Origin of the sequence: Rhodococcus sp. WS3 (assembly GCF_003797085.1) — a bacterium.
Taxonomy (GTDB): Bacteria; Actinomycetota; Actinomycetes; order Mycobacteriales; family Mycobacteriaceae; genus Rhodococcus_F; species Rhodococcus_F globerula.
The window spans coordinates 287,616-748,988 of sequence record NZ_RKMA01000002.1 but is presented as its reverse complement, the minus strand read 5'-3'; the positions used below and the strand labels follow the sequence as shown (position 1 = coordinate 748,988).

General features: G+C 61.5%; 421 protein-coding genes, 7 tRNA genes, 6 pseudogenes and 1 riboswitch (2 of these 435 running past the window's edge). Of the genes and pseudogenes, 262 read left to right on the top strand and 172 right to left on the bottom strand.

What is annotated here, in order from left to right:
• Positions 1-704, top strand: the 3' portion of a protein-coding gene (locus tag EEB13_RS17560; RefSeq protein WP_033234738.1) for an NtaA/DmoA family FMN-dependent monooxygenase. Its footprint begins 658 nt before the window's first position; only the last 704 of its 1,362 coding nucleotides appear in the window; its start codon lies beyond the left edge, outside the window; the stop codon is at positions 702-704.
• Between the two features lie 93 nt (positions 705-797).
• Here the strand turns inward: EEB13_RS17560 and EEB13_RS17555 are convergent.
• Positions 798-871 (bottom strand) — tRNA-Cys (locus EEB13_RS17555).
• Positions 872-1,105: 234 nt separating this feature from the next.
• Between EEB13_RS17555 and EEB13_RS17550 the strand changes: the two genes are divergently transcribed.
• The 13 genes from EEB13_RS17550 to EEB13_RS17490 all read left to right on the top strand — a co-directional run bounded on the left by EEB13_RS17550 (position 1,106) and on the right by EEB13_RS17490 (position 17,935).
• Complete coding sequence (locus EEB13_RS17550; protein WP_033234737.1) at positions 1,106-1,477, top strand: rhodanese-like domain-containing protein; 372 nt, start codon at positions 1,106-1,108, stop codon at positions 1,475-1,477.
• 11 nt (positions 1,478-1,488) lie between these two features.
• On the top strand, positions 1,489-3,357 hold the full coding sequence (locus EEB13_RS17545; protein ID WP_051730540.1) for an ABC transporter ATP-binding protein: 1,869 nt from the start codon (positions 1,489-1,491) through the stop codon (positions 3,355-3,357).
• On the top strand, positions 3,354-5,126 hold the full coding sequence (locus EEB13_RS17540; RefSeq protein WP_179300711.1) for an ABC transporter ATP-binding protein: 1,773 nt from the start codon (positions 3,354-3,356) through the stop codon (positions 5,124-5,126). Before EEB13_RS17545 ends, EEB13_RS17540 begins: the two co-directional genes overlap by 4 nt.
• A gap of 403 nt (positions 5,127-5,529) precedes the next feature.
• Positions 5,530-7,173: an ABC transporter substrate-binding protein gene (locus tag EEB13_RS17535; RefSeq protein WP_033234736.1), complete on the top strand. Its 1,644-nt coding sequence runs from the start codon at positions 5,530-5,532 to the stop codon at positions 7,171-7,173.
• Between the two features lie 3 nt (positions 7,174-7,176).
• Positions 7,177-8,193 carry an ABC transporter permease gene (locus EEB13_RS17530; protein WP_095886108.1) on the top strand — a complete coding sequence of 339 codons (1,017 nt, stop codon included), beginning with the start codon at positions 7,177-7,179 and terminating at the stop codon, positions 8,191-8,193.
• Entirely contained in the window at positions 8,190-9,071 is an 882-nt protein-coding gene (locus EEB13_RS17525; RefSeq protein ID WP_095886109.1) for an ABC transporter permease, read from the top strand. The genes EEB13_RS17530 and EEB13_RS17525 overlap by 4 nt, the downstream gene beginning before the upstream one ends.
• Positions 9,068-10,813, top strand: a complete 1,746-nt coding sequence (locus EEB13_RS17520) for a dipeptide ABC transporter ATP-binding protein (protein ID WP_095886110.1) — start codon at positions 9,068-9,070, stop codon at positions 10,811-10,813. The genes EEB13_RS17525 and EEB13_RS17520 overlap by 4 nt, the downstream gene beginning before the upstream one ends.
• The gene (locus EEB13_RS17515; protein WP_095886111.1) at positions 10,810-12,048 is read left to right on the top strand and encodes an acyl-CoA dehydrogenase family protein; all 1,239 of its coding nucleotides are present in this window, start codon (positions 10,810-10,812) and stop codon (positions 12,046-12,048) included. The genes EEB13_RS17520 and EEB13_RS17515 overlap by 4 nt, the downstream gene beginning before the upstream one ends.
• Positions 12,049-12,216: 168 nt before the next feature.
• Positions 12,217-13,122, top strand: a complete 906-nt coding sequence (locus EEB13_RS17510; protein WP_033234734.1) for a LysR family transcriptional regulator — start codon at positions 12,217-12,219, stop codon at positions 13,120-13,122.
• Positions 13,123-13,197: 75 nt separating this feature from the next.
• Positions 13,198-14,544: an LLM class flavin-dependent oxidoreductase gene (locus EEB13_RS17505; protein WP_141485934.1), complete on the top strand. Its 1,347-nt coding sequence runs from the start codon at positions 13,198-13,200 to the stop codon at positions 14,542-14,544.
• Positions 14,544-15,869 (top strand): NtaA/DmoA family FMN-dependent monooxygenase, encoded by a 1,326-nt coding sequence (locus tag EEB13_RS17500; RefSeq protein ID WP_116104049.1) that lies wholly within the window; start codon positions 14,544-14,546, stop codon positions 15,867-15,869. The genes EEB13_RS17505 and EEB13_RS17500 overlap by 1 nt, the downstream gene beginning before the upstream one ends.
• Positions 15,870-16,025: 156 nt before the next feature.
• A complete protein-coding gene (locus tag EEB13_RS17495) occupies positions 16,026-17,615 on the top strand; it encodes an FAD-dependent oxidoreductase (RefSeq protein WP_141485933.1) in 1,590 nt (529 codons plus the stop codon).
• Entirely contained in the window at positions 17,612-17,935 is a 324-nt protein-coding gene (locus EEB13_RS17490) for a ferredoxin family protein (RefSeq protein ID WP_095886115.1), read from the top strand. The genes EEB13_RS17495 and EEB13_RS17490 overlap by 4 nt, the downstream gene beginning before the upstream one ends.
• A 118-nt stretch (positions 17,936-18,053) precedes the next feature.
• Here EEB13_RS17490 and EEB13_RS17485 read toward each other — a convergent pair whose 3' ends face one another.
• Both EEB13_RS17485 and EEB13_RS17480 read right to left on the bottom strand, forming a co-directional pair.
• Complete coding sequence (locus EEB13_RS17485; RefSeq protein WP_141485932.1) at positions 18,054-18,569, bottom strand: GNAT family N-acetyltransferase; 516 nt, start codon at positions 18,567-18,569, stop codon at positions 18,054-18,056.
• Positions 18,570-19,058: 489 nt separating this feature from the next.
• Positions 19,059-19,739: a TetR/AcrR family transcriptional regulator gene (locus EEB13_RS17480; protein WP_141485931.1), complete on the bottom strand. Its 681-nt coding sequence runs from the start codon at positions 19,737-19,739 to the stop codon at positions 19,059-19,061.
• Positions 19,740-19,972: 233 nt separating this feature from the next.
• Between EEB13_RS17480 and EEB13_RS17475 the strand changes: the two genes are divergently transcribed.
• The 8 genes from EEB13_RS17475 to EEB13_RS17440 all read left to right on the top strand — a co-directional run bounded on the left by EEB13_RS17475 (position 19,973) and on the right by EEB13_RS17440 (position 27,913).
• Complete coding sequence (locus EEB13_RS17475) at positions 19,973-20,782, top strand: TauD/TfdA dioxygenase family protein (RefSeq protein ID WP_095886129.1); 810 nt, start codon at positions 19,973-19,975, stop codon at positions 20,780-20,782.
• 120 nt (positions 20,783-20,902) lie between these two features.
• Positions 20,903-22,468 (top strand): ABC transporter substrate-binding protein, encoded by a 1,566-nt coding sequence (locus EEB13_RS17470; RefSeq protein ID WP_141485930.1) that lies wholly within the window; start codon positions 20,903-20,905, stop codon positions 22,466-22,468.
• Positions 22,469-22,474: 6 nt separating this feature from the next.
• Positions 22,475-23,434 (top strand): ABC transporter permease, encoded by a 960-nt coding sequence (locus EEB13_RS17465; protein WP_033234725.1) that lies wholly within the window; start codon positions 22,475-22,477, stop codon positions 23,432-23,434.
• Complete coding sequence (locus tag EEB13_RS17460) at positions 23,431-24,291, top strand: ABC transporter permease (protein ID WP_033234724.1); 861 nt, start codon at positions 23,431-23,433, stop codon at positions 24,289-24,291. The genes EEB13_RS17465 and EEB13_RS17460 overlap by 4 nt, the downstream gene beginning before the upstream one ends.
• 30 nt (positions 24,292-24,321) lie before the next feature.
• Positions 24,322-25,959 (top strand): ABC transporter ATP-binding protein, encoded by a 1,638-nt coding sequence (locus EEB13_RS17455; protein ID WP_141485929.1) that lies wholly within the window; start codon positions 24,322-24,324, stop codon positions 25,957-25,959.
• A 194-nt stretch (positions 25,960-26,153) separates the two neighbouring features.
• A complete protein-coding gene (locus EEB13_RS17450) occupies positions 26,154-26,633 on the top strand; it encodes a phage major capsid protein (protein ID WP_187328579.1) in 480 nt (159 codons plus the stop codon).
• Positions 26,634-27,171: 538 nt separating this feature from the next.
• Complete coding sequence (locus EEB13_RS17445) at positions 27,172-27,498, top strand: hypothetical protein (RefSeq protein ID WP_141485927.1); 327 nt, start codon at positions 27,172-27,174, stop codon at positions 27,496-27,498.
• A gap of 109 nt (positions 27,499-27,607) precedes the next feature.
• On the top strand, positions 27,608-27,913 hold the full coding sequence (locus tag EEB13_RS17440; protein ID WP_141485926.1) for a hypothetical protein: 306 nt from the start codon (positions 27,608-27,610) through the stop codon (positions 27,911-27,913).
• 153 nt (positions 27,914-28,066) lie between these two features.
• Here EEB13_RS17440 and EEB13_RS17435 read toward each other — a convergent pair whose 3' ends face one another.
• The 5 genes from EEB13_RS17435 to EEB13_RS17415 all read right to left on the bottom strand — a co-directional run bounded on the left by EEB13_RS17435 (position 28,067) and on the right by EEB13_RS17415 (position 33,674).
• Complete coding sequence (locus EEB13_RS17435) at positions 28,067-28,690, bottom strand: hypothetical protein (protein ID WP_141485925.1); 624 nt, start codon at positions 28,688-28,690, stop codon at positions 28,067-28,069.
• A gap of 875 nt (positions 28,691-29,565) precedes the next feature.
• Positions 29,566-29,985: a peptide-methionine (R)-S-oxide reductase MsrB gene (msrB, locus tag EEB13_RS17430; protein ID WP_141485924.1), complete on the bottom strand. Its 420-nt coding sequence runs from the start codon at positions 29,983-29,985 to the stop codon at positions 29,566-29,568.
• 9 nt (positions 29,986-29,994) lie between these two features.
• A complete protein-coding gene (locus EEB13_RS17425; RefSeq protein ID WP_141485923.1) occupies positions 29,995-31,278 on the bottom strand; it encodes a glycosyltransferase family 87 protein in 1,284 nt (427 codons plus the stop codon).
• A gap of 61 nt (positions 31,279-31,339) precedes the next feature.
• Positions 31,340-32,896 carry an alpha/beta fold hydrolase gene (locus EEB13_RS17420; protein WP_033234720.1) on the bottom strand — a complete coding sequence of 519 codons (1,557 nt, stop codon included), beginning with the start codon at positions 32,894-32,896 and terminating at the stop codon, positions 31,340-31,342.
• A 19-nt stretch (positions 32,897-32,915) separates the two neighbouring features.
• On the bottom strand, positions 32,916-33,674 hold the full coding sequence (locus EEB13_RS17415) for a pyrimidine reductase family protein (protein ID WP_092808382.1): 759 nt from the start codon (positions 33,672-33,674) through the stop codon (positions 32,916-32,918).
• Positions 33,675-33,708: 34 nt separating this feature from the next.
• On the opposite strand from EEB13_RS17415, the gene zapE reads away from it, so the two are divergent.
• Positions 33,709-34,725, top strand: coding sequence for a cell division protein ZapE (gene zapE, locus EEB13_RS17410; protein ID WP_033234718.1), 1,017 nt, complete (start codon positions 33,709-33,711; stop codon positions 34,723-34,725).
• On the opposite strand, the gene EEB13_RS17405 is transcribed toward zapE, so the two are convergent.
• Together EEB13_RS17405 and EEB13_RS17400 are read right to left on the bottom strand one after the other, a co-directional pair.
• Positions 34,722-35,255 carry a GNAT family N-acetyltransferase gene (locus EEB13_RS17405; RefSeq protein ID WP_092808381.1) on the bottom strand — a complete coding sequence of 178 codons (534 nt, stop codon included), beginning with the start codon at positions 35,253-35,255 and terminating at the stop codon, positions 34,722-34,724. The two genes, zapE and EEB13_RS17405, sit on opposite strands and share 4 nt — an antisense overlap.
• 66 nt (positions 35,256-35,321) lie before the next feature.
• Entirely contained in the window at positions 35,322-36,518 is a 1,197-nt protein-coding gene (locus EEB13_RS17400; protein ID WP_141485922.1) for an MFS transporter, read from the bottom strand.
• A gap of 118 nt (positions 36,519-36,636) precedes the next feature.
• Here EEB13_RS17400 and EEB13_RS17395 point away from each other — a divergent pair, with 118 nt between their 5' ends.
• Together EEB13_RS17395 and EEB13_RS17390 are read left to right on the top strand one after the other, a co-directional pair.
• On the top strand, positions 36,637-38,022 hold the full coding sequence (locus tag EEB13_RS17395; protein ID WP_141485921.1) for a GH1 family beta-glucosidase: 1,386 nt from the start codon (positions 36,637-36,639) through the stop codon (positions 38,020-38,022).
• A gap of 161 nt (positions 38,023-38,183) precedes the next feature.
• Positions 38,184-38,666 (top strand): alpha-isopropylmalate synthase regulatory domain-containing protein, encoded by a 483-nt coding sequence (locus EEB13_RS17390; RefSeq protein WP_092808378.1) that lies wholly within the window; start codon positions 38,184-38,186, stop codon positions 38,664-38,666.
• Positions 38,667-38,807: 141 nt separating this feature from the next.
• On the opposite strand, the gene EEB13_RS17385 is transcribed toward EEB13_RS17390, so the two are convergent.
• From EEB13_RS17385 to EEB13_RS17365, 5 genes are all read right to left on the bottom strand, one after another.
• Positions 38,808-38,882: transfer RNA gene (locus EEB13_RS17385), tRNA-Val, on the bottom strand.
• Between the two features lie 17 nt (positions 38,883-38,899).
• A tRNA-Gly gene (locus EEB13_RS17380) sits at positions 38,900-38,975 on the bottom strand.
• Positions 38,976-39,067: 92 nt separating this feature from the next.
• Positions 39,068-39,142, bottom strand: a tRNA-Val gene (locus tag EEB13_RS17375).
• A gap of 1 nt (position 39,143) precedes the next feature.
• A tRNA-Cys gene (locus EEB13_RS17370) sits at positions 39,144-39,214 on the bottom strand.
• Between the two features lie 25 nt (positions 39,215-39,239).
• Positions 39,240-39,312, bottom strand: a tRNA-Gly gene (locus tag EEB13_RS17365).
• A 285-nt stretch (positions 39,313-39,597) separates the two neighbouring features.
• On the opposite strand from EEB13_RS17365, the gene EEB13_RS17360 reads away from it, so the two are divergent.
• The 11 genes from EEB13_RS17360 (at position 39,598) to EEB13_RS17310 (ending at position 48,794) form a co-directional block, all read left to right on the top strand.
• Positions 39,598-39,669: transfer RNA gene (locus EEB13_RS17360), tRNA-Val, on the top strand.
• Between the two features lie 214 nt (positions 39,670-39,883).
• On the top strand, positions 39,884-40,285 hold the full coding sequence (locus EEB13_RS17355) for a TIGR02611 family protein (protein WP_165826376.1): 402 nt from the start codon (positions 39,884-39,886) through the stop codon (positions 40,283-40,285).
• A 131-nt stretch (positions 40,286-40,416) separates the two neighbouring features.
• Positions 40,417-42,474 (top strand): threonine--tRNA ligase, encoded by a 2,058-nt coding sequence (gene thrS / locus EEB13_RS17350; protein WP_141485920.1) that lies wholly within the window; start codon positions 40,417-40,419, stop codon positions 42,472-42,474.
• Positions 42,471-43,025, top strand: coding sequence for an HIT family protein (locus EEB13_RS17345; RefSeq protein ID WP_080711748.1), 555 nt, complete (start codon positions 42,471-42,473; stop codon positions 43,023-43,025). The genes thrS and EEB13_RS17345 overlap by 4 nt, the downstream gene beginning before the upstream one ends.
• Before the next feature lie 60 nt (positions 43,026-43,085).
• The gene (pgsA, locus tag EEB13_RS17340; RefSeq protein WP_141485919.1) at positions 43,086-43,745 is read left to right on the top strand and encodes a phosphatidylinositol phosphate synthase; all 660 of its coding nucleotides are present in this window, start codon (positions 43,086-43,088) and stop codon (positions 43,743-43,745) included.
• Positions 43,742-44,644: a phosphatidylinositol mannoside acyltransferase gene (locus EEB13_RS17335; protein WP_141485918.1), complete on the top strand. Its 903-nt coding sequence runs from the start codon at positions 43,742-43,744 to the stop codon at positions 44,642-44,644. The genes pgsA and EEB13_RS17335 overlap by 4 nt, the downstream gene beginning before the upstream one ends.
• Positions 44,641-45,768, top strand: coding sequence for a glycosyltransferase family 4 protein (locus tag EEB13_RS17330; protein WP_045067477.1), 1,128 nt, complete (start codon positions 44,641-44,643; stop codon positions 45,766-45,768). The genes EEB13_RS17335 and EEB13_RS17330 overlap by 4 nt, the downstream gene beginning before the upstream one ends.
• Positions 45,765-46,787 carry an NUDIX hydrolase gene (locus EEB13_RS17325; protein WP_141485917.1) on the top strand — a complete coding sequence of 341 codons (1,023 nt, stop codon included), beginning with the start codon at positions 45,765-45,767 and terminating at the stop codon, positions 46,785-46,787. The genes EEB13_RS17330 and EEB13_RS17325 overlap by 4 nt, the downstream gene beginning before the upstream one ends.
• A 103-nt stretch (positions 46,788-46,890) precedes the next feature.
• Positions 46,891-47,799 carry a pyridoxal 5'-phosphate synthase lyase subunit PdxS gene (gene pdxS / locus EEB13_RS17320; RefSeq protein ID WP_033234706.1) on the top strand — a complete coding sequence of 303 codons (909 nt, stop codon included), beginning with the start codon at positions 46,891-46,893 and terminating at the stop codon, positions 47,797-47,799.
• Between the two features lie 27 nt (positions 47,800-47,826).
• Positions 47,827-48,489, top strand: coding sequence for an AzlC family ABC transporter permease (locus EEB13_RS17315; protein WP_261984581.1), 663 nt, complete (start codon positions 47,827-47,829; stop codon positions 48,487-48,489).
• Positions 48,486-48,794, top strand: coding sequence for an AzlD domain-containing protein (locus EEB13_RS17310; protein WP_141485916.1), 309 nt, complete (start codon positions 48,486-48,488; stop codon positions 48,792-48,794). The genes EEB13_RS17315 and EEB13_RS17310 overlap by 4 nt, the downstream gene beginning before the upstream one ends.
• Positions 48,795-48,830: 36 nt before the next feature.
• On the opposite strand, the gene EEB13_RS17305 is transcribed toward EEB13_RS17310, so the two are convergent.
• From EEB13_RS17305 to EEB13_RS17300, 3 genes are all read right to left on the bottom strand, one after another.
• Positions 48,831-49,019, bottom strand: a complete 189-nt coding sequence (locus tag EEB13_RS17305) for a hypothetical protein (protein WP_045067969.1) — start codon at positions 49,017-49,019, stop codon at positions 48,831-48,833.
• A gap of 124 nt (positions 49,020-49,143) precedes the next feature.
• The gene (locus EEB13_RS31575; protein ID WP_172935384.1) at positions 49,144-49,284 is read right to left on the bottom strand and encodes a hypothetical protein; all 141 of its coding nucleotides are present in this window, start codon (positions 49,282-49,284) and stop codon (positions 49,144-49,146) included.
• Positions 49,285-49,344: 60 nt separating this feature from the next.
• Positions 49,345-49,614 (bottom strand): Rho termination factor N-terminal domain-containing protein, encoded by a 270-nt coding sequence (locus EEB13_RS17300; protein WP_045067483.1) that lies wholly within the window; start codon positions 49,612-49,614, stop codon positions 49,345-49,347.
• A gap of 244 nt (positions 49,615-49,858) precedes the next feature.
• Between EEB13_RS17300 and EEB13_RS17295 the strand changes: the two genes are divergently transcribed.
• Positions 49,859-50,224 carry a uracil-DNA glycosylase family protein gene (locus EEB13_RS17295; RefSeq protein WP_261984580.1) on the top strand — a complete coding sequence of 122 codons (366 nt, stop codon included), beginning with the start codon at positions 49,859-49,861 and terminating at the stop codon, positions 50,222-50,224.
• 8 nt (positions 50,225-50,232) lie between these two features.
• Here the strand turns inward: EEB13_RS17295 and EEB13_RS17290 are convergent, their stop codons facing one another.
• Positions 50,233-51,171, bottom strand: a complete 939-nt coding sequence (locus tag EEB13_RS17290; RefSeq protein WP_141485915.1) for a LysR family transcriptional regulator — start codon at positions 51,169-51,171, stop codon at positions 50,233-50,235.
• A gap of 119 nt (positions 51,172-51,290) precedes the next feature.
• On the opposite strand from EEB13_RS17290, the gene EEB13_RS17285 reads away from it, so the two are divergent.
• The 5 genes from EEB13_RS17285 to EEB13_RS17260 all read left to right on the top strand — a co-directional run bounded on the left by EEB13_RS17285 (position 51,291) and on the right by EEB13_RS17260 (position 56,613).
• Positions 51,291-52,667, top strand: a complete 1,377-nt coding sequence (locus EEB13_RS17285) for an MFS transporter (RefSeq protein WP_141485914.1) — start codon at positions 51,291-51,293, stop codon at positions 52,665-52,667.
• Between the two features lie 121 nt (positions 52,668-52,788).
• Complete coding sequence (locus EEB13_RS17280; protein WP_033234701.1) at positions 52,789-53,655, top strand: amidohydrolase family protein; 867 nt, start codon at positions 52,789-52,791, stop codon at positions 53,653-53,655.
• A gap of 49 nt (positions 53,656-53,704) precedes the next feature.
• Positions 53,705-54,289 (top strand): TetR family transcriptional regulator, encoded by a 585-nt coding sequence (locus EEB13_RS17275; protein ID WP_141486191.1) that lies wholly within the window; start codon positions 53,705-53,707, stop codon positions 54,287-54,289.
• A 323-nt stretch (positions 54,290-54,612) separates the two neighbouring features.
• Positions 54,613-55,461, top strand: coding sequence for an SDR family oxidoreductase (locus EEB13_RS17265; RefSeq protein ID WP_141485913.1), 849 nt, complete (start codon positions 54,613-54,615; stop codon positions 55,459-55,461).
• Between the two features lie 63 nt (positions 55,462-55,524).
• Positions 55,525-56,613: an alpha/beta fold hydrolase gene (locus EEB13_RS17260; protein WP_230590163.1), complete on the top strand. Its 1,089-nt coding sequence runs from the start codon at positions 55,525-55,527 to the stop codon at positions 56,611-56,613.
• A 38-nt stretch (positions 56,614-56,651) separates the two neighbouring features.
• Here the strand turns inward: EEB13_RS17260 and EEB13_RS17255 are convergent, their stop codons facing one another.
• A complete protein-coding gene (locus EEB13_RS17255) occupies positions 56,652-58,274 on the bottom strand; it encodes a flavin-containing monooxygenase (RefSeq protein WP_141485912.1) in 1,623 nt (540 codons plus the stop codon).
• A gap of 113 nt (positions 58,275-58,387) precedes the next feature.
• Between EEB13_RS17255 and EEB13_RS17250 the strand changes: the two genes are divergently transcribed.
• From EEB13_RS17250 to EEB13_RS17200, 11 genes are all read left to right on the top strand, one after another.
• The gene (locus EEB13_RS17250) at positions 58,388-59,005 is read left to right on the top strand and encodes a TetR/AcrR family transcriptional regulator (protein ID WP_033234697.1); all 618 of its coding nucleotides are present in this window, start codon (positions 58,388-58,390) and stop codon (positions 59,003-59,005) included.
• Positions 59,006-59,105: 100 nt separating this feature from the next.
• The gene (locus EEB13_RS17245; RefSeq protein WP_261984579.1) at positions 59,106-60,083 is read left to right on the top strand and encodes an alpha/beta hydrolase; all 978 of its coding nucleotides are present in this window, start codon (positions 59,106-59,108) and stop codon (positions 60,081-60,083) included.
• A complete protein-coding gene (locus tag EEB13_RS17240) occupies positions 60,076-61,809 on the top strand; it encodes an N-acyl-D-amino-acid deacylase family protein (RefSeq protein ID WP_141485911.1) in 1,734 nt (577 codons plus the stop codon). The genes EEB13_RS17245 and EEB13_RS17240 overlap by 8 nt, the downstream gene beginning before the upstream one ends.
• Before the next feature lie 40 nt (positions 61,810-61,849).
• Positions 61,850-63,463 carry an ABC transporter substrate-binding protein gene (locus EEB13_RS17235; RefSeq protein ID WP_141485910.1) on the top strand — a complete coding sequence of 538 codons (1,614 nt, stop codon included), beginning with the start codon at positions 61,850-61,852 and terminating at the stop codon, positions 63,461-63,463.
• Positions 63,464-63,575: 112 nt separating this feature from the next.
• On the top strand, positions 63,576-64,559 hold the full coding sequence (locus tag EEB13_RS17230) for a DUF2332 domain-containing protein (RefSeq protein WP_141485909.1): 984 nt from the start codon (positions 63,576-63,578) through the stop codon (positions 64,557-64,559).
• Positions 64,560-64,627: 68 nt separating this feature from the next.
• Entirely contained in the window at positions 64,628-65,869 is a 1,242-nt protein-coding gene (locus tag EEB13_RS17225; protein ID WP_141485908.1) for an MFS transporter, read from the top strand.
• A complete protein-coding gene (locus EEB13_RS17220; RefSeq protein ID WP_052683520.1) occupies positions 65,866-67,077 on the top strand; it encodes an LLM class flavin-dependent oxidoreductase in 1,212 nt (403 codons plus the stop codon). The genes EEB13_RS17225 and EEB13_RS17220 overlap by 4 nt, the downstream gene beginning before the upstream one ends.
• Complete coding sequence (locus EEB13_RS17215) at positions 67,074-67,454, top strand: MerR family transcriptional regulator (protein WP_033234693.1); 381 nt, start codon at positions 67,074-67,076, stop codon at positions 67,452-67,454. The genes EEB13_RS17220 and EEB13_RS17215 overlap by 4 nt, the downstream gene beginning before the upstream one ends.
• 87 nt (positions 67,455-67,541) lie before the next feature.
• Positions 67,542-67,967: a hypothetical protein gene (locus EEB13_RS17210; protein WP_033234969.1), complete on the top strand. Its 426-nt coding sequence runs from the start codon at positions 67,542-67,544 to the stop codon at positions 67,965-67,967.
• Between the two features lie 134 nt (positions 67,968-68,101).
• Complete coding sequence (locus EEB13_RS17205; RefSeq protein ID WP_052683521.1) at positions 68,102-69,307, top strand: DUF2254 family protein; 1,206 nt, start codon at positions 68,102-68,104, stop codon at positions 69,305-69,307.
• A 342-nt stretch (positions 69,308-69,649) separates the two neighbouring features.
• Positions 69,650-71,020 carry a cytochrome P450 gene (locus EEB13_RS17200; RefSeq protein ID WP_181317496.1) on the top strand — a complete coding sequence of 457 codons (1,371 nt, stop codon included), beginning with the start codon at positions 69,650-69,652 and terminating at the stop codon, positions 71,018-71,020.
• A gap of 6 nt (positions 71,021-71,026) precedes the next feature.
• Here the strand turns inward: EEB13_RS17200 and adhP are convergent, their stop codons facing one another.
• Complete coding sequence (adhP, locus tag EEB13_RS17195; RefSeq protein ID WP_179300713.1) at positions 71,027-72,067, bottom strand: alcohol dehydrogenase AdhP; 1,041 nt, start codon at positions 72,065-72,067, stop codon at positions 71,027-71,029.
• Between the two features lie 329 nt (positions 72,068-72,396).
• Here adhP and EEB13_RS17190 point away from each other — a divergent pair, with 329 nt between their 5' ends.
• The 7 genes from EEB13_RS17190 to EEB13_RS17160 all read left to right on the top strand — a co-directional run bounded on the left by EEB13_RS17190 (position 72,397) and on the right by EEB13_RS17160 (position 79,571).
• Positions 72,397-73,191 (top strand): SDR family NAD(P)-dependent oxidoreductase, encoded by a 795-nt coding sequence (locus tag EEB13_RS17190; protein WP_095886152.1) that lies wholly within the window; start codon positions 72,397-72,399, stop codon positions 73,189-73,191.
• Positions 73,192-73,243: 52 nt separating this feature from the next.
• Positions 73,244-74,161: a tyrosine-protein phosphatase gene (locus EEB13_RS17185; RefSeq protein WP_141485907.1), complete on the top strand. Its 918-nt coding sequence runs from the start codon at positions 73,244-73,246 to the stop codon at positions 74,159-74,161.
• A 146-nt stretch (positions 74,162-74,307) separates the two neighbouring features.
• Positions 74,308-74,892, top strand: coding sequence for a biotin transporter BioY (locus EEB13_RS17180; protein WP_172935402.1), 585 nt, complete (start codon positions 74,308-74,310; stop codon positions 74,890-74,892).
• Entirely contained in the window at positions 74,889-75,995 is a 1,107-nt protein-coding gene (locus EEB13_RS17175; RefSeq protein WP_141485906.1) for an AMP-binding enzyme, read from the top strand. The genes EEB13_RS17180 and EEB13_RS17175 overlap by 4 nt, the downstream gene beginning before the upstream one ends.
• The gene (locus EEB13_RS17170) at positions 75,992-77,119 is read left to right on the top strand and encodes a thiolase family protein (RefSeq protein ID WP_141485905.1); all 1,128 of its coding nucleotides are present in this window, start codon (positions 75,992-75,994) and stop codon (positions 77,117-77,119) included. Before EEB13_RS17175 ends, EEB13_RS17170 begins: the two co-directional genes overlap by 4 nt.
• A 10-nt stretch (positions 77,120-77,129) precedes the next feature.
• On the top strand, positions 77,130-78,512 hold the full coding sequence (locus tag EEB13_RS17165; RefSeq protein ID WP_141485904.1) for an AMP-binding protein: 1,383 nt from the start codon (positions 77,130-77,132) through the stop codon (positions 78,510-78,512).
• Between the two features lie 237 nt (positions 78,513-78,749).
• Positions 78,750-79,571 (top strand): alpha/beta fold hydrolase, encoded by an 822-nt coding sequence (locus EEB13_RS17160; protein ID WP_141485903.1) that lies wholly within the window; start codon positions 78,750-78,752, stop codon positions 79,569-79,571.
• 121 nt (positions 79,572-79,692) lie between these two features.
• Here the strand turns inward: EEB13_RS17160 and murJ are convergent, their stop codons facing one another.
• On the bottom strand, positions 79,693-81,279 hold the full coding sequence (gene murJ, locus EEB13_RS17155; RefSeq protein ID WP_141485902.1) for a murein biosynthesis integral membrane protein MurJ: 1,587 nt from the start codon (positions 81,277-81,279) through the stop codon (positions 79,693-79,695).
• Between the two features lie 82 nt (positions 81,280-81,361).
• On the opposite strand from murJ, the gene EEB13_RS17150 reads away from it, so the two are divergent.
• Positions 81,362-81,733: a hypothetical protein gene (locus EEB13_RS17150; protein ID WP_261984578.1), complete on the top strand. Its 372-nt coding sequence runs from the start codon at positions 81,362-81,364 to the stop codon at positions 81,731-81,733.
• A gap of 93 nt (positions 81,734-81,826) precedes the next feature.
• Here EEB13_RS17150 and EEB13_RS17145 read toward each other — a convergent pair whose 3' ends face one another.
• Genes EEB13_RS17145 through EEB13_RS17135 form a run of 3 tightly spaced genes read right to left on the bottom strand, consistent with a single transcriptional unit; the run spans position 81,827 to position 84,722 of the window.
• On the bottom strand, positions 81,827-82,516 hold the full coding sequence (locus EEB13_RS17145) for a TetR/AcrR family transcriptional regulator (protein ID WP_033234686.1): 690 nt from the start codon (positions 82,514-82,516) through the stop codon (positions 81,827-81,829).
• Positions 82,516-83,331, bottom strand: a complete 816-nt coding sequence (locus EEB13_RS17140) for a Fic family protein (protein WP_141485901.1) — start codon at positions 83,329-83,331, stop codon at positions 82,516-82,518. The genes EEB13_RS17145 and EEB13_RS17140 overlap by 1 nt, the downstream gene beginning before the upstream one ends.
• A complete protein-coding gene (locus tag EEB13_RS17135; protein WP_141485900.1) occupies positions 83,328-84,722 on the bottom strand; it encodes a putative nucleotidyltransferase substrate binding domain-containing protein in 1,395 nt (464 codons plus the stop codon). The genes EEB13_RS17140 and EEB13_RS17135 overlap by 4 nt, the downstream gene beginning before the upstream one ends.
• Before the next feature lie 199 nt (positions 84,723-84,921).
• Here EEB13_RS17135 and EEB13_RS17130 point away from each other — a divergent pair, with 199 nt between their 5' ends.
• Genes EEB13_RS17130 through atzF form a run of 5 tightly spaced genes read left to right on the top strand, consistent with a single transcriptional unit; the run spans position 84,922 to position 91,661 of the window.
• Positions 84,922-86,445, top strand: coding sequence for an amino acid permease (locus tag EEB13_RS17130; RefSeq protein WP_141485899.1), 1,524 nt, complete (start codon positions 84,922-84,924; stop codon positions 86,443-86,445).
• On the top strand, positions 86,442-87,329 hold the full coding sequence (locus tag EEB13_RS17125; protein WP_261984577.1) for an urea amidolyase associated protein UAAP1: 888 nt from the start codon (positions 86,442-86,444) through the stop codon (positions 87,327-87,329). Before EEB13_RS17130 ends, EEB13_RS17125 begins: the two co-directional genes overlap by 4 nt.
• The gene (locus EEB13_RS17120; RefSeq protein ID WP_141485897.1) at positions 87,326-87,979 is read left to right on the top strand and encodes an urea amidolyase associated protein UAAP2; all 654 of its coding nucleotides are present in this window, start codon (positions 87,326-87,328) and stop codon (positions 87,977-87,979) included. Before EEB13_RS17125 ends, EEB13_RS17120 begins: the two co-directional genes overlap by 4 nt.
• Positions 87,976-89,988: a 5-oxoprolinase/urea amidolyase family protein gene (locus EEB13_RS17115; protein WP_141485896.1), complete on the top strand. Its 2,013-nt coding sequence runs from the start codon at positions 87,976-87,978 to the stop codon at positions 89,986-89,988. The genes EEB13_RS17120 and EEB13_RS17115 overlap by 4 nt, the downstream gene beginning before the upstream one ends.
• Entirely contained in the window at positions 89,985-91,661 is a 1,677-nt protein-coding gene (gene atzF, locus EEB13_RS17110; RefSeq protein WP_141485895.1) for an allophanate hydrolase, read from the top strand. The genes EEB13_RS17115 and atzF overlap by 4 nt, the downstream gene beginning before the upstream one ends.
• A gap of 28 nt (positions 91,662-91,689) precedes the next feature.
• On the opposite strand, the gene EEB13_RS17105 is transcribed toward atzF, so the two are convergent.
• Together EEB13_RS17105 and EEB13_RS17100 are read right to left on the bottom strand one after the other, a co-directional pair.
• Positions 91,690-92,118: a pyridoxamine 5'-phosphate oxidase family protein gene (locus tag EEB13_RS17105; protein ID WP_141485894.1), complete on the bottom strand. Its 429-nt coding sequence runs from the start codon at positions 92,116-92,118 to the stop codon at positions 91,690-91,692.
• A 57-nt stretch (positions 92,119-92,175) separates the two neighbouring features.
• Positions 92,176-93,474, bottom strand: a complete 1,299-nt coding sequence (locus tag EEB13_RS17100) for a serine hydrolase domain-containing protein (protein WP_141485893.1) — start codon at positions 93,472-93,474, stop codon at positions 92,176-92,178.
• 174 nt (positions 93,475-93,648) lie between these two features.
• On the opposite strand from EEB13_RS17100, the gene EEB13_RS17095 reads away from it, so the two are divergent.
• The gene (locus tag EEB13_RS17095) at positions 93,649-94,470 is read left to right on the top strand and encodes an acyl-CoA thioesterase (RefSeq protein ID WP_033234679.1); all 822 of its coding nucleotides are present in this window, start codon (positions 93,649-93,651) and stop codon (positions 94,468-94,470) included.
• Here the strand turns inward: EEB13_RS17095 and EEB13_RS17090 are convergent.
• Positions 94,464-95,075 (bottom strand): hypothetical protein, encoded by a 612-nt coding sequence (locus EEB13_RS17090; RefSeq protein WP_261984576.1) that lies wholly within the window; start codon positions 95,073-95,075, stop codon positions 94,464-94,466. The two genes, EEB13_RS17095 and EEB13_RS17090, sit on opposite strands and share 7 nt — an antisense overlap.
• A gap of 89 nt (positions 95,076-95,164) precedes the next feature.
• Between EEB13_RS17090 and EEB13_RS17085 the strand changes: the two genes are divergently transcribed.
• Positions 95,165-96,037, top strand: coding sequence for an acyl-CoA thioesterase (locus EEB13_RS17085; RefSeq protein WP_033234959.1), 873 nt, complete (start codon positions 95,165-95,167; stop codon positions 96,035-96,037).
• The gene (pdxT, locus tag EEB13_RS17080; RefSeq protein WP_033234677.1) at positions 96,034-96,639 is read left to right on the top strand and encodes a pyridoxal 5'-phosphate synthase glutaminase subunit PdxT; all 606 of its coding nucleotides are present in this window, start codon (positions 96,034-96,036) and stop codon (positions 96,637-96,639) included. The genes EEB13_RS17085 and pdxT overlap by 4 nt, the downstream gene beginning before the upstream one ends.
• On the opposite strand, the gene EEB13_RS17075 is transcribed toward pdxT, so the two are convergent.
• Together EEB13_RS17075 and EEB13_RS17070 are read right to left on the bottom strand one after the other, a co-directional pair.
• Positions 96,636-97,571 carry a hypothetical protein gene (locus EEB13_RS17075; protein ID WP_141485892.1) on the bottom strand — a complete coding sequence of 312 codons (936 nt, stop codon included), beginning with the start codon at positions 97,569-97,571 and terminating at the stop codon, positions 96,636-96,638. The genes pdxT and EEB13_RS17075 overlap by 4 nt on opposite strands.
• Complete coding sequence (locus tag EEB13_RS17070) at positions 97,568-97,924, bottom strand: GntR family transcriptional regulator (protein ID WP_033234675.1); 357 nt, start codon at positions 97,922-97,924, stop codon at positions 97,568-97,570. Before EEB13_RS17070 ends, EEB13_RS17075 begins: the two co-directional genes overlap by 4 nt.
• 146 nt (positions 97,925-98,070) lie before the next feature.
• Here EEB13_RS17070 and EEB13_RS17065 point away from each other — a divergent pair, with 146 nt between their 5' ends.
• The 10 genes from EEB13_RS17065 to EEB13_RS17020 all read left to right on the top strand — a co-directional run bounded on the left by EEB13_RS17065 (position 98,071) and on the right by EEB13_RS17020 (position 109,628).
• The gene (locus tag EEB13_RS17065) at positions 98,071-98,826 is read left to right on the top strand and encodes a YebC/PmpR family DNA-binding transcriptional regulator (protein ID WP_045067518.1); all 756 of its coding nucleotides are present in this window, start codon (positions 98,071-98,073) and stop codon (positions 98,824-98,826) included.
• A gap of 146 nt (positions 98,827-98,972) precedes the next feature.
• A complete protein-coding gene (gene ruvC, locus EEB13_RS17060; RefSeq protein ID WP_033234673.1) occupies positions 98,973-99,545 on the top strand; it encodes a crossover junction endodeoxyribonuclease RuvC in 573 nt (190 codons plus the stop codon).
• Positions 99,542-100,138: a Holliday junction branch migration protein RuvA gene (gene ruvA, locus EEB13_RS17055; RefSeq protein ID WP_141485891.1), complete on the top strand. Its 597-nt coding sequence runs from the start codon at positions 99,542-99,544 to the stop codon at positions 100,136-100,138. The genes ruvC and ruvA overlap by 4 nt, the downstream gene beginning before the upstream one ends.
• Positions 100,135-101,232 (top strand): Holliday junction branch migration DNA helicase RuvB, encoded by a 1,098-nt coding sequence (gene ruvB, locus EEB13_RS17050; RefSeq protein WP_033234671.1) that lies wholly within the window; start codon positions 100,135-100,137, stop codon positions 101,230-101,232. The genes ruvA and ruvB overlap by 4 nt, the downstream gene beginning before the upstream one ends.
• Positions 101,233-101,370: 138 nt before the next feature.
• Entirely contained in the window at positions 101,371-101,718 is a 348-nt protein-coding gene (gene yajC, locus EEB13_RS17045) for a preprotein translocase subunit YajC (protein ID WP_045067521.1), read from the top strand.
• A gap of 128 nt (positions 101,719-101,846) precedes the next feature.
• Entirely contained in the window at positions 101,847-103,577 is a 1,731-nt protein-coding gene (gene secD / locus EEB13_RS17040; protein ID WP_141485890.1) for a protein translocase subunit SecD, read from the top strand.
• Entirely contained in the window at positions 103,574-104,794 is a 1,221-nt protein-coding gene (secF, locus tag EEB13_RS17035; RefSeq protein WP_033234668.1) for a protein translocase subunit SecF, read from the top strand. Before secD ends, secF begins: the two co-directional genes overlap by 4 nt.
• Positions 104,795-104,796: 2 nt before the next feature.
• Positions 104,797-106,530 (top strand): ABC transporter substrate-binding protein, encoded by a 1,734-nt coding sequence (locus tag EEB13_RS17030; protein ID WP_141485889.1) that lies wholly within the window; start codon positions 104,797-104,799, stop codon positions 106,528-106,530.
• A 35-nt stretch (positions 106,531-106,565) separates the two neighbouring features.
• Positions 106,566-107,117, top strand: a complete 552-nt coding sequence (locus tag EEB13_RS17025) for an adenine phosphoribosyltransferase (RefSeq protein ID WP_045067526.1) — start codon at positions 106,566-106,568, stop codon at positions 107,115-107,117.
• Positions 107,118-107,213: 96 nt separating this feature from the next.
• Positions 107,214-109,628, top strand: coding sequence for a RelA/SpoT family protein (locus EEB13_RS17020; RefSeq protein ID WP_033234665.1), 2,415 nt, complete (start codon positions 107,214-107,216; stop codon positions 109,626-109,628).
• Between the two features lie 51 nt (positions 109,629-109,679).
• Here EEB13_RS17020 and EEB13_RS17015 read toward each other — a convergent pair whose 3' ends face one another.
• The 4 genes from EEB13_RS17015 to EEB13_RS17000 form a co-directional block, all read right to left on the bottom strand.
• Complete coding sequence (locus tag EEB13_RS17015; protein WP_141485888.1) at positions 109,680-110,255, bottom strand: hypothetical protein; 576 nt, start codon at positions 110,253-110,255, stop codon at positions 109,680-109,682.
• Positions 110,256-110,271: 16 nt separating this feature from the next.
• The gene (locus EEB13_RS17010) at positions 110,272-110,775 is read right to left on the bottom strand and encodes a flavodoxin domain-containing protein (RefSeq protein ID WP_092808190.1); all 504 of its coding nucleotides are present in this window, start codon (positions 110,773-110,775) and stop codon (positions 110,272-110,274) included.
• Positions 110,776-110,865: 90 nt separating this feature from the next.
• The gene (locus EEB13_RS17005; protein ID WP_033234663.1) at positions 110,866-111,666 is read right to left on the bottom strand and encodes a peptidylprolyl isomerase; all 801 of its coding nucleotides are present in this window, start codon (positions 111,664-111,666) and stop codon (positions 110,866-110,868) included.
• Complete coding sequence (locus EEB13_RS17000) at positions 111,666-112,538, bottom strand: peptidylprolyl isomerase (protein ID WP_141485886.1); 873 nt, start codon at positions 112,536-112,538, stop codon at positions 111,666-111,668. Before EEB13_RS17000 ends, EEB13_RS17005 begins: the two co-directional genes overlap by 1 nt.
• Positions 112,539-112,704: 166 nt before the next feature.
• On the opposite strand from EEB13_RS17000, the gene EEB13_RS16995 reads away from it, so the two are divergent.
• The 7 genes from EEB13_RS16995 (at position 112,705) to EEB13_RS16965 (ending at position 119,984) form a co-directional block, all read left to right on the top strand.
• Positions 112,705-113,385, top strand: a complete 681-nt coding sequence (locus EEB13_RS16995; RefSeq protein WP_141485884.1) for an MBL fold metallo-hydrolase — start codon at positions 112,705-112,707, stop codon at positions 113,383-113,385.
• 16 nt (positions 113,386-113,401) lie between these two features.
• Entirely contained in the window at positions 113,402-114,673 is a 1,272-nt protein-coding gene (gene hisS / locus EEB13_RS16990) for a histidine--tRNA ligase (protein WP_033234660.1), read from the top strand.
• Complete coding sequence (locus EEB13_RS16985) at positions 114,633-115,292, top strand: hypothetical protein (RefSeq protein WP_372472392.1); 660 nt, start codon at positions 114,633-114,635, stop codon at positions 115,290-115,292. The genes hisS and EEB13_RS16985 overlap by 41 nt, the downstream gene beginning before the upstream one ends.
• Positions 115,293-115,345: 53 nt before the next feature.
• Positions 115,346-116,335, top strand: a complete 990-nt coding sequence (locus EEB13_RS16980; RefSeq protein ID WP_045067993.1) for a malate dehydrogenase — start codon at positions 115,346-115,348, stop codon at positions 116,333-116,335.
• A gap of 230 nt (positions 116,336-116,565) precedes the next feature.
• Complete coding sequence (locus tag EEB13_RS16975; RefSeq protein WP_141485882.1) at positions 116,566-117,270, top strand: TetR/AcrR family transcriptional regulator; 705 nt, start codon at positions 116,566-116,568, stop codon at positions 117,268-117,270.
• 25 nt (positions 117,271-117,295) lie between these two features.
• Positions 117,296-118,462 (top strand): FAD-dependent oxidoreductase, encoded by a 1,167-nt coding sequence (locus EEB13_RS16970; protein ID WP_033234657.1) that lies wholly within the window; start codon positions 117,296-117,298, stop codon positions 118,460-118,462.
• 181 nt (positions 118,463-118,643) lie between these two features.
• Positions 118,644-119,984 (top strand): HNH endonuclease signature motif containing protein, encoded by a 1,341-nt coding sequence (locus tag EEB13_RS16965; RefSeq protein ID WP_141485881.1) that lies wholly within the window; start codon positions 118,644-118,646, stop codon positions 119,982-119,984.
• An 88-nt stretch (positions 119,985-120,072) separates the two neighbouring features.
• Here the strand turns inward: EEB13_RS16965 and EEB13_RS16960 are convergent, their stop codons facing one another.
• The 3 genes from EEB13_RS16960 to EEB13_RS16950 form a co-directional block, all read right to left on the bottom strand.
• The gene (locus tag EEB13_RS16960; RefSeq protein ID WP_261984575.1) at positions 120,073-121,536 is read right to left on the bottom strand and encodes an APC family permease; all 1,464 of its coding nucleotides are present in this window, start codon (positions 121,534-121,536) and stop codon (positions 120,073-120,075) included.
• Between the two features lie 172 nt (positions 121,537-121,708).
• Positions 121,709-122,722, bottom strand: a complete 1,014-nt coding sequence (locus tag EEB13_RS16955) for a MerR family transcriptional regulator (RefSeq protein ID WP_141485879.1) — start codon at positions 122,720-122,722, stop codon at positions 121,709-121,711.
• A gap of 15 nt (positions 122,723-122,737) precedes the next feature.
• Positions 122,738-123,403: a HEAT repeat domain-containing protein gene (locus tag EEB13_RS16950; RefSeq protein WP_141485877.1), complete on the bottom strand. Its 666-nt coding sequence runs from the start codon at positions 123,401-123,403 to the stop codon at positions 122,738-122,740.
• 235 nt (positions 123,404-123,638) lie between these two features.
• Here EEB13_RS16950 and EEB13_RS16945 point away from each other — a divergent pair, with 235 nt between their 5' ends.
• On the top strand, positions 123,639-123,845 hold the full coding sequence (locus EEB13_RS16945; protein WP_141485875.1) for a hypothetical protein: 207 nt from the start codon (positions 123,639-123,641) through the stop codon (positions 123,843-123,845).
• Positions 123,846-124,520: 675 nt separating this feature from the next.
• Positions 124,521-124,832, top strand: a complete 312-nt coding sequence (locus tag EEB13_RS16940; RefSeq protein WP_141485873.1) for a MerR family transcriptional regulator — start codon at positions 124,521-124,523, stop codon at positions 124,830-124,832.
• Positions 124,833-125,160: 328 nt separating this feature from the next.
• On the opposite strand, the gene EEB13_RS16935 is transcribed toward EEB13_RS16940, so the two are convergent.
• The 5 genes and pseudogenes from EEB13_RS16935 to EEB13_RS31570 form a co-directional block, all read right to left on the bottom strand.
• On the bottom strand, positions 125,161-126,348 hold the full coding sequence (locus EEB13_RS16935) for a zinc-dependent alcohol dehydrogenase (protein WP_141485872.1): 1,188 nt from the start codon (positions 126,346-126,348) through the stop codon (positions 125,161-125,163).
• 263 nt (positions 126,349-126,611) lie between these two features.
• A pseudogene (locus EEB13_RS16930) lies at positions 126,612-128,728 on the bottom strand (catalase).
• A 360-nt stretch (positions 128,729-129,088) separates the two neighbouring features.
• Positions 129,089-129,271 carry a hypothetical protein gene (locus tag EEB13_RS16925; RefSeq protein ID WP_141485870.1) on the bottom strand — a complete coding sequence of 61 codons (183 nt, stop codon included), beginning with the start codon at positions 129,269-129,271 and terminating at the stop codon, positions 129,089-129,091.
• Between the two features lie 138 nt (positions 129,272-129,409).
• Positions 129,410-129,679, bottom strand: a complete 270-nt coding sequence (locus EEB13_RS16920; RefSeq protein WP_033236141.1) for a DUF4235 domain-containing protein — start codon at positions 129,677-129,679, stop codon at positions 129,410-129,412.
• A 437-nt stretch (positions 129,680-130,116) separates the two neighbouring features.
• Positions 130,117-130,260, bottom strand: a complete 144-nt coding sequence (locus tag EEB13_RS31570; RefSeq protein WP_155276694.1) for a hypothetical protein — start codon at positions 130,258-130,260, stop codon at positions 130,117-130,119.
• Positions 130,261-131,227: 967 nt separating this feature from the next.
• Between EEB13_RS31570 and EEB13_RS16915 the strand changes: the two genes are divergently transcribed.
• Complete coding sequence (locus tag EEB13_RS16915; RefSeq protein ID WP_095887827.1) at positions 131,228-131,974, top strand: GAF and ANTAR domain-containing protein; 747 nt, start codon at positions 131,228-131,230, stop codon at positions 131,972-131,974.
• Positions 131,975-132,317: 343 nt separating this feature from the next.
• Here the strand turns inward: EEB13_RS16915 and EEB13_RS16910 are convergent, their stop codons facing one another.
• Complete coding sequence (locus EEB13_RS16910) at positions 132,318-132,608, bottom strand: MerR family transcriptional regulator (RefSeq protein WP_045067544.1); 291 nt, start codon at positions 132,606-132,608, stop codon at positions 132,318-132,320.
• Between the two features lie 291 nt (positions 132,609-132,899).
• On the opposite strand from EEB13_RS16910, the gene EEB13_RS31565 reads away from it, so the two are divergent.
• Positions 132,900-133,046, top strand: coding sequence for a hypothetical protein (locus tag EEB13_RS31565; protein WP_155276695.1), 147 nt, complete (start codon positions 132,900-132,902; stop codon positions 133,044-133,046).
• Between the two features lie 451 nt (positions 133,047-133,497).
• On the opposite strand, the gene EEB13_RS16905 is transcribed toward EEB13_RS31565, so the two are convergent.
• Positions 133,498-133,938: a hypothetical protein gene (locus EEB13_RS16905; protein WP_261984574.1), complete on the bottom strand. Its 441-nt coding sequence runs from the start codon at positions 133,936-133,938 to the stop codon at positions 133,498-133,500.
• Positions 133,939-134,204: 266 nt separating this feature from the next.
• Between EEB13_RS16905 and EEB13_RS16900 the strand changes: the two genes are divergently transcribed.
• On the top strand, positions 134,205-134,429 hold the full coding sequence (locus tag EEB13_RS16900) for a hypothetical protein (protein ID WP_141485868.1): 225 nt from the start codon (positions 134,205-134,207) through the stop codon (positions 134,427-134,429).
• A gap of 196 nt (positions 134,430-134,625) precedes the next feature.
• Here EEB13_RS16900 and EEB13_RS16895 read toward each other — a convergent pair whose 3' ends face one another.
• Complete coding sequence (locus EEB13_RS16895) at positions 134,626-135,045, bottom strand: hypothetical protein (protein ID WP_116104379.1); 420 nt, start codon at positions 135,043-135,045, stop codon at positions 134,626-134,628.
• Between the two features lie 246 nt (positions 135,046-135,291).
• On the opposite strand from EEB13_RS16895, the gene EEB13_RS16890 reads away from it, so the two are divergent.
• Entirely contained in the window at positions 135,292-135,507 is a 216-nt protein-coding gene (locus EEB13_RS16890; RefSeq protein WP_141485867.1) for a hypothetical protein, read from the top strand.
• Between the two features lie 53 nt (positions 135,508-135,560).
• Here EEB13_RS16890 and EEB13_RS16885 read toward each other — a convergent pair whose 3' ends face one another.
• From EEB13_RS16885 to EEB13_RS16875, 4 genes are all read right to left on the bottom strand, one after another.
• Positions 135,561-136,301, bottom strand: coding sequence for a thioesterase family protein (locus tag EEB13_RS16885; protein ID WP_141485866.1), 741 nt, complete (start codon positions 136,299-136,301; stop codon positions 135,561-135,563).
• Between the two features lie 522 nt (positions 136,302-136,823).
• Positions 136,824-136,958, bottom strand: a complete 135-nt coding sequence (locus EEB13_RS32070; RefSeq protein ID WP_255285223.1) for a hypothetical protein — start codon at positions 136,956-136,958, stop codon at positions 136,824-136,826.
• A 158-nt stretch (positions 136,959-137,116) separates the two neighbouring features.
• Positions 137,117-138,463 carry a hypothetical protein gene (locus tag EEB13_RS16880; protein ID WP_261984573.1) on the bottom strand — a complete coding sequence of 449 codons (1,347 nt, stop codon included), beginning with the start codon at positions 138,461-138,463 and terminating at the stop codon, positions 137,117-137,119.
• On the bottom strand, positions 138,460-138,789 hold the full coding sequence (locus tag EEB13_RS16875; protein ID WP_261984572.1) for a type VII secretion target: 330 nt from the start codon (positions 138,787-138,789) through the stop codon (positions 138,460-138,462). Before EEB13_RS16875 ends, EEB13_RS16880 begins: the two co-directional genes overlap by 4 nt.
• A gap of 100 nt (positions 138,790-138,889) precedes the next feature.
• Between EEB13_RS16875 and otsB (EEB13_RS16870) the strand changes: the two genes are divergently transcribed.
• Positions 138,890-139,684, top strand: coding sequence for a trehalose-phosphatase (otsB, locus tag EEB13_RS16870; RefSeq protein WP_141485862.1), 795 nt, complete (start codon positions 138,890-138,892; stop codon positions 139,682-139,684).
• 371 nt (positions 139,685-140,055) lie between these two features.
• Positions 140,056-140,607: a transglycosylase family protein gene (locus EEB13_RS16865; RefSeq protein ID WP_092808225.1), complete on the top strand. Its 552-nt coding sequence runs from the start codon at positions 140,056-140,058 to the stop codon at positions 140,605-140,607.
• An 84-nt stretch (positions 140,608-140,691) separates the two neighbouring features.
• Here EEB13_RS16865 and EEB13_RS16860 read toward each other — a convergent pair whose 3' ends face one another.
• The 3 genes from EEB13_RS16860 to EEB13_RS16850 all read right to left on the bottom strand — a co-directional run bounded on the left by EEB13_RS16860 (position 140,692) and on the right by EEB13_RS16850 (position 143,513).
• The gene (locus EEB13_RS16860; protein ID WP_261984571.1) at positions 140,692-142,125 is read right to left on the bottom strand and encodes a putative nucleotidyltransferase substrate binding domain-containing protein; all 1,434 of its coding nucleotides are present in this window, start codon (positions 142,123-142,125) and stop codon (positions 140,692-140,694) included.
• A 50-nt stretch (positions 142,126-142,175) separates the two neighbouring features.
• The gene (locus tag EEB13_RS16855) at positions 142,176-143,069 is read right to left on the bottom strand and encodes a DUF5995 family protein (protein ID WP_187328578.1); all 894 of its coding nucleotides are present in this window, start codon (positions 143,067-143,069) and stop codon (positions 142,176-142,178) included.
• A gap of 78 nt (positions 143,070-143,147) precedes the next feature.
• A complete protein-coding gene (locus EEB13_RS16850) occupies positions 143,148-143,513 on the bottom strand; it encodes a RidA family protein (RefSeq protein ID WP_033236255.1) in 366 nt (121 codons plus the stop codon).
• A 99-nt stretch (positions 143,514-143,612) separates the two neighbouring features.
• On the opposite strand from EEB13_RS16850, the gene EEB13_RS16845 reads away from it, so the two are divergent.
• The 13 genes and pseudogenes from EEB13_RS16845 (at position 143,613) to EEB13_RS16790 (ending at position 155,261) form a co-directional block, all read left to right on the top strand.
• Positions 143,613-144,635 (top strand): Rv2578c family radical SAM protein, encoded by a 1,023-nt coding sequence (locus EEB13_RS16845; protein WP_141485860.1) that lies wholly within the window; start codon positions 143,613-143,615, stop codon positions 144,633-144,635.
• 24 nt (positions 144,636-144,659) lie between these two features.
• On the top strand, positions 144,660-145,277 hold the full coding sequence (locus EEB13_RS16840) for a hypothetical protein (protein ID WP_116104381.1): 618 nt from the start codon (positions 144,660-144,662) through the stop codon (positions 145,275-145,277).
• 90 nt (positions 145,278-145,367) lie between these two features.
• Positions 145,368-145,853, top strand: coding sequence for an FBP domain-containing protein (locus EEB13_RS16835; RefSeq protein WP_045067557.1), 486 nt, complete (start codon positions 145,368-145,370; stop codon positions 145,851-145,853).
• A 142-nt stretch (positions 145,854-145,995) separates the two neighbouring features.
• Positions 145,996-146,439: a helix-turn-helix transcriptional regulator gene (locus EEB13_RS16830; RefSeq protein WP_187328577.1), complete on the top strand. Its 444-nt coding sequence runs from the start codon at positions 145,996-145,998 to the stop codon at positions 146,437-146,439.
• 10 nt (positions 146,440-146,449) lie between these two features.
• Positions 146,450-146,860: a VOC family protein gene (locus tag EEB13_RS16825; RefSeq protein ID WP_033236256.1), complete on the top strand. Its 411-nt coding sequence runs from the start codon at positions 146,450-146,452 to the stop codon at positions 146,858-146,860.
• A gap of 77 nt (positions 146,861-146,937) precedes the next feature.
• Positions 146,938-149,319 carry an ATP-binding cassette domain-containing protein gene (locus EEB13_RS16820; RefSeq protein ID WP_141485856.1) on the top strand — a complete coding sequence of 794 codons (2,382 nt, stop codon included), beginning with the start codon at positions 146,938-146,940 and terminating at the stop codon, positions 149,317-149,319.
• A gap of 119 nt (positions 149,320-149,438) precedes the next feature.
• Complete coding sequence (locus tag EEB13_RS16815) at positions 149,439-150,713, top strand: M23 family metallopeptidase (protein WP_261984570.1); 1,275 nt, start codon at positions 149,439-149,441, stop codon at positions 150,711-150,713.
• Between the two features lie 89 nt (positions 150,714-150,802).
• Positions 150,803-151,225 carry a hypothetical protein gene (locus EEB13_RS16810; RefSeq protein ID WP_261984569.1) on the top strand — a complete coding sequence of 141 codons (423 nt, stop codon included), beginning with the start codon at positions 150,803-150,805 and terminating at the stop codon, positions 151,223-151,225.
• 68 nt (positions 151,226-151,293) lie between these two features.
• Positions 151,294-151,839 (top strand): hypothetical protein, encoded by a 546-nt coding sequence (locus EEB13_RS16805; RefSeq protein ID WP_141485853.1) that lies wholly within the window; start codon positions 151,294-151,296, stop codon positions 151,837-151,839.
• Positions 151,840-152,273: 434 nt separating this feature from the next.
• Positions 152,274-152,762, top strand: coding sequence for a DinB family protein (locus EEB13_RS16800; protein ID WP_033236159.1), 489 nt, complete (start codon positions 152,274-152,276; stop codon positions 152,760-152,762).
• A gap of 246 nt (positions 152,763-153,008) precedes the next feature.
• Positions 153,009-153,278 (top strand): annotated as a pseudogene (locus EEB13_RS32065) (hypothetical protein); the annotation flags it as partial.
• A 115-nt stretch (positions 153,279-153,393) separates the two neighbouring features.
• Positions 153,394-154,203 carry a hypothetical protein gene (locus tag EEB13_RS16795; RefSeq protein ID WP_095886195.1) on the top strand — a complete coding sequence of 270 codons (810 nt, stop codon included), beginning with the start codon at positions 153,394-153,396 and terminating at the stop codon, positions 154,201-154,203.
• A complete protein-coding gene (locus EEB13_RS16790) occupies positions 154,200-155,261 on the top strand; it encodes an ABC transporter substrate-binding protein (RefSeq protein ID WP_141485851.1) in 1,062 nt (353 codons plus the stop codon). Before EEB13_RS16795 ends, EEB13_RS16790 begins: the two co-directional genes overlap by 4 nt.
• A gap of 335 nt (positions 155,262-155,596) precedes the next feature.
• On the opposite strand, the gene EEB13_RS16785 is transcribed toward EEB13_RS16790, so the two are convergent.
• From EEB13_RS16785 to EEB13_RS16775, 3 genes are read right to left on the bottom strand one after another with little or no spacing between them, the layout of a single operon-like run.
• On the bottom strand, positions 155,597-156,193 hold the full coding sequence (locus tag EEB13_RS16785) for a CHAP domain-containing protein (protein WP_116104388.1): 597 nt from the start codon (positions 156,191-156,193) through the stop codon (positions 155,597-155,599).
• A 27-nt stretch (positions 156,194-156,220) separates the two neighbouring features.
• A complete protein-coding gene (locus EEB13_RS16780; protein ID WP_033236163.1) occupies positions 156,221-157,780 on the bottom strand; it encodes an MDR family MFS transporter in 1,560 nt (519 codons plus the stop codon).
• 32 nt (positions 157,781-157,812) lie between these two features.
• Complete coding sequence (locus EEB13_RS16775) at positions 157,813-158,445, bottom strand: TetR/AcrR family transcriptional regulator (protein WP_033236164.1); 633 nt, start codon at positions 158,443-158,445, stop codon at positions 157,813-157,815.
• A gap of 111 nt (positions 158,446-158,556) precedes the next feature.
• On the opposite strand from EEB13_RS16775, the gene EEB13_RS16770 reads away from it, so the two are divergent.
• Positions 158,557-158,901 carry a zinc ribbon domain-containing protein YjdM gene (locus EEB13_RS16770; RefSeq protein ID WP_033236165.1) on the top strand — a complete coding sequence of 115 codons (345 nt, stop codon included), beginning with the start codon at positions 158,557-158,559 and terminating at the stop codon, positions 158,899-158,901.
• A gap of 9 nt (positions 158,902-158,910) precedes the next feature.
• On the opposite strand, the gene EEB13_RS16765 is transcribed toward EEB13_RS16770, so the two are convergent.
• From EEB13_RS16765 to ppk2, 4 genes are all read right to left on the bottom strand, one after another.
• Positions 158,911-159,156, bottom strand: a complete 246-nt coding sequence (locus tag EEB13_RS16765; RefSeq protein ID WP_033236166.1) for a PLDc N-terminal domain-containing protein — start codon at positions 159,154-159,156, stop codon at positions 158,911-158,913.
• Between the two features lie 17 nt (positions 159,157-159,173).
• Positions 159,174-160,889, bottom strand: coding sequence for a SulP family inorganic anion transporter (locus EEB13_RS16760; protein WP_033236167.1), 1,716 nt, complete (start codon positions 160,887-160,889; stop codon positions 159,174-159,176).
• A gap of 81 nt (positions 160,890-160,970) precedes the next feature.
• Complete coding sequence (locus EEB13_RS16755) at positions 160,971-163,757, bottom strand: cation-translocating P-type ATPase (protein WP_033236168.1); 2,787 nt, start codon at positions 163,755-163,757, stop codon at positions 160,971-160,973.
• Between the two features lie 31 nt (positions 163,758-163,788).
• Positions 163,789-164,655 carry a polyphosphate kinase 2 gene (gene ppk2, locus EEB13_RS16750; RefSeq protein WP_141485850.1) on the bottom strand — a complete coding sequence of 289 codons (867 nt, stop codon included), beginning with the start codon at positions 164,653-164,655 and terminating at the stop codon, positions 163,789-163,791.
• 190 nt (positions 164,656-164,845) lie between these two features.
• Here ppk2 and EEB13_RS16745 point away from each other — a divergent pair, with 190 nt between their 5' ends.
• A complete protein-coding gene (locus EEB13_RS16745; RefSeq protein ID WP_141485848.1) occupies positions 164,846-165,058 on the top strand; it encodes a three-helix bundle dimerization domain-containing protein in 213 nt (70 codons plus the stop codon).
• A gap of 224 nt (positions 165,059-165,282) precedes the next feature.
• Positions 165,283-165,663: an SHOCT domain-containing protein gene (locus EEB13_RS16740; protein WP_033236171.1), complete on the top strand. Its 381-nt coding sequence runs from the start codon at positions 165,283-165,285 to the stop codon at positions 165,661-165,663.
• Positions 165,664-165,988: 325 nt separating this feature from the next.
• Here EEB13_RS16740 and EEB13_RS16735 read toward each other — a convergent pair whose 3' ends face one another.
• Positions 165,989-166,825, bottom strand: a complete 837-nt coding sequence (locus EEB13_RS16735; RefSeq protein ID WP_141485846.1) for a CPBP family intramembrane glutamic endopeptidase — start codon at positions 166,823-166,825, stop codon at positions 165,989-165,991.
• A 112-nt stretch (positions 166,826-166,937) separates the two neighbouring features.
• Positions 166,938-167,648 carry a methyltransferase domain-containing protein gene (locus EEB13_RS16730; protein ID WP_141485844.1) on the bottom strand — a complete coding sequence of 237 codons (711 nt, stop codon included), beginning with the start codon at positions 167,646-167,648 and terminating at the stop codon, positions 166,938-166,940.
• A 241-nt stretch (positions 167,649-167,889) separates the two neighbouring features.
• Between EEB13_RS16730 and EEB13_RS16725 the strand changes: the two genes are divergently transcribed.
• Both EEB13_RS16725 and EEB13_RS16720 read left to right on the top strand, forming a co-directional pair.
• Positions 167,890-168,309 (top strand): DUF1622 domain-containing protein, encoded by a 420-nt coding sequence (locus tag EEB13_RS16725; RefSeq protein WP_033236173.1) that lies wholly within the window; start codon positions 167,890-167,892, stop codon positions 168,307-168,309.
• Positions 168,310-168,358: 49 nt separating this feature from the next.
• The gene (locus tag EEB13_RS16720) at positions 168,359-169,795 is read left to right on the top strand and encodes a DUF2252 domain-containing protein (protein ID WP_095886200.1); all 1,437 of its coding nucleotides are present in this window, start codon (positions 168,359-168,361) and stop codon (positions 169,793-169,795) included.
• A 26-nt stretch (positions 169,796-169,821) separates the two neighbouring features.
• On the opposite strand, the gene EEB13_RS16715 is transcribed toward EEB13_RS16720, so the two are convergent.
• From EEB13_RS16715 to EEB13_RS16700, 4 genes are all read right to left on the bottom strand, one after another.
• Positions 169,822-170,469, bottom strand: coding sequence for a maleylpyruvate isomerase family mycothiol-dependent enzyme (locus EEB13_RS16715; protein WP_141485842.1), 648 nt, complete (start codon positions 170,467-170,469; stop codon positions 169,822-169,824).
• Positions 170,462-171,178: an ATPase gene (locus EEB13_RS16710; protein ID WP_095886202.1), complete on the bottom strand. Its 717-nt coding sequence runs from the start codon at positions 171,176-171,178 to the stop codon at positions 170,462-170,464. The genes EEB13_RS16715 and EEB13_RS16710 overlap by 8 nt, the downstream gene beginning before the upstream one ends.
• Before the next feature lie 2 nt (positions 171,179-171,180).
• Positions 171,181-171,789 (bottom strand): winged helix-turn-helix domain-containing protein, encoded by a 609-nt coding sequence (locus EEB13_RS16705; RefSeq protein WP_095886203.1) that lies wholly within the window; start codon positions 171,787-171,789, stop codon positions 171,181-171,183.
• A 75-nt stretch (positions 171,790-171,864) separates the two neighbouring features.
• Complete coding sequence (locus EEB13_RS16700) at positions 171,865-172,785, bottom strand: neutral zinc metallopeptidase (RefSeq protein WP_141485841.1); 921 nt, start codon at positions 172,783-172,785, stop codon at positions 171,865-171,867.
• Positions 172,786-172,948: 163 nt separating this feature from the next.
• Between EEB13_RS16700 and aspS the strand changes: the two genes are divergently transcribed.
• From aspS to EEB13_RS16685, 3 genes are read left to right on the top strand one after another with little or no spacing between them, the layout of a single operon-like run.
• Positions 172,949-174,751 (top strand): aspartate--tRNA ligase, encoded by a 1,803-nt coding sequence (gene aspS / locus EEB13_RS16695; protein WP_033236178.1) that lies wholly within the window; start codon positions 172,949-172,951, stop codon positions 174,749-174,751.
• 17 nt (positions 174,752-174,768) lie between these two features.
• On the top strand, positions 174,769-175,734 hold the full coding sequence (locus tag EEB13_RS16690) for a DUF389 domain-containing protein (protein WP_033236179.1): 966 nt from the start codon (positions 174,769-174,771) through the stop codon (positions 175,732-175,734).
• 54 nt (positions 175,735-175,788) lie between these two features.
• A complete protein-coding gene (locus tag EEB13_RS16685; protein ID WP_033236180.1) occupies positions 175,789-176,967 on the top strand; it encodes a kinase in 1,179 nt (392 codons plus the stop codon).
• Between the two features lie 60 nt (positions 176,968-177,027).
• Here EEB13_RS16685 and EEB13_RS16680 read toward each other — a convergent pair whose 3' ends face one another.
• Positions 177,028-177,408, bottom strand: coding sequence for a nuclear transport factor 2 family protein (locus tag EEB13_RS16680; protein ID WP_033236181.1), 381 nt, complete (start codon positions 177,406-177,408; stop codon positions 177,028-177,030).
• A 160-nt stretch (positions 177,409-177,568) separates the two neighbouring features.
• Between EEB13_RS16680 and EEB13_RS16675 the strand changes: the two genes are divergently transcribed.
• From EEB13_RS16675 to EEB13_RS16655, 5 genes are all read left to right on the top strand, one after another.
• Entirely contained in the window at positions 177,569-178,912 is a 1,344-nt protein-coding gene (locus EEB13_RS16675; protein ID WP_233363897.1) for a replication-associated recombination protein A, read from the top strand.
• A gap of 91 nt (positions 178,913-179,003) precedes the next feature.
• The gene (alaS, locus tag EEB13_RS16670; protein WP_033236183.1) at positions 179,004-181,676 is read left to right on the top strand and encodes an alanine--tRNA ligase; all 2,673 of its coding nucleotides are present in this window, start codon (positions 179,004-179,006) and stop codon (positions 181,674-181,676) included.
• A gap of 2 nt (positions 181,677-181,678) precedes the next feature.
• Positions 181,679-182,215 (top strand): Holliday junction resolvase RuvX, encoded by a 537-nt coding sequence (ruvX, locus tag EEB13_RS16665; RefSeq protein WP_033236184.1) that lies wholly within the window; start codon positions 181,679-181,681, stop codon positions 182,213-182,215.
• Positions 182,212-183,522 (top strand): endolytic transglycosylase MltG, encoded by a 1,311-nt coding sequence (gene mltG, locus EEB13_RS16660; protein WP_141485839.1) that lies wholly within the window; start codon positions 182,212-182,214, stop codon positions 183,520-183,522. The genes ruvX and mltG overlap by 4 nt, the downstream gene beginning before the upstream one ends.
• The gene (locus EEB13_RS16655) at positions 183,512-184,339 is read left to right on the top strand and encodes a shikimate dehydrogenase (protein ID WP_141485838.1); all 828 of its coding nucleotides are present in this window, start codon (positions 183,512-183,514) and stop codon (positions 184,337-184,339) included. The genes mltG and EEB13_RS16655 overlap by 11 nt, the downstream gene beginning before the upstream one ends.
• 381 nt (positions 184,340-184,720) lie before the next feature.
• Here the strand turns inward: EEB13_RS16655 and EEB13_RS16645 are convergent, their stop codons facing one another.
• Positions 184,721-185,770: a TY-Chap domain-containing protein gene (locus tag EEB13_RS16645; protein WP_141485836.1), complete on the bottom strand. Its 1,050-nt coding sequence runs from the start codon at positions 185,768-185,770 to the stop codon at positions 184,721-184,723.
• A gap of 401 nt (positions 185,771-186,171) precedes the next feature.
• Between EEB13_RS16645 and EEB13_RS16635 the strand changes: the two genes are divergently transcribed.
• Positions 186,172-186,774: a prepilin peptidase gene (locus EEB13_RS16635; protein WP_045067580.1), complete on the top strand. Its 603-nt coding sequence runs from the start codon at positions 186,172-186,174 to the stop codon at positions 186,772-186,774.
• Between the two features lie 6 nt (positions 186,775-186,780).
• On the opposite strand, the pseudogene EEB13_RS16630 reads toward EEB13_RS16635, so the two are convergent.
• Positions 186,781-186,933: pseudogene (locus tag EEB13_RS16630) on the bottom strand (Txe/YoeB family addiction module toxin); the annotation flags it as partial.
• A 39-nt stretch (positions 186,934-186,972) separates the two neighbouring features.
• On the opposite strand from EEB13_RS16630, the gene EEB13_RS16625 reads away from it, so the two are divergent.
• Entirely contained in the window at positions 186,973-187,287 is a 315-nt protein-coding gene (locus tag EEB13_RS16625; protein ID WP_033236189.1) for a hypothetical protein, read from the top strand.
• Between the two features lie 285 nt (positions 187,288-187,572).
• On the opposite strand, the gene EEB13_RS16620 is transcribed toward EEB13_RS16625, so the two are convergent.
• Together EEB13_RS16620 and EEB13_RS32055 are read right to left on the bottom strand one after the other, a co-directional pair.
• Positions 187,573-187,995 (bottom strand): hypothetical protein, encoded by a 423-nt coding sequence (locus EEB13_RS16620; RefSeq protein WP_033236190.1) that lies wholly within the window; start codon positions 187,993-187,995, stop codon positions 187,573-187,575.
• Positions 187,996-188,327: 332 nt separating this feature from the next.
• A complete protein-coding gene (locus EEB13_RS32055) occupies positions 188,328-188,624 on the bottom strand; it encodes a hypothetical protein (protein ID WP_072782512.1) in 297 nt (98 codons plus the stop codon).
• Between the two features lie 394 nt (positions 188,625-189,018).
• Between EEB13_RS32055 and EEB13_RS16610 the strand changes: the two genes are divergently transcribed.
• The 3 genes from EEB13_RS16610 to EEB13_RS16600 are packed head-to-tail and all read left to right on the top strand — an operon-like array spanning position 189,019 to position 190,281.
• Entirely contained in the window at positions 189,019-189,486 is a 468-nt protein-coding gene (locus EEB13_RS16610) for an SRPBCC domain-containing protein (protein WP_033236193.1), read from the top strand.
• Complete coding sequence (locus tag EEB13_RS16605; protein WP_033236194.1) at positions 189,483-189,818, top strand: ArsR/SmtB family transcription factor; 336 nt, start codon at positions 189,483-189,485, stop codon at positions 189,816-189,818. The genes EEB13_RS16610 and EEB13_RS16605 overlap by 4 nt, the downstream gene beginning before the upstream one ends.
• A 19-nt stretch (positions 189,819-189,837) precedes the next feature.
• Positions 189,838-190,281 (top strand): SRPBCC family protein, encoded by a 444-nt coding sequence (locus EEB13_RS16600; RefSeq protein WP_141485833.1) that lies wholly within the window; start codon positions 189,838-189,840, stop codon positions 190,279-190,281.
• Here EEB13_RS16600 and EEB13_RS16595 read toward each other — a convergent pair.
• The 3 genes from EEB13_RS16595 to EEB13_RS16585 all read right to left on the bottom strand — a co-directional run bounded on the left by EEB13_RS16595 (position 190,278) and on the right by EEB13_RS16585 (position 191,994).
• The gene (locus EEB13_RS16595; protein ID WP_033236196.1) at positions 190,278-190,751 is read right to left on the bottom strand and encodes a nucleoside deaminase; all 474 of its coding nucleotides are present in this window, start codon (positions 190,749-190,751) and stop codon (positions 190,278-190,280) included. The two genes, EEB13_RS16600 and EEB13_RS16595, sit on opposite strands and share 4 nt — an antisense overlap.
• Before the next feature lie 81 nt (positions 190,752-190,832).
• Positions 190,833-191,303: a cyanase gene (cynS, locus tag EEB13_RS16590; RefSeq protein ID WP_092808134.1), complete on the bottom strand. Its 471-nt coding sequence runs from the start codon at positions 191,301-191,303 to the stop codon at positions 190,833-190,835.
• Positions 191,304-191,334: 31 nt separating this feature from the next.
• Entirely contained in the window at positions 191,335-191,994 is a 660-nt protein-coding gene (locus EEB13_RS16585) for a carbonic anhydrase (protein WP_141485832.1), read from the bottom strand.
• A gap of 104 nt (positions 191,995-192,098) precedes the next feature.
• Here EEB13_RS16585 and cynR point away from each other — a divergent pair, with 104 nt between their 5' ends.
• Positions 192,099-192,995, top strand: a complete 897-nt coding sequence (gene cynR / locus EEB13_RS16580; RefSeq protein ID WP_141485831.1) for a transcriptional regulator CynR — start codon at positions 192,099-192,101, stop codon at positions 192,993-192,995.
• A gap of 314 nt (positions 192,996-193,309) precedes the next feature.
• Positions 193,310-193,666 (top strand): RlpA-like double-psi beta-barrel domain-containing protein, encoded by a 357-nt coding sequence (locus EEB13_RS32470; RefSeq protein WP_353805934.1) that lies wholly within the window; start codon positions 193,310-193,312, stop codon positions 193,664-193,666.
• A gap of 55 nt (positions 193,667-193,721) precedes the next feature.
• Here the strand turns inward: EEB13_RS32470 and EEB13_RS16570 are convergent, their stop codons facing one another.
• On the bottom strand, positions 193,722-195,002 hold the full coding sequence (locus EEB13_RS16570; RefSeq protein ID WP_141485829.1) for a DUF3500 domain-containing protein: 1,281 nt from the start codon (positions 195,000-195,002) through the stop codon (positions 193,722-193,724).
• A gap of 143 nt (positions 195,003-195,145) precedes the next feature.
• Here EEB13_RS16570 and EEB13_RS16565 point away from each other — a divergent pair, with 143 nt between their 5' ends.
• Positions 195,146-196,132 (top strand): tellurite resistance/C4-dicarboxylate transporter family protein, encoded by a 987-nt coding sequence (locus tag EEB13_RS16565; RefSeq protein WP_233363757.1) that lies wholly within the window; start codon positions 195,146-195,148, stop codon positions 196,130-196,132.
• Here EEB13_RS16565 and narI read toward each other — a convergent pair.
• The 6 genes from narI to EEB13_RS16535 form a co-directional block, all read right to left on the bottom strand.
• Positions 196,106-196,837, bottom strand: coding sequence for a respiratory nitrate reductase subunit gamma (narI, locus tag EEB13_RS16560; protein WP_141485827.1), 732 nt, complete (start codon positions 196,835-196,837; stop codon positions 196,106-196,108). The two genes, EEB13_RS16565 and narI, sit on opposite strands and share 27 nt — an antisense overlap.
• 1 nt (position 196,838) lies before the next feature.
• Positions 196,839-197,492 (bottom strand): nitrate reductase molybdenum cofactor assembly chaperone, encoded by a 654-nt coding sequence (gene narJ, locus EEB13_RS16555; RefSeq protein WP_141485826.1) that lies wholly within the window; start codon positions 197,490-197,492, stop codon positions 196,839-196,841.
• Positions 197,489-199,147, bottom strand: a complete 1,659-nt coding sequence (gene narH / locus EEB13_RS16550) for a nitrate reductase subunit beta (protein ID WP_141485824.1) — start codon at positions 199,145-199,147, stop codon at positions 197,489-197,491. Before narH ends, narJ begins: the two co-directional genes overlap by 4 nt.
• The gene (locus tag EEB13_RS16545) at positions 199,147-202,824 is read right to left on the bottom strand and encodes a nitrate reductase subunit alpha (RefSeq protein WP_141485823.1); all 3,678 of its coding nucleotides are present in this window, start codon (positions 202,822-202,824) and stop codon (positions 199,147-199,149) included. Before EEB13_RS16545 ends, narH begins: the two co-directional genes overlap by 1 nt.
• A gap of 126 nt (positions 202,825-202,950) precedes the next feature.
• Positions 202,951-203,349, bottom strand: a complete 399-nt coding sequence (locus EEB13_RS16540; RefSeq protein WP_033236203.1) for a low affinity iron permease family protein — start codon at positions 203,347-203,349, stop codon at positions 202,951-202,953.
• 40 nt (positions 203,350-203,389) lie between these two features.
• A complete protein-coding gene (locus EEB13_RS16535; RefSeq protein ID WP_175393658.1) occupies positions 203,390-204,103 on the bottom strand; it encodes a GntR family transcriptional regulator in 714 nt (237 codons plus the stop codon).
• Positions 204,104-204,212: 109 nt separating this feature from the next.
• On the opposite strand from EEB13_RS16535, the gene EEB13_RS16530 reads away from it, so the two are divergent.
• The 5 genes from EEB13_RS16530 (at position 204,213) to EEB13_RS16510 (ending at position 209,402) form a co-directional block, all read left to right on the top strand.
• Positions 204,213-204,932: a phosphonatase-like hydrolase gene (locus tag EEB13_RS16530; protein ID WP_141485822.1), complete on the top strand. Its 720-nt coding sequence runs from the start codon at positions 204,213-204,215 to the stop codon at positions 204,930-204,932.
• Positions 204,933-205,016: 84 nt separating this feature from the next.
• The gene (locus EEB13_RS16525; protein WP_141485821.1) at positions 205,017-205,985 is read left to right on the top strand and encodes a phosphate/phosphite/phosphonate ABC transporter substrate-binding protein; all 969 of its coding nucleotides are present in this window, start codon (positions 205,017-205,019) and stop codon (positions 205,983-205,985) included.
• Between the two features lie 2 nt (positions 205,986-205,987).
• Positions 205,988-206,785: a phosphonate ABC transporter ATP-binding protein gene (phnC, locus tag EEB13_RS16520; RefSeq protein WP_033236206.1), complete on the top strand. Its 798-nt coding sequence runs from the start codon at positions 205,988-205,990 to the stop codon at positions 206,783-206,785.
• Positions 206,782-208,377, top strand: a complete 1,596-nt coding sequence (phnE, locus tag EEB13_RS16515; RefSeq protein ID WP_033236207.1) for a phosphonate ABC transporter, permease protein PhnE — start codon at positions 206,782-206,784, stop codon at positions 208,375-208,377. Before phnC ends, phnE begins: the two co-directional genes overlap by 4 nt.
• Positions 208,353-209,402: a zinc-binding dehydrogenase gene (locus tag EEB13_RS16510; protein ID WP_141485820.1), complete on the top strand. Its 1,050-nt coding sequence runs from the start codon at positions 208,353-208,355 to the stop codon at positions 209,400-209,402. Before phnE ends, EEB13_RS16510 begins: the two co-directional genes overlap by 25 nt.
• A 131-nt stretch (positions 209,403-209,533) precedes the next feature.
• Here EEB13_RS16510 and EEB13_RS16505 read toward each other — a convergent pair whose 3' ends face one another.
• Complete coding sequence (locus EEB13_RS16505; protein ID WP_261984606.1) at positions 209,534-210,715, bottom strand: serine hydrolase domain-containing protein; 1,182 nt, start codon at positions 210,713-210,715, stop codon at positions 209,534-209,536.
• Positions 210,716-211,744: 1,029 nt separating this feature from the next.
• On the opposite strand from EEB13_RS16505, the gene EEB13_RS16495 reads away from it, so the two are divergent.
• Positions 211,745-212,848, top strand: coding sequence for a 3-oxoacyl-ACP synthase III family protein (locus tag EEB13_RS16495; protein ID WP_033236211.1), 1,104 nt, complete (start codon positions 211,745-211,747; stop codon positions 212,846-212,848).
• Positions 212,832-213,758: a 3-oxoacyl-ACP synthase gene (locus EEB13_RS16490; RefSeq protein WP_051730684.1), complete on the top strand. Its 927-nt coding sequence runs from the start codon at positions 212,832-212,834 to the stop codon at positions 213,756-213,758. The genes EEB13_RS16495 and EEB13_RS16490 overlap by 17 nt, the downstream gene beginning before the upstream one ends.
• A 780-nt stretch (positions 213,759-214,538) precedes the next feature.
• On the opposite strand, the gene EEB13_RS16485 is transcribed toward EEB13_RS16490, so the two are convergent.
• From EEB13_RS16485 to EEB13_RS16475, 3 genes are read right to left on the bottom strand one after another with little or no spacing between them, the layout of a single operon-like run.
• Positions 214,539-215,288: an SDR family oxidoreductase gene (locus tag EEB13_RS16485; protein ID WP_033236212.1), complete on the bottom strand. Its 750-nt coding sequence runs from the start codon at positions 215,286-215,288 to the stop codon at positions 214,539-214,541.
• A 9-nt stretch (positions 215,289-215,297) separates the two neighbouring features.
• Complete coding sequence (locus EEB13_RS16480) at positions 215,298-215,546, bottom strand: hypothetical protein (protein ID WP_033236213.1); 249 nt, start codon at positions 215,544-215,546, stop codon at positions 215,298-215,300.
• 47 nt (positions 215,547-215,593) lie between these two features.
• Positions 215,594-216,502, bottom strand: coding sequence for a universal stress protein (locus EEB13_RS16475; protein ID WP_033236266.1), 909 nt, complete (start codon positions 216,500-216,502; stop codon positions 215,594-215,596).
• Between the two features lie 327 nt (positions 216,503-216,829).
• Between EEB13_RS16475 and EEB13_RS16470 the strand changes: the two genes are divergently transcribed.
• Positions 216,830-217,225 (top strand): hypothetical protein, encoded by a 396-nt coding sequence (locus EEB13_RS16470; RefSeq protein WP_141485818.1) that lies wholly within the window; start codon positions 216,830-216,832, stop codon positions 217,223-217,225.
• A 78-nt stretch (positions 217,226-217,303) separates the two neighbouring features.
• Complete coding sequence (gene otsB / locus EEB13_RS16465; protein ID WP_141485817.1) at positions 217,304-220,540, top strand: trehalose-phosphatase; 3,237 nt, start codon at positions 217,304-217,306, stop codon at positions 220,538-220,540.
• A 60-nt stretch (positions 220,541-220,600) separates the two neighbouring features.
• On the opposite strand, the gene EEB13_RS16460 is transcribed toward otsB (EEB13_RS16465), so the two are convergent.
• Together EEB13_RS16460 and EEB13_RS16455 are read right to left on the bottom strand one after the other, a co-directional pair.
• Positions 220,601-221,599, bottom strand: coding sequence for a zinc-binding alcohol dehydrogenase family protein (locus tag EEB13_RS16460; RefSeq protein WP_033236215.1), 999 nt, complete (start codon positions 221,597-221,599; stop codon positions 220,601-220,603).
• Between the two features lie 35 nt (positions 221,600-221,634).
• The gene (locus EEB13_RS16455; protein WP_261984568.1) at positions 221,635-222,525 is read right to left on the bottom strand and encodes a universal stress protein; all 891 of its coding nucleotides are present in this window, start codon (positions 222,523-222,525) and stop codon (positions 221,635-221,637) included.
• 243 nt (positions 222,526-222,768) lie between these two features.
• Between EEB13_RS16455 and EEB13_RS16450 the strand changes: the two genes are divergently transcribed.
• The 5 genes from EEB13_RS16450 to EEB13_RS16430 all read left to right on the top strand — a co-directional run bounded on the left by EEB13_RS16450 (position 222,769) and on the right by EEB13_RS16430 (position 227,838).
• Positions 222,769-223,740, top strand: coding sequence for an Acg family FMN-binding oxidoreductase (locus EEB13_RS16450; protein ID WP_033236217.1), 972 nt, complete (start codon positions 222,769-222,771; stop codon positions 223,738-223,740).
• 74 nt (positions 223,741-223,814) lie between these two features.
• The gene (locus EEB13_RS16445) at positions 223,815-224,462 is read left to right on the top strand and encodes a response regulator transcription factor (RefSeq protein WP_033236218.1); all 648 of its coding nucleotides are present in this window, start codon (positions 223,815-223,817) and stop codon (positions 224,460-224,462) included.
• Complete coding sequence (locus EEB13_RS16440) at positions 224,459-226,150, top strand: GAF domain-containing sensor histidine kinase (protein ID WP_080711823.1); 1,692 nt, start codon at positions 224,459-224,461, stop codon at positions 226,148-226,150. The genes EEB13_RS16445 and EEB13_RS16440 overlap by 4 nt, the downstream gene beginning before the upstream one ends.
• 2 nt (positions 226,151-226,152) lie before the next feature.
• Positions 226,153-226,698, top strand: coding sequence for a flavodoxin domain-containing protein (locus tag EEB13_RS16435; RefSeq protein WP_033236219.1), 546 nt, complete (start codon positions 226,153-226,155; stop codon positions 226,696-226,698).
• Between the two features lie 120 nt (positions 226,699-226,818).
• Positions 226,819-227,838 (top strand): Acg family FMN-binding oxidoreductase, encoded by a 1,020-nt coding sequence (locus EEB13_RS16430; protein ID WP_033236220.1) that lies wholly within the window; start codon positions 226,819-226,821, stop codon positions 227,836-227,838.
• Here EEB13_RS16430 and EEB13_RS16425 read toward each other — a convergent pair whose 3' ends face one another.
• Positions 227,839-229,317 carry an AAA family ATPase gene (locus EEB13_RS16425; protein WP_051730686.1) on the bottom strand — a complete coding sequence of 493 codons (1,479 nt, stop codon included), beginning with the start codon at positions 229,315-229,317 and terminating at the stop codon, positions 227,839-227,841. It abuts the gene before it with no gap.
• Positions 229,318-229,477: 160 nt separating this feature from the next.
• Here EEB13_RS16425 and EEB13_RS16420 point away from each other — a divergent pair, with 160 nt between their 5' ends.
• On the top strand, positions 229,478-231,820 hold the full coding sequence (locus EEB13_RS16420) for a heavy metal translocating P-type ATPase (protein ID WP_033236222.1): 2,343 nt from the start codon (positions 229,478-229,480) through the stop codon (positions 231,818-231,820).
• A gap of 24 nt (positions 231,821-231,844) precedes the next feature.
• Here EEB13_RS16420 and EEB13_RS16415 read toward each other — a convergent pair whose 3' ends face one another.
• Both EEB13_RS16415 and EEB13_RS16410 read right to left on the bottom strand, forming a co-directional pair.
• Entirely contained in the window at positions 231,845-232,471 is a 627-nt protein-coding gene (locus tag EEB13_RS16415; RefSeq protein ID WP_033236223.1) for a hypothetical protein, read from the bottom strand.
• A gap of 40 nt (positions 232,472-232,511) precedes the next feature.
• Entirely contained in the window at positions 232,512-233,372 is an 861-nt protein-coding gene (locus EEB13_RS16410; RefSeq protein ID WP_051730695.1) for a slipin family protein, read from the bottom strand.
• Between the two features lie 279 nt (positions 233,373-233,651).
• Between EEB13_RS16410 and EEB13_RS16405 the strand changes: the two genes are divergently transcribed.
• Positions 233,652-236,390 carry a cation-translocating P-type ATPase gene (locus EEB13_RS16405; protein ID WP_307718107.1) on the top strand — a complete coding sequence of 913 codons (2,739 nt, stop codon included), beginning with the start codon at positions 233,652-233,654 and terminating at the stop codon, positions 236,388-236,390.
• Positions 236,391-236,396: 6 nt separating this feature from the next.
• On the opposite strand, the gene EEB13_RS16400 is transcribed toward EEB13_RS16405, so the two are convergent.
• The 8 genes from EEB13_RS16400 to EEB13_RS16365 all read right to left on the bottom strand — a co-directional run bounded on the left by EEB13_RS16400 (position 236,397) and on the right by EEB13_RS16365 (position 243,305).
• Entirely contained in the window at positions 236,397-237,800 is a 1,404-nt protein-coding gene (locus EEB13_RS16400; protein ID WP_141485815.1) for a wax ester/triacylglycerol synthase family O-acyltransferase, read from the bottom strand.
• A gap of 38 nt (positions 237,801-237,838) precedes the next feature.
• Positions 237,839-238,117, bottom strand: a complete 279-nt coding sequence (locus EEB13_RS16395) for a DUF1876 domain-containing protein (protein WP_033236225.1) — start codon at positions 238,115-238,117, stop codon at positions 237,839-237,841.
• 143 nt (positions 238,118-238,260) lie between these two features.
• Positions 238,261-238,815 carry a hydrogenase maturation protease gene (locus tag EEB13_RS16390; protein WP_051730687.1) on the bottom strand — a complete coding sequence of 185 codons (555 nt, stop codon included), beginning with the start codon at positions 238,813-238,815 and terminating at the stop codon, positions 238,261-238,263.
• The gene (locus EEB13_RS16385; protein WP_033236226.1) at positions 238,812-240,116 is read right to left on the bottom strand and encodes a Ni/Fe hydrogenase subunit alpha; all 1,305 of its coding nucleotides are present in this window, start codon (positions 240,114-240,116) and stop codon (positions 238,812-238,814) included. The genes EEB13_RS16390 and EEB13_RS16385 overlap by 4 nt, the downstream gene beginning before the upstream one ends.
• Entirely contained in the window at positions 240,106-240,873 is a 768-nt protein-coding gene (locus EEB13_RS16380) for an oxidoreductase (RefSeq protein WP_141485814.1), read from the bottom strand. Before EEB13_RS16380 ends, EEB13_RS16385 begins: the two co-directional genes overlap by 11 nt.
• The gene (locus EEB13_RS16375; RefSeq protein ID WP_165826293.1) at positions 240,873-241,697 is read right to left on the bottom strand and encodes an FAD/NAD(P)-binding protein; all 825 of its coding nucleotides are present in this window, start codon (positions 241,695-241,697) and stop codon (positions 240,873-240,875) included. The genes EEB13_RS16380 and EEB13_RS16375 overlap by 1 nt, the downstream gene beginning before the upstream one ends.
• Complete coding sequence (locus EEB13_RS16370) at positions 241,687-242,151, bottom strand: Crp/Fnr family transcriptional regulator (protein ID WP_051730688.1); 465 nt, start codon at positions 242,149-242,151, stop codon at positions 241,687-241,689. The genes EEB13_RS16375 and EEB13_RS16370 overlap by 11 nt, the downstream gene beginning before the upstream one ends.
• The gene (locus tag EEB13_RS16365; protein WP_033236229.1) at positions 242,148-243,305 is read right to left on the bottom strand and encodes a 4Fe-4S dicluster domain-containing protein; all 1,158 of its coding nucleotides are present in this window, start codon (positions 243,303-243,305) and stop codon (positions 242,148-242,150) included. Before EEB13_RS16365 ends, EEB13_RS16370 begins: the two co-directional genes overlap by 4 nt.
• Before the next feature lie 172 nt (positions 243,306-243,477).
• Between EEB13_RS16365 and EEB13_RS16360 the strand changes: the two genes are divergently transcribed.
• Both EEB13_RS16360 and EEB13_RS16355 read left to right on the top strand, forming a co-directional pair.
• Positions 243,478-243,978 (top strand): GNAT family N-acetyltransferase, encoded by a 501-nt coding sequence (locus tag EEB13_RS16360; protein WP_141485813.1) that lies wholly within the window; start codon positions 243,478-243,480, stop codon positions 243,976-243,978.
• Entirely contained in the window at positions 243,965-244,930 is a 966-nt protein-coding gene (locus EEB13_RS16355; RefSeq protein WP_033236231.1) for a 1-phosphofructokinase family hexose kinase, read from the top strand. Before EEB13_RS16360 ends, EEB13_RS16355 begins: the two co-directional genes overlap by 14 nt.
• A 1-nt stretch (position 244,931) precedes the next feature.
• Here the strand turns inward: EEB13_RS16355 and ppsA are convergent, their stop codons facing one another.
• On the bottom strand, positions 244,932-247,238 hold the full coding sequence (gene ppsA / locus EEB13_RS16350; RefSeq protein WP_033236232.1) for a phosphoenolpyruvate synthase: 2,307 nt from the start codon (positions 247,236-247,238) through the stop codon (positions 244,932-244,934).
• A gap of 227 nt (positions 247,239-247,465) precedes the next feature.
• Between ppsA and EEB13_RS16345 the strand changes: the two genes are divergently transcribed.
• Positions 247,466-248,044 carry an HPP family protein gene (locus EEB13_RS16345; protein WP_033236233.1) on the top strand — a complete coding sequence of 193 codons (579 nt, stop codon included), beginning with the start codon at positions 247,466-247,468 and terminating at the stop codon, positions 248,042-248,044.
• Between the two features lie 71 nt (positions 248,045-248,115).
• Positions 248,116-249,474, top strand: a complete 1,359-nt coding sequence (locus EEB13_RS16340) for a wax ester/triacylglycerol synthase domain-containing protein (protein WP_174557356.1) — start codon at positions 248,116-248,118, stop codon at positions 249,472-249,474.
• Positions 249,475-249,962: 488 nt separating this feature from the next.
• On the opposite strand, the gene EEB13_RS31805 is transcribed toward EEB13_RS16340, so the two are convergent.
• Positions 249,963-250,481, bottom strand: coding sequence for a YdhR family protein (locus tag EEB13_RS31805; protein ID WP_230590340.1), 519 nt, complete (start codon positions 250,479-250,481; stop codon positions 249,963-249,965).
• A gap of 877 nt (positions 250,482-251,358) precedes the next feature.
• Positions 251,359-251,526, bottom strand: a pseudogene (locus EEB13_RS16330) (carboxymuconolactone decarboxylase family protein); the annotation flags it as partial.
• A gap of 901 nt (positions 251,527-252,427) precedes the next feature.
• Between EEB13_RS16330 and EEB13_RS16320 the strand changes: the two are divergent.
• The 6 genes and pseudogenes from EEB13_RS16320 to EEB13_RS16295 all read left to right on the top strand — a co-directional run bounded on the left by EEB13_RS16320 (position 252,428) and on the right by EEB13_RS16295 (position 258,055).
• Entirely contained in the window at positions 252,428-253,804 is a 1,377-nt protein-coding gene (locus EEB13_RS16320; RefSeq protein ID WP_033236237.1) for an MBL fold metallo-hydrolase, read from the top strand.
• A 288-nt stretch (positions 253,805-254,092) separates the two neighbouring features.
• Positions 254,093-256,246: an MMPL family transporter gene (locus EEB13_RS16315; RefSeq protein WP_141485812.1), complete on the top strand. Its 2,154-nt coding sequence runs from the start codon at positions 254,093-254,095 to the stop codon at positions 256,244-256,246.
• 124 nt (positions 256,247-256,370) lie between these two features.
• Entirely contained in the window at positions 256,371-256,640 is a 270-nt protein-coding gene (locus EEB13_RS16310; protein WP_033236239.1) for a metal-sensitive transcriptional regulator, read from the top strand.
• Positions 256,641-256,686: 46 nt separating this feature from the next.
• A complete protein-coding gene (locus EEB13_RS16305; RefSeq protein WP_033236240.1) occupies positions 256,687-256,914 on the top strand; it encodes a DUF2892 domain-containing protein in 228 nt (75 codons plus the stop codon).
• Positions 256,915-256,953: 39 nt separating this feature from the next.
• Positions 256,954-257,223 (top strand): annotated as a pseudogene (locus EEB13_RS16300) (DUF302 domain-containing protein); the annotation flags it as partial.
• Between the two features lie 52 nt (positions 257,224-257,275).
• Positions 257,276-258,055: a sulfite exporter TauE/SafE family protein gene (locus EEB13_RS16295; RefSeq protein WP_033236241.1), complete on the top strand. Its 780-nt coding sequence runs from the start codon at positions 257,276-257,278 to the stop codon at positions 258,053-258,055.
• A gap of 244 nt (positions 258,056-258,299) precedes the next feature.
• On the opposite strand, the gene EEB13_RS16290 is transcribed toward EEB13_RS16295, so the two are convergent.
• The 7 genes and pseudogenes from EEB13_RS16290 to EEB13_RS16260 all read right to left on the bottom strand — a co-directional run.
• The gene (locus EEB13_RS16290; protein ID WP_187328575.1) at positions 258,300-258,596 is read right to left on the bottom strand and encodes an aldehyde dehydrogenase family protein; all 297 of its coding nucleotides are present in this window, start codon (positions 258,594-258,596) and stop codon (positions 258,300-258,302) included.
• Between the two features lie 32 nt (positions 258,597-258,628).
• Positions 258,629-259,378, bottom strand: a complete 750-nt coding sequence (locus EEB13_RS16285) for an enoyl-CoA hydratase-related protein (protein WP_141485810.1) — start codon at positions 259,376-259,378, stop codon at positions 258,629-258,631.
• Positions 259,375-260,976: an acyl-CoA synthetase gene (locus tag EEB13_RS16280; RefSeq protein WP_033236244.1), complete on the bottom strand. Its 1,602-nt coding sequence runs from the start codon at positions 260,974-260,976 to the stop codon at positions 259,375-259,377. The genes EEB13_RS16285 and EEB13_RS16280 overlap by 4 nt, the downstream gene beginning before the upstream one ends.
• A gap of 54 nt (positions 260,977-261,030) precedes the next feature.
• Positions 261,031-261,720 carry a nitroreductase gene (locus EEB13_RS16275; RefSeq protein ID WP_033236245.1) on the bottom strand — a complete coding sequence of 230 codons (690 nt, stop codon included), beginning with the start codon at positions 261,718-261,720 and terminating at the stop codon, positions 261,031-261,033.
• A gap of 308 nt (positions 261,721-262,028) precedes the next feature.
• Positions 262,029-262,976 (bottom strand): TauD/TfdA dioxygenase family protein, encoded by a 948-nt coding sequence (locus tag EEB13_RS16270; RefSeq protein WP_033236246.1) that lies wholly within the window; start codon positions 262,974-262,976, stop codon positions 262,029-262,031.
• On the bottom strand, positions 262,973-263,605 hold the full coding sequence (locus EEB13_RS16265) for a TetR family transcriptional regulator (protein WP_230590342.1): 633 nt from the start codon (positions 263,603-263,605) through the stop codon (positions 262,973-262,975). Before EEB13_RS16265 ends, EEB13_RS16270 begins: the two co-directional genes overlap by 4 nt.
• A gap of 1,780 nt (positions 263,606-265,385) precedes the next feature.
• Positions 265,386-265,962: pseudogene (locus tag EEB13_RS16260) on the bottom strand (transposase); the annotation flags it as partial.
• Positions 265,963-266,375: 413 nt separating this feature from the next.
• Here EEB13_RS16260 and EEB13_RS16250 point away from each other — a divergent pair.
• Positions 266,376-266,717, top strand: a complete 342-nt coding sequence (locus EEB13_RS16250; protein ID WP_033236247.1) for an ArsR/SmtB family transcription factor — start codon at positions 266,376-266,378, stop codon at positions 266,715-266,717.
• A 3-nt stretch (positions 266,718-266,720) separates the two neighbouring features.
• A complete protein-coding gene (locus tag EEB13_RS16245; RefSeq protein ID WP_033236248.1) occupies positions 266,721-267,206 on the top strand; it encodes an SRPBCC domain-containing protein in 486 nt (161 codons plus the stop codon).
• A 12-nt stretch (positions 267,207-267,218) separates the two neighbouring features.
• Here EEB13_RS16245 and EEB13_RS16240 read toward each other — a convergent pair whose 3' ends face one another.
• From EEB13_RS16240 to EEB13_RS16230, 3 genes are all read right to left on the bottom strand, one after another.
• Complete coding sequence (locus EEB13_RS16240; protein WP_045067671.1) at positions 267,219-268,640, bottom strand: DUF1214 domain-containing protein; 1,422 nt, start codon at positions 268,638-268,640, stop codon at positions 267,219-267,221.
• 176 nt (positions 268,641-268,816) lie between these two features.
• The gene (locus EEB13_RS16235; RefSeq protein ID WP_045068037.1) at positions 268,817-270,241 is read right to left on the bottom strand and encodes an ABC transporter substrate-binding protein; all 1,425 of its coding nucleotides are present in this window, start codon (positions 270,239-270,241) and stop codon (positions 268,817-268,819) included.
• 526 nt (positions 270,242-270,767) lie between these two features.
• Entirely contained in the window at positions 270,768-271,175 is a 408-nt protein-coding gene (locus EEB13_RS16230; protein WP_033232169.1) for an SRPBCC family protein, read from the bottom strand.
• A gap of 455 nt (positions 271,176-271,630) precedes the next feature.
• Here EEB13_RS16230 and aroC point away from each other — a divergent pair, with 455 nt between their 5' ends.
• Genes aroC through aroQ form a run of 4 tightly spaced genes read left to right on the top strand, consistent with a single transcriptional unit; the run spans position 271,631 to position 274,916 of the window.
• On the top strand, positions 271,631-272,818 hold the full coding sequence (gene aroC / locus EEB13_RS16225) for a chorismate synthase (protein WP_033232168.1): 1,188 nt from the start codon (positions 271,631-271,633) through the stop codon (positions 272,816-272,818).
• Between the two features lie 28 nt (positions 272,819-272,846).
• A complete protein-coding gene (locus EEB13_RS16220; RefSeq protein ID WP_033232167.1) occupies positions 272,847-273,356 on the top strand; it encodes a shikimate kinase in 510 nt (169 codons plus the stop codon).
• Between the two features lie 25 nt (positions 273,357-273,381).
• Entirely contained in the window at positions 273,382-274,491 is a 1,110-nt protein-coding gene (gene aroB, locus EEB13_RS16215) for a 3-dehydroquinate synthase (RefSeq protein WP_033232166.1), read from the top strand.
• Positions 274,488-274,916 carry a type II 3-dehydroquinate dehydratase gene (gene aroQ, locus EEB13_RS16210; protein ID WP_138868466.1) on the top strand — a complete coding sequence of 143 codons (429 nt, stop codon included), beginning with the start codon at positions 274,488-274,490 and terminating at the stop codon, positions 274,914-274,916. Before aroB ends, aroQ begins: the two co-directional genes overlap by 4 nt.
• Before the next feature lie 76 nt (positions 274,917-274,992).
• Here aroQ and EEB13_RS16205 read toward each other — a convergent pair whose 3' ends face one another.
• Positions 274,993-275,601, bottom strand: coding sequence for a B-4DMT family transporter (locus EEB13_RS16205; protein WP_033232164.1), 609 nt, complete (start codon positions 275,599-275,601; stop codon positions 274,993-274,995).
• Between the two features lie 111 nt (positions 275,602-275,712).
• Here EEB13_RS16205 and EEB13_RS16200 point away from each other — a divergent pair, with 111 nt between their 5' ends.
• The 20 genes from EEB13_RS16200 to EEB13_RS16105 all read left to right on the top strand — a co-directional run bounded on the left by EEB13_RS16200 (position 275,713) and on the right by EEB13_RS16105 (position 297,201).
• Positions 275,713-276,807, top strand: coding sequence for a M24 family metallopeptidase (locus EEB13_RS16200; protein ID WP_141485808.1), 1,095 nt, complete (start codon positions 275,713-275,715; stop codon positions 276,805-276,807).
• 35 nt (positions 276,808-276,842) lie between these two features.
• On the top strand, positions 276,843-277,406 hold the full coding sequence (efp, locus tag EEB13_RS16195; protein WP_033232162.1) for an elongation factor P: 564 nt from the start codon (positions 276,843-276,845) through the stop codon (positions 277,404-277,406).
• Position 277,407: 1 nt separating this feature from the next.
• Complete coding sequence (gene nusB, locus EEB13_RS16190; RefSeq protein ID WP_045067672.1) at positions 277,408-277,905, top strand: transcription antitermination factor NusB; 498 nt, start codon at positions 277,408-277,410, stop codon at positions 277,903-277,905.
• A 182-nt stretch (positions 277,906-278,087) separates the two neighbouring features.
• The gene (gene pyrR / locus EEB13_RS16185) at positions 278,088-278,714 is read left to right on the top strand and encodes a bifunctional pyr operon transcriptional regulator/uracil phosphoribosyltransferase PyrR (protein WP_033232160.1); all 627 of its coding nucleotides are present in this window, start codon (positions 278,088-278,090) and stop codon (positions 278,712-278,714) included.
• Positions 278,711-279,655 carry an aspartate carbamoyltransferase catalytic subunit gene (locus tag EEB13_RS16180; protein ID WP_033232159.1) on the top strand — a complete coding sequence of 315 codons (945 nt, stop codon included), beginning with the start codon at positions 278,711-278,713 and terminating at the stop codon, positions 279,653-279,655. The genes pyrR and EEB13_RS16180 overlap by 4 nt, the downstream gene beginning before the upstream one ends.
• Positions 279,652-280,989 carry a dihydroorotase gene (locus EEB13_RS16175; RefSeq protein WP_033232158.1) on the top strand — a complete coding sequence of 446 codons (1,338 nt, stop codon included), beginning with the start codon at positions 279,652-279,654 and terminating at the stop codon, positions 280,987-280,989. Before EEB13_RS16180 ends, EEB13_RS16175 begins: the two co-directional genes overlap by 4 nt.
• 11 nt (positions 280,990-281,000) lie before the next feature.
• Positions 281,001-281,552, top strand: coding sequence for a hypothetical protein (locus EEB13_RS16170; RefSeq protein WP_033232258.1), 552 nt, complete (start codon positions 281,001-281,003; stop codon positions 281,550-281,552).
• Complete coding sequence (gene carA / locus EEB13_RS16165) at positions 281,549-282,727, top strand: glutamine-hydrolyzing carbamoyl-phosphate synthase small subunit (protein WP_141485807.1); 1,179 nt, start codon at positions 281,549-281,551, stop codon at positions 282,725-282,727. The genes EEB13_RS16170 and carA overlap by 4 nt, the downstream gene beginning before the upstream one ends.
• A complete protein-coding gene (carB, locus tag EEB13_RS16160; protein ID WP_033232156.1) occupies positions 282,727-286,068 on the top strand; it encodes a carbamoyl-phosphate synthase large subunit in 3,342 nt (1,113 codons plus the stop codon). The genes carA and carB overlap by 1 nt, the downstream gene beginning before the upstream one ends.
• Positions 286,065-286,886, top strand: a complete 822-nt coding sequence (gene pyrF / locus EEB13_RS16155) for an orotidine-5'-phosphate decarboxylase (protein WP_141485805.1) — start codon at positions 286,065-286,067, stop codon at positions 286,884-286,886. The genes carB and pyrF overlap by 4 nt, the downstream gene beginning before the upstream one ends.
• A gap of 57 nt (positions 286,887-286,943) precedes the next feature.
• On the top strand, positions 286,944-288,152 hold the full coding sequence (locus EEB13_RS16150; protein WP_261984567.1) for a glycosyltransferase 87 family protein: 1,209 nt from the start codon (positions 286,944-286,946) through the stop codon (positions 288,150-288,152).
• Positions 288,153-288,522: 370 nt separating this feature from the next.
• Complete coding sequence (gene mihF / locus EEB13_RS16145) at positions 288,523-288,843, top strand: integration host factor, actinobacterial type (RefSeq protein ID WP_033232153.1); 321 nt, start codon at positions 288,523-288,525, stop codon at positions 288,841-288,843.
• A gap of 60 nt (positions 288,844-288,903) precedes the next feature.
• Complete coding sequence (gmk, locus tag EEB13_RS16140; protein WP_033232152.1) at positions 288,904-289,500, top strand: guanylate kinase; 597 nt, start codon at positions 288,904-288,906, stop codon at positions 289,498-289,500.
• A 73-nt stretch (positions 289,501-289,573) separates the two neighbouring features.
• Positions 289,574-289,873 carry a DNA-directed RNA polymerase subunit omega gene (rpoZ, locus tag EEB13_RS16135; protein WP_033232151.1) on the top strand — a complete coding sequence of 100 codons (300 nt, stop codon included), beginning with the start codon at positions 289,574-289,576 and terminating at the stop codon, positions 289,871-289,873.
• Entirely contained in the window at positions 289,870-291,165 is a 1,296-nt protein-coding gene (gene coaBC / locus EEB13_RS16130) for a bifunctional phosphopantothenoylcysteine decarboxylase/phosphopantothenate--cysteine ligase CoaBC (protein WP_141485802.1), read from the top strand. Before rpoZ ends, coaBC begins: the two co-directional genes overlap by 4 nt.
• Before the next feature lie 175 nt (positions 291,166-291,340).
• Complete coding sequence (metK, locus tag EEB13_RS16125; RefSeq protein WP_033232149.1) at positions 291,341-292,555, top strand: methionine adenosyltransferase; 1,215 nt, start codon at positions 291,341-291,343, stop codon at positions 292,553-292,555.
• Positions 292,556-292,580: 25 nt separating this feature from the next.
• Positions 292,581-294,599, top strand: coding sequence for a primosomal protein N' (locus tag EEB13_RS16120; RefSeq protein WP_187328574.1), 2,019 nt, complete (start codon positions 292,581-292,583; stop codon positions 294,597-294,599).
• 19 nt (positions 294,600-294,618) lie between these two features.
• Positions 294,619-294,760, top strand: a riboswitch (cobalamin riboswitch).
• Positions 294,761-294,772: 12 nt separating this feature from the next.
• On the top strand, positions 294,773-295,876 hold the full coding sequence (locus EEB13_RS16115) for an ABC transporter substrate-binding protein (protein WP_141485800.1): 1,104 nt from the start codon (positions 294,773-294,775) through the stop codon (positions 295,874-295,876).
• Between the two features lie 101 nt (positions 295,877-295,977).
• On the top strand, positions 295,978-296,571 hold the full coding sequence (locus EEB13_RS16110; RefSeq protein WP_141485799.1) for a PadR family transcriptional regulator: 594 nt from the start codon (positions 295,978-295,980) through the stop codon (positions 296,569-296,571).
• A 96-nt stretch (positions 296,572-296,667) separates the two neighbouring features.
• Entirely contained in the window at positions 296,668-297,201 is a 534-nt protein-coding gene (locus tag EEB13_RS16105; protein ID WP_033232146.1) for a glutathione peroxidase, read from the top strand.
• An 86-nt stretch (positions 297,202-297,287) separates the two neighbouring features.
• Here the strand turns inward: EEB13_RS16105 and EEB13_RS16100 are convergent, their stop codons facing one another.
• The gene (locus EEB13_RS16100) at positions 297,288-297,941 is read right to left on the bottom strand and encodes a hypothetical protein (RefSeq protein WP_410055772.1); all 654 of its coding nucleotides are present in this window, start codon (positions 297,939-297,941) and stop codon (positions 297,288-297,290) included.
• Between the two features lie 496 nt (positions 297,942-298,437).
• Between EEB13_RS16100 and EEB13_RS16095 the strand changes: the two genes are divergently transcribed.
• Together EEB13_RS16095 and EEB13_RS16090 are read left to right on the top strand one after the other, a co-directional pair.
• Positions 298,438-298,893: a MarR family winged helix-turn-helix transcriptional regulator gene (locus EEB13_RS16095; RefSeq protein WP_033232145.1), complete on the top strand. Its 456-nt coding sequence runs from the start codon at positions 298,438-298,440 to the stop codon at positions 298,891-298,893.
• Positions 298,890-300,311, top strand: a complete 1,422-nt coding sequence (locus EEB13_RS16090) for an MFS transporter (protein ID WP_045067679.1) — start codon at positions 298,890-298,892, stop codon at positions 300,309-300,311. The genes EEB13_RS16095 and EEB13_RS16090 overlap by 4 nt, the downstream gene beginning before the upstream one ends.
• A gap of 12 nt (positions 300,312-300,323) precedes the next feature.
• On the opposite strand, the gene EEB13_RS16085 is transcribed toward EEB13_RS16090, so the two are convergent.
• The gene (locus EEB13_RS16085; protein WP_051730342.1) at positions 300,324-300,968 is read right to left on the bottom strand and encodes a TetR/AcrR family transcriptional regulator; all 645 of its coding nucleotides are present in this window, start codon (positions 300,966-300,968) and stop codon (positions 300,324-300,326) included.
• A 125-nt stretch (positions 300,969-301,093) separates the two neighbouring features.
• On the opposite strand from EEB13_RS16085, the gene EEB13_RS16080 reads away from it, so the two are divergent.
• The 18 genes from EEB13_RS16080 (at position 301,094) to tpiA (ending at position 319,759) form a co-directional block, all read left to right on the top strand.
• The gene (locus tag EEB13_RS16080) at positions 301,094-302,533 is read left to right on the top strand and encodes an MDR family MFS transporter (RefSeq protein WP_141485796.1); all 1,440 of its coding nucleotides are present in this window, start codon (positions 301,094-301,096) and stop codon (positions 302,531-302,533) included.
• A gap of 69 nt (positions 302,534-302,602) precedes the next feature.
• Complete coding sequence (locus tag EEB13_RS16075; protein ID WP_141485794.1) at positions 302,603-303,568, top strand: esterase/lipase family protein; 966 nt, start codon at positions 302,603-302,605, stop codon at positions 303,566-303,568.
• A 204-nt stretch (positions 303,569-303,772) separates the two neighbouring features.
• The gene (gene fmt, locus EEB13_RS16070) at positions 303,773-304,696 is read left to right on the top strand and encodes a methionyl-tRNA formyltransferase (protein WP_141485793.1); all 924 of its coding nucleotides are present in this window, start codon (positions 303,773-303,775) and stop codon (positions 304,694-304,696) included.
• Positions 304,693-306,135 (top strand): RsmB/NOP family class I SAM-dependent RNA methyltransferase, encoded by a 1,443-nt coding sequence (locus EEB13_RS16065; protein ID WP_033232140.1) that lies wholly within the window; start codon positions 304,693-304,695, stop codon positions 306,133-306,135. The genes fmt and EEB13_RS16065 overlap by 4 nt, the downstream gene beginning before the upstream one ends.
• A gap of 94 nt (positions 306,136-306,229) precedes the next feature.
• Positions 306,230-306,577: an MmcQ/YjbR family DNA-binding protein gene (locus EEB13_RS16060; protein WP_033232253.1), complete on the top strand. Its 348-nt coding sequence runs from the start codon at positions 306,230-306,232 to the stop codon at positions 306,575-306,577.
• A gap of 64 nt (positions 306,578-306,641) precedes the next feature.
• Positions 306,642-307,325 (top strand): ribulose-phosphate 3-epimerase, encoded by a 684-nt coding sequence (rpe, locus tag EEB13_RS16055; RefSeq protein ID WP_033232252.1) that lies wholly within the window; start codon positions 306,642-306,644, stop codon positions 307,323-307,325.
• A 10-nt stretch (positions 307,326-307,335) separates the two neighbouring features.
• Positions 307,336-308,388 (top strand): bifunctional diaminohydroxyphosphoribosylaminopyrimidine deaminase/5-amino-6-(5-phosphoribosylamino)uracil reductase RibD, encoded by a 1,053-nt coding sequence (gene ribD, locus EEB13_RS16050; protein ID WP_092808070.1) that lies wholly within the window; start codon positions 307,336-307,338, stop codon positions 308,386-308,388.
• Positions 308,389-308,394: 6 nt separating this feature from the next.
• Entirely contained in the window at positions 308,395-309,003 is a 609-nt protein-coding gene (locus EEB13_RS16045) for a riboflavin synthase (RefSeq protein WP_033232138.1), read from the top strand.
• Between the two features lie 151 nt (positions 309,004-309,154).
• Positions 309,155-310,429, top strand: a complete 1,275-nt coding sequence (locus tag EEB13_RS16040) for a bifunctional 3,4-dihydroxy-2-butanone-4-phosphate synthase/GTP cyclohydrolase II (protein ID WP_141485791.1) — start codon at positions 309,155-309,157, stop codon at positions 310,427-310,429.
• The gene (ribH, locus tag EEB13_RS16035) at positions 310,426-310,923 is read left to right on the top strand and encodes a 6,7-dimethyl-8-ribityllumazine synthase (RefSeq protein ID WP_033232136.1); all 498 of its coding nucleotides are present in this window, start codon (positions 310,426-310,428) and stop codon (positions 310,921-310,923) included. Before EEB13_RS16040 ends, ribH begins: the two co-directional genes overlap by 4 nt.
• A complete protein-coding gene (locus tag EEB13_RS16030; RefSeq protein ID WP_033232135.1) occupies positions 310,920-311,387 on the top strand; it encodes a PH domain-containing protein in 468 nt (155 codons plus the stop codon). Before ribH ends, EEB13_RS16030 begins: the two co-directional genes overlap by 4 nt.
• Before the next feature lie 75 nt (positions 311,388-311,462).
• Positions 311,463-313,625 carry an excinuclease ABC subunit UvrC gene (gene uvrC, locus EEB13_RS16025; protein WP_141485789.1) on the top strand — a complete coding sequence of 721 codons (2,163 nt, stop codon included), beginning with the start codon at positions 311,463-311,465 and terminating at the stop codon, positions 313,623-313,625.
• On the top strand, positions 313,622-314,521 hold the full coding sequence (rapZ, locus tag EEB13_RS16020) for an RNase adapter RapZ (RefSeq protein WP_033232134.1): 900 nt from the start codon (positions 313,622-313,624) through the stop codon (positions 314,519-314,521). The genes uvrC and rapZ overlap by 4 nt, the downstream gene beginning before the upstream one ends.
• Entirely contained in the window at positions 314,518-315,573 is a 1,056-nt protein-coding gene (yvcK, locus tag EEB13_RS16015) for a uridine diphosphate-N-acetylglucosamine-binding protein YvcK (RefSeq protein WP_033232133.1), read from the top strand. Before rapZ ends, yvcK begins: the two co-directional genes overlap by 4 nt.
• Positions 315,570-316,547 carry a DNA-binding protein WhiA gene (whiA, locus tag EEB13_RS16010; protein WP_172935629.1) on the top strand — a complete coding sequence of 326 codons (978 nt, stop codon included), beginning with the start codon at positions 315,570-315,572 and terminating at the stop codon, positions 316,545-316,547. Before yvcK ends, whiA begins: the two co-directional genes overlap by 4 nt.
• Before the next feature lie 168 nt (positions 316,548-316,715).
• Entirely contained in the window at positions 316,716-317,735 is a 1,020-nt protein-coding gene (gap, locus tag EEB13_RS16005; RefSeq protein WP_033232131.1) for a type I glyceraldehyde-3-phosphate dehydrogenase, read from the top strand.
• A 17-nt stretch (positions 317,736-317,752) separates the two neighbouring features.
• Entirely contained in the window at positions 317,753-318,964 is a 1,212-nt protein-coding gene (locus EEB13_RS16000; RefSeq protein ID WP_033232130.1) for a phosphoglycerate kinase, read from the top strand.
• Positions 318,965-318,970: 6 nt separating this feature from the next.
• Positions 318,971-319,759 carry a triose-phosphate isomerase gene (gene tpiA, locus EEB13_RS15995; protein ID WP_033232129.1) on the top strand — a complete coding sequence of 263 codons (789 nt, stop codon included), beginning with the start codon at positions 318,971-318,973 and terminating at the stop codon, positions 319,757-319,759.
• A 66-nt stretch (positions 319,760-319,825) separates the two neighbouring features.
• Here the strand turns inward: tpiA and EEB13_RS15990 are convergent, their stop codons facing one another.
• The gene (locus EEB13_RS15990; RefSeq protein WP_033232128.1) at positions 319,826-320,608 is read right to left on the bottom strand and encodes a tyrosine-protein phosphatase; all 783 of its coding nucleotides are present in this window, start codon (positions 320,606-320,608) and stop codon (positions 319,826-319,828) included.
• Between the two features lie 186 nt (positions 320,609-320,794).
• Here EEB13_RS15990 and secG point away from each other — a divergent pair, with 186 nt between their 5' ends.
• From secG to EEB13_RS31545, 6 genes are all read left to right on the top strand, one after another.
• Positions 320,795-321,028 carry a preprotein translocase subunit SecG gene (gene secG, locus EEB13_RS15985; protein WP_033232127.1) on the top strand — a complete coding sequence of 78 codons (234 nt, stop codon included), beginning with the start codon at positions 320,795-320,797 and terminating at the stop codon, positions 321,026-321,028.
• A gap of 74 nt (positions 321,029-321,102) precedes the next feature.
• Positions 321,103-323,883 carry a phosphoenolpyruvate carboxylase gene (gene ppc / locus EEB13_RS15980; RefSeq protein WP_141485788.1) on the top strand — a complete coding sequence of 927 codons (2,781 nt, stop codon included), beginning with the start codon at positions 321,103-321,105 and terminating at the stop codon, positions 323,881-323,883.
• 274 nt (positions 323,884-324,157) lie between these two features.
• Positions 324,158-325,417, top strand: coding sequence for a PucR family transcriptional regulator (locus EEB13_RS15975; protein ID WP_033232125.1), 1,260 nt, complete (start codon positions 324,158-324,160; stop codon positions 325,415-325,417).
• A 350-nt stretch (positions 325,418-325,767) separates the two neighbouring features.
• Positions 325,768-325,911 (top strand): hypothetical protein, encoded by a 144-nt coding sequence (locus EEB13_RS31555; protein WP_165826291.1) that lies wholly within the window; start codon positions 325,768-325,770, stop codon positions 325,909-325,911.
• 44 nt (positions 325,912-325,955) lie between these two features.
• Positions 325,956-326,099, top strand: coding sequence for a hypothetical protein (locus tag EEB13_RS31550; RefSeq protein WP_187328573.1), 144 nt, complete (start codon positions 325,956-325,958; stop codon positions 326,097-326,099).
• 62 nt (positions 326,100-326,161) lie between these two features.
• Complete coding sequence (locus tag EEB13_RS31545; protein WP_165826287.1) at positions 326,162-326,329, top strand: hypothetical protein; 168 nt, start codon at positions 326,162-326,164, stop codon at positions 326,327-326,329.
• Between the two features lie 73 nt (positions 326,330-326,402).
• On the opposite strand, the gene EEB13_RS15970 is transcribed toward EEB13_RS31545, so the two are convergent.
• The 3 genes from EEB13_RS15970 to EEB13_RS15960 are packed head-to-tail and all read right to left on the bottom strand — an operon-like array spanning position 326,403 to position 327,732.
• Positions 326,403-326,603 carry a hypothetical protein gene (locus EEB13_RS15970; protein ID WP_033232250.1) on the bottom strand — a complete coding sequence of 67 codons (201 nt, stop codon included), beginning with the start codon at positions 326,601-326,603 and terminating at the stop codon, positions 326,403-326,405.
• A gap of 51 nt (positions 326,604-326,654) precedes the next feature.
• Positions 326,655-327,332, bottom strand: coding sequence for a hypothetical protein (locus EEB13_RS15965; RefSeq protein WP_141485786.1), 678 nt, complete (start codon positions 327,330-327,332; stop codon positions 326,655-326,657).
• 43 nt (positions 327,333-327,375) lie between these two features.
• Positions 327,376-327,732, bottom strand: coding sequence for a hypothetical protein (locus EEB13_RS15960; RefSeq protein ID WP_141485785.1), 357 nt, complete (start codon positions 327,730-327,732; stop codon positions 327,376-327,378).
• 288 nt (positions 327,733-328,020) lie between these two features.
• Between EEB13_RS15960 and EEB13_RS15955 the strand changes: the two genes are divergently transcribed.
• Positions 328,021-328,596, top strand: coding sequence for a Chromate resistance protein ChrB (locus EEB13_RS15955; protein WP_141485783.1), 576 nt, complete (start codon positions 328,021-328,023; stop codon positions 328,594-328,596).
• Positions 328,593-329,768 (top strand): MFS transporter, encoded by a 1,176-nt coding sequence (locus tag EEB13_RS15950; RefSeq protein ID WP_261984566.1) that lies wholly within the window; start codon positions 328,593-328,595, stop codon positions 329,766-329,768. Before EEB13_RS15955 ends, EEB13_RS15950 begins: the two co-directional genes overlap by 4 nt.
• A 69-nt stretch (positions 329,769-329,837) precedes the next feature.
• Here the strand turns inward: EEB13_RS15950 and EEB13_RS15945 are convergent, their stop codons facing one another.
• The 5 genes from EEB13_RS15945 to EEB13_RS15925 form a co-directional block, all read right to left on the bottom strand.
• Complete coding sequence (locus EEB13_RS15945) at positions 329,838-330,257, bottom strand: hypothetical protein (RefSeq protein WP_230590037.1); 420 nt, start codon at positions 330,255-330,257, stop codon at positions 329,838-329,840.
• A gap of 203 nt (positions 330,258-330,460) precedes the next feature.
• Positions 330,461-331,390 (bottom strand): TIGR01777 family oxidoreductase, encoded by a 930-nt coding sequence (locus EEB13_RS15940; protein ID WP_261984565.1) that lies wholly within the window; start codon positions 331,388-331,390, stop codon positions 330,461-330,463.
• Positions 331,387-332,064: a TetR family transcriptional regulator gene (locus EEB13_RS15935; protein WP_141485781.1), complete on the bottom strand. Its 678-nt coding sequence runs from the start codon at positions 332,062-332,064 to the stop codon at positions 331,387-331,389. Before EEB13_RS15935 ends, EEB13_RS15940 begins: the two co-directional genes overlap by 4 nt.
• 77 nt (positions 332,065-332,141) lie before the next feature.
• Positions 332,142-332,468: a TfoX/Sxy family protein gene (locus EEB13_RS15930; protein ID WP_116103202.1), complete on the bottom strand. Its 327-nt coding sequence runs from the start codon at positions 332,466-332,468 to the stop codon at positions 332,142-332,144.
• A gap of 79 nt (positions 332,469-332,547) precedes the next feature.
• Complete coding sequence (locus tag EEB13_RS15925; protein ID WP_116103204.1) at positions 332,548-333,684, bottom strand: FAD-dependent oxidoreductase; 1,137 nt, start codon at positions 333,682-333,684, stop codon at positions 332,548-332,550.
• A gap of 83 nt (positions 333,685-333,767) precedes the next feature.
• Between EEB13_RS15925 and EEB13_RS15920 the strand changes: the two genes are divergently transcribed.
• Positions 333,768-334,439, top strand: coding sequence for a TetR/AcrR family transcriptional regulator (locus EEB13_RS15920; RefSeq protein ID WP_141485780.1), 672 nt, complete (start codon positions 333,768-333,770; stop codon positions 334,437-334,439).
• A 151-nt stretch (positions 334,440-334,590) separates the two neighbouring features.
• Here the strand turns inward: EEB13_RS15920 and EEB13_RS15915 are convergent, their stop codons facing one another.
• Complete coding sequence (locus tag EEB13_RS15915; RefSeq protein WP_033232119.1) at positions 334,591-334,941, bottom strand: iron chaperone; 351 nt, start codon at positions 334,939-334,941, stop codon at positions 334,591-334,593.
• Between the two features lie 70 nt (positions 334,942-335,011).
• Here EEB13_RS15915 and EEB13_RS15910 point away from each other — a divergent pair, with 70 nt between their 5' ends.
• Together EEB13_RS15910 and EEB13_RS31540 are read left to right on the top strand one after the other, a co-directional pair.
• Positions 335,012-335,596: a hypothetical protein gene (locus EEB13_RS15910; RefSeq protein WP_116103207.1), complete on the top strand. Its 585-nt coding sequence runs from the start codon at positions 335,012-335,014 to the stop codon at positions 335,594-335,596.
• Positions 335,597-335,646: 50 nt separating this feature from the next.
• Positions 335,647-335,787, top strand: coding sequence for a hypothetical protein (locus EEB13_RS31540; protein ID WP_155276677.1), 141 nt, complete (start codon positions 335,647-335,649; stop codon positions 335,785-335,787).
• Here the strand turns inward: EEB13_RS31540 and EEB13_RS15905 are convergent.
• From EEB13_RS15905 to tkt, 6 genes are all read right to left on the bottom strand, one after another.
• Complete coding sequence (locus tag EEB13_RS15905) at positions 335,784-336,710, bottom strand: SDR family oxidoreductase (protein ID WP_116103208.1); 927 nt, start codon at positions 336,708-336,710, stop codon at positions 335,784-335,786. The genes EEB13_RS31540 and EEB13_RS15905 overlap by 4 nt on opposite strands.
• A gap of 306 nt (positions 336,711-337,016) precedes the next feature.
• Complete coding sequence (gene pgl, locus EEB13_RS15900) at positions 337,017-337,757, bottom strand: 6-phosphogluconolactonase (protein WP_095886271.1); 741 nt, start codon at positions 337,755-337,757, stop codon at positions 337,017-337,019.
• A complete protein-coding gene (gene opcA / locus EEB13_RS15895) occupies positions 337,750-338,658 on the bottom strand; it encodes a glucose-6-phosphate dehydrogenase assembly protein OpcA (protein ID WP_092808104.1) in 909 nt (302 codons plus the stop codon). The genes pgl and opcA overlap by 8 nt, the downstream gene beginning before the upstream one ends.
• On the bottom strand, positions 338,658-340,202 hold the full coding sequence (zwf, locus tag EEB13_RS15890; RefSeq protein ID WP_033232114.1) for a glucose-6-phosphate dehydrogenase: 1,545 nt from the start codon (positions 340,200-340,202) through the stop codon (positions 338,658-338,660). The genes opcA and zwf overlap by 1 nt, the downstream gene beginning before the upstream one ends.
• A gap of 4 nt (positions 340,203-340,206) precedes the next feature.
• Positions 340,207-341,331, bottom strand: coding sequence for a transaldolase (gene tal / locus EEB13_RS15885; protein WP_045068064.1), 1,125 nt, complete (start codon positions 341,329-341,331; stop codon positions 340,207-340,209).
• A 5-nt stretch (positions 341,332-341,336) separates the two neighbouring features.
• Positions 341,337-343,439, bottom strand: a complete 2,103-nt coding sequence (tkt, locus tag EEB13_RS15880) for a transketolase (protein WP_033232113.1) — start codon at positions 343,437-343,439, stop codon at positions 341,337-341,339.
• A gap of 216 nt (positions 343,440-343,655) precedes the next feature.
• Between tkt and EEB13_RS15875 the strand changes: the two genes are divergently transcribed.
• Positions 343,656-344,639 (top strand): heme o synthase, encoded by a 984-nt coding sequence (locus tag EEB13_RS15875; RefSeq protein ID WP_045068066.1) that lies wholly within the window; start codon positions 343,656-343,658, stop codon positions 344,637-344,639.
• Positions 344,640-344,657: 18 nt separating this feature from the next.
• On the opposite strand, the gene EEB13_RS15870 is transcribed toward EEB13_RS15875, so the two are convergent.
• Entirely contained in the window at positions 344,658-345,623 is a 966-nt protein-coding gene (locus EEB13_RS15870) for a quinone oxidoreductase family protein (RefSeq protein ID WP_141485778.1), read from the bottom strand.
• Between the two features lie 83 nt (positions 345,624-345,706).
• Here EEB13_RS15870 and EEB13_RS15865 point away from each other — a divergent pair, with 83 nt between their 5' ends.
• Positions 345,707-346,075 carry a hypothetical protein gene (locus tag EEB13_RS15865; RefSeq protein ID WP_033232110.1) on the top strand — a complete coding sequence of 123 codons (369 nt, stop codon included), beginning with the start codon at positions 345,707-345,709 and terminating at the stop codon, positions 346,073-346,075.
• Positions 346,076-346,136: 61 nt separating this feature from the next.
• On the opposite strand, the gene EEB13_RS15860 is transcribed toward EEB13_RS15865, so the two are convergent.
• On the bottom strand, positions 346,137-346,766 hold the full coding sequence (locus tag EEB13_RS15860) for a MerR family transcriptional regulator (protein ID WP_095886274.1): 630 nt from the start codon (positions 346,764-346,766) through the stop codon (positions 346,137-346,139).
• 100 nt (positions 346,767-346,866) lie between these two features.
• On the opposite strand from EEB13_RS15860, the gene EEB13_RS15855 reads away from it, so the two are divergent.
• The gene (locus EEB13_RS15855; RefSeq protein ID WP_141485776.1) at positions 346,867-347,346 is read left to right on the top strand and encodes a DUF4188 domain-containing protein; all 480 of its coding nucleotides are present in this window, start codon (positions 346,867-346,869) and stop codon (positions 347,344-347,346) included.
• A 13-nt stretch (positions 347,347-347,359) separates the two neighbouring features.
• On the opposite strand, the gene EEB13_RS15850 is transcribed toward EEB13_RS15855, so the two are convergent.
• Positions 347,360-348,331, bottom strand: a complete 972-nt coding sequence (locus EEB13_RS15850; RefSeq protein ID WP_172935494.1) for a COX15/CtaA family protein — start codon at positions 348,329-348,331, stop codon at positions 347,360-347,362.
• Positions 348,332-348,494: 163 nt separating this feature from the next.
• Here EEB13_RS15850 and lexA point away from each other — a divergent pair, with 163 nt between their 5' ends.
• Positions 348,495-349,154, top strand: a complete 660-nt coding sequence (gene lexA / locus EEB13_RS15845) for a transcriptional repressor LexA (protein ID WP_141485774.1) — start codon at positions 348,495-348,497, stop codon at positions 349,152-349,154.
• 64 nt (positions 349,155-349,218) lie between these two features.
• Here the strand turns inward: lexA and EEB13_RS15840 are convergent, their stop codons facing one another.
• The 5 genes from EEB13_RS15840 to mptB all read right to left on the bottom strand — a co-directional run bounded on the left by EEB13_RS15840 (position 349,219) and on the right by mptB (position 354,877).
• The gene (locus EEB13_RS15840; RefSeq protein WP_141485772.1) at positions 349,219-349,785 is read right to left on the bottom strand and encodes a hypothetical protein; all 567 of its coding nucleotides are present in this window, start codon (positions 349,783-349,785) and stop codon (positions 349,219-349,221) included.
• A 97-nt stretch (positions 349,786-349,882) separates the two neighbouring features.
• Positions 349,883-351,280 (bottom strand): hypothetical protein, encoded by a 1,398-nt coding sequence (locus EEB13_RS15835; protein WP_410055771.1) that lies wholly within the window; start codon positions 351,278-351,280, stop codon positions 349,883-349,885.
• Positions 351,281-351,327: 47 nt separating this feature from the next.
• Positions 351,328-352,185: an ABC transporter permease gene (locus EEB13_RS15830; protein ID WP_092808030.1), complete on the bottom strand. Its 858-nt coding sequence runs from the start codon at positions 352,183-352,185 to the stop codon at positions 351,328-351,330.
• On the bottom strand, positions 352,182-353,126 hold the full coding sequence (locus EEB13_RS15825; protein ID WP_141485768.1) for an ABC transporter ATP-binding protein: 945 nt from the start codon (positions 353,124-353,126) through the stop codon (positions 352,182-352,184). Before EEB13_RS15825 ends, EEB13_RS15830 begins: the two co-directional genes overlap by 4 nt.
• Positions 353,123-354,877, bottom strand: a complete 1,755-nt coding sequence (gene mptB / locus EEB13_RS15820; RefSeq protein ID WP_033232104.1) for a polyprenol phosphomannose-dependent alpha 1,6 mannosyltransferase MptB — start codon at positions 354,875-354,877, stop codon at positions 353,123-353,125. The genes EEB13_RS15825 and mptB overlap by 4 nt, the downstream gene beginning before the upstream one ends.
• 210 nt (positions 354,878-355,087) lie before the next feature.
• Between mptB and EEB13_RS15815 the strand changes: the two genes are divergently transcribed.
• The 9 genes from EEB13_RS15815 to EEB13_RS15775 all read left to right on the top strand — a co-directional run bounded on the left by EEB13_RS15815 (position 355,088) and on the right by EEB13_RS15775 (position 378,335).
• Positions 355,088-355,753: a helix-turn-helix transcriptional regulator gene (locus EEB13_RS15815; RefSeq protein ID WP_080711642.1), complete on the top strand. Its 666-nt coding sequence runs from the start codon at positions 355,088-355,090 to the stop codon at positions 355,751-355,753.
• Between the two features lie 129 nt (positions 355,754-355,882).
• Positions 355,883-357,343 carry a Fe-S cluster assembly protein SufB gene (gene sufB / locus EEB13_RS15810; protein ID WP_033232102.1) on the top strand — a complete coding sequence of 487 codons (1,461 nt, stop codon included), beginning with the start codon at positions 355,883-355,885 and terminating at the stop codon, positions 357,341-357,343.
• Positions 357,343-358,563, top strand: coding sequence for a Fe-S cluster assembly protein SufD (gene sufD, locus EEB13_RS15805; protein ID WP_141485766.1), 1,221 nt, complete (start codon positions 357,343-357,345; stop codon positions 358,561-358,563). The genes sufB and sufD overlap by 1 nt, the downstream gene beginning before the upstream one ends.
• Positions 358,564-358,596: 33 nt before the next feature.
• Entirely contained in the window at positions 358,597-359,412 is an 816-nt protein-coding gene (gene sufC, locus EEB13_RS15800) for a Fe-S cluster assembly ATPase SufC (RefSeq protein ID WP_033232100.1), read from the top strand.
• A 5-nt stretch (positions 359,413-359,417) separates the two neighbouring features.
• Complete coding sequence (locus EEB13_RS15795; RefSeq protein WP_033232099.1) at positions 359,418-360,683, top strand: cysteine desulfurase; 1,266 nt, start codon at positions 359,418-359,420, stop codon at positions 360,681-360,683.
• Positions 360,684-360,686: 3 nt separating this feature from the next.
• The gene (gene sufU / locus EEB13_RS15790; protein WP_033232098.1) at positions 360,687-361,190 is read left to right on the top strand and encodes a Fe-S cluster assembly sulfur transfer protein SufU; all 504 of its coding nucleotides are present in this window, start codon (positions 360,687-360,689) and stop codon (positions 361,188-361,190) included.
• Positions 361,187-361,609, top strand: a complete 423-nt coding sequence (locus EEB13_RS15785; protein ID WP_033232097.1) for a metal-sulfur cluster assembly factor — start codon at positions 361,187-361,189, stop codon at positions 361,607-361,609. Before sufU ends, EEB13_RS15785 begins: the two co-directional genes overlap by 4 nt.
• 150 nt (positions 361,610-361,759) lie before the next feature.
• On the top strand, positions 361,760-363,844 hold the full coding sequence (locus EEB13_RS15780; RefSeq protein WP_187328572.1) for a condensation domain-containing protein: 2,085 nt from the start codon (positions 361,760-361,762) through the stop codon (positions 363,842-363,844).
• Between the two features lie 295 nt (positions 363,845-364,139).
• Positions 364,140-378,335: a non-ribosomal peptide synthetase gene (locus EEB13_RS15775; RefSeq protein WP_261984564.1), complete on the top strand. Its 14,196-nt coding sequence runs from the start codon at positions 364,140-364,142 to the stop codon at positions 378,333-378,335.
• A gap of 4 nt (positions 378,336-378,339) precedes the next feature.
• Here the strand turns inward: EEB13_RS15775 and EEB13_RS15770 are convergent, their stop codons facing one another.
• From EEB13_RS15770 to EEB13_RS15760, 3 genes are all read right to left on the bottom strand, one after another.
• A complete protein-coding gene (locus tag EEB13_RS15770) occupies positions 378,340-379,167 on the bottom strand; it encodes a Ku protein (RefSeq protein ID WP_045067708.1) in 828 nt (275 codons plus the stop codon).
• Positions 379,168-379,249: 82 nt separating this feature from the next.
• On the bottom strand, positions 379,250-379,597 hold the full coding sequence (locus EEB13_RS15765; protein WP_141485761.1) for a DoxX family protein: 348 nt from the start codon (positions 379,595-379,597) through the stop codon (positions 379,250-379,252).
• A 66-nt stretch (positions 379,598-379,663) separates the two neighbouring features.
• Positions 379,664-380,803 carry a lycopene cyclase family protein gene (locus EEB13_RS15760; protein WP_141485759.1) on the bottom strand — a complete coding sequence of 380 codons (1,140 nt, stop codon included), beginning with the start codon at positions 380,801-380,803 and terminating at the stop codon, positions 379,664-379,666.
• 158 nt (positions 380,804-380,961) lie between these two features.
• Here EEB13_RS15760 and EEB13_RS15755 point away from each other — a divergent pair, with 158 nt between their 5' ends.
• A complete protein-coding gene (locus tag EEB13_RS15755) occupies positions 380,962-382,593 on the top strand; it encodes an ABC-F family ATP-binding cassette domain-containing protein (protein ID WP_033232091.1) in 1,632 nt (543 codons plus the stop codon).
• Between the two features lie 60 nt (positions 382,594-382,653).
• Here EEB13_RS15755 and EEB13_RS15750 read toward each other — a convergent pair whose 3' ends face one another.
• Positions 382,654-383,220 (bottom strand): TetR/AcrR family transcriptional regulator, encoded by a 567-nt coding sequence (locus tag EEB13_RS15750; RefSeq protein WP_141485757.1) that lies wholly within the window; start codon positions 383,218-383,220, stop codon positions 382,654-382,656.
• Between the two features lie 140 nt (positions 383,221-383,360).
• Positions 383,361-386,162: an aconitate hydratase AcnA gene (gene acnA / locus EEB13_RS15745; RefSeq protein ID WP_033232089.1), complete on the bottom strand. Its 2,802-nt coding sequence runs from the start codon at positions 386,160-386,162 to the stop codon at positions 383,361-383,363.
• A gap of 444 nt (positions 386,163-386,606) precedes the next feature.
• On the opposite strand from acnA, the gene EEB13_RS15740 reads away from it, so the two are divergent.
• The 13 genes from EEB13_RS15740 to EEB13_RS15680 all read left to right on the top strand — a co-directional run bounded on the left by EEB13_RS15740 (position 386,607) and on the right by EEB13_RS15680 (position 401,391).
• Positions 386,607-387,206, top strand: coding sequence for a DUF6676 family protein (locus tag EEB13_RS15740; RefSeq protein ID WP_045067711.1), 600 nt, complete (start codon positions 386,607-386,609; stop codon positions 387,204-387,206).
• Between the two features lie 406 nt (positions 387,207-387,612).
• Positions 387,613-389,178 (top strand): NlpC/P60 family protein, encoded by a 1,566-nt coding sequence (locus EEB13_RS15735; RefSeq protein WP_141485756.1) that lies wholly within the window; start codon positions 387,613-387,615, stop codon positions 389,176-389,178.
• Positions 389,179-389,351: 173 nt separating this feature from the next.
• A complete protein-coding gene (locus tag EEB13_RS15730; RefSeq protein WP_261984605.1) occupies positions 389,352-390,524 on the top strand; it encodes an AAA family ATPase in 1,173 nt (390 codons plus the stop codon).
• Entirely contained in the window at positions 390,521-391,495 is a 975-nt protein-coding gene (locus tag EEB13_RS15725) for a DUF58 domain-containing protein (RefSeq protein WP_092808006.1), read from the top strand. The genes EEB13_RS15730 and EEB13_RS15725 overlap by 4 nt, the downstream gene beginning before the upstream one ends.
• Positions 391,492-392,472 (top strand): VWA domain-containing protein, encoded by a 981-nt coding sequence (locus EEB13_RS15720; protein ID WP_033232085.1) that lies wholly within the window; start codon positions 391,492-391,494, stop codon positions 392,470-392,472. The genes EEB13_RS15725 and EEB13_RS15720 overlap by 4 nt, the downstream gene beginning before the upstream one ends.
• A gap of 67 nt (positions 392,473-392,539) precedes the next feature.
• Positions 392,540-393,289 carry a 3-oxoacyl-ACP reductase FabG1 gene (fabG1, locus tag EEB13_RS15715; protein ID WP_045067715.1) on the top strand — a complete coding sequence of 250 codons (750 nt, stop codon included), beginning with the start codon at positions 392,540-392,542 and terminating at the stop codon, positions 393,287-393,289.
• Between the two features lie 56 nt (positions 393,290-393,345).
• Positions 393,346-394,143: an NADH-dependent enoyl-ACP reductase InhA gene (gene inhA, locus EEB13_RS15710; protein WP_045067716.1), complete on the top strand. Its 798-nt coding sequence runs from the start codon at positions 393,346-393,348 to the stop codon at positions 394,141-394,143.
• An 87-nt stretch (positions 394,144-394,230) separates the two neighbouring features.
• Positions 394,231-394,989, top strand: a complete 759-nt coding sequence (locus EEB13_RS15705; RefSeq protein ID WP_141485752.1) for a hypothetical protein — start codon at positions 394,231-394,233, stop codon at positions 394,987-394,989.
• 160 nt (positions 394,990-395,149) lie between these two features.
• Positions 395,150-396,718 carry an LVIVD repeat-containing protein gene (locus tag EEB13_RS15700; RefSeq protein ID WP_116103234.1) on the top strand — a complete coding sequence of 523 codons (1,569 nt, stop codon included), beginning with the start codon at positions 395,150-395,152 and terminating at the stop codon, positions 396,716-396,718.
• On the top strand, positions 396,715-397,380 hold the full coding sequence (locus EEB13_RS15695) for a DUF305 domain-containing protein (RefSeq protein ID WP_116103236.1): 666 nt from the start codon (positions 396,715-396,717) through the stop codon (positions 397,378-397,380). Before EEB13_RS15700 ends, EEB13_RS15695 begins: the two co-directional genes overlap by 4 nt.
• Before the next feature lie 107 nt (positions 397,381-397,487).
• A complete protein-coding gene (locus EEB13_RS15690) occupies positions 397,488-398,363 on the top strand; it encodes an LLM class F420-dependent oxidoreductase (protein WP_116103237.1) in 876 nt (291 codons plus the stop codon).
• Between the two features lie 139 nt (positions 398,364-398,502).
• The gene (locus EEB13_RS15685; RefSeq protein WP_095886288.1) at positions 398,503-400,200 is read left to right on the top strand and encodes a SulP family inorganic anion transporter; all 1,698 of its coding nucleotides are present in this window, start codon (positions 398,503-398,505) and stop codon (positions 400,198-400,200) included.
• A 123-nt stretch (positions 400,201-400,323) separates the two neighbouring features.
• Entirely contained in the window at positions 400,324-401,391 is a 1,068-nt protein-coding gene (locus EEB13_RS15680) for a ferrochelatase (RefSeq protein ID WP_141485751.1), read from the top strand.
• 10 nt (positions 401,392-401,401) lie between these two features.
• Here the strand turns inward: EEB13_RS15680 and EEB13_RS15675 are convergent, their stop codons facing one another.
• Together EEB13_RS15675 and EEB13_RS15670 are read right to left on the bottom strand one after the other, a co-directional pair.
• Positions 401,402-402,010, bottom strand: coding sequence for a hypothetical protein (locus tag EEB13_RS15675; RefSeq protein ID WP_033232077.1), 609 nt, complete (start codon positions 402,008-402,010; stop codon positions 401,402-401,404).
• 108 nt (positions 402,011-402,118) lie between these two features.
• The gene (locus EEB13_RS15670) at positions 402,119-402,460 is read right to left on the bottom strand and encodes a metallopeptidase family protein (RefSeq protein WP_033232076.1); all 342 of its coding nucleotides are present in this window, start codon (positions 402,458-402,460) and stop codon (positions 402,119-402,121) included.
• Between the two features lie 77 nt (positions 402,461-402,537).
• Here EEB13_RS15670 and EEB13_RS15665 point away from each other — a divergent pair, with 77 nt between their 5' ends.
• Positions 402,538-403,026, top strand: coding sequence for a transcriptional regulator (locus tag EEB13_RS15665; RefSeq protein WP_033232075.1), 489 nt, complete (start codon positions 402,538-402,540; stop codon positions 403,024-403,026).
• 224 nt (positions 403,027-403,250) lie between these two features.
• Positions 403,251-404,978 carry an enoyl-CoA hydratase-related protein gene (locus EEB13_RS15660; RefSeq protein WP_261984563.1) on the top strand — a complete coding sequence of 576 codons (1,728 nt, stop codon included), beginning with the start codon at positions 403,251-403,253 and terminating at the stop codon, positions 404,976-404,978.
• Between the two features lie 17 nt (positions 404,979-404,995).
• On the opposite strand, the gene EEB13_RS15655 is transcribed toward EEB13_RS15660, so the two are convergent.
• Complete coding sequence (locus EEB13_RS15655) at positions 404,996-405,814, bottom strand: hypothetical protein (RefSeq protein ID WP_045067725.1); 819 nt, start codon at positions 405,812-405,814, stop codon at positions 404,996-404,998.
• Positions 405,815-405,881: 67 nt separating this feature from the next.
• Between EEB13_RS15655 and EEB13_RS15650 the strand changes: the two genes are divergently transcribed.
• From EEB13_RS15650 to EEB13_RS15640, 3 genes are read left to right on the top strand one after another with little or no spacing between them, the layout of a single operon-like run.
• On the top strand, positions 405,882-406,715 hold the full coding sequence (locus tag EEB13_RS15650) for a DUF3097 domain-containing protein (protein WP_033232072.1): 834 nt from the start codon (positions 405,882-405,884) through the stop codon (positions 406,713-406,715).
• Positions 406,716-406,752: 37 nt separating this feature from the next.
• Positions 406,753-407,184, top strand: coding sequence for an NfeD family protein (locus tag EEB13_RS15645; RefSeq protein ID WP_141485749.1), 432 nt, complete (start codon positions 406,753-406,755; stop codon positions 407,182-407,184).
• Between the two features lie 4 nt (positions 407,185-407,188).
• Positions 407,189-408,463 carry an SPFH domain-containing protein gene (locus EEB13_RS15640; RefSeq protein ID WP_045067726.1) on the top strand — a complete coding sequence of 425 codons (1,275 nt, stop codon included), beginning with the start codon at positions 407,189-407,191 and terminating at the stop codon, positions 408,461-408,463.
• A 64-nt stretch (positions 408,464-408,527) separates the two neighbouring features.
• On the opposite strand, the gene EEB13_RS15635 is transcribed toward EEB13_RS15640, so the two are convergent.
• From EEB13_RS15635 to EEB13_RS15625, 3 genes are read right to left on the bottom strand one after another with little or no spacing between them, the layout of a single operon-like run.
• Positions 408,528-409,061 carry a hypothetical protein gene (locus EEB13_RS15635; RefSeq protein ID WP_045067727.1) on the bottom strand — a complete coding sequence of 178 codons (534 nt, stop codon included), beginning with the start codon at positions 409,059-409,061 and terminating at the stop codon, positions 408,528-408,530.
• A gap of 14 nt (positions 409,062-409,075) precedes the next feature.
• Complete coding sequence (locus tag EEB13_RS15630) at positions 409,076-409,693, bottom strand: hypothetical protein (protein ID WP_141485747.1); 618 nt, start codon at positions 409,691-409,693, stop codon at positions 409,076-409,078.
• A gap of 31 nt (positions 409,694-409,724) precedes the next feature.
• Entirely contained in the window at positions 409,725-410,444 is a 720-nt protein-coding gene (locus EEB13_RS15625; RefSeq protein ID WP_141486182.1) for a TVP38/TMEM64 family protein, read from the bottom strand.
• 400 nt (positions 410,445-410,844) lie between these two features.
• Here EEB13_RS15625 and mutA point away from each other — a divergent pair, with 400 nt between their 5' ends.
• Genes mutA through meaB form a run of 3 tightly spaced genes read left to right on the top strand, consistent with a single transcriptional unit; the run spans position 410,845 to position 416,026 of the window.
• Positions 410,845-412,740, top strand: a complete 1,896-nt coding sequence (mutA, locus tag EEB13_RS15620) for a methylmalonyl-CoA mutase small subunit (protein WP_141485745.1) — start codon at positions 410,845-410,847, stop codon at positions 412,738-412,740.
• Positions 412,737-414,989: a methylmalonyl-CoA mutase gene (gene scpA, locus EEB13_RS15615; RefSeq protein ID WP_033232065.1), complete on the top strand. Its 2,253-nt coding sequence runs from the start codon at positions 412,737-412,739 to the stop codon at positions 414,987-414,989. The genes mutA and scpA overlap by 4 nt, the downstream gene beginning before the upstream one ends.
• 17 nt (positions 414,990-415,006) lie before the next feature.
• On the top strand, positions 415,007-416,026 hold the full coding sequence (gene meaB, locus EEB13_RS15610; RefSeq protein ID WP_141485743.1) for a methylmalonyl Co-A mutase-associated GTPase MeaB: 1,020 nt from the start codon (positions 415,007-415,009) through the stop codon (positions 416,024-416,026).
• 115 nt (positions 416,027-416,141) lie between these two features.
• Here the strand turns inward: meaB and EEB13_RS15605 are convergent, their stop codons facing one another.
• The 15 genes from EEB13_RS15605 to EEB13_RS15535 form a co-directional block, all read right to left on the bottom strand.
• Positions 416,142-418,766: a LuxR C-terminal-related transcriptional regulator gene (locus tag EEB13_RS15605; RefSeq protein WP_141485742.1), complete on the bottom strand. Its 2,625-nt coding sequence runs from the start codon at positions 418,764-418,766 to the stop codon at positions 416,142-416,144.
• Positions 418,767-418,944: 178 nt separating this feature from the next.
• Positions 418,945-419,895 carry a sulfite exporter TauE/SafE family protein gene (locus tag EEB13_RS15600; protein ID WP_033232063.1) on the bottom strand — a complete coding sequence of 317 codons (951 nt, stop codon included), beginning with the start codon at positions 419,893-419,895 and terminating at the stop codon, positions 418,945-418,947.
• Between the two features lie 231 nt (positions 419,896-420,126).
• Entirely contained in the window at positions 420,127-421,161 is a 1,035-nt protein-coding gene (locus EEB13_RS15595; RefSeq protein ID WP_141485741.1) for a nucleoside hydrolase, read from the bottom strand.
• The gene (locus EEB13_RS15590; RefSeq protein ID WP_033232061.1) at positions 421,154-421,630 is read right to left on the bottom strand and encodes an OsmC family protein; all 477 of its coding nucleotides are present in this window, start codon (positions 421,628-421,630) and stop codon (positions 421,154-421,156) included. The genes EEB13_RS15595 and EEB13_RS15590 overlap by 8 nt, the downstream gene beginning before the upstream one ends.
• A 31-nt stretch (positions 421,631-421,661) precedes the next feature.
• Positions 421,662-422,966, bottom strand: coding sequence for a CoA transferase (locus EEB13_RS15585; protein ID WP_141485740.1), 1,305 nt, complete (start codon positions 422,964-422,966; stop codon positions 421,662-421,664).
• An 18-nt stretch (positions 422,967-422,984) separates the two neighbouring features.
• Positions 422,985-423,863 (bottom strand): 3-methyladenine DNA glycosylase, encoded by an 879-nt coding sequence (locus EEB13_RS15580; protein WP_141485739.1) that lies wholly within the window; start codon positions 423,861-423,863, stop codon positions 422,985-422,987.
• Between the two features lie 3 nt (positions 423,864-423,866).
• Positions 423,867-424,955 (bottom strand): hemolysin family protein, encoded by a 1,089-nt coding sequence (locus EEB13_RS15575; protein ID WP_033232058.1) that lies wholly within the window; start codon positions 424,953-424,955, stop codon positions 423,867-423,869.
• Entirely contained in the window at positions 424,948-426,330 is a 1,383-nt protein-coding gene (locus tag EEB13_RS15570) for a hemolysin family protein (protein WP_116103255.1), read from the bottom strand. The genes EEB13_RS15575 and EEB13_RS15570 overlap by 8 nt, the downstream gene beginning before the upstream one ends.
• Before the next feature lie 310 nt (positions 426,331-426,640).
• On the bottom strand, positions 426,641-428,077 hold the full coding sequence (locus EEB13_RS15565; protein WP_033232056.1) for a GuaB1 family IMP dehydrogenase-related protein: 1,437 nt from the start codon (positions 428,075-428,077) through the stop codon (positions 426,641-426,643).
• 3 nt (positions 428,078-428,080) lie between these two features.
• Complete coding sequence (locus tag EEB13_RS15560; protein ID WP_033232055.1) at positions 428,081-428,962, bottom strand: DMT family transporter; 882 nt, start codon at positions 428,960-428,962, stop codon at positions 428,081-428,083.
• Between the two features lie 5 nt (positions 428,963-428,967).
• On the bottom strand, positions 428,968-430,476 hold the full coding sequence (locus tag EEB13_RS15555; protein WP_141485738.1) for a DEAD/DEAH box helicase: 1,509 nt from the start codon (positions 430,474-430,476) through the stop codon (positions 428,968-428,970).
• A 62-nt stretch (positions 430,477-430,538) separates the two neighbouring features.
• The gene (gndA, locus tag EEB13_RS15550) at positions 430,539-431,996 is read right to left on the bottom strand and encodes an NADP-dependent phosphogluconate dehydrogenase (RefSeq protein WP_033232053.1); all 1,458 of its coding nucleotides are present in this window, start codon (positions 431,994-431,996) and stop codon (positions 430,539-430,541) included.
• 217 nt (positions 431,997-432,213) lie between these two features.
• Entirely contained in the window at positions 432,214-434,196 is a 1,983-nt protein-coding gene (locus EEB13_RS15545; RefSeq protein ID WP_202025593.1) for a DEAD/DEAH box helicase, read from the bottom strand.
• A gap of 280 nt (positions 434,197-434,476) precedes the next feature.
• A complete protein-coding gene (locus tag EEB13_RS15540; RefSeq protein ID WP_033232051.1) occupies positions 434,477-435,430 on the bottom strand; it encodes a M56 family metallopeptidase in 954 nt (317 codons plus the stop codon).
• A gap of 44 nt (positions 435,431-435,474) precedes the next feature.
• Positions 435,475-435,870, bottom strand: a complete 396-nt coding sequence (locus tag EEB13_RS15535; RefSeq protein WP_033232050.1) for a BlaI/MecI/CopY family transcriptional regulator — start codon at positions 435,868-435,870, stop codon at positions 435,475-435,477.
• A 165-nt stretch (positions 435,871-436,035) separates the two neighbouring features.
• On the opposite strand from EEB13_RS15535, the gene EEB13_RS15530 reads away from it, so the two are divergent.
• A complete protein-coding gene (locus tag EEB13_RS15530; protein WP_141485736.1) occupies positions 436,036-438,609 on the top strand; it encodes a rhomboid family intramembrane serine protease in 2,574 nt (857 codons plus the stop codon).
• Positions 438,610-438,619: 10 nt separating this feature from the next.
• On the opposite strand, the gene EEB13_RS15525 is transcribed toward EEB13_RS15530, so the two are convergent.
• The 3 genes from EEB13_RS15525 to EEB13_RS15515 are packed head-to-tail and all read right to left on the bottom strand — an operon-like array spanning position 438,620 to position 442,037.
• The gene (locus tag EEB13_RS15525) at positions 438,620-439,474 is read right to left on the bottom strand and encodes an ABC transporter ATP-binding protein (RefSeq protein ID WP_045067741.1); all 855 of its coding nucleotides are present in this window, start codon (positions 439,472-439,474) and stop codon (positions 438,620-438,622) included.
• The gene (locus tag EEB13_RS15520; RefSeq protein ID WP_141486181.1) at positions 439,471-440,574 is read right to left on the bottom strand and encodes a FecCD family ABC transporter permease; all 1,104 of its coding nucleotides are present in this window, start codon (positions 440,572-440,574) and stop codon (positions 439,471-439,473) included. Before EEB13_RS15520 ends, EEB13_RS15525 begins: the two co-directional genes overlap by 4 nt.
• 2 nt (positions 440,575-440,576) lie before the next feature.
• Positions 440,577-442,037, bottom strand: coding sequence for an iron chelate uptake ABC transporter family permease subunit (locus EEB13_RS15515; RefSeq protein WP_072782575.1), 1,461 nt, complete (start codon positions 442,035-442,037; stop codon positions 440,577-440,579).
• 208 nt (positions 442,038-442,245) lie between these two features.
• On the opposite strand from EEB13_RS15515, the gene EEB13_RS15510 reads away from it, so the two are divergent.
• Positions 442,246-443,001 carry a hypothetical protein gene (locus EEB13_RS15510; RefSeq protein WP_242484429.1) on the top strand — a complete coding sequence of 252 codons (756 nt, stop codon included), beginning with the start codon at positions 442,246-442,248 and terminating at the stop codon, positions 442,999-443,001.
• 259 nt (positions 443,002-443,260) lie between these two features.
• Complete coding sequence (locus tag EEB13_RS15505; protein WP_033232047.1) at positions 443,261-443,689, top strand: PaaI family thioesterase; 429 nt, start codon at positions 443,261-443,263, stop codon at positions 443,687-443,689.
• A gap of 76 nt (positions 443,690-443,765) precedes the next feature.
• On the opposite strand, the gene EEB13_RS15500 is transcribed toward EEB13_RS15505, so the two are convergent.
• Positions 443,766-445,157, bottom strand: a complete 1,392-nt coding sequence (locus EEB13_RS15500; protein WP_141485735.1) for an NAD(P)/FAD-dependent oxidoreductase — start codon at positions 445,155-445,157, stop codon at positions 443,766-443,768.
• Between the two features lie 1,164 nt (positions 445,158-446,321).
• The gene (locus EEB13_RS15495) at positions 446,322-446,522 is read right to left on the bottom strand and encodes a hypothetical protein (RefSeq protein ID WP_204368989.1); all 201 of its coding nucleotides are present in this window, start codon (positions 446,520-446,522) and stop codon (positions 446,322-446,324) included.
• Between the two features lie 116 nt (positions 446,523-446,638).
• Here EEB13_RS15495 and EEB13_RS15490 point away from each other — a divergent pair, with 116 nt between their 5' ends.
• The 10 genes from EEB13_RS15490 to EEB13_RS15445 all read left to right on the top strand — a co-directional run bounded on the left by EEB13_RS15490 (position 446,639) and on the right by EEB13_RS15445 (position 454,985).
• Complete coding sequence (locus EEB13_RS15490; protein WP_141485734.1) at positions 446,639-448,705, top strand: glycosyltransferase family 2 protein; 2,067 nt, start codon at positions 446,639-446,641, stop codon at positions 448,703-448,705.
• 28 nt (positions 448,706-448,733) lie between these two features.
• Complete coding sequence (locus tag EEB13_RS15485) at positions 448,734-449,006, top strand: PqqD family protein (protein WP_033232043.1); 273 nt, start codon at positions 448,734-448,736, stop codon at positions 449,004-449,006.
• Positions 449,007-449,014: 8 nt separating this feature from the next.
• Positions 449,015-449,890 (top strand): hypothetical protein, encoded by an 876-nt coding sequence (locus EEB13_RS15480; protein ID WP_261984562.1) that lies wholly within the window; start codon positions 449,015-449,017, stop codon positions 449,888-449,890.
• The gene (locus EEB13_RS15475; protein ID WP_141485733.1) at positions 449,869-451,005 is read left to right on the top strand and encodes a nucleotidyltransferase family protein; all 1,137 of its coding nucleotides are present in this window, start codon (positions 449,869-449,871) and stop codon (positions 451,003-451,005) included. Before EEB13_RS15480 ends, EEB13_RS15475 begins: the two co-directional genes overlap by 22 nt.
• A 152-nt stretch (positions 451,006-451,157) precedes the next feature.
• Positions 451,158-451,358 carry a hypothetical protein gene (locus EEB13_RS15470; RefSeq protein ID WP_045067746.1) on the top strand — a complete coding sequence of 67 codons (201 nt, stop codon included), beginning with the start codon at positions 451,158-451,160 and terminating at the stop codon, positions 451,356-451,358.
• Between the two features lie 184 nt (positions 451,359-451,542).
• On the top strand, positions 451,543-451,944 hold the full coding sequence (locus tag EEB13_RS15465) for a hypothetical protein (RefSeq protein ID WP_141485732.1): 402 nt from the start codon (positions 451,543-451,545) through the stop codon (positions 451,942-451,944).
• 153 nt (positions 451,945-452,097) lie between these two features.
• Complete coding sequence (locus EEB13_RS15460; protein WP_261984561.1) at positions 452,098-452,475, top strand: helix-turn-helix domain-containing protein; 378 nt, start codon at positions 452,098-452,100, stop codon at positions 452,473-452,475.
• Position 452,476: 1 nt separating this feature from the next.
• Positions 452,477-453,028, top strand: coding sequence for a PIN domain-containing protein (locus EEB13_RS15455; protein ID WP_141485730.1), 552 nt, complete (start codon positions 452,477-452,479; stop codon positions 453,026-453,028).
• A gap of 165 nt (positions 453,029-453,193) precedes the next feature.
• Positions 453,194-453,952, top strand: coding sequence for an ArsR/SmtB family transcription factor (locus EEB13_RS15450; protein WP_222839814.1), 759 nt, complete (start codon positions 453,194-453,196; stop codon positions 453,950-453,952).
• A 496-nt stretch (positions 453,953-454,448) separates the two neighbouring features.
• A complete protein-coding gene (locus EEB13_RS15445) occupies positions 454,449-454,985 on the top strand; it encodes a nitroreductase family deazaflavin-dependent oxidoreductase (RefSeq protein WP_141485728.1) in 537 nt (178 codons plus the stop codon).
• A 21-nt stretch (positions 454,986-455,006) separates the two neighbouring features.
• Here EEB13_RS15445 and EEB13_RS15440 read toward each other — a convergent pair whose 3' ends face one another.
• Entirely contained in the window at positions 455,007-455,885 is an 879-nt protein-coding gene (locus tag EEB13_RS15440) for an alpha/beta fold hydrolase (RefSeq protein WP_141485727.1), read from the bottom strand.
• Positions 455,886-456,002: 117 nt separating this feature from the next.
• On the opposite strand from EEB13_RS15440, the gene EEB13_RS15435 reads away from it, so the two are divergent.
• Positions 456,003-456,446 carry a MarR family winged helix-turn-helix transcriptional regulator gene (locus EEB13_RS15435; protein WP_033232226.1) on the top strand — a complete coding sequence of 148 codons (444 nt, stop codon included), beginning with the start codon at positions 456,003-456,005 and terminating at the stop codon, positions 456,444-456,446.
• On the opposite strand, the gene EEB13_RS15430 is transcribed toward EEB13_RS15435, so the two are convergent.
• A complete protein-coding gene (locus tag EEB13_RS15430) occupies positions 456,443-457,465 on the bottom strand; it encodes a hypothetical protein (RefSeq protein ID WP_141485726.1) in 1,023 nt (340 codons plus the stop codon). The two genes, EEB13_RS15435 and EEB13_RS15430, sit on opposite strands and share 4 nt — an antisense overlap.
• A 310-nt stretch (positions 457,466-457,775) precedes the next feature.
• Between EEB13_RS15430 and EEB13_RS15425 the strand changes: the two genes are divergently transcribed.
• Together EEB13_RS15425 and EEB13_RS15420 are read left to right on the top strand one after the other, a co-directional pair.
• Positions 457,776-458,144 (top strand): hypothetical protein, encoded by a 369-nt coding sequence (locus tag EEB13_RS15425; RefSeq protein ID WP_181317501.1) that lies wholly within the window; start codon positions 457,776-457,778, stop codon positions 458,142-458,144.
• A gap of 468 nt (positions 458,145-458,612) precedes the next feature.
• Positions 458,613-459,674, top strand: coding sequence for a sensor domain-containing diguanylate cyclase (locus EEB13_RS15420; RefSeq protein ID WP_141485725.1), 1,062 nt, complete (start codon positions 458,613-458,615; stop codon positions 459,672-459,674).
• Between the two features lie 19 nt (positions 459,675-459,693).
• Here EEB13_RS15420 and EEB13_RS15415 read toward each other — a convergent pair whose 3' ends face one another.
• Together EEB13_RS15415 and EEB13_RS15410 are read right to left on the bottom strand one after the other, a co-directional pair.
• Positions 459,694-460,137, bottom strand: a complete 444-nt coding sequence (locus EEB13_RS15415) for a DUF5709 domain-containing protein (protein ID WP_033232036.1) — start codon at positions 460,135-460,137, stop codon at positions 459,694-459,696.
• A gap of 48 nt (positions 460,138-460,185) precedes the next feature.
• Positions 460,186-461,373 carry the 3' portion of a lipase family protein gene (locus tag EEB13_RS15410; RefSeq protein WP_051730332.1) on the bottom strand. It continues 3 nt past the right edge of the window, so only the last 1,188 of its 1,191 coding nucleotides appear in the window; the start codon falls outside the window, past its right edge; the stop codon is at positions 460,186-460,188.

Sequence of the window (461,373 nt, the reverse complement as noted above, 5' to 3'; positions counted from 1 at the left end):
GGTTGAAACTGGCCGGAGATTTTGCCGACGTCGTATTCACGGTGGCACAGACGCAGTCGAAAGCGGTTGCCTTTCGAGATGACATCCGGCGTCGGGCCGTCGCTGCCGGTCGCGGGCCCGATGACGTGAAAATATCACTCGGAGTTGTTGTGCTGGTTGCGGCGACCGAGGAGCAGGCCCGAGCTCGAGAAAAGGAACTGTATGCGACATTGCCGATCGAACGATTGACTGCAGTTCTGCTTGCGAATCTGGGCTTACCCGAAGGCTCGTTCGGTCCCGACGACGTGATTTCCGAAGCCGACCTGCCGGGAACGATTCCGACAGGTGCGTTCTCGACCGGGTTCAGTGTGTCGACGCGCGCCTTGATTCACGAGGGTCCGCTCACGCCGCGTGAACTGGTGACGCGTGGCGCAGGCGGTTCGGGGCATCGCCTTGTGGTGGGTTCGGCTGAGCAGGTTGCCGACGATCTGCAGGAGTGGTTCGAGGCCGGAACAGCGGATGGTTTCACCATCATGCCTGCGGATACTGCCGTCGACCTCGAGAACTTCGCAAACCTGGTTGTACCGATCCTGCAATCACGCGGTCTGTTCCAGCGTGAGTACACAGCACCAACTCTGCGAGAGAGATTTGGCCTGTCCTTCGGGGACCGTCGACGCCCGCAGTCGCATCGGTCCGGAACCGAGTTGGTTGCAGTCCCGGTGTAGACGGCGGACATCGCAACGAGCGCGTGATCTGTTGTTATCGCGGCAAATCTCAACCCGATGGGCACCGACTTCGAGGTCGGTGCCCATCGGTGATGGAGCGGATGGCAGGATTCGAACCCACGTGGACGGTTTTGCAGACCGCTGCCTCGCCTCTCGGCCACACCCGCGCTGGCAATCAATTATGTTTGTAGAAAACAGCATTCGCCAGAGTTGTGATCACGAAGAGTTGATCGGACTGAAGTGTCGAGTATCTTTGAGCCGCAACGAGTTAAAGCAAATCTAAACAATCCTCGTAGATCAGCTTGCTTGTTCTTCGGGCAACCGCTGTGCAGACTCAATTGCGTGCACGTGCATCTAACTGTGCATCTATTTTCCGTACCCGAGAACCATGAAGGACCACTATGTCGCCGCAGAACGAACCAGCGTTGGTCACTCCGGTAATCGCCGCAGCAGCAGTGGCCGGAGGGGCGTTGCTCATCGATGTGCGCAGCGCGAAGGGCCGCAACGAGAATGGCGCAATTCCAGGAGCCGTGGTCGTCGACCGCAATGACCTCGATGCCGAGTTCGGACTCGACTCGCCCGCCAAGCACTCGGAGGTGAACTCGCTCGATCAACCGATCGTCGTGGTGTGTGGCTCGATTGCCGGTTCCGCGCCGGTTGCCGAGGGGCTTCTTCAGCGCGGGTTCGTGAACGTGGTCCACGTCGACGGCGGTTTCCCGGCGTGGAAGGCGGCGGGTCTGACCGTTGCCGAACCTGTTTCGCCGCAGTCGTAATTCGTTTCTCGATGTCGATGCGTGGAGGTTCGGCCATTTCGTTGCCTGGCGACGATCTCGATTCGATGGAAACCGGTACCGTGCTGCGTGCCGGCGTGCGGGTCATGGCCAAGGGGAGCCTGGGGTATCGGATAGCGACTCCACTGTCGATCATCGCCGGACTGATCAACGGTTCCACGATGGTTTTCAGTGCTGTCGCCATCGGCTGGGCCACCGATCATCTGATCATCCCGGCCTTCACGGATGCCGAGGTTTCGGCGCGGTCGTGGTGGATCGCTTTGGGCGCCATCGCCGGAGTGTCACTTCTTCGAGTGATCACCATCGTCACTCGAGCGGTCGCGGCCGCATACGTGCAGTACGGCAACCAAGCGTCGACCAGGCGTGCGTTGATACGGCAGTATGCCAAGCTCGGCGTTCCCTGGCATCGGCGGCACTCCACCGGGCAGTTGCTTTCCAACGTGGTCTCCGACGTCGAAGTTCAGTGGGCGCCCATGCAATTCTTCGCTTTTGCGATGGGCAGTGTGTTCATGCTCCTGGTGGCGCTGGCGAACATCGCGCGCTCGGACCGGTACCTCGCGGTGGTCGCGCTGATGCTGGTGTTCGTCGTGCTTCTGGCTAATTTCGTGTACCAGCGGGTGATGTCACCGCGTGCTCGTGACGCGCAACGAGCCAGAGCCGCGGTCAGTAGCGTCGCGCACGAGGCCATCGAGGGCGAGCAGGTTATCCGCACGCTGGGGATCGTGGACAGTGAGTCGGCACGATTCGTGCGCGCCGCCGAGAACACCCGCGTTGCGAATACTCGGATGTCCTTTGTCAGTGCGGCCTTCGATCCCTTCGTCGAACTTGCCCCGACGGCAACGGTATTGGTGGTGCTGCTCATCGGTTCTGGCCGAGTGTCCGCGGGCGAGCTGACTGTTGGCACGCTGGTCGAGACCATCTATCTGTTCCTGACGATGGCCTTGCCGCTGGGCATGATCGGCCGGTTCCTCAGCATTCTGCCGCTGGCCGTGGTGGGGAACAAACGCACTGCTTCGGTACTCGATTCCGTCGACTACACGCAGTTCGGAACCGAAACGCTGGCCGGTGAGAAGGCTTTGGGGGTGCACGTAGAGGCGGTGCGTTTCACGTACGACGGGGCACTTGGTGAAGCCATCGGCCCGGTGGAGTTGCGTTTCGACGCCGGTGATGTCGTTGCCGTCGTCGGTGCCACCGGATCCGGGAAAACGACGCTCGTCCGCATCCTGGCCAGGCTTGCCGATCCTGATACGGGCATTGTGCGCTACGACGGTATCGACGTGAGAAGCCTCGCGGACGGAGAAATCGAAACCCGGGTAGCAGTGGTGAGCCAGACGTCCTTCTTGTTCGACGACACGATTCGAGGGAATGTCACGTTGGGTCGCGATATCGACGATCTCCAGGTTTGGCGGGCTCTCGACGTGGCCGAGGCCGCAGAGTTCGTCCGAGGCATTCCCGGTGGGCTGGACGCCGCGGTCGGGAAACGAGGTGCCTCACTCAGCGGTGGCCAACGTCAACGGATCGCGCTGGCCCGCGGTCTGGCCGGCTCGCCGTCCTTGCTGATCCTCGACGACGCGACCAGCGCACTCGATCCCACAGTCGAGCGCGACGTGCTCGACAACATTCGTCGCGAATTCGTGAGCGAACGCGGCGGCGACCGTCGATGTACCGTCGTGATGACAGCGGCGCGCAAGAGCACGGTTACTCTGGCCGATCGCGTCTTGTGGATGAACGGCGGTGTGATCACCGCTTCCGGCACTCACACAGACCTTCTCGCGCAGTACGACGGCTACCGGCAAATAGTCGACGCCTACGCCGACGGAATGGACATCGACGAGTTGGACGCGGCCGGCGGCCGGTCATGAGTGAGTCCCTGGCGTCGAAAGTCCGAGCGACTCGAGTGCTGTACCCCGGTCTCCTCCGCGGAATGTGGTTGACCGTTCTACTGGCGTTTGTCGCTGCCAGCGGACGAATCGTGGTTCCGCTGACGGTGCAGTACGCCCTCGATCACGCACTGCTGCACGGCAATGCCGACAATGACAATTCGACTGTGCTCCTCGGCGCGGTGGGGGTGGGTGCACTCGGCGTCGCGGCAGCGGGAACGGCGTCGTGGTTGCTCAACCGCCGGTTGATCCGCACCAGCGAAAACGCGTTGGCGGCACTGCGCACAGCTGCATTCACTCACATCTTCAGGTTGCCGCCCGCGAGATTCGACGACACAGCCCGCGGATCGCTGGTCGCCCGCGTCACCAGCGACGTCGACACGGTGTCGCAGTTCGTCCAGACCGGTGGTGTCACACTGGTTGCGAACTGCGCACAGATGTTGGTCGCATCGTCGATCATGCTGGTGTACAGCTGGCAGTTGGCACTGTTGGTGATCGGTGTCTCCGTGATCGCGGTGGTGACCATGCGATTGATCCAACGAGTGATCGCCCGCCGATTCGGCGAAGTCCGAGTAGCCGTCGCGAATCTGTACGACGGTGTGTCCGACATGGTGAACGGCGCCGAGGTGACTCGTTCGTACGGAGCCGACGCACGTATCCAGGCGCGAGTGGACGGACTGATCGACACGACGAGGAAATCGCTGTTGCACACCCAATTGCCGTTGGGCGTCAACATGTCTCTGGGTGAAGCCGCCAGCGGAACCATCACAGCTGCGGTCGTGCTCTTCGGCGCCGCCGTGGGTACCGGTCACATCGAGTGGATGGATCTGACTGCGGGTCAGTTGGTCGCATTCCTGTTCCTCATCACGTTCTTCGTGCGCCCGCTGCAGTTCTCCGTGTCGATTCTGGGGGAGTCGCAGAGTGCGGTAGCAGGATTGCGCAGAGTGTTCCACTTGCTTTCCGAGCCTTCGGTCACCGTGGGAGCTGGTGCGGGTACGCCGCTCCCCGTCGGCGGCGTCGGCGTCCGGATGCGCGCGGTCGATTTCTCGTACAACCCGAGCAAACATGCGATCCGCAGCCTGGACCTCGACATCGAGCCACATGAGCACGTGGCTGTGGTCGGCGAAACCGGCTCGGGAAAAACAACTTTCGCGAAACTGTTGACCCGTCAACTCCTGTCGACCAGCGGATCGATCGAACTCGGCGGAGTCGACATCCGCAGGATCACCGACAGTTCGTTCGCCCGTCGTGTCGCCATCGTCCCGCAGGAAGGGTTCCTGTTCGACCGCTCGGTGTTCGAGAACATCGCAATGGGGAGTCCCGGCGCCACCCGTACCGACGTCATGGACGTGTTGTGCGATCTGGGCCTCTCCGAATGGGTGCAGGGTCTCGGTTCCGGGCTCGATACGCTCGTGGGAACGCGAGGCGATGCGTTGTCCGCAGGCGAGAGACAACTCGTGGCCCTGGCGCGGACCGCTGTGGTGGATCCCGATCTGCTGGTACTCGACGAAGCAACCAGCGGGGTGGATCCCGCCATCGATGTCACCGTGCAGCGCGCACTGGCCCAGCTGACCAAGGGACGCACGACGGTCACGATTGCTCACCGCATGATCACCGCGGAGACCGCAGACAGCATTCTGCTCTTCCACGACGGTCTATTGGTGGAACGAGGATCGCACGCCGAATTGACTGCAGCAGGTGGGCGGTACGCTGCCCTCCATCAGGCATGGAAGACCATGAACAGTCTCTGACCCGCTATCCCGGCCCCGGCCGTCGTCGGTGAAGTACTTCTTAAATGATTGCGTAGCCCCGATGGGTTGTTGTGACGCGGAATTACTTCGATAGTGGACGTGACAGCAGTGCATGCGTTCGGCATCGCACATGATCGGCTCGGTTATCAGGAGTTAGACGTGTCCAACAACAACGACGGCGATCTCGGTCGCCACAGCAGCAGCGACGGCGTGGTCCACGCACGTCCGCTGCTGTGTTGTCTCAGTTGTTGACCCACTCCTGATCGAGATTCACCTCGTTGCGCCCCGACTCCGGGCGCACTTCGTCCACTCACATGATGCCCACGGCAGTCAGTCCCCTTGGGTGTCGTCTGCCGTTTCGCGCATCGGTGTATTTGAAAAACCGCACAATAGGAGCACTTTCGTGAAATCTATCCGCCATTGGCGCGCTGTCGGCGCACTTCTTCTTGCAGTCGGTATCGCGGCCACCGGATGCTCTGCGCAGGCGAAGGTCGCTTCGGCGCAGGGAGGTGATCCGGTCTCCGGTGGAACACTGCGATTCGCGGTTCTCGATGCCCCGGCCAACCTCGATCCACATTCCGGGAGTAGCTATCCGGAGTCGTTGATCACCAGCAACACCAGCGACAAACTGACCTACCAGAACCCCGAGACAGGAGAGATCGAACCGTGGCTCGCGACGTCGTGGGAGTACAACGACGATCTGACCGCGTTCACGTTCCACCTGCGTGACGATGTCACGTTCAACGACGGAAGCAAACTGGACGCTGCGGTGGTGAAGGAGAACTTCGATATTCTCGGGCTCGGCAACGAGGCACTCGGCGTTCCCGCGGTGACCGCGTACTGGGTCGGGTTCGTCAGCAGCGAAGTGATCGATCCACTGACGGTGAAGGCCACCTTCAATCGGCCGAATGCCGGTTTCCTGCATGCACTTTCGCACTATTTCTCCGGAATAGTCGGACACTCGACGCTCCAGCTGAGCAAAGCGGACCGCGCGCTCCCGCAGAACATCGTCACCACCGGTCCGTACACCGTGACCGAGCAGATCTACCAGGAGAAGACGGTGCTCACCAAGAGGGCAGGGTACGACTGGGCACCGGCGAGTCGAGCGCACAGCGGCGAGGCGTACCTCGACACGGTGGAGATTGCGGTGATTCCCGAGGCAAGCGTTCGGACGGGTGCGCTGAAGTCGGGTGAGGTCGACGCGATCCTCGATGTCAATTCGACGGACGAGGCGCCGCTGAAGGCGCAGGGGTATCAGATTGTTTCCCAACTGATTCCCGGACGCGACATCGCCTTCGACTTCAAGACCGACGTCTTTCCGACCGACGACATCGCTGTGCGCAAGGCAGTCAATCTGGGCTGGAGTCGTGACGCCCTGAAGAAGACCGTGCTCACGGACAGCTACGCGGTGTCGACCTCGGCGATCTCCTCGCGGGTTCCCGGATGGAAGGACTTCAGTGCCGATCTGACCGAGAACCAGGACGAGGCGGCGAAGATCCTCGATGCGGCTGGCTGGAAGTCGGGTGCCGACGGTATCCGTGAGCGTGACGGAAAGCGGCTCACTCTCGAGCTTCTCGGCATCGACAATCTGGTGGTCAACAAGCCCGCGTACGAGCTGATTCAGCAGGACCTGGCCAAGATCGGTATCGAGCTCGATCTGGCGGTTCTCCCGATCCCCGACTTCAGTGCGGAATCGAAGAAGTCCGGCGTCTACAACATTCAGGTCGCCAACACGAGTCGCGCCGATGTCGCAGTCCTCGAACAGACGTACTCTCCGCTGTTCTCCAACGCCGGCAAGCTTGCGAAGGACAATCCGCTGTATCAGCAGGCAGTCGACGTTCTGCTCGGAGTGAGCGCCACGCTCGATCCGACGGCGCGCGCGCAGGCGGCGGCAGATGCGCAGGAGTTCATCCTCGACACCGCAGCCTTGACCTCGCCGGTGTACAACCCGGCTCAGGTCACGGCGGCAGATCCGAAGGTACACGGGATCAGCTACGAAGCGCAGTCGCGGAATGTCTTCTACGACACGTGGATCGAGAAGAGCTGAGCCATGACCCGTTACGTGCTGGCCAAACTGGGCCAATCGCTTTTCGTCATCTGGGCTGCTTACACTTTCACGTTCGTGCTTCTCTACGTACTGCCTTACGACGCTGTCGATGTCATGTTCAGTCCAAGTGACGGTGACCTGGTCAGTGATGCGCAGAAGGATGTGGTCCGCGATCAGCTGGGAATGAGCGGGTCGGTATTCGAGCAGTACTTCACTCGTCTGCTGCGCGCCGTGCAGGGTGACTTCGGACAGTCGACGCGGACGGGTGAACCTGTCTTGTCGATGATCGCCCAGGTCCTGCCGCAGACGGTGATACTGGCCGCAGTTGCACTGACCATGGCGGTGGTCTTTGCTTTTGCACTGGCACTCGGTGCGGCCTACACGCGCAATCGATGGTTGGCCAACACCCTCGCAAGCATCCCGGCACTTGGAGTATCCGTCCCGGTCTTCCTGGTGGGATTGGTCATCTTGCAGGTGTTCTCGTTTCAGCTCGGCTGGTTTCCGTCGATCGGCAATGACGGCGTCGCTTCGCTGATTCTGCCGGCGGTGACCTTGGCGATCCCCGTCAGTGCTCCCATCGCCCAGCTGCTGGTGAAGAACTTCACCATCGGATTGGGATCACCGTACGTCGCGGTGTCGACGGCAAAGGGCGGAACGCGGCTCTGGGTTCTGGTCAACGACGTGGTGAAGAACGCCGCGCTTCCGGCTCTGACAATTGCCGGCATCACCCTCGGCAACCTACTGGCGGGAGCGGTGATCGTGGAGACGATCTATTCACGATCCGGTCTGGGCAGGTTGACGGAGACCGCGGTGCGGACCCAGGACGTGCCCTTGGTCCAGGCGGCAGTCGTGTTCGCAGCCTTGGTATTCGTGACGGTGAACTTCCTGGTCGACATCGTCTATCCGTTGCTCGATCCGAGATTGCGCACTGCCGTGCTCAATTCGAGGTCGGGTGTGTCAGCCAAGGATGTCGACTCCGCGCAGAAGAAGCCCGTCGAGCAGGAGTTGGTGCTCTCATGACCGCAGTAGTCGACATCCCCCGCACGGTGGTCACGGAGGAGCCATCGCCGGGGTACTCGGCCGGGCTGCGCCGCCGAGCACGCGAGATCGTGTCTGCGCCTGGCCTGGCCTTGTCCTGGATTGTCATCGTCGTGGTGATCTTGTGGGCGCTCGTACCCGGTCTCTTCACGAGCAAGAGCCCCTATGACGGTGACGTCGACGCGAGCTTTGCGCCGCCGAGTTTCGAGCACCCGTTCGGCGCCGACCGGCTCGGACGTGACCTGTTGGCACGCACCATCTACGGAACGTCGACGACGTTGACGGCGACGTTGGTCGCAGTAGCTGTCGGTTTTGTCATCGGCTCCGCGACAGGTCTTCTCAGTGGCTTCATCGGTGGGCGTGCGGACGGTGTCGTGATGCGTTTTGTCGACGTGCTGCTTGCCATTCCCGGCCTGCTCCTGGCGATGACCGTCGTGACTGCGCTTGGCTACGGAACACTGAACGTGGCGGTCGCCGTCGGAATCACCGCCATCGCAGCCTTCGCTCGTGTCATGCGCTCCGAGGTTCTCAAAGTGGCGCACACCGAATTCGTCGAAGCCTCTTACGGATCCGGGGCGAAGTTCGGACGGGTTGTTCTGCAGCATGTTCTTCCCAATTCACTCGCCGCGGTCCTTTCTCTGGCTGCGCTCGAATTCGGTGCGGCGATCCTTGCTGTCGCAGCGCTCGGCTTCCTCGGCTACGGCGCGCCGCCGCCGCAGCCCGAATGGGGGCTGGCGGTATCCGAAGGCCGCGACTATCTGGCCGTGTATCCGTGGATCGCGATCTTTCCGGGAATCGTGATCGCGGTAGTAGTCCTGTCCACCAATCGAATCAGCAAGTCGTTAGGAGAGTCGCGATGACCGAGCTTCTCGAATCACCTGTCGGTACCGAGCCGGCCCCGACGTCGACGCCGCTGTTGGCGATCGACAGATTGAGCGTCAGCTATGTCAGAGGTAGAGGTCGCTCCGTCGCGGCCGTGCGTGATGTGAGCCTGAACGTCGAGGCCGGCGAGTTCGTGGCGGTGGTGGGTGAGTCCGGTTCGGGAAAGAGCACCACCATTCATTCTGCGCTGCAGTTACTTCCGTCGTCGGCGCGGGTCGACAGCGGCACCATTCGCTTCCGCGGGGAGGACACCACCGGCTGGAACGACAAGCGACTGGCCAAGGTTCGGGGTCCGTTCGTCGGATTCGTTCCGCAAGATCCGGGTAACTCGCTCAATCCTGTCAAACGCGTTGGCACCCAGGTACTCGATGCTGTCGGTCTGCACCGACGTATAGGCAAGTCAGCAGCCAAGGCCGTGGCGTTGGAAAAGCTTCGTCTGGCCGGACTTTCGGACGTGGAGCGGTTGTACTCGCAGTTTCCCCACGAGCTCTCGGGAGGTATGAAGCAACGTGTTCTGATCGCCATCGCACTCGCGAACGATCCGGAGTTGCTGATTGCGGACGAGCCCACATCGGCGTTGGACGTGACAGTGCAGAAGGTGATCCTCGATCACCTCGAGCACCTGCGCTCCACACTCGGCTTGGGCATTCTGCTCATCACTCACGATCTGGGGGTCGCCGCGGAGCGAGCCGACCGTCTGATCGTCATGCAGGGCGGAACGATCGTCGAGCAGGGCACTACCGAATCGGTGGTCGGCGATCCGGCGAGCCCGTACACGCGGCAACTGCTCGAGGCCGCACCGTCGTTCCAACTCGGCCGATTGGCGCCAGACGTCGGCGTCGAACCGGCGAACGGCGACACGGTGAATGGCGACAGCGGGGAGGTGGTACTCCGAGCAGACGGGATCACCAAGTACTTCTCAGTGGTCGACGCGACCGGCGCGCGTGATGTCTTCACCGCGCTCGACGACGTCTCGATACGGCTACGCCGCGGAACGACGCACGCGGTGGTGGGGGAATCCGGCGCCGGGAAGTCGACGCTGGCCCGCGCCGTGGTGGGGTTGACGACTCCGGATCTCGGAAAGGTGTACTTGCACGACGACCCGATCTCGGGATTGTCGAATCGGGCACTGCACCCTGTTCGTCGACGGATCCAGCTGGTGTATCAGAATCCGATGTCCTCGCTCGACCCCAGATTCACGATCGAGCGCACCATCGCAGAGCCGTTGCGAACCTTCGGGATCGCCAAGGACCGCAAGGAGATCCGCGCGCGGGTGACCGACCTGCTGACAGCCGTTGCACTCGGCCCTGAGTATCTGCTTCGCAAACCGGCGGAACTGTCGGGTGGTCAGCGTCAGCGAGTTGCCATCGCTCGCGCACTCGCCGCCGACCCGGAAGTGCTCGTCCTCGACGAGGCGGTCTCCGCGCTCGACGTGTCGGTGCAGGCCCAGATCCTACGACTGCTCGTCGATCTTCAAGCCGAACGTGGGCTGACCTACCTGTTCGTCACACACGATCTGGGAGTCGTGCGTCTGGTGGCCGACGATGTCACGGTTATGCGGGCCGGTCGCACCGTGGAGTCGGGAGCCGTCGAGCAGGTACTGGGGAATCCGAGCAGCGACTACACCCGTGCACTTGTCGCCGCCGTACCGCATGTTCACCGGCAGGAACTGCTCGACGATCACAGGACCCACAGCCGTACGATCGGAGTTGCGTCATGACGTCCACGCTCGAAACGCCCACCAATCCGCTTCCACCTGGTCCGATCGATCCAGGTCCGGTAACACGCAGACTCGGGTTGGCCGAACTCTTCTCGAAGATACGTGTCGGAGCATCCGACCGAGATCGTCACCACGACATCCCCTACGGTTTGGTGGACGAACTTAAACAGGCAGGAATAGGCGCGTTGCGTCTACCTGTCGAGGCGGGCGGCCACGGCATCAGTCTCGTCGAATTGTTCGATGTGGTAGCTGATCTGGCCTCCGCGGACCCGTCCATCGCGCATGCGCTGCGCAACCACTTCGGCTTCGTCGAGAATGCACTCTCCCTGCCGGTCGTCGGAATCCGAGGACGACTCCTCGAAGAGACAGCGCGCGGTACGTTGGTGTTCGGATCGTACGGTGAACGGACCACGCCCACGTCAGGCGACGCCCAGGCGGACTTCACAACCACCGTGCGTAAGCAGGACGGCCAACTTCTTCTGCGTGGTGAAAAGTTCTACTCCACTGGCAACCTGTACGCGGACTATCTGGTTGTGAAGGGGAATTGGGAGACCGGAAAACCGGTGACCGTGGCGATTCCCGCCACGCGGGTGGGTATCGATCGGACAGATGACTGGGACGGAATCGGCCAGCGACTCACCGGAAGTGGCTCGACCAGATACTTCGACGTGATCGTGCGCGACGACGAGGTCCTTCCTGAAGACGGTCCGTCCGTCGACAAATACGAGGCATCGTTTGCGCAGTTGTATCTCACGACGGTCATCGCCGGAATCGTTCGCAGCATCGTCGCGGATTCCGTGGAGGCAGTCAACGCCCGTAGTCGCAACTATTTTCACGGTCAAGCCGACCATCCATCGGGGGAGGCGGTGGTGCACCATACGATCGGGCAGATATCGGCGTACTCGTTTGCCGTGACATCGGCAGTGCGCGCCGCAGCCCAGGTGCTGGACGCGGCGGTGCGGGCAACCGATCCGGACGAGCGCGCCGAACTGAGACTGGCTGCTGCTCTTGATGTCTCGAAGGCGAAGGTGATCGCCGACGAACTCGCCGGCAAGGCCGGATGGTTGTTGTTCGAAACTGGCGGTGCATCCACCACCAGCCAGTCGAAGAATCTCGACAGACATTGGCGAAATGCCCGGACGCTGTCCTCGCACAATCCCGGAAGCTACAAACTGCGCTATCTCGGAGCTTACGAGGTCAACGGGGAGTTGCCGCCACCGATCAGCTACTTCTGAAATCTCAACTGCAGCTGTAGCAATCTGAAACTTCGGTCTGTTGTTTCCGAGTGTTTCGCGCTGAGGTTGCTCGAATCCCGGTGATCCCAACTCTGTGGAGGCGCCGGGATTTCCAGCACAATGTGTTATCGGGCGCTCCGCTCAATTGCCTGGCCGCGAGGACACATCATGTATGACATACGACGATTGATTCTGCTCCACGACCTCGCGGAACTGACGACGATGACCTCGGTCTCCGAACGTCACGGAATCACGACATCTGCAGTTTCCCAGCAGATGCGTCTCCTCGAAGAGGAGGTCGGCACAGTTCTCACGCGTCGGGAGGGACGAGTCCTGCGCCTCACCCATGCCGGCCGGGTTCTGGTCGACCACACCGCACGCATCATCGCTGCGCTCGAGGAGGCTGAAAGCGCTGTCGCGGCCACCGGTGAATCGGTCACGGGTGTCCTCACCCTCGCGACGTTTACCACCGCTCTCACCCGACTCGCGATTCCCGCAGCAACCCGTCTTCATCGGGAACATCAGGGTCTGCGAGTCCGATTGGTGGACGCGGTACCGGTCGATTCCGTACCGGCAGTGAGGCAACAAGAAGTCGACCTTGCGATCACCTACACGTATTCGTTTCGTACGAGCGAACTCCCCGTCGGATTGAGCTCGGAGTTCCTGTTCACCGATCCGCTCGTGCTGTTGGCGCCGGCACCGCTGCGTGAGCGGGCTCAGCTGTACGGTCTCGAAGCAGTTGCCGATGCCGACTGGATTGCGGCCAAGGACGGTGCTCCGTCGATTGCGTCGATCATGTTCTCCTGCAGGCAATCCGGGTTCACCCCACGAATCGAGCATCGTTCGGCAAGCTTCAGTGCCATGGCGGAGATGGTCGATCACGGTTTCGGTGTGACGGTGCTGCCGGAGATGGCTGTGCCGGAGTCGGCCAAGCACCTCGTTGCCTGCCCTGTCGCCAACGGAGCCCGCGAGATCGGTGTGACGTATCGTCAGGCCTCGCTCGAGCGACCGGCGGTGGCTGCGGCGATCCGCGCGCTGAGGATGGCTGCGGTACCGCTGCGTCTCGCGTCGTGAAGTCTGCCGCGATCGGTACCCATGTCCTTCAGGTCGCGGATTTCATGTATTCAGTTACGAAGGAGGCGAACATCGATGACCCGTCAGGTCCATCTCAACGTCAACATCCTCAACGCCGGTGTGTTCGGTGGTTCCTGGCGACTTCCGGGAACCGATCCGCTGGCGAGTTTCGGCCTCGCACACTATGTGGACATCGCGCGCAAGGCCGAGGCCGCTAAGTTCGACGCAGTATTTCTCGCCGACGGTCCGGCGATCCGGGAAGATTTGCGCTATCGGCCGTTCAACAGTCTCGAACCGTCGGTGGTGCTCGCTGCGGTGGCCGCGTCGACGTCCAGGATCGGATTGATCGGCACCCTGTCTTCGAGTTACAACGATCCGTATGACGTGGCAAGACGCTTTGCGACGCTCGATCAACTCAGCGGCGGACGGTCAGGGTGGAATGTCGTCACCACGGCGGGCCGGGAATCAGCGCGCAATTTCGGTTTCGACGACGAGCCCGATCACGGCCGGCGGTACGAACGTGCGGCAGAGTTCGTCGAAGTGGTACGAAAGCTTTGGAACAGTTGGGAACCCGACGCGTTGGTGGGGGATAAATCTGGCCAGGTGTTCGCCGACACCACACGGATTCACCGCACCGACCATCACGGCGAACACTTCGACGTGGCAGGCCCGCTCAACGTTCCGCGGTCACCACAGGGTGAGCCGGTGGTTGTGCAGGCGGGTGCCTCGCGAGACGGACGGGCACTGGCGGCCAGGGTCGGCGAGGTGATCTTCACAGCGGCGCAGACCGAGGACGAGGCTCGGGAGTATTACCACGATGTGAAGGCGAGGGCGCGCGGATACGGCCGAGGGCCCGAGGACGTCATCGTCCTGCCTGGACTGTCGACCGTGATCGGCAGTACGGAAGCCGAGGCTCATGAGCGTCGTGAGCTGTTGGCTGAATTGGTGCCTCCCGAGTACGCGCTCGACCGCCTGGCGGGTCAGTTGGGAGTTCCTCGCGAGAGCTTGGTTCTCGACGGTTCGTTGCCGTGGGAGCTCTTGGCCGATCCGGACGACGCGGGTGGATCGCAGACGTTCTACAAGATCGCGGTCAGTCTCGCCCGGCGCGAGAGCTTGACCGTTCGGCAGCTGTTGAGGCGACTGGGCGGAGGTGCCGGACACCGGATCGTCACCGGCACTCCGGAACAGATAGCCGATGCCATCGTAGATTGGGTGGACAAAGGCGTTGCCGACGGATTCAACCTGATGCCGGACGTGCTCCCGAGCGGATTCGACGATTTCGTCGATCACGTCGTGCCGGAGTTGCAGCGCCGCGGTGTTTTCCGCACCGACTACGACAGCACCACGCTTCGTGGACATCTCGGGTTGGCCGCTCCTCACCATGCGATTCCGTCGTCGCACGTCGAACAGGTGGTGGCGTGATGAGTCGTTCGCTGCACTTCTTCGTCAACGTCGGTAGCGCGGGCTACCACTCGGCGGCCTGGCTCGACCCGGAACTCGATCCCAGCGCCTTTGTCACTCTCGACCACTACCGCCGCGCCGCCGAGACCGCCGAGCGCGGCAAACTCGATGCGTTGCTGTTCCCGGATATCCCGGTCCAGCACCCGGGCATCGGCCGTGGACCGGCGGCCTCCCTCGACCCGGTGCTACTGACCAGTGCGCTCGCGGTGTCCACCACCCGGATCGGTCTGATTCCCACTGTGTCATCCACCCTGAATCTGCCGTACAACCTTGCTCGTCGAATTCTCTCGCTGGATCACGTGAGCGGTGGTCGTGCCGGATGGAACGTGGTGACGACGTTCGAGCCGAATGCGGCCAAGAACTTCGGAATCGACCACCTTCCGGAACGCGACGAGAGATATCGCCGTGCAGCGGAATACGTAGAACTTCTCGAAAGATTGTGGGACAGTTGGGAGTACGGCGCTCTGATCGGTGATCAAGAGAACGCGCGCTTTGCAGATCCGGATCTGGTACACGCTGTCGAGCACCGAGGCGAGTTCTACTCCGTTGCCGGCCCGCTCAACGTCACGAGGTCGCCACAGGGACGACCGGTTCTGGTCCAAGCAGGATCCTCCTCTCGAGGGCGGGAATTCGCCGCAGCCCATGCCGAGGCGATCTATGCCACCCAGTTCGGACTCGACGCTTCAGGAGAGTTCTCCACGGAGATCAGGTCGAAAGCTGCTGCACTCGGCCGCGATCCGGATCAGATCAGGATTCTGCCCGGACTGGTGCCGATCGTTGCAGAGACCGAACACGCGGCGCGAGAGAAGTTCGACGAACTTCAAGCGCGCCTTCGTCCAGAGAGTGCACCCGTTCGCCGGCTCGCATCGTGGTTGGGATTCCCGGACGAAGAGTTCGACCTGGATTCGCCGCTCCCCGCGCATGTGCTGGACCTGCCGTCCGGTCGTGTCGGCCCCCAAGGATTCTTCACGTCGCTCGCCGATTATGCAGCATTGACCGGCCACACTGTTCGTCATCTGTTGACCGAATTCTTGGGCGGTCATCGTGTGGTAATCGGTGATCCTGTACAGGTGGCTGATCATATCGAAACCTGGTGGCGGAGCGGCTCTGTGGACGGATTCACGATTATCCCCGCTGTCCTGCCTCGATCGCTGGAGGACTTCGTCGACCTTGTCGTTCCGGTTCTTCAGGAGCGGGGCATTTTCCGGTCCGAATACAGCGGAGTCACGTTGCGCGATCACCTCGATCTGCGTGAACCTGCGAATTCCTTTGCGTCCCAAAGGTGACTCCGTCCGTGCGTACGCGTTTTCGTCCACACTTCGTCGACGTAAGGGCAGAGCCGGTTGCATTCACGATGATCCTGATTGTGGCACTGCAGCGTTCGCTGGAGAAACATAGCGGTATCAGGTTCAGTCGTGTAGACCTTTGACAGGAGCAGACCAGTGACGGACGTCCTCGAAGTTTCCACCGATGTGCTGGTAATAGGTGGTGGTCCCGCCGGCGCCTGGGCAGCGTTGCGTGCCGCCGAGGCCGGTGCGGACGTCGTCCTGGTCGACAAAGGGTATTGCGGGACGAGCGGGGCGACTGCGCCGTCGGGCACAGGTGTCTGGTACGTCGAACCCGAACCTGCGGCGCGCGCAAAGGCCAAAGCAGGGCGTGAGGCACTCGGCGGATTCCTCGCCGATCACCATTGGATGGACCGCGTCCTCGAGCAGACGTATACCAACATGGACCTCCTGGCGGTAGAAGGCAGATACCCGTTCCCCGTCGACGCGCGTACCGGTGAGCAGATTCGCACCGGCCTGCAGGGGCCGGAATACATGCGCAGAATGCGCGCCTGGATCCGCCGCGCCGGAGTGCGAATTCTCGACCATTCGCCCGCGCTGGAGTTGTTGGTGGACAAACAAGGTTGTGTGCGGGGCGCCAGCGGATATCGGCGTCACGAGCATCACGACTATCGAGTGTCCGCAGGTGCTGTCGTGGTCGCGAGCGGCGGATGTGCCTTTCTCTCAGGCGCATTGGGTACCAACGTCGATACCGGTGACGGCGCACTGATGGCAGCTGAGGTGGGGGCCGAGTTCTCCGGAATGGAGTTCTCCAACGCATACGGAATTGCTGCGGCCGGATCCACCATCACGAAGACGGCGTACTACGCCTACGCAACCTTTTTCCATGCTGACGGGAGCGTACTCGAAGGGGCCGGCTCGGCGAAGGGGCGATCTGTCATCGCGAGAACCTTGAAGTCCGAACCCGTCTTCGCGCAGATCGACCGTGCGGACGTCGAGGTGCAGCGTCGAATGAGGATGGGGCAGCCCAATTTCTTCCTGCAATTCGATCGCCGCGGAATCGACCCCTTCACCGAAAGGTTCGAGGTCGGGATGCTCGCAGAGGGGACCGTGCGCGGTACTGGTGGAATCAACGTCGTCGACGACGATTGCGCCACGACTGTCCCCGGACTGTTCGCTGCTGGGGACGCTGCAACTCGCGAACGTATATGCGGAGGGTTCACCGGCGGTGGCAGCCACAACGCGGCCTGGGCGATGTCGTCCGGTTCATGGGCAGGATCGGGTGCCGCGAGGTACGCGCGGTCGGTGGGGCGTGGATCAAGGATCGGTCTCCGCGGAGCGGGGACGGTAGGGCTAGGTCCCTCGTCCAACTCTCGCCTGACTGCTGTCGACGTGGTGAAAGCTGCTCAGGAGCAATTGCTTCCCTTCGACAAGAACTACTTGCGGAGCGGAGATCGAGTGTCGGCGGCGCTCGACGAACTCGAATTGCTCTGGAGTGCAGCGAGTGTGGGTCTGGGTGGCGCGCCCGCTGAACGGATGGCAGCTCGTCAGGCGGCGGCGATCACCGCTGTGGGTCGCTGGATGTACCACTCGACCTTGGCACGGACCGAAACTCGGGGGATGAGCAAGAGAGACGACTTCCCGGAACTCGACGTCGCGCAGCATCATCATATCTTGACCGGAGGACTTGACGCGGTGTGGACCACTACGGCCGATCCCGCCGGTGCAAGTTTGGTGGCGTCGTGATCGAACTGGTGTCAGCACAGGACTGCATCGGGTGCGACAAGTGTGTAGAAGTCTGTCCGACAGATGTTTTCGATCGCACGCCATCAGGTGTTCCCGTGATCGCGCGCCAATCGGACTGCCAGACGTGCTTCATGTGCGAGGCATACTGCCCGACCGATGCCTTGTACGTGCATCCGCAATCGGCACCAGTGGGAAGTGCCGATGTGATCGAGCGCGATCACATCGGACGCTACCGGGAGAAGATCGGGTGGGGAAAGGGGAGGACACCTGGGGCGCTTACCGCAGTGGGACCCGAGGTGCCCCGCCCGATCACAACCTGACGACAATCGTTGCAGCCGTTCCGAGATCGTCTCTTCGAGCGGGAGCCGGCCGGTGATGAACGGCGCCAGGTCTACAACCAGCTCGTGATCGCGGACGTGATCGTCAGCGAAGCCGAGCTCAGTCGCGGGGTTGTACGAAGGCCTTCTCGAAACAGTTCGAAAACGGCATTACTTCATAGGGCGAGAAGATCGGGATCCGCGAGTATCCGCTCTTTTCGTACAACCTGACTGCATCGGGTTGACGGTCCCCGGTCTGGAGAATCAGCCGTGGCCGACCAGCCTGCTTGGCCGCATCCTCGACTGCGTCCAACAGGAGCGTGGATACGCCGGAGCCGCGATGCGAGGGCCTGACGTACATCCGCTTCAACTCCAGATCGGCGCCGTTCCAGCGAAGCGTGGCATGACCTACTGCTTGTGGTTCTTCGGCTTCGCTGCCGTCGGCGTACGCCACCACAGTCAGGTGAACTGATTGTGGGTCAACCGAATTTGCGGCGGCACGGTCCGTGGTGGATATGCGATCGGAGTAGCGTGGCCCCACTTCGGCAGCCATTTCGCCGCGTAATGCCTCGGCATCAGGATGGGACCACGACACCTCACGAACATGAAGGGATGAAGTCTTGATGTCGTGTGCCATGTGTAGTGTCCATCCTGACGCAGACGATGAGATCAATTCGACACGAATAGTATCGGCAAGCGCATGCCGCGGGGTGTGGAGTGCGACAACAGGAAGTCAGGATTCGGGGTCTATCCCGAGTTTCGTATGAAGGGCGTTGGAGTAGTCTCCCGCATCGAACGCCGCGATCCACTGGCTTACGGGACCAGGCCCGTTAATGCGGTAAATATCGCTTGAATATATTGTGGCAGTGTTGGATTCGATTTCATATGTGCTCGGCGAGTGGCCGTCGCTGCGCACGGTAATGGAATGCGGGATCGACGAAAGTGACCGCCCAGTGACGGTCGAATCACGGCATATGGATCGGAATGGATCCGTTTCGATCCGAGTGATTTCAACTGGCCGCCGACAAGCGTGGAGTGAGTGTCACGAGAAGGCGGCACTGTTAGTGGGCCTGCAAGAGACTTCGGGGTGCAGCGTTTGACGCTGCGCACCGAAGCATCAACGCCTTCAGTGACTCGATGAAGTCGGGTTCAGCTGGGCTTCCTTCTGGGCGTCGAGAGTTTCCTGGGAAACCGGAGCTCGCAGTAGTGCTTCCCATCCGTCGATCAGAGCGGACAGTTCAGCATGGGTGGGTCGGGTGCCGCGTCTGTCGTAACCCGCCAATACCCGGAGATAGCTGGTGTAAACGATCTGAATGCGCTGCAGTCGAACATCTTCCGCAAGTTCGACAAGGCTGTCGTTGAGGCTCTGGTTGACGGCGGATCCGCTTGTTGTCACAGTCGGATCTGCGGTGGTGAAGACGCGGCCGAGGATTTCCGTCTCCATCAACCGATCGAGTAGTGCGACGTAGTGGTTGTCGGGGCTGATGCTGTTGGCCAAGGGTTGCACAATTGCCCATAATGCCTCGCGCGTAGTCATATTCGCGCCCTGTGAGCTTGTTCGGAGCATCATTGCTTGTCTGTCTGCGTTGATGTCGGGCAGGCGGTACGCGAATATCGCGTGCAGCAGATTTTCCTTCGAACCGAAGTAGTAGGCGATTACCGATGCATTCTGCTGGCCTGCCGCGATGCGGATTTCAGAGATGGAGACGCCGTCATAACCGCTGAGTGCAAAAAGCCGCTCCGCGGTTTCGATGAGTTGTACGCGTGTCTGTTCTCCCGCGCGGTATCGGCCACGTTTTGAGGTCACACTGGTCGACCCTACCGGCGACAGTGTTGTGGCTGGACTCGTCGGGTCGAATATAGCCGGACTGCAAGAGCATTGGTGAATTCTCTGCGTGAGTTGCTGGCAGAATATCGACCAAGCTGACGTCTGTCAATGCTTAAATCATCGAAATTTTAACGATGCTCAAAATAAGAAACATTGATTACTTTGAACGCAGTCCGATGTGCACACCCACGTCTATGTTTCGAGGAAGATTGATGACCGCAATCGCAGAACCCACGACAACTACAATCGTGCCCCTCGCCGGCAAGATCGGCGCCGAAGTCCGGGGCCTGCGAGTGGACTCACTGACGGACGCCGATGTTCAACTGGTCAAGGACGCGCTGTACCGCTACAGCGTGCTCTTTTTTCCGGAACAGGGCCTCGATCCGGCGATCCACCGCGCGTTTGCGCAGCACTTCGGTGAGGTTGTTCTCCCACACGAGCACTTGTTGAACCTTGGCGACGAGGGTTACCGCGAGATCAGCGTGATCGGCACAGAGAACGGAAGCGCGTACCAGGCCAACCGTTGGCACTGCGACGTGTCCTGGCGTGACGCGCCGTCCAGGTTCAGCGTTCTGCACATGCAGGTCCTTCCGGAATTCGGCGGTGACACCATGTGGTCCAACCAGTCCGACGCACTCGACGCTTTGTCGGAGCCGCTGCGTGAACTCCTCTACGGCCTGACCGCAAAACACCGCATCGCACCGAGGGAGAATGTCCCCGAAGCCGACCACCCGTTGGTGATCCGGCATCCCGAGACCGGACGCGAAGCGCTTTTCGTCAACGACCTGTTCACCAGCTACATCAACGAACTCGACGCACAAGAGAGCGCCGCGATCCTGGGTGTACTCAAGGCAGTGTCGATCCGACCGGAATTCACCGTCCGTCGCCGCTGGACTGTTGGCGAAATCGCTATCTGGGACAACCACTTCGTCCAGCACAACGCGATCTACGACTACGCGGATCAGCCGCGCCGAATTCATCGCATCGAGGTTGCTCCGGAAGCTCCCATCCCGGCTCGCTGACTCTGACGTCACCTCGCGCTTCTCCAAGCTGCTCACGAACCACTGTCCGCGAGCAGCACGATCTTTCATCCCGATCAACAGCAGCACCTGCCCGTGCAGGGCCCCTCGAAAGGTTTCTCCGTGAACAGCCGCTCCGTCCTCAGACGTCCCTCCCTGCGGGGGATAGTCGCCGTTGCTCTCTTCGGTGCACTCACCGTGACGGGATGTAGCTCGGCAGTGGATCGGGCGGCCGCCGGCACGGAGGTCGTAGATGGCGGTGTGCTGCGGATCGGCGACAGTGGGGATCTGACCCCGGCGTCGTTCTTTTCAGGCGTACCGGTAAATGCTGCGCTCTCCGGGCTTGTCTACGACACGCTGATTACCTACCCGGCAGGAAGCCTCGACCCCCAGCCCGCGCTTGCCGAATCGTGGCAGGTGTCTGATGACGGGTTGACGATCACGCTTACGCTGCGGCCCGATGTCACGTTCCACGACGGACGCCCGATGACGTCCGACGATGTGCAGTTCAGCCTCGAAACCTATGCGGACCCAGCGCGTTCCGGACAGCTCGCGCGAACTGCGCAGCTGATCACCAACTACGCCAGGCCTGATGATCACACGATTGTGCTTACTCTCGCGCATCCGGCGGGTAACTTCTTCGATCTGCTCGACGTCGTGCCCGTCATCGACCGCAACACCATGGCCGACTTCGATTCGGGGAAGGGCTACAACGGAACCGGAGCTTTCACCTTCGCAAACTGGCAACCCGGAAGCGGAATGACCTTCGAGGCCAATGAGCAGTACTGGGGTGGTGCGCCCAACCTCGACGGCGTCGAGTACGTCATTGTTCCCGACTCGCAGACACGGGTGTCGCAACTTCGGTCAGGACAGCTGGATTTGCTGCTCAACGCAGCTCCGCGTGACGCCGATATGCTCGCCGCCGACTCCAATTTCGAGGTCGTGGACCAGACCGGCGTGTTGCGCACGTGGTACATCGGCGCGAACGTGCAGGCTCCGGGCCTGGGTGATGTTCGCGTCCGCCAGGCAATCGCGAATGCCGTGGATCGCGAACGCCTACTCGAAGACGTCTATCAAGGGCATGGCAATTCCGACAACCTGCCGTGGCCGGAATACTCGCCGGCGTTCGATGCGAGCCTCAACTCCACGTACAACCATGACGTCGACAAGGCAAAGGCCCTCGTCGCCGAGGTCGGCGCCATCCCGGTCATTCCGATCAGCTACACCGCGGGATCGAGTGAGTCGGAATCCATCGCGCAAATCATTCAAGCGGACCTTGCCGCAGTCGGTATCACGACGGTTATCGAACCGATCGATGCTGCGACATCGGTCAAGAACCTGATCGGTGGCACGTACGGCGGACTCTGGATCACCTCGCACGTATTTGCGCAGTACACACCCTCAACCTTGCCAACCAGTGCCTACCCGTTCAACGCCTACAAGAACACGTCCAATTTCATCGATGCGGATTACCAGGCTGCCACCGAAGCGGTGTGGCGGATCACGGATCCGAAAAGCCCGGAAGCGTCTGCGGCATACCAGGTTCTGAACCACGAACTGCTCGACAACGCCGTCGTGATCGGACTGCTCAACGCAGACAACACCCTCGCAATGTCCGCCGCGGTCCACGATGTGGACTGGTCGAAGAGGGCGGAACTCGACCTGAGTAATGCCTATCTGAGTGAGTGATCGGTCATGCTCTCGTATGCACTTCGGCGCCTGCCCTCGGCCCTGCTGGTTCTGGCAGTGGGTTCGGTGCTGATCTTCACCCTTTTGCGGCTGGTACCTGGTGACCCGGCCAGTGTGTTGGCCGGTGCAGATGCCACTCCGGAAGCTCTGGAAGCCCTGCGTGAAGAGCTGGGGCTGAACGGTTCTCCACTCGGTCAGTACTTTTCGTGGCTTGGCGGAATCCTCACCTTCGATCTCGGTCGGTCGTTGATTCTCGGCGGTGAGATCTCCACGCTGATGCTCGACGCACTTGGCAATACGTTGCTCCTCTCGGTCACCGCCCTGGCGATTGCGATTGCTGTAGCGCTCACCTCGAGCACGGTGTCGGTCATCATCGATCGGCGGTGGCTCAACAGCATTGTGACCACATTCGGCACGGTCGCCGTCGCGATCCCGAACTTCGTGACGGGCGCGCTCCTGGTGGTGTTGTTCGGTGTGGTCTGGGCGGTATTGCCGGCCGGCGGGATTCCCCGCAAAGGCTTCCTGGACGACCCGGGCATCACGGTGCAGTATCTGATTCTCCCCGCGGTATGTCTCGGGCTTCCGATTGCGGCCGCGCTGACCCGGTTTCTCACCGAGTCGCTTCGCAGTCAACTTGCGGAGCCGTACGTCACAACGGCTCGTGCCCTTGGTATTTCGCGTCGACGGATCATTCTGACTCAGGTGCTGCCCAACGCTCTGCCGTCGACCGTGACGGTATTGGGGATGCAAATCGGTCATCTACTCGGTGGAGCCGTACTCGTCGAGGCCATCTTTGCCTGGCCAGGCCTCGGAAACCTCATCGAACGCGCGATCTCGAGCCGGGATTACCCGGTGGTTCAAGTGATGCTGCTGTTCTCCGTGGTTCTTTTTGTCATCGTTCAGCTCGCCACGGATCTCGTCAACGCGTGGCTCGACCCTCGAATTCGATTGGGGAGTCAGTCATGACCATATCGCTCGAGAAGTCCACCGACGGAACCGGCGCAGATCGCGACGACCGCTGGGCAGCACTGCGAAGCGGTCGCGGACTGATCGGCGCCGCGTTGGTCGGGGCTGTAGTCCTTGCCGGACTGCTAGCCCCGTGGCTCGCTCCGTTCGCGCCGGACGAACAGATACGTGGAGCGACTCTGCTCGGCCCGAGCAGTGATCATTGGTTCGGTACGGATTCGGTTGGCCGCGACGTATTTTCGCGGACGCTGTACGGCATACGAATCGATTTGCTGGTGATCTTCGTTGCTGTCCCGTTAGGAGCTCTGATCGGCTCGTTTCTCGGCCTTGCCGCATCGCGCGCCGTCTGGCTTGATACCGTGCTGCAACGCTCGTTCGACCTGATTCTGGCATTCCCGACCATCGTTCTCGCTATTGCATTGACGATGGTCATCGGCCCGGGAATCATGACGATCTCGGTTGTCATCGTGCTCGCCGAAATCCCGGTGTTCGGCAGGCTCATGCGCACGTCAGTGCTGACGGTGCGCGAGCTGCCGTACGTCGAATCCGCCCGAACCCTGGGTGCGAGCGAAGGCTGGATACTGCGACGCCACGTACTGCCCAACTGCCTCGAACCCCTCACCGTTCAACTTGCGTTGGCAATGTCGGTCGGCGTGTTCATCGAAGGCGCGATGAGCTTTCTGGGACTCGGAGTTATCCCGCCGATGCCGTCGCTCGGATCACTCATCAAGGAGGGAACCCAGAATGCCTATCACTCGCCGTATTTTGTCTTCGGTCCTCTCCTGGTCGTTGTTGTTCTGGTCCTCGGACTGCTCCTGATTTCGCAAGCGCTGGCTGCCCGGTCCCGGCGCCGGTAACCACTCTTCTCCCGAACAAGGACACCTCTCGTGCGCACTGCTCTCCTCTCCGTCCGCGACCTGCATATTGCCTTCGAGCAGCAGCCGCCCGTCGTCAACGATGTCACTCTCGAGGTGTGTCGGGGGGAGGTCGTAGCTCTCGTGGGGGAGTCCGGTTCGGGTAAGTCGATGACAGCCCGTGCGATCCTCGGCCTTCTCCCTGATGGAGCCGCGGCGGGCGGTTCGATCGATGTTGACGGCACATCCGTACTCGACGCGACCGAGGACGAATTGAATCGGCTGCGTGGCTCTACGGTCGCGCTGATCTTCCAGGAACCGCAGAGCGCGCTCAATCCAGTCCGTCGTGTCGGATGGCAGATCCGAGAGGCGATTCGCGCCCATCGCACGGTCTCTTCCCGTGATGCTCGCGTCCGCGCAATCGAACTTCTCGAGCAGGTGGAGATTCCAGATCCGCAGCGCCGCGTCGATTACTTTCCGCACCAACTCTCGGGTGGCCAGAAGCAGCGCGTTGCGATCGCGCTGGCCCTGGCCAACGACCCCGATCTACTGATCGCCGATGAACCGACCACCGCGCTCGACGTCACCGTGCAAGCCGAGATCCTGGCGCTGCTCGACCGGATCCGTCAGCGGACCGGAATGGGAATCCTGCTCATCACCCACAACATGGGAGTTGTTGCGCAGCATGCTGATCGGGTGATCGTCCTCCGAGATGGCGAAGTTGCCGAAACTGGTGACACGCACACACTGTTTGCCGCGCCGACCCACCCGTACACCCGTCGACTGCTGGACGCAGTGCCGCGTCTTCCCGAGGGTGCCGCAGCGGCTGCGGTTACTCCTGAGTCGACCGAGGACACTGTGCTCGAATTCGACAGCGCCACAGTGCAGTTCCCGGCCAGGCGCGGTAGTCCCGCCTTTCTGGCAGTCGACGGCGTGAACTTGACGGTCCGCAGGGGAGAGGTCCTCGGTCTTGTCGGTGAGTCGGGTTCCGGGAAGACCACGATCGGCCGCGTTGCTGCCGGCCTGGTGCCGTTGGCGGCGGGACGTGTTCTGTTCGGTGGCCACGATCTTGCTGAAACGCCGTCCCGTCAGCTGCAAGAACTACGCCGTGATCTGGCATTTGTTCACCAGGACCCCGCTGCGTCTCTCGACCCGAGACTGACGATCGCAGCAACGATCCGTGAGCCGTTCGACGTCCACAAGATCGGTACGGCGGGGGAAAGGCGCGCTCGCGTACTCGAACTGCTCGACGCCGTTCGGTTGCCCAGTACGTTGGCCGACCGTTTCCCACATCAGCTCTCCGGTGGGCAGAGGCAGCGCGTTGCACTCGCCCGCGCACTGGCGCTGACGCCCAAGCTGGTGATTGCGGACGAGCCGACCAGCGCACTCGACGTCTCGGTGCAGGCCGAGGTGCTGGAGCTGTTCACCGAGGTGCAGCGTGATCTCGGGTTTGCTTGCCTGTTCATCAGCCACGACCTCGCCGTTGTCCACCAGGTCGCGGACCGGGTTGCAGTGCTGCGATCCGGCTCCGTTGTCGAGATCGGCAGCGTCGACGCGGTCTTCACCGCACCGCGTGATGCCTACACGAGGGCCTTGATCGACGCCGTTCCGGTGCCTGACCCCGCGCACGCCCGCGATCGCTCGACTGACTTGGCCTCGCTCGCTGTGTAACCGTGCGCAGTGGTGCGTGCACACGGGTCACAGCTAGGCGCTTGCCGGGGCACTGGTGTGAAGGCAACGCAGAAATTCCGTGACGATGACGGAATCTTCACCTGCACGCGTGAAAGACATTGGACAACGCTTGTCTAGGAACAACAGCAGCAGGAAACGGTACAACCGTACCTTTTACTTCTGTTTATAGAGAAGTGAGCCAAGGTGCAGCAGCTCATAAAATCGCAGCAGCCGGAGCGGTAACCTATGACAAGATCTGCCAAGTATTCGGCAAGGTTGAGCAGGGTGGTTTCTGGTCTGACAGCGATATTATTGTTATTGCTCATACAGGAATCAAGGAAAGATTGCGCGGTCTTGTTGACAGCACTGGTAGGCCGTTGTTTGTTGAAGAGGTATCGGCAACGCAGTCAGCGACATTGTTCGGCTACAAGTTGCAGTTCTCTGACGGAGCAGAGACAAGTACAACCAACTTGCAGAACCCAACAGGAAATCCATTACTCATCGTTGGCAACCGTCAGCATTTGATTCTAGCTGTTAGAAGTCCTATCGAGACGATGATCAGCACTGAAGCTGGTTGGAGCACTGACGAAGCTCATTTGAAGATGCGTTCTCGTAGAGCAATTGCTGTTGGACGAGCAAAAGCTTTCGGCATCTTGGAAGTTGCAGGAGCGTAAGCAATTCGGGACAGCTCAGCGTTCATTCGAATGTTGAGCTGTCCCGTTTTCCTATGACAAATTACGAATACGAGTTCACGATGACGTGGCCGACTATCGGCGACTATTTTCAAACACGTCAGTTTCAGCTTGGCTTCTCAGTTTCCGAGCAGAATTTGACGCTTGGCCGATTGTTCGCTGTTGCAATGATCAGTGATGCACCATGAGAAATTTCTACGTAGGTCAGAATCCGCACGGTTCAGTGTTGTTCAAAATTGATGACGAACGTAAGCAGCCTGTCGATGTGATGATGTATTACACGGCAAGCGTGTTCATTCGTAGACCTGATGGTTCAGTGTTTTCGGATGGTTATGCAGTTCCAATTGCGAATCCTTATCACGCTGTTGACTACACGTTCGGTTCAACGGGTCCGTTCACAATTGCTAATGAGTATCAGATGCAGATCAGATTGAATCGCAATAGCGGAGGACCAGGGGATAAGTTCGACTACACGGACAATATAGCAATAGATGCTATACAAAGTTTGGAGGGAAGTTAAATGTTAGCAACAGATGCAGATGTCCTGGATATGACTGTATGCACGGTCAATGATCAGCAGATCAGAGAAGCTCAGGCAATCGTTGAAGTGATTGCGGGGAGGCCGGAAAGTCTTGTCACGAATGATGCAGACGAGCACTGGCTTAGATATGCCGTGTGTTGGCAGTCTGCCTATATGGATAACTCAGATGTGTTCGCACAAGCGAACGTGGAAGAAGTGAAGCAAGATAATACAACCGTTAAATACGGAGGCAAGACGTACACCCTTAGTCCGTTGGTTGTGCTTGCAGTGAGCAGTTCAGTTGGAACAAGTCACGTTCGATCATGACCGGACCTAATGCGGTCAGAGCGAATAGAATGCCTGATTGGTGGTACCGGTGATGCCTAGATTCATTGTACGAACCTGGCCTAGCCTGGTGGATATTTACACTCAGCGAGTGACGTTTGATCCTGAAACGGGCTCAGCCGAACGAAAGTGGAACTATCTCGAACCTGAGACAGTGCCTTGCGCTGTCGTAGCGCTGAATCCTGAAGACAGCCTTGAGCAGTTCGGTAAGGAATACACAAAGAAGAAGTTCGTCAAGCTTGAGAATTCAGCAGGTCAGTTCGAACTCAGCCAGCAAGCCGGAAATCTGCGCAGCAAAGACGGCAAACTACGATCACCTGATCGACAACGAGTTCTACCCAGAAGTGTTCAATATCGGCAACATTGGCACTCCTATCGACTTGAATGGTCAGATTGACCGCTATGAGCTGTATCTAGAACTGTTCGATGACAGTATCACTCAGATTGCAAGATGACAGAAAAAGGGCTACAAGCAATTTGCTTGTAGCCCTTTTTCTACCGTAATGCCACTTATATGCGAAGGAAGATCATGCGTAATAACCATATTATATCATTCTTTGTTTACTTTCGCTCTGTTTATCTGACTGCTTGCCGTTAGGTCGGGATCAACGTTTTCCGGTTCGCCGTGATTTGACTTTCCGAATCTTCTCTTTTTGGCTGAAATGATTCTCTTCAATTCTGTAATTAGATCTTCGTGTTTTCCTTGCAATTCCCATTCATCCATGCGGTAAATAGAAATGAAGTGCATCCTTTGTTGGTGCATTGCTTCGGACTCTATGCTGGTAGGTATGCGTGAGATTGCGTTGGCGCTGTAAATATGTCCATCGAATATAGTTCTTGCGGCATCGCCCAGGTCATCGTCCGCGATCAACCGGATCGTCTCGTATTGCCTTGTAATCTTCCGCATGAGGTCATTTGTAGTGGTCTTGTCTGTTGACGGAGTGTTGACTGCTTCAAATCTTTCGTTGCTTGCCTCAAGAAGCTCCATTGCAGACTGAACCAGCGTCGTTCGGCGCCAACTGAGTAGGTCCCTGCTCTGGCTGGTGCGATGTACAACAAACCAGCCACCGATTGCGATTGCTCCGGCGATGAGAGCAGCAATGTAGATGTGCCACGGTGTGCTGCTCTGGATGATGACTTCGTGAACTACTGGTTCGGCTTGGGCTAGAAACATGCGCTGATCGTAGATGTTGAGTGCGTTTGAGTGCGTTTGAGTGCGTTTGAGTGCATTATCAGGGACGCTAACGGTGTGTCAACGTGATGCAGTGTGGCTCAGGCCTCTGCAGCGTGCGCCATTTCTGTCGTAGCTCTGTGCTATGCACTGTTTCCGTGCTGATTTCGATTTTGAGAGCCTTTGTGGCGCATTTCGGCCAATTGGGAGCAAAGCTAGGTATAAGCCAACCAGGGAAGTGTTAGGCACCCTTACGGGCATTATTGAGATTTAATAACGAAAAAAGAGGCCGTTATCAAATCGTTATAATAAAAGATTTTGTGTTCTTGACCTGGGGCAATGTCGAGAATGCTCCCTTTGTCAGGGTTCTTTTGCGCAGTCCCAAGCCCGGATTGCTTGTGCTGGAGCGATTTGAGGGGGAAAGTTGTCCCTGTCAAGCCGGTTGGTTTGATACCCGAAATGAGAATGAGGCCCCAAAAAGGCCGCTTGACCGACTTGGAACCTCGAACCCAACATTTGGCGATGTGGACTAGAGGCTACACATTCTTCTTTGGCTTGCCAAGATGAAGGTCGGTTGAGTTTTCTCCAGAGTGTCCAGGAGGACACATGGCGACACGCCGCGTTACAACTGTTCGTGTTACCCGGACTGTACGAGTGCCTGTCACGGTAACTCGTACGATCACCGTTAAGCCGGTGAAGCGATGACGGCGCGCAAGGTTCCGCAGGTTCCCGCACCCGGCGGTGGCACGCAGGATCGTGACCGCAACAAGGATGGAAGCTGGCGCGAAAAGCGCAGCGATGCAGGGAAGAAGCGCAAGTAGCTTCTGAATGCCGAAAGAGGTCCAGGTCGAAAGACCTGGACCTCTTTGGTTTCTAACTCACGCGGACGTGTGTAAAACTAAAGCTATCGAGTTGATGCAGTACCGCTGATCCGTCGGAGTGGGGTAGCCCTCACCCTCGAAGACATGGCCGAGGTGGCTGTGGCACTTCTTGCAGATAACTTCGACGCGTCGCATTCCCAGGCTCACGTCTTCCTTCAGGATGACGGCGTCGGAGTTGGCCGGATCGAAGAACGACGGCCACCCGCAATGCGATTCGAACTTCTCGGTGCTGCGGAAAAGTTCGGCGCCGCACGCTCGGCAGGAGTACACACCTTCGGTGGTGGTGTCGGTGTACTCGCCCACGCCGGGCCGTTCGGTACCGGCCTGACGCAGGACCGCGTACTCGGCCGGGGTCAGTTTTTCGCGCCACTGCTCGTCGGTGAAGGTGACTTCGGGGGCGTTATCTGTAGAACTCATGCCTACACGCTAATCCTTTACTGCAGGTTCGGCTTTGCTTGCAGGTGGGACGGCATCCACAGGAGGATCGAGGAGGTAGGCGGGATCGATTCCGCGGTCCAGGCGTCCTTCGCGTCGGGCAACCAGATACCGGTAACCGAGGACGCAGAAGATCACGATCAGCAGCAGGCTCCACCCGAGAGTGCTCTTCATGTACTCCGCTGCCCGGCCGAAGGCGGGCCAACGGAAGGACCACCAGTCGTCGAATGTCATGCACCCGTACACGGCAAGCCAGGCCGGCCAGTTCCGCATGACGGAGTTCTTGAGAATCACCGACATCAGGAGCGGGAACAGCATCATCGAGTAGTACATCTGCCCGAGCGACGGCAGCAGGAACGACGCGGTCATGATCACGCCGGTTGTGGTGGTGAGGAAGAACAGATCGTCATTGCGGTAGTACCGGTAGAGCAGCCACAGCGAGATCAGGACCATGGCGGCGAAGACCACGCGCAGGGTGAGGACCAACCAATCGGGCAGGCCGAAGTAGGCGCCGTTACCGACAATCGAGCTGTTGAAGTAGTCGCGTGATTCCAGCAGGTACGGAACCGTGCGTTCGACAAATGCCATCGGATCCGCCGAGAGAGGCACCGCGACGACGGTGAGGATGAACGGGATGCCGAGTGCTGTGACAAAAACCTTCCACTGACCACGAACCAAGGGGAGCAGCAGCAGCGGCGCAAGAGTGGGTTTGACGGCCAGAGTGATGCCGATCGATGCGCCTGCCCATAGATCTTTACGGCGCATCAGGAGCAGCAGGAACGCCATCTCGCTGAGCAGCACGATGCCGTTGATGTTGGTGAACACCAGAGTGTTGGTGACGGTCTCCGACGAGAACGCGGCCAGTACGAGAATTGGCGCGGCGATGGAGCTGATTGTCAGATCGAACAGCCGTAGCAGCAGATAGAGCGCGACCAGGATCGCAATCGCGTTGGCGCCGATGAACAGCCAGCGCGAGCGCTCGGGATCGAGGATGGCCAGTGGTGCCATCAGCAAGGATCCCGATGGGGGATACAAGTAGTGCGGATCTACCGTGTTGAAGTCCGCGGTGTAGACCTCGCGGCCGTTCCAGAATGCCAGCGCGGCGTTGTAGACCGGCCGGAAATCATCGGTGATCGACCCGTTGACGGCTTTGACGACAACGCGATTGATCACGGTCATCACGGCGATCGGCCACAAAACGTAGTTGACGACTTGTTGGGTTGTCCGCCCGGTGCGAGGCTCGATTTGTCTAAGGAACACTTCGGAACGGTACACCGAGACGCAAACAGATCTGGGGATGCACCCTGCAATGGTGGGTGACGGCCGTCATATTCGGCTAGGCCGGGCACACATTGCCGTTGGCCGGCAGGCTCTGATTGTCCAGGTAGGACACCGCGGCCTGTTGCACGCAGGCAGATTGCATCGCGGGGTGTCCGGAGCCTTGCCAATCGAGGCTGGCGAACCGGGCGCCGGCGTTGGTGACAACTCCGGTGACGGTGGCCAGCCCGGTGTTGCCGACGGCGGGGTCGGCTTGACCGCTGAGGACCAGAACAGTCGGTTTCAACGCGGTGGGCAAGGGTGTCGGAGCGGTTGTCGGCCAACTTGCGCAGGCCGACAATCCGAGTGCGGCTTCGTTCCCGAACACGGGGTAGGACTTACCCCACGTTTGTTGCAGTTCGCGGATGCGCCCCACTCCCGGCCACTGAACGCCGTCGGTGCAGCGTCCGACAAACTGACCGTCACTGGCGAGGGCTTTCTCTGCGGCTGCGGCACGTTCGCGCATGGGTACGGGGTTTCCGGTTCCGAGCGCACTGAGAGCGTCGGCCAGAGACGTTGTGTCCAGTTGACGATTCTGGCTCGCGATGGCAAGACTTGCCGAGATTGCGCGGGTGATGGACGCCGCGGACAAGGGCCGGAACTCACCGGCTCGCGCGCGTTCGGTCAATGCAACGACGGCCGCGCGGGGGTCGGGTCCGAGTGAGCAGGACAGCGCCGCGCAGCGAGTGGCAAACGCCGTCAACGCTGCTTCCTGGCCTTGGACTCGGCTTTCCTCCTCGGTGGTGGCATCGGTGGCGATCGGTGCGGGTGAGTCGAGGATCAATCGTGCGATGTTGTCGGGATATGTTGCGGCGTAACTCAATGCGATGTCCGAACCGGAGCCTGCAGCCCACAGTGCGATGGTGTCGACGCCCCATCTCGTGCGCAGTGCGTTGATGTCGTCGGCCGCGGCGTCGGCTCCGAATTCGAGTTCCTGCGGATCGAGATAGTCGGTGCAGGAGATTGTGGCGTCGTGCCCGAGGGTGGCGACGGCGTCGGCTGCGTCTCCGCTGAAACTCGGCTCGAATTGGCCGAGATCGGCGAGTCCGCGCCGAGTATCGGGTTCCATGCATTCGATCGGCGTCGAGCGGTCGATACCGCGGCGATCGAGGGCCACAACCGGGTGGGCTGCGAGGACGGCCGTCAGTCCGGTGGCAGAGAGCATGGCCAAGGTGCTTCCCGACGACCGATCGGTCCCGGATGTGAAGACAATCGGGTAGGCGTCAGCAGGAGTAGCCGAGGTTCGGGCCCGGGTCGCCGCAGCCGTGAATGTTCCGTCGATGCGGCCGCTGGTGTCGATGGGAGCGCTGAATTCGGCGCATTCGACGATGACGCCCGTGCTGGCGGCCGCCAACGCGGCGTCGGCAAGAGATGTCCCGCTACAGTCGCGCCACGGGAGATCGCTGGTCGGGACGGCCGGAGCGGGAACCGGGGGAGGTGTCGCCTGTGACGTATCGGAACTCCCGGGGGTGCCACCGGTGTGACCTTCGACGGCGACGTCCGGGCGAATGGAGGGCCCTGCGCCACAGGCACAACAGGTCGCCAGGACAACTGCAATCAAAGCCGCTCTGCGCATGCCGACCAGAGTGCCAGGTTCAGTGCCGAGGACGTTGACGAACCCACCGCGACAGCACCGTGCCGTCGGAGTCCGTGAGGATATGTGCAGGCATCATCGGGGTGGGAAGGGACTGCGCGGAGAGGGAAATCCGCCCCGCGTTGCCGCCGACCAGTTGCGGAGACGTCGTCACGCATAGTTCGTCGACGGCGTTGTCCGTGATCAGTTGGCCGAACAGGGACGGTCCGCCTTCGCACAGAATTCGCGGCAAATTCAGAGTGGATGCTGTGTTCTCGACGTCGACACTGCGCACCGCCGCGCCGACACTTCGGTGAACGTCGGCACCGGCATCGCTCAACCTCGATACGGCAGCGGCGTCTGCGTCGGAGCCGACCAGCAGAATCGGTGGGACCTCGGCGTCGCAGAACAGCCGGCTTTCGGGGTCGATCGACGCGCGTGACGAGACAACCAAGATCGGGGGCACAGGGGCGAGCCCCGACGCGACCCGGCGTGCCCGAGCGTCGTCGTTCATCACGGCGCCGCCGTAGTTCTCCGCGCGCGCGGTTCCGGCTCCGACGACAACCACGTCGCAGAGTTCGCGCAGCGTGTCGAACACCGTCTTGTCCGCCGGGGTGCCCAGACCGCCGCTGAGCCCACTGACGGAGACGGCACCGTCGATGCTGGACACGAAGTTCACCCGAACCCACGGATGCTGCAAGTTTTCCGGATATGAATAGAGCTCTCGGAGCCGCTGCGGCTGATCGGGTGTGAAGTAGGTCGCAAAATCCAGATGGTGCATATGAGAGATCACACCACGTAGATACCCTTGATGGATGCCTCAACGTCTTGTCGATCGCAGTCCGGTGGTACCCGCCGATCAATTGGTCGCTCAAATGGTTCCACCCGCAATGTTCGACGACGTGAGCTTCGCGTCCTACATCCCGGATCCCAACGAGCCGAGTCAGGCAGCTGCCGTTGCCAAGACCGAGGAATTCTCCAAGCGTGTAGCCAAGATTCGGGCCGGCGGTCGTCGCGGATTGTTCGGCAAGAAGACTCAGGCCACGGGCGCCGGTCTGTACCTCGACGGCGGCTTCGGTGTCGGTAAGACGCACCTTCTCGCGTCGATCTTCCACAGCGTTCCGTCGCCCAAGGCTTTCGGCACGTTCGTCGAACTGACGCACGTGGTCGGCGCACTCGGCTTCAACAAGGCCGTCGAGGCATTTTCCGAGCACAGCGTTCTGTGCATCGACGAATTCGAGCTCGATGATCCGGGCGACACCATGCTGGTCTCTCGCCTGTTGTCCGAGCTGTCGACGCGCGGTGTGTCCATCGTTGCGACGTCCAACACACTCCCGGGTCAGCTCGGTGAGGGCCGCTTTGCTGCGCAGGACTTCATGCGCGAGATCAAGAAGCTCGGCTCGATCTTCGAGACCATTCGCGTCGACGGTCCTGACTACCGTCACCGCGATCTGCCGCCCGCTCCCGAGCCGATTTCCTCCGAAGAGTTGGTTGCGCGCGCCGAGTCCGTCGACGGCGCAACGCTCGACAACTTCGACGAGCTGTGCAAGCACCTCAGCACGTTGCACCCGTCGCGATACAACAAGTTGGTCGAGGGTGTTCGTGCTGTCTACATCGACGGCGTCCACCCCGCGACAGACCAGTCGGTTGCGCTTCGGTTCGTGGTTCTTGCCGACCGCCTGTACGACGCGAGCATTCCGGTGACAGTGTCCGGCGCTCGCCTGGACGAGATCTTCACCCCGGAGATGCTTGCCGGCGGTTACAAGAAGAAGTACCTGCGCGCCATGTCGCGTCTGCTTGCGTTGTCTCGTTTCGAGGTTGCCGCGACCTAGTTCACCGGTCGCTCCATCACAAAATCGTGATGGAGCTGGGTGCCCACGACAAAGGTCTTGGTCCCTACCCGTGTGAAGCCATGCTTTGCGTAGAACTTTTGCGCTCGCGCATTTTCCTGGTTCACTCCGAGCCAGATTCCCGCGCTGCCACTTTCGTGGGCGTGAGCGACCACCGCGGCCATCAATGATGCTGCGGCGCCGCTTCCGTGATTGCCGGGAAGCACGTACAGCTTGCTCAATTCTGTTGTCGGGCGGAGCGTGAGTGCTGCCCGCACGTCGGGATCGGACGGTTCGGCGTCGATGAGCATCGCGTAGCCGACTATGGCGTCGCTCGAGATCACTTTGAGAACCGTGCGCGTCGGGTCGGTCAGGTATTCGGAGAACTTGTCGACCGAGAGCACGTTGTCGATGAAGGCATTGATGTCGTCGTCGGATGCATCGGGCGGGCAGGCGAGCGGAAACGTCACCGCGGCCACGTCGGCGATTGCTTCGGAATCCCAGATTCCGGCCCGGTCAACGGTGATGCTCACGTCACTTCGTCCTTCCCTGCACGTGCAATGGTCGCTCAAGTACACCACTTGCCGTGTCAGTGACGGCTATCCGGCTTTCTCAGCCGCCAGGCTCTCGGCGCGTTTCGGGGCAAACGCTGGTGCAAGCGCAATCAGAATCACGCAGAACGCCAGCGGTATGAGGAACCCGATCCGCAGGTCGCTGAATGCGGCAACAGCTCCGACGATTCCGCCGCCGACAACGGTGCCTACATAGTTGAAGAGGTTGATGCGAGCGATGACGGTATCCACCTGATCGGGTGGCGCCATCCGACCGGCAGCGCTGAAGCAGATCGGGGCGATCACCGGAAGGCCAAGACCGACGATCAGGAACCCGGCGATCGCAATCGCAGGAGATTGCGCCGTCACGACAATCGTCATGCCGATCACGCCGATCACTGATCCCATGCGGACGACGGTAGTTTCACCGAACTTGCCCACCCAATAATCGCCGGTCAATCGCGCAACCAAAGCCGCGATTTGGTAGGCAGCCATCGACAGAGCGGCAGTGCTCGCGTCGGCAAACAGGACGTCTTCGAGGTACAGGGTCGACCAGTTGCCGATGCTGAAATCGACTGCGTAGAACAGTGCCATCGCGATGCCGAGCAGGACAAACGCTCGCATCGGGACCGTGAGCGTGACGGAGCCACCGGTATTCGTATCCGCGATGGTTGTTGCGCTTCGATCGAGCAATGACGGTCCGAATACCAGAAGCAGCAGGGCCACAATCACTCCCGCGACCACCTGGGTAACCCGCACCGAGATGTCGAGTCCTGCGGTTGCCGAGATGTAGAGCGCGCCGGCGATGGCCCCGACGCTCCAGGCTGCGTGGAACGAGCTGAGAATGAAGCGTCCCTTGGCGTGTTGGATCGAGACGGCCTGCATGTTTGCTGCCGCATCAACGATGCCGAGGCCGATTCCGTAGACAGCGAGGCAGACAAAAAAGAGTGCAGAGTTGGGGGCCAGTCCGGTGGCGCCGCCGAAGACCGCGATGACGGCCAGTCCTGTGCGGAGCGTGGTCTTGCTCGATGTTCGAACTGCGAGTCGCTCGGCGAGAACGCTGCCGAGGCCGGCGATCACTGACACCGACACAACCGCAACGACCAGCAACGACTCGCTGAGCGCAAACAAGTCCCGGTACGCGGGCAGTTGCGTCAGAATCGACGCGAGAAGAAAACCCTGGAGTCCGAAAGCCACGGAGGTGGCGATCCGAGCCTTCGTCAGGCTGCGGGTGTGATCCGTCATCGAATGTGGCCTTGTCTGTGGTTGGGCACTGCCCGCCGAACGCTACTTGATACTTGGTACTGGTCGAGTGTCCAACAAAGTCGCGTGTCGCGCAGCATTCTTTGATTAACTGACGGCTATGAGTGCACATCCAACAGCAATGTTTCCCCCCGAATTTGTGTGGGGAACCGCGACGGCTGCGTATCAAATCGAAGGCGCAGTGACCGAAGACGGTCGGGGGCCGTCGATTTGGGACGATTTCTGCACTCAACCCGGTGCTGTGGTGCGTGGCGAGACCGGTGAAGTTGCTGCTGATCACTACCACCGCTGGGAATCCGACGTCGCTCTCATGGCGCAGCTGGGACTTGACGCGTATCGCCTGTCGCTGTCGTGGTCGCGAATCCTCCCTACCGGATCAGGCGACGTGAACCAGAAGGGGCTCGATTTTTACGACCGCGTGATCGACAGGCTCTGCGAGTCCGGAATTACGCCCGCCGTCACGCTCTTTCACTGGGATCTGCCGTCAGCTCTGCAAGAGCAAGGGGGCTGGATGAATCGCGACACCGCGTATCGGTTGGGGGAGTACGCGCAGATTGTGGGCGAACGGTTTGCCGATCGTGTCGGCCTGTGGATGCCACTCAACGAGCCTGTTGTCCACACTCTGTACGGCCACGCCCTAGGAGTTCATGCCCCGGGACTTGCCTTGGGATTCGCCGCCTTCCAGGCCGCACATCACCAGCTCCTCGGGCATGGTCTGGCAGTCGACGCGCTGCGGTCGGCGGGCTGCTCGGGCATTGGCATCGCGTCCAATCACGCTCCGGTGCGCGCCGCAACGGATTCGGCGGAAGACGTGATGGCGGCAGACATCTACGACCACGTCGTCAACTGGATGTTCGCAGACCCGATACTGCTCGGAAAGTATCCGGCCGACGAATTTGCGCAGATCCTCACCGGACCGGTCGACGAGGATCTGACGATCATCAATGCGCCCCTCGACTGGTACGGCATCAACTACTACGAGCCGACGATGATCGCTGCCCCTGTCGAGGGACAGGGCACCGACGGTGTTCTCGAGATCGATCTACCGCCGGGACTTCCCTTTGCTCCGGTGGCGATAACCGGTTACCCCACAACCGATTTCGGATGGCCGATCGTTCCCGAAGGGCTTGGCGAGATCCTGCGAACATTCCAGTCGCGGTTCGGTGAGTCCCTGCCGCCGATCTACATCACCGAGAGCGGATGTTCGTTTCACGACACCTTGAACAGTTCGGGCGAGGTCAGTGACACTGCTCGAATCGAGTACCACGACGCACATCTACGGGCCCTGCGATCGGCCATGGACGACGGTGTCGACGTGCGCGGCTATTTTGTGTGGTCGCTGCTGGACAACTTCGAGTGGGCAGCCGGCTACCAGGAACGATTCGGCCTGGTCCACGTCGATTTCGACACCCAGAAACGCACCCCGAAGGCTTCGTTCGAGTGGTATCGCAGCTTGATTGCGGCTCAGAAGGCAGCGCGGGTTTAGCGTCCAGGTTTGCGTTCTGGCGCCTGGCCGCCTAGCCTCACTCACATGAAGCGCATTCTCGTAGTACACCGCCGTAGCGGGGTCTGAATCGGACCGACCCCCCGCTGCGGGTCGTCGTGCTACCAGTTGGTCCTCCACTTCATTCCAGGAAGACCACGACAATGACTTACAACTTCGCCTTCGCTTCTGATTCTTCTTATTCCTTTGCCGGCGATCCTTTTGCTGCGCGTCATGGAAAATCCCTGCCTGCCGGCCTGCGTGCCGAATGCGCTGAGATGTCGTGGAACGAATTCGAATCCACCTACGCGGCAATGAGTGGCCCGATCCGTCTCGGTGCATGGTCGAGCGAGAAGATCGCCCCCGGTCGTTGGACGTACGAAGCAACTCTCGGTCTGGGGGAGCGCATCGCGACGGCCTCCGCCACCGCAACCGGAGCAATTTCTGCAATGACGTCGATGCTGCACGACGCAGGAATCGCGCTGGAGATCCTGTCATTTCACCAGCACCAGATCGGCCACCGCACAGCCACCTTCATTTTCACGGAGTGCAATGGTCGTCGGAATTGGGCTATGGGCATCGGTGAGTCGGCAACAGAGTCATCACTTCGCGCGATGACGTCAGCAGCAAACCGTTTCTCGAACTGAAGCGTCGCCTTTACTGCTCGCTCACGCTGATACGGGAACCCTTGTCGGGATTCTGTATCAGCGCGAGTGGTGCAGCAAGTCTTAGTGCACAACGCAGAAAGCCGGAATCCCGTAAGGATTCCGGCTTTCTGCGTATTTCCGTGGTGCGCGATACTGGGATTGAACCAGTGACCTCTTCCGTGTCAGGGAAGCGCTCTCCCGCTGAGCTAATCGCGCGGGTCTGGAGATGAAAATGGAGCGGACGACGGGATTCGAACCCGCGACCCCAACCTTGGCAAGGTTGTGCGCTACCAGCTGCGCCACGTCCGCATGTGCATTGAACTCCATTGCCGGCGCTCAGTGCGTGTCTAACCTATCAGACCCGCAAGCGGGTCTTGACCATCAGGCCCGAGGGCCTGACGTGGTGCGCGATACTGGGATTGAACCAGTGACCTCTTCCGTGTCAGGGAAGCGCTCTCCCGCTGAGCTAATCGCGCGAGGTGGAGACGGGAATCGAACCCGTGTGCACGGCTTTGCAGGCCGTTGCCTCACCACTCGGCCACTCCACCGTAAAAGGTTGAGTTACACCTCTCGAGCGGACGACGGGATTCGAACCCGCGACCCCAACCTTGGCAAGGTTGTGCGCTACCAGCTGCGCCACGTCCGCATCGCACCGTGTTGCTTGGGGAGTTGGTTGCTCTCCTCGGTGCGTTGAAAACATTAGCCGACGGTGTCGGATTCATACAAATCACCAGCTCAGTAGGCGTTTCGGTAGTGGAATCGCTCAAAATTGCGATGTTATGGGCCGGTCGAGTGCGTTCGTGAAGTTCTTAAATGGGTGAAATTGGGCGTTCGGGGAGGAGAATGAATGCCAACCTGGTGATTCGTGTTCGGCGGGCGAGCGTGTTAATGTTCCAACTCGTTCGAGCGCATGCGTTCGAATAGTTCGTAAGGTCCCGTGGCTCAGTGGGAGAGCGTCCGCTTCACACGCGGAAGGTCGCTGGTTCGATCCCAGCCGGGACCACAAGTACAGACTGAAGGCGTTCCCGAGAGATCGGGGACGCCTTCAGTCGTTTCTGCGCCCGACGTGCCAATCCGGGCGCACTCGAGATTTCGGTAACCTGGGTCGCAAAGACGTGCTCTTCTATGGAAACAGGTGAGGGAAGTTGACTACCAAAAAGGTCGACCCTCCCGTCGACGACTCCGACCTGACGCTCTTTCGCGAAGCCGAGTCTCGTATCCACGAAGCTGAGTCCCGCTGGTCGAGGTGGCGCGCGCACATTGCCGCCCGCCCGAGCTTGAATCTCGCGTATCGAATCGCGGTTGGTTTTGTCGGTCTCGTCGTATTGGCGGCCGGTGTACTGGCCATCCCTTATCCCGGACCTGGCTGGCTTATCGTCTTTGCCGGCCTCGGAATCCTGGCGTCGGAGTTTGCCTGGGCGCATCGACTGCTGCATTTTGCCAAGGCACGGTACGACCGTTTCATGACGTGGTTCGGCAAACAGTCCCTGTTCGTCAAGGGAATCGGCGTTCTGTTCACCACAGTGGTCGTTGTTGCAACATTGTGGCTTCTGGGCACCTTCGGCCTGATCGGGACTTGGGTTGGCCTCGACTACTCCTGGCTCGAGTCGCCACTCTGAGGTGAAAGTGGCTTGTTAACTTCAGTCGGTTGACTCGTCGGGTCGGCAGGGTAGATAACATGATCGTGCACGTGCTCGCTGTGGGTGCGATGCACGTCTTACTTGCCGCAATACATTAGGAGCACATCGCCGTGACCAGTCCCGCGCCAGAGCACTCAGCCGCCCCACTTCGGGTGCCCGCGGGGACGACCGCCGGGACTGCAGTGCGTGAGGCCGGATATCCCTCGAAGGGACCGGACGTCATTGTCGTCGTTCGTGACAGCGAGGGAACGCTCAAGGATCTGTCGTGGACCCCGGAGGTCGACGTCGAGGTTGAGCCTGTAGCCGCGTCCACCGAGGACGGCCGCAGCGTGATCCGCCACTCGGCCGCGCACGTCTTGGCGCAGGCAGTGCAGAAGGAATTCCCCGACGCGAAGCTGGGTATCGGCCCGCCGATCACCGACGGTTTCTACTACGACTTTGCTGTCGATCGTCCTTTCACCCCGGAGGATCTGGCCAAGCTCGAAAAGCGGATGAAGCAGATCATCAAGGGATCGCAGCGATTCTCCCGCCGCCTGGTCGATTCCATCGAAGACGCTCGCGTCGAATTGGCAGACGAGCCGTTCAAGCTCGAGCTCATCAACGACAAGTCGGGCATCGACGATCCGGAGATCATGGAGGTCGGTGGCAACGAACTGACCATCTACGACAACCTTGATCCGCGGACCGGCGACACCATCTGGTCCGACCTGTGCCGTGGTCCCCACATCCCGACCACCAAGCACATCCCGGCCTTCAAGTTGACCCGAAGCTCCGCTGCCTACTGGCGAGGCAACCAGGACAATGCCGACCTGCAGCGCGTCTACGGCACCGCATGGGAATCCACCGAGGCTCAGGATGAGTACTTGGAGCTCTTGGCCGAGGCCGAGCGTCGCGATCACCGCAAGCTCGGTAGTGAACTCGACCTCTTCAGCTTCCCGGACGAGTTGGGCTCCGGTCTGCCGGTCTTCCATCCCAAGGGCGGAATCATCCGCACCGAGATGGAGAACTACTCGCGCAGCCGCCACATCGAGGCCGGCTACGAGTTCGTCAACACCCCGCACATCACCAAGGGGCATCTGTACGAGGTTTCGGGTCACCTCGACTGGTACCGCGACGGCATGTTCCCCGCGATGCACATCGACGCGGAACTGAACGAGGACGGCACCGTGCGCAAGCCGGGCCAGGATTACTACCTCAAGCCGATGAACTGCCCGATGCACAACCTGATCTTCCGTGCACGTGGTCGCTCGTACCGCGAATTGCCGTTGCGGCTCTTCGAATTCGGCTCCGTGTACCGCTACGAGAAGTCCGGCGTCGTCCACGGTCTGACACGCGTGCGCGGCATGACTCAGGATGATGCGCATATCTACTGCACCCGCGAGCAGATGCGCGACGAGCTCACCACCACGCTGCAGTTCGTGCTGAATTTGCTCAAGGATTACGGTCTCGACGATTTCTATCTGGAGCTCTCCACCAAGAACCCGGACAAGTTCGTCGGTAACGACGACGTCTGGGAAGAGGCGACCGCAACACTCGCCGAGGTCGGCGAAGCATCCGGTCTGACTTTGGTGCCGGACCCGGGTGGAGCCGCGTTCTACGGCCCCAAGATTTCCGTTCAGGTCAAGGACGCGCTCGGCCGCACGTGGCAGATGTCGACCATTCAGCTCGACTTCAACCTGCCTGAGCGCTTCGACCTCGAATACACCGGCAGTGACGGCGTCAAGACCCGGCCGGTCATGATCCACCGTGCGCTCTTCGGTTCGATCGAACGCTTCTTCGGTGTACTGACCGAGCATTACGCGGGTGCGTTCCCGGCGTGGCTCGCGCCGGTGCAGGTTGTCGGCATCCCGGTCGCCGAGGCGTTCGTCGATCATCTCTTCGACGTCACCAAGAAGCTCAAGGCGGCCGGCGTTCGAGCCGAGGTCGATTTCAGCGACGACCGGATGCAGAAGAAGATCCGCAACCACACCACGCAGAAGGTTCCGTTCATGTTGCTCGCCGGTGAGCGCGACGTCGAGGCAGGCGCCGTCAGCTTCCGCTTCCGTGATGGAACTCAGATCAACGGCATTCCCACCGACGACGCGGTTCGGATCATCACGGAGTGGATCGCTCGGCGCGAAAATGCCTCTCCGACTGCGGAACTGGTTCAGCCAAGCGTGGCGCCATGAGTATGCCCGGTAGCGACGGTCCAGGTTCGTTGATCGATCAGGGTGTCGGTGATCCAGACCATCTTCAGCGGATCTGGTCGCCCCACCGCATGTCGTACATCACGGAGGCGCCCAACACGCCCGGCACGACCGGTGAACCGTTCATCGACATTCCCAAGATGTCGGACGAAGAAGGGTTGATCGTCGCCCGCGGTGAGCATGTGTACGCGGTCCTGAACCTGTACCCGTACAACCCCGGCCATCTAATGGTGGTGCCGTACCGCAAGGTCGCGGCACTCGAGGACCTGACGCCCGAGGAAAGCGCCGAGTTGATGGCGTTCACGCAACGCGCGCTGCGGGTCATCAAGAGTGTGTCCAACCCGCACGGTTTCAACGTGGGTCTCAACCTCGGCGCTGCCGCGGGTGGATCGCTGTCCGAGCACCTTCACCAGCACGTGGTTCCACGTTGGGGTGGCGACGCCAACTTCATCACTGTCTTGGGTGGTGTGAAGGTGATGCCGCAGTTGTTGCGCGAGACCAGGGGATTACTCGCTCGTGCTTGGCAAGAGTGAGCGAACCGAGTTGATTCGACGGGTCCCGCTTCGGGACTCACGAGGTGGAGGTTTCCAGAGGTGTTGAGCTTCTTCGGACGCGCATCGGTGTCCAAGGTGACGGCACCGATGGGCCAAGCTCTGATCAAGACCGGATTGACGCCCGATGCGGTCACGATCATCGGCACGGTCGCGAGCATCGCCGGCGCCGTGACACTGTTCCCGTCCGGTCATCTGTTCTGGGGAACCATCCTCATCTGGTTCTTTGTCATGTTCGACATGCTGGACGGTGCGATGGCTCGCGCCCGTGGCGGCGGAACCCGCTATGGCGCGGTTCTCGACGCCACGTGTGACCGTGTTGCCGACGGTGCGATTTTTGCGGGCCTGGCCTGGTGGGCCGTCTACCACGAGAACAACAAGTGGCTCCTGGTGGCAACACTGATCTGTTTGGTTACCAGCCAGGTCATTTCTTACGCGAAGGCCAGAGCCGAGGCGAGCGGTCTGACGGCTGATGGCGGTTGGATCGAGCGTCCGGATCGTCTGGTCATCGTCTTGGTCGGTTCCGGCCTCACCGGCCTCGGATTGCCGTGGGCGATCCACATCGCCATGTGGGTTCTTGCCGCGGGCAGTATCGTGACTGTTTTCCAGCGTGTGCTTGCGGTGCGGAATTCGCCTGGTGCACGGGAGCTTCTACCGATCGCACCGGCTGCATCCGACACCGAAGGTGAGTCCGACAAGTGAGTGTTGCCGAGCGCGCTACCGATTTGGGTTACGCCGCCGGGTGGAGACTGGTTCGCAGTCTGCCGGAGTCCGTCGCGGTCAAGCTTTTTGACGCCGGCGCGGATTTTGCAGTGCGCAAAGGTGGTCCAGAACAACTGCGCAAGAACCTGGCCAGAGTTCTCGTAACGACGCCGGCTGAGGTTCCGGATCAGCTGATCAAGGAGTCGATGCGCTCGTACGCGAGGTATTGGCGTGAGGCGTTCCGATTGCCGTCGATGGATTTGGCGGTGACGGGCAAGGCACTGAGCGATCTGGTCGAGGGTCAGGAGTACCTCGAGAAGGCAATGGCAGACGGCAAGGGCGCTGTGTTGGCCTTGCCGCACAGCGGCAATTGGGACATGGCCGGCGTGTGGTGTGTTCAGCAGTGGGGTGGCTTGACCTCGGTTGCGGAGCGGCTGAAGCCGGAATCGCTGTACGAGCGTTTTGTGGAGTATCGCGAGAGCCTCGGCTTCGAGATCTTCCCGCTGAGCGGCGGGGAGCATCCACCGTTCGTTGAACTGTCGAAAGATCTGCACGAGAACAAAATTGTGTGCCTGCTAGGGGAGCGCGACCTAGCGAAAAAGGGCGTGCCGGTGACGTTCTTCGGCGAACCCACTCGCATGCCCGCCGGCCCCGCAAAGCTTGCCATCGACACCGGAGCGGCCTTGTTACCGGTGCACTGCTGGTTCACCGACGACGGTTGGGGATTCAAGATCGATCCGCCGATCGACGTGTCCGAAGGCGTCGGCCCGGCCACTCAGGCGCTAGCCGACCAGTTTGCGATCAACATCGCAGCGCACCCGGCGGATTGGCACATGCTTCAACCACTCTGGCGTTCCGACCTTTCCGAATCGCGGCTCGCCCGCATGGAGGGTGAATGAAAATCGGCATGATCTGCCCGTATTCGTTCGACGTACCCGGTGGGGTGCAAGCGCATGTGGTGGATCTGGCCGAGGTGTTGATCGAGCGCGGGCACAAGGTCAGTGTGTTGGCGCCGTCGTCGGATGACGACGAACTGCCCGAGTTCGTCGTCTCGGCAGGCAAAGCCGTCGCGATTCCGTACAACGGTTCCGTCGCGCGGTTGTCCTTCGGGCCTACCGCGAATGCGCGTTTGCGTAAGTTCATCGCCGAAGGTGACTTCGACGTTCTGCACATTCACGAGCCGAACGCGCCCAGTCTGTCGATGCTTGCGTTGCGCATTGCGGAGGGGCCGATTGTCGCGACGTTCCATACGTCGACCACGAAGTCGTTGGTACTGAGCACTTTCCAAGGCGTATTAGCTCCCTACCTCGAAAAGATCAGTGGCCGCATCGCTGTCTCGGAGTTGGCCCGTCGGTGGCAGGTCGAGTCCCTGGGATCCGACGCCGTCGAGATCCCGAACGGCGTCGACGTTGCTGCGTTTGCGGGGGCGGAACTTCTACCCGGCTATCCGCGCGAAGGTGGAACCATTTTGTTCCTCGGTCGCTACGACGAACCGCGCAAGGGGATGGCGGTGCTGTTGGGTGCATTGCCCGCGCTGGTCGAGCGTCATCCGAACCTCGAGGTCATTGTCGTCGGGCGCGGCGACGAGGACAAGCTTCGTAAGGAAGCCGGTCGGTACTCCCGCCACTTGCGTCTGCTCGGTCAGGTCAGTGACGAGGAGAAAGCGTCGGCGTTGCGGAGTGCCGACGTGTACTGCGCACCCAACCTCGGTGGGGAGAGCTTCGGGATCGTGCTGGTGGAGGCGATGGCAGCGGGGACCGCAGTCGTGGCCAGTGAACTCGACGCCTTCCGCCGGGTGCTTCGCGACGGACAGGCCGGATTGTTGGTTCCGATCGGGGATTCCGACGCACTTGCCGTGGCTATCGATTCGGTTCTCGGTGATCCTGACCGTCGTAGAGCTTTGGTCAATACTGCGACCGCGGTGGTTGCCGAATACGACTGGCCTGTTGTGGCCGAACAGATCCTGCGGGTCTACGAGACCGTGACCGTGGGCGGCGCCGGCGTGCATGTGGTGGGATCGTGACTTTTTCTGCACTGACAATTTTTGTCCTCGGGCTCATCGCTGCGGTTGTTCTGGTCATCGGGCTCTGGGCGTACGCAACGGCAAACCGGTTGGACCGCTTGCACGTCCGGTCCGATCAGTCGTGGCTGGCGCTCGATGCGGCGTTGTCGCGTCGGGCCGCTGTGGTTCGCGCTGCGGCGGTCGACATGAGTGCCGAGGACGCTCGACGGTTCGTGAAGCTGGCGGATGCTGCCGAACGTGCCGATCGGCAGGACCGTGAGCTGGCGGAGAACCGACTCTCCAATGCGCTTGCCGCATATGGAACGACGTCGCTGCGGCCGCAGTTGGTTGCGGAGCTGGCTGACGCGGAGGCTCGGGTACTGATCGCTCGGCGGTTCCACAACGACGCTGTCCGTGACACCCTCGCGTTGCGAACCCGTAGGTTGGTCCGCTGGCTTCACCTGGGTGGAACCGCGCCGCTGCCACAGTATTTCGAGATCACCGAACGGACCACCGCGGCCGCAGTTCCCGAGGGCATCACCGTGGATACGGCTCGGACGTCCGCACGAGTGGTGCTGCTCGATCGACAAAACCGCGTGCTGCTTCTGCGCGGACATGATCCGAAGATCCCGGACCGTCAGTTCTGGTTCACCGTCGGCGGGGGAATCGAGCGTGGCGAACAAATTCGGGCCGCTGCAGTTCGTGAGGTCGCCGAGGAAACAGGGTTGACGATCGCGCCGGAAGACCTCCGTGGACCGCTGTGGCGCCGCGTCGCGATCTTCCCGTTCGACGGCGAATTGATCCGCTCGGAGGAATTGTTCTTCACCACTCGTACCTCTGGCTTCACTCCGGTGTTCAAGGGCCACACCGAATTGGAACAACGTGCGATTTCCGGCTACCGGTGGTGCAGCGCTGACGTCATTCGTGAACTGACAAGGGCTGGGGAGCCGGTGTATCCGCTCGATTTGGCAAACCTGCTGGCAGAAGCTGCCACCGTCGCTGATGGCACCGAAGATCCGGAAGTACGCTCGATCCGCTGATCGTATTTAAGGCCAGCAATGGCAAATTGGCTACGGAATCAAAGGCCGGTTCGTTCTACAGTTCTGGGGTTCGATCATCACGCCACTATTGCAGGAGTTTGCTGTGAGCACCCCCGATTCCGCCCCCACCACTGCCGTTGGCACCGCACGCGTCAAGCGCGGTATGGCCGAGATGCTCAAGGGTGGTGTGATCATGGACGTGGTCACCGCCGAGCAGGCCAAGATCGCCGAAGACGCCGGCGCTGTAGCTGTCATGGCACTCGAGCGCGTCCCCGCAGACATTCGCGCCCAGGGCGGCGTCTCGCGTATGAGCGATCCGGACATGATCGACAGCATCATCTCCACCGTCAGCATCCCCGTCATGGCGAAGGCGCGTATCGGCCACTTCGTCGAAGCGCAGATCCTGCAGAGCCTCGGCGTCGACTACATCGACGAGTCCGAAGTTCTCACCCCGGCCGACTACGCCAACCACATCGACAAGTGGAAGTTCACGGCTCCTTTCGTTTGTGGTGCTACCAACCTCGGTGAAGCACTGCGTCGTATCAACGAAGGTGCGGCCATGATCCGCTCCAAGGGTGAAGCCGGCACCGGAGACGTCTCCAACGCCACCACCCACATGCGCACCATCCGCGCGGAGATCCGTCGTCTCACCTCGCTCAGCGAGGACGAGCTGTACGTCGCGGCAAAGGAATTGCAGGCTCCGTACGAGCTCGTCGTCGAGGTTGCCAAGGCCGGCAAGCTTCCCGTCACCATGTTCACCGCCGGTGGCATCGCCACGCCGGCCGACGCCGCGATGATGATGCAGCTCGGCGCCGAGGGCGTGTTTGTCGGATCGGGCATCTTCAAGTCCGGTAACCCGCAGCAGCGTGCCGAGGCCATCGTCAAGGCCACGACGTTCTTCGACGACCCGGACGTGCTGGCCAAGGTTTCTCGCGGTCTGGGCGAAGCAATGGTCGGCATCAACGTCGACGACCTGCCCGTCGGACATCGTCTCGCCGAGCGCGGTTGGTGATTTTTTCCAGGGCGGTAATCTGACTTGGTGCCTGATCGTCAATCCCTTGCGGCTCTACTCCCGTTGGGATTGGCGATGGCGTTGGTCGGTGCCTCGTTCGGAGCGGTTGCGGTAGCGGCGGGGGTGTCGTTGCCGCAGGTTATTGCTCTGTCGGGCATCGTCTACGCGGGCGGAGCTCAGTTTCTCGTGGTGGCGGCGGTGGTTGCAGGTGCAGCCCCCGCCGCTGTCGTTTTTGGTGGGCTGCTTCTCAACGCGCGTCACCTGCCGTACGGATTGGTGCTTGCCGACGTTCTGCGGGGGAATTGGCGCTCACGCATCTTCGGCGCGCACCTGATGACCGACGAAGCCACGGCTTTCACCACAGCGGAGCTTGCGTCGCACGGTGACGTGGCTCGTGCCCGCAAGACGTTCTTCGCTGCGGGAATCACGCTGTTTCTTGCGTGGAATATCGGTACCGCGATAGGCGCAGTCGGCGGCAATCTTCTGGGCGATCCCAACGCGCTCGGTATCGACGCGGCATTTCCGGCAGCACTGCTGGCGCTCACCGCCGGAGCGTGGCGAGACCGGCTCGACCGCCGGGTTGCGTTGCTGGGGGCGGCCATTGCGGTGGTTCTGACGCCTGTGTTGCCTGCCGGTCTCGGCGTCATCGCCGGCTTGCTCGGTTTGATCGCTGCGGGCCGTAACCGATGAGTTGGTGGATCATCGGCCTGATTGCCTTGGGAACCTTTGGCTTTCGTATTTCCGGGCCAGTGTTGCGGGATCGAATTCATCTCAGTCCGCGGGCGGTACGCATGCTCGGGTTGGGCGCAACCGCACTGTTGGTATCGCTGGCCGCTACGCAGACCGTGTACTCCGGTGACGGTTTTGCCGGGTGGGCGCGGGTGCTCGGTGTTGCTGTCGCAGGCGTACTGATTTGGCGCCGTGCACCATTCGTGGTGATTGTGGTGGGCGCAGCTGCGACGACGGCGGTGCTGAGGGTAGTGGGGGTGGCCTGAATCAGAGGTCGGCTGTCGGGCTATTTTCAGGCCGGCTTACTCGGACGCTGAATCGGAGTCGTCGGTGTCCGAGGTAGAGATGGTCTCCTCGTGATCGAACGATCCTTCCGGCCGGTCGACGGGTCCGCCGCCAGGCTCGTTCGAACCGGTATCGCGAGAGCCAGGTTCGCCTCGCTCGGATTGAGGTTCCTCGGAGAGATGCTCACCGGGTGCATTATTTGTCATGACCGTCCTCTCGACTTCGTGATCGAACTCCGGAACGATCACATCGGAGTGCATATAAGGCGACAAGTCCTCGCTATCCAGTCAACGCGGGCACAATATCGAAGTCAACGCCTCGAAGTCTGGATCACTGCAGGACCTTCTCGCGAAGTTCATCGTCGAGAGATGCCCGGATCAACGCTGCTGCGAGGCGTGCGGTCTCGTTGTTGCCGACTAGAGAGGCAAGTTTGTCGGCGCCGACCGGTCCGATGCCACTGAATTTTTCCAACAGCGATTTGGGACTCCCGCGATGTCGTAGTTGCCATGGGATTGGGTACCGTTCGCACTGTCAGTGGTTGCGGAGCGAATCGATCAGTTCGCTCTTCTTCATCGAGGAGTAGCCGGACAGCCCGATTTCCTTGGCGCGCTTTTTCAGTTCCGTCACCGTGCGGTCCTCGTAGTTCTCTGCCTCACCGCCCTTTCTGCCGACGTTTCCACGCCCGCGACTGGCAGCGGCGTTCGATATTCGTGCGGCTTTCTCCTTGGATTCGCCCTTGTCGCGCAGGTCCTCGTACAGTTCCTGGTCTTTGAGATGGGGATCGGATCCCTTGCGAGGCATGGCGGTGCTCCTCCTACCGAGTTGGGATGTGTTCGCTTTCGGTGTACCCGTCGCCAGGTGTGAAAAACCACCGATTGGTGCCATTACGACACGCTTTCGGAGTGATGATTGTTGTTGCTGTTCAGGGGAATACGAAACCATGGTCGCCGACAATCGAGCACCGAGAGCAATCGGGGCACAGGAGTTTGTACCGGACAGTCGTAGTATTTTCTACGCTGAGAGCGGCGTCAGCCGACTGTCGTGGGTGTCAGTTTTCCATGCGGCGCAGCAGACTGTCCTCGGACAAGGAAGGCGTTCTGCGACGGTCATGCTGGTCGGTGAACAGCCCGGGGGCCAGGAGGACCGTGCGGGCAAGCCCTTTGTCGGTGCGGCAGGCAAAATCTTGCACCAGGCGCTCGATTCCGCGCAGATCGAGATGGATACGGTCTACATCACCAACGCCGCACATCGCCAGGAGGAACTGCATCTTGGTGATGACATTCCGGTTTCGTGCGACCCGACCGTGTTTGCGACGATTCATCCCTCCGCGATACTTCGTGGACCGCGGGAGCAACGTCGCAGTGTTTTCGACGCCTTCGTGCGTGACTGCGAGGTAGCCGTGGCGCCCTAGGATCGCAGTCATTGCGGCGCCGACGTTGCCCAGGATGGACGCCATACCGCTTCCGGGAGCGGTGTCAGGTTTCCGAAGTGCTTGATGATTGCCGCTAGTGAAGGGTGTGGATTCGCGGTGCGGAGAATGAGCGAAAGCGGATATGCGAGAGTTGGATTCACGATCGGAATGCGGCGCAGGTCGTAGTTAGTCGGCCAGATGTAGCGGTCGCGCGCACCGACGAGAGTGGCCACGTCCGCGGAGTCCGCGAGGGTCTCGAGAAGGACTTCGTCGCCGAAGTGCGGGCCGGTGGCGTCGATGCGTAAGTCGAATTCGGTGGCGAGCTGATCGTAGAACTCTCCCCATTCGGCGCGGGGCGCGATACCCGGTACCCAGATCCGGTGCCTGCGCAGCTGAGGTGGCGTCAGTGTTCGCGAGGAGGCAAGTGGATGTCGTGGTCCGACAAGGAGTTCCAATGGGGAATCGAAAGCGTGAATCGTGCGCACGTCGCGCGGCAACATCGTCGGATCTGTCACGGTGCGAAACGTGGCGTCGATCTCGCCCGCTTCGACGGCGGCGACGGCTACGCGCGGGTCGTTGACTCTGAGAGTCACTACGTCGAGATTGATTTCGGGATGTGACCGCCAATAGTCGTGCAGAATAACGGCCTGCGCGCTACGCAGGCCGAGAACGTCGATTCGAAGTGCCCGCGAACCTGGTCGGACCGCAGTGATGGCACGCTCGACTCCCGTGACGATGTTCCGCGCATGCGGGAGAAATGCTTGTCCGTCGAGTGTCAGCTCGACTCCGCGGGCGGTACGGGTGAACAACCGAACTTCCAGCTCGCGTTCCAGGGCGGCGATACGCTTCGAGACGGCTTGTTGTGTCACACCCAGCTCGTTGGCTGCATGTTGCAGCTGTCCGAGCTCTGCTGCCCGTACGAATGATCGCACTGCTTCGGTATCCATTCACCCAGCCTATTCATGCACAACTGATCGTTGTGGCTCGCCGACTGTCGGTTGTTTGATCGTGCGTCGGTACAGCTGGTGTGATTCATGCCGACGTCGGCGTTGCAAAGGGGAGTTGTATGCGGGTGGACTTGGGGCGCAGTTTCGGCTGGCTGTGGACGGCCTACGCCATCAGCACCTACGGCACGTGGCTTGCCTTCGGAGCGTTCGCCCTCATTGCTGTGCAAGTGCTGCACTCATCGGCATTTGCAGTCGCGCTCCTGGGATCGGCGGGACTTGCCGTTGCCGCGATCGTTGCGTTCCCGCTCGGGCCGTGGGTCGAGCGCAGGGCAAAACGGCCGGTGATGATCGCGACGGACCTGGCCCGATTCTTCGCAATGGCGAGTATTCCGATCGCGTATTTCTTCGACATCCTGACCTATGGGCAACTGCTGGTTGTCTCGGTTGTCTCCGGAACCGCAGGTATCGTCTTCTCTGCCGCTTCCGGCGCATATCTGAAACATGTCGTCCGCAGCGATCACCTCCTTGTCGCAAACGGAAGATTTGAAAGCACGAGTTGGGTGGCAACCGCGGCGGGTCCGCCCCTTGGCGGCGCGCTCATCGGACTGCTCGGTCCAGTCGTCACAGTCGCGGCCGACGCCTTCAGCTTTCTGCTGTCCGCTCTCGGGGTTCTCCGCATTCGTGGCGACGACATCGAGGCGCCTAGTGGCGCGCCCACCAGAGCGCGCGCCACCGAGCTGATGAACGGCTGGCGGTACATTCACGCCGACCGCGTCCTACAACGTCTGTTTCTCAATTCCGTGATAGTCAGTGGCCTGATCATGGCAACCAGCCCCCTCCTGGCCGTCCTCCTTCTCGGTCAATACCATTTCCCCGCTTGGCAATACGGTCTTGCGTTCGGCATCCCAGCACTCGGGGGTTTCGCGGGTGCCCGCCTTTCCGCGCCACTCGTCGCTCGGTACGGGCGCCACCGCGTTATGATCGTCTCCGGTTGGCTGCGCTCGATCTTCCCGCTCGGCCTCGCGTTCACCCAACCCGGCGTCGCCGGACTTATCACGGTGATTGTCGTTGAGGGCCTGTTGATCACGTGTATGGGCATCTTCAATCCCATTAATGCGACCGAACGCTTGCAGCGCACTTCTGCCGATCACGCCGCGCAGGTCCTCACCACATGGAGCGTCAGCAGCAAACTCGCCCAGGCGACGCTCATGTTGGTGTGGGGCGTGCTCGCGACACTCACCAGTCCGCTGGCCGGGATCACGACGGCAGGCGTTCTCCTACTTGCCACCCCGCTCCTGCTGCCCACACGGGCGCATATGACCGCGCCCGAGGCTGGAGTGTCGGATAAAAGGCGTCCGGGCAGGATGACTCACGCAAACGTGGCGTCCAGATCTAGAACAATATTTCAGGTCTATGCAAATGCGCGATGCGCTGGTCGGTCAGAACATGATGTATCACCGGCATCCGAATCAGCATATTATCTGTATATTTCGTGATCCGGCGGCGATGGACATCTACGCGACCAAGCTCTACTCTGAGGCTCACCAATAAATAGAACACAGTTTCATTTCTTGAATTCGATTCGGTAGGTGAACCGACGGTGGAGGAGTTGCAAGTATGGCGTCGTACGAGGACATTCCGATCATCGACACTCTCATTGGCTTCCGTGAAGCCTGTGGGCACGAGTACGACTTCATCACTGAGCAGACCAAGGACCGGGAAAGTCGGGAGTCGTTCGAGTTTCCGGCCGAGTACATGTTCAAAGGTGTGCCCAAGGAATTGCCCACCGACGACCCGGTGTCGGTGACGTTGCGTGAGATGGACAAGCACGGTATTGAGATCGGTATGGTTACCGTGGCGACAGAGTCGGGTAGGACTGCAGTGCAACGGTTCCCCGACCGTTTTGTGCCACAAGGCTCCGCTGTGGACCCCAACGACATCATGGGCACCCTGTCGACAATGACGCGTGAGTACGAGGAATTTGGCATCAGATCAGTGAGTTCCTTTGCCGCGGGCACTTTTCCGCAGGTAGCACTCAACGCGCCCCAGATGTACCCCATCTACGCGAAGTGCGTCGAACTCGATATCCCGATCTTTGCGTGCGCCGGTATCGCGGGGCCGCGCTTGAAATCTGCTGTACAGCATGTGGAACTCATCGACGACGTGATGTTCGATTTCCCCGATCTGGTGTTCGTCACCAGGCACGGCTGTGAACCGTGGGAGGAATTGGCAGTCAAGCTGATGCTGAAGTGGCCGAACTTGTACTACTCGACGTCGGCTTTCGCGCCGAAGCACTACCCCAAGGCGATAGTCGATTACGCAAATTCGCGTGGCGCCGACAAGATCATGTATGCGGGCTACTTTCCGGCCGGATTGACGTTGGACCGCATCTTCACGGACATGCCGCACGTGCCGTTCAACGACGACGTGTGGCCGAAATTCCTGCATTTGAACGCCCGCAAGGTTCTGAAGTTGAAGGAGTGATCGCGCAGTGACCGATGCATCTGTCGCCTTTCCGCTGAACCCAGACGACATGACGGCATCCCAGCTCGAACGTCGTAAGGCACTCACCGACACTGTCATCGAGATGCTCGCCGATATGAGCCCGGACAAGGTCCAGATGCGCGAGGTTTCCGAACGGTCGGGCGTCGCGCTCGGAACGGTGTACCGCTATTTCCCGGCCAAACAGCAACTCTTGGCGGCGTCGATAGTTGCGTGGAACGACATCCTCGCTGATCGGCTTGCACGTGAGCAAGCGAGTGGACGTGCGCGGTATGGCGGCCACGACTCAGTCCTTGATCGAGTCCTCGACCTGTACCGCCGCCAGATGAAGGCATTCCACCGCAGGCCCCACTTTGCGCGGCTCGAGGTCGACATGCAGACGTCGGACGACCCTTACGTTCGGGACACGATGGACGAGCGAGCCGCCGCCAACCGCTCGGTGATCTTCAGTCTGATGGACGGAGTCCCGGCTGAGTTGGCTCGTCTGTCCTCGCTTTCCATTGGCAGTGTGATGCTTAATTCGTTGATCTTGTGGACCACTGGTCGTATCGGCTATCCAGAGGCGCTGCGCAATGTGGAGGAGACCTGTCGACTGGTCTTGCGCGACTACTCCTAGAAGTGAGTCGTTTACGGGATCTGGGGAATCGGGTCCGGTGGATAGGGGTTGGGCGGCGTAGGAGTCGGGGGTACCGGCGGTGGCGTCGGCGGTACGGGTTCCGGCGCTGGCGGGATTGGTTCAGGCACGGGGTTCGGCGGAACCGGATCGGGCCCGGTACCCGACGGGGTGTTGTACGCCAACGCAAAAGGATCGATCATGCCGGTCGTGTTCCCCAATACTCCGTTCGCCAACCCTGAGGTGGGTTTCGGGTTTCAGTGTTGGACTCGCCGGGTAGCTGATCGCTGGCAGCGCGAACAGCGGCACAACGAGAGAGGCTTGTGATGAGTGAGCATCCGCGCGAGCGAATCGAATACCCCGGGCACACCAGCGACATGAGTGAAAAACCCCACGACGAGATGAACGGTTACGTCGGGCGGGGACTGCTCGACGGCAAGCGTGCGTTGATCACAGGTGGCGATTCCGGTATCGGAAGGGCTGTGGCTGTTGCATTTGCCAAGGAAGGAGCCGATGTCGCGATTGCCTATCTCGAGGAAGACGCCGACGCACATCACACCGCCGCACTTGTTGCGCATCACGGCAGAAAGTGTCATCTGATGCGGGGCGACCTCGCGGATCCGTACCACTGCAATGATGTGGTCGGGCAGACGGTGGACGTGCTGGGAGGCTTGAATATCCTCGTCAACAATGTTGCCTACCAACAACCTGTCGATGACTTCGTCGAGCTGTCGGACGAGCAGTGGCGTCGGACCTTCGCGGTGAACATCGACAGCTATTTCCACGTCAGTAAGGCAGCGGTTCCCCATCTGAGAGGCGGTGGGTCGATCATCAACACGGCGTCGATCAACGGCCTGCGCGGAAATAAGAGCTTGATCGACTACTCGGCGACCAAGGGGGCCGTCATTGCGCTGACGTACTCACTGTCCCAGTCGTTGCGTGAGCGATCGATTCGCGTCAATTGTGTTGCCCCTGGCCCGGTATGGACGCCGCTGATACCGGCGACATTGGACAAGGACAAGGTGGAGTCTTTTGGTCAACAGGCACCGTACGGGCGGGCAGCCCAGCCGGACGAGATCGCACCCTCGTACGTGTTCTTTGCCTCGGAAACTATGTCGTCTTATTACTCCGGGGAGGTGCTTGCGCCGATCGGCGGAGAAACGCTGCCCGGTTGACGGCAAATTCCGACAATTGCCTTCTGCCTGATCTCCAGAAGCGGCGTCGGCTAGGTTAGTCGTGTGGGGGACACCAGGGGAACTGATCCAATTGTCGTCGAGCCGCAATCGCAGGAGCAGGTCGGTGATTCGACGGGCCGCAAGCCGCGGCGGCGATTCCTTCGCGTGGTGCGATGGATCTGCGTCTCCGTGCTCGCGATAGTTGTTGGTGCTGTTGCGATCTCGACCATCAATCATCGGTGGCAAACTCCACGGGACAAGCAAGCCATCGAGGCGCTGATCGGTCCCTCGCACCGTTACGTCGAGGTGGACGGACATCGGATGAGCGTTGCGATTCAAGGCTCCGGCCCACGCACCATCGTCCTCATGCCAGGTTTGGGTACACCTGAGCCGATCCTCGATTTTGCACCCCTCGCGCGACGCCTCGCTGAGGCGAACACGGTGGTTACCGTCGAAAACTTCGGGTTGGGACTCAGTGACGGCACAGACGCACCGCGAACCAGCGAAGCAATCGTCGACGAGACCCGTTCTGCGCTGAGTGCCCTGGGGTTGAACGGACCCTATGTTCTTATGCCGCATTCCCTTTCCGGTCTGTACGCGATGTGGTGGGTTACCAACCATCCTGACGAGGTGGCCGCGGTAGTAGGAGTCGACGACGAGCGATATACGTCCGAACTTGCCGAAGGTGCGCCGGAGTGGCCGGGCTGGATGTCTACGGTCACGGCGCTCGGCGGGGTACGGGACTTGATCTACTTGGATATGAATACCGATTACCTGGGGCTCGCGGCCGACTACCGAGAAAGTCTCGGCGACGCCGCCGAATATACCCCTGAGCAGCAAGAACTCTATTTGCGTTCCTACTCGTGGGTATTGAATTCAACGATGCTCGCCGAGACCGCGCACGAAGCTGAGAATGTACGAGGCGTCGAGGGCGCTACCTTGCCTCCGACTATGCCGGCCATGTCTATTCTCGCGTCGTCGTCACTCACAGCCGACCCGGAATGGGAGTCGTCGCACCGCGCGGCAATTACCAACCCGTCGATTCAACGGGTCGAAATATTGGACGGCCACCACTACCTGTTTCACGCGAACGCGTCCGAGATTGCCGACATGACCCAGCAGTTTCTGGACGAACACGTCCAGCCTCGGTGAGCAAGCAATTCAGGACGTAGCGCCGTCGCTATACACAGCTACGCGAGTTCGGGGGTCGTTGTGAACCCGCGGTAATTGTCGGCGGCGATTTGAGTACAGAGGTTTCGATAGTTTCCGACGCCGCCGATATATGGCATGAAAATTCTCGGTTTACCGGGAACATTGGCGCCGAGATACCACGAATCCGCTTGCATATAGAGACTATCCGCGGCAATGGAGGTCACGTGGTCTACCCACTGCTCTTGAGCGGCATGGGTAGCTTCGGCGAACTGCGTGCCGACGCGGCGCATATGGTCGATGTAGTCCACTACCCACTCGACGTGCTGTTCGATCGAGACCACGACGTTGGACAAGACCGAGGGGCTGCCTGGTCCGGTGAGGACAAACATGTTGGGGAAGCCCGCAACCGCAACGCCGAGATACGTGCGTGGCCCAGCCGCCCAGGTCTCGCGTAGTGCTATGCCATCTCGCCCGCGGATGTCGATGGCGTTCAACGCGCCGGTCATGGCGTCGAATCCCGTGGCGTAGACGATCATGTCGAGTTCGTGCAGTCCCGCTGAGGTCTGGATTCCCTCGGGCACAATGTGCTCGATCGGTGCGGCGCGGAGGTCCGCCAGCGTGACGTTGTCGCGGTTGAAAGTTTCGTAATAGTCGGTTCCGATGCACAACCGCTTCGAACCCAATGGATACCCCTTGGGGCACAGTGCCTCTGCCGTAGTGGGATCTTCGACTGTATCGCGGATCTTCGATCGTACGAATTCAGCGGCGGTCTCGTTGGCGTCGACGCTGATCATGATGTCGCCGAAGGTGTTCTGGAAGGCGATTCCGCCGCCGGCCCAGCGGCTCTCGTATTCCTTGTCACGGACTTCCGGCGCGGTTTCGAGTGCCAGTCCGACGGGCGGCGGGAGAATCCAGCCACCGTGGGATTCACGCAGGTTCTGGCGGCGGGTGGGGTAGTCGGCCTTGATCTCGTCGAGTTCGTCGGGTCCGAGTGGCCGGTTGCGCGCTGGGATGACAAATCCCGGGGTCCGCTGGAACACGGTGAGGTGTTCGGCCTGCTCGGCGATGAGCGGGATCGCCTGTACCCCGGACGATCCGGTACCGATGACGCCCACGCGCTTACCCGTGAACTCGACGCCCTGAGACGGCCAGTGTCCGGTGTGATGGACCTCGCCGCGGAAATCCTGCTGGCCGGCTAATTCTGGCATTCGCGCGGATGAGAGTGCACCGGTTGCCATGACGACCCACCGACCGGTGACAGAATCTCCGTCGTCGGTCGTGATCGTCCACAATCCCGCCGTTTCGTCGAAATCGGCTGATGTCACACGAATTCCGAATGTGATCTCCTTGCGCAGGTCGAATCGATCGGCGACGTGCTCGAGATACGAGAGAATCTCAGGCTGCGCGGGGAAGCGTTCTGTCCAGATCCATTCCTGCTGAAGGTCGTCGTCAAATGAATACGAGTAGTCGGCGCTGTCGACATCGCACCGGGCGCCGGGGTAGCGGTTCCAGAACCAGGTTCCGCCGACGCTGCTACCTGCTTCGAACCCTCGAACGGAGAGGCCTCGTTGCCGAAGGCTGTGCAGCGCATAGAGGCCGGCGAATCCGGCGCCCACGACAATTGCGTCGCAATCTGGAGTCTGCGGAGGGTTGTTCAGCATGGGGACTGCCTCGATTCACGGTGAGGGGCGGGGACGACGGGATGTGCCAGTAGCATCAGTGCAGGCTGTGAGTACGCCGCACGCTGTTCGGATGTAACGGGAGGAATGCAAACGTGGACGCAGGGCCCAACGACAGGCCGGCGCAATTGGATCCCGCGTCGTTGCCCAAAGGTCAACAGGCGCGGCGCCAACACATCATCGATGTCGCCGGCGAGTTGTTGGTTGCGGACGAGTTCGAGCGCATCCAAATCCGTGATGTTGCAGAGGGTTCCGGCGTTGCGCTCGGAACTGTATATCGGTATTTCACGTCCAAGGAGCACCTGTATGCGGCGGTGTTGCGAGACTGGTCGGCGACGGATCCGATCAAGCACGGAAACCCGGTTGATACGTCGCGCTCGCCCGCCGAGCGGATACGGGTGCGCTTGCACCACTCGGTCCGTCGGTTCGAGGAGTATCCGAGTTTTCTTCGTCTGCAAAGCACACTCAGACAGTCGACGGATCCGATCGTGTCCGAGATCTTTGCCGAATTCTCCGACCAGGTGCTGATCTCGTATCGCGCGCAACTTGCCGATCTGCCCGCGGGCGACGCTGCGGACATCGTGTCGATTGTGACCGCTGTGTTGACTCATCAGTTGGTACTTTTCGGATTGGGACGTCAGGAAGCCGCCGAGGTTCATCGACTGCTCGATCGCACTGTCGACATGATCTTTTCGTTGAACGGCACGGTCTGAGCGAAGGCGGCGTTCGACGCTCGTAAACACAGCCGCACGCCGACTCGCGATTTTGATGTGACCGTTGTCATATTCACAGACTAGAGTTAGATTCTAGTTCATGACAAGCGGTGTGCAGGAGCGAAGTGCGTTGGATCCGGCATTTCAGGCCGTCGCGGACGCGGCGTCGGGGGCAGGGCTTCCGCCGATGGTTGAGCTGTCTCCAGCGGATGCGCGTGAGCGGATACGAGGTGCGCTGCAGGCCTGCGCACCTGGGCCCGAGGTGGCGTCGATCGAAACGCATGCAGTAGGTGACGGGCTTTCGGTGCGGATCTACCGGCCGGTGGACGAGACACACGCCGGTACCGTCGTGCATTTCCATGGCGGCGGTTGGGTCACCGGGGATTTCGATTACGCGGACCCGATGTGCCGGCTGCTCGCCGAGACTGCTGGCGTCCCGGTAGTGAGCGTGGATTACCGGCTGGCACCGGAACACCCGTTCCCGGCCGCCGTGGATGATGCGTTGACGGTGCTGCGCTGGGTCGCTTCAGAATCCGAAGGGCTGGATCCACGGATTGTCGTCACGGGTGACAGCGCCGGCGGCAATCTCGCAGCGGTGAGCGCGCAATTGATGCGGTCCGATGACGCCGTCAACCTTTTGGGGCAGGTGCTCATCTATCCGGTGGTGGACGCCGATCTGACGCGGGATTCCTACGTCGCCAACTCAGGAGTGTTCCTCGGTGCACGGGAGATGGGATGGTTTCTCGATCATTACTGCCCCGACGTGGACGCCCGGACCTCGCCCGATCTTGCACCGATTCGCGCTGCGGACCTGTCCGGGCTGCCGCCGGCCGTCGTAGTTGTCGGTGGACACGATCCGTTGCTGGACGAGGGCCTCGAATATGCCGAGCGGCTGCGCGGTTCCGGGGTGCCCGTCGAGGTGCAGCACCTCCCAAGCCTGCCGCACGGATTTCTCCAGTTCACGGCTGTATCGGCGGCTGCGGCAGCGGCCGCTGCCGCAGCCGCAGCAGCAACAGCGCGTTTGTTCGAAGGCGTTGCCCAGCAGTCCGATTCGACGGAGGCAGTAGACCATGCATGATCTGGTGATTCGCGGTGGGACCGTTGTGGACGGAACGGGCAGCGTGCCGCGGCGGGCAGACGTGGCTGTCGACGGCGGCACGATCACCGTCGTCGGTGTGGTACCCGAGGCAGGGCGTCGTGAGATCGACGCGTCCGGAAAGCTTGTCGCCCCCGGTTTTGTCGACATCCACACGCATTACGACGGACAGGTCACGTGGGACACGTTGTTGACACCGTCGTCGTTGCACGGCGTCACCACCGTGGTGATGGGTAACTGTGGAGTTGGCTTTGCACCCGTCAAACCCGAGCAGCGCGACTGGCTGATCAGCTTGATGGAAGGCGTTGAGGACATTCCCGGAAGTGTTCTTGCTGAAGGGATGAGCTGGAACTGGGAGTCTTTTCCCGACTATCTCGACGCGATCGATACGCCGCATGCCATCGACTTTGCCGCGCAACTGCCACACGGCGCACTTCGCACGTATGTAATGGGGGAGCGCGGAGGTGACCATCTGGCCCGGCCGACCGACGCTGAAATGGACCGGATGCGTGACCTTGTTGCCGAGGCAGTCGAGGCTGGTGCGCTCGGTTGGTCGACGTCGCGGTCTGCGGTGCACAAGACGTCTGCCGGCGAGCCGACGCCCAGTCTGACGGCGTCTCGGGAGGAGTTGACCGGGCTGGCACATGGTCTGGCGAAGGCAGGGGCCGGCGTCATCGACTTCATCTCCGATTTCATGGACGAACCGGAGGAGATGGAGTTTGTCAGCGCCATAGTCGAGGCAGCGCAGCGGCCGATGTCCGTGTCCATCGTCCAGAGTGACCGGGCGCCGGACAAGTGGCGGTCACTACTGGATGGGCTGGCGGAAGTCTCTGCGCAACAGAATATTCCGATCACCGGCCAGGTGGCACCGAGAGCTGTCGGAGTCATGCTCGGCTGGGAGCTGAGCTGGCATCCGTTCATGGCGTATCCCAGCTATGCGGCACTCGCGGATCTTGCTCGCGAGGAGAGAGTGGTGCAGCTGTCTCGCCCCGAGGTCAAAGCGGCCCTTCTGGCGGAGAATCCGGTATCGGACAGTGAGTTCGTGCAGAGACTCTCGACCAAGTTCGAGAGCGTCTACCTTCTCGGCGACCCGCCCAACTACGAACCGGGACCGAATGATTCGGTCGCTGCGCTTGCTGAGCGTTCCGGTGTGTCGCCGGTCGAGGTTGCCTACGATGCGATGATGGCGCAAGACGGTCGTGGTCTGCTGTATTTCCCGATGCTCAACTACGCGGGTGGGAATCTGGATGCCGTCCGCGAGATGCTCGCTCGGCCGGATACCGTGCCGGCGCTCGGTGACGGTGGTGCGCATTGCGGCGCTATCTGCGACGCAAGCTTTCCGACAACACTGCTCACGCACTGGGGTCGTGACCACCGGAACCCCGAATTATTGTTTCCCATCGAGTGGTTGATCAAGCGGCACACCGTAGACACAGCCGCGGTGGTTGGTCTACTTGACCGCGGGCAGGTACTGCCGGGGTACCGGGCGGACCTGAACGTGATCGATTTCGACCGGCTACAGGCTGACCAACCGGAAGTGCTGTACGACTTGCCAACCGGTGGTCGTCGGTTGATGCAAACCGCGACCGGCTATGTCGCAACTGTTGTCGCGGGTGAAGTTGTCTTCGAGGAGGGCGAGCACACCGGCGCCCTACCAGGACGACTGGTGCGTGGCGCTCGGCCGATTCCCGAATCAATCACGTGCTGAACGGTATATCCTCCCGAACACCCTAGGAAAGAAGGTCTACATGCGTCGTAGTTCATTCGCTCGTGCCGCGACCACGTTCACTGCTCTGGCGGCGGCGACTGTGCTTGTTGCAGGCTGCGCCGGGGGCGGATCGGGTTCGGAGACCGATACGTCGGACGTGACGACCGGACTGGTCGGCGATCAGGGGGACGGAGGTGAACCGACGTCTGGTGGAACGCTGTCCTTTGCGACGTACAACGGCGTCAGCAGCCTCGATCCAGCCGACCGGCAGGATGGCGGTGCGACCGGCGGCAACGAAATGGCCGCGATCTACGACCTCCTCGTGCGGTACGACCCCGAAACGAAGGCGTTCGAACCGCAACTCGCACAATCGCTCCAAGCCAACGGAGACAACAGCGTCTGGACGTTGACGCTTCGCGACGGAGCGAAGTTCAGCGACGGGACACCGGTTGACGGCGCCGCGGTGCTGTGGAGCATCAACCACTATCTGGAGAAGAAGGGGACCCACACGCAGGTGTGGAAGGCAACCGTTGCCGACGTACAGTCGCCCGAATCGGCTACCGTCGTCTTCACGTTGAAGCAGCCGTGGAACGAGTTCCCGATCATGTTCACCACCGGTCCCGGGATGATCGTGGCACCGTCGTCGATGACAACAGGAGCATTCGCGCCGATCGGAGCGGGCCCCTTCGTCGTCGAGAAGTTCGCCTCTCAGGATGAACTGGTGCTCGCGGCCAACCCCGCGTACTGGAACGGCAAGCCGAATCTCGACACATTGCGCTTCCCGGCGATCGTCAGTGAGCAGGCCAAACTCGACGCCCTGCACACCGGTGGTGTCCAGGCCGCATACCTACGAGGCGCAGAGGTTGTTCATAACGCTCTGAGCGCGGGAGACGTGGGATACGTCTACACCGTGAATATGGGCGGTGTCGGCAACATCAATCAGCGTGAGGGGCGAGCGGCGTCCGACGTCCGGGTTCGTAAGGCGATCGTGGCGGCATTCAACCCCGATACGTTCAACGAGCGGGTCGAAGCCGGCTACGGAATGCCCGGCAGCGATATGTTCCAGTCGTGGTCGCGGTGGCACGGATCCGTCGCCGGAAACGGGTACGACCCCGAGGCTGCAAAGAAGTTCCTGGGCGAAGCAAAGGCGGACGGATACGACGGCAAGCTCACCTATGTGGGCTTGAACGACCCGGCCACCCAGCGCAGTGCGCTGGCGTTCCAGGCAATGCTGCAGGCCGTCGGATTCACGGTCGAGATCGTGTACACGACCAGCATCAACGACCTCGTGAAAACCATGTACGCCCAACATGATTACGACATCGGGTATGCAGGCTTCAACGTGCTCGACGAATCGCCGTTCGTCCGGATGTACGGCAATCTGTACAGCGAATCGTCGTCGAATGTGATCGGGTACAAGAACGCGACCATGGATTCCCTTCTGATCGAGATGCAATCGGCGCCGACCGACGAAGATCGCACGAAAGTGATCGAGAAAATCCAGACCCTTGTCAACGAGACGGCTCCCATGCTGGTCGTCAACACGGGTAAGTACTTCATTCCGTGGAGCAAGAACGTCTACGGAATCACGCCGAGCGCCGACGGCATCATGTTGTTCGGAAACGCTTGGATCACACCTGATTCGACGTCGTAGGAAAGCGAGATGCGGGGCCGCTCAGTGGGGAATCCACTCGGCGGCCCCGTCGTTCTTGTTCAGCGTGATCGAAAACCTTCCCGAACCCCACCACGTTCGGTAGACATCGATGGTGGACACTTCGCTCTGGTACCGATCATTCGCGGAAGTGGAAGCGCGAGGAAATTCGGCGATCTACGAGGACTGGGGTTTCGGGGTCTCACAGGACCCAGCGGTCCTCGCCCTCATCGATCGACTTCCAGAACCCCGACGGCAACCGAACCTGGTCTTCGGCGCCAGCCGTCATCTCGGTGCCCCGATAGCTCCGTACGAGTCGTTTCGTCGGTGGGTGAGTGCGCACTGGTTCGAGGTCGAACAACTCGCACGCACCCGGACTACCCAGACCAACGAAACGGGTCGCGACGCCGTGCTGCTTCCCGTCCTCGGACTGTTGAAGGGTCCGTTCGCCCTGATAGAGGTCGGCGCGTCCGCTGGCCTGTGTCTGTATCCGGATCGGTACAGCTACCTCTACGACGGCAACCGGTGTCTGCATCCGGTAGACGGTCCGTCCACGGTGCTGCTCGAATGTGCGACGACCGGAAATCCGCCGATTCCGCAAAAGGTCCCAGAAGTGGTGTACCGGGCGGGTATCGACCTCAATCCACTTGATGTGGCCAACGTTGACGACATGAGTTGGTTGGAGAGTCTCGTGTGGCCCGAGCAGGAGCATCGCAGACAGCGATTGCGAGACGCTGCCGCCCTCGCTCGAGAGGATCCGCCACATCTGATTCGCGGTGATCTCAATTCCACCATTGCGGACCTCGTCGAGCAGACACCTCGAGGCACAACTGTGGTGGTCTTTCACAGTGCTGTTCTCAGCTACCTCGCCCCGTCGGATCGAGCGGCGTTCGTGGACACTGTGGGTTCGCTTCCATGTCACTGGATTGCCAATGAAGGGGTCGGAGTCCTTCCGGCCATCGACAACCGGTTGACGACGTCAACGCAGACGCGTCGCGGTAAGTTTGTCGTCTCTCTCGACGGTGTACCTCATGGGTTAGCCGGTGCCCATGGCCAGTTTCTCGACTGGACGAACGAAACTCACACGGCATCACATTGATTGGCTCGCGATCCGATACGCGTGGAATGCTTGACCCTCACATTGATGTGAGGGTTGACAATCGGTCCATGGCAGATGACATCGCTTCACAGCAACAAGTTCTCGGCACCAACCAACGTCTTCCGGACAAGCTTCCGAGAGTCCCGCTACTGGCCTTGTTCGCGTGCGTCTTCATCACCAGCCTGACGGAGACTCTCCCGGCTGGAGTGCTACCCGCAATCAGTGACAGTCTCGATGTCAGTGAATCCGCTGCCGGGCAGACGATCATGGTCTACGCGCTGGGAACGGCGCTGACGACGGTTCCTCTGGTTGCAGCGACGGCGTCATGGTCCCGGAAAGTGCTACTGCTGAGTGCGATTCTCGGGTTTGCGGTCGCCAACACCGTCACCGCATTTTCTTCCGACTATGTTCTGACGATGACCGCTCGCTTTGTCGCGGGAGTTGCTGCGGGGATTGCGTGGGCGTTGCTTGCCGGGTACGCCAGAAGTCTTGCCCCGAAACATCTCGAGGGCCGCGCCATCGCGGTGGCTATGGCAGGAATTCCGCTGGCTCTGGCGTTCGGCGTTCCGTTCGGAACATTCTTGGGAAACGCCGCCGGGTGGCGTGCGCCGTTCTATCTCATGTCGGGTCTGGCTGTTGCGTTACTCGTTGCGATCGGGTTGACAGTTCCGGATCGTCCTGGCCGGCCGCGAAACCGGAAACAGCGGAGCATGTTCGGGGCCGCACGAATCCCCGGTGTCGACGCGGTTCTGATCGTGACCATCACTGTGGTGTTGGGGCACACGATCATGTACGCGTACATTGCCCCGTTCCTCGAGGCGATCGGTATGGGAGGCGATACCGACCTCATTCTATTGGCGTTCGGAGTGGCATGCCTGATCAGCATTGTTGTTGTAGGTCAACATATTCACACGAAGCTTCGGACCTTCTCCGTGGTCAGTGCCGTCTCGATTGCAGTTGCCGCAACCGTTCTGGCCGTCACTACCGAGGATTCACTGCTCGTCTATGTCGCTGCCGCAATATGGGGCCTGGGGTGGGGAGGAATTCCGACTCTGCTGCAAACGTCGGCAGCGGTTGCCGCAGGCTCGCATGCAGACGACGCTCAGGCACTTCTTACAACGCTGTGGAATGGTGCTATGGCTGCAGGAGCGGTGTTGGGCGGAGTTCTACTGACCCTCAACGGCGCTCGATCTCTGCCGTGGTGGACGGTGACCCTCGCCCTACTCTCCGTAGTGATCATATTGACCGCTCGCGGTGGCGGGTTCCGATCTCCCGCACACATCCATCAGGAAGATCAGGTTCACATATGAACGCACCACAGTCCCACCGCTTACCCATAATCGGCATCGCTTTGGAACCTGCCGGATGGCATCCAGCGGCGTGGCGACTACAGGGTCACACGCCGACCGAACTGTTCACTGCTCCGTATTGGTTGGCGTTGTTGCGTGACATCGATGCATCCGTCGTAGATTTCGTGACCTTCGAGGAATCGATCGGGCTTCAGTCGTCGGACTTCCGGACAATGGACGGCAAAGAAGACCAGGTGCGCGGCCGACTGTCGCCGGTCGCACTGACCGCGCTGGCCGTATTCGGAACGCAGCAACTCGGCGTGATTGCCGCGAGAAACCTCACTCACAGTGAGCCATACAGTATCGCCACCGAAATAGCATCGCTCAACGTCCTGAGCGGAGGCAGAGTCGGGCTTCGTGCCCAGATCACTTCGCGAAGCATCGACACACATCATTTCGTTCGCCCACAGCCCGTTCCGGAACTGAAAGAGTCCGACATCTACTTTCCCGAGAAGATCGGAACCCGACTGGCACCAGTTTTCTCGAAAGCTACCGAGTCGATTGAGATACTCCGAGCACTGTGGTCGACATGGACGGAAGACGCACTCTTGGACGGGACGGACGGACGATTCGTCGATGTCAACAAGATCTCGGCCCAGCCAATCACGACCGCGACCTACGACATCGCAGGCCCACTCGGCGTCCCGGTCACCACGGCTATGCAACCCGTCGTTCTCGCGTTGGCACATCACGCCAACGTCCCCTACAAGTTGGCGACCGCGGCAGCCGACGTGATTCTGGTGACGCCGACTCCGAGCGCGAACGGGGTCTCCATCGGCGACGTATTGAACGCTGTGGAAACTGAATGCACTGCAGTGCAACGAGACTTGATCGCTAGACCGCTGACTATCCTGGTGGATCTTGTCGTCTTCCTCGGTGCGACTCGCCACGAGGCAGTGACCATGAAGAGGGCACTCGACGAACTGTCAGGCGCACCGTATTCGTCGGACACCGAAATATTTGTCGGTTCGGTGGGTGAACTCGTCCGTCGGATCGAAGAGCTTGTGGCAGCTGGTGCAGACGGTGCGCGACTACGGCCGGCGGTGAACGGCTCGGATATCCCACTCGTCCTTCAGCAACTCGGCTTAGTGTTCGGATCGAATCGCCTGACCGGCACGCTGCGTGAGCGCCTGCACCTCGGTTCGCTCGAAACATCCTCAACTACATGAAGATAGGCGAGCTTTCGACGGCCACGCGGGTATCTCGGCGGCTGTTGCGCTACTACGAGGAACAAAGCCTGATCGCTCCGAGACGATCCGAAAACAGCTACCGGGACTACGACGAACGTATGGTCGATCGGGTTTTCCAGATACGAGGGCTGTTGGAGATGGGATTTCCGACGCGAGTGATTCGGCAGATCCTTCCGTGTCTGGATCAAGAACGCGTCATCCATATGAATGATGTAACACCGGAGATGCTGGCGATGCTCGAGGCGGAAGCGTCCGGGCTGGACGAGAAGATTCACTTTCTCGTCAAGAATCGCGACGCGATCCGTGAGTACATTGCGGACGTGCGGCAGCGACATACCGTTCCAACCAATACATGAGTGTGGGTTCACCCGTTCGGGGTGATGTTCGCCCTACTGAATCTCGGGAAACTGTTCACACGCTATTCTGCCGATGAAGGGGACGTCATGACTGCTCCGAACCAAGCTCCCGCGAACCATCCTGTCCGACAGGGCTTTGCGATTGGTACTACGGTAGCGGCGGCTGCCCTGCTGTTTGTCGCAGGTGTCGTTGCTCTCCTGCAAGGTATCGCTGCTCTCGCCGACAACAATATCGTAGTGGTCGGAACCAACTACGCGTTCAAATTCGACGTCACGACGTGGGGTTGGATACATATCATCCTCGGAATCATCGGCATTGCGGTGTCGTTGGGGCTGTTCGTGGGACAGACATGGGCCCGCGGGATGGCCTTTGTCATCGCAGCGCTCTCGATCGTGGCCAATTTCCTGTGGCTGCCGTACTACCCACTGTGGTCGATCGTGATCATTGCGCTCGATGTCGTGGTGATCTGGGCAGTTGCGACCTGGCGGCCCGACGCTACAAAAACGATCTGATCAGCTCACCGGTGTACCCCAGATCCGCCTCATCGGCTCGTCGGGCATCTCGAGGGTTGCGGTATCACGCCAACAGCACCAGGGGGCGGGCAATGCTCGAGAGTGAGCTTCGATGACTTCGAGCGGATAGGGCGATGAGCAAGCCGGTCGAGCATGGATTTATTCGCGGACGCCGTCGGTGGCGAGCGGGGTTGAGCCAGCTTGTTTCGATCTTTGCCGGTGTGAGTTTGGGTCTTTTGATGCCACTCGTCGAATTCGGGCCAACAGTCCCAGCCCGCCAGGTGACCGATATGTTGGTTGCGGTAGGGCTGGGATTGCTGGGTTCCATCGCGGTTATATTCTCGTTGCTGTTTCTTGTTGTACAGTGGGCAGCAACAACTTTCACACCCCGGCTGACGCTGTTCCGCGACGATCCGATCGTGTGGCGAACCTTCGCTTTCGCGGTGGGGCAGGCCGTATTCTCCATCACCGCAGCACTCGCCATCGGCAACCGCGCCCGAGTTTCCGTGGTCGTTCCCATTATCGCGGTACTACTCCTGCTCGCCATGCTGGCATTTCTGCGAGCGCTTCAGATTCACTCTTTTGCCGCTATCCAGCTGGCACCGGTTCTGAAATCGATAGGCAGTCGGGGCCGCGCAGTCCTTGGCGCGTACTACAGCACGAGGGGTTCGGAATCACCGTCACCGCCATTGGCGCTGCCTGCCGATCACACAACCATCATATGGCCCAACCCGCCAGCCGTGCTGCATGAGATCATCATCGACGATTTGCTCGAGGCAGCGACAGTTGCTCAGGTAGTCGTCGTTCTTCAGGTCATGCAAGGCGATACACTGCTGTACGGTGCGTCCGTTGCCGACGTACATCGTGGGTCACTCTCGGCACCAACATTTCTCGATGCTCTGGTCACTGGCCACGAACGCACATTCGACGGTGACCCGTTACTCGCGCTCCGGCTCTTGGCAGACATCGCTCTGAGAGCCCTGTCTCCGGCCGTCAACGATCCGGCCACCGCGGTGCAAGCTCTAGACGAAATCGAAGATCTGCTTACCCGCGTGGCGTCTGTCGACACCGCGCCGACATACATCACCGACTCTTCCGGGCACGTCCGAGTAGTGCTGTCTCGCCCAACTCTGGACGACTATGTCCAGATCGGGCTCGATGACGTGATCGCCAGCGCCACTACGTCACCCATGACCGTCGATCGGCTCCGCGCACTGTTGATGCGGCTTACGACCCACTGCCGACCCGAACATGCCGCGATGCTCGAAGCCCGACTCAACCGGATCAACGGTCTTGACGGTCCTCTGTCGCCCTTCGATACCGTCGGAAAATCTCAGTGAGGTCGGTCGAACGGTGGATACGTGAATTCGACGTAGTGCGATGCAGGGGATTGAGGGGTTCGCGATGATCGCAGGTGGTTGGATCTGGTTCCTTCCGTTGCCATGGGAATGGCGAATTGCGCTGTCGATTGCCATCCCATGCGAACTCGGTGGTACACAGTGCTATTGATGCACTGAAATGTCGATACCTGACTGACTCTTCGCACGAGAGGGCCGTCGGCACCCGACGGAATCCAGCGGCTTCATGATGTCGGTAGCAGTCTTGGGTCTCGCGAAGTGGGTGTCACCGAGCTGCCCCGTAGACTTCCGGCGGATGTCAGTGCCAACAGCCAGGAGTCGTCAGTGAGCATCGAAGTTCCGCCCCACCCTCCGCGGCGAGTGCCGATTCTCGGCGACATCATCGGGCTGGACCCAGTCAAGCCGATGCAGAACACGGCACGGATTCTGGCGTCGCTCGGTCCGATCTACCAGCGTCGAATTCTGACAATGCGATTGAGCTTCATCGGCGGGGTCGACCTGGCCGAGGATGTGAATGACGAAAAGCGCTGGCAAAAGAACCTTGCCCGGCCGCTACGTCAGCTGCGGCCGATTTCGGGTGACGGATTGTTCACAGCCGAAAATGACGAACCGAACTGGTCCAAAGCTCACGCGATCTTGATGCCCGGCTTCACACAAGCGGCGATGCGCAGTTATCACGACACCATGCTCGATGTCGTCAGGGAGATGGTCGGGGCCTGGGACCATGCCGATGCTCCCGTCGACGTGTCCGAGGAGATGAGCAAACTGACCCTCGAGACAATTGGCAGAGCAGGATTCGGCTATCGATTCAATTCCTACGATCGCGAGGATATCGATCCGTTTGTGACGGCGATGCTCGGAGCTCTGGAATACATTCAGCAGAAGGGCCTCCCGATTCCGGGCCGGGCATTATTCGACCGCCGACGCCGTCGCCGCCACACCACGGACGTCGAATATCTGAACGCGGTGGTCGATCGAGTTGTCGAAGATCGGCAAGTGAACAGTGCCGATCGACCTGACCTCCTGACCTTGATGCTGGAGTCGGTCGACCCGGCCACCGGGGAAAGGCTTGATCCGGTCAACATCCGCTACCAGATCTTGACCTTCCTGGTTGCCGGCCACGAGACCTCGGCCGGCGCTTTGTCTTTTGCCCTGTGGCTGTTGTCCCAGCATCCCGAGGAAGCCGTAAAGGCTCGGGCGGAGGTTGACGCGTTGTGGCCGTCCCGGGAGATTCCGGCAGTCGAGTTCGATCAGGTGGGAAAGTTGCGCGCGGTACGGCGAGTGCTCGACGAAACACTTCGGCTGTGGCCGACGGCTCCGGGATATTTCCGCGAAGCCAAGGAAGACACTCTCCTCGGAGGGAAATACGCCTTCAAGAAGGGCGACTGGGTCATGGTTGTCCTGCAGCGCGTGCACTGCGACAAAGCCGTGTGGGGCGCGGACGCAGACGAATTCCGTCCGGATCGCTTTCTCCCCGAACAGGTCAGGGCGCGGTCCGGTGCCGCATACAAACCATTCGGCACCGGACCGCGGGCATGTATCGGACGCCAGTTCGCATATCACGAAATGCTCATGGCGCTCGCAGTGATCCTGCATCGCTACGAGTTCACAGCGGACCCGTCCTACGAACTCGAGGTTCAGGAGCAACTCACGATGCGTCCGCGAGGCTTTGCCCTGACGGTTACTCGTCGCTAGTTCAGTTCAGGACTTGCCTGCGGTGTAATCGAGGACGATACGGCCGTCGATCTGACCGGCCTCCATGTCGGTGAAAATGCTGTTGATGTCCTCGAGCTTCCGAAGAGAATAGGTGGGTTTGATCAGCCCCCTGGCGAAAAAGTCCACAGCTTCGGTCATGTCCTTACGGGTACCGACAATCGAGCCACGCACAGTCAATCCCAAGAGCACTGTGGTGAAGATGTCGAGGGGGAATTTCTCGGGTGGGAGCCCGACCAGGGAGACGGTGCCGCCGCGGCGCAAACTGCCGACCGCTTGGGGGAAGGCGTGTGCGTTGACAGCTGTGACCAGTGCTCCGTGAACTCCGCCGCCGGTGAGGGCGCTGATGGTTGCGGCAGGATCATCCACCGTGCTTGCGTTGACGGTGTGTTCGGCGCCGTGTTTGGCGGCGAGTTCCAGTTTGGCGTCGTCGATATCAACGGCAACCACGCGGAGCCCCATCGCGACGGCATACTGCACCGCGATGTGTCCGAGGCCACCGATTCCGGAGATCAGTACCCATTGCCCTGGTCGCGTGTCGGTGACTTTCAGTCCTTTGTAGACCGTGACGCCGGCACACAGGATCGGACCCACCGCGGAGAGATCAACCCCGGCGGGAATGATCGGCGCGTAGCGGGAGTCGACGAGCATGTACTCACCGAATGATCCGTCAACCGAGTAGCCACCGTTCTTCTGGTTGGGGCACAAGGTTTCCCACCCGGTTTCGCAGTACTCACATTCTCCGCACGCACTCCACAGCCAGGCGTTTCCGACAGTGTCTCCGACGCTGATCCGGGTAACCGACTCGCCAACCGAGATGACCGTCCCGACGCCTTCGTGGCCAGGAACAAACGGTGGCGACGGCTTGACCGGCCAATCGCCGTGCGCTGCATGTAAATCGGTGTGGCAGACACCGGAATACTCGACGCGAACCAAAGCTTCGAAGGGCCCTGGTTCCGGGACTTCGATATCGTCGATCGTCAACGGTTCGGTGAACGAATGTACAACCGCAGCTTTCATGGTGCCCATTTCTGCACTACTCCTCGCATCAGTCGACTACTTCACGGGACGCAGAGTTATGGCTGGCGTGCGTCCGTCTTCATCATGGTCCCTTTCGCTCTGATGCGCGAAGGTTCGGGGAGAATCCCTGTGCGCCACGGTGTGGAGTGCCTACGAAACGCGCCTGCTTGGCCCGTTGGCGGTGTACGGCTATGCCTTACAACAGTTTCAAGTATCGCTGGGGGATCAGTTGCCGGCAAACGTCGTTCCGTCCCGGTCAGCGGGCTGGGCGCTCTCGCTCCCCGAGCGGGCTCTGCACTATGACAGGCAGCCATTACACATGATGAGGTAGGAGAGCAATGGACATCGCGAAGTACGGGCCGTGGGCAGTAATTGCAGGTGGATCGGAAGGCGTGGGAGCGGAATTCGCCACCCAGTTGGCCGATCAAGGTTTCAACTTGGTGCTGTTGGCGCGCAAGGAAGGGCCACTCGCGGAAGCAGCTGATGCCAGCCGCGCTCGGGGCATCGAGGTTCGCACGCTGTCGGTCGATCTCTTGGCCCCGGATGCGCTTGATCGCATTCGGGATATAACAGATGACATCGACGTCGGCTTGTTCATCTACAACGCGGGAGCCAACACCTACGGTCACGAATTTGCCACCGGCGATCTCACTCGGTTTCAGTCCGTCATCGATTTGAACATCACCAGTCAACTGCTGCTCGTCCACCACTTCGGAGGTCGGCTGAGGGAACGCGGACGTGGTGGAATCTTGTTGGTGGGCTCGCTGAGCGGCTATTTGGGCTCGGCCCAGATCAGCGTCTATTCGGCGGTGAAATCTTTCTGCAGAACTTTCGCCGAAGGGCTGTGGCTCGAGATGCAAGACCATGGCGTGGATGTGCTCGAATTGGTTCTCGGCCTCACTCGAACCCCGGCTATGGCCCGCGCAGGTTTGAACATGGACACGCCGGGCCTTCGCATCTCGGACCCTCGCGATGTTGCCGCCCAAGGGCTTGCGAATATCGCCAACGGTCCCGTCGTGGTGGTGAAAGAGCACGAAACGGCGGCAATCAGAAATAGCGGCCACAATCGGGCCGAGTTGCTTCTGGCATCCCAGGCTGCGGCACGAAAGCTGCTTCCCCCGCCAACGGTCTAACCGCGGTTCATATCCGAAACTTCTTGTGCTCCTTGTGGAAAGGATTGATCAGATGTCATATCGCCCTACAGGCTTGCGTCGAGCGGCCCGAACGTGTGTTGCGCTCGCATCGGCTGGTTCGTTCGTGCTAGCCGGCGCAAGCGCTGCGACCGCGGCGCCGATTGATCTACCGTTCTCAGGATCGTCGGAACTCGGCTCGAGTGCGCCGACTGCCGTCGTGGCACCCCGACTTGCATCGGTGGACAATTTTCGCGATGTGGCAGGCCGGGAATCCGGTTACGTCGGAGCCGGTGCCCTGCACGTGCGCCAGGGAGTGTTCTACCGCGCCAACGCGATAACCCCGAGCGCCGAAGACCTTGCGACACTCGATTCGCTCCATCTGACTGCGGTGTATGACCTGCGGACCGAGGCCGAGATCGCGGCGAACCCGAACACTCTGCCCAGCGGCGTTCGATACGAGAAAATACAGGTCCTTGCGGCTGATCCGAGCGGTGACGTCGCGTCCATTACTACGAAAGAGCAAGCGCTGGCGTATGTCCAGTCCGGTTACCGGTCGACCGTCAGTGATTCCGTCTCCCGTGCCGGATTCGGTGAGCTGTTGACCCAGCTCGCAGATACCCCCGGTGCGCAGATTTTCCACTGCACCGCAGGCAAGGATCGCACCGGCTGGGCATCGGCGCTGCTACTGAGCATTGCAGGTGTATCTCGAGAGACGATCATGGAGGACTATCTGCTCACCAACGAGTACTCCGCGGCGTCGATCGACGCAAAGGTGGCTCGTATTGCCGCCGCAAAGGGTCAGGAGTACGCCGAGGTTTATCGGTTGCTCCTCGGGGTCGATGCCAGTTATCTGCAGGCGGCATTCGACGAACTGGACAACAACTACGAATCCTTCGACAGCTATCTCGTCGACGGACTCGGCTTGGACGTGGAAACGATCATCAAGCTGAAACTCAAGCTTCTGGTCTGAGTTCGCGTGAGAGGAAATGAAACCGCTGGGCGCGTGACCGATGTGATTGGTCATGCGTCCAGCAGTTTTATGTCGAATGCCGGGACTACTGGTGTAGTCGCAGACCTGCTATCTTGAACGTCGTTCAAGTATCTGAAGGAGTGGGCATGTCAAGTCTCGAGGGCGCCCAGGCGTCGCCGGTCGGCATTCAAGCAAGGGAAATGGCTCAGATCGCGGTCTTCGCGGCGCTGATCGCTGCATTGGGTCTTCCCGGCGCTATCTCGATCGGTATCAGCGGCGTGCCTATCACGCTGCAGACGCTCGGAGTTATTCTCGCCGGTGCGATCCTCGGTGCACGGAAAGGTGTTGCGGCAGTTGCCGTCTTCATGGCACTGACACTGATGGGATTGCCACTGCTGTCAGGCGGACGCACCGGACTCACTGCCCTCGCTGGGCCTAGCGCCGGCTACCTGATCGGCTGGATTCCCGCGGTACTGTGCATCGGCTGGCTCACTGCCAGGATCTTGCCGAAGTACCCGCTTGTGCTGGGTATTTTGATCAACGCGTTTGGCGGAATTGTTGTCGTGTATCTGTTCGGCACGGCAGGGCTCATCCTGCGGACCGACATGGGTATCGGTGCGGCACTGAGTACCAACGTGGCATTTATCCCCGGCGATGCGTTGAAGGTGGTTGTCGCGAGTGTTGTCGCCAAGGGGGTACACCGAGCATATCCAGGACTGATTCGTCGGTGATCGGAGCACTCGGGGGACACGGCGACCAGCGGGCGCTCGATCTCGGCGGCACAGCTCTCACCTATGCGGAACTTGACGCCGCCGTCGAGCGATCGCCTCAGGTCGCCGTGTGTGACGCGTCGGCGCTGCCGGTGCTGGAAGCGCTGATCTGCATCTTTGCTGCCGCGCGTCGTGGAACCGCGGTGATCGTGGAGGATCCGGCGACGCGACCCGAGCGCGGCGAAATCGATCCGTCGTCGTTCCTGCTTGTTGCCACGTCGGGTTCCAGCGGCCGGCCACGTCCGCTGGCCAGGACAGCGGCGTCGTGGTTCGACAGCTTCCCCGAGTTCACTACCGTCACCGGCATCGAGGCGCACGATCGAGTGCTGATCACCGGGCCACTTCACGCAACAATGCACCTGTTCGGCGCTGTTCATGCACTGTGGCGAGGCGCGTGTGTCACCGATGACCCGGCGGAGGCGACGGTTGTGCATGCGGTTCCCGCCGTGTTGCGCCGCGTTGTGCTCGAGGCGCCGCGGTTGCGGACTGCTGTTGTTGCCGGGACCATGTTGGACGACGGTGCCCGGGCCGCAGCGTCGGGGATCGAGATAGTCGAATACTACGGCGCTGCAGAGCTTTCCATTGTCGCTGTTCGGCGGGTGCCTGAGCCGATGCGTCTACTCGACAGCGTCGACGCCGAGATTCGCGACGGACTCTTGTTTGTCCGTTCGCCGTATCGAGTGCTGGGCGCAGCGGAGTGGTTCGGTGTCGGGGACAGAGCGATCCTCGGATCGAACGGGGAGTTGACGATTCTCGGACGCGGGGAGTTTGCGATCAACGTCGGCGGAACCACCGTCATGGCCGAGGACGTCGAGCGAACCCTGGAGTCAATGGACGGCGTCAGAGGCGCCGCCGTAATCGGTTCGCCGCATTCGGTTCTCGGAGAGACGATCACAGCTGTGATCGAGCACGACGACGCCGTCACTCTCCAGGCAATTCGTGCGCAGGCGCGGGCGTTGTTGGCACGAGAAGCCATGCCGAGTCGCTGGATCACCGTCGACGAACTGCCACGTACCGGTAGTGGCAAAGTCGCTCGAGGACGCGTGAAAGAGTTGCACTCATGAATTCCGCTCCTGTTCTGGTGGCCGCACGGCGAAGCCCGATCGGTAATGCAGGCCATGGATTTGCAGACCTCACAACGACGGACCTCGCCGCCCCGGTACTCGGCGAAGTAGATGCTGTGCTGCGTCGATCCGGTATCGAGGCCGACGTGGACGACGTTATTCTCGGAAACTGCATGGGCCCCGGCGGCAATCCTGCTCGTATCGCAGCGCTTGCGGCCGGGCTGGGATTCTCTATCCCGGGCGTCACCGTTGACCGACAATGCGGTTCGGGCCTCGATGCGGTCATGCAGGCCGCGCTGCGCGTACGCAGTGGAAACGACACGCTGATCCTGGCGGGTGGCGTCGAATCCGCCAGTACTGCTCCGTGGCGATACTGGCCGCCCACTTCGGGCGGTGAACTGACGCGATACACCCGGGCGCCGTTTGCTCCGCAGGGCTTTGCCGATCCCGATATGGGTTGTGCGGCAGATGATCTCGCGCGATTGCGTGGCATCTGCCGCGAGCGCCAGGATGCGTATGCAACGCGTTCGCACACGCTCGCGGCAGCGTCGGATTTCTCGTCCGAAATTGTGCCGATCGGCGCCGTCGCCGCTGACCAGCGGATTCGTCGCGGCATGACCGAAGCACGGTTGGCGAGGCTTCGTCCAAGTTTTGGGGTCGACGGCACCGCAACGGCCGGTAACTCGTGTGGCATCTCGGACGGCAGCGCAGTGCTGGCAGTGACGACAGAGTCACTCGCGCAGGGAATGCCGGCGCTCCGAATTCTCGGCACAGCTGTTGCCGGGTCCGATCCGGCATTGCCGGGACTCGGGCCGGTTCCCGCCATTCGCTCGCTGTTCGCAAAAACCGGAATCGGTGCGTCCGACCTGGGTATTGTCGAAATCACCGAGGCGTTTGCCTCCGTAGTCCTGGCAGTATCGGACGAACTCGGACTCGACGAATCCATCATCTGCCCGCAAGGCGGGGCAATTGCGATGGGCCATCCGTGGGGTGCTTCGGGAGCTGTTCTGTTGGTGCGCTTGGCAAGTCAGATGCTCGCCGACGGCGGCCCGGAACTGGGGCTTGCAGCATGCGCAATCGGCGGCGGTCAGGGCATTGCGATGCTGGTCGAGCGCGTTTCGTGAGGCTGCAACGATGAGCGAACTTCTGGCGGAACGAATTGCTCGACGAGTTCGCATCAATCCGTCGACGGTCGCAGTTGTCTCGTCGCGCGACGAGATCAGCTACGCCGATTTCTGGACGCGGGTGTGCCGGGTCACCGCGGGACTGGCGTCGATGAACCGAGTCGCGGTACTGCCGACCTCGGACGTCGAATCATTGGTGGTTGTCGCGGCTGCGATGCGGACGGGTACCAGTGTGGTCCTGCTTCATCGCCATCTGCTCGGGCCGCAGTTGGCGCGGGTGCTCGAGCTGTCTGTTCCCGGAGCCGTTGTCGCGGAATCGAAGCAGCACAGGCGGTTGCGCAGGCTGGGGTTCTCGGGTGAACTTGTCACCGCGGTTGATCTCGAAAGTGACGGGGCGTCGAATCAGGCTTCGGCCGAGTCCGAACTGTTGATCGGTGTCACGTCGGGCACTACCGGCGAGCCGAAGCTCTTCGTCCGAAATCAGTTGTCCTGGGCGCGAACTCTTGATCGGTCGGATGCCGTGTTCGACGTGGGTGTCGGAGATCGAGTGTCCGTACCGGGCGTCCTCGACCACACCCACTTTCTGTACGGAGCGCTCCATGCGCTCACCCGCGGTGCCACTGTCGATCTCCGTGGCGCGGAAACAGCGGTGAAAACGGGTGCAACCCATCTGTATTCGGTTCCCACGATCGCCTGGGACCTCGTGCGATCAGGCATCGGCCCGGTCGACTGTGTCCGTGAAGTGATCTCGTCGGCCGCTCGGTGGCCGCGTGCCGGGCGTCATGCGCTGCAGGCGATATTGCCGAATGCTTCGTTGGTGCACTTCTACGGCGCATCGGAATTGAGTTTTGTGTCCTTCGATCGAGGGCTCGGTGACCTCGACGAGTTTTCGGCCGGCGAGCTGTTCGACGGCGTCGACGCCGAGATTCGCGACGGACTTGTGCATGTGAAGAGCGACATGCTGTTCGACGGTTACCTCACCGAAACCGGGGTGGTAAACGGCCCGGTCGACGGGTGGATGACTGTCGGCGACAGAGGGCACGTGGAGGCCAGGCGTCTGCAATTGCTCGGTCGTGAGAGCGAGATGCTGATCCGTGCGGGCCTCAAAGTGGAACCAGCGGCCGTCGAAGCGGCATTGACCTCACTGCCTGGGATTGCCGAGGCCGCGTGCATCGGTGTTCCTGACGCACGCATGGGGGAGGCCCCGGCGGTCGCGATTGTTGTCAGCGATCAAGGTTTGCACACCGACACGATCTGGCGGCATTTGAGAACAACCCTTCCCAGTCCGAGTATGCCGGTGCGAATTCTCCGAGTCGATCAGTTGCCGCGCACTCCGCGGGGAAAGCTCGATCGCTCCGCTCTTGCGATTACTCTCACGGAGTCAGAACGGTAGATCACACCGGGCTTCGGCGGTTTCGCGTGGCTGTGGATTGGGATGTGGCAGACAATTTAGTCGTGCACATGAAGACTGGACGCTTGTAGATCACGTGGCGTTCGACATTTGTAGGAAAAGTTGTCGATCTTTGTCTCTAGTGTCGCCGGTGTGGGCATCCGTAGCGTCAGGGAGGTCGGACAGTCGGCACGTGCACGCTTTCAGATCTCCTTCCATCACACGAGAAAAGAGCCAAGGATGCCGTACATCACCACCTCTGACGGAACCGAGACCTACTACACGGAGCAGGGCGCCGGCCAACCCGTACTACTGAGCCACGGGTGGCCACTGAGTTCCGACGCGTGGCAAGTCGAGCTCAAGTTGTTCGCGGACGCCGGGTACCGGGTCATTGCGCATGATCGTCGTGGCCACGGCCGCTCGTCGAAGACCTACACCGGCAACGACATGGACACGTACGCTCGCGACCTCGCCGAGCTCGTTGAAACCTTGGACCTGAAAGAGCTTGTAGTCGTGGGTCATTCGACGGGTGGCGGTGAAGTTGTACGGTACGCGGCGCAGCACGGAAAAGGCCGTGTGACAAAGGTGATCACCGCCGGTGCCGTCCCGCCGATCATGGTCAAATCGGACGAGAATCCCGAAGGCACGCCCATCGAGGCGTTCGACGGAATCCGCGCTGGTGTGCTGAAAGACCGGTCGCAGTTCTACAAGGATCTGAGCGAGTCGTTCTACGGCGCGAATCGTGACGGCGCTGAGGTCTCGCAGGGTGCAAAGGATGACTTCTGGCGACAGGGAATGTTGGCGAACCTTGCGGCAGCATACGACTGCGTCAAGGCATTCTCGGAGACGGATCAGACGGCGGACCTCCAGGCGATCGACGTTCCGATGTTGATCGCGCACGGCGACGACGATCAGATCGTTCCCATCGCCGCTGCTGCCGAAAAGTCCGTCAAGCTCGTCAAGAACGGCACCCTCAAGGTGTATCCGGGAGCCCCGCACGGCATTTACGGCGCATATCAGGATGCCCTCGACCAGGACATTCTCGCGTTCATCAAGGGCTAGCGTCGTGCAACGGTGGTCCCGCACAGTCAGACCCGAGCGGGACTACCTTTGCACTAGCCGTCCGAATCCCCGGCGGGTAGCGCCGTACCACGTCAGTTCGGTGGGTGCGGTGCCTGCTTTCTCAACGATTGAGCAGGGCCTTGGCGGTGCGGACTTCGGGGATGCCGATCTTTGTGGCTGTGACGAGGAATGTCGGTGCTCCGAGGACGAGTACGGCGACCAGTGATGCTCCTGCGGCCGTGCGAGGGTTGTCGATCAGTTGGTGTGAGGCCCAGACTGTCATGACGCAGACCCCGCCGGCGGCTATCGACGCCCATAGCACCTTCGAGAATGTTGCAAGCACTGTGTGGAAGCCGAGCAAGCCGTAGCGGTGGCGCAACACGAAGTGCCCGCTGATGGCACCGACGACGTAGGACAGTGAACTTGCGACCGGCAGCATCACCACGATCACCTGGTTTGGTAGACATGCGAGAGCGAGTGTAACGACGGAGACCTTTGTGACCACCATTGCGGCGTTGATCAAGGCTGGCGTGCGCATGTCATTGCCGGCGTAGAAGACCCGCAGTTGCAGCATGACCAACGCGAACGGCGGAAGCCCGAATGCCGACAGTGCCAGCGCCACACCGATAGTGCGAGCGGCATCGACATCGACGCGTCCGACGAACATTACCGTGGTCAGTATCGGCCCGAGAAGGGTCATCGCGACTGCGGCGGGGACGAGCGCAACAACCGAGTACCGGGCAGCGCGGCCCATGTCGGTGACCAGAGCGTCACGGTCCCCGAGCGCCACCGCGCGGGAGATACGCGGCATGAGCACGGTCAGTAGGGACACCCCGAGGATGCCGTACGGCACCTGGAACAGCAGGTCGGCGTACGTATAGGTCGAGACTCCGCCATGGCTGAATGCAACTCTGAGCACGAACGTGACGCCTGCCTGACTGATCGCGACATACAGCAGCACCCAGCCGAGCAGCCTTGCCCCGACGCGGACCGGGCGCCACGTGTACGGCACCGGGCGTACCCGCCAACTCCACCGGAATCCGGTACGACGCAACGCGGTCACCGTCCACACAGCCTGTCCCACGATGCCGATCGTTGTCCCGATACCTAAGACGAGAACCTGTGCGGTGGTCATCGTCGACGGCAGCAGCGTCACAGGTCCCGGTATCGCAGCGAACACCACGACCATCGCGAGCACGATCACGTTGTTGACCACCGACGCCCAGGCCGCCGACGCATAGCTTTCGCGGATATTCAGCACGGCTGTCGCGGTCGCTGCGATCGCGTAGAAGAAGATCTCGGGCAACAGCAAGTACGCCAGCGCGGTTGTCAGCTGTGTCTGTTCCGTATCCGACACCAAGCCGGCGACGAGGAACGGGGCGCACGCCACCGCTATGGCGGTGATGACAGCGGCGCCGAGAATCGTCGCCAGCAGCAGGCGTTGGGTGAAAACCCGCGAATAAGTTCTCCCGCGGAGTCGTGCCCTCGCCAGAACAGGGATCAGGACGCTGCTCATCACGCCGCCGAGGAGCAGTTCGTACACCATGTTCGGCATGCTGTTCGCGCCGTTGTAGGCGTCACCGACCACAGCAGTGCCTAGCACCGCGGCCAATGCAAGGGTGCGGATAAAGCCGGTTGCGCGACTTGCTGCGGTCGCCACCGCGACCGCACCGGTTGCACGCGCGAATCCGTTTTGAGAAACCGCCATTCGACCATCGTGCCCTAACGTCGCTCATCGAGGAGGCTGTGCAAGCACGGCACTGTCGACGAGCCGTAGGTAGGGTGTGCCGGTGATCATCGCCGTCGAAGGGCCTAGTGCCGCAGGTAAGACCACGTGGTGCCGAGCCAGTCGCAGGCGGTTCGTCGCTGAATACAGCCCGACGGGTCAGGAACCGGACGGATCCGACGCTATGGAACAGACGGCATACTGGGCGCGGGTGAATGCACACCATTGGATGCAAGCATTAGCGCTCGAGGATGCGAGTGGTGACGCGATATGCGACAGCAATCCGCTGAAACTGCACTACAGCTGGTGTCTGGCCGCTGTGGGGGTGGAACCGATTACCCGATTCGAGCACGGGTTCGCCGCAGTTCGGCAGATGTTTGCACAGCGTCGACTCGGATTCGCAAATTGGCCGGGTCATTCACGGTTTCCCCACTGAGGGTGACATCGCCACGCCGGCACAACCGCGCCCGAATCGTTACGACCTGAACTTGCTCGACAGATTGCTCGACGAACTTCCCACACTGGCGCACTAACGTTGTCCGCCGGAGTACTCGTCAAGAAGTGCCGTTGTACGAGAAGCAAGTTCAGTGGTCGATCCTGTCCATCCCAGGATCCGGATCGAGGCATCAGCGATCACCTCCGGCGAAGGTGAGGCACTGGAACCTTCCGCTTCAGCGTCCGACCTTGTGTTGATCACGGTCTCGACGAGACGGAACGGTAGTTGCGCGATCTGGAGATCGACTTCGCGGTCAGGATTGATCTGGACCAGCGCGTCACGGGCGAATGCGGTGTACAGATCCATGAGTGTGCCGCGTTGAGCTCGGAACGGTTCGAATCGTTCGGTCCGTAGCTCCGGTAGCAGGTAGAGGGCACCAAGGTTCCACCGCGAGTTCGCGAGTTGCTGCGCGTCGAACCAGGTCAGGGCGTACATACGCACTGCGGCGGATTCCGGGCTCTCGCGCATGTCTTCCGCAAAAGCCAAGGGGGAGGTGACTGTCCCGACAAGCAGCGCGGTCAGCAGGTCGTCCTTGTTTGCGAAGTGGTGGTAAAGCGACGCCTGCCGGATGCCCACCGCATCGGCGATCATTCGGGTCGACGTACTGGTGAAGCCTCCGGTAGTGAACAACTCGGCCGCGGCATCGAGAATCTCATCGCGTGCCGTTGCTCCGGGACGCTTGCGTGTCGACAGCCGTGGGCGGCCGGCTCCGGTTGTGGTCATCACACCATCCTTCCATCACTGCGGTCTACGAGTGCGCGCCGCAACACGGGAATCATGGGTCGCGGCGACGGTGCGCCGGTGCGGCGAAAGGGAGACGAATCACGAGAGGCGGCAACCCATTCCGCCGCATCGATACCCGACAGGTCGAGGAGGAACCCGGTCGAGCTTACGAGTTGGTGCAGGAGCAGGGTGCCGGTACGGCCGTTTCCTTCGCGAAACGGGTGCGCGTGGTTGTAGGTGACATAAACAGTGGCCAGTGCGTAGGCCAGGCGTCCGCGGTCCGCGCGGTGCCAGTCCGTCGCGGCAACCGCGATCTCGACTTCACGCAGATAACGGCCGATCGTCCCGACCGGCGCGAAACCGTCCCCGTTCTTGGTGATGTCGACGATGCGTTGCTGCCCCGCCCATCCGAACACGTCACCGAACACACGCCCGTGCAACCCGAAGATGTACTCGGCGTCCACCTGGCGCGGAGTCGGCGCTTGTTGCAGATGCGCTTGGAGCAGGCGGGCTGCGGTCGCGGCGTACTCGACGTCCCGAAGCTGGGTCTGGTCTCTGAATCCGAAGTTGTTGCGCAGCACAGAAGTCCCGGTGACCAGGTACGGACGTGGTAACGCGAGCCGTCGACGACGCGGGACCGCGCGCATGGACGCGGCACTACGGTGGCGTTCGATGTAGTCCTCGTACGTGAACGTGCCGACGGCCAGCGCGTCCAGATCGGTGAGGTCGTCGCCAGTAGGCTGCCATCCCTCGAGTCGCTCAGCAGCCACAGTCTGACGAACCGCGTGCTGCTGAGCGGCAGTCAATTCCGTCATGCCGGCGGCCCCGTGTATGCGAGTTTCCGTTGTATCCCTGCGATCTCGCGGACGGCGCTCGCGAGCAGACTCCGGTACAGGGGCGTCAGCGAGTCCAGCGGTAGGACATCGGTCGGGGTCGCGCCTCGCTCGATCTGCTCGCACTGATGCCGTAGCCGGATCTGAGCCAGCACGTCGAACGACTCGGCGAGCATCGTCGCGTCGTCGTCGGGCAGGATTCCCGAGTTCGCTGCCGTTCGCAGTCGCACGGTGGTTGACGGGTCCGCGCAGCCTGCGGCGAGCCCAGCCCACCGCGCGATGTTCACGATCGGCATCACGCCTTGTGCCTTGATGTCGACGGAATCGGTGCGGCGGGTGAGACGCTCGCGCAGTGAATGCATCCGCGCCTTACCTTCGACTGCTTCCTTGAGCAGCAGTCGTAGTGCATCGGGATCGAGTCGCTGGGATACGACGGGGGACAGAGCAAGTTGGTGGTCGCCGAGCGCGACGCGACTGTCGGCGAGCAGTGACACCATGACGATGCCCTGATCGGCATAAGGATCGGCGAGCCAGCCGTCGAGCCCACGCAGCCAGTCGGATTCGGAACGCGCGAACCGCGGGCTCGACGCTACCGCCCCGTTGGCGTCCGAGGGGAGTCCGCAGCGTTCCAGTAGTTCGTGCACCCGCTTTCCGTACGCGGTTTCGCGGGCCTGCTGTTCGGGACTGTCGTCGTTCGCCCAGATCAGGGCACTGTCCACATCGGAGCTTGGCATGGCCTCGCGGCGGGCGATGCTGCCGAATGAGAGCCAGGTTGAACCGGGATGGCCGTCGGCGAGCAAGCTCGCGGCTCGGGTGACGGCGGCGTCCATGAGTACCGACGCGATGGCGCTGACGTCGAGCGCCGCTACGCGCGCTCGCCAGAGTCCCACTGCAAGCTCCGGTATCCGTGCTGTCGCAGCTACGAGTTCGTCGGCGTCGGCGGACTGAGAAATTGTGCTGCGCACCAGAAATCCGCTCCGAGTTGCGGTGGCGAACAGATCCGCGTCCTCGACCACACCAAGAACGTCGCCGCGAGCGGACAGTACCGGCAGGTGCCGCACGCCGCGTTCGAGCATATCGAGCAGCACGTCCGCGCCGAGCCGGTCAGCGTTGGCCGTGTGTACGGGAGTGGTCATCACCTCGGAAACGGGGGTGGTGGTGCCCAGTCCGGCCGCGACAATCCTCCGACGGAGGTCTCCGTCGGTGAAGATGCCCAGCGCGTTCTCACGCAGGGGGATGAGTACGTACCGTCGGCCGGCTGCAGTCATGGCGCGGGCAGCGTCTGCGGCGGTTGTCTCAGGCGCGCAGGTCAACGCAGGACCACGCAACAACTCGCCTACCGGGAGCATCGATGGATCGCGGACGACATTCATGGCCCTTATCTAATGCTGTACCGCCCCGTCGGGTGTCACCGACTACCCGCGTGAGGGTTCGGAAACGTTCCGGTAACCGATGTCATCGACTCGCAACGCAATCGCTACACAGCGAAACATGAGAGACACCAGTAGGGAACGGGAGCGCAGAAAACTGTCAACTGACAGGAATACAGCCCCCAGGCCCCCAGGAGAATCAATGACGATCGCGGCATCCAAGCCCAGCGACGACAACGACCTCGCCGAGTTCGGCTACGAGCAGCAACTGCACCGCTCGCTCGGCAAGTTCGCGTCGTTCGCGGCGGGCTTCTCGTTCGTCTCCATCCTGACCACGATCTTCCAGTTGTTCGGACTCGGCTTCAGCTTTGCCGGACCGGCATTCTTCTGGACGTGGCCCTGTGTGTTCCTGGGCCAGTTCATGGTGGCGCTGAGCTTCGCCGAACTTGCTGCGCGGTATCCGATCTCAGGCGCCATCTACCAGTGGTCCCGGCGGATGGGCGGCGAGATCATCGGGTGGTTTGCCGGATGGTTCATGATCATCGCGCAGATCGTTACCGCCGCTGCGGCGGCGATCGCCCTGCAGGTGGTGTTGCCAAACGTGTGGAGCGGATTCCAGATCGTCGGCGAGGACAGCTCGCTGACGTCCTCGAGTGGCGCGACCAACGCCGTACTGCTCGGTTCGGTGCTGTTGGTGCTCACGACCACGATCAACTGTGTTGGTGTGAACTGGATGTCGCGTATCAACAACATCGGCGTGACCTGCGAGATCATCGGTGTTATCGCGGTGATCGGCATGTTCTTCACCCACGCCCAGCGTGGCCCGCAGGTGGTATTCGACACCGGCGCCGCAGGCAGCGAGCCCGGCTACATCTGGGCCTGGATCGTCTCGGGATTGATGGCCGCGTACGTCATGGTCGGCTTCGGCTCGGCAGGCGAGCTCGCCGAGGAGACCCGAAATCCGCGTCGCGTCGCACCGCGCACCATTCGGTTGGCACTGTCGGTGTCTGCTCTTGGTGGTGGCCTGATGATCGTCGGCGCGCTGATGGCAGCGCCGAGCCTCACCGACGGTCGGCTCGCAACCGAAGGCCTGCCGTACGTGCTCGGCGCAATCCTGAGCTCCCCGTGGGGCACCCTGCTGCTGATCGACGTCGCTATCGCGGTATTCGTGTGCACCCTCGCAATTCAGACCGCCGCGTCCCGGTTGATGTTCTCCATGGCCCGCGACGGCCGCCTGCCCGCATCGAAGACCCTCTCGAAGGTCAACGCCCGCACCGGAACTCCCATCGCGCCATCCGTCCTGATCGGTATCGCTTGCATCCTGGTGCTCGCGGTCAACGTCGGGAACTCGGCAATCTTCACGACACTGTCGAGTGTGTGCATCGTGCTGATCTACCTCGCCTACCTGATGGTCACCGTTCCGCTGCTGCGTCGACGGCTGCAAGGCTGGCCGCACGGAGATGTCCAGTACGACTCCGAAGGCCGAAAGCTGTTCTCACTGGGCATCTTCGGAGTCCCGGTCAACATCGCGGCGGTGCTGTACGGAGCCGCAATGGTGATCAACCTGTCCTGGCCGCGCGCCGAAATCTTCAACCCGTCCGGTGACATGCCGATCCTGCAATGGGCCGCCCCGATCACCGTGATTGCCGTCGTCCTGGTTGGCGCTCTCTGCTACCCGCGCGGCAAAACCGTTCCGAACCCCGTCACGATTGGAGCTTCGAAGTGACCACGACCGACACAGCCACCGACACCACAGCAGCCGCCCGCGAGCACGCCCGCTCGCAGGCCGGTGCGATCACCGACTCGATGCCCGTCCTTCCCGCCTCCGATTGGCCCACGCCTCCGGCCGGTATCGACGCTGACCGGCTCACCTGGGCGGAGACCGTGCCCGGCGGCCGCTACACCTCGAAGGTGCTGGCCCGCGGCACGCGGCTCCGATTGCGTGACATCGCCGGCAGTGCCTGCGCGAACCTGCTGCTCTACCGGGCTGACGCTCCGCACGAGCGGCTCAACATCGCCGATACCGTCAAGGTTCCGTGGCAGGCGTACCTGAGGGTGGGGCATCCGCTGCTCTCCGACCAGGGACGGGTGCTGGCCACCGTTGTGGCCGATACCTCCGGTCACCACGACGCGTTCTGCGGAACCACTTCACTGGCTACGAACACAGCCAAGTACGGCGAAGGATCCGTCCATTCGGGTGCGCCCGCGGGCCGGGAACTGCTGACACTCGCTGCGGCCAAACATGGTCTGACCGCGCGTGATCTGCCGCCGGTGCTGTCCCTATTCCACGGAGTGCGCGTCGAGTCCGACGGCGGACTCACCAGCACCGGAAATGCCGGCGCCGGAACGGAGTTGGAGCTGCTGATTCATCTCCCGGTGATCGTGCTGATCGCCAATACCGCACACCCGCTTGACCCGGCCACCACGTTCGGCACCACATCCCTCGAGGTAGTGGCATGGACGGCACCCGAGGATCTGGAGGCTCTGCCGAACAACGATCCCGAGTACCGCCGCGCAGTCCTCAACACCGAGGACGCCTGGAACGCCGCCAAGCCCGTCAATGAAGCACAGCCCGTCAATGCAGCACAGCTCGGAAGGGACGCCAAATGACCACCGCCGTAGACACTCCCGCTCTTGTCCCCGGAGCCGTGATCCTCGATGACACTGTCGGCGCCCGCGGACCCTGGTCCGCGATCGTGCGGGCCGGTGACGTCCTGACCATCGTCGACCTGCACGGCAATCAAGCCGTCGACTCCCTCCTCTATGCTGCCGATGATCACGCTGTTCGGTACTCGGCCGCCGCAACTGTTGCAGCTCAGCGCAATCTGTTTCTCACTACAGGGTCCGTGCTTCGCGCCGACGATGGAACAGCTTTGATGACGCTTGTCGGTGACGAGGTCGGCAACCATGACACCGTCGGTGGCGCGTGCTCGCAGGAGTCGAACACCCTGCGCTACGGCCACCACACCAAGCATCAGCACGCGTGTGTCGAGAACTTCCTGATCGAGGGAGCCAAGTGGGGCCTTGGTAAACGAGACTTGGTCTCCAACATCAATTTCTTCATGAACGTTCCGGTCGACGCGGACGGCACACTCGGCATTGTCGACGGGCTCTCCGCGCCGGGTAAGCGCCTCGCCCTGCGCGCTGAGATCGACACGCTTGTACTCGTATCGAACTGCCCGCAGATCAACAACCCCTGCAACGGTTTCGACCCCACAGAGGTACGGATGATCGTGACCCGTCCGGAGGAAGAGCGATGACCGAGATCACCGTTCAGCGCCCCGGTATGTTGAGCACCGTCCAGGACTGGCCAGGCCGCGTCGGCTACTGGCAGATCGGTGTTCCCCCGTCAGGCCCGATGGACGACCTGTCTTTCAGGCTCGGCAACGAAGCACTCGGGAACGAACCGGGAGCCGCCGGGCTCGAATGCACGATGGCCGGACCAGCACTGCGATTCGCCGAGGCCACCGTCGTGTGTGTCACGGGCGCACCTGTCATTGTCCGAGTGAACGGACTGCAGGTCCGGGCCTGGGCGCCGGTGCAGGTTCCCGCCGGCGGTGTCCTCGACGTCGGGGCGACAACAGGTCCGGGACTACGGATCTACGTGCTGGTCCGCGGCGGGATCGACGTGCCCGACTACCTGGGCAGTGGAGCGACGTTCACTCTCGGCAAGTTCGGCGGTCACGAGGGGCGGACGCTACGCGAGGGTGACGTGTTGAGCTGCGGAGCGGGGCAATGCAACCCCGATGCCGCCCAACCAGTTCCGATGGAACACGTACCGGTGATCGGTGGCCGCTGGGAGATCGCCGTTACCGAGGGTCCACACGGCGCACCGGAGTTCTTCACCCGCAACGATATCGACACGCTGTACGCCACCGACTACGAGGTGCACTTCAACTCCGATCGCACGGGCGTCCGGTTGATCGGTCCGCAGCCTGACTGGGCGCGCAACGACGGCGGCGAGGCCGGACTACACCCCTCGAACATTCACGACAACGCCTATTCGGTTGGCGCACTGGACTTCACCGGTGACACCCCCATCCTGCTCGGGCCGGACGGTCCGAGTCTCGGTGGATTTGTCTGCCCGGTCACCGTCGTATCCGCGGAACGGTGGAAGCTCGGCCAACTGAGCCCCGGCGATACGGTTCGATTTGTGCCGATCCGCGCCGATCGCGCCGCATCGAAAGGTCAACTGGGCCTGAGTCGGCGCGCGAGCCTGCCGGCAGTGTTCAGCGACGGCGGCGACGGGGACGACGGAGTGATCGCCCGCCGCGACGGCAAGACTGCGGTGACGTATCGCCGCTCGGGCGACGACAACGTTCTTGTCGAATACGGGGACATGACGCTCGACCTCGCGCTCCGGGCGCGGGCGCACGCGCTGCATCAGCGACTCGAGGCAGAGAAGCCGGCTGGGCTACTCGATCTCACCCCCGGCATCCGGTCGCTGCAGGTGCGCGTCGACCCTGATGTGCTTCCGGTGTCGAAGCTGATGGGTTTGCTCGCCGAAGCTGAGGAACAGATCCCGGATTCGTCCGAACTCGTGGTCCCCAGCCGATCGGTGCGGATGCCCTTGTCCTGGGACGACCCGTCCACCCGCGAGGCGATCAAGCGCTACATGCACGGTGTTCGTGCCGATGCGCCGTGGTGCCCGTGGAACATCGAGTTCATTCGGCGCATGAACGGGCTGGATTCGGTCGCTGACGTCTTCGACACGGTCTTCGACGCCGAGTACCTCGTCCTCGGACTGGGCGACGTCTATCTCGGTGCGCCGGTTGCCACTCCGCTCGACCCGCGACACAGGTTGGTCACCACCAAGTACAACCCGGCACGTACCTGGACGCCGGAGAACGCGGTCGGTATCGGCGGAGCGTACCTGTGCATTTACGGCATGGAGGGGCCGGGCGGCTACCAGTTCGTGGGACGCACCACCCAGGTGTGGAATCACCGTTATCCCGAGAAGTCCGGACCGTTCGAGGACGGTACGCCCTGGTTGCTACGGTTCTTCGACCGGATCTCCTGGTATCCCGTCGAGCCGGACGAGTTGCTCGAACTGCGCGCCGAGACGGCGGCAGGTGGGCCCGGCGGCGTGCAGATCACCGACGGCAGTTTCTCCCTCGCCGAACACGAGCAGTTCCTGACCGACAATGCGGACTCCATTTCGGCATTCCGTGCAACCCAGGCAGTCGCGTTCGGCGCCGAGCGGGACGCCTGGTCAGCTGCGGGTGAGTTTGCCCGCACCACAACAACAGTCAAGGAGGTAGCCGCGTGAGCGCGACCGAGCGGGTATCGGCGGCATATCGGTCGATCGAGCGCGTCGACCGGCCGGAGATCTGGATACACCTGCGCCCCGAGGTCGACGCGATGGCCGAGGCCGCGCGCGTCGATGCCTCCACCGCTGACCTGCCGCTACGAGGTCTGGTGCTCGCAGTCAAGGACAACGTCGACGTGGCAGGCTTACCCACCACCGCCGGATGTCCCGAGTTCGCCTACACACCCGCGGTCGACGCGGCCGCCGTTTCGGCTCTGCGGGCGGCGGGCGCAGTAGTGCTGGGTAAGACGAACCTCGACCAGTTCGCCACCGGACTGGTCGGCACGCGCAGCCCCCACGGCGCTGTACGCGACTCGCGTCGGCCGGAGTACATCTCGGGTGGCTCGAGTTCTGGATCCGCGGTAGCTGTTGCGCTCGGGCTGGTCGACATCGCGATCGGTACCGACACCGCAGGGTCCGGCCGTGTTCCAGCAGGTCTGCAGGGCATTGTCGGCATCAAGCCGACCGTCGGGGTCGTCTCGACCGAGGGAGTGGTCCCGGCGTGCAGTTCCTACGATTGCGTGACCATTTTCGCCGCGGATCTGGCCGGCGCCGAGTCTGCGATGGCCGTGATGGCATCAGGCGCACCGGGCCGCCAGTGGCCGAGCGACGTCCGGTTGGCCGCGCCGCCGCGGCCACGCGTCGCAGTTCCAGCTGTGTTGACCGGACTCGACGAGCAGTGGGCGGCAGCGTTCGGAGCAGCTGTCGAACAGCTGCGGGCTGCGGGTGCCGAGGTAGTCGAGATTGACCTGACGCTTTTCCTCGACGCCGCGAAGCTGCTGTACGACGGTGCGCTTGTCGCTGAAAGATATGCGGCGGTAGGCGAATTCGTCGACGCGCACGCCGATGCGGTGGACCCGACGGTACGTTCGATCATTGCGCCGGCCGGAGTCATACCGGCACATCGACTACTCGCGGACCGGGAATTGTTGGCGCAGTTGCGGAACCGGGCGATGAAGGAGCTCGACGGACTCGATGCCCTCATGGTGCCGACGGCCCCGGAACATCCGACGATCGCCGACGTTGCGGGCGATCCGATCGGCGTGAACTCCCGTATGGGCACGTACACCAACTTCTGCAATCTCTTCGACCTGTCAGCTGTCGCGGTTCCTGCCGGTAGGGCAGGCGATGCGCATTTCGGTGTGACGGTGCTGGCGCGTGCGTTCGAGGACGGCGTCGCTGCTGACATCGCGGCGATGGTGAATGGCGACCAGGCAACCGGATGGACTTCAGCGCCCGCGGACACGGTCGAGCTGGCAGTATTCGGCGCTCACCTGCGCGGTCAGCCGCTCGAGCATCAGCTGACCGGACTCGGTGCCCGCTGGTGTGGGCCGGCTGCCACCGCTCCGCGCTACCGACTCAGTGCGCTGGACACCGCGCCACCTAAACCAGGATTGATCCGGGTGAGAGAGGGCGGCGTGTCGATTGTGGGGGAGCGCTGGCAACTCACTCCCGCCGCGCTCGGCACATTTCTCGCGGCACTGCCGACGCCGATGATGCTCGGATCGGTCGAATTCGACGACGGCAGTTGGGGAACCGGGTTCGGCTGTGACCAGGAGGCAGCGTCCACGGGCAAAGACATCAGCGAGTACGGAGGCTGGCAGGCTGCGCTGTCGGCCGGGGCGGTGGGCTGACCTGGCTAGTGGTGCGTTTCGATTGCGCTCAGCTCTGGTTGTGATCGAATTTCACGGCGCGGCCGGTAATTTCGGATGCGGTGATCTCGACAACGTTGTACTTGGGCGTCGGAATCCAGGACCGCAACCCCAATTCGTCGATCTTGGCGGTTTCGGTGAACGACGTGATGACATGCGCGGTTCCGCGTACTACGACGCTCCATCCCTGTTCTGGGCCAACGTGATCGGCTTCGAACAGAACGCGATCGTTGATGGTCAGTTCGACGAGTTTGGCTCCCTCCGCGGTGCGGAAGTAGATGTGGTTGTCATCGACCACGTAATTGACCGGAAAAATGTCCACGTGTCCGGAAGCTCCGACCACAATCCGGCCCAATGTGGCTTGGCTCAGCAGCTTCCAGCTTTCTTCGGCTGCGAGTACGGCGACTGGTGAGTTCGAGGAGAGATCGTTGGCGGTCATGTCTTATTTTCTCACGCGAGAGGGGACTAATCGGGCGAGTTGGACGAAGATCACTAGTCAGCGGGTCGGTGTTGGCGCCGCGGGTACCGCCGCGGGGTCACCGCCGGGTACGCCGCCCCCGCCGTAGAAGGTGGGAATGATGCCCTTGGCCAGAACCAGCGCCGATCCCTCACCGCTCGGTACCGTCGCCAGGTTGGTGGCGATCACAATGGTGAGGTCGGTGTTCGGGTCGTGGGCCATGAATGACATGAATCCGGGAATCTGGCCGTCGTGGCCGATCAGGGCAGGTCCGAAGCGTGCGATGCCCAAACCGTAGCCGGCGGCCGAGGGATTGCTCGGATCAGTGGGTTGAATGCTGTCGAGGCGAATCTTCTGCATGTCGTCATTCAGCAACCCGCCGCCGACAAGGGCTTTGACGTAGGTAGCCAGATCTCCGACCGTCGAAATTGCGCCGCCCGCCGTCCACGTCCAGGACGGGTTGGCATCGGTCTCGTTGTTCGGCTTCAAGGTGCCGGCCAGCGCTGCGCTCAGTTCTGGTTCAGGGAGGGCGAAGGTGTCGATCGTGGAGACATTGGTGCCGAAGGAATAGCCCTGTGGATGGGGGTCGGGGATCGAGGAATCGGTTGCGTCCGGCAAGGAGGTGTGTGTCAACCCGAGGGGTTCGTAGATGCGCTCCTGGAATGCTTGTGCCGCAGTCATATCGGTGAGTTTTTCGATGAGCAGGCCGAGCAACACGATGTTGGTATTGCTGTACTCGAACTTCTCGCCCGGAGCAAAATCGACGGGGTGGGAGAACGCGATGGCCAGCAATTCCTCCGGTGTCCACGCCTTCTGCGGGTCGTTGTCGAGCGTCGCGTTGAATTGTGGGTCGAAGGAATAGCTGTACAGCCCACTGTGCATGTCGGATAGCTGCGCAATGGTGATCGTGTCGCCGTTGGGCACCCCGTCGATGTACTTACCGATGGGATCGTCCAGGCTGAGTTTTCCTTCCTGCACCAACTGGAGAATGACCGTCGACGTCATGGTCTTGGTATTGCTTCCGACGCGGAAATAGTCGTTCAGTGACATCGGTTTGTCCTCGCCGATGACCTGTGTGCCGAATGTCGCGGTCCAGTCGCCTTGTGTCGGTGACGAGATCAGCACCACTGCGCCGGGAATGACGTTGTCTTTCATCAGTTTCTCGATGGTCGGCTGCAAGGTTGCCGCGTACGCCGGTGCCGGGGCATTGTTTGACGACGTGACCAGAGTCTGCGACACGTCAGTGGAATCGCTCTCCTCCGGCGAGGTGCCACACCCGGTCAGGGCGACGAGACTCATCGTCAAAGCGATGGCTGCTGTTGTGCTGTGACGGCGCATGGGTTCTCCCGGTCTGCGATCGCGAATTCAGCTTAATTTGAATCGTAAAGAACTACCCGGCCCGTTTTGGGTGTTTCGCGTGTCTGCTGTGGTTGAATTCGCTGAATTTGTCCACCGTCAGGCATTGTGTGACTCTCGGTGAGAATTGAGCAGATGCGGAGAACGGGAGTAGCGATGGCGACGATCGAAGAAATTCTGGAACTGGAACGCCTCGAACGCGACATTTTCCGAGGGATAATTGCGGAGACCACGCTGCCCCGAACATTCGGTGGGCAAGTGGCAGGTCAGGCACTTGTCTCGGCCGTGCGTACCGTTGATCCGGAATTCTTAGTTCATTCCCTGCACGGATATTTTCTCCGACCCGGAAACCCGAAGGAGCCCACTGTCTTTCTGGTCGACCGCGTGCGCGACGGCAGATCTTTTGCCACACGACGGGTGACAGGAATCCAAGACGGGCAGGCGATCTTCACGATGTCGGCGTCGTTCCACGTTCAAGACGAGGGCATCGAGCACCAGGACGAGATGCCGCCTGTGCCCGACCCTGAGACGCTGGGCCTGGCCACCGACTCCGACGACGGCGAGACCGCGTGGCTGGCTCGCGAATGGGCAGACTGGGACCTACGGCTCGTCCCACAAGCTGATATCAGCAAGCGTCCAGGCGCCGCGGCTCAGCAGCAAGTGTGGTTCCGCTCGCGGGAGGCACTACCGGATGACCCGGTCTTCCACGTGTGCGCCCTCGCGTACATGAGCGACATGACCTTGCTGGGATCCTCTCGTATCCCGCACAAGGACACACCAATGCAGGCCGCATCGCTCGATCACGCAATGTGGTTCCTGCGCCCGTTTCGGGCGGACGAGTGGTTGTTGTACGACCAGACCTCGCCGTCGGCCGGGTTCGGTCGCGCCCTGACTCAGGGACGGATTTTCGACCGGCGCGGAAACATGGTCGCCGCGGTGGTTCAGGAAGGTTTGACGCGTCACCTTCGTACTCAGTAGACGCGAACGGCAGGTCGAGCGGGGTGGTCGTAACGCACGTCCAGATCGATCCGGTCGGTCACACCACCCTGATGCTCGAGTAGCGGGTCGACGGTCCACAGCTGTGCAGGCGGTGTGTGCCGCCGGATCGCCGCCTCGGACATGTTCAATCGGACGGTGACGTCGAAGTCGAGACCGCGGCCAAGCAGCATCGGTCCGGCGACAATGATCACCGTTCGCTCGTGAACGGTTCGGCGGGATGAGCGTGCCGACCGGTCTGCTGTCTCGTCCCACAGTTGGGGAAGCCACGTACGACGCGCCCGCGCCGCCGTCACGACTTCACGGTCCAGAGCGTCGTAGTCGAACCACATCGTTCGATAGCTCAGCGGATCTTCGTGCCCGAACTCGAGCCGCAACGACGCCGGCCGCACGTAGTCGTGAAGAGAGACAACAGCACTCGGACGTTGCCGCGCCTGCGCGGCAACACCGATCAACTCGGCTAGTTCGACCGGCCGAGCGCAATCAGCACCGTCCAGCGCCACCACCGCAACTGTCGGGTGTGATTCACACAGCGATACAACCTGTTCGGCCAGTGCCTGCGGGGTCGAGGGGATGAAGGCGTTCACACCACCATGGTGCCGTGTGCGGGCGGCGAACCGATAATGTGAACCCGTTGCCCGCCGGCGCTGTCGGCCTCTACTCTGCCGGAGGACACATGATTGGTATCGAGGAGATCCTCGAGCTCGAAACGCTGGAAAAGGATATTTTCAGAGGGGCAGTTCACCCCACTGTCATGCAGCGCACCTTCGGTGGACAGGTAGCCGGCCAGTCTCTGGTATCCGCAGTCAGCACCGTTGACGAGCGCTTCCACGTGCATTCGTTGCACGGATATTTTCTGCGGCCGGGTAATCCCAAGATTCCCACGGTGTATCTCGTGGACCGGATCCGTGACGGGCGCTCGTTCTGTACACGCCGGGTGAACGCCGTCCAGGACGGGAAGACGATCTTCTCGATGTCGGCGTCGTTCCACGTCGAAGACCAGGGCATCGAGCATCAGGACCGGATGCCGAATGTCCCGATGCCGGAGGAACTGCCGGACCCGTTGACCATTCCCGATTTTGCCGGAACACCGCTTCACGAGGAGTGGCGGAACTGGGATCTGCGAATCGTGCCTGCAGACGTTGCGAACTCGGCACCGGATATGCCTGCGCAGCAGCGGGTTTGGATCCGTTACCGCAACACCTTGCCGGATCGCCCACTTCTGCACATCTGCACCTTGGCCTATCTGAGTGACATGACGCTGCTCAACACCTCGAATGTGCCGCACAAGGACGTGAAGACGCAGAATGCCTCACTCGATCATGCGATGTGGTTCCTGCGTCCGTTCCGGGCCGACGAATGGTTGATGTACGACCAGACGTCGCCGTCGGCCGGGTTCGGGCGAGCGCTGACGCAGGGGCGCATTTACGATCGAAGCGGCAATATGGTGGCAGCGGTAGTCCAGGAAGGCTTGTCGCGGATCGAACGCGAGCCCTCGGTTAGTGAAGACCCCTCGGGTAGTGAAGACAAGGTAGGAACACAGGCATGACTCGTCCGTTGATCGGCGTACTCGCACTCCAGGGTGACGTGCGGGAGCACCTTGCTGCCTTGGCGGATTCGGGGGCGGACGCCGTGGGTGTGCGCCGTCCCGAGGAACTCGACAAGGTTGACGGCATCGTGATTCCCGGCGGTGAATCGACAACGATGAGCCGGCTTCTGCAGGTTTTCGAACTGCTCGAACCGCTTCGCGAACGGCTTCGCGGTGGACTGCCTGCCTACGGTTCGTGCGCCGGCATGATCTTGCTGGCCAGCGAGGTGCTCGACACCCGGCCCGATGCCGAGCACCTCAATGCTATTGATATGACCGTGCGCCGCAACGCTTTCGGACGTCAGGTCGATTCGTTCGAATCGGACCTCGAATTCGAGGGCATTGTCGGAGATCCTGTCCGGGCCGTGTTCATTCGCGCGCCGTGGGTGGAACGGGTAGGCCCGGGCGTCGAGGTTCTTGCCCAGGTGCCGGCGGCAGCAGGCGAAGCTGCCGGCCGGATCGTGGCTGTTCGGCAAGGTTCGGTGATTGCGACGTCGTTCCATCCGGAGGTGACGGGGGACCGTCGTGTGCACGAGCTCTTCGTCGACCTGGTTCGGGGCTAGATTTCGCGAGCGCCAGCCTGTTGGACGAGTGAATTGAGGAGTCGGACACCATCTTCCGGGTGGTCGACGGTGACGGCGAAAACGCGCCCGGTCTCGAGCGTGAGCACGATTGCCTCGCCGGAGCGCAGTGTCACCGCCGTGCCGCGTGGAGTGATGCGATAGCCGTATCCACCCCACTCAAGCGGCCGGATGGCGTCGGCCGACGCGGACTTCACTCTCGAGATGGCAATCTTCTTCCACCGGATGCCCCACGAGCTGATGCTCAGTCCGGAATTATCCACGCGGACCGTGACGGACGCGAAAGCTGCTGTCATGACGGTGGCGGCGAGCAGGATGACAGCTACCCACCAGTCGGAATATGCGGCGGTGCCGACCGTGAGTGCTGTCAGACCGGCGGAGAGGACCCACGGCCAGACGCTGTGTGCGCGGCCGATCCACGCTGCGCGTTCGGTGGCAGTGAGCGGTGTGTCCAGCGTCGGGGTGGGGAGCAGCGGTTCGACATTGGCTCCGCCCCGTGAGGTGAGCGCCCAAGCGGCGATTCCCGTCATTGCCGCAGCGATGGGAAGAGCTATCCACCACCCGATACGTGCGTTCTCCGGGGCGCCGGCGTCGAGGGTCAAGGCAACGCTGAGGATCCAGATCGTCGCTGACGTCGCGGCTGCGGTGGCTGTGACGGACAACAGCAGGGGAGCGGAGTCGCCCGCACGAATCGCCGTGACCGCGGCAACGACGGAGGCGATCAACGACACTGCCAGTGTGATGGCGAAGAACGTTGTGGTTGTGGCGAATCCGTCCGGCGTCGATCCGGACCAGTGACTGGCGACAGTGTGCGGAAGCTGATCGCCCCACAGTAGGCGTGCCACGATCAACACCGCCGTGGGGATGAAGGTCAACGAGGCTGCGGTCCAGAGCCGGACCTTGCTGGTCGTCATTGTGTGCTGGTCTCCTTGATGAGGTCGAGCATGTGGGCTGTGTCGAGACCCAGATTGCGGGCCTGGCGGACAAACTCTCGTGCTGATTCGTGGAGAGCTGTTGCGCCGGAATCGAACTCGGCGCGGATGACGGCGCCGCGCCCGCGTCGTAGATCGATGAGGCCCTCGTCGCGCAGCGCCGCGTACGCACGCAGAACGGTGTGCAGATTGACGTCAACCGACTCGGCGAGTGCGCGAGCGGACGGAAGTCGATCGCCGGGGCCGACCTCGCCGCGGATGACGGCCCCGCGCACTCCGGCCGCAATCTGATCGGCGAGTGGCGTCGCCGAGGCGTGATCGATGCGAATCAACATGTTTGCATTCTATGCAAACAATCTCGTGTTTGACGAATTAGTGTGCGGGGGATGCAGCATGTGGCGACGTGGGACGGGTAACATCGTCAGAGCTGAAAGAAGCGCATTCGGCGTGCGCAACACAGCAGGAAAGGGGCTTGAATCGCATGAGCGGCCACTCAAAATGGGCCACCACCAAGCACAAGAAGGCTGTGATCGACGCACGTCGTGGCAAATCCTTCGCGAAGCTGATCAAGAACATCGAGGTGGCGGCACGAACCGGCGGTGGCGATCCCACGGGCAACCCCACGTTGTTCGATGCCATTCAGAAGGCTAAGAAGACGTCTGTCCCCAACGACAACATCGAGCGTGCGCGCAAGCGCGGCGCAGGTGAAGAAGCTGGCGGCGCGGACTGGCAGACCATCATGTACGAGGGCTACGGGCCCAACGGTGTTGCTGTGCTGATCGAGTGCCTGACCGACAACCGCAACCGCGCAGCTGGTGAAGTTCGTACCGCGATGACGCGCAACGGCGGCAACCTTGCCGATCCGGGTTCGGTCTCATACCTGTTCGCTCGCAAGGGCGTCGTGACGCTCGAGAAGAACGGGCAGTCCGAGGACGACGTGTTGATGGCAGTTCTCGATGCCGGCGCAGAAGAGGTCACCGATCTCGGCGAGACCTTCGAAATCGTCTGTGAGCCACAAGATCTTGTCGCGGTTCGCAGTGCTCTGCAGGAAGCCGAGATCGACTACGACTCCGCCGAAGCCGATTTCCGTGCATCCGTAGAGGTTCCGCTGGACGTCGACGGCGCCCGCAAGATCTTCAAGCTCGTCGACGCGCTCGAGGATTCCGACGACGTGCAGAACGTCTACACGAATATCGATCTGTCCGACGAGGTGCTTGCAGCACTCGACGCCGACTAGGTCGACGCTGAACTAGTTCGACGCAGCCATGCTCAACCCGGCCGTGACGGTAATCGTCGCGGCCGGGTTGCGTGTTGATGTCGGCAGTTCGCCCGTACACCGCTAAGCTATCGAACAGCTGTTCGGTGTGGAGAGGTGTGACAAAAGTGCGCGTGCTCGGAGTGGACCCTGGCTTGACCCGTTGCGGGTTGGGTGTGGTCGATGGGAGTAACGGCAGAGTTGTGCGTCCCATTGCCGTCGACGTGGTGCGCACGCCTGCTGACATGGACCTCGGACCTCGCCTGCTCCGAATCTCGGATGCGGCGGAACTGTGGATCGAGCAGTACAAACCTGACGTCGTTGCCATCGAGCGGGTATTCGCGCAACACAACGTCAGTACGGCAATGGGGACGGCGCAAGCCGGTGGTGTTGTTGCGGTTGCGGCCACGCGCCGTGGCATTCCCGTGTTCTTTCACACGCCCAGCGAGGTGAAAGCGGCTGTCACCGGGAGCGGAACTGCAGACAAGGCGCAGGTCACCGCGATGGTGACTCGAATCCTCAATCTCAAAACCGCTCCGAAACCCGCCGACGCGGCGGACGCACTCGCGCTGGCGATCTGCCACTGTTGGCGGGCACCTATGATCGAACGAATGGCGCGCGCCGAGGCAATGGCTGCGGAACAGATGCGTAAGTATCAGGCAAAATTGGCCGAGACCACGAAGAAGGCAGGTTCACGATGATCGCGTCGGTTCGCGGCGAGGTACTCGACATAGCTCTCGATCATGCGGTTATCGAGGCTGCGGGTGTCGGTTACCGCGTCAACGCAACGCCGGTGACGCTGGGTGCGTTGCACCGGGGGAGCGAGGCGAGGCTTTTCACCACGATGATCGTGCGTGAGGATTCGATGACGCTCTACGGTTTCTCCGATCTCGAGTCCAAGGATCTGTTCAGCCTTCTCCAGACGGTGTCGGGCGTCGGCCCTCGCCTGGCGATGGCCACGCTGGCGGTACTCGAGCCGGATGCGCTGCGGCGAGCGCTCTCGGAGGGCAATCTCACCGCGTTGACGAGAGTGCCTGGCATCGGAAAACGTGGTGCCGAACGCATGGTTGTGGAACTGCGAGACAAGGTCGACGCAGTACCGACGACCGCCGGGGTGTCGGGGGCAGTCGCAGCAAATGCGATCCGTGATCAGATTGTCGAGGCCTTGGAAGGGCTCGGGTTCCCGCTCAAGCAAGCCGAACAAGCCACGGATTCCGTGCTCGCGGAAACACCCGGCGCAACTACGTCCGTCGCACTTCGATCCGCTCTCTCCCTGCTCGGTAAAACTCGATGAATTTCGACCCGATCGACGACTTCGACGACGAATCCCAGGTCAGCGCCGAATTGGTGGCGGGGGACGGTGAGGTCGAGGCAAGTCTCCGGCCCAAGAGCCTGGACGATTTCATCGGTCAACCGCGCGTGCGCGAGCAATTGCAACTGGTACTCACCGGGGCAAAGATGCGCGGCGGAACACCCGACCACATTCTGATGTCCGGTCCGCCCGGACTCGGCAAGACGTCGATGGCGATGATCATCGCGGGTGAGCTGGGTTCTTCACTGCGGTTGACGTCAGGCCCGGCTCTCGAGCGGGCCGGTGATCTTGCGGCGATGTTGAGCAATCTGGTGGAGGGTGACGTTCTCTTCATCGACGAGATTCATCGGATCGCCCGTCCCGCCGAGGAAATGCTGTACCTCGCGATGGAGGACTTCCGAGTCGACGTCGTGGTCGGCAAGGGTCCAGGTGCTACGTCGATTCCGCTGGAAGTTGCGCCCTTCACCCTCGTAGGGGCGACCACCCGATCCGGCGCCCTTACCGGTCCGCTGCGAGATCGGTTCGGGTTCACCGCGCACATGGATTTCTACGAACCCGATGAGCTGCAACAGATTCTGATGCGATCGGCGGGCATCCTCGGCGTGAATCTCGAAGTTGATGCCAGTGCCGAAATTGCTCGACGCTCGCGAGGGACGCCGCGTATCGCCAACCGGTTGCTGCGGCGAGTGCGAGATTTTGCCGAAGTGAGGGCAGATGGGATCGTGACGATGGAGGTCGCCCGCGCCGCTCTCGCCGTTTACGACGTCGACCAACTCGGACTGGATCGTCTCGACAGATCTGTGTTGAGTGCGCTCGTGCGTTCATTCGGCGGCGGCCCGGTGGGAGTGTCCACCTTGGCGGTTGCGGTCGGTGAGGAACCGTCGACTGTCGAAGAGGTGTGCGAGCCGTTCCTGGTTCGCGCCGGCATGATCGCCAGGACCCCGCGCGGTCGTGTTGCCACTGCTGCAGCCTGGAAACAGCTCGGCATGACGCCGCCACCGGACGCCGCTGCGGGTGGTATCGAGGTTCGCGCAAGGGAGCCACAAGCGTCGTTGTTCGACCCGGACGCGGAGTGATTTCGCGTTGTCGGAGCCTCCCGTTAGTGGCGAACTGTCGGGTTTCCTAAGGAACTAGTGGCACACTGGTGTCTTGCGTAGGTCCATCCGGGGCCCGCGTGGCGAAAAACATGCTACAAAACCGAGGTTGATCAACACATGTCGAGTTTGCTTTTCCCCCTCCTGATCCTCGCACTGCTGGTGCCGATGTTCCTGGGCATGCGCAAGCAGAAGAAGGCCATGGCCGCGACTTCCGAGATGCAGGATTCGTTGCAGGTGGGCGACCGTGTGCAGACCACGGCCGGCCTGTACGCGACCATCACGTCGTTGGACGACGACACCGTGGAACTGGAGATTGCGCCCGGCGTCGTCACCACCTGGTCGCGTCTGGTTATCCGCGAGCGTGTCAGTGATGTCGTCGAGGATTACAGTGACGACGAAGACGCGTCTTCCGAGTTCGAAGAATCGGCGACTGACACCGAAATCCGACTCACCAAGGATTCCTGAACGCAGTCACGTCGTGACCCTGCTCTAGAGTTACTGTGTAGTTAACGCATCGCCGCACGTTCGAACGGCGCAACTCGAGCGGTCGTGGACCGCTCACGTCCGGCACCTAATGAGGAGACTTAAAGATCGTGGCACCTTCCACCGGAACGGTGCATCCAGCCCGCTACCTGGCCCTGTTCGGGGTCCTGGTCGTGGCGCTGTATGCGCTGGTGTTCTTTACTGGCGATAAATCGGCCACACCGAAGCTCGGTATCGACTTGCAGGGTGGAACGCGTGTCACGCTGACCGCGCGCACGCCGGACGGCAGCGCGCCCAGTCAGGACAGTCTGAAGCAGGCTCAGGAAATCATCGAGACCCGTGTCAACGGGCTCGGCGTATCCGGGTCCGAGGTTGTCATCGACGGTGACAATCTGGTCATCACGGTGCCAGGCGACGACAGCGCGCAGGCGCGGTCGTTGGGTCAGACGGCTCGTTTGTACATCCGTCCGGTTACCGGATCGATCGATGTAGCTACCCGCGACGCCAATCGAATGGCTGTTACTCCCGGCGCCGAAACACCGGCGGCGGAAACACCGGCAGCAGAGGCGCCCGCAACGGAGGCACCGGCCACACAGGCTCCGCAGAACCGCCCGTTCCCAGCGCAAGAACCGGCAACCAGCGAACCCGCTCCCACATCGGAAGCAGCGCCAACAACAGAGCCGGCGGCACCGGCCGCTCCGAGTGACTCCGCCGACGCCAGTGACGCCGCCGCAGCCGAGATCGCCGCTGCGCGAGCGCTGCGTCAGAGCACCGATCCCACGGTTCAAGAGCAGGCCGTCGCCAATCTCGATTGCTCCGTGGCCGATCCGCTGCGTGGTAACGACGATCCGACGCTTCCGCTCGTCGCGTGCTCTCAGGACGGTGCGTACATCTACCTTCTGGGCCCGTCGATCATCGACGGCCAGGAAATCGCGGACGCGTCGTCGGTGTTCAATTCACAGCAGTCACGTCATGAGATCAGCCTGTCGTTCAAGACCACAGGTAGTAACACCTGGGCACAGTTCACCTCGGCAAACATCGGCAAGCAGGCAGCCTTCGTCCTCGACTCGAAGGTTGTCAGTGCGCCCACGATTCAGGGCGCAACGCCCGCCGGTAGCGCCACCTCGATCACCGGTAGCTTTACCGCGGAAAGCGCCAAGGAACTGGCGAACACCCTGAAGTACGGTTCGCTGCCGCTGTCGTTCGCAGCCTCGGAAGCCGAGACTGTATCGGCGACACTCGGACTGGCATCGTTGGAAGCAGCGTTGATCGCGGGTGCGGTGGGCCTCGTTCTCGTACTCGTGTACTGCCTCGTCTATTACCGAATGCTTGGCGTGCTGACGGCGCTGTCCCTCGTCCTCTCGGGTGTCATGGTGTACGCCATCATGGTGCTGCTGGGCAGGTACATCGGGTTTACCCTCGACCTCGCCGGCATGGCAGGTCTGATCATCGGTATCGGTATGACTGCCGACTCGTTTGTCGTGTTCTTCGAACGCATCAAGGACGAGATGCGTGAGGGCCGCAGTTTCCGTTCCGCAGTACCCCGTGGTTGGGCCCGTGCCCGCCGCACCATCCTCTCGGGTAACGCGGTGAGCTTCATCGCAGCCGCCGTTCTGTACGCACTGGCGGTGGGCCAGGTGCGCGGATTTGCGTTCACCCTCGGCTTGACCACCATCCTCGACGTCGTCGTGGTCTTCCTCGTGACGTGGCCTCTGGTTCATCTGGCTTCCCGTTCGGCGTTCTGGTCCAAGCCCAGCGTCAACGGATTGGGAGCAGTCCAAGAGGTAGCCCGCGAACGTAAGGTTGCCGCCGCTGCGTCGGCTAAGGAGACACGAGCATGAGTGAGTCCAACAACAACTCTGCCGGAGATTCCTCGGCGGACCGGGAAGCACGTTCCGTAACAGCCGATTCCGGGGTCGACCAGGCGTCGATGCCGAAACACAGTCTGCTGTCGCGTCTGTACACCGGTACCGGCGCATTCGAGGTAGTCGGCAAGCGTCGGTTCTACTACGGCCTGACCGGCGCACTCGTGGCAATCGCACTGCTGGCAATGTTGATCCGCGGTTTCACGTTCGGTATCGACTTCGAGGGCGGATCGCGCATCCAGTTCCCGGCCGGAGACGGCGTCGAGACGTCGCAGGTCGAAACCGTCTACTCCGAAGCTCTCGGTTTCGAACCGGAGAGTGTTCAGACGGTGGGTTCGGGTTCGAGTGCCACAGTGCAGATTCGGTCGGAAACGCTCGATGCGCAGCAGATCGTGACGCTCCAGAATGCACTCTTCGACGAATTCCAGCCCGAGGACAGAAACGGTAATCCGTCCCGCGATGCCATCAGCTTTGCCGATGTGAGCGAGACGTGGGGTGGTCAGATCACCAAGAAGGCTCTGCTCGCGCTGATCGTCTTCCTGGTCATCGTAAGTATCTATATCGCGGTTCGGTTCGAACGAGACATGGCGATAGCCGCGATCATCGCGTTGTTCTTCGACATCATCGTGACCGCGGGTATCTACGCGCTCGTCGGATTCGAAGTCACACCTGCGACGGTGATCGGTCTGCTCACCATTCTCGGTTTCTCGCTGTACGACACCGTCGTCGTGTTCGACAAGGTGGAGGAGAATACGAGAGGCATCCTGCATCTGACGCGTCGCACGTACGGTGAACAGGCGAACCTCGCCGTCAACCAGACGCTCATGCGTTCGATCAACACAACCGTCATCAGTGTGTTGCCCGTGATCGCCCTGATGGTGGTCGCGGTGTGGATGCTCGGCGTCGGAACCCTCAAGGACCTGGCCCTCGTCCAGTTGGTCGGCATCGTCGTTGGCGCCTACTCGTCGATCTTCTTTGCGACCCCGCTCCTCGTGTCGATGAAGGAACGATGGGGACCTGTGGCCGTTCACACCCGCAAGGTTCTCGCTCGCCGGGCTACGCTTGCCGAAAAGGGTCTCGGTGCCAAGACCGCAGAGTCTGTCGGTGCCGGAGCATCGGTAACGCAACGTGCCGCAGTTGCTCCCGCGCCTGGCGCTCGGCCGACCGGAAAGCGGAAAAAGAAGGCTCACTGATCATGCTCCAAGCGAGGCGAGCAGTAGTTCGCTCACTGTCGTTTGTTGCTGCCACCGCGGTGGTCACAGGTTCGTTGGCGGCCTGCTCGGAGGACGACACCGAGCAGGCTCCGTCCATCGGATACGCAATCGACAACACGATCACCACGTACAACGGCAACACGACGGCCGGGGCCGTCTCGGGAACGATGGCGGCGCTCAGTCGGGTGCTGCCTGGCTTCACCTTCACCGGGCCGGTCGGCGCTCCGGTATCGGACACAGACATCGGTACCGCGGCGCAGTTGCCGGGTGAGGCGCTGACGGTGTCGTACACGCTCAATCCCTCGTCCGTGTACTCCGATGGTGTTCCGCTGACCTGCGAGGACCTGGTTCTCACGTGGGCCGCATCGAGTGGCCGATTCACGAAAACCGTCGACGGCGCGGACGTGCCGATGTTCGATGTAGCCAACACGTTGGGGTACTCCGATATCGACCAGGTGCAGTGCCAGCCCGGTGCGAAAGACGCGACCGTCGTGTTCAAACCCGGCCGCGCGTTCACCGAGTGGCGTTCCCTGTTCGGGGCGACGGCACTGATGCCGTCGCACATCGCGATGCAACGCGCCGGCGTGCCAGACCTGGTGTCGGCCGTGAACTCGGATGACACCGAGGCACTGACGAAGATCGCCGAATTCTGGAACACCGGGTGGAACATGACGCCCGGTCAGTTGGATACGTCGGTATTGCCGTCCTCGGGCCCGTACCGAGTCGAGGACTACACCGAAGACGGAGGGCTGGTGCTGGTCGCCAACGAGCGGTGGTGGGGCAATGCACCGGCCACTGACCGCATCGTGGTGTGGCCCCGTGGAGTGGACCTCACCAAGGATGCTGTCGACCAATCGATCGAAGTGATCGACGTCGGTTCCGGTTCGGCCGGGGACCTCAGCGCGCTCTCCGGTTTCACCAGCGAGCAGATCCCGTCGAGGTCCATCGAGCAATTCATCTTGTCGACGTCGGGGGTTCTCGGCGACGAAGCAGCCCGGCGGGCATTCGGGCATTGTGTGCCTCGGTCGACGCTGTTCGATCAGTACGGAAGCACGCCCGACGCGCCGGCGGTCGGCGTCGGATCCGGAACGGTGGATTCGCGTCTCGTAGTCCCCGATTCGTTGGTGTACAGCGATGCCGCGGCGACCGACGGTAATCGATACAGCGCAGCGGACGTCGCAGCCACCAAGGTCTCGTTGTCCGAGGCCGGATTGGATGCGTTGACCGTGCGTGTCGGGTACCTGGCTCCGGATCCGGTGCGGTCCCAGATCGTGGCCGACGTGAAGGCGGCGTGCGAACCTGCCGGAGTCACGATCGAGGACGTCAGCTCCCCGGATTTCACACCGGACGCACTGCGCACGGGTGGCGTCGACGCGGTGCTGGCCGGAACCGCCGGTCAAGCGGGTGCAGCGGGCATGGCGGACATGATCGACGCGCGCGGCGCACTGCGGTCGGGTAACTCCTCGAATTTCGGTGGATACGGAAATGCGCGGGTCGATCAGATCATCGACCAGTTGGACACCGATCCTGCAATAGCTGCGCAATTGGGACTGTCGGTGGAGGCGGAGAACATCCTCTGGACGCAGGTGCCTACTATTCCTCTGTTCAATCAGGTGCGAACTGTTGCCGTCGCTCAAGGAATGAGTGCCGTGGTTGCCAATCCGACTCGATCGGCCAGTGGCTGGAACATGGACAGATGGGTATTGCGTAGATGACGATTTCGAATGAAATCAGTGTGGGTGGGACAAGGATGACGTCAGACGAATTGAAGGCAGTGCATCTGGCCGCGTCGGATGCCGTAGTCCGGTTGACACGGTGGGCCGACAATTTCCCAGGTCCGGGTGTGCGTTTTGCAGACCTGACGCCGGTGTTCGCGGACGCCGAAGGTTTCAGTGCTGTTCTCGACGGTTTGATTGCATGTGCACCCGATGTGGACACGATTGCGGCCGTCGACGCGCGTGGTTTCCTGCTCGGAGCCGGTGCTGCCGCTCGAATGGGCGCCGGTGTGGTTGCGGTGCGCAAGGTGGGCAAACTGCCGCCACCTGTTCTCTCACGTTCGTACAGCCTCGAATACGGGTCGTCGACGCTCGAGATTCCGGCAAACGGGTTCGATCTCACCGGACGGAATGTTCTGGTCATCGACGACGTTCTGGCTACCGGAGGGACATTGGAAGCAGCCGTGCAGTTGGTGGAACTGGCCGGCGCCACCGTCGTCGCGGTGGCCGTGGTGCTCGAGATCGAAGAACTCAGGGGCCGTGATCGGTTCGTAAAGTACCCGCTGACGTCCCTGGTCAAGGTCTGAGTACTAAAGTTGGCTCCTGGGGGTCTGGTAGACCTCCAGGGCAATTTCCCGTTACGGGGCGGTTGTCTAACCAACTCGGTGGTAGGAGGTGGCGACATGACGTCGAATCTTGATCGATCACAGAACTCGGGTGCAGTGTCGCAGGAATCGGGTACCAACCCGGCTCCGGATACGACACCATCGAAGTCCGGTGCTCCGGACGACAGTTCCGCTTCGTCGCAAACAGCAGGCAATCGGATCGGTCAGAGTGCAGCCGTACCGGCGTCGGCGTCTCGCCGCGTTCGAGCTCGCCTTGCTCGGCGCATCACGGGGCAGCGTAATGCCACCATCCGCCCGGTTCTCGAGCCGCTGGTCAGTTTGCATCGTGAGCTGTACCCGAAGGCCGATCTGGCGCTTCTCCAGCGCGCGTACGACGTCGCGGAGGAACGACACTCCAGTCAGCGTCGTAAGTCCGGCGATCCCTACATCACTCACCCGCTGGCTGTCGCGAGCATCCTCGCCGAGTTGGGGATGGACACCACCACACTGGTGGCCGCATTGCTTCACGATACGGTTGAGGACACCGGTTACTCGCTCGAAGAATTGACGCGCGATTTCGGCGACGAAGTTGCGCACTTGGTCGACGGCGTCACCAAACTCGACAAGGTTGTCCTGGGCACCGCCGCCGAGGGCGAGACCATCCGCAAGATGATCATCGCGATGGCGCGTGATCCCCGGGTGCTGGTCATCAAGGTTGCCGACCGCCTGCACAACATGCGGACCATGCGCTTCCTGCCGCCGGAGAAGCAGGCACGCAAGGCTCGCGAAACTCTCGAAGTTATTGCACCCCTTGCTCATCGGCTTGGAATGGCGACAGTCAAGTGGGAACTCGAAGACTTGTCGTTCGCGATCCTGCACCCCAAGAAGTACGACGAGATCGTGCGTCTGGTTGCCGATCGCGCGCCGTCGCGGGACACCTACCTGGCGAAGGTGCGGGCCGAGATCAACTCCACGCTGTCCGCGTCGCGGATCAATGCGGTGGTTGAAGGACGACCAAAGCACTACTGGTCGATCTATCAGAAGATGATCGTCAAGGGCCGCGACTTCGACGACATCCATGACCTTGTCGGCGTCCGCATTCTGTGTGACGAGGTCCGTGACTGTTACGCGGCAGTCGGTGTTGTGCATTCACTGTGGCAGCCGATGGCGGGGCGGTTCAAGGACTACATCGCACAGCCGCGGTACGGCGTGTATCAGTCGCTGCACACCACGGTCGTGGGTCCGGAGGGCAAGCCCCTCGAGGTCCAGATTCGTACGCAGGACATGCACCGGACGGCCGAGTTCGGTATCGCCGCGCACTGGCGGTACAAGGAGACCAAGGGCAAGCACGCCGGCGACATCGCCGAGGTCGACGACATGGCGTGGATGCGCCAGCTACTCGACTGGCAGCGTGAAGCGGCCGACCCGGGGGAGTTCCTCGAGTCGCTGCGCTACGACCTTGCCGTCAAGGAGATCTTCGTCTTCACCCCCAAGGGTGACGTGGTGACCTTGCCTGCAGGTTCGACGCCGGTCGACTTTGCCTATGCCGTGCACACCGAGGTGGGCCACCGCTGTATCGGTGCCCGCGTCAACGGACGTCTGGTCGCCCTCGAGCGCAAGCTCGACAACGGCGAGGTGGTGGAAGTCTTCACGTCGAAGGCGGCCACCGCAGGCCCCAGCCGTGACTGGCAGTCGTTTGTCGTCTCCCCGCGGGCCAAGGCAAAGATTCGTCAGTGGTTCGCGAAGGAACGACGCGAGGAAGCTCTCGAATCCGGTAAGGATCAAATCGCCAAGGAAGTACGACGCGTCGGACTTCCGTTGCAGCGCTTGATGAATGCCGAGTCGATGAGCACGATCGCGAACGAGCTTCGGTACCCGGACGTCTCGGCGTTGTACACCGCGGTGGGTGAGAGCCAGGTCAGTGCGCACCACGTCGTACAGCGTCTGGTGGCTCATCTCGGCGGCGTCGGCGCAGTCGAGGAGGAACTGGCCGAACGGTCGACACCGTCGAACATGCCGGTGCGTACTCGCAGTACCGGCGACTCCGGCATCCTGGTTCCCGGTGCTCCGGGCACGGTGGCAAAGCTTGCCAAGTGCTGCACACCGGTGCCTGGCGATTCCATTCTGGGCTTCGTCACGCGCGGCGGCGCGGTCAGTGTTCACCGCACGGATTGCACCAACGCCAATTCGCTGCACGACCAGTCCGAACGGATCATCGACGTCGAGTGGGCACCGTCCGCGTCGTCGGTGTTCCTGGTCGCGATCCAGATCGAGGCGCTCGATCGTCACCGCTTGCTTTCCGATGTGACCAAGGCGTTGGCAGACGAGAAGGTCAACATCTTGTCTGCGTCGGTCAACACGTCCGGTGATCGAGTTGCCATCAGCAAGTTCACCTTCGAGATGGGTGACCCGAAGCATCTGGGCCACGTTCTCAACGTGGTCCGCAATGTGGAAGGCGTGTACGACGTGTATCGAGTGACGTCGGCGTCGTAGTTCTCTCACGCCGACTGGCGCCGAGCAGATTCCCTGCTCGGCGCCAGTCGCTTACGTGCGCCTGGAAGGTCTTGCCGCTGCAGCGATTCCGGCGTGCCAGCCGGGAGCCCGCCCGCCGCGCGGTGGCTCGATTCCGGAAAGATCGACGCCGCATCGGGTCAAGACCCAGGCCACAACGGAATTCGAGTTCCACATGTCACCTACGCCGACGGCATCCCGTCCCCAGACGAAGGTGGGAACCGTTCGAATCTCGTCGAGGATCTGCTCGGCAACTGCCGAATCCGCCGATAGACGCAGCGGACTCTCGACAGCTTCCTCGATATCGTCGACCGTTCCGTTCCGCCAACAGTGCACTTCGTACCGGAAGTACTTCGATCTACCGGCCCAGTGCGCGCCGACCGGACCTTCCGCGACAACACCGCGATCGGGTTCCTTGTGCTGCCACACCGGAGTCATCTCGATCGAATAGACGTTGGGCGGCACTGTGATTCGCAGCGCGCAATGGTAAAGCGGCACCGGTGTTCGATGAGTGAACCAGGCGCTCAACCGTTCGTAGACAATGCCGTTGAAGCGCACCACATGTCCGCCGGCGCCGAGCGGAAGCCAGTACAGATCTACGGCGGTCACGTGTGTCCTTCGACCTTCACCGATCCGGGTGGGCTGCGAGGGTCGAGCAGATGCTGTCGGCCCAAGCGGCGATGTCGTCCGGCGATCGGAAATCGCCTTCGGTCGCTTTTGCCGCTCTGGTCGCAATGCGCTCGGTGAACGAGAGCACCGACGGATCGAGTTTGCCGCCGAACATGTGGTGCTCAACAGCCCACGGTGTGTTGATCCACTTGAGATTGTCGGCATTGTCACCAGGGGTGATCGGGCCGCTGGAGAACAACCACACCGGACGTTTCTGCAGGGCATCGAGATCGCGATCCACCAGACGGGTCGCATCCTTGAGCCATTTCCCGAGGTAGATCGCGCTGCCGAGAACGACGGCGTCATAGCCTTCGACTGTGTCGACGTCATGGGCTTTCATGACATCGACCTGAGGCTCGATATTCCGTGCCCGTAACCCCGAAGTGATCGCGCGGCCTAACTGCTCACCGATTTCGGCAGTCGATCCGTGCTTGCTCGCTGTTGCGATCAGAATCCTCATGCAGTGATGATCCCGCTTTGTCGGTGATACAAGACAGAAAAGGGCGATACGAGAGGAATCTCTCGTATCGCCCCTTCTTGTGCTGTCAGATCAGGCGACTACTGCTGTTTCGATGGTGATCGGGGTGTTCGGGGCACCGCCGCCGGTGGCTCCCATGCTTCCGTCGTCACCGTCGGCGGCGATCTTCTCGATGGTTGCAAGACCGGCCTCGTCGATGGTCCCGAAAACGGTGTAGTCGGGCGGGAGGAGTGAATCGTCGTAGACGAGGAAGAACTGGCTACCGTTGCTGTCCGGCTGTGATGAATGAGCCATGGCCAGAGTGCCGCGCGGGTAGACGACCGGCAACGACAGCGCCGGATCGTTCTCGGCGTACACGGTGGTCGGGTACTCGTTGGCAAAGCCGAATCCCGGTCCGCCCGTGCCCTGGCCCGAAGGATCTCCGCACTGGAGGATCTGCAAGCCCGGGCTGGTGACGAGGCGATGGCACGGGGTGTCGTCGAAGTACTTCTGCTCGACCAGGCTGACCATGCTGTTGACGGTGCACGGGGCGGCTGTGCGGTTGAGTTCCATACCGATCGGTCCGGCGGTGGTGGTCAACTGGACGTTTACGGTGCCCTCGGCGGGGACGCCGGTGGAAGTCGGAGTGTCAACCGTCTTGGCTGCACCCGCCGCCGGGGCATAGGTGCAGTCGACCGTGGCACCAGCAGGCGCCGGAACGGCGGGCAACTGTTCGAACTGCGACATGTCGAGTGGTGCTGACTTCGTGGTCGACTTCGCGCTCGCCTGAGTGCTCGACGACGCGGAATCGGACTCGGAGTCGTTACTGGAACACCCAGCGAGGACGAGGGCGGTGACGCCGACGGCCGCGATCAGAAGGGACGTGCGTTTCATCAGTCGATCCTTACAGTCCTGATATCGGTGGTGAGGTTCGGCGTGCCGTCGCCCTCGGGCGTGCTGCCACCCGCCGCGATCTTGTCGAGCGTCGCAAGCCCGGTCTCGTCGATCGTGCCGAATACGGTGTAGTCAGGCGGGAGCTGTGAATCGCCGTAGACGAGGAAGAACTGGCTACCGTTTGTGCCGGCCCCGGCGTTGGCCATCGCGATCATTCCGCGGCTGTACGTCACCGGCATCTGAGCGGCCGGGTCTGCGGCGTCGAAAGCAGTGGTCGGGTACTCGTTGTCGAAGCGGTAACCGGGTCCGCCGCTACCGGTGCCCGACGGGTCGCCGCACTGCAAGACCTGCAATGAGGGGCTCGTCGTCAGGCGATGGCATGTCGTGGCGTCGAAGTAGTTCTGACCCGCGAGGCTCACAAAGTTGTTGACCGTGCACGGCGACTTCGTTCCGTCGAGGACGAGGCCGATATTGCCCTGCGACGTCTCCATGCTGATGCTCGGCGTCGCGTCCGGCGCCGTGGTGGGGATGCCGTCCGCGCGTGGCGGGTTGTTCGGCTTGGATGCCGGCGCAGCGTCAGTCGGGTAAGCGCACGAGACGGTCTCTGCCAAGGGCGTGAGCAAACCGGCAGGCATGGCGGCGGCCGTCTGCTCAGACGTCGATGTGGCGTCGTCAGCGGTGTTCTCGGTGCTGCTGTCGTCACCTCGGGTGAGCAGGACGATCCCGGCGACGACGGCAACAGCCACGACGACACCAGCAGCCGTGTAGACGATTGTCATTTGCTTGCGCTTGCGCGCCCGCTCGGCGCGGCGTTCGAGCTGGCGCTCGAGCTTGCGTTTTGCCGCCTGGCGGCGCTGCTCGTTACTCGGCACTGCTGGAGTCCTCCATATTCACGGGTGGAACTGCGTCTGGTCGGTATAACTTCAGTTGTCGGAAAGTCTCCCACTGCAACCTGAGAACTTACTGGCGGGGCAGCAGCTTTAGGCTGTACGTGACACCGTGTTGCCTGATTCGCCCTTCGAAGAGGAGTTACCTCAAGTGCTCGTGACTGGTTTTCCGGCCGGGATGTTCCAGACCAACTGCTACATACTCGCTCAGGACGATGCCTGCGAGTGTGTGGTGATCGATCCGGGTCAGGACGCTGCTGAGCCGCTGTTCGAGTTTCTCGACTCCAAGGACATGTCGGTGACGGCCGTGTTGCTGACGCACGGGCATCTCGATCACATGTGGTCTGCGCGTGAGGTCTGCGAGCGGTACTCGGCGCCGGCCTACATTCACCCGGATGATCGCTACATGCTCACCGACCCTGCCCGGGGAATCGGTCCGACGATGAAGGACTTCATCAAGGACATGTCCTTCGTCGAACCGGACGAGGTCATCGAACTATCCGACGGGGACTCGTTCGAGCTCGCCGGAATGTCCTTTGCGGTCGATCACACGCCGGGCCATACGCAGGGATCTGTTGTCTTCCGCACCCAGGCGGGTACTGCAGAAGGTCCGGTCGATCTGGCTTTCACAGGCGACACCCTGTTCCAGGGCTCGATCGGGCGAAGTGACCTTCCCGGTGGCAACCATGAACAATTGCTCGATTCCGTCACGAAGAAACTTCTGATTCTCGACGACGCGACAGTCATCCTCCCCGGGCACGGCGACAACAGTTCCATCGGCGCCGAAAGAAGCTCCAATCCGTTTCTCGTTGGACTCAGCGGACAGAAATAAGGAAAAGTAACCACTCGTGAGTAAAGCCAGCACCTTCTCTGCACCCAAGGGCGTCCCGGATTACGTTCCGCCGCAATCCGCCGAATTTGTCGCCGTCCGTGACGGATTGACGCGCGCCGCACGTCTGGCCGGATACGGCCACATCGAATTGCCGATCTTCGAGGACACCGCACTGTTCGCCCGCGGCGTTGGCGAGTCGACCGACGTCGTCAGCAAAGAGATGTACACGTTCGCCGATCGCGGTGATCGTTCCGTGACTCTGCGCCCTGAGGGTACGGCCGGAGTCATGCGCGCCGTGATCGAGCACAACCTCGACCGTGGCACGCTTCCCGTCAAGGTCAGCTACGCGGGCCCGTTCTTCCGCTACGAGCGTCCGCAGGCGGGTCGCTATCGTCAGCTGCAGCAGGTGGGCGTCGAGGCCATCGGCATCGACGATCCGGCGCTCGACGCCGAGGTCATCGCTATTGCCGACGCCGGGTTCCGTTCGTTGGGACTCGACGGCTTCCGTCTCGAGATCACCTCGCTCGGTGACGACACCTGCCGCCCGCAGTACCGTGAACTGCTGCAGAAGTTCCTCTTTGCACTTCCTCTCGACGAAGAAACCCGTCGCCGCGCCGAGATCAATCCGCTGCGCGTCCTCGATGACAAGCGCCCCGATGTCCGGGCGATGACGGCAGATGCGCCGCTCATGCTCGATCACCTGTCGGACAGCTGCAAGGCGCACTTCGACGAGGTCCTGAGCCACCTCGACGCGTTGGGTGTTCCGTATGTCGTCAATCCGCGCATGGTCCGTGGCCTCGACTACTACACGAAGACGACGTTCGAGTTCGTCCACGACGGTCTGGGCGCGCAGTCCGGTATCGGCGGCGGCGGTCGATACGACGGTCTGATGGAGCAGTTGGGTGGACAGCCGTTGTCCGGCATCGGTTTTGGTATCGGTGTCGACCGCACGGTGCTGGCACTCGAAGCTGAGGGCAAGTCCGTCGCTCCGCCGGCGCGCGTCGATGTGTTCGGCGTGCCGATGGGATCCGAAGCGAAGGGTAAGTTGGTTGCCATTGCACATCAGTTGCGTGGCAATGGCATTCGTGTCGATCTGGCCTACGGAAACCGTGGCGTCAAGGGGTCGATGAAGGCTGCCGACAAGTCCGGTGCGGCCTTTGCGCTTGTCCTGGGTGAGCGTGAACTCGAAGAAGGTGTTGTTGTCCTCAAGCACCTCGCGACGGGTGAGCAGGAGTCGGTTTCGCTCGATGAAATCGTCGACAGGCTCGGGACTCTCGTTGTCTCGTGACGTAGAACCGGTTTCGCTTGATCTTGTCCCGATCGCGCTGATTGCGCCGAGACTCAAGCGGATTGCCGTCGCGGTGATTGTGCTCGGTGTTGTGGTCGGCCTGGTCGTGAGCGTCTTTGCCTCGACGACGGTGGCGCTGCTGGTCGGCTTCATCATCGCCGTTCCGACGTCGCTTGCGATCTTGATGACCTTGCGTCGACACATCACGTTGTACGGCAAGAAGATTCGGGCGCAGGCGGGTTTCCGCACCGGTGAGGTCGACGCGGCGGAGGTGGTCACCGCCGAGCTCATGGTGCGCACGGGGCGGATCAGCGAAGTCAGTATGAAGTTGACCGACGCGCGATCCAGCGTGCGAATTCCCCTTGCTCTCTACACCGCAGGGGGAGGGCGCGAGCTGGAAATCCTTGCGCTCCGCAAGCTGGCCGACGCCTTGGCGTCGAGTGAGTTGGTGCCCGCGGCAGCTTTGTCGTCGGTGCTGATCGAGCAACTGCGCGCGGAAGCGCGTGGTGCCGGTTTGGCGGAGCGGCCACTGTACCGGGCAGTGGAGCTGGTGAGCGCAACGGGAAGAGTGCCGAGAACCACACTCACGGACCACGAAGTGGCGGGTTTGCTGGACTAGCGTGGAAGTCGTTCGCAGAAGTGAAAGCAGAACGGCAAGTGGAGGAGTCGGCAATGAGTGTTTCGCCAGTAACCGTCACGGTGACCGGAGCGTCGGGTCAGATCGCCTACGGATTACTTTTCCGGATCGCTGCAGGTGACATGCTCGGACCCGATGTTCCGGTTCGCTTGCGACTGCTCGAAATTCCTTCTGCCGTGTCCTCTGCCGAGGGGGTGGCGATGGAACTCGAAGACGGCGCATTCCCGTTGCTGGACTCTATCGACATCACCGACAATCCCGACGTTGCGTTCTCCGGCGCAAACGTCGGGATGTTGGTGGGCGCTCGGCCGCGCAGCAAGGGCATGGAGCGCGCCGATCTGCTCAGTGCCAACGGCGCGATCTTCACTGCACACGGCAAAGCGATCAACAACAATGCGGCCTCCGACGTGAAGCTGCTGGTAGTGGGCAACCCCGCCAACACCAATGCGCTGATCGCGATGAACAACGCTCCTGATGTTCCGAACGTACGCTTCACAGCTTTGACCAGGCTCGATCACAATCGCGCCATTGCGCAGGTGGTCAAGAAGACCGGTGCGGCGGCAGCGTCGGTTCGTAGGGTATCGATCTGGGGTAATCACTCCGCGAGCCAGTACCCGGACCTGTCTCACGCGACGGTCGAGGGCAAGCCGGCGCTCGACGTGATCAATGACCGCGAGTGGGTGGAGAACGATTTCATCCCGACGGTCCAGGTGCGGGGTACGGCGATTATCGCGGCCCGTGGATCGTCGTCAGCGGCGAGTGCGGCAAGTGCGTCGATCGATCACGTCCGCGACTGGGTCGGCGGAACGGCCGAGGGGGACTGGGTGTCGATGGCGGTTCCGTCGGATGGTTCGTACGGCGTTCCCGAGGGCTTGATCTCGTCGTTCCCCGTCACGTGTGCCGGTGGCGAGTACAGCATCGTTCAGGGGCTGTCGATCGACGAATTCTCGCGCGCTCGCATCGATATTTCGGTGAACGAGCTGGAACAAGAACGAAACGCGGTGCGCGAACTCGGGTTTGCCTGAACCGGACTCGGGCCCAAATTTGCGGAGCCGTTTGCTGTTGCAGCGCTTGGTGTGGTTCCGCCGCGTCGCGCGCTGATTGCGCCCCCGCGCGCCTGATCAATGCTGCGGGGGCTCATTTGTGCTGCGGGAGTGAACTGGTTCGTCTTGCGTGGTGGCGAAACCGCGACGCTTTCCTAAAAAGAGACCCGACGAACATGTTCGTAACGAACATGTTCGTGTAGAGTTTCGGTATGTCAACCCCCAACCGCAGTCGCCGTGAACGGCCGGCAAAACCCGCGCTTTCTCGCGAGGGGATCATCGCCGCAACTATCGAGATCGTGCGCGCCGAGGGGCTCGAGAAGGCAACCATGCGTCGTGTCGCGCAAGCGCTCGACACAGGTCCTTCCGCGTTGTACGTCTATGTCGCGAACACTGCCGAACTGCATGGCGGCGTCCTCGACGAACTCGTTCGGACGCTGGATGTGGCACCGGACGGAGACTGGCAAGATCGGCTGGTGGCGCTACTGCGCGACTATGCGGACGTTCTGTTCGCATTTCCTGGTTTGGCGAGATCGGCACTCGTGCTTCGTCCGTCTGGCCCGAATTCGCTCCGGATATTCGATCGGGTGCTCGGGCTGTTGATCGACGGCGGGGTTGATCCTGCGCGTGCGGCTTGGGGTGCTGATCTGCTTCTCCAGAATGCCACCGCGGCCGCCGCCGAGCACAGCACTCCCAGTCCGAGCGACATCGACGCATCCGTTGATGACGAGGCCGCGTGGGAAGGCCTTGTGCGCGCGGTTCGAACTGCCGACCCCAAGGAACTTCCCAGCATCGCCGAGCACGCCGATGCGATTCTCGCCGGCGCGCCCACCGAGCGCATGACGTGGTCGATACGAGCGCTCATTGCCGGTATCGCGGCCACTCCGACATCACTCACACACCACGAATCGCCCTGACTGAAACTACTTTTCGAGGAGAACCATGACTACTCACTACCCCATCGCGATCATCGGTGGGGGGCTCGGTGGCCTCATCGCTGCCCGCGTCCTCCATGTTCACGGCATCACGTCGGCTGTGTTCGAACTCGAGCCCAGCCGCAGCACCCGAGTGCAAGGCGGCATGCTCGATATCCACGACCACAACGGCCAGAAGGCCATACGCGCCGCCGGTTTGTGGGAACCCTTCTGCGCGTTGATTCACCCTGGTGGCGAAGCAATGCGCATACTCGATCACGCCGGAACAATCCTTCGGGAAGAGGCTGATGGCGGTACTCTCTCGCGACCCGAGGTAGACCGCGGCCACCTCCGCGACATGCTCATAGATTCTCTACCCGACGAGGCTATTCATTGGGGGCACAAAGTCACCCGAATCAGTCAGGTCGAGGGCGTTGCCGGTCGCCACGAGGTTTCCTTTGCGGACGGTGGGAGCATCACTACCGACCTCCTCATCGGTGCCGACGGCGCCTGGTCGAAAGTCCGGCCGCTCGTCTCCGACGCCTGGCCGACGTACAGCGGGATCTCCTTCATCGAAGCGGACCTGCTCGACGCCGATGAACGTCACCCCTCGGCGGCTGCGGTCATGGGCGGCGGCATGCTTTTTGCATTCCGCGGAAACATCGGAATCCTGGGCCACCGCGAAAGTGATGGGAGTCTGCACAGTTACTTGGGTGTCCGTGCCGATGAGAACTGGATTGACACTATCGATTTCACTGATGTTCCCGCGGCAACGAGTGCGATTCTCCGATTGCTCGACGGATGGGACAACTCCCTTCGTGACTTGATTGCCCGTGCCGACACCGGCTTGACTCCGCGCCGCATCGTCGCCCTCCCTATAGATCATTCCTGGAAGCGCGTCCCCGGCGTCACCCTCCTTGGCGACGCCGCGCACGTGATGTCCCCATTCGCAGGAGAAGGCGCGAATCTTGCGATGTACGACGGTGCGTTGCTCGCCCTGGCAGTCAGCGAACACTCCGGTGACGTCGAATCTGCGCTCGCTGCCTATGAAGCAGAGCTATTTCCGCGAGCAGCCAAGGCTGCTGCCGAATCTGCCGAGAGCCTCGAAATTCTCTTCAGTGAGAATTCGCCGCAGGGGTTGGTAGACATGTTCGCCGGCTTCGACGAGCAGGATGCTGCGGCGGCGACAACGTGACAGAATCTCAATTGCTTTCGGTCATTTCGGGGTAACAAGCCAAGTCGCAGTAGCAGCCTCCTTGTCGAATATTGCTGTGCATCAATGACTCTCGAGTGAATATTTTTGGAACCTGTCCGAAATGCCTCTTGAATCGAATGGTTGTTCGAGTATAATTGGGGTCACGGGTGGGGAGGCCTTGATGACTACGGTGAGCGATTTTGTTTCGGTGGGGGATGTTGTTGCCGGTTCGGCTGTGGGTGTGCGGGGCAGGTTGTGGCGATTGCGACCGGCTGAGGTTCGGGACGTTGCCGTCTGTGCGTCTGCGGAAATTCTTCGGCTGGAAGCGATTCGGGTTGCCGCAGTCGACGAGTTGGCACTCAACCCGGATGAACAGGTGCTCTGTTACCGGGGTGTTGGTCGCTGGTTGGCGGCGAATACGATGCTGCAGAACGCGGCCGGTAACAAGATCGCTGCCCTCGGTGCTGCACTGCGGGTATTCCCGGATATTGCTGCCCAATTCGAGGCCGGCGACCTCTCGCTCGATCATGCGGCAATAATCGTCGCGTTCTGCGAATCCCCACCAAAAGGAATGCCGGACAGGGCGTTACCGTCCTGTATGAAGACTCTTCTTGCTGCCGCATCCGGCGTGGAGGCGACCACTATCAAGCTGCGGTATGCGATTGCGGTTTTGGAGCGGATCTTCGAATCCGATGAGATCCCGCCCGGTGAGGATGATGATCTCAATGTGTTGCGGATTTCGCCGACGCTCAACGGGCGCGTGGCGATCAAGGGTGATTTCGACGCGTTGACCAGTGAGATGTTGTTGTCGGCCCTCTCGGGGTTGTCGATGCCGAAACCGGCCGCGGACGGGACCCCGGATCAGCGATCGGCAGCCAAACGAACCGCGGATGCGTTCACGGAGCTTATTCGCCGCTATCTCGACAATGCCGTCACCGGTGTTGATGGTGGTCAGCGTCCGCACGTGAATGTGCACATCACTGCGAAAGATCTTGCGGAGCATCGGGAATGTGCCACCCTGCGCAGCGATGTCGCGGCGGATTTCGATGAGCCTGATGTCGAAGATCTTGATGTCGGATACATGCCCTGGATGGGACCACTGAGTGTGAGCCTGACCCGGATGCTTGCGTGTGATTGCATGCTCTCCACCGTGTTGATGGACGGCAACGGTGCACCGCTCGATGCGACGCCGCACAAACGCCTCGTCACACCGGAACAGCGGACTGCGTTGATTGCTCGGGACAAAGGCTGCACCTTCCCTAACTGCGATGCGGTTCCGGCTTGGTGCGACGCCCACCACATAAAACCCTGGTCAGTGGGCGGTCTGACGGTGATGGACAATCTCACCCTCCTCTGCCGTAGCCACCACCGATTGATCCACAGCACCAGTGGGTTCCGCGGGATCTGGGAAATCAAGATGGGCGATGATCACAAACCTTGGTTCATCCCACCAGCTGCGATCGACCAGAAACAAGGACGCCGACGCTCCACCACCCGTCAAGGCCCGGTGCACCGAGACTGAATCCGGCTGCGCCGGAAATAGATACCGCGCCCAAGCTTCGCATCACCAACAAAGACGATGCGAAGCCCACACGCATGCGCCGGTTCAACTAGATTTCGAAAGCATCCTCGAGTCCAGGCTCGTTGTTCAGTGTCTCGGGTTTGAATTTGAGCAGATAGCAGAAGTACATCGCTCCTGCTGTGATCAAGCCGGCCACCACCAATACCGGGGTCAACGTTCCCGACGCAATCAGTACGAACAAGCTGAACAGTATCCACACGAGCGCGGCAATCGCGATCGGCAACTCGAAGCGGCCGAGTTCGAACGCGCCCGGCTTGTGATCGAGTCGCCTGCGTACGGCCAGATAGAGGACGATCGTCATGCCGTAGAGGAGGAACGGAATGATCGTTGATGCCAGGATCAATTCGAGCAATGCGGCACCTGGTAGTGCGATCATCAAGACGACGCCGATGACAAGAACCAGTATGGTCGCCGGGATCGGTGTCTTGGTACGAGGGTTGACTCGCCGCATCAGTCGGTGCGCAGGGAAGCGTGCATCGCGGGACATCGCAAAAATTATTCGTGACACTCCAGTCATCACGACCAGTCCGGCGGCAAAGAACGCTAATGATATCGCTACCAACAATATTCGCTCCACCACGGGACCAAGTTGATCTCGCATGATCGCCGCAACCGGTGAGCCGCTTTCGGTTATCTGGGGGATGTCGTCGATGGCGACGGTCAGCGCGATCAGGAAGAACATTCCCAGAATCCCGGCTGCCACTACCGATCCGACGATTGCGCGGGGGACACTCCGAAACGGGTCTCTGGCCTCTTCAGCCATGTTCGCTGCGGCGTCGAATCCCTGGAGCGTGGCAAAACCCAGAATCATCGCAGCCATCACCCCGCCGCCGACGGCAAAGTAATCGGGAGCGCCTTCGGTGATACCACGCGATGTGAGGTTGTCGGTTGTGCCGTTTCCCGTCACCACCACAGCAACGATCAGCGCAATGCCGAGCACCACAACAATCGCCAATTCGACACCTACAGCGGCTGAGTTAACCAGTGCGACAATCCGTGTCGAGGCAATGGCGAGCACAGTCTGAATCAGCAGAGTGACTACGGTGATTACTCGTGCCGTGTCCTCGTTCGGTTCCATGTTGAGCAGGGGCATGAGGCACTGACTGGCAAGCGCATTGTCGATTGCGCTCACACCGATCGCCAACGCCCAGACTGCCAGCCAGCCGAATACCCAGCCCACTTTGGGGTTCGCCAGCCGCGACGCCCATTGGTAGGAAGACCCGCTGAGCGGAATGCGGGCTGCGAATTGCGCGTAAACCAACGCCACCAGGATTTGCCCGCATACTGCCACGACCCACAACCAGATTCCGACTGGTCCTGCGTTGGCAAGGACGGAATCGAAGGTTCCGAAGATGCCGATTACCACGGAGATGAACGCAAACGAGATCGCGAACATCTGGAATGAGTTCAGAGTTCGCTTCAGTTCGGGTTCGTAGCCGGCGCGTCGTGAGACATTGTCCGCGGTTGGGTCATCTGCCAGCGACTTTGTCACCGTGGTGACCTCGTATCTCTGAAGAGGTGTCTCGAAGACGTTCTTCGCAGTCCCACGCTAACGCAGGTGGCACGCGGGAGCCGGCCGGTTCCCCGGAATAACCTGGATAAACGTGATTGGGCCAGGAATATGTTGTGGGGCTTTGTTTTAACCGCATCTCGGCAACTAGCGGTTAACGCTGTCTATGCCTGCGCTCGTGGGTGGATAAAATCGAAGCCGCAGTGGCCGCGATCGTTCGATCGTTGTCCTGGGTCAGCCGGGCGAGAGCTCCGTGTGCCGATGGACCGGGAATCTCCGCAAGCGCCTGAGTAATTCGCAACCGAGTCGGTGCGTCGGCGATGCTGTCGAGTGTGGTCTGCATCTGATCGACGATCGTGTCGGGTGATGGCGAGACGTCCGTCAAGACGCCGAGAACTTCGGCAGCCTCGACGTCGAGCTGGCCTGTCAAGACCATTTCGAGGAGGGCAGGGATCGCGTCGACGCTTCCCCGAGCGCCGAGAGCGAGAGCCGCGCGTGAGCGGACGGTGGCGTCGGAATCCTCGAGTGCTTGTCTCAGATGTGTGGTTGCCTCCGAGGTGTGTACGGCTGCAATTGCGGCAACGGCGCGGCGTCGGACGTCGACCTCCTGAGACTGGAGGCCGACGGCGAGATTTGTGACTCCCTGACCGGCGGCCCTGTCCAACGACCACTGGAGCGCGCCGGCGACATTGAGATCGTCTTCCGTCAATGCTGCCTCGACCAATGCGTCGATGGGCAACGACGCATTGCCCTCCTGATTCAGGATTGCTTGTTGACGGCGGGCAGCAAACTCCGACTCGAGCGCACGCAACAGGGTGACCATTCGTAAAACGTCCTCCCACTCCGACGGTGCCGTGGCGTCGACGCGTTCGAGATTCGTGAGCAGTTCCTGTTCGGCAGCGATGCGCTGGCGCGTGTGTTTGATGAGATCACCCACCAGATCGGCGGGAGCAAAATCGGGGTCGTCCAGGGCGCGTCTGGTTTCGTCCAACGAGAGCCCGAGCGTCCTCAGGCTCTCGACATGGAAGAGCCGGCGGATGTCGTCGGCTGAGTACTCGCGGTAGCCGCCGGACGTGCGGCCGGTGGGCTCCACCAGGCCCAAGGCGTCGTAGTGACGCAACATTCGCGTACTGACACCGGACTGCCGCGAGACTTCGCCGATTAACATCTTTACTCCTGTTCTCTACGTGTGCGGCCCGACGATAGCTACACGCTGCGCCAATTCCACTGCGAGGGTGAAGCCACTGTCGGGATCCAAGTAAAGCCGCTTAGTTGCAACTGCATGTGAGCGAATCTTTGGATCAGGACTCGACGCAGCCGCGTCGAGGATCGGTAGAGCGGACTCCCCGAGACTCACCAGCGCCCGGCTGAGGCTGAGGTGAAGGTCCGTGTCGCCTCGTCCGAGTTCAGTGGCCAGATCAGCCGCAAGCGCGGCCTCGTCGCCTGGTCGTACGAGTGCCACAGCCGCCCGCCAGGCGCTGCACGCGACCTCGTCGTGGTCGTCATGCAGCAGTGCTATCACGGCAGGCCAGGAAATGGGATCCCCGATCTTGGACAGGGTGTGAAGCGCCTGGCTGCGAGCCTGGACGGAGTCGGATTCGAGTTCGTCGGTCAGTCTCGGCACTGTCACTTCGGCGGGGAGTCGGCACAACGCCCAGGTAAGCATGTCGCGGACAAAGAAATCCGGTTCAACAGCGCATCGATCGACAAGGGCTTCCATCAAGCCCGGATCACCCCGGGTACCTACAGCGAGTGCAGCCCGAAGCCGGTCCGACGAGTCGGTCGCAGCTAGCGCGTCGACGAGGTGAGTATTCGACCCACCGTTGTTGGTTGTGTTCACGACAACCACCTCCTTCGTCGACCATCTGAGTCCTTGTCACTGTGTGAAGGTCAAGCCCGGTTGTCAGCAGTCGTTGATCACCGTGATGGCAAACCTGTACGTCGGCCGTCTAGCTCCAGTTAGAGTTGTTCGACGGCCGGCTTTCTCGGCGCGAAATGCGTCCAGAGGTCGCGTACGCACTTGCGGCAAGGAATGCACTCGCGTAGTCCTGCAACGGAGCGATGGAATACTGCGCGAGCCGGTAGTGACAGTTATCGAAGCGCCGAACGGCCAATCTGCATTGATCGTCTCTCATGTGGTGGACCACAGCAGGAGCGAAGAATTGGTTGTCACGGACCAGGCGGTTCTGGTGGATCTCTTGGCGGATGGCGACGCAAACGAACTCGAGTTCACAATCGTTGGATGCTCTGTTTTTGCCGCGACGGCAATCGAGCACTACAGCGCGGGTTGACTACAGACGCTGATGGCCTCGTGCCTGGCACTCTCAACGTCGCGTGGACATTGGGGGTTATTGTCGCGAGATGGTCGCGCGGTCGCCGGTTCGCGTCGAGCACCTCGTCGACCGACGACATAGACGCTCGGAGTTCCGCTTCGAGGCAGGTTTTGGCTTTGGTCGAGGTTGGAGATGATCGCTTGCGTGTCTGCCGCGCCGCTCGGTCAGTTGGGTCGACCGTTTAGTTGGGTGATTGCCGGCAAGGGGTTGCGGAGTCTAGGTTCTGCTGTCTCACTGTTCTGCTGTCTCACTACTGAAAATTTCAGCGGTACTCGACTTGTGAGTTGCCCCGAATTTACAGTTAATCATTAGCTCCGGCCGCGGAATTTGATTTGTGACGGAAATTGAGCGTCCAGGGCGAATCACCGATCAGAGACAGTCTCTTGCAGTGCAAATTGCCCTGATCTGTTGGGAAACGAGAGGTGCGTCCATCAACAATGGCGTGATGTCGGTTACGATTTCTCGATGTTAGTTCTCCCTCTGGTAGCCGAATCTGCTTGCCGAGGTGGATAAGGCGGAAGCGTGGATGATTTGTCTCTCTGGCTGCAAGGAATCTGTATCTGCTGGTCGAGATTCTTTAATGTCGGATGCTAAAATCGGCGTAGTGCCCAGGTATCCGTGAGGAGGTGTGCAGTGGCGTTGGAGTCTCAGTCGCATTCACTGCGCGGTGTTTACGGGATCTCGGTGATGTCGGAGCTATCCGGAGTCGGGCCTCAGACGTTGCGTTTGTACGAGCGGCGGGGGTTGTTGACGCCTACTCGCACTGGTGGTGGAACGCGTCGGTACAGCGAGTCAGATTTGGAGACTTTGCGTCGTATTACCGGGTTGGTCGATGACGGGGTCAATTTGGTTGGTGTGCGGTTGATTCTTTCGCTCGAGGCGGAGAATTCGGTGCTTGCGGCGCGGATTGCTCAGTTGAGTGAATCTGCCGACAGCCTTACTTGATTGAACACGCGATTTGCTGGAAGTCTGCGTCTGCAACGATCTTGTTTTCCTCGGACACAAGGATTTTCGTCGTTATGTCGACCGCGTCCGTGAGCGGTGGTTGTGCGGTTCGGTAAGAAGCTCCGTCGATACGCGGTCGGTGCGGGATTGAGAGAACCGCGGACCGCCCGTGTTCGGGTGAAATTCTGGCGTCGGATGCCGGTGGGGGAGCTTTTGATTGATTGTGGCCGGAAACGCCCCACCGCGTGAGTCTGCGAGGTGGGGCGTTTCCAGACTGTGCGACCACCTACTGCGTGACATGCGAAGCCGAGCAGGTGCTCGCAGGTTGCTACAGGTGAGGCTTCAGTTGAATCTTGACTGCTCCATCCTGCTTTTTCTGAAAGATCTCGTACGCGTGCGGTGCCTGTTCCAATGGCAGTTGGTGGGTTGCGAAGGTGTCGACTCCGAGGGGGTCGTCGTCCGTCAGGAGCGGAATGATGTCGTTGACCCACTTCTTGACGTTGGCTTGGCCCATTCGCAGTTGAATCTGCTTGTCGAACAAAGTCATCAGAGGAAGTGGGTCGATCTTTCCGCCGTACACGCCGATCACCGAGATCGTTCCGCCGCGTCGGACGATGTCAATTGCCGAATACAACGCGCCTAAACGGTCGAGACCGGCGGTGCGCATTGCCGGTGCGGCAATCGCGTCGGGAAGTAGCCCGATGAATTGCTGCGCGAGCTTCGCGATTGGCGACCCGTGAGCCTCCATGCCGACAGCGTCGATCACGGAATCCGTTCCGCGGCCGTCGGTGAGAGCGCGGACGGCGTCGCCGATCTTGTCGCCGTAGTCGTCGAGGTTGAGTGTTTCAACGCCGCGCTTTTCCAGGCGTGCGAGGCGTTCGGGTACCCGGTCGATGCCGATGACTCGAAACCCTTTGTGTTGAGCAATGCGAGCGGCCATATCTCCGATCGGTCCGAGGCCGAGGATCGTCACGGAACCACCCGGTGGCACTGCGGCGTACTCAACCGATTGCCAGGCCGTCGGCAGCACGTCGGAAAGGTAGACGAAGCGTGAATCGTCAGGTCCTTCAGGTACTTTGATGTGAGTGAACTGCGCTTGTGGGACCCGCAAGTACTCAGCTTGTCCGCCTGGTACCGAGCCGTAAAGTTCGGAGAATCCGAACAATGCCGCGCCGGTGCCTTGGTCACGGACCTGCGTCGTTTCGCACTGCGTGTACAAGCTGGAGTTGCACATGAAGCAGTTGCCGCATGAAATTTGGAAGGGGATGACGACACGGTCACCGACTTCGAGATCAGTGATGTCGGATCCGATCTCCTCGACAATCCCGATGGGCTCGTGACCGAGGATGTCCCCCGGGGTCATGAACGCGCCCAAGGTCTCGTACAGGTGTAGGTCGGATCCACAGATGTTTGTGGTGGTGACTTTGATGATGGCGTCGGTGGGTTCGACGATGGTGGGATCGGGAACTGTTTCGACGCTGATCTTCCGCTTACCTTGCCATGTAACTGCGCGCACGTTGATCGACCTCTTCTCGCTGGAATGTTGTCGCCGTTCGCCTGCCCTAAACGACTGAAGTGCAAACAAAATCGGCCGGGCCATCAGTGGCTCGTCACGTGCCCTGGAGTCTCCAGGGCTATGGGTTTACGTGGGGAACCATCCCCATGTACGAAGAAGAACGACAGAGAATGACTCCTCTGCAGTTACAGAACTGATCTTCCTCGGCGGTGCAGCGTGACTGCCGATTTCGGCCGCACCGGGAGCCGCTCACTGACAACTTGTCAGAGTCGGCTCCATACTCGATGCGACTTGAGCAGTGTGACCACTTGTTCAAGTACCGATACGCTGTCCTCGCCGGTCACGACGCCGTCCGCCGCAGTGAGTTCTGCGGTTTCGAGAAGTTCCGTCGCGTCATTCCATGCGCCGATGGCCTTGCCGTGCCGGAACATTTCCGACAGGAGGATATTCACTCGTGGGTCTGCAGGTGCCCCTGCGAGCAGGAGAGCGTCGAATTCGATCGATCGTGCGGTATCGAAGGTGCGCGAGACGGGAACAGTGACCGAGTCCGAGACCAATGTGCCGCCGTGCGGGGCGATCACCAGCGGCACTATCCCGCTTTCTGCGAGGCCTGACACTATCGCTTCGACGGCGGGAAGGTCGGAGTTCTCATCGGCGACGATGCCGATCACCCGGCCGGTGACCGGCCATTGCGCGCCGATCTGGGACAGGGCAGAGCTAGGCATCGGTGCGTCGTCGAACGGAATTGACGGCTTCGGGGCCGGGAGGCCAAGGCCGGCGGCGACCTTCGCGCACAGGTCGGGATCGATGTTGGCGATCACACCGAGGGCTCGTTCTTTGATCGTTTGTTCGTAGCACTTTCCTAGTTCGAAGGTGTACGCCTGTGCCACATGGTCTTGTTCGATGACAGTGAGACTGCTGTAAAACAGGCGCGCCTGCGAGTAATGGTCGTCGAATGTTGCTGGCGCGCCGCGAAGTTTTGTACCGGCCTTGAGCGCTACCGGTACTTCGACGAACGCCCCGACTTCTGCGCCGGCCATGAAGGGGCAACCCCCGTCGAGGGAGTTCGGCTTGTAGGGGGCGACACCGGAATGTACTGCGCTCTGGTGCATTCCGTCGCGGAACATGTCGTTGACCGGTGCATGTGGGCGGTTGATCGGGATCTGACCGAAGTTGGGTCCACCCAGCCGGCTGATCTGGGTGTCCAGGTAAGAGAACAGGCGGGCCTGTAGTAGCGGGTCGTCGGTGACGTCGATACCGGGCACGAGGTGCCCCGGGTGGAAGGCGATCTGTTCGGTTTCGGCGAAGAAATTGGTCGGGTTCGCGTTGAGCGTCATCACCCCGATCGGTTGAACCGGGGCCAGTTCTTCAGGAACGAATTTGGTGGGATCGAGGAGGTCGATGCCCTCGAACATCTGCTCGGGGGTGTCGGGGAAGATCTGGATGCCCAGTTCCCATTCCGGGTACGCACCCGCTTCGATGGCGTCGGCGAGATCGCGGCGGTGGAAGTCGGGATCGAACCCGTTGATCAGTTGCGCTTCTTCCCATACCACCGAGTGCACACCCAGGCGCGGCTTCCAGTGGAACTTCACGAGCGAGGTTTCTCCGTCGTCGTTGAGAAGACGGAAGGTGTGAACGCCGAATCCTTCCATCATTCGATACGACCGGGGGATACCGCGGTCGGACATGTTCCAGAGGGTGTGCGCGGTGGCTTCGGTGTGGAGGGAGACGAAATCCCAGAATGTGTCGTGTGCGCTTTGTGCTTGCGGGATCTCGCGGCATGGATGATGTCGGGGAATTTGATTCCGTCTTGGATGAAGAAGACCGGGATGTTGTTGCCGACCAGGTCGAATGTTCCTTCGGCTGTGTAGAACTTGGTGGCGAAGCCGCGAGTGTCTCGGACTGCGTCTGCCGAGCCGCGTGAGCCGAGCACTGTGGAGAAGCGGACGAATACGGGGGTTTCGACTCCTCTGCGGAGGAAGCCTGCCTTGGTGACCTTTTCAGCGGCACCGAAGGCGCGGAACACTCCGTGGGCGCCGGCGCCGCGGGCGTGAACGACGCGCTCGGGGATCCGCTCGTGATCGAAGTGGGTGATCTTTTCCCGTAAGTGGTGGTCCTGGAGCAGAGTTGGGCCGCGTTCTCCGGCTTTGAGAGAGTGGTCTGTGTCGTAAAGGCGGGCGCCCTGTGCGGTGGTCAGATATTCGCCCTGCTGCGAGCGCGCCGACGGTGGTCCTTCGACGACTTCGGCTGTCGCCGTGCGCAGTTGAGGGGAGCGTTGATCGGCCTTCGGGGGCAACGGAATGCGTGGCTTGACCGGTTCCTCCAGCGGCGGAGTCGCCTGGCCGGGCGCTCCGGAGATCGGAGGGCTCTTTTTAGAGATTTTTTTGGACACGATGACTCCTCGATTCTCTGTCAGAAACTTGTCAGAAATATGTGTCGTGGAGAGAGCGCGGGAGCGCACTTTGCGGTAGGGCTTGTTCCGTTCCCGATGAAGTGTCGGTACGGGTGAACCTCGACGAATGGATCAATCGCGGAGATTTTGGCTCGCCCGTATTTCACTCCGTCAGCGATGCGTGTTGCTGTTCAACCCAGTGGTACGGGCCAGTGATGTTTTGTGGATCAGCGAATATCGTTGGAATCCCCGAACGCTGCCTATTTCTGATCATCACGCACGTCGGGTACGGTGCGGTAGCTTGCCAAGAAAACCTTCCTGCGGTGCGGGTATCGCCTCTGGTCCGCTCTATCGCGAGTGTGGATCGGTTGCAGGTCCTTGTGTGGTGGCGCCGCCCTCGTCGGACCAGGTTTCGCCGCCGGAAGGATCCGATTGCACGTCCCCGGCTGCGTTTTCGCTGCTGGGATCTGTGTGGACAGTCTCGATGTCGTCGGGTGGACCCTCGCCTGTACGTGCTTGCTTGTCGGTCAAAGTACCTCCGGGGTTCATCTCGGCTCGTCGGCCGAGGGGAATCGACTATCGTTGCTGCCGTCCATGTTTCGCGCCTGGCATTCAGTTATTCGAGATGCGACGATGCTCGACGTGTCTCATGCGCGAAGTGGCTGAAGTTCACATCGGGTCCTCGTGAGTGAGAGCCCGGTAGCTTTTTGCGCCAGCTCGGTCCACTGCTGCTTTCACGACGGCGAAAACTGCTCCCTGGAGCGCCGCCGCGATCAGGACTTCTTTGCTCGATCTGTTGAGATCTTGCGGGTCGGGGGCTTTTTCGTCATGCCCGACGCGCTTCCAGATCTGTTGAAACACCGCTCCAGCGGCGATTCCACCAATCACGCTCGTTGCGAGGGAAAGCGGTTTGTACATTGCTTTGGTTATTGCGCTCATTGTGTGAATTCCTCCATTGATGTCGTTCTGTTAGAAGGAAGCGATCGCTGCGGCGCCGAGCGATGTTCTGCCATGATCGAACCCGGCAACAAGCGTTGCTGCCGTTGGAAGATGCGATGTTCGCGTTGCGTCACGGTTCCGGAGTTCTCCTCACTTATCGCCGGTAGCTATCCGGCTGAACGCCGTACAACGGCGGGTTCAGTCTTGGCGCGCTTTGTCGGCTGACTCTTGGCTGATGAGTAAGTCTTCGGTGAGGTGTGGATGGTTGTATGCGCTCAGTCGTTTCTGCGGCACTGCAGCCACGTTCGCGCCGTCGTCAGTGCTCAGTCCCGGTATCGTGAATCGGACATACGTCTTCCTCTCTTGAGATGTCGAACTGTTCGCGCGAATGTGTGCGTGCAGTTGCGGCATCATCGCCAAAGATCGTCTCTGTCTGTTCAGCCGATGCTTGCGGCCAATTCCTTCCTCATGGGGTCCCCGAACATCGGGGCGATCCGGAACTCGAGCTCCCGGTGTTCACAGTTGAACTTCCGGGGTTTGATCGCGCCGGGCCGAGCGGACTGGATGTCGATCGCTGTCATCGTCCTCCTGAAGCCAAGTGTGCAGTAGCGGCAGTATGTGCAGTTTCAGGCGCTCTAAATCTATACCAGGAGAAGTAGATAATTGGCAAGCCTGGACGGGCGAAACTGGAGGCGAAAACATGGTTTGCATCACCAGTTTTTGGGCCGTTGCCAGATGAAATGCTTGTTTATGTCGCATTTGGGGGGCGAAACCTCCCCTTCCCCTTCCGTGAAATCTGTGTCTTACGGGATAGATTTATTGCTGTCGATTGATGAGCTCCGGGTCGCAGATTGTGCCTGAAACGTCTGCAGTGACATTGGAGCGGTGCTGCTTGATGCCCTGCCGGTCGTGCAGTGCACATCGAGATTGGGGCGAGAAACGTGTTGCGCAATGGATTATCCGACAGTTTCACTGAGTAGGAAGAGTCTGCTGCGGAGCTGGCGGTGGACCCCAATTTCCACGGCGGGTCAGATGTTTCCGGCTCACCGATACAGCCGAACGTTATCTGGTGAAAAACACTCGCAATTGGGAACGTAGTCGCTGCGTAATCGCTTGCGCAGTCATAGGTTCGGCACTGATTGTCGGCGGTAGCCGAATGTCGACGCCACTCGCTGTAGTTGACACATCGACTGTGAGAGGTGAGCGGTGCCAGGGGCCGGGTCTCCTCTGCGGCGAGTTAGTGCAGTCGGATGTGCGGTCCTTCGGAGTCGATATGGGCGATCGACAAGGCTGCGGGATCCGGCGCGGCCGATACTGGGTGAGACGCTCGACTGTGCGGTAAGACTCGCGGCGGTGTGTTCTCGGGTGCCCGGCACCGGTGGCATTCGTCGATCGCCATATGTGGCGGGCCCACTATGTGCCGGCAGTTCGTCGGACCGGATGATGGAGTGGGCTGGGAGTTCGAGTATTCTTCGATCCCGGTCGGGAGTCGGCGCTCCGACCTGCGCGTAGATGATTTTTATGGTGACACTGCGGGTGGAAGGAAGAATGGCAGTGGAGACATCGGAGAAGTCGGTTCTGGATGTTTATGGGCGGATTTCGCAGGTGGCGCGGACGGTGCACGGAACGCTTACCGGTGGTGTTATGGCACCGTCGGAGGTGCTCGAGGAGGTCGCCGAGGCTGCGGTGAAACTGCTCCATGGTGTCGATCATGCGGGGATCACCTTGGTGCGCCGCCATCGTCCTGGACATCGTCCTGAGCATTTCGAGTCGGCTGCAGCGACCGGTAGAGTGCCGACGCGGTTCGACGAATTGCAGCACGAGCACGGTGAGGGGCCGTGTTTCGATGCGATCTGGTCTCGTCAGACGGTGCGGATAGTCGACGTAATTTCGGATCCGCGGTGGCCCGCGTTTATGACTGCGGTGCGGGAGCAGACTCCGGTTCGGTCTGTGTTGTCGATCCAGCTTTATACCGATGGCGACGAACTCGGCGCATTGAACCTGTTCTCGGACAATGCCGGCGGGTTCGACGCCGAAACGGAGGAGCAGGCGATCAATCTGGCTACCCATGCGGCCATTGCGCTTTCGAGTGCACGTCGCGGTGAGCAGTTTCGCAGTGCGCTGGCCTCACGTGATCTGATCGGCCAAGCCAAGGGCATGCTCATGGAACGTTTCGACGTCGATGCCATAGCGGCGTTTCAGATGCTTCGAACGCTCTCGCAAGAGATGAACGTGTCCGTGCTCGAGTTGGCGGAAAGGGTGGTCCTCCGCGAGGTTCCGGTTGGTAACGAGTAACGCCGAATATGGGAAGTGCTTCGCTGGGAAATGTTGTGGCAGAGCAGTTTCGCTGCTCTCTGCCTGATGGATGCGTGGCCGGCGCCCCATCAGGCAGGGAGTGCGCCTAGTTCGGCCCCGTTGGTTCGATTCTTTCAGGCCGAAATCGACGGCGTATCGGATCAACGTCTCGCCGAAGCGACACACCAAAGGCTCGTCGACGCTTTCGATTCTGCCCTCCATCACCTTGAGGCTCTCGGCAACAAGTTGTTGCCGATGTTGACTTCGGGAGTATCAGCAGCCCCGCGACGTCACTCCCAGCTGATGTCGCCGGTCCCGACAATCAAAGCTGCGCGTCGGCCGATTAGTGCATCTGATTGATCCGCGTCGCAAGAGTTGCGTTCTCGGCCTCGAGTGAGAGGATCAATCCGATTCCGACTAAGTTCACTCCGTTGGCGATCAATTCGCTAATGCGACGTAGCGTGGTCAGATCCGCTTCGCTGTAGCGGCGGGTTCCGCCATCGGTGCGCGTCGGGGTCAACAACCCTCTTCGGTCGTAGAGCCTTAAGGTCTGCGGTCCGATGCCGGATAACTCCGACATCACCGAGATCCCGTACACGCCGCGCAGTGAGGGCGGTTGACGTTCGAAAGTCACGGTGAACCTCCTCATCGTAATCGGCTGATCGTAATGGGTTGTCACGCGACCTTAACATCTGTGACCATAAAATCTATATCTACGGGTTTAGATTTGGTCCAGTCGGCACTGGCTGACCTCCAGAGTTTCCTGCATTTCAGCTGTTCGGGGCGTGCATCAGTCTTTGCGGGAAACGTCTCGCCTAAGTTGTTGCTCTTTCGGGCATGCGAATTATCTGTGTTGGCCGATGTAGATTTAAAGAACGTGGATGCTTAGACGGGCGCTCGTTCATCCCTTCACCTCGCGAACGCGATGACGGCGATCGACATCCCGTTCGCTCATAGCGGCGACATTGCCTCGGGCAGTTCCACCGTGAACACGCCGGAACCCGCGCTAGGAATCGCCGCCAAGATATTCGGGCATCCCGTATCAGAAGAGTTGACCGTGGATATCGGCTGAGCGGGTGGCCGAAACAACACGCTGGCCGGTTTTTGCGGCTAACGCCATATCTCGCTGATCCTAGGCCGGGTTCGCAGGTCCAAATCTTCGCAGGTCCAAATCTCTGAGGGGTTATCGCTCGAACGTTGTTCGATGGCTTCGAGAGCGGATCGACCGTCGGGGTCTCCATAGCGTGTCCGGGCGGGTGTGTTTCCCGATTTCGCCCGACCGGACGGCAGTCTCACGGAGAAGTGCCCGTTGAATGGCAAGTGCCCGTTGAATGGCAAAGTGCCGCCTATCGGTTCAGTCCTGCCCAATGCTCCTCCGCAACAGAAGTTTTGGAACCATGAAGGCAACTCGATGCCCACACCGACATGGGCCCAGCACTGAGGTGATCGACGACGGAATCACGCTCGTTGGAATCGAACGATTACTTGCTGGAAGCCGAGAATTCGATTCTGGCCGCGATCTCTCAGCTGAGCGACACGACTGACGACCCGGCTTGAGCTGGTGCCATGACATCGGTTGATGCGGTTGATGCGGTTGCATCAGGTCGTGCCATGTCACCGAAGTCTGCGTCCGCGACGATCTTGTTACCGTCGGCTTCGAGGCGGGTGAGTGCGGAATCGAACGCGTCTACGAGCCATGGGTCGGCAGCCTCGCCGAGCAGTGTGTCCGGTATCGACTCGATGTTGGTCTGAAAGACACGAATCGTCCAGGATCCACTTGTATCGGGCTCGTCCGAGAGGCCCCGGCCGGTGTTGGTGGCCAAGACGTAGCGGTTGTATTCGAGGTCGACGCGGATGGCGTAGTCACCGGCAAGGTTGACCACGTTGGCGGGGCGATGGGTAGCGGTGGCCAATGCGATCAGTGCGTCGTTGTACTTTTCCGAGAATTTCTTCGTAAGGGGCATGGCTGTCCTACCTGTCTAGGCGTGGCCGTTGCAATATTGCAATGGCTGATGAAGACAGTTCGTTGCCGCGGCTTGACGAGGAACTATGAGTGATCCTATCTCAGGTAGACCGGATACACCCATGCTGCCAATCTTTGGGTGGTCAGAGATGCAGGTGTTCAGAGATGTGCTGTGGCGCTCAACCATGCATTCGTAGACCTACTCGAAGATGACGGCTACGCCCGTGGCGACGAGTTCCTCTCTGTTGCCTGTGCATTGTGGACACCATGACCACACCGTTTACCGTCACCTACGTCGAGCATCCCGGCCCGACCGCTGACAGCGGCTTGTGGAACCACGCGAACTTCGAGCGGGAACTGTTAAGGACGCTCATGGAAAGGCCTGGCGATCCGGCCGGTCTCGCACGACGTGGAATAGACGCGGTCTGCGCCCGGCTCGGACGACAAGCAACGGGCCCGCAAAGCGCCCGAGTCCGTCCATCGGTCCTGTGAATTGCGATAACGATCTGAATTGAAGAGTTTGCCGAGCAGACTAGCGTCCAGCGCTCGAAAAGCGCTGGACCGCAACCCGCGGGGGACATCACTATTTCAGGCCGCGAGACCCGTCTGCGGAATCGTTGAGGTGCATGGCTGTAAATCTGCGCCCGTTGGATATCGGGGGTCCGGCGGCTCAGAGTGTGGCGATCACTTACGGAACGAAAAAGGTTGCGACGCCAGGGGTAATCGTTCCGGCCGCAGATAGAACCGCGACTGCGATTTGCCCGGTGCCGGTCTGCAGGGTCGCCTCGGCCGGGTATCCGTGCAGTCCGTCAGACAGTCGGGCGGTTCCGGACGTCCCGGTCGACAAGTTCAACCAGCGCACTTCCGACGAGAGCAGGCACCCCCACCGGCCTTCTTTACCTCCGGTGATCCTCAGCGTGCCCGCTTGTTCGCCGACCACGGCCACACAGCGGACCGCGGGTGCGTCGAAGCTGCCATTCGGGTTCCCGTACGGAGCCGGATCGATCTGGAACGGAACGGTGACTGCAGCGGAGGCCGCGGCTACCGGCGCCAGAGCCGAACCGATCACTACGGACGAGCAGATGGCCAGTCGGCGAACAAGATTCATTACGGTGCCCTCCAGCAGGCGGGAAATTAGTGTCGCGCCCATCCTTCACCCGGACTGCAGTCGTGGCAAGGCGAGGCCGAGCTCTCGGATTGGAGAAGTTGGGTCGCTGGGTTACTGATCTGCCAGGCTCCCGAATTGGTTTCCATCGCTTCCGAGTGTCGCGTAGGTTAGGTGATTTCCGTTGTTTACCCAGCACTACACCTTTCGTGACGAGACCCTCACCGATACGTCGTTCCAGTGGGCGCCGTGGTTGCAATGTTTGTTCTGCTCGGCCCGTACTTCGCATGGTGGCCTTTCCGTACCTGGCGTACGACACGAATCGTTGTTGTCGCCGCACCGGATTTGTTGGTTATCGTCGCGGCCAAGCTGGCATGGCTGGTGAAGCTACCCGGTGGCACGCGATTTTTGCTCTCGCTCATCAATGTCGGCGGCCCGTGGTACCAGTTCGAGGACGGCTCGTAGCAAAACCAGGTCAATCAGAGCAGTGTTGCGCCGAAGTCGGTCAGGTCCGGCTCTCAGTTCAGTATCCGACGCAGCTGTCTCGCCTGGGCCGCGAGTTCGCCTGTTGCGGTGAATAATTCGGTCTCGTCGACGCACAGCGTGTCTGTTGCCCACACGGTGCGATGGCGCAGGCGGTGCCACGGTGAATCCGACGGTGTGGTGGGAGCAAAATGTGCGCTGAACTCGACGGTGGGAATTGCAACAGGCATCGTCAGGGTCGCAAAAAGCCCGGGCGGCAATGCGTCGAGTAGGACTGCAGAGCGCTCTGTCGTCGTGAAATCGAGATTGTCGAGCAAGCGAATCCAGACATCGAACTCGGGGGAGTCGCCACCTGCAAACGGTCGGGCGGCGTTGATCGGGCGAATGTCGAGATGCTGTGAGAACGGTACGAAGTCGATCGGTATCTCGAGGCGTGGCAGAGTCGACGGGTCGTCAGAGGCCGGTTCCACTGATGAGGTCGTCCGGACTGTGTGGCTGATATCGCGCGCGAGACGAACGAGCGCGGTAGCGGAATCGGCAAGTGCGACTCGGCAACTGACGGTACGGCCGCCATGCACGTCATCGACTGTCAGGGCGGCTACGCCGGGTGGGACCGGCCGATCGAGGTGCGCGCTGACCGCGGCAGGCGAGGCGCCGGTGGCGTCGACTGCTGCTCGGATCATGCTCGCGACGACGAGGCCACCATGGATTCCGTCGAAACTCTTCCAGCTCGCCTCGAAAGTGGCGCTGTGCGATGTCGTGGTGGTGACAGTCATATCGAGGGCTCCCGTAGTTCGGCTGACATCTGACTTGTGCTTTCTATAGTCAGAACCTTAGGGTCTGACTATGGTAATTACAAGCCAGGCACAGGTGGATATGAACCTACTGATCCACGGATCGGGCGCGCTCTCGAGGATGTGATCGGTCTCGTTGATACTGAAACTGACGGATATTGCTGATGGCGCAGTATCTTCGCTTTCGCGTTGGCTTCGTACGTGTCGGTCGCACCGCGAACTCGGCTCGGCGTCGGCAGTTGCGGATTCGAAGCAGACACTTCGCTTTACGTATCTCTCGACTGTCCTGCTGGTAGGCCTTGTGCTCAACAGCCTGTTCGGCTGGTCCCAGATCAGATTGCGGCGTTGGCGATCGCCGTCTTCGCTGCGAAGGAATGCGTCAGGGGGAGGTCTATCAGTCGAGTACGTCGAAGGCTGACTGATACAAGGCTGACCGTGTGGACCTCGACCCCCGACGCTCGTGACCCCAAATTTCTCACACCGACGATCAACTGCCAGGTACGCCTAGATCACGGCTCCGCCGCTCAGTACGCTGACCAGTCCGATCGCGATGAACGCCACTACGTAAAGCGGACCCCTGATGGGGTCTCCGGCACTTGCTCCCTCGTGAAGCCAATTGAGAATGTCGATGGAACCCATATGCACACTCCTGCTCTCGTTTGGACGACCATTCACGGATTCAATCGCCCACACATTCGCCAGTGTTACTCATATCGGACAAAATCGACTCCAGTCACCCGCTGGCTCAACGTCTCTCGAACGTAGTGTGCACGTACCCGTCGAGTGTGTGGGTTGTCTCAGAGCCCGGTGAACAATGCCTGGTCGGGATCTTCTGATCCGATCACCGCGGGAGTGACCATGGGGAGATCCCCGATGACAGCGTTGTTGTCCGATACCTCGATCAGGTAACCCGGTGTGGTCCTCGAACTGTCCTGTTGCCCCCGGGCACCACCCATCGCGCCTGCTCCACCACCCATCATGGCGCCTCCTGGGCTCGTGCCGGTCACTGCACCACCAGCAGTTCCCGACGGCGCAAAGGGGGTAGGGGATTGGCTGGTCGACGAAAGGGGTTGTAGCGCTGCAATTCCTGAAGGTCCGACGATGCCACCGCCACCTGAGGAGGCTCCGAACGTTCCGCTGCCCGCGCGCGTGGTGGCTGCGGGCCCGATTGCACCACCCGCACTTCCGAGTTGGTGTGAGACGCCTGCGCCCGAAGCGGCGAACGGATTTCCAGTGCCCCAGAGTTTGTCGACGCCCGAGTTCAATGCCGCTGCGGCGTGCGCTGCGCTGGTCTGCGCCGGTCCGGATGGTGTGGCGCCGGCTGCTGAACCACCGGTGGCGGACTGTAATTGTGTAGCTCCAGCGGTAGCGCCTTCAAGCAGCTGTGACGCTTGTTGGGCGAGCGGTCCAGCTGCAGCGAGTGCGTCGCTGACTGGTGGTGCCGGAACCGGGATCGAACCGGAAAGGGAGTTCATCGTGGCAGTGTGTGCGAGCATTTCCGAGCGGGTCGTATTTACTGCTGCGATGGCCGCCTGCATGTGTTCTGCCGCCGCCGCGAGCAGCATGGCCTGCCCGGGCGGGGTCAACGCTATCGGCGCTGCCGCTACCACTGCCGAGGCAAATGATTGTGCGATGGTCGCCAATTGAGCGTTGCCACGCTGCACGGATTCCGCCGCTGCAGCAGTGGTTTGGGAGATTGCATTCCCACGATCGCTGAGCTCTGATCCGCTGCGTTGAGCTACCTCGTTGATCTGTGTAGCGGCCTGGTTACCTGCGCCGCTCCATGTTTGGCTCACTGAGGAAAGCCCCTGTGTGGACAGTCCGGCTGCCTTGTCGATGAGTGCACTGGCCGAACTGAGGACGTTGACCGGATCAACACCACTGAAGACCCCCGAACCGAGGCTCTGCGCAAGCTGGATCAGCGGTGTGAACAGTTGGTCCACGCCGGGCAGGGACGGCAGTGAAATTCCTTGCATGATCAGATCGGCGGCGCCCTGCGGGAGTTCCGGCGTGGGCGGCGCCATGAGGTATTCAGGAATCGCCGAGTTCTCGACGGGCTCGGGCAGTTCCAGGCCGAGAACGGGTGCAAGCGCACTGCCCTGGAGAAACTCGAGAACCGTCGTAGGCTCGTCAGGAGTGCTCATGCAAGGTCCCCGTTGGTGGCAGCGTTACGTCGGAGGTCGGCGGCGCCCGCCTTGTCGGTGCCGTCGTATGTGCTCGCGGCCGCACCGGCCGTCGCAGAAGTTCCGGCATAGTACGCGGCAAGTGCCGCAACGTCTTTGGTGTGCGTCGCCTGTGCACGTGCGAAGGCTTCGAGGAACTCGAGTCCGACGGGCCCGACTGCCGGTGCTACGGCTGCGAGGTTGGCGTTCAGATCCATTACCGCGGCGTGGGCAACCTGACCGGCAGATTCTGCTGCTGTAGTGCCATACGTGCGGATGTCGTCGGTGACGACAGAAAGCTCGCTCATCATTACCCCCGTAGTTGGTAAGCGTCTTCTCAGGACTCTAACGGAATGAATTGGTCGAGTGCATGTTCGTGTGCCCCGACGCCTTTGAGAGACTGAACCCATGAAAACTGCTTCGGACGTTATTGCCCGACTTGCGTCCGATCCCACCCGTTCCGGATTGGTGATGGACTTCGACGGGGTTCTCGCTCCGATAGTCGACGATCCGGCCGCGAGCGCTCTCTTGCCGGGCGCCGCCGACGTACTCGACGTGTTATCACGTCATCTCGCAATGGTGGGCTTGCTTTCCGGTCGTCCCGTCTCTTTCCTTCGTGAGCGGGTGCCCGGCGAGAATGTTGTCCTCATGGGCTCGTACGGAGTCGAGACGTGGGTTGACGGGGAAATTCGAGTATTACCGGCCGTGGCGAAGTGGAAGCCGGCGGTTGCCGAGGCCGAGGCCGAACTACGGCGATTGTTTGATGCCGCAGACGTCCCGGGGATTCATGTCGAGGGGAAGGGGCTTGCCGTCGCTGTGCATTGGCGGCAGGCACGCGAGAGAGTTGCCGCTGCGGCGTTCGTGGAGCATGTGGTGCGTGAGGTCGCAGCGAAGACCGGGCTGCGCCGCGAGCCGGGCAAGCTCGTCGAGGAGTTGCGCGCTCCTGTAGACGAGGACAAGGGGACGGGATTGCAGCGGGCGATCCGGGCCGCTGGCGTCGATGCGGTGGCATACGCGGGTGACGACCGGGGTGACTTGCCGGCATTTGCGGCCGTGTTGGCGCTCGGCGGCGACGCATTGGTAGTCGGCGGCGTCGACATCGCGCCGGAAGTTGCCGCAGTCGACGGCGTTGCGTTCAGTGATCCGGAAGAGTTCTTGGTGTGGATGAAGGACCTGGCGACGGTTCTCGATGCACAAATTTGATAACAAGGCCGTGATTTCCGTGCGGCGAGTCACAAAAAGTCTGTGATGGTCGTCACGTAACGGATGGATAACGATCGGTATGGTTGAAGCTCGAATCAAACTTCCGACCTGCAATTTTCTGCCGATTTCGGGCGGGCTAATGATACGGGCGTGCCAAAAAATTGCCCCGTGACCTTTCCGTGACCATCGCCTAGCGTCGTTGGCAGTCCGAAACAGCCGGACAAACACCGGCCCGCAACTGCGTGCTTCTGCCCCGCGGGTCCGGTACTCCCCAAACCTTCGCGGGGCAGGAGTGAAACAGGCGAGTCGTTCGATACGGCACACATGTGCCAGGTCCGATGTCGTCCGCGGTAGCGGAGAGGATTTACCTGATGACCAGCATTACTTTCAAGCGCGCCCTCGGCGCAGTTGCAACAGCCGGCGCAGTAGTAGCCATCCCGCTCGCGATGAGCACCGGCACCGCCTCCGCAGCCGGCCACGACTGGTCCGGAGTCGCGAACTGCGAGTCTTCCGGAAACTGGGCAGCCAACACCGGAAACGGCTTCTACGGCGGCTTGCAGTTCACGCAGAGCACGTGGGAGGCATACGGCGGATCGGGCAACGCTGCCAACGCAAGCCAGTCCGAGCAGGTCCGCGTCGCCGAGAACGTTCTCGAAGGCCAGGGCGTCGGCGCATGGCCCGTGTGCGGCCAGTACCTGACCGGCGGAACCACCGCAGCCACCTACCAGGAGGCTTCTGCCCCCGTCACGGCTGAGGCCAGCGTCGAATCTGCTCCTGTTGCCACTACCGGCGGTAACTACGTGGTCCAGATCGGCGACACCTTGTCTTCGATCGCTTCAGCTCACGGCATCTCGCTGGACGCTCTTGCAGGTCAGGTCGCAAACATCAACCTGATCTTCCCGGGACAGAGCCTGTCCGTCTAACCACCCTTGTGGTTGAACACTTCTGAATGTGTCCGGAGCGATTGCGCTCCGGACACATTCGGCGTTTGTGCAGTTCGACTGTATTTAGGGTTCGATATCCGGTAGCGCGGACGCTGATGCCTCGTACTCGAGTCGGCGTTGCACACCGGCTACTTCTCTCACCGCATTGCCGAGCAGGCTGCGCGAGAGGGGAGTGAGGTCCGCGACCACGATCTCGTCGGTGGGCATCATGCCGGCGGCAAACTGATCCGTCTGGTGACGGACTCGGATCTGCTGGAGAACCTCGAAAGACTCGATGAGCACCCGCGTGTCGTCGGCGGGGAGGAAACCGGTGTCGGAAGCAACCTTCAGGCGTTCGACGGTGGTGCTCGTACGTGCGCCTACGGACGTGCCGGCCCAGCGTGCGATATTCACGATCGGTTGCACAGCTGTGGATTTCAGGTTGACGGTACCGGTACGGCGTGTCACCACGTCCCGCAACGAATGTAGTTTTGCCTTCTCGCCCACGGCTTCTCGAAGTAGTAGTCGCATGACGGCCGGGTTGAGGCGTAACTGATCCAAGGCTTCGGGCCTCGGATCGAGGGCAGGATCTCCCGCAACAACGCGGGCGTCTGCCAGCATCGACAGCATGACGAGGGCCTGGTCCTGGTAGGGATTGGCTACCCACTTGCGTAAGGCGCGGCGCCACTGCGGGAGCGTACGTGCGAATCGTGCCTGAGTTGCGACTGCGTTCTGCGCGTCGCGAGGGAATCCACACCGGTCGAGAATCTCGTGGATCCGCTGCGCCGCATCCGCACCTTCGCGGTGCGACTCTCCGCCCCACACCAACGCGCTGTCGATGTCCGACGACGGCAGAGCCTCGCGCCGGGCCGCGCTGCCGAGTGACAGCCAGGCAAAGTCCGGGCGTTCGTCGCCGCCCACCACCAGTTCGATTGCGCGCCGCACCGTCACGTCGATCAAGACCGATAGCGTGCCACTGATATCGATGGGTGAGACCCGTGCGTCGACCAGGCCGGTGACCAGCTCAGGTACAGCTCGGGCCGTGGCAATGAGTTCGACGTCGGTCTTGGCAGTCGCAAGGGCGGCGCGAAGTTCGAAGCCCTGATTTGTTGCCGACGTCAGAAGGTCGCTCAGTTCGAGCACCCCCAGAAGTTCGCCGGACGCCGTGACGACGGGAAGGTGGCGCAATCCGTGTTCGAGCATGTCCGTGACAGCGTCGGCTCCGAGTCGATCCGGATCCACCGTCACGGCAGACGGCGTCATCACCGTGGAGACCGGGCGAGCGCTGTCGATTCCTCCGACAACAACTCGGCTGCGCAGATCGCCCTCCGTGAAGATTCCGTAAGTGCTTGCATCTGTGGGAATTACGACGGCTCGACGCCCGGCTTCGGTCATCAGTACAGCGGCATCGCGGATGGAGGATTCCCCGGAACATACAATTGCCGGTCCCCGCAACAGATCTCGTACCGCACGCATGGCTGGGTTCGGTACCGAGATTCGCGCGGTGTAGCCCGTCATGGCTCCATTGTCGCAGGCATGTCCGATTGATCGTCATGTCGGTCGCGGCGTCACAGGCCGCCAAGGCGTGCGAGCGCGTCGAGCGCGACGTCGGTAGTGCGCCACAGTGCGTCGATCTCCTGTTCGGTGCCGGCCTTCGTATACGGGTTCTGTAGTGCAAAACCGTTGGTCAACGTGATCGTGTTGTATCCACTGTCGGCGGCCCTGAGCAGAAGCTGGGACGGTTCGGAGTTTCCGGTCAGCCGATCGAGCCCCTCACCGACGAAGTAGAACCGCCACAGTGGGCCCAAGTCGGCGCCGTATTCGGCTTTGGTGTCGGAAACTATCGAACCGCCTTTTGTCGCGATGGAATCGACGATCTTGTAGAAATCGGGGATATCGACAGGCTGGGTGGTAGCGGTGGCCACGGTGTAGGCGAGATCGACTGTGAGGTGTGCGTTGTAGCCAGCCATGGCGACGCGTGCGGGACTGATATCGCATTGGCGCGTCAACGAGAAATAGTTGGACCATGCGGGATCGGTAGGGGCGCCGGTGAATTCGGCGTGGATATTCGCTAGATAACGGCGTAGTAGTTCGAAACTGACCGAACGTGCCCAGGATCTGTTGGCGAATACTCCCGGATCGCGCTGTAGAGGCATGACCGCCTCATGCTCGACGGCATCGAGACCGATCGAGAAGAGTCCGCGCCAATCATGATGTGATACAAGGATTGTGGTGATTTGGTGATGCCGCTCGACTGCGGACTCCAAGCGTTCGAGGCCTTCTCCGTGCAGCGTCGATACGTCGCTGAGGTACGCAATTCTTTCGACCTCGCCGGCAGTCAGTGGAGTTCCGCAGGCTATGGATAGATTCTTGCCCGGATCCGCAGCTACGGATCCGGGCAAGAGTAGAGCGAATGTGAAACTCAGTGCGATCGCTGTGGTCACGATTCGGCTCGATTTCATCGGCTCACAGTAGTTGAACCGATTCATGATTGCCGGGTTGGCAATCAGCTCGGAACTGCAGTCAGCTCAGAACTGCAGTCAGCTCAGAACTGCGTCGGCTTCGATCTCGATGAGTAGAGCGGGGTCGATCAACGAGCTGACCTCGAGGATTGTCGTAGCCGGGCGGATGTCGCCGAATACTTCACCGTGAGCGAGTGCGGCCTGCTCCCACTGCGACATGTCGCGCAGGTACATGCGGGTGCGGATGACATCGCCGAGCGAAGCGCCGGCTTCTTCGAGTGCGGCCTTGATGGTGTCGAGGGCGGCACGGGTCTGATCGTTCAGGGTTTCGCCGGGGGCGGTGGTGCCTGAAACCGCAACCTGATTGCCGATGCGGACGGCGCGGGAGTAACCGATCTTCGGTTCCCATTCGGAACCGGACGAGATGTTGATTCTGTTGGACATGGCGTTGATTCTGCCAACAACTGATCGACCGTAGTGAAGCACGGGTCGCTTCCACGGTTCATCTTGACATAGCATAGAACAAGTGTTCGACTTGGGGCTATGAGGTGGTCGGGTCAGGCATTGGATGCAGACGACGGAGCGTTGCCCGGGCTCGAGCGAGCCGGGTTGGTCCGCTCGGTGCAGACGCCTGAGTTCGAGGGAATCACGTTCCACGAAGTGCTGTGTAAGAGTGCGCTCAACAAGATGCCGGAAGCATCGACGTTGCCGTTCAACTTCACGGTCAATGCTTTTCGTGGTTGTTCCCATGCCTGCCGGTACTGCTTCGCTCGGCCGAGCCATGAGTACCTCGACCTCGACGCCGGCCGGGATTTTGATTCGCAAGTTGTCGTGAAGACCAACGTTGCGGCGGTTCTGCGTAAGGAATTGGCCCGAAAGTCCTGGAAGCGTGAACCTGTAGCGCTTGGCACCAACACCGATCCGTATCAGCGGGCCGAGGGTCGATACCGATTGATGCCCGGCATCATTCGAGCGTTGACGGAATCCGGTACACCGTTTTCGATCCTCACCAAGGGGACCTTGCTGCGGCGAGATTTGCCATTGCTCAAAATGGCTGCGACCCAGGTCGATGTCGGCATCGGAGTGTCGCTGGCGATCAACGATCCTGTTCTGCAGAAGCAGATCGAGCCTGGCACACCGTCTCCGCGCGCTCGACTGGAGATGATCCGGGCAATCACCGACGCCGGATTCTCGTGCAACGTGATGGTCGCGCCGGTCATCCCGTTCCTCACAGATTCGAGCCAGCACCTCGACGAACTGTTTGCCGCACTCGCCGACGCCGGTGCCACCGGCGTGACGGTCTTTCCGATGCACCTTCGCGGCAGTACGCGCGGATGGTTCCTGAACTGGCTGGCCCAAGAGCATCCCGCGCTGATCCGCCGGTATCGCGAACTTTACGGACGCGGTGCCTACGTCACGCCGGAGTACAAGAGTTGGCTCAAGAAGCGCGTCGAACCGCTGGTGGAGCGTCATGGATTGGCGGGACCGTCGCAGCATCGTGAGCTCGAGGGTCCACGGGTTGAACGCGAATTGGTCGGTGCCGGAGCGGCATTGACGCTTTTCTGAGAACGCTGCTTGGTACGGTCAGGCATGAACACTCCGGTGGTGATCGACTGGTTACGGTTTCGGTGGTTTGTGCCGCCGAAGCTGGGAGAAACCATCCGTTGGGGATTGTCGTGGAACCCTGACAGTCCGCGGAGGTGGGCTGCGTTGGAGCCGACCTGGTCGTGTGTCGTGGACGTTCGCCGAAGTTCGAATCCGATAGTGCGGCGGTTGACTGCAGACCCGGATATTGATGTGGTACAACAACCTTCGATCGGCGGTGTGGGCAATCTGCAGTTCACGTTCAACGCTGATCTACCGATTCCGTCGCAGATCGAGGTGTCCGGTGCGCTGCATCTACGTGCGGGCACGATGCGGAAGAATTCGAATGCGTCGCAGGCCTGGCGGGATTTCGACGCGGACGCCGTTACTTCAGGAGTTGTTCGTGGACTTCGACTAGTGTCCATCGTTTCGGATATGCAGCCTGATCTGCGGCAACCGCACGGTTCGCGCTGGGGGTGGGAATCGATGCAGTTCGTTTCCGGGACCGAACAGTTCTACGAGTTGGCGCACCCGCCGCAGGGATTGCGTTCCTATCAACTAACCGACCGGGAGTGGGGGCCACGCCGGGAGGATTTCTTGGTGGTCGACCTCGAGACGGATTAGATCGCGTAGCCCGGAAAATACGTTGCGCGAGGTAACGATCGTGAGTAGCGTCGGTTCGGCCTGATTCAACTGTCGAAATGGAGTTCCACCGTGCTGCCGCTCACCGAACGCGAAATTCGCGCGTCGTTCGTGAATTGTTCGAAAGGTGACGCAAAACGGTTGCCGGTGCCACGGGATCTCGAGAAGCGGCCATGGGAAGACCTGGATTTCTTCGGGTGGAATGATCCGACCATGCCCGGGCGGGGATATCTGGTGATCCCGCAGGGCGACGAGTTAGTCGGTATCGCCCTCCGATACCAAACCGGCAAATCAGGACGCGCACAAATGTGCACCATTTGCCTTACGACGCATGGCAGCGGGGGAGTGTCACTGCTGACCGCCGCCAAGATCGGTGAGGCCGGCCGACGCGGCGACACCATTGGCACCTATATGTGTACTGACCTGGCCTGTCCGCTGTATGCGCGCAACAAGCGTCGGCCGTCGGCAGGCAACCGGTATCAGGAAAATCTCACCGAGCAGGAGAAGGCTGACCGCGTGGTTACGAACATCGCGGCGTTTGTGGCCATGTTGCGGTAGTAGATGCGTCGGAGCTAACACGGCTTGCAAACAGTGAGCACACATTTCAGCGTGCTGGAAGCCGTGTCAGCTTGACCAAATCATTGTTCGCTTCCCCGCGGAAATCGGCGAGAACGTGCGCGGACATGGCACGATCGAACCTGTGACAAGTAGACCCGCGACTTCGCAACAACTGCGCGACCTCGCGCTTCTTCGGCGTGTTCGTGACCGGATCGATCGGGAGTACGCGCAACCCCTGGACGTGGAGGCGCTTGCCCGCGGAGTGAACATGTCGGCCGGGCACCTCAGTCGCCAGTTCAGGCTGGCGTACGGCGAGCCGCCGTATTCCTATCTGATGACGCGGCGCATCGAGCGCGCCATGGCGCTGCTGCGTCGCGGTGATCTCAGTGTCACCGAGGTGTGTTTTGCCGTTGGCTGTTCATCGCTCGGTACCTTCAGCACTCGTTTCACCGAGTTGGTCGGCGTCCCACCGAGCGTCTATCGAGACGAGGCTGCCGGCGTGACCGAGGGCATGCCGTCCTGCGTGTCGAAACAGGTGACAAGACCGATCAGGAATCGAGAAGCGCCGGCCCCCAGCCGCAGATAGCGTGACACTCATGGACATCACCATTGCATCGAGTTTCCTTCCGCAGGACGACCCGGAGGCCGCCCTTTCCTTCTACCGCGACTTGCTCGGTTTCGAGGTCCGCCTCGACGTCGGCTACGACGGGATGCGCTGGATAACCGTCGGCCCGCCCGACCAGCCCAACACGTCGATCGTGTTGCATCCCCCGGCCGTCGATCCGGGTATCACCGACGAGGAGCGTCGCACCATCGTCGAAATGATGGCCAAGGGCACCTATGCCGGTATTCTGTTGGCCACCAAGGATCTCGACGGTACTTTCGAGCGGCTGCAGGCCGGCGACATCGACGTCGTCCAGGAGCCGACCGAGCAACCGTACGGTGTTCGGGACTGCGCCGTCCGCGACCCAGCAGGCAACTTGATCCGCATCCAAGAGCTCCGCTGAGTCAACTGAAGAGAACCGCGGCCACCCACACAGGGCGACACTGTGTGGGTGGCCCTCACCTGAGAGATGGAGACATGATGAGCACGGCTGAAATGGCGGAGCGAGAGCTACATGTTGCGGACACCCACGACCTGATCCGCGTGCAGGGCACGCGCGTGAACAACCTCCAGGACATCAGCGTCGAAATCCCCAAGCGCAGGCTGACGGTCTTTACCGGTGTCTCGGGTTCGGGCAAGAGCTCATTGGTGTTCAGCACCATCGCCGCGGAGTCGCAGCGGATGATCAACGAGACGTACAGCGCCTTCGTTCAGGGGTTCATGCCGACTCTGGCGCGGCCGGACGTCGACGTGCTCGACGGTTTGACCACGGCGATCATCGTCGATCAGCAACGGATGGGCGTCGACCCTCGCTCGACGGTAGGTACTGCCACCGATGCCAACGCGATGCTTCGCATTCTCTTCAGTCGTCTCGGTAAGCCGCATATCGGTTCGCCCCAGGCATTTTCGTTCAATGTCGCATCAGCCTCCGGTGCGGGTGCGCTCACCGTGGAGCGCGGTGGCCGTCAGACGAAGGAACGGCGGACCTTCAGCATCACCGGTGGAATGTGTCCGCGTTGTGAGGGGCGCGGCTCGGTCAACGATTTCGACCTGACAGCGCTGTACGACGACACCAAGTCGCTCAACGATAGTGCGATCACTGTTCCCGGCTACAGCATGGACGGTTGGTACGGCCGGATTTACCGGGGATGCGGCTACTTCGATCCCGACAAGCCGATCAAGAAGTACACCAAGAAGGAACTGAACGACCTGCTCTACAAAGAACCGACGAAGATCAAGGTCGAAGGAATCAACCTGACGTACACAGGACTGATTCCGCAGATCCAGAAGTCGTTCCTGTCCAAGGATGTCGACGCGATGCAGCCGCACATTCGGGCGTTCGTTGAGCGGGCAATCACGTTCACCACATGCCCCGAGTGCGATGGCACACGGCTGAGTGAGGGTGCGCGATCGTCGAAGATCAAAGGCATCAACATCGCTGATGCGTGTGCGATGCAGATCAGCGATCTCGCGGAGTGGGTCGGCGGTTTGAAAGAACCGTCAGTGGCGCCCTTGTTGACGACGCTCGGTGAAACGCTCGACTCGTTCGTGGAGATCGGACTGGGCTATCTGAGCCTTGACCGGCCGTCCGGGACACTGTCCGGTGGTGAAGCTCAGCGCACCAAGATGATTCGCCATCTAGGGTCCTCGCTCACCGACATCACGTACGTGTTCGACGAACCCACGACGGGCCTTCATCCCCACGACATCGCGCGCATGAACGACCTTCTGCTGCAGTTGCGTGACAAGGGAAATACGGTGCTTGTCGTCGAGCACAAGCCGGAGACGATCGTTATCGGCGATCACATCGTCGATCTCGGCCCCGGCGCAGGCGCCGCGGGCGGAACTGTCTGCTTCGAGGGCACCGTTGACGGCTTGCGGGCCAGTGACACGGTCACGGGACGTCATTTCGACGACCGAGCTGCACTCAAAGCGAGCGTGCGAAAGTCAACGGGCGCAATGGAAATCCGTGGCGCAATCTCCCACAACTTGCAGAACGTCGACGTTGATGTGCCACTCGGTGTGCTGGTTGTGGTGACCGGCGTGGCCGGGTCCGGAAAGAGTTCGTTGATCCATGGCTCGCTCGCGAAGCGGGAGGGCGTGGTGTCGATCGATCAGGGCGCGATCCGCGGTTCGCGTCGGAGTAACCCGGCAACGTACACCGGTCTGCTCGATCCCATCCGCAAGGCATTTGCGAAGGCCAACGGTGTGAAGCCGGCGCTGTTCAGCGCCAACTCTGAAGGTGCCTGCCCTACATGCAACGGCAACGGCGTCATCTACAGCGATCTGGCGATGATGGCCGGCGTTGCGACGGTGTGCGAGGAGTGCGAGGGAAAGCGGTTCCAGGCCGATGTCCTGGAGTACAAATTCGGAGGGAAGGACATCAGCGAGGTTCTAGCGATGTCGGCCGCCGAGGCTGAAGAGTTCTTCGGTGACGGTGAGGCTAAAACCTTGGCCGCACACAAGATTCTGGTGCGACTCGTGGATGTGGGGCTCGGCTACCTCACCATCGGCCAGCCCCTCACGACGCTGTCGGGCGGTGAACGTCAGCGCATCAAGCTTGCTACGCACCTGGCCGAAAAGGGCGGCGTGTACGTCCTCGACGAGCCGACCACAGGCCTTCACTTGGCTGACGTCGAGCAGCTGCTCGGACTACTGGATCGACTCGTCGACTCCGGGAAGTCGGTTATCGTCATCGAGCATCACCAAGCGGTCATGGCACATGCAGACTGGATTATCGATCTTGGTCCCGGTGCCGGTCACGACGGTGGACGGATCGTGTTCGAGGGCACGCCGAGCGATCTTGTCGCCGATCGCTCAACCCTGACCGGCCAGCATCTCTCGTCGTACGTAGGCGCCTGATCACGAGGATTTGACCCTCTTTATCCTGATCCACAAAATCAGGACAAAGAGGGTCTTTCGTGCCTAGGCTCGAAACAACTGGGCCGACGCACTGGGCAGGGGCCTGCTCTGGAGTTCGCATGACGACTTCACACAGCCCTTTGGCAGGGTGGGCAATCGCCGCCGCAGTAATGACCCTCGTCATCGCCGGGTGTTCATCGTCGATCGACACCACCGGACCGACCGTGCTCACGACGTCGACCATCGACAGTCGAGGGGGGATCCCGCGCGGCTATCCGACCGAAACCGACGTCACGTCGCCGTTGGTGATCTCGGCGCTCGGGCCGAATCCGATCCCTGTCACCGGGACTGACGGAATGCTGCACGTGGCCTACGAGATCGAAGTGCTGAACTTCTCACCGCGGCCCGCGACCATCACAAAGATCGAAACGCTGGCCGGGGGACCGGACGGGACCGTCGTATCGACCCTCGATCAGGGCCAAGTATCTGCGCGTTCGATTCTGGTAGGGAACTTTTCCTGGACGCCGTTCACCGAGATCCCGGTGGGGCGCACTGTGCTGATGGTGCTCGACGACGAGTACGAGAGCCCTGACGATGTTCCATCCGTAGTGACCCATCGACTGACTGCGACGTTCGGCCAAGCAACGCCGGAGGACGCTGCCAGTGCTGCGCGATATCCCGATAACGTCACGCAGTTCGGTGGAACAGTCATGACCAGCACAGACTTGCCGGTGGTTATCGGTCCTCCATTAGCCGGCGACAGTTGGGTGGTCGGGGACGGTTGCTGCGGGCTCTCGCAGCATCGCGCCGGGATGATGGCGGTCGGTGGCAGGATCAACGGCACCGAGCGATTTGCCGTCGACTGGCTGAGGATCGACCCGGATGCAGTCCCGCTCAGCAGGTCTCGTGGTGACGGATCGAAAAATGAGGACTACTTCGCCTACGGCGCGCCTCTGCTGGCGGTGGCCGACGGCACCGTCGTGGCTGTCGTGTCGGGCGAGCAGGATCAAATGCCGCAACAAGTTCCGAAGGACATGCCGTTCGATCAATTGGGTGGCAACTACGTCATCATCGACATCGGCAACGGAAACTATGCGTTCTATGCCCACCTGAAACCGATGTCGGCGACTGTGAATGTAGGGGATCTGGTGACCACGGGTCAGGTGATCGGGAACCTCGGCAACTCGGGCAACACCTCAGAAGCGCATCTGCACTTCCATGTGTCACGGGCGGCGGTGCCGCTGTCCGGCGACAATGTGCCCTACGAGATCGACAGCTTCACGTTTGTCGGATCGGCAGATACCGGCGCTCTCGTCAAGGGACCGAACGAGGGCGACCGCACCGACCAGTTGCCGCTCGACGGGGCAGTCGTTAATTTTCCGCCTGTGCCCTGATTTTCAGACTTTCTCGGACATCAATCTTCCATCCGCTCGTGTCGGTCTACTGTGAGTCCATGGGGCGAAGGGGCAGACACGCTGCAGTATTGCTGTCAATCGGGACGTTGGCGCTGACCGGTTGTGTGTCCAATACAGATGATCCGAAGACCTTTGCTGCCGTGGTGACCGTCATCGGGGACGCTGAACGAGTCGATCCGGATTCCGGACAGTGCATCGTCGGAACAATCCCGGTCGCGCCGAACGACACGATATTCGTTGATGGAGGAAGCGGCGCCGCATCGACAAGGTCTGTGCTGGAAGTCGACTCCGTGGAACAGAATCCCGATGGCACCGGTACCTGCACGTATGTGGCGCGCTTCGATGCCATCCCCGCGAATCAACGCAATTACTCACTCACGGTGAGCAGTTCAGCGCCCTACGCGGGGAGTTTCACGTCACCGGAGTTCACCACGGACGAACTCGAGAAGGGCGCGACATTCCATCTTCATGCGTCGGCTCCTGAACCATGATCAGACCCGCGAGTCGGTGGCACCCGTGATGTCAGTCTGGCCACTGCCGCGGTGGGATACTGCGGATCATGAATTGGAAGAGTCCCACCGAGACAGGATGGTCTGTGCGTATCGCGGCGGACCTCTCGTCCGTCGCGATATTCGACCCTGCCGGAATAGTGCGCGCCGAACTCTTTCCAGCGCAAGGCGACGAATTCAACGCGCATTTCGGCAGGTTGAAGCGGGAGACAATCGCCGAACGGATTGATCGCTTCGGTCCCGCACTGATCAAGGGCAAGCCAGCTACCTTGCGATTCCCGGACGGTACCGCTGTGAGCGTTATGGACGAGAAGCGTCATGGGATGCGGCGCAGGAACAAACTCTGCGAAGTTGCGGTCGCTGGGCGTCACTATCGGTTCGAACATTCCTCAGGTCGTAAGGCAGCAGCGCGGCGCGACGGAAACGAGTTGGCTCGGTACGTGCGTGCGCGTGGACTTCGTGCGATCGAGGTGTCACGCAAAGGTTCGTCCGCGACGGACGACATCGACGAGTGCGTGTTGACGCTGTTTCAGAAGGTCATCTTGCCGGGGCGTGAAGGTGCATTCGGCGAGATCATGTCCGCCCTCAGTATCTGAACATCTGGCGCATCGTCGGACAGTTGAGACAACTCGACGAAGCGCTTGCCTGTCCAGGCTCCGAATCCCTTCCCTGCGATAGATTTTCGGCAGCCCCGCCAGTGCTACCTTCGCTGCACCTGTTCGAGGTTGTTTCACGGAACAGGCTGTCAAGACATCCTTAGCCTAGGTGGGTGCGCACACGGAAGGCGTCCGATCAGATCCCGGCAGCGTTCGGGTCAATTTCCTTTCCCGAATCGCACCTGTGCGATAAGCTGCGCTTTGGCAGCAGTTCACAAGCATCCTGGGCTGCGGTACTGGCGCTGGCCATTCTGGCGGAACTCTCGAGCGCGTACTCCCTGACAGCGAGCGGATCGCTGCGTTCCATTACTCACTTTGACTGGCACAGGGTGTCTTGGCTTGACCAACCCTACAACAGAATCGAGTGAAATCTTATGTCCATCAACACAAGTACTATCGGCACGGAGCGTTCGATCATCGAGAACATGCTCGACCAAAGCCGTGAGGCATTGATCGAGGCCGTACGAGGCCTGTCTGAAGCTGACTCCCGCCGACGGCTCGTCGCCTCGCTGACGACACCGATCTCGTTGATCAAGCATGCCGCTGCCGCGGAACGGATCTGGTTTCAACGGATTTGGGCAGGACTCGATGAATCCGAATGTGATGGATACTCGCGTCGCGACGAGGGCACCTTCGCTGTCGCCGACGACGAGTCGCTGGCAGATGTCATTGCGGAATTCGAGCGCGCCAGCCAACGATCACGGGTGATCGTGTCCCGTTTCGACCTTGACGACAACGTGGACAACCCGCGCGAGGGAAAAGTCAGCATGCGATGGACACTGCTTGCCATGACCCAAGAGTTCGCCCGGCACGCAGGTCACGCCGATATCCTTCGTGAACAGATCGAAAAACCCATTCAGTGACAGCCGAATTCGTGATTGAGTACCGCTGCGCAACTTGCGCAGTCATCGGAGCTACTGACGGAAGTTCCGTTCTTCGCCAACCGTGCGAAGTCTGCGGCCTTACGCGCTGCAGACATACGCGTCGAGCGGTCGAAGTTCGTTATCCGAGTGTTCGTTCGAACAATGTGACGCTCAACGAGTCTGCGTCGAAATCGCGTCGACCAACCTCGCGGAACCCGCACCGCCCGTAGTAGTTACGCAGCGCGAGATTTCGCTAATCAGCAGGGATCGGCCGGCGCTGACGTCGCGGGATACACAACCTCGGGTTGGGGTCACATCCACACCATCTACCGAGACCCCACCAATGAATATGCCAACAGTGTTACGCAGCAGGATGCTTCCGGCATGGGCGGCGGGGGAGCGTCGGCCAGGTCGTTGGGCACCTCGCCGAGGCGGCTGACTCTGGGAATTGAGCGTTCGCAGGGGATCGCTCAACCCCTCGCTTCCCGGGCCTGTGTACCGCCGACCGTTATGTGAGTGTTAGCCTACGCTAACCTAAATCCTGACGTGATGGTGAGAACCCACTCACCACGCAACGGCCTCAACGAATTGGGCCATCAGGAAGACCCGAGCGCCTAACGGAGACGACGCGATGAGCATTCAGACGGACTACGACCTCGATGAGTCGAGAGACGAGGACGTCGGTCGCCATCCACAAACCGCCGCGCCGCGCCGCGGCGTTCATTGGCCGACAGTCGCGGTGTCCACGTGTGCGGCAATGGTTGTCGGGATTGCGATTCCCGGACTCGTTCTGTTTGGTATGAACCTCGGCGACCAGGAACGTCAAGTGGTCGTGACCATGGCTTCTCCGGCGGGGGCCGGCACCGCGGGCTCGACCGCCGCTGCGGCCAACGACGGCGTCACGGTGCTCGAACCTCAGGTTCCGGCTCCGGTGGCCGCCCCCGCACCTGCAGCGTCGGCCGCGGTCAGCGCCCCGGCAGCGGGCGCAGCACCTGCCTCGCCCAGCGCTCCGGCGGCGAGTGCCGCGCCGGCGGTTGCATCGGCACCCGAGGGGCCGTCGACGCCGGACGTCGCCGAACTGAACAGTCAACTCCAGCGCGGACTCAACTCGGCGACAAGTGACGCGGAGGTCGCTTCCGCGCTCGAAGGCGGCGCAGCCGGCGTACCCACCGTGCGCGCTGTGGGAAGCGCCCTGAACATCGCGGCCGGAATCTATCGCTGGGATCTCACGGACCCGGTCACGGTGACCGACGAGGTGGCGCGCGCCCAGCTCGTGACCTCGTTGCCCGGCTCTGCGCCGGGACAAGCGACCCTCAAATGGTATTGGATCGACGGGCAGTGGAAATTGAGTAACGACAGTCTTTGTTTCCTGGCGCATCGCGCTATGGCCACGTGCACCGTCCCGGGTAATCCCGGCGGACCGAATGGACACCCGCTGTGAAGCGCGCACTCTCCGCCGCATTTGTTGCCCTCGCACTTCTCCTGACCTCGTGCGGCGGGAACTCCCTCGACACTGCCGAGGGGGAAACAGTCACCGTCACCGGCAAATTCGGTGAAGCCCAGGTACCACTCGGCGCCGAGCGGGTGCTCCCGTTGTCGCCGCAGGACGCGGACATGGTGATCTCGATGGGTGTCGCACCCATTGCACTGCCCACCGATACGAACATTCTCGTCTCGACAAACGGCGTCGGGGCGTGGCCTTGGCAGGTCGATGCATTGGCCGGCATGGGGTATCAGGTGTTGCCGCCGAACCCCGGTGGTGGCGTCGACGCGCTGTTGTCCGCCGGTGACAAGGAGATTCCGACACTGCTGTTCGAGGGTGACCCGCAGTCGTACGTCGAACAGATTGTGGCCCTTGATCCTGACGTCATCGTTGCCACGGGGCAATGGAGTCTCAATGAGCGTGCCTATGAGCAGCTTTCGAGCATTGCCCCGGTCGTGCATTTCGACGAACAGGCAAACGTGGAACCGTGGCAGGACTCGACGCGCAAGATCGGCAAGGCGCTCGGTAGGGAGGACGAAGCGCAGGCCGCCGTCGGATCGGCCGAAGCCGACCTGGCTGCCGTCCGCGCAGCGCACCCAGAATTCGAGGGCGTGAATTTCAACGCGGTGATCGGAGATCTGAACGGGCAGCTGTACATCCTCGCCGGTGAGGATCGCGGTATCGGAATGCTCATGAATGACTTGGGTTTCCAACTGACCGACTGGGCGCAGACAGTGCCGACCGATGCTGACGGGCGAGGAGTGATCAGCTACGAGTATGTCGCCCAACTCGACACCGACATCGCGGTTGTCATCTCACCAGCGGGGGACATCGACTACATGCGCGACAACGAGCAGTGGCGCAATCTGTCTGCAGTCCAGCGCGGATCGGTTGTGTCGATTGCCCGCAACTCCGGAGTGCCGAATGCCCTTGGATTTCCGTCCCCGATTTCGCTGCCGTGGGGAGCGGACCGAATCACCAACGCGCTGAGTACCGCAGTATCACGCACTTCGTGAGCTGAGCGGACGTGAATCTCCAGGTGTGTAGACAGCGCGTCGTAGCCCCGAGTCAGGGGAGTCGTCTCGCTTGCAGTCACATCGTCGGAAGGGTTGGCAGAGCATCTGCCAGCCCTTCCGTTTTGTGGGAAGAGCGGCCAGGTTCAGCTAGATCAGATTGGCGAATTCCCTTTGGCGGAACGTTTCATTCGCAAAGACAAATAGTCAGTGGGTGACGGAAACACATAATTTACCGAATATATTTACGAAGTTCGATCGACCCAACGCACACCAGAAACCGACCACGTCGCCAACCGTTCACTCACCTCGCAACATCTACGAGTAGGGGTTGGCCGTCAGAACGACCCGAACCCCACGATGCCGGCGACATCATCAGGGTTGAACCGGTGAAGCATCACCGAATTGTTCTCGTTGCCGCCGACGGTGGTGACAATGCCGGCGTCATTGCGGAGCACGATGTTGACGTGCTGCCCGAAGGGGCTGGAATCGTCGTACAGAATCGTGTCGCCGGTCTTCAGCCGATAGTCCTGGCCGAGCGGCACAAATGTTCCGACGGATTCGTAGTACTCCTGCAACGTGTAGACGCCGGGGATTCGCCACGAACCGGAATTGGGGTTCGAATACGGCATGCCGATTTTGTTCATATTCCAGCTGACGAAGTCAGCGCACCAGGATTCTTCGACACCTTCGGCATACGTGGTGCCGGGTGCACCGGATTCCCATTCCTTCTCGAGTGTCGCCAGTAGTTCACCCTGTGACTGACTGAGTGTGCTGCGGTCGAGGGTGGGGAAGGCGTCGAGTGTCTCGCCGGCAAGCGCGTCGTTGCTACGCGTGACCCACCAGAATCCGCCGGCGATGACAATTGCCAGCACAGCGCAGAATCCGACCAGAACCACAAACGTGGATCTGGTCGGATTCTTGTCTGCTGACATCACGCCACAATAGCGAACAATCGGTTTCTACTCGATCGGCGCTGCCGAGCGGTCGATAGTGGTGGCCAGCGGCTTCTCCTTGACGAAGAGCAGGAGGATCACCGCTGCGACTACCAGCGGAACGAGGTACATGAAGATCGGGGCGAGCGCGTCGTTGTAGGCGCCTACGATGATTTCGCGGATTTGATCCGGCAATTTCCAGAGGATTCCCGGAGTCAACGAGTTCTCTTCACCGCCGACACCGCCGCCGCCGGCTGGCAACCGCTCCGCGAGCAGATTCGACAACCGGGATGCGAAGAGGCTGCCGACGATCGCGCTACCCAATGAGGCGCCGATCTGGCGAAAGAAGTTGTTCGACGCTGTTGCGGTGCCGACTTCGGCTGCGGGGAAGGTGTTTTGAACGATCAGGATCAGGATTTGCATGACCAGACCGAGACCGACACCCATGATCGCGATATAGATTCCGAACACGACAAGTGAGGTCGACGGAGTCAGCCTGGAAAGTAAGACCAAAGAGACGGCGACGATGGACGTGCCGACGATCGGAAAGGCCTTGTAGCGCCCGGTCTTGCTGACGATCTGCCCGGAACCGATCGAGGACACCAGCAGTCCCGCCATCATCGGAATCATCATCAGGCCGGCTTCGGTGGCGTTCTTGCCGGTCACCATCTGAATGTAGGTAGGAAGGTAGGCGAGAGCGCCGAACATCGCGATGCCGATGATCAGTCCGGCGGTGGTGGTCAGTACGAAGTTGCGCTCCGAGAACAGATGCATGGGAATGACAGGTTCGGTTGCTCGTCGCTCGACCATGACAAAGGCAATTGCGCTGACGATGCTGCCGATGATCAGCCCGATGATGACGGCCGAATCCCAGTCGTAGGTGTTGCCGCCCCACGTCGTGAACAGGATCAAGCAGGTTGCCGAGGTTGCAACCAGGATCATGCCGGGGTAGTCGATGGACGGCTTGCCAAGCTTGGGCTTGGGTAGATGCAGGAATGCCGACGCACTGGCTATCGCGAGCAGACCCAACGGGACGTTGATCCAGAACGCCCACCGCCAACCGATGCCTTCGGTGAACCAACCGCCCAGGAGTGGGCCCGCGACCGACGCGAGGGCAAAAACGCCGCCCATCGCGCCCATGTAGCGGCCGCGCTGCCGGGCCGGAACAACGTCGGCGATGATGGCCTGCGACAGCAGAATAAGACCGCCGCCGCCGAGTCCCTGAACTGCCCGGCCGGCGATGAGCGTGGTCATGTCGTGGGACAAACCGCCGATCACAGAACCGACGATGAAAATGCTGATCGCACCGATGAACAGCCCTTTGCGGCCGATCAGATCGCCCATTTTTCCGTAGACCGGCATCATGATCGTCGACGCCAGGATGTATGCCGTTGTCACCCACACCATGTGGTTGACGCCGTTCAGTTCGCCGACGATGGTGGGCAACGCCGTGCTGAAGATCATCTGGTCGAGGGATGCCAGAAGCATCGTGATCATCAGGCCGACGAACACCAGGATGATGGATCTTTTGTCCGACGTGGTGTCGGGTTCGTCTGCGCTTGTGGGTGCAGCTTCTCGAGTGGACATAGGGCTCCTTGGTGACGAGAGCGGTAGACGAGCTAGTGGGCGGACCGCAGGATGTGGGCCATCAACGTCAATGCGGGATCCACGAGTTCGGCTCGCGGACGATCTCTTTCGCTTTTCTGCCAGGCACGAAACACGTATCGCATCGAGGCTCCGGCAATGATCACGGTGGCGGTGGCCTCATCGGCCGCCGCCATATCGGCGGGTAGTCGACCATGGGTTGGTCGTTCGAGTAGTTCCTCCGTGAGCATCCGGGTGAGCGTGTCCTCGAGTTCGTGGAACGTGGCCAGATGCTGTTGGAGCAAGGTCGGGTGTCGCTCGAACAATTGGCGTCGGTGGACGAGGAGATCGGGTCGTTCGTCCATGATCTTCATCGCTTCGGCGAAGACGGCCAGCGCTCCGTGGAGCGGGTCGTTCGGGTGGGCGTCGAGTAGTTCCGAGATCACCTCTGTGGGCGGGACGACTATCGCGATTCCGCCGATCGCTGCGTCCTTGGTAGGGAAGTAGTTGAAGAATGTGCGCGTGGACAGATCGCAGGCTTCGCAGATTCGTTCCACAGTCACTTCGTCGTAACCCAGTTCCAGCACGAGTTCGACGGCGGTGCGTTCGATCAGTTCGCGTGTCGCAATTCGCTTACGTTCTCGAAGGCCTAGTGTTTCGCTACCCATGCCTTCAATAATTGCACAGAGTGCAAACTTTCATCGAGTGCAAAATATTTACCAATCACTGGTTATGAAGTGCAAAAGTCGAGCCGAGGGGGCGGCGGATAGGCTGATCGCGTGGAAGACACCTTGCCGCCGTGCCCTGAATGTTCCAGTGAGTTCACCTACGAGATGGGTGCGCTCATGGTGTGCCCCGAATGTGCACTCGAGTGGTCGACGGAAGACTCGGCCGCCGAAGAAGATGGCGTCATCAAGGACGCCGTCGGAAACGTACTCACCGACGGTGACACCGTGACGGTCATCAAGACACTCAAGGTCAAGGGCAGCCCCACCGGCATCAAATCCGGCACGAAGGTGCGAAACATCCGTCTGGTCAAGGGGATCGGTGATCACGACATCGACTGCAAGGTTGACGGTATCGGCCCGATGCAGCTGAAGTCGAGCGTCGTCAAGAAGGTCTGACGAACCCCGTCAACTCCGGGGTGCTCCGCTCGCGATTCGGGATCGCTCGGCCATGCCGTCACTTTTCACGATCACGTACACCAGCCCCGACACGAAGGGCACGAGGAGCAGGAAACACACCCAGAGTGCGCGCATCCACCCCGATGTCTGACGGTCACGGAACAGATCGGCGCTGATCTCGAACAGCAGTACCAGGTAAGACAGCAGCGCGAGAGAGATGACGCCGAGCCAGAAGACCGTCCAGAAAGAATCCATGTCTCGCGCTCCCGGGATCAGTGGTCGGTCGAGTGGTTGGAGTTCCCACTTCGGCTGCGGAATTCGTTGACGGCAGCTTCGATGGTCGGGAAGAAATGCGTCGCGTCGAATCGGTCGCCGACGCCGAATCTGATGAGTTTGTCTTTGATCGGCCCCTTCATCTCGGCAAACGCCAGCCGGATACCTTTGCCTTCGAGGTAGGTGTCGAGATCGACCAACTCGTCGACTGCGGTGGTATCGAGGCCGGTAATCGGCTCTGCTGCAATGACTACCCATTCGACGGGCGCCGGCGCATCGGCGACTACGGAGCGTACGTACTCGTCGAAGATCTCACCGTTTGCGAAGAAGAGGGGAGCGTCGAAGCGCACCAGCACCAGGCCGGGAATGCGCTGTCCATCTGGATGTCGTTCGACGTCGTGAAATCCCGGTAGGTGTGCGATCTCCACGAGTTCGGTGCGATGTGGCTGCCAGACTTGCGCTACCACCGCGACAAACGACAGGCCGATCGCCACGAGAATGCCCTGGAGTACTCCGACAAGCGCAACGCCGAGGAAGGCTGCGACAGCGAGGCCGAACTCCACGGTGCTCATGCGCCACATCCGGACCATTCCACCCACGTCGATCAGCGCGCAGGCCGCGACGATGACCACGGCTGCGAGTGTTGCATCGGGTAGGTACGCGGTGAGGCCTGGGGCGACGAGGACAAAGACCAGCACGGCGAGCGCGCCGACAACACCTGCCAATTGTGTATGGGCGCCGCTTTGTTCGGCTACAGGTGTTCGTGAGCCGCTCGCCGAGATGGGGAACCCGCCGAACAGTCCACCTGCCACATTGGCGACGCCGATTGCCTTCATTTCGGTGCTGCCGTTCACGTCTTCACCGTGCCGGGCGGCAAAGGTCCGGGAGAGAACGCCGGTGTCGGCAAATGCGATCAGAGCGATACCGGCCGCAGGTCCGATCAGGTGTCCTACGTCCTGCCAGCTGACGCCTCCCACGGAGGGCAGAGGGAGACCTTCAGGGAGAGCACCGACCATTCCGATGTCATCCGTGAGACCGGCCGCGGCGGACAAAATGATTGCGCCGACGACGGCCACCAGGACTCCGGGGACAACGGGGACCCAGAGTCGGAACGCGACGATGACAGCAAGCGACCCGATTCCGACCGCGGCAGCAACGGGGTCGATGTCCCCGCCTGCCACGGACTTTCCGATCTCACCTATTTCGCCGAGCAGACCGGACGCGTCAACGGAGAACCCCAGCAGTTTGGGAATCTGACCGATAACAACGACTAGCGCAATGGCATTGAGGTAGCCGAGTCGGATGGGTTTCGAGAGCAGTTCGGTGACAAAACCGAGGCGCAGGAACCCCCCGATCAGGAGGATGAGCCCGACGAGGATGGCCAGGACGCCGGCCAGGGCAAGTGCGTTGTCTTCATCGCCGACGATCGCCAGTGGCAGGATCGCGGCGGCGATAAGTGGCGCGAGCGACGAGTCTGGCCCCAGGACAAGGATTTTCGACGGCCCGACGAGTGCGTACGCGAGGAGCGGCACGATGGTGGCGTACAGGCCGGCGTATGCCGGGAGGCCTGCAGCTTCGGCATACCCCATGCCCGCGGGTATCAGCAGGGCTGTGAGGACAAGTCCGGCGGTGATGTCCGTACGCAGCCATTCGCGGTGATACCCCCGGGCCGTTGCGATCCCAGGCAGCCGACCCAGCCCCTTTGTCCACGACATATCGCGAATCCTTCCCGTCGCAGCCACAAAGCTCAGAAATCCGTTGAATCGGTCGCCCGGAGTGGGTACGACGAGTGTGCATCATTGCGCGTGAGCGCGCTGTGGGGCTACCGCAGCGGTGGGGGAGACAATGGTGTGCGACTTCAGGAGGCGTCGGCGTCGGAATGCCTTGTCCAACTCCACGACGATCGGAATGATCAGCGACCACCCGAGGCAGGCGAGCCACTGGCTACCCGTCAATGAGGTGGTCATGAGGAGATCCTGGAGTACTCCGGCCTCGACGGCGAAGACCGTGACGACGGTCGGGATAGCCAAGATCTTGAGCGCGCCGAGCACCGGTGGAATGAGGCCGGATTCCGGATCGCGGCGCATGGTCAGGCCGGCGAAGATGGAGCCCAACGACAGCACCACAAACGCCATGGTCATGGGAATATTTGCCTCGGTGGTACTCATCTCGCCTGGGGCTAGCAGCATTGCGGCAAGTGTGACGGCAAACTGCAGGATGCCGTAAGCCAGCCACTGTATGACCGCCCGTCGGTTGGCTATCGGCGTCTTGGGGTCACGGGGTGGTTTCTTCATCAGGTCCGGCGGCGGCGGGTCGAGCATGATGACCGCAACGGGGAACAGGGTGATGAAGAAGTGCTGGAACAGCACCATCAGCGGGGTGAGCGCAACACCTTCGTTGATATTGAAGATGCTCGCGGCCAGGAAGAGCAGAACCAGCGAGAACAATTTCGACATCTGGTAGCGAATGTAGGACACGATCTTGCCGTAGATATTGCGTCCCAAGCTGATTGCGGTGATGAGGGTCCCGAAGTTGTCGTCGGTGAGCACCATCTTGCCCGCCTGTTTTGTCACTTCGCTGCCTGACCCCATGGCGACGCCGATGTCGGATTTCTTCAGTGCGGCGGCGTCGTTGACGGCATCACCCGTCATCGCGACAACCGCACCGTTTTTCTGCATGATGTCGACCAGACGCAGTTTGTCCTGCGGGGTGACGCGGCCGAAGACATGCAGGTTCGGCATTGCGTCCGACAGCTCCTCGTCGGTCATGGCCTGAAGTTCGCCGCCGCCGATCGCCCCTGGTCCCAGTCCGAGTTCGGCTCCGATCGCCGACGCGGTGATCGCGTGATCGCCGGTGATCATGCGGACATGGATGCCCGCCGTGTGGGCAGTGCGCACCGACTCGATCGCTTCCGCGCGAAGGGGATCGATGATGCCGGCCATGCCGACAAACGTGAGGTCCTCGACAAACGACATGGGGTCAGCCCCAACGGCTGATTCCTGCCCGTCGAGTCGTCGAACGGCAAACGCCAGCACCCGGAGACCCTTCTCGGACATAGCCCGGTTCGCGGCAGTCAGTTCTTCGCGGACCTCGTCGATCGGTACAGGTCGGCGGCCGGGCAGGAACGCTGCCCCGCACCGAGCCAGGACCACGTCCGGACCGCCCTTGACCAGTTCCACGAATTGGTTGCCGCCGTCCACCTGGAGATGATGGAACGTCGCCATGAACTTGTATGCCGAGTCGAAGGGAACCGTCGCGACCCGCGGGTACGTCTTTCTGGTGAGTGGGGCGTCGACGCCGATCTTTGCCGCGAGAACAACAAGCGCTGCCTCGGTGGGGTCGCCCACAACTTCGCCGGCATCGGAGACTGTGGCGTCGCTGTCCAGGCACAGACCGTAGGCAAGCAGCGTGAAGTCCGGCGGCGCCTCACCCGCGACCTGCGTGATTCTGCCGCTCTTGGCGTAACCCTCGCCCTCGACGATGTACCACCGGCCGTGGACGTACAACGACCGTACGGTCATCTGATTCATCGTCAGTGTGCCGGTCTTATCCGAGTTGATGGCGCTCGTCGCGCCGAGTGTCTCGACGTCGGTGAGGTTTTTCACGACGGCCTTCGCGTCGGCCAGTTGACGAGCTCCATACGCCAACATGGCCTGGACGAAAGTGGGAAGGCCGGTCGGGATTGCGGAAACTCCCATGGCAATACCCAGCAGGAGAAGCGTTGTCAGATCTTGGCCACGGATCACGCCGATAACCACGATGATTGTCACTGCGCCCCACGCGATGATCCCGAGCAGTTTGGTGAGCGAGTCGAGTTCGCGTTGCAACGGCGATTTGCCGGGTGCAACTGCCGACAACATCGACGCGATCTGCCCTATCTGGGTGTGCATCCCGGTTTCGGTGACCACCATGGTGGCGGTACCGCGGGTGACCGAGGTGTTCTGGAACACCAGGTTGCTTCGGTCACCCAGGGGAATGTCTGTGCTGCCCAGCGTCTTCGGATCCTTCGGGATGGGTGCGCTTTCACCGGTCAACGCTGCTTCTTGAGTTTCCAAGGTGGTGGAGGTGAGAAGGCGTCCGTCGGCGGCGACGATATCGCCCGCTTCGAGTTCGACGATATCGCCAGGCACCAACTCAGTAGCGTCGAGCTGGATCAGAGTCCCATCGCGGATCACCCGTGCTTGGGGCGTCTGCATCTTCGCCAGTGCGTCCACGCTGGCGCGGGCCTTCACCTCCTGCCGGGTGCCGAGCACGATGTTGAGTACGACGAGTACCGCAACGACGATGGCCGTAGGGATTTCGCCGATGACGATGCTGACCACAGCTACCGCGACAAGCATCAGATTCATCGGGTCCCTCAACTGCGCCAGCGCTATCGACCACATCGACGGTGGTGGCGTCGACGCAATTTCGTTGGGCCCGTGCTGACGTCGACGGTCCACCACGTCCTCGGCACTCAGTCCCGACTCCTGATCAGAAGTCAGTGCTGCGAGGACGGATTCGGCACTCTGGGCATGCCAGGGCGTGTTCTCGGCCGGGTCTGTGTGCGCTCGATTCTGCGGCGCGGCTTCCGTGGGGCTCATGTGCCGCACGTCCTTTCCCTGGGCAGGATTTTCAGTAGGGGGTAGGAATCCAGTGCAGCGGTTGCTGGGGTGTCTTGTATCCGTCGGGGCGTTGTCGGTGTGGCAGTTTGATATCGGGATGTTCCAAAGGTTCGTACGGAATCTGACTCAGGATGTGGCTGATGATGTTGAGCCGGCCGCGCTTCTTGTCGTCGTTGACCGCGACATACCAAGGCGCCCATCCTGTGTCGGTATAGCGGAACATCTCGTCGCGGGCCCGTGAATAGTCGTACCAATGGCTGTACGACTTCAGATCGAGGCCCGACAACTTCCAGATTTTCCGAGGGTCGTCGATCCGGCTCTGCAGGCGCAGCATTTGCTGTTCCTCACTCACCTCTAGCCAATACTTCAACAGAATGACCCCGGATTCGACAATTGCACGTTCGACTGTCGGGATGAGCTGGAGGAATTCGTGTGCTTGCTCGTTGGTGCAGTAGCCCATGACCCGTTCGACTCCGGCACGGTTGTACCAACTGCGATCGAAGATGACTATCTCGCCGGCTGCGGGTAGATGCGGCACATACCGTTGGATGTACATCTGGGATTTTTCCCGTTCAGTCGGGGCCGGGAGGGCAACAACGCGGAAGACACGAGGGCTCACTCGCTCGGTGATGGCTTTGATCACCCCACCTTTTCCTGCAGTGTCACGGCCCTCGAACACGATGCAGACCTTGGCGCCGGAGGATTTGACCCACTCCTGCAATGCAACGAGTTCTGCGTGAACAGGCTTGAGATCACGGCGGTATTCCTTGTACTTCATCGGCTTTTCTGTCAAGGCTGAGGAGGGTTCCACGCCGGTAACTCGGGGAGCTTCGAGCTCAGAGTTCTTGTGTTTCTTGTGCTTCGACTTCTTTCCCACGCTCGCTCCTCGACACCCATATTCCGGACAGTGCTTCCACGCAGGACGTTCTTGATCAAACACACCCTTTGCTTGTGTATGCCCCGTGATTGGCAAAGTTATTCCTGGCTTGATCGAATCCCGAATCGTGATGCTTTCGAATCTATTTCGAGTCTTGACGGCAGCTGGCTACCGGACAGACGATTAGCCGATGACCGGCGACGAAGAGTTGCTCCAGGTCGAACAGGTGATTGCACGGCTGATCACCCGCTATCCGACCGTCTCACCCTCAGATATCGAACGAAGCGTGCGGATGATTCACGCACGATTCAAAAGTGGACGGATACGAGCATTCGTCCCGCTCCTCGTTGAAAAGGCGGCGCGAAGTGACATTGCCCGCGCTGCGTCCGAGATCGCTATGTAGTACCCGCTATGTCGTACCTCTGTCATTCATCTGTGGTACGTATTATCGGTACGAATGCTCGGTACGTATTACCAACGGAGATAATGCATTTCGGGAGATGTCGAGTTCCGGTCGGCTAACGGCCGGTTACCGGCGCAGTGGCAACAGTTGATTCACAAGTAGGACGTCATAGGTCGTGACCTGACTTCCTATCCGGAAACACCGACAGTACGGAGTTGGCGAAAATGGAAGGCTTCTGGGAGTTTTTCTGGTTCATGTTTGTCTGTCTCGCATTTGTTGCCTACTTGAGCGTGTTGTTCTCGATCATCACGGATCTGTTCCGAGATCATGAGATGTCAGGCTGGTTCAAGGCGATCTGGATCGTTTTCCTCTTTGTCGTGCCCTTCCTGTCGGCGATGATCTATGTGATCGTCCGGAATGACGGTATGACGCAGCGGTCGATTGCCGCAGCGCAAAAGCAGATGCAGGCACAGGGCGCGTACGTGCGCGAGGTCGCTGGACAATCTTCGGCTGATCAGATCACAGCCGCCAAGGGCCTTCTCGATGCCGGCGCGATCAACGAGGACGAGTTCCGGGCGCTGAAGGCAAAAACCATCATGCAGTGAAGACGTGCTGCAACAGAATCAGAATACGACGACGACGTGTGTTGTGGATGACGTGTGTTGTATTCGCAACAGAATTCGGCCTGGTTCGCTGTCCTCATTCGTCCAGGCGTCAGGTGACAACCTCTGGGGTTCTGGTTACTCTCCGCGCGCGTTCAGTTACGCCTCGATGACATCGAGCGAATCTTCGGCTGAGGGAGGTAGTTTCACCGCTACGAGTACGGGTGGCGCCGAATGGTCGCCTTCCTTCCCGAATATGACGAAGCCGCCGGCACCTTACGGTGTCCGGCGGCTTCACCACATTCAGGATCGGCGAAACGAGGAGCTGTCAGCTTGTCGCGTTCGCGGGCTGTTCTTGGCTGACTCGCCCTCGGACGAAGAAGATAGCGACGACGGCGAAGAGGACCAGCAGGATTGTGATGAACGTGGCGACGACGGTGGCGCCGCTGGCTCCAGTCACGGAGGTGTCGAGTCCGCCCGTCGAGAGGATCGTTGTGGGGTCGGTGAGGCCATGCAACACGATCGCGGCCCAGATTGTGCCCGTCACGCGCATAGTCAGATACATGCACATCCCGAAACCGAACGTGTAGACAACGGTCGCCAGAACGGTTGACGCTTCCATCCCGGAGATGAAGTTGACCGTGTGCATCAGCGCGAACAGCAGCGACGACACGACCGCGACGAAGCGTTCGCCATGGCCGGCGTCACGCAACATTTTCACCGCAATACCGCGGGTGAGGAGTTCCTCGGCAATGCCAACGCACACCCCGAGGGCAAGTAGCGAGATGATCTCGCCGGCTGACCACGCGCTCCAGTCGGTTCCGGTCAGGTGCGCTGCAATGGCGGCGGCTACGAGAATCGGGCCGATCCACATCCAGCCGCGGCCACGTATAGGTTGCGGGCCGAAAATACTGCGTAGCCAGCCCAGCTTCGCTATGAATATCAGCAGCGCGACAGCACCGATCGCGATAGGCAATGCGAGGCCGAAAATGATGCTCGAGGCGCTTGCGACTACGTTGTCGCTATCGATCTGATCGGAGAAAACGCGGGAGATCACCTGCCCAACGGCGAGGTAGAAAGCTAGATAGACGACGACTATCAACAGCAGCTTCCACAGGGTGGGGCGGCTCCAGAAACCCGACTTTTCGGGAGTTGTATTGGTCACTGACAGATCGTACGGGATCTCCAGGAATTCGCGCGTCAATCGAAATTCGCGCTGAAGCCTCTGTCGACCAGGCCGAGAAAATTGATGTAAGTACCAGATTTATTGTGCCGGATCACGATTCGTGATGGCATACCAGCATGTGGTTGGCGCCTTTCTGGAATTCGTAGTCGACCTCGACGTTACGGCCGCCGATGCCGCGAGCTCGCAGGTCGGACAGCAGCTCGACAAGTTGTGAGTACGGCTCCGCCGATCCAATCGCCACCAACGGAAAGATGCGCAGCTCACCTGAGGTGACGCGCATCAATTCGGTAATTGCGTCGAGGTGGAAGGCGTGGTCGAGGCTGTCGGCGTAGCTGAACAACAGATGGGAGCTGAGCACCAGATCGAAGCTGTCGTCAGGGAATGGCAGTGCGGGCAACCGACCTGGGATGTAGTGACTGGGGTGTTGCCGAATATGAGCTGCGAACTGTTGGGCGGCGTGCTGCCTGACATGTTGGTGTTCATCGGGATCAGCGAAGAAAGTCCACTCGTACTTTTCTGCGTGTGCGCGGACATATCGATTGCCTCGCTCCGACTCCGATGTGGCAATAGTAGCGAGATTGTCGGGGCTGTTTCCGAAATAGGCTGCATCGCATGCAGTTACGTTGCCGCCGAGGTTGCTCACCGCACTGGTGAAATCCGCGGAACCGCTGGGGCAGTCGAGGATTCGCACGGACAGATCATCGTCGGTGAGGGCGAACATCGCCCGGTATTCGGCAAGCGAACGAGAACTGATCAGCATCTTGCCGATCCCGTCGACGCGGTTGTCATTTTCAAAGGTCATGCGTGGTCCTCACAGTAGGGGGCACCTCACTGCGTCAACCGGGATAGATGTAGGCAACGATCGTCGGCCGCGCGCGAGGCGGCCGGAAATTGCACAGTTCAAGGCCGCAGTGAATGCGGCCACCAGAGCTGTACGAAAGTCGTCACCGGCCAATTACAGCACACGATCTGGTGGTGGGTTGGTTGGAGAGAACCGGCGCGCTTGCTCGACTTCTGAGCGATATACCTCGAGAATCAACACCATGGACACCGTGAAGTTCTTCGAGTGGGTCACCGAATTGTTCGAAGTACTCGGTGTTGTCGCGATGGTTTTCGGGTTTGTATTCGCCTTTGGCATTGCCGGCCGGTCGTGGTTTCGTACTCGCAACGGTAGTGCCGCGTTCAAGACTCTCCGCGAAACCCTCGGTGCCGTCATTCTTCTCGGGCTGGAGATTCTGGTTGCTGCGGATCTCGTCAAAACCGTGACATCGTCGCCGTCCCTGACGGATGCGGCAGTGCTGGGAATGATCGTCTTGATTCGAACTGTTTTGAGCCTGTCGATTCAGATTGAGATCGACGGGGTACTTCCATGGCGCAAGGCGTTGGTGTCGAGTCCCCAATTGCTGGCCCGCGCAGCACGCGGATCAGGTGGGGACGCGACGTCCGACGCCTCGCAGCCGTAGCAAGGGCCGTCGACTCCGCAGGCCCACCGAGGACTGAAAGGTCGGGCAGATGACTGCAGTACCGGTTGACAAGGTTGCGCCAGCTGACAAGGCAGTTCCTGCGCAGCACCCCACCGTTGACGAGCGGAGGGAGGATGGTCGGCAGGCTCGCCGAGATACGCCGCTTGCGATGCTGGCCGAACTTGCCGACAGCGACCGCGACCCGATTTCACTCCTGGAATCTCAGGCCGAAGCGCGGGTGCCTGAATTGGTGCCGATTCGTTACGGCCGCATGTCTGCGTCGCGTTTCTCGTTCTTTCGTGGCGCGGCCCTGGTTATGTGCGACGACCTTTCACGCAATCGCAATTCCGACATGAATACCCAACTGTGCGGAGATGCGCATCTGAGTAATTTCGGGGTCTACGCCACGCCGGAGCGCAAACTTGCATTCGATATCAACGATTTCGACGAGACCTACCCAGGTCCATTCGAATGGGACGTCAAACGCTTGGCTGCGAGTTTGGCGATAGCGGGTAAGGACAACGGCTATTCGGGTAAGGAACGAAGGAAGATAACTGTTGGTTGTGCGGCCGAATATCGGGAAACGATGCTTCGCCAGGCGGAACTGGGAAACCTCGCGGTGTGGTATTCGCACATCGAACCAGAGGACGGCCTCGAAGAACTGAGTATTCAGATCAAGAAACGAATGCTTGAACGGGCGCGTTCCACTCTCGATAAGGCACGCCGACGGGACAGCGTTCAAGCCGCGTCGAAATTCACCGAGATTGTCGATGGCAGAAGGCGATTCATCAGTGATCCACCGTTGATCGTGCCGGTCGAGGAGCTATACGACGGGCGGGATCTCGAGGATGTCGAGGAGGTGCTCCACGGACGAATTCGTTCGTACCGCAGCACCCTTCAGTGGGATCGCCGCGTGCTGCTACAGAGCTTCGAGATGATGCACATCGCGCGCAAGGTGGTCGGCGTCGGCAGTGTCGGCACGAGAGCCTGGATGATCTTGATGAAGGGACGCGACGCCGATGATCCACTGATCCTGCAGGTGAAGCAGGCGTTGCCGTCGGTGTTGTCCGGCTATGTGAACGGCCCGATATTCCGCAATGAGGGGGAGCGGGTGGTGAATGGTCAGCGGCTGATGCAGGCCAGCAGCGATATCTTTCTCGGTTGGGAGCGAGGGCCAGGTCCGGACGAGCTCGAGCATGACTTCTACATCCGTCAACTTCGCGACGGCAAGGGCTCAGCGGTGATCGAAGGCATGAAACCCGAAGGCATGGAAGCGTACGGCCGCTTATGCGCGCGGGTTCTGGCCTATGCACACGCTCGTTCGGGCGACCGCATTGCGATTGCCGAATATCTTGGCGAGGGAACGGAATTCGATCTCGCGATCAGTGAGTTTGCAGCGGCGTACACCAAACGAAATGCTCGTGATCATGCCGCACTTATGACAGCGATCGACACGGGACGGGTGACCGCACAGACCGGAATCTGACCCGCCCAGGAATTGCTGGAGGGCCGTCAGGTTGTGCAACGCTCTCGCATCGTCGCAGCACCGGGCCCGGTGAGATCGTCGCAGTACACGCGCCGACCAGCCATGGCCATGGTGAGAGCCAAGGTCGTGCCGCTGACGAGTGGACCGTCTCCAGTCGAGAATGGCCCGTCGGTCGCTTCGACGCGAAGACCTTTGATCGTGCTGCGACTGGGCACAGTGAAGTCCCGTCGAGCGTAGAAACGAGCAACTTCGGTGAGCGTCTCGACGGCTGGAATGTACGAGAGACCGAGCGGACGCCGGATGTCCTGGGCGTGGACTACCACCTCGCCGAGCCACGCCACAGTGGGCCCTGGCGCCGAGGTTCTGCTGGTGATCACCCGTCGGAACCGATCGAGGGTCTCGTCCGGGGTCGCGCCTCGGTACTCGGCGAGGCGCCGGTCGTTGTGTAGGTCGAAGTCGAACCGTGTGCCCAGGACACTGACAAGCCAACGAAGTGCACCGACGCTCGCAGCCGCTGTGAGATGCGCGACGACGTCCTCGACAGTCCACCGCCCGCACAACGACTGCTGATTCCACTGTGCCTGATTCAGACCGACAAGCTCACCGACCAGAGCGGTGCGCTCGGTTTCGACAGCAGACCACAGGGCGCTTCTCTGCATATCGCGCTTAGGCATAGACGCCGTCCAACCAGCCTTTCCAGCCTGCGCTGGCTGCTTCGCCGTCAGCGCCTGCTGCAAACAGGTGGTGTGCCACATCGACATTGCCGCCGAAGGCATTTCGGCCGTAGAACCGAAGTAGCGCGTCGTCGGTACGCAGTCCGACAAACCAGTCGTTGAGGTAGTCGACCACAGCAGTGATCGTGCCGAAGCCGGGAACGTCGAAAGTCACGGTGTCGTCGACGGCGGTGTCGGATCCGATTCCGAGTGCGCTGCGCAGAGTTGCCATCGCTGCGGGTGTGCCGGATGCTTCCGGACCTTCGGCGCTCACGTAGGTGGCGCTCTGCCCGGCGAAGTAGCGCACGTACTGGCCAAGGCTGTGGAGGTAGAAGTCTGTGTGCTTGCTTGCCCCGTCGTACTGGTTGTCCCAGTCGTCGGCAAAGACGCCGGCATGGACGTAGCGCACGACGGCCGTGCTGTTGTCGCGGGCTTCCACGAGGTATTCGAGGTGATTGAACCAGCCATCGGGGCCGTCCATGTGGATGCCGAGTTCGGTGGGCGGTTCCCAGGTAGCGATGACGGAACTGTCGGGGCGCGAGCCGTCGGCCGGAATCTCGAGAGGCGATGGGAACATCCATCCGGCAGTCTCGGCGGAGATGGCGGCCCAGATCTGCTCCGGGGTTCCGGGTACAACAACTTCGCGGCGGATTTCGAACTTCTTCGACATGGCTAGTTCTCCGATTCGGGTGAGTGTGTGGACGGTTTCAGGCTTGGGTGAAGCGCTACGACGAGGCGGTGCGGGCGGCCGTTCGCGGTGTTGCCGTCGTGGTATTTGGCAACCAGTCCGTTGACTGCCTCGCCGAGTTCGCGGGCGAAGTCCGCTCGGTCGGAGGCTGTCGCGAATGTGATGTCACTGTCGATGGCATAGGAAGCGAGGGGCTTTCCGGCGGCGGTTGCTCCGGCGATCAACTCGCCGACCTCTCGGACGACCCGCGCTGCCACCGCGACGAGCCATCGCGCCGAGAGTTGGTCTGGGAACTTCCGTGGATCCGGAGCCAGCGCGGACATCGCGGCGGGGGAGATGACGTACGACGCGGCACTTGCCTGCATGACTCGTTCGGTCATGTTTCCGCGTTTGCGTTCTTCGACGAGATGAACGAGCCCGTGTTCTTCCAGGGTTCGCAGGTGGTAGTTGACCTTTTGGCGGGTCAGTCCGACGAGGGGTGCCAGCGCAGCAGCCGACGACGGGTTCACAAGCGCGGCGAGGATTTGCTGCCGAACCGGGTCGAGTGACGCTTCCGCGGCAGCAGGTTTGTCGATGACTGCGACTTCCAACATGAGAAAACCATCCCACCGACAGAATTACTTGTCAAGACAAAATAATTTGTCGGTGGGATGGTTGTTGGGCAAGCTCTACTTGCTCAGCGCCGCGGGATTGTTCAAATCACGCGCCGAGTAGGTGTCGCAGGCAGCTACCTGGCCGGTCTTGTATCCGGCTGCAAACCACAACTGCCGCTGTTGGGATGAACCGTGAGTCCAGCCTTCGGGGTTGACCCGCCCGCTGGTCGACTGTTGGATCCGGTCATCGCCGACCGACGATGCGGCCGACAGTGCATCGCGGATATCGTTCTGCGACAGCGACTTCAGGAATGGTTGGCCGGTCGCTTCGTCGGGGATGGTGTCGGCGTAATGTGCCCACACGCCGGCGTAGCAGTCTGCCTGCAGTTCGGTGCGCACCGCGCCTGACTCTGCGCCCTGCGGGTCGGCCTGCGCGCGGCTGATATCCCCGAGTTGATTCTGGATGTGGTGACCGAATTCATGGGCAACGACGTACTCCTGCGCCAAGGGGCCGGCGCTTGATCCGAATCGGTCGACCAGCAATTGGAAGAAGCTTGTGTCGAAGTACGCGGTCTGATCGGCGGGGCAGTAGAACGGACCGACTTCGCTGGTTGCCTGACCGCAGCCCGTACTGACCGATCCACTGAACAGGACGACCTCGGGGCGGACGTACGCCGTCCCGGTTTGTTTGATCAGTTGCGCTTCCCAGACGTCGTCGAGGCTACCGACGGTAAGTGTGACGCGGCAGTTCACGTCGTTGTTGGCATCGGTACCGGTGCAGTCGTCGACCGAACTGAGTTCGCTCGAGGAACTCGATGTTTCGGTGGACGTTCCCAGTAGCGAACCGGGATCTCCGCCGAACAGAAGGGCAAGAATGAGCACGATGATGCCACCGGCGCCGCCGCCGATTGCCACCTTGCTGCCCCGGCTACCGCCCCCGCCGCCTTGAACCTGAACGCGTCCCGCTTCACCGCGGGCCCCCTCGTTGAAGGTCATCTATGTCCGCTTTCTGCTGTCGTGAACAAGTGCTTGCCGTCACTTCTGGTGGATAGCTTCGCATGCGAGGCGGGTGCGCGTTTCCGGTCTGGGCTGTTCGCTCCGTAGGATCGCAGGCAAAGTAGTCGGTCGTCGGTTATTGAAGTTGTTCGAAAGGAATCCCGTGCTGCGCACACATCTCGCCGGTTCATTGCGACCCGAGCAGGCAGGGCAGACCGTAACGCTCACCGGTTGGGTAGCCAGGCGTCGTGATCACGGCGGAGTGATCTTCATCGATCTCCGTGATGCATCCGGTGTTTCGCAGGTAGTTTTCCGGGCAGGTGACGTCGCCGAGCAGGCGCACCGTCTGCGCGCGGAATACTGCGTTCGCGTGACCGGTGTCGTCGAGGTCCGCCCCGAGGGAAACCAGAACTTCGAGATCCCCACCGGCGCAATCGAGGTCAACGCCACCGAGCTCGAGGTGCTCAACGAGAGTGCTCCGCTGCCGTTCCAGCTCGACGATCAGGTCGGCGAGGAAGCGCGTCTGAAGTACCGCTACCTCGACCTGCGTCGTGAAGGACCCGGACACGCAATTCGCTTGCGCTCCAAGGTGAATGCCGCTGCGCGTGGCGTCCTCGCGCACCACCAGTTCGTCGAGGTCGAGACCCCGACACTCACGCGTTCCACCCCTGAAGGTGCCCGCGACTTCCTGGTTCCGGCGCGTTTGCAGCCCGGTAGCTTCTACGCTCTGCCGCAGAGCCCCCAGCTCTTCAAGCAGCTCCTCATGGTGGGTGGCATCGAGCGCTACTACCAGATCGCGCGCTGCTACCGCGATGAGGATTTCCGCGCCGATCGCCAGCCGGAGTTCACTCAGCTCGACATCGAGATGGCGTTCGTCAACCAGGACGACGTCATGCTGTTGGCCGAGGAAGTCCTGACCGCGTTGTGGAAGCTCGTCGGCCACGAGATCAAGACGCCGATCGCGCGCATGACCTACAACGAGTCGATGCGTCGTTACGGCAGCGACAAGCCCGACCTGCGTTTCGACATCGAACTCGTCGAGTGCATGAAGTTCTTCAAGGACACCACGTTCCGCGTGTTCCAGGCCGAGTACGTCGGCGCTGTTGTCATGCCGGGTGGCGCAAGCCAGCCGCGTAAGCAGCTCGACGCGTGGCAGGAATGGGCCAAGCAGCGTGGCGCCAAGGGACTTGCCTACGTGCTGGTCGGCGAAGACGGAACGCTCGGCGGACCGGTTGCCAAGAACCTCACCGACGCCGAGCGCGAGGGTCTGGCCGCTCACGTCGGCGCACAGCCAGGTGACTGCATCTTCTTCGCGGCGGGTGCAACCAAGCCGATGCGCGCGCTTCTCGGTGCTGCCCGCGGCGAGATCGCCCGCAAGAAGGATCTTATCGACCCCAAGGCCTGGGCCTTCGTCTGGATCGTCGACGCTCCGATGTTCGAGCCGGCCGCCGACGCCACCGCGTCCGGTGACGTTGCTCTCGGCCATTCGGCGTGGACCGCGGTGCACCACGCGTTCACCTCGCCCAAGCCCGAGTTCTTCGACACGTTCGACACCGATCCCGGAACCGCTCTCGCCTACGCCTACGACATCGTCTGCAACGGCAACGAAATCGGCGGCGGCAGTATCCGTATCCACCGCAAGGACATTCAGGAACGAGTGTTCAAGGTGATGGGTATTTCCGAGGAAGAGGCGCAGGACAAGTTCGGCTTCCTGCTCGACGCCTTTGCCTTCGGCGCACCCCCGCACGGCGGAATCGCCTTCGGTTGGGACCGCATCACCGCGCTCCTCGCCGGCATGGATTCCATTCGTGAGGTCATCGCGTTCCCGAAGTCGGGTGGCGGTGTCGATCCGCTGACGGACGCACCTACCCCGATCACGGCGCAGCAGCGTAAGGAATCCGGCGTCGATGCGAAGCCGGAGAAGAAGGCTGACGCTGCCGGTGGCGACACCGCAGACGGCAAGTAGACCGACCCCAGATCGCCATGCTGCACCTGAGGGTGATCTGCCCGCCCGAGCGCACCGAGGAAGTTCTCGGTGCGCTCGAGGCGGAATGCGGGGCTACCCACATTGTGGTGTCGCGTGGCATTGCCATCGATCCGCGCGGCGATGTCGTGCAGGCAGATGTTGCCCGCGAGTCTGCGAACGACGTCATAGTCGCGATGCAGGATCTCGGAATCCCCGAGCACGGCGCGGTGACGCTGGTTCCGGTGGAAACAGTGTTGTCGGCCGCGGCACGCAAAGCAGAACACGATGCACCTGGTGACGGCGCCGAGACTGTGGTCTGGGAAGAACTGTTGTCCCGGACTCGCGAGGAATCGACTCTCAATGGATTGTTTGTCGCTTTCCTGACTATCGCCTGCCTCCTGGCCGCAATCGGTGTAGTCACGGATTCACCGGTCACCATCGTCGGAGCGATGGTTGTGGGGCCGGAATTCGGCCCGCTGGCCGCGCTCTCGGTTGCCCTGGTTCGACGTGATCGAAAGCTACGTAGACGTTCGATTCTTGCGTTGGTCGTCGCGTTCCCGGTGGCGATGGGTATCACTCTGCTCGCCACCTTTGTGGTGAAGTTCTTCGACTGGATGGACGTCACCACCCTCGAATCACTGCATCAAGTCGACTTCATCTACAAAGTGGGACCGATCTCGTTTGTTGTCGCCCTCCTGGCCGGTTCTGCGGGCATGTTGGCCTTGATATCGGCGAAATCCGCCGCACTGGTCGGCGTGTTCATATCGGTGACCACAGTCCCGGCGGCCGGTTTCGCGGTAGTTGCTGCGGCTAACGGTGAATGGCGTATCGCCGGGCTGTCGTCGCTTCAGCTCGCCGTCAACATGCTGGGAATTGTCACCGCTTGCACACTCGTATTGTGGTTCAAAACCCGAGCCGATGAAGAGTTTGCTGCAGCGCTGAAAGGCATTTCAGGTTTGATCGGCGACGAGAAAGCGCGCTGACAGTAGAGAGCGAAGACGCATGATTCCAGTAACTTACGGGTAAGTTGATCAGTGATGACCGTATTACTGGCAGACCCCGTATCCGAAGTCGTGGCAGCTGCCGAGCAGTTGCTCACGCGCCGCACCGGAGCACCCGTTACCCTCGTGGATCCCACGGATCTGGGTGGCAGTGGACGCACCATCGTGCTGCGCGTTCGAGTTGCCGAAAACCCGTTTTCCCTACCTCGCACATTGGTGATCAAGCAGGTCCGTGATCCCTATCTGGGTGTCAAGAACGGCGTTACCCCGCCCGCTGAGGCAATCCACGTGTTCGATCCTGATACCGCGTTCCTGCGTGAAGCCGTGTCGTACCAATTCGCCAACGCATTGGCCAAGGACGCCCGTCCCGGCGCGGAACTGCTGGCATACGACTTGGACGCCAGGCTCCTCGTGCTCAGCGACCTCGGTGACGCCACCGCGATCAGCGTTCTTTTCCAGGACAGCGACGCAGACACCGTCACGAATACCCTGATGGCAATGGCCCAGGCAATGGGTCGCATGCACGCCGCCACCGTAGGACGTGAAGAAGATTTCACAGCCCTGCTTCGACGTGCCGAGGTTGTCCACAGTTCCGACGAAGTGGCTGATCAGGTGGCGCGCGTCATCACCGACGTGCCGTCGATGTTGGCGGACACACTGGGTGTTGTTGTCGATCCGAATATTCTCGAACAGGTTCACCACGCGCAGAATCTGTTCAGCGGTGGGCGATTCCGCGCCTTCAGTCCGTCCGATCTGTGTCCGGACAACATCATCGTCAACGGCGAAGGTGTTCGATTCCTCGACTACGAGTGGGGTGGATACCGAGACGCGCTTCTCGACATCACGTACGCACTCGTGTCGTTCCCGGGATGCCTGTGCAACGTCGACCTGACCGAGGAACGCGCGTCGGCGATGGTCGACGCGTGGCGTTCGGAAGTGGTGGGCTTGTGGCCGGCGCTTGCCGACGAAGCCGAATTGGGTCGAGGACTGGTCGAGGCTCAGCTCATCTGGGTATGGCTGAGCACCTACATGTTCCTGCCCAATGATCATTCGCGGATAGCCGCAGTGCGCGAGCACCATCTGTCGATTCCGCGTTCGGATGCGTTGCTGCGCCGTTGGGCACGGTTGGCGCGATCAGCCGAACTCGCAGGCAACGTCGCTGTGCATGACCACGCGAACGAGGTTGTCGCTGCACTCCGCGCACACGCTGAGTAACGCACACACGAACCGATAAAGCGCCCGTGCCGGAGCACGGGCGCTTTTGCATGTCGAAGCTCAGTTGTCGGCGAGAGCGTCCGCCTCGGACAGATCCGTTGCCGCCAGCGCCGTCGCGAGATCGGGATGCCGGAAGGTAGACGTGACCTGGTCCTCGACCACCCGGAACGCCGACGCAATGGTGGCGGTCTTGCCGGGTTCTGCGGCCCACGTCGCAGTCTGCTCGACAACGACAACTCCGTGGTGGACGTACATCTTGCCGGGAACAAGCGTCAAACCGGCGTTCGACGCCCACTCGCTCAGTGCTGCTAATCCTTGCGTTGCCCCGTCGGCTCCACCCACCTCGATATCGTCGCTCGACAACTGCAGGAGCGTGTCGATGTCTTGGCTGTTGAGTGCGTCATGCCACGCGAGAACGGTGGCGATCTCAGAAGTGCTCATGGCGACACGCTATCCAATTCGGCCCGACCGTGCTTTCCAGTTGGGACTTCGACGCGTCGGTACCTTCTAGTAGCGTCGTTTTGTGAGCGATTGGCAAGCTGAAGACAGCGTGGTGGCGGATGACGGCCTGTTCGAGGCAACTCCGGAAGAATCCGAGATCGTGGATGAACCAGATGTCGTCTCGGTAGCCGAGCGCGCCTTGTCCTCGTTGCCGCCCGGTGCTCCGCTGGCTGTCCGCATGCGCCCGCGCACTCTTGGTGAGGTTGTCGGCCAGCAGCACCTACTCGGGCCCGGTGCGCCGCTGCGGCGAATGGTCGAGGGATCCGGTGCCGCATCGGTACTTCTGTACGGGCCTCCTGGTACCGGCAAGACCACACTGGCGTCGTTGATTTCCGGCGCGACCGGTCGGCGTTTCGAGGCGCTGTCTGCACTGTCGGCCGGTGTCAAAGAGGTTCGCGGTGTGATCGAACTGGCTAGGCGACGGCTCCTGAACGGCGAGCAGACCGTCCTGTTCATCGACGAGGTACACCGATTCTCGAAAACCCAGCAGGATGCGTTGTTGGCCGCTGTCGAGAATCGGATCGTCCTGTTGGTGGGCGCTACCACCGAGAATCCGTCGTTCTCCGTGGTGTCGGCGTTGCTGTCCCGTTCGCTGGTTCTGCAATTGCAGGCGCTCACCGCAGCCGATGTTCAGGAGCTTCTCGAGCGGGCAGTGATCGACGAGCGTGGGTTCGGTGGCTCAGTCACCATTGCCGACGACGCGATGGAACATCTGGTGCGGCTGGCGTCCGGTGACGCCCGCCGTGCGCTCACTGCTCTCGAGGCAGCAGCAGGCGCTGCGCTCGATACCGCTGGCGGCCAACCCGGACCCGTCGAAGTCGATCTCGCGACCGTGGAGGCCAGTGTCGACAAAGCCGCCGTTCGGTACGACCGTGACGGCGACCAGCACTACGACGTCATCAGCGCATTCATCAAGAGCATTCGAGGTTCCGACGTAGACGCGGCGCTGCATTACCTTGCGCGCATGCTGACTGCGGGGGAGGACCCGCGATTCATTGCGAGGCGACTGGTGGTTCACGCCAGCGAAGACATCGGGATGGCCGATCCGATGGCACTACAGACCGCGATGGCCGCTGCTCAAGCTGTGCAATTGATCGGAATGCCGGAGGCACGTCTCGCGCTTGCCCAGGCCACGATCCATCTCGCGACCGCGCCGAAATCGGGTGCCGTCATCGAAGCGCTGGGTGCGGCCATGGCCGATGTGGCTGCCGGAAAGTCAGGTCTCGTGCCGCCGCATCTACGTGACGGTCATTACAAGGGGGCTGAGAAATTGGGAAACGCGGTCGGATACAAGTACCCACACGACACCCGCGACGGCGTTCTACGGCAGCAATATCCACCGGACGAACTGGTCGGTGTCGACTATTACAAGCCGACTGGCCACGGAAATGAGCGGGAGATCGCCGATCGAGTGGGAAAATTGCGTCGAATCGTGCGGGGTTGAAGCTGTAATCGTGCGGGGTTAAAGCTGTAAGGTCCCTGCACGCTAGGCTGGACAACGACAGTTCGACGCTCATGAAGGTAAGGACCGGTTAGTGCAAACCCACGAGATCCGCAGGCGATTCCTCGACCACTTCGTCAAGGCCGGCCACACTGAGGTGCCCAGCGCGTCGCTGATTCTCGACGATCCGAACCTTCTGTTCGTCAACGCCGGCATGGTTCCCTTCGTGCCGTTCTTCCTCGGCCAGCAGACGCCGCCATACTCGCGTGCGACGTCTGTGCAGAAGTGTGTTCGCACCTTGGACATCGAAGAGGTGGGCATCACCACCCGCCACAACACGTTCTTCCAGATGGCCGGCAATTTCTCCTTCGGTGACTACTTCAAGAAGGAAGCCATCTCGCACGCCTGGGCGCTGCTGACCGGTTCGGTTGACGACGGCGGCTACGGCATCGACCCGACGCGCCTGTGGGCCACTGTCTTTCACGATGACGACGAAGCATTTGCGATCTGGCGCGACGAGGTCGGCGTGCCGGAAGAGCGCATTCAGCGCCGCGGCATGAAAGACAACTACTGGTCGATGGGCATCCCCGGACCGTGTGGGCCCTGCTCGGAAATCTTCTACGACCGCGGCGCCGAGTATGGCGTAGAGGGCGGCCCGGAAGCCGACGAGGATCGCTACATCGAGATCTGGAACCTCGTGTTCATGCAGAACGAGCGCGGCGAAGGCACCACGAAGGGTGACTACCCGATCCTCGGACCCCTGCCGAAGAAGAACATCGATACCGGCATGGGCGTCGAGCGTGTTGCCTTCCTCTTGCAGGGCGTCGAAAACGTCTACGAGACAGACCTTCTCCGTCCCGTCATCGAGAAGGCCGCTGAGCTGACCGGCAGCGTGTACGGCACCGATCACACGTCCGATGTTCGTTTCCGCGTCATCGCCGACCACGCCCGCACCGCCGCGATGCTGATTGCGGACGGCGTCAATCCCGGCAACTACGGCCGCGGCTACGTGCTACGCCGGTTGCTTCGCCGCATCGTGCGCTCGGCCAAACTGCTCGGCAGCGAGCAGCCCACCATGCGCGAGTTCATGATCGTCGTCCGCGACACCATGGCTCCGTCGTACCCGGTTCTCGAAACCGACTTCACGCGCATCGAGAATGTTGCCGTCGGTGAGGAAACAGCGTTCCTCAAGACTCTGGCATCAGGATCGGCCTTGTTCGAGAACGCTGCCGAGACGGTCAAGTCGTCCGGAAAGTCGGTCATTGCCGGCGACCAGGCATTTGCCTTGCACGACACCTACGGCTTCCCGATCGACCTGACACTCGAGATGGCGTCCGAGGCCGGTCTCACCGTCGACGAAGACGGCTTCCGCACCCTCATGGCCGAGCAGCGCAAGCGCGCCAAGGACGACGCTCAGGCTCGTAAGCACGCGCATGCCGACCTCACGGTCTACAAGGAACTGCTCGATCGCGGTCCCACCGAGTTCACCGGCTTCAACGAACTGGTCTCCGAAGCTCATGTCCTCGCGCTCATCGTCGACGGCGTTCGTGTGCCGGTCGCCAAGGCGGGGCAGTCGGTTGAGGTCATCCTTGACCGCAGCCCGCTCTACGCAGAGTCCGGTGGACAGATCGCCGACATCGGATCGCTCACGGCGCCGGGACTCGAAGCCAAGGTCAACGACGTTCAGAAGATCGCCAAGAAGGTCTGGACGCACAAGGTCACCGTCCAGAAGGGCGAGATCACCGAAGGCGACATCGTTCTCGCACATGTCGACGCCGAATGGCGTAAGGGTGCAACCCAGGGACACTCCGGTACCCACATGGTGCACGCAGCGCTGCGTCAGGTGCTCGGCCCCAACGCCGTTCAGGCCGGCTCACTCAACAAGCCCGGCTACCTCCGCTTCGACTTCTCTTGGCAGGGTGCGCTTTCCGAGTCCCAGAAGCAGGACATCGAAGTTGTCACCAACGAGGCTGTCGCGTCCAACTTCGCGGTCAACACGTTTGTGACGGATCTCGACAAGGCCAAGTCGATGGGTGCCATGGCACTTTTCGGTGAGAACTACGGCGACGAGGTTCGCGTCGTCGAAATCGGCGGCCCGTTCTCGATGGAACTCTGCGGCGGCACGCACGTCGGAAGTTCCGCTCAGATCGGTCAGGTCACTCTGCTCGGTGAGCAGTCCGTCGGCTCCGGCATCCGCCGTGTCGAGGCGTACGTCGGTTTGGATTCCTACCGTTATCTGGCCAAGGAGCGCGCGCTTCTGGCCGGACTGTCCGCATCGCTCAAGGTTCCGTCCGAAGAGGTTCCGGCTCGCGTCGAAGCGCTTGTCGAGCGTCTCAAGGTGGCCGAGAAGGAACTGGAGCAGACCAAGGCCAAGGCTGTTCTGGCTGCAGCCGGTGAGTTCGTCGACAAGGCCAAGCGCATCGGCAGTGTGCTCGTGATCGCAGAACCTGCACCCGCCGGTGTCGGAGCCAACGACCTGCGCACGCTCGTCACCGACATCAAGGGTCGCCTGGGCTCGGAGCCCGCAGTGGTCGCATTGCTCGGCGACACCGACGGCAAGGTGCCCTTCGTGGTTGCCACCAGTAAGGCTGCGCAGGCGCTCGGCGTGAAGGCAGGCGACCTCGTCGGCTCGTTCGGACCGAAGATCGGTGGTCGAGGCGGCGGAAAGCCCGACATGGCTCAGGGGTCGGGTTCCGACGCCTCCGGAATCCCGGCGGCGCTCGATGCGATCCGGGACCGGGTCGCAGAACTGGCGGGCGGCAGCTAACGGTGGCAGCGGCTGTGCAGGGTCCCGATCGCCCCGGCGTCGACGACCCTGGCCGCGGACGCCGCGTCGCGATCGATGTTGGCAGTGTCCGGATCGGGGTTGCGTCCAGCGACCCCGACGGGATTCTTGCGACACCGGTCGAGACTGTGCCTCGCTCGAAGGAACGTGGACCCGACGCGCCGGATATCCGGCGGATTATCGACATCGTGTCCGAATACGAGGCCGTGGAGGTTATCGTCGGACTGCCACAGACGCTGCGCGGCGAGCAAGGCAAAGCCGCCGGCATCGCCACTGCATTCGCAAAACGACTGCAGCGGGCCGTCGAACCGATCCCGGTGAGACTGTCCGACGAGCGACTGACGACGGTCACGGCTGCGCGCAACCTCCGCGAAAGTGGAGTCAAAGCTCGCGGTCAGCGTCCGATGATCGATCAGGCTGCGGCAGTGGAGATCCTGCAAGGCTGGCTGGACGAGCGGAGTAGAGCAGTGAAACCAGGGGAGTCGTCGGGGGACACGCCTGTGTCGGAGTCCGATCGGTGAGCGGGCGGTGGGATGAGGGCGGCTCCGGCCGGCCCACCGGTTCATTCGATTTCGACAACGACGAGACCATGGTCATGCGTGCGCTGCCACAGACCATCGAGCCGCCGCACATGTCCAGGGCTGAGGCGCGCAAACAACGCGAAGCGCAGTCCAAGCGAGCCAAACGGGGCAAGAAGGTCGGTGTCCTCGCGCTCCTCGTCTTGGTGATCGCGGTTCTGGGCGTGGGTGCCTACGGTGCGACGTGGTACATGAACCGCACTCAAGCGGCGGCCGACTACGCAGGGCCGGGCGGGGCGCCCGTCGTGATCCAGATCCTTCCGGGTGAAACTGCCTCGGAGATCGGTGCCACGCTTGCCGAGAAGGACGTGGTTGCCAGTTCGGCGGCGTTCTACAACGCGGCCGTGAGTAACTCGGCGGAGATCCAGAAAGTTCAGCCCGGTTTCTACCAGGTACCTGTACAAAGCAGTGCAGCAGACGCTCTGGACACCCTGGTCGCTCCTGAATCTCGTGTCGGCCTGGTCGTCGTTGCCGCAGGGCGTCAACTCCACGACAGCAGTGACGCGCAGACCGGTGCTCTCAAGAAGGGCATCTACAACCTCATCGAGGAAGCCAGCTGCGTCGGATCAGCCAGTGCACAGACTTGTGTGACGGCCGACGAATTGAATACTGCGGGAGCGTCTTCCGATCTCGCTGCGTTGGGCGTTCCCTCGTGGGCGATGTCGTCCGTGCAGGGTGTGCCGGACAAAGACCGTCAACTCGAAGGCCTCATTGCGGCCAGTAGTTGGGATTTCGATCCCACCGCAACGCCGACGGAAATCCTGCGGACACTAGTCCAAGGCAGCGCCGAGAAGTACGAAAGCACCGGCATTCTGACAGCCGGATCCGGCGTCGGACTCTCGCCGTACCAACTGTTGGTCGCGGCGTCGCTGGTCGAGCGTGAGGCACTACCCGACGACATGTCGAAGGTCGCCCGCGTGATCGTCAACCGCTTGGCCGTCGATCAGCCGTTGCAGTTCGACTCCACTGTCAACTACTCGCTCGACACCACCGAAGTTGCAACGACCGATGATGATCGCGCACGGGTGACGCCGTGGAACACCTACGCAATGCCGGGATTGCCCGCGACCCCGATTGCGTCCCCGAGCATCGAAGCGCTTCAGGCAGTCGAATCCCCGGCCCCCGGTGACTGGCTGTATTTCGTCACCATCAACATGCAAGGCGAAACGCTCTTCACCCACAGTTACGACGAGCACCTCGCCAACATCGTTCTAGCGCAGGAAAGCGGGATTCTCGACAGTGGTCGGTAGCACCTCAACCGCACGCAAGGCAGCAGTACTCGGCAGCCCCATTCAGCATTCGAAGTCCCCGTTGCTGCATCTCGCGGCGTACGAGGCCTTGGGTCTGACCGACTGGACCTACGAGCGGATCGAATGCACAGGGGAGCAGTTGCCCGCGCTTGTCGACGGGCTCGGGCCCGAATGGGTTGGGCTGTCGGTCACGATGCCGGGCAAGATCGCAGCCCTCGAATACGCGTCGGAGCGCACCGCGCGCGCCGTTGTCATCGGGTCGGCAAACACGTTGGTGCGCATCGACGGTGGATGGCGGGCTGACTGCACCGATGTGGACGGTGTCAGCGGTGCGTTGATCGCCGGCGGTGTCGGTGATCTCACCGGTGCCCCCGCCGTGGTGGTCGGGGCCGGCGGAACGGCTCGGCCGTCGCTGGTTGCCTTGGCGGATATGGGTGTTCGCAACGTGACTGTCGTCGCCCGCGATCCGGGTCGTGCATCGGGCGCCATCGAATGCGGCGCTGCGGTTGGCTTGGACATTGATCTTGTTGCCTTCGATGATTCTCGTCTCGGCGGAATCTGTGCCGATTCGGCAGTTCTGGTCAGCACCGTTCCCGCTGATGCGGCAGCACCCTTTGCCGCGGAACTGGGTAAGGCACCTTTTGTCCTCGACGCGATTTACAACCCCTGGCCGACGCCGCTGGCCTCGGCCGTCGAGGCCGCCGGTGGCACCGTGATCGGTGGCCTGGCGATGTTGCTCAATCAGGCCTTCGGGCAGGTTGAGCAGTTCACGGGTAAGCCCGCACCACGTGAGGCGATGGCTGCCGCTATCGCTTAGTGGTCCTGGTCAGAAGTTTGTCGGGGGTGGTTTCCAGGCGGTGGGGTCGGCGAGGTAGAGCACTCTTTGAGTCCGTCGAGGACGAATTTCGGTACCGCGACCTCACCGGACCGTCTTGCCCTTGGTGGTCCCGCTGTAGTGCTTGCTGCCCAACTGAACCTCGGTGTCGGAGACCGTCAGTCGCGCCCGGGTGAAGTTCATATCGCGGACTCGCAGTGCGATGGCCTCACTCCAGCGGCAGCCACAGTAGGCGAGCACCAGCACAAGGAGCCCGTGCCCGTGACGGTCTGCCTCGGTCGATAGTCGGTCTACGTCTTCGGCCGTCAGGTAGATGTGCCGATTGCAGTCCCGCGGTTATCGGTGAAGGTGGGTACCTGGTCCTCAGGCCGGGGCGATACCGAGTTCCGCACCCACGTACGACATGTCGTCGACGCCCTGGGCATTCGAGAATGCCGTGAAAGCAAGCTCGTTGGGATGTGCCACTCCAGCGACGTCGCGCAAGGTCACCATTGTCCGAACGGCCAGTTCGTGCATGGTGGGATGCGTCGTGTCCCTTCCGGTCGGCGGGCCCAGCCAGATCGGCGCGTCGACAGCCCCGTGGTGATCGGGCGTCCACTGCCACCCGAGAACGCTCATCAGCCGGTTGATTTCCTTCAGGTCCGATCTTGCAGCATCCCCGAAACCGCACGCGCTGTCGATGTCACCACCACCGGAGTTGTAGAACTGTACGTCAACCTGGTTGTTCGATCCTTTTTGAGGGGCATCCAGGATGACATTGCCCAGCCACGGCAAAGTGGCCAGAACCCACTCGAACCGCGTGACGAACTCGTCCCACCCTGAGCACCGTGCCGGAAGGCCGGACAACGTCGGACGGTCGGAAGCGACCTCGCCCACGGCCTGTGTGCGGGTGGGGCCGAAGTCGTTGTAAGAGCTGACACGGAGCCGGTCAGGAGTCGTACCCAGTCCGTCGCGCAACACCGCGACGATTGCAGCGGCGATCTCGTATCGTTGGTCGTCGGCATTGTGGCGCCATCCCGTTCTCCACTCCCGCGCATACTCCTCGACACGCTGGCCCTCGTGTTCGACGTCGTGATCGCGGCCGATATGGATTTCGACAGACTTCCACAACGGCTGGTCGCGTGGCACCCAACGACCGGACTCACGGTCACGGACCTGGGAAAACAAGGTGGTCCGCTGCGACTGGATCACCGCCCGTAATCGGGCAGCCGTCACCGGTTCATCGGGCACCGTCACCCTGATATCAAGTCCTTTGTCATCTTCTCGGAACAGGATCCGCTGCCCGGTCAACGTGTCGCGCAGTTGAAGGCTGTCGCCATCCGTCGGCGAAATCAGCGTCTCGTCGTCATCCCAGTCCGGGTACAGCACCAGTTGGATGTCCTCAAACAGACTGGTCCAAACGTCATCAGCCACAACCACTCCCCGTTTCCGAAACCTCCCGACAAACCTCCCGACAACCTACCGACACGCCCCGACACGTACGTTTCCGACGCCAACAAACCATCCGCCTCGGTAGCCGGGCGCCAATCTCCAGACTGTCGAACGCACTACATTGCCGCATACCGATCGTTCGGTAACGCTTGGGGTCTGGTGACAAGAAACGGAGCGCTACAACGCCACAGCCACGCCGTTCCAATGGAGCTACACCTGCGGCCACCTGTATAGACACTTGCAGCGCCTTGAGCACGACGCCACGCTCCGGGATGCCGCGTGACCCCCGACGAACTTCTGGCGATGACCACTTAGCTTTATCCACAGTGCCGCCGTAGTGCACAGCACGATTTCGTAGGCTGCGGCCGGTCGACGGTCGGCTCATGCTCAATGCCATGTGGATGTTGGTGGGGTTGGCAACTGCGGGTGCTGTTGGCGGTTTTGGTGCGCGTTTTCTTGCTGACGATTGGTTGCGCCGAAACCTGTATGCCGGGATTTCAGTCCGTTGCGGTGTGCCTGAATTGTGCGTCGCGGTGGGCTGGTTGCTTGTCGGTGTAGCGACTTCATCTGCACTACAGCTTGTTTCGGGCCTGGCGTTCGTGTGGTGGTGTGTGGCCGTGTCACTTGTCGATGTGTCTGTGCGGCGGTTGCCGAACACTTTCACTGTGCCCGCTTATGGTGTCGTTATCGCCGGCGCCTTGTTTGCGGGAACGCTGTGGGCAGCGCTGATGGGATCGGTAATGCTCTCGGGAATCCACCTTGTGCTGCGCCTGATTTCGCCGGGATCCCTGGGCGCAGGTGACGTGAAGCTGGCACTTCCGCTGGGTGCGATCACGGGGTTGGGTGGTGCGCAGGTCTGGCTGTTTTCCGCTTTTCTGGCTCCGGTGATCACATTAGTGGTGGCCGTTCTGCTGGCGCGGCGGTCGCAGGTCCCTCATGGGCCGTCGATGTGCGGCGCCGCGCTACTTGCCTGGACGATCGGGTGAGCGTGTTCAGCGTCCGTAGTGGTAGCGGCACGCAGCGATTCGGATCTGGTCGTCGGAGATTTTGTAAATCAGACGATGCTCGTCAGTGATCCGCCTCGACCAGTAACCTTGAAATCCATGTTTGAGTGGTTCGGGTTTTCCGATTCCTTCGTTACCATTCGCGCTGCTCCTCTCGTTCATTCGTGAGAGCGTCGGTGCGTGAACACCAACGAGTGGGCAGACGGCTACCGCCCGCAAGCTGAAGACAGTCCCTTCACTCTCATCGTCGAGGGCGAGGTTTTCGCCGTCACGGTGCGCGAAAATGGCAGTGAGGATTACACCTGGGAATCCGGACCGAACAAGAACTACGGGTTCGGTGGTGGCCCAGCCCAGGTGGCCGGTGTTCCGGGTTTCGATGTTCCGGATGGCGAGGTTCCGGACGCCGAGCCGTACCTGTCGACGATTGACGATCACCGCAGGTCGATCAGAAACTTCCTCGGCATGATCGACCCCGAATCCGGGTACATCGAATAACCACGCGCGGATGACGGCGATGGCCGAATGATCACTCGTTATTGTCAATCGTCGTGAGAGTGCGTGTCCGCGGTGTCTGGGAATTGACCCCTTCGCAACCCGAAACTCGCAAACGGTTCGGCGTCGGCGTTCTCAGGTGATCGTGCGATACGCGGATCTTTCGCAAACACGCTGGTTAGGGCGGCCAAGAGTCGAGGCATTCACTAATCAATGCTGGTTCATCTTGGATGAGCGCACGGCAGGGTGCGTATCTGTTGGGCTACCGGTGTAACGAAAGTCAGTGGATCACCGGGCGAGTGCGACTTCGGAGAGGATGGTGTCGTTTCGGTCGGAGAATTCGTTGGCGGCACGGTAGACGATCGACACCGCGTGGGCTGTCGCCGGACCAGCGAGTGCGATTGTTCCGAAGATCATCCAACGAATGACATCGGGGAGAGGTGGAGTGGAAGAAGCGGCTGGCGACTCGAGTAACAAGAAGTTGGCGATTGCGCCGAGTGCTCCGAGCAGTCCGAGCGCTGCCACTGATGATCGTCGAACCCACTTGTTTTCGGAGAACACCACAACAGCACCGAGTGTCAGTACCGAGATGACCGTCATAGCGGTGACTATCCAATACTCGGAAGGCTGTCCATCGCGGACTGCGAACGATGTGGACAAAGTCGCGGAACCGGTCAGCATCGCTGCGCCCCACAGCAGTCCGACGATCATGATGCACCTACGCATGGGACTAGCCTTCGACCTGGTGCAATTCTCAGACGAGACGGACGCTTCGGATGTCATGGGCAGATCTTTGCATCGGGTACCGACAGGGGCCACTGGGGTCGATGTGCTGTCGTGGACGAGCGGGGACTGAGAAGTCGCGATTGGTCAACTGTCAACGGTTTTCAGAAGGCTGACCAAAGTACCGGTTACCGCAGGAGATGCCAGTCGGGGCTGGGATGAAGATTGAAAAGCCTTTCGTGTCAGCCGAATCGGAAACGATTGACCTTATGGAATGTGGTGAGTGCGCCAGTCCCGTGCGAACGTGTCCAGCGTGGCGGTCAGTGTTCGTCGTAGTGCTCACCATGTGCGGCGTGTCGATGGCCATCGTGGACGTAGTCCGTGTGATCGCCGTGCGGAACGGCGACATGGCCGCACCCTTCGCCGTGGACGTGATCATGGCCTTCGTGGACGACGTGCTCCGACGTCTCACATTCGTCGACATGATCGCCGTGGGGACGATGTAGGTGCCCGTCGTGCGCATAATCGACATGATCACCGTGCGGAACGGCGACGTGGCCGCACCCTTCACCATGGCTGTGTTCATGTTCCGAGTGTTGTTGATGTTCTGTTGTCATCGAAAACCCTTTCACTGGAAGAATCAGTCAGGCGATGGTGAACGCTGCCTGCCGTGTGCGATCTTTGGCCGGTGAGACACGCTTGCCGCGTTCAGGAGTTGTGTCACTTCCGCTCTCCCGACGTGGGGCAGACGGCCTTGCCGTCGCCGTCGAAATGAGGCGGCGTCGCACGGTTGCACGTTGATCTGACAGTGCCGACATTACTCCGGTGCGCCACAGGACATGCGGAAACTGTGGAGTCGCGGCGTCCTGAATTTCGGTATAGGCGTTGCGAAGTCGTTACATCGGACGATGGTCCGGGGTAGCGACTTCGCGAAGCGCAATGATTGGTTGCGTATGCGACTTCAGCTGGGTATTCTGATATGCAACCAAAGGTTGCAGAAGAGGTGCCGGTATGGAGTACGGACAAATCGAGCGGTCGATCTACGTCGAAGCCGCACCCGACGTGGTTTACGAGGTCATCAGCAGTCCTGAGCATTTGAAGGAGTGGTGGTCCGACGAGGTTGTCGACCTGGAACCGGTTCCGGGCTCTGTCGGCGAACTCGTGTGGGGAGAGCGGACCTCGCCTGACAGTCATGTTGCCCGGATCGAGGTGGTCGACGCTGCGCCACCCCGATTGTTTTCATTCCGATGGGCTCACTTGTCCGATGACGGGGTGCCCCCAATGAACAGTCTGTTGGTGACATTTGAGCTGGTGCCCTCGGGAGAGGGCACGACGCTGCGTATGACGGAAACCGGGTTCCGTGAAATGGGCTGGGAGGTCGCAGTTCTCGAGGAGCAGTACAACTCTCACGTCGAGGGGTGGAACCGGCACCTGCCGCGGCTTGTCGAGTGCGCAGCCCGACTGGGTGCGAGCGGATGAGCCTTATCGACGACGACCTCTGGACAGCGATCGGGGACCCCACACGCCGACGAATGCTCGACTTGCTGTTGGCAAATGGGGAGGGGACGGCGACCACTCTGAGTGATCAGCTACCCGTAACCCGTCAAGCTGTCGCGAAACACCTCGGCGCTCTCGACCGCGTTGGTTTGGTACATGTGACGCCCGCCGGCCGAGAGAGGCTCTACCGGGTCGATGCCGCGCAACTTGCCCGCGCCGTAGCGCAGCTGAATGCAGTCGGTTCGTCGTGGGATGCCCGGTTGCAGCGCATCAAACGGATTGCGGAAGCAATCGAACATAACAACCGGAAATGAGAAGAAGGAGGAACCCGCGATGGTCGACATTCTGCACAGGGTTGGGATCAAGTCGTCCTCTGTCGGCGATGTCTACGCAGCGTTGACGACGGTTGACGGTCTGGCCGGCTGGTGGACCAGCGATACGGACGGAGATCCGAATATCGGAGGCACGCTTCAATTCCGCTTCGGTGAAGGCCGGATTGATATGAAAGTGGTAGAACTCCAGCCCGATAAACGAGTGCTGTGGGAGGTGACCGCAGGGCCGGAAGAATGGATCGGGACCCGCGTGGTGTGGGACCTCCGACGCGACGGCGATTTCACCGTCGTCCTCTTCGCGCATGAAGGGTGGAAGGAGCCGGTGGAGTTTCTGCACCATTGCAGCACCAAGTGGGCGCTCTTCCTGATGAGCCTGAAGTCGAAGGTCGAAACCGGCACTGGCGCACCGGATCCCCGCGACGTCAAGATCGACAACTGGAACTAGGTAGTGGAGTAGTTCCGCTCCTGCCAGGCGCGGTAGACCTCGATTGCGCCGTCGTGGGGTTGGTAGTCCATCGGTAGTCGGCGCTCAACCGGGTCCTTGGCGAATTCTCCGTAGAAGGTGCTCAGTTCGAAGTACTTGCGGTCGTCGACGTAATACGGTTCGTAGTCGGTGCGTTGCGTGAGGAATACGACCCGGTCCGGACTGCAGTAATAGAGCGAACCGAGGCACATCGGGCAGGGATGCGCGAGCACATAGATGGTGCACCCGGTCAAATGCTCGGTGCCCAGTGCGGTGCAGGCGGCACGGATCGCGAGGATCTCCGCGTGCGCTGTCGGGTCGTTCGTCTGGGCCACCAGGTTGGGGCTTTCGGCAAGGATCTCACCGTCGCGGGCGATGACGGTGGCGAAGGGCCGGCCGCCCTCGGCGACATTGGCATTCGCGATATCGATGGTTCGTTGAATAGGGTCCATGACAGTCCTTGTCTGACAGTGTGTTTCAGGAAGGTGTTCAGGGGCGGCGGCCTCGGGAGCAAGGCCGCCGTCACGCCGAAGCTAGAAGGGCTTGGTCGGCAGGTACTTGCCGTCGAGCGTGATGACCGCGCGCTCGCCGCCATCCGGATCGGCAACCTTCTTGATGTCGAGCTTGAAGTTGATTGCACTGATAATGCCGTCGCCGAACTGCTCGTGCACCAATGCCTTGAGGGTGGTGCCGTAGACCTGAAGCATCTCGTAGAAGCGGTAGATGGTCGGGTCGGTGGGCACGCCGCCGGGGATGGAACCGCGCAGAGGGATGGTCTGTAGCAATCGCACCGCGTCCTCGTCCAGACTGAGCTTGTCCGCGACGACCTTCGCGGCGTCGGCGGGAAGTGCATGCTGACCGAGGAGGGCTGCGGTTACAAAGGCCACACTCAGCCCCGTGCCGTCGGTCAGTTCCTGCCAGGACAGGTCTTTTCGGGCCTTGGCGTCGATGACGGCTGCGGTGAGTTCTTCGCGGGGTCCTTGGGTGAACTGTGACTGAATCATAATGATTTCCTTCTTTATTTTGGGTGGGGGATCAGGCGGGGACGCCGGGCATTGTTGCCGCGGCGCAGGTCTGGGGGTGTTCGACGAGCGAGACGAACCGGCGGGTGCCGCCGTCGAGGGCTTCGATCGAGCCGGTTTCGATGTCGTAGACCCAGCCGTGCAGGTTCAGTCGACCTTGTTCGAGTGCGAGAGCGACCGAGGGGTGGGTTGCGAGGTTGGTCAACTGGGCGATGACGTTCTCGTGGACCAGTGCGTTCAGTTTCTCGGCTGCCGAGCCGTGCGTGCGGGCGGCGTTGACGACCCTCGCGGAATCTGCGTGCTGGAGCCAGTGCGCGACGGCAGGCATCTCGTCGAGGGGCTTGCCGGTGGAGATCGCCGTCATCGCGCCGCAATCGGAGTGGCCGAGGATCACGATGTCGGTGACACCGAGAACTGCGACCGCGTACTCGACGGTGGCGGATACGCCGCCCGGTTGCGGCCCGTATGACGGGACGATGTTGCCGGCGTTGCGGATGACGAACAGATCGCCGGGTTCGCGTTGGGTTATCAGTTCCGGGACCACTCGGCTGTCAGAGCAGCTGACGAACAGGGCCTGCGGGTTCTGAGTCGTCGCGAGTTCCTTGAAAAGTCCGGAGCGTTTCTGAAAGGCGTCCTTCTGGAATGTCAGAAAGCCGTTGATGATGTCGTGCATGTTGCCTCCTTGCAATGGTGATGACTCAAGGATGACCTCGATGGTCGATAGTGTCCAAGACTTGTTATTCATTACTTCGATAGACAGTGCCTATAGTTCTAGTGATGGAGCTACGTCATATCCGTTATCTGCTTGCGGTCGCCGAACATGGAAACTTCACCCGGGCGGCGGAGTCGCTGCATGTGTCGCAGCCGACTCTGTCCCAGCAGATCAAGCAGCTCGAATCCGCTCTGCGGGTGCAGTTGCTGGACCGGTCCGGGCGAACGGTACGAACCACCGACGCCGGCGAGGCTTTCCTGCATTACGCGCGGCGAGCTCTGCAGGATCTGGATGCCGCCGAGCGCGCGATCCACGATGTCCAGGACCTCAGTCGCGGCTCGCTGAGGCTGGCGACGACGCCCACCTTCGCGGCCTACCTGGTGGGTCCGTTGATGGACCGATTCACGACGCGCCACCCAGGCATTGCCGTCACCGTTCAGGAGATGACTCAGGACCGAATCGAGGCGGAGTTGGCACGCGACGGACTCGACGTCGGCATTGCGTTTGCGGACGTGCGCTCGGAGGAGATCGAGAGCGAGTCGCTGTTTGTCGAAACTCTCAGTCTCGTTGTCGGTGAAGAGCATTCGCATGCCGGTCGGTCGAAACCGCTGCCTGCGAAGACGCTGGAGGATCAGGCCCTGGTGTTGCTCAGCAGTGATTTCGCGACGCGGCTTCACATCGATCGGTACTTCAAGCAGCAGGACATCACACCTCGGACGGCTATCGAGGTCAGCTCGATCGGCGCGATCGTGGAGATCGTCCGCCGCGGCAGTCTCGCGACGGTGCTGCCTGACGCGATCACCCTCGAACAACGGGGCCTGTCCTCGATTCCGCTGTCACCGGCATTGCCCCCGCGTACGGTGGCCCTGCTCCGACGGAAGGGTGCCTATCGCACGGCCGCGGGCCGGGCCTTCGCCGAAATGGCCTCGACCTGGGACCACCTGAACGGGTGGCCCGGGTGAGGCTCATCTGCTTATGTGCGGACCGTCGATTCACGAGCTGTCGCTGCCTTAGGCAGTGACAGGAGCGCATTGACGCCCGGGACCATCGTCACTATTACCGAACCCCGTCGGAATGTCCGGCGAGCCTACCCAGCGGGAGTACCGGCCGGCCGATACCGTCGCCCAACATCGGAAATGTCCGATTTCTCGATTGAAAACAGGAGGTCGCTTTGTCCCGATGTTCGGTGCGACGAATTGCGGTATCCGTGGCCGTCGCGGTGACGGCGTCCGCTGCTGTATTGGCAGGAACCTCTGTCGCGGAGGCGCAGCCCACAATGTTCGACCTACTGGGAGGCGCCTCCACAGGTAGTGCGGGTAGTGCAGGCGATACAACCGACGACGCGACAACACACAGTGGCGATGCGACGTACTTTCATGCCGGTCTCGGTAGTTGCGGCGGTATGTCAGCAGATACCGACTACGTGGTTGCGATATCCGCAAGGATCTGGACCAGAGCGTTGTGCGGAAAACAAATTCTGGCCTCGAGCGGGCCGAGATCGGTAACTGTCACCATCGTAGATACCTGTCCAGGCTGCGCTGCCGGTGATCTTGATCTTTCACCAGCCGCGTTCAAGAGGTTGGGTAATCTTTCGGACGGAAGGATTCCTGTTACATGGCGGTTCATCGGCTGATCTCGTCCGTGAATCGGGCACCGACTGAGGAGGCTCACCTTTCTGGCTCCGGGACCTAGCTGCCGTTCGGGGGCGTGCTACCGGGCCCACCTGTACCTGGTGCGCCGCCACTGCCGGGTGCGCCCGCGCCACCGCCCATACCCGTAGCTTCCTGCTGGACAACACTTCCGGCGTAGTCGTTACTCGGGTCTCGGTAGATGGTGTGAACGTGGCCCCAACCTGAGGTATTCACGCCTTCGACGTCCGCGCCGGCAGATCCCTGCTGCGCGGCAAACTCGACGTAGACATCCGGTCCGGAGATCTGGAAGTAGATGCCATCGCCCTGCGTCATGTCGTACTCGGTTGCACCGGACCAGTTCACGTACGTTTCGTCGAGGCTCGCCTCGATCTTCGCGAGCGCGTCCGCAGTGGTCTCCTCGTCTGCAAGGCCAACCCAGTTCGCGATCACGCCGAGCAGCAACTGCTTCTGCGCGTCCGTCAGGTCTGAACCGGAAAGCCCTGTGCCAGTCGGGTAGTCACAAGTACTGCCCGGCGCGCACACCATATTCGCTACGGTCTCGCCCTGATACAACTGAGCCCTCTGCTCATCGGACAAGCTGTCGTAGAAGGCGAACGCGCTCGTGTAGATACCATCGAACGGCTGAACCTCGTTGCCGTCGGCATCGGTGTAGACGGCGGGCTGTATGCCCAGGTGAGTCGGTGCGAACGTGATGGAGTCGGCGGAGCCGTCGAGCGTTGCGTTGATGCCGAGGTGGTGTCCGCCGAACTGAACTGCCCACGCATCCGTGTTCGACGGATCGCCGAAGAATGCGATGTAGTACTGACCGAGAGAATCTTCCGTCGACGTACTGTTCTCGTGCAGATATTCGTCGCCGCCCATGATGCCGGTGACGGTGTCGTAACCTGCCTCGCTCAGCAGTGCTTCGAGTACCTTCATGGCGGCCGCTCTTTGCTCATCGGTCAGTTCGGAGATATTGAGTCCCGCTCGATCGACGAACGTCACCGGAAAGTTCGACCACGACGTCGTTTTGGTTTCGTCGTCGTAGGCGTAGAGAACCGCCTCGCGCTGCTCGGCTGACAATGTCTGCAGAAATGCTTCGGTCGCTGCTGCGGTGTCGGTGATCGTTTCGGCTGTGGTCGTCGAGTCAGTCGAGTTCGCAGACGCGACAGTGGACGACACCGTCGACGTGGACGCCGACGTTGCCGAGTTGGTACCGGCTGTCTCGGCGGTGCACCCGCCCAGAAGCAGCCCGCCGGCCAGCAGGACGGACACGAAGGCAATGCGGCGGCGACCAGGACTGGCTGAGGAAGTACTCGGAGAGCGTCGGATCATCATGGAGCCAAAAGTATTTGCGATACCTGCATGTTCACTGTGACTGCTCTGGACGTTCGCCGTGAGAAATCTGGGTGCATGCTGTCGGGGAAGTACGTGGAGTCGAAATCAGGACATACACCGCATCATCGCTCATCATTGAGGATGTGACCGGCGATCATCGCGCGAGATCGACAGCCAACCGCACGCTCGAGGTAATTCCTCCCGGTGCGGGAGCCGCCGCGATGTCTTCGGGAATCGTGTCGGTGGCCTTGCACCTGGTGGGATTCGAGGTCTTTTCGCTGGCATGGCTGGGGATCGGCACAGCAATCTGGCTTGTTCTGGCTGTCGTGTTCGTATCGCGGTTGGTCGACAATCGCGCCCGGTGGATCGACGAGGCAGACACTCCGCCCGCTCTCACGGGAGTGGCCGCGACAACCGTGTTGGGTACTCGGGTTGTACTGCTCGACTGGGACTCGGTCGGTTATGTCGCGCTCGCGATTGCGCTGGTGGCGTGGATCGTGCTCATACCGGCGGTAATTCGACACTGGACCTCGCCAACCGTCGGCGTGCACTTTCTGCTGTGCGTCGCAACGCAGGGTTTGGCCGTACTCGGTGCGACGCTCGCGGCCACGACGACGGCGCACTGGATTGCGCTTCCGTCGGCGGCTGCGTTTGTGCTCGGCCTGGGGTTCTACGTGTTGGTGCTCGTACGGTTCTCGTTCAATCAGCTCCGAGTCGGGGCCGGTGATCACTGGGTGTTCGGCGGCGCCCTGGCAATCTCGACGCTCGCGGCCGGAAAACTCACAGCGGCAGCGCCCGTCGTGGGCTGGTCGGAAACGCTACACCTGTCGTTTCAACGATTGAGCATCGTGCTCATGATTCTCGTGCTCGGCTGTTACGGCGTGCTGTTTATATGCGAATTGATCTGGCCTCGACTGGAATACGACGTCAGACGTTGGTCGACGGCTTTCCCGATGGGGATGACGTCGGCGGCGTCGTTAACCGTTGCGGGGACGGCGTCGACCCCGTGGTTGAAGATAGTTGGCGAAATTCTGGTGTGGCCGGCCGTAGTCCTGTGCGTAGTTCTGCTGATCGCATCTGTGTGGCGATTGTGGACTGTGAGTTCACCAACCCCGACGGTGGGGGCGTGAGCCGACGGGTTCGCCCTTCCGGGCGTCGTCGCGACTGCGGTAGACGATGTACGGCCGAAACAGGTATGCGACCGGCGCGCTGAATACGTGTACCAGGCGCGTGAACGGCCACAGTGCAAACAACACCATCGCGATCGTGACGTGAATGTGGAAGTCGAGTGACGCCTGTGCCATGAGATCACCACGGGGCTGGAAGATCCAGATGGATCGGAACCACGGGGAGACCGTCGTCCGGTAGTTGGATTCTTCGCCGAACGCTCCGGATCCCAGCACTGTCGTGGCGAGACCAGCGACGATTGCGGCGATCAGTACGACGTACATCAGCTTGTCGTTCCAGGTCGTGGCCATGAACACCGGTCCCCGGGTCCGCCTGCGATACACCAGGATCCCCGCGCCGACCACGGTTGCCAGGCCCGCTATCGAACCGAGAACGAGGGCTTGCAGGTGATAGATGTGGTCGCTTATCCCGATTGCGTCGGTCCAGGATTGCGGGATCACCAGGCCGATGACATGTCCGATGATGACCACCAGAATGCCGAAATGGAACAGGGGGCTGCCAATTCTCAACAATCGATGCTCGTACAGTTGCGACGACCGCGTTGTCCAGCCGAACTTGTCGTAGCGGTAACGCCACCATGTGCCGCTCACGAAGATTGCCAACACGACGTACGGCACTATGTCCCAGTAGATTTCACCGGCAGACATCTCACGTCACTCCTTCGCGGCGGGGTGGGACGGTCAGGGTGAAGAGTGGGAGTCCGACAGATTCGGCGGGTGGTCCCGAGGCGGCGAGCTGCTGGGCGCGACGCATGTCGTTGTCGGAAGCTGGGGGCAGTGTGTTGCACACTGCCCTGAGAACGGGAGCGTACGGCGAGTCCACGTCGGTCAGTGACGATCGGATCATGTCCAACGGAACGCGATGCGCCGAAAGCAGCTTCGCGCCGGTATCCGGGTCGACGAGAGCGGCGAACTCGAGGACGACAGTCAGGTGGTCTGCCGACTCGCTTTTCGGCGGATCAACTCCGGCCGCGCGATAGGCGTCGGCGAAGGCCAGGATTTCACGCCCGCGATTGCGGGTGTCACCCGCCGTCCAGTACGTGAGGTACAGCGTGCTGCGCCGCTTCAGATCGAATGTCTCGACGTACTGCGCCGCCGCTGCGAATTCCTCGCTGTCGCGAAGAAAGCGGTGAGTGAGGGTGAGTTGCTCTCGGGGAGCTGACGGGAGATGCCCGAGAATGTCCCCGACAACCGCGAGTCTTTCGCCTTGTCCACTGTCGGGGTATGCCAACAACAAACCGGCAGCGTGCCACACCAAGCGGTCCTGCCCGGCGCTGCGCCGACGTCGGCCGAAGCTGATCATTGGTTCTCGCCTCGATCAGGAAAGAGTCCGCTTGGCGAACCTTTGCCATCCCAGTTCAGAAGGTTGACCCGGGACGGGTTGGTCGAGTTGGCGGACATTTCGCCAGTTGTTTGACGCTCGCGTAGCGCGTGAAAAGTCTCGACTGCCACCGGGACCGGACCGCCACTGGCTTCGCCGAACGGGCCGGACTCGTGCATGCCCGGTCCGCCGTCGAAATCGAGAGAACACTCGGTGGCGCTCTCTTCGAGCTTGTGTCCGTCAACGGCGTAGGCGGTGGGAATGATGTACCGCTCGTCGTACTTCGCCAAGGCAAGGAGGCGATACATCTCGTACATGCTTTCCTCGGTCATTCCCACGGCCTCGGGTATGTGCGGCTGCGGTTCGCGTCCTAGGTTGATGTCGCGCATGTACGACCGCATAGCAGCCAGCCGTCGCAGAACTCCGTCGATCACATCGGTGTCACCTGCGGAGAAAAGGCCGGCGAGATATTCGATCGGAATTCGCAACGAGTCGAGAGCCCCGAAGAGGTTTCCGATGTCTTCACCGTCATGACCGTCGCGGCTCACAGCGTCGACGACTGGGGAGAGGGGTGGGACGTACCAGACCATCGGCATGGTGCGGAACTCCGGATGAAGCGGCAGCGCGACGCGATAGTCCTTGATCAGTGCGTGGATGGGAGATCTCTGTGCTGCTTCGATCCACTCGTCCGAGATGCCCTCTACGCGAGCACCTTCGATGACCTCGGGATCATTCGGATCAAGCAGCACGTCGAGTTGCGCCTCGTACAGGTCTTTGTCATCCGGAACTGTCGCGGCTGCGAGAACCTTGTCCACGTCGTAGAAGATGAGGCCGATGTATCGCAGACGGCCGACGCAGGTCTCCGCGCACACCGTCGGCAAGCCCACTTCGACGCGGGGATAACAGAACGTGCATTTCTCAGCTTTACCGGTCTTGTGGTTGAAATACACCTTCTTGTACGGGCATCCGGACACGCACATGCGCCAGCCGCGGCACTTGTCCTGGTCGACGAGCACGATCCCGTCCTCGGACCGCTTGTACATCGCACCCGACGGGCAGGACGCAACACACGACGGATTGAGGCAGTGTTCGCAGATACGCGGCAGGTAGAACATGAACGTGTCTTCGAGTTGGAGTTTGACCTCCGTGCTGATCTTTTTCAGAATCGGGTCGTCGGGAACGATCTCGGGTGAGCCGGCCAGGTCGTCGTCCCAGTTGGCGGACCATTCCACCTTCATGGGTTCACCGCTGATGAGGCTTCGCGGCGCGGCTACCGGCATATGCTCCCCGAGGGGAGCCTGGGTGAGATTCTCGTAGTCGTAGGTCCATGGTTCGTAGTAGTCCTGAATGGACGGCATCTTCGGATTCGCGAAGATGCGCGAGAGCTTCTTCAATCGGCCACCGTCACGCAGTCGAAGTCGGCCGTTCTTGTCGCGAACCCACCCGCCGTTCCACTTCTCCTGGTCCTCGTACGTGCGCGGATAACCCTGGCCCGGACGGGTTTCCACATTGTTGAACCACACGTACTCGGTACCTGATCGGTTGGTCCACGCCTGCTTACACGTCACGGAACAGGTGTGACAGCCGATGCACTTGTCGAGATTCATCACCATCGCCAGTTGCGCCATGACTCGCATCAGTACGTCACCTCCTGCGAGCGACGACGCACCACGGTCACTTCGTCGCGTTGGTTTCCGGTGGGCCCGAGATAGTTGAAGGCAAATGACGTTTGGGCATAGCCGCCGGCAAGGTGGGAAGGTTTGATCAACAGTCTGGTCAACGAATTATGGATGCCGCCACGCTTTCCCGTTGTCTCCGTGAGCGGCACGTCGATGGTGCGTTCCTGGGCGTGATAAACGAAGACCACGCCGTCCGGCATTCGATGCGACACGATCGCCCTGCACACGACGACACCGTTACGGTTGACGGCTTCGACCCAATCGTTGTCCGATACCTCGATTTTGGCGGCGTCGCCGGGGCTCATCCACATCGTCGGCCCGCCCCTCGAGAGGGAGAGCATGAAGAGGTTGTCCTGGTACTCGGAGTGGATCGACCATTTCGAATGAGGCGTCAGATAGCGGACGCTGAGACCGATTCCGCCGTTGCGATCTCCGAGAGCAGGTTCGCCGAACAGGCTTGCCATGTCGAGTGGTGGGCGGTAGATCGGTAGTTGTTCGCCCAGTTCCTCGATCCAGTCGTGATCGAGGTAGAAGTGCATTCGACCGGTGAGCGTGTGGAAGGGTTTGAGCTCCTCGATGTTGACGGTGAACGGCGCGTAGCGTCGGCCACCGGTTTCGCTGCCTGACCATTCCGGACTGGTGATCACCGGGACAGGTCGAGCCTGTGTGTCCGCGAAGGTGATTCGGCGTTCCTCACTGCCCGACGCCAAATGTGTCAGTGGTCTTCCGGTTCGTTTCTCCAGTTCGGCGAACCCTTGTACTGCGAGCCTGCCGTTCGAAGTTCCGGACAGCGCGAGGATTGCCTCAGCCATCTTTTCGGCAGTATCGAGCGCCGGTCTACCTGCGGCAGCACCCGAATCGAAGACCCCGTGTATGGCGGCGAGTTCTTCCACCTCACGCTTCGGATGTGTCGTGACGCCCTTGGTGGTGAGGCCGGCCTTCTCGACCAGCGGGCCCAGTGCAGCCCACTGCTCCGCGACGGCAGGATAGTCGCGTTCGACGACGACGAGGGGACCCATCGTCTTGCCCGGGACGGGTGTCTTTCCTTGCGAGTGCCAATCTTGTTCTCTACCCGAGGCGTAGGCCATCGCGCCGGGTGTGTCGTGTTGCAGTGTGCCCATCACGACGTCCCGACGTTTTCCGAGATGCTTTTCCGCCAACACGCTGAATGCCTTGGCAACCGCGCCGAAAGCGTCGAAATCCGAGCGGGTTTCCCACGGCGGGTCGATAGCGGGGGAGAATGCATGAAGGAACGGATGCATGTCCGTGCTCGACAGGTCGTGTTTCTCGTACCACGTTGCCGCAGGCAGCACCACGTCGGAAAGCAAAGTTGTGGACGTCATCCGAAAGTCGATCGACATCAACAGATCGAGTTTCCCCTCGGGGATGTCGTCGGTCCACGTTATGTCATTGGGGCGCAGGTTCTCCGGCGTCGGCTCGGCCTGCAGGTTCGAGTCCGTGCCGAGTAGGTGGCGAAGGAAGTATTCGTTTCCCTTGCTCGACGACCCGAGTAGATTTGCACGCCATACGCTCAGCACTCGCGGCCAGTTCTGGGGATTGTCGGGATCGGTGACAGCGAGTTTGAGTGCACCCGACGATAATTGGTTGGCAACGTGCTCAGCGACATCACATTCGTGTGCATCTGCCTCGTCAGCCAGATCGAGGCTCGATCGATCGAACTGGGGATAGAAAGGGGTCCATCCCATCGACACGGCCGATGTCATCACGTCCATCGTGTGTCGGCCACTGAAATTACCTCGGCCGACGGGGCTGGAGAGTGCATCAGCTTGGTAACCGTCGTAGCGCCACTGGTCGGTGTGGACATACCAGTAGGAAGTACCGGCCATCTGACGCGGCGGCCGGAGCCAATCCGTCCCCATTGCCACTGTCGCCCAACCTGTGACGGGTCTGCATTTTTCCTGGCCGACGTAGTGCGCCCACCCGCCGCCGTTGCGTCCCATCGACCCGGTGAGCAGCAGGAGGCTGAGAACTGCTCGATAGGTGGCATCGCCGTGGAACCACTGACAAATACCCGCACCCATGATGATCATCGATCGGCCACCCGATTCGACTGCGTTGGTGGCAAATTCACGCGCTATGCGAATCACTTGCGCGGCGCTGACGCCGGTAATCGATTCCTGCCACGCGGGGGTGTATGGCTCTGCCGGGTCGTCGAAGCCGGACGGCCACTGCCCCGGCATTCCGTCGCGCTGCACCCCGTACTGGGCGAGCATCAGATCGAAGACAGTGCACACCAGTCGATCACCCACACGGCGCACCGGTACACCCCGGACCATGGTTTCGCCGTGACCATCCGGTGTGTCGAAGCGCGGAAGATGTATTTCTGCAGTTTCACCCCAATCGGTGTCGACGCTCAGAGCAGGAACGATGTCGCCGAGGTCGAGATTCCACTTTCCGACACCTTCGTCGCCGAAGCGGAAACCGAGAGAGCCGTTCGGTACAACCATCTCATCGGTGGCGCGGTTGAGCACAACCGGCTTGAATGCAGCATTTTCGCTCGCCTCACCCAGATCGGCGGCGGTCAGGTTCTTGCCGGCGACAAGTCGGCCGTCGCGCTCCTCGATCGTGACGAGGAACGGAAGGTCGGTGAATTGACGCACGTAGTCGTCGAAGAACGGCTCACGCTGCTTCACGAAGAACTCCGACAGGACGACATGGCCCATCGCCATCGCCATAGCTCCGTCGGTGCCGGCGGCACACGGCATCCACTCGTCGGCGAACTTGGTGTTGTCCGCGTAATCGGGGCTGATAGCGACAACCTTGGTTCCGCGGTACCGAACCTCCGCCATCCAATGAGCGTCGGGGGTGCGGGTGACCGGGACGTTGGATCCCCACATCAACAGATACGACGCGTCCCACCAATCCCCGGACTCGGGCACGTCTGTCTGGTCACCGAACACTTGAGGTGACGCCACCGGGAGGTCCGCATACCAGTCGTAGAAGGACGTCATGACGCCGCCGATGAGTTCGATGAACCTCGATCCCGCTGCGAAGGACACCATCGACATCGCCGGAATGGGGGAGAACCCCGCAACGCGGTCTGGCCCGTACTTCTTGATGGTGTGCACGTGTGCCGCGGCGATCATCTCGGTTGCCTCGGCCCACGTGACCCGTACCAGGCCACCTTTTCCCCTGGCCTGCTGGTACTTTCGCCGACGTTCCGGATCGGCTTGAATGTCGGCCCACGCATCTACCGGATCACCGAGTCTGGCCAGTGCCTCGCGGTACATCTCGACGAGAACACCCCGTGCGTACGGGTAGCGGACCCTAGTGGGTGAGTACGTGTACCAGGAGAACGCGGCACCGCGTGGGCAGCCGCGCGGTTCGTACTCAGGACGGTCCGGCCCTACTGTCGGATAGTCGGTCTCCTGCGTTTCCCAGGTGATGATGCCGTCTTTGACATAAATCTTCCACGAACACGACCCGGTGCAATTGACCCCGTGCGTAGAGCGCACCACTTTGTCGTGGCTCCAACGATCGCGGTAGAAGATATCGCCTTCGCGGCCGCCTGTGCGCTTCACGGTGCGAAGGTCGTCCGAGAATTTCCCAGGAGTGAAGAAGCGCCCGCCGCGGAGCAGGATGTCCTCGGCGCTGCTACCGATGTGTTCGACCACTGTGCACTTCCTTCACGTCTTCTCCAACGCCACAGCGATGGAGAATCTGACGAACGAGCATGCACGTCCATAGAACCGCAAATTCGGACTCGTCGCGACGGTTCGGGCGAAATGGACAGTCACATTTCAGTGGCGTTCTTCGAGTCCAACAGCCTCCCGGAGTCGTTTGGCAGCAGTTCGGAGCTCGGGATCATCGAATGCGGATGAATCCAGCATTGCTGCCAGTGCCTCGGCGATGACGTTGAGCTTTTCTTGCGACGCTTCGCTCGCGCGGCGGCCGGCATTCTCGAGCAGCACTACCAACAGCAGTGTGAAAACACTCGCGACTGTATGAATGGCAACCTGCCAGGTCTTGAGATCCGTCCACCACGGCAAGCTGATAAACCAGGCCACCACGATGGCGACGCACAGGAAGAAGAACGGTGCCTGACTGACTCGCAACTCTGCATGTTCGACGAACACGTCAAACCGCGAGCGGCGGTTACCGCCACTGCGGGTTTGAGCAGCGTCGCTGCTTCGCTCCATGACCAGAACTTTAGTCGGCGACGATTGATTGCGCGTGTGTTTACGCGTGCATGACTGCAGTGAAGGTCATGCGGTCACCGCGGTAGAGGGATCGTCTCTGTTCGATTGGAACACCATCGATGTCGTAGGACACTCGGTTGAGGAGGAACATCGGGGTCCGCGGGTCGACGTTGAGCAGTGATACTTCTCGGGCATCGGGGAGTACTGTCTCAATGCTGTCGACGACGCGATCGAATTGTATTCCGCGTGTGCGCAGTTCGGCGTAGAGAGAATCTCTGTAGTCGAAGGTCTCCATCAGGCCGGGGATTCTGTGGGCGGCGATGCGGGTTGTTTCCAGTCCGACACGGACGTTGTCGGTCGTGAACACTCGCTCGAGTTGCACCACTGCGTCACCTGGTTCAATGTGCAGGAGATCCGCGAGGTGCTCGTCAGCGCCGTCCATCGACCACCCGACCAGAATTCGAGTAGCGGTCATTCCTTTGTTGCGAGCGGCCTCGGTGTACGAGCCGATAGCAAGCGGCAGAACGACTTTAGGGTCAGCGACAACAGTTGTTCGACCGCGCCGCTCGATGCGGCCGGCAACGAGCAACTCCCGCATCGCCTGACGCAGGGTTTCCCGAGATACGTCGTATCTCTCGGCGAGATCTCGTTCGGAGGGGAAAGAGTCGCCTGGTGACAGGTCGTCGAGAAGCGCGTCGAGATTCTTGCGCACGATCTGATGCTTGAGCATCCGAGGTTCTGCGTCGACCGCCATGCGTCAGACACTACCATTTCTTGGTCTAGACCAAGATGTCACCGTTAGTTCATTGTCAGTTCACGCAACGGATTCGCCTTGGTCTATACCAACATGCATCGTATGGGTCATGACGAATTCGACCGCGACACAAGCGCTTAGCGAAACTTCCCTAGTTGGACCTGCCATTGAACTGGTTGTCATGGACATGGCCGGCACCACCGTCGCCGACGACGGTCTCGTCATCGACGCCTTTGATGCCGCGGCCACTGCGGTGGGTCTCGCCGAGTCCGGCGCAGACCGCGACGACGCTCGCCGCTACGTCCTCGAAACGATGGGTCAGTCCAAAATCGAAGTCTTTCGAGCACTCTTCGGCGCGGAAGACCGCGCCCAAGCCGCCAATCACGCTTTCGAAGCGGCGTACGACGCGCGAATCGACGGCGGTGTGACCTCAGTGCCCGGGGCTGCCGACGCCATCACACAACTCCGGGAGGCCGGCGTTGCAGTGGTGTTGACGACCGGCTTTTCACCGGCCACGCAGCATCGAATTCTGGACGCTTTGGAGTGGGGCACTGTCGCTGATGCTTATCTGGCGCCGGGGGATTCGTTCCGAGGGCGTCCGCATCCGGATCTCGTGCTCGCTGCTGCACTGCAGTGCAGAGTCAGTGACATGGCGGCTGTCGCCGTGGTCGGTGACACCGCGAGCGATATCCGATCGGGTCGACGCGCAGGTGCGTCCGTCGTCGCCGGCGTCCGCACCGGCGCCCACCGGAGCGAGGTTCTGATCGATGCCGGCGCGACCCACATCCTCGACAGCATCACCGATCTCCCGAGCCTCGTACTTCGCTGAATTCGCTAGCCCTGAGTTCGCTCAGCCCTGAACTCGACTGATGCCTTATCTTCCCTGCTTTCACTCGACCGAACGGACCACGACATGAGTATCCGCACTCTTCGCCGCGCCAGCATTGCTGCGGCCCTTCTTTCCACCGCCGCACTTGTCGCTGCCGGTTGTTCCAGCTCAGGTGCTGAAACCACAACTGAACAGGGATTCCCGAAAACCCTGACACTGGCCGCAATTCCGGCTGAAAACTCCACCGACCTCAAATCCAGCTACGACCCGGTGATCGAACGACTGGAACGCGAGACGGGGGCGAAAGTCGAATTCGTCCAGGCATCCGATTACGCGGGCGTGGTCGAAGGTCTCATCGCCGGCAACGTCGACCTCGCGTTCTTCGGTCCCTTCGCCTATGTCGTCGCCGGTATCAACGGTGCACAGATGACGCCCCTCGGGGCCGTCGTGAAGAACGAAGGAACTCCTCCCGGGTACCAGTCGTACGCAATCACCCGCTCGGACAACAATTCCGTCAATAGTCTCACCGACTATGCAGGCAAAAAGGTCTGCTTCGTCGATCCCAGTTCGACATCCGGATTTCTTTACCCCACGGCCGGACTCATCGAAGAAGGTGTCATCGCCTCCGGTTCGGAAGCAGACATCTCCGCCGCAGTCACCCCCATCTACGCAGGCGGACATGACGCGTCGGCGCTCGCAGTCAAGAGCGGTGACTGCGACGCCGGTTTTGCATTCGACACGATGGTCGACAAGACCATGATCGACAACGGTGAGCTGAAGCCAGGTGAGCTCAAGACTGTCTGGAAGTCGGAGATGATCGCAGGATCGTTGTTCGCTGCCAACGACGAACTCGGTGCCGACGCGATCGCGAAGCTGAAGGCGGTCTTCAGTGAAGGTATGAACTCCGCGGCCTTCCAGGCTGACGGCATCTGCACCGACGAATGCCGCATCACCGACGAACGCGCCTGGGGCGTCGTACCGGCACAGGACAGCGATTACGACGGCGTCCGCCACGTATGCGAGGTCACCGGTTCGCAGAAGTGCCAAGGCTGATCATGCCCACACCCCCGAACGACATAGTCATCAGCGCACGCGACGTCACGAAGACCTTCGGTTCCACCACCGCACTCCAGAACGTCAACCTCGACGTGCACCGCAGTGAAATGCTCGTGCTGCTCGGTCTTTCGGGCTCCGGCAAGTCCACACTGCTGCGCTGCATCAACGGACTCCATCCGATCACCTCTGGCAGCGTTACCGCGCTGGGCACCCGCATCGACTCAGCTCCGGCGCGTGACGTGCGGGAACTGCGCAAGAACATCGGATTCATCTTCCAGCATTTCAATCTCGTCGGACGCCTCAGCTGTCTCGAGAATGTTCTCGTCGGAGGTCTCGGACGACTGCGCATCCCGCGCTACGGGACGCTGACGTATCCGAAGTCGATGCGCATCGAGGCTCTCAACTGCCTCGACCGGGTTGGACTCGCAGATCTGGCCGAGCGCCGCGCCGATACCCTCTCCGGTGGACAGCAACAGCGCGTGGCCATCGCGCGCACCCTGATGCAGCGGCCGAGCATCGTGCTCGCCGACGAACCGGTGGCCTCGCTCGACCCGGAGAACGCCGGTGTTGTCATGGATCTGCTGCAGCGGGTGTGCACCGAGGAACAGCTGACCGTCGTGTGCACGCTCCATCAGGTCGACCTCGCGCTGGGCTGGGCACACCGGCTCGTCGGCCTTCGCGACGGAGAGGTAGTTCTCGATCGTCCGGCGAGCGGGCTGCGACGCGAGGATGTCATGCCGATCTACCAACGCCTCGCACCCGAGCGTGACGCGCTGTCGGTGGTGGGATCGACGTGACCACCACGCTCGGTCAACCACCACCGAAAACTGATTCCCCGCAGACAGTTACGCGAAATAGACGTTGGCTACTACCCGCGTTGAGTGTGGCTGCAGTGGTTGCGACGCTTCTGTCGGCGCAGTACATCAACTTTGCACCCGCGACACTGATCGACGGCCTCGAAGATGTTCAGCGCCTACTCGGACGCATGCTCCCGCCCCGCGTGGACGACACCGGGCGTATCGTCTCGCTCGCCTTCGACACGCTGCTGATGGCCGTGCTTGGTACTGTCCTGGCCGCGATCGCTTCCATTCCCTTGGCTTTCCTCGCTGCGCGCAATACAACTCCGCATCCGTGGGTGTACAGCGTCGCGCGGGCCGTCATCACGTTCTGTCGGGCCATGCCCGACCTACTGTTGGCAGTGCTGTTCGTCCGAGCACTGGGCATCGGTGTCCTCCCCGGGATTCTTGCGCTGGCGCTGCATTCGATCGGCATGCTCGGCAAGTTGTTTGCCGATGCCATCGAGCAAACCGACAGCGGACCGCGGGAAGCGATCCGAGCCACCGGCGCCGGATACCTGCGTGAAATGATCAATGCTGTTGTACCCCAGGTTGTTCCCGCTTGGATCGGCGCGTTCGTCTACCGCATCGACATCAACCTGCGCATGTCGGTGGTTCTCGGATTTGTCGGTGCCGGCGGAATCGGGTTTGCGCTACAAGATGCGTTGCGGGGACTGATCTACCCGCGCGCCCTGGGGATCGTGCTCGTCATTCTGGCCATCATCGCCGCGATGGAATTGGTGGCGATCGCCGTACGGCGCACGCTGCTCGTCCCGTCGATCGGTGGACCCCGCCGTGATCGAGCGATGCGTATCGGTGCTTCGACGTTGCTGATCGCGGCCTGCATCGCCTCGTTTGTCGTACTCGAGATCGACCCCAGAGCGCTGTTGACGTGGGTTGGGCCTTCCGTGGAGGTCTTCGGGCGCATGGTGCCGCCCGATTTCTCCTCGCTCGGTGCCGAACTGCTCGACGCCACCGTCCAGACTGTCGCAATCGGCGTCGTATCCACGGCTATCGGCGTCGGACTTTCGATCCCGGTCGGAATCCTCGCTGCTGCCAATGCGACGCCGCATCCTGTGCTTTATTGGCTCGCGAGGGCGTGGATCGTCGTGGTGCGTGCCGTACCCGAACTTATTCTCGCCGTCGTGTTCGTTGCGGCCGTCGGGCTTGGCCCGGTGGCGGGTACGTGCGCCCTGGCGATCGGCTCGGTGGGATTTCTGGGCAAACTTGTTGCCGACGCTGTCGAGGAGATCGACCCGGGGCCGCTCGACGCAGTGACTTCGGTGGGTGGCGGTTGGTGGAATCGAATCTTCAGTGCTGTTCTGCCACAATCTATTCCTTCGATTGTCGGATCCAGTCTGTATCTACTCGACGTCAACATCCGCACGTCAACCGTCTTGGGCATCGTTGGCGCCGGCGGCGTGGGATTCCTGCTGTTCGAGTCGATTCGCACTCTGAACTTCCAGATCGCCGGTGCGATCGTCATCGTCATTTTTGTCATCGTCTACATCGTGGAAAGGATTTCCGGATGGATCAGATCACTCCTCGTTTGACGCGGGCAGCCGTATGGACACGCGATGGCGTCGACATCCGGGAAATGGAGATTCCCGAACTGGGTTCGGGGGAGGTCCTCGTGCGTGTCAGCCTCGCCACGGTCTGTGGCAGCGACCTGCACACTGTGTCCGGACGCCGCGACGCGCCGTGTCCGTCGATCCTCGGGCACGAAGCCGTCGGGCGAGTGGTCGCCATCGGTTCTGGCACAAACCCTGAGGTGGTGGGGGAGTGCGTGCGCCCACTCGCGGTCGGTGACCGAGTCGTGTGGTCGGTGACGGTCCCGTGCCATCGCTGCCCACGCTGCGCCAAGGGTTTCACTGCCAAATGCGTGAACGTGGGCAAGGTTGGGCACGAATCAGCGCTAGGGCCATGGACATTGAGTGGGTCGTACGCCGCACATATCGTTCTGCCGAGCGGGACCGCGATCTCGCTGGTTCCCGATTCATTGCCCGACGCGGTGGCCGCACCGGCAGCGTGTGCAACCGCGACCGTGATGGCAGCGCTCGAAGCGGCGGGGGATCTCACTGACAAACGAGTGCTGATCTACGGGGCTGGGATGCTTGGTGTCACGGCTGCCGCTGCTGCAACGGAGGCCGGTGCCGTAGTGCAGACGGTCGAGCCGAATCCATTGCGGCAAAGTCAATCTCATCAGTTCGGTGCCGACGACGATGATGATCGGCTGCTCACCGATATTGCAATCGATTTCTCCGGTGCCCCGGCTGCAGTGAACGCCGCCCTGCGCCGCCTCGACCTGGGAGGTCGTCTTGTACTCGCCGGGTCAGTCAGCCCCGGCCCTGCGGTTTCAGTGGACCCGGAGGATGTTGTTCGTCGGTGGCTGACCATCACTGGTGTGCACAATTACGAACCGCGACATCTCGGTCAGGCAGTTGCGTTCCTCGCAGCGACGAGTGAGAAATATCCGTGGGCAACTCTCGTTGACGAACCTGTGCCGCTCGACGCAATGGAGGACGTTCTTCAGCCCCCATTGTCGCCTGTCGTACTCAGATCATCGGTCGCCCCCTAGTAGGCCACAAGGTTCGTGTATCACGGAACCTTGTCGATGCAGGAGAGAAGGCTGCCGTCACCGTGTTCCGGAGCGTTCCATTCGGGAGAGGATGGTCGTAGGAACATGGAGTTGAATCGATCGGGTTCACATCACAAAGAGCGGGCGATCGCTTCCGCTTGGGCACCCAATCTGGCCAATCTCAGGTCAACGAACGGTGTGAGAGCGCCACCCATTCTGTTTGTGACGAAGGCTAGTGCCAGGCCGGTTTCCGGGTCGGCGAATGCGCCCGATCCGCCCAGTCCGTAGTGCCCGAAGGCATGTGGCGATTGATTGCGGTGGGCAACGAACGCCGAGTGATAGCCGAGTCGCCAGTTCATCCGAATTCCGAGAACGTAGTCGCGAGCAATCGTCTGCACCTCTCCGACCTGTTCGAGGGTTTCTTCGCTCAGGAACCTGTCTTCTCCGACGACCCCCTTGTTCGCCAGTGCTGCGTACATACGGGCGAGGGCGCGCGCAGTGAAAACGCCGTTCCATCCGGGCATGACGTAATCGTGGATGGAAGGATTGTGGACAAGTTTGTCGAACCCCTCCGGCATGCCGGCATCGGCGATATTTCGCAGTGCCGGCATTCGTGCCAGCGCGTAGGAAGCCGTGTCCCATGGCACCTTGAACGGATTGATCCGGGGGAAGAGTTTTGCAATTCGATGGCGTTGACCTTCGGGCACCTGGAACCAGAACTCTTCGATTCCAAGGGGTTCTGCGATTTCGGTGCGGACAAGATCGGTGAACGATGAACCGGTTGCCCGGGTTGTAAGCTCCGCGACGAGGGAACCGAACGTGACTGCGTGATATCCGGGCGTAGTGAGGCGGCGTCGGTCCGGTGTAGCTGACGCGAGAGCGCTGACAATGCTGTCGTGATCGAGCAGAGCCAACTGTCCCGGAACCAGGCCACGTACACGATGTAATCCGGCTTGGTGAGTCAACAGTTGCCGTACCGTGACGGCGTCCTTGCCGGCACTCGCGAACTCGGGCCAGTATTCGGCGACAGGTGCGTCGTATTCGATCAGCCCGCGTTCTGCGAGACGGTGCAGAACCGTACTCGCAACACCTTTTCCGGTGGAGAAGGACATGGATACGGTCTCTGGTTGCCAGCGCGTGTCACGGGCCGCCCACCCAGACCAGATGTCGACAACTGGCTCGCCGCCGAAGTAGACCGCAAGCGCGCCGCCACCGCTCGAGGGCCGCTCGAAGAGTCGGAAGAACTGCCCGGCCAGCTGACCGAAACGAGGATCGACGAACTTAACGCGTTGCCCGGAAAGCTCGGAACGCATCGGCACCGGTATTTGAGTCGGGCGGATGCTCTCGACCTCGCGGGGACTTGTCATGATGTGTACTTCTCATTCGATCGGAGGTCGTTGACTACTACCTCGCTATGTGCAACACCGAACACAGCTGCAGGATTCCCTGTTAGCGCAGGGAGAACCGCGCGTGACCATGGCATCAGGCCTCCCAGGAGTCGCCGGAACGCACTTGACCCTGAGAATCCCGCCCGGACATCCGGACAGGTAGAGCCGAAGAACTCTCATGGCAAGGGCTTCCGGCATGTTGATCGAGAACTCGGGCCGCCTGTCAAGACGAGCAGAAAGACCCTGTGGGCCGATCGGAAAAGAGCGCACGATAGGAGAAGAGGCGTGGGGCGCTGCGAGACCGGGCGTGTTCATTGCCGAAGGGAGAATGTAGGAGGCCTCGCTGTGATGTATAACCACCATCTCAGTAGTTGGGGTTGGGATTACGCACTGATGTTCATTGGTATGGCACTGTTTTGGAGTTTGTTGATCGTCGGAATCTTTCTGTTGATTCGTTATGTCGGACATGGCTCCGCGGATCCTCCACCTAGATCCCTACTGCGCCGCAGCGCAGAGAGGATGCTTGCCGAGCGGTTCGCCCGTGGGGAGATCGACGAAGACGAGTACAAGAACCGCTTGACCGTTCTCAGGACACAATCATCTCCCTGAGTGACTCCACAGGGCGTAACGAAAGGAGTGATCGCAGTGAACGCGATGCAGATGTGTCACACCTTTATGATGTGTCTTCACGGTTTGGGCGTACTTCCGCCCATGCACATGATGCCGGTGATGTGACTAGTCAATTCATATGATTTTGCAATTCGAGCAGCGCATTGAATGAGCTGAACACCGGCGCGTCTCGTCCCGTAGCGGATTGAGGTCGACGTTGCCGCTCGGCGCGGAAGCAGGCGAGAAGTCCACGGTGGTCTCCGCGCGAATACTGCTGAATGTCAACACGATGCGATGCCCAGTGGCAGAAAGTACGGCGCAAGACGAACCGAGGAATAGAGCGAAATGGTCAAGCACTGGCTGGTGACGGATGCTGAAGGCAATGACATCCGAGAGCCTTACCGGACGCGGATCGCGGGGGCAGGTCGGCACCTTCCCGTCACACGGCTCACGACCGACGAATTGATGACGACAACACGGCATTCGACCCATATCGATCTCGAACGTTTGACCGGGATTCACGAGCGCCGCGTCAGTGTGGGTGATGAGGATTCCTACACCCTTGCAACGGCGGCCGCACGGGATGCCTTGGAGAAGTCGGGCCGTTCGATTGAGTCGATAGACGTAGTGATCAGCTGCAGCATCACCAAGTTTCGTGATGGTCTCACTCAATGGATTGAACCCACGATGAGCGGTGTCGTCGCGCGGGCTCTCGGAGCGAACAAGACCATGACGTTCGATCTTTCAAATGCATGCGCAGGGATGCTCACCGGTGTCATGGTGGCCAACAATTGGATACGCCAGGGTGTCGTCGAGCGGGCTTTGATCGTGAGTGGTGAATATATTTCCCAACTCGGCCGCAATGCCGCGCAGCATATCCACAACATCATGAGTAAAGAGTTGGCCTCGTTGACATTGGGCGATGCGGGCGCAGCGCTTGTCCTCGAACGGGCGCCCGCCGGTGCCGTCGGGATCCGACTTGCCGGATTCACCACCGTGGCCGATTACAGCCGTTTATGTCTCGCTTACCCGAAGGGCGGTGCTCCGGGCGCTCGCATGTTTACCAATTCGCGCGCGATTCAGAAGGCAGCCATCGCCGACACCCCGCTGCTCCTACATGAGGTACTCGACTCACTCGAGCTGTCGATACACGACATCGACCATGTGATCACTCATCAGACTTCCGCGCGGGCAATCAAGAAGGGTATGGCTCAGATGGAGGCGTCGTTCGGAGACAGTCCGCGGCATGACGCGGTCATCACAGTCGACCGATACGGGAACACAGCGTCGACAACCCACACGGTGGCGTTGGTCGAGGAACTCGAGGCCGGCCGTATCCAGCCGGGAGAGACTGTCGCGTTGATCTCCTTGGCCTCTGGGTTGGAGATCGGGGTAGTTCTAGTGGAAATCGATGGAGAACTGGTGGCGCGCTATGGGAACGATCATTGAGCAGTTGTCCCTCACCCGGGGTGGATGGCGGAGTCGGCACAGTGCACTTCACCTCGCGTCAGCGGCGGCGCGGTCCTGCCTCGACAAGGCCGGATGTCGCCCCGACGACCTCGATCTCCTCCTGAACGCAGGTCTGTATCGCGACCGAAATCTCGGTGAACCGGCCCTTGCCGCTCTCATTCAAGACGATATCGGCGCCCATCCAGAGGATCCGCACACCGGCGACCATGGAACGTTCTCCTTCGATGTCGCGAACGGTACTTGTGGCGTGTTGACCGCGCTGCAGATTGTTGACGGATTTCTTCGTTCCCGTGTGATCGAACGCGCACTCGTCGTCGCCAGTGATGCCGACCCGGGGCACGGGCTCAGCGAGGGGTTTCCCTTCTCGGCAGTGGGGGGAGCGGCGTTGTGCTGCTGGACCGATGATCACTATGGGCTCGGCCAGGTGCATTGGGTGAATCGTATCGATGGAGGGGACTCGTTCCGGGCGACGGTTGGTCAGAACGACAACCGGAATGTGTTGCGTTTCCATGAGTCAAGTTCGCTCGACGAGGACTACGCTGCGGCGGGTTACGAAGCAGTCGCCACATGTCTGCAGGAGGCGAAACTGGAACTGGCAGAAGTCGATTCCGTCGTGGCCGCGCCCGCCCGCCCTGGGTTTCGGGCCGCACTTGCGGCGAAGCTGGGGATGCCGGAGTCATGCGTCACCGTGGCTGACGACGAGCACATGCACACCGCAGGACTGATCGCGGCTTTGGAGAGGGAAGAACACAGAAATTCGACATGTGGGAGCACAGTGCTCGTCGCAGTGGGAGCGAGTGTGACCGCGGGCGCGGCTCTTTACACGCAGTCGATCCCGCGTTTGTGGGCGACAACAGATACGGCAACCAGCGGTGGTTTCAACCCTTGACTCAGGATCACTGGATCCGATAATCGCACCGACCAGCAGCCATAGACCCAATGTCAGGGCGCTGAGCGTAGTGATCACGAAGGTGACGGGTGCTCCAAGCGGCTACGCCGCGAATGTGAGCCAGAGGGCGATGATTCGGAGGATAACAGGCCTTCGGCGCGCTTTTCGGGCGTTTGTGCCTGTGATGATCGGCCGAAGGTAATCACTGATGGGCCATTTGTCATCAATTCGAATGATCCTGCGCCGAAACGTGGTTCACGTTCTTGTCCGGCCGTATGGTCGTTGTGTCGAGATTCGACATGTGGGGCGAATCTTGGTGTGGATAGAGGGTCGCCGTGTCGTGTGCTCGGCGCGGATGACAGTAATACCCCCGGCCTTGGAATGAGGTCGGGGGTATCCGCACTAGAGCGTCGGCATCGGGTTGAGGGCACCAATGCAGCCGGGCGGCCATGACAGCAGTCCGGCTGCTGTACCTCGTAGTTACCGGTATGTAAGTGGCAGACACCTACGAGGAGCATTATGTTCATCTTCGCGTCATCGACGTTGTCGACGGTGCCAGACCCCGCTAGTCGCGACTCCCATCCCTGTCAGCGGGGTCTGTTTGTTGTTTTTCTCTCGTCCACGTGGCTGATCACCGACATGAGAGGCAGCTGACCTGCCTTCGCTCGGGCGTAATCGGCGCCCTGCTCTTGAATTTTCTGAAAGCGCCGCAAACCCCTGCGGCCTTCACATGTGAATCAAACCGGAGGACCCGCTTACGTGTGTCATCTGGCCGATTCGTCATTTTGTATCGGGAACAGGGTGAGCGAACCCCGATGTGCACCCGCCGTCGAGGATGAATTCGGAGCCGGTCGAGTACGTCGCTTCGCAGACTATGAACCGCACCATCGAGGCAACCTCCTCGGGGCTTCCGCAGCGCGGGATCGGTTGCTCGGCAATGCATGAGGAACCGAATGGCGCTGTCATTGCATTGTCGATCGGTCCGGGGTGAACGGAGCAGACCCGTATGTTGTACGGGCTGAAGTCAAGCGCGGCAGTCTTCGTAAGCCCTCGAAGGCCCCACTGGCTTGCAACGTACGCTCCGAGTCCTCCGTAGCCGGTCAGAGCAGCGGTGGAGGAAATATTCACGATGGCGCCACTGTCTGATCTGATCAGTGACTGTGCAGCGCAATGCATTCCGAGCCAGGCGCCGTACAGGTTGGTGTTCAGGACGTGTCTGAACTGCGTCGGATGTTGCTCTTGAATGCTGCCGGACTCGAGAATGCCTGCATTGTTGACGAGAACGGACAGGGGGCCGAATGTCGTTTCTGCTGTGTCGATGGCGGATTTCCAGCTTTCGGTTTGTGTGACGTCGAGACGTTGGAAGGCCACCTGGTTGCCCAGCTTCGCTGCGCTTTTTTCGCCCTCTGTATCAAGGAGGTCTCCGATCAGGACTCCGATACCTTCTTCCGACAGGGCTTTGGCTATAGCTGCGCCCATCCCGCGCGCCCCACCGGTGACGAGTGCACTTTTTCCCTTGACGTCGTTCACGGCGCCCTCTCAGTCGAAGTTATTGGCCTTGCTGTCGAGGTAACTGATGATCCGTTGACGAGCGAGGCGTTCGCTCAATTCGAGGAGAGCCTTCGACGATTCCCATGACAGGTCGGCCAGAGCGCCCTCGACGACGATGTCGATACATTCCGGGGAGATGCGTCCGGAGAACTCGGCGGCGAGGCGGTTGACGGTCAGGGATCGCTGTGCGGACTGCGATGTCTCTGGGGATGCGGACGGTTCGAGGTGTGTGGTCATTGTCAGCCCGATCAGTCTGATGTGCTTAGTGGTGGTCGGATTTTCGGTCAGGAAGCAACGGGGGAATGGACGATCAACAGAGGGCACGACACCGTATGCATGAGGTGCCGGCTTGTGGAACCGAGAAGCATCGAAGAAATTCCGCCGCGCCCGCGTCGTCCCACGACGACGAGTTGTGCTGATGTCGATTCGGCATTCAACTGCCGTGCAGGGCGGTCTTTGACGACGACCCGCCGAACCGCGACATCGGGGTACTTTTCTTTCCACCCGGCGAGTCGTTCAGCGAGCACGGCGTGTTCGGCGGTAGCGATCGCGTCCCAGTCGAGGGCGACACCGTTGGGGTCGGAGGTGAAGGCGGTCGTGAGATGAGAATCGCGCCAGGCATGGACTGCAACGAGATCGACTCCGTGCAGGGATGCAGCTTCGAATGCTTCGGCGATGGCAGGTTCGCTGTTTTCCGTGCCGTCGACACCCACTACCACCGGACCGTCGAGCGGCGATCGGTTCGCGCCAGTAATGTGTCGGACGATCGCCACCGGACATGGAGCATGCAACACCACTGCCGCGCTTGTGGAGCCGAGGACACCTGATGCGAATTGATCAAGCCCGTGCGACCCCACGACAAGCATTGCGGCGTCGTGCGATTCGTCCAGCAGCAGTTCGACAGCATTGCCGAATCTCAAGTGCTTGACGATGGTGAGTCGTGTGGACTCGGCTGAGTTCAGTGCCTCCGCATGGGCTTTCGAGAGCCGTTCCTCACCTTCGTAGCGTTGATCCGGGAACTCAGGTGCTTGCAGCGCTACGGCGTTTCGGAAAGTAGTTTCCGTACCGGGCATCGTGGCGACCAGGTGCAGTGGGCGTGCCCGTAGCGCGGCTTCTCGAGCAGCCCACCGAACGGCGTTCGACGCGGCGTCGGAACAGTCGACTCCGACGACAATCGGTGCGCGCATGGTCATGAGTTGCCTTCCGGTTCCAAGTGGCGTGTTCGCCGGGGTGTGTCGATAATCGATTCTGCCCAACTGTGCACCGACGCCCAATGCGGAAGTCCTCTTCCGGAGCTCCGCCCGGGATGCGAGCTATTCGCCGAATCCGAGGACAGTGCGATCGAGTTTGCCGGAGAACGATCGGTTCCCAACTCGAATTGTTCCGCGGCGACCTGCCTGACGCGAGAGTCACCAGGTGCATGAAAAAGGGCCTTTGGACCATCTCACTTGTGTTCCGACGGCACGGGTTTGACGCGGGTTATCCCACTAACGTCAAGAGTGACGATCACCCTGTGATCGATGACGCCAACGCAGGAGGGCACAAGCACAATGGAATCTCGGGAGTCTGCACACTGTGTGAGCGCGATAGGTGAGATGGTGGTCATCGACGGACCGGGTGAGGCTCGGTCGTTTCCCGTCGGTGTGTGGATGATGACCGACGGCCGGAGAGTCGTAGTGGTCGGTGAGGGTGGCCCGATTTCGGTAGGTGTCGTCGACGGAACGCTCTTGAGCGCCGCTGTGCATGCACGGTGGCCGGGCGCCGTGGTGCTCGAGAGGCGACCGGAGGTCGGCAGCGCACCCGACCCGCGGGGGTATTCCGCGCGATACGTCGAGGTTCGGGACGACGGTTCACGCACGGACCCTGCGTTTGCAGATCTTGCGAAAGCAGGGTTTGTAGTGGGACCGGTCAACTGAGGCATCGCCACCGAACCACTCCGACATCACGGAAACCAGGAGAGAGAACATTGTGCACACGCCGTTGGAGCTGACTCGATGACACGGGCTCCGGCAAGCCCGCTCGGCCGCCGAATGTCGGAGATACCGGAAGCTTTGGCATCCCGAGATCAGTTGACCGCCCTTGTGCGTTCCCGGCAGCCAGCAGTATTCCTGGACTTCGACGGCACACTCTCGAACATCGTGAACGACCCGGCCGCTGCCACCCTGGTCGACGGTGTCGCACACGAGCTTGCCCGGCTCGCACACTGCTGCCCGGTAGGTGTGATCAGCGGCCGCGATCTGTCAGACATACAGACTCGAGTTGGCATGACCGGGATCTGGTATGCGGGGAGTCACGGTTTCGAAGTCGTCGGACCAGGCGGACATCACTACCGGAACGACACAGCCCTGTCGTCGGTGCCGGATCTCGAACGTGCCACGCACATGCTTCGAGACCGCCTGTCCAGCATTCCGGGAGTTGTAGTGGAGCACAAGAATTTTACTGTTGCCGTCCATTACCGAACAGTGGATATGGACATGGTCGACGAGGTGGTCGCCACGGTCCACAAAGTCGCGGATCGAGCCGGGCTCCGTGTCACCAGCGGGCGCAAGGTCGCCGAGCTTCGCCCCGACGTCGACTGGGACAAAGGCCAGACACTGGACTGGATTCTCGACCACCTCACAGACACCGACAACGTACTGCCGATTTATATCGGCGACGACTTCACCGACGAGGATGCCTTTGCCGCGGTGGCGGACCTCGGAGTCGGTATCGTGGTGCGTCACTTCGAGGACGGCGATCGACGGTCGGCTGCCAGATTCGCGGTCGACAGCCCCGACGAGGTCTGCCACCTGTTGCAATGGCTGGCCGATCTGCTGGGAAGCCATTCGGCGACAGTGCCGGAGCCGAGTGATCCTTGGACAGTGTTCTTCGACGGGTACGACCCGAACACCGAGAAACTTCGAGAGGCACTCTGCACGGTAGGTAACGGTGCTTTCGCCACTCGCGGTTGCGCACCTGAATCCAGCGCAGGCGCCGGGCACTACCCGGGTACGTACGCGTCCGGCATATTCAACCGTCTCCAGGACGAAATAACCGGGAGCACCCTCGACAACGAAAGCATGGTGAACCTGCCCAACTGGTTGCCGGTGACATTCCGGATCGACGGCGGGCCGTGGTTCAAACTCGACACTGCGGAAGTGCTCGAATTCCATCAGTACTTTGATCTTCGCCGGGCAATTCTCACTCGCCGCTTCCGGATCCGCGACAACGCGGGTCACACCACCACGATCGTCCAGCGAAGATTTGTTGCCATGCACCTCTCGCATGCCTGTGCCCTCGAGATGACAATTGTGGCCGAAAACTGGTCGGGCCGACTCGAGATCCGTTCGGAACTCGACGGCACGGTCGAAAACACACTGGTCGAGCGCTACCGCGGACTCAGCAGCCGTCACCTCGCACTGACGAAGGCCGCCGCACTCTCCAACGACTCGGTGCTGCTTGTGGTGCAGACCAACCAATCTCGAATACCGGTGGCGATGGCAGCCCGGAATACGGTGTGGCGTGACGGCGATCCCTTCCCAAGCCGATACCGGCTAGTCGAGGGCGACGGCCGCATCGGGCACGACATCACCGTGGACCTCGACACGGGCTGTTCTGTCACTCTCGAGAAAATGGTGACCGTGTTCACCGGCCGTGATCACGCGGTGTCCGAGCCAGCTGACGAAGCCGAACGCTGGCTCTCCCGGCTGGGCCGTTTCGATGTGGTGCTCGACCGTCATGTGCTGGCGCTGGTGTCTCTGTGGGACCGTATGGGCATCGACTTCGAGGGCCACGGCCACGCGCTGCGCGTCGTACGGTTCCATGCCCTTCACGTGTTGCAGTCGGTCTCACCGAACACCGCCGACCGTGACGTAGGCGTACCGGCACGCGGACTGCATGGGGAGGCGTATCGAGGCCATATCTTCTGGGACGAGCTGTTCGTTTTTTCGGTGCTGAACCTTCGGATGCCCACGCTGACCCGATCATTGCTGCGGTATCGATACCGCCGTTTGGGGGAGGCCCGCCGGGCGGCGAGCGAAGCCGGTCACCAGGGCGCGATGTTCCCGTGGCAGTCGGGCAGTGACGGTCGAGAGGAGAGCCAGCAACTGCATCTCAATCCGAGATCCGGTCGCTGGCACCCGGACCCAAGTCGGCGCCAGCACCATATCGGCATCGCGATCGCCTACAACGTATGGCAGTACTATCAGGTCACTGGAGATATGGAGTACCTGATCGATTGCGGTGCAGAGGTTTTGGTGGAAATTGCCCGTTTCTACGCCAGCCTCACCTCCTTCGACCAGGCGCTCGGTCGATATGTCATCCGAGGCGTCATCGGCCCTGACGAGTTCCACTCCGGATACCCGAACGCCCCTTTCGGTGGGATCGATAACAACGCATATACCAATGTCATGTCGGTCTGGGTGATGCTGCAGGCACTCGAAGCGCTCAACGTGGTCCCGCTTCAGATTCGCTCGGACCTGACTCGGACGCTGGGACTGACCACAGTGGAAATCGATCGGTGGAGGGATATCACTGCCCACATGTTCGTCCCGTTTCACGATCAGGTCATCAGCCAGTTCGAGGGATATGCCGACCTTCCGGAACTGAATTGGGAAGAGTATCGCCGCCGCTACAGCGACATCCAACGCCTCGATCGAATACTCGAGGCCGAGGGTGACGACGTCAACTGCTACAAGGCATCGAAGCAAGCCGACGTCATGATGCTGTTCTACCTGCTCTCCTCCGACGAGTTACGGTTCATCCTCGGCGGTTTGGGCTATGAGTTCGCCGGTGACGCCATACCGAGAACCATCGACTACTACATGGCACGCACTTCGCACGGCTCGACGCTGAGTGGCGTTGTCCATTCCTGGGTGCTGGCACGAGCAAACCGCGATCGCGCGATGGAGTTCTTCGACCTGGCGCTCAAATCCGACATCGCCGATATTCAGGGGGGAACCACCGCGGAGGGAATTCACTTAGCTGCCATGGCCGGCAGTGTCGATCTGCTGCAACGATGTTTTACCGGGCTCGAGACGCGAGGTGACCGACTCATCTTTTCCCCGCACTGGCCGGAGCAACTAGGCACCCTCGAGTTTCCCATTTTCTACCGGGGCCATCGACTGCGTCTGTGTATCAATCGCAAGGTAGTGCAGGTCAGCGCCGCGGCGGGGACCCAGCCACCAATCGAGGTCGAGTGCCGTGGTCAGGTCGTGCAACTTCACCCGGGCGCCACAGTCCAACTGACCTAGCGGCCAGGTCTTTCGGCCGTCTGTTCATCGCTCATCGTGGTGTATTGCGGTCCTGGGTTGTCATGGCACGAGCACTGCGGCACCGATAGTTCTGTCTGCTGCAAGATCGACCAAGGCGCGATTGGCTTGGTCGAGAGGATAGGTGACGGTGCTGATGTCCAGGTGATGGCGCCCGGCGAATTCGAGGAATTCGACGGCATCGCGGCGAGTATTCGCTGTGACCGAACGTATCTCGCGTTCGTAGAACAGGTGCCTCTGATAGTTCAGAGACGGGACGTCCGAGAGGTGTATGCCGGCGATCGAGAGGATTCCACCTCGGTCCAACGCTTCGAGTGCGGTGGGAACGAGGTCACCGACCGGTGCAAAGAGGAGGGACGAATCGAGCACCGTTGGAGGGCGGTCGTACGCGCCCTGTACGGAGGTGGCACCCAGGCTGGTCGCAAGGGCACGCGCAGATTTGCTGCGTGTCATGACATGTACTTCTGCTCCTCGGGCAAGTGCTACCTGGGCGGCGATGTGGGCGCTCCCGCCGAAGCCGTAGATTCCCAGTCGGCCATCCTCTGGCAGGGACGCACGGTTCAGGGCACGAAACCCGATGATTCCTGCGCAGAGTAGCGGCGCCAGTTCGACATCGGAGTATCCGGATGGCAGGGAGAGTGCGAACTCTGCTGATGCGCAGACGTATTCGGCGTATCCGCCATCGACATCCCAGCCGGTGTACGTCGAATGCGGGCACAAGTTCTCTGCGCCGCGAAGGCAGTAACGGCATCGGCCGCACGTCGAATGCAACCAGGGAATTCCGACGCGGTCACCGGGAGCGAACGACTCGACGCTGCTTCCGACCTCCTCGACCACCCCGACAATTTCGTGGCCCGGGATCACACAGACTCGGTGTACCGGCAGATCACCTTCGGCGACATGGAGATCGGTGCGGCACACCCCGCACGCGAGAACTCGAACCAGAATTTCGCCGGCGCCGATCGTCGGGCGCAGGGTCCGTACCTCGACCAGGGGATGGGTTCTGATCGTTCCGGGGTTGCGTGCCTGCCACGCTGTCATAGATGCCGAAGGTCGGGCGCTGTGGCTCACGTCGGTCACCGATGACTGTTGACGATCATCAGTGGACACTGTGCCTCGTGTAGAACTTCTCGGCAGGTGCTTCCGAGGAGCATTCCACTGAATCCGCCGCGCCCACGGCGACCGAGAACGATCAATTGTGCGCGTCCGGAATGGTCGATCAGATTCTTGCCTGGCTTGTCCTTGACCACTACGGTTGTCACACGCACGTCCGGGTATCGGTCACCGTATCCGGCGAGGCTTTCCGCGGTGAGGGCGCGTTCGGTGTCGTGGCGTGCCTCCCAATCGACTTCCCGGAACTTCGAGAAAACAACGTCGAGGGCGATATCCGACCAGGCGTGTACCGCGACGAGGTCGACCCCTCGCAGTGAGGCTTCTTCGAAGGCTGCGGCGATAGCGGGTTCACTGTGCACGCTTCCGTCGACACCGACGACGACAGGACGTGTGTCGGTGTCTTGGTCCTCGTCGAAGTTTCCACGAAGGACGACCACAGGACATAGCGCGTGCACCGCCAGGGATGAGCTCACCGAACCCACCAACCCGCCCGTGAATTCTCCATGACCCCGGGTTCCTACAGCCAATAATCTTGCAGTCTTGGAGATTTCACGGAGAACGACGACAGGTGGATCGTTGGCAAGTTCGACGTCGACCGCGAGTTCATGCTCTCCCGCTGCGGCGGTCGCCAGTTCGGTTGCTTCCGCCAAGCGTCTTTTCGCCGATGCCGCCTGCTCGTCGAAGTAGAGAGCAGGCATGCCGATCGGAACACCGTAGTTCGAGGGGGTGAACATGGTGGTCACTACAAGTAGGGGCGCGCTGCGAAGAGCAGCGTCGCGCGCACCCCAGGACACTGCCTGACGTGATTGCGCCGATCCGTCGTATCCGACAACTACAGGGGGGTTGATTCTCACGGCTGATCTCCTTCGGCTCGAGGCAAGAACGACGGGACTGTTATTGAATCGTCGGCTAGTGGCAGTCCTGACAGCAGAGGAGAAAGTCATTTCCGGTGTCATTCCCTTCTGCGCGTTATCTGGTTTCCGATATCTGTGAGGCGGTGACAATCGGCACTTCTGTAGATGCCTCGGTGCTGCGACGCTTCTACTGACAGCAGTATCCGGAACCTTTGTTCGGTTGACACTGGAGGAGAAGGGGAAATGGACATCACCAGACCCGATTCGAGCGTGTTGCAGCTTGCCGTCGAGTTGGCATGTCGGGCACCCTCTTTGCACAACAGTCAGCCGTGGCGATGGGAGCACTCTGGTGGTGAGCTGAAGCTTTTCGGTGACCGCACCAGGCTACTTCCGGCAGCTGATCCCACCGGTCGACAATTGCACATCAGTTGTGGTGCCGCGCTGCACCATCTGAGTGTGGGTTTGCTTGGCTTGCGGTGGACTACTGACATTCGATACGAACGCCGCGCCATCTCCCCGGACTTGCTTGCCACGATCGGCTTCCGGCGTGATGCGCGTCCGCGCTCGCATGACTTCGACATGCTGACGGCGATTCGCCGTCGTCGGACTGATCGCCGGGCTTTCGGTACTTTTGAGGGGATCGACGCTCTGATCGTGAGCGCTGTCGACCAGGCGCAGGAGTTGAACGTCAGCGTTATCGCCTTGGATGAAGCTCAGAGGGAAGGTCTTGTCGAGGCAACGCGGTCGACGGCGGCTGCTCGACGGTACGACGCGGAATATCAAACCGAGCTGCATTGGTGGGCTGGGCATTCCATGACGTCAGGAGGGATCCCGGAGACGTCCCTGGTGGCAGGTTCAGGTGGGGTTCCGATCGGCCGAACCTTTCCCGTGCGGCAGAATGCGCCGACCGATGCGGCAGGATTTACTGACGAGTCGACAGTGCTCGCGCTCGGTACGCCATCGGACAGTCGCACGGACTGGTTGCGCTGTGGCCACGCCCTGTCCGCGATTCTGCTCGATGCCACGGTGCGAGGGGCAGCGACGTGTCCGCTGTCTCATGTGACCGAAGTGCCGAGAAGTCGTTCGATCATTCAACGGATGGTGCCCGAAATCGGAACACCGCAGATGCTTGTGCGTATCGGCCGGGCCCCGACCGGTACCCGCCCACAACCGACGCCGCGCCGACCCGTGACCGACGTCTTCTGGAGTTACTGATTCGTTCACTCTGCGATGGGTAGCCGGGGAGTGTGGGTAATCGCGCCTATCCACGTGGGAGAACGGACGTATCGATGATCGATGTATTTCTGGTCGACGACCACGAAGTTGTGCGTCGTGGTCTTGCGGAGTTGCTCGACGACGATCCGGATCTGCGGGTCGTCGGTGAAGCGTCGAGCTACGCGCATGCGCTGGCGCGGATCCCGGCTCTTGTGCCCGATGTTGCGGTCCTCGACGTCCGGTTGCCGGATGGTAACGGGATCGAACTGTGTCGCGAGTTGCTCTCGAAACTGCCCGGACTGCGGTGCTTGATACTCACCTCCTTCGAAGACGATCAGGCGATGCTGGACGCGATCCTGGCCGGAGCCAGTGGGTATGTCGTGAAAGACATCAAGGGGCTGGATCTGACCCGTGCCGTCCATGACGTCGGATCGGGAAAGTCGCTGCTCGACAACCGTGCCGCCGCGGCGCTGATGGCGAAGCTTCGGACCGATGCGGCGGAGAAGAACGGCCCCTTCGAAGAACTGACCGATCAGGAGCGCGTGTTACTGGGTCTACTGGGCGAGGGTCTGACGAACAGGCAGATTGCCGCGAGGATGTTCCTGGCGGAGAAGACCGTGAAAAACTATGTCTCGCGTTTGTTGAGCAAACTGGGTGTCGAACGTCGCACCCAAGCTGCGATTCTCGCTACGAAAATGCATGAGCATCTGCCACCGAAATGACTAACGACGAGCTGGATCACGAAAGACTGTTCGGACATCCTCCAAACGAATGTGATGCCCGATCAGACGAACTCATTCGCGTCGACGGGTTTTTGGAAGCGTTGCTTGCAGTCTCGGCAGGACTTGATCTGGATGTAACGCTGCGTACCATCGTCAAATCCGCAATTTCCTTGGTCGACGCAAAACACGGTGCGCTCGGTGTCCTGGGTGAAGGTCACGAATTGAAGCAATTCGTGTTCGAGGGAATCGACGAGGCGACTCGCGCGCAGATCGGGGACCTCCCGCGTGGTCGTGGTGTGCTCGGCGTGCTGATCTCGGACCCGAAACCCTTGCGTCTGGACGATCTGTCCCAGCACGAGGCGTCTGTCGGGTTCCCTCAGCACCACCCCCAGATGCACAGTTTTCTCGGTGTACCGATCCAAACCAGAGGGGTGGTGTTCGGCAATCTCTATCTCACAGAGAAGACGAACGGGCAGTCCTTCACCGAGCACGACGAGATGATCGTAAAGATCCTCGCGTCGGCAGCCGGGATCGCGATCGAAAACTCACAGCTCTACGCACAGGCAAACATCAAGCAACAGTGGCAGTATGCGACAGGTGAGGTTGTCACGGCCTTGCTTGCAGGTGCGGATCCAGTCGCGGTTCTTCAGCTCATCACCGACAGATCTCTGTCACTGACACAATCGGATTGCGCGTTCCTGGCAGTGCCACCTGATCCGGAACTGACGTCCGCTGATCCTGTCGAATTGGTCATCACGGTCGCGAGCGGCCCTGGCACCGACTTACTCGTCGGCCACGGCATTCCGTTGGACTGCTCCACGTCAGGGCAGGCCTACCGGCTGAAGAAGCCGATCAGCACGAACTCGCTGGCGTTCGATCCGGGGTTCGACGACGAACATGATTACGGTCCGGCAATCGTTCTCCCTCTACGCGATGGACAACAGGTCTCAGGAGTACTGGCTGTCCTGAAAGTTCGGGAGTCCCAAGCTTACCGACCGGACGAAGTGGAGAAGATGTCGGCATTTGCCGATCAGGGAGCGGTCGCGCTTCGGTTGGCCCATAATCAACGTCGGTTACGTGAGCTCGACGTACTCGCCGACCGTGATCGGATCGCGCGTGACCTCCATGATCACGTCATTCAACGCGTATTTGCGGTCGGGTTGTCGATTCAAGGCACCTTGCAACGTGCGCGGACACCGGAGGTTCAGCGCAGGCTCACGGCAACTATTGACGATTTGCAGGACATCATTCAGGACATACGTAGGACTATCTTCGATCTGCATGCATTCGGGGATGAAGTCCCCACCCTTCGAGGCCGTCTGCACAGCGTGATCGCCGAGGTTACCGCGGACACCGACTTGAAGGTCTCGCTGCAAGTGAAAGGTCCACTTACTGTGGTAAGTCCGAAGGTCGCGGACCATGTCGAAGCCGTGCTGCGGGAAGGACTCAGCAATGTGGTCAAGCACGCGCATGCGTCGTCGGCGACGGTTACTGTCGAGGTGCTCGATGATCTGACGATGACGATAGCCGATGACGGAGTCGGGGTTCCGTTAGGAATCCGTCGGCGGGGACTACGCAACTTGGCTGAGCGTGCGGCAGAACTCGACGGAACATTCGACCTGCTCAACACCACCCGCCCCGGCACCACCTTGGTGTGGTCCGTTCCGCTTCCAGACAGGGGCGAGTGACGATGCCCCGGATTCTGATCGAGTATGCGAGCGCCAAGGGATCCACGGAAGGAATTGCCCGAAGGATCGGAGAATGCTGTGAGAATCTGGGAGCGGACACGAAAATTGTTTCGGCGGAACAAGATTCAGATCTCGGCCGGTTCGACGCTGTGATATTGGGCAGTGCAGTACATGATCGGGACTGGTTGCCCCCGGCTCGCACTGCGGTGGATCGACTGCTCGCCGGCGAACAGGTGCCACCGGTGTGGGCGTTCTCGGTGTCCACCTGGGGCGAGACATCGAGTCTTGTTGCTGACCGACTTACGCGGCGCATTCGCGCGACGGCCAGGGAGCCGAATACCGTCGCGCGACTCAGGTCAGGATCTGACCTACGCGACCATCGACAGTTTGCCGGCGTGGTCAGACGCGGCGATTGGCCACTGTTCGGGCGATGCGTGTTTGCCCTCATGGGCGGCAAGTACGGTGACGCGCGAGATTGGTCCGACATCGAACAATGGGCCGAGGGAATCGTCACGAACCTTCGAAACGAACTCGAGAACTCGCCCTGAAGCCAGGGTGATGATCATGATGACCAACGGCCGTAGCGAGACCAGTGGCGATCGGCGCACGATCGAAAGATGCCCGCGGTGCGCTCTGCCGTGGGAAATTCCAGACGAGAGTGATCGAACATGGTGCACTACGCAAGCGCGGATGCCGAAACGATCTCGAGTGCCGTTTCATACGCATGCCTGGCTCCGTCCGTCCACAACATTCAACCGTGGTCCTGGCGATTGCGGCGTGGTGAACTAAGTCTGTACGTCGATCGTCGCCGCTCGATCCCAATCGAGGACCCTAGCGGTAGGCAACTGGTCATCAGCTGTGGCGCAGCGCTCCATCACCTGCGAGTTGCTCTGGAACACAATCTCCTCGAACCGATCGTTGTGACACTCCCTGACCACACCGACCCGGATCTGTTGGCCTCGATCACGTTCCGGGGTCGAGCGGAACCGATAGGTTCCAGCGCAGCCCTGTTCTCGACCTTGGAGCGTCGACGGACCGACAGACGCCCCTTCGATCCACCTCGGGCTGGGGCGTTGACCGGTTTGGCAGTGAACGCGCGCGAATTCGAGGCGTCTATGACGGTCATCGTGCGCCGCTACGGCGCGATGCTCGACAAGGCGTCCAGGATCGCCGCGCAGGAGCACCGCAGTGATACCGCCTATTGGAACGAACTCGAGGCGTGGACTACTCCGGATGGTGCCGAGTCCGGCGTGCCTCTTGGTGCATTGCCCGATGCGCTCTCCTCACACGAGGACGTATCCGCCCGAGCATTCCCTTCCGGGCACCTGAAGATCCAACGCGGTGCACGCGATAATGCTGCGTTGGTTCTGCTCAGTACTGCATCGGATACGCCGAAAGACTGGTTGAACGCGGGACAGGCAGTGTCGTCGGTATTGCTACACGCAACTGCCTCGCATCTCGCCACCTGTCCACTGACACACCTCACGGAGGTGGAGGCAAGTCGGGAGATCGTGCGCGACGTCGCATGTAGGTCGGGCGAGACATTCCAGAATCCGCAGATCATGATCCGGATCGGATTATCATCGCATTCCGCGGAGACAGCATCGGGGCAAGCGCAGTTGGGAGCTACAGAACCCGTTGTCTCGGGTAGGCGCACGGTCGAGGAGGTCCTGACCGTCGTACCGTGATTACGCACCGTCGACGGGTGAATGCCCTGATGAATTCCACACATTCACCGCGGCTTCGATGCTGACGTCGATGTCGATGTTGGTGTCGATCGAAACGGATTCAGGCCACGGATCCTGTCCGGCTTCGATAGCGGCCGCCGTTGTGGCGGTGGCGTCGGACAGCGATTCCGTGCGCATCGCAATTCGTTGTACAGCAACAGGTAACGGCGTACTGCAGCAGATTTCTATCAACGCCGACGACGTGGACAAACACAATCCCTGAGCGTTGTGTCGATACCTGGAATCTGACCATGTCGCATCCAGGATGACGGACTGTCCCATCGTCAGCTGCCGGTGCGCCCGTGCCAACATCTCGGCATAGACCGTGTCCAGAGCTGCGGGGGAGTAGAGACCTTGCCGGTACTCGTCGGCCGCGCCGGTGAGTGTGCCATCCTCCATCAGTTCGCGACGCAGTCGGTCACTCGAAATGACAACAGCGCCGGTATGTTCGGCGAGACCGACCGACAGTGTTGATTTACCCGAACCTGGGAGTCCGCCGACCAGGCACAACCGCACCTCGGCACGCCGAAGGTGAGAACAGGCAAGAGCGAGGTGGCGTTCGAGTCGCGCGATGCTGCCCGTTCCACCTTGCCTCATACGCAGTGCATCGACTTTCGCGCGGACAGTCGCACGATATGCGATGTAGTGGTCGATCAGCGCCCGCGGTGGAAGATCCTGCGACAGCGCGACTATCGTGGTGAGAAACTCGTCCGCTAGATCCTCTCGCCCGAGGAATTCCAGGTCCATGGCGAGGAAACTTGCATCGTCTATCGTGTCGACGAATCTGAGTTGGTCGTCGAAGTCGAGGCAATCGAGGATTCGAGGACCGTCAGGAAGGACGAATATGTCGTCGGACAGCAGGTCGCCGTGTCCGTCAACGATATGTCCGTCGGCAATTCTCCTGTCGAACAGCACTGTTCGGCCCAACAAGAACGTCTCGGCCATTGTGTTGATCTCATCGACGCTGCCGACGGGAACGGTGCCGACACATAGTTCTCGTAGTTCGGCAATGTTCGATTTCCACCGGGCGCCGACACTCTCTGCTGTCGCTTGCTCGTCTATCCACGCGCCTCGGATAGCTCGGCGGTGGAAATCGGCTATCAGGGAAGCGATACTGTGCACTTCGCCCGCGGCGTCCTGATCTGAGGTGATCATCGATGACAGTCGCCGGTCCTCAGGCATCCGGGCCATCACCAGTATCGGCTCTCTTGTTGCGTCGAGCGGATCGTTGAGCTGTGTTACGCCCAGATACACGTCCGGGCTCATCCTGCGGTTGAGTTCGAGTTCGCGGAGCAGCGCCGTCTGTCGTTGCGTAGGTGTTCCGAAATCCAGGTAGGCGGTCGATAGCGCTTTTTTGATCTTGTACGCGCGCTCACGGACAAGAAGGACCACACCTGTAGTCGTCTCGTGTACATCGATGTACGAGTCCCGCGTATCCACCTGAATTTGCTCCTCGAATTGCCGAGACAGTGTCGGTTTGCGTCCCCTCTTGCCTTCAAGTGTGTTCGGAAGCCGGGGCGGTTGTCACGGGGTCTTGCGGTGATCGAACCAGGCATTACGGCACTACCGGATATTCGATCGGCCAAGCCACGCTGGAATCATGCCGGTGACTCGAGACCTGCTCGCGCGTTTGCCGTCCAACGCAGAGACGGTCCTATTGGTCGTAACGGTCACGACGTTGACTGCCGGCGCTCTCGCCTGGGTATTCGACAGTCGTCCGTCAGCGGAGGCATTGTGGGCAGCGGGGGCGATCGTGGCTGTGATCCCCGCAGCATGGTGGGTCATCGATGCGCTACGCCGAGGTCGAGTGGGCGTGGACGTCATCGCCGTCCTTTCCCTCCTCGGAACGCTGTGGATCGACGAATATCTCGCCGGTGCGTTGATCGCCGTCATGTTGGCGACCGGTCGCACGCTCGACGCCGCAGCCAACCGCAGAGCGACGCGGGATCTGCGTTCTCTTCGCGACCACGTACCGGGCACTGCGCAACGCGAGCATGACGGACAACTCGAGACAGTGAAACTCGACGAGATCGGTCCCGGAGATCTGATATTGGTCGGGCCTGGCAGCGTGGTGCCCACCGACGGTTGGATTGTCGGCGAGCCGGCACTGCTGGACGAATCTGCACTGACCGGCGAGGCCAACGTCGTGGAAAGACCTGTGAGCGACGCCGTGCGGAGCGGTGCGGTCAATGCCGGTGGGGCCTGCCGCATCGAGGCAAGTCGCGATGCGCAATCGAGCACCTACGCAGGAATCGTTCGGTTGGCGCAGGACGCGGCAGCCGAGAGCGCACCGGTTGTGCGACTCGCTGATCGGGTAGCGGGTTGGTTCCTTCCGGCCACGTTGATCATATCCGGTTCCGCGTGGGCCGTCAGTGACTCCTTCCCTCGGGCTGTCGCGGTGCTGGTTGTCGCGACGCCGTGCCCGTTGTTGTTGGCCGCTCCCGTTGCCATTGTCTCCGGACTTTCGCGCGCTTCGCGCATCGGCGTGATCGTCAGGTCGGGTGGAGCGCTCGAGAAGCTCGGAAGCGCCCACACCCTCGTTATCGACAAGACAGGTACTCTGACCAGCGGACAGCCGACACAATCAGATGTTGTATGTGGTGATAGCTACGACAGTGCGACGCTCCTTCGATTGGCGGCATCTGCCGATCAGGTATCGTCACACATTCTGGCGGAAGCGATCGTTCGCAGTGCCCGCACACGTGGATTATCGCTCAGCACACCAGAAATGGTGACTGAGCGACCCGGTTATGGTGTTGTTGCGACGGTCGACGGCCGAATTGTCACAGTGGGGAGAATTGACGGGACTGTCGATCGTCCCGAATGGGTTGCCGCAGTGGAGAATCGTGCGCGTCTGGACGGAGCCGTGATTGCCTGGGTGAGTGTCGACGGCACTCTCAGTGGCGCAATTCTCCTGCTCGACCCGATACGGACGGACGCGCCGTGGACGATACGGCGACTGCGCTCAGCCGGGATACGCAAGATTGTCATGCTGACGGGTGACCGACCAGAACCCGCAGTCGAGGTCGGATCTGCATTGGGGCTCGATTGCGTTCATGCAGAACAAGAACCGGACGACAAAGTCGCACGTGTCCGCGAAGAGTCGGCCCAGGCGGTGACGCTGATGGTCGGTGACGGAATCAACGACGCACCGGCCTTGGCGGCAGCATCGGTCGGAATCGCGATGGGCGCGCGCGGCGCGACAGCTTCGTCGGAGGCGGCCGACGTGGTTCTGACAACCGATCGACTCTCCCGCGTTGCCGACGCTATGGACATTGCCCGTCGATCCCGCCGAATCGCGTTACAGAGCGCGATACTCGGAACAACACTGTCGCTCGCCGCGATGATCTTTGCTGCCTTCGGATTCCTGATTCCCGCAGTCGGTGCCTTGTTACAGGAGTTGATCGATGTTGCCGTGATACTCAACGCGTTACGTGCACTGAACGGCGGAAGATCCACGGCTCCGGTACTCGATCCGCCGTTGTTGACGATGCTCCGAGGATTTTCCTCTGACCATCGAAAGATGCGAGATGAACTGGAAGTAATCCGTGTCACCGCAGAGGCGGTGGTGAGTGGAGATCGTACGTCGGCTTTGCGTCGACTTCATGAGACCGACAGATTTCTCCAAGACGTGATTCTTCCCCACGAGCGTTCCGAGGGCGCGAATCTCTACCCGATGCTGGAGCGTTCGATTGGTGGCGCGGATTCGATCGCGACAATGGCCGGCGCGCACGCCGAAATCGAGCGGCTCAGTCGAAGGTTGGGCTATCACGTCAGAACCGCGGACCTCAATGGTGCGGTGAAAGCGGATCAGGTACAAGACCTCCTTGCCTGCCTGTACGGGCTGTATGCCGTACTGAGGCTGCACTTCCGCCAAGAGGAACAAAGCTATTTCGTTCTTGCCGACGAGCCGGAAACGGAGGATGAGGATGCGCGTGGTTGATTTCGTTCCGGAGGTTTTCAGTTTTCACGCCTGCTGCTGAAATTTGTTCTTCCACTCCATGTCCCACATCCGATCGTTGTGCCAACCGATCATTGTTCGTGCTGCGGAAATCATCATGCACATCGCGAAAACGGTCGCACCGTACAACACGATCGCAGCGGCCACTCCGTCTACGGCCGCAATCGACGTTTCTGGTGGTGGTGGAACCTGGTCGCCGTTGCCGTTCGTCCAGACCTTGATCGTGTCACCGGCATGCGCACCGAAGTGTGCAATCACCGGTTCGGTGCGGGAGTTTCCGTTCACCGTCCACGTCACGACTTTCCTCGCGGCACCGGCAACTGTTGTCTCCGAACCTATCGGGGTTGCTGGAATCTCGGGAGTCGATGGAACCGATGGAGAGGTGTTTGCGACTGTTCCGTTCCACTGTCGGTAGGTGTTGTACTGCTGTTCGATTCGGGCTCGGCCGGATGTGTAGACGGAAGTCCCGATTGCCGCCGAGACAGGTATTCCGAGAGCGCCGATTGCGCATGCGGCGATAATCAGAGAGGACAGGAGTCGGTCCGAGGGGCGCATCAGCCGGTTCGAGGACCACGGCACCTGATTCCACCAGCGAATGGGCCGAGTGCTCGAGCGAATCAGATAGCTGCGCATGGTGTCCGCCTTCCGGAGCGGCATGAGTTGACGGGCTACGTCACGAACGGATGGTGTTGAGGGCGTTGTCGTCGAAGATTGTTTCGTTGACGGTGTTTTCATTCGACCCGCGGCTGGACAGCTCTTCGGCAGAAGTAGTTTCCCGTTGGAGGAACGACCCCAGTTCGCCGATTGCGCTCATCAGCGGCGCGGGGAATACGACGGTGGTGTTCTTCTCGACACCGAGTTCGGCAAGGGTCTGCAAATTACGCAGTTGGAGTGCCAACGGGTGGGCCATCATGGTGTCCGACGCTTCGCCGAGTCCGGCGGCGGCACGCGCTTCACCTTCGGCTGCAATGATCTTCGCTCTCTTCTCCCGTTCGGCCTCAGCTTCGCGAGCCATCGCTCGCTTCATGCTCTCGGGCAGCTGAATGTCCTTGAGCTCTACCAGCGTTACCTCGACACCCCAGTCCAGCGTGGTTGTGTCGAGTATCTGACGAATGCTGGTGTTGATCACCGCTGTCTCGGACAAGACTTCGTCGAGAGAGTGTTGACCTACTACGTTGCGAAGAGTGGTTTGGGCGATCTGGTTGATGGCGGAACTGACATTTTCGATAGTGACCACTGATTTCTCGGCATCGATGACGCGGTAGTAGGCAACTGCCGCAATGTCGACGCTTACATTGTCACGGGTGATGATTCCCTGCGATTGGATCGGCATCGTAACGATACGCATGGAGACCTTGGTCATCCGGTCGATCGCGGGAATGATGAGCGTGAGGCCGGGATTGCGCACCGCGATGATCCTTCCGAGCCGGAAGTGAACACCGCGCTCGTACTGGGTGACCACTCGCACTGCCATGGCGAAAAGCAGAAATGCGACGACGATGACGATGATGACGACGACGATCGTTGCGTTCATGGTGATTCCTGGTTCTGTGCAGAACGGACTCGAACTGCCCAGTCCCGCTGGAGGCCAGGACGTGAGGGACGTGTTCCGTTTACCGTCCAGCCTCGCGCCCATCTGACCGTCGTCTACATGGTCGAATGTCACTAGTTGCATGGCCTGCGACCTCGATTCCGATCTGGCAGGTCGTGAGCCACGATTTGACGACCGATGACCCTGGTATTGCGCTCGTGTACGGAGAAACCTCGAACCGAGTAACTGTTCGCGGAATTTCGATCCGTGTGGGAGGTGCGTGTGTCCGAAACGGTCATCGATTCGGAATCGGATGCGGTGAATCCGCGTGAATCCGTCGAACGGATGTTTCGTGATCTGAGGTCAGGTCGGCACGGCCTCTCGTTGAGGGAAGCGGAGCGTCGAGCTATTGTCCACGGACCGAACGAACTCCAGCGTCGGCGCGGGCGTGAGTGGCCAGGTCAGGTGCTTCGGCAGTTGACTCATCCGCTCGCGCTGCTTCTGTGGATGGCTTCGGCGCTCGCGGTTGTCAGTGGCGCTACCCCGTTAGGCGTGGCAATCGTCTTCGTGATTCTGGTCAATGCGGTCTTTGCGTTCGTCCAGGAATTACACGCCGAGCAAGCGGTGGAGGCGCTCTCTGCATTCCTTCCTTCTCAGGCGACAGTGTTGCGGGACCGGGTCGAGACAGTCGTTGACGCGCGGGCCCTCGTTCCGGGCGATGTTGTCGTTCTCGACGAGGGGGGCCGGGTATCGGCAGATGCACGGTTGGTGTCCGGTTCCGTCCAGGTCAATCTGTCGGCACTGACCGGAGAGTCCATTCCCGTCTCCATTTCCGCTGATTCAGGTGGCGGCACAGGTCCTCTTGTGGCGGCTCGGGACATCGCCTTCAGCGGGACGGACGTGTTGGGCGGCAAGGCAATCGGATTGGTCTTTGCCACCGGCATGAAGACTGAGATCGGACGAATCGCGGCTCTGTCCGAACGGGTAGGACGGGACGAAAGCCCGCTCGAGAAGCAAGTGAAGAAGGTGGCGTGGCTGATTGCCTGCGTGGCCGTCGTGATGGGTGCGGCGTTCATACCACTCGGGAGTCTGATTGCGGGACTGTCCTGGAGGGATTCGGTGAACTTTGCAATCGGGCTCCTTGTGGCCAACGTTCCGGAAGGACTTCTGCCGACCATCACGCTGGCTTTGGCTGTCGGAGTACGCACACTCGCCAGGAGGGGTGCTCTGGTCAAACGGATTTCGGCGGTCGAGACGCTCGGTTCCACGAGCGTGATCTGCACCGACAAGACCGGGACACTGACTGTCAACCGTATGCACACGATCAAGATATGGACACCGGGTGGTGTTCTCACTTTCGACGGAAACAATCAACCTCAGCCTGACGAATCCCTGCCGCGCCGGATGGCACACGCCGTCGCATCCTGTTGCTCTGCTGAACTACGCGACGACACGCCGACCGGAGAGAACACGAGCACCGGGGATCCCACGGAGTTGGCGATGTTGCGCGCAGCGGTTCTGATCGGCGAGCCTCTATCTCCCACGACGAAAGGCCATGACGCCACTTTCCCGTTCGATCCCGAACTACGCCGGATGTCGACGGTGGATCGAGTCGACGATCGGTTCGAGATCTACGCGAAGGGCGCGCCGGAGGAAATCCTGTCCCTGTGCACGCACATCGCAGAACCCGAACGGGCGCAGCGCAACATTACGGCTGAAGATCGCTCCGACCTTGCTGCGCTGGTGCATGATTGGGCAGGCGAGGGCCTGAGACTGATCGCGGTGGCAGAACGCTCGGTCAGCGTTGCCGGCGGAGAACTATTCGATCGTGGCGAGGCCGAACGAGAGATGACGTTGCTCGGCATCGCCGCGATGATCGATCCGCCACGACCCGAAGTCAAGAACGCTGTAGCGAAATGCCATTCGGCCGGAATTCGCATCATCGTGGTGACAGGCGATCACGGCCTGACCGCCCGCGGAATTGCCGAAAGTGTGGGGATCGGGCACAGAGGTTTGCAGGTGGTGACCGGAGCTGAACTCGAAGATATGTCGGAGAAGGACCTCGACGCGCTCCTCTACACCGAAAACGAGATCATCTTCGCGCGCAGTTCGCCCGAGGAGAAGCTGCGGATAACGGACGCTCTACGCGCCGGTGGATATGTGGTCGCGATGACCGGCGACGGCGTCAACGACGCTCCGGCACTGCGAAGGTCGGATATCGGGGTCGCAATGGGCAGATCCGGCACCGATGTCGCCCGGGAAGCAGCGACGATGGTGCTCACCGACGACAATTTCGCCACCATCGTCGAAGCCGTCCAAGCAGGGCGCAGGGTCTACGACAACGTCCGGAAGTTCATCGTCTACATTTTTGCGCACGCCACACCGGAAGTGGTGCCTTTTCTCGTCTACGCGCTGTCCGGAGGGCAGATTCCGCTTCCTCTGACAGTGATGCAAATACTGGCGATCGACTTGGGTACCGAGACGTTGCCGGCGTTGGCACTGGGCCGCGAGCAAGAAGAACCCGGACTGATGGACAGGGCGCCGCGAAAAGCCTCGCAAAATGTCGTGGACAAAGCGATGCTGATTCGGTCGTGGGGATTGCTCGGTGGGGTCTCGGCAGCGGCAGTCATGGGCCTGTTCATGGCAACTCTCCTATCAGGAGGGTGGACTTTCGGGGCGGACGTGTCGACTGGCTCGCTCGAGCACACCTGGAAGCTGGCCACGACAATGAGTTTTCTCGGGATCGTGTCCTGTCAGATCGGCACGGCGATGGCATCGCGCACCGAGCATGCGTCTCTGCAGCAGATCGGACTGTTCTCGAATCGGTTGTTGCTGTGGGGAATTGCGTTCGAAGTGGCATTCGCCGCCATTGTGGTGACGGTACCGCCATTGCTGCGAGTATTCGGAACAGTGACACCAGAGTGGTACCAGGTTCTGTGGCTACTGCCGTTGCCGATCCTGGTGTGGGGGTGTGACGAGATATGGAGGTGGACGCGGCGGCGCCGATCCGGGCAGGCGTAGCCGAAGCTACGGTCCACTCTCGGTTGTGTCGTCGGGTTCTCGTACGCTCGACTCCTGGGCGCTCACGAGGATTCTCAGTTCACTCTCCAAAAACGTTGGTAAAAGATCGATTTCGGGGACAGAATCGTAGTCGGCTGTGATGCCGAACGCGAATTGGCCGCTGTAGCTCAGTAGTGCGAATCCGAGCCGCAAGCGCACGGCAATCGGCACGAAAGGGTAGATGCTGACTATCTCTCGACCCATCAGTCGGCATTTGCTTGTAGGTCCAGGGATGTCGGTGACAACGGTGACGATGCTTTGCTGAGGAACCCGCGCCGCAAGTCGCACGAACCATGCAGACGATACGAACGGGACATACTGGGCGAGCGTCGTGACAAAGTGACCACTGCGAGATTCCCCTCCTCGCTTGTACCGTGAGAGTCTCTCGTGAATCACCTGAAGTCGGTCGACAGGATCGGGTACGTCCACGGGAAGGAACGGGAGAAGAAGAGAAACCTCGTTGTGCGGCGATACATCGCCGCCGGGTGTCCGAACCGACACCGGCACGAGGCAACGCACTGAGTGCCCGTCGGGGTCCTCGTTGCGGTGCAGAAGAAGTGAACGAAGAGCACCAGTCACACAAGCCAGTGCCACTTCGTTGACGGTTACGTCGAACGTCGAACAAATTGCCTTCACGTCCTGCATCCGAACGTTGGCCGTGGCGTATCTCCGCTGACTACCGATCGGCCCGATCAGCGTCGTTCGGCGGCTCGGGGTCAGCACATCGCCGAGAAGGTGTGCAAAACCCGCGGCTCTCCGCAGTAGCTGGCGAGACACACGGACAGGTGCGCCCAGCGCGGCGGTCGAAACACCGATGAACGTGCTGTACAGGGACGCCGATTTCTCCGATGCGGTACCGCTCGTGCTCGTGGTGTTGTCACCAACCGGTTCGGATTCCGGCGGCGAGTCGAACAGTACGTCGAACAAGCGAGCGCCACTGACCCCGTCCACCAGCGAATGGTGCGCTTTCGTCAGTACTGCCCACCGATCTGCTTCGAGGCCTTCGATCAGCCAGCACTGCCAGAGTGGGCGATCTCGATCCAGCCGCTCGGACATGATCCACGCCACCGTCGCGGCAACGTCTTGCAGTCGCCCGGGCGAGGGCACTGCGATCCTCATAACATGGCGCGCCGGATCGAAGTTCGGTTCCGCCGTCCACGTCGGGGCCGCCAGATCGACGGGAACTGTATGGAGACAGTCCGTGCCGTGTGGGATGAATCGTATCCGTGAGCTCAATCGCTCGAGAAACTCGCGATCGGTCGGTACGGGGCCTTCGGCTATCACCAATGCCCCGATGGCGAGACTCGCGTGGGAATCCGAATCCTCGACTTCGAGAAACCCGGCATCGAGTGGAGTTAACTTGTCCGACATTACCTTTCACCTTCCTCGCGCGTGCTGAACGAATCGGCTCAGGAAGTCAGGTGAATAGACTCATGCGTGATGCCCACGAGATCCGCTCTGGTGGCTTCGATCAATTGTCGCGACAGGTCGGCAAGAGCGCGCGAGGCTGCGAGTTCGTCACCGATTTCGGGTACGTCGAGGTCGGACGGGTTGCAGCGCGCGAACCCCGCGCCGGCGAAGTGCGTGTCATCCTGTGAATGCAGTCGCGCGATCGCGCGAGTGCGGTTACCGTTTGCTGATGTGTGCTCGTCGATGGTGATGTCCACCGACCAGTGTTTTTCGTTCATGGATCGACTCCTCTGCATTCACGTGTCGCTGGTCTCACCGATGACACGTGACCACGACCTCGCGACCCTTTCGCCGTTGTTGCTGCGACTGACACATGTTGTCTCCGTGACGGAATGGTGTGGTTCGCGGTACGGGCACTTTTTCATTGTCCTGGGGTGAACGACCTGTGGAATAGAGGCGAAGTGCCGTATTCGACGGCGAAAGTCCGTGATCTGTTCGACGAAGGGATCTTCGCAGGGTTGACGATCTCTTCGATGATCGCGGATACAACTACGGAGACGGACGCCGCAACGGGGGGTGAAAGTCCGATGCCGAAACCGATGTCTTGTGCCTCGACTGTATAGATCGCCACGCGGCGTGGTTTTCGGTCGAGTGCAGCCCCTAATGCCAGCGCTTCGACGATGCCCAGTCCATGTGAGCTGGTGCAGTGTCCGCAGTGTTCGTTCGGCCATCTCGTGAATCGACGTATCCTTCCCGGTTGCCGTGAACTATCGACAGCGTGTGTCTGGAGATACGAGTCGACAAATACCGCCAACTCCGAGCCGGACCAGGTATCGATCAGCGTGGAAGCCTCGCCGTTCGTGGCCACTACACGGGCGCCGGCAGGGTGCAGGTGCCGTATCGCTTGCGCTACGGCAAGTCCGACGCCGTCGTCGCGGCGAAAGTCGTTGCCGATCCCGATCACCGTGACGGTCATGCGCGGTCGATCGTCAGATCGAGGAAATGGGTGGCACAGGAGATGCAGGGGTCGTAGTTCCGGATGGTTTTCTCGCACAGCTTTGCCAACTCGGTGTCTGTCAACATCAGATTCGCGGCGAGGGTCTTGCGGAGGTCGTCTTCGATTGCTGCCTGATTTTGTGAGGTGGGCGGAATGATGGTGGCGCGCAGGATCCGGCCTTCTGGATCGAGTTGATAGCTGTGGTACAGCACGCCCCGCGGTGCTTCGCTGACGCCGTACCCGGTCGCGGCCTGGGGCGAGACGTCGACGTACGGTTGATCCGGTCGTTGGTACTCGCGTATCAGTCGTAACGCCTCGTCTACCGCAAATACGGTTTCTACCGCGCGCACCACAATGCTCTGAAAAGGGTTGCGGCACACTGCTCCCAAGCCTGCTTCGGTGGCCGCTTGACGTGCGGTATCCGATAGTTCGGCGGAGTTGAGACTGTATCGCGCCAACGGCCCCGTGAGATAGGCGTGGCCGTCGAAGTATGCGTGCAGCGCCGTCGAATGAGGAACTTGGCGTTCCTCGACATGATCGCAGAACTCTGACGGCGCGAAAATCGATCCGGATACGGTTGTCAGCGAACCATTTTCGATCGGATACCGGCCAGTGTGTGTAAGTGCGAGCAGATCGTAATCGATCTCGGCATCGGGGAAGTCGAAGTGCGACACCCACCGCAGCGTCGCGAGAGCGTCGTCGAGCGCCGTGCGCAATTGTTCGGCGAGAGGCCCGAGTTCGCTGAGCGTCGGCGCTCGATAGAAGCCGCCGAGGCGCACATTGACCGGGTGGATCGATCGACCACCGATCAGGTCGAGTATCGCGTTTCCTGCTTTCTTCAAGGCCAGGCCACGTTCGACGTCTGGACGCGCGATGCGGGCGAGTTCGACGGCATCGCTCACGTTCAGGAAGTCAGGAGCATGGAGCAGATAGATGTGCAGAGTGTGGCTGGCGATCCACTCGCCGCAATAGAGGAGTCGGCGCAGATCGAGAATCGGTTGGTCGAGGTCGGCACCGCAGGCCTGCTCGATCGCGTTGCATGCGCTGACTTGATAAGCAACAGGACAGATTCCACAAATCCTGGAGGTGATGTCGGGAGGTTCGCGGAAATCGCGGCCACGGAGAAACGACTCGAAGAACCGTGGGGGTTCGTAGATGTTCAACTCAGCGGCCTCGACACGGCCATCTCGGACCGTGAAGGACAGGCGGCCTTCCCCTTCCACACGTGCAAGGGAACCCAGCGTCACCCGGGTGGTATTCCGGGCGCTGTCATTGTCCATCTCGCCTGATCCCGTCGAACTCGGGGGAGGAGACGTTGAAGGTCGAGAAGACCCGCTCGATGCCCTCGTCGGTCATCCCGCAGATGCGCAGCCACCCCGACATGGCAGTCAAGTTCGGATCGGACGACGGACCGAAACATCCGTAGCACCCCCTCGACTGCGCGGGGCACAGCGCGCCGCAGCCGGAATGTGTGACCGGCCCCAGGCACGGTGTGCCGTCGGAGACCATGACGCAGGTAAGACCGCGTCGTTTGCACTCGGCGCAAACACTGGTGTCCGGGATATTGGGCTTGCGTCTGGCCAAATACGACGAGATCACCTCGAGTAGTTGTCGACGATCGATAGGACAGCCCCGCAATTCGAAATCGACCGGCACATGGGCGGCGATCGGTGTGGCGGTGGCGAGAGTATCGATGTATTCGGGGCTCGCATACACAACGGACATGAACTCGGTGATGTCCGCAAAGTTCCGCAGGGCCTGTATCCCACCAGAAGTCGCGCAGGCCCCGATCGTCACCAAATATTCGGAGTTGTCCCGGATTCGGTGAATACGTTCGACATCGGCAGCGGTGGTGATCGACCCCTCGACCAGCGAGAGGTCGTAGGGCCCCACTTCCACAGCACTCGACATCTCGAGGAAGTGCGAAATGTGAACGGTCTCGGCCAAAGGGAGCAATTCGTCTTCACAATCGAGCAGCGTCAACTGGCATCCATCGCAGGATGCGAACTTCCAGACCGCCATGGTCGGGGTGCTCATCACAACTCCTTCACTACGAGAAGTGGCTCGGCTACGGAATAGTCGACCACCGGACCGTCACGACAGAGTAGAAGTTCGCCGAGTTGGCAATGCCCACACAGCCCGGCCCCGCACTGCATGTTCCTCTCGAGTGAAACCCGAATATTCTGCGGTGCAATCCCTTTACCGATCATGGTGCGAGCCGACATCCGCATCATCGGCTCAGGCCCGCACAGAAGAACCGTCGTGGATTCGGGTTCGAGAACACCTCTTCCGAGTGACTGCGTGACAAAGCCGACATGCCCGCGCCAGGCAGGATCGGCCACGTCGACGGATAACTCGACGTCCACCACGTTTCCCCTACTCCAGGTATCGAGATCCGCGCTGTACAACAGATCGGATGGTCGGCGAGCGCCGACATGGAGGGCGATACGACGAAATCGACCGCAAGCCAGTGCCTCCAGGACCGCCGAACGCACTGCCGCCAAGCCGACCCCACCGGCGACGACAATCAGATCATCCTTCGCAGACTCCAGATCCCATCCAGCTCCGAAAGGCCCTCGTATGCCGACGACATCACCGACACACGCTTCGTGCAGTGCGCGACTGACCGCCCCGACAGCCCGAACAGTATGGACCACAGTGTGATCGGTACGAGTGGGGTCTCCACTGATCGACAAGGGAATCTCACCCACCGCCCGCGCATAGACCATCATGAACTGTCCGGAACGGAACCCGGGGAACTCATGCTCGGGTGCGGCTAGGGTCAGGGTCGAAGTATCGCTGTTCTCGTCTCGGCGGGCGACAACCGTGCACGGCGTCGGGACGAGCCGATCACCGAACATGTTCGTGTGCATAGAGATCGAGCAGGCGTGCGCGCGTAGCCTGCAGTCGGTGGAGGAGCGTGTTCGCCAGGATCGAGTAGATCGCCCGTCCGAGATCCGGATCGCTCTCGGCGACGGACTGCAGCACTGTGGCATCGATCTCGACTGCGGTCACGGGAGTGACCGCAGTCGCTGTCCACCGCCATTGTCGAGGTGGTTGGAACCAGGAAACGCCTAACACTTCGCCGACGGAGAGCGTTTCGACAGTTTCGTCGCCGCGTCCGGGAATCGTTGTGGTGAGGGCAATTCGGCCTGACTGAAGTAACCAGCACCTGTCAGCGAGGCCGCTCTCGTGAAACAGCACGGTACCTTGCGTGAACTGCACTTCGTGAGAGATGGCAGCGAGTTCATGACGTTGATCGTCGGCCAGATCTTCGATTTCTCTCGGACAGTGCTCGCGGGTGTGATCGTTCATGAGTGACCACCGGTATTGCTGTCGGGTTCCACATTCAAGGCACCAGTCAGGCGGGCCGCTTCTGCCGTGATGTCGATTCCCACCGGACACCAGTCGATGCATCGACCGCACCCGACGCATCCGGACGAGCCGAATTGGTCGTGCCAGGTGCCGAGTTTATGAGAAATCCACTGGCGATAACGGCTTTCGCCGCTGGTCCGTACTATGCCGCCGTGCAGTTGTGAATAGTCCAGGTCGAAACACGACGACCAGTGCTGCCAACGTTCTACATGGTCACCTGTGAGGTCGGAGACGTCCTCGGAGGTGGTGCAAAAGCATGTCGGACAGACCATTGTGCAGTTTCCGCACGTCAAGCACCGCGAGGCGACGTCCTCCCAGACATCGGCGTCCCGAGCGTCGCAGAGCATGCCGCGAAGGTTGATGTCGGGCATTTCGCGGCCCATGTGGTGTGCCGCGTCGGCGACAGCTCGTGCGGCCTCGGTAGTTTCCCGGTCAGTGGCTTGTCTGCTTCGGACGAATGCGAGTATCCGTGCTCCGTCTTCGGTGCCGACCCGTGTAATGAATCGGTGGCCGTCGTCGTCGATTCTTTCGGTCAGAGACAAGTCGTACCCGCTTCTGGCTTCGGGGCCGGTATTCATCGACGCACAGAAACACACCCCGCCGGGTTCGGTGCAGTTGGCGGCGATGACGAACAGATTCTCGACAAGACCGGTACTCGAACGTCCGCCGGCGGCCAGGACCGTCTCGAGTATTCCGATCGCTGCAAGGTCACACGCGCGTACGCCGAGAAAGGCATATTTCACCGGCGCGGTCGCCGGCGCGTGGAACATACCGTCCTGGGATTGGCTCCACAGTTGTTGACGCGCTGGATGAAGATACTGCTTCCACGATTGCGGCCCGGCAGAGTGACCGAAGACGGCGGCATCTGCCCGCCGACGCAGTCGATATCGACCAGGACCGGTCTCTACACCCCAGCCCGCCGGCAATTGGTCACCGGATACGAGCGTATCGAGAGCGATGGCGCTGTCGCGGATCGTGGGGCCGATGACACGGTAACCCTCGGCGGACAATACTGTGATCAGGTCGTCGAGCCCGCGTCGGTCTATGACGACGTGATCGCGAGTGACCTCGGTCGGTGATCTGGTGCCGGTCATGGGTCCTCCTTGCGGGCGACATCCGTATTTCTCCACAATCCAGTGTTCGCGGGGTGACTGTCGGCGGGTAGTGGGCGAAGGACGGTATTCGATGACAAAAGTCTCTGCCCACTACAGCCAATGCCACGGTTCAATCGGGAGGTATCCCTCCAGCCGAATCAGGTGATGAGCGATGGCCGCGACGGGCAGCGGAATCGACACGACAACAGTTCGGTGCCTCGGCGCAGATGACGCCGGTGCGGTGCAGCGATTACATGCGCGTCTCGACCAGCACGATTCGTACATGCGATGGTTCGGGCCGCAGCCGAAACAGCTCACCGCCTTTTCCGATCAGTTGTGCGAGTGCAACAAGCGGCGATGCGCTCTGGGTGCGTTCATCGGCGACGAATTGGTTGGGGTCGGCAACTTCGTCATGTTGGACGGGGTTTCACCGACCACGGTGGAGTTCGCCCTCGTAGTCGCGCAGGATGAGCGGCTGCACGGAATCGGTATCTCACTCTTGGATGGACTCGAAGATGAGGCATACCGACACGGTGCGCGGCGCATGGTGGCCGAGGTGATGGGGGAGAACGCACCCATGCTTCAAGTCATCCGGGAACGAGGATGGGCACATTCACTCCGTCGTGACGGATCCACACTTCATCTAGAGGTGAAACTTCATGTCGCAGAATAGCTCGCGTGTCGTGACGGTGACGATGAATCCTGCGCTCGATATCTCCACCAGCGCACCTGCAGTGCATGCCACGGATAAGATGCGCTGCGCAGCCCCTCGCCGCGACCCCGGGGGAGGTGGACTGAATGTGGCTCGAGTTCTGCATGCACTCGGGGAGGACGCGACAGCGCTCCTTCCGTCGGGCGGGCACTGTGGGCAGGCGGTTCAGGATCTACTGACTGGTGAGCAGGTGCGGTTCTCTGCGGTGCCGATCACCGGTTCTACCCGCGAGAGCTTTACCGTCGACGACCTGTCGACGGGTTTCCAGTACCGTTTCGTGCTGCCCGGCCCGACAGTTGCCTATGCAGAGGTGGAGTCGTGCCTCGAGCGTGTGCGCGACTTCGCAACCGATTCCCGCTTTGTCGTCGTGAGCGGAAGCCTGCCTCCAGGGGTAGACGCCGATTTCTGTCAGCGTCTTTCCGACCTGCTGGCCGACACACCGACCCTGCTGGTCGTAGACACCTCCGGCGTCGCGTTGCGGGCCTTGCAGCGGGGCGTCTACCTCGTCAAGCCGAGTGTTCGAGAGCTCCGTGATTGGGTTGATCTGCCTCTCGAGTCTCGGGCGGAACAAGCAGCGGCGGCGAGAAGCATTGTTGAACAGGGAGTGTCCGAGGTGGTGGTTGTCTCGCTGGGGGCGGAGGGAGCTCTGGTGATTACGGCTGATGTATCCGAGTATGTTCCCTCGGTGGATGTGGCGTCGATCAGTGGAGTCGGTGCAGGTGACAGCATGGTTGCGGGCATCGTGTATTCGCTCGTGCATGATCGTTCGCTGATCGAAGCCGTGCAGTTCGGTGTTGCGGCGGGTGCAGCGATGCTGCAGACGCCAGGAACTGCGCCGTGCAGACCTGCGGATGTCGAGGCCTACTTCGACGTGATCGTGGAACGTTCCACCCTTGGAGTTCTCCCGTTCTGATTCATTGAGGGGGTTCAGTTCTGGCCTGGTGCAACATGATGCGACGTTCCGCAACAGCTATTGTGTGGCGGGTCGCGTCTACCGCGTCGGGAGTCACAGAGACAGACGTGATTCCTTGTCTCACCAGATGTTCCGCCAATGCAGGATCGGTGGACACAGCTTGGCCGCAGAGTGAGGTCGTCAAACCTGCGGCGGTGGCGCGTTCGATGATCGTGTCGATGGTCTCCAGCACTGCAGGATCCATGGTGTCGAAGAGATCCTTGCAGATTTCCGAATCCCGGTCTACGCCCAGCACCAATTGTGTGAGGTCATTGGTTCCGATGGATATTCCGTCGATGCCCATTGCTGCGTAACGCGGTATCCAATACGCCACCGAGGGTATCTCGGCCATGACCCATCGCAACATACGACGATCCGCCCCGAGAGGATGCGCGTCCAACTGCGCGAGGCATTTGGACAGTTCCCACCCGGTTCGAACAAACGGAATCATGAGATGAACGTTCGGGTGGCGCTTACGGGTTTCGGTGATGACATCGAGATCGAGTGCAAACAATTCGGGTTCACGGATGTAGCGGAAACATCCGCGGTAGCCGATCATCGGATTGTCTTCGTGCGGTTCGACCTCGCCACCTTCGAGGTTCGCAAATTCGTTGGTACGGAGATCGATGGCGCGATAGATAACGGGACGTGCACCGAATGCGGCTGCGATCCGCGAGAGAGCCGAAGACATTGCGGTTACGTACTTCTCGTGTAGGCCACGCGCAATCATCGTGCGGGGATGCAGTCCTTCGAGGGCGTCCATGATCAGAAACTCTGCCCGGAGCAGGCCGACACCGTCGACATCTGTGGCGGCTACTCGCTCCGCAGCCTCCGGTGTTGCCAGGTTGACGTAGACGGATGTTGCCGTTGTCGGTCCGCGGTGCGGCACGGCGGAAGGTGCGATCTGGGTTGTGGGTGCGCTCGTCGTTGCGGCCGCCGCAGTATCTCGCGCGCGGACCGTTCCCGCGGTTCCGTCGACAGTGATCAACATTCCGTCGGTTAGATCTGATGTTGCCGTGCGTGTTCCGACGACGACCGGCCGACCGAGTTCGCGGCCGACAATGGCGGCGTGGCACGTGATGCCCCCGCCATCGGTGACAATTGCGGCAGCGCGCCGGAGAACAGGCAGCCAGTCCGGTCGGGTCATCGGTGCCACAAGAATTTCGCCGTCGAGGAGATTGCGACCGTCGGCCACCGAACGCAGGACCCGTGCCCGGCCGGTGGCTGTGCCCGGTCCGGCTCCCAGTCCGTGTGCCAGGATCTGTGCGCTCGACACATCTGCCTGTGTGTCAGGTGGTTTCGCTTCTGTATGCTGCCCCAGCGTGGTGATCGGGCGTGTTTGGACCAGCCACAGTTGCTGCCCGCTGTAGGCGAATTCGAGGTCCTGCGGTCGCTGATAGTGATCTTCCACGGCTGCCGCAAGAACCGCGAGCCGGTGGATCTGATCTTCGGTGAGGATCTGTTGTTCACGTTGCAGCAGAGGAATTTCCGACGATTGTTCAGTCCCCTCCGATAGTGCAATCGCGAAGGATTGCGAGCCGATATGCACATCGAGCACGGAAAAGTCCGGTTTTGACACCACATACGTATCTGGTTCCACCTGCCCGCCCACGACTACTTCGCCCAGGCCGGTAGCAGCTTCGATCACGATGCGATCTCTCGCGCCGGTGCGTGGATCGGCGGTGAACACGACGCCGGACTGTTCAGCATCGACCATGCGTTGGACAACAACTGCCAACGACGGCTCTTCGGTTACCCCTTGGAGACTGCGGTACGTCAATGCTCGATCCGACCACAGCGATGCCCAACACTTTCGGACCGCGTGGATCAGATTCCTGTCGCCTGACACGTTCGTGAAGCTATCGTGGATACCGGCGTACGACGTGTCAGCCGCGTCTTCGGCCGGCGCTGACGAACGGACGGCGACGCGTGTCGTCGAAGGGCCGAGGACACGATAAGCGTCGATAATCTCCGCGCGCATCGCATCGGGGAGGACTGCCGAGCAGATCGCGTCTTTGGTGCTGTCAACGTGTGGCAGAGGCCCCGTTTTCAGCAGTTCTCGAAACCCGGAAGCTTCCATTGCGTCGAGATAACCTGCAGTGTTGATTACAAATGCCGGGGGAACCGGGAATTTCGACCGCATCAGTTCGCCGAGGTTGGCGGCCTTGCCGCCGATAGTGGGAGCATCGCCGGGGCCGACCGCATCGATCGGTACAACCCACCTGTGTGTGGCGACTGGATGCGTGGCGGCTGAACGGCTCGTCTTCATGGGCTCTCCCGATCGGAGGGGGGCCGCTCACCTGATCGCGGCCGACAGTGTTCAGCGAACTCTGGTGCGTGTCGGGTCGACAGAGGCGGAAGTCACTGCACTCGATGTCGATTACCAGTACACGCGCGGTGCCCAGGACCCTTCCGCCCGAAATCGGATTCCGTCACGCTGGATACATCAGCCCCTCGACACCGGCTGCCCCAACTGGGCAGCCAAAGGAGATCGTCATGCTCGCACGCCACATCATGAGTAGTCCGGTGACGACGATCGATCAGGCGGCGAGTACGGACCAATGCCTGCAAGTAATTTCTCGGTCGGGGTTTTCGGTGCTTCCGGTGATCGACGAACACAAGCACCTTGTCGGGATCGTCTCCGAGGGCGACCTTCTCCGGAGCAGGTTTCACGGTGCGTCGCAGGAAGATCAGGTCGTGTCCGTAGACGAATCCGTCGCTGACGTGATGACCAAGCCGGTCATTGCGATGACCGCAGACGCTGAGATCAACGCCCTCGCCTCGGCGATGCTCCGCTCTGGACTGCGTGCGGTGCCGATTGTCCAGGAGGGCGATGTCATCGGAATAGTGACGCGCCAGGACCTGATCGGCCTCTTGGCGCTTGATCCTGATCGCATCGTCGACGAAGTGCGGCATCGACTTGACCTCTACGGCGGCCCGGATCTGTGGGCAGTGGGATTTGTCGACGGAACACTTACTGTCAGTGGCATTTCCGAGGACGATCCGCAGCGAGGAGTCGTCATCGCACTTGCATCGTCGGTGCCTGGAGTAGACGAGATACGACTACAACCCTGAACAGAAACAGATGCGATGACGGGTGACGAGAACTGGATCGAGTAGCAATGAATGCAGCGTGCGCACGATCGATGACGCAGACGGACCTGATGTCGTGGCGGATGGAAAAGGATCCGATTCTTCGCTCCACCATCGTCTCGATTGTTTTGCTGGACAGAAGTCCTGACCAAGATCGAATGATCGAAGTCATGCATCGCGCCATCGATGTGGTGCCGATGTTCAGATGCCGAGCGGTACCGAGCTCGATTCCTGGGATTCCACCTCGATGGGTAGACGATCTTGACTTCGATCTCAGCTGGCACCTGCGTCGGTTGACCGTGCCGAAGCCAGGCACCTGGAAAGAGGCCCTCGACTTCGCACGCACAGCTGGGATGGCCGCATTCGACAAGGATCGTCCGCTGTGGGAGTTCACAGTGCTCGACGGACTGGCTGACGGTGGTGCTGCACTGGTGGTCAAGGTCCATCACTCTCTCACCGACGGGGTCGGGGGAATGCAACTGGCACGTGAAATCACAGACGAGACAAGAGAAGGGGAATCGAGCCGATCCGCGCGGGAGACTGTGACGTCTATTGATCATCCGACCGGTACCAACGCCGTAGCGATCTCACTGGGGACGGCGTTTGGGTCTGCCGTTCGGCAGGGTGCACGTGCATTGCGGCATCCTGCCGATACCGGCCGCGGCGCCGCACGAATCATCGGTTCGGCACTGCGTATGACACGACCGGCGACTACCACATTGTCACCGGTGATGACTGCTCGTAGTACGCGTCGAAGTTTCGGTGTGGTCGAGTTTCCGGTCGCGGCGCTTGCGGCAGCCGCGACTGCCACAGAGTGCTCGATCAACGATGCGTTCTTGGCTGCTGTTCTCCTCGGAATGGCTGAGTACCACCGCCGCCATGGCGCTGTGCCGCCGGATCTGATGGTGACCTTGCCGATCAGTCTGCGTACCGATCGAGACCCATTGGGCGGCAACCGAATATCATTGGCGAGATTTGCGTTACCACTCGATATTGCGAGTCCGGATCAGCTGATGCGCCGAGTCCACGACATCGTCGACAGCTGGCGCAATGAACCTGCAATTCCGCTCTCTCCGCACTTGGCTGCGATGCTGAATATGCTGCCGGTTGCGGTGACCGGCGACATGCTCAAGCACATGGATTTTGTCGCTTCGAACGTCGTAGGTTCCTCGGTACCTCTGTATCTTGCGGGCGCGGAGATCACCAGGCAATTTGCGTTCAGTCCCACTCTCGGCTCGGCATTCAACGTGACGTTGATGTCGTACACGACGCACGTGTGTATCGGAATCAACGCGGATGCTGGTGCGACTCCTGATCTGTCGGTGCTGATGGCGGCACTTTCCGATGGTTTTCGTGCGGTGCTGGCTCTGTGTCCGCAGGGAATTGACGCTCCAGTGATGGTTTCATGCTGATCAGCGGGGACCATGAGCAGCATGCCTTCGAATTGTGTACCGGAGATTTTCGGAGCGTGGGTGCATTTTTCAAGGCCAGGTACCGACTGGGAGTTGTGGGGGCCTGCCACCCAACCGGAGGGAAAAGTAACGTCCACTCCCGAGCGGGTAACTCGGGATCATTCCGACCAGGAGGACGGCGACTTTCCATGAACACCTACCCAGCAGGCAGCTGCACGAGCGAGGTCCCGACAACGGAGGTTGCGTCACCCTTCGCCGTTGGCGAAACTCATGATCACTGCGGTGCCAACCTGATTACAGAGCCTTTGGCGGGGCGGAGCAGTGCAAACACGTTGAAGTTTCGGCCCAGTGTATTAGCCATCCGCGAAGAATATGGAACCGGAGCGCACGATAGCTCCGTGCGTCGGCACGGCTACGCCTTGAAGCGCCACAGCCGATCAACGGTCGCTGCCCCCGACCGACAGCGAACCCCGCTCCGGCAACGGAATCTATGGCTTTCGCTCTTGGACCAGCCGCCACCATACTGCATCGGTCGGACTCATGGCGCCTTCCGGCATGGCCTTTCCTGCCGACAGCGTGTCCGCGAGGACGTAGTCACGAAATGCGCCTGGCAGCACACGATAGCGAATCGAATCGAGAGAGCACACCAATGCGAGAATCCACCACAACGTGCACACGTATTCTCGAGCGGACCTTTCTCCATCCCACTGATAGAATCCGCGGTACCGGTTTTCTTCATCAGCAGTCAGCCACAGTTTCGAGACAAATCCGGGAAAGCCAACGAAAAGCGGTGTGTTGAAAAGGCTTTCGGCCCGAAACAGGGCGTGTGCACGGCCATGAATACCCCGCAGTCGGAATGTTACGACGAGGACAACCGGGTCGGCAGGGGGCGGTCCCTTCACGATGGTTTCCCGGTAGACGATTCCAGTTGTGCCGTCCGCGAAAGTCATTTCTTGCCCTATGCGCTCTGTCGGTTGACAGATGCGGCGCTGGGCGACGAGGTTCACCGTCCGTGCAACGCAGCCGAGGAGACGTAATACCGCGACTCGCATAGGTGGGGGCCGTAATGCGGACCCTTCCTCATAATCATGGATAGATGTGTGCTGCATTGAATTTCGTGTATTCATGGCATATTTCGTCGAATGGCGCGGTGTTCATGTGTCAGGCTCGTAACCAGTCTCTGCGTTGGATGAGGGGTCCCTGCTTTTACCCTTTCGTGGTCTTGGTGGCAGAGCCTGGGCCGAAGGTCATCGTTCGGCTCCTATCCCATTCCGCCTGACAGCTGTCATCTGGTGCAGGATCGACCAAAAGTCACACAATTTCGTAACCGTGGTCAGGATCAGTTGGTGGCGGCACCATCTTTGTGATCGAAGATGCGTCTAGGCGTTGCGCTATGTTGCCGCCCCTCCCACGGTGCGGCTTCGGAATGAGTGGCACCATTCGGGTTCGGGATGGAGAGCAGACTTTTCACGTGCAGAGTGACCTTCAGATCTATGTGACGTTCGCCCAGGCGACGCGTGGTACACACGCCGAATCTCCGTGCTCCGGCAACAATCAAAGTCGGTGAGCTGAGGTTATCTGGGTGAGCACAGCATCCCGTCTTCCATAGAGTTCATAGCAGTCTGTCGAGATGGAACGGGTTCAACCAGTCCCGGTCTCATGTGGCCGCACTCGCTGGGCCAACTGGCGACGAATGGCAGTTTCGTGTCCTCGGCCTGTCGGGTAAGGCACCGTTGGGTGTCTGAGAGTCTGCTCTAACAGCGGTGTGCCGAGTCGAGGGCCTCCGGCCGCTGGTGAGAACACACGCATGCGGTTCCGTCTACGGTGACGCTTGCGCGCGGGCCCGATCGAAATTTCTGTCGGAAAGAGAACCCTGTCCCGCTGTCAATCGGTTGAACTGGCAAACTGTTCTACTGCCTCGAGCGCCTCGCATCCGTAGACGACAGAGGGCCCTCCGCCCATCATCATTGCGATACCGATGGTCTCCATGACCTCGGCACGAGAAGCCTCCGCTTTCAGCGCATCATGCACGTGGTATGCGATGCATCCACCGCTGTGCGTAGACGCTCATACATTTCTGGATAGTTAGCCACAGCTCCTCCTTCGAGCGGCCTCACCTTTCGATCCTACGGCGCATGTGCGTCTGCTGGGCGGTGATAATTCCGTGGCAGCGGCGAGAGACGGTTCGTAATCTGTTTTCGCATAATTTGTACCGACTGTGGTGATGATCGGAAGCAGTACGACGCAGTCCTTCTCGAGCGCCGGACCAGCAGCTCGGACTAAATCTACTCACGCCGGAACGTCAGCCCTCTCCACCCGTACGGTCAGCGCACGCATTTGTCTCTCACGGTGAGAAGAAGCCGACGGAACCCAACGATTCCGAGGAGCGGCAGTACCTACCGATGCGATGATCACTGAGGTGCGCGTGCGGAAGACGAATCGGGTCAGGCCACCTACCCCGTAATCCCCACACATGCCCGGGGATCGTGACCAGAGCCAACACCATTGACAAACCAAGTAGGTTGTACGCCAATCGAATCGATCGGCCAGGGGCGGCGAGGGGTGCGAAAGCGGTGCTGGCCAGACCTGCAGCGAGGGTGAGGATCATCAGCGTTTTGACGTAGTTGTCGCCCTATCAGCGGGGTCAGGGCGGCGAATGCCGGTGGATAGGGCACCGCGCCCATCGCGATACCGGCGATCTCCCACCCCGCGAAGAAGATCGGGAGCGTGAGAGCCGTCGCGATGATCACCAGCGTGGGCGCCGTGAGGGCGGAACGGACGGTCACGACCCAGCGGGACCCGTGGCGATCGAGGACTCTGCACCGACGAGTGTACGACTTCTTCACCTAATCAGTACGTCTATCCATATACCCCTGGGGGTACTTGACATACCCCAGGGGGTATATGGCATCCTGTGTTCATACCATCCTCCAGATTCAGGAAAGGTTGTTCGATGATCCTCGAGCAGTACTACATCGAGTGCCTCTCGCATGCGTCGTACCTGATCGGCGACGAGAGCACAGGCCGTGCCATCGTGGTCGACCCGCGGCGCGACATCACCGAATACCTCGAGGACGCAAGCCGCCATGACCTGATCATTGAAGGGGTCGTCAACACGCACTTTCACGCGGACTTCGTCTCCGGCCACCTCGAGTTGCTCGAGGCGACCGGCGCGTGGATCGGTTTCGGCGAAATCGCGGACACCGACTACCCGATCCGCAGACTTCGCCATGGCGAACACCTGACACTGGGGGAGGTGGACATCGAGATCCTCTCCACTCCCGGCCACACGTGGGAGTCGATCAGCCTGCTGGTGCGCGAGAATCGAGATGCAACGCCGTCCGCTGTGCTGACCGGGGATTCGCTGTTCATCGGCGATGTCGGCCGCCCCGACCTGGCTAATCTCGGCGACGGCACCAGTACCGACCTGGCTCGGGCGATGTACCGCACCGTCCACCAGACACTGCTGGCGTTGCCCGATTCGGTGACCGTGATGCCGGCCCACGGCGCTGGATCGTCTTGCGGCAAGAACCTCTCCGCCGAGTTGACCTCCACCATCGGCGAGCAGCGCCGCACGAACCCGTCGGTGCAGCCGATGAGTGAAGATACCTTCGTTGCTCTGATCACCGACGGTCAGCCTGCGGCCCCGGGGTACTTTTCTACGGATGTGGCCCTGAACAAATCGAATCGCGCTCTCCTCGAACAAGATCGGCGCATCGCCGAGCTGACACCGGAGGAGCTCCGGACGGAAATGGCCAACGGAACTCGCGTTCTCGACGCCCGCACCCCGGACGACTTCGCTGGCGGGCATCTGCGCGGCTCGATCAATGTCGGATTCGACGGCAGGTTCGCCGAAACCGGTGGCATGGTCGCCGATATCGGCGAGCGCATCGTACTCATCACCTATCCGGGTGAGGAACAGATTGCGGCGATGCGTTTGGCGCGCATCGGATCCGACAACGCACTCGGCTACCTCACTGTCGACGCCGATGGCATCTTTCCGAACTCGCTCACAGACCTTGTCCGTACCGCGCCGCGTACTGCTGCGGTCGAATTGGAGGGGCTCCTGGATTCGGATGCGGTGACCTTGATCGACATCCGAAATCCCGGCGAGCGCGACTTCGGGGTCATCGACGGTGCCCGGTCGATTCCGCTCGCCCAGCTCCGCTCTCAGCTCGCGGACCTGCCACGTAACAAGCCCATCGTCGTGCACTGCGCCGGCGGCTGGCGCTCGTCCGTCGCCGCGTCACTGTTGCGGGCCGATGGCATCGAGAACGTCAGCGACCTGGTCGGCGGATACTCGGCCTGGGTCGAGCGGTCGTTCGAATAGTGCCTAATCACGAAAACTCTCGTGCCCATACGTGGCACAACGTCTGACAAGGAGATACCAGATGTGTTACCCCACGACATGTTCTTCCTGTTCCAAGACCACCTGGGCAGGATGCGGCCAGCACTCAGATCAGGTCATGGCAGGTGTCCCGAAAGCGCGGCGCTGCACCTGCGCCCCTGCTCCTGACTCGGGGTCCGGGTTCTTCCGATCCCTTTTCGGCCGCTGACCGGCGCACCGGATACTGCTGCGCACGCCCCTCCCATTCACCGCATCTTCAGGAGTTAACCAATGACCGGCAAATCTACTGTCGAGGAAGGCGTTACGTCGGCCTCTCGATCATCCGGCGGAGCGCTCGGGCGTATGGGCGCGGCCATGGCAGGCAATGCGAAATGGGTATTCGGCGTCTGGCTGATCGTCCTCGTAGCCCTCGGCGCCGCCGCACCATCGGTGTTCAGCTCACTCGCGGGCGCCGGATGGCAAGCCAACGGGTCGAAATCGGTCCAGGTCCGCGAACTGGCACAGGAACACTTCGGCGGTAACTCCTCCGCCGCGGTCCAGGTCGTGGTCCATTCCGGCGACCGCACCGTCGACAGTCCCGAAGTGCAGCGAACGCTCACTGCGGTCGCGGATGTCTTCGCCGGGGACACCCGTTTCGGTGCCATCATCGCACCGCAACCGGGAATGTCCATCAGCCCGGACGGGCACACCGGAATTCTCATCGCGGGCGCGAACGCGTCCACCGACGAGATGGTCAAGGCAGTGGACGATCTCAAGGGGGAGTTGACCGCTCTGTCCGGAGACGGCATCGAGGTCTACCCGACCGGCGCTTCGGCACTGTGGAGTGATTTCAACAAAGCCAACCACGACGCGATGATTCAGGCCGAACTGTTCTCCTGGCCTGTCACCCTCGCGATCATGGTGCTCGCGTTCGGGTCCCTCGTAGCCGCAGGGCTCCCGTTGCTGTTGACCCTGGCCGGACTCGTCGCCTCGGCAGGTGGCCTGGTCCTACTCAACCAGGTCACTCCGATATCGGTGTGGGCGATGAACTTCGCGATGATGTTCGCTCTCGCTCTCGGTATCGACTACGCCTTGTTCATCGTCGCCCGCTTCCGCGACGCGATCGCGCGCGCCTCCTCGAAGCAGGCAGCTGTGGCGGAAACCATGGACACGGCGGGCAAAGCCGTTGTCCTGTCCGGTATCACAGTGCTGGTCAGTTTGTCGGCCGTGCTTCTCGTTCCGGCCCCTGCGGTGCGGACGATGGCGATCGGCATCATGCTCGCCGTCTTCTTCGTTCTGCTGGCCTCGATGACGCTTCTTCCGGCGACTCTGGGCGCGCTGGGTGGCAAAGTCAACGCCGGCTCGCTTCCCTACGCGAAGCGGCAAGAGCATCGTTCTCCGCGGTTCGCCGCCTGGGGTGAGATGTTGCATCGTCACCCGTGGCCGTTTGCTATCGGTTCCGTCCTGGTGCTGATCGCGTTGTCGATCCCGGTCCTCGGCCTCAAGGTAGCAATGCCTTCCATTGAAGTCGTCCCCGCCGACGCCCCGGTGCGCCAAGGTTACGAGCTCGTCCAGGCCCAGATGGGTGAGGGTGCGCCGGGGATGCTGCAGATCATCGCTCCCGCCGCCGAAGCCTCGCAGACGGCGCAGGCTGCCGCCGCGGCCGAAGGTATCGCCATGGTGACGCCGCCGCAACCCGCCCCGGACGGTAGTGACTATGTGATGTTGCAGGCCATGCCGACCGTCGACCCGTCGGATGCACAGATGGGCACCATTCTCGACACCTTGCGTGCGGACCTCCCCTCCGGCGCGCTCGTGGGCGGCGCGCCGGCGGAGAACCTCGATCTGCAGCAAGCGCTGAACGACTACTTCCCGCTGATCGTCGGCATCATCTTGGTGCTCGGGTTCGTGTTGCTGCTGGTGGCTCTGCAAGCGCCACTGATCGCCATCCTGGGCACCGTGGTCAGCCTGCTTTCTACCGCAGCCGCATTCGGCGTTGCGAAGTTGATCTTCCAGGACGGGCACGGTGCATCCCTGCTCGGATTCACCCCGCAGGGCTTTCTCGATGGCTGGGGGCCGGTGTTCTTCTTCGCGATGATCTTCGCGATCGCCATGGACTACACCGTGTTCCTCCTCGCGACGGCGAAAGAACACTACGAACGGTCCGGGGATCCTAAGGTCGCACACATCGCCGGCTTGGCGCATTCCGGACGAGTGATTTTCGCCGCCGCCGCGGTGATGGTGGCCGTGTTCTTCACTTTCGCGCTCGCTGACCCGTTACCACCGAAGGAGATGGGCATCATTCTCGGTGTCGCAGTCCTACTCGACGCGGTCCTGATCCGCCTCATCCTGTTGCCGGTGCTACTGCGGTTGACCGGACATGCCGCGTGGTGGTCCCCGGCGTGGTTGCGGAAAGTGCTGCCCGACATCAGTTTTTCGCACTGACTGAGTTGGCCGACAGCCACGGCGGTTCGGCAGGTATGTGACGGACAGACCTGCCGAACCGCGAGCTATAAATACCCCTAGGGGTATAATTTAGTTTAGCGATTCATCTTCGAAAGGAATTCCCATGGTCGGCGACGATGACAGCATCGCATTGGTACTCAACCGGCTCCGCCGCGCTCACGGCCAACTCGCCGGGGTGATCTCGATGATCGAACAGGGCCGCGACTGCAAAGACGTCGTCAGTCAGCTCGCCGCGGTCTCGCGGGCCCTGGACCGGGCGGGCTTCAAGATTGTCGCTACCGGCCTGCGCGAATGCATGACCGGCGATACCGAGAACGGTAAGGAGCCGATGACCGAAGCCCAACTGGAAAAGCTTTTCCTCGCGCTCGCTTGACCCGCGGGTATCGCGGAACAACGAATCGGAAAGGAAGACACAGATCATGACAGCTCTCCCTCGGCATCACGGCTGGACTATCGAACGGGTCGTTCCCCTGCTGGGCGGGGTGGTCGTCTTACTCAGTGTGGCCTTGACACTCGCCTTCTCCACCTGGTGGCTCATTCTCACTGCATTCGTCGCTGCGAATCTCCTGCTCTACAGCGCAGTGGGGTGGTGCCCGATGAGCCTGATACTCCAACGCCTCGGTATCCCACGACTCGGCACCCGCTGACCGATCCCAGACCCCGGATCCCCGAAAAAGGACATAGATCATGACATCGAGGATTACCGCATTCTGCGCGCCTGCAATCCGCCGTTGGCGCATCGAGCCGTCGACGTCATGCGGCAGATCGGACTACTGCTGCCGTGCAACGTCGTCGTGCGCGCCGACCGCACCGCCGAGAACAGCGTCATCGTCGATGCGATGAACCCCGCCCCCATGGCCGAGGTGACCGGCGAGCCGGCACTGGGGGCCATCGCCGACGAAGCGACCACCAGACTGCAAGCTGCGCTCGATTCACTTAACACGCAACCACACTGACTCGTGACAACGCGGCAGATCCTCGACCGCCGATGAACGGAAACGGATTCCGATGACCCTCGCAATCGCACTCGCGGCCGGCGCTGTCATCGGCATCCTTCTCGGACTCCTCGGCGGTGGCGGTTCCATTCTCGCCGTACCGGTTCTGGTGTTCGCCCTCGGCCTCGACATCGACCAGGCGATCCCGATCTCACTGATCGTGGTCGGTGTCGCCTCCGCCGTCGGAGCCATCCCGAAAGTTCGTGCCCACCTGGTGCAGTGGCGACTGGCCGCCGTGTTCGCCGCTGCAGGTATCCCCGCAACCTTCATTGGTAGTGCCCTCGGGCGACTGCTCCCGCAGTCCGTCGTGATGACCGGGTTCGCCGCGGTCATGATCGTTGCCGGTGCTCGTATGCTCGCCGACCGCGGCAATACCGGGACCGCCTGCAGCGTAGGTGATTCCGGTATCAATTGGCGTCGCTGCGCACCTCGTGCGATCCCGGCCGGATTCGCCGTCGGTGTGCTGACCGGGCTCTTCGGCGTCGGCGGCGGATTCCTCATCATCCCCGCCCTTGTCCTGATGTTGGGAATAGACATGCAGATCGCGATCGGAACCTCGCTTCTGATCATCGTCGCGAACTCCGCCGCCGGCTTGATCTCACATCTCGGTAGCGGCGTCGCCATCGATCCGGCCATCACGATCAGTTTCAGCGGAGCTGCGATCGTTGCCTCCTTGGTCGCCGGAAGGTTCGGCAACCGCGTCAACACCGGGTCACTCCAGCGCTGGTTCGCGTACCTGGTATTCGCCGTTGCCGCCTACATTCTGTTCGATACTCTCGCGCTGAGCCGCTGACATACGGCACCGGAAATCGTGTGGGGTTGCCGGTGGATCAGGCCATGTCAGCAGTTTCGCGAGTACGGCCTCCCGGTGCACCGGGGCGCGCAGATGAGGCGCCATATGATCGTGAGAGCCTGGACAAGCAAGGTGTCGGAGGATCTTGTCATGGGCACGCTGCGCGAAAGGCCAGAGTCGCGTCGCCCCGATGGCGTGATAGCGGGCTTCGCCCGGCGAGATCGGGACCGAATTCTTCGTCAGCTCAGTCGATCTGAGCCGCGTGTGTGAAGTTTTTCGCGCTGATCCACATCTCACCGCCGGCCTCGGTGGTCGTCTTGCCCTGTTCCATCACCAGCAGGGGCCCGATCTCGGCGTTCTTACGTGTCAGCTCGAGAGCGCACGATTGCAGCAGCTCTTGCCGGTATGCGCGGTCGGTCTTACCCTGTGCGAGGGCCGAGTCTGCGTTCCGGACGGCCTGATCCAGCTCCTCCTCGGTCGTGATTGGAATACGCCCGATCTCCTCGAACGTGGCGGGATTGATCGATACGAGCTCGTTCATCGTCTGTTGTCTCATCGTCGTGTGCCAGTGGCTCAGTGTCCGAGCCACTGCGGCGGGCGCTTCTCGAAGAATGCGCTGATGCCCTCCTTCATGTCGTCCGATTCGAGGAAGACCTCGATCGCTCGTTCGGTGGCCTGCCATCCGAGTGCGTCCTCGTCGACGGTCAGGGTGCGTAGCGCACGCAGACTCTCACGTACCGACATCGGGGACGAGAGGCAGATGTCTTCGGCGAGCGCCATGGCTTGATCGAGCGCGCATCCCGCGTCGGCCACCTCGTTGACCAGTCCGAGTTGGTAGGCCCGGTCCGAGTCCAGTGTGCGACCCGAGATAAGTAGTTCTCGCGCGATGTTCGGTGGCAATGCCCGCGCGGCCCGAAAGAGGGCGCCCGATGTCGCGACGAGTCCGCGACGGGTCTCGGGGAGGCCGAAACTTGCTGTACGGGAAGCGATGAGCGCATCGCAGGCAAGTGCGATTTCGAATCCTCCGCCGAGGGCCGGTCCCTCGACGGCGGCGATCAGAGGGGTGCTCCGCCGCCGTCGGATAATCCCGTACTCGCCGCCGCGTTCGGTTCTCAGGCCGGCGCGCTCGCTCAGGTCGGTGCCTGCACTGAAGATCGTCGTTGTCCCTGTGATGATTCCGGCCCACAGAGCCGGATCGTCGTCGAGTCGGTTGAGGGCCTCGTCGATTCCCTCTGCCATGGTGCGGTCGATCGCGTTGCGTTTGTTCTCCCGATCGAGGCGGATGAGCAGGATCCTGCCGTGCTGTTCTTGGATTACGCTCATGCGCCTACAACCTCCGCGACGGTCGCGCGAGCCCAGCGGTAGTCCGCCTTTCCGGCGGGAGAGCGCACGATGGCGGGAACGACGACGATCGAACGCGGGATTTTGTACCCGGCGATCGAGGCCCGGCAATGTTCGGCGATCTCATCGGTGTCGATATCCTCGAAGTCCTCGCGAAGTTGCACCACAGCCGAGACTTGTTCGCCGAAAAGCGCGTTCGGTGTGCCGGCGACGACGGCATCCATCACGGCGTGATGACTCTTGATGGCAGCCTCGACCTCTTCGGGGAACACCTTCTCACCGCCGGTGTTGATACACACCGAGCCGCGGCCGAGCAGCACGATCGAGCCGTCCGGTTCGACCCGGCCCATGTCGCCGAGGATCGACATCCGTACCCCGTCGACCACGGGGAAGGTCTCTGCGGTCTTCTCCGGCTCGTTGAAGTACCCGAGTGGTACGTGTCCAACACGAGCAATGTATCCGAGCATCTCGGAGCCGGGCTCGATCGGACGCAGTTCTTCATCCACGACCAGCATGTTGGGGTTGCCCACGACACGCATGTTGCCGTCCGCGTCGATCTCGAGTGTGCCGTCCACCCCGGATTCCGATGCTCCGAATCCGTCGCGCAAGAACAAGTTCGGCATCAGTTCGAGAAGCTGGTTCTTCGAGCTGCGTGACCACAGTGCACCGCCGGAGCTGACAAGTGTCAGCGAGGTGAGGTCGTAGTCGGAGCCGTGGCGGGCTATCGCATCGGTGAACGGACGTGCCATCGCGTCACCGACGACCGTGACGCAGGAAAGCTGCTCGTCCTGAATGAGACGGAGCGCTTCGACTGGTTCGAAGCTGCGCATCAGAACCTGCTTTGCGCCGCTGAAGAAGCCGCTGAACACCGAGTACACCGCTGCGCCGTGCATGAGCGGTGCCGGGAGCAGAAACGCCATGGAGTGGGAGTTGGCTGCGACAGCGTCGGCGAGGTCGGCGGTGTTGGTGAAGGCGGCACCTCCGTGGTTTCCACCCGCGAGTGCGGCCATGAAGAAGTCCACGTGTCGCCACACCACTCCCTTCGGCATTCCGGTTGTGCCCCCGGTGTAAATGGCGAATCTGTCGTCATCGCTGCGTGGGCCGAAATCCCGGTCCGCCGATTGGGTTCGCATCGCGTCGTCGAAGTCATTGAGAGGCAAGGATATCGACGTCGGATCATCCACGGATCCGAATACCAGTACGTCCTTGATGCCAGGGCAGGCGGGGAGGGCGCCGGCGATGATCGGAACGAACTCGCCGTCGACGATCAACGAGACGATCTGAGAGTTGTTGTAGAGGTACGTCAGCTCGTCTTCGGTGTACCGGTAGTTGATGTTGACCGGCACCGCACGAATCTTGAGGCATGCCAGCAGGGCCTCGACGAACTGGGTGCTGTTGCGCATGTGGATGCCGACATGTTCACCCACCTGGACACCTTGCTTGGCGAGGTAGTGCGCGAGTCGGTTGGCCCGTTGGTCGAGCTGGGAGAACGTGCGACGCTCATCGCCGCAGACCAGGGCGGTGCGGTCGGGAAGTTTGTCGACAACGGCTTCGAAGAGGTCTGCAAGGTTCAACGACATGTGAGGGATCCTTCTCGAGTGGAACGAAGACTGGGGCAGCGGCGGGCCGTCAGCTCAGGACACCCAGTCCACGACTGTTCCGATGTCCGCCCGATCGGTGCGGAAGCCGTTGGCGGGGTGGGATTCGTCGGCATAGCCAAACGAGATCGAGCACACCACCTTTCGGCTAGAGGGAAGGTCGAAGAAATTACGCAGGTAAGGCGCGCTCCCGGCGAGAGCAGCCTGCGGAACAGCGGCGACACCGAGGCTGTGCGCGGCGAGCAGGAATGTGTTGACGTACAAGCCACAGTCGATCGCGCCGTAAACGCCGAGTGCCTCGTCGGTGGTGATGATCGCGGCGTGGGGAGCGTCGAACAGATCGAAGTTCTTCATGGTCTGCTCGGACGAGGCTTGGCGATCACCCGCCGCGATGCCCACGCTCGAATACAACTGCATCGCGCACTCCTTACGGCGCGCGCCGTACACACCCCGGTACTCGGCTGGGAAAGGGAAATCCGGTGCCTGCGGGGACGTTTGAACATACTCGGCGAGTCCCTTCCGGAAGCGCTCGGTGCCTTGCCCTTCGGTGATCGAAACCTGCCAGGGCTGCGTGTTGCACCATGAGGGAGTGCGCTGTGCCATCTCGAGGATCTGCTCGATCATCTCACGCGGAACGGGGTCCGGTTGGAACGCACGACAGCTGCTGCGCGACTCGAGTATGAACCGCAGATCAGTGTGGACAGGTAAGGCGGGTACTTCGGTCACGGGGACACTCCTGTAAATGGCCGGAAGATAGGGAATCCGGAGATGGGGCGGTAGTCATATCTTGGTTCTGGGCTGCAGTGGATCATCCGAATTAACACCGGTGACCACCGCGAGTCAAAAGCATTGTCCACAAGCGCATTACGGCAGATGTATGCCATGTGCGGGCCCGGATCGGGCGTTATGTTCCTCAGCGCGCGAAACTCGGATGGTCTCGAAAGCTGCGAAGTCCCGAGAATGCAATGACCAGCCGAGGTGGCGACGATTCGCTCTTGGCTCGTCGCGATGCGAAGTCGCAGTTCCCTGCCGGGTTACCGCGAGATGCCGGTGGGCTTGCTTCCTATGATCGAAATGCGTTCCATCACACGGCGCGCGGGGTAGTAGTCGCTCGACGCGTAGTGCTGGCACGTCCGGTTGTCCCAGAAAGCGATGGTATTCGGCTTCCACCGCAACCGAACCTGCAACTCAGGGCGCATCAGGTGACGGTACAGCAGGCGCAGGAGTTCGTTTGATTCCTGCTCTGATACACCCAGAATTCGTTGTGTGAATGCAACATTGACAAAAAGTACGCGCCGACCGGTTTCCGGGATCACTCGCACAACGGGGTGGTGCACCGGTGGGAAGCTCGGTCGGAGCTTGTCGATCGCTTCCTGTGGCATCCCGGACCCGAACGAGGTGATCCAGTCGTGTTCGGCTTCGAGGTGATCGATCCGGGCCTTGATGTCGCCGGGAAGCAAGTCGTATGCCGCGCCGGTGTCGGCCCAGAGTGTGTCGCCGCCGACAGTGGGGATCTCGATGGCACGTAAAACTGCTGCGAACGAGGGGAATTCGTGCCATGTGACGTCGTTGTGCCAGATGTTCTCGGCGCCGACGGCGGCTGCGTCCTTGGCGAGGGTGGCGACGTCGACGTCGCTTTGTCCTGGTTGGGTGTACTGGTAGAACGGGTGCTGTTCGAGGTCTCCCCATGCTTCGGCAAAGGCACGGTGGTCCGCGCGTTCGATGTCCTGGTCCCGGAAGAACAGGACTTTCCATTCGAGCAGTGCGCGGCGCAGTTCCGCCATGACCTCGTCCGACAGATTTCCGCCCAGTCGTATTCCGGAGATTTCGGCACCGATGGTCGGTGTCTGTGGTTCTAGTGAGAACACTTCGTAGGGAGGAGTTTCCACATTCTCTGCGGTTCGCGGGGCGATGATCGGTCCGAAGTATGCGAGGGGATCGGTCGGTGTGGGTGCTGCAGTAGCGGGAAGTGCATATGTCATGAGGATGCTCCTGAGGATTTGGTTGTCATCGAGGTCGGTGCCTCGAGCATGGCCACGCAGGTATCGACGAGATCGCAGACGATCGCCGTACTCTCTGCGGGAGTGCGATCGCTTCCTTCGTGTGCCGCGAGCACTGTCATGTTGTGCATGACGATGCCATCGGTGCGCCAGATCGCGATCGGGTTCGGTGCCGGACAGAGTTCGATCAGCAACTGCCGGACGTGCTTGTAGCTTTCTGCTCTCAGGTGCTTCTCAATCATGTCAGCGAGAGCGGGATTGAACAGGGCTTGGACAAGGAACCGCGCGTAGCGACTACCGGAGCGACCGAGAGTTTCGGCTGCCAACGGCCGGACAAGGGCCTCGACGGCTTGTCGGGTAGTAGGCGGCGTGCCCAGTCGCGTTATCTCGTCGAGCTTTTCTTGTCGACGCGTATCAACGGGGGACATCCGAGCTTCGACAAGGGCTTCGATGAGACCCTCCCGGGAACCGAAATGGTATTTCGCTGCAGATTTGTTCGATTGGTTCGCTGTGAGTTGGACGTCCTTGAGAGTCAGTGCGTGCAAGCCACGTTCGGCGACGATGTGTTCGGCCGCTTCGATCATCGCCAGTCGAGACGTGGTCTGCGTCATACCCACACATTAAGGTTGCAACCTTAATATGTCAAGACTCTCTGGTGGCTGTGTCATCAGGGAAGGAACCTTCAATTTTTCACGCTCTGTGCTTCACACTGATTGTCCGAGAGGCGTTGATACATAACGTTCAGTGCCGGAATGCCATTCGTGTTGGATCCCGGAGGGCTTCTCCGAAGTCGTCGATACCGAAGACCTGACTGAGCAGTATCGGAAAATCTTGCCGGATACAAGGTTCCGCAAACAATCGTTTTCATTCCGCACATCCGACGTTCCCCCGCAGGCGATCACAGTGCGATCCTCTCCCTCGGCATGCGCACATGACATTTTTCGACTGCTCGGCGCATTCGGGTGGTCTGCATTCGTGAACCGGCTACGCGAATCCCTGAAAGAAAGGGGGTTTTGCTTCGGGTTCAAATTTTCCAATGATGTTTGGGAATAGTTGATTTGAGAATGGTGATGATTTCCGGGTGCGTCAGCGCCCGCGTTTGTGCAGAGCACGGGCTGCCCGACTGTCTGTCGATGTAGGGATATCGGCCGAGGGCCGTTATTGCTCCGGGATGCTTCCGGGCCGCTGCGTTAGATTCGTCATGAGTTAATTGCGAATGCGAGAGAACGGCTGATGGGTTCGGGGATTGCTCGGTGTTCAATGCGCATCAAATGCCCTATGACCTCCCATGAGGGGCCGGAACGCGTATTTATCGCCGCGTGCAGGCTAAACGACATCGCTATTTCGGCGACACCGGGCGAGCCTTAGGGACGAAGCCTTCACGCGTTGACGTCCGAAGGATCGGTACATGAGACGATCCGCCAATGACGAAACATCACAGGGCTGAGGTTAAGCGCGGTGAGGCGCGCAGAACCGACAGCCCGATTGCAAACGTGGCTAGTCATTGCACTGTACATTTTCACTGCGTTTGCGGTTATCTGCGTCACATGTACGGCAAGAGCCGCCCGACGTGAGTGTGAAGGGGCAGGTCACAATTGCGTTGCGGGAGACTTTCATTCGCGTCTCGCGGGATCAAAGTCCAGTACGTCGGTGCGTTGCGTGTCAAGGTCCTAGCATGTGGTGGATTGCCGAAATTATCGTCGGGTGGACCGCAGTGGGTGCCTGCGTTGCGATCTGGCTAGGTCGCGCCATCAACAATGCGGAGATGCAGGAACCGTACCGCTTCTCGCGCTGAGCATTACCGGCGGCGCGAGGCGGAAGTTTCCGCGCCGCACCGGGAGCGCTCGGCAGTTAGCGCAACTGGTTCGCTGTGCGCGCAGCGGCGCGTCGGCCGCCACGAGTTGTGGCCGGTCTTCTCCGGCCACTATATGACACGTCTCGATGATGGCCCGGGAGCGATGGCGGGGTGACGCCATCGTCGAAACCTCACCGCCGATGACGTCTCACACGATCGCAGCGGTACGACGTTGCTGCGAAAAACGCCATCGCCCGTGGGCGTACTAAAGCCTCGTCCACCGAAATCCGAAGCTTCGCTGCAAACATCCCGACGCGATATGAATGCTCCACGCCAGAGCTGACTGTTCGATGGGGAGAAGCGCATGCGTGCACTGTGCAGAGTGCGTGGTGGTTAGAATGGCACGCCGGTGTCAGTAAGCGATCAGAGGGGTCGCGACCTCAAACCCTCGTTGTGACTGAGAAGAGCAGGCGTTTTGTGGTGCGATCGAAATCGGCGGTGGCGCACCCGGACTGTCGGCAGGACGGTCGGCCGGCAATCGAGGCGTCGGGGGTGTCCCTATTGTTTCGTCAAGCATTGTTTTCGTCAAGCGGAAGTCACGGCGGGTGATCGATAGGGTTCGTGAGCATGGCGTAGAGGACATCGCAGCGGCGACTGGCGAGGCAGATGAGGGCGGCGCCCAAGCTTTTTTCCTTCGGCTCGCTTTCGGCAGTAGTAGGTGCGACTGGCGGTGTCGTGCAGTGCGGCGAACGCTGAAAGGAACAGGGCGCGTTTGAGTTTGCGATTACCTGATCGGGCGGGGTGTTCCCTGTGGATCGAAGTCCCCGAGCAGTGGGTCGCGGGTGCGATCCCGGCGTAGGCGGCGAGGTGAGCGGTGGAGGCGAATGCTGAATCATCGCCGACTTGAGCAAGATTCGTGCGCCGGCCGAAGACCCCGATGCCCGGCGTGGAGATCAACCGGGAAAGAGTGTGGTCTTCTGGCATCCTCTCCACGTCCTCGCTGATTGATTTGCGTTGCTGAAGAATCGCTTTCAGCGAATCAGCACGTTTTGGGACCACGATCTCGGCAGCTGTCGTTCCTGGAACAGCAACGGGCTGCGCCTCGAGTGCGGCGTGGAGGTCGGCGACCTACCGGGTGCCCATGCGCGGTGCAATTTTGGTGGCATTGATTGTCCTGCAGGAGGGTTGAGCGTTGCTGCGAGGTGTGCAACGTCGGCGCCGATACCGCTTAAGTCAGTGTGGGAGAAATCGGACGTCAGTGCCGTCGCAAGAGGAGAGCCGCCGCCGACCACCGTGGAGTCGGTTGATGCGCCGGGTGTCTTTACTCAGAACGGTTCCGAACGCTCCAAGAACGCCGTTGTGGCTTTTGTCGATGGAGCATCTTTCTGGACTCCCACTTCCCCTGGCGAGCATTCCCTGATGGCGTACCAGACTTCGGCAGGAGGGCCGATCGAAACGGTGACGGTAAACCCGGGTGTGCTGCTCGGGCCCGGTTGTATCTCGCACCCTGACGGAAATCGCGGTGTGAGCCCACGGGTGCGTCTCGACGGTCGACATATACAACCATTTGGTTGTATGTTTGTGGTGTGAACGGAGACGACGAGGATCGCGCGGACGCACTGTTCCGTGCGCTTTCGGACCGGACGCGGCGCGACATTATGCGCCGTGTGCTGGCCGGGGAGCACTCGGTTTCTGCGCTCGCTGCGAAGTACGACATGAGCTTCGCTGCCGTGCAGAAGCATGTCGCTGTGCTGGAGAAAGCCGGCCTCATCACCAAGCGACGCACCGGTCGAGAGCATCTCGCCAGCGGCGACGTGACGGCGTTGCGGTCGGTGGCGGCCATGCTCACCGAACTGGAGCAAGCGTGGCGCGGCCGCATCGGACGTATTGACGAACTCATCGCATTCGACTCGCCCAAGGAGGGCTGAACCATGCCTGTTACCGATGTCCAGCAGGACGTAGACACCCGAACATTGACCATCGTCGCGGAATTCGCCGCGCCGGTGGAACGTATCTGGCAGGTCTACGCCGACCCACGCCAGTTGGAGAAGGTTTGGGGCCCACCGACTTACCCGGCGACCGTGGTGGAGCACAACCTCACTCCCGGGGGTCGCACGACCTACTATATGACCGGCCCGGATGGTGAGAAATTTGCAGGCTACTGGGAGATTACGGCCACCGACGAACCGACGAGCTTCTCGTTCGATGACGGCTTCGCCGACGAGGATTTCACCCCGAATCCCGAGATGCCGGTTTCGAAGAACGTCTTCACTTTCACCGAGCACGACGGTGGCACGCGCGCGACCTACGTGAGCACTTACGAATCCGTCGAGGCGTTGCAGCAGGTGCTTGATATGGGTGTCGTCGAGGGTGCTTCGTCGGCGATCAACCAGATCGACGATCTGGTCGCTTCCTGAGCGGCGACAGTGTTACCGGATTTCGTCGAAGTCTGGGAGTGACCAGGATTTGTCGAAGAAGGGCTCGGTGGCCGCGTACATGCGGAAGTAGACGAACCAGCCGTCCTCGGCAACCGTCTTCATCCAATTGTTGTCGGCTGTTTCGGGTGCCGACGGACCGATGTAGAGGTCGATGCTGCCATCTTCGTTGAAGTCCAACATCTCGTCCCGGCTGTCCAGGCTGACACTGCGAATGTCATTGCCGCCGTTCTCATACGGCCGACGTGTGTTCTCGCTGTAGAGAGTGAGAGACCAGAACTGTGCGACGGGTACGTCGGCGGGCACGTGCAGGCGATAGGTCCGGTCGGCGCGCACCAGGCGACCCTCGCTGTCCCGCTTCGAGGTCAGGTAGACCTGCCCGACACCGGGAGTTGGGTGAACCATGCCCTTGGTGGTCGTGACTGCCTCGTAGAACAGAGTGGCGCGCTGATCGAGTTGCAGAATTGTGTCGGTCTCCTGTTCGATCTCGAAGTCGATGAGTTTGTACCAGCTCGTACCTGCCCAGTAGGGGGTCGTGTGCCGCGGGTTGACCTGCATGGTGCGGACCAGCAACTCGCCGAGCGCGGCGCCCTCGAGGAGAAGCCGCTGCTGGCGCTCATCAGGTGCAAACGATTCGCCTTTGACGATACCCAGGGGCTCGAGCATCGCCATCAGGGCTTTGTCGACTTCTCGGACAGGTTCTTCACCCAATACCGTCGCGAGGTCGTCCCAATAGCCGAGGCCGCGCGATGGTGTTGCGCTCCATTCGGTATCGACCCCTTCGATGAAGTTCACGGGTGTGGGCGCGGAACCGATCCGCGCGAGAGCGAGGCCTCGTTTTGACGAGGCCATCACGTCCGCGTCCTGGGTTAGCACCCGGAACGCAATAAAGATATTGACTGTCGCCGAACGTGCCACATATCTACCGGAGTCCTCGAACGGTGCGGCATCGTCGTTCGGGCCGAGGATGACGTAGCCGCCACCCTTGCCTTGGTCAGGCCCGGTCAGGCCGAGATCGACCACTGGTCGCTGCCAGAAGTCCAGGACGCCGCCCGCGGTTGGGCCGGCGGGGTAGTCGATGAGAACCGGTCCGTCAGCGAGAGTGCTGAAATTGATGATGTACGGCGTGGTGAGGTTTGCGGTGACGATGCCTCGCTTCTCCCGTAAAGTCTCGTACACGACGAAGTCGCCGAAGTTGTTGGCGCCAAACGTTTTTGCTGCGCGGTCGCGCCAGGTGACGAACCCGACGAGCGGAAGCGCCCACAGATAGGCCTGGGCGGCGCGCTGTACATCTAGTTGGTCGAAGAGTAATTCGGCGGACGCGTCGGTCGGGAATGTGTGCTCGAGTTCGATTGTGCCGAACGAGGTATTGATGACCTCGTCACCGGTCAACCGTGCATCGCGAAGGGTGGACATACTCCGTACCTTTCGTCCCAGGTCTCGATCCGGGCAAATACGACGGATCGTCGTGGGGACGCTACCTGTAGGAAGCCGCTGACATGGTCGATCAGCCAGTGCTGCGCCGGATCGTTTGCCGATCGTCACATATGACCGCCGGTGGCACTCGATGAGCGCCACCGGCGTCCTGCGAATTAGGCCTGCGGCTTGATCACGTTCGCGTTGAGGTACTTCGTGGAGATGCGATCGGCATCCAGATCGGTGCCCCAGATGCTCTTGTCGTTGGCGATGAGGTACTTGGGGTCGCACTTGAACTCGCCGGCTTTCGCCGGGAAAACCTGTGAGTATTCGGCGCCCTTCAGCGCTGTCATGAGGCCGCAGGTGGCCGGCATGTTCTTGCCCGGATCGGTAACAGCGTGCAATCCGCCGCCGTCCCAGTCGTGGATCGACGACAGTTCGTTGACCATGCACTGGCGCGTCAGGTCGCTGCCGCACTCATCCGCCGCGGTGGCCCAGAGCAGGAACGACGATGCAGCCTGCATACCGAGGAGTGCCGTCTTGCCGCCACCTGCGGATACCAGGTCGGAGTACTGCTTCACAGCCGGAACCTTGTCGGCATTCTCGAGCATCTGGAAAATCATGTCCGCGTTCAGGTTGTCGAGCAGTCCGGTGTCCTTGTTCCAGGCCGAAACAGCCTCGCCGTACCAGGTGGCCTCACCGAAGAAGATCGGGTCCATACCGACCTGATCGAGAGACTTGACGAAGTTCAGCTCGGCCGGGCTGGCCGAACGCGAGGTCCAGATACCCTTGACGCCACATTCCTTGAACTTCTCGGCAAACGGCACGTAGCTGGATTCGCCCTCGTAGTTCAGGGTCACGCCGCAGTCCTTGAGCTTGAAGCCCGCAGCCGCGGCCATCGCGCGTGTCTTGGTGGTGGAGTTGATGATTGCCGGCATCGTGCTGTTGACGACGTCGAAGTCGTTCAGCAGGTCCGGGTGCATCTCGGCCATCTGGAACCATGCTGCCGCATTGGAGTAGTCGACGGGCATCGGCACACCCTGGAATGACATCGGACCATTGGTTGCGTCCGGTGACACCGTGAATCCGGGAACGGCAACCATGTTGCAGGCCACGCGGGTCTGCTCTGCGGTCTGGTCCATCGCGAATCCGTGACCGACCAACATGAACTGGCTGGCGCAGGCTTCCTGCATGACCGAGTTGGCCTGCGTCATCGCCGCGTCGTAGTCGGTGCCGACAACCTTGCGGCCGTTGATGCCGCCCTGATCGTTGCACCACGAGATGAGCGCGCTGACGGCGTCACTCATCTCCTTGTTGAGGCCTGGCGACTTCACGTAGCCGCGGTCGTCGCCGAAGCCGATCTTGATCTCGGTGTCGCTGACACCCTGATCCGTCGCGCCCTTCGCATCTCCGTCGCCGCACGGCGAATCCAGGGTTCCGAACTTGGCATCGGAACTCTTCGACGCCGCGTCCGCTGTCGCAACGGATGCACCGTTCGACGTCGCTGACGGGTCGTCACCACGAGCACCGGAACAGGCGGACACCAGAGCGGCGGTGGCGGCAATCGCCACAACCAGCTTCGTGGTCTTGTTGGGCTTCACTTCGAGGTTCTCCTTTTGCAGACGGCACAGCAGTTCACAGGCGGCACTGCCTGGGCAGTTGCACTGAGAGCCGTAGATAATCAGCGATCGGACAATGCCGAATGCGACTTCCCGATGGGTGAGATACGAAAGTGAAGTGCGACACAGAGCGATGGCTTTTGTGGCTCTGGTCATGCTTTTTCGGCCTGTTTCAGCCTCGAACCGTCGTGCGGGTCCCTGAACCCGGTCTTGGATGACGGGATCATTCAATACCGGTCACCGCGCCCTCGGATTTCCCAGGGGCGCGGTGGTGGATTACATGCCCGAGCCGCCCGAGAGCATCGCGATCGTCAGGAGGATGCCGCCGACAATTCCCGAGAATGCGCCATCGCTGTTGAGTAGCCATTCGTTCAGAGATCCCATGGAGTGCCTCTCGTAGTTTGTCCAGTTGTCGAGCCGAGCCTATCGGCGGATCGTGTCCGACATGTCGCTTTCTGTTGATATCGGGATGTGAGGTGCTTCGATGTGGGACAAGAGAACTCGAGGCTTATCGGATGGCCTCCATTGTCTGTTTGAAGATGCCCAGGCCGTGTTCCATTGCGGCGCCCATCGCAGTGGCGAGGTCATCCGGTTGTACGTCGTGGATCCACACGAATCGGCTGCGCCCGTCGCTGTGGGGGAAGACTTGCATCGACGCGTTGTCGTGTGTCGGCGCCATGGTGCCACCGATGACGGAGTAGGCGAGTCGGCGCGATGGGTCGTCGAGAGCGACGAGCCGTTCACGCGCGACGGTTCCGTCCGAGAAAGTGGCGATTCTGATTTCGGGCTCTTCGAGTTTGCTGTTGATCACGAATCCCGGCGCCATCCGAACGGGCCCGTCAGCGAAGTCGCTGATAACGCCCCACACGTCCGCAGGGTCCGCATCGATAACGATCTCTTTCTGCACAGAGGCCATTTTCTGCTCTTTTCTGTAGAGGGCGCCCTGGTCGCTTCTGGAAACCACGTTACGAGGCAGCTAGGACAACTACTGACCTAATTGTCGGCTGTGCTGAGTTGGTCGAGGAGCTTGTCCAAGAACTCGTGTTCTTCGACGACAAGGTCACCGTCGAGTTGGGCTCGTATCCAGCTGTTGGGGAAACTGCTTCGGTGCAGTAAGTGAGAGCCGCGTCCCCGCGGGGACGTTCCGGGACCGTGCCTTTACGTTTACGTTCGAGGTGTCGTGGTGGATGGGGCTGGCACCCGATCTTCGTGGCGACCCGTCGGAGGGGCCGTCAACCCTTCAACTGCGTTCGAGGAGACTTGGAGGACGTCGCACACTCAATGCCCCTTCCGGTGTGACATCGAGCAATCGGGCAGAGGTCGAAGGACCACTGTCACAACCACAGTCCGCGACGTGGAAAGATAGTCGTCGTGCTGCGTTGGATAACTGCTGGAGAATCCCATGGTCCCGCCCTCGTCGCGATGCTCGAGGGCATGGTTGCGGGGGTCGAAGTGACCTCTGAGGCCATCTCGTCCGAACTTGCCCGTCGTCGACTCGGCTATGGCCGTGGCGCGCGGATGAAGTTCGAGGCTGACAAGGTCACCATCATCGGTGGTGTCCGCCACGGCTTTACGCTCGGTGGCCCCGTTGCCATCGAAATCGGCAACACCGAGTGGCCGAAGTGGGAAACCATCATGTCCGCAGACCCGGTCGATCCGGATCTGCTCGCCGATCAGGCCCGTAATGCACCGTTGACGCGTCCGCGTCCCGGCCACGCCGATTACAGCGGCATGCTCAAGTACGGCTTCAATGACGCCCGTCCCATTCTCGAGCGTGCGAGTGCTCGTGAGACCGCTGCCCGTGTTGCTGCCGGAACCGTGGCTCGCTCTTTCCTGCGTCAGGTGTTCGGCGTCGAGGTTGTCTCGCACGTCATCTCCATCGGTGCATCCGAGCCCTATGTCGGACCGGTTCCCGAGGGCAAGGATCTGGACGCGATCGACGCGAGCCCGGTCCGCGCTTTCGACAAGGCCGCCGAAGAGTCGATGATCGCCGAAATCGAAGCGGCTAAGAAGGACGGCGACACCCTCGGTGGCGTCGTCGAGGTTGTCATTCACGGCCTGCCTGTCGGTATCGGAACGTTTGTCAGCGGCGCCGAGCGTCTCGACGCGCGACTTGCTGCTGCCCTCATGGGAATTCAGGCCATCAAGGGTGTCGAGGTCGGCGACGGTTTCGAGACCGCGCGTCGCCGCGGCAGCGAAGCTCACGACGAGATCCGCCCCGGCCCGGACGGCATTGTCCGTTCCACCAACCGCGCAGGCGGTATCGAAGGCGGCATGACCAACGGCGAGGCACTGCGGGTTCGCGCCGCGATGAAGCCGATCTCAACGGTGCCGCGCGCATTGGCGACGGTCGACATGGAAAGCGGTGAAGAGGCAGTTGCCATCCATCAGCGCAGTGACGTCTGCGCGGTTCCGGCTGCCGGTGTTGTTGCGGAATCCATGGTTGCGCTTGTTGTCGCTCAAGCCGCACTCGAAAAGTTCGGCGGTGATTCCATTGCCGAGACCACAGCGAACTACCGGCGCTACGCCGACGGTATCGCAGCCCGACCGCCTCGCTGAGAGCGTCCGAGCGGAAGGTCCTGCCACGATGAAACCGAAAGCTGTACTTATCGGGCCACCCGGCGCTGGTAAGTCGACCATCGGCCGTCGTATCGCGCAGGCGTTGGAACTCGACCTGGTTGACACTGACGCCGAGATCGAAAAGACGACCGGACGGACGATTCCCGACATCTTCACGCACGACGGCGAGCCACGCTTTCGTGAGATCGAGGAAGATGTGGTTCGGGAAGCGTTGGCCAGCACGGACGGCATTGTCTCGCTCGGTGGCGGTGCGATCTTGTCGGAGCGCACGCGCGCATTGCTCGACGGTCACACCGTGATCTACCTCGAGATCAGTGTCGCCGAAGGGCTGCGCCGGACAGGTGCCAACAATCACCGACCGCTTCTGGCGGGCGGCGATCCCAAGGTGAAATATCAGGAATTGATGCGGCGTCGGCGTCCGTTGTACCGGCGTGCCGCCACCATCCGGATACGCACAGACGGTCGGAGTCCGTCGCGCGTCGTCGCGCAGTTGGTATCCAAACTTGAAGACAAATGATCAACCGGAGCGGAGCAGTGGAGCAGTGACCGAACCCGTAGTTGTAGAGGTGAAGACCGCAAGTCCTTACCCGGTTGTGATCGGGCGCGGTCTGCTCGGCGACATCGTCGCCGAGTTGGAGGGCACGCGGACCGTCGCAATTTTCCATCAGCCACCGCTCGCGGAAACCGCTGAGGCCGTGCGCGGCGCATTGGCGGAGAAGGGAATCGACGCGCATCGCATCGAGATCCCGGACGCCGAGGACGGCAAGGATCTGGCTGTGGCCGGCTTCTGCTGGGACGTGTTGGGACGTATCGGCCTGACCCGCAGCGACGCGATCATGAGCCTCGGCGGCGGCGCCGCGACAGACCTCACCGGTTTTGTGGCAGCAACATGGATGCGCGGCGTCAAGGTTGTGCACGTTCCGACCACATTGCTGGCGATGGTCGACGCGGCAGTGGGCGGCAAGACGGGCATCAACACCGAAGCCGGCAAGAACCTCGTCGGTGCGTTCCACGAACCGGGCGCGGTGTTCATCGATCTCGCGACTCTCGAGACGGTGCCGCATAACGAGATCGTCGCCGGTTTGGCAGAGGTCATCAAGACCGGCTTCATTTCCGACCCTGTCATCCTGGACCTGATCGAGGCAGACCCGAAGGCTGCGCTGGATCCGTCGGGAACTGTTCTGCCCGAACTGATTCGACGTTCCGTCGAGGTCAAGGCCAAGGTTGTCGCAGCCGATCTTCGCGAGTCGGATCTGCGCGAAATCCTCAACTACGGACACACGCTGGCACACGCGATCGAGCGCCGTGAGCAGTACAAGTGGCGTCACGGCGCCGCTGTGTCGGTAGGCCTGGTGTTCGCTGCCGAATTGGGTCGCCTGGCCGGGCGCCTCGACGACGCGACAGCCGATCGCCACAAGTCGATCCTCGAATTGGTGGGGCTCCCGACGTCGTACGACGACGATGCTTTTTCTCAGTTGCTCGCCGGAATGCAGACCGACAAGAAGAACCGTGCCGGACTGCTGCGGTTCGTTGTTCTCGACGGCTTGGCCAAGCCCGGCAGGCTCGAAGGCCCGGATCCGTCGCTGCTGGTTGCGGCGTACTCGGCTATTGCCCGCCCGCCCAGGGCATCCGGCGGAACGGTTCGCCTGTGAAAATCAACGTCGTCAACGGACCGAATCTCGGCCGCCTCGGTAAGCGTCAGCCGGAGGTGTACGGCGCGACCACGCACGACGATCTGGTCGAACTGTGTGTCGCGGCCGGTAAGGAATTGGGCGTCGAGGTGGTTGTTCGTCAGAGCGATCACGAAGGCGACCTGCTCGGCTGGATTCACGACGCGGCGGATGCCGGCGAACCGGTAATTCTCAACGCCGGCGGATTGACTCATACCTCTGTCGTATTGCGTGATGCGTGCGTCGAGCTCACCGCCGGTCTGGTCGAGGTTCACATCTCGAATGTTCATGCGCGCGAGGAGTTTCGGCACAATTCTCTCCTCAGTCCTATCGCGGCCGGCGTGATCGTCGGGTTGGGTGTTGCCGGATACCCACTGGCGATCAGGTTCCTCGCCGAGCGCGGTTGAAGTACGTAGACACAAGAAACCTACACACGACTGAGGGCTCCGAGGATGATTTCCTCGGAGCCCTCAGTCGTGGACGTTACTGTTCGCGCTTGCCCAGGTCGATGGCGGGAAAGACGGTTGTGTCGGCGTCGGATTCCTCGACCGTCATGGCAGCGCCGCTGTACGCGTGCTGGGTTGTGGGGGAGTCGTAGCCCTCGCTGACGGGGACAGGTTCATGGTGGCGCTCATGCGACGGAGTTTGCGGGGCCGTGCCGTGCTTGCGCTGCTCACGGCTCGTGAAGAACCGGCCGACGGTAACGGCGACCATCGCGGGAACGAAGATGAGCAGAATCGTGAAGGCCGCACCGGCGGTGATTTCGAAGAACAGACCCTGTTGGGTCAGTTCGAGGGCCGGGACGAGGCTCAGGAGCCAGCTGGCTGCGCCGGCGACGAAGCCACCGACAACGGCGGCTTTGAGCCACAGCATCAGGAGGTCTGCACCGTCGTCCGGCTCGGGGAACTGGCGACGATCACGGATCCCGTCGATTCCGCCCCAGATCGCAGCAAGTGCGATGACGATGAACAGGGAGAGCCATCGCAGGGTGGAGCCCTGGAGTGGCCACTGAGCGATCGCCATACCGAGCAATGCGCGAAACACAACATGTATCAGGGCCATGCCGAGGCCACGTACTAACCACGCGTTCATACCTACAGCCTAACTAGAACAGATTCCACTTGTGGCCTAACCCACAATTATTGCTGTAACCGCGCGTTTCGGATTGAGAGGGAGACCGCGACGAGCGGGTAGGTTCGAGTCATGTCAGTTGATCATCGGTCCCGCCGTGATGCCCTCCGTACGCTTCTGGTTGAGCGCGAACTCGACGCGATTCTCGTCACAGACCTTCTGAACATCCGCTACCTCACCGGGTTCACCGGTTCGAATGCCGCGCTGGTGGTGAGCGCTCGAGATGCTGATGGCGACGAGGATGCGACAGTAATCTGCACGGACGGTCGTTACGTCACGCAAGTTGCCGAGCAGGTGCCGGATCTGCGGGCCGAAATCGATCGTTCGAGCGCAGCGCATCTGATCGGAACCTTCTCGGGCGACGCCCTGGCTTTCGAGGCGCACGTCGCGACGTTTGCCGAGCACCGATCCTGGACGGAGTCGGCGCCGTCCGTCCGGTTCGAACCGGTGAGCGGGCTTGTCGAGAAACTACGGATGGTCAAGGACGAGCACGAGATCGGATTGTTGCGTGCCGCGTGTGCGGCAGCCGATGATGCGTTGGCGCAGTTGATCACTCGCGGGGGACTGCGGCCGGGTCGCACCGAACGCGAGGTGGGCCGCGAACTGGAAAACCTCATGTTCGAGAACGGCGCCGACGGAATCTCCTTCGAGACGATCGTGGCAGCCGGATCGAACTCCGCGATTCCGCATCACCGACCCACCGGTGCGGAATTGGCGTCTGGCGACTTCGTGAAATTGGACTTCGGCGCCCAGGTCGGCGGGTATCACTCCGATATGACTCGCACCTACGTGCTGGAGACTGTTTCCGATTGGCAACGGGACGTCTACGAACTGGTTGCCAAGTCCCAAGCGGCCGGCTGCGCGGCCCTGGTTCCCGGTGCAGAATGTGCCGCCGTCGACGCTGCGGCACGCTCGGTGATCGACGACGCAGGGTACGGCGAGTTGTTCCTGCACGGCCTCGGACACGGTGTGGGGCTGGAAATCCACGAAGCTCCCGGAATCGGGAAGCTCGGCACCGGTACACTTCTTTCCGGCGCGGCGGTGACCGTCGAGCCGGGCGTGTACTTCTCCGGGCGCGGAGGCGTACGGATCGAGGACACGCTCGTTGTTCGTGAGCAGGGGCCAGAGCTGCTCACACTGACCGCAAAAGACCTTACCGTCATCTGAGACGGTTTCCCGACCCCCTAGGAGACGCGAAGCAAGTGGCTTCCACCAGTGATTTCAAGAACGGTCTGGTTCTGCAGATCGAAGGCCAGCTGTGGACGATTATCGAGTTCCAGCATGTCAAGCCCGGCAAGGGCCCTGCCTTCGTGCGTACCAAGCTCAAGAACGTGCTCTCGGGCAAGGTAGTGGACAAGACGTTCAACGCCGGTGTGAAGGTCGAGACCGCCACGGTCGACCGCCGCGACATGACCTACCTGTACCACGACGGTAGCGACTACATCTTCATGGACGGCGACACCTACGACCAGATTCCGATCAGCGAAACTGTCGTCGGCGAGCAGTCGCGTTTCCTTCTCGAGAACATGGCCGTTCAGGTTGCGACTCACGAGGACGTCCCGCTTTTCGTCGAGCTCCCGGTCACGGTCGAGCTTGTCGTTCAGCACACCGATCCGGGCCTGCAGGGCGACCGCTCCACCGGTGGCACCAAGCCGGCCACCCTCGAGACCGGTGCCGAGATCAACGTGCCGCTGTTCATCAACACCGGTGACAAGCTCAAGGTCGATTCGCGTGACGGTAACTACCTCGGGCGTGTGAATTCCTAAAGTGTCCGGCACTCATAAGAAACTCGGTGCGCGCCACAAGGCGCGCAAGCGTGCTGTCGACTTCCTTTTCGAAGCCGAGGCACGTGACCTCGACCCGGTAGAACTGGCGTCGGAGCGTTCCGATCTGTCCGTCAAGGACGACGCAGTAGCTCCCGTTGCCCCGTACACGGTCACCTTGGTGTCCGGAGTTGCGGAGAACCTCGACCGGATCGATCAGGTCATCTCGTCGCACCTGCAGGACTGGACGCTCGAGCGTCTGCCCGCAGTCGACCGCGCGATTCTGCGTATTGCCGTGTGGGAGCTCTTCCACGCGACCGACGTCCCGCCGGTTGTTGCCGTGGACGAGGCCGTCGAATTGGCAAAGCAGTTGTCGACGGACGACTCGCCGGGATTCGTCAACGGAATCCTCGGCCAGGTTGTCCTCGTAGCTCCGCAGGTTCGTTCGGCCGCTGCGGCGACTTCGCAGCGCGCGCAGGACACCGATTCGGGTACCGAGTAGCTCTACCGTTCCGCGTATTTCAGTACTACCGCCCGCCGTGCGAGCTTAGGTTGTGTGTCTGCACACAACCCGTCATGACGACGGCTCGCGCGGCGGGTTTCAGGTCTGTCGGCTGATAGGGTGGGGAACCGTCAGACATCCTTTAACGATCCGTCCAGTGAGGCGGAGAAGGAGGTCGCTGTATGAGCGTGCCCGAAGGGTCTCGCCCATCCGATCTTGCAGGTCCAGATACAACGCAGGCCAGTGACGCCGAGACCCGCGAATTGCTGTCCGCCCAGGATGTGGGCCGGACCGTCGCGCGAATCGCGCACGAGATCATCGAGAAAACGGCACTCGACGGACCAGAAGGTACTGCGCCCCGCGTAGTCCTCATCGGTATTCCCACCAGGGGCACCACCATCGCGACACGTCTCCGCGACAAGATCGAAGAATTCTCCGGTGTGCGTACACCCATCGGATCTCTCGACATCACGCTCTACCGTGACGATCTCCGCACCAAGCCGCACCGCCCCCTCGAACGGACCTCCGTTCCCGAAGGTGGCGTCGACAACGCGTTGGTCGTACTCGTCGACGACGTCCTGTTCTCCGGCCGTACCGTCCGCTCCGCCTTGGACGCTCTTCGTGACCTGGGACGCCCTCGTGCAGTGCAGCTTGCCGTACTGGTCGACCGCGGCCACCGCGAACTCCCGCTGCGCGCCGATTACGTCGGCAAGAACGTTCCCACCGCGAGGTCCGAGGACGTCAAGGTACTCCTTCAGGAACACGACGGCCGGGACGCTGTGGTCATTTCCGGAGGTAAGAGCGCGTGAAGCACCTTCTCTCCATCGCAGACCTCAACCGAGAGTCCGCGATCGAACTTCTCGACGAGGCCGAACGCTTCGAGCAGGCACTCCTGGGCCGTGAAGTTCACAAGCTCCCGACACTTCGTGGCCGCACAGTGATGACGGTGTTCTTCGAGAACTCCACCCGCACCCGGGTGTCCTTCGAGGTGGCCGGTAAGTGGATGAGCGCCGACGTCATCAACGTCAGTGCATCCAGCTCGTCGGTGTCGAAGGGTGAATCGCTGCGCGATACCGCGATGACACTGCGTGCTGCCGGCGCCGACGCTCTGATCGTTCGTCACCCCGCGTCGGGCGCAGCTCATCAGATCGCCCAGTGGACCGGCACCGCATCGGACGGTGGCCCCGCGGTCATCAACGCCGGCGACGGCACTCACGAACATCCCACGCAGGCGTTGCTCGACGCTCTGACCTTGCGTCAACGTCTCGGCGACATCGAGGGCAAGCGGATCGCCATTGTCGGCGACATCCTGCACAGTCGTGTCGCGCGTTCCAACGCGTTGCTTCTGTCGATGCTCGGCGCCGAGGTTGTCCTCGTTGCCCCGCCGACGCTGCTGCCGATCGGTGCGCACACGTGGCCGGTCACCGTCTCGCATTCACTCGACGCGGAACTGCCCGGACTCGATGCAGTCCTGATGCTGCGGGTCCAGGCCGAACGCATGAACGGCGGATTCTTCCCGTCGCAGCGCGAGTATTCGATCAATTACGGCCTGTCCGAGAAGCGTCTCGGAATGCTGGCCGATCACGCGGTGGTCCTGCACCCCGGCCCGATGCTGCGCGGCATGGAAATCGCCTCGGCCGTCGCAGATTCCCCCAAAGCTGCTGTGCTGCAGCAGGTTACCAATGGTGTGCACATGCGTATGGCTGTCTTGTTCCGGCTTCTGGTCGGTTCAGAGGACGGTGCGATGTGACAAGCAATCAGAACGGAGAATCACCGGTGAGTGTCCTGCTCCGCGGCGTACTGATCTACGGAGAAGGGGAAGCCGTCGACGTCCGTGTCGGCGACGGAGTCATTCTCGAGATCGGCGTGAACCTGGATCCGGCCACCGCATCCGAGGTGATCGACGGCAGTGGTCAGATCCTGCTTCCCGGATTTGTCGACCTGCACACGCATCTGCGTGAACCCGGTCGTGAAGACACGGAAACCATCGAAACAGGTTCTGCGGCAGCCGCTCTGGGTGGATACACCGCAGTCTTCGCGATGGCGAACACCAGCCCTGTCGCCGATTCCGTGGTCATCACCGATCACGTGTGGCGACGTGGCCAGGAAGTCGGCCTCGTCGACGTCCATCCCGTCGGAGCTGTCACTGTCGGCCTCGAAGGCAAGCAGCTCGCCGAGATGGCAACCATGGCCGCAGGTGTCGGCAAGGTCAAGATGTTCTCCGACGACGGTCATTGCGTCGACAACCCGCTGATCATGCGCCGCGCGCTCGAATACTCCAGCTCGCTGGGCGTTCTCATCGCGCAGCACGCCGAGGAGCCGCGTTTGACGGTCGGCGCAGTTGCCCACGAGGGCCCGACGGCCGCTCGCCTCGGATTGGCCGGCTGGCCACGCGCCGCGGAAGAGTCCATCGTTGCCCGCGACGCACTCCTTGCCCGTGACGCCGGCGCCCGGGTCCACATCTGCCACGCGTCGACAGCGGGAACCGTCGAACTCGTCAAGTGGGCTCGCGGACAGGGTATTTCGATCACTGCCGAGGTCACCCCGCACCACCTGCTGCTCGACGATTCGCGTCTCGAGACGTACGACGCCATCAACAAGGTCAACCCGCCACTTCGTGAGGCCAGCGATGTTGCTGCCCTGCGCAAGGGCCTGGCCGAGGGCATCATCGACTGCGTGGCCACCGATCACGCTCCGCACGCCGAGCAGGACAAGTGCTGCGAGTTCGCCGCTGCGCGCCCCGGCATGCTCGGCCTCGAGACGGCGCTCTCGATCATCGTGCAAACGATGGTGGAGCCCGGACTGCTCGACTGGCGCGGCGTTGCTCGCGTCATGAGTGAGCGTCCCGCAGCGATTGTCGGCCTCGACGATCAGGGCCGTCCCATCGAGGTAGGGGAGCCGGCCAACCTGACGTTGATCGATCCCTCCGCAGAATGGACCGTGCACGGCAAGGCACTGGCGAGTGTCGCGAGTAACACTCCGTATGAGTCGATGACATTGCCTGCTCGGGTCACGACCACACTGTTACGTGGCCGCGTTACTGCACACGACGGATCGCCGCGGCTGCTGAGCAGCAAGGAGTAGGCGTCATGGAGATGGAAAGAGTTCTGTGGATTGTCGGTCTGGTGGTCTTCTGGGCCGCGATGATCGGTTTGATGTTCATCGGCTGGCGTGGCCGCGCCCGACGACAGAAAGACAAGATCGGCGAGCTGCCCACGGTGCCGGCGACGTTGGGTGAATTGCTGGTCATGCCGACCACCGGCTTGTACGTCGGTAGCACCATCGCGCCCAGCTGGCAGGACCGCATTGCGGTCGGAGATCTCGGATTCCGGGCGACCTGCGAGATCAGTCGCTACTCCAACGGCATCCTGGTCGAGCGTGACGGGGCGTCTGCTATCTGGATCCCCGAGAAGTCGATCCGCGCGATCCGCACCGAGAGCGGTCTCGCAGGCAAGGTCATGAGCAAGGACGGGGTCCTGGTCATCCGCTGGGAGTTGCCGAGCGGAACCGAGATCGACACGGGCGTGCGCGGCGACGACAAAATGGTGTACCCGGACTGGGTCAAGCCGGTTACTGCTTCGAACAAGACGAACAACAATGAAGACGCAAGCTCTGGCGACATCGAGCAGAACGGAAAGAACGCATGAGCGGCTTTGACAGCAGCCCCGCAGTACTGGTCCTCGAAGACGGACGGGTGTTCCGCGGAACCACCTTCGGCGCGGTTGGACAGACGCTGGGCGAAGCGGTGTTCAGCACCGGCATGACCGGCTACCAGGAAACGCTCACCGATCCCAGCTACCACCGCCAGATCGTGGTCTCCACCGCGCCGCAGATCGGCAACACCGGTTGGAACGACGAAGACGACGAGTCGGTCGGACCGACCGGCGAGAGTGCCGGCGCCAAGATCTGGGTTGCCGGGTACGTCGTTCGTGACCCCTCGCGCGTCACCTCGAGCTGGCGTGCAACCGGTTCGCTACAGGCCAAGCTCGAAGAGCAGTCGATTGTCGGCATCGCCGGTATCGACACGCGCGCCCTGGTTCGCCACCTGCGTACTCGCGGTTCGATGAAGGCCGGAATCTTCTCCGGTGAAGCCATCGCCGCCGACGACGACGAGTTGGTCCGACGGGTTCAAGATCAGCCCACCATGCTCGGCGCCGATCTTGCCGGTGAGGTCAGCACGACCAGCGGCTACATCGTCGAGCCGAAGGGCGGCGAGGCGCTGTACACGGTTGCCGCCATCGACCTCGGTATCAAGACGAACACCCCGCGCATGTTCGCCGAGCGCGGCATTCGCGTCCACGTACTGCCGTCCAACGCGAGCCTCGAGCAGATCCTCGACCTCAAGGCCGATGGTGTGTTCCTCTCCAACGGCCCGGGCGACCCGGCCACCGCCGACGGCGCAGTGCACCTGACGAAAGAGGTCATCGGACAGGGCTTGCCGCTGTTCGGTATCTGCTTCGGCAACCAGATCCTGGGCCGCGCCCTCGGCCTGAGCACGTACAAGATGAAGTTCGGCCACCGCGGCATCAACATCCCGGTGATCGAGCATCAGACGGGTCGCATCGCGATCACCGCTCAGAACCACGGCTTCGCACTCGAAGGTGAAGCCGGCCAGGAATTCGACACCCCGTTCGGTCGCGCCGTGGTAAGCCACACCTGCGCCAACGACGGAGCCGTCGAAGGTGTTCGCCTGCTCGACGATTCGGCCTTCTCGGTGCAGTACCACCCGGAAGCTGCAGCCGGCCCGCACGACGCCGCGTATCTCTTCGACCGCTTCACCAGCCTGCTCTCCGCACGGAAAGAAACCGGAGTCAAGAACTAATGCCACGCCGTACAGATCTCAAGCACATCCTGGTAATCGGCTCCGGTCCGATCGTCATCGGTCAGGCCTGCGAGTTCGACTACTCGGGCACCCAGGCTTGCCGCGTCCTCCAGGAGGAGGGCCTGCGCGTCAGCCTGGTCAACTCCAACCCGGCCACCATCATGACGGACCCCGAGTTCGCCGACGCTACCTACGTCGAGCCGATCACGGCCGAGTTCCTCGAGAAGGTCATCGCCAAGGAAGCGTTGCAGGGCAACAAGATCGACGCCGTCCTCGCGACGCTCGGCGGTCAGACCGCTCTCAACGCCGCTGTGGCGCTGCACGAGCAGGGCATCCTCGAGAAGTACGACGTCGAGCTGATCGGTGCCGACTTCGACGCCATCCAGCGCGGCGAGGATCGCCAGAAGTTCAAGGACATCGTTGCCAAGGTCGGCGGCGAATCCGCGAAGTCGGCTGTGTGCTACACGATGGACGAAGTACACGCCACGGTTGCCGAACTCGGCTACCCGGTTGTCGTGCGCCCTTCCTTCACCATGGGCGGCCTCGGTTCCGGTATGGCGTACAACGTCGACGATCTCAACCGGATCGCCGGCGGCGGTCTGGCTGCATCGCCGACCGCCAACGTCCTGATCGAGGAATCCATCCTCGGGTGGAAGGAATACGAACTCGAACTCATGCGTGACAGTCGCGACAACGTCGTGATCGTCTGCTCCATCGAGAACGTCGACCCGGTTGGTGTCCACACCGGCGACAGCGTCACGGTCGCCCCGGCGATGACGCTGACCGACCGCGAGTACCAGGCAATGCGCGACCTCTCCATCGACATCCTGCGTGAGGTGGGCGTCGACACCGGCGGCTGCAACATCCAGTTCGCGATGGACCCGGCCGACGGCCGCCTGGTTGTCATCGAGATGAACCCGCGCGTCTCCCGCTCGTCGGCACTGGCATCGAAAGCGACCGGGTACCCGATCGCGAAGATGGCCGCCAAGCTGGCCATCGGATACACGCTCGACGAGATCGTCAACGACATCACCAAGGAAACGCCGGCCTGCTTCGAGCCGACGCTCGACTACGTCGTCGTCAAGGCTCCTCGCTTTGCGTTCGAGAAGTTCCCCGGCGCGGACGGAACTCTGACGACCACGATGAAGTCGGTGGGCGAGGCCATGAGCATCGGCCGCAACTTCACCGAGGCATTCGGCAAGGTCATGCGCTCGCTCGAGACCAAGCGTGCGGGTTACTGGACGGGCCCCGAGGTCGAAACCGAGAGCCTCGAAGCTCTGCTTGCCGATATCAGCGTTCCGCAGGACGGCCGGATGTACGGCATCGAGAAGGCATTTGCCCTCGGCGCCACCATCGAGCAGCTCTTCGACGCCACGAAGATCGACCCGTGGTTCCTCGATCAGTTCCAGCAGATCCACGAACTCGGTGAAAAGCTGCGCGTTGCAGAAACTTTCGATGAAATTGCGTTGCGTCAGGCCAAGTACCACGGTCTTTCGGATCGTCAGATCGCGGCCCTGCGCCCCGAACTCGGCGGCGAGGACGGTGTTCGCGCTCTGCGTGACGAGCTCGGTGTCCGCCCGGTCTACAAGACCGTCGACACGTGCGCCGCAGAGTTCGAAGCCAAGACGCCGTACCACTACTCGACGTACGAACTCGACCCCAACGCCGAGTCCGAGGTCGCCCCGCAGACCGAGCGTCCCAAGGTCCTGATCCTCGGATCGGGCCCCAACCGCATCGGTCAGGGCATCGAGTTCGACTACTCGTGTGTCCATGCAGCGCAGACTCTGTCCGAGGCCGGCTACGAGACCGTCATGGTCAACTGCAACCCCGAGACCGTCTCGACGGACTACGACACCGCTGATCGCCTGTACTTCGAGCCGCTCACGTTCGAGGACGTGTTCGAGGTCTACCGCGCTGAAGCACAGTCAGGCACCGTTGCCGGCGTCATCGTCCAGCTCGGTGGCCAGACCCCGCTCGGGTTGGCCAAGCGCCTCGAAGCTGCGGGCGTTCCCATCGTCGGAACCAGCCCCGCAGCCATCGACCTCGCAGAGGATCGCGGTGAGTTCGGTCGAGTGCTGACCGAAGCCGGTCTGCCCGCACCGAAGTTCGGTACCGCCACCACGTTCGACGGCGCCCGCGACATCGCGGCAGGAATCGGCTACCCGGTCCTGGTGCGTCCGTCGTACGTGCTCGGTGGACGCGGCATGGAGATCGTGTACGACGAGGCTTCACTCGCCAACTACATCTCCCGGGCCACGGAAATCTCCGACGACCGCCCTGTGCTGGTCGACCGCTTCCTCGAAGATGCGGTCGAGATCGACGTCGACGCTCTGTGCGACGGCACCGAGGTATACCTCGCGGGCGTCATGGAGCACATCGAGGAAGCCGGCATCCACTCCGGTGACTCGGCATGTGCGCTGCCGCCCATCACGCTGGGCCGTGCAGACCTCGAGAACGTTCGCCGCTCCACCGAGGCTCTGGCCAAGGGAATCGGCGTCAAGGGCCTACTCAACGTGCAGTACGCACTCAAGGACGACATCCTCTACGTCCTCGAAGCGAACCCGCGCGCCAGCCGCACCGTCCCGTTCGTCTCCAAGGCGACGGCTGTGCAGTTGGCCAAGGCCTGTGCTCGCGTCATGCTCGGCGAATCGATCGCCGAACTGCGGGTCAGCGGAATCCTGCCTGCAGAGGGCGACGGCGGAAACACCCCGGCCGGCGCACCGATCGCGGTCAAGGAAGCAGTACTGCCGTTCAACCGGTTCCGCCGCGCCGACGGAACCGGTGTCGACACCCTGCTGAGCCCGGAAATGAAGTCCACCGGCGAGGTCATGGGCATCGACTTCGACTTCGGCACTGCCTTCGCCAAGTCGCAGACCGCTGCCTACGGATCGCTGCCCACCGAAGGTGCCGTATTCGTCTCGGTTGCCAACAAGGACAAGCGTTCGCTGATCTTCCCGGTCAAGCGTCTTGCGGACCTGGGCTTCACGATCCTCGCGACAGACGGAACCGCAGAGGTCTTGCGTCGCAACGGTATCGAGTGCACCAACGTGTACAAGCAGTCCGGTGAAGAGGTGCCTGAGGGTGCTGTGACCATCGTCGACCAGATCCGCAGCGGTGAGGTCGCCATGATCATCAACACCCCGTACGGCAACTCCGGCCCACGCGTCGACGGCTACGAGATCCGCAGTGCCGCTGTGGCGTCGAACATTCCGTGCATCACGACAGTGCAGGGCGCTTCGGCTGCCGTTCAGGGCATCGAAGCTGTTCTGCGCGGCGACATCGGCGTTCACTCCTTGCAGGAACTGCACGCCGGACTGCGTCAACCGTCCGCACAGTCGTGACCCTCAGTTGGGGTCAGCGCCTTCGGTCCGCGACTGCGGACCGGGGGCGGCTGTGTGTGGGCATCGACCCGCATCCAGCTCTTCTCGACGCGTGGGGCTTGCCCCGCTCCGCTGACGGCTTGGCGAAGTTCGCGGACATCTGCGTCGAAGCGTTCACCGGTGAAGTTGCACTCGTGAAGCCGCAGGTTGCTTTTTTCGAGGCGTACGGCAGCGCAGGATTCGCCGTGCTCGAACGCACGATCGCGGCTCTTCGCGACGCCGGGACGCTTGTCGTGGCTGACGCCAAGCGCGGCGACATCGGTTCCACCATGGATGCGTATGCACAGGCGTGGCTCGGTGAATCGCCGCTGACCTCGGATTCGGTGACGGTGTCGCCGTACCTCGGATTCGGCGCCTTGGCTCCGGCCTTGGACCTTGCCCGCGAGAACGCGCGCGGAATCTTCGTGCTCGCGCGCACGTCCAACCCCGAGGGCGGCGGATTGCAGCAATCCTCCGCCGGTGGTGTGTCGGTGGCGCAGTCGATTGTCGACGACGCCGTTGCTGCCAACGCAGACGGCCGTGACACTGTCGGACTGGTTGTAGGCGCTACTCGCGATCACGGCTTGGACCTGACCGACTTCAACGGTCCGATCCTGGCTCCGGGACTCGGCGCTCAAGGTGCGACAGCCGCCGATCTGGCCGAGATCTTTGCCGGTTCGACGGAGTTGCTCCTGCCGAACTCGTCGCGCGGTGTTCTCAAGTACGGACCGTCTATATCGGCGCTCCGCGAGGCAGCCATGCGTGATCGGGACGAGATCGAAGCAGCGTTGGCGAACTGATCCGTGAGCGATCACGACGTATCCAGTGGTGTCGGATCGCGGTGGTACCGTCCTGCGGTGAGTGGATTGGACGGATTGTGGACGCGTCGCTGGTGGCGCGTCGGGGTGCTTGTTGTGGTGTGTGGGTTGTTGGCCACCGCGTTTCAGGCTCTGACGGGTGTACACGGCGACGACCTCGCGGTGTACCGGACGGCCGGGCAGGCCGTCTTGGATGGGACAAACCTCTACGACGGCTCGTTCAACGCCCGATTGCCGTTCACGTATCCGCCGTTTGCCGCCGTCGTTGCCGTCCCGGTGGCGATCGGCACCTGGGGTTTCATGCAGTGGACGTGGAGTTTCATCAGTCTTCTGATGCTGGCCGCGATCATCGTACTGAGCTACCGGGGAGTGCCGCTCACACGTAAGCGACCGCTGTCGGTGTATGTGGGATTCCTGATTCTGTGGACGATTGCGTCGCCGATTTCGGATCACCTCGGGTACGGGCAGGTTGGACTGTTTCTGACGTTCCTGTGCCTGATCGACGTCCTCGCGCGGCCGAAGTGGCTGCCCGAGGGCGTCTTGGTCGGCATAGCCGGAGCTGTCAAGCTCGTGCCCATCGTCTACCTCGGCTACTACGTCATCACCGGGAAGTGGAAGGCCTTTGCGGGCGGCGTTGCGGGTTTTGCGGGAGCAACCGCCGTAGGTTTCGCGATACTGCCACGAGCGAGCCTCGACTACTTCGGTGACATCGCATCGCTGTCGGGACGCGTCGCCGTGGGAGACCCGGCGGTCTTCGGAAATCAGTCGCTCCGTGGAATGGCGCTGCGGGTGCTTCCCGACGCCATGGTGGGGCCTGTGTGGCTGGCTGCGTGTGTTGTTCTTGCCGGGCTGGGGATTCTTGCGACTCGGCGTGTACAGCGCTTACGCGGGGATCTGGCGGCGTTTACCGTGGTCGCGCTGCTTGCCGCTGTAGTGACACCTATCGCGTGGACCCATCATTTCGTGTGGCTGGTGCCGGCCGTTGGCGTGCTCTTGACGCCGCCGCGGGGGAGGAGCACGATTCCCGCCTGGTCGTTGGCCGCCGTTGCACTGACTGCAGCAGTGGTGCTGTTCCGGTTGCCGCGCGTCGGCGCAGACCTCGACGTCCCGGTTGTCGGCTTTGTCTTGGAGAATTCTTTACTCTGGGTTGCGTTTGCTGTCCTCGTAGCGTTGGTCGTACCGGGTGCGGACCGAAATGCCGGTGCCGACGCGAGCGCCGGCGATCCGAAATCTTCGCTTTCTGCGTGAGTTTCGCTCGCGACACGCGCAAACGCGTCGAATTGCGTCGAAAAATTTGACTGTGGCACCGGGCACGTTTGGTGGCGGTGCGGCCGACGCCTGGGGCAACCTTGGGTGCTATTCGGTAGATTTACCGAAAAGCCCTGTGTTACAATAGTTTTCGCAATCATATTAACGTCCATGTTGTTTTGTTTCGGTCGAGATAGCGCTGTCGTGCACATCGATTTCGAGATACGTTTCAGAGCGCATAACCCACCGTGATCTGCACCGGACCGCGGGGGGTGGGTTAGCAATTCGCGCCAGGCGTGAGTACGGTCGCTATCGCTGCTGGTTATCCAGTGGAATAGACAAAATTTGCACACGACGAGACGGAGGAACCGTGGCCCTTCCCCAGTTGACTGATGAGCAGCGCGCTGCTGCTTTGGAGAAGGCAGCTGCTGCCCGCAAGGCCAGGGCTGAGCTCAAGGAGCGCCTGAAGCGTGGCGGCACCGACCTTAAAGAGGTCCTCAAGGACGCCGAAGACAACGAAATCTTGGGCAAGATGAAGGTTTCTGCACTGCTCGAGGCTTTGCCGAAGGTGGGCAAGGTCAAGGCTCAGGAGATCATGACCGAGCTGGAGATCGCTCCGACCCGTCGCATCCGCGGCCTCGGTGATCGTCAGCGTCGGGCTCTGCTCACCAAGTTCGACTTCGAGGTCTGAGTCGAACCGTGAGAAAAACTGGCGCAACAGTAGTGATGAGCGCTGCGAAAACAGTTTCTTATGAGTGCTGAGGCTGTGTCAGAGAGCAAGACTGCAGTGCGGAGGGGTCGGCTGGTTGTACTAGCCGGCCCCTCGGCTGTCGGTAAGTCGAGTGTGGTCCGCGAACTGAGGACTCGGTTGCCCGAGTTGATGTTCAGCGTGTCGGCAACGACCCGCGATCCTCGCCCTGGTGAGGTGGACGGCAAGGACTACCGCTTCACCACTCGCGACGAGTTTCAGCGGATGATCGATTCCGGTGAGCTCCTCGAATGGGCCGACATTCACGGCGGACTGCAGCGATCGGGCACACCAGCGGCTCCCGTCGAAGAAGCTCTCGAAGCAGGACGACCCGTACTGGTCGAGGTCGATCTGGCCGGAGCCCGTGCGGTACGCAAGGCAAAACCCGAAGCTCTCCTGGTGTTCATGGCTCCGCCGAGTTGGGACGTTCTCGTCCAGCGACTCACCGGGCGAGGCACCGAATCCGACGAGGTCGTCGCGAGGCGCTTGGAGACGGCGCGAGTCGAATTGGCCGCCCAGGACGAGTTCGACACGGTCATCGTGAACGAGGATGTAAGCCGTGCTTGCGATGAGTTGGTATCCTTGTTGGTTGGGAACTGATTTTCATCCATCCAGGTGCATAAAATCGATTCATGTAGGCCTTCATTCAAGATCTAATTCAGGAGACACAAGAGTGAGCAGCACTTCAGCCGCGTCCGCCGCAAGCCAGGGCGCTCTGCCTGCCTACGACACTCCGCTCGGCATCACCAACCCGCCGATCGACGAGTTGCTCGAACGCACCTCCTCGAAGTACGCCCTGGTCATCTACTCGGCCAAGCGTGCTCGCCAGATCAACGATTACTACAACCAGCTCGGTGACGGCATCCTCGAGTACGTCGGCCCCCTCGTCGAGCCGGGCCTGCAGGAAAAGCCGCTTTCCATCGCGCTGCGCGAAATCCACGCTGATCTGCTCGAGCACACCGAAGGCGAGTGAGCACGTCGTCTGCCGCTCCCGAATCGGTTTCGGGCACCGGGGGAGTAGCGGAAACTTCCGGTACGGCGCGTAAACGCATCGTTGTGGGTGTCGGCGGGGGTATCGCGGCGTACAAAGCGTGCGCGATCATCCGCAGCTTCACCGAGAGTGGTCACCACGTTCGCGTGATTCCCACCGAGTCCGCACTGGAATTTGTCGGCAGAGCAACTTTCGAGGCGCTCTCCGGCAATCCGGTGCACACCGGTGTCTTCGCCGATGTACCGCAGGTGCCGCATGTCCGACTCGGGCAGGAAGCGGACCTTGTTGTCATCGCGCCGGCTACGGCCGATCTGATGGCACGTGCCGTCATGGGCCGAGCTGACGATCTGTTGACCGCAACATTGTTGACCGCTCGTTGTCCCGTCGTCTTCGCTCCGGCGATGCACACCGAAATGTGGGAACACCCCGCAACGGTGTCCAACGTCGCGACCCTGCGTTCGCGCGGAGTCCACGTGATCGAACCGGCATCAGGACGATTGACCGGCAAGGACACCGGTGCTGGTCGCTTGCCCGAACCCGACGAGATCGTGGGCCTCGCGTCGTTGCTCCTCGAGCGCAGCGACGCTTTGCCTCGTGACCTCGAAGGTCGTCGAGTTCTGGTCACCGCCGGTGGTACCCGCGAACCGCTCGACCCGGTTCGTTTCCTCGGCAACCGCAGTTCGGGCAAGCAGGGGTACGCCCTGGCTCGCCTGGCCGCGCAGCGAGGTGCACAGGTCACGCTGATCGCCGGATACACGGCCGATCTAGCGGATCCAGCAGCTGTCGACGTCGTCCACATCAAGACCGCCGAAGATCTTCGATCGGCCGTCGAGAAGCATGCCCCCGGGCAGGACGGCATCATCATGGCCGCTGCCGTCGCCGATTTCCGGCCCACCACGGTGGAGGGAAGCAAGATCAAGAAGGGTGCAAACGAACCCGACTCGATCCCCCTGACGCGCAACGCGGACATCCTTGCCGGCCTCGTCGAATCGCGTCGGGCCGGTGACCTTGCCGCGGACACCGTCATCGTCGGATTTGCGGCTGAGACCGGTGACGCACACGGTGACGTCCTGAGTTACGCCCGTTCGAAACTTGCTCGTAAGGGCTGCGATCTCCTTGTGGTCAACGCAGTCGGCGAGGGCAAGGCATTCGAAGTTGATCACAACGACGGTTGGCTTCTCGGCTCCGACGGATCCGAGGCGGCACTGGAACACGGTTCGAAAGCGTTGATGGCCAGCCGCGTGCTGGATGCGCTCATTACGTTATTCCCGTAGAGGGGTGAGGGGCTTCTCACCCGTTTCGGGTGAGCGTAAGGGTGTTGCGCCGAGCGTTCAACGGATATCGTCGGCGCAGCTACACCCTGAATAAGCGACAAAACGGCCACCACACGGTGGTCGTGTTATTTCAATAAGCTGTAGTCATGAACTCAAGGCGTCGAGAGGGAGATCTGTGAGCAAGTCCGGCAGTCGGCTATTCACCAGCGAGTCCGTCACCGAGGGGCACCCGGACAAGATCTGTGACGCGATCAGCGACTCCATCCTCGACGCGATCCTCGCGCAGGATCCGCGTGCCCGCGTCGCCGTGGAGACACTCGTCACCACTGGCCAGGTTCACGTCGCCGGTGAGGTCACGACCACGGCATACGCCGACATCCCCAAGATCGTCCGCGACACAGTTCTCGAGATCGGGTACGACAGCTCTGCCAAGGGCTTCGACGGCAACTCGTGCGGCGTCAACGTCGCGATCGGTGCTCAGTCCCCGGAAATTGCTCAGGGCGTTGATCATTCGCACGAAGCTCGGGTCGACGGAACTCTCGACGACGAAATCGACCGTCAGGGCGCCGGCGATCAGGGCCTGATGTTCGGCTACGCCACCACTGATACGCCGGAACTGATGCCGCTTCCCATCGCGATGGCTCATCGCTTGTCGCGTCGTCTGACCGAGGTTCGCAAGAGCGGCGTCCTGCCGTACCTGCGTCCGGACGGCAAGACTCAGGTCACCATCGAGTACGACGGTGACAAGCCGGTTCGTCTCGACACCGTCGTCATCTCCACCCAGCACGCCGCAGACATCGACCTCGACAACCTGCTCACCCCGGACCTTCGCGAGAAGGTGCTCAACTCGGTGCTCGCAGACATCAATGTCATTGATCTGGACACCTCCGATGTGCGTCTGCTCGTCAACCCGACGGGCAAGTTCGTGCTCGGTGGCCCGATGGGTGACGCCGGTCTGACCGGACGCAAGATCATTGTCGACACCTACGGCGGAATGGCTCGCCACGGCGGCGGCGCATTCTCCGGCAAGGACCCGTCAAAGGTCGACCGCAGTGCGGCATACGCAATGCGCTGGGTTGCCAAGAACGCCGTTGCAGCCGGCCTCGCCGATCGCATCGAAGTTCAGGTTGCCTACGCGATCGGCAAGGCTGCTCCCGTCGGCTTGTTCGTCGAGACGTTCGGTACCGAGAAGACCGACCCGGCTCGGATCCAGCAGGCCATCACCGAGGTATTCGACTTGCGGCCCGGAGCGATCATCCGCGATCTCGATCTGCTTCGTCCGATCTATGCACAGACTGCGGCGTACGGTCACTTCGGACGCACCGACATCGATCTCCCGTGGGAGAGCACGGATCGTGCGGACAAGCTGCGCAGCGCAGCAGGTCTCTGATAACTGACGTACAGACGGGGCGCGGGTGGGCGCGGAAAGAGTAGCGGCAGAGGTTGATCCGGTTGCCCGGGTGCTCCCGATGCTCCCGCTCGCCCACCTCGACCGAGAGTTCGACTACCTCGTTCCCCGTGAACTCGAAGCGGATGCGCAACCCGGTGTACGGGTGCGCATCCGCTTTGCTGGTCGTCTGGTCGACGGTTTCATCGTCTCCCGCGAGGCGACCAGCGATCATCAGGGCAAATTCGGGTGGCTCGAACGTGTCATTTCGGCCGAGCGAGTCCTCACTGCCGAGATAGCGCAACTGGTCGACCGCGTTGCCGAGCGCTATGCAGGCACCCGGGCCGACGTGCTGCGCCTAGCCATACCGCCCCGCCACGCCAAGGTCGAGGGCGAGCCGTGGGAACCGAGCGGCGAGATCGCCGCGCCTACGTTGGACGAACGAGGCTGGCACCTCTATCAGTACGGCGACGCGTTTGTCACCGCTGTCCGCGAACTGCGTGCTCCGCGAGCGGTCTGGCAGGCATTGCCCGGTGAGGATTGGCCGTTGCGGTTGGCTGAACTCGCCGGTTCGGTGGCGTCGGCAGGCAAGAGTGCGGTCATCGTCGTTCCGGATCAGCGTGATCTAGATCGAGTTCTTGCCGCCTGCGAGAAAGTATCCGGACCTGAAGCGGTAGTAGGACTTTCAGCGGGACTTGGCCCGGCTATGCGCTATCGGCGGTGGCTTGCGGCGCTTCGCGGAAGTGCCCGCATCGTCGTCGGCACGCGAAGCTCCGTTTTTGCCCCCACGCCGGACACCGGCCTTGTTGTCGTGTGGGACGACGGCGACGACAACCTGTCCGAGCCCCGCTCGCCCTACCCGCACGCCCGTGAATCCGCGGTATTGCGGGCGCATGTGGCCGGGTGCGCCGTGGTGATCGGCGGATTCTCCCGAACTGCGGAGTCTCAGGTGCTCGTCGATTCGGGGTGGGCCCACGATTTGGTTGCCGCTCGGGATGTGGTCAGGCACTGCTCACCCAAGATCACCGCATTGGCGGATAGTGATCACGCGTTGGCCCGCGACCCCGGTGCGAGGGCAGCACGGTTGCCGGCGATCGCTTTTGCCGCGGCCAGGCGAGCATTGGCCGACGGCCGTGGCGTGTTGGTGCAGGTGCCGCGTCGTGGGTACGTTCCGACACTCGCATGCGGGAAGTGCCGGGCGCCGGCGCGGTGCCGTCGTTGCAACGGACCGTTGGCGTTGCCATCTGCAGCAGGTCCCGACGGTGCCGGAATTCCCGAGTGCCGCTGGTGCGGCGTCGCCGACGCGGCCTACCGATGCCATGCGTGTGGAGCCAAGGCGTTGCGTGCCGTTGTGGTCGGGGCGGGCCGAACAGCTGAGGAACTCGGTCGGGCGTTCCCCGGGGTGAAGGTTGTGCTGTCCGGTGGCGGCGATGTGGTCAAGGAAGTTGCCCAGGGCCCGGCGCTGGTGGTCTCGACCGTCGGCGCGGAACCGGTGATGACCGGGGGCTATGGTGCTGCTTTGTTGCTCGACGGGTGGGCATTGCTCGGGCGCGCAGATCTTCGCGCCGAGGAAGAGACGCTGCGGCGCTGGATGTCTGCCGCAGCCTTGGTGATTCCACTGTCCGACGGTGGCGAGGTAGTAGTCGTCGCGGATTCGGGAATCCCGACAGTTCAGGCTTTGGTCCGGTGGGATCCGGTTGGGCACGCCCGCAGTCAGCTCGACGAACGCGACGAGGTCGGGTTTCCGCCTGCCGTCCATCTGGCGGCCATCGACGGTGGTAGCGCCGCGATTACTGAATTGGTCGCTTCTGCCGATCTGCCTGCGAGCGCGGTTCTCCTCGGTCCTGTGGAATTGCCTGCGGGGGAGAGGCTTCCGTATTCCGGTGAGGACGAGGCGGGCGTAGCTCCCGAGCGTCTGCTGATTCGGGTGCCGCGCAAGGACGGCCGGGCACTGGCTGACGCTTTAGCTCATGCTCGCGCTGCTCGGAGCGCCAGAAAATCCTCCGGGCCCGTGCGTATTCAGATTGACCCGCGTCGAATCGGCTGAGAAATTTCTTGGTGGCCTGGCGCTTTGCATGATTGCGGATGTGTGCTGCCTATACTGACCACTGTCTGACGAGGGAATACCGGTGAGAATCCGGAACTGACGCGCAACGGCGATGGGATTTCCCACGAGTCCGAACACTCGTCCGGCACCACATCGAAAATGGCGATTGCCACATGTCGGGTTCCGCGACCGAGCCCCTGATCGAAGGACGACTTTCCGTGCTCACCGCACCACTGACGCGCGCACTCACTGCCGCGACCGGATTGCTCTGCACCACCGCACTACTGACCGGGTGCTCCAGCGCTACTGCGCCGGACGCCGCGACCCCGACTACCGTTGCTGCTGATGCAGCGGGTCCTACAAGTTACCCGTTGACACTCGAAAATTGTGGTGTGTCAGTGACATTCGATTCGGCGCCGCAACGAGCTGTGTCGCTGTACCAGAGTGCGACGGAGATCTTGCTCTCGCTCGGTCTCGGCGACCGGATGGTAGGCACCTCCACCTGGTTCGATCCTGTTCTCGCTCCTCTCGCGGCCCAGAACGACCTGGTGCCGAGACTGGCCGACAATGACGCATCGCTCGAAGTGGTACTCGACACCGAACCCGATCTGGTGACGTCGGCGAGCGCCCACACCTTCACCTCCGCCGTTGTTGCGGAACGCTCCCGATTCGCGGAACTGGGAATTCCCACGTATCAGTCGCCGTCTGTCTGTACCGATGCCGTCGTGGAGGGGGAGAACGTCTCGCGTACCGCGACTCTGACCATCGACACGCTGTACCGGGAGATTCGTGAGCTGGCGGCGATCTTCGACGTGCAGGATCGTGGCGCAGAGTTGATTGCCGAACTGCAGTCGCGGCTATCGGAAGCGGCGGCCGGTGTTGCCGGTTCGGGAAGAACGCTCGCTTTCTGGTTCTCCGGACTCGAGGCTCCGTACATGGCCGGATGTTGTTCGGCCCCAGGTCTTCTTGCCGACGAGGCAGGCGCCGTCAACGTATTTGCGGATCTGTCCGACGACTGGCCGGAAGTGAGTTGGGAGGCGGTAGCCGACCGCGACCCGGATGTGTTGGTGCTCGGTGACCTTCACCGTCGGCGAGTAGACGGTGATTCGTTGGAAACAAAAATCGCCTTTCTCGAATCGAATCCGGTGACCGCGCAGATGACTGCCGTGCGGAACCGCAACTACGTCACATTGTCCGGGGCCGAGATGGATCCAGGGATCCGCGAGATCGACGCACTGGAAAAGCTCGCAGACGGACTGCGCTCGACGGTGGGCTGATACCGCTCGAGACATTGCACCTTTACTGCTCGAGACATTGCACCTTCGATCTGTGCGATATATCGTCGAACTATCAGCGATATCGGCGAAGGGTAGCAACAATGGACAGGCATTTTCCCGACGGCGACCGTGGGCGCGGGCATCGTCGAGGGCGGTTCGGGCCCGACGGCGGACCTGGCCCAGGGTTCGGTCCCGGCGCGCACTTCGGACGTGGGCGCGGGCGCGGCGGGCGCGGGCGTCGAGGTGACGTTCGCGCGGCTGTTCTGCTCCTCATTGCCGAAGAACCGATGCACGGCTACGAACTGATTCAACAGATCGTCGAACGCAGTGGCGGAGTGTGGAAACCGAGTCCGGGATCGATCTACCCCGCACTGTCGCAACTCGAAGACGAAGGCCTCGTGATCATCGACAAGGTCGCCGGACGGAAGACTGCAAAACTCACCGAGGAAGGTGCCGCGTACGTCGAGCAGCACCGGGCGGATCTCGGTGCACCGTGGGACGAGGTTCGCGACAGCGTCGGCGCTCCCGAGCAGGATCTGCGTGAGCTGATCGGGCAACTGATGGGTGCTGCCGGTCAGGTCGCCGCAGTGGGTACACCAGCGCAGGTCAAGGCCGCTGCCGGTGTTCTGATCGAAGCGCGTCGAGCGTTGTATCGCGTTCTTGCCGACGACGGGTCCACCGATACCGACAGTTGAGTGCGGCACTCGTGTTGGTGTGTCCGGTCACTATCGCCGACGAAGCATGAACTACCTTGGGTAGCAATATAATCACTTCGATAATCAGGAGAGTTCATGAGTGTCCACGACTTTGCCGTCAAGGCTGCCGACGGATCCACCGAGGATCTGAGCCAGTACAAGGGCAACCTTCTGTTGGTCGTCAACGTGGCAAGCAAGTGTGGATTCACACCGCAGTACGAAGGCCTCGATGCCCTGTACCGGGAGAACAAGGACCGCGGCCTTCGGGTCATCGGATTCCCGAGCAATCAGTTCGGAGATCAGGAGCCTGGCCAGGACGCTGAGATCCAGGAGTTCTGCAGCACGACCTACAACGTCACCTTCCCGGTGTACGCAAAGATCGAGGTCAACGGAGACAACGCGGACCCGCTGTACGAGCACCTCCGCAGCGAGGCACCCGGTGAATTCGGGCCCGAAATCGGATTCCTGTTCGAGCACGTCAGCAAGACGCGCCCCGAGGCGATCGGTACCGACGAAGTGAAGTGGAACTTCACGAAGTTCCTCGTCGATCGTGACGGAGCGGTAGTTCGCCGGTTCGAGTCGACGGTCACCCCTGAGCAGATCGCCGAGGAAATTTCGGAGCTGCTGTAATTACCGGGCTGCTGTAAGCAGGACTATCAACTTAATATTCAGTCGTAATCCCGGGAGCCTCTGCGTGGTCTCCCGGGATTGCTGTCTTAAGCGTCGGACCTGTTGATTTCGATTGCACAACGCAGCACAACGTGCCAAAGTTCGTCGAGATCGACGTCGGCGATTGCGAAACCTTTTGCGGTGGAGTGGTGGTCCTGCCCGATCAATCCGGCTAGTTCGGCGAAACCCGGGTGCTGACGTACAACCTCGTATTGGTTCCAGGTTCCGTAGGCCATGAGTTGGCCGGTTTTGTTGATCCACAATTGGATGGGCGCGTACCGGAGTCCATAGGGGTACAAGAAGATGCCGCCTCCCGGACGATTGCCGAACCACAGGTTCTCGTGCTGTCCGCGGATGTCATCGAGATTTTCGAGAAGTTCGAAGATCCGCTGGGCGGAGACGCGGTCGGACGTGGCGTCGAGTGCGTCGAGGAATGATTGTGTGGTCCAGGATGTCGAGGGGCCAGAACTGCGGGCTTTAACGGCCGCGATTTCGCCGCCGTAGGTGGAAGGCATCAGGAATTCGATGTCCCCGTGTCGGGCATAAGTCAGCTGAAGAGCGGTGACTGCCACTTCGTCGCGAGTTATTCGGTTCAGGAATTCGACCAGGCGTTTGAGATCGTTGTCGATACGGTCGACGGCCTTCTGTGATGTTGAGGTCGAGTTGTTCGAGTGCAGTCTCCCCGAGCGCGGCAAGATCATCACCCCGCTGACGATTCCATTGCTCCCTGAACGATTTAGCACCATCGACCCAGATCGCGGATGCGTAATCGAGAACCTGCCCGATCACCATTCTGCGTCGCTCGGAGTTCGATGCAAGCTTGCACTCGACGATCGTGATCGTGCCGTCAGGGCTGACAATGCACACGTCTGCGGGCCCTGCCGTGGTCGAAAGCTCGCGAACAGTCAAAGCGCCTTCGGGGACACCGGGTACGTACTGCGGGTCGGTTGCGACGATCCGCTGCAAGTGGTCTTCGTTCTCGTAGGCGGTCATCTCGGGTGAATCCCAGGATTCTGCGGATCCGATCCGTCGGATCAGCAATCCGGGGTCTACATCGCAGTTTGGGCTCGCAACGTCACGTCACCTCGCAAAATTTGACAGATAGTCTGTTGAAAAAATTTCGATAGAGACAGGTCACATCCAAGACCTTAGAAGAAATAAGCAGCTACCCTGGCTAATGAGACTAGGGAGAATCGCATGGACGAACGTGCCGACCGGCTGCGGGAAGACGTGGCGCTGTTCAGTCGAAGGATTCGGACGAAGAGTTCCGGGCATTTGTTGACTCCAACCCAACTGCAGGCACTTGCGCATCTGGATCGGGTGGGCGCGATGAGTGCGCGTGCGCTTGCCGATTTGGAGCGGGTAGTCCCGCAAACAATCGCCCGGACTGTGCTTCTCCTCGAGGAGAAGGGGATGGTGACGCGCACCGTCGATCCACATGATGCTCGCGCGAGTTTGATCTCGATCACGGACATCGGCCGCAGGACCTTGGACGTGGACCGCGCCGCCCGTAGTGAATGGCTTACGTCCGTGCTGACGGAGGAGTTCACTGACGTCGAACGTGAGTTGCTCTATCTCGCAGGACGTTTGCTGCGGCGTGCGGCTGAGTCGACCGATACAACACCGGCGCAGGAGTCAGTGATGCGCGCATGACTGCCGTCGAGGACCAGGCAGATACCAAGGCCTTGCCTGTTCCGTTCCGGGTGAGTGGTGCGGCAGCGACCGGCAGCATTCTGCAACCGCTGAATTCGTCGATGATTGCCGTGGCAATTGTTGGTATCGCCGCTCAGTTCGGGTCGAACGGCGGCGTTTCCTGGATCATCTCCGCGATGTACATCACGACCGCTGTTGGCGCGCCCATGATGGGTCGGCTCGGTGCATTGCTGGGCGCTCGCCGGGTATTTCTCGGAGGCTTAGCCCTGGTCGCCATCGGATCGTGCGTCGGGATGCTTGCCCCGAATGTCGGTTGGTTGATCGGTGCGTACGTGATCCTCGGATTCGGCATTTCAGCCCACATGCCCAACGCGATGACCATGGTCCGCAGCTACTCCGAGCGCTACGGGCGCCAGCCGCGTACGGCGATTGCAACGTTGGTTGTCTGCAGTCAGTCCGTTGCAGCTCTTGGTCCCACTGTCGGTGGTCTCCTTGTGGGGGCTTTCGGGTGGCAATCGATCCTGTGGGTGAATCTTCCCGTCGTAGTGCTCAGTGCTGTTGTGGTTATGCGTGCTGACGTGGGCTTTGCCGGCGGTGGGCGAGTGTCGGTTCGGGAAGCGCTCCATGCTCTCGATGTGGTCGGAATCGGATTGTTCCTCGTGACGATCACGTCGACGATGGTGCTGCTGGTTTCGTTGCCGGGGAACCCGACGTGGTGGCTGCTTCCCGTTGCGGTGACGGGACTCGGTCTCTTTGTCTGGTGGGAGCACCGCGCTCCGGAGCCGTTTCTGGATGTCGAGGCCCTGGCACGTAATCGCTCGCTCAGTGCCACTCTGGGTCGGACATTGCTCACGTACACGTGCTTCTACTGCGTCTTTTTCGGAATTCCGCAATGGCTGCAGTACGCGCGGGGGATGAGCCCGATCGAGGCCGGCTTGACGATGCTGCCCGTCGCGGGGGTCAGCGTGGTGGCCACCATGATCGGGTCTCGCACATACCGGCGGTACGGCGCCCGTCGCACTCTGTTTGTCGGTACGTGTGCGCTGCTGGTCGGCGGGGTGTTGATCGCTTCGGTCGAAAGCTCGACTGCACCGGTCTTGGTGCTTCTCCTTGTTGCCGCGGTACTTGGTATACCGAACGGTTTCAACAACATCGGCAATCAAAGCCTGATCAATGCGGTGACAACCGTGGACGAAGTTGGTGCAGCTATCGGCGTTTACCGCACAGTTGCGTTCATCGGCGCGAATCTTGCGGTTGTGGTGTTGCAGGTAACGGCCGGTCATCAGATCGACGACGCTGGTCTGCACCGGACTGGATGGTTCATCGCAGTTTCAGGATTGGTCCTTCTTGTCGGGATCATGTTCTCGCGCAACATGGGACCGGCCCGCGCTGTCGATTCCCCGACTTCGTCTGCCTGATCTCGCTGTCGATCAGCTCGCTGCGGCGCGTCGCAGATCTTCGCACGTGCTCCGGTAAATCTGTGCCAGATCAGCCTCGGCGCCGTTGTCCAGGCGTTCTGCCCAGGTATCGACCGCGATACGTGTTGTCATCGCGGCACTTTCGACGAGTAGTCGAGCGTAAGGGCGGGCATTCTCGCCGCCGAGTTTGATGGCAACTCGGTCCGTCAGTTGGATCAGTGCCATGGATTCTGTGGCAAATGACGATGCGCACAGATGGGGGTCGGATGCGAGGAGGCGCCGAACTCGCAGTATTCGATCTCGCCTGTCAGGCGAGGCCTCCAGTCTCTCGATGATGTTCCCGTAGATTTCCTGCATCCCTGTCAGAGTCACGTCGTCGGCAGGGATCGCATCGAGCCATTCGACGATCTCCGTCTCGAACTCGACCTCGACGCTGAGGGCCGAGTCTTCCTTGGTGGCGAAGCATCGAAAAAATGTGCTGGGTGAGACTCCGGCGCGGCGCGCGATTTCGTCAACCGTCGTCGCCGACGAGCCGTGGAGTTCGAAAAGTTCCAGAGCGGCCCGGGATATCTCGAGGCGAGTTTCCTGGCGGCGGCGTTCCCGCAGGTCGGGAGCGCGTTTTGCCGCGGGGACCTTGACGCTGTCGTGTGTGGTCATCCGCAGTCCTCCATGCGGCTCAACTTACCAGCCGAAATCAACTTGACAGTGACTCTCAAGATGATTGATATTGTCAGTTAAATAAGTTGATTTGTCTTCTAAGACCAGAGAGTTCTCAGTAGCGCATGCATATTCAAGAGACGGAAGCCCAACCGGAATCGGTTGACCTCGACCGCGGTAGCAAATTGTTGATCACCGTGCTGGTCGTCGCAGCGTTCGTGATGATCCTCAACGAGACGATCATGAGCGTGGCACTGCCACGTTTGATGGTGGACCTGGACATCACCGCCAGCACAGCACAGTGGCTGACCACTGGATTCATGCTGACCATGGCCGTCGTGATTCCGACGACGGGCTACCTGTTCCAGCGATTCACTCTCCGGCAAGTATTCGCAGCAGCGATGACGCTCTTCAGCGTCGGCACGCTCCTCGCGGCGTCCGCACCCGGATTCGAACTTCTTCTGGCGGGTCGAGTGATCCAAGCCGGTGGTACCGCCATCATGCTTCCACTCCTCATGACCACGGTCCTGCGTGTTGTTCCCGCCCATAAGCGCGGCGCCATGATGGGCGTCATCTCCATCGTGATCGCCGTCGCTCCGGCGATCGGTCCGACACTCTCCGGTGTGATCCTGCGATCGCTGGACTGGCGCTGGATGTTCTGGCTTGTGTTGCCGATCGCCCTGGTTGCGTTTGCCATCGGTTCCGCTTTGGTCAAGAACCTCACTACTACCGGCGCAGCACCGTTCGACGGGTTGTCGGTTGTATTGTCCGCGTTGGCATTCGGTGGCATCGTCTACGGACTCGGTAGTCTCGGGCATTCCGCCGAGGGATCCGGCGTGCCGGTGTGGGTACCGCTGGTTATCGGTGTCGTGGCGCTGGTCGTGTTTGTTCTGCGTCAGTTGTCGCGGCAAGAGGACGGGCGCGCCCTCCTGGACATGCGGCCATTCCTCACGCCGACGTTCAGCATCGGATTGGCCATGTTGGCGATCAGCATGATGGCCCTGTTCGGTGCGCTGATTCTGCTGCCGTTGTACCTGCAGAATGTGCTCGGCCTCGACACGTTGAAGACCGGTTTGTTGCTTCTCCCCGGTGGTTTGCTCATGGGCATCCTGGCACCGTTCGTCGGTCGGGTCTTCGACCGCGTCGGTCCGCGCCCGCTGGTCATCCCCGGTGTTGTCGTGGTCAGCGCCGCGTTGTGGCTGATGACGCTCCTCGACACGGAGACCGGCTTGCCGATGGTTGTCGGCATCCATTCGATGCTGATGGTGGGTCTGGCATTGGTGATGACTCCGCTGATGACGTCGTCGCTCGGATCGGTCCCGTCGGAGTTGTATTCCCACGGCAGTGCAATTTTCAATACCGGTCAGCAGTTGGCCGGTGCGGCGGGAACCGCGTTGTTCGTCACAATTATGTCGAACACAGCCGCCTCACAACTCGCCGATGGTGCGACCGATGTCGCTGCGCAGCAATCGGGTATCCACACAGCATTCATGTGGGGTGGCGTCATATCCCTGATCGCGGTGGCAGGCTCGTTCTTCATCCGGAAGCCGGCAGTGACCAGCTAGGGATGTGTGTTCGTCTGCACTTATGATTGGCCTTGGTGTGGATCGGGATCGGGGCGGGAGTGCTGAACTATGTCGGGTAGAACAAGAATTGCAGGATTGGTGTTGGCTAGCGCCTGTCTGGTAGCGCTACCAAGTGTTGCCGGCGCGCAGTCCGGGGCGAGCGTTCCCACACACGTCGGACCGGCACAGATAAGCCGTCACGCGGCAACCGCATATGCAGAGACTCACCCCGATTCGGCGCCGGCCGGGTCCAATGATTTCGATTGCAGGCCCACGGCCGCGCATCCGCGTCCGGTGTTGCTCGCACATGGAACGGACACTCAGGCGTACACCGACTGGGCGGCTGTGGCGCCGGCCCTCGCTGCCGATGGCTATTGCGTTTTTGTTCTCAACTACGGCGGGGATCCTGAGGAAGATACCTTCGGCGTCGGCGACATCGTCTCGAGCGCAAGCGAATTCAGTGCCTTTGTCGATCAGGTGAGATCGAGGACGGGCGCTGATCGCGTCGACGTCATCGGGTACTCGCAGGGCGCCACGGTAACTCGGTACTACACCAACAAACTTGGTGGTTCGCAGTTTGTCGACCACTGGATCGGGCTGGCCTCGCCGACGTACGGCGGTGTGATGTTCGGGCTCGTGCCACTCGTACGGGCAATACCCGGCGGCGAAGAATTTGTCGAGGACACTTTCTCGGTTGCCGTGCGCGAGCAGATGGAGGGATCGGATCTGCTGCGCAGTCTCAACAACGGCGGCGACACCGTGCCAGGGGTGCGATACACCACCATCGGCTCGCAGGTCGACGAAGTGATCCAACCGTCAGGCAACATCGCGTTGCGGGACTCAGGCGCCGAGAACATCGTCCTGCAGGACCTGTGCCCGCAGAACCTGACCGGGCACTTCCGGATGCCGTACGACCCTTACGTGATCGACATCATCCGCACTTCCCTCGATCCCGATGCCGCGCGGCACGCGTCATGCGTGGCAGTCCCGCTCGGCACCGATATTCCGCAAGTGGTGATCGACGCAAATTCCTGACTTCTGCACTCGATTACGACCCCAGAAGTTGCCGACAGTCACGACCGATATGCCGCGCGGTACAAGCTGGGCTCAGCACTCCCTAGACTGAGGGTTCCATTCGTACAAAATCCGGGAGCGCTTTCGTGACTTGCAGTCCACCACGTTCGAGCGGCCAGCGAGCTGATCACAGTCTCTGCAGCCCTGAGAATAGGGAGGGCTGACATGCGCGTTGTATTCGCCGGAACGCCGGAACCTGCCGTCCCGTCCTTGCGTCGACTCATCGAGTCGGCCAATCACGAGGTCGTTGCCGTGGTGACGCGTCCTGACGCCGTCGCCGGTCGCGGACGGAAAGTCACCCGGTCACCCATCGGCATGCTCGCGGACGAACACGGCATTCCGGTGTTGACTCCCGCCAAGGCGTCAGATCCCGAATTTGCGGCCGAGCTGAAAAGCTACGAGCCGGACTGTGCGCCTGTTGTCGCTTACGGAAATCTGTTGCCGCAGAACGTACTCGACATCCCGAAGTTCGGTTGGGTGAATCTGCACTTCTCGCTGCTTCCCGCGTGGCGTGGTGCTGCGCCGGTGCAGGCAGCGATCAGCGCCGGTGACGAGGTCACCGGTGCCAGCGCCTTCCGCCTCGAAGCGGGCATGGACACCGGACCGGTGTACGGCGTGATGACCGAACGCATCCGCGACACGGACACTGCCGGCGATCTCCTAGGGCGACTGGCCGAAGGTGGCGCCGGCCTGCTCGAATCAGTGCTCGACGGAATCGAAGCCGGTGCAATCACGGCGGATCCTCAATCCGACGACGGCGTCTCGTACGCGCCGAAGGTGACCGTCGACGCGGCCCGGGTGCGCTGGGATCGTCCCGCTGCGGCCGTTGACCGCCACATTCGGGCGGTCACGCCTGCGCCGGGCGCGTGGACGATGATCGGTGACCTGCGGGTCAAGCTCGGACCGGTCACCGTGACTGACGACGTACTGGCAGTCGGCGAGATCGCAGTACGCAAGGACGGTCTTTACATCGGTACCGCTACGACGGCGGTGCGACTCGGGCAGATACAGCCCCCGGGCAAGAAATTGATGTCGGCAGGGGACTGGGCACGCGGTGCCCGACTCGACGCGGAGGTACGAGCAGCATGACCGAATCACGACGACCAGCCCGCCAGGCACAAGGCCCCGGCGACAAGCGGAACGGGTCGCGAAACAACAAGCCGAAGCAGGCCAAGCGGCCAGATCCGACGGCTGGACTCGATCAGCCGCGTCTCGCAGCTCTCGACGTGCTGCGCGCGGTCCGCGAGCGCGACGCGTACGCAAACTTGGTTCTGCCCGGATTGCTCCGCGATCGCAAACTCGACTCCCGCGATGCTGCCTTGGCAACAGAACTGGCGTACGGCGCTGCCCGCGCGCAGGGGTTGCTCGATGCTGTGATCGTGCACGCGTCGGGTCGTCCGATCGAGGAAATCGACGGCAACCTTCTCGACGTGCTGCGGTTGGGTTCTTACCAACTGCTGCGCACGCGCGTCGCGCCGCACGCTGCCGTCGCGACGTCCGTCGACCTCGCACGCGCTGAATCCGGCCAGGGGCGAGCAGGATTCGTCAACGCGGTACTGCGCCGGGTGTCCGAACGCACTCAGGACGAGTGGGTGGAACTGCTGGCGCCGAAGGACCCGATCGGGCACCTCGCGTTCGAGCACGCGCACCCTGTGTGGATCGCACAGGTCTTCGCCGATTCGCTCGGCGCTGCGGCCGGTGAACTCGAAGACGTCCTGATTGCCGACGACGCCCGCCCCGCCGTGCACCTCGTTGCGCGGCCCGGCGAAATCTCGGCCGAAGAGCTGGCGCTGGTCACCGGCGGCGAGATCGGCCCGTACTCGCCGTACGCCGTGCATCTCGACGGCGGCGATCCTGGCCAGCTCGATGCGGTGCGTCAGGGCTTGGCCGGCGTGCAGGACGAAGGCAGCCAGCTGGTTGCCCGCGCCCTGACTCTCGCACCGCTCGACGGTGACGACGGTGGCCGCTGGCTCGATCTCTGCGCTGGTCCCGGCGGCAAAGCAGCGCTTCTCGGAGCGCTGGCAGGAATCGACGGTGGGCGCCTCGACGCTGTCGAACCCGTCGCCCACCGCGCGGAACTGATCCGCAAGACCACCCGTGAGCTACCCGTCGACGTACACGTGGCGGACGGCCGCGAGTCCGGCCTCGAACCCGGCTACGACCGCATCCTCGTCGACGCGCCGTGCACCGGACTGGGCGCGTTGCGTCGGCGTCCGGAAGCGCGGTGGCGTCGCCAACCGTCGGATGTCGCACCGCTGGTGAAGTTGCAGCGTGAATTGCTCGCCGCGGCAATCGAATTGGTGCGTCCCGGTGGTGTGGTGCTGTACTCCACGTGCTCGCCGCACTTGTCGGAAACGCTGGCTGTTGTTGCCGATGCGGTCCGCCGTCATGGCGTCGTCGAACTCGACACCAAGGAGCTGGTGCCCGGTGTGCCGGACGTCGGCGACGGCAATTCGGTTCAATTGTGGCCGCACCGCCATGGCACGGATGCAATGTTCATGGCGGCATTGCGTAAACCACTGGCGTAGGTAGCTGTGCGCCGTTTTGGTAGCGGGACCTACCAAAACGGCGCACAGGGGTGGGGAGGTGACTTCCGGCCCCCGGAGTCGTATGGTTCCCTCCATGGTTACGTGGGAACAGGTTGTCGTACTCGCTTCGGCGCTTCCGTCAGTGGAGGAATCGACGTCGTACAACACCCCGGCACTCAAGGTGGCAGGCAAGACATTTGCGCGCTTGCGAACCGAAGCCGAGGGTGCATTGGTCGTGATGTGTGGTCTGGACGAGAAAGAGGCGCTGCTCGCCAGTGGGGAAGCGCCGTTCTTCACGACGGATCACTACCACGGGCACGGTTCGATCCTGGTGCACCTCGAACTGATCGAGGAGGATCAGTTGGCGGAAATGCTCGAGGACGCATGGCGGATCAAGGCTCCGTCGAAGGTGCGCAAGCTTCGCGCCGCAGTCAAGCACTGACAGATTTTCGACCGCACCGACGGGCGTGCACAGGGGCGCAGACGCCACGGCTAAACTCGGGCACGTGGCTTCCCCGATGATTGCACCGTCCATTCTGTCCGCCGATTTTGCACGCCTCGCCGACGAAGCGGCCGCCGTTGCCGGTTCTGATTGGCTTCACGTCGACGTGATGGACGCGCATTTCGTTCCGAATCTGACACTGGGTCTTCCGGTGGTCGAAAGCCTGCTCAAGGCAACGGATATTCCGCTCGACTGCCATCTGATGATCGACAACCCCGAGCGCTGGGCGCCGCCGTATGCCGAGGCCGGTGCATACAACGTCACGTTCCATGCCGAAGCCACCGATGATCCGCGTTCGGTTGCCCGCGACATTCGCGCTGCCGGTTCCAAAGCAGGTCTGAGCATCAAGCCAGGAACCGACATCGAGCCTTACCTCGAAATCCTCAAAGATTTCGACACGTTGCTGATCATGAGCGTCGAGCCAGGCTTCGGTGGGCAGTCCTTCATGCCGCAGGTCCTCGAGAAGGCCCGCACGATTCGTAAGCTCGTCGACTCGGGCGAGCTGAAACTGCTTGTCGAGATCGACGGCGGCATCAACGCGGACACTATCGAACAGGCCGCAGAAGCGGGCATCGATTGCTTTGTCGCCGGTAGCGCCGTGTACGGCGCGAGTGACCCCGGAGAAGCTGTGCGCAAGCTTCGTGCGCAGGCCGCATCCGCGTCGCCGCACCTGACGCTGTCGGTCTGAGAACACCGACATGGCAAAGGCTGTTCCGGTGTCGAGTTCTGATCTCGACGCCGCAATGCAGATCGCGTTGACTGCTGCTGATTCCGCACGCGGGTTCACCAGCCCCAACCCGCCCGTGGGTGCCGTCATTCTGGGCGCCGACGGAACCATTGCGGGCGTGGGCATGACTCAGCCCCCAGGTGGTCCGCATGCGGAGATCGTGGCTCTTACCGAAGCCGGCCGGGCAGCGCGCGGCGGCACGGCGGTGGTCACGCTCGAACCTTGCAACCATCAGGGGCGGACCGGGCCGTGTTCACAGGCGTTGATCGACGCCGGTGTGGCGGCCGTGGTTTATGCCGTCGGCGACCCCAATCCTGAAGCGTCCGGTGGTGCGGCGACGCTGATGCGCGCCGGAATCTCGGTCACGTCCGGACTACGAGCGGCCGAGGTCGAAGCGGGTCCGCTGCGCGCCTGGCTGCACAAACAGCGCACCGGCCGTCCGCACATCACGTGGAAGTACGCGGCGAGCCTCGACGGCCGCAGCGCTGCCGAAGACGGCACGAGTCAATGGATCACCGGTCCGGCTGCTCGAGCACGCGTACATGCCCAGCGGGCGCAGGTCGACGCAATCGTGGTGGGTACCGGCACGGTCTTTGCGGACGATCCCTGGTTGACCGCGCGTCAGCCGACGGGGGACCTCGCGGCCCATCAGCCGGTGCGCGTGGTAGTCGGCAAGCGTGAAATACCCTCGACTGCAAGGATTCTCGACGACGCGGCTCCGACGCTCGTCCTGAACACCGAGAGCATCGACGAGGTTGTCGAGGCGCTCACCGAATACACGGACGTGCTGCTCGAAGGCGGACCACGCCTGGCGGGCGCATTCCTGGCCGCAGGGTATGTCGACGTCATCGAGGCGTACATCGCTCCGATCCTGCTCGGCGGGGGAGCGTCGGCGCTGGTCGACGCGGGAGTACACACCATCGCCGATGCTCGCCGGTTCCACTTGGAGTCCGCGGTAACGATCGGCCCCGATATTTTGTTGAGTCTGGTTCCGGAGAATTCCGCTCCGGGGAACGAGGAGTAGGAACGCGTGTTCACTGGAATTGTTGAAGAACTCGGCGAAGTTGTCGCCAAGGAAGAACTGGTCGACGCCGCGCGCTTCACGGTGCGCGGACCGTTGGTCACCTCCGACGCCGGTCACGGTGATTCCATCGCGGTGAACGGCGTCTGCCTCACGGTTGTCGACGTACTCGACGACGGTTCCTTCACTGCAGACGTCATGCAGGAGACGCTGAACCGTTCGAGCCTCGCGAGCTTGGCTGTCGGCAGCCGCGTCAATCTCGAGCGCGCAGCAGCACTCAACAGCCGTCTGGGCGGACATCTCGTGCAGGGCCACGTCGACGGTACCGGTCACGTCATTTCGCGTTCGCCGTCCGAGAACTGGGAGATCGTGCGGATCTCGCTGCCCGAGTCCATCTCGCGGTACGTCGTGGAGAAGGGTTCGATCACCGTGGACGGTGTGTCCCTGACGGTGTCGGCGCTGGGAGGTGAGCGTGGGTTCGAGTACTTCGAGATCTCGCTCATTCCGACGACGTTGGAGTTGACGACACTCGGAACCGCGACGATCGGCACACCGGTCAATCTCGAGGTCGACGTGATCGCGAAATACGTCGAACGGTTGCACGCTGCCGGTAGGTAGGACCGCCTCGATCGGGTCTTGACGGACGGTCGTAGGGTTGGTAACAGGGTTGGTCAGTAGGGTTGGCCAGTAGGGTTGTCGGTACATCCACATCGGATGTACTCGTTGTTTTCGATGATGACTAGTAGTCAAGACTTTGGAGTGCGAGCACGTGACCAGGTTCGACAGTATCGAGCGCGCAGTAGCAGACATCGCTGCAGGTAAAGCTGTTGTCGTTGTGGACGACGAGGATCGTGAGAACGAGGGCGACCTGATCTTCGCCGCAGAGAAAGCCACTCCTGAACTGGTGGCGTTCATGGTTCGGTACACGTCCGGTTATCTCTGTGTTCCGCTCGACGGAAACGACTGCGACCGTCTGGGCCTGCCCCCGATGTACGCCACCAATCAGGACAAGCACGGCACTGCATACACGGTGACCGTCGACGCCCGTGAGGGAATCGGCACCGGTATCTCGGCGTCGGATCGCGCTGCGACCATGCGTCTGCTCGCCGACCCCAACTCCGGTGCCAACGATTTCACCCGTCCCGGCCACGTCGTCCCCTTGCGGGCGAAGGAAGGCGGAGTTCTCCGTCGTCCCGGACATACCGAAGCCGCAGTCGATTTGGCTCGTATGGCTGATCTTCGTCCCGCCGGTGTCATCTGCGAAATCGTCAGTCAGAAGGACGAAGGCGCAATGGCTCAGACGGACGAGCTGCGCGTGTTCGCCGACGAGCACAACCTGGCGTTGATCTCGATTGCCGATCTCATCGCGTGGCGTCGTAAGCACGAAAAGCACGTCGTCCGCGTTGCGGAGGCCCGCATCCCGACGCGTCACGGTGAGTTCACCGCAGTCGGCTACACCAGCATCTACGACGAGGTCGAACACGTTGCGCTGGTGCGCGGCGACATCGCCGGCCCGGACGGTGACGGCAGCGATGTTCTCGTGCGCGTGCACTCCGAGTGCCTGACCGGTGACGTGTTCGGCTCACTGCGCTGCGATTGTGGTCCGCAGCTCGATGCCGCACTGGACATGGTGGCGCAGGAAGGCCGCGGCGTCGTTCTGTACATGCGCGGACACGAGGGTCGCGGAATCGGCCTGATGCACAAGCTGCAGGCGTACCAGTTGCAGGACGCCGGCTCAGACACGGTCGACGCCAATCTCGAACTCGGGCTCCCCGCTGACGCCCGTGATTACGGCATCGGCGCGCAGATCCTCGTAGATCTGGGCATCTCGTCGATGCGTCTGCTGACCAACAACCCGGCCAAGCGTGTCGGCCTGGACGGTTACGGACTGCAGATAACCGACCGGGTTCCGATGCCGCTGCGTGCCAACGCCGAGAACCTCACGTACCTGCGCACCAAGCGCGACCGGATGGGCCACGATTTGATCGGACTCGACGAGTACGAAGCCGCTCAGGAAGCCGTCAAGCAGGACGGTGCGGTATGAGCGGTGAGGGACAGCCGCAGCTGGCTATCGCCGAAGCGAAGGACTTGAAACTGGCGATCGTTGCGGGGCAGTGGCACGCCACGATCTCCGAAGCGCTGATCGCGGGTGCTCAGCGGGTGGCCGCAGAGGCGCAGATCAAAGATGTGACGTTGATCCGCGTCGCCGGCGCCATCGAACTGCCCGTCGTTGCACAGGCGTTGGCCAAGACGCACGATGCCGTTGTTGCGCTCGGTGTGGTCATTCGCGGTGGTACACCGCATTTCGAGTACGTCTGTGACGCGGTGACAGCTGGTCTGACGCGGGTCTCTCTCGACGAGAGCACACCGGTCGGCAACGGCGTCCTGACCACCGATACCGAACAGCAGGCCCTGGATCGTTCCGGTTTGCCCGGTAGTGTCGAGGACAAGGGTGCGCAGGCCTGTGCCGCAGCATTGGACACGGCGGTCACCTTGCGCCACCTACGACAGCCATGGACTGAGGATTCGTTTCGATGAGCACACCTGACGACAACTGGGAACTGATCGCGAAACCGCGCAAGTCGACGCGATACGCGATCGGGGTTGCGGCTCTCCTGGTCATCGTCCACGTCACTCTGGCAGTCTCGCTGCGAAGCGGATCGACAGGTGTGTACTTCCGCGCGGCCGATCAGCTTGCCATGGCCACGATCGGCTGTGTTCTCGCCGGTGGTGTTCTGCTGCTCACCCGCCCTCGGGTGCGAGCGGGTCAACGGGGTATCGCGGTTCGCAACATTCTCGGCGAGAAGATCGTCGAGTGGGATCTGTTCGAAGGCCTGTCGTTCCCTGACGGTGCCGCGTGGGCCAGGATCGAACTGCCGGACGACGAGTACATGCCGGTCATGGCGATCCAGTCCAACGACCGCGAATACGCGGTGGACGCCGTCGTGAAGCTGCGCGAAATCGCTGACCGCTACGCCCCGGCAGCACACGAAAGCAACTGACGTTCGCCAGGCCGATTCGTCGGACACCACCTGCGTGTTTCCGAATCGGTCGGTGGCGACGACTAACGTGGAACTGTGCCGGATCCTTCGACTTATCGCCCCGCCACCGGAACAATCCCGGTGGCGCCTGGCGTCTACAAATTTCGTGATCCGCATGGTCGGGTCATCTACGTCGGCAAGGCCAAGAGCCTTCGTTCGCGTCTGAACTCGTACTTCGCGGACGTCACGACGCTTCATCCCCGCACCAGGCAGATGGTGACCACGGCCGGCAGCGTCGAGTGGACGGTCGTCAGCACCGAAGTCGAAGCGCTACAACTCGAATACAACTGGATCAAGGAGTTCGATCCACGGTTCAATGTTCGCTATCGCGACGACAAGACGTATCCCGTTCTTGCGGTCACGCTGAACGAAGAGTTTCCGCGGCTGTTCGTCTACCGCGGTCCACGGCGCAAGGGTGTCAGGTACTTCGGTCCGTACTCGCACGCGTGGGCCATCCGAGAAACACTCGACCTATTACTTCGGGTGTTCCCTGCCCGCACGTGTTCCGCCGGAGTGTTCAAGCGCCACAACCAGATCGGCAGACCGTGTCTGCTCGGGTACATCGACAAGTGCTCTGCGCCGTGTGTGGGCCGTGTCAGCCCCGAGGAACACCGGCAGATCGTCGAGGACTTCTGCGACTTCCTCGCCGGGCGGACAGACAAGTTGGTGCGTGACCTCGAGAAGAAAATGCAGCAGGCGTCCGATGACCTCGATTTCGAGACCGCGGCGCGACTGCGCGACGATATCGGAGCCCTCCGCAAGGCGCTCGAAAAACAGGCCGTCGTGCTCGGCGACGGCACCGATGCCGACCTCGTCGCGTTTGCGACTGATGACCTCGAGGCCGCGGTCCAGGTATTCCACGTGCGCGGCGGTCGGGTGCGGGGTCAACGCGGCTGGGTAGTGGAGAAGGCCGGTGACGCCATCGACTGGGCAGCTCTCGACGCAGACTCCGACCTCCCGATTCTGGTCGAGCAGTTCCTGACCCAGTTCTACGGCGAGCAGGCATCCCTCGAACCGGGGAGCGACTCGGAATCGGGTTCGAGCGCCGTTCCTCGCGAGGTGCTGGTTCCGGTACTTCCTCCCAACGCCGCTGAGATCCAGGTGTGGCTCAGCACCCTTCGTGGTTCTCAGGTTCAGCTGCGAGTTCCGCAGCGCGGCGACAAGAAGGATCTCGCCGAAACCGTGCAGCGCAACGCGAAAGAAGCTCTGGCGCAACACAAACTCAAGCGAGCGGGAGATTTCACGTCACGATCGGCCGCGCTTCAAGGTATCCAGGAAGCCCTCGATCTGGACTCGGCGCCGTTGCGAATCGAGTGTGTCGACATCAGTCACGTTCAGGGCACCGACGTGGTTGCCTCGCTCGTGGTGTTCGAGGACGGCTTGCCCCGCAAATCCGATTACCGCCATTACGCGATCAAGGAAGCGGCCGGCGACGGGCACTCGGACGACGTCGCGAGCATCGCCGAGATCACGCGTCGACGGTTCCTCCGGCACAACCGTGACCTCGGAATCCTGGCCAATTCGGCCGCAAGTATGGACGCGGACGGCGGCGACCTGGCGCCGGAAGCGGCGATCGATCCTCAGACCGGTCGGCCACGACGCTTTGCCTATCCGCCCAATCTGTTTGTGGTTGACGGTGGTGCGCCGCAGGTCAATGCCGCCGCCGCCGTGCTCGACGAGCTCGGCGTCACCGACGTAGCCGTCGTCGGACTCGCGAAACGACTCGAAGAAGTGTGGGTGCCCAACGAGGAAGATCCGGTGATCCTGCCTCGGACCAGTGAATCGCTGTACTTGCTGCAACGAATCCGCGACGAAGCGCACCGCTTTGCCATCACGTTCCACCGCAGCAAGCGCTCGCGGCGAATGACGGCGTCGGTGCTCGATTCGGTCAAGGGACTGGGGGAGACCCGGCGAACCGCGCTCGTGTCCCATTTTGGTTCCGTGGCAAATCTCAAGACCGCGACCGTCGAGGAAATCATGGAGGTCCCCGGCATCGGTGCCGCTACGGCGCGGGCCGTTCTCGACGCTTTGGGCGGCGAACCTGCGCAGACCGTCAACCGAGCGGAAGCGCTGCCGGGCGGGGTAGGGGATGATAAACAGGACGTGGAGTTCGAAATGTCGGATCAGCTGGTTCGGCAGTTACCGGACTCCGTGTCGAGCGAACCATCCATATCGACGACGGGGCAGAGTGCCGAGTGACCACAGACAGCGCAAACGACAGCCGAACCATGGACTTTCTCTTGGTCACGGGATTGTCCGGCGCCGGACTCAGTACTGCAGCCAAGGTTCTCGAAGACCTCGGCTGGTATGTAGCGGACAACCTACCGCCCGAATTGATCTCGCGAATGGTCGGATTGAGCCTGACGTCTGATCCACCGGTTGACCGACTTGCCGTGGTGATCGACGTGCGGTCTCGACTGTTCACCGGCGATCTCGGCTCGGTCCTCACGGAATTGGAGGCCGCGCCGATTCACACGCGTGTCCTCTATCTGGAGGCGTCCGACGACGTTCTGATCAGGCGGTTCGAGCAGGTTCGCCGTAGCCACCCGCTGCAGAACGAGGGCGTCGACGGCACACTCGCAGAAGGTATCGCCGCGGAGCGTCGGCAGTTGGCCGTGGTCAAGGCTGCCGCCGACTTGGTGATCGACACGTCTGCGCTCAAGGCACATCAATTGCGGCAGAAGATCGAAACGGCTTTCGGGGTCGAGGCGAACCGAACCATGAAGGTCACCGTGCAGTCGTTCGGGTTCAAATACGGTTTGCCCATCGACGCGGATCTCGTGTGCGACGTGCGTTTCCTGCCCAATCCGCATTGGATTCCCGAACTCCGCGATCACACCGGCCAGGAGGCCGGCGTTCGCGATTACGTCCTGTCTCAGGACGGCGCCGAAGACTACCTCGACACCTATCTGCATCTGCTCGACCTGACGATCGCCGGATATCGTCGAGAAGGAAAGCGCTACATGACAATTGCTGTGGGTTGCACCGGTGGGAAACATCGAAGTGTGGCCATGTCCGAGGCTCTTGCACGCAAGTTGGGCAGTGAGGCCGACATCGCGGTCAGCATCGTGCACCGAGATCTGGGCCGCGAATGAGCGGTTCGACGGGGCAGGATCTTCGGGGGCCCGCGGTCGTCGCTCTCGGTGGTGGTCACGGACTGTTTGCGACGCTGCAAGCTGTTCGCCGACTCACCTTCGACGTGACTGCCGTGGTCACTGTCGCAGACGACGGCGGCTCGTCCGGTCGCTTGCGCGCCGAACTCGGTGTGATCCCGCCTGGTGACCTTCGGATGGCGCTGGCGGCGTTGGCTGCCGACGAACCCGATGTCAGGGACTGGACGCGCACCATCCAGCACCGTTTCGGTGGTGTCGGCGCGTTGGCCGGGCATTCGGTGGGCAACCTGATTCTGGCCGGCCTCACCGAGGTGCTCGGCGACCCGGTTCAGGCGCTCGACGAGATGGCGCGACTGTTGCGGGTGCGCGGGCGGGTGCTGCCCATGTCGCCGATCGCGCTCGACATCGAAGCCGACGTTCAGGGTTTGGAAGAAGACCCTCGCGTCAGCCGGTGTATCCGCGGTCAGGTTGCAGTGGCGACCACGCCGGGAAAGGTGCGGCGCGTGCGTCTGTTGCCGGCAAATCCGCCCGCGAGTCCCGACGCGGTGGCTGCCATCGGACGAGCTGACCTCGTGGTGCTCGGACCTGGCTCGTGGTTTTCCAGTGTCATCCCACACGTGCTCGTCCCGGAATTGGTCGAGGCTCTCTCGTCCACCGAAGCCCGAAAGGTGCTCGTTCTCAATCTTGCTCCGGAACCTGGGGAGACGGCCGGATTCTCGGCAGAGCGTCACCTGCACGTACTCTCCCAGCATGTGCCCGATTTCCGGGTTGACTACGTCGTCGTCGATTCTGCGTCGGTTCCGCCGGGACGGGAACGTGAACATCTGGCGCGGGCAGCGCAACAGTTTCACGCCGAAGTCCGATATGCGGACGTCGCCGATACCGCGGCGGGTTCGGCGCATATCCACGATCCGGTGAAACTCGCCGAGGCCCTCGCCCAACTGACCGGGCGGACAGGCACTCTCGAACCGGCCAATGGGGCCGGCACCGATCATTCAACAGCAGAACAGAGGGAGAACACTTCGTGGCAATGACAGCGGAGGTCAAGGACGAACTGAGCCGGTTAGTGGTGACTCAGGTCAGCTGCCGAAAGGCTGAGGTCTCCGCACTGCTCCGATTTGCCGGCGGACTCCACATCGTCGGTGGCCGGGTTGTCGTCGAGGCCGAGGTGGATCTGGGATCCACCGCGCGTCGGCTACGCCGCGAGATCTTCGATCTCTTCACCTACAGCGCCGACGTTCACGTGTTGAGCGCGGGTGGGCTGCGAAAATCAGCCCGCTACATCGTGCGCGTTGCCAAGGAAGGCGAAGCCCTCGCACGCCAGACCGGGCTTCTCGATCTACGTGGCCGGCCGGTCCGCGGCCTGCCGGCTCAGGTTGTCGGCGGAAGCGTCGGTGACGCCGAAGCAGCTTGGCGCGGAGCTTTTCTCGCGCACGGTTCCCTGACCGAACCAGGCCGGTCCTCTGCGCTCGAAGTGAGCTGCCCCGGGCCCGAAGCGGCACTCGCGCTGGTCGGTGCTGCTCGTCGTCTCGGGATCTCGGCGAAGGCCCGCGAAGTGCGTGGCACGGATCGCGTCGTGATCCGCGACGGTGAGGCGATCGGTGACCTTCTGACCCGGATGGGCGCTCAGGACACTCGGCTCGTCTGGGAAGAGCGTCGGATGCGCCGCGAAGTGCGGGCAACGGCCAACCGGCTCGCGAACTTCGACGACGCCAATCTGCGACGCTCGGCTCGGGCTGCGGTGGCGGCCGCCGCGCGCGTCGAGCGGGCCCTGGAAATCCTCGGTGAGGATGTTCCGGATCATTTGGCTGCCGCAGGTGCCCTGCGCGTCGAACACCGCCAGGCGTCGCTCGAGGAGTTGGGACAGCTCGCTGACCCGCCGATGACGAAGGACGCTGTCGCGGGGCGTATCCGGCGTCTGCTGTCGATGGCCGATCGCAAGGCGAAGGAAACCGGCATTCCGGACACTGAATCCGCAGTCAACTCGGAGCTACTCGAAGAGGGATGATGGTCCCTCGCCGGCGGGGTCTTCAGGGTGGGCTGCGCACTCTGGAGCCAAGCACATTAGGGTAAGGGTCACATCGACCGATGAACCCCACGTCCGCGTCGTGCACACACGGATTCGGAACTGCGTGGGTCAAGTTGCACACCAGAATCATGGTCAAAGGAGCGAATTGTGACTGTCCGGGTTGGCGTAAACGGTTTCGGCCGTATCGGACGTAACTTCTTCAGGGCGGTGGATGCGCAGAAGGCGCTCGGAACCACCGATATCGAGATCGTGGCAGTCAACGACCTGACTGACAACGCGACGCTCGCTCACCTGCTGAAGTACGACTCCATCCTCGGCCGCTTGCCGTACGACGTGTCGCTCGACGGTGACGACACGATCGTCGTCGGCGATCAGCGCATCAAGGCCCTCGCACACCGCGGCCCGTTGAACGAGCTTCCCTGGGGCGAGCTGGGCGTCGACGTCGTCGTCGAGTCCACCGGCATCTTCACCGACGCAGCAAAGGCCAAGGGACACCTCGAAGCCGGCGCGAAGAAGGTCATCATCTCGGCTCCGGCCAAGGGTGAAGACATCACCATCGTCATGGGCGTCAACGACGACAAGTACGACGGCAGCCAGAACATCATCTCCAACGCCTCGTGCACCACCAACTGCCTCGGCCCCATCGCCAAGGTCCTCGATGACGAGTTCGGCATCGTCAAGGGTCTGATGACCACGATCCACGCGTACACGCAGGATCAGAACCTTCAGGATGCGCCGCACAGCGACCTCCGTCGCGCCCGCGCAGCCGCTCTCAACATCGTTCCGACCGGCACGGGCGCTGCCAAGGCAATCGGCCTGGTTCTCCCGCAGCTGCTCGGCAAGCTCGACGGTTACGCACTGCGCGTGCCGATCCCCACGGGTTCGGTCACCGACCTCACCGCGAACCTGAAGAAGTCGGCTACCGCTGACGAGATCAACGCCGCGATGAAGGCTGCAGCCGAGGGCCCCCTCAAGGGCATCCTCAAGTACACCGACGCACCGATCGTCTCGTCGGACATCGTCACCGACCCGCACTCGTCGATCTTCGACTCGGGTCTGACGAAGGTCATCGACGACCAGGTCAAGATCGTTTCCTGGTACGACAACGAGTGGGGCTACTCCAACCGCCTCGCCGACCTCATCGGCCTCGTCGCCAAGTCACTCTGAGCGGAGTTTCGATAACAGTGGCAGTTCAGACGCTGAAGGATCTGCTGGACGCTGGGGTCGAGGGGCGCACCGTACTGGTGCGTTCCGACCTCAACGTCCCGTTGGATGGCGGAGAAATCACGGACCCGGGCCGCATCGTCGCGTCCGCTCCCACCTTGCGGGCACTTGCCGAGGGTGGAGCGAAGGTCATCGTGACCGCGCACCTCGGGCGCCCCGACGGTCAGCCCGATCCCAAGTTCTCCCTCGCACCGGTTGCCGCGAAGTTGGCCGAAATCCTCGGTCGCAACGTGCAACTCGCCGGTGACGTCGTGGGACAGGACGCGCTGGCTCGTTCCGAAGGACTCACCGACGGTGACGTCCTGATGCTCGAGAACATCCGTTTCGACCCTCGCGAGACCAGCAAGGACGAAGCCGAGCGGGTCAAGCTCGCCAAGGCTCTCGTCGAGCTGGTCGGTGATGACGGCGCATTCGTCTCCGACGGATTCGGTGTTGTTCACCGCAAGCAGGCGTCGGTCTTCGACGTCGCGAAGCTGCTCCCGCACTACGCGGGTTACCTCGTCGGCGCCGAGGTCGAGGTGCTCGCCAAGCTCACGCAGGACGCGGCGCGTCCGTACGCAGTGGTGCTCGGTGGCTCCAAGGTCTCGGACAAGCTGGCCGTCATCGAGGCACTGGCACCCAAGGTCGACACACTGGTGATCGGCGGCGGAATGTTCTACACGTTCCTCGCGGCTCAGGGTGTGTCCGTTGGCAATTCGCTCTGCGAAGAGTCCATGATCGAGACCTGCAAGAGCCTCCTCGACCGGTACGCGGACGTCATCCACATCCCTCAGGATGTTGTTGTCGCGGACTCCTTCTCGGCTGATGCCGAGTCGAAGATCGTTCCGTTCGACAAGATTCCCGACGGCTGGATGGGTCTGGACATCGGACCGGAGTCGGTCAAGCGCTTTGCCGCGATCCTGACCGGAGCCAAGACGGTGTTCTGGAACGGCCCGATGGGCGTGTTCGAGTTCCCGAAGTTCGAAGCCGGCACCCGCGGTGTTGCGGAGGCAATCGTCGAAGCAACCGCCAAGGGCGCGTTCAGCGTCGTCGGCGGCGGCGACTCTGCTGCGGCTGTCCGCCAGCTCGGAATCCCGGACGAAGGCTTCTCGCACATTTCCACCGGCGGCGGCGCTTCCCTCGAATACCTCGAGGGTAAAGAGCTTCCCGGCATCGCAGTACTGGAAGGCTGATCCGACATGGCACGTAAGCCGTTGATCGCCGGCAACTGGAAGATGAATCTGAACCACCTCGAGGCTATCGCCCTGGTGCAGAAGATCGCGTTCTCCTTGCCTGCGAAGTACTTCGACAAAGTGGACGTCACGGTTATCCCGCCGTTCACCGACATCCGTAGCGTCCAGACGCTGATCGAGGGCGACAAGCTCCTGCTCACGTACGGCGCGCAGGACGTCTCCGCTCAGGACAGCGGTGCATTCACCGGCGAGATCAGCGGCTCCATGCTGGCCAAGCTCGGATGCACCTACGTCGTGGTCGGACACTCGGAGCGTCGCACCCTGCACGGTGAGACCAACGAGCTTGTCCTCGCCAAGACCAAGGCTGCCTTGAAGAACGACCTCACACCGATTGTGTGCATCGGTGAGGGCCTCGAGATTCGCGAAGCAGGCAACCACGTCGCCTACAACGTGGAGCAGCTCAAGGGTTCTCTGGCCGGCTTGAGCGCGGAGGAGATCTCCAAGATCGTCATCGCGTACGAGCCTGTCTGGGCAATCGGCACCGGTCGAGTCGCTTCTGCTGAGGACGCTCAGGAAGTGTGCGCAGCGGTTCGCGGCACGGTCGCCGAACTCGCCGACGCTGACGTGGCTGCAGGCGTACGAGTCCTGTACGGCGGCAGCGTCAGCTCCAAGAATGTCGGAGAGATCGTCGGCCAGGCCGACGTCGACGGCGCTCTTGTCGGCGGCGCGTCACTCAAGGCGGACGAGTTTGCCACGTTGTCTGCGATTGCAGCGGGCGGGCCACTGCCTAGCTAGCATGTGATCTGAAAAGAACAGTGGGCGCGTAACCGAAATGGTTACGCGCCCACTGTTTTTGCATTCTCAGGCAACCAGTTTTGAGCCGAGTGCGTCGATGGTGTCGGCGGTGAGGCCGAGTCCGTCGTGCAGATAGTTCTCAATTGACGAGTAGCTGGCGCCCACCTGCTCGAAGGCTGCACCGAGGTAACTCTCCTCGACGGTCAACATGACACGGACCACGTCGGCCCGACCGATCGCAGCCGTTTGAGCAATACGCTCGGCAGCCGCGTCGACGTAAGCCGCGGAGTAGGTGTTGGTGAGCAGATAATCGTCGACGATGGTCTCCTGCGGAACCCCTGCGAGAGTCTGCAGCAACGCTGCTGCCCAACCCGTGCGATCCTTTCCGGCGGTGCAATGGAACAACTGGGGTCCCGGTGTTGTCGCGAGCGCGGTAAGCAATTGGGAGAACCCGGCGCGGGTCGCGTCGTCGGTCACAAAACTGCGATTGAGTTCGCGCATGAAATCCTGCGCAGAGTCGACGGTGCGGATTGCCAGAGCCGAGTTCTGAATTGTTCCCGGAAGGATCGGGATGTGTGTGTACTTGGCTGCCGAGAGAATGGTGTCCGGGGTTTCCGAAGCCTCGGCCTCGGAGCGAACGTCGTAGACGGCGGTCAGGCCCAACGATTCGACAACAGCCAGATCCGCCCCGGTGGGGATGAGGACGTTGGCACGGTAGAAGACACCGCGCCGCATGGTGGTCCCGCTTGATGTCGAGTATCCGTTTCCGGCGACATCTCGGAAGTTGTGGACGGAAGCGAGACGCGGAGTGCTCTCGTGTGTTGTGGGACCAGTGGTGTCGGTGTGCATCAGAACAAGCCTTCCGAAGGTAACGTCGCGTCACTTCGAAACTAGCGGGCCGGAAACTCGGCGTTGTGATCGGTACCACCGAACGAGACAACCTGTCGCACGGGTATGTGGTCGGGTTAGCTGTGATCGCCTGTATGGTGTTATCGGTTGTAGTTGTCCCTATTGGATTGGTGGCCGTAGACAGACATGGAACTGTTCTTGGATATCCTGCTGGTCATCACCAGCTTGCTCTTGATTCTGCTGGTGCTGCTGCATCGGGCCAAGGGCGGCGGTCTGTCGAGCCTGTTCGGCGGCGGTGTCCAGTCCAGCCTGTCCGGATCGACAGTGGTCGAGAAGAACCTCGACAGATTGACTGTTTTCACCGCTCTGATCTGGGTCATTTCGATCGTCGGCATCGGCCTGGAGATCAAGTTCGCCTGATCGCCTCCCATCACGTATTTCACACAGAACCCCGCCATCGAGCGGGGTTCTGCGTTTCCGTTGATAATTGAACGATGACCGAATTCGTCTCGAATCAGCATCGTGAAACACCACGCGAGGCCACCGAGCCACTGCGTGAGGACATTCGGCTTCTCGGCGGGATCCTGGGGCAGATTGTTCGCGAACAGGCCGGCGACACCGTATTCGATCTTGTTGAACGCGCCCGGGTGGAATCGTTCCGAGTGCGCCGTTCCGAAATTGACCGCGCCGAACTGGTCTCGTTGTTCGCTGGAGTCAGCACCGCCGACGCTATCCCGGTGATCCGTGCGTTCAGCCACTTCGCCTTGCTCGCCAACCTGGCCGAAGACATCCACCGTGAGCGTCGGCGCGCCATTCACATCAATGCCGGCGAACCACCGCGTGACAGCACACTGGCCGCTACCTACCGCAAACTCGACGGTGCGGACATCAACTCCGCGACTGTCGAAGATGCACTGCGCGGCGCCCTTGTCTCACCGGTCATCACAGCTCATCCGACGGAAACGCGTCGACGGACGGTCTTCGAGACACAGTCTCGCATCACCGAATTGATGCGCTACCGCGAGCGCACGGCATTGAGCGTCGGGGAAACCGCGGACGTCGACCTGGACTTGCGTCGACAGATTCTTACTCTTTGGCAGACCGCGCTGATCCGGCTCTCGCGTCTACGAATCCAGGACGAGATCGAAGTGGGATTGCGTTACTACGACGCGGCCCTGTTCGAAGTCATTCCCAAAATCAACGCCGAAGTGCGCAAGGCGCTTCGCAGCCGGTGGCCCGACGCAGATCTCCTGCGTGAGCCGATCTTGCGTCCGGGTTCCTGGATCGGCGGTGACCGCGACGGAAACCCCTATGTGACGGGGGAGATCGTGCATCGCGCGACGACCCGAGCGGCAGCCACGGCGATCGAGCATCACCTCGCCGAACTCGAACATCTCGAGCGTGAGCTGTCGATGTCGGCGCGGTTGGTCACGGTGACACCGGAATTGGATCTTCTGGCATCGACCTCGGGTGACGATTCGGCGTTCCGGGCGGACGAACCCTACCGTCGCGCAATCCGAGGAATCCGTGGACGCCTCACCGCCACAGGACTTTCCATCTTGGGGGAGATGCCCGCGCACGGCGGCGACTCCGGACTGGAGGCATACCGCGAACCCGCGCAACTTCAGCACGATCTAGCCGTTATCGACATGTCACTGCGCCGCAACGGTGACGCGGTGATAGCCGATGATCGCCTCGAACGTTTGCGAGAAGCCGTGGAGGTGTTCGGGTTTCACCTCTCGGGTCTGGACATGCGGCAGAACTCCGAAGTTCACGAGAGCGTCGTTGCCGAGTTGTTGGCCTGGTCGGGTGTTCACCCGGACTATGCGTCGTTGTCGGAATCGGAAAAAGTCGACCTGCTCTCGGCGGAACTGACCACCCGTCGGCCGCTGACGTCGCCGGATGCGGAGTTCTCCGAACTGACGACCAAGGAATTGGCGATCATGCACGCCGGTGCCAAGGCAGTTCGAGTTCTGGGCGCCGGTGCCGTTCCCAACTACATCATCAGCATGTGCAGCTCCGTGAGCGACATGCTCGAGGCCGCGGTCCTGCTCAAGGAGGTAGGAGTTCTCGATCCAGGTGTTGGCGGTGAGCCGTCATGCCCCATCGGCATTGTTCCCCTGTTCGAGACGATCGAGGACTTGCAGGGCGGCGCGGCAACATTGCTTGCCACGCTCGACATTCCGATTTACCGAGCCATCGTGACGTCCCGCGGCAACAGTCAGGAAGTGATGCTCGGGTACTCCGATTCCAACAAGGACGGTGGCTACCTGGCTGCCAACTGGGCGCTGTACCGCGCAGAACTTGATCTGGTCGACGCCGCACGGAAGAGTGGAATCCGGTTGCGGCTCTTCCACGGTCGCGGCGGAACCGTCGGGCGTGGTGGTGGACCCAGCTACGAGGCAATTCTTGCGCAACCTCCCGGAGCTGTCGAAGGTTCGCTGAGGATCACCGAGCAAGGTGAGGTGATCGCAGCGAAGTACGCCGAACCGCGGTTGGCTCATCGCAACCTCGAGACGCTCATTGCTGCGACGTTGGAGTCGACGTTGCTCGACGTCGAAGGACTCGGAACCGATGCCGAGGCGGCGTACACCGTTCTGGATGAGCTTGCTGCGCTGGCGCGTACCGCGTACAGCGAATTGGTCCATGACACACCGGGATTCGTCCAGTACTTCGAGGCGTCGACGCCGGTTGCAGAAATCGGCGCACTCAACATCGGTAGCCGACCCGCCTCGCGTAAGCAGACCAAGGCGATCTCCGATCTGCGTGCGATTCCGTGGGTGTTGTCCTGGAGTCAGTCACGCGTCATGCTGCCAGGCTGGTACGGCACAGGCGCGGCTTTCGAGCGATGGATCGACGGCAACCCGGAGCGTTTGGCGACGCTGACGCGTTTGTACGAGAAGTGGCCGTTCTTCCGGACTGTGCTCTCGAACATGGCGATGGTGATGTCGAAATCCGACATGGGCTTGGCGGCCCGCTACGCGGAGTTGGTTCCCGACGTAGAACTGCGTGATCGAGTCTTCGGCATGATCACCGACGAGCATGCGCGAACCGTTCGGATGTACAAGGAGATCACCGGCTACGACGATTTGTTTGCTGACAATTCAGGCCTGGAACGTTCCGTCCACAACCGTTTCCCGTATCTCGAACCGCTCAATCACTTGCAGGTCGAGTTGATCAGGCGATATCGATCAGGTGACGAGAGTGACCAGGTCCGGCGCGGTATTCAGCTGACGATGAACGGCCTGGCCACGGCGCTGCGGAACAGCGGCTAAATAGCGGTCATTTTGCCCACGCCGGGAGCCTCCGGTGTAGTCGGTCGGCGTGACCATGTCATGCCGACCGACCAGAAATCCAAATTGTCTCATTTGACAATTGGACGACCGTTCATGTGGTAGACATCACATCGCCTGACGTAATCGGGAACGGCAGACGCAAGCGGCTAAAGTCCTCAATTCGGGCACCGCGGCGGGTTTCTCATTCCCTGACGCGTCGAGCCGCCGGCCATCGCGCCGCGCGACACTCTTGTCTCGAGGAGGCTTGTCTACGATGTCCACTGCGCTGTTGAATACCTCGGGGCCGCTGATGCTCGGAGGCGAACCCGCCTCCACTGCGGTCCGCGACTTCGTCCCGCTGGCGGCCGAACTTGTGAAGAACTTCTCCCGCGCCAACGCAACCTTCAAAACCCTCAACCTGGAATCCGTTCAGGAGGATTTGGTTGCGGTGACCGCGCAGGGGTTGCAACTGGCGATCCAACTCATGGACCACAGGAAGCTGCCGACCGACCGCGACCTGGACAGTATTCACACCCTGACCGTCCGGCAGGCCCGCCAGGGTGTCCCGCTCAGTGCCATCCTTGCCGTAACAGACGAGGCCATCAGCGTCATTCGGAACCTTATCCTCAGTAGAGCGGGCGTCGAGGACTCTGCCAACCTCAAGGAGCTCAACCACCTCCTGTTCACAGTCGCGCAGCGCCTTCATTCATTCATCTCGGTCAGCTATCTGGCGGCGATCCCTGCCGGCGCCCAGCTCGAGGGGAGCTCCGCCGGCGCCCTCGTCAAAGCCATGTTGGACGGAGACGATCCCACTGATCTTGCGTTGCAGTTGGGTATCGAGCTCGCACCCCGCTATCTCGTTCTGCGGCTCCTCGTGAACCTACCGAAACCCCGGCCGGGGGCCAGGGACGGCGCGCATCAGCGCCTGCAGGCATACCGTGATCTCGCCGCGGCACAAGCCAAGGTTGCTGCCCACTTCGGAGCCAAGTTGCTCGAAGCCCCGGCGCCGCAACGCGGCCTGGTCCTCATCGAGGGCACACCACACTGGGGGTTGGTGTGCCAAGTTGTGCGCCAGGCGACGGCCAAGATCGGGGTGCAGATCACGGCAGTCGGCGAGAATGCCGCACTCGAGGATCTCCCAGCGGCCCAGGCGACCACCCGCGAGTTGGTCCACCTCGTCCGGAGGCTCGGGCTGCCGGCGCAGTCATACCGGATGGAGGACCTCGCGCTCGAGTATCAATTGACCCGGACCGGCCCAGCGCGCGACAGCCTGATCGGCCTACTCAGGCCGCTCGACAGCAACCCTGAACTGTTGCAGACGCTGTCCGTGCACTTGTCGAACGACCAGCACCGGCAGCGCACCGCGTCAGCGTTGGGCCTGCACACGAACACCGTCGACAACCGGATCAAGCGCATTGCACACCTCACCGGATTGGACCCGACTTTGCCCTCTGAGCTGCTTAAACTGCGTGCGGCGATGATCGCACTGACCTTTGTCAGCACCGACGTGGACATCCGTCCAGTGAAATTGTGAAACCTCACATAACTCACTGGTAACAACCCACTTTTGATGGCTGGACCCCACTTTTCAGTAGGCAACCGGGATATAAAAATGTGGCGCGAATCACCGCGCAGACCAGTAACGAAAAAGGGGAAAGACATGATCAACGGCCAGGAAAACGCCCTCCTCGGTGCCTTCTTCGACACGATCCTGCAGCTGTTCAACGCAGGCAGCACCGGAACTGGCTCGACGAACGGCGGCGGCGTCGCCTAGGGACGCATTTCGTGCCCCTGTGCGAGATCCTTCGCACAGGGGCACGTTTCTCGCCCCCACGATCTGAGGGGGTGACCACACCGCCACCCCGCTTAGACCAGGAGTAATACATGATCGCCTCACCAACGACCGGTGCTTTGGCCGTCGTCATGAACACCGTCCTGCAGATGTTCAACGCGGGCAGCAGTTTCCTCTTCACCAATAACGCTCCGCTCCCGGGCGGCGGCGAAGATCCCACGACGCCCGTGCCCTGATCGCTCCACCCGCTCGCACCGTAACGTCGCAGACAGGAATCATCGTGATCAACTCGCCGTACACCCAGGGCAGCCTGGTCATCGACTTCGGCTCTCTTGCCAGCGCACTCGGTTTCGGCAGTGCCGGCCCGATCGTCTCGTTCGGCAGTGCCGGAAGCATTGAATGCAGTAGTGTCGGCGGACTTTGACAGACCTCACTGTCTCCCACGCACATTCGTATCCACTCGCGAAACAGAAAGCAGGTCTTCCTGTGCCTACAATTCCGCTCACCGGTGACCCCGTCGTGATCAACATAATTGTCCAGCTTTTCAGCGCAGGCAGCAGCAATGCGCTCGCACTGGGCGGTGTCGGGAGCAGCGGTCTCGGTAGCACCGGGCTCGGCAGCTTCGACTCAGCGAGCATGGGCAGCGCCGCATAGCAGCCATCGTTCTGCGTGAACTGCTCCCCGAATCTCGGACTGACAAGTTCAGTTCTGACATTCGGGGAGCAGTTCAGTTCGAGTAGTCTCGCAGCGTAAAAACGAACCCGACTGCAATCGCGGCACCTGCCAGGACATACACCGCAATCCGCAACCATGTCGGGCCGGCAAAACTGACGGCAATCGCCGCAGCCAGAGCCACGATGATCATCACGACGCCGTAAGCCGGTGTGCGTTCCGGATGTGCCGCGTGTCGATGCTGTGAATTCTCCACTACTTCACTGTGCGCCACCGTGGTTGGCAGATGCAATGGTGAGTGTTTTTGTCAGCGTGAATACAACTGTGTTTCGAGACCTGGGTTCGCGTGGACGGATTCGAGCCGGGCGAGGTCGGCGGACACGACAAGCGTGTCCATGTCGTCGATCCCGGTTGCGCCGCACCAGGATTGGTCCGCGGGCCACCAAAAGTTCGGGGTGCGCGTCCGTGTGGCGCGTTGTGCGGGGGACCGGGTTGTCGTGACTACCTGGTAGTTCCACCCTTGCAGGCCTTCCGAGACGCGAGCACACCCGCGGATCGGTTCGTCGAGGAACTCGCCCCACCCGTCCCAGAACAGTCCCGATTGCACGTCGTCGAAGTGGTCGTAGACGACATCGATCAGCTCTGGCGGCAGTGACCCCATTTCCGGTTCAGTGTCGAAGATGCCCTCGATTGTCGCGCACGGATCCGGGCGTCCGACACTATTGGGAAACCACGCTCCGACGATCTCGAAAAACTGCGTCCCGACAATCATCTCTGCGCCCACGGCAGTGGCGACCTGAGACCATGTCACCGCTCGAGGCTCGCCGTCGTAATGGATATAGGCCGGGTGCAGGATCCGCAGAACATGCGGGTAACGGTCGGCTAACCAGTGACCAGTCGGTCCTGCGTCGGGGTACGGGTAGGGCGCGAGCCATGTCGCGCTATCGGGCAACGAATCGCCGATCCAACCCAGGCGTGGGGGCATACTGCGATTCTCCATGCGTCGTTGCGGCGCTGCGTGAGTGCGATCAGGAGCAGACTTGTTGGAAAGTTGTGGCGCCCGGTCGTAATAGATAGCGCTTCTCTCTCCCGTCAGCCTCGAAAACAGCTGCGGTTTCAGATAACCGGGTCATAGTGCCCTTCTGGTACGGGTCGTCCCAACCGGAGGGTGAGTTGTTTCGCCGAGCATCAGTGTTGACCGCTTCCCAGTATTCGCTGGCGAACTTGGCTTCTCGCGCACCGCAGTGGGTGTACATCTTGTAGCTGTAGGCGGTGCCGATTTCAACCTTCTCCGGTGATGGTTCGGACGGAGCGCCGCATCCAGCCAGGCCCGTTGTGAACAGCGCCGCTATGCTCAGCCACTTTGCTACCGAAAGCCTTGTCATACATTGACTTTAGCTTTTGGGACTTTAGCTTTGGTGCGTTGATTGATCGCCGCGAGTCAGTGCACCTCCTGATGGTGCGAAAATGAACGGCTCGACCGGTGGTACTTCACAGTGGTGTCGGTCTGGGTTGTCGGTGTTGTCGGGTCGACCGTGTTTGCGATTCGATCCTGGCGGAACCGAAACAGACCCACTCAGAGCAGTGTTGGCAGCCCAGATGAGGGTAAGTGAGCGATGCGGATGGAAACGGGCTTCACACTTTGAGATGTAACGGGTGATACATTCTCCAGTGTGAATTCCGAGTCATCCGTGAGTTGGCGGATAATCCTGATCAAGATTGCTGCCGAGCCGACGCGCCACCGTGTTGCCGTGTGGCGAGAACTGCGCAAAGTGGGTGCGTTGTCGATCGGGCAAGGCACCTGGGCTGTGCCCAACGTTCCGGCATTCGCGGCAGGCGTCGACCGTGCGAAAGAACTTGTCGACCGCGCGTCCGGTGAAATTGTCTTCCTCAACGCAACGGGTGCGAGCGAGGAAGACGACTCGCGATTCGCCGCGATGTTCACCGCGGCCCGCGAGGAAGACTGGACCGAATTCCTGTCGGACTGTGCGAAATACGAGGCCGAGCTCGACAAGGAGATCCGGATCCAGAAATTTACACTCGCAGAACTCGAGGAAGAAGAGCAGAGCTTGGACAGGCTGCGTCGCTGGCATCGAGATTTGAAGGCGCGCGACGTATTCGGCGCGAGGAATGCGGAAAGCGCAACGGCGGCGCTCCAGCAGTGCACCCTGCGGTTCGAGGACTACTCGGAGCGAGTAATCAACGCACTGCACTCTCCTGAAGGCATTGACGACGGTGATCTCACATGAGTGACAACAAAGCCCAGGTCGAAGGCGCGCGATGGCAGATGTGGCCGCTGTACGCGGCCGGGTTCACGACTGCATTCGGAGCCCATGCCGTTGCGGCGAACCTCGTGTTCGATCTCGACGATCTGGCGAATTCGCTGCTCTATCTCGGTCTACTGCTGGCCCTGTACGACGGCGCCGAAGTCCTGCTCAAACCTGTGTTCGGCACGCTGGCAGATCGGATCGGTGCCAAGCCGGTCCTGCTCGGCGGGCTCGTCGCGTTTGCCGCAGCATCGTTTCTGTTTGTTGTTGTCGCGGATACGGATTGGTTGTGGTTGGCGCGGCTCGGCCAAGGTGCGGCAGCATCGGCATTCTCGCCCGCTGCAAGTTCTTCGGTGGCTCGATTGACCCGAAAAGGCAAGCACGGCAGTGCTTTCGGAACCTACGGGTTCTACAAAAGTCTCGGCTATACCCTCGGCCCGTTGCTGGGCGGTGTGATCGTGTGGATCGGTGGTCTCACACTCCTGTTTGCAGTCATGGCCGTCCTCGCGCTGGTTGTCGCGATCTGGGCCAAGGTCGTGGTACCTGCGCTTCCGCCGCTACCTCGGGCCAGGCAAACCGTGGTTGATTTGGCTCGTCGCCTGAGTGATCGTCAGTTCCTCGGTCCCACCGCAGCTCTTGCGGCGGCCACTGCCGCACTGTCGGTCGGTGTGGGGTTTCTCCCGGTTGCCGGCGTTGATGCCGGACTTGGACCGATAGCAACAGGTGCGGCCGTGTCAGTACTGGCGTTGTGTGCGGCATTTGCGCAACCGCGAGCAGGGCGAGCACTCGACGCGGGAAAAATCACCGTCGAACGAGGTGTGGCATGGGGATTGGTTGTCACCGCCGCCGGTCTGGCGCTTGCCATGATTCCGGGACTGGTCGGGATTCTCGCCGCGGCAGTTGCTGTTGGCATTGGCACCGGCATCATCACACCGCTGGGGTTTGCCGCGCTTGCTGCATCGACGCCCGAGGAGCGTATGGGTCAAACCATGGGTGCGGCCGAACTGGGACGTGAACTCGGCGACGCGGGCGGCCCGCTGATCGTCGCGGGCGTGGCAGCCGTCGCGACACTGACGGCGGGCTTCGGGGTACTTGCCGTAATAACACTGTTGATCGGCGCAGATTCCGCGCGTCAACGCAACGTCCGTTCATGACGCCGCCGATGCTCCGTGGCTCGGTTGCCGGGAACGTCAGGTTGAAACGCCGCTCGTAATCTCGACGGTCTAAGTGGTGGCCTGCGCTCTGATCAGTTGCGCGAGCGTCGATGACGTAATGCACAGAACTAGCGCGGAGATCACGACCAGCCAGAGCCCCCATCCCACTGACGGTCCAATGATCTTTCCGGCGATCTCGGTGCCGCGTTGGAGTATGCAGGCGGCGTTGCCGACGGCAACGATCAAGACTGCGATTCCCGCCAAGGGGCCAATGCAGTGGTTCTTCACCTGCGGTGTGACGCCCCTCGAAAGAAGCGGAGTCAATGCGAAGGCCGCACCGATCCCGAGGATCAGGGTGATCACGCCGCATTCGCCGATACCGGAACTACCCAGCGCGAGGAACGACGTCCACGGACCGATGCTGCCGATGATGATGCCGACACACGAGAGCGCTGCTGCGATCAGATTCGGCCTGAAATGAGCAGGCATCGGCATCTGAGGTACCCGGGGTGAAATCCCGAACGGCTGCTGCTCATACGGCTGACTTACCCGAATAGTCACTGGGTGGACCGACTCTCTCTAACAGCGTTGTTGCTCGTGTCTGGCTTCTTCGGAGTCTAGGGACCGCCCTCTGTGTTGTGACCGATTCGACAATATTCAATTGAACGTGAGTGCAGACCTGGCCCGGACAGTCAGCCCAAAGCAACGGGAAGCAAGCCTCGCGGAGTGTCCTGAACTATCTGGTTGAGCGCCGTGTCCAGCGTCGGAAATGTGAACTCGAAGCCGGTATCGGCGAGCACGCCCGGGTCCACCCAGCGGCTCTTGAGCACTAGCTCGGCTTCGGTGCGTATTACGCGTGCGCCCAACTTCAGCATCCAGTCGGGCGTCGGCAACCCGCGCGCTCGACCCAGGGATGCACGCACCTCACGCATCAACACGTCGTTGGTCACCGCAACGGGCGAGGCGACATTGACCGGACCGGAGATGGCCTGGTGCTCGTAGACGTGGGTGATGGAACGAACTAGGTCATCGGCGTGAACCCAACTGAACATCTGCCGACCGTCGCCCATTCTTCCGCCGAAGCCGACGCGGGCCAGATTGATGAACGGATTAATCGCCCCGCCGCCGGCGCCGAGCACGATCGACATCCGAAGCGCCACCTTGCGAACGGTTGTCGGTGCCTCGAACAGCTCTTGCTCCCAAGCTCGCGCGACAGCCACCGAGAATCCTGTTCCCAGCTCGCCGGTCCTCTCGTTCATCGGCCGATCACGAGCGTCCCGATAGATTGTGCCGGTGCTGGCATTTATCCAGAGTGATGGCGGCTGTGGTGTGCGGGCCAGTGCGCGACCAAGCTGCGCCGTGGTTTCCACCCGTGAGGAAAAGATCTCATCGGCGTTGCGCTTGTTGTAGCGGCAGCTCACCGAGCGTCCGGCGAGATTGACAACCAGATCCGCTCCATCCAGAACGTCGACGACGCCTTGTCTGTCGGACCAAGTGGCATCACTCGAGTCGCTCCGCCCGATCGTCCGAACATTGATCCCACTGGCTTCGAGCGAGCGACGAAGGTACTGCCCGATATAGCCCGACGCTCCGCAAATGACGACGCAATTCATGGTGCTCATCGCACGGTCTCCTCTTCTCGCGCAGTGACTTTGGCCATCAATTTCGCGACGTCACCGACCAAGCTCCTGGCCACTGGTAGGCGGGCGAGCTTGACGGTTTTCGCGACCACTGGGGCGAGACCGTCGACCAATGCACGCGTACGTGCTTGTCCGGGCGACGAATCGGTGACCCAGTGCAGAGTCACACCCATATAGGTGAGCCACAGAAGTGTGGGGAGCTGCTTTTCCAATGAGGGCGGTGTCCGCTGGTGGGAGGCAGTCAGAGCCTCGCGCATCAGATCGATCGCCATCGCTCGGGCATCGGTGGACTCGACCGAAAACGGGCTGGATCGCGAGGTGGTAGGTAACGCACTCTGCAGGAATGATCCGCCGAAGTCGTGATAGGGCGTCATGACATCGAGTCCGGAATGCAGAACTGTCTTCAGGTTCTCCGCGAGTGAGCCGCCCTGGCGCAACAGTGGAAGCGCCCGATCGCGGTGATCGCGCTGGACGACTAGATACAGCTCATGGACAAGTTCGTCCTTGCTGGCGAAGTAGTAGTAGGTATTTCCGAGAGAGACGCCTGCCTCGCTTGCGATCCGGCGCATGGTTGTCGACTGGAAGCCCTCGTTGCGGAAGAGTCGCAAGGCGGTATCCACAAGCTTTTCCCGCGTCTCAGTTCCGCGACTACTCATGACGTCTCCTAGTTTTGAACGTGTTCAAAACTGAGTCTACGCGCCATAGTTGAACGTGTTCAATTAGAGGTGTGAGGCTACTGTGAGTGTGCGAAATCCAGGGCTTCCTTGATCCAGGCGTTGAACTCCACGGTTGAACTGGTGCCAGTGCGATCGACCTCGACCCACCCTTTGCTCATCGGCTTTCCGCGCATGTCAGGCCAGTGTGCGCCCTTGTGTAGCAGCAGTTCGTCGACGCGTTCCGGCGCGCAGCGGATCAAGAGGTTGCCGTGAGAGTTCGCTGCGACCGCCAATTGTCCGTTGACCATGTAACTCAGGCCGCCGAACATCTTCACCTCACTGACGTCGTCCTCGCTCACGAGTGCATCGCGGATCCGGTCTGCCAGTGCTTTGTCGTATGTCATGCGACCATCCCTCGATGTCGATATCGCGTACCCGGTACGGATATGTCTCACAAGCGTGACATGCGACGACCGATAAGCGTTACGAATGCGCAGGCTGTGGGGCGGTGAAGAACTCGACGAGTGAGAACGGAGCGCGGTCGCCAAGGCAGAGTCCCAGGATCACGTCTGCGTCCGCCGCTTCCGATTGGCTGCGGGAGAACATCGCCGCTTCGTAGTCGGCAAGTGCCTCTTCGAGATTGTCTGGATGCGCTGCAATCGCCTTCCCGAGTTCGGCGCCGTCGTACATTGCCAAGTTCGCTCCCTCGCCGGACGGCGCCATCAGGTGCGCCGCGTCACCGAGGAGCGTCGCCCCCGGAACGTGGTCCCACTGGTGATCATTTGGGAGAGCGTGGATCGGACGCGAGATCAGCGCGGTTTCGCCCGCGGTGATGAGCGCGGTGAGTTCTGGTGCCCACCCGCCGAATTCGGCCGCGACTCGGGCGATCGATGCGGCGGTGTCCGTGAAATCGATGCTCGCAATCCACTCGGCGGGCCGGTTCAGTTGAACGTACGTGTGAATGACGCCACCGGACTCGCGGTGCGCGGTGATTCCCTTACCTGGGGCGAGCGCATACAGAGCGCCGCCGCCGACTACGTCGGCTGTCGCAGGGTGTCGCTCGTCAACATCGTGCAGGTATGTCTCGATGAATACGGTGCCCACGTACTCGGGTGTGGAGTCGGAGAGTAGAGGTCGAATCTTCGACCACGCGCCGTCGGCGCCCACGAGAAGGTCGGTAGTGACGGTTGTGCCGTCGTCGAAGGTGAGTTCGTGCCGGCCGTCGCCGAGGGAAACGGCACTGGACACTTTCCGTCCCCACTCAATGGTCCCGTCAGGTAGTGAGTCGAGCAGGATCTGGCGAAGATCCCCGCGAAGCACCTCGGGCCGTCCACCGGTGCCGTCGTCCGGTTCGTCGAGGAGCACCGTGCCGTGTTGGTCGAGTATCCGTGAAGCCGCGCCACCTTCGTGGATGATCGCGCGGAACTGGTCGGTGAGACCGGCCGCTGCGAGCGCAAGTTGTCCGTTGTTTTCGTGGATGTCGAGCTGGCCTCCCTGCGTGCGGGCTTCTTTGGAGGGTTCCGACTCGTAGATCGTTGCAGCGATGCCGTGAACGTGGAGGACACGCGCGAGGGTGAGGCCGCCGAGGCCGGCTCCGATGATCGTGACTGGAGTTGTCATGGTCTTAATTCCTTTCAATGAGATTGGAACGTTGTTCCATTGTCGATCTTGGAACAGTGTTCCAGATATGTCAAGATGGACAGATGGACACAAAGTCGCAGCGGAACGAACGACGCACGGATGCACTGTCGAAAGAGCGAATCGTCGAGGCCGCGATCGAGATCCTCGACACCGAGGGCGAGGGCGCGCTGACATTTCGCGCGTTGGCGTCTCGCCTGGCAACCGGAAGTGGCGCAATCTACTGGCACGTTGCAAACAAGAACGAACTGCTTGCAGCGACGACCACCGACGTCATCACACGTGTTATGACCGGCGTCGTCCCAGGGACGACGCCGCGGGAAACCATCCGCACTACTGTTCTCGATGTCTTCGACGCAATCGACGCGCACCCGTGGGTCGGCACCCAGCTCTCTCGTGAGCCGTGGCAGTCCGCGGTGCTGCAGATATTCGAAGGCGTTGGCCGGCAACTCCAAGAACTCGGAGTTCCCGAATCCGCGCAGTTCGACTGCGCTTCCGCACTCGTGAACTATGTCCTCGGCCTGGCCGGACAGTATGCCGCAGGGGCCCGCCTTCACGCACGCGAGACGGATCGATCGGACTTCCTCGCGACAATCACCTCAGGGTGGGAACAACTCGACTCAGCCGAGTACCCGTTCTTACGTCAGGTGGCACCGCAGTTGCGCGATCACGACGACCGCGACCAATTTCTTGCCGGCATCGATCTCATCCTGGCCGGAATCGCGACTGTCCGATAGACGGCGTTCGCCTTTGGTTGCCACTGACTGTTCCGGTGGGCTGAACCGTCGATACCACCACTGCCGCAGGGGGATTGTGCATCCGCGCGGTTGATCAACCGCGCGGATGCACAATTCGCGCGCGGATGTTGGAAGCCTTCGGAAAACCGGGTTAGTGTCTGGCCGCGAGCAATTCGGTAATCCTCGCGACGAGGTCGAGCGGGATCGGCTTGTTCAACGGAAACTTCGCCGTCGCTTTGGCTGATCGATACGGGTCGATTGCCTTCTCGAATTCGGCGTCGCCCTCGGGGAGTGGATACATCGAAATGTGGTGTTTCCATCCGGCAAAATGCACCAGGCTTTTGCCGTCGACCGTGATGGTCGGCATTTGGTAGCTGATGGTTTCGCCGACGCCGGGGACTGCTTCGTGGATGGTCTGACGGACGCTCTCGAGCACAGGTTGCACATCGATCGGGAAGGACGCGATGTACTGGTCGATCGTCTCGGGGCTTTCTGTGGTCACGTGTCGAACATATCGTCATCGAGCGTTGTCGACTGTGCATTCGACAATCGATTGAGCAGTATGGTGCCTTATGCGGTGTTCACGGGAATTGCTGGGCGTTGCGGCCGTCGCCTTGTTAGTGGGATGTGGTGCGCCGAGCAACAACGCGGACGACGTTGCGCCACCGACGTCGCGAGTGAATGTGCCTGGCCTGGTGGAACCAACCTGCCTGGCCGGCAATCTTCTCGGATTCTCGGACTTGCCGCAGGCAGCAGCACCGGTTCCAGAATCGCGGCCGATCCCGGCTGATTTTGTGCCCGTCCGAGTGGTCACATGTGAGGGTGACTGGAGCGCTGGCGTCGTAGAGCACTCAGTGTCGTGGGTCGAGGAACGACGTGAGGGCGATATGGACGCCGTTATTGCAGGCTACCGGCTTCCGTCCGATGCACCGCCGGAAATCCGCACCTGCTTTGTGGACCAGCCGACGCCTCCGATTGTGTGGCTCGTCGACGATCAAGGCCTGGGACTGCTCGCTCCGGACCTGCCGACAAATGAGTGTGGCGCGTTTAAGTGGGAGGCGATCACTGCCATCCGGGAGCTACCGGTCACAGAACGGATTGTCCACCTCATCCCAGTTTCGCCGACGGTGGAAGCTCGGTTCATCAAACCGGAGTGATGGGTCAGGCCCCCGATCTACCCACGCGTTCTGAAATGAGACCATTGGGTATGGCGAATCTGGAACCTTGGGAAATCTCGAGATTGACTACCCACCTTCGTGCATATTTGGTCAACGCGAAGCGCTTTGTTCAAGGGTGGTCATTGCGTGAGGTCGAGGACAAGCGCGACGACCATCGTGCCGTCGATTAGTCTGGCTTCGGCTGCCAGAAGTTGGGCCTCGAACCATCTATGTCGGCGAACCCGTACTCTGCTCCGAGTTCACCTGAACTGACAGATCGTTGATTCCATCGGGCCCGATTCGGATCGGCGGCAAGGGCGGCCACTGCGCGTCCGACAAATCTCGGCGACTCGGAACGAGCAAAATCCGGTGGCGCAGTCGGCCCATCCCGATTCGGCAGTAGTGCGTCGCGCCAATTCGATTCTGTGACACCAAAATTATCGAGCATCATCTCCGATCGCAGGAAACCCGGAGTAATGGCAACGGCGGAACATCCGAACGGGCCAAGTTCATGGCCCTGTGAATATGCGAGCCTGTTCACCGACACTTTTGCCAAGTCGTAGAACACCGAGATGCGATAGTTCGAGGCGTTGTATTCGGTAGTGCCATCGGTTATTTCGACAACCAGTCCACCTGGTCGATCGATCATGAGCGGCAGCAGATGATGCGACGTGGTGATGTGGGTGTCGATCGCCAGGCGCAAGATGTGAAAGCCTTTGTCCAGATCGTGTTCCCATACCGGAGTGTTCCACTCCGCCGGTCCACCCTTGAGTAACTCTGCGCCCCAGATGTCGTTGACCAAGACGTCGATATGTCCGTAGTCGGTGCGTAGTTGCTCAGCGAGATCAGCAACTCGAGTGCTCTTGAGGTGATCGACGGCAATCGGTACTCCGACGCCACCCAATTCGGTGACCAGAGCGGCGGTCTCCTCGATGGTTTCGCTCCGCGGGTAGTCCGACTGAAGGATGCCGGTGGACGTGCTCCGTCCAGTGCAGATAACCGTGGCGCCCGCCTCGCCTAATGCTGCGGCGATTCCGCGTCCAGCGCCCCGCGTTGCCCCGGCAACAACAGCTACTCGCCCGCGTAGGGCATCAGGTTTAGGTGTCCACGCCATTGTCCGATTCTGCTCGCCGGCGCTGCCACGTTTCAAGGCCTCGAAACACAGGAGGAACCGAAAGCGCTCTGGGCGCGTCAAAATTCATGAGTGCTCAAGAACATGGACCGGGGGGAACATGAATCGTTGTGTCGGGCAGAGTGCCGAGTGGAGAAACGGTGTCACGCCGATGAGTTCGGTTGTGGCACGAAGAAATTCGAGCAGGCTAGCAATTGTGCGTAGCAGCCGTCGTGGGGGAGTGGCCACAGAAGTTCCACCGGCACGGGAGTCGCCCGAAGACGACTCCCGGCCGGAGTGAATCTGAGATCAGGGCAACTGCGAGGCAGCGTCCGAATCGAGGAACCACCGGGTGGCAACCAATCCTGTGGCGCCGGCACATGGCCAGTCGACCGCTGCAGCGCCGCCAACGGCAGCAGCAACAGCTTCAGCCTTTGCTGCGCCGGAAATGAGCAGCCACACTTCCTTCGCGCGCTGAACGGCGGGCAAAGTCAGAGTGATGCGGACCGGCGGGGGCTTGGGGGAGTCCGTCACCGCGACCACAAAACGAGACTCTTCACGAACCGCGTCGGTGTGCGGGAACAGAGAGTTGATGTGTCCTTCGCCGCCCATGCCAAGCAGGTGCACGTCGAATGTGGGGACCTGCTTGCCGTGCGCCTGCGCGCCCAGCAACTGCTCGTAGGCTGTTGCCGCGCCGTCTGGATCGCCTTCGTAGATGCCGTCGGACGCAGCCATCGGATGTACCCGATCCGGATCGACCGGAACATGATCGAGTAGCGCCTCGCGCGCTTGAACCTCGTTACGCTCCGGATCGCCGGCCGGGAGGAAACGCTCGTCGCCCCAGTACAGGTCGATCTGCGCCCAGTCGATATCACCAGGAGTTTTGCGCAACTTTTCGAGCAGTGCGATGCCGGTTCCGCCGCCGGTCAGAACGATGGACGCAACGCCGCGAGTCTTCTGAGCCTCGACGATGGTGTCTACCAAACGTGCGGCGGCCGCATCGACCAACTGGCCCGCGTCCGAAAACTTTTCTACGACAACATCACTCATATGTCACCTTCTCGAGGCCGGCCAGTGCCTCTTCGTAGATTTCGTCAGGATCGAGTCGACGTAGTTCCTCGGCGAGGCAATCGCGTGTCTCCCGGCGACCAAGGGACACAAGTGCATCCGGCTGACCCGTCCGGATCAGCGTTGCAGTTGTGCCCTCCTGCGGGCGGCTGATGGAGATGCTGCGCGTCTCGAGCTTCAACTCGACATTCAGTGCGCCGGTGCGGCGGTATACCGGAACTCCGGTCTTCGCAGCCAACCAGCCAGCCAGAATGTCCAGTGCGGGTTCGGTTTTCAGGCCGGACACCACAGCAGATGTGACGTTTTCGTGTGGCGGCAGATCGAGTGCCGACGCCAGCAGCGCGCGCCAGTACGTGACGCGGCTCCACGCCAGATCGGTGTCTCCGGCGGTGTACGACGCGAGTCGCCCCTTGATAGTCGCCGTCGGATCAGGTGCGCCGGTGGCGTCGGTGATACGACGGACGGCGAGCTTGCCCACCGGATCCTTGGCCGGAATCGCGGGAGCCTCGAGCGGCCACCACGCGACTACCGGTGTGTCCGGGAGCAGGAACGGGATGACAACACTGCTCTCGTGATCCGCCAGCGGACCGTAGAGACGTAGCACCACAACTTCCGAGGCGCCGGCGTCGCCGCCGACGCGGATCTGAGCGTCGAGGCGTGGTTCGCTTTGCTCGTCGCCGCGCAGCAGCACGATGACGCGACACGGGTGCTCGCGGCTTGCTTCGTTGGCTGCCTCGATCGCTTCTTCGGCGTTGCCGGTGTCGCGGGTGCAGACAACAAGAGTCAACACACGACCCAACGTGACAGCGCCGCCGGTCTTGCGTACCTCGACCAGTTTCTTGCTGACCTGGACCGTGGTGGTTGACGGCAAATCGAGAATCACTAGGGTCGCCTCCATTCGCGTCCGGTGCGGTTCAACATTTCGTCGGCGGATTCCGGTCCCCAGGTACCGGCCTCGTACGGGTCCGGTTTGCCGCCGGCAGCCCAATGTTCGAGGACGGGATCGAGTATCTCCCAAGACAATTCGACTTCAGCGTTCACCGGGAACAGTGAGGGCTCGCCGAGCAGCACATCGAGGATGAGTCGCTCGTACGCTTCGGGTGAAGACTCGGTGAAGGCCTGGCCGTACGAGAAGTCCATGTTGACATCGCGCACTTCCATGCTCGATCCCGGAACCTTCGATCCGAAGCGCATGGTGACGCCTTCATCGGGCTGCACCCGGATGACCAATGCGTTCTGGCCGAGATCATCGGTCATGGTCTTGTCGAACGGCAGGTGCGGCGCCCGCTTGAAGACCACGGCGATCTCCGTGACCCTGCGTCCCAGACGCTTACCGGTGCGCAGATAGAACGGCACACCGGCCCAACGTCGAGTGTCGACCTCGAGCGTGATGGCCGCATACGTCTCGGTGATGGAATCAGCCGCGAAGCCGTCCTCTTCGAGAAGCCCGACAACCGGGAGACCACCCTGCCAGCCGCCCGTGTACTGGCCACGGGCGGTGGTCTCGTCGAGAGGTTCGGCGAGCCTGGTGGCGGAGAGGACCTTGATCTTCTCGGCTTGCAGGTTGAGCGGCTCGAAGCTGATGGGCTCTTCCATCGCGGTGAACGCCAGCAGTTGCAACAGGTGGTTCTGGATGACGTCGCGAGCGGCGCCGATCCCGTCGTAGTATCCGGCGCGGCCACCGAGACCGATGTCCTCGGCCATCGTGATCTGAACGTGGTCGACGTAGTGCGCGTTCCAGATCGGATCGAACAGCTGGTTCGCGAAACGCAGAGCCAGGATGTTCTGAACCGTTTCCTTGCCGAGGTAGTGGTCGATACGGAAGACCGTGTCCTCGGGGAACACCTTGTTGACCACAGCGTTCAGTTCACGAGCACTTTCGAGATCGTGACCGAACGGCTTCTCGATGACAACGCGTCGCCACTGGCCTTCTTCTGCCTGGGCAAGCCCGGACGACGACAACTGCTCGAGAACCTGCGGGAAATCATCCGGCGGGATCGCGAGGTAGAAGCCGTGGTTTCCACCGATTCCCCGCTCGGTGTCGAGTGTGGCCAAAGTATCGGCCAGGTTCGTGAAGCCCTCGGAATCGTCGAAGTTGCCTTTGACGAATCGGATGCCGTCCGCCAGCCGCTCCCACACGCTCTGCCGGAACTTGGTGCGAGCACCGTCCTTGACCGCGTCCAGAACTACCTGTGCGAAGTCTGCGTCAGTCCAGTCGCGCCGGGCGAACCCGACCAGAGCGAATCCGGGCGGCAGCAGCCCTCGGTTGGCAAGGTCGTAGATGGCCGGCATCAGCTTGCGCCGCGCCAAGTCACCGGTGACCCCGAAAATCACCAGGGCACAAGGCCCGGCAATATGCGGAAGACGTTTGTCCGTGCTGTCTCTGAGGGGGTTGACCCAATCTGATGCCGCCGCGGAATCGCTCACAGGCTCAGCTCTTCTGGGTTGCTGCGCGGAGCTGCTCGGCAGTCGCGTCGAGCAACTCGTTCCACGACACCTCGAACTTGTCGACACCCTCGGTCTCGAGGACATTGAACACGTCCGCGAGATCGATGCCGACGGCTGCGAGCTGATCGAACACTGCCTGCGACTCCTGGGCGGTGCCCGAGACGGTGTCGCCCGTGATCTCACCGTGGTCGGCAAGTGCGTCGAGCGTCTTCTCCGGCATGGTGTTGACCGTGTTGGGTGCAACCAACTCCGTGACGTAGAGCGTGTCCGGGTAGTCAGGGTTCTTCACGCCCGTCGACGCCCACAGCGGACGCTGGGCCTTGGCGCCGTCAGCCAGGAGTCCCTGGAAGCGCGGCTGCACCTCGAAGACCTGCTGGTATGCGTTGTATGCCAGACGAGCATTTGCGAGTGCAGCCTTGCCGCGAAGCTCGAGAGCCTCCGGCGTGCCGATCGCCGTGAGGCGGTTGTCGATCTCGGAATCCACGCGGGAAACGAAGAACGACGCCACCGACTCGATGGACGAGATGTCGCGGCCCGCAGCCTTCGCGGTCTCCAGACCGTCGAGGTACGCACCCATGACGGCTTCGTAGCGCTCGACCGAGAAAATCAACGTGACGTTGACGCTGATGCCTTCACCGATCACCTTGGCGATGGCGGGAATGCCGGCCAGCGTCGCGGGGATCTTGATGAGGACGTTCGGGCGATCGACGATCTTGTGCAGCTCGATGGCCTGCGCGACAGTCGCGTCGGTGTCGTGTGCCAGGCGAGGATCAACCTCGATGGACACGCGGCCGTCGACGCCGTTCGACGCCTCGAACTGCGGAGCCAGGATGTCGCACGCTGCGCGCACGTCGTCGGTGGTGACCGCCGTGATGGTGGCGTCGACATCGGCGCCGCGCTGGGCCAACTCGCGGACCTGCGCGTCGTAGTCCGAACCCTTGGACAGGGCTGCCTGGAAGATCGACGGGTTGGTGGTGACACCCACGATGGACTTGGTGTCGATCAGGTTCTGCAGGTTTCCGGACTGGATGCGATCTCGCGAAAGATCGTCAAGCCAGATGGAAACGCCTGCGGCGGATAGCTTTTCGGTGTTCACATTCTGTGTCATCGAGATCATCCCTTCACAGCGGCGAGGGAGCGCTGCGCGGCTTCGACAGTCGCGTCGGCGGTGATGCCGAACTCCCGGAACAAAGTCTTGTAATCGGCGGAAGCGCCGTAATGCTCGAGCGAGACGGCCTGGCCGGCGTCGCCGAGAATGCGCCACCACGGCATTGCGATACCGGCTTCGACGGATACGCGGGCACGCACGGCCGGAGGAATGACCTCGTCGCGGTATGCCTGATCCTGCTCGAGGAACCAGTCGAGGCACGGAACCGACACAACACGCGTTGCGACGCCCTGAGCTTCGAGGGTTTCGCGAGCCTCGGTGGCGAGGTGCAGTTCGGAACCGGTGGCCAGCAGAATGACCTCGGGAGCACCGTTGGCGGCATCGGCGAGCACGTATGCACCGCGCTTGACGCCCTCAGCTGCCTTTTCCTTGGTGCCTTCGAGAACCGGGACGTCCTGGCGGGTAAGTGCCAGAGCGGTCGGGCCCGTCTTGTGCTCGAGGGCTGCCTGCCAGGCAAACGACGTCTCGTTGGCGTCACCCGGACGGACAACGGACAGGTTCGGGATGGCGCGCAGAGCAGCAAGGTGCTCGACCGGCTGGTGCGTCGGGCCGTCTTCGCCGAGTCCGATGGAGTCGTGGGTCCACACGTAGGTGACAGCCGTCTTCATGAGAGCGGCGAGTCGAACAGCCGGACGCATGTAGTCGGAGAACACCATGAACGTTCCGCCATAGGGGCGGGTCGGGCCGTGCAATGCGATGCCGTTGAGAATCGAGCCCATCGCGTGCTCACGGATACCGAAGTGGAGCGTGCGGCCGTACGGCTTTGCGTTCCAGTCGTTGGTGGAGATGGAGTACGGACCGAAGGAGTCTGCACCCTTGATGGTGGTGTTGTTGCTGCCGGCGAGGTCGGCGGAGCCGCCCCACAGCTCGGGCAGGATCGGGCCGAGCGCGTTGAGCGCCGAACCGGAAGCCTTACGAGTTGCGACGCCCTTGGCGTCGGGCTCGTACGTCGGGAGAGCGTCGGCCCAACCGGCGGGGAACTCACCGGCGAACAAGCGGTCGAACAGTTCCTTGCGCTCGGACTCACGCGACGCCCAAGCGTCGAACTCGACCTGCCACGCCTTGTGCGCGTCGGCTCCGCGGGAGACGACCTCACGGGCGTGAGCCAATGCGTCGGCGTCGACGTCGAACGACTTGGCCGGATCGAAGCCGAGAGCTTCCTTGACCGCTGCAACTTCGTCGGCACCGAGAGCGGAGCCGTGAACGTCGCCGGTGTTCATCTTCTTCGGAGCCGGGAAACCGATGATCGTGCGAAGAAGAATGATCGACGGGCGATCGACGACGGCCTTGGCCGCAGCAACTGCGTCGAGAATGCCGGAGACGTTTTCGCCACCTTCGACATGCTGAACGTGCCAGCCGTATGCCTCATAGCGCTTGCCGACGTCTTCGCCGAGAGCGATCGTAGTGTCGTGCTCGATGGAGATCTTGTTGTCGTCGTAGAAGACGATGAGGTTGCCCAGTTCCTGGACACCCGCAAGCGACGACGCCTCGGACGTGACGCCTTCCTCGATGTCACCGTCGGACGCGATCACGTAGATGTGATGGTCGAAGGGGGAGGAGCCGACCGGGGTTTCCGGATCGAACAATCCACGCTCACGACGAGCAGCCATTGCCATGCCGACTGCGGACGCGAGGCCCTGGCCCAGCGGACCCGTCGTCATCTCGACGCCGACAGTGTGACCGAACTCCGGGTGACCCGGTGTGAGGGCGCCCCACGTGCGGAGAGCTTCGAGGTCTGCCAGTTCGAGGCCGTAACCCGAGAGGTAGAGCTGCGTGTACAGCGTCAGAGAAGAGTGGCCACAGGAGAGGATGAAGCGGTCGCGCCCGACCCATTCTGCATCCGACGGATCGTGGCGCATGACACGCTGGAACAAGGTATATGCCAACGGCGCCAAGCTCATTGCGGTTCCGGGGTGGCCGTTGCCGACCTTCTGAACCGCATCGGCGGCGAGCACGCGGGCGGTATCGACAGCCTTCGTGTCCAGGTCGGTCCAGTCCGAGGGGTGGACTGGCTGTGTGAGGACGTGGATCTCGTCTGTGATCGACACTGGCAGATGTCTCCTGACATTGTGTACGTGGATTGCGAGGGAGAGGTGTCCCTCCGCTGCGTCACCTAGCCTAATGGTCCTGGCTGTCCGGGTCGATTCGGTTCCACGATGACCGCGGTCTACCATCGTCCGTAGTAGCAAATGCGATAGTCCAGAGAAGTGTCAGCAGTGTGTCGTGAAGAGATAGTGCGGTAACGCGTGGTGCAAGGAGAGAACGTGCGGACAGGGCAACAGCCGAGCGGACATGGCTTCGGCAGCCCCGGAGCAGCCCCGCGGGCGACCAATCAGAACACCGTTCTGGGTCGCGCAATGGGGAAGGTTCTGGCTTACATCGCGCTCACGAAGCCGCGAGTCATCGAATTGCTCCTGGTGGCAACAATTCCGGCGATGCTCATGGCTGATCGCGGAAATGTCGACCTGTGGTTGGTGCTGAGCACCTTGTTCGGTGGATGGATGGGCGCCGCGAGCGCGAACTCCCTCAACTGCGTCGTCGACGCGGATATCGACAAGGTCATGAAGCGCACTGCCAAGCGCCCGCTGGCCCGAGAAGCCGTCCCGACGCGCAACGCGCTGGTCTTCGGTCTTGCGCTCGGACTGGCGTCGTTCGCGTGGCTGTGGTGGCGCGCCAACCTGCTGGCCGGTGTCCTCGTTGTCATCACCATCGCGTTCTACGTCCTGATCTACACCATGGTGCTCAAGCGTCGTACGTGGCAGAACGTCGTCTGGGGCGGCGCCGCAGGCTGCATGCCCGTCTTGGTCGGTTGGGCCGCTGTTACCGGTTCGCTCAGCTGGGAACCGTTTGTTCTGTTCCTGATCATCTTCTTCTGGACGCCGCCCCACACGTGGGCTCTCGCGATGCGTTACAAAGAGGACTACAAGGCTGCCGGCGTCCCGATGCTCCCGGTCATCGCCACCGAAGAGCACGTCACCAAGCAGATCCTGTTCTACAGCTGGGCAATGGTTGTCACCAGCCTGATCCTCGTTCCCGCAGCCGGTCTCGTCTACGCGATCGTTGCTCTGCTGGCCGGTGCCTGGTTCTTGCTCCTCGCTCACCAGCTGTACCGCGGAGTCCGCGGCGGCGCAGAGGTCAAGCCCCTCAAGCTGTTCTTGCAGTCCAACAACTACCTGTCCGTGTTGTTCGTGGGCCTGGCCATCGACTCGGTGCTGGGACTGCAGACGATCAGCGAAATGTTCAGCTGACCGCCTGCAGCCACGAACCTACGGAATCAGCACGATTGATCCCGTAGTTGCCCGGCCTTCCAGATCACGATGAGCCTGGGCAGCATCTGCCAGCGGATACTGCGCACCCACCCGAATCTTCAAGGTGCCCGCAGCGATGGCGTCGAAGACGTCGCCGGCCCGCCACCGCAGTTCCTCCGGCGTACGAATGTAATGAGCCAACGTCGGCCGTGTCAGGAACAGTGAACCCGAGCTGTTGAGCCGCTGCGGATCAACCGGCGGCACAGCGCCACTGGCAGCCCCGAACAATGCGACGGTCCCGCGGATTCGTACCGACGCCAGGCTTGCATCGAACGTCGTTGCACCCACCCCGTCGTAGGCCACCGCGACACCTTCACCGCCGGTCAACTCACGTACCCGGGCCGCAATGTCGTCCTCGTATCGCAAAACCTCCGACGCACCGGCCTCGCGGGACAGTTGCTCTTTGGCATCTGACGACACCGTTGTGATGACCGTGGCGCCGAGGCTCACTGCCATCTGCGTGAGGATCAATCCGACGCCGCCGGCACCGGCGTGCACAAGCACCGTGTCACCCGGCTGGATCGGGTACGTGGACTTGGAGAGGTAATGCGCGGTCATGCCTTGCAGGAGTGCTGACGCGGCAACCGGCGCAGGGACACCGTCGGGAACTTTTACTGCAACAGTGGACGCGACAGCCACCTTTTCGGCGTAGCTTGCGGTTGCTGCCGCCCATGCCACCCGCTCGCCGACAGTGAACTCCGTTACCTCGGAGCCGACTGCCTCGACGATCCCGGTTCCCTCGTCGCCGGGGATGTAGGGGAGATCCCGTGCATACATGCCCATTCGGAAGTACGTGTCGATGAAGTTGATGCCGATGGCTTCGGTGCGGACAAGGAGATCGTGTGCACCGATCGTGGGCTCGGGTTGTTCGGACAGCGTGAGAACGTCTGGTCCGCCGGTCTCGGAAACATAGATGGCTCGCATCTTGTCTGTTCTACACCTGAGGTCGCGTCAACTCAGGCCATGCCTCATGTTGCGGCCGGACTACCGACCAGTATTGTCGAGCTATGAGCACCGATACCGAGAAGTCGGACGCCACACCGTCCGCGACCGCGCCGGAACTTCCGAAGTCGACGGTCAAAGCGATCACCAAGTTCGTCGCCGAACATGGCGGCACCGCGAGCGCCGTCATTCAGCCCGTCGGCGTAGTTGGAGTGCGCATCACTCTCGTGGGTGCCGACGGCATTCTCGGTGACCAGGTGGTCAAGGATCTTGCTACTGCAAATGCCGTCGTCGCGTCCTTCGACAACGTCACCGTTGCCGAGTGGGAACGTGAACTGACCAGCATCGTCACGCCGGCCGACGGCCACTTCAAGAAGATGGCCGGGTGGGTTGCCCACCAGACGCGCTTCCCGAAGGCCCGCAACGGCGCCTGAACAAACTGATTGCGGCGAATTCCGGCAGCTGATGGCAGGAACTTCGCCGCAATTGGTCTATCTAGTTGGTTTCGTCAAGTCGGAAACTGGCAGCTTCGAGCGCAAGCCGCCGCACTTCGACTAGAGCTCGCTCGTAGATCACCGTCCCGATGAGCATGGTCTCGACGGCAGCGGTGCGATCCGGCATGGATCGAGCGTAGTGAACTTCGGCTTCGGCTGTTCTCTCGACGAAGTCCGCGGAATTGTCGAAATCCGATACCGCTGCCGGGAAGCCGAACCGGCGCAGAGTCGCGACGAGTTCCGCGAGTCGGTACGCCGCTGGGGCGTCATCCTCGATTTTCCAATTCCTGTGCCTCAGCCACACCTGCACCTCGTCGTACGCCGCCATGACATCGGCGGACAGGTCGCCGGTCGGAATTTCGTCGAGTCCGTGCATCACCGCCCCGAATGCGTCGTGCATCGGGGCTGTTTCGTCTTCCATCGCAGCCAACGTGGCTCGAACTTTCGATATCGACAGACCACCGATGTCGATCAGGGAACGAATCAGTCGTAGTCGCTTCGCGTGGTACTCGCCGTAGTCGGCCTGATTGGTGGCTGATTGTTGACCGCTGGTGAGCAGGCCCTCACGCAGGTAGTACTTGATCGAAGCGATTGATACTCCGCTTCGGGCGCTGAGCTCGGAGATCCTCACAGATTTGCCCTTGACTTCACGTTTGGATAGTAGCACTATCCATTATAGATAGTGTCACTATCCGTAATGGGCAACATGAAGCTGCGATGGAAGGGTTCTCATGAATCGACATCAAGTTCAGAACGGCCGATATACCGCGGACGTCGACGGCCAGTTTGTGGTTTTCATCATCGGCATGAGGTTCAACAAGCTCTGGAAGATCCACAAGTGGATCGGCGCGTTTGTCGCGATGCCTCGGATGCTTCGAGAACTGCAGCGATCGCCGGACAAGGGGATGCTCGGGGCACGAATGTCCTGGGGAGGGCGCACGATTACCGTGATCCAGTACTGGCGAAGCTTCGATGACCTCGAAGCGTTCGCGAAGAACCCGAACGATCCACATTTGCCGGCTTGGAGGGCATTCAACCGGCGCGTCGGCAAGAGCGGCGATGTGGGCGTCTATCACGAGACATACCGCGTCGGAAGCGGGCAGCACGAATCGGTCTACGTGAACATGCCCGTCATGGGGTTGGCTGAGGCCACTACGTCCGTGCCAGTGGGGAAGCGACGCGACACCGCAAGGGAGCGGATGGTTCGCTGACCGCCAGGTGGTTTCAGGCCGCTACTGCGGATGCTGCCGGAACGTCTTGTCTGACCTTTCCGGCTGCCCACACCGCCGCCGTTGCCGCTGTGCACAGACCGGCACCCGCGACATGCAGGATCACCAGGATCTGCGGTACATCGGTGAAGTACTGAACAACGCCGATCAGCGCCTGAGCAACAATCAGGACCAGCAGAACATGCAGGCGCTTCTTTACGGCAGCGGATGTTCCGACCGCATACAGACCGAACGTCAAACCGACGACCAAGGCCAGATAGCCGACCAGTAGTTGTGAATGCAGATGAACCAGGGTGACGATCTCGACTTCGAGGCGGGGAACCGTCCGGTCAAGACTCTTGTCGCCGGCATGCGGGCCGGCACCCGTCACGAGCGTTCCCGCGACCAGAACTCCGGCAAGAGCCACACCACTCAGTGCCGCGAGCCAGCGCAGAGGCTTCGGCATCACGATCAGTGTGGTCGCGTCATCAGGCTCGGCGATCTTCGCGTACATAACCGTCGCGATCCACACCATCAGCATCGACGCAACCAGGTGAATAGCAACCGTCCACCACAGCAACCCCGTGAGGACGGTAATTCCGCCGATGATCGCCTGAATGACCGTGCCGAGCGGAATCATCCACGCGTACACCAGAACCTCGCGGCGACGACGCGCACGCGTCACAGCCAGGACGATCGCAGCCGCGACAATCACAACCACAAAGGTCAGCAGCCGGTTTCCGAACTCCACAACCTGATGGATGATCGCGACCTCACCATGGCCGACCGGAACAAAACTGCCCGGGAAGCACTGCGGCCAGGTCGGGCAACCCAGCCCCGACGCAGTCACACGCACAACCGCACCTGTGACAGCAATACCGCCCTGGGTCAAGATCACGATGAACGCGATGATCTTCTGCGTCTTCAGCGAGGGGAGAGGCAGGCGATCCACCAAGCTCAAAAATCCGGCATACACACGATTCACCACGCCAACGATGGTAGTTCCCCAACAACTACAGCGTGTCGTTGGGGCAGCCCGCTCCGCGTCTGCCCCCTGTCGTCGGGGCAGCCCGCTCCGCGTCTGCCCCTGTCGTCGGGGCAGCCCGCCCTACTGCAGAAGACTGTCGGCACCCCTCACTACGATTCTCCGAGTGACGCATTACGACGAACTCGACATGTTCGGTGGCCTCGACGCCTCCACCCTCCCGCTCCGCCAGCAGCAGATTCTCGCCACAATCCGGGACTGGGTGACCACAAACGGATCCACGCCGAGCACCCGGCAAATCGGGGACGCGGTAGGTCTGCGGTCGACGTCGACGGTATCCAAACACCTCAAGAGCCTCGAGGAAAAGGGATTCCTCCGCCGGGGCACGGCGATGGCTCGGCAACTGGACGTCCGGCCCTTCCTGGTCGGAATCAAGGGGGGCTCGTCGAACAACAGTGTCGAGGTGCCGGTGGTCGGCGATATCGCGGCCGGTGCACCGATTCTCGCCGAAGAACACACTGACGAGGTATTGGAACTACCGCGCGAACTCGTCGGCTCCGGAACTGTGTTCGGGCTTCGGGTGCGCGGCGAGTCGATGGTGGACGCCGCGATCTGCGACGGCGATGTTGTTGTGGTGCGCCGCCAGGACGAGGCCCATTCGGGCGAGATAGTGGCCGCGATGATCGACGGTGAGGCCACGGTGAAGGTGCTCCGACGCCGAAATGGCCACGTGTACCTCGAGCCCCGCAACTCGGCCTACCAGGTCATGGACGGCGACCACGCAACCATATTGGGCAAAGTTGTTTCGGTGATGCGGAGGATCTGAGGATCTCGATCATCGCCGACCTGCGACAGTCGAGGAGCAGGTCGAATCGCCGGTCTCTCAGGGACTACGGCAGTGGAATGATCGCTGCCGCCAGTACGGCGGGTGGAGGCAGCTTCAGGTGAGTAGTGACAGGTCCGAGACCGATCTCTGGCCACTCTGCGATGAGGGGTAGATCCTCTGTGTCAGGCAATGGCATCAGCTCAAATAGGTACTCGCGCTGCTGCATCTCGGAGTTCTCGTATCCCTGGCCATCTCTGTGCCGAATGGGTTGAAGCACCGAGTCCTCGAGAGCTCTCAACCGCAATGGTCTCCCATGCGTCTCGCCGGGTCGGCGTCGGCCGGTTTCAGGATCGGTGATCGCCGGCGCTGTGTATTGACGTCGTAGCGCGTCAGCGTGAACGCCTTTGGCGACCACGACAACTGCGAGTTCGAGCCCCGATGTGTAGGCCACAATCGACCGTAGCCCCACAGTCACGCCTTCCACTTGGGCCAACAGCTTCGGACCGTGTGCGATTGCACCCAACTCTTTGGCGTCGGGCGGCATGAATCTCTGATACCAGACCATGATCTGAGCCTGGCACACGAACAGATGCATGTGCAGTGATTGCCCACCGGCCCGACGCGTTCGCATCCAGCGGTTTCATACTGCTGTCAAAGCCGACGCGCTCAATCCTGCTGATGTGAATGGGATAGGTGTCGAGCGCGGCGGGGGTCCTCGGTGTCCTGAGTCAGTACGCGCGAACGCGCACAATTCCGGAAATCGTTCCCTGGTAATACTCGCCGGACGCGGTGATGAGGGCCGACATCTGCAGGGTGTCGTGCACCGCGGTGGCGGGCATCGTGGTGGACCCGATCTGGGTTCCGTCCTTCGAGTCGATGACGGCAAAGGAGTAACCGTCGAGTGGCGTCGTGTCGGCTGAGCCGTTGCGCGTCACTGTGTAGATGTTGTCGTCAGCCGTGGATAGATGCGGGACTGCGGAGCTTCGAATAGTGTTGTCCCACACAAGATGACAGCCAACCGGATCGATGTCGACCCGAGTCATTCCGCCGTTGAATGGTGCGGTGGCTGGAACCGCAGGACCGGCGCCTTCCGGTGTGGTCGGATACGGATACCCGTAGGTGCCGGCTACGTAGATGGAGTGGCCGATCGCAATGGGGGAGTTCTCGCTGCCGCTCGGTGAGCCGTCCTTGCCGGCTGCGGTCAGGACGGGTTGGGAGCACACTTCGGCACCCGTATCTGACCGATAGACCCGGACGCTGACGGTCGGGTGAGCGTTGTCGACGATCGTGACAAAATCACTGCCCGTCGACGGCCCGAAGTAGGTGGGGGTGGATCCTGTTCCCCAACTCAACTGGCCAGGGTTCCTCGCGGGGCCGCGGTCGTACGGCTGACGCCAATCGACGGCAATATCGTCGCCCTTGCGGCTCAGTTGGTACAGCGCATGAGTGGTGGCGACGGCCGTTCCCGTGGGCGAGGTCGAAATACTGTTCTGAACCTGTTCGCCTTCGGGAAGGTCGATCGTATGAGCGATCCGATCGGTGCCGACAACGCCGACGGTTCCGTGGCCGGTCGCGAACCAGACATTGCCGGTCCAGTCCGGTGCCAGTCCGGTGACATTGTCGTCGGCTGCGACAACCCCGGAGAGGTCGATGACGTCGGAGAGTTCCAGACGCCAGGTTCCGTCGGGGTTCTGAGCATGCGCGATGCGAACGAGTTGGCGATTGCCGTCGACGGCAACCAGTCGGTTCTCGTGGTCGAGGTATGCGTAGACGCCACCGAGCAGGCTGCCCTTCGCCAGGGGCAACTGCGCGACGGATCGGCCGAACGGTGACGCCTCGGCCTTGGGATCGATGAGGTGAATGGTCGGGATCTGACCGAGCATCGTGGTGCACAGAGAGACGATCAGGCCGTCGGAACCTTGCAAGATTGTCGGGCACGCCGACATCAGAGGAAACGCGGTGACCTCGTGAGGTTCGATGCCCGGCCCTGGGAGGGGCGTGACGTCGGACGAACCAGCGTCGCCGTGCATCGTTGCTGTGCCGACCGGACCGAGGTAGGGATTGGCCGGTGCCAGCGGGCCCGCAGTCGGCAACGACGCGGTTGACGGAACGGCAGCAAGTAGCATCAGCGCACTGGTTGCGCCGGCTATCCGGAGTGCCGTCCGCGAAATGCTCACGTGAATTTGAACCACCGTGCGGCGCAGGCTCCGCCGATCACAGCCCAGACGAGCAGCACGACGATCGAGAACCAGTCCATCGAGGACGCGAGGGCCGAGTCGAGTGCATGGGCCAAGGCGCCGGACGGAACAAGGCGTACCAAGGTGTGCAGCGCGTCGGGGATGTCTTCGCTGATCAGTCCGACACTGCCGATGCCTGCCATCACAAACCACAGGACATTGGCAAGTGCCAGAACGATTTCCGCACGCAATGTGCCGCCGAGGAGCAGTCCGAGTGCGGTGAAGGTAACGGTTCCCAGCGCGATGACCACCGCGCCGATCGCCAGTTCCGTCGGCGTCGGGCGCCAACCAAGTGCGAGGGAGATCAGGCCGAGTATGACCGATTGCAATGCCACGACGATGATGACGGCTGCGCTCTTGCCGGCGATGATTCCCCACCGCGGAAGTGGTGTAGCGCCAAGACGTTTGAGTGCGCCGTATCGGCGGTCGAAGCCCACTGCGATTGCCTGCCCGGTGAATCCGGTGGACATCACCGCCACCATCATGACGCCGGGCAATACTTTGCTGACCCTTGAATCGCCCAGATCGCCCAGGGGAAGGAGGGACAGTCCGATCAGCAGCGTGATGGGAATCAGCATCGTCAGCAGTAACTGCTCGCCGTTGCGCAGCAACAACGTCAATTCGAGCTTGGTCTGAGCCGCCATCATCTTCGCCGCAGAGTTGGGGCGAGGATCGGGGGAGAACGTACCGGGCTCGAAGCGATTGTCAGCCAACCGTCGGTCCCGGGCGCTGTTCGCCGAAGCATTGTTCTGGCTATTCGACACGGCTTTGTTCACGACCTTGTTTCCCGTCATCCCCGCAGATCACGACCCGTCAATTCGAGGAAGACGTCTTCCAAACTACGTTGATCGACGCGAATGTCATTGATCAGGACATTTTGTTCGGCACACCATGTTGCCACCGTCGCCACCGTCGACGGTTCGATCGAGCCTTCGATCAAGTATGTCCCCGGATTGGCTTCGCTCACTCGGAATTCCCCGGCGAGGGACAGTGCAAGTGAATCGACACTCAGTCCGGACATCGTGGTCAGTCGCAATTGACCCTCGGCTCCCTTGCTGGTGACTTCGGCGGGAGTGCCCGATGCGACGATGCGGCCGTGGTCGATGATGACCAGTTCGTCGGCCAGTGCTTCAGCTTCGTCCATGAGGTGAGTGGTCAGGAGAATGCTGACACCGTCGCGGCGCAATGCATCGATCAACTCCCACACGAGGAGACGGGCCTGGGCGTCGAGGCCTGCAGTCGGTTCGTCGAGGAAGACAAGTTCCGGTCGGCTCACCAGTGCACAGGCCAACGACAGGCGTTGTTGCTGGCCACCGGACAACCGTCGATACGGAGTTCGCCGTGCGTCGGTCAATCCGAGCTTGGACAGAAGCCAGGTGGGATCGAGAGGATCAGCGGAGTACGAGGCCACGAGGTCGAGCATTTCGCCGGCTTTGGAGCCGGGGTACGCGCCGCCGCCTTGGAGCATGACGCCGATCCGCGAACGAACTTCACCGGAATCGGCGATCGGGTCCAGTCCGAGTACTCGGACCGTTCCGGAATCAGGGGTGACAAAGCCTTCACACATCTCGACCGTAGTGGTCTTACCAGCGCCGTTGGGGCCGAGAAGGGCAACGACCTGCGCGGCTTCAACGGTGAGATCGATACCGTCCACGGCACGAACACCGTCAAACGATTTGACGACGCCTTCTATCCGCACGGCAGGCGTCGACGATCTTGTTGCACTCGAGGTCACGGAGAATCAGCGTAAGCCCCGGCAGAGTTGCCTTCGTCCACTGGTCTGGTTTTCGTGATTTCCGCTACTGGTTTCTCGCTACGCCAGGGCAGGGAATTCCGGGTGACGTAGATCAACGCGAAAGCGGTGATGATCGTCGCGACGACCGCTTGGACGATCATGAACGGCAGGTATTCGGCGCCGTTCGACATGAGCATGACGCTCACGATCGACGTGAACACCACGGCAGGGACGCGGAATATCGGAGCCGTTGCCCACGCTGCGAGCGGGAGTATCGCCCAGAGCAGGTACCACGGTTGGACAACCGGGAACAGCAACACGATCGCGCCGAGGGCGATTCCGAGCCCGCCGACGGGATGGAGGCGTCCCATGTAGACGGAGACCATCATTCTGGCCGTGATCAGCACTGCGACCAGATATGCGATCGGGCGGGTGATGGTGAGAATCGCCGTCGTGTGGTCGCCGAGTCCGAGAAGCACTCCGGCCAATCCGGTCCCGACGCCAAGAAGCGTGGGTATCGACATCCAGCTTCGCACGGCTGTCGCGGTGTTGAGCGTGTTGATCCAACCCATACCCAAGCCACTGGCGACGCTGATGACGCCGATCACGACAACGGTCACGCCGGCGAGCAGCAGCGCCGCCGAGAAGAAGGACTTCCAGGTTCCGCCCCACCGGCGGGCCAACGCCATTCCGACAAAACCGAGTGCAAGCAGGGACGGGATCTTTACGGTCGCCGATAACGCGATCAGGCCGGAGCCGGCTATCAACAGAGCAAGCGAGCGACCTCGGATCGGGCCGGCGCCTTCGACCGCGCGCAGCGCCACCTCGATTCCGGCGAGCATGAGGCCGAGCATCAGGGCTTCGTTGTGAATGCCGGCAACCAGATGGAACAGCAGGAGGGGATTGGCGGCGCCGAGCCACAGGGAGCTGACCGCAGAGACACCGCACCGCTTGGCCAACCGGGGCAGGGCCCACACGATCAACGCAACGCCGACCAGAACGAGCAGGCGATGAAGGAAGATTCCGGCAACGATGTTGTCGCCGGTCAGTGAACTGATGCCGCGTCCAAGCCACAGAAAGAACGGTCCGTACGGTGCCGGGGTGTCACGCCAGATCGTCGGAACAGTTCTGGTGAGCACGTGATCGACGCCGAGCGCGGCTTTGGGTCCGATGAGATACGGATCGAGTCCGCGTGCCGCGATCTCACTTTGCGCCAGGTACGAATACACATCGCGACTGAACATCGGCGGTGCGACGGTCAGCGGCAAAATCCACAGCAACAGCGTGCGGTCCAGTTGTGATCTGCTCATGCGGCGCGGCGCGCCGGCGCGAGTTCGCAGATCACCGACGGCAAATCGGCCCAACATGAGCCACGCCAGGACAACCAGAACGGTTCCGGTCATTGTCATCGTCAACGAGACAGTCGGCATTCGTCCGGGGAGACTCAGCACCCGTAGTCCGGCCGTCGGATTCTGGAGGACAGGCTGCGCACCCGCACCGAGTGCGCCAACCGCCATCAACACGGTGCCTGTCGCGCCGAAACGCCTGATTCCGCGAAGCTGAGCGGTCTCCTTCTCGTTCAGGCCGGGGCGCTCGTCCTCGTCGCCGTGCAGCGTCGCCATCACGGATTGCCGGGGCTTGGATCCGAACGGCCGGACACCGAGGGTGGAGAGGACAAGTTGTTTCGGCTTGTCCAGCAGGATCGCGCGGGTCGACTGCGCGGTCGTCTTCTGCGTGGGGGTCTGCGGCACCCAGGAAGCCTAGCGGCTCGTGCGCAGGGCTCGGACAACTGTGAACAATGCGGGCAGTCCGCCTATTCCCAAATGTAATGCAGGTTGCCCTTAGTAGACCTGCGAAAAGAATTCCGTCACACTTGTGTTGTGAAAAGAAATGCGACTCGCACTCAAAGCAAGGAAGCTGCAGGTCAGTCCACTGCAGCTGCCTCGCAGAGTCCTGTCGTAATGCCGGTAGCGGTGGGTGTCGAAGGCCAGACTCGGGCAGCGGTGGTCAAACTACTCCTCGAAGAAGGGCCCATTACAGCCTCCGAAATCGGCACGCGACTCGGTTTGAGTGCGGCCGGTGTCAGGCGTCACCTGGACGCGTTGATCGAGTCCGGTGAAGCCCGCGCCGCATCCGCGTCGTCGCTCCGTCAGCGTGGACGCGGGCGTCCGGCCAAGCAATTTCAGATCACCGCCACTGGACGTGGGCGTCTCGGTCACGCGTACGACGATCTTGCCGGGGCAGCAATGCGCCAACTCCGCGAAATCGGTGGAGACGCCGCGATCGAGGAATTCGCCAAGCGGCGGGTCCAGGCAATTGTGGGAGATGTCGAACCGGCAGATCCCGCCGACCTCGGCGCCGTTGCGGAGACGGCAGATGCCATTGCTGACGCTTTCAGCGCCGTCGGATTTGCCGCGTCGACCAGGCCGGTGGGTAACGGCGTGCAGATCTGCCAGCACCACTGCCCGGTTTCCCATGTGGCAGAGGAGTTTCCGGAACTGTGTGACGCGGAACAGGAAGCGTTCCGGCAACTGCTCGGCACGCACGTTCAGCGTTTGGCCACCATCGCGAACGGTGACTGCGCCTGCACGACACACGTTCCCCTCGTATCGAACGGGAGTAGATGAAACCTCCCGATCAGCTAGTTCCCAAGGTTTTTCGCTAGTTCTTCACAGTCAGAAATGTTCCTCGCGTCGAATTCAGCCCTCGTCGCTGCGGAGCAGCCGTCAAGTAACAAGACTCCGGAAGGAGCTCGCATGACCGTCACATCAGACCAGGCGACTACCACTGCAGCTGCAGGCACCGAGCCGCTATCGCAGGAAGAGGCCATCGCGTCCCTCGGTCACTACGGCTACGGCTGGTCCGATTCCGACGTAGCCGGAGCCAGCGCACAGCGCGGACTCTCCGAGGCTGTCGTGCGGGATATTTCCGCGAAGAAGAGCGAGCCGGAATGGATGCTCGACATCCGCCTCAAGGCTCTGCGCACCTTCGACAAGAAGCCGATGCCGAACTGGGGCAGCGACCTCGAAGGTATCCACTTCGACAACATCAAGTACTTCGTCCGGTCCAGCGAGAAGCAGGCCGAGTCGTGGGAAGACCTGCCCGAGGACATCAAGAACACGTACGACAAGCTCGGCATCCCCGAGGCGGAGAAGCAGCGCCTCGTTGCCGGTGTTGCCGCTCAGTACGAGTCCGAGGTCGTCTACCACTCGATCCGTGAGGATCTCGAGCAGCAGGGCGTCATCTTCCTCGACACCGACACCGGTCTCAAGCAGCACCCGGAGCTGTTCAAGGAGTACTTCGGATCGGTCATCCCGGCCGGCGACAACAAGTTCTCCGCGCTGAACACCGCGGTGTGGTCCGGTGGCTCGTTCATCTACGTTCCGCCGGGAGTCCACGTGGACATCCCGCTGCAGGCGTACTTCCGCATCAACACCGAGAACATGGGTCAGTTCGAGCGCACCCTGATCATCGTCGACGAGAACGCCTCCGTGCACTACGTCGAAGGTTGCACCGCGCCGATCTACAAGTCCGATTCACTGCACTCGGCAGTTGTCGAGATCATCGTGAAGAAGGGCGGCCACTGCCGCTACACAACCATCCAGAACTGGTCCAACAACGTCTACAACCTGGTCACCAAGCGCACCAAGGTCGAAGCCGGCGGATCCATGGAGTGGATCGACGGCAACATCGGTTCCAAGGTCACCATGAAGTACCCGGCCGTATGGCTGATGGGCGAGTACGCCCGCGGTGAAGTTCTCTCCGTCGCATTCTCGGGCGAGGGACAGCACCAGGACACCGGCGCCAAGATGCTCCACCTGGCTCCGCACACGTCGTCCACCATCATCAGCAAGTCCGTCGCCCGTGGCGGTGGACGCGCGTCTTACCGCGGTCTGGTGCAGGTCAACAAGGGTGCCCACGGTTCCAAGTCGACCGTCAAGTGTGACGCTCTGCTGGTCGACCAGATCAGCCGCAGCGACACTTACCCGTACGTCGACATCCGCGAGGACGACGTCACGATGGGCCACGAGGCCACTGTTTCCAAGGTCAGCGACGATCAGCTCTTCTACCTGATGAGCCGTGGTCTGACCGAGGACGAGGCCATGGCCACCATCGTCCGTGGATTCGTCGAGCCCATCGCGAAGGAACTCCCGATGGAGTACGCGCTCGAGCTCAACCGCCTTATCGAACTTCAGATGGAAGGGGCTGTGGGTTAGTGACCACGCCAGAGACCGGTGTCATCGGAGCTGTAGTCGGGGAGAACCCGACCGCTCCTGTAAAGGGTGCAGCCACAGGCTCACCCATCACGAACAAGGGTGAGCAGTTCTCCTCGTTCGACGTCAATGCATTCGAGGTTCCCGGCGGACGTGACGAGATCTGGCGGTTCACCCCGCTGCGTCGTCTGCGCGGATTGCACGACGGCAGTGCTGTTGCCAACGCTCAGATCACGGTCGACGTCGAGGCCGGTAGCGATGTCACCGTCGAGACTGTCGGCCGCGACGACGAGCGCCTCGGCAAGGCCGGCGTCCCTGCCGATCGCATTGCAGCGCAGGCATACTCGAGCTTCGAGTCAGCGACGGTCATCTCGGTTGGAGCCGAGGTCGAGGTCGAGAAGCCCGTCGTCGTCACGATGACAGGCGCAGGCGCCGACACAGTTGCCTACGGCCACACCCAGATTCGTCTGGCACAGTTCGCCAAGGCGACCGTTGTCCTCGATCAGCGCGGCAGCGGAACCTTCGCGGAGAACGTCGAATTCGTTCTCGGCGACAGTGCGCACCTGACCGTCGTCGCAGTTCAGGATTGGGCCGAGGATGCCGTGCACGTCACGTCGCATCATGCTCGCCTCAGCCGCGATGCAGTTCTTCGCCACACGGCGATCAGCCTTGGCGGCGACCTCGTTCGTCTCTCGGCAACGGTGAAGTACGACGGACCAGGCGGCGACGCCGAACTGCTCGGTGTGTACTTCGCTGACGACGGACAGCACTTGGAACAGCGTCTGCTCGTGGATCACAGCCAGCCCAACTGCAAGTCCAACGTGGTCTACAAGGGCGCGCTGCAGGGCGATCCGAATTCGAGCAAGCCTGATGCGCACACCGTGTGGATCGGCGACGTTCTGATTCGTGCGGCAGCCGAGGGAACCGACACCTTCGAACTCAACCGCAACCTGGTCCTCACCGATGGTGCACGCGCTGACTCGGTGCCGAACCTCGAGATCGAGACCGGCGAGATCGTCGGAGCCGGACACGCCAGCGCTACGGGACGTTTCGACGACGAGCAGTTGTTCTACCTGCGCGCCCGCGGCATCCCGGAGGATCAGGCACGTCGCCTGGTCGTACGTGGGTTCTTCCACGAGATCATCAACAAGATCGCTGTTCCCGAGGTGCGCGATCGCCTCGAAGCCGCAGTCGAAGCCGAACTCGCAGCAGTCGGCTCCTGACCGCCCTCATACTTCTCATCTTGAAGGAATTTCATGTCTACCAGTGACAACAGCACCACACCGGCCACCTCGGTCCTCGAGGTTCGTGACCTGCACGTCGAGGTCGCCAACAGCGACGCCAACGCTGAACCCATCCAGATCCTCAAGGGCGTCGACCTGACGGTCCGCTCCGGCGAGACGCACGCGATCATGGGCCCCAACGGCTCGGGCAAGTCGACGCTGTCGTACGCCATCGCAGGTCACCCGAAGTACCAGGTCACTTCCGGTTCCATCACCCTCAACGGTGAGAACGTCCTCGAGATGAGCGTCGACGAGCGCGCTCGCGCCGGTCTGTTCCTGGCGATGCAGTACCCCGTCGAGGTTCCCGGCGTCTCCATGTCCAACTTCCTGCGTACCGCCGCTACCGCAGTGCGTGGCGAGGCTCCCAAGCTTCGCCACTGGGTCAAGGAAGTGAAGGAAGCTCTCAACGAGCTCGAGATCGATCCCGCGTTCATCGAGCGTTCGGTGAACGAAGGTTTCTCCGGCGGCGAGAAGAAGCGCCACGAGATCCTTCAGTTGGGCATGCTCAAGCCGAAGATCGCGATCCTCGACGAGACCGACTCCGGTCTCGACGTCGACGCGCTGCGCACCGTTTCCGAGGGCGTCAACCGCTACAAGGAGCGCGAGAACGGCGGCGTTCTGCTGATCACGCACTACACGCGCATCCTGCGCTACATCGCTCCCGATTTCGTTCACGTCTTTGTCGGTGGCCGCATCGTCGAGTCCGGCGGACCGGAATTGGCCGATGAGCTCGAGACCAACGGCTACGTTCGTTTCACAGCGGACGCTTCAGCAACCCAGGGAGCATAAGCGCGATGACCACCTCGGTGCGCGAGCTCGACGTCACCAGGATTCGGAAAGATTTCCCTATCCTGGGACGTACGGTGCGCGACGGAAAACCTTTGGTGTACTTGGATTCCGGTGCGACGTCGCAACGGCCACTCCAGGTGCTCGACGCCGAGCGGGAATTTCTCACCACGTGCAACGCAGCGGTTCACCGGGGTGCTCATCAGCTGGCCGAAGAGGCTACCGACGCCTACGAGGACGCGCGAGCTTTGATCGCGGAGTTCGTCGGGGCTGATTCCGACGAACTCGTCTTCACCAAGAACGCCACCGAAGCGCTGAACCTGGTGACATATGTTCTCGGTGACGACCGCTTCGATCGGCACGTCGGGCCTGGCGACGAAATCGTCATCACCGAACTCGAGCATCACGCCAATCTTGTTCCGTGGCAGGAACTTGCGCGGCGTACCGGCGCTACCCTGAAGTGGTACGCCGTAACGGACGACGGCCGGATCGACCTCGATTCGCTCGAATTGACCGATGCCGTCAAGGTTGTTGCCTTCACTCATCAGTCCAACGTGACAGGCGCGATTGCGCCTGTCGAGGAATTGGTTCGGCGGGCCCGAGCGGTCGGCGCTCTGGTGGTTCTCGATGCGTGCCAGTCGGTTCCGCATATGGCAGTCGACTTCCATGCACTCGATGTCGACTACGCGGCATTCTCGGGTCACAAGATGCTCGGCCCCACCGGCATCGGTGTTCTGTACGGCAAGGCCGACCTGTTGGCAGCGATGCCTCCGTTCATCACGGGCGGATCGATGATCGAAACCGTCACGATGGAGGCCAGCACGTATGCACCGGCGCCGCAGCGGTTCGAGGCAGGCACGCAGATGGTCTCGCAGGTAATCGGTCTCGGTGCTGCGGTGCGCTATCTCAGCGATGTCGGAATGGATGCGATTGCCGCACACGAGCATGCGCTGATCGAAGCCGCACTCGCGAAGCTCTCGACAATCGACGGCCTACGCATCGTGGGTCCGCAGACCGCTGAAAATCGCGGCGGCGCAATCTCGTTTGTCGTCGACGGCATCCATGCCCACGATCTCGGTCAGATTCTCGACGACGAGGGTGTAGCCATCCGCGTCGGACACCACTGCGCCTGGCCACTGCACCGCCGCCTCGGGGTCGCGGCTACGGCCCGTGCGTCGTTTGCCCTCTACAACACCGCTGAGGAAATCGACGTGCTGGTTGCGGCGATCAAGCGTGCCCAGGAATTTTTCGGTGTTGCAGGGGAGTTGAACTGAATCATGCGTATGGAGCAGATGTATCAGGAAGTGATCCTCGATCACTACAAACATCCGCACGGCCGCGGCCTTCGTGAGCCGTTCGGCGCTGAGGTTCATCACGTCAACCCGACCTGTGGCGACGAAGTAACACTGCGCGTGCACATCGCGGACGACGACACCGTCGCTGACGTGTCGTACGACGGTCAGGGCTGTTCGATCAGCCAGGCGTCGACGTCGGTGCTCAACGACCTTGTCATCGGCATGAAGGTCACGGATGCGCTCGAGACCGTGGCAGCTTTCAACGAGATGGTCAGCAGTCGCGGCAAGATCGAGGGCGACGAAGACGTTCTCGGTGACGGCATTGCCTTTGTGGGAGTTTCGAAGTACCCGGCACGTGTGAAGTGCGCGTTGCTCGGATGGATGGCGTTCAAGGATGCAGTTGTCCAGATTGTTGACGGTGGTGCCGTGAATGCTCGAGACAACAGCAGTGATTTGGTCGACACGACTAGAGGACAGGGATCATGACCGAGACACAAGCAACACAGGAGTCCGAGGCCACCGCTCCGGTGAACCCCAATCCCGATTCCACTGCGGAATTCGGTGGCGCGCAGGGTTCCGGAACACTGCCCTCACCGGAACGACTCGACGAACTCGAAGAAGCCATGCGCGACGTTGTCGACCCCGAACTGGGAATCAACGTCGTCGACCTCGGTCTTGTGTACGGGATCTTCGAGGACGACGGCGTTGTCACGATCGACATGACGCTGACGTCGGCGGCGTGCCCGCTGACCGATGTGATCGAGGATCAGGCTCGCGGCGCGTTGGTTCGCAGCGACCTGTGTACCGACATGAAGATCAACTGGGTGTGGCTGCCGCCGTGGGGCCCGGACAAGATCACCGAAGACGGACGCGAACAGCTTCGAGCTTTGGGTTTCACAGTCTGATCCACTGATGCTTTTCCCCTCTGACGCCGGTACCTGACCAAGGTGCCGGCGTTAGGCGTTATGTCCGGTAACGGAGTTATGTGTTCGCGCGATATTTACCAGCGAAGGCATTTTGCCGTTTTCGTACCGTACATCCCAAGGGAGATCCGCGTGAAAGGTAGTTCCGATAGACACCGTGCTCTCGGAACCTCGCGCGATCGCCGGTCATCTCGTCAGGGTCAACTCACGGTTCTTTCGCCGCAGCAGCAGGAACTTCTCGAGGCGCAGCATTCTCGGCCCGACGTTCCACTGACGGTCAGTCACTACGTGGACGTCGCAGGAAAACTGGACGTCGACACCCTGAAAGCTGCTAGTTCACTCGCCAGCCGTGAATTCGGATGCCGATCACTGCTACCGGCGCAGGGTGTTGTCATGAGTCATGGTGGCAAGCTGGGCGCGAATTCGTTCGACGTGGTAGATCTGCGAACCGAATCGGATCCACACACCGTGGCCCGGAACTGGATGCAGCGCGAATCGGCTCGGCCGATGGACCCGTCGACCGAGCAACTGACCCAGTGGGCCATTCTCGTTCTGGGTGACGAGCACTGCTTGTGGTACGCCCGAGTGCATCGCATCGCGCTCGATGTTGCCGGCTGCCGGTCGATGATGATTCGAGCGGCCGAGATCTACACCGCGGCCGTGCGGAACACGGCTCCGGATTCGCCACATTCGCCTCGTACGGCGGTGGACACCGAGGTCGGCTACCGTGTGTCGAAACGCTGGATCCAGGATCAGAAGTATTGGGACGCAACGCTTGCGGGTGCGCCGACCCGAACGTCGCTGGCGGCTGAAACCGCGACGGCTGTGGCATTGCCCAGCGTCCGAACCGGAACTGTTCCGCGACATGTCATCGCCTCTCTCGAAGGAATCGCCGAAGCGGAGAGCGTGAGCCTGTCCACGGTGCTTATTGCGACGTTTGCCTTGTATCTCGGGCGCATGACGGGTTCTCGTGATGTAGTTCTTCGAATTCCGACGCCGGCGCCGACGTCGTCGACTGCGCGGGTGGCCGGTGCAAGCGCGTCGAATATCGTGCCGTTGCGCGTCATGCTCGATCCGCATTGCCGAGTTGGTGAATTGGCGCGGGCAGTCAAAGTCGAATTGGTGGGTGCGATTCGGCACCGCCGCTACCGCGACCAGCAACCGCACCGCGCACCGGTTCTGGCATTGAATCTGTTTCCATCTGGAATCACGCTTGGCGACGCGCGGGGTGTGCTGCATCTCGAGTCTGCGGGCCCCGTCGAAGATTTGGAGGTTACGCTCCAGTCGCACTCCGAATGGAGCGGCATTCAGGTCGATTTTGCAGCGCATCCTGATCTGTATTCGGAGGAAATCCTCACCGAGCACCATCGCAGTTTTTGTGAACTTCTTGCATTGATCGGTTCCAGCGACGCGGCGACCCTCGTGGCGGATGTCGATCTGCGAGCTGACACGACACCGGATTCAGCGGGGTTGCAGGCCCGTAACTTGGAGTATTGGCGTGAGGCGTTGTCGACACCCGCCCCGACGTTGGGTTTGCTTCCTATGCTCGCAGGTGAGCGTTCCTCGGCGCCGGTCATCATCTCCCCACAGCTGTATCGACGGCTCGAATCGCTGGCAGCATCGATGTGCACCAGCATGTTCGTGTTGTATCACGCGGCCGTCGCAGGATTGCTGCGTCGACGAGGTTCAGCCTCGGAGGTCTCGATCGGGGTCCCGCTTCGAGGGTATGGTGCGCCGCACCCGGACAACTTTGCCTCGATGTACGCCCATCACGTCGTACTTCGTTTGACCATCGACACCGCGGAGAGCTTGACCCGGTTGATCGAGCGGACCGACGATGCAGTTGTCGACGCGCTGATCCACGCGGATATCCTGTTGTCCTCGGTGGCGGCTGCGCTGGGCGAGCGTCGTTCACTCGACTACGGTCCGCTGTTCAGGACACTGGTATTTGCGCAATCGCCGATGGACACGCATCCACGGTTCCGGGCCGTGATGGGCGGGGTGCCAGTCGGATTCGAACTTGCCGACATGCCGGAACTGTACATCTCGCTACCGAGTCAGGCGGGTAGTTCCGGGGCCGTCGGCTACGTGAACTGCATTGCTCCGCCGACAGAGGCCCGTGATCTTGCATTCCGGTTTCAGCGGATACTTCGCGCCATGGTCGATGATTCTCGCCTGACGCTCGAGGCCGTGGATCTGGCGCACAAAGACCTGTGACGTTTGGTGCCCTATGGTGAGGGTATCTGACCCGCCAGTTTGTTTACCGCGGGTCTTTTCGCCATTATATGCAGGACGATAGTCCTGTTTTGCCGCATTTGTGATCCGCTCTCATATATCTGTGTGGTAACGCCGCGACGGATTGTCACGATGAGATCTCAAGTGGGCAATTTGTCAGCTTTCGGCATTTGCTCCTTTCTTGGCTCGGCTTATTGACTGGTGCGTTTTTACTCGTGTGTCACGACTACTTCGTTCAAGGGAGATCCGTGTGGAAGGTAGCCCCAATCGAGGAACAATGTCCGACACTTTCCCACTGTCCCCTTCACAACTTTCCTTACTTGTCGCGCAACAGCTGAGGCCCGAAATTCCGGTCACCATTGCGCAGTACGTCGATGTGGACGGACCGTTGGACATTGCCGTACTGACCGCGGCGAGTAAGCAAACCGGACGTGAGATCGGATCGGGGTATCTCCGATTGGTCGAGGTGGACGGCACGCCACGGCAATGGCTCGACGTGAACCTGGATGACCGGCTGGACGTGGTGGACCTGCGCGGAGAGTCGGATCCTGAAGCGGCAGCCCAGGATTGGATGCACCGCGAACACACCACCCCCATGGATCCCTTCGTCGATCGTCTGGTGCGGATGGCAGTTCTCGTGCTTGCGGAGGACCGTTACTACTGGTACAGCCGCATTCATCACGTGGCTCTCGACGGGTTCGGCGCGATGTCGATGATGAATCGCACAGCCGAGATCTACACCGCATCCGTTCGGAACGAACCGGTTCCCGACCAGGAAACAGCGTCGCTCCCCGCTCTGGTCCAGTCCGAATCCGACTACCTGGGTTCGACGCGATGGAACCGCGATCGGGAGTACTGGAACACGAAGATGGCTGATCAGCCGTCCGGGACGTCACTTGCACGCAATACGGCGCCAGCGCAGTCGTGGGCCCGGATCCGATCGGCAACTGTGCCTGCGGCGCTGCGAAACACCATCGCAATCGTCGCGGACGCTCATGACGTCACAACCGCGTCAGTAGTGATCGGAGCCTTGGCCGCGTTCCTGGCCCGCACGATCGGCACCAGAGATGTGGTCCTGAGTCTGCCCGTGTCCGGACGCACGACAAAGGCTGCCAGACGGTCCGGCGGAATGATGTCGAACGTTGTACCGCTGCGGGCGACGATCGACCCGAACTACTGCGTCGGTGACGTGCTCCGCGAGGTGAAACTGGAACTCACCGGCGCGTTGCGTCATCAGAAGTATCGGCACGAGGATCTGCGACGAGATCTCAACGCGGGTACTGGGGCCATTGCCGATGGTCGAGGATTTCACGGACCACTGATCAATCTGATGCTGTTTCATTCCGGCATTACTCTTGGCGCCGCCGCCGGTGAACTCCGGGTGATCTCGACGGGCCCGGTGGAGGATCTATCGGTCAACGTCTACCAGCCGTCCACCACCGACATCCAGATCGATTTTGCGGCCAACCCGGATCTCTATACCGACCACACCCTTACCGCCCACCATTGTGGGTTCCTCGATTTCCTCGAATTGTTCTGCGCCGCTGGTCCTGATACCCGATTGTCGGATATAGATTTTCACGGGGCACGGAGCTGGGTCGACAATGTTCGCCATTCGCAAAATATCGAATACTGGGCGCGGAAACTTTCGACACCTGCAGAAGAACTGGGGCTGCCGGTGTCGGCGGACGGGATTCGATCTCAGGCGCCCGTCGCGATCGAATCCGATGTGTTCCGGTGTCTCGAGTCGATGGCCGCGGCGACGGATACGAGTGTGTTCGTGCTGCTGCAGTCCGCGATGGTTGGCCTGCTACGACGCCACGGCTCGGCCGAAGAAGTGTCAATCGGGGTATCGGTGCGTGGATACGGTTCGCCGAGTCCCGACGATTTTGTATCGATGTTCGCCAATCAATTAGTCCTGAGAACCGAAGCGTCGACCTCCGCGACGCTCGCGGAATTGGTCGAGATCGTAGATGGTGTCACCGTCGAAGCATTCGATCGTGCGGACACCCTTCTGACATCGGTCACCGCAGCCCTCGGGGACGGTCGCACAGTGGAGAGCGGACCTTTGTTCCGGGCGATGCTGTGTTTCGACGAAGCACTCGACGCGCACCCACGGTTTCCCGGGCTGATAGTAGGGGTGCCCATCGGGTCCGACATCGCCACCGACCCGGACCTTGTTGTCTCGCTGACGGTCCCGGCTGGCAGTGACGGCAGCGGCGACCGGACTGTCACCGGGGTTGTGGACTGGCTCGGTTCGAAGCGAGCTGCCGAGGATCTCGCAGACCGCTTCAACCGAATCCTGACCGCGCTGGTGACGACACCTCGCTTGGCTTTGGGGGCTGTTGCGCTACTGCGAGCCGACGAGCGAGGTGCGCTCGTACGGCCGGTGCGGCCGCCAACTCCGGTTCGTACACTGACCGACGTCCTTGCCGGTCAAGTCCGCAACCTGCCACACGCTGTCGCGGTGGTGTGCGGCAGCGAGCGGATGTCGTACCGAGTACTGGACGAGCGATCGAACCGGTTGGCCCGCAAGCTGATCCAGGAGGGTGTTCGTTCCGAATCGCTTGTCGGCATCATGCTGACGAAATCGCTCGACATGATCGTTGCCGTGACAGCCGTGTTGAAGGCCGGCGGTGCTTATCTTCCACTCGATCGTGCGCACCCGGCTGATCGGGTGAGATTTGTGATCGACGACGCGAAGCCGGTGTGCATTATCTCCGATTCCGAAATTCCGAATGTGGTGGTGGTCGGGGTCGAATCCGCCGAATTCTCCGCAGACGCTCTCGGCGACTACTCGGGTTTTCACAGCGCCGACAACCTGGCCTACGTCATCTACACGTCGGGCTCGACCGGGAGGCCGAAAGGAGTTCCCGTAACTCATGCAGCGGTGATGCGACTGTTCGAGAACACAAGTCGTGATTTCGGGTTCGACCACACCGATGTGTGGACGATGTTCCACTCGTTTGCCTTCGACTTCTCGGTGTGGGAATTGTGGGGAGCGCTGCTGAACGGCGGAACGCTGGTACTTGTCGACCACGACCTTTCGCGTGATCCCGATGCCTTCCGTGCCCTTGTCGCCGAAGAAGGCGTCACCGTGCTGAATCAGACACCGTCGGCGTTCTACCAGTACATCGAGGCGGACACGCGTGCAGTGTCTCCGACTGCGCTCCGGTACGTGATCTTCGGCGGTGAAGCACTGGACCTGCGTCGCCTCGGGCGCTGGTACGACAATCACAGCGACTCGGCACCGACTCTTGTCAACATGTACGGGATCACCGAAACGACGGTGCACGTCACTCGTCTCGAACTGGGCAGTGCACACGCACGCTCAGCGGCCGGCAGCCAGATCGGTGACGCCATCGACGGACTTCGGGTCTACCTGCTCGATGACCATCTCGCACCCGTCCCAGTGGGTGTTGCGGGGGAGATCTACGTTGCCGGCGGCCAGGTCGCTCGCGGTTACCTCGGGCGTCCGGACCTGACTGCGTGCAGGTTTGTCGCCGACCCGTTCAACGCCGGCGGAGGGCGGCTGTACCGATCCGGAGACCGGGCTCACTGGGTTGAACCCGGCCGGCTCGAGTATCTCGGTCGCGGTGACGCTCAAGTCAAGATTCGTGGTTTCCGGATAGAACTCGGTGAGATCGACGCCGTAATTCTCGCTGCGCCTGGAGTAAACGACGCCGTGACGGTGGTGGCACCCACACCGGCCGGTGATGTTCTGGTCACGTATGTGACCACAGCCGACGTCGTCGACGACCAGGCGTTGCGAATGCATGCTGCTGGAATGCTCCCGACGTACATGGTTCCCGACGCGTTCATGGTGATCGACGCAATTCCTTTGACCACCAATGGAAAACTCGACCGACGCAGCCTGCCGTCACCGATCCTGGGTTCCCAGGCTGCGTTCCGGTCACCGACTACTGCGACCGAAATTGCGGTTGCCGCTGTTCTTGCCGACATTCTTGGCAGTGGCCCACTCGGGCTCGACGACAACTTCTTCCATCTCGGCGGAAACTCATTGGCCGCGACGACGGTGGTTGCCCGGGTGGCCGAGGCAACGGGAGTGCGAATGCCCTTGCGGGCGTTGTTCGACCACCCGACTGTTTCCGGAATTGCCGCGAGCGTAGATCACGCAACTCAGACGCCGGACAGCGGTGCCCTGCGGGTTGAACCACGTCCGCAGACGCTACCGCTCGCGCCCGCACAACAGCGACTGTGGTTCCTGGGGCGAGTGGCGCCGGAGTCCGGTGCGTACAACATTCCGTTTGCGATATCGCTGCGGGGCAACGTCGACACTGCAGCGCTGCAGCAAGCTCTTCTCGACGTCGTGACTCGGCACGAATCGCTGCGCACCGTGTTTCCCCAGTGCGGCGACCAGGCAGTTCAGGAAATCCTCGATCCCGGTGACGGCTTCGAGGCGCTGGAATCCATCGGCGTCGAACGGCGCTTGCTCGACGACCGGATCTTCGAATTTGCTTCGGCCGGTTTTGATCTGGTGCGTGAATCTTCGGTGCGGTTCCTGCTGATCCAGGTTGCCGATACCGACGAATATGTCCTGGTGGTTGTCCTGCATCACATGGTGGCGGACGGTTGGTCACTTGCTCCGCTGGCCGCCGATCTCACCGGCGCCTACGCCGCTCGGGTCACCGGCCACGCTCCGATGTGGGAACCGCTAACCGTCCAGTACGCCGACTACGCCCTGTGGCATCGTCAGCACCTTGGCGAAGTCGCCGACCCGAATTCGCTTGCATCCGAACAGATTGTGTTCTGGACTCGCCAACTCGCAGACGCACCCGAACAACTTGATCTGCCGATCGATCGTCCTCGCCCGATCGCGCCGTCGCTGCGCGGTTCGCACGTGGACTTCAGGATTGATGCGCCCGTCCATCAGAAACTGACGGCTCTGGCCGCAGACCACGGCGCCACGCCGTTCATCGCTCTGCATGCGTGCTTTGCTCTGCTACTGGCCAAGTACAGCGGTACGGACGACATCGTCGTCGGAACGCCGGTCGCGGGTCGAGGGGACAGGTCTCTGGATCCGATCGTCGGCATGTTCGTCAACACACTCGCTCTGCGGACGGTCATCGATCGCGGCATGACATTTCACGCATACCTCGAACTGGTCAGAAGTATCGACCTCGACGCTTTCGACAACGCTGACGTGCCTTTCGACGTTGTGGTGGACGCACTGGAACTCGATCGCTCGTCGTCGCACAATCCGGTGTTCCAGGTGGCAATCACCTCGCGGATTGCGACCGCCAACACCGGAGAAATCGCCGGGATCTCGATGACGGCTCGAGCGGTCGATACCGGCCTGACCAAGTTCGATCTCGAATTGACGATCGCCGAACGGCACGAAGCCGAGATCGAGGGTATTGCGCGACCAGACGGAATCGACGCCACCCTCACCTATTCCACCGACCTGTTCGACGCGTCGACCATCGAAGCGATGGCCGAGAACTTCGTGACGCTCGTGCAATCCGCCGTTACCGACCCGGCAACTCGGGTTGGCGATCTTCACACGCTCAGTGACGGTGAAAGCGCCGCCGTACTGCCACGACGCGGTCAGGCAGGGTTGCCCGATGCGACGCTAGCGCAGATTATCGGCGGCACGGCAGAGGTATATCCCGACCGGATTGCTGTCGACGACGGTGAGCGCGCACTGTCGTACCGCGAGCTTGACAGTGAATCCAATCGGATCGCTCGATACCTCATGGACCTGGGCGTCTGCGGCGAGGTACCGGTAGCGCTGGCAGTTGCGCGGTCGGTCGACTCGGTTCTTGCAGTGTGGGCAGTCGCCAAATCCGGTGGAGTCTTCGTTCCCGTCGACCCGCGGTACCCGGAAGATCGCGTGGCGCACATGCTCGAGGATTCCGGAGCGTGGATCGGCATCAAATCAGTCGACGCTGCCGCAGGTGGCAGCGTCGCCGCGTGGATCGACTTTCGCGACCCCGACATCGCGGCGGAGGTCGCGGCGTATCCGGACTCTCCGATCGGCCACGACGAGCACTCCACATCGACCACACCAGCGTCTGCGGCGTACATCATCTACACGTCCGGATCGACCGGCGTGCCGAAAGGCACTGTCGTCACGCACTCCGGCCTGGCCAATCTTGCGCGGGAACAGCAGGATCGATATCGGATCACCGAGAATTCCCGGACCCTACATTTTGCGTCACCGAGCTTCGACGGTGCCGTACTCGAACTTCTGCTCGCGGGGTCCACCGGCGCGACGATGGTGATCGCGCCGGCCGACATCTTCGGCGGCGACGCGCTTGGGAAGTTCCTTCGAACGAGCGCGGTGACCCATGCCTTCGTCACACCCGCAGCACTCGCGACGGTAGATCCCGCCGGTATCTCCGACCTTGAATGTGTTGTTGTCGGCGGCGACGTCTGCACACCGGAACTCGTCGAGAGTTGGGGCCGGGGACGCCGGCTGCACAACGGGTACGGGCCCACCGAAACCACGGTGATGGTGGCGATCAGCGACCAGATCGAACCCGGTGAGTCGATCACCATCGGCGGACCCATCCGCGGTGTCGACGCCGTTGTCCTGGACTCGTGGCTGCAACCGGTGCCGGTCGGCGGCGTCGGCGAGCTGTACATCGGTGGACCGGGGCTGGCTCGCGGCTACCATCGACGTGCCGGATTGACATCGGATCGTTTTGTCGCACATCCGTATTCGACCGACGGTGCACGGATGTACCGAACCGGAGACCTCGTTCGTTGGACCAAGGACCTCACACTTCGCTACGTGGGGCGCAGCGACCATCAACTCAAGATCCGCGGATTCCGCATCGAACTCGGTGAGATCGACGCCGCGTTGATGGAATCTCCGTTTGTACAGTTCGCAACAACAATCGCCGTCGAATCCTCCGTAGGGACCGCACTGGCGTCGTACGTGCTGTTCAGTGACGAGAACCGCGACACCGAAGCTCTGTTCGGGTTGCTCGGGGAAACTCTGCCCCGCTACATGATTCCGTCGTCCATCACCGCCATCGACGCCATACCGCTGACGCCGGTAGGAAAGCTGGACCGCCGGGCGTTACCCACGCCGCTCGCGCGTGAAATCCTCGGTACCGGGCGCGCGCCGGAGTCGGGTCTGGAGCAGGCAGTAGCGGATGTCTTTGCAGCGCTTCTGGATGTGACCGCCGTGCGAGCAAGCGACAGTTTCTTCGATCTCGGTGGCAACTCGCTGATCGCCACGCAGGTCACCGCACGATTGACCGCCGCGACGGGTATCGCGGTAGAGGTGCGGTCGATTTTCGAGAACCCCACCGTCGAAGGTCTGGCACTGCGTCTCGCTTCGTGCGTCGCAGCCTCGGACGATCGCCCGGCTCTCACGGCCGTTGTCCGCCCTGATCGCGTGCCGCTTTCGGCCGCGCAACAGCGACTGTGGTTCGTCAACCGGTTCGATCCGGCATCGCCGGCTTACAGCATTCCGTTCTCGATTCGGATTACCGGAAACGTGTCGGTCGACGCCCTCGAAGCGGCATTGTCCGATGTCATCGCACGTCACGAAGCACTGAGAACCGTCTATGTCGATGACGCTGACGGTCCCGTTCAGATCATTCGCGCGCGGGCCGACGTGAATTTTGCGGTGGAGCAGTGCACCGGTAATGCCGACACCACGGTGGACGAGTTCACAGGTCGAGGTTTCGACCTGAGTGCGGACCTTCCGCTACGGGCACTGCTGGTACGCGAAGGCCCGGACGTGCATCGTCTGGTGGTGGTTATCCACCACATTGCCTTCGACGGTTGGTCGTTGACCCCGTTTGCTGCGGATTTCGTTGCTGCGTATTCGGCTCGCGCAGTAGGGGACTCGCCGGTATTTATGCCGCTGGACGTGCAGTACGCCGATTACGCGCTGTGGCAGCACACCGTTCTCTGTGATGCACACGATCAGGAAAGCGTGGTTTCTCGTGAGCTGAAGTTCTGGACGGCGACAATGGCCGGCGCGCCGGACGAATTGCGCCTACCCAAGGATCGTCCACGAGGATCCGAGTCCACCACCGCGGTCGGTTCCGTCCCGGTCATCCTCGACTCCGATGCAGGCAGGCGCATCGGCGTTCTGGCCCGTGACACCGGAACAACGCAGTTCATGGTCCTGCACGCGATGTTTGCACTTGTTCTTGCACGCCTCGGCGCGACCGACGACGTGGTGATCGGAACACCGGTTGCCGGCCGTGGGCGCCCCGAACTCGATGCGCTGATCGGAATGTTCGTGAACTCCTTGCCGCTGCGCACAGCGGTTGATCACCGGGCGCCGTTCACGGACCTGCTCGACGCCGTACGCGAGAGCGACCTCGCCGCATTCGAACACGCCGATCTGCCCTTCGACGTACTGGTGGACGCACTCGATCTCGACCGGTCGACGCCGCGTCATCCGGTGTTCCAGGTCATGCTGTCGTACCACCAGAATCTTGTTTCTCCGCAGGTGAGTGTGCATGGCGTCCATCTGCACGCGGAGCCACTCGAACCTGCGACAGCGAAATTCGATCTCGAACTGACGCTCGTGGCGGGTGATTCCGACAACCCGGAGATCACCGGCTCCCTGCGTTTCGCGCACGCTTTGTTCGACGAGGACACAGCAGCTCGGATTGCCGCACGGTTCGAGTCGGTAGCGCGGGCCGTAATCGCCGATCCGAGTACCACGATCGCCGATATCGAACTGCTCACCGCCGACGAGCGGGCGTCGCTGATGCCGGTTCGCGGGCCGGCCTGGGTCGGATCGCGCACCTTGGCGGACATCTTCACCCAGACGGCAACGGAGGCCGGACATTCGGTTGCGCTCCGATCGGGCAACGTGACCCTGCGCTACCGTGAACTGTATTCCCGTGCGTCAGCGGTGGCGCATCGGTTGACAACGGAAGGAATCGGCGCCGAAGACATTGTGGCGATTGCGATTCCGAGATCCGTCGACTCGATAGTTTCGCTGTGGGCCGTGGCATTGACCGGTGCGGCGTTTGTTCCCGTCGATCCGCGATATCCGGCGGATCGAATCCTGCACATGCTCACCGATTCCGGAGCATCGCGCGGATTGACGACAACATCTGTGCTCGAGTCGCTTCCACGATCCGTGCCGTGGTTGACAATGGACGAGATTGTCGCTGATTCGCGCGAACTGGTGGTTCCAGCAGCACCTATCCGAGCCGACAACCTTGCATACATCATCTACACGTCGGGCTCGACGGGTAAACCCAAGGGCGTCAGCGTCACTCACCGCGGACTGAGTGCGTTAGCCGCCGAACAGTCGCAGCGATACGGCATCTCCGCCTCCTCGCGGACCCTTCATTTTTCGTCACCGAGCTTCGACGCCTCCATCCTCGAACTACTGCTTGCCATAGATACCGGTGCCACGATGGTGATTGCCTCACCCGATGTGTACGGCGGTCAGGACTTAGCTGAGCTCGTAGTCGATGAAGGCGTCACGCACGCCTTCATCACACCAGCAGCGCTTGCCTCGGTCGATCCCGCCGGACTTGACGTGCTCCAATCGATCGTTGTCGGCGGCGAAGCGTGCCCGCCCGAACTGGTGCAGCGATGGGCGCCGGGCCGTCGGTTGTTCAACGGCTACGGCCCCACTGAAACCACGGTCATGGTGTGCATCAGCGACGCGTTGGCAGTGGGGGAGCCGGTCACTATCGGCGGACCGGTCCGCGGAGTGTCGGCTGTCGTTCTCGACGGATCCGGAAATCCGGTGCCGATCGGTGTGACGGGTGAGCTCTACATCGCCGGTCTCGGACTGGCCCGCGGATACCACGATCAGCCTGCGCTGACCGCATCGCGATTTGTGGCGGCGCCATTCGGTCCCAGTGGAACTCGTATGTACCGGACCGGTGACCTGGTGCGGTGGACTGCCGGCGGAACCATCGACTACGTCGGGCGGTCCGATCATCAGGTGAAAGTTCGTGGGTTCCGCATCGAACTCGGCGAAATCGATTCGGTTCTCAGCAGCCATCCCGGCGTCGAATTTGCCGTCACGGTTGGTGTGGACGGCCCGGCCGGCGAGACGATATTGGCGTCGTACGTGGTGCTGTCGACGGAAATAGTTGCGGTGGAAGAGCTTCTGAGCCATGCGCGCCGGTCCCTGCCGGCGTTCATGGTGCCATCGGCGATCACTCCGATCGGCCACGTTCCACTCACCCCCGTCGGAAAGCTGGACCGCGCCGCACTACCGGCCCCGGTGCTTGGCACGATCGAGCGAACGGTGGCGCCCCTGGTCACGGCAACCGAACTGGTGGTCGCCGACGCGTTCGGAGAACTGCTCGGTACCGAGGACATCGGCGCCCTGGACAATTTCTTCGACCTCGGCGGCAACTCACTGCTCGCGACCAGGCTGGTTGCGCGTCTCGGCGAATCACTGGGCCGCCACGTTCCGGTCCGCATGCTGTTCGAACACCCAGAAATCCGAGACCTCGCAGCTGCGCTGGATTCAACGGCTTCGGTCCTGGCGCTGCCGCCGATCACTGTCACCAAGCGCCCCGAACGAATTCCACTGTCGTACGCGCAATCACGCATCTGGTTCCTCAACCAACTCGATCCGGCCTCACCCGCGTACAACGTTCCGGCGGCAATCTCACTCGACGGCAGCCTCGACGTGCCGGCTCTCGAAGCTGCGGTGCTCGATGTGATCGAGCGTCACGAGATCTTGCGAACGGTGTTCCCCGACTCGGATACCGGGCCGCATCAGGTGGTGCAGAGCAACGTCACCGCGGTGGAATTCGAGACGGAAGGCGCCCGTGGGGCGGTGTCGATTGCCGCCGAATTTGCTTCTCGCGGCTTCGACGTCACCTCCGAAGCACCCATCCGCGCACTACTGATGGAGACCGCACCGGATCGCCACACTCTTGTCATCGTCGTGCACCACATCGCCGCTGACGGATGGTCCGTCGCGCCCTTGATGAGGGACGTGCTCACCGCTTACATTGCGCGATGCTCCGGGCATGCTCCGCACTTCACACCCCTCGACGTGCACTACGCCGACTTCGCCCTGTGGCAGCGCCAGGCGCTCGGCGGCGCGGACGACCCCGATAGTCTGCTCGGCGCACAGGCGTCGTACTGGCGGGAAACCTTGCGCGGGGCACCCGAGTTGATCGATCTCCCCGTTGATCGGCCGCGCCCGCTCACTCAATCGCTGGCTGGTGCGCACGTCACCGTCACGCTGCCGTCGCACATTCGCGCCGCAGTGGAAGCCCTTGCCGGATCTAACGCAGCGACACCCTTCATGGTGTTGCACGCGGCGTACGCCGTGCTGCTGTCTCGCGTGAGTCGCAGCAGCGACGTCGTGATCGGCTCGCCGGTCGCCGGACGTGGCCACCGAGTTCTCGACGATCTGGTCGGAATGTTCGTCAACACCGTCGGACTGCGCACGATTGTCGATCCCGCTGCGACCTTCGTCGACGTACTACGCACTGTTCGCGCCGTTGACCTGGATGCATTTGCCCACACGGACATTCCTTTCGAACAGGTTGTGGAGGTTGTTGCGCCTCCGCGTACAACCGACCGCCATCCGTTGTTCCAGACGATGTTCTCCTTCCACGCCGCTCATCAGGTGGCGTGGAAACTGCCCGGACTGAGCGTCCGCGCGGAGGAGATCACGCCCGACGTCGCGAAGTTCGATCTGCAATTCACGGTCGTGGAACAGACAGACGCAGAGGGCGCCGGGTACACCGCGTCCCTGACCTATGCAACGGATCTGTTCGACGCAGATACCGCTGCGTCGTTTGCAACGATGTTGGAGACGCTTGTCGCCGAGGTGACTGCCGATCCGACCGTCGTAGTCGGCGACGTGGACCTCCTCGGACCGAATGAGTCCAGTGCTGTGCACGGTGACGTAGCAGGCGACCCCGCGACGTTGCCGCAGCTTCTCGCCCGAGCTGCGTCCGATCCGCTCGCTCTGGCATTGATCGACGTGGCGGGGTCCGGCGCGCTGACGTACGGCGAACTCGATCGCCGGTCCGACGCTCTGTGCCGCGTGCTGGTAGCGAGTGGCGCTGCCCCGGAAACGATTGTCGCGATTGCACTTCCGCGCTCCGTCGACTACGTGATCGCAGTGTGGGCTGTAGCCAAGACCGGCGCGGCGTTCCTGCCGGTAGATCCGGCGTATCCGGCCGAACGCATCGAACACATGCTTCGCGACAGCGCGGCCGTTCTCGGACTGACAGCCGGCAGTTATGTCGCCGACCTGCCGGACACATCGCGGTGGGTCACACTCGAGTCGCTCGAACTTACCGTCGGCGGCGCAGACGTGCGTCCGGTGTCGGTCGAGCTCGATCACCCGGCCTACCTGATCTACACGTCCGGTTCCACCGGAAAACCGAAGGGCGTGTTGGTCACCCACGCGGGACTGTCAGCTTTTGCGGAGGAACAACGCGAGCGATTCGGCGTGAGCGCTGATTCCCGCACCCTGAGTTTTGCGTCTCCCAGCTTCGACGCGTCGATTCTCGAACTGCTGCTTGCCGTCGGCGCAGGCGCAACCATGGTGATTGCACCCGCGACGGTGTACGGCGGCGCCGAACTGCGAGATGTGATGCAGCGCTGCGCCGTCACGCACGCGTTTGTCACCCCCGCAGCCCTGGCGACGGTTGATCCCAGCGGACTCGATCAGCTCGACGTAGTGATCGTCGGCGGCGATACGTGCTCAGCCGAGCTCGTATCCCAGTGGGCCCCACGGCGACGGATGTTCAACGCCTACGGTCCGACCGAGGCCACGGTCGCGGTCACGATCAGCGACGAGTTGAGCGTCGGGGATCCGGTGTCGATCGGTGGCACGATCCGGGGCGTCGCCGCGCGTGTTCTCGATTCGCGCCTGCACTCGGTACCCGGGCGACTCGTCGGGGAGTTGTACGTCAACGGGGCCGGACTTGCGCGGGGGTATCTCGGTAGTCCCGCGTTGACGGCAACACGGTTTGTTGCCGACCCGCACGGCCAGGCAGGTGCGCGGATGTACCGCACCGGCGATCTGGTGCGCAGAGACCGCGGCGGTTCGTTGAACTACCTCGGACGTGGCGACCACCAGGTCAAGGTGCGGGGGTTCCGTATCGAGCTGGGAGAAATCGACACGGTCGTGGCGTCGGAACCGTCGGTCCGTGCAGCCGTCGCGGCCGTCGTTGGGGCCGGCAGCGATTCCAGGATCGTGGCGTACGTAGTCCCTGCCGTCGGCGGAAGTATCGATTCGGCAATGTTGCGCCGCCATGCCGCTCGCTTGTTGCCGACGCATATGGTGCCGTCCGCCTTCGTGACGATCGACTCGATCCCGACGTCGCCGGCAGGCAAGGTCGATCGCTCCGCGCTCCCGACCCCCACGTGGGACGACGACGGCGGCCGCAGGCCGGAGGGTTCCGCGGAGATCGCACTGTGCGCGGCATTCGCCGACGTACTCGAACTCGACGTCGACATGGTCCACGCAGATTCGAGCTTCTTCGATCTCGGCGGAAACTCGCTGATGGCAACACGTCTGGTAGCTGCGATCGAGGTGAGGACCGGGAGCGCAGTTCCCGTTGGGTGGTTGTTCTCGGATCCGACGCCGGAGGCGCTGGCCCGCAAGCTTGCCGACGCCGACTCGTCCGAGCCGAATACATCAGCCTCGGCCGAGTCGGATGCATCAGCACTGTCCGAGTCGGATGCATCAGCACTGTCGGTTCTGCTGCCTATCCGAACCTCAGGGGAAGCCGAACCGCTGTTCTGCGTCCATCCCGCGATCGGCTTGGCCTGGTGCTACGGCGGGTTGGCTCAGTACGTCGATCCAGCCCGACCGTTGTACGGCCTGCAGTCGCCGATCCTCACGGACCCGGAATTCCGGGCAGAGATGATCGAAGATTTTGCGGCGCGATATGTCACGGAGATCCGCCGAGTCCAGCCGCACGGTCCATATCACCTACTCGGATGGTCGATCGGGGGACTGATCGCGCACGCTGCTGCCGTGCAGCTGCAGGCATTGGGGGAGAGCGTTGCCGAACTGGTCCTGTTGGACAGTTTCGTGCTCGAGGATCCGTCAATGGACGGAGCGCAACCCACACTCGCGGAATTGGTCGCGGGGCTGGGGATAGCGGTCCCTGATGCGGTGGAGTTGACTCCCGCGGCTGCGGAAGTGTTACTCCGTCGCAGTATCGGGGATCATCCGTTGGCCTCCAGCAACACGATCGAGCGACTGTACGACGAGTACTGCGCCGGGGCGCACCTTGCACATCGTTATCGCCCCGGCAGATTCGTCGGTGATCTGCTGTTCTTCTCGGCACACACGGACACCTTCGACCCACTGCGCACTGCGTCGGCGTGGCGACCGTTCATAACCGGCGTGATCGTGGACCGTCCGGTCCCCACCTCACACGCGGACATGTTCACCGACGTCGGGCTGGCGGCGATCGGGCCCGCGGTGAAACTGGCCGTTGCGTCGGGTGGTGATCGAAGCACCGACGTCGACGCTGAACTCGATGCCTTGATCGACGAACAGGACATTCGGCGGTAGGTGCTCAGGCGCGCTTGCGGGTCTTGGTCTTCGACGCGTTGGATTTTGCCTCGTCGACGCTTCGTTGCAGTGCTGCCACCAGATCGACGACGTCGGCGTCCTCGCCGCCTTGTTCGACCTCGGCTGCGGGGATGACCTTCTTGCCGCCGCTCTCGATCATGTTCTCGAGCAGTTCGCGAAGCTGAAGCTGATAGTCGTCGGTGAATTCGGTCGGGTCGAAATCGCCCGCCATGCTGTCTACCAGTGTCTGCGCCATCTTGAGTTCCTTCGGCTTCGGCTTCTCCGCGCCGTCGAGCGAGGGGAACTCGGCAGCGCGAACCTCGTCCGGCCACAGCAGGGTCTGAATTACCAGGACGCCGTCCCTGGCGCGCAACGCCGCCAGACGCGTTTTCTGCCGGAGTGTGAAGTGGACAAGCGCAGTGCGATCGCTCTCCGTGAGCACCGTCGAGAGAAGGACGTATGCCTTCGGTGACGCGGAGTCCGGTTCGAGGAAGTAACTCTTCTCGAAAAGGATGGGGTCGATCTGCTCGTTCGCGACAAACTCGAGCACCGGAATTTCATGCTTTTCCGCAGCCGGCAGCTTCGTGAAATCCTCGTCGGTCAGGACAACGCGCGTCCCGTCTTCGGCGTCGTATGCCTTGTCGATATCGGCAAATTGCACAGTGTTTCCGCACTCCGAGCACACGCGGTTGTATTTGATCCGGCCGCCGTCCTTGGCGTGGACCTGGTGGAACTTGATGTCGTGATCTTCTGTTGCGGAGTACACCTTGACCGGAACATTGACCAGACCGAACGCTATCGAGCCTTTCCAAATCGATCGCATGGTTCCCATGATGGTCGCTGCAACGCAATTGCGCGAGAGAAAACAATGGGTGCGATGTCGAATTGTTGTTCGCGATCACCGCGTCGGCGGGTCAGGACGACGCGATACGCAGCACCAAGGCGGCAACGGCGAGGAGGCCGAGCATCGCGGGAGGCACGATGTTCTGGTCGCCCGATCGCAGGTGAGCGGCGACGGCGCCGATGAAATACAGGATCAGCCCGATGGCAGCGGCAACGCCGATCGCCGGCACCACAAGCCCGACGAGCAGGCCGACGATGCCGATCAGCTTGATGACGCCGAGCCCGGGAATCCATTCTTCGGGAACGCCCAATCCGGTCAGGGTGTCGACGAGTTTTTCTTCGCGCGTGATGTCGAGATAGGCAGATCCGGCGAGAGTGGCAGTCAGAATCACGGCAACAAGGGCATAAAGAATGAACAAGGAAACTCCAGTGATCGGTGAGGCGATATGTAGTGACGCTATCAACGACCGTTACTTGGACCGCCGTTATTTCGACCTCAACGCTGAAAGCGGCGCGCCCATCAATGTTCGTCTCACCCGCCACGGTGAGGCGGCGAATAGTGACGTCATGACCTTCGCCGTAGCGGCTGCATCGCGGCGATCCGACAGATAGGCCTGTTGCTGTTCGACGGGCAGCGCAAAAAACGTCGCAAAGAACGTTTCGACGTCAGCGGCTTCGAGCGTGAGAAGTGCGCTCAGGCCTACTCGCCGCAGTGCTGCGACAGCTCGAGCCGCTCGCGGCCACAGTGCGTTCTGAGGGTCGTCGCCGCGGGCAATCGCCGAAGCAACAGCGTCTGCTTCGTTCAGAGCCGTGGCGACGCTGTACCCGGTGCCGGGATGCATCAGTCCGCCGCGTGCGCCGAATCGGAAGGGATCACCGCGCCGACGCGGTGGCGATTCCACAGCGAACCGGACACGTTCGACGGGGGCGTCTTCCGCAACGGTGACGCCGCGATTGCCGAGCCGAATGTGCAGTCGCCGTTTCAGCTCGCCGAGCGGTAGGGGCGGTCGACCTACAAGACACGTCTCCTCGAGGAGCGTCCGGTTGGCGTCGAGGGGGACGGCGTAGAGGAACGACGGCTCTGCGGTTTCCGCGGTGCCGTTGTCGCGTCGCCAGTCCATGAACCAGGCTGCGTTGCCGTCGAGTGCGGGCTCCGCGGCGGCACGATCGAGCACGATTCCGAAGGCGGTTTGCTGTGCCGTTCGGGGAGTCGGGGTTGTTCCACGGGCATCGACCACGACCTGTGCGCCGATACGGGTCCCGTCAGCGCAGATGAGGGAGTGGGTAGTCACATGAGTGACTCTCTCTGCTATGACCTGCGTAGATCCGGTCGACAGTATTGATTGCAGTATCGATGTATTCAATACGCAGTAAGTGCGACCGAGCGTTGTGGGTCGCTGCGCCCACGCTGACGGGCGACCGATACGACTGGAAATGGCCGCGTCCGGCAACCACGCCGGAAGCTCGTCGAGCCAGGCCGCATACGTTGCCGTCCACGCTCGCGTGGGGTGCGGATCGATCAGAATGACCGACAGATTGTGGGCGACGCATCTCGTCGCCAGCGCCCGCCCGGCCGGCCCGCCGCCCACGATGACGACGTCTGCGGCGGTTGTTCGGGTTGTCATCCCCCGAGGATTCCATCTACATCGCAGATCTCCCACTGTTAGCGGATTCACACGCCGCTGGTCGGAGATGGCCCCAGCTCACGGTAAAATTGGAAGTTCTTGTGTCTGCCGTCAGGACACGTTTGCCCGTAGTTGTCTTTAGTTCTGAGGAGTTCTGCTTGATTACCGCCACTGACCTCGAAGTTCGTGCCGGTGTCCGCACCCTTCTCACGGCGCCCGGTCCGTCCTTGCGAATTCAGCCCGGTGATCGCATCGGATTGGTCGGTCGTAACGGTGCAGGCAAGACCACCACACTGCGTCTCCTCGCCGGTGAGGGAGAGCCGTACGCGGGCAAGGTCGTCCGGACCGGCGACCTCGGCTACCTGCCGCAGGACCCCAAAGAGGGCGACCTGAGCGTGCTCGCCAAGGATCGTGTCCTCTCGGCCCGTGGCCTCGACACGATGCTCCGTGACATGGAGAAGCAGCAGATTCTCATGGGCGAGGTTCTCGACCAGGAATCACAGGACAAGGCAGTCAAGAAGTACGGTCAGCTCGAAGACCGCTTTTCCTCCCTGGGCGGCTACGAAGCCGAGAGTGAAGCTGCACGCATCACCAGCAGCCTCGGCCTCGAAGATCGCATCCTCGGCCAGCCACTGAGCACGCTGTCCGGTGGTCAGCGTCGACGCGTCGAGTTGGCTCGAATTCTCTTTGCCGCGTCCGATGGCAGCGGCGCGCGCTCGGACACGACTCTGCTCCTCGACGAGCCCACCAACCACCTCGACGCGGACTCCATCACGTGGCTGCGCGGATTCCTCCAGAATCACGAGGGTGGCCTTGTGGTCATCAGTCACGATGTTGATCTGCTCAACGACGTCGTCAACCGTGTCTGGTTCCTCGACGCCGTGCGCAGTGAAGCCGACATCTACAACATGAACTGGAAGAAGTACCTCGACGCCCGTGCAACCGACGAGCAGCGTCGACGCCGCGAGCGCGCCAACGCCGAGAAGAAGGCCGGCGCTCTGCGCATCCAGGCAGCCAAGATGGGCGCCAAGGCAACCAAGGCTGTTGCCGCTCAGAACATGGCAAAGCGCGCAGACAAGTTGATGGCCAACCTCGATGCCGAGCGCGTGTCCGACAAGGTCGCGAAGATCCGTTTCCCCGAGCCCGCAGCATGCGGCAAGACTCCGCTCATGGGCAAGAACCTCACCAAGGTGTACGGCTCACTCGAAATCTTCACCGGCGTCGACCTGGCGATCGACCGCGGATCCCGCGTTGTCATCCTCGGACTCAACGGTGCAGGCAAGACGACCCTGCTGCGCATCCTCGCGAACGCCGAGAAAGCCGATGCGGGTGAGCTGATCGCGGGTCACGGACTCAAGATCGGTTACTTCGCGCAGGAGCACGATACCCTCGACGACAACGATTCGGTGTGGGAGAACATCCGTCACGCCGCTCCGGACACGGGGGAGCAGGAACTGCGTTCGCTCCTGGGTGCATTCATGTTCACGGGCCCGCAGCTCGAACAGCCGGCAGGCACACTCTCCGGTGGTGAGAAGACCCGTCTGGCACTGGCCGGCCTCGTGTCGTCCGCTGCAAACGTCCTGCTGCTCGACGAGCCCACCAACAACCTCGACCCGATCTCCCGCGAGCAGGTCCTGGACGCGCTTCGCAGCTACACCGGCGCCGTTGTCCTGGTGACTCACGATCCGGGTGCGGCTGAGGCTCTCAACCCCGAGCGCGTCATCCTTCTGCCCGACGGCAACGAGGATCACTGGTCGCAGGAATACCTCGAGCTGATTCAGCTGGCGTAACCGCCTGTGCGCCTTTCTGGTAGCTCCCACTACCGAAAAGGCGCACAGGGGCGCAGTCCCTCAGTCCTGTCGACGCACCGATTCCTCGACCAGATCGAGGACCGCCGACAGATTGTTGCCGGCGTGGCCCGACGCGATTCGGGCCACCAGACCGTCCATCACCAGATCGAGATAGCCGATCAGTACGTCGGTGGGTACGTCGTCACGCAACCGCCCGGCAGATTTCTGGAAGGACAGACGAGCGCTGGTCGCCTCGGTGAGTTCCGCCGACCGCTGTGACCATTTGGCACGGAAATCCGCATCGGTCCGCAGTCGCCGGGCAATTTCCAAGCGTGTGCCAAGCCAATCGAATTGGTCGGGCTGAGCGAGCATGTCGCGCATCACCTGCACAAGGCCCTCTTCGGCGACGACGTCGGCCATGCGGCTCGCGTCCTCGCTCGCCAACGCGAGGAAAAGTCCGTCCTTGTCCTTGAAGTGATGAAAGATCGCGCCTCGGGACAACCCGGTGACATCTTCCAGTCTTCTGACTGTGGCGCCGTCGTAGCCGTATTCCGCAAAGCAGCGGCGGGCACCGTCAAGGATCTGACTGCGCCGTGCCGCGAGATGGTCTTCACTGACCTTGGGCACGTTCTTGTCCTCGTCTCGCGCATCTCCACGATGCCGACTCTTTGTTCGGAGTTGGCACCACCCGTGAACCGATACCAAACGCACACGGCGGACTCAGCAAGGTCGCTGAGTCCGCCGTGCGGAAAAGGCAGGCTGGCGAACTAGCCTCGGATCATGTTGCGGAGCACGTACTGCAAGATGCCACCGTTGCGGTAGTAATCCGCTTCACCGGGGGTATCGATGCGTACGACTGCGTCGAACACGACCTTCTCGCCGTTCTCGCGCGTTGCCGTGACCTTCATGGTCTTCGGGGTGACGCCCTCGTTGAGCTTCTCGACGCCTTCGATGTCGAAGGTCTCGGTGCCGTCGAGCTTGAGCGACCCTGCGGACTCGCCGACCGGGAACTGCAGCGGGACAACGCCCATGCCGATGAGGTTGGAGCGGTGGATGCGCTCGAACGACTCGGTGATGACGGCCTTGACGCCGAGCAGGCTCGTGCCCTTGGCAGCCCAGTCACGCGAGGATCCGGAGCCGTACTCCTTGCCGCCCAGGACGACCAGCGGGATGCCGGCTGCCTGGTAGTTCTGCGACGCGTCGTAGATGAATGCCTGCGGTGCGCCTTCCTGCGTGAAGTCGCGCGTGTATCCACCCGAGACGTCATCAAGAAGCTGGTTACGCAGACGGATGTTCGCGAACGTTCCGCGAATCATGACCTCGTGGTTACCGCGACGCGATCCGAGCGAGTTGTAATCCGCACGCTCGACGCCATGGGAGTCGAGGTACTGCGCGGCGGGGGTGCCGACCTTGATCGGACCTGCCGGGCTGATGTGGTCGGTGGTGACCGAGTCGCCGAGCAGTGCGAGGACGCGAGCGCCCTTGATGTCCTTGACCGGAGCCGGATCCATCGTCATACCGTCGAAGTAGGGTGGCTTCCGCACGTAGGTGGAGTTCGCGTCCCACTCGAAGGTGTCGCCCTTCGGTGTTTCGAGGTTCTGCCAGCGGCTGTCGCCCGCAAAGATGGTTGCGTACGACTTGCGGAACATGTCCTGGTCGATCGAGGACTTGATCGTCTCTTCGATTTCCTGCGTGGACGGCCAGATGTCCTTGAGGTAGACGGGGTTTCCGTCGGTGTCGTTACCGAGCGAATCGGTCTCGAAGTCGAAGTCCATGGTTCCGGCGAGGCCGTAGGCAATCACGAGCGGCGGGGAAGCCAAGTAGTTCATCTTGACGTCGGGGGAGATGCGACCCTCGAAGTTACGGTTACCCGAGAGCACCGCGGTGACCGAGAGATCGTTGTCGTTGATGGCCTTCGAGACTGCCTCGGGCAGCGGGCCGGTGTTACCGATGCACGTGGTGCAGCCGTAACCGCCGAGGTAGTAGCCGAGCTTCTCGAGGTACGGCCACAGGCCGGCCTTCTCGTAGTAGTCGGTGACGACCTGCGAACCGGGAGCCATGTTGGTCTTGACCCACGGCTTGGTGGCAAGGCCCTTTTCGACGGCGTTGCGTGCGAGCAGTGCAGCGCCGAGCATGACCGACGGGTTGGACGTGTTGGTGCAGGACGTGATGCCGGCAACAACAACGGCGCCGTGGTCCAGAACGAATTCACCGGCGTCGGACTTGACGACGACCGGCTTGCTCGGACGGCCATGCGCACCGTTCGCAGCCGAGAGAACGTCGACCGCTCCGTCGTCAGCGAAGGAGAGCACCGCGGGATCGGAAGCGGGGAAGGACTCTTCGACGGCCTCGTCGAGCTGCGTGTGCTCGGTCGGCTGGTTGTCTTCCACGTAGTTGTGGATGTCCTTGCGGAACGCAGGCTTGGAGTCCGACAACAGAATTCGGTCCTGCGGGCGCTTCGGGCCGGCGATCGAGGGAACAACGGTTCCCAGATCGAGCTCGATGTACTCGGAGAAGACGGGCTCCTGGTCCGGGTTGTGCCACAGGCCCTGTTCCTTGGCGTACGACTCGACGAGAGCGAGCTGCTCGTCGCTGCGGCCGGTGAGGCGCAGGTAGTCGATCGTTTCGCTGTCGATCGGGAAGATCGCTGCGGTGGAACCGAATTCGGGGCTCATGTTGCCAAGGGTTGCGCGGTTCGCGAGCGGAACCTCGGCGACACCCTTGCCGTAGAACTCGACGAACTTGCCGACGACGCCGTGCTTACGGAGCATCTCGGTGGCGGTGAGCACGACGTCGGTTGCGGTGACGCCTGGCTTGATCTCACCCGAGAGCTTGAAGCCGACAACGCGGGGGATGAGCATGGAGACGGGCTGACCGAGCATTGCTGCCTCGGCCTCGATGCCGCCGACGCCCCAGCCGAGCACGCCGAGGCCGTTGACCATCGTGGTGTGCGAGTCGGTGCCGACGCAGGTGTCGGGGTATGCCTGTCCGTTACGGGACATGACGGTGGGTGCCAGGTACTCGATGTTGACCTGGTGAACGATTCCCATTCCCGGGGGGACGACCTTGAAGTCGTCGAATGCTCCCTGGCCCCAACGGAGGAACTGGTAACGCTCGCCGTTGCGCTCGTATTCGAGGTCGACGTTGCGCTCGAGAGCGTCGGCCTGGCCGAAGACGTCGAGGATGACCGAGTGGTCGATGACCATGTCGGCGGGGGAGAGCGGGTTGACCTTGTTCGGGTCGCCACCGAGGGTGGTGACGGCCTCACGCATGGTGGCGAGGTCGACGATGCAAGGAACGCCGGTGAAGTCCTGCATGATCACGCGGGCAGGCGTGAACTGGATTTCGATGCTCGGCTCAGCTGAGGGATCCCAGCTTGCAATTGCGCGGATGTGATCCGCGGTGATGTTGGCACCGTCTTCGGTGCGGAGAAGGTTCTCGGCGAGAACCTTCAAGGAATAAGGCAATTTCTCGGTGCCGGGGACGGCCGAGAGGCGGAAGATCTCGTAAGAGTTCTCACCGACCTCGAGGGTTCCCTTTGCTCCGAACGAATCAATACTGGTGCTCACGTCTGCTCCACTCGTCTATGAGGGTCGCCACCGACGGGGCTGTGTCGGCAGCTGAAGCGAGGTACTTACAACTCGGCGTATCCGGTGACAGCTCACGCCAATCGCACAGTTCACGTGAGAACTGTCCGAACATCGGAGCTGAAGTGGACTCGGTCGAGGCGAGGTACCTCTCGGTCTGAAGTCTAACAGTACGCTTGTCCTGTGAGACTTCGGGGCAACTTGACCGAAACAATCTTCACGCAGTCTCAGGACCTGCGCAACGCAGGGTGGACTGGGTGAGCTGACCCACAACGGATTGCGCGGAGTGTCGAAGACTCGCGGGCTTCGCACTCAACCTCAAGTAGGGTGCATTCAGGCCCGTCGCGGTCAGACCGCCCGATAACGACCTCGGATTCATTCGCACACTCGCGTGTGAACGAGCACCGAACTGCACCCGGATGAGAGATGTCTGCTCCTACACATTTGGTCTTCACGCCCTTGCATGCGAGCGGTCCGCTGCACGCCGCACTACCTCTGCATGCCGCAGTCCCATCGGACGTCGATGTCGACGACGTGGTTGCCGACGTTGCGCAGAATGGGGTTTCCGCACCGGCTGCCGATGTCCCTGCACTGGTGAATGTCGTCGCCGACGCACGTGAGCGCGGGATCGATTTGAGCGTGATCGTCCTCGACGCCAATCCTTCCCGCGACACCGACCTCCGGGATCTGGCGACGACGGTCGGCGAATCCGAGGGCGGCACGATCTTGGTGATGAGTCCGGACTGGATGGGCAGTTCCAGCGATTCGATCAGTCGAGTACAGCTCGAGACCGCGCAGGATCGCTCGTTCGGGGACAGTTCTGCTGCGATCGCCGATCGCTTTTCCCATGAGATTGTCCAACCGGGTCCGCCGTGGGCCTTGTACACGGTCCTTTTGGTGGCGATTGTGGCGATCGCGGCGGCAATTACTTTTGCCGTCAAATGGCGTCGGAGCCCCGAACCCGCGGTCACCGAGCAGGTGAGCGAACCTTCGGAACTGGCCGTCGGACACGCCGGATCTGCTTAGTCCAGCGCGCACGTTCCTGAATATCGACTAGCAGGTATTCACCAGCATTTGTGGTGAGTACCTGCTTTTTCGTCTGGATACAGCAATCCACCTGGTGAAATACCCGATGTGTTATTTGGGGCTAAAGTTTCCAAAGTTCTCTCAAGTGTCGTACGGTACAACTGGCACTTTTTGGGGAAGAAGTGTCGCAGAAAGATGGCTGTTGTTCGACGGACTACGCGCGACGCCACCCGAAACCGGGCGGCGCCGAGCGTTGCCCCCGAACGGCGGGTTAGCGACAAGCGGTAGCTACTTCGCTGCATCTTGTTGGTGGCGCCACGTGGCGTCATAGCTTCCTGCGCATTCCCTCCCCGCACGGATCGGCGACCCAGCGGGCCCGTGGCGTACACGCGAGGGAGAGTTATTTGTGAGCCAAGTAACACGAGGCGGATTCGGCCGTCGTAAACCTTCCCGAGCGTCGTCCCGCCTGGCACAGCTGGTAATCGGTGCGGGCATCGTCACTGCCCTGGTTGTCGGAAACCCGGGTGTCGGAGCGTCGGTCCCGCCGCCTCCGCCCAATCCCAGTGACTCCGAAATCGCGTCCGCAGATTCGCAGGTTTCATCGAGCGTCAGCACGGTCAGCGCCCTCATCAACCAGGTTGCCGCGGCAAATGAGCAGTTGTCCGCACTCGACAACGAAGTTGCCGTCAAACGCGAAGACGTCAACAAGACACTCGTCGACCTGCAGAACGCTCGAGGCGCCGCCGATGCCGCAGCCCAAGCCGTCGGCATCACCAAACAAGCACTTCGGGACGCCGGCGCACAGATCGACGTAGCGCAGAGGGATTTCGACAAGTACGCCCGATCGAGTTACGTCCAAGGCACCAATACCGCGTCCATCTCGTCGTTCCTCGACGCCAAGGGCCCGGGCGACGTCCTCGATCGAGCGCAGGTTCTCAAACTTCTCTCGAACACCCAACGCGCCGTGCTCGACGGTTTGCAGCGCGCTCGGACCGAACAGGCGAACAAGGACTCGGCGACCAGGCAAGCCAAGCTCGACGCCGACGCGGCCGCCGAAATTGCCGCCAATCTTCAGGCACTTGCCGAGCAGGCCATCGCGATCGCCCGCAACGCACTCGACCAGCAGGTAGCCAAGAAGGCGTCCATCGAATCGGAGCGCAATTCCGCGCAAGCCCAACTCGATGCGGCGCGCAACGCTGTTGCCGGTTTGCAGGGGCAGCGCCAGGCATACGCGACGTGGGACGAACAGCGAAAGGCCGAAGAAGCTCATCAGGCCGCACTCGAAGCGGCTGCCAAGCAAGCGGCCGAGGAAGCCGCCGCCAGGGCTGCCGCCGATCAGGCCGCCAAGGACCGTGCCGCTGCGTTGGCTGCTGCTCAGCGCCCTCACACTGCCGTCGAAGATCCGACGCCGACAGTCATCCCCGATGACGACGACGAGACATCGACGGACACGAGCACCGATTCGGATTCCGACACTCCGGTGGTAACACCGAAGCCCACAACTCCGAAACCGGCAACTCCCAAGCCGACAGTGCCTTCGGTGTCCGGAAGCGCCGCAATCGAATCCGTCATCGACCGCGGTATGTCGCAGATCGGCATCCAGTACGCCTGGGGCGGCGGCGACGAGAACGGGCCGACCCGCGGTATTCGCGACGGCGGAGTCGCGGACAGCTACGGCGACTTCAACAAGATCGGGTTCGACTGCTCAGGTCTGATGATCTACGCGTTTGCCGGAATCGGTATCTCGTTGCCGCATTACACCGGCTACCAGTACACCGCGGGCAAGCAGGTTCCGTCGTCCGAGATGAAACGCGGCGACATGATCTTCTACGGTCCGAACGCGAGTCAGCATGTGGCGCTGTACCTCGGTGACGGGCAGATGCTCGAAGCACCGCAGTCCGGATCCAGTGTGAAAGTTTCCCCCGTTCGCTGGGGTGGAATGACACCGTACGCCGTGCGGCTGGTGTCCTGAACTCGCGAGAAGGCTGAACCCGTTCATGCTTCGATGCCCGGTTCGTTGCATGTGTTGACGTGGTGTTGCGGCATCACGAGCAACTACCTGGAATAGTTGGCGGGGAACACGTTACTGTCGGAACTTTTCTAGGTGAAAGCGATGGATTCTTGGTGACCTCACGTGAAGATTCGATCGGATCGGTCGACGTAGACAAGGCGAGTGGAAATTCCGACGGGGTAGCTCCGTCGCTCGCCACCGACGTCCAGACACTGGAACGAGCGATCTACGAGGTCAAACGAGTCATCGTCGGCCAGGATCGACTGGTCGAGCGGATACTCGTCGGGCTACTGGCCAAGGGACACGTCCTGCTCGAGGGTGTTCCCGGTGTCGCGAAGACGCTGGCCGTCGAAACCTTTGCGAAGGTGGTCGGCGGATCGTTCTCCCGTGTGCAGTTCACCCCCGACCTCGTACCCACCGACTTGATCGGTACGCGTATCTACCGACAGGGACGCGAAGAGTTCGACACCGAACTGGGACCAGTGGTCGCAAACTTCGTCCTGGCCGACGAGATCAACCGTGCACCGGCAAAGGTGCAGTCTGCGTTGCTCGAAGTCATGGCCGAGCGTCACGTCTCCATCGGTGGCAAGCGCTACCACATGCCGGACCCGTTCCTGGTCATGGCGACGCAGAACCCGATCGAGAACGAGGGCGTGTATCCCCTCCCGGAAGCGCAGCGTGACCGCTTCCTGTTCAAGATCCTGGTCGATTACCCGACCGTCGAAGAAGAACGCGAAATCGTGTACCGGATGGGCGTCGCCGCGCCGGAACCCCACCAGATTCTCGGTCCCGAAGAGTTGGTTCGACTCCAGCTCGTCGCGAGCACCGTCTTTGTCCACCATGCGCTGGTCGATTACGTGGTTCGGGTCATCGCGGCCACCCGTACGCCGAGGGAATTCGGCCTCGACGACGTTGCCGGCTGGATCGCCTACGGTGCGTCGCCGCGTGCAACACTCGGCATCATTGCCGCCTCCCGAGCGCTCGCCCTCGTGCGTGGCCGCGATTACGTTGTCCCGCAGGACGTCGTCGAGGTCATCCCGGACGTGTTGCGCCACCGGCTCGTGTTGTCGTACGACGCACTCGCCGACGAGGTCACTCCGGACGCCGTCATCACGCGGGTCCTGCAGACGGTCGGTCTGCCTCAGATCGCCGCGCGCCCGGTGCCCACTGTCGCGGGACCACAACCGGTACCGGGACAGCCGGTAGGCCAGCCGACGCAGCAACCTCAGCAGGGCGCACCGCAGTTCAATCCCGCGGGAAACGGCGCGCAGTTCATGAGCCCTGATCCGATGAGTCGCCCGCAGTGACGGAAAGTCACCTTCCCGGTCATGCCGGTGCACCGCCGTCGTTCGAGTCCGGTGAACTTCGTGACCCACGACTGACCGCTGCGCTGCGAACACTGGAGTTGACGGTCCGCCGCCGGCTCGACGGGGTGTTGCACGGTGATCATCTCGGACTCATCCCCGGTCCCGGTTCCGAACCCGGCGAGGCTCGCGAGTATCAGCCCGGTGACGATGTGCGACAGATGGATTGGTCTGTCACCGCTCGTACGACGCACCCACATGTGCGGCAGTCGGTAGCCGATCGCGAACTCGAGACGTGGCTGGTGATCGACCTGTCCGCGAGCCTCGATTTCGGTACCGCAGGTTGTGAGAAGCGCGATTTGGTTGTGGCTGCCGCTGCTGCGGTGACGCACCTGACAAGTTCGGGCGGCAATCGCGTCGGCGCAATCATTTCCACCGGGGCGCAGATGACACGGATTCCGGCCAGGGGAGGCCGCGTCCACGCTCAGGCGATGCTTCGTAAGATCGCGACCACTCCCCATGCGCCGGACGGTGTGCGCGGAGATCTGGTGGGCGCAATCGAGGCGCTACGACGCCCACAGCGTCGGCGCGGCTTGGCCGTCGTGATCAGTGACTTCCTGGGCCCGACGGATTGGGAACGTCCGTTGCGCGCCATTGCCGGTCGTCATGACGTGCTCGGGATCGAAGTGGTGGATCCGCGCGACCTCGAACTGCCCGATGTCGGTGACGTCGTGCTGCATGACCCGGAATCCGGTCGCACGCGCGAGTTCTCGACCACTCCGCAGTTGCGCGCGGATTTTGCGCGCGCGGCCGCTGAGCATCGCATCGAGGTTCAGCAGGCATTGCGCCGGTGCGGGGCACCGCTCATGTCACTGCACACCGATCGTGACTGGATCGCCGACGTGGTTCGATTCATCTCGGCACGCCGACACAGCTTCGGTGTCGGCGCCGGAACTGGGGGCGTTCGTTCGTGAGTCTTTCTCAATTCACTGCGCCGTGGTGGCTGCTGTTCCTGGTCGTCATCGCCGCATTGGTAGCCGGTTACGTCTATGTGCAGAAGCAGCGTCAGAGACATACGTTGCGGTTCACCAACTTCGATCTCCTCGAGAAGGTGGCGCCGTCACGACCGGGCCGGTGGCGCCACGTTTCCGCCATTTTGATGGTGATCTCGTTGGTGTTCTTCACGGTAGCGTTGGCCGGCCCCACAGCGGACAAGAAGGTTCCGCGGAACCGGGCAACCGTCATCCTGGTGATCGACGTGTCGCTGTCGATGCAGGCCACCGATGTGGAACCGACACGTCTCGCGGCCGCTCAAGAGGCGGCCAAATCGTTTGCCGACGGTTTGACGCCTGGCATCAACCTGGGACTGGTCGCGTTTGCCGGAACTGCTTCGGTGTTGGTGTCTCCCACGACAAATCGCGACGCGACCAAAGTTGCCATCGACAATCTCAAGCTCAGCGAGCGGACCGCGACCGGCGAAGCGATCTTCACGTCACTGCAGTCGATCGACACGTTGTCCGCCGTTCTCGGCGGGAGTGATCAGGCTCCGCCCGCACGGATTGTCTTGCTCTCCGACGGTAAGCAGACGGTCCCCGACAATTCGGATGACCCGCGCGGCGGATTCACCGCAGCACGTCAGGCCAAAGACAAAGGTGTTCCGATCTCGACGATTTCGTTCGGCACGACATACGGTCGGGTCGAAATCGAGGGTGATCGCATTCCGGTTCCTGTTGACGACGCGTCGCTGAAGGAAATCGCGAATCTGTCCGGGGGAAGTTTTTTCACCGCATCCAGCCTCGAAGAGTTGCGTGCGGTGTACGACACGCTGGAAGAGCAGATCGGATTCGAGACCACCCGCGGCGATGCAAGCAAGCCGTGGCTGATTCTCGGAGTTCTGTTTGCCACCGCAGGTTTGACCGTTGCCTTGGTCACTCGCCAAAGGCTGCCATGACTCTGCACCATTTTCGTTTGTCCGACTACTGCCGGAACTCGGCCCTGGAATTGATAGGTTGATCGCCATGTCTACCCCTTCCACCCCAGTGGTGTCAGAACGGACCGTCACCACTCCACGCTCGGTTCTGGTTACCGGCGGTAACCGCGGTATCGGCCTGGCTGTCGCGCAGCGTTTGGCCGCAGACGGACACAAGGTCGCCGTCACACACCGCGGCAGCGGTGCACCCGAAGGCCTTTTCGGTGTTGTCTGCGACGTCACCGACTCCGAGTCGATCGACCGCGCGTTCAAAGAGGTCGAGGCACATCAGGGCCCCGTCGAGGTCATCGTCGCCAACGCCGGTGTCACCGACGACACCCTGATCATGCGCATGTCGGAAGATCAGTTCACCAGTGTTATCGACGCAAACCTGACGGGTACGTTCCGGGTTGCAAAGCGGGCGACGCGATCGATGCTGCGAGCGCGTTTCGGACGCTTCATCTTCCTCGGATCGGTTGTGGGGCTTGCCGGTGGCCCCGGGCAGGTCAACTACGCGGCCTCCAAGGCGGGCATCGTCGGTATCGCCCGGTCCTTGACCCGTGAACTGGGCTCCCGTTCGATCACGGCGAACGTGGTCGCCCCCGGCTTCATCGAGACCGACATGACCGCAGCGCTGGGCGACGACGTGAAAGACAAGGCCACCGAACACATTCCGCTTCAGCGCACCGGCAAGCCGGAAGATGTTGCGGCAGTAGTGAGTTTCCTGGCCTCCGACGATTCGGCGTACGTGTCCGGCGCCGTCATTCCGGTTGACGGTGGACTGGGTATGGGGCACTAGTCCCCGCTTCCACATTTTCCTTTCACTTCGTACGTCTCACTTCAGGAGGACAACTCATGGGCGGTTTGCTCGAGGGTAAGACCATTCTCGTTACCGGCATCATCACCGATTCGTCCATCGCATTCCATGTGGCGAAGGTTGCGCAAGAGCAGGGCGCCAAGGTGCTGATCACGGGTTTTGATCGTCTGCGTCTGATCGACCGCATTGCTCAGCGCCTTCCGCAGCCGGTGCCGCCGGCCATCTCCCTCGACGTCCAGAACCCGGAAGATCTGGCCACCTTGGCCGATCGTGTCCGTGAGTTGGCTCCGGAGGGCATCGACGGCGTTGTCCACTCCATCGGTTTTGCCCCGCGCTCGTGCCTGGGCAGCCCCTTCATGGACGCGCCGTGGAGTGACGTTGCTGTTGCACTCGAGGTGTCCGCCTACTCGTACAGTGCCCTTGCAAAGGCGCTGCTGCCGGTTCTGAACGACAAGGGTTCCATCGTCGGTATGGACTTCGATCCGTCGCGTGCGATGCCGTTCTACAACTGGATGGGTGTCTCCAAGGCGACCCTCGAGGCTGTGAACCGGTACGTCGCCAAGGAGGTAGGCGTCCGTGGCATCCGCTCCAATCTTGTTGCATCCGGCCCGATCAAGACGCTCGCAGCCAAGGCAATTGCCGGCGACAGCACCGGCCCGGGTGCCGAGTTGGACAAGCTCAACACCGGCTGGGACAGTGCGGCGCCCATCGGCTGGGACGTCGAAGATCGTGAAACCGTTGCGAAGACGGTCTGCACCGTTCTCTCGGATTGGTTGCCGGGCACAACCGCGTCGATCATTTACGTCGACGGCGGTTTCCACGCAATGGTGGGTTAGTAGTTTGAATCCGGTTCGCCTTTGCCTGCTCGACTGGCTACGTACAGGTGAAGGCGAACACGGGGGACATCAACACGGAGGACCTCGATGATGGAACCAGTCGGCGACGTGGCGGTCGGTGACTGGATCAAACCACGGTTGTCGGGTGCGCTGACGGCAGTTGTACCTTCGGGTTTCGACGCGTACGTGCGAGTTCTCCATCCGGTCGACGTCGTCGGCACTCACGTGGTCCGCTGGCGTGATGTTGCCGCCGTAACCGGTCGGCGGGTTCATCCGCTTGTGCAATGGTGGCGTTTGATCGACGCCACTGATTCCGTGAATCCGCGCAGCGAGCTCTGGGACGGCGGTGAGCCGGATGTCGGTTCACTCGATCCGCCCGACAATCGGCGTCTTGTCGATCTTCTTGCAGGCCATACGAATTCACCGGACGATGCGTACTTCGCGGTGTGGGAGGGCAATGGCTTCTTTCATGCCGGAGCTACGGCGATCTACAGTGCCGGAAAGAAACAATCTCGCCCCGCACCCGTTGTTTCGATCGCCCGGGAACTGATCTCCGGACCGCGGCTGCGGCACCCCGGACGGGACTATGTTGTGCTGTCAGGATCCCTTCGTGAAGCGTCGACTATCCCCGACCTGATCGGTGCAAAGCCCTGGACGCCGTCAGCAAATCTCGTGTGGCCGCAGGACCATTCGTGGTGCATTGCCACAGAGGTCGATTTTGATTCGACTCTCGTGGGGTGCAGTCGGGCCGCCGCGAAAGAGATCCTGGCATGCCCTGACCTCGAATCGTTCCCGATCAACCCGAACGATTCGTTGCAGTACGACGCTGACTTGGTAAATACCTGAGACCTCCGGTATCTGATGGAGAGTCGCGTTCACTCTTGACGAGAGTGGCGTGCATCACGCACACTTCCCCAGGGAACCGGACATTCGGTCAGGACGTCGGTAGGTGGGATGGATACGGTCGAGTATCGCCGACGCCCGATACACAGGGGGTTGCGCAGAGATGAAACCGCTGAGCGCTCGTCGAACGGTCAGGTCCGCGATTGTTGCCGCGGCGGCCGTACTGCTACTTCCAGTGGTCGGCGCCGCAGCGGCGCCGGAATCCAGTCCAGGTACGGTGTACGAATCCCATGCCGTCGGCAGCGATGCGGTCGAGCGCGCGAGTTGTAACGAGGATTCTCAGCCGGAAACCGGATTGCAGGGCGATGTACCAGCTGAAGACCGTAACAGCGGACGCAGTCGAACGGGCTACAGCTGCAATATCTCTCGGTTGGGTGGGTACGAAGGCCGTGGCGGCGGAATCACCTCAACCAGTTTCGAGAACTGCGCGTATGTCGGCAGCTTCTTCCCCGGAAATCTCCTCGGGCCGGCGCAAGGTGTGCAGGTTATCGATGCCTCCGACCCGGCAAACCCGAAACTCACTGCAACGCTGACCGAACCTGCCATGCTCGCGGGAACGTGGGAGAGCCTCAAGGTCAACACGCAGCGAAAACTCTTGGTGGGAACGGGAGTTCCCCTGTTGACCGGTGTTGGCATGATGTCGGTATACGACATCTCCGATTGCGCTCATCCGAAACTGCTCAATCCGGGACCGGGAACGAATCTGGGGATGCTCCTTCCCATTACATCGCATGAGGGCGGGTTCTCCCCGGACGGCAACACCTACTGGTCTTCCGGTACCGCTCCCGGCATTGTGAGCGCTGTCGACCTCACCGACCCCTCCACCCCGAAGGTGGTGTGGCAGGACCTGATCGGTCTCTCGACCCACGGAATCGGCGTCAGCGACGACGGGAATCAGCTGTACCTGTCGAACAATATGGGCGGCATCCACGTACTCGACGTCAGTGCGGTGCAGCGACGCGATCCCAATCCTCAGGTTCGCCAGCTCTCTCAGCTTTCGTGGACCGACGGATGGGCGACGCAGCACAGTATTCCGGTGAACTACGACGGCGCACCGTATCTGTTCACCGTCGACGAGGGCGGTTCGGGCGGCGTCAAACTCATCGATGTCTCCGACGCAGCCCGACCGGAGATCGCCGCGTCGATCAAGCTCGAAATCAACCTTCCCGAGAATCAGGACTCCTCGCTCGCGTCAGCGTCCGGCGGTTCGGCCTTTGCTTACGAATCGCACTACTGCGCAGCGGACCGCCCGGACAATCCCACGGCTCTCGCGTGTGGGTGGATATCGTCCGGGATCAGGGTTTTTGATGTCCGCGACCCGTTCGACGTCCGGGAAATCGCTTACTACAACCCGCCGGCGAAGACGGGGGGCAATCTTGCGCTGACAAACTCACCGCATGCATTGGCGTCGATCTTGGGCGTTCCGATATTGAGCGCGCCCGCGATCGGCCAGTCGATTCTCAGTGGTCAATTCGACCCGAACCAAGCACTCAGCGCGCGAAGCGGGATGCTCACTCAAGGCGACATCTCCACGGACTGGTGCTTCTCGGCGCCGGAGTGGCGCGGCAGCAAGCTGTGGGTGACGTGCGCGGACAACGGGTTCATGGCGTTGCAACTGGATCCCGACGTCTACTCGCCACCGGCTGATCAGCACTCGACCGTCGGTTCATGACGACGACGCGGGTAGTGCGCGTCGCAGCGTTCGGTTGCCTTGCGGTGATGCTGGTTGTGCTCGGTGCGGCGCTGCGGCCGCTGATGTTCACGGAGCAGGCTGCGCCTGCAGAGATATTGAGCGACAACGAAATCGGGTTTGTTCACGATATGGTCGCGCACCACCAGCAGGCCCTGTTCATCGCCCAGCGACTGAACACGAATGTCGATCCAGCGGTGAGTAGGCTCGCGCAACAGATCGACGATTCGCAGCGGACCGAGATCGGGATGATGCTCGGTTGGCTGCGACTCGTGAACGTGACCCCGGGTAGTCGCACTCCGATGGAATGGATGCACACCGCGTCGAATTCGACGGACCTTGCTGCGCACCATGGCGTTGTGACATCAGAGGCAACTCGCGGTCAGGCGTCGATGCCGGGGATGGCAACCATGGCCGAACTCGACTCTCTCACCTCAGCTACGGGGGTTGATGCGGAAGTGTTGTTCCTGCAGTTGATGGAGCGTCATCACCGTGGCGGGATCGTCATGGCCCAGGCGGCCGACGAACTTCTAGCCGACGGTCCGGTCAAACAATCCGCCCGCGACATGATCAGCACCCAGAGTCAGGAATCCGGACTGATGGCCCTCATGCTCGCACAACGAGGTGCCCAACCGCTCGGGTAGACGAGCCCTGGATACCACAATGAACAGCGTTCATTCTTCTGGTACGTTCAGCTCCGAGAGCGGCCGTCACCCTTACGTGCCGGTGCACAGTCGAAGGAGTTGCATCGATGCGAATCGGCATCAGTACACCGGTCGTGAGCGTCATCCCAGGCCGGACGGCGGATTGGGAACTGGACGCGGGGATCGAGGAAATCGCAGAGATTGCGCAGCATGCCGATCGGTGCGGCTTCCATTTCGTCACCTGTAGCGAACACATCGGTATGCCCTCCGACGTATGGTCGCCTCAGCTGCCCAATGGGCGCGGAACGCGCTATTGGGATCCTCTGGCAACCTTGTCGTATCTGGCGGGAAAGACCGAGCGCCTACGCCTTGTGACGAACATCCTTGTCCTCGGCTATCACCATCCCCTCGAGATCGCCAAGCGATACGGGACTCTGGACCGGATGAGCGGCGGGCGCGTGGTTCTGGGCTTGGGCGTAGGGACCGTCGAGGCGGAGTTCAAGGCACTGGGTGTGCCGTTCGAAGGACGAGGCCCGCGCGCAGATGACGCGATGCGCGCGCTACGTGCATCGCTGTCACAGCTCGAACCGGAGTATCACGGCGAGTTCTACGATTTCGACGGATTGATCATCGATCCCCACGCGATTCAACCGCGCGTGCCGCTCTGGGTCGGTGGGCACAGCAAGCGCGCGTTGCGGCGGGCTGTGACGCTCGGCGACGGGTGGATGCCCGGCGCACCGGACATGGAGACCCTCCGAACAATGTTGGCAGGATTTCCGGAGCGTCCCGCGGGCTTCGAGGTTATCTGCGGTGCGGACTCTCTGGACCCGGCGGCGCACCCTGATCAGGTAGAAGAGACGCTTGCCGAGATGGACGAAGCAGGCGTCACAATGGTCCCGTTCCGCCCAGTTCATCGATCACTGGCGCACTATCTCGAACAGCTCGATGCGATGGCTGCATTGGAGAACTTCACGCCGCTGTGATCCTGCGGGAGTTCTCGAAGAGAAAGCCCGCGGCGCTTCACCCGGTCGGGATGAGGCGGGAGAGTGCACCCGTGGTCAACGATGGGATCACGAATCACCTCCCGGACGAAGGGCGCCACATGTCGTATCTCGGGGCTACATGAGCGCAGTTCTGGGTCGCATACGTGCTCTGCTGCCGCGCGAGCGAATGACCCGAGCCGATGTGATCGCGGGTCTTCCCGGCGCGATCGGTAGCGTGCCTGACGGTATGGCGTCGGGTGTGCTCGCCGGAGTGAGTCCGCTGCACGGTCTTTATGCGAGCATGGCCGGCCGGGTATTCGGAGGATTGTCCACCAGTACCCGTCTGATGGTGGTCACCACCACGAGTGCCTCAGCACTGGCGGCGGGGTCGGCTCTGACGGATATCCCTGATGAGGACCGATCTGCGGCTCTGGTGATGCTTACCCTCGTCGCCGGTGGCGTGATGATCGTGGCCGCCGTCTTGCGGCTGGGGAGATACACGCGCTTCGTCTCGCATTCCGTGATGACCGCATTTCTGCTCGGGGTTGCGGCCAACATCGCGTTCGGTCAGATCCCGGCGCTGTTGGGGGTAGACGCGGAAGGCGGGTTTGCGCTCGCGAAGGCAGTGAATGTGTTGACGCACCCGGGGGAGATCGACTGGCGGTCCGCGGTGGTGGGCGTCAGTGCCCTGATACTCATGTGGGCATTGGGACAGACTCGGTTGCGGTTGTACGCATCGTTAGTTGCGCTGCTCGTGCCGACCGTTCTTGTGGTGGCGTTGGGTTGGGATTCGGTGAGCCGCGTTTCCGACATCGCGACTATCCCCACTGGATTCCCGATCCCGGGTCTTCCCGATCTGACCGTGCTGAGCCCCGCCCTGCTCAGTGGCGCGCTGACGGTGGCGGTCATTGTGCTGGTCCAAGGCGCCGGAGTGGCCGAATCCGCCCCAAATCCGGACGGCTCACGCTCGTCCGCCAATCGAGACTTCACCGCGCAAGGTGTCGGCAACGTCGCTGCATCCTTGCTCCGCGGGATGCCAGTCGGAGGATCGGTGGGGCAGACTGCGCTCAATCGCACAGCGGGTGCCCGTACCCGTTGGGCAGCGATCTGGTCGGGCTTGTGGCTGGTTGTCCTGCTCGCAGCCTTCGCGGGACTGGTCGGGCAAGTGCCCATGCCAACCCTCGCAGCTGTCCTGATTGTGGCAGCTGCCGGGTCCCTGGATCCGGCCAAGCTGTCGGCCATCTGGAGCAGCGGATATACCTCCCGGGTCGTGTTCGGTACAACGCTGATGGCGACGCTGTTGCTGCCGGTCACAGCCGCGGTGGGAATCGGGGTCGCGCTCTCACTGATCCTGCAGCTGAACCAGGAAGCCATCGACCTCAAGGTGGTCCGCCTGCGGGTGGACGGCAACCAACTGGTCGAGGCGAGCGCACCGAAACAACTCTCCGACAACGAGATCGTGATACTCGACGTGTACGGCAGCCTGTTCTACGCGGGAGCGCGCACGCTTGCGGCGCATCTGCCGGATCCCGCCGGTGCGAGGTCGCCGGTGGTGATCCTGCGGCTGAGGGGGCGCACGACGGTGAGCGCAACGTTCTTCACCATCGTCGCGGATTATGCTCGTCGACTCGACGCGGTTGGCGGTCAGCTGCACCTCAGTGGGATCGACCCGCGCATTCGCGACTACTGGACCGACGAACTCCTCGCCGCGCATGGGGTGAGCATCGAGTTCCACCCTGCCACCGCAACTATCGGCGAATCGACCCTCGCCGCGTATGCCGAGGCGAGAGTTCGGACGCACGACGGCGACAATCCGCCACGCGAAACGCCTTGTTAGTTCTACTGCAGTTAGTTCTACTACAGTTAGTTCTACTACAGTTAGTTCTACTACAGTTAGTTCTACTACAACAGTGCGTACCCGGGTTTTGTCTGCCGATCGGCATCGCGCAAGATTGAAGGCATGACTGTTGGTGTGAACGACAAGTTCGATGCTCTTCTCGTGTTGTCGTTCGGCGGTCCCGAAAAACCCGAGGACGTTCGACCCTTTCTCGAAAACGTCACGCGGGGAAGGGGAGTCCCACCTGAGCGTCTTGATGCGGTCGTGGAGCACTACATGCACTTCGGTGGTGTCTCGCCGATCAATGCACTCAATCGAGATTTGATCGAGCGAGTCCGGGGTGAACTGGCAACGGCGGGGCTGGATCTTCCGATCTACTTCGGAAACCGCAACTGGCACCCCATGGTCGAGGACACTGTGGCACAGATGCGCGACGACGGTATCCGTAACGCGGCCGTCTTTGCCACGTCGGCGTGGGGCGGGTACTCGGGGTGCCGTCAATACCACGAGGACATCGTCCGTGCTCGTGAAGCGGTCGGTGACGGCGCACCGACATTGACCAAACTTCGTCAGTATTACGACCATCCCCTGGTCATCGGCGCGTTTGCCGACGGAATCCGGGCGGCGCGCGCGGCTCTGCCCGAGGCGACTCGCGACGACGCTCGGCTGGTGTTCACGGCGCATTCGGTACCGATCGCCGCCGACAGAAATGCCGGACCGCCCGAGTTGGGCGGCAACCTGTACAGCCGTCAGGTCGCTGAAGCCTCGCGCCTGGTTGCCGGCGCTGTGGGCGTCGACGATTTTGACCTGGTTTGGCAGTCACGATCCGGCCCGCCACAGGTGCCGTGGCTCGACCCTGACATCTGCGATCATCTGGATGTGTTGTCCACCAATGATGTTCGCGCGGTGATCGTATGTCCTGTCGGTTTTGTCTCCGACCACCTCGAAGTGGTGTGGGATCTCGACACCGAGGCCAGGGACAAAGCCGCAGAACTCGGAATGGATTTTGTGCGGGCGGCGACGCCAGGCCAGGACCCGCGTTTTGCGCAATTGGTACCGACGCTCATTTCCGAACGTCTGGCCGGTGAGCCGCCGCTCCGCCTCGGGGTCGAGCCGTTGCTCGGCTCGACCACCAACGGCGTTTCCTGCGCGGTCAACTGTTGTGCCGCAGTGCAGCGGCCTAAGCGCTGAGCGCTTCGAGCTATGCGTTGGGCTGCTTCAGCTTTCCGCACGGGCCGGGCACCGTCGACGTACTTCGTGAGGTCAGCAGGGCGGCGACGATCGCCTGGTCTTCGGCACTCAGCGACGGATCGATGTAGTTGAGCGACGGCGCACCTAGTTCACGGACGCGTCCGGCAAGCGTTGCGACAAACGACACCTTCTCTTCGTCGCCCCGGTTTGCTTCGTGGATCTGGAGGACGGATACCGGAAACTTGCGCAGTGTGACCGGCAGGAAACGAGCGGCCAGAACATGGTCGACGTTGAATCCGGCCCACACTCCCTGGTTTGCTTCCACGCACTCGGCGTCGGAGTGCGCTGCACTCTCGCCGATGTACTTGCGCGGCGGGACCAACTTCTTGGGGGCAAGCTCGGACGCGCCCTGCTGCAGGACCGGATAGTCGCCGTCTGTGTACATCCACGGCTGGTTTGCCATCGTGATGAGTCGGCCGGCATCCAAATCGGGTAGGTACCGGGACTTGAGGAGGAAGGCCACGCTGTCGACCGAGATGCCCAACAGTTCGGCGGCCTTCTGACGACTCATGGCGAAGGTCGGCGTGTTCTTCGGGGCGATCTGGATCAGGTTGACCATGTGAACTCCTGTAGATGTTCAGTTGTTGCGGCGTGTCGGTACAGCTGACATGACTATTCGGCGATTATCAACCTCTAGCTCATTTTCGCAGCCTATGTGAGTGTGATGTCACCAACCGAGCTCTCGTAAACGGGGATCTCCGATGCCGAAGTGATGACCGATCTCGTGAATCACTGTGCGTCGTACCTGCTCGACAACCTCGTCTTCGGTGGAGCAGATCGAGCAGATCGACCGACGGTAGATGGTGATGCGGTCGGGAAGTACACCGGCGTAGGTCGTTGTTCGCTTCGTGAGCGGAATTCCCTGGTACAAACCGAGCAGTCCGGGTGGGCCACCTTCGAGTTGAACGGTCACCGCAACATTGGCCATTTCGCGACCGAGTTTGGGCGGCAAGGTGTCCAAGGCGCGTTTGACCATGTCCTCGAACTGGGCGTCGTCGACGTCGATCATCTGACTATTGTGCGGGACTCGCGCACCTGGGGGTGTGTCCATCTGGAAACAGTGCAGCGTGCGGCTATGTTGGTGGAGTGGCCGATGATCTGTACCAGCGTTACGAATTCACGTTTATCGTTCCCTTGCTGACACTCTCGCAGGAACAGATGCTCGCCAAGTCCCTGGGTGGACGGGTGGAGGAGCGAAAAGGTCTGCAGTTGTTGACTCTCACCGCGGAAGGCATGCGGGCGGCGACGACCGCGATCACTCTTGTCGACCAACTTGCCGGCTCCGGTGTGCGACCCGAGCGGACTCATCCGGATCTGGTGTCCCGGCAGGACATCGCAGATCGTGCGGGTGTCACGCGGCAAGCCGTCGGGCAGTGGGTGCGCGGAGTTCGGCAAGCGTCGACGCCCTTCCCGGTTCCCTACAACTCGGTGGCGGGTGGCATCTGGTTCTGGGGAGATGTTCTGGCGTGGTTGCGTCGTCAGGGATACGGGCAGGACACAGGCTTGCGGTACCCGACGCTTGATGAGCACATTCGAATCGACCGGCATATTGCGATCAACCACAAAACTCCCTGACGTCAGCTCCAGCAAACTGTTTGCTTGATAGTAGCTGTTGAAACAAACCGACTGTAGGTATATGGTCCCCAAGTACCTAATTCAACCTATCGGTGCGTTGGTCGTGCTTGGGGGAGCGTGGTCTACGCCGTTGATACCCGACTATGCAAGCAGGGGAATTCATGGTTTCGACCCCCAGGGCGATCTCGTCAGCTATGTCGCTGACGGTTGCCTCGAATAACGTGATGTCACCACCAGCAACGCCTAGGCAACGTGGCGGTTGGGTGAGCGGGCAGCGATTGCGCACTGTCGCTGCTGGCCTGTTTGCCCGAAACCAGCCAAGCGAGTCGCCGACGCCGAGGCGCACGGTGCTACTTCTTGTCACCTCGGACAACGGGCTGTCGCAGCGGGCGGCGCTGGTGTTACGCGAGGCCGGCCATCGAGTGCGGACGGCAGTGGTGTCGGACGCGGAGTCGGCGCTCGTGGCCACTGCACCTGACGACTTCGATCTCATCATCTGCCCGTATCTGAAAGTTTATATACCGGAAGAGATTTGGCGAAGATGGACGACGATCATCATCCATCCCGGACCGCCAGGGGATCGAGGTCCCTCTTCGCTGGACTGGGCGATCGCGGATGGCGAGAGCACCTGGGGCGTCACCGCATTACAAGCTCGCGAGGAACTCGACGGTGGACCGGTGTGGGCGTGGCGAACCTTCGACCTGTGTGCCGGTGCCCCCAAATCTGCGGTCTACAACGATGCGGTTACCGCCGCAGCGGTGGAGTGCATCCAGGAAGTAGTCGACAAGTTCGGAACTCCGGATTTTGTGCCGCTTACCTCGGAATCGGTACCGCGGCCGGTAGCGTCCGCGACGACGCGGCCGGTCATGAAACAAGCAGATCGCGCATTCTCGTGGTCACAGGACGCACCGAGCATCATGCGCGCGATCAATGCGGCGGACGGTTTTCCCGGTGTGAACACCGAATTGGGACTCGACTGTGTATTTGTCTACGACGCACACCTCGACGCTCATGTCGACGCCGACCCCGGCACCATTCTCGAGTATCACCACGAGGCAATCCGTGTTGCCACCGGCGCCGGGACCGTCTGGATCGGCCAAGCGCGCCCTGAAGGTCCGGCAGGTTTCAAGCTCCCGGCGACAGCCGTGGTTCGCCCAGGCACCTTTGTTCCGCAGGTGCAAGACAGTCGCTACCCGGGTATCGACTACCACCGGGACGGCGACATCGGCTACCTCTCCTTCCGTTGCTACAACGGCGCGATGAGCACCGCGCAGTGCCGACGGTTAGCCGATCGTCTGCGCTGGGCCATCGAACTTGATACCAAGGTTTTGGTGTTGACCGGTGATTACAGCGGATTCAGCAACGGTATTCACCTCAATGTGATCGAGGCCGCCGCCGATCAGGCCGGTGAAGCGTGGTCGAACATCAAGGCCATCAACTCGGTCGCGAACCAGATCGTCAATTGCGTCGACCAGGTGATCGTTGCCGCCTTCACCGGAAATGCCGGCGCCGGCGGCGTCATGCTTCCACTCGGTGCCGACGTCGTCGCAGCCCGGGACGGTGTAGTTCTCAATCCGCACTACGCCACGATGGGTTTGTTCGGCTCGGAATTGCACACGTACACGCTTCCCGTCCGGGTTGGTGACTACCAGGCTCGGCGGCTGCTTTCGGAGTGTCAACCCATCAGCATCGGTCAGGCTCGACAGATCGGACTTGTTGATGCCATCGGGCCTCGCGATCCGATTCGTTTCGAGTCGTGGCTGAACAAGATCGCAACAGACCTTCTCGTCGGGGATCGGCGGAAAGCGATGCTCGAGAAGAAACGATCGCGGCTCGCACTCGATCCGGTCGCGCCGTACGAACAGCGGGAACTCGAGGAAATGAAGAGCGACATGTTCGGTGATCGCAACGGGTTCGCTGAGAAACGTCGAAAATTCGTTCGCAAGTTGTGATCGGTGACTGTCGCTGTCTAGTTTTCGCCCGCCGGGTGGTGTGAGGAGGCACTCGCCACCGCTGCTGTTCGGGCGGATCGCACCGCGGCCCACAGCGGCCGCAACAAGGATTCTCGGGCATGGACAGCGGATATGCTGGGTGGTTGGTTGGTCGAATCATGCTCGGCCACAGTCAAAATAGCGGCAACCTGATCGGCGCTGTCGAGGACTCGCAACGCCCGAGGTGCAAGGGAATCGGGGTAGCGGTGATGCGCCAGGTCGGAGAGTGCATCGGCAATTGCTGCCCGGGCATCGTCACCCGGCGTGCCGGTGGGGACGGTCTGAAGCGACAGCAGTGCCGCGGCGGCGTCGCGAACGGCCTCGCGCATCGAATATTCGGCTTCTCCGAGACCGACATACTCGGCCGGCCCCGTCACGGTCGGCACGGAGTACACCGTCCAGCGCAGAACGTCGGGACCTTCATGCACGGGAACGAGTCCGATTCCCGCAGAACCCGCAGCGCCGACCAGAACACCTTCACCGGCGCCCAACGCGGCTGCGGCGAACCCGGTACCGGCAGGCAGACCGCGCACATCACCCGGGGCAGGTAGCGCCAATCGTAAGTCGGTCGGTGAGATGTTCCCGGCGCGTCGCAGCACGCGGAGCAACATCGGCGCGCCACCGTCGGTGATACCCGGCCAGTCGAGTCCGAGGGCCGACGCGGTATCCGCGTCGGCGGCACCGATCAAATGCATCGGCGCCCACGCCACGAGCGCATCGATGACGTCGTCCGGGGCGCTGTCGCCGGCGAGCCATGATGCTGCCCACACGGTGAGCGTTGCGCTGGGAGAACTCATGACAGAAGAGTTTAGTTCGGCGTGGCAACCTGTGCCCCTTGGGCGTTGTCACCTAGCGTTATCCGGCGTGAGCGGTGGAAACGGATACGGTGACATCTTCGCGGGCCATGCCCGCACCCAGAAACGTCAAGTGCCTCAGGTGGCGGCCGAGCGCGACCTCGTCGTCGAGGATGCGGCAACGGGATTCTGCGGCGCGGTCGTCGGATTCGAGCGCACGTACGACGGTGATTTTGTTCGGCTCGAGGACGGCCGTTCGCAGAAGCGACTGTTTGCGATGCGTGAGGCTGCATTCCTCATCGACGGCGCACCCGTGACGTTGGTGCGACCGGCACCGAAGGCGGCGTCGGCACAGTCGGCGAGGTCCGCGTCAGGCTCGACCCGGGTTGAAGGATTACGCGCTCGCACAGCACTTCCCAGCCGGATCTGGGTGGAGGGTGTCCACGACGCAGCCCTGGTGGAACGGGTGTGGGGACACGACCTGCGCGTCGAAGGTGTAGTTGTCGAACACCTCGAGGGCTTGGACAACCTGGGGGAGCGACTTGCGGAGTTCGGCCCAGGTCCCGGGCGACGAGTCGGTGTTCTTGTCGATCACCTGGTGACCGGCTCGAAGGAAACGCAACTGACGCAGGGCCTCGGCCCGAACGTGTTGGTGACGGGCCATCCGTACATCGACGTCTGGGAAGCGGTCCGGCCCAAGTCCGTCGGAATTGCTGCCTGGCCGAAGATTCCGCGCGGTGAGGACTGGAAGACGGGGATTTGCCGCGAACTCGGCTGGGGGACACCTCAGGAAGGGTGGCGACGTGTCTACAACGCGGTGGAGAGCTTCCGCGATCTGGAAGCTCCGCTGATCGGAGCCGTCGAACAGCTTGTCGATTTTGTCACCGAGCCGAACCTGACGTAGGCGCGGCGCAGATCACACTCTCTGGTTAGATGGTGTTGTGGCTGCACTTCTTTGGCTTGTCGGGGCACTTGTGCTCGCCGGCGCGGAAGCACTGGCAGGAGATTTCTTTCTGCTGATGCTCGCCGGTGGGGCGCTTGCTACTGCCGGTGTCAGTTCGGTCACCGATTTTCCCGCGTGGGTCGACGCCGTCATGTTCGGCGTGTTCTCGGGAGTGCTCATTCTCGGTGTTCGGCCTTTCCTGTTGCGACGCTTCGGGACTCCGCCGCCCACTCCGATGGGGATTCAAGCGCTCGAAGGTAAACGTGCCGTCGTTCTCGAAGAGGTCGGCGAGCATGCCGGTCAGGTCAAGCTGGACGGTCAGATATGGACGGCTCGCCCGCTCGACAGCGCTGACGTGTATCCAGCGGGGACAACGGTGACGGTGATGGAAATCAACGGGGCAACAGCAGTTGTCTGGAGGGGACCGTAAAAAGATGGCAGCACTTATAGTTCTTGGTGTTTTGGTGCTTTTCGTGATCTTGGTGGTTGCGAAATCGGTAGCACTGGTACCGCAGGCGGAAGCCGCGGTCATCGAGCGACTCGGTCGGTACTCGAAAACAGTGTCGGGTCAGCTCACATTTCTGATCCCCTTCGCGGATCGGGTGCGAGCGAAGGTAGATCTGCGCGAACGCGTTGTGTCCTTCCCGCCGCAACCGGTGATCACGCAGGACAACCTGACGTTGTCCATCGACACCGTGGTGTATTTCCAGGTCACCAATCCGCAAGCTGCGGTGTACGAGATCAGCAACTACATTGCCGCGGTCGAGCAGTTGACCACGACGACTCTGCGTAACGTCGTCGGCGGTATGACGCTGGAAGAGACGCTGACCTCGCGTGACTCCATCAACGGTCAGTTGCGTGGTGTGCTCGACGAAGCAACCGGCCGCTGGGGCCTGCGGGTCGCACGAGTGGAACTCAAGAGCATTGATCCGCCGCCGTCGATTCAGGAGTCGATGGAAAAGCAGATGAAGGCCGACCGCGAGAAGCGCGCCATGATTCTCACGGCTGAGGGGCACCGCGAAGCTGCGATCAAGACGGCAGAGGGTGCGAAGCAGAGTCAGATCCTGTCAGCTGAAGGCAACAAGCAGGCGTCCGTTCTCAACGCCGAGGGTGAGCGTCAGTCGCAAATCCTTCGCGCGCAGGGTGATCGCGCTGCCAAGTATTTGCAGGCGCAAGGTGAAGCCAAGGCCATCGAGAAGGTCTTTGCCGCCATCAAGTCGGGTAAGCCGACGCCGGAACTGCTTGCGTACCAATACCTTCAGACGTTGCCCCAGATGGCGCAGGGTGACGCGAACAAAGTGTGGCTGGTGCCGAGCGATTTCGGCGACGCACTCAAGGGCTTCGCAAAAACACTGGGTGCACCAGGCGATGACGGCGTGTTCCGGTACGAACCGCCCGCGGCGGAAGAGAACCTGCCCAGCCCGGAGGACGATTCCGACGAGGTAGCCGAATGGTTCGAGACAAAGTCCGACCCGGCTATCGCCGAAGCAGTTCGCGCTGCGGAAATCGCGGCCCGGACACCGGTAGAGGATCCTGCGGCAGCGGTTCGCGCACAGCGCGAAAGCGCCCCGCAGTTCACCGACCCGGCGCTGCCGGCGCCAGGTGAAAGCCAATGGTCCGGACAGTTCCAGCAGGAGCCGGAACCTGGAGAATTCCAGCAGAAGTACCCATACCAGGACCAACCGCCGGAGGGCGGACCGCGTCACTAGCCGCCCGTCGGCGGACCGCGTCACTAATATTTGAAATGAATTCGAAAAGCGCTGATCACCAGAACTATGTGATCAGCGCTTTTCCTGTTCCGCAGACAGCAATTGCCCAGAGGACGCTGGCGAAGGTTCCGATGATGAACTGTTCCGAGGCATGGGGTTCACGCAGTTCGGGATACCGGGCCAATCCCTTGACTGCCAACACGATTGCGATACCTTCCGGCCAACCAGCCAGAATGGACACTGCGACGGCGATGCGCTCGAGGACTCCGATGACGCGGCCACCGCGCAATGGACCAGCGTTGGGTGCGGGGCTGCCGTCCGGTTGACGTCTCGCAACCTTGAACGTGGCCAAAACCACGGGAGCACCCGCCGTGGCCGAAGCCAGGACACACAGGACAAGTGTCGCTCCGAGCGCAAATCCCGTGACCGGTGTGGTCCGACTGGCGGCCAGCGCCGCAACCCCGAGGGCGGGTAGAGCCACGGTGGCAGATACCCATTCGGGAACCTGGACGTGGCCGCCGCTCAGTTTTGGCAGCGCAGCCGTGACCAGCGGTGCTGCGGCTGCAACTGCGAGCGCGATCAGTGCCAGAACAACCATGTAATGCGCCCCTGTCAGTGTGTGGTGCGAGCAGTGTAGGTCTGGGCTCGGACAAGTAGCCGCTGGGAGAGTCGTCGGCCGGCAAGTTCGGCTTGCCAGGCGGCGGTGAGCAGGCGTTTCGACATGGCCTGCTTGGTGATTCCGAGCCGCTCGGCGGCGGCGGCCTGGGTGAGGCCGTCGTCCATCAATGCGATAGCCGCACGTCCGTCAGGTGTTTGCCGAAGCACGATCGTGCCAAGCATGGTCAGGGCGCCGTCGATGTCCGCGGCAAGTTCGGCGAGGTCGCCGTCGGCTGGGGCCTGCTCGACGGAGATACGCGCGGGGGCTTTCTTGGCACGTTCGACGGCGATGCGTGCCGCTTCGAATGCCGGACCACGCCCGGCGCGAGTCTGGGCGGGAAGTGGTTCTTCGACGGGGCCGATTCCGATTCCGACACTCCAGTATTCGCGTCGCAGTAGTTCGAGCGCCAGGTGGACCAGGAGTTGGGGATCGTCGGTGACTGCTTGAATCTCGTCGCCTGCTGTCCGTTCGAACCCTCGAACGAGGGGAGCGGACGCGAGATCCCGAAGGACTTCCTCGACACGGTCGACATCGCGGCGACTACTGCGCTGGTCGACTGTCAGTACGAACATGAGTCAACATTAAAAGGTTGACTTCTCTATGTCAATCTTTAGAAGTTGACTTCTCACTATCAACCTCCAGGGTTTGACCCGTCAGAGCTTGGCCATCGGACGGTTGGTGCAGTTCCACAGATGTCTTGCGAGCGTCGAACAGCAATCCGCCGATGCCGATGGCAATGCAGATTCCTGACAGCACAAGCAAGCGAGGGTCGGCTTCGCCGGACAGGGCATCGCCGAGTACGACGATTCCGATCGTGCCGGGCAAAATTCCCACCACTGTGGCGATCACGTAGGGCACCAGGCGGATCGACGAAATGCCGCAGCAGTAGTTCACCACTGAAAACGGGACGAACGCGATCAAGCGCAGGGACCCAACGGCCAGCCATCCGCGTTTCTCGATCCGCTCGTCCACTCGCCTGATTGTCGGACTCGATATCCGTTGCCAGACCACCTCTCGGCCGATGGCGCGGACGAGATACAGAGCCAGGATGGCACTGACTGTGGTTGCCGCGACGGTGAGAGCGATACCTGTCGCCGATCCGAACAGCACGCCGGCGCTGAGGGTGAACACCGTCCGAGGAAAGGGCGCGACGGTAACCAGGGAATGAACAAGAAAGAACACGAGCGGAAACATCGGTCCGATGGAATCCGCCCACTCCCGGACCTGAGATACCGACGGGTGCGGCGCAAGGAGTGCCGCCACGAAGAGTGCGAGCACCAGCAGGACAATCGCGATCAATCTTCGGTCCAACAGGCGCCCCATCACAGGGCACAAGGCTACCGGTGCGCGTGAGGAATCCCGACGTATGCGGCCCAGTCGTCCGGAAACCGGGTGCCCCTACCAGCGTGATGTGATGAAAACCACTACCCTTCGGGTAGGGGTGACGCGGGAGGTCCCGCCCAGTGATACCGACTCGCCGGTAACTCGTAAACGTGCTGAACAATCGCTAGGTAAGGATCATAGCTACACGCCAATCCGCGCCGTACCAGCCGGTAGGCAAGTTGTCGGGCGGCCTTAGCAGACCCCTTCGCCGCGAACGTGACGTGATCCTCACGATAAGCACGTCCGAAGGCGGGTTAGCATCACAGCCATAACGAGCAATTCGATGAACAGTTCCGATAACAGGTATAACGCTTACGCACAACGAGAGGCAGCGGACACAGTGTCATTAGCTTCAGAAGCCGAGGCTGTCGAGCAGGCATATGCGGAGTGGCAACGCTCCGTCGCCGGAGTGCTCGCCAAGTCCCGTCGAGTCGACGCCGCAGAACTAGGCCCCGAGCCGCAGAAACTGCTCGAAACCGTCACATACGACGGCGTCACTGTCGCACCGCTCTACAGCCCACGCGACGAGCGCCCCGAGCAGACCCTGCCCGGTAGCTTCCCGTACGTCCGCGGAGTCGACGCTCATCGCGACGTCAATGCAGGCTGGTTGGTTTCGGCTCAGTTCGGAACCGCTTCCGCCGCAGACACCAACCGGACCATCCTCGACGCACTCGAGAACGGTGTCAGTGCGATCTGGCTCAAAGCCGGACTCGGTGGCGTCTCCGTCGACGATCTGAATTCGGCGCTCGAGGGCGTGCTCCTCGATCTCGCTCCGCTCACACTCGATGCCGGCGCCGAAGCAAGCGCCGCCGCCCGCGCGATCCTGGCACTGCTCGATGCCCGCGCTGAAGCCGGTGACGGAGTCAGCGATCGCGCAAGCATCCGCATCAACCTCGGCACGGCACCGCTGACGAGTTCCTTCTCCGGCGCAGCCGACGTCGAGCTGACAGAAGCAGTCGAGCTAGCTGTCGCCGCTGACGCTCGCGCCGAATCGGTGCGGGCCATCACCGTCGACGGCACGGCATTCCACAATGCCGGCGCCGGTGACGCCGAGGAGCTCGGAGCGGCCGTCGCAGCCGGTCTCGAATACCTCCGCGCGCTTACCGCAGACGGCGATCTGACCATCGGTGCTGCGTTGGCGCAGTTGGCTTTCCGTTACTCGGCAACCGACGATCAGTTCCAGACCATCGCGAAGTTCCGTGCCGCACGTCTCGTGTGGGCCCGCATCGCTCAGGTCTGCGGCGCATCCGACTTCGGCGGCGCACCACAGCACGCTGTCACGTCCGCCGCGATGATGGCTCAGCGTGATCCCTGGGTGAACATGCTGCGCACCACCCTCGCCGCATTCGGCGCCGGTGTCGGTGGAGCAGACGCGGTGACGGTTCTTCCGTTCGACGTCGCCCTGGCCGACGGCACCCTTGGTGTCAGCAAGTCCTTCTCCTCACGCATCGCGCGCAACACGCAGTTGCTTCTCCTCGAGGAGTCGCACCTGGGCCGCGTGCTCGATCCGTCGGCGGGCTCCTGGTATGTCGAAGACCTGACACAGCAGATCGCCGCCACTGCCTGGGAGTTCTTCCAGGAGATCGAAGCTGCCGGTGGATATCTGGCTGCACTCGAAGCGGGAATCGTCTCCGATCGCATCGCCGCTACCAAGGCCAAGCGTGACTCCGACATCGCACACCGCAAGACCACGGTCACCGGTGTAAACGAGTTCCCGAACCTCGGCGAAACACCGCTTTCCGCCGCCGCTGTCGAGCCCGGCCAGGCCGTGGCCCGCTACGCAGCTGCATTCGAAGCGCTTCGTGACCGTTCGGACGCGTTCCTCGCCGCCGGCGGCGCCCGTCCCACTGCGCTTCTCGCGCCGCTGGGCTCGGTTGCAGAACACAACGTGCGCACCACGTTTGCGTCGAACCTTCTCGCTTCGGGTGGTATCGACGCAGTCAACCCCGGCCCGCTCGAGGTAGGCGCAGAAGCCATCTCCGCTGCAGTCAAGGCTTCCGGTGCCACCGTCGCCGTGCTGTGTGGCACGGACAAGCGTTACGGCGAGAGCGCCGCAGCGGCCGTCGCAGAATTGCGCGCTGCCGGTATCACCAAGGTGCTGCTGGCCGGCCCGGAAAAGGCCGTCGGCGATGCCGCGGGCGATTCGCGTCCGGACGGATTCCTCACAGCCCGCATCGACGCAGTATCGGCTCTGACCGAACTGCTCGACTTCATCGAGACGGGAAGCTCCAAGTGACGACACGAGAGGTCAAGCACGTGATCGGCAGTTTCGCCGAGGTCCCACTCGAGGACCCGCAGTCTCCGGCACCCACACCACCGTCGGTCGAGCAGACACAGGCCCTCATCGAAGAGGGTGCCACCGCCAACAACTACGCCGCTGAGCAGGTTGTCTGGTCCACGCCGGAGGGTATCGACGTCAAGCCGGTGTACACCGGTGCAGACCGCGCGGCCGCCGCCGAGTCCGGTTACCCGCTCGACAGCTTCCCGGGTGCTGCACCGTTCCTGCGTGGTCCCTACCCGACCATGTACGTGAACCAGCCGTGGACCATTCGCCAGTACGCCGGCTTCTCCACTGCCGCCGAGTCCAATGCGTTCTACCGTCGCAACCTCGCGGCCGGTCAGAAGGGCCTGTCGGTCGCGTTCGACCTCGCGACCCACCGCGGCTACGACTCCGATCACCCCCGCGTTGCTGGTGACGTCGGAATGGCCGGTGTCGCAATCGATTCCATCCTCGACATGCGTCAACTCTTCGACGGAATCGACCTCTCACAGGTGTCGGTCTCGATGACGATGAACGGCGCTGTGCTGCCGATTCTCGCGCTGTACGTTGCTGCGGCAGGCGAGCAGGGTGTCACTCCGGACAAGCTGGCCGGAACGATCCAGAACGACATCCTCAAAGAGTTCATGGTCCGCAACACCTACATCTATCCGCCCAAGCCCTCGATGCGGATCATCTCGGACATCTTTGCGTACTCGAGTGCGGAAATGCCGAAGTACAACTCCATCTCCATCTCGGGTTACCACATCCAGGAAGCCGGAGCGACGGCCGATCTGGAACTGGCATACACCCTCGCTGACGGCGTCGAGTACATTCGCGCCGGCCTCGACGCCGGTATGGACATCGACAAGTTCGCACCGCGCCTGTCCTTCTTCTGGGCCATCGGCATGAACTTCTTCATGGAGGTCGCCAAGCTCCGCGCCGGACGCCTCCTGTGGGCCGAGCTTGTTGCCAAGTTCGATCCCAAGAGCGCGAAGTCGCTCTCGCTGCGTACCCACTCGCAGACCTCGGGCTGGTCGCTGACCGCGCAGGACGTCTTCAACAACGTTCCGCGTACCTGCGTCGAAGCCATGGCTGCCACCCAGGGACACACGCAGTCACTGCACACCAACGCACTCGACGAGGCCATCGCACTGCCGACGGACTTCTCCGCGCGTATCGCCCGCAACACCCAGCTGCTGCTGCAGCAGGAGTCCGGTACGGTTCGGCCCATCGATCCGTGGGGCGGCTCGTACTACGTCGAGTGGCTCACCAACGAGCTCGCCAACCGGGCACGTAAGCACATCGAAGAGGTCGAGGAAGCCGGCGGAATGGCTCAGGCCATCAACGAAGGCATCCCGAAGCTGCGCATCGAGGAAGCTGCTGCTCGCACCCAGGCGCGCATCGACTCCGGTCGGCAGCCGTTGGTAGGCGTCAACAAGTACGTTCCCGACGAGGTCGACACCATCGAAGTTCTCAAGGTCGAGAACTCCAAGGTGCGCAAGGAACAGCTCGAGAAGCTGGTTCGTCTTCGCGCGGAACGTGATCCGGAAGCCGTCGAGGCCGCACTCGCGAACCTCACCCGCGCTGCCGCATCCACCGAAGGCGGCATGGAGAACAATCTCCTCGCCCTCGCAGTTGTTGCCGCTCGCGCTATGGCTACCGTCGGCGAGATTTCCGATGCCCTCGAGAAGGTGTACGGACGCCACCAGGCCGAGATCCGCACCATCAGTGGTGTGTACCGAGACGAGGCAGGATCGGTGAGCAACATCAGCAAGGCAATGGAACTGGTCGAGAAGTTCGCCGAGGACGAGGGACGTCGTCCCCGCATCCTCGTTGCGAAGATGGGCCAGGACGGTCACGACCGTGGCCAGAAGGTCATCTCCACGGCCTTCGCGGACATCGGATTCGACGTTGACGTCGGACCGCTGTTCCAGACCCCCGAAGAGGTCGCCAATCAGGCGGCCGACAACGACGTCCACGTAGTCGGTGTGTCGTCGTTGGCAGCCGGTCACCTCACCTTGGTGCCGGCGCTGCGGGAAGCTCTGGCTGCGGCCGGTCGCCCCGACATCATGATCGTGGTCGGCGGAGTCATCCCGCCCGGCGACTTCGACGAACTCTACGAAGCCGGCGCTGCTGCCATCTTCCCGCCCGGAACCGTCATCGCCGACGCTGCCAGCGGATTGCTGGAGAAGCTGGCCGTCCAACTGGGCCACGATCGCAGCTGAGAAGGGGTTGACTGAAGATGGCACAGCCCATCGACACGCCGACGCCGGCTGCTAGGCCATCTGTTGATTCCCTTGCCGAGGCCGTGCGCGCAAATCAGCGCGCCGGCCTCGCCCGGGCGATCACCCTCGTCGAATCCACACGCGACGATCACCGGGCGCTCGCGCAGCAACTACTGCTGAAGTTGCTGCCCGAAGCCGGGGGAGCGCACCGCATCGGCATCACCGGCGTTCCCGGCGTCGGCAAGTCGACGTTCATCGACGCGCTCGGAATGTACTTGCTGGGCAAGGGACATCGGGTTGCGGTGTTGGCGGTCGATCCGTCGTCCACCCGCACCGGCGGCTCGATTCTCGGCGACAAGACGCGCATGGCTCGGCTTACCGTCGAACCGAACGCGTACATCCGGCCATCACCGACGTCCGGCACGCTCGGTGGTGTTGCCAAGGCAACCCGCGAGACCATCGTGCTTCTCGAAGCTGCCGGTTTCGACGTCATCCTGGTGGAGACAGTGGGTGTCGGGCAGTCCGAAGTCACTGTTGCCAACATGGTGGACTGCTTCACGTTCCTGACCCTCGCTCGTACCGGAGATCAGTTGCAGGGCATCAAGAAGGGTGTTCTGGAACTCGCAGATCTGGTCGCGGTCAACAAGGCCGATGGCAAGCATGAGCGCGAGGCGCAGGGCGCTGCCCGCGAACTTGCGGGAGCGCTTCGTCTGATCTACCCGCACGACGCTATCTGGAAGCCGCCCGTCATCACGATGAGCGGTCTCGAAGGTCTTGGCCTGGACGATTTCTGGGGAACTGTCACCAAGCACCGTGAGGTGTTGACCGAGGCGGGTCAGTTCGAGGAGAAGCGTCGGAAGCAACAGGTCGACTGGACCTGGACGATGGTGAACGACCAACTGCTGCGCCGACTTTCGGCCAACGAGCACGTTCGCGCGATTCGTGCCGATGTCGAACGAAGCGTACGCGAAGGATCGTTGACTGCGGCGTTGGCTGCTCAACGGATTCTGGACGCATTCGACGGAAGCGACAAGTAGCACTAGAAGTCAGGCACGGTCGTTGCGACTCCTCATTTTCGAGGAGGTGCAACGACCGTGCTGTTTCTGCAGGTGCGGTGCACAACAGAGTCCGTGAGACGACCGATGTCGAACGTCAGAGGAGCTGTAATGCATGTGCCTTCGCCAGTGCCTCGTCGCGATTGTGTGCGTCCAGTTTCTTGTACAGGGAACGCAATTGCGACTTGATCGTGTTGGCGGAGACATGAAGTTGTCTGGACATCGAAACGGAGGTCATGCCGAGGGCAAGTAGTGCGAGGACCCGTTGTTCTCCACCGGTCAGGATGACAATGTGCACGGACTTCGGAAACGATTCCGGGGTAACGACATTCGTAAATTTCTCGAGTGCCTTCGATCGCGTGGATGCGGCCGCTTCCAGCTTCTCGATATCTTCGGCGGCGATGGTCGAGAAGGGGCGCAACAGTCGGGTCTGGTCTGCGATAGCGCAGGCGTAGGACCACGCCTCGATTGCACGATGATGCTCACCGAGTTCCGAATGTGCAACTGCTTGAACCAGAAGGGATTCCATCTGTGCGCGCGGGCACGGCTCGCCATTCCACTGGTACTGATTGCACAGGATGATCGCCGATTTGTTCTGGCCCATACGCTGTCGGACGCGTGCGACCGACACCAGGGTCCACGGGCTGCTTCCAGGATCGGCGATGCCCTCTGCAAGTGACGCGGCCTGGTTTCCTTCGCCGAGGGCTAGAAGTAGATCGATCTCGGTGGACAGCATCAGTGGCTCGGCAATGGACGTCGGATTGCACTGCGCGGAGTGGGCAGCGACTGTTCTGCGCAGCAACGACAACGCTGAGAACGCGTCACTGTTGCTGAGGGCGAACTGACTGCGGGCGTAGACGGTGAACGCCCAGAATTCGTCCGCATAGAGTGCATCGTTCTCGGTGGGGTGCCCAAGTTCGGTCAGTGCCCGTTCGGCATCTTCGAAATCGAGTGAATCGAGGGACACCAAGGCGCCGGCCGTTAATCCGGCAACCTTGACCTGGGATTGCATCTTTATCTCGACGTTTCGATGTTGGTTTTCGAGATCCAACCATTGCCGTGCGCGGCGTAGTTCACCGACTACCGCCCAGTTCAGTGCCGCTGTGCCGGCGGCGCTTCGCGCGATGTAGTCGATGCGTTGCGATTTCCCGCTCCAGTAGGCCATTCGCGCTAGGCCTGTCGATTCGGCAAGTCGGCCGTTCAGTTGAAAGGTGATTGCCCATTGCGCTCGCATGGTGGAAAGCCGATCGCTGATGTCGTGCCGATCGGTCTCGGTGATGTAGCGGCTCAGTTCGATCAGACGCACGGTGACATCTGCAGCGCGATCGTATTCGCCGACGTGCATGAGCATCAGAGCCTGGATGCAACCGATGGTGAGAGCTGACACGGCATCGGCACTCGCCCCGAGTTCGCGTAACTCATCAGCCGAATCGGGGAGTGAGGTCCCGAAGGTCACCTGCTCGTCGGGATGTTGCAGGTACAGATTGCGTGCGGCCCGGAAGCTCGAGTGCTTGTCGGTGGACTCGGGCGGAATCTGCTGGAAGGCAGAGCGAACCAACTCGAGATTGTCCGCGATCATCGTCGCCCAGTGCTTGTCGAGAATGTCGATTGCCAGCGCCCAGTCCTGTGCCTCGACTGCATAATCGAGCGCAGACGCGTGTTGTCCGGCATCGAGCTGAGCGCGCGATAGGTATGACAGGCGAGCGGCCGGATCACTTCCCCCGGAGGGTTGGGACGTCAGGATGGCTTGTCGGATCGCCGGTGCCAGTCTCCAGGTTTCCACGACCTCCGTGTCGACATACGAGAGAACCCCGGCAGCTTCGAGCGCAATGAGTCGATCCCGAATGCGCTGAGAGGATTCGGAAGATTCGAGCAAGTGCATCACGGTATCAACGGTGAGCTCACGGGCTGCTGCCGTAGCGACGACAAGATCGTAGTGTCCGACCAGGTGCGCCTCGGCCGCGATAGATTCCTGGGTGTAGTGCTGGATTACTCGTCGTAGGTTATTCCGGAGAAGGTGTTCGCGTCCGACCTGAGTTGGAAGGTTTTTGAGTACCGAAATCGAACGGCGTACCAAAACTGGCAACCCGCCGGTCATTGAGTAAATATGTTCGATTTCGCCGGGAACGATATGTGCACCGGAACCTTCGAGAACGCTCGTCGTATCCTCGAGCGTGTAGAGAAGGTCGTGCGCGCTGATCGATTCCTGATCGAGATCGAGCAAATGAGGTTCGGGGAACACGGTGCGCCCCGTCAAGGTCACAACGAGATTGACGCATCGGCAATACTTGACGAGGTCGGCGAGGCTTTCGTCCAACTTGCCATCCACTTTGTCCGGCCTGATCAATACAAGAATGACCGGGCGCGAGTTGTCGCGGAGCATCCGAACTATCGCGGTGAATGGGTCTTGCTCTTGCTCGATCACAGGATTCGGAAAGACAATTCCGGCGCTGACGAACCTTTGCAGCGCGTGTGCCCAGTATTCACGAGCCGTCATGGATGGAGCGGGCTCAGGGATCCAGACGGAAATGCGCTCAGTCGCGCGAATGGTGCGCAACCACGAGGCGACCAGGGTGGATTTCCCGTAACCGATCGGTGCGCGAATAATGGTCAGCGCGGCATATTTATCGAGTTTCGTGAATTGCGGCTGGTGCGAAATCGACTCGGGGTGGGCGCGCCGGTCAGGAATTGACGACCAATTGTGGCGGTCCTTACCGATCACCAGAGCGGACTCCTTATATCGGCAGCTTTCGCGCCATGTGAACGGTTTGTCGTTTACTGCCGTTTGTTCACAAGGATCCTAGCCGGTGTTAATCGGGTGAACGAGGGATATTCCGACTTCGTCGTCTTTCTTCGTTGAATGCCGGTTCGTAGACGGGATCGCTCTTCGGCAGCTGAACTTATCGCTTCTCGGGCGCGACCGTCGGCTCCGTGATTTCTTTCTCGACGGCCAGTTCGATACCGGCGAACTCGCCTTGGGCTTCGGCTGCGGTGAGCTTGGACCGCTGCCACGCGTAGACCAGCAACGCGGCCCAGGCGCCGATGATTGCGACGTATCCGAGCACCGTCACAGCGCCGGTGATGTCGAAGGACTTGAACAGTTTCTGCGTATTGGTCAGCACGATCACACCGCCGACGGCAGTGCCGAGCAAGGTGGCGGGAACTCTACTGACCAGCCAGGCGGCGGCTGGAGCTGCGATGATTCCGCCGAGTGCCAGGCCGGCGACAACCAGGAGATTACCGGCAGATTCGCGGCCAAGCCCGACGAGGAAGCCCAACGACGCTGCTGATGCGACCAGGAACTCCGACGCGCTGACCGAACCGATCACGGTGCGCGGAGCAGTTTTGCCACGCGAGAGCAGGGTGCTGGTGGTGATAGGGCCCCAACCGCCGCCGCCGGAGGCGTCGATGAATCCTCCGAACAGACCGAGCGGGGATAGGAACCGAGCAGTGTGCGGTGTACTGCGAGCATGGGCGGTCGCGGGTGGGCGGACCGAGAAACGCAGCGCGACATAGACACCGATCGCGAGGAGGATTGTCGCCGTAATGGGGACCGCTGCTTCGGTAGACAGGCCGGACAAAACCGTCGCACCGGCAAATGCGCCTATTGCACCCGGAACACCGAGCTTGGCGACCAACTTCCAGTCGATGTTCTGGAACTTCCAGTGCGACAGACCCGAAGCCAAGGTAGTTCCGACCTCGGCAAGGTGCACAGCGGCACTGGCCTGGGCAGGCCCGAGCCCGCCGATCATCAGCAGAGTGGTTGCGGTGACACCGAACGCCATTCCGAGTGCGCCGTCGACAAGTTGAGCGCCGGCACCGACAAGTGTGAACAACAGCAGGTTGAACATGAGAAGACAGACTCCGAGCGAAGAAGCGACAAAGTCAGGGGTGCAGGCAGCGAGAAATCGCCGCTCAGCAACACGCCTGATCGAAGCATGCGCTACGACGAGTGGGCCAGAACGCCATCAATCCGAGCGCGAATGCCGGCGAGGCATCGGAGCTGGATATCTGCACGGTGGGGTCCTTTTATCTCGTTTGTGGGTTCTGTTCCTAGCGAGCATAACCGTTGACAGCGAATTTCAACCCACGGCGCGAGCGAACCGTCCCACCCGTTGGACAAGTTCATCGAAGAACTTCACCGGATCAGTGCTGATGGCGATGTCCGCATTGGGGTCACGTTTCCAGTGTCCGACCCAGTCGGCGACGGTGGTTCCGATCAGAAGTGGGCTCTCGGTTTCGACATCCACGGTTGCCGGCCTCAGTGTGGCCATCGTCGGGTCCAAGGCAATCGCAGCGGCAAACGGGTCGTGCATGTGCGCGAGGAATCCCTGGTCGTACTCCCGATGAAACTCCATGTAGAACCGGATGGCGTCGGACAGGTGCCGGATGACGCTGTTGGACGCGGCGCTGCGGACGTCCGGTCCGTCGTCCGGGGAAATGATCTCGGCCGGGGTGCTCCCAGCCGCTTCGGCAAGCCGACGGACGTGTTCCGGGAACATCTCGATCGACTCGGTGACATTGAGTCCACAAATGATCGGACGCCGGTGCGCCGGGACACCGGAAAACGCGTCGAACACTTCCTTGGCTGCGTGTGGGTCGACGGAGACGTTCCATTCGGCGGTAGGCGTGGTGTTTCCCGGGTAGTTGAACGATCCGCCCATCACGACCAATCGATTCAGCAGACGTGGGAGGTCGGGCTCGATCCGGATCGCGAGGGCAAGGTTCGTCAGGGGACCGGTCACCAGACCTGTGATCTGACCGGGATATTCACGAACCAGGTCCACCCACAATTCGGTGGCGGTACGTACCGACAACTCTCGCCCGGAATCGGGGAGTACCGCATGACCGATACCTTGCGGTCCGTGGGTTTCCTCGGTGGTCCGTAGCGGGATCACCAGGGGCACGGTGGCGCCCAGGGCAACCTCGATGTCGGGGGCTCCGCACAGCTCGAGCCAGTTGAGATTGTTTGCCGCGACCTGTTCCACGGGGACGTTTCCGGCGGTGCTCGCGATCCCGAGAATCTCGGCTTCGGGGCTGGCCAGCAGATACAGCAGGGCCAGCGAGTCGTCGATGCCCGTGTCGACGTCGACAATCAGCTTGTGACGGCTATTCATCAGTAGCCGCCACAGTGGTAGGCGCGTTCAGGACAGGGAAGTTCACGGACCGCGCGATGAAGCATTTCGCGTGAGCGGGGCCGTGTAGAGCCTCAGCTTTGTCGACCATCGATGCGTCGGACACCAAAACCGTTGGATGCAAGGTTACTTCGATGAACTGGCCGTCGCCGTCCGCCTCCTCGATCATCGTGCCGACCGGCTGATCTGTGTAGTCGAGCACAACGACTCCGGCAGCGGCCGCCAGTCCGAGATACCAGAGCATGTGGCACTGAGCGAGCGATGCGACCAGCAGTTCTTCGGGGTTCCACCGCTCCGGGTCGCCACGAAAAGCGGGATCGGAACTGCCGAGGAGTTCGGGTTTGCCCGCAGCTGATACGGAATGGTCCCGCGAATAGGCTTGTGAACTGGATGTTCCGGTTCCCAGATCGCCTGTCCATTGCAGATCCAGGGTGTACGTATGCGACTTCACATGTCCATCTTGCCCTGTATGCGTCACTATCTCAGCGCGCCCACGCGGCAACGTCGTTGCCCCACTTCTGTGCTGGTCGCGGATAGTCGTCGAACTCGGCCAGCGCCGGCCGCGCGGTGGTGACTTCACCATGTGTGACAACAACATCTGGCCCTGGCGCTTCGGCCGGCCCAGGTTGCAGGGTTCGGCCCGGAGCATCGAGCAGTCGGACCCCGGTCCGAGCTAGTGCCACGTCGACATCGCGACCGAGCCCGTCCTGTTTCCGCAAGGTCAGCGCGTCCACGACGGCGGCCGCGAGGAAGTACCCGGTTGCGTGGTCGAGCGCTTGGGCCGGGAGCGCACCAGGCTTGTCACCACCTTCGAGGAACGAGATACCCGACGCGGCTTGCACGATGGAGTCGAATCCGCGTCGATCTGCCCACGGTCCGTCCCATCCCCACGCACTGACCCGTCCGTGAATCAAGTGCGCGGGGAGTTCGTGCCCGATGAGTGCCTCGAGGGCGCCTGGCCGGTACCCGGTCACCAGCACGTCGGCGGCGTCGAGAAGTCCGCGGAAACGTGCGGAGCCTTCTTCGCTCTTCAGGTCGAGAAGTGCCGAACGCTTTCCGTGCCCCGTATCCAGGTGCTGCCATTCGATCTCCGGCATGCCTGGGGGATCCAGGCGCAGGACGTCGGCGCCGAGTAGAGCCAGCGCGCGTGTTGCGACAGGTCCGGCAATGACGCGGGTGAGGTCCAGAACACGCAATCGGGGCGAATGCGTGGGTGATCCTTCGGTGTCCCGGACTCGGATGGATACGAGCGGCGCCGACCGCGCTGTGGCGTACTGCTCGCTCAGACGCCATTCGTTCTCGGTACGGACACGGACAGCGATAGCCCCGGCGTCTGCGGCGCGCTGTTCGATCTCGATGGCGTCGATCGCGGATATCCGTTGCACTACATCGTCTTTGGTTGCGCTGGAACCCAGTTCGAGGATGGACAGTAGTCGGTCGCGGTGGTGCGGGTAGTTGCCGTGGGTGCGCACCCAGCCGTCGCGGGCGGCAAAGAAGCCCGAGTACGCCGAGAACGCGTCGACGGGTTGTCCGCCTATCCGCAGGAGTCGGTCACTGGAGAAGGACGCGGCGATGCGTTCGGGATCGAGTGTCCATGGCGTGCGATCAACCAGTGGCGAGCGGTCTATCGCCGACGCAAAAGCGGCCACTGATCCGGCGGCGAGGTCGAACACCGGTAGGTGCGCCGAGAGGTAACCCCCGGACTCGGGACAGGTGATCGAGGAGTGGACGTGCGCTCCGACATCGCGCTGGTATTCGTCCAGATAGAACCCGTAACCGTGCTCCATTCGATGCCTTTCGGGAGGTCAGCGACCGAGCAGGTCCCGGCACCGTTCGGCCAGCGTAGCGCGCAGCGGGGCGGCCCTCTCCGCCAACTGCTGTTGCTGCCGCACGTATTCGGCACGGCCAGCCGGTGTTTCGATGGCGATGGGGGAGTATCCGTAGTCGCGCAGATCGTATGGACTGGCGCGCATGTCGAGTTCACGCGCCAGGAGTGCGTGCTCGAAGCAGGCCATCACCAGATCGGAATCGACGAGCGGCAGAAGTTTGAAGCTCCATTTGTAGAGATCCATCCCGGCGTGCAGGCATCCGGGCTGCTCGTAGTCGATCTGCGTTTCGCGAATCAGGTTGAGCGCATTCTTCGGAGCCGCGTCCGGAGTGAAGAAGCGGAACGCGTCGTAGTGAGTGCATTTGAGGGGCAAGGATTCCACTACGGCGTCGGTACCCGCGAATCCCAGTCGCAGGGGAACAGACTGATGGCGGATCGCTTCCTCGCCGCCCCGGTACACCATTGCCCACTCGTGCAAACCGAAGCAACCGAGCACAGCGGGGCGCGAAGAGGTCTGGTTCAACAGATTCCAGACGAATTCGACCGTGGGCAGTCGACGCTCGAGCACGGATCGATCGACGCTCGCGCAACCGGATTCGTCGACGCGATACCCCGAGAACTCTGCGTACTCGGATCCGGCCTCCAGGGCTACGCCGTATCCGGGGTGCCAGCGTCGAAGCTGCGCGGGCTTGAAGTTGTAGTACGTGAACAGGAAATCATGCACCGGGTGAGAAATACCGGCACTGCGACGCGCCCGGTGTGGCCCGACAAGCTGCTCCACTTTTTCGAAGTGCAGAGCTTGCCGAGCCGTCCACTCGCTATGTGCGAGCGCGAGTGTTTCCACCGAACGTGTCATGGATCAGTTGTTCCGTTGTCCCGGAACAGCATCGGTTCCGCGGTGAGTGCCGTCGCGGACGGTGCCGACGTACTCCTCGAGGAGGTCTTCCAATGCCACGATGCCGATGACAATGCCGTCGGCATCGGTGACAGCACCGAGGTGTGAGCTGGCGCGGCGCAGGCCTGCCAACGCTTCGGCGAGCGGCGTGCTGAGCGGAACGACGGGCAACGGACGGATATCCGACGTGGGTACGACGGTATCCGGCCCGGCAGCTTCGTCGAGAACCTCGTCGAGCACGTCCTTGAGGTGCACGTATCCGGCCAGAGTGCCGTCGGCAGCTCGGACGGGGTACCGCGAGTAGCCCGTTTCGATGACGGCCCGCTCGATGTCGCCCAGCGTGGTGCCGGTCGGGGTGAGCGGGATGGTCCGCACCTTGTCGAGAGTGATCAGAACTTCCGACACCGTGCGATCGGTCGATTCGAGGGCCTGCTTCAACCGGCGGTGTTCTTCGGCGTCGATAAGCCCTTCGGATCGGGATTCACCGATCATCGCGGACAACTCCACCGCCGAGACGGTGACATCGAGTTCGTCCTTCGGTTCGACTCGCAACAGACGCAGAATCCCGTTTGCGCAGATGTTGTAGAACGCGATGATCGGGCGCGCGATCTTGATGAACGCCAGGTGGATCGGCACGAGAAGCATCGCGGTCTTCTCCGGCCCTGCCAGCGCGATGTTCTTGGGCACCATCTCACCGAGCAGGATGTGCAGCACAACCACCAACGACAGTGCGATCGCAAACGAAATCGGATGCAGCAATCCGTCAGGCAGACCGGCCGCTTCCATCGGCACCTCGAGGAGATGCGCGATGGCGGGTTCGGCGACCTTACCGAGAAGGATCGAACAGATCGTGATGCCGAGCTGCGCCGCGGCGAGCATGAGCGACAGATTCTCGCCGGCCTTGATGACGGTGAGTGCCCGCTTCTTGCCCTGGGCGACCAACGCTTCGAGTCGGTCGCGGCGAGCAGAAATCAGCGCGAATTCCGCGCCGACGAAAAACGCGTTGCCTGCCAGCAGTACAACGGTGAGGAGAACGCCGAGAAGGTTATTCATCGTCGGACTCCTTTGTGCGCTCTGCTGCTGATTCGGGTTCGACATCACCGGGGACCGGAGTGATGGTCACGCGGTCGATTCGACGGCCGTCCATCGAGGTGACTCGCGCAATCCATTTGCCGCGGTGATCGCCGGACGCGTCGACGTCTGGCAATGCCACTTCGTCGCCCTCGTCGGGGATGCGTCCCAATTCGGTGAGCACCAAGCCGCCGAGGGTGTCGTAATCGCCTTCGGGTGCGGTGTACCCGGTAGCTGAGGTGACTTCGTCGATGCGCAGGAGCCCGGAGCAGGACCATCCGTCGCCGACGCGCTGGACGTCGAGTTCAGGTTCGTCGTGCTCGTCGCGCACGTCGCCCACGATTTCCTCGATGAGGTCTTCCATGGTGACGATGCCGGCGGTTCCGCCGTATTCGTCGACCACGAGTGCGACCTGCATTCCGTCCGAGCGGATGCGTTCCATGACGGCGTCACCGTCGAGGCTCGACGGGACAACCGGCACGCGCTGCGCAAGGCTGTCGACTCGTGTCGTGCGTCGTCGCTCGGCGGGAACCGTGAACGCGTGTTTGATGTGGACAACTCCGACGGTGTCGTCGAGGTCGCCGCGAACAACGGGGAACCGCGAGTAGCCGGTACGGGACGCCGTCACGATGAGATCGGCGACTGTATCCGACAACTCGAGTGATTCGATCTTCACACGCGGTGTCATGAGTTCTTCCGCTGTGCGGTCACCGAACTGCAACGACCGGTTGACCAGAAGTGCAGTGCCCGCGTCGATGGAACCACGCTGCGCCGACGTGCGCACCAGCGAGCCGAGCTCCTGCGGGGAACGTGCCGAGCGCAGTTCCTCGGCAGGCTCTATGCCCAGGCGCCTGACGATCCAGTTGGCGGTTCCGTTGAGACCGTTGATCGCCCACTTGAAGACCAGCGAGAAACCGGCTTGCAAACCAGCTGTGGCGCGGGCCGTCGGCATCGGCTTGGAAATCGCCAGGTTCTTGGGGACAAGCTCACCGAAAATCATCGAGAACGAGGTCGCGATAACCAGGGCGAGGATCAATGACGTTGTGGACGCTGCTGATTCGCTCAGCCCGACGGCCTTCGTGACCGGGGTGATGAACCGGGCGAGAACAGGCTCGGCCAGGTAACCGGTGATGAGTGTGGTGATCGTGATGCCGAGCTGCGCGCCGGACAACTGAAACGAGAGCGTCTTGTGTGCGTGCTGGACCTGACGCGAACGGAGGTCGCCGTCACGAGCAGCTTCGTCGACGGTGCTGCGCTCGAGCGCGGTAAGTGAGAATTCTGCCGCCACGAAGAGGGCGGTGCCTGCGGTCAGTGCGATGAAGCCGAGCAGGCTGAGAATGGTGAATGCGATGTCCATCGATCATCGCCACCCAAGTGGAGAGCGAAGTGCGCCGGGTTTGTCTCCCGGCTCGCTAGAGGAGCCCTCCGAACCAGCGGAATCAGATGATTCCTCGGATATGACGACGGGTGTTGCGCCGGGTAAGTGTGTGGGTGCCTCGGGCACCGGGTTCCTCTCGTCGGGCCGATGACTTCTCGGCTTTAGCGGGCTCGGTCGGGTTGCCGATTGGCACCCGACCGAGTTTCATTTGTTGTTTCCACGTTCGATGATACCGGCGAGTGCCCGGGCTTTGGGAGCCGAGCACCCGCCGTTCGTCACAATTACCGATTCACCAGCCGGCGGGAAGTGGCCGTCCCTCGGCAAATCCGGCTGCAGACTGCACGCCGAGGACTGCCTTGTCGTGCAGTTCCTCGAGTGAACGCGCCCCGGCATACGTGCAGGTACTGCGGACACCGGAACAGATCTGGTCGATCAGATCCTCGACGCCGGGACGCTCGGGATCAAGTCGCATGCGTGAACTCGAGATGCCTTCCTCGAACAAACCCTTGCGGGCGCGATCAAAAGCCGTCTCGGTGGCGGTGCGCGCAGCAACGGCGCGCTTGGACGCCATACCGAAGCTCTCCTTGTACGCGTTGCCGGCCTGATCGACCTTGAGATCGCCCGGCGACTCGTACGTGCCGGCGAACCACGAGCCGATCATGACGTTCGACGCTCCCGCGGCCAGAGCCAGCGCTACATCGCGCGGATGGCGCACTCCACCGTCAGCCCACACGTGTTTGCCCAATTCGCGTGCTGCCGCGGCGCATTCGGCAACAGCCGAGAACTGCGGTCGTCCGACGCCGGTCATCATGCGTGTTGTGCACATCGCGCCTGGTCCGACACCGACCTTGACGATGTCGGCGCCCGCGGCGATGAGATCACGGGTGCCCTGCGCGGAGACCACGTTTCCGGCCACCAGAGGCACACCGAGATCCAGAGCTTTGAGCGTGGTCAGTGCGTCGATCATGCGCTGCTGATGCCCGTGGGCGGTATCGACGACGATGACGTCGGCGCCGGCGTCGACCAGCGCTTTGGCCTTGGCACCCACATCGCCGTTGACCCCGACCGCCGCGGCAACGCGCAGCGCGCCGTTGGCATCCACGGCGGGGTCGTAGATCCCGGCACGAATTGCACCGGTACGAGTCAGGACTCCGGCGAGTGTGCCGTCGTCGTTGACGATGACGGCAAGCGGATCGTGCTTGGTTTCGAGTAGTTCGAACACCTCACGCGTTGTTGCGGTGACCGGTGCTGTGACGAAGTCGGTGATCGCGACGGTACGAAGGCGAGTGAATCTGTCGACGTCCGCGCAGGCAGCCTCGGTGACCACGCCGAGCGGCTTGCCGTCCTCGACGACGACAACCGCGCCGTGCGCCCGTTTGGGCAGCAAGGCCAACGCGTCGGAGACAGCGTCCTCGGGGCTCAGGGTCACCGGAGTGTCGGCGACGAGATGACGGCTCTTCACGAACGCCACCGTTTCGGCGACCGCTTCGGTGGGGATGTCCTGCGGGATGATGACCAACCCGCCGCGCCTGGCGACAGTTTCGGCCATTCGGCGACCGGCGACTGCGGTCATGTTGGCGACGACAACCGGAATGGTGGTTCCCGAGCCGTCGGCCGACGCAAGATCGACGTCGAACCGGGACGTCACGTCAGTCCGGTTGGGGACGAGGAAGACATCGTCGTAGGTCAGGTCGTATGGGGGGCGTTGCCCTTCGAGGAACTGCACGTTTCACGAGCTTACCGGCGACGGCGCAGTTACGCCGATTGTTTCGCGTCCTTGCGACCGCGAGAGCGCGATGGTGGTGACGATCATGACGGCCACCGCGCAACCGATGACGAGAATCCCGAGGCCCTCGACTCGTAGTCGCTCGTCGAGAACCGTCATACCGAGGAACACTGCCGCGATCGGTTCGCCGATGGTCAAGGCCGGCAACGACGCAGACAACGGACCCACCTGGAACGCTCGTTGCTGCACATACACGCCGATAGCACCCGACGCGATGAGAGCCCAGGTCTGCCACGCGCTCACTACGCCGACAAAACCGTGCTCCAGAAGCTCGGTCACGTATTTCGTGAATGCGACGGCTATACCGAAGTAGATGCCCGCTGCGGCTCCGAGAAGCAGCGCGCGCCATCCGGCATCGAGTTTGGACAAGCCGCCGATGGTGGCAACGACGGCCACTCCGACCGTGATCGCCAGCGGCACCGCCCAGTCCGACCACGGAGCATTACTGTCGCCTTCGGTGGGATCACCGACTACCAGGAAGACGGCCAGGGCAATGGCAAGCATGACCGCAAACGTCCAAGCCGTTCGAGTGATCCGGATCCCCGAGAACTTTGCCGAAAGCGGCAGCGCGAACAACAAGGACGACACGATCAACGGCTGCACCACCAACACCGAACCGAGTGCCAGCGCGAGGGCCTGCATGACGTAACCGCCGCCGTCGCCGATCAGGCCGGCCCACCACCGGGGACTTCGGATCAACGACGCCACCAGCGCGCCGCCCTCAGGCACCGACGACGCGGCCCGCTGTTGAGCTACCGACGCGCACGCGAAGAGCAGTGCGGCAGCGAGTGCGCAGATGATCGAGATCAGTGGAAGATCGCCCATAGATCTCAGTGTGCGCGTTTGCCTCCGGCTTTTCCGGCAGACTGGCGACCCGAATTCGGTGTACCTGTTCCGCGGCGCGGCGTGAGCCCCTTGGACGCGAGGCGCTCCGAACGTGTGGGGACGGGAGTGCCGTCGGCGCGAATCTTCTTCACCGTCTTGGGATCGGTGACCCGGCGCGACGCAACAGCGCGCTTGTCACCGTCCTTCTTCATCCGGCCGCCGGCAGCTGTGCGGCCAGCAGTGTCGTGTTCCTGACGTCCACGCTTGGCCGTGTGTGTGACCTCGACGGTCGTATCGGGCGCTGCGACGGGGATTCCCGTCGGTTCCATGGCGCCGGTGATGCGGGTGAGTTCCAGATCGTCTGGACGGACCCGAACGCTGTGAACCTTCACGCCGGCCGCCTTGGTCAGCTTCTCGACCCCCGCGCGTTCCTCGTCGGTCACGATCGTCACGACAACACCCGATTCACCTGCGCGGGCCGTACGACCGGCGCGGTGCAGGTAATCCTTGGCCTCGGCGGGCGGATCGACATGGACAACCAGCGTCACGTCGTCGACATGGATGCCGCGGGCGGCGACGTCGGTAGCCACCAGGACCGGCGTCGTGCCGTCGGAGAACGACGCGAGGGTCTTGGTCCGGTTGTTCTGCGTCTTTCCGCCGTGCAGGGCTCCGGCGGACACGCCGATCAAATGCAGTTGCTGCGCAAGACGATCCACGCCGTGCTTCGTCTTGACGAACATGATGGTTCGTCCCGCACGCGAAGCGATATGTGCGACAACGGATCTCTTGTCCACCTGGTCCACGAACAGCAGGTGATGTTCCATGGTGGAGACCGTCGCAACCGGGGGAGCGGTGGCGTGCGATGCCGGGTTGCGCAGGTAGCCTGCGACCAAATCGTCGACCTTGCCGTCCAACGTTGCCGAAAAGAGAAGGCGTTGACCATCTTTCGGAGTCGTGTCGAGAATCTTGGCAACCTCGTCGATGAAGCCCATGTCTGCCATGTGGTCCGCTTCGTCGATCGTGGTGATCACAACGTCGTCGAGGATCACCGACTCCTGCTCGAGTAGATCGAGCAACCGGCCAGGCGTGGCGATCAGCAGATCGACCCCGCGAGCCAGAATGTCGGCCTGACGCTTGATCGGGACGCCGCCCACCGCGCTCGCTACTCGCAAACCGACCTCGGTGGCCGCGTCGTCGAGCGCTTTGTGAATCTGAATTGCCAGTTCGCGGGTGGGAGCGAGCACCAATCCGCGGGGGCGATTCCGTTTACTTGCGCCGCCCTTGAGGCGCACCAGCATCGGAAGCCCGAAAGCCAAAGTCTTGCCGGAACCTGTCGCGCCACGCCCCAGAACGTCGCGGCCTGCCAGCACATCGGGAATCGTGGCAGCCTGGATGGGGAACGGAGCATCAATCCCGTGTCGGCGCAGTGCGTGCACCATCACAGCGGGGATTCCGAGGTCGATGAACGAGCGCCCTTCGGTTGATGTGGGCGAGTCGATCGTCGATTTCGGCATTTGTCCAGGCTACCGGGTATCGGTAGACGCAGGTGACCGCGTCTACCGATACCGGGTGTGAATCAGGCCTCGATTTCGCTGCGGTCGCCGCTCCACAACGTGTGGAACTTGCCGGGCTTGTCGATGCGCTCGTAGGTGTGAGCTCCGAAGAAGTCACGCTGACCCTGAGTCAACGCAGCCGGGAGACGCTCCGCGCGCAGTCCGTCGTAGTACGACAGCGATGACGCGAACGCCGGCACCGGGATGCCGAGCATCGTCGCGGTGGCGACAACACGACGCCAGCTGTCGATTCCTGCTTCGATGGCTTCACGGAAGTACGGAGCGAGAATCAAGCTCGGCAGCGACGGATCAGCGTCGAACGCGTCCTTGATGCGGTTGAGGAATTGCGCGCGGATGATGCAACCACCGCGCCAGATCGTTGCCAGATCCGCAGGCTTGACGTCCCAGTTGTACTCGGCGCTACCGGCCGCGATCTGGTCGAAGCCCTGCGCATATGCCACGATCTTCGAGGCGTACAGCGCTGCCTGGATGTCCGCGGCGAACTGCTCGGCATCGGCAGGCTTGTCACCGAGCGAACCCGAAGCCAAGCCCTGAGCCTGAGCTGCGGCGCGCTGCGTGCGGCTACCGGAGAGCGCGCGAGCGAACACGGCCTCGGCGATACCGGTAACCGGTACACCGAGATCCAGAGCGGACTTGACCGTCCAGCGGCCCGTGCCCTTCTGCTCGGCAGCGTCGACGATGACGTCGACCAGCGGCTTACCCGTCTCGGCGTCGACCTGACGCAGAACCTCGGCTGTGATCTCGATCAGGTACGACTCGAGCGTGCCCTTGTTCCACTCGGTGAAGACGTCGGCGACCTGGCCGGCGTCGTAACCCAGAGCGTCACGGAAGAGGTTGTACGCCTCGCCGATGAGCTGCATGTCGGCGTACTCGATGCCGTTGTGCACCATCTTGACGAAGTGGCCGCTGCCGTCCGGACCGATGTGTGTGCAGCACGGGGTGCCGTCGACGTGAGCGGAGATCGACTCGAGAAGCGGGCCGAGAGCCTCGTAGGACTCCTTCGGGCCGCCGGGCATGATCGACGGACCGTTGAGTGCGCCTTCTTCGCCACCGGAGATACCAGCGCCGACGAAGTGCAGACCGCGGGCGCGGATCGCTGCTTCACGACGGATTGTGTCCGTGTACAGCGAGTTGCCGCCGTCGATGATGATGTCGCCCGGCTCCATCGCATTGGCGAGCTCTTCGATCACAGCGTCGGTCGGCGCGCCGGCCTTGACCATGATCAGCACGCGACGCGGCTTCTGCAGCGCGGCAACAAATTCCTCGACAGTCTCGGTGCGCACGAAGTCGCCCTCGGAACCATGGTCGGCGATCAACGCATCGGTCTTCGCGATGCTGCGGTTGTGCAAGGCAACGGTGTGACCGTGGCGGGCGAAATTGCGGGCAATATTCGAACCCATGACGGCCAGTCCGGTGACGCCGATCTGTGCCCGGGGTGATTCGGTGCTAGTGGTTGACATGCTTACAGCTTTCCCTCTCGGTCCGCGGCTGTGAAATCCTGCGCCTGGCGCAGCCGAAAAACTGTGCGGCCGCGACGCGCGTGAACATCAGACCGTGCATACAAAACACGGATGCAGATCACTTTATTGCAGTGACCTGCATCCGTCTCGATACAGCTTCCGGCGTGGCCGGAGTGTGATCAATATTCAGTTGGTGAGCCGCAGCTCAGCGAGCGTATTACCGCTGATCGCGCTTCGGTCCGTCGAAGCCGTCGTAGCTACGACGGTCGGTGCGGCTGCGGAATCCGCCGCCACTGGTCGAGCTTGCGCGGTCGCTGCTGTCGCGGTTGCCCTGGTATCCACCCGTCGAGCGGTTGCCCTGGTAGCCGGTGGAGGGGCGGCTGTCGCGGTCTCCGTAGGACGGGCGGCTGTCGCGGTTGCCCTGGTACCCGCCGCGGCTTTCGCCGTCACGGTTGCCCTGGTATCCACCCGACGAGCGATTTCCCTGGTAGCCGGTGGAGGGGCGGCTGTCGCGGTCTCCGTAGGACGGGCGGCTGTCGCGGTTGCCCTGGTAGCCGCCGGAGGAGCGGTTGCCCTGGTATCCGCCGCGGTCGCTGCTGTCGCGGTTGCCCTGGTATCCACCGGAAGAACGATCACCCTGGTAGCCGCCCGAGGAGCGGTTGCCCTGGTACCCGCCACGGCTTTCGCCGTCACGGTTGCCCTGGTATCCACCCGAGGAACGATCACCCTGGTAGCCGCCCGAGGAGCGGTTGCCCTGGTACCCGCCACGGCTTTCGCCGTCACGGTTGCCCTGGTATCCACCCGACGAGCGATTTCCCTGGTAACCACCGGAAGAGCGGTTGCCCTGGTAGCCACCACCTTCACGGTTGCCCTGGTAACCGCGTGAACCACCACGGTCGCCGAAGGAGCGCTCGCCACGAGAAGAGCTCTCGCGCAACGGTTCTCCGGTGGGCTTCTTGGCTCCGGTGATGCGAGCGAGCTCGGCGGAACCCGGGGTGACGGGAACAGCTGCGGCGTTGACGCCCGCCATTCCGGTCAGGCGCTTGAACTGACGCTTCTGGTTCGGCAGAACGATCGCAACGACAGTTCCCTTCTCACCGGCGCGAGCCGTACGGCCTGCGCGGTGAAGGTAATCCTTGTGATCGGCCGGGGGGTCGACATGAACGACGAGGTCGATGCCGTCGACGTGGATGCCGCGCGCTGCGACGTCAGTGGCAACAAGGACGGGAGTGCGGCCGTTCTTGAAACGCTCGAGGACGCGGGTGCGCTGGTTCTGTGCTTTGCCGCCGTGCAGTGACTCCGCGGCGATTCCGACTGCGCGGAGGCGATCGGTGATGCCTTCGCAACCGAGCTTGGTGCGGGCGAACATGATGGTGCGTCCGTCACGGGCGCCGATCTCAGCGAGAACAGCGTCCTTCTGTCCACGATCGACGAGGAGTACGTAGTGCTCCATCGTGTCGACGCTCGCGCGGCCGTCTTCGGTGGAGTGGGTGACGTGGTTGGCCAGGAACTGACGAACCAGCGACTGGACCTCACGGTCGAGGGTTGCGGAGAACAGCAGACGCTGTCCGTCGGCAGGGGTCTCACCGAGGATCGAGCGAACCTCGGGCAGGAAGCCCATGTCCGCCATCTGATCGGCTTCGTCGAGTGCGGTGATTTCCACCGAGTCGAGGATGCAGGTGCCCTGGCGCAGGTGATCGCCCAGACGACCCGGCGTAGCCACGAGGACGTCGACGCCGCGGCGGAGCTGATCGACCTGCTTGGCGAACGGAGTACCACCGACGGCGGGACGGACCGTGAGTCCGAGAGCACCGGCGTAGGAGTTCAGGGAGTCGACCACCTGGAATGCAAGTTCACGGGTCGGGACCAGCACGAGTGCGCGAGGACGCTTCGCGGCCGGACGATCTTCGTGGCGTGACAGGCGGGTCAGCATCGGCAGACCGAAGGCCAGGGTCTTGCCCGATCCGGTCTGTGCGCGGCCCAGAACGTTGGTGCCGGCAAGCGCGTCCGGGATGGACTGAGCCTGGATGGGCGACGGGCTGGTGATGGAGTTGCGGGCCAGGGCGGCAACAAGCTGCTCGGGCAGGCCGATTTCGGCAAAAGTGATGGTGGGCTCAGCTGAGACGGCCTCGGTGGCGGCTTTGTCTTCAGCGGCGGGTGTTACTACGACATCTTCTGCGATGTTCTCAGAAGACGACATTTGGACAGCGTTGGTCACGCGGAAACCTCTCCGGACTACGGGCACGTCGCGGAGCGGAAGAAGTCATGCTTGAACACACGACACAGTTCGCAAAGGGACGAGCCAGGGCACATGTCACCTGGCAATCCGAACGCATACTGCGGGGAATTGGGCTGTGTGCCGTTAAATGTTGATGAACCACGATGGTGGCCGGGCTCTACTGTACGCCACTCGCTGCCGGGAAGTCAGGTAACCCCGCGTGTGACCTGTACTACTACAGCGCGTTCTGCTGGTCAAGACCTTAGTACGCGTTGAGAAGTAAGCGAAGTTCGGTGAGCCACGGCACTGCGACGGCGACCGTGGGGACAACCAGAATCGTGATGGCGGCAAGGTAGGCACATACCGCAACACGGGGATCGGCAGCGTCTGTCGAGAGTCGCTGGACGCGGATCAACGTCGACGGACCGCCGGCTGCCATGGCGCCACGCGGTGCGGTCGAACCTGCACACGCGACCAGTGCCCGGGCTAGGGGAGTCGGGCCCGTGACGCGAACCGCGGAATCATCGGCCAGCAATTCGACCAGCAATTGGACGGATCCGAGGGCGGACTTGCTACGAACGAACCGGGGGAACGCATGGTTGACCGCGGTGAATGCTTCGAGAACCAGATCGTGACGCGCGCGCAGGTGTGAACGCTCGTGCGTGAGAATTGCCTTGACCTCGGCATGATCGAGGTTTTGCAACGTTCCTTGGCTCAGGACCACCCGCTGACGTATTCCGGGCAGGCAGTACGCGATGGGTTCTTCGACATCGAGAACGCGCAGGTCCGGGGTGCGCTCCACCGCGGCGGGCATGGCGCAGTCGTCGAGTAGATCCACGAGGATGCGGTGGCGTGCGCGTCGCCGCCGAGTTCGTACACCCACTTGCAGGATCGAAAAAATCAGTTTCGCGCCGATGAGCAAGGTGAGCGCAAATACCACGACGTACAGAATCCACAGTGGCAAACCAAGAGCGTCGATCTCAGCGGTCGGCGCAGTGGTCGGTCGTCCGTCCGGTCCTGGAACCAGGAGCTGACTGGCAATGGCCAAGCCCGAGCTGAAAGCTGACAACACCGCGGCAAGCGCGATGGCCTGCCACAGGACGAGAGCCGCACGCGGCGCCCGGTACGGCCACGTGGAGCGGCTCAGGAGTGCTGGTACCGGACCCGCTAGCAACAACGCGAGGATTCCGAAAACCAGTGCAGTGGTGGCGTTCATGACCTAGTCATCATGCACGAAGAAATCAGTTAGGCCTAGAAAATCTACGGCCGCACATCTTTTTTCGCGGATTCGCGCACCTCGAGAGCGGCAAGTGCTTCGCGCAGAGCGTCAGCCTCGTCGGCATTGACCTGGCCGACGAAGTGAACCAGGGCTGCCGCTCGACCGTCTGACTCCGGCGCTTGAGCCAGAGCGTCGACCATCAGGCTCGCGACCAACTCTTCACGCTTGTTCACCGGGAGGTAGCGATGTGCGCGATCGTCACGTTGCTGAATCACCAGGTGCTTCTTCGCGAGTCGTTGCAGGACGGTCATGACCGTCGTGTACGCCAGTTCGCGATGTGTTGCGAGTGCTTCATGTACCTGTCGCACAGTTTGGGGTTCGGTTGTAGACCACAAATGATCCATGACCGCGCGTTCGAGTTCACCTAGACCTGCCATTCTTCGATTCTACGGACTTCCACGACGAAATACGTACTACTGGTAGTAGTAAGGGCGGATCAATCAGTGTGGTATTGGACATAGTGAGCTGTAGGACAGATAACGTGGATGGAGACCGTGGCCACGTCAGAGCAGAGTCGATCAGTAGAAAGTAGTCGCGCGCAGATGAAGATCGACAGTTCCTCGGAGTCCACGCCTCTCTCGACCCGACTGTCGGCGTACGGGGGTAAAGCCCGGGAGCTTGTTCGTTTCGGAATTCGGGATGCCCCGATGACGACGTCGATCGTGGTCATCACGTGGGTTCTGGGTGCGGCGACGGGAAGCCTTGTGCATGGGCCGTCGAGATCGCTGGCTCACCAGATTGCCGTCGGAATGGGTTCGCTGCAACACGGGCGACTATGGACACCACTGACATCAGCGCTGTGGGAGGGGAACCTTCTGCGGTACATCGGCGCGACCGTGCTGTTGCTCGTTGTCGCCGCACCCCTCGAACGACGCATGGGCACGGTGAAACTCGCGATCGCGGCGGTCACAACGCAGATACTGGGCGTGATCCTCGGGCTGGGGTGGGCGTCGCTTGCCAAGGTAGTCGACGCCAGCTGGGGGTTTCGCCTCCACTCGGGAGCCGCGGTGGGCGCCAGCGCCTGGGTCGTGGGGGCTCTGATGGTCGCCACCGCGAACATGGGAACGCTGTGGCGTCGACGCATCCGCGTGGGCGTTCTCGCTCTCACCATCACGCTCGCGTTGTTCAGTGGGCAACTCCAGGACGTCATCCGCCTCTTTGCCGGTGTCGTCGGATTGGTGATCGGTGCGTGGATCGTCGGTAGGTCAGCGCGCGGTGACCGGATCGTCGGGACTCAGCGGGAAGGCCGCGTGCTGGTGGCCATAGTTGTCGCGGCGAGTGCGATCGGGCCGATGATCGCGGCACTCTCCCCGGAGGCAGTGGGACCCTTGGCTGTTCTCCGCGATCTGTTCCGCGGTGTTCCCTGGACAGTGGCCGAGGTCCGCGACCTGTGTGCCGAGTCGTCGACCGACCCGGATTGCCGACGCGGGTTGTTGGAACTGCGCTTGTCCGGGATCGGGCCGACGTTGCTCTCGCTCATGCCCTCGATCTTCGTGCTCGTGCTCAGCGACGGTTTGCGGCGCGGTCGGCGCTTCGCCTGGATCGCCACCGTGTGCGCGCAGGTGATCCTGTTGATTCTCTCGATCGGGAATTTCGTCATCCGGTTCGTCGACGCAGCAGACAGCGAGAGCTTGTTCTACGGCATCGGTGACCCCAACGTGTATCGGACGTTGGTGCCGTTCCTCACCCCACTGTTCGTCCTGATCATGTTGATCCTCACGCGGCGATATTTCGACGTGTCCGCTCCGGCCGGAACCTATCGGAAACTGGCAGTGTCACTCTTAGCGCTACTCGCCGGTCTGATCGTGGTGTATGTGGGCGGGGGAATGGTTGCGCGCCACGGGTTCGACCGCGAACCGAGCGTCGCGTTACTTCTGGCTGATTTTCCGCAACGGTTGGTGCCGCCTGTCTATCTGCAACTGGTTGATCCGCGGCTTCTGCCTGTCGACATCGAAGCGACTCTGTTGTTCGAATGGACAGGAGTGGTGTTCTGGGTGGCCGCATCGATTCTCGTGTTCGTGACGTTCCGCAAACCCGTCGACACACTTGATCCGCGGGACGCCGCGCGCGCCCGAGCGATGCTGATCGCCGGAACCGGAAGCCCGCTGTCGTGGATGACGACGTGGACGGGAAATACCTTCTGGTTTTCGTCGGACGGCTCGAGTTACGTTGCCTACCGCGTTATTTCCGGGGTGGCTCTTACTACCGGTGACCCGGTGGGGCCACCCGGTCACCTGCGAGACACCATCAGCGAGTTTGCAGAATTCGCCACGGAAAACGGCTGGATCCCGTGCTTCTACTCGGTCACCGACGACGTTCGAGCGATTACGGATTCGATGGGGTGGAGCGGCCTGCAGGTTGCCGAGGAAACGATTCTCGATCTGGGCGAGATCGCGTTCACCGGTAAACGATTCCAGGACATTCGAACGGCGTTGAACCGGGCGAAGAAGTCCGGCATCACGGCCGAATGGATCAACTATCCGCACGCCGCGATCGCCGTCAAGGATCAGATTGTCGCGATTTCCGAGGAATGGGTCGCAGACAAGGGAATGCCGGAAATGGGCTTCACGCTCGGCGGACTCAATGAAATCGACGACGACAACGTGCGATGCCTGATCGCGATCGACGAGGAACGCACGGTCCACGGTGTCACATCATGGCTGCCCGTGTACCGGGACGGCCGAATCGTGGGCTGGACTCTCGACTTCATGCGGCGCCGTTCCGAGGGTTTCAGGCCGACCATGGAGTTCCTGATCGCGTCGGCTGCCCTGAGCTTGGAATCCGAGGGAGTCGAATTCCTGAGTCTCTCGGGTGCTCCGCTGGCGAAGGTCGCAACGGATGACGGCTCGGATTCGGTTGAGCTGGAAGCGATGACATTGTCCGGCGTGATGGACAACGTGCTCGAATTCTTGGGGCGCACCCTCGAACCCGTGTACGGTTTCCGCTCGCTGCTGGCCTTCAAATCGAAGTTCCAGCCGCGATATGTGCCCATGCACATGGTGTTCGCCGATCCTGCCGCGCTGCCGAGTATCGGCAACGCAGTAGGGCGGGCGTACCTGCCTACCGTGTCGCTCGGTCAGGGAGTGAAGTTGGTGCGGACGATTATCGGTCGATGAGCGAATGCCGTCAGGAAGGCTGTGCGGCCGGCCCGCCGACGGTACCGAAAACATGTCGAGTTCCGATGGGCACGATCAGCGGGCGATCCGAGACCGGGTCGTCGATGACAGCGGCTTCGAGACCGAACACCTCGAGGAGCAGTTCCGCAGAGATGATGTCTTTCGGAACTCCCGAGGCGACGATGGCGCCGTCCCGCATCACGATCAAATGGTCGCTGTAGCGCACCGCAAGATTGAGATCGTGCAGGATCATGACCACAGTGCGGCCCATCTCCTCGTGCAATTGATCAACGAGGTCGAGAACCTCCATGGAGTGCGCAAGATCCAGGTAGGTCGTTGGCTCGTCGAGCAGAAGGATATCTGTGCCCTGTGCCAGCGCCATCGAGATCCACGCCCGCTGCCGCTGACCGCCGGACAGCTGATCGACCGGACGATCTGCAAGATCTGATACCCCGGTCAACTCGAGCGCCTGAGCTACTTCGCCTTCGTCGTCTGCCGACCATTGACGGATCCACGACTGGTGGGGATGGCGGCCACGCGCAACCAGATCGGCGACGGTCAACCCTTCGGGAGCGACTGGAGTTTGCGGCAACATGCCAAGGACTCGTGCGACGTCCTTGGTCTTCATCGAGCTGATTGCCTTGCCGTCCAACACAACCGACCCACTCTTGGGCTTGAGTAGTCGTCCCAGAGCGCGCAAGAGCGTCGACTTACCGCAGCCGTTCGGTCCGATGACCGTCGTGATCACGCCGGTCGGGATTTCGAGATCAAGACCGTCGACGATGATGCGATCCCCGTAACCCAGGGTGAGATCCTTTGCGACGAGACGTGCGGGGGCGTCGACGGACTGGGACAACGTGGTCATGCTGTGACCTTCCGATTGTTACGAACCAAGAGGTAGAGCAGGAACGGTCCGCCGAGCGCTGATGTCACGATGCCGACCGGCAATTCGACGGGAAGAACCGTGCGGGCGATCACGTCACTGCCGACAACAAGCACAGCGCCGGTGAGCGCGGACGCGACGATCGGGGGGCCGGCAGATCGAACCAAACGCATCGCTACCTGCGGAGCAGCCAGGGCGACAAAGCCGACAGGCCCGGCGGCGGCGGTGGCGATCGCAGCCAATGCGACGGACGAGAGCAGGAGCTTGGCCTGTGACGACTGAAGGCGCACGCCCAGTGACGTCGCGTTGTCCTCGCCCAATCGCAGTGCGCCCATGGTGAACGACGCGATCACGGCGTATCCACCGACAACTACCACCGCGACGGCAACCGGCCACATCTGGTTCCAGGTCGCTCCGTTCAGCGAGCCGTTCAGCCATACCTGCGCCCGGGACGCATCGTTGATATCGGCTGAAATCAGGAGCCACCCGGTAGTTGCCACTAACATCGCGTTAACGCCGATGCCGATCAGGATCAGACGGAATCCTTCGACGCCTTTGCGCCACGCCAGCGTGTAGATGACCACGGCGGTCAGTAGCCCGCCCGCCAGCGCTGCCAGCGGAATGCCGAGTGTCGCAAGCAGACCCACAAACGATCCGCCACCACCGAGAACGATCAGTGCGACAGCGGCGGCGCTGGAACCGGCGGTGATACCCAGGATGTCCGGACTGGCGAGTGAATTGCGGGCGATGGTCTGCGTGATCGCGCCGGCGATACCGAGTGCCATACCGATGAACAAAGCTGTCAGTGACCGGGGCAAGCGGAGATCGAAGACGATGAGGTTCTGGGTTTTTGTGCCGCCGCCGAACAGAACTGAAATCACGTCGGGGATGGAGATCGGGTAGTCGCCGCGTCCGACGCTCAGGCAGATCAGCACGAACAGTGCGGCAGTCAGTGCAACGCACACCGACACCGCCAGCGGGCGATACACCAGCGAGAACGAACCGACACGAATCGCTTTGCGGGAGGGAACAGTTCGGGGGAGCACGCCAGGTTCACCCCGGAGAACCTTGCCTTGTGTGATGGTCACAGACTTGCCAACTTCCTGCGCCGTACGAGAGCGATGAAGAACGGCGCACCGAAGATCGCCAGAATGATTCCGACCTGAAGTTCACCCGGACGGACGACAACGCGTCCGATGATGTCGGCGGTGATCAACATGATCGCGCCGAGCAGACCCGCGTACGGGACGAGCCAACGGTAATCAGGGCCGGTGATGGCCCGGGCAACGTGTGGCACGACGAGGCCGATGAAGGCGATAGGTCCGCAGGCAGCGGTGGCGGCGCCGGTCAGCAAGGTGATCGCGACAATGCCGAGAGTGCGACTGAAGACAATGTTGGTTCCGAGCGCTTTGGCTACGTCGTCGCCGAGACTGAGGACGTTGAGTCCTGGCGTGCTCGCGAGAGCAATGACGAGACCGACGACCAGGAAGGGAAGCACCTGCCACAACACGTCGAATCCGCGTCCGGACACCGAGCCGACCACCCAGAATCGGTACGCGTCGAGGCTTGCCTGGTCGAGGATGATCACCGCATTGGTCATGGCCTGGAGGAAGAACGCGACAGCGGCCCCGGCGAGAGCCAGGCTGAGCGGACTGGAACCTCCGTTGCCGATGGATGACAAGCCGAATACGACAACACTCGCGATGAACGAACCAGCGAATGCAAACCACATGTACTGACTCGGTGCGGTGAACCCGAACAGGTAGATCGACATGACAACCAAGAACGCAGCGCCGGCATTGAGGCCGAGGAGGCCGGCGTCGGCAAGGGGATTTCGGGTGTGCCCCTGAATGAGTGCACCGACGATTCCCAGCGCGATGCCGACAACCAAGCCCAGGATTGTTCGCGGCGCGCGCAGAGTTCGCACGATGATGTCGGTCTGCGACCCGTCGGAGTTGAAGATTGCATGGAAGATCTCGGCAAAAGTGAGCGGACGCGCTCCGACCGCGATGCTGGCAAGCATGACCAACACCAGAAGGACGGTCAGAACTGCAAGACCGATGAGACGACGCCTGCGGGTGGCTGATACCGAGTTGTCGCGCTCGAGTTCGGCGAACCCCTCGTCGCGAGCGGTGCTTTCGCGGACAACGTCGATTCCGGATCGGTTGATCGGGCGCAAGAGTGCGCGTCTGACGCCAATGGGCTGCTTGGTCTGTGCATCCCGGGTGATCAGGCCGACCCAACCTTTTCCGGACGTTCGTCCATTCGTGCCCTCACGGAATCCGAAGTTCCAGATGAGAAGCCCGATAGCGATGGCGATTGCTGTCCCGCCGAACACTGCGCGATCAGCTTCACCGCCGCCGTTGTCGTCCTGCAAGGACTGGACTATGTACCAGCCGATCACGAGAGGGAGCGCGATGATTGCGACGTCGAACAGTCCGGCAAGGATGCGCAATCGGACGGGCGCCGGTCCTCGGGGTACGACACGTCGTCCGTAGTTCTCGCTGGGCCCGCGCGGATGTTCGCTCCCGGGCGTGTCGGTCATGGTCACTGGTGGATCGAACTCCTGGTCTTGGCTCGCAGGGATGTCAGATCTTAGGTTACGGAACCCTATCCCCGGGAACCTCGCGCGGGTTGGTTTCCGGACCGAATATGCGTGCCGAGGCTCACAGATCTTTACTCTTGAATTATGGTGAGGCTAACCTATGTTGAGTGTGTAAGACCCCTACGGCCGATTGGAGTGCATGGTGACCATGACCCTCACCACCGAGCATGTGCAGATTCGTGACTTGGATTTCCGGACTGACGCATTCAGCCGCACCTGCACACGCCTACGGGGGCTCAACCCCGATTACCCGCGCGTGTATGCAGTTGCTGCCATGGCTGGTGAGGGCAAACGCCGATGGTGGAAACTGAGCACCGGTCTGCACAGTGAACGAGTCGAACAGCTGTATTTGCGATCTCTCCAGGATCTCGACAATCCGGAGGCCGCGGCAATCCAGGTTGCGACGTCCTTGATCCACGCCGTTGTCGGCAGGGTAACCGCTTCCATTGTGGCGGAGGGCTCGGCGTGGGATCCCGGTCTCGAGAACCTCTGGATACATATGGACAGCGACAGTGGTATCGACTGGGCAGGCGTTGTTGACGAAACGCTGCGCGTGGCGCCGGGCGGTACCGAGTACGGCCGGGATGGCGTTGTCGGCATGCCCTGTGAGGAAGCGCTTTTCGTCTGGACCGCGCACAGGTGCCTTGGAGCCCTGCATGCAGTGCTCGCCGCTGTGTCTCGTTGCGCGCCGATAGATCCCTATCGATTCTGGGGTTTGGTCGGCGAAGCCATCCTGGGAGCAACTGCGTACGTCCCGATTCTCGCGGGTGGCGGCGAAACGGCAGCGCAGCGCCGAGGTCAGGGACTGCTCGACGCATTTGTCGGCGCCGGAGTGCCGGTGCGGTCTCGTCGGAAGATCGCAGCGCGCCCCCGTTGGAATCAATTTGACGAAACGCTTGCTTAATTAGGTAAACCTTGCCTATGATTGAGCAATGCAAAGCGGGGAGAACAACCCGCCGAGTTCAAGAAACTGCCGGACCGCGCCGGAGTCCTGAGGGCTGCAGAGACTCCCGGTCCTTCCCATGGCGGGTTCCGCATCGTCACGATGCGGAACCCGCCTGTTCGTCTTTACGGACCTGAATCGTCGCTCGAGTTACGGCTGGTGTAGGCAAGTAGTCAGCGGCCGCCGCACCGGCGCCACGGGAAACACAGATGGAGAAGGCATGTCCGACACAGCTGACATCGCAGACATGAAGAGCTTGCTGGGAACCGGTTTCGACGCCACCATCGGGCTGGAATACACCGACGTGACACCAGATCGAGTTCGCGCTCAGTGGACGGTCAAGCCGACGCTTCACCAGCCGGCCGGTATCCAGCACGGCGGCGTGTACTGCTCCGTAGTGGAATCATTGGCCAGCATCGGCGGCACGGTGTGGCTGGGGGAGCGCGGACACGTTGTCGGCGTCAACAACAACACCGATTTCCTGCGCGCGACACGCGAAGGGACGCTGACCGCGGAGGCCAACCCGATTCATCGCGGTCGTACATCCCAGTTGTGGGAGGTGCGCATTACCGATGAGCAAGGTCGACTGGTGTCCAAGGGGCAGGTACGCCTTGCGAACATCACGGACACCTCAGCGATCGGCAACTGACGACGGCGAGGCCTGAGAAACAACAAACGGCGGTGGAATCAGATTCCACCGCCGTTTTCCGTGTCAATCGAGAGGCTCAGCCGGCAGCCTGTTGAGGTTTGCCTTTTCCGCTCTCGACCGCCGCCTTGGATTTGTTGTGTTTCTCCAACTCGCCCATGGCATTTCGCGCGAACACCTGCTGCTCGGTCGACGCCATCTGAGCACGGCCACGGCCGAAGAACGTCACCGTCCACGACAGGATCGTGGACACACGTGAGCGGAAACCGACCAGATACAACAGGTGGATGGCCAACCACGCCACCCAGCCGATGAAACCGCTGATCTCGAGCTTGCCCACCTTTGCCACCGCGCTGAATCGCGAAATGGTGGCCATACTTCCCTTGTCGAAGTACTTGAACGGAACGCGAGTAGTGGGTGCCTGTCCGTCGATCTCGGCTTTGATCTGCTTGGCAGCGTACTTGCCGCCCTGCATCGCAACCTGCGCCAAGCCCGGCAATTTGTCCAGCGACATCATGTCGCCGACAACAAACACGTTGGGATGACCCGGCAGCGACAGATCCGGGTTGACCATGACCCGACCGGCGCGGTCTGTCTCGCCGCCGCTCTGCTCTGCCAGCTGCTTGCCGAGAGGGCTCGCCTGAACACCGGCCGACCACACTTTGCACTGCGACTCGATGCGGCGCAGTGTGCCGTCCTTCTCCTTGATGATCAGTCCGTCGTTGTCGACGTCAGTGACCATGGCATCCAACTGAATCTCGACACCGAGGCCCTCGAGCGTTTCTGCGGCCTTGCGGCTCAGCTTGCCGCCGTAGACCGGAAGCACAGCGGGCGCACCGTCAAGGAGAACTACCCGAGCCTCACGGGGATCGATCTTCCGGAACGCGCCATCGAGGGTGCGACGCGACAATTCCGCGATCTGACCCGCGAGCTCAACACCCGTTGGGCCTGCGCCGACAACAACAAACGTGAGCAGGCGTGCGCGCTCGGCGGGATCGTCCGACAGTTCGGCCTGCTCGAACGCGCCGAGAATGCGACCGCGCAACTCGAGCGCGTCATCGATTGTTTTCATACCTGGCGCGAATTCGGCAAAGTGATCGTTTCCGAAGTACGACTGTCCGGCGCCCGCAGCGACGATCAAACTGTCGAACGGCGTCACGGTAACCCGTTCCAACAGCCGTGAAGTTACGGTCTTCTTCTCCAAGTCGATCGTCTCGACCTCACCGAGCAGTACCTGCGCATTTTTCTGCTTGCGGAGTACTAATCGGGTTGCCGGCGCGATATCGCCGACGGACAGAATTCCCGTGGCTACCTGGTAGAGAAGGGGTTGGAAAAGATGATGGGTGGTGCGCGCAATCATCGTGATTTCGGCATCGGCTTTTTTGAGAGCCTGTGTGCCGAACAATCCACCGAAGCCGGAACCGATCACCACGACGCGGTGGCGGTGCGATTCAACCGACTGGATGCTCATTCCGTGCTCCTCGAGTTGTAGACGACGGTTCTACGGTAGTCCCACCTACGCTGAGGTTCTCTGCGAGTCCGCAAGATGTCCGACTCTTCCGGAATCGATCAAGTGAAGTGTCCCCAGCGTCCTACTTGCCGCATCGGACAAGTAGGAACGGCTGGATGATCGCGCCGAGCGCGAGAGCGCCGGTTTACTGCCGAATCGACAGGATGAACAGGGCGATACAACCGCCTACGAAAACCAAGATCGACAACGCGACAGACGCGTACCCGACGCCCACACCAATTGCTGCCAAGTCCATGTGTTGACCCTCTCCTTTTAATGCCAAAAGTTGGCTCGCTCACATCACGGTACTGATGTGCCGTGGATTCGTCGGCATAACCCCGTCGTGGCGCGCCGGAGCGCACTGTGAATTACGGGTTCCGGCTACGGTCCGATTGGAAGCGCGGATCGCGACGGGCCAGCTATCGTATTGGTCGTTCAGTTATCGCTGATGGTTTGCCGTCGGCGTTGCCGAAAGTATGCAGTCCTCACAGATGTGCCGTGGCGGTCCGGTGTACCGAACGCATGATTCTTGTCGCGACGCGGTAAGCGCTTCGACTGTTCGGCCGAGGTGACGCCCCTCTTGGTCCACAGGTGGAACGGCATCCTGCCTGAAACAGAGTATCTACAAGGGTGATTCGCGATCATGAGAATCTGCCCGAACGTCCAATCGGCGTCCAGGGAATCCCCATTTACAGAATCGGACAATTACGACATAGGGAGAAATGAGGATTGGTTCGGTAATCGAACGAAACCCGCAGAGGGATTAGAAAAGATTGCTGAATTCGACCAAAATCAGCGTTTTGGGTCGGTTTGTTCGCTATATGGATGCTAGCTTTGTCGCAAACAGGTCGATTGAGCGTGAATGAATGGATTCGGGAGGACACCCGTGGGTGGCGATGCTTTTCAGACTGTTCCGGTAGATCGACGGAGATTTGTGAAAACTGTGCTTGCAGCTTCTGCGGTCACAGTTCCGGTAGTGACGTCCATCAGCCTGGGTGGTGCCGCACCGGCATTTGCATCGGGAGACACACCGAACTTGTCGGGTCTGCCGAATCGTGGTCAGCAAGGACAGAACGGCCAAGGCGGTCAAGGCAGCCAGCCGGGTCAGGGCGACAGCGGATCCGGTCAGCCCGGCAGTTCCGGGTCTTCGGGATCTTCGGGTAGCTCTGGTTCTTCGGGGTCATCAGGTTCGTCAGGTAGTTCCGGATCTTCCGGCTCATCGGGATCCAGTTCGGGTAGCTCGGGATCGTCGGGGAGTTCCTCGGGTTCGGGAGGCACAACAACCACCACGGTGCCGACGGAACCCACCATCCCGGCGGGACCCACCAACCCCACCGAGCCAACAGCTCCGACTGACCCGACCGAACCTACAATCCCGACAGTACCCACAAATCCCACCGAGCCGACCTGATCCTTGTCGATTACGAGGGGCTACCCACACGATGAGTGAGTTCGATGCCGCGCTGCACCGCGCTCTGAAAAAACTTCAGAGCGCGGGCACCGTGAAGGTGAAGGAGACACCGCCTCACGGGAATCCAGTGGATCTGACGATTGCCATTGCGACGTATGACGATTTCGATGGCGCGTATTTCACTATCCACTCGATATTGACTCACCATCGTGAAGTCCTCGATCGAGTCGAGTTCGTGTTGTTGGACAATTTCCCCGAGGGGTTGCCGGCACCGATGCTCGAATCCTTCGCGAAGTACGTGGACCGGTTCCGGTATATACCGTTCACCGAGGTACGTTCGACTGCCGTTCGGGATGTGCTATTCCGCAAGGCAACTGGAAAGTACGTCTTAGTGCTCGATTCCCACGTGATCCTGTCTCCTGGGTCATTGGAGTCGCTGCTGGACTACTTCGACGCGCATCCGGAAACAGATGATCTGATCCAGGGCCCGATGCTGTCGCAGGACTCGTCACACATCGCGGCCACACACATGGAGCCGGTCTGGCGGCGAGGGATGTTCGGCGCCTGGGGTGTCGATCCGCGGGCGAAGGAAAACCCCGACGTTCCATTCGAGATCCCCATGCAAGGTTTGGGGTCGTTTGCGTGTCGACGTGAGGCGTGGCCCGGACTGAACTCGCACTTCACCGGGTTCGGTGGTGAAGAGGGCTATATTCACGAAAAATTCCGGATCAACGGCGGGAAAGTGGTGTGCTTGCCGTCATTCGGCTGGTTGCACCGATTCGAACGCCCGGCCGGGGTGCCGTATCGCATCAACTGGGACGATCGGATTCACAATTACCTACTCGGTTGGCAGGAGATCGGTTGGGATGTCGAGTCGGTACACCGTCAGTTCTCCAAACATCTGGGTAACTCGTACCCGAGCATTCGTGAGCGCGCCGAGCGGAGCGTGCAGAAGCCCGAGCTGATCTTCGGTGGTCTGCTCGTCCTGAGTGACGATCGCCGCGTCGCGCCATGGCGGTCGTGCCTAGCCGAGGCCGAGTCGGTCGATGTGGCAGTGCACCGAGTGGTGCCCGCGGAAGACACCGAGGATCCGTGGCGACCGGCGGGTGCGTTTGTCGCAGGAATCGACAAGGCGATTCTGTTGGGCTGGAAGTCCGTGGTCTTCCTGTCGGAACACAACGTCATCGACGGTGCGCTGCCCTACAAACTTCGAAACGTCATGATCGATCTCGCCGAAGACGTCAATTGTGCAGTCATTCACGGGGCCGAAAACGACGTGTCCGGAGCGGTGTTGATCGTGCGCAGTAGTGCCTACGAGCGTTTGCGTGACCGACTGTCCGACGGCGTCACGATGGGTGAGGGTGAGTTCTCCCTGCCGGTTTGGCTCGTCTCTGAGGGGGCGAGCACTGTAAGGCTGAAACAGGATCTGGCACGCAGCCGGGCAACCTCCGGCGATGATTCGGTGGCCACCATGGGAGTGGCCCTGGTAAATCTCGATACGGACCGCGAAAGCTGGTCGCACTCGTGGCGGAAGTTCAATCGACTCGCGAACATCGCTGGGGTAGAGAGAATTTCGGCGTACGAGGACCGCGCGAACCCGGCAATCGGATTTGCGGTCTCCTGGCGTCGTGCCATCACACGGGCAGCAGAGAAAGAATGGGGTTCGGTCCTCGTCGCGGCCGACAATCTCGATCTGCTCGATGTGTCGTCGTCGATACTCGACTCAGCACGCAGTGAACTCGACAATCTCGAGTGGGACGTGGTGCATCTCGGCCATGATCCGAAGTCACACGACGGAACCCTTTTTGGTGATTCGTCATTGATTCGAGTCAGCGCGGAAAACCGCGGGGTGCATGCGGTACTTGTGAATTCTCGTGCGTACGAGACGCTACTTGTCGCCATTCCCGATCCTGAATCGCAATCCGCCGAGTTTGCGCAGTGGGCTGGTCGATATCGTTCCCTCGCTGAGTTTGTAGTGGATGCCGGCGCGTCAGGCATGCTGACCTGCCTGTCGTTGTCGCCAGGTATCGCCACCAACCGGACCTTGCTCCGTTCAGGCGCACTCGAATCCGAATACTCACGACGCTTCACACTCTGATTGCACAACACATCCACGGGAGGCTCCCTTGACCGAATTGCTCGTAGACACCCGGCCGCAGCGCGCACACAGCGTGGAAAGCAATGATCTCGCCGACGGAGTTGTTCTCTACGACAGCTCCAGCGAGGTAGCACATCACCTCAATCCCGTTGCGACCTTGGTCTGGGAACTGTGCGACGGGCGGACTGTCGGCGACATAGTCGACGCTGTCGCCGAAGTCCTCGAAATCCCCACTGCTGAAGCGCAATCCGTGGTCGTTGAAACTTACGGACAGCTGAACACGTCACGGTTGTTGGTGTGAGGTCCTAGGTGACAGCTGGCGGTGCGGAGAACATCCGTTCGCAGTACCTATGGGTCGACGCACACGTCACGGGCACCGCGGTTCCCGAAGTTCGCGTCGTCGAACACAAGGTTGCCAGCCCGTGGTCTGCGAACCACCGGGTAGACGCGCACGTTGTGCCCAGCGAATCGGTGCCAGGGCGATGGGATGCGACCATCCGCTCCACAATCGATGCGACCCGTGAAAACCTGGTCGGACTCGACGGTCTGCAGGCCGCCGAGAGTATCTATCGCACCGTGCACCGCGATGTCATGACCGCGGCTCGCATCGACCAGTGGACGCGGTTGCACGCTGCTCTGGTGGATTGTGGCGGCGTGCGGGTGGCGATTGCCGGGCACTCGGGGGCAGGGAAGACCACGCTTTCGTTGGCGCTCGCCCTGCGGGGCGCACAGCTTCACGCGGACGAGGGCGTCTTCATCCGAGGTGAAGAAGCTGTCGGTCTACCGCGCCGCGTCCACGTCAAGGCGGGCACGTTCGACGTATTGCCGGAGATCAGCAGCTGCGAGCTGCTGCATCTGCCGTATGAACCCCCGGTGTGGGCACTTGACCCGACATCATTGCCAACGCCACCTGACGTTATGGCCGGGTTGCGGGGGATCGATGTGCTGTTGATCCTCGAGGGGTGGAGCGACACGACGCGTGTTGAGCCAGTGCCCACCGCCGTAGCTTTGCAATCGTTGGCCGAACAATCCGCACTGTGGTCAGACAATCACCGGCTGACGCTCCGAAACATCGCAGCGCTGTTGTCGAATACGGCGTGCTTCAGTTTGACCCGCCAGCACCTGGATTCCGGGATCGCGGCCGTCGAGGAATTGGTGGCGTCGTGCGTGACACGCAGTATCTGATCGCGATGCTCGACGCCGAGGACGGCGCTGAGGTCATCCGTTCATGTAGTGATGACGACTGGCCGCGTCTTATCGACGTTGCCGCGCGGCACAAGGCGCTACCGCTACTCGCCGCTGCCGCTGTCGACGCTGAGTTCGCCTCGATTCTGTCTCCGAGTTTTGCAACGATGCTGGCAACATCGACCGCCGACGTATCCAGCCCACAATTGACACTGAGCCTGGTGCATCATCGCAATACGCTGCGAATCGCCGATCTGGAATCTCAGCGGGCTGAACTTCAGGAGATGCTGCGAGACAAGGGGTTTCCCACGGTTGCACTCAAAGGCGCGGCGTTACTCGAACGCAACATCTGGCCCAATCCCGCGGCGCGGCGGATGACCGACATAGATCTGCTTGTCGTGGACCTTGCTCACGCGGTCCCCGCCAACGACGCGATCATCGACCACGGATACCGCATGGTGCGCTCCGACGAGGTGTCCGCAGATTCCATCGATCACGACGACCATCAGGAACCAGCGCTGCTTCGAGACGATCGACATGGTTCCGTCGAAATCCACTCACACCTTCTGCCGCGCTTTGCCCGACACGCGCTCACCCGAGAGCGTGCGGTGCAGAACATCGTGTCGTCGGCCGGCGCGAAACTCGCGCTTGACGATGTGGCCCTGCACGTTATCTCCCATGCCCGCCTTGCCGACCGGGCATTGGTACGCGCTGATCTAGCGCTGAACAGTATTTTCGACGTCGGATATCTACTTGCTCATGATCCGTCGATCGGCCACGCATTGGTGAACCGCCCGATGGCACGCGACGTTCGCCGGGCCGTGAACGTGCAGTTGGCAGCCGTGGAATCAGTCTTCGACACAAGCGTTGTCGGCGTAACTGCGTCGGCACGTCTGTGGTGGCGATGGACGCTGTGGTTGGCGGATCACCCGCGCATGCACTCGCTCTACCGGGATCTGGTCATGGTTCCGCTGTTCCTCGATCGTGATCGACTCTCGATCAGGGCAGGACAGGAGCTGCGCGGAATTTCGCTGGCACGCGCCCGACTGACGTATTTCACCCGCCGCGCGCGGACCGCACTCGGTGACGCGCAGCGCACCTCCGCGCATGCTTAGGGAAGTTCTCTACTTGCTTTCTCAGCTTTCTCGTTGATCATGTACGGCAGCTCCGCTGGACCTGCGTTCAGAAGGACTCGAAACCGACCGCCTTTGAGTTACTGGTGGGTGCGCCGGTAACGGACAGAGGACTGCCGCGCGATACCCCAGGTATGACACGAGCGCGGGTTCTGACTGTCGTCGCCACTGTTGTCCTGGCACTGTTCCTCGGCGGTGGGTTCGCTGCCGCCTCGCCGGGTGGACCGGACCCGTACTGGTGGATGGGTCCGCAGGTCCGGCCGTGGCTCGAGCCGATCTTCGTCGGTCTGGCCAACTGGTTCTTCAACCTGCCGCTGGTGCCGTACCTGTCGTAGCCGTCACGGCGCTCCCATCGCCACCTGATGCGTGCAGCAGCTTCGCATTCAGTGGCGGAACACTTCGTGTTGAACTACCCCGCTATGAGGTGAATGTCCGTTATCTTCCTCGGTAATGGTTGCAATCTCGTGGCTGCTCCGCCTCGCGTGCACGGAAGCTGTCACCACGAAAAGGAGTACATCCGTGAATGGTATCGAAACGCCCGCTCGTTGGTCCCGGACCACCTCGGTGCTTGGAGCCGGCGCACTTGCTGTCGCGATCACCCTCGGCAGTGCAGTTGGTACCGCGTCAGCAGATAGTCCGGTCACCGACTTCGGCAGCGTCTCGTTTTCGGTGACCAACACTGCCGACAACACCATCTACGACATCAACGCCGTCCTCAACCTACCTGCGGGCAGCCTCCCGATAGGGATGATGATCCCGCCGATCGGTGCGCGCGCCTCGGCCCCTCAAGCGGTTAACGACTCCTTTGGCGACTCCTTTGTGGGCACCTCGTTGGACTTCGTTCTGGGTTTCGTTCTGGCTGCGGGTAATTTCTCCTTAACGCCCAGCAACTTCGGATCACCTGGGAGTTCAGGGTGGTGAGCCAGTCCCGACTCACGAATGGGGCCGGTCACCCTTAAGAAGACCCCCTCTCGACGTCAGCCGAGGATATGGAAGATCAGTCGACCACCGGGGCCTCGAGGTGTCGATGGTTCCAGTGTCATCGAGCAGGAACAGGCGCGTCAGGCGTTGCAGGTGCTGCGCGGTGTCGAACCCGACGTGGGGGAGACGCTTGAACTCAAGGTTGCGGGCACTGCGGAGTCGCTACATTTGCCACGTGCAGCATTCGAGTTGATCCGGGATGTGTTGGCGAATATGGCTGCCGGGCAAGGTGTCACGGTCGTCCCGGCGCATGCCGAGTTGACCACGCAGCAGGCCGCCGAGATGCTCAATGTCTCTCGTCCACATGTGATCAAGCTGCTCGACGAACGACAGATCGAGTATCGGTTGGTCGGGCGTCATCGCCGGATCCTCGCATCGTCGCTGATTGCCTATCGGCGGTCTCAGCTTGGCGCCGCGCGCAGTGCCGCCGACGAGTTGGCAGCTCACACGGAAGAGCTCGGGCTGTACTGACGTGACCTTCACCGTGTTGTACGACGCAAACGTGTTGTACCCCAATGTTCTACGAGATGTGTTGATACGGCTCGCGCAGACCGGGCTTGTTCATGCCCGTTGGACAGACCGCATTCTCGACGAAGCTTTCGGGAACTTGGCGCAGGACCGTCCGGACATCCCGATCGCGAAACTGGACAAGTTGCGTGAGTTGATGAATGTCGCGGTTCCGGACTGTCTGATCACTGGTTACGAAAAACTCATCCCCGCCCTGACGCTGCCTGATGTCAATGATCGGCATGTGTTTGCCGCAGTGATCCGAGCGGGAGCCCAGGTCATTGTCACCGCGAATCTGCGGGACTTTCCGGAATCCGAACTCGCCCAATTCGGCGTCGAGGCCAAGCATCCGGACGAGTTCGTGATGGATTTGTTCCACCTCGACGGGGTGCGGGTTCATCAGGCGGTCAGTGCGACTGCAGCGGGATGGCGAAATCCTCCGGGGACGCCAGCGGATGTGTGCGACCGTCTTGTGGCAGCGGGTCTTCCGATTTCGGCAGCAGCGCTGCGGCGCTGAACAGAAGCTTCGGTTGCTACCTCCACGCTAGTGCTCAAGCCTTCGACGGTCGGCCTCGATTTGGCCTTGTTGTTTGCCGAAATTCGAACTGATTGGTTTGTTGTACAAGGCTAGACATGCAGTCATTTGCCTGCATATCATGTGTCCATGGCGTCATCTACCGACCTGGTTTTCAAAGCACTGGCTGATCCAACGCGCAGGTTCCTTCTCGACTGCCTGCGCGAAGACAATGGTCAGACGCTGGGGGAGTTATGTGAGCGCGTGACGATGACACGTCAGTCTGCAACCCAACACCTGGCCGTGCTCGAGGCGGCAAATCTGGTGAGCCACGTGCGCCATGGTCGAGAGAAGCGTCATTATCTCAATCCTGTTCCACTCGAGGAGATTCGCGAACGATGGATTGACACTTTCGAACACTCGCGACTTCAGGCGCTGAGTGCAATCAAACGACATGCGGAGGCAGAAATGACCGTCAAGCCCACCTACAAATACGTCACCTACATCGAGAGCACACCGGAAGCGGTGTGGCGAGCACTCACCGACGCTGACCTCACGGCGGCGTATTGGGGGCACCAGAACGTCTCCGACTGGAATGTCGGATCCTCGTGGGAGCACCGCCGCGCCGATGGTTCCGGTATCGCTGATGTCGTGGGCACTGTCATCGACAGTGAAGCGCCGAGCCGGCTGGTTACATCATGGGCGTCTCCTGACAATCCCAGCGAGGACACTATCTCCCGGGTGACGTACACAATCGAACCGTACGGCTCGATTGTTCGCCTCACCGTCGTGCATGAAAACCTTGCCGACGAGGAAGCGCATAGCAGCATTTCCCGGGGCTGGCCGGCAGTTCTCTCCAACCTCAAGTCCCTGCTCGAGACGGGGCACGTTCTTCCTGACACACCGTGGGAGATGCCGGCCAACTGAAGGGTAGTCGGGCCGGTTCACGGGGAAGGGGAGGAACTCGTGGACCGGGCGCCGGCAAGCCTGGGGGAGTGATTGAGGTAGTGTCGTGCAGCGCTCAGGGGGGGAGTGGCAGTCGGCCCAATTCCGAGAAAACCCATGTGATAGTGCGGTTTTCGATCGCGGTTGGCTGATCGAACAGGACAGCTCGCTAAAAAACTGGCGTCTTGTCGTTGATCTCTTTATTCCGATTGCCTTATATCGGACGGTGACGGAACCACCTGATTTCCCGAATGTATGTGGTCAATAACGTGCACAACACCGCAACACAAGTCCACGCACACCTCACCAACCCACAAAAAGTCGGGCACAACGCACAGACAACCGGGGTGGACCTGTCACGATTTCGCATGTTTGACGAACCCTTGTGCGTAAACATCGGCTGCGATGGAATTGAGGAAGCTGGATCCGGGGGAGAGCGCGTCTAGCGGCGCGAATTATTCCTAACCGAGGAACGATTGTGGACAAGAATTACGACAATCCGAGCCACCCGGCAGATTCGTTTCCTGACGTCAGGTGGAGCCACGACAGGCCGATATTGCGTAAACCCGTCACCGTCTTCGCGTCGAGCAAGGTCGGATCGTGGCTCATTCGTACTGCAACACCGTTGGATCGGTGGATTTTGCAGCGCAGTAAGAGTCGGTACACGATCCTCGGGCCGCTCGGATTGCCACTTCTGCTGTTGACGACAGTCGGCCGAAAGACCGGGCAACCTCACACAACTCCGCTGACATACGTCCGCGAAAACGGTCAACTGTTTGTCGTGGGAAGCAACTTCGGGCAGGACCATCACCCGGCCTGGTCGAACAACCTGCTGGTCAACAGCCAGGCCACCGTCACAATCGGCGGCGTGGATGTACCGGTGGAAGCGACACCTCTGTTAGGCGCGGAGAAAGAGCGCACCTTCGAAAGTTTCGTTGCAATCGGCGAGGCCTATGCGAGATATCGAGATCGTACGGACCGCGATCTGCGAATCTTCTGTCTTGTTCCACGGTGAAAGAGCACAACCGCTGACCGCCTAGCGCCCAAGCGCAGAGCGGAGCGCGGCGTTCAGCTCTTCTGCTGGCACCATCGGAAGTGCGTGGTGTGTCGCCGAAGTGAGAATCAGAGTCTTCGAGTGGGGGAGCGATGCACGTATCGAAGCCGCAACTCGGCTGCTGTCATGAACTTTGCTTCGTCCCGCCAGGATGGCCGTGGTGTCGACGGAAAACCCCGCCAACTTCTTTCTGTCGGGGCGCTTCGGCACAATCGTCTTCGATTTTGGAAAGTGTGCTGCCCCAAGAGTGAGGAGTGACATCCAGTCCTCATCCAGCGATGCACCACCGGTTTCCCATTCGATGAACGTCCGTTCCCGTTTTTCGTTCGGGCGCAAAAGAATTGGTAGTGCATGCACCAGGTATTGCATCCTCATGCCGGCAAAGCAGGAATTGGGGTCGATCAATATGAGCCGACTCACTCTGTCGGGATTGTGTAGCGCGTAGGCCAACGCGATCATGGCACCGTACGAGTGGCCGATGACGCTGGGGGAGTCGAGGTCTAGCCCGTCTATGACTGTCTTCAGCCAGTCAAGCAGGTCATCGACAGTCTTCATCGATTTGCCGTGGGCGGTGCTGCGTCCGACATCTCCCATCAGATCCACTGCATAGACTCTGTTCTGTCCGCTGAGCGCAGTCACATTGCCAAACCACACGGTCGATGTTGCTCCACCTCCTGGTAGAAGAACGACCGGAGGGCCTGATTCAGGGCCGCATACATTGACATGAGTTGTGCCGTAATCGGATTCGATCTCAATAGAAGTTGTGTCGTCCGGCCAGGTGGACAGTACCGAATCGTAGGCAGCGTAGAAGGCCGCACCGCTATCTGTTGCCGCGAACTGATCGATCGATGATGCAGGCATTGAGAACTCCATCCTCATTTATCTCGATAGTCGAGATAATAGACAATGGAACTAATTGCGTCGAGCGGAGGAGTGGAAGTGACCGATACGAATAAGTCGACTACCAGCGGTCACGAGATGGTGCATCTACTGCGGGCGTTGGTCGTGCAGCTGGATCTGTTCGGTGCGAACTTCGCAGCGCAGCATCAACTTCACTCCACAGATGTCCGAGCGCTGATCAGCCTTCTTGACGCTGAACGCGCGGGACAACCAGCCACGCCGGGATGGCTGGGTCAGCAACTGGGTTTGAACTCCGCGTCGGTAACAGCATTGATCGACCGTATGGAACAACGCGGCCTGGTGGTTCGAGAACGAGACATGAGTGACCGTCGACGCGTGATCATCGATGTCACCGATAGCGCCAAGAATCTGGGGTGGTCGTTTTTCGGACCGCTGATCGGCCAGGCCACCGACGTCTTGGAATCCTTTTCGCCGACGCAATTGACGACGATAGGCGAGTTCTTGACGAAAATGAGTGCCGCGGTCGAGGTCACCCGAGGATCGCAGGCACCAGCCGATTAGACTGGCTCCCAGAGATTTTCGGAGTTCGGGCGCCAGGCGGTCATGTTGCCGTCGACGGTGATAAAACTGGTGTTCAGCCAGAATGTGGTATCGGGATTCCAGCCCGCAAGTACGGTGGCACCTGAGCGGGCGGACAGAGGAATCGTGATACCCGGAGTGGTGAGATACCCGATCATGCTCAGGTGAACTGCGTCGTAGTCGTTGACTACCTTGCTCCAATCCGGAATGAACCAGTCGTGATACTCGCCCGTGGTGTCGTACCAAACGGAACGACGCGATGCCGGTACAGCGAGGGGATAGGTGTCGACGAGGTGAGCCCAGTCCGCAGGACTCGAGATCTCGTACACCCGAGGTGTTCTGTCGATGCTCACCGGCCACACGTGAGCGAAACTCCATCCTGGGCTGTCCTCAACGAGCATCAACTCGATAGCTCCGAGGACGTCCCGGGCGCGAGTGGTGTCGTAAGCCCCGTTCGCGGCTGGGATCGACCACCATTCACCGCCGATCTGCCTGTCAGGATCCGCTTTCAGATACTCGACGAACGTCGCTTCATAGTCCAGCGTGTGCGCTCGCCACTGCTCCAGCCCGTCCTCGAACTGCCGGATGCACAGGGGCGTCACGTCTGGGTCATCGGTACGTTCGTATTTCTGAACCATTCGTTGGTTGACGAGGTCGACGGGCTCGGCCCACCACTGGGTATGCGGTGACGCCAGGACTGCATGCGCGATGGGTCGGAGAAGCTCGACAACCTGGGGGACAACCAACACGATGTCCTCTTCGTCCGGCGGCTGCCAGTAGCGTGCAAAATCCACGGCATAGGCGAACCGGTCGAGAATTTCGATTTCGGACAGTGCGGCAACGGCTCCGAAGTCCACGTTAGCGAGGACATCAACAACGTCGCCGAGTGTGGAGTGCAGACCGTAACGCGACGCCAACTCGTGCGTGCTGCAGGCATTTCCGATATTTGCGCAGAAGAACCGACCACGAGGCGAGCCCAGCATCATCGAGACCGTATCCATGTACCAAAGCTAGTCGCCTGTAGCCGCGTAGTCGTGCACTGAAGGTCCGGCGCGGCGTAGTTCACAACACGGTTAACTTTCATAACTTGTGCAGGGAGGGTCTGATGGTTGCCACACGGAAGCACAGTGCCGGTGGTTCCACCCCAAAAGCGCGGCGCGCACGCCTGCATCTGGTCGCAGATCTTGCCGAGGCTGAATGACTGCCGCTGCATGGTGAAATCCCTCGAGTCGCCGCAGCGGCCGATGTCTCCAGGTGGCGTTCTGTGGCAATGGGTTCGATCAGGACCAGGGGAGCCGTGGCAGTGGTGTCGTGTCCACCACCGCGGGGCGCTGGATCCGGATGGGCGCGCTCAGGGCGCAGAACCCAGAGCATCAACTCAAGGAATGGGCTCGCGCGATATTCGAAGATCAACCGGCCGGCGATTCCGTCAGCGGGATTCATTACCGAACGGCGTATGGCGACGGTGATGCGCTCGCGTTGTGGGATTGCAGTTCCTTCATCCGAATACGCCGCGATGCGCGCGGCAAGATCCTGGACCGTCCGCTGCAACATCCGTCGTTGCTGCGTCGACTCCAGGTCGAGATGTGGAAACGAGCGTGTCAGAACCGTCGTGCTCGATCTACGTCTGATCTACGGGGAAGGTCCTTCAGGTACTCAGATCCCTACTACTTGACATAATGTAGATTATCGGCAAATTACCGACCTGTGGATATGTGTCGGATGGCCTGAATAAATCCAATCTCTCGTAATGTCCGTCTGTGCCTATACGTACACGCATTCATCCCGTCGGCGTCCGCGCGCCCGCTGGCCGCGGCCCTGTGGAATCGGTCGCCGACCCGGATCTGCCGGCGCCGCCACGCCCCGTACCCACGGGCCCATGGCAACCAACGCCGTCTGGCCCAGACCTAGGCATACTGACGGGCCTGGGCGGGATTCCGGCTAGTGGTCGGCAGCTGCCAGGGTCCGCGTCCCCCAGCTCAATACGTCACTGTGACATATTGAGCTTTTCTGGTGGGTGATCAGAAAGCTCTAAGAAATTCGATAACCGACTAAACTTGTCAGCATGCCCGAATTTCCGCTCACGAGTTCGCGAGGCCTACGTCCTCAGTGAACCCCATACGTGAAGTGGTCGAACGCTGGCTTGCTATGCCTGACCAGTTTGATCGATTTACCCGTTTGCTTCGTGGCAACGGATTCCTCGAGGCCACACGAATACTTATCGGCCTCATGGTCTTTTCCATGGGAGTCACCGTTGTGGGAAAACGACTGGGAACGGCATCCGATCAAGTAAGCAGCATTCCGCTTGACATGATGATCGGTGTACTCGCGCTGATAGGCGGATTGGCATACCCGGTATTCACGACTACCAGAAACCGTTCGCTTCAATTTGTCATCGCGAGCGATGTGTCGATCGCCATTATCGTGCTCACCGAAGCGGATCTTGATCAGCGACTTCTCGGATCACTGGTGTTCGGGCTGATGGGCACGTATATCGCTTTCTTCCACAACATGCGTGCTCACCTGGTTCACCTGCTGTTTTCGATCACAATCGTCGTCGCAGCATGCTGCGGTGTTTTCACCGAAGAACCGACGACATTCTTCGATACCTTTGGGCGAATTCTCTTTGCGGTGAGCGTCATCAGCGTTGTTCCGTTCCTGACGCAGATTGCATTGATCCTTCTGAGTAACGACGCCCAAGGGTCGGAGCTCGATCCCCTGACAGATCTTCTCAATCGCCGCGGTCTTGCTCGTCGTACAGCGGAGCTGATTCGATCCAAGTCCGGCATCGGCCAGTCACTATTGGTGGTTGTCATCGACATCGACAATTTCAAGCAATTCAACGACACTTTCGGACATGATGTCGGTGATCGCGTCATCATTCGAACGGCAAATCGATTGACCGCGTGGGCGCGAGCAGATGCGGCAATTGCCAGAGTCGGCGGTGACGAATTCATCGTGGTTCAGATCATGCCGCTCTCTGATGTCGGTGATCTGATCTCGCGAATCCACCCCGCAATGAATACACCGATTGTCGAACCACGATCGACTACAAGTATCGGGATCGCGATCCACAATGGCAGTTGGCTGGATGCGGACGCCGAGGAAGCCGGAATCGACGCGCTTCATCGTCTCGCCGATTCCGCGATGTACGAGAGCAAACGACTGGGCGGAAATCACGTCCACACAATCGTGATGACGTCGCCGTAGCCGTCAACCCTCGAGCAACCTAGTCCTCGATGATATGAATCGCAGCTTCCTCCGCAGAGGCGGCCGCTCCATCAACACCGACGTCCTCGGCTACCAAGTTGCTTTCCTCGTCCTCGTATCGCCCTTCGTCCTCGGCAACAAGGCGTCCCGCACGGCGTGTGCCCACTTCACGGTCCGGTGGGAATTCCGCTTCGCGGACAGCGTCTTCCGCGTCACCTTGCTCGAATAACGGATCTCCCAGCTTGGCCGCAGGGTCGGGTTCTTCCTCGGCAAGACGCTCGTCGAGGGTCTCCCCCGTTTCCGAATCGCCGAGGGCATAGGGACGCTCAGGCGGCGAAATCCCTTCGTCGAGGATGTCGTCAACGCCTCGGTCGATCAGAGTGTCTTCTGGTTGCAGTTGGTCGTCTGGATCGAGGCTGTAGTTACCTTCGGCTGCTGCGCCGGTATCGTCCGCATCATTCATGACTTCACGATGCCACCGCGAGCGAGATTTGGCCACGGAACGCTCATGTCAGCAGTTACTCGGTGCCGGTCGGCCGGCAAATCGGTCTTGCAGATAGTCGACCGCGGCCGGCAGCCCGATGGCTCCCACGGTCAGGTGATCCAGATTGGGGCCCAACACGCTTTGGATGGTCGCGCCTGCTGCGCAGTATCGGGCCATGGTTGCCACGACGGAGTCGACCGGAATGAGATTGTCTGTGGCGCTGTGCCATTCGTATATCGGTGCCGTCGGAATTCCGGGATAGAGTTCCACGCTGTTGTCGTTCATGACGCTGATGGCGTCGGGGTTGTCCAGCATCGATGTCGACAGCGCTACGTCGAGGGCGCTTCGCCCGGCTCCGGTGATGAGGAGTTGGGTTGTGCAGGCGTTGGTCAAGTCTGTAGCCAGAGCATGTCCTAGACCGTTGAGTTGGCTGGTCAGTGGCAGTTCGGTCGGGTATTCGCGTTCGAGACCCAATGCGGCTGCAAATGCGAGACCGAATGCCGGGTGAGGATCGCGGCCTAGTGCGTTTGCCATCTTGGTGATGTTCATGGGTACACCGCCTTCGGCAACGCCGACGATGTTGATTTCAGGGGCATATGTCGGTGCAAGCGCTGCGGCCCACGCTGTTGCCATACCGCCGCCCGAGTATCCCGCGATTCCCACGGGACTGGATGTGAGCCCGAGTTCGGGCAACTTCTGCACAGCGCGGATTCCGTCGAGAGTGATCTGTCCGCCGAGGCGCGCAGCGCCGTACGCGCTGGTGGGACCCAGATGGTCAGGAAGCGCAACTGCCCAGCCGCGTTGAAGGGCGATGTTCAGTGCTATGGCTTCACGGTAGGTGCTCCTGGGGTCAGAGCTGTAGAGCGCTCGTGACGGTGCGCATTCAGTGCCCAGTGCGTTGACGATGTGTTGATACGACAACAGCGGGCCGTCTGGTGTGTGGTTGGGAGGGATTATGACGGTGGTGACCGCGACGATCGGATTGTTTGCCGAGTTCAGCGATCTGAAGTTCACCTGCCAGACTGCGGATCCTGGGAAGGTTAAGAGGTCAGGGGCTCGTCGGACGGAGATGGGTGTGCCGACGGGACCGGTTGCGGCTTCGGTTTGTGAGTAGAACGGATCTGGATCCAGAGAGGCCGGCGCAGCGGACGCTGTTATTGGTGTCGTGGAGAGCGCAAGCACTGTGAGCGCCGTCGCCAGCATCGGTCCAGCAAG

What these genes read in the sequence shown, in the direction of transcription:
- EEB13_RS15960 (WP_141485785.1), bottom strand. Translation starts at nt 327,732, where the DNA reads ATGACAAGGCTTTCGGTAGCAAAGTGGCTGAGCATAGCGGCGCTGTTC.
- sufB (WP_033232102.1), top strand. Translation starts at nt 355,883, where the DNA reads ATGACCGTCACATCAGACCAGGCGACTACCACTGCAGCTGCAGGCACC.
- EEB13_RS16570 (WP_141485829.1), bottom strand. Translation starts at nt 195,002, where the DNA reads ATGATGATCCGACGCTCTCCGAGTACTTCCTCAGCCAGTCCTGGTCGC.
- EEB13_RS15600 (WP_033232063.1), bottom strand. Translation starts at nt 419,895, where the DNA reads ATGTTCAACCTGCTGTTGTTCACACTTGTCGGTGCCGGCGCTCAACTT.
- EEB13_RS17115 (WP_141485896.1), top strand. Translation starts at nt 87,976, where the DNA reads ATGACCGAGATCACCGTTCAGCGCCCCGGTATGTTGAGCACCGTCCAG.
- EEB13_RS17515 (WP_095886111.1), top strand. Translation starts at nt 10,810, where the DNA reads ATGACGTCCACGCTCGAAACGCCCACCAATCCGCTTCCACCTGGTCCG.
- EEB13_RS15770 (WP_045067708.1), bottom strand. Translation starts at nt 379,167, where the DNA reads ATGGGAACCATGCGATCGATTTGGAAAGGCTCGATAGCGTTCGGTCTG.
- EEB13_RS15420 (WP_141485725.1), top strand. Translation starts at nt 458,613, where the DNA reads ATGCCTGACCAGTTTGATCGATTTACCCGTTTGCTTCGTGGCAACGGA.
- EEB13_RS17545 (WP_051730540.1), top strand. Translation starts at nt 1,489, where the DNA reads ATGTCGATGCGTGGAGGTTCGGCCATTTCGTTGCCTGGCGACGATCTC.
- EEB13_RS17415 (WP_092808382.1), bottom strand. Translation starts at nt 33,674, where the DNA reads ATGCACCATCTGGATTTTGCGACCTACTTCACACCCGATCAGCCGCAG.
- EEB13_RS16450 (WP_033236217.1), top strand. Translation starts at nt 222,769, where the DNA reads ATGGACATCACCAGACCCGATTCGAGCGTGTTGCAGCTTGCCGTCGAG.
- EEB13_RS16795 (WP_095886195.1), top strand. Translation starts at nt 153,394, where the DNA reads ATGAGCATTCAGACGGACTACGACCTCGATGAGTCGAGAGACGAGGAC.
- EEB13_RS16440 (WP_080711823.1), top strand. Translation starts at nt 224,459, where the DNA reads ATGACTAACGACGAGCTGGATCACGAAAGACTGTTCGGACATCCTCCA.
- EEB13_RS16230 (WP_033232169.1), bottom strand. Translation starts at nt 271,175, where the DNA reads ATGGCCTCTGTGCAGAAAGAGATCGTTATCGATGCGGACCCTGCGGAC.
- EEB13_RS16075 (WP_141485794.1), top strand. Translation starts at nt 302,603, where the DNA reads ATGTCGGGTAGAACAAGAATTGCAGGATTGGTGTTGGCTAGCGCCTGT.
- EEB13_RS16605 (WP_033236194.1), top strand. Translation starts at nt 189,483, where the DNA reads ATGAGCCTTATCGACGACGACCTCTGGACAGCGATCGGGGACCCCACA.
- EEB13_RS16085 (WP_051730342.1), bottom strand. Translation starts at nt 300,968, where the DNA reads ATGACCACACACGACAGCGTCAAGGTCCCCGCGGCAAAACGCGCTCCC.
- secG (WP_033232127.1), top strand. Translation starts at nt 320,795, where the DNA reads ATGGAACTGTTCTTGGATATCCTGCTGGTCATCACCAGCTTGCTCTTG.
- EEB13_RS16730 (WP_141485844.1), bottom strand. Translation starts at nt 167,648, where the DNA reads ATGACCTTTGAAAATGACAACCGCGTCGACGGGATCGGCAAGATGCTG.
- EEB13_RS16420 (WP_033236222.1), top strand. Translation starts at nt 229,478, where the DNA reads ATGCCGGTGACTCGAGACCTGCTCGCGCGTTTGCCGTCCAACGCAGAG.
- EEB13_RS17185 (WP_141485907.1), top strand. Translation starts at nt 73,244, where the DNA reads ATGTCATATCGCCCTACAGGCTTGCGTCGAGCGGCCCGAACGTGTGTT.
- EEB13_RS15630 (WP_141485747.1), bottom strand. Translation starts at nt 409,693, where the DNA reads ATGTTCGTACTGACAGTCGACCAGCGCAGTAGTCGCCGCGATGTCGAC.
- EEB13_RS16290 (WP_187328575.1), bottom strand. Translation starts at nt 258,596, where the DNA reads ATGAACGAGCTCGTATCGATCAATCCCGCCACGTTCGAGGAGATCGGG.
- EEB13_RS32470 (WP_353805934.1), top strand. Translation starts at nt 193,310, where the DNA reads ATGTTCGACCTACTGGGAGGCGCCTCCACAGGTAGTGCGGGTAGTGCA.
- EEB13_RS17485 (WP_141485932.1), bottom strand. Translation starts at nt 18,569, where the DNA reads ATGGCACACGACATCAAGACTTCATCCCTTCATGTTCGTGAGGTGTCG.
- EEB13_RS15930 (WP_116103202.1), bottom strand. Translation starts at nt 332,468, where the DNA reads ATGACATACGACAAAGCACTGGCAGACCGGATCCGCGATGCACTCGTG.
- EEB13_RS16495 (WP_033236211.1), top strand. Translation starts at nt 211,745, where the DNA reads ATGGTCAAGCACTGGCTGGTGACGGATGCTGAAGGCAATGACATCCGA.
- EEB13_RS16060 (WP_033232253.1), top strand. Translation starts at nt 306,230, where the DNA reads ATGGTTACGTGGGAACAGGTTGTCGTACTCGCTTCGGCGCTTCCGTCA.
- EEB13_RS17525 (WP_095886109.1), top strand. Translation starts at nt 8,190, where the DNA reads ATGACCGCAGTAGTCGACATCCCCCGCACGGTGGTCACGGAGGAGCCA.
- EEB13_RS15430 (WP_141485726.1), bottom strand. Translation starts at nt 457,465, where the DNA reads ATGGATACGGTCTCGATGATGCTGGGCTCGCCTCGTGGTCGGTTCTTC.
- EEB13_RS15640 (WP_045067726.1), top strand. Translation starts at nt 407,189, where the DNA reads ATGGCAGCACTTATAGTTCTTGGTGTTTTGGTGCTTTTCGTGATCTTG.
- carB (WP_033232156.1), top strand. Translation starts at nt 282,727, where the DNA reads ATGCCACGCCGTACAGATCTCAAGCACATCCTGGTAATCGGCTCCGGT.
- EEB13_RS16475 (WP_033236266.1), bottom strand. Translation starts at nt 216,502, where the DNA reads ATGACCATGCGCGCACCGATTGTCGTCGGAGTCGACTGTTCCGACGCC.
- EEB13_RS15595 (WP_141485741.1), bottom strand. Translation starts at nt 421,161, where the DNA reads ATGAATAGCCGTCACAAGCTGATTGTCGACGTCGACACGGGCATCGAC.
- EEB13_RS15670 (WP_033232076.1), bottom strand. Translation starts at nt 402,460, where the DNA reads ATGATCGACGTCGACGACGCCCAGTTCGAGGACATGGTCAAACGCGCC.
- EEB13_RS16205 (WP_033232164.1), bottom strand. Translation starts at nt 275,601, where the DNA reads ATGAACGCGTGGTTAGTACGTGGCCTCGGCATGGCCCTGATACATGTT.
- EEB13_RS17120 (WP_141485897.1), top strand. Translation starts at nt 87,326, where the DNA reads ATGACCACCGCCGTAGACACTCCCGCTCTTGTCCCCGGAGCCGTGATC.
- EEB13_RS17030 (WP_141485889.1), top strand. Translation starts at nt 104,797, where the DNA reads ATGCTCCAAGCGAGGCGAGCAGTAGTTCGCTCACTGTCGTTTGTTGCT.
- yajC (WP_045067521.1), top strand. Translation starts at nt 101,371, where the DNA reads ATGTCGAGTTTGCTTTTCCCCCTCCTGATCCTCGCACTGCTGGTGCCG.
- EEB13_RS16700 (WP_141485841.1), bottom strand. Translation starts at nt 172,785, where the DNA reads ATGACCTTCAACGAGGGGGCCCGCGGTGAAGCGGGACGCGTTCAGGTT.
- EEB13_RS17095 (WP_033234679.1), top strand. Translation starts at nt 93,649, where the DNA reads ATGGCGACGATCGAAGAAATTCTGGAACTGGAACGCCTCGAACGCGAC.
- EEB13_RS15865 (WP_033232110.1), top strand. Translation starts at nt 345,707, where the DNA reads ATGAGCACCGATACCGAGAAGTCGGACGCCACACCGTCCGCGACCGCG.
- ruvA (WP_141485891.1), top strand. Translation starts at nt 99,542, where the DNA reads ATGATCGCGTCGGTTCGCGGCGAGGTACTCGACATAGCTCTCGATCAT.
- EEB13_RS17220 (WP_052683520.1), top strand. Translation starts at nt 65,866, where the DNA reads ATGAACGCACCACAGTCCCACCGCTTACCCATAATCGGCATCGCTTTG.
- EEB13_RS16880 (WP_261984573.1), bottom strand. Translation starts at nt 138,463, where the DNA reads ATGAGCACTCCTGACGAGCCTACGACGGTTCTCGAGTTTCTCCAGGGC.
- EEB13_RS17025 (WP_045067526.1), top strand. Translation starts at nt 106,566, where the DNA reads ATGACGTCAGACGAATTGAAGGCAGTGCATCTGGCCGCGTCGGATGCC.
- murJ (WP_141485902.1), bottom strand. Translation starts at nt 81,279, where the DNA reads ATGGCGGTTTCTCAAAACGGATTCGCGCGTGCAACCGGTGCGGTCGCG.
- EEB13_RS16415 (WP_033236223.1), bottom strand. Translation starts at nt 232,471, where the DNA reads ATGCGCAGCTATCTGATTCGCTCGAGCACTCGGCCCATTCGCTGGTGG.
- EEB13_RS17170 (WP_141485905.1), top strand. Translation starts at nt 75,992, where the DNA reads ATGAATTCCGCTCCTGTTCTGGTGGCCGCACGGCGAAGCCCGATCGGT.
- sufC (WP_033232100.1), top strand. Translation starts at nt 358,597, where the DNA reads ATGTCTACCAGTGACAACAGCACCACACCGGCCACCTCGGTCCTCGAG.
- EEB13_RS17390 (WP_092808378.1), top strand. Translation starts at nt 38,184, where the DNA reads ATGACTTACAACTTCGCCTTCGCTTCTGATTCTTCTTATTCCTTTGCC.
- EEB13_RS16725 (WP_033236173.1), top strand. Translation starts at nt 167,890, where the DNA reads ATGGACACCGTGAAGTTCTTCGAGTGGGTCACCGAATTGTTCGAAGTA.
- EEB13_RS16685 (WP_033236180.1), top strand. Translation starts at nt 175,789, where the DNA reads ATGACCGTATTACTGGCAGACCCCGTATCCGAAGTCGTGGCAGCTGCC.
- EEB13_RS16635 (WP_045067580.1), top strand. Translation starts at nt 186,172, where the DNA reads ATGCTCAATGCCATGTGGATGTTGGTGGGGTTGGCAACTGCGGGTGCT.
- EEB13_RS17100 (WP_141485893.1), bottom strand. Translation starts at nt 93,474, where the DNA reads ATGCGCCGTCACAGCACAACAGCAGCCATCGCTTTGACGATGAGTCTC.
- ruvB (WP_033234671.1), top strand. Translation starts at nt 100,135, where the DNA reads ATGAATTTCGACCCGATCGACGACTTCGACGACGAATCCCAGGTCAGC.
- EEB13_RS16600 (WP_141485833.1), top strand. Translation starts at nt 189,838, where the DNA reads ATGGTCGACATTCTGCACAGGGTTGGGATCAAGTCGTCCTCTGTCGGC.
- EEB13_RS15740 (WP_045067711.1), top strand. Translation starts at nt 386,607, where the DNA reads ATGTCTGCTCCTACACATTTGGTCTTCACGCCCTTGCATGCGAGCGGT.
- EEB13_RS16975 (WP_141485882.1), top strand. Translation starts at nt 116,566, where the DNA reads ATGTCAACCCCCAACCGCAGTCGCCGTGAACGGCCGGCAAAACCCGCG.
- EEB13_RS16395 (WP_033236225.1), bottom strand. Translation starts at nt 238,117, where the DNA reads ATGAACGAAAAACACTGGTCGGTGGACATCACCATCGACGAGCACACA.
- EEB13_RS17305 (WP_045067969.1), bottom strand. Translation starts at nt 49,019, where the DNA reads ATGACAAATAATGCACCCGGTGAGCATCTCTCCGAGGAACCTCAATCC.
- EEB13_RS16245 (WP_033236248.1), top strand. Translation starts at nt 266,721, where the DNA reads ATGCCTGTTACCGATGTCCAGCAGGACGTAGACACCCGAACATTGACC.
- EEB13_RS17285 (WP_141485914.1), top strand. Translation starts at nt 51,291, where the DNA reads ATGCGGGTGGACTTGGGGCGCAGTTTCGGCTGGCTGTGGACGGCCTAC.
- EEB13_RS17520 (WP_095886110.1), top strand. Translation starts at nt 9,068, where the DNA reads ATGACCGAGCTTCTCGAATCACCTGTCGGTACCGAGCCGGCCCCGACG.
- EEB13_RS17465 (WP_033234725.1), top strand. Translation starts at nt 22,475, where the DNA reads ATGCTCTCGTATGCACTTCGGCGCCTGCCCTCGGCCCTGCTGGTTCTG.
- EEB13_RS15510 (WP_242484429.1), top strand. Translation starts at nt 442,246, where the DNA reads ATGACCCTCACCACCGAGCATGTGCAGATTCGTGACTTGGATTTCCGG.
- EEB13_RS16690 (WP_033236179.1), top strand. Translation starts at nt 174,769, where the DNA reads ATGCTGCACCTGAGGGTGATCTGCCCGCCCGAGCGCACCGAGGAAGTT.
- EEB13_RS16775 (WP_033236164.1), bottom strand. Translation starts at nt 158,445, where the DNA reads ATGGGTAGCGAAACACTAGGCCTTCGAGAACGTAAGCGAATTGCGACA.
- EEB13_RS15435 (WP_033232226.1), top strand. Translation starts at nt 456,003, where the DNA reads ATGGTGCATCTACTGCGGGCGTTGGTCGTGCAGCTGGATCTGTTCGGT.
- EEB13_RS15560 (WP_033232055.1), bottom strand. Translation starts at nt 428,962, where the DNA reads ATGGGCGATCTTCCACTGATCTCGATCATCTGCGCACTCGCTGCCGCA.
- EEB13_RS16535 (WP_175393658.1), bottom strand. Translation starts at nt 204,103, where the DNA reads ATGGCGGTCGACGCAGAACCTCGGATGCTCAAGCATCAGATCGTGCGC.
- EEB13_RS31570 (WP_155276694.1), bottom strand. Translation starts at nt 130,260, where the DNA reads ATGACAGCGATCGACATCCAGTCCGCTCGGCCCGGCGCGATCAAACCC.
- EEB13_RS16530 (WP_141485822.1), top strand. Translation starts at nt 204,213, where the DNA reads ATGACGAATTCGACCGCGACACAAGCGCTTAGCGAAACTTCCCTAGTT.
- EEB13_RS16385 (WP_033236226.1), bottom strand. Translation starts at nt 240,116, where the DNA reads ATGGACAATGACAGCGCCCGGAATACCACCCGGGTGACGCTGGGTTCC.
- EEB13_RS16365 (WP_033236229.1), bottom strand. Translation starts at nt 243,305, where the DNA reads ATGACCGGCACCAGATCACCGACCGAGGTCACTCGCGATCACGTCGTC.
- secF (WP_033234668.1), top strand. Translation starts at nt 103,574, where the DNA reads ATGAGTGAGTCCAACAACAACTCTGCCGGAGATTCCTCGGCGGACCGG.
- EEB13_RS16780 (WP_033236163.1), bottom strand. Translation starts at nt 157,780, where the DNA reads ATGTCCACTCGAGAAGCTGCACCCACAAGCGCAGACGAACCCGACACC.
- EEB13_RS32070 (WP_255285223.1), bottom strand. Translation starts at nt 136,958, where the DNA reads ATGGGTTCCATCGACATTCTCAATTGGCTTCACGAGGGAGCAAGTGCC.
- EEB13_RS17005 (WP_033234663.1), bottom strand. Translation starts at nt 111,666, where the DNA reads ATGAAACGCACGTCCCTTCTGATCGCGGCCGTCGGCGTCACCGCCCTC.
- narI (WP_141485827.1), bottom strand. Translation starts at nt 196,837, where the DNA reads ATGTCTGCCGGTGAAATCTACTGGGACATAGTGCCGTACGTCGTGTTG.
- EEB13_RS16400 (WP_141485815.1), bottom strand. Translation starts at nt 237,800, where the DNA reads ATGTCGGACAAGTTAACTCCACTCGATGCCGGGTTTCTCGAAGTCGAG.
- EEB13_RS16745 (WP_141485848.1), top strand. Translation starts at nt 164,846, where the DNA reads ATGACCGGCGACGAAGAGTTGCTCCAGGTCGAACAGGTGATTGCACGG.
- EEB13_RS15535 (WP_033232050.1), bottom strand. Translation starts at nt 435,870, where the DNA reads ATGGCAGGTCTAGGTGAACTCGAACGCGCGGTCATGGATCATTTGTGG.
- EEB13_RS17190 (WP_095886152.1), top strand. Translation starts at nt 72,397, where the DNA reads ATGGACATCGCGAAGTACGGGCCGTGGGCAGTAATTGCAGGTGGATCG.
- meaB (WP_141485743.1), top strand. Translation starts at nt 415,007, where the DNA reads ATGGCACAGCCCATCGACACGCCGACGCCGGCTGCTAGGCCATCTGTT.
- EEB13_RS16110 (WP_141485799.1), top strand. Translation starts at nt 295,978, where the DNA reads ATGGACAGGCATTTTCCCGACGGCGACCGTGGGCGCGGGCATCGTCGA.
- EEB13_RS17445 (WP_141485927.1), top strand. Translation starts at nt 27,172, where the DNA reads ATGTTAGCAACAGATGCAGATGTCCTGGATATGACTGTATGCACGGTC.
- EEB13_RS17245 (WP_261984579.1), top strand. Translation starts at nt 59,106, where the DNA reads ATGACAAGCGGTGTGCAGGAGCGAAGTGCGTTGGATCCGGCATTTCAG.
- EEB13_RS17265 (WP_141485913.1), top strand. Translation starts at nt 54,613, where the DNA reads ATGAGTGAGCATCCGCGCGAGCGAATCGAATACCCCGGGCACACCAGC.
- EEB13_RS16090 (WP_045067679.1), top strand. Translation starts at nt 298,890, where the DNA reads ATGACTGCCGTCGAGGACCAGGCAGATACCAAGGCCTTGCCTGTTCCG.
- EEB13_RS17550 (WP_033234737.1), top strand. Translation starts at nt 1,106, where the DNA reads ATGTCGCCGCAGAACGAACCAGCGTTGGTCACTCCGGTAATCGCCGCA.
- EEB13_RS16815 (WP_261984570.1), top strand. Translation starts at nt 149,439, where the DNA reads ATGACGACTTCACACAGCCCTTTGGCAGGGTGGGCAATCGCCGCCGCA.
- sufU (WP_033232098.1), top strand. Translation starts at nt 360,687, where the DNA reads ATGCGTATGGAGCAGATGTATCAGGAAGTGATCCTCGATCACTACAAA.
- EEB13_RS16840 (WP_116104381.1), top strand. Translation starts at nt 144,660, where the DNA reads ATGAACACTCCGGTGGTGATCGACTGGTTACGGTTTCGGTGGTTTGTG.
- EEB13_RS16355 (WP_033236231.1), top strand. Translation starts at nt 243,965, where the DNA reads ATGTCGCAGAATAGCTCGCGTGTCGTGACGGTGACGATGAATCCTGCG.
- cynS (WP_092808134.1), bottom strand. Translation starts at nt 191,303, where the DNA reads ATGATTCAGTCACAGTTCACCCAAGGACCCCGCGAAGAACTCACCGCA.
- EEB13_RS17075 (WP_141485892.1), bottom strand. Translation starts at nt 97,571, where the DNA reads ATGACGACCAGCAAGGTCCGGCTCTGGACCGCAGCCTCGTTGACCTTC.
- EEB13_RS17210 (WP_033234969.1), top strand. Translation starts at nt 67,542, where the DNA reads ATGACTGCTCCGAACCAAGCTCCCGCGAACCATCCTGTCCGACAGGGC.
- EEB13_RS17505 (WP_141485934.1), top strand. Translation starts at nt 13,198, where the DNA reads ATGACCCGTCAGGTCCATCTCAACGTCAACATCCTCAACGCCGGTGTG.
- EEB13_RS15760 (WP_141485759.1), bottom strand. Translation starts at nt 380,803, where the DNA reads ATGACAACCCGAACAACCGCCGCAGACGTCGTCATCGTGGGCGGCGGG.
- EEB13_RS15655 (WP_045067725.1), bottom strand. Translation starts at nt 405,814, where the DNA reads ATGAGTTCTCCCAGCGCAACGCTCACCGTGTGGGCAGCATCATGGCTC.
- EEB13_RS16845 (WP_141485860.1), top strand. Translation starts at nt 143,613, where the DNA reads ATGAGGTGGTCGGGTCAGGCATTGGATGCAGACGACGGAGCGTTGCCC.
- EEB13_RS15905 (WP_116103208.1), bottom strand. Translation starts at nt 336,710, where the DNA reads ATGGCGTGGACACCTAAACCTGATGCCCTACGCGGGCGAGTAGCTGTT.
- EEB13_RS15575 (WP_033232058.1), bottom strand. Translation starts at nt 424,955, where the DNA reads ATGAATAACCTTCTCGGCGTTCTCCTCACCGTTGTACTGCTGGCAGGC.
- inhA (WP_045067716.1), top strand. Translation starts at nt 393,346, where the DNA reads ATGGGCGGTTTGCTCGAGGGTAAGACCATTCTCGTTACCGGCATCATC.
- EEB13_RS15840 (WP_141485772.1), bottom strand. Translation starts at nt 349,785, where the DNA reads ATGCGAACGCGTCGGGCCGGTGGGCAATCACTGCACATGCATCTGTTC.
- EEB13_RS15490 (WP_141485734.1), top strand. Translation starts at nt 446,639, where the DNA reads ATGAGTGAGTTCGATGCCGCGCTGCACCGCGCTCTGAAAAAACTTCAG.
- EEB13_RS32055 (WP_072782512.1), bottom strand. Translation starts at nt 188,624, where the DNA reads ATGACAACAGAACATCAACAACACTCGGAACATGAACACAGCCATGGT.
- EEB13_RS17435 (WP_141485925.1), bottom strand. Translation starts at nt 28,690, where the DNA reads ATGTTTCTAGCCCAAGCCGAACCAGTAGTTCACGAAGTCATCATCCAG.
- EEB13_RS17475 (WP_095886129.1), top strand. Translation starts at nt 19,973, where the DNA reads ATGACCGCAATCGCAGAACCCACGACAACTACAATCGTGCCCCTCGCC.
- EEB13_RS17065 (WP_045067518.1), top strand. Translation starts at nt 98,071, where the DNA reads ATGAGCGGCCACTCAAAATGGGCCACCACCAAGCACAAGAAGGCTGTG.
- EEB13_RS16985 (WP_372472392.1), top strand. Translation starts at nt 114,633, where the DNA reads ATGAAATCGTCGACAGGCTCGGGACTCTCGTTGTCTCGTGACGTAGAA.
- ppc (WP_141485788.1), top strand. Translation starts at nt 321,103, where the DNA reads ATGACCGAATTCGTCTCGAATCAGCATCGTGAAACACCACGCGAGGCC.
- EEB13_RS15675 (WP_033232077.1), bottom strand. Translation starts at nt 402,010, where the DNA reads ATGGTCAACCTGATCCAGATCGCCCCGAAGAACACGCCGACCTTCGCC.
- whiA (WP_172935629.1), top strand. Translation starts at nt 315,570, where the DNA reads ATGACAGCGGAGGTCAAGGACGAACTGAGCCGGTTAGTGGTGACTCAG.
- EEB13_RS16805 (WP_141485853.1), top strand. Translation starts at nt 151,294, where the DNA reads ATGAATTGGAAGAGTCCCACCGAGACAGGATGGTCTGTGCGTATCGCG.
- EEB13_RS15785 (WP_033232097.1), top strand. Translation starts at nt 361,187, where the DNA reads ATGACCGAGACACAAGCAACACAGGAGTCCGAGGCCACCGCTCCGGTG.
- EEB13_RS16370 (WP_051730688.1), bottom strand. Translation starts at nt 242,151, where the DNA reads ATGAACGATCACACCCGCGAGCACTGTCCGAGAGAAATCGAAGATCTG.
- ribH (WP_033232136.1), top strand. Translation starts at nt 310,426, where the DNA reads ATGAGCGGTGAGGGACAGCCGCAGCTGGCTATCGCCGAAGCGAAGGAC.
- EEB13_RS16460 (WP_033236215.1), bottom strand. Translation starts at nt 221,599, where the DNA reads ATGACAGCGTGGCAGGCACGCAACCCCGGAACGATCAGAACCCATCCC.
- EEB13_RS16850 (WP_033236255.1), bottom strand. Translation starts at nt 143,513, where the DNA reads ATGTCCAACAGAATCAACATCTCGTCCGGTTCCGAATGGGAACCGAAG.
- EEB13_RS31540 (WP_155276677.1), top strand. Translation starts at nt 335,647, where the DNA reads ATGGCGAATCTGGAACCTTGGGAAATCTCGAGATTGACTACCCACCTT.
- EEB13_RS15695 (WP_116103236.1), top strand. Translation starts at nt 396,715, where the DNA reads ATGACGACGACGCGGGTAGTGCGCGTCGCAGCGTTCGGTTGCCTTGCG.
- EEB13_RS16170 (WP_033232258.1), top strand. Translation starts at nt 281,001, where the DNA reads ATGGAAAGAGTTCTGTGGATTGTCGGTCTGGTGGTCTTCTGGGCCGCG.
- msrB (WP_141485924.1), bottom strand. Translation starts at nt 29,985, where the DNA reads ATGAGTTCTACAGATAACGCCCCCGAAGTCACCTTCACCGACGAGCAG.
- EEB13_RS16680 (WP_033236181.1), bottom strand. Translation starts at nt 177,408, where the DNA reads ATGAGCACTTCTGAGATCGCCACCGTTCTCGCGTGGCATGACGCACTC.
- EEB13_RS16965 (WP_141485881.1), top strand. Translation starts at nt 118,644, where the DNA reads ATGACTACGGTGAGCGATTTTGTTTCGGTGGGGGATGTTGTTGCCGGT.
- EEB13_RS16765 (WP_033236166.1), bottom strand. Translation starts at nt 159,156, where the DNA reads ATGGATTCTTTCTGGACGGTCTTCTGGCTCGGCGTCATCTCTCTCGCG.
- EEB13_RS17395 (WP_141485921.1), top strand. Translation starts at nt 36,637, where the DNA reads ATGAGTGCACATCCAACAGCAATGTTTCCCCCCGAATTTGTGTGGGGA.
- EEB13_RS16345 (WP_033236233.1), top strand. Translation starts at nt 247,466, where the DNA reads ATGCTCGCACGCCACATCATGAGTAGTCCGGTGACGACGATCGATCAG.
- EEB13_RS15525 (WP_045067741.1), bottom strand. Translation starts at nt 439,474, where the DNA reads ATGACCACGTTGTCCCAGTCCGTCGACGCCCCCGCACGTCTCGTCGCA.
- narH (WP_141485824.1), bottom strand. Translation starts at nt 199,147, where the DNA reads ATGCGAGTCATGGCGCAACTGGCGATGGTGATGAATCTCGACAAGTGC.
- EEB13_RS15920 (WP_141485780.1), top strand. Translation starts at nt 333,768, where the DNA reads ATGGACACAAAGTCGCAGCGGAACGAACGACGCACGGATGCACTGTCG.
- gmk (WP_033232152.1), top strand. Translation starts at nt 288,904, where the DNA reads ATGAGTGCTGAGGCTGTGTCAGAGAGCAAGACTGCAGTGCGGAGGGGT.
- EEB13_RS15910 (WP_116103207.1), top strand. Translation starts at nt 335,012, where the DNA reads ATGCGGTGTTCACGGGAATTGCTGGGCGTTGCGGCCGTCGCCTTGTTA.
- EEB13_RS17460 (WP_033234724.1), top strand. Translation starts at nt 23,431, where the DNA reads ATGACCATATCGCTCGAGAAGTCCACCGACGGAACCGGCGCAGATCGC.
- EEB13_RS17540 (WP_179300711.1), top strand. Translation starts at nt 3,354, where the DNA reads ATGAGTGAGTCCCTGGCGTCGAAAGTCCGAGCGACTCGAGTGCTGTAC.
- EEB13_RS16895 (WP_116104379.1), bottom strand. Translation starts at nt 135,045, where the DNA reads ATGAATCTTGTTCGCCGACTGGCCATCTGCTCGTCCGTAGTGATCGGT.
- gndA (WP_033232053.1), bottom strand. Translation starts at nt 431,996, where the DNA reads ATGTCAACCACTAGCACCGAATCACCCCGGGCACAGATCGGCGTCACC.
- tpiA (WP_033232129.1), top strand. Translation starts at nt 318,971, where the DNA reads ATGGCACGTAAGCCGTTGATCGCCGGCAACTGGAAGATGAATCTGAAC.
- EEB13_RS16900 (WP_141485868.1), top strand. Translation starts at nt 134,205, where the DNA reads ATGACCACACCGTTTACCGTCACCTACGTCGAGCATCCCGGCCCGACC.
- EEB13_RS16105 (WP_033232146.1), top strand. Translation starts at nt 296,668, where the DNA reads ATGAGTGTCCACGACTTTGCCGTCAAGGCTGCCGACGGATCCACCGAG.
- EEB13_RS16860 (WP_261984571.1), bottom strand. Translation starts at nt 142,125, where the DNA reads ATGACGGGCTACACCGCGCGAATCTCGGTACCGAACCCAGCCATGCGT.
- EEB13_RS15965 (WP_141485786.1), bottom strand. Translation starts at nt 327,332, where the DNA reads ATGCCCCCACGCCTGGGTTGGATCGGCGATTCGTTGCCCGATAGCGCG.
- EEB13_RS16955 (WP_141485879.1), bottom strand. Translation starts at nt 122,722, where the DNA reads ATGTTAATCGGCGAAGTCTCGCGGCAGTCCGGTGTCAGTACGCGAATG.
- EEB13_RS17145 (WP_033234686.1), bottom strand. Translation starts at nt 82,516, where the DNA reads ATGACCACAACCGGAGCCGGCCGCCCACGGCTGTCGACACGCAAGCGT.
- EEB13_RS16080 (WP_141485796.1), top strand. Translation starts at nt 301,094, where the DNA reads ATGCATATTCAAGAGACGGAAGCCCAACCGGAATCGGTTGACCTCGAC.
- EEB13_RS15775 (WP_261984564.1), top strand. Translation starts at nt 364,140, where the DNA reads ATGTCCGACACTTTCCCACTGTCCCCTTCACAACTTTCCTTACTTGTC.
- EEB13_RS17330 (WP_045067477.1), top strand. Translation starts at nt 44,641, where the DNA reads ATGAAAATCGGCATGATCTGCCCGTATTCGTTCGACGTACCCGGTGGG.
- EEB13_RS16715 (WP_141485842.1), bottom strand. Translation starts at nt 170,469, where the DNA reads ATGCCTAAGCGCGATATGCAGAGAAGCGCCCTGTGGTCTGCTGTCGAA.
- EEB13_RS16920 (WP_033236141.1), bottom strand. Translation starts at nt 129,679, where the DNA reads ATGAGCGCAATAACCAAAGCAATGTACAAACCGCTTTCCCTCGCAACG.
- ppsA (WP_033236232.1), bottom strand. Translation starts at nt 247,238, where the DNA reads ATGAAGACGAGCCGTTCAGCCGCCACGCATCCAGTCGCCACACACAGG.
- EEB13_RS16435 (WP_033236219.1), top strand. Translation starts at nt 226,153, where the DNA reads ATGCCCCGGATTCTGATCGAGTATGCGAGCGCCAAGGGATCCACGGAA.
- EEB13_RS16740 (WP_033236171.1), top strand. Translation starts at nt 165,283, where the DNA reads ATGGAAGGCTTCTGGGAGTTTTTCTGGTTCATGTTTGTCTGTCTCGCA.
- EEB13_RS16855 (WP_187328578.1), bottom strand. Translation starts at nt 143,069, where the DNA reads ATGAAATCGAGCCGAATCGTGACCACAGCGATCGCACTGAGTTTCACA.
- EEB13_RS16320 (WP_033236237.1), top strand. Translation starts at nt 252,428, where the DNA reads ATGATCCTCGAGCAGTACTACATCGAGTGCCTCTCGCATGCGTCGTAC.
- EEB13_RS17255 (WP_141485912.1), bottom strand. Translation starts at nt 58,274, where the DNA reads ATGCTGAACAACCCTCCGCAGACTCCAGATTGCGACGCAATTGTCGTG.
- EEB13_RS17400 (WP_141485922.1), bottom strand. Translation starts at nt 36,518, where the DNA reads ATGACGGATCACACCCGCAGCCTGACGAAGGCTCGGATCGCCACCTCC.
- EEB13_RS16095 (WP_033232145.1), top strand. Translation starts at nt 298,438, where the DNA reads ATGGACGAACGTGCCGACCGGCTGCGGGAAGACGTGGCGCTGTTCAGT.
- EEB13_RS16885 (WP_141485866.1), bottom strand. Translation starts at nt 136,301, where the DNA reads ATGACTGTCACCACCACGACATCGCACAGCGCCACTTTCGAGGCGAGC.
- EEB13_RS17180 (WP_172935402.1), top strand. Translation starts at nt 74,308, where the DNA reads ATGTCAAGTCTCGAGGGCGCCCAGGCGTCGCCGGTCGGCATTCAAGCA.
- EEB13_RS16980 (WP_045067993.1), top strand. Translation starts at nt 115,346, where the DNA reads ATGAGTGTTTCGCCAGTAACCGTCACGGTGACCGGAGCGTCGGGTCAG.
- pdxT (WP_033234677.1), top strand. Translation starts at nt 96,034, where the DNA reads ATGACTCGTCCGTTGATCGGCGTACTCGCACTCCAGGGTGACGTGCGG.
- EEB13_RS16410 (WP_051730695.1), bottom strand. Translation starts at nt 233,372, where the DNA reads ATGAACGCAACGATCGTCGTCGTCATCATCGTCATCGTCGTCGCATTT.
- EEB13_RS16525 (WP_141485821.1), top strand. Translation starts at nt 205,017, where the DNA reads ATGAGTATCCGCACTCTTCGCCGCGCCAGCATTGCTGCGGCCCTTCTT.
- EEB13_RS15440 (WP_141485727.1), bottom strand. Translation starts at nt 455,885, where the DNA reads ATGCCTGCATCATCGATCGATCAGTTCGCGGCAACAGATAGCGGTGCG.
- ribD (WP_092808070.1), top strand. Translation starts at nt 307,336, where the DNA reads ATGGCAAAGGCTGTTCCGGTGTCGAGTTCTGATCTCGACGCCGCAATG.
- EEB13_RS17530 (WP_095886108.1), top strand. Translation starts at nt 7,177, where the DNA reads ATGACCCGTTACGTGCTGGCCAAACTGGGCCAATCGCTTTTCGTCATC.
- EEB13_RS15795 (WP_033232099.1), top strand. Translation starts at nt 359,418, where the DNA reads ATGACCACCTCGGTGCGCGAGCTCGACGTCACCAGGATTCGGAAAGAT.
- EEB13_RS15700 (WP_116103234.1), top strand. Translation starts at nt 395,150, where the DNA reads ATGAAACCGCTGAGCGCTCGTCGAACGGTCAGGTCCGCGATTGTTGCC.
- EEB13_RS15580 (WP_141485739.1), bottom strand. Translation starts at nt 423,863, where the DNA reads ATGACACGTTCGGTGGAAACACTCGCGCTCGCACATAGCGAGTGGACG.
- EEB13_RS16220 (WP_033232167.1), top strand. Translation starts at nt 272,847, where the DNA reads ATGAAACCGAAAGCTGTACTTATCGGGCCACCCGGCGCTGGTAAGTCG.
- EEB13_RS17020 (WP_033234665.1), top strand. Translation starts at nt 107,214, where the DNA reads ATGACGTCGAATCTTGATCGATCACAGAACTCGGGTGCAGTGTCGCAG.
- EEB13_RS15705 (WP_141485752.1), top strand. Translation starts at nt 394,231, where the DNA reads ATGATGGAACCAGTCGGCGACGTGGCGGTCGGTGACTGGATCAAACCA.
- EEB13_RS16310 (WP_033236239.1), top strand. Translation starts at nt 256,371, where the DNA reads ATGGTCGGCGACGATGACAGCATCGCATTGGTACTCAACCGGCTCCGC.
- EEB13_RS16620 (WP_033236190.1), bottom strand. Translation starts at nt 187,995, where the DNA reads ATGATCGTCGGACTGCTGTGGGGCGCAGCGATGCTGACCGGTTCCGCG.
- EEB13_RS16280 (WP_033236244.1), bottom strand. Translation starts at nt 260,976, where the DNA reads ATGTCGTTGAACCTTGCAGACCTCTTCGAAGCCGTTGTCGACAAACTT.
- EEB13_RS17280 (WP_033234701.1), top strand. Translation starts at nt 52,789, where the DNA reads ATGGCGTCGTACGAGGACATTCCGATCATCGACACTCTCATTGGCTTC.
- EEB13_RS16445 (WP_033236218.1), top strand. Translation starts at nt 223,815, where the DNA reads ATGATCGATGTATTTCTGGTCGACGACCACGAAGTTGTGCGTCGTGGT.
- EEB13_RS15515 (WP_072782575.1), bottom strand. Translation starts at nt 442,037, where the DNA reads ATGACCGACACGCCCGGGAGCGAACATCCGCGCGGGCCCAGCGAGAAC.
- EEB13_RS16295 (WP_033236241.1), top strand. Translation starts at nt 257,276, where the DNA reads ATGACCCTCGCAATCGCACTCGCGGCCGGCGCTGTCATCGGCATCCTT.
- cynR (WP_141485831.1), top strand. Translation starts at nt 192,099, where the DNA reads ATGGAGCTACGTCATATCCGTTATCTGCTTGCGGTCGCCGAACATGGA.
- EEB13_RS15690 (WP_116103237.1), top strand. Translation starts at nt 397,488, where the DNA reads ATGCGAATCGGCATCAGTACACCGGTCGTGAGCGTCATCCCAGGCCGG.
- EEB13_RS16380 (WP_141485814.1), bottom strand. Translation starts at nt 240,873, where the DNA reads ATGAGCACCCCGACCATGGCGGTCTGGAAGTTCGCATCCTGCGATGGA.
- EEB13_RS16865 (WP_092808225.1), top strand. Translation starts at nt 140,056, where the DNA reads ATGACCAGCATTACTTTCAAGCGCGCCCTCGGCGCAGTTGCAACAGCC.
- EEB13_RS16710 (WP_095886202.1), bottom strand. Translation starts at nt 171,178, where the DNA reads ATGTCGAAGAAGTTCGAAATCCGCCGCGAAGTTGTTGTACCCGGAACC.
- EEB13_RS15950 (WP_261984566.1), top strand. Translation starts at nt 328,593, where the DNA reads ATGAGTGACAACAAAGCCCAGGTCGAAGGCGCGCGATGGCAGATGTGG.
- EEB13_RS16340 (WP_174557356.1), top strand. Translation starts at nt 248,116, where the DNA reads ATGACGCAGACGGACCTGATGTCGTGGCGGATGGAAAAGGATCCGATT.
- EEB13_RS16720 (WP_095886200.1), top strand. Translation starts at nt 168,359, where the DNA reads ATGACTGCAGTACCGGTTGACAAGGTTGCGCCAGCTGACAAGGCAGTT.
- EEB13_RS16595 (WP_033236196.1), bottom strand. Translation starts at nt 190,751, where the DNA reads ATGGACCCTATTCAACGAACCATCGATATCGCGAATGCCAATGTCGCC.
- EEB13_RS15470 (WP_045067746.1), top strand. Translation starts at nt 451,158, where the DNA reads ATGACACGAGCGCGGGTTCTGACTGTCGTCGCCACTGTTGTCCTGGCA.
- EEB13_RS16760 (WP_033236167.1), bottom strand. Translation starts at nt 160,889, where the DNA reads ATGTCGTGGACAAAGGGGCTGGGTCGGCTGCCTGGGATCGCAACGGCC.
- EEB13_RS15940 (WP_261984565.1), bottom strand. Translation starts at nt 331,390, where the DNA reads ATGAGCACCATGAATTGCGTCGTCATTTGCGGAGCGTCGGGCTATATC.
- EEB13_RS17165 (WP_141485904.1), top strand. Translation starts at nt 77,130, where the DNA reads ATGAGCGAACTTCTGGCGGAACGAATTGCTCGACGAGTTCGCATCAAT.
- EEB13_RS15835 (WP_410055771.1), bottom strand. Translation starts at nt 351,280, where the DNA reads ATGCTACTTGCTGCCGTTCCGTCAACCGCGTCGTTGCCGACTGCGGGC.
- EEB13_RS15935 (WP_141485781.1), bottom strand. Translation starts at nt 332,064, where the DNA reads ATGAGTAGTCGCGGAACTGAGACGCGGGAAAAGCTTGTGGATACCGCC.
- EEB13_RS17510 (WP_033234734.1), top strand. Translation starts at nt 12,217, where the DNA reads ATGTATGACATACGACGATTGATTCTGCTCCACGACCTCGCGGAACTG.
- EEB13_RS16905 (WP_261984574.1), bottom strand. Translation starts at nt 133,938, where the DNA reads ATGCCCCTTACGAAGAAATTCTCGGAAAAGTACAACGACGCACTGATC.
- EEB13_RS15625 (WP_141486182.1), bottom strand. Translation starts at nt 410,444, where the DNA reads ATGGGGCGCCTGTTGGACCGAAGATTGATCGCGATTGTCCTGCTGGTG.
- EEB13_RS17160 (WP_141485903.1), top strand. Translation starts at nt 78,750, where the DNA reads ATGCCGTACATCACCACCTCTGACGGAACCGAGACCTACTACACGGAG.
- EEB13_RS17310 (WP_141485916.1), top strand. Translation starts at nt 48,486, where the DNA reads ATGAGTTGGTGGATCATCGGCCTGATTGCCTTGGGAACCTTTGGCTTT.
- EEB13_RS17275 (WP_141486191.1), top strand. Translation starts at nt 53,705, where the DNA reads ATGACGGCATCCCAGCTCGAACGTCGTAAGGCACTCACCGACACTGTC.
- EEB13_RS16100 (WP_410055772.1), bottom strand. Translation starts at nt 297,941, where the DNA reads ATGATCTTGCCGCGCTCGGGGAGACTGCACTCGAACAACTCGACCTCA.
- EEB13_RS16285 (WP_141485810.1), bottom strand. Translation starts at nt 259,378, where the DNA reads ATGAGCGTAATCCAAGAACAGCACGGCAGGATCCTGCTCATCCGCCTC.
- EEB13_RS15570 (WP_116103255.1), bottom strand. Translation starts at nt 426,330, where the DNA reads ATGGACATCGCATTCACCATTCTCAGCCTGCTCGGCTTCATCGCACTG.
- EEB13_RS16270 (WP_033236246.1), bottom strand. Translation starts at nt 262,976, where the DNA reads ATGACATATGCACTTCCCGCTACTGCAGCACCCACACCGACCGATCCC.
- EEB13_RS15975 (WP_033232125.1), top strand. Translation starts at nt 324,158, where the DNA reads ATGTCCACTGCGCTGTTGAATACCTCGGGGCCGCTGATGCTCGGAGGC.
- EEB13_RS17420 (WP_033234720.1), bottom strand. Translation starts at nt 32,896, where the DNA reads ATGCGCAGAGCGGCTTTGATTGCAGTTGTCCTGGCGACCTGTTGTGCC.
- EEB13_RS16470 (WP_141485818.1), top strand. Translation starts at nt 216,830, where the DNA reads ATGACGCCAACGCAGGAGGGCACAAGCACAATGGAATCTCGGGAGTCT.
- EEB13_RS15830 (WP_092808030.1), bottom strand. Translation starts at nt 352,185, where the DNA reads ATGACGGGAAACAAGGTCGTGAACAAAGCCGTGTCGAATAGCCAGAAC.
- EEB13_RS15990 (WP_033232128.1), bottom strand. Translation starts at nt 320,608, where the DNA reads ATGCACACCGACACCACTGGTCCCACAACACACGAGAGCACTCCGCGT.
- EEB13_RS16915 (WP_095887827.1), top strand. Translation starts at nt 131,228, where the DNA reads ATGGCAGTGGAGACATCGGAGAAGTCGGTTCTGGATGTTTATGGGCGG.
- EEB13_RS16240 (WP_045067671.1), bottom strand. Translation starts at nt 268,640, where the DNA reads ATGTCCACCCTTCGCGATGCACGGTTGACCGGTGACGAGGTCATCAAT.
- EEB13_RS31555 (WP_165826291.1), top strand. Translation starts at nt 325,768, where the DNA reads ATGATCGCCTCACCAACGACCGGTGCTTTGGCCGTCGTCATGAACACC.
- EEB13_RS17235 (WP_141485910.1), top strand. Translation starts at nt 61,850, where the DNA reads ATGCGTCGTAGTTCATTCGCTCGTGCCGCGACCACGTTCACTGCTCTG.
- EEB13_RS15540 (WP_033232051.1), bottom strand. Translation starts at nt 435,430, where the DNA reads ATGAACGCCACCACTGCACTGGTTTTCGGAATCCTCGCGTTGTTGCTA.
- EEB13_RS16490 (WP_051730684.1), top strand. Translation starts at nt 212,832, where the DNA reads ATGGGAACGATCATTGAGCAGTTGTCCCTCACCCGGGGTGGATGGCGG.
- EEB13_RS17205 (WP_052683521.1), top strand. Translation starts at nt 68,102, where the DNA reads ATGAGCAAGCCGGTCGAGCATGGATTTATTCGCGGACGCCGTCGGTGG.
- EEB13_RS16610 (WP_033236193.1), top strand. Translation starts at nt 189,019, where the DNA reads ATGGAGTACGGACAAATCGAGCGGTCGATCTACGTCGAAGCCGCACCC.
- fmt (WP_141485793.1), top strand. Translation starts at nt 303,773, where the DNA reads ATGCGCGTTGTATTCGCCGGAACGCCGGAACCTGCCGTCCCGTCCTTG.
- EEB13_RS17130 (WP_141485899.1), top strand. Translation starts at nt 84,922, where the DNA reads ATGACGATCGCGGCATCCAAGCCCAGCGACGACAACGACCTCGCCGAG.
- EEB13_RS15500 (WP_141485735.1), bottom strand. Translation starts at nt 445,157, where the DNA reads ATGAGCATCCAGTCGGTTGAATCGCACCGCCACCGCGTCGTGGTGATC.
- EEB13_RS16970 (WP_033234657.1), top strand. Translation starts at nt 117,296, where the DNA reads ATGACTACTCACTACCCCATCGCGATCATCGGTGGGGGGCTCGGTGGC.
- EEB13_RS17500 (WP_116104049.1), top strand. Translation starts at nt 14,544, where the DNA reads ATGAGTCGTTCGCTGCACTTCTTCGTCAACGTCGGTAGCGCGGGCTAC.
- EEB13_RS17300 (WP_045067483.1), bottom strand. Translation starts at nt 49,614, where the DNA reads ATGCCTCGCAAGGGATCCGATCCCCATCTCAAAGACCAGGAACTGTAC.
- EEB13_RS16430 (WP_033236220.1), top strand. Translation starts at nt 226,819, where the DNA reads ATGGTGCACTACGCAAGCGCGGATGCCGAAACGATCTCGAGTGCCGTT.
- EEB13_RS17085 (WP_033234959.1), top strand. Translation starts at nt 95,165, where the DNA reads ATGATTGGTATCGAGGAGATCCTCGAGCTCGAAACGCTGGAAAAGGAT.
- EEB13_RS17140 (WP_141485901.1), bottom strand. Translation starts at nt 83,331, where the DNA reads ATGACGGAATTGACTGCCGCTCAGCAGCACGCGGTTCGTCAGACTGTG.
- EEB13_RS16115 (WP_141485800.1), top strand. Translation starts at nt 294,773, where the DNA reads ATGTCGGGTTCCGCGACCGAGCCCCTGATCGAAGGACGACTTTCCGTG.
- EEB13_RS16065 (WP_033232140.1), top strand. Translation starts at nt 304,693, where the DNA reads ATGACCGAATCACGACGACCAGCCCGCCAGGCACAAGGCCCCGGCGAC.
- EEB13_RS15530 (WP_141485736.1), top strand. Translation starts at nt 436,036, where the DNA reads ATGAAGATCGACAGTTCCTCGGAGTCCACGCCTCTCTCGACCCGACTG.
- otsB (WP_141485817.1), top strand. Translation starts at nt 217,304, where the DNA reads ATGACACGGGCTCCGGCAAGCCCGCTCGGCCGCCGAATGTCGGAGATA.
- EEB13_RS16315 (WP_141485812.1), top strand. Translation starts at nt 254,093, where the DNA reads ATGACCGGCAAATCTACTGTCGAGGAAGGCGTTACGTCGGCCTCTCGA.
- EEB13_RS16505 (WP_261984606.1), bottom strand. Translation starts at nt 210,715, where the DNA reads ATGCGTTCCGAGCTTTCCGGGCAACGCGTTAAGTTCGTCGATCCTCGT.
- EEB13_RS16785 (WP_116104388.1), bottom strand. Translation starts at nt 156,193, where the DNA reads ATGTCAGCAGACAAGAATCCGACCAGATCCACGTTTGTGGTTCTGGTC.
- EEB13_RS16375 (WP_165826293.1), bottom strand. Translation starts at nt 241,697, where the DNA reads ATGTTCGGTGATCGGCTCGTCCCGACGCCGTGCACGGTTGTCGCCCGC.
- yvcK (WP_033232133.1), top strand. Translation starts at nt 314,518, where the DNA reads ATGAGCGGTTCGACGGGGCAGGATCTTCGGGGGCCCGCGGTCGTCGCT.
- EEB13_RS17105 (WP_141485894.1), bottom strand. Translation starts at nt 92,118, where the DNA reads ATGACCGCCAACGATCTCTCCTCGAACTCACCAGTCGCCGTACTCGCA.
- carA (WP_141485807.1), top strand. Translation starts at nt 281,549, where the DNA reads ATGAGCGGCTTTGACAGCAGCCCCGCAGTACTGGTCCTCGAAGACGGA.
- EEB13_RS15945 (WP_230590037.1), bottom strand. Translation starts at nt 330,257, where the DNA reads ATGCCTGCTCATTTCAGGCCGAATCTGATCGCAGCAGCGCTCTCGTGT.
- EEB13_RS16480 (WP_033236213.1), bottom strand. Translation starts at nt 215,546, where the DNA reads ATGACCACACACCTCGAACCGTCCGCATCCCCAGAGACATCGCAGTCC.
- EEB13_RS15680 (WP_141485751.1), top strand. Translation starts at nt 400,324, where the DNA reads ATGACTGTTGGTGTGAACGACAAGTTCGATGCTCTTCTCGTGTTGTCG.
- phnC (WP_033236206.1), top strand. Translation starts at nt 205,988, where the DNA reads ATGCCCACACCCCCGAACGACATAGTCATCAGCGCACGCGACGTCACG.
- EEB13_RS15555 (WP_141485738.1), bottom strand. Translation starts at nt 430,476, where the DNA reads ATGCCGAAATCGACGATCGACTCGCCCACATCAACCGAAGGGCGCTCG.
- pgl (WP_095886271.1), bottom strand. Translation starts at nt 337,757, where the DNA reads ATGAGTGATGTTGTCGTAGAAAAGTTTTCGGACGCGGGCCAGTTGGTC.
- EEB13_RS17345 (WP_080711748.1), top strand. Translation starts at nt 42,471, where the DNA reads ATGAGTATGCCCGGTAGCGACGGTCCAGGTTCGTTGATCGATCAGGGT.
- EEB13_RS15925 (WP_116103204.1), bottom strand. Translation starts at nt 333,684, where the DNA reads ATGACAACTCCAGTCACGATCATCGGAGCCGGCCTCGGCGGCCTCACC.
- EEB13_RS17240 (WP_141485911.1), top strand. Translation starts at nt 60,076, where the DNA reads ATGCATGATCTGGTGATTCGCGGTGGGACCGTTGTGGACGGAACGGGC.
- EEB13_RS31565 (WP_155276695.1), top strand. Translation starts at nt 132,900, where the DNA reads ATGACGGCGATCGACATCCCGTTCGCTCATAGCGGCGACATTGCCTCG.
- EEB13_RS16820 (WP_141485856.1), top strand. Translation starts at nt 146,938, where the DNA reads ATGAGCACGGCTGAAATGGCGGAGCGAGAGCTACATGTTGCGGACACC.
- EEB13_RS15855 (WP_141485776.1), top strand. Translation starts at nt 346,867, where the DNA reads ATGAATCGACATCAAGTTCAGAACGGCCGATATACCGCGGACGTCGAC.
- EEB13_RS16540 (WP_033236203.1), bottom strand. Translation starts at nt 203,349, where the DNA reads ATGGAGCGAAGCAGCGACGCTGCTCAAACCCGCAGTGGCGGTAACCGC.
- EEB13_RS15870 (WP_141485778.1), bottom strand. Translation starts at nt 345,623, where the DNA reads ATGCGAGCCATCTATGTTTCCGAGACCGGCGGACCAGACGTTCTCACG.
- EEB13_RS16825 (WP_033236256.1), top strand. Translation starts at nt 146,450, where the DNA reads ATGGACATCACCATTGCATCGAGTTTCCTTCCGCAGGACGACCCGGAG.
- EEB13_RS17225 (WP_141485908.1), top strand. Translation starts at nt 64,628, where the DNA reads ATGGCAGATGACATCGCTTCACAGCAACAAGTTCTCGGCACCAACCAA.
- EEB13_RS17215 (WP_033234693.1), top strand. Translation starts at nt 67,074, where the DNA reads ATGAAGATAGGCGAGCTTTCGACGGCCACGCGGGTATCTCGGCGGCTG.
- EEB13_RS15815 (WP_080711642.1), top strand. Translation starts at nt 355,088, where the DNA reads ATGCCGGTAGCGGTGGGTGTCGAAGGCCAGACTCGGGCAGCGGTGGTC.
- EEB13_RS17135 (WP_141485900.1), bottom strand. Translation starts at nt 84,722, where the DNA reads ATGAATGTCGTCCGCGATCCATCGATGCTCCCGGTAGGCGAGTTGTTG.
- EEB13_RS16390 (WP_051730687.1), bottom strand. Translation starts at nt 238,815, where the DNA reads ATGACCGTCACGGTGATCGGGATCGGCAACGACTTTCGCCGCGACGAC.
- EEB13_RS16265 (WP_230590342.1), bottom strand. Translation starts at nt 263,605, where the DNA reads ATGACGCAGACCACGTCTCGACTGGCGATGATCGAAGCGGCCGAACAC.
- EEB13_RS15505 (WP_033232047.1), top strand. Translation starts at nt 443,261, where the DNA reads ATGTCCGACACAGCTGACATCGCAGACATGAAGAGCTTGCTGGGAACC.
- otsB (WP_141485862.1), top strand. Translation starts at nt 138,890, where the DNA reads ATGAAAACTGCTTCGGACGTTATTGCCCGACTTGCGTCCGATCCCACC.
- EEB13_RS15545 (WP_202025593.1), bottom strand. Translation starts at nt 434,196, where the DNA reads ATGTCGTCTTCTGAGAACATCGCAGAAGATGTCGTAGTAACACCCGCC.
- EEB13_RS17010 (WP_092808190.1), bottom strand. Translation starts at nt 110,775, where the DNA reads ATGAGGATTCTGATCGCAACAGCGAGCAAGCACGGATCGACTGCCGAA.
- fabG1 (WP_045067715.1), top strand. Translation starts at nt 392,540, where the DNA reads ATGTCTACCCCTTCCACCCCAGTGGTGTCAGAACGGACCGTCACCACT.
- EEB13_RS16585 (WP_141485832.1), bottom strand. Translation starts at nt 191,994, where the DNA reads ATGCACGACATCATCAACGGCTTTCTGACATTCCAGAAGGACGCCTTT.
- EEB13_RS16200 (WP_141485808.1), top strand. Translation starts at nt 275,713, where the DNA reads ATGTCAGTTGATCATCGGTCCCGCCGTGATGCCCTCCGTACGCTTCTG.
- EEB13_RS17290 (WP_141485915.1), bottom strand. Translation starts at nt 51,171, where the DNA reads ATGGATACCGAAGCAGTGCGATCATTCGTACGGGCAGCAGAGCTCGGA.
- EEB13_RS16875 (WP_261984572.1), bottom strand. Translation starts at nt 138,789, where the DNA reads ATGAGCGAGCTTTCTGTCGTCACCGACGACATCCGCACGTATGGCACT.
- pyrR (WP_033232160.1), top strand. Translation starts at nt 278,088, where the DNA reads ATGAGCGTGCCCGAAGGGTCTCGCCCATCCGATCTTGCAGGTCCAGAT.
- EEB13_RS16800 (WP_033236159.1), top strand. Translation starts at nt 152,274, where the DNA reads ATGTCCATCAACACAAGTACTATCGGCACGGAGCGTTCGATCATCGAG.
- zapE (WP_033234718.1), top strand. Translation starts at nt 33,709, where the DNA reads ATGCCTCAACGTCTTGTCGATCGCAGTCCGGTGGTACCCGCCGATCAA.
- EEB13_RS16755 (WP_033236168.1), bottom strand. Translation starts at nt 163,757, where the DNA reads ATGAGCCCCACGGAAGCCGCGCCGCAGAATCGAGCGCACACAGACCCG.
- EEB13_RS16705 (WP_095886203.1), bottom strand. Translation starts at nt 171,789, where the DNA reads ATGTTGGAAGTCGCAGTCATCGACAAACCTGCTGCCGCGGAAGCGTCA.
- EEB13_RS16510 (WP_141485820.1), top strand. Translation starts at nt 208,353, where the DNA reads ATGGATCAGATCACTCCTCGTTTGACGCGGGCAGCCGTATGGACACGC.
- EEB13_RS16305 (WP_033236240.1), top strand. Translation starts at nt 256,687, where the DNA reads ATGACAGCTCTCCCTCGGCATCACGGCTGGACTATCGAACGGGTCGTT.
- EEB13_RS16030 (WP_033232135.1), top strand. Translation starts at nt 310,920, where the DNA reads ATGAGCACACCTGACGACAACTGGGAACTGATCGCGAAACCGCGCAAG.
- EEB13_RS17070 (WP_033234675.1), bottom strand. Translation starts at nt 97,924, where the DNA reads ATGTTGATTCGCATCGATCACGCCTCGGCGACGCCACTCGCCGATCAG.
- EEB13_RS15635 (WP_045067727.1), bottom strand. Translation starts at nt 409,061, where the DNA reads ATGGTTGTTCTGGCACTGATCGCGCTCGCAGTTGCAGCCGCAGCACCG.
- EEB13_RS15685 (WP_095886288.1), top strand. Translation starts at nt 398,503, where the DNA reads ATGAGCGCAGTTCTGGGTCGCATACGTGCTCTGCTGCCGCGCGAGCGA.
- tal (WP_045068064.1), bottom strand. Translation starts at nt 341,331, where the DNA reads ATGACACAGAATGTGAACACCGAAAAGCTATCCGCCGCAGGCGTTTCC.
- narJ (WP_141485826.1), bottom strand. Translation starts at nt 197,492, where the DNA reads ATGATCAGCTTCGGCCGACGTCGGCGCAGCGCCGGGCAGGACCGCTTG.
- EEB13_RS15660 (WP_261984563.1), top strand. Translation starts at nt 403,251, where the DNA reads ATGTCACCACCAGCAACGCCTAGGCAACGTGGCGGTTGGGTGAGCGGG.
- EEB13_RS15415 (WP_033232036.1), bottom strand. Translation starts at nt 460,137, where the DNA reads ATGAATGATGCGGACGATACCGGCGCAGCAGCCGAAGGTAACTACAGC.
- EEB13_RS15585 (WP_141485740.1), bottom strand. Translation starts at nt 422,966, where the DNA reads ATGGAGCACGGTTACGGGTTCTATCTGGACGAATACCAGCGCGATGTC.
- adhP (WP_179300713.1), bottom strand. Translation starts at nt 72,067, where the DNA reads ATGGGCACCATGAAAGCTGCGGTTGTACATTCGTTCACCGAACCGTTG.
- EEB13_RS16360 (WP_141485813.1), top strand. Translation starts at nt 243,478, where the DNA reads ATGGCCGCGACGGGCAGCGGAATCGACACGACAACAGTTCGGTGCCTC.